The sequence below is a fragment of the Polaribacter sp. SA4-12 genome (assembly GCF_002163675.1).
GTDB lineage: Bacteria > Bacteroidota > Bacteroidia > Flavobacteriales > Flavobacteriaceae > Polaribacter.
The window spans coordinates 3,526,954-3,988,326 of sequence record NZ_CP019334.1 but is presented as its reverse complement, the minus strand read 5'-3'; the positions used below and the strand labels follow the sequence as shown (position 1 = coordinate 3,988,326).

Below are 461,373 nucleotides of genomic sequence, written 5' to 3'. Positions count from 1 at the left end.
CTTTCGGTGTGCGGGTTTCTCGCCCGCATTATCGTTACTTATGCCTACATTTTCTTTTGTAACCACTCCAGCATGCCTCACAGCACACCTTCTACGCAGGTTACAATGCTCCCCTACCACTAACGTGTCTTTCAACGTTAATCCATAGCTTCGGTAATATGTTTATGCCCGATTATTATCCATGCAAAATCGCTCGACTAGTGAGCTGTTACGCACTCTTTAAATGAATGGCTGCTTCCAAGCCAACATCCTAGCTGTCTAAGCAATTTCACTTCGTTAGTTCAACTTAACATATATTTGGGGACCTTAGCTGATGGTCTGGGTTCTTTCCCTCTCGGACATGGACCTTAGCACCCATGCCCTCACTGCTGAGAAACATTTTATAGCATTCGGAGTTTGTCAGGAATTGGTAGGCGGTGAAGCCCCCGCATCCAATCAGTAGCTCTACCTCTATAAAACTTTTACTCAACGCTGCACCTAAATGCATTTCGGGGAGTACGAGCTATTTCCGAGTTTGATTGGCCTTTCACCCCTACCCACAGGTCATCCAAAGACTTTTCAACGTCAACTGGTTCGGTCCTCCACTGTATGTTACTACAGCTTCAACCTGCCCATGGGTAGATCACTCGGTTTCGCGTCTACTACTACTAACTAAAGCGCCCTATTCAGACTCGCTTTCGCTACGGCTCCTTGACTTAATCAATTAACCTTGCTAGAAACAGTAACTCGTAGGCTCATTATGCAAAAGGCACGCCGTCACAACTCGAAGTTGCTCCGACCGCTTGTAGGCGTACGGTTTCAGGATCTCTTTCACTCCCTTACTTAGGGTTCTTTTCACCTTTCCCTCACGGTACTAGTTCACTATCGGTCTCTCAGGAGTATTTAGCCTTACCGGATGGTCCCGGTGGATTCATACAGGATTACTCGTGTCCCGCACTACTCAGGGTACCACTATCTAAAATTCGCTTACTTTTACGGGACTATCACCCTCTATGGTCTGTCTTTCCAAACAGTTCTAATTCACTTATCTTCGAATATCGTGGCCCTACAACCCCAAAATTGCCGTAACAACTTTGGTTTGGGCTAATCCGCGTTCGCTCGCCACTACTAACGGAATCACTATTGTTTTCTCTTCCTCCGGTTACTTAGATGTTTCAGTTCACCGGGTTTACCCCTATTGCTAGGTGACATGTCTTCAACATGCCGGGTTGCCCCATTCGGATATCTACGGATTATAAGGTATGTGCCCCTCCCCGTAGCTTTTCGCAGCTTATCACGTCCTTCGTCGTCTCTGAGAGCCTAGGCATCCGCCATACGCCCTTACTTAACTTATTGTACTTTTTGCTACAGTATGTTGCCATACTATAATGAACTCTTTTATATTTTTATAAAAAAATTATTTAATTAGAATATAAATATTCTAATTGTTCTCTATCTATTTGATTCTTACGATATCATTTTACCAATATGTCAATGAACTTGTGTCAATACTTTGAAATTGACGTTGTGGAGAATATCGGAGTCGAACCGATGACCTCTTGCGTGCAAGGCAAGCGCTCTAGCCAGCTGAGCTAATCCCCCATTATGAAATTCAGAATAAATCCTAAATTATGAATGTAGAATCCTCTTACTTCCAGAATTTCCTTAAAATATTAAAATTGTAGTCCCGGGCAGACTCGAACTGCCGACCTCTACATTATCAGTGTAGCGCTCTAACCAGCTGAGCTACGAGACTAAATAGCTTAATATTTTGTTTTTTTAAAATTAACAGCAAAGAGTAAAACTTCCTTTTGTAACTCACCATCTTTCTCTAGAAAGGAGGTGTTCCAGCCGCACCTTCCGGTACGGCTACCTTGTTACGACTTAGCCCTAGTTACCAGTTTTACCCTAGGCGGCTCCTTGCGGTGACCGACTTCAGGCACTCCCAGCTTCCATGGCTTGACGGGCGGTGTGTACAAGGCCCGGGAACGTATTCACCGGATCATGGCTGATATCCGATTACTAGCGATTCCAGCTTCACGGAGTCGAGTTGCAGACTCCGATCCGAACTGTGATATGGTTTATAGATTCGCTCTCTGTTGCCAGATGGCTGCTCATTGTCCATACCATTGTAGCACGTGTGTGGCCCAGGACGTAAGGGCCGTGATGATTTGACGTCATCCCCACCTTCCTCTCTACTTGCGTAGGCAGTCTCGTTAGAGTCCCCAACTTTACTTGCTGGCAACTAACGACAGGGGTTGCGCTCGTTATAGGACTTAACCTGACACCTCACGGCACGAGCTGACGACAACCATGCAGCACCTTGTAATCTGTCCGAAGAAAACTCTATCTCTAAAGCTGTCAGACTACATTTAAGCCCTGGTAAGGTTCCTCGCGTATCATCGAATTAAACCACATGCTCCACCGCTTGTGCGGGCCCCCGTCAATTCCTTTGAGTTTCAGTCTTGCGACCGTACTCCCCAGGTGGGATACTTATCACTTTCGCTTAGTCACTGAGCTAATGCCCAACAACTAGTATCCATCGTTTACGGCGTGGACTACCAGGGTATCTAATCCTGTTCGCTCCCCACGCTTTCGTCCCTCAGCGTCAGTACATACGTAGTAGACTGCCTTCGCAATCGGTATTCTGTGTAATATCTATGCATTTCACCGCTACACTACACATTCTATCTACTTCCATATGACTCAAGTCAACCAGTATCAAAGGCAGTTCCATAGTTGAGCTATGGTATTTCACCTCTGACTTAATTGACCGCCTGCGGACCCTTTAAACCCAATGATTCCGGATAACGCTCGGACCCTCCGTATTACCGCGGCTGCTGGCACGGAGTTAGCCGGTCCTTATTCTTACAGTACCGTCAAGCTGGTATACATACCAGTGTTTCTTCCTGTATAAAAGCAGTTTACAACCCATAGGGCCGTCTTCCTGCACGCGGCATGGCTGGGTCAGAGTTGCCTCCATTGCCCAATATTCCTCACTGCTGCCTCCCGTAGGAGTCTGGTCCGTGTCTCAGTACCAGTGTGGGGGATCTCCCTCTCAGGACCCCTACCTATCGATGTCATGGTAAGCCGTTACCTTACCATCTAACTAATAGGACGCATAGCCATCTTTTACCAATAAATCTTTAATTACATCTCGATGCCGAGTCGCAATACTATGGAGCATTAATCTTCATTTCTAAAGGCTATTCTCCAGTAAAAGGTAGGTTCTATACGCGTTACGCACCCGTGCGCCGGTCGTCATCTGTAGCAAGCTACAATGTTACCCCTCGACTTGCATGTGTTAAGCCTGCCGCTAGCGTTCATCCTGAGCCAGGATCAAACTCTTCATTGTATATTTTAAATAATATTTAATGAATAAGTTTCAAAAGAATTTTAACAAAATTAATTGTTATGGTTATTCTACTCTTTGTTTACGCTGTCAATTTCAATATTTTCAATGAACTGTGCCGAGTCGGCACCGACAAGTTATAAAACTCAATCTTTACCTTTAACTCAACTTTGTAGAAATGTTAGACTCGAACTAACTGACTTTTTTAATTATCATTCCAAAACCTCTCTGAACTTTTTTTGCTGTATTTCTTAGCGGCTGCAAACATACAAACTATTTCTAATCTGACAATAAAAAAAAATGATTTTTTTTATTTTTACTTACCCCTAAAAAAACTGAACTTTTTGCCGAAAATTTCGGACTGCAAACATACAACTCTTTTTAATCAGTAACCAAATAAAAATGAAATTTATTTTTATTGAAATTTTAATAACTTCACTCAACTAAACCTCTCCATTTAACCAACCAATACAACATCTCAATGAACGAAACTAAAAGAGCATATTTCCCTTAGCGGCTGCAAACATACAACCACTTTTTAATATCACAACTATTTTTTTAAACTTTTTTTAAATTAGTTTTTTAACACCTCCTAAAACCATTGTTTTTAACACTTTACAACATGAAAAATTTTATGCAATTCTTGTTCTTTTTATAGCTTTTGAAAATCTAAGCTAGATTATCATTATAAACACTCTTTGTAAACACATAGAAACATAAAAAAAATAGTAGATGATCGTTCTTTTTATATGAAAAATGAGAATAAAACTTAAAAGAATTGACTCTTATATATAAGATATCAGTTTGAAATTTGGATTTAATCCATAAATAAGTCGTGTTAGGGATTGAAACGGCATCCTTTTTATTTGAAATTCACAAAACATTTAGTCTGAAAATGATTTTATCAATGAAAAATGATGCGGAAAGCAATTCAACTTAAAAAGATATAGTGCAAAGCCCGACCTTTTTTCATAAACAAAACTCTTTAGAAATGTTAATTACTAAAATATTAAAGAAGACTTAAATAAATTAAGATCTAAAAAAAAAAGGAACACCAAAATAAAATTACTTCTTCTTTTTACGCTTTTTCTTCTTTCTAATCTTTGCAAACATCTCTTTATAATGTTCTACGTTGACTTCTGCTTTTCTTATTGCTATGATTTCATCAAAATTAAAAGTCAACTTTGAGGTTTGATGTTTTAATTTATCGTCTTGAAAAGCGCGCTGCAAAACATCTTCTATTAAGAAATCTTCATTATCTGATTCTGGGTGGTATTCTGTTTTTAAAGAAAGTTTGAAAACATTTGCTGTTGTATTATACCAAAAGGCTTTCCAACCGCTTCTTAAATCTTTAATATTTTGAAATGCTGTTAACCCAGTTTGACGATGAATGAGTTTAATTAAAATTCGACCTTCTGTAGTTGTCATCTTTTTAATTTGATTTGTAAACTCACCTTCTATATAGTTTTGAACTAATTTAGTGTACTTTTTTCGCTTACGTTTGGATTGTATTCTTTCTAACCTTGTATTTAATGAATCTAATCTTTGTGATGCTAATTGGGCAAATGGATAGGCTTTATAAACTTTTCTACGAAACCAAAGATAATAACGGATGTCATTTTTAGATTTGAACTTGTGTTTTGGTAATAATGAAAACTCATTAAGGTTTACAGTTAAAGTATCTCCTGGTTTTACAAAAACATAATCATCAACATTAAAAGGTAGCGAATCTACTTCCTTTATTTGGGAAAAAGATAATGCTGAAATTAGTATTATATATATGTAGAGTATTTTTTTCAATTTCTTATTTTATTTAACACATAGTCACAATAGAAAAACATAGATTTTAGGCTGCAAATAAGAAGCCAAATTTTTATTAATTAGAAATCTTATCTATAAAATCTTGTTCAGAAATAATTTCTATTCCTAAATCTTGCGCTTTTGTTAACTTACTTGGTCCCATATTATCTCCTGCAACAATGAAATTTGTTTTCTTAGATATTGAAGAACTTACTTTTCCGCCATTATCTTCTATTGCTTTTTTAAGTTCGTTTCTAGACATCTGATGAAAAACGCCTGAAACTACAAATATTTGTCCTTTTAATACTTCTGTTTGGTTTTCTAAACTTTCTGCAGAAACTTCTAATTGAACACCTGAAGATTTTAGACGATTTATTAATTGAATGTTTCCTAAATCTGATGAGAAATCTTTTATACTTTGTGCAATTCTGTCTCCGATTTCATCTACACTAATTAATTCTTCGAAAGTTGCTGTCATTAAATTATCTATCGATTTAAAATGCTTTGCTAATTTTTTAGCAACCGTTTCACCAACAAAACGGATTCCTAAAGCAAATAATACTTTTTCAAACGGAATTTCTTTTGATTTTATAATTCCATCAATCACATTTTGAGCAGATTTCTCTGCCATTCTTTCTAGCGGAATTACTTGATCTATAGTTAAATCGTATAAATCTGCATAATTTTGTATTAGACCTTCTTTACGTAATAAATCTACAGTTTCGCCACCTAAACCATCAATATCCATTGCTTTTCTGCTGATAAAATGCTGAATTCTTCCTGTAATTTGTGGAGCACAACCAAACTCATTTGGACAATAATGTTTTGCATCACCTTCTGTTCTTACTAATAACGTATCACATTCAGGACAATTTGTTGCGTAAATTGTAGGTTCTGAGTTTTCTGGACGTTTTGTAAAATCTACTGCAATAATTTTTGGAATAATTTCTCCTCCTTTTTCTACAAAAACGGTATCTCCTACTCTTATATCTATTTTTTCAATTTGATCTGCATTATGAAGCGATGCTCTTTTTACAGTTGTACCTGCTAATTGCACAGGTTCTAAATTTGCAACTGGTGTAATTGCACCTGTTCTACCAACTTGATAAGTAATTTCATTTAAAATTGTAGAAACTTGTTCTGCTTTAAATTTATATGCAATTGCCCAACGTGGAGATTTTGCAGTATACCCTAACTCTTCTTGTTGTTGTAAATTATTTACTTTTACTACAACTCCATCTGTTTCATAAGGTAAATCGTGTCGTTTTTTATCCCAAGAAGTTATAAACTCAAAAACATCATCTATTGTTTTTGTGATTTTAATGGTTTCAGGAACTTTAAATCCAACTTTCCTAGCGTTTTCTAAACTCTCAAAATGTGTTTTATATTTTCTACTATCTGTAACTAAATGATACAATAAACAATCTAATGGGCGTTTTGCCACTTCAGTACTGTCTTGTAATTTTAAACTTCCACTTGCTGTATTTCTTGGATTTTTATATGGTTCTTCTCCGATACCAATACGTTCTTCATTCATTTTATTAAATCCATCGAGAGGCAAAATAATTTCTCCACGAATTTCAAAATCGGAAATAAAATCTCCTTTTAATATTAAGGGTACTGAACGAATTGTTTTAATATTAGGAGTAACATCATCTCCTTGAAAACCATCTCCTCTAGTAACTGCTTTTACAAACTGACCATTCTCATACGTTAAGTTGATTGATGCTCCATCGAATTTTAGTTCACAGGTATATTCTATATCTTCTGTGCCTAACATTTTTTGAATACGCTTTTCCCAATCTAACAAGTCTTCTTTAGAATATGAATTACTTAAAGAATACATTCTGTTTTTATGAGTAACAGTATCGAAATTCTTAGTGATTTCTCCTCCTACTCTTTGTGTTGGCGAATTTGAATCGAAAAACTGAGGATTCTCTTCTTCTAATTTTTCTAATTCTTTTAGTTTGATGTCAAAATCAAAATCTGAAATAGATGCATTATCTAACACATAATAGTTGTAATTATGTGTATTTAACTCATCACGAAGTGATTGTATTTTTTGTTGGATTGTCATTTAAAGATACCGTTTTCCTTTTATTGTGAAACACTTAAGAATAGTTTCAAAAATAAGATATTAAATGCATACTTAATAAATTAAATTAAGTTTAGAAGGCAACGAACAGCACTTTTATATAAAATAGGTAAATTACCTAATTAAATAGGTAAATCCCCTATATGAATTAAACTGATATTTTAATATTTTTACATAGTAACTAACCAAATAAAGATTAGTGTATTTAGATTTTTAAGTTAATAATTAACCAAACGTTAACTTAAATATATTTAAAGTGAAGGGAAATTCGTATAAAAAAATAATGCTACAATCTACAAACAAACAGTTATTTGTATTTACTGTATTTATATATAATATGAACCTACTTTTAAATGAATTCCTCAATCATTTAAAACATAATTATGAAAGAACAACTACAAAAAACTGATGAATTAACTATTCAATTAAACGATGAAGGCTACTTAACAAACTTTGAACAATGGACTATTGAAGTTGGTGAACTCATTGCTGAGAAACATGATATTGAGTTAACTGCAACCCATTGGGATATTCTTTCTTGGATACAAGAGCAATTTAAGGCTAAAAAAGAACTAACGCTTGAAGGAATTATAGAAACAGGAATTGCTACTACTAAAGATCTAGAAGAGCTATTTACTAAGAAACCTTTAAAAATTTCAACTAAAATAGCAGGAATACCTATGCCTAAAAATAGGCTTTAAAATTTTAATAAATTACCTCTTTAATATTAAAGTTAGCAAACAGGTTTAGCCCTGATTGAAGTGGCATCCTTTTTGTTTTTCACAAAAAGATATAACGGAAAGCAGGAAATAGCTACAAAGACAAAACCCGAAACAAATTTGCTCCGGGTTTCTACATTCAATTTTCATTAAATGCATTTGCATTGTGAATATTTTAATAATAGGTAAACCTTCTTACTTTTGCAATATGTTTTGCTAAACGCATTACTTGATGAGAATAACCATATTCATTGTCGTACCAAATATAAATTACAATCGTTTCTTTGTCTGCAATTGTTGCTTTGCTATCGAAAATTGATGGAGCTGTAGAACCTATAATGTCTGAAGAAACCAATTCGTTATCTAAAGAGTATTTAATTTGCTCAACCAAATCGCCTTCTAAAGCGTACTTTTTTATAATAGCATTTACACGTTCTTTAGAAACCATTGTTCTTAATTGTAAATTTAAGATTGCTAAAGATCCATTTGGAACAGGAACTCTAATTGCATTTGATGTTAATTTATCTTTTAACGCTGGTATTGCTTTTGCAACTGCTGCTCCTGCACCCGTTTCTGTAATTACCATATTTAAAGCTGCAGCCCTACCTCTTCTATATTTACTATGCATATTGTCTACCAAATTTTGGTCGTTTGTATATGCATGAATCGTTTCTAAATGTCCTTTTTTGATTCCGAAATTGTCTTCTAAAACTTTTAAAATTGGTGTAATTGCGTTTGTTGTACATGATGCTGCTGAAAAAATATCAACATTATCTGGATTGTGTTCTTTATGATTTACTCCATGAACAATATTTGGAATTCCTTTTCCTGGAGCTGTTAGTAAAACTTTACTCGCGCCTTTTGCAACTAAATGTCTTTTTAAAGCAACATCATCTCTAAAAGCCCCAGTATTATCAATAATTAATGCGTCTTTAATTCCGAATTTAGTATAATCGATGTCTTCTGGTTGTTTTGCAGAAATCATGTGTACTGTTGTTCCGTTTATAATTAAAGCATTGTTTTCGACATCTGTTTCTACGGTTCCTAAAAAATCTCCATGCACAGAATCTATACTTAATAAAGAGGCTCTTTTTTCTAAAACAGTTTGATTAATTTCTCCACGGGTTACAATTGCTCTTAAACGTAATTGAGAACCTTTACCCATTTTAGTCATTAATTCTCTAGCCAATAAACGACCAATTCTACCAAAACCATATAAAACAACATCTTTTGGCTGAATATCTACTGATTTTGTTGCTCCTTTTAATTTATCTTTTACAAAGGCAACTTTATCTGCTCCTTTTTCAGGGTTTAAATGACATTCATAAGCCAGTTTACCAATATCTAATTTAGAAGATGGTAAGTCTATTTGTTGAATTGCTTTTGCAATATCTAACGCATCTTGAATAGAAATTGGTTTACTTACAAATTCTTTTGCGTAGCTTATTAAATTTAAAACTTCACTTGCTCTTTTATCTACTAAAGGATTTCTAAACAAAACTAATTCTATAGATTTATCATACCATAAATCATTTACAATAGTTATAAATTCTACAGTAGCTCTTCTGTTTTGAGCTTGTGATAAAACTTCGTCTTCGTAATTTAAGATTGTTGCCATAGTTGTGTAACTAATTTTAAAATTTTGCTGCAAAAGTATTTCTTTTTTTAATAATACGAAATCGATTTCGTAAAGTTTTCGTAAATAAAAAAATCCTGATAAATTATCAGGATTTTCAATTACTTTATTTTATATTTATTTATCTAAAAGCATAACGCTCTCTTTCACCTTCTAAATTAATTACTTCAATATAAATAGGGTTTCCATTACCATAAGAAGCGTCAATTGCTTTAGCAGCATCACTTGCATTTAAAACTGGTTTTTTATTAATTTCGGTAATAATATAACCTTCTTTTACACCATAGTAGTCTAAACTTTTATTACCATTTCTAAGAATTTTAGCTCCACCAGAAATGCTATATTTTTTCTGTTCTTTTTTTGTTAAATCCTTTAAAAGGATGTTTAAATCTTTAGATACATAAACATCTTTTTTACTTAATTTCACACTTTTAGTAATCAATTCTCCTTCTCTATCTACAGTAATATCAACAAACTCTCCTGGTCTTTTTGCTGTTAGTTGACCTCTTAATTCAGAAAATTTAGAGATCTTAACATTGTTTACTTTCTTTATAACATCTCCAGATTTTAAACCAGATTTCTCTGCTCCACTTCCTTTAGATAAATCACCTATTTTAACTCCCTCAATATTATTGTCAGAACCATCTATATTGATTCCTAAAATAGCTTCTTGTACAGCACCAAATTCTAATAAATCATCAATTACTTTTTTAGCAATATTAGAAGGAACTGCAAATGAATACCCAACAAAAGAACCTGTTTTAGAAGAAATAGCGGTATTAATACCAACTAATTCTCCTCTTGTGTTTACCAATGCTCCTCCACTATTTCCTGGGTTTACAGCTGCATCCGTTTGAATAAAAGAATCTATTGCAGAATTCCCTTCTAAATCTCTTCCTTTAGCACTTACAATACCAGCAGTTACTGTAGATGTTAAGTTATAAGGATTACCAACTGCCAAAACCCACTCTCCAATTTTAATATTGTCTGAATTTGCAAAAGGTATATAAGGTAAATCTACATCTGAATCAATTTTTAATAAGGCAATATCATTGTCTTTATCTGTACCTATTAACTTTGCTTTGTATTTTTGTCTGTTGTTTAAAGTAATTTCAATTTCTGTTGCTCCATCAATTACGTGATTGTTGGTTACAATATATCCGTCTTGAGAAATAATCACACCACTTCCTGTACCCACTTGTTCATACTTTCTTCCATTGCTTCTATTTCCAAAGAAAATATCAGCAGGATTAGTTTGCGTTCTAACGGCAGTATTTTTAACGTGTACTACAGCATGTACCGTATTTTCTGCAGCTATTGTTAAATCTACAGAGTTTGCAAATGATTTCGCTTTATTTAAAGCAGGATTGTAATTTGCTGTAATCGTTTCTACTGGTTCTGATATAGTCCTTTCTACAATTACTTCTTCATTAAAAAGCATTTTATACCCACCTAAAGTTATAGCTCCACCTAAGATTGCCATTCCTAATAAACCAAATAATTTTTTCATGTTTTTAATTTTTAATACTCAAATGTACAATTTTAACAATATCAAAAATTCTGTTTAACTTCATTTTAACTCACTTTAACCGGTTTTTAACATTCCTTTTTTATTCATTAAATGACTATATTTGTTCTAATGAATTTAGATTTTTACAAATACCAAGGAACCGGAAATGATTTTGTTATGATTGATAACAGATCAAAAAAATTCCCAAAAGAGAATACTGCTATTATTTCAAAACTTTGTCATAGAAATTTTGGTGTAGGTGCAGATGGTGTTATTTTAATTGAAAATGACTCAACTTTCGATTTTAAAATGATTTATTTTAATGCTGATGGAAGTCAGACTTTCTGTGGAAACGGAGGAAGATGTGCTGTCGCTTTTGCTAAACATTTAGAAATCATTGATTCTAAAACTAAATTTATTGCTGTTGATGGGGAACATTTAGCAGAAATAGAAAATGGAATTGTTTCTCTTAAAATGATAGATGTTGATGAAATTGAAGTGAAAGAGAATTCAGTTTTTGCATATACAGGCACTCAACATCATGTTGAATTGGTTAATAGTTTAGATAATTTTCCTGTTTTTGAAAAAGGGAAAGAAATAAGATATTCATATAGTGATCCTGGAAGTAATGTTAATTTTGTTGAACAAATAAACGATTCTAAATTTAGAGTTAGAACCTACGAAAAAGGAGTTGAAAACGAAACATTAGCTTGTGGAACAGGAGTTACAGCTGTTGCAATTGCAATGCATAAAACAGGAAAAACAACAAGTAACTTAATTGCATTACCTGTTGAAGGTGGAGATTTAGAAGTTTCTTTTACTGAAAAAGATGGAGTTTACACAAACGTATATTTAAAAGGTCCTGCACAATTTGTTTTTAGTGGAAAAATCACAATTTAATGCAAACATTAAAAGGAGAACATATAAACTTACGAGCTTTAGAGCCCGAAGATCTAGATTTTCTATATCAAATAGAAAACAATGAAGCCTTTTGGGAAGTAAGTCATACTCAAACTCCGTTTTCTAAATACATTTTGAAACAATATTTAGAAAATGCACATTTAGATATTTTTGAAGCAAAACAATTACGTTTGTTAATTGAAGAAAAATCAACAAAAAAACAAATTGGTACGATTGATTTGTTTGATTTTAATCCTTCTCATAAAAGAGCAGGAATTGGTATTTTAATTCATCCTGAGTTTCAACAAAATGGTTTTGCTACTGAAGCATTATCTCTTTTAATCAATTATTGTTTTTCTATTTTAGATGTACATCAATTATTTGCAAATATTACTTCAGACAATTCTAAAAGTATATCACTTTTCACAAAACATAATTTCAAAAAAGTTGGCATAAAGAAAGATTGGATTTTATCCGAAGGAAAATTTAAGGATGAAGTTTTGTTTCAATTGATAAAAGACTAATTTTGCAATTCTTAAAAAATCAAAAACACTTTGAGTAAAAAATTTATATACGCAGTTATAGCTACCATTATTTTTATTTGTGGAATTATCGGATACAACTATTATAAAAAAATATTTGATAAAGCAATTACAAAAGACACAGTACTTTATGTAAAATCTACAGATAGTTTAATCGACATAAAAGACAATATCACAGAGTATTCTAAACATCTTAATACTTTTCTTTTAGTTGCAGCTCAGAAAAATTTCTCGAAACCAAAAGCTGGTAGATATGTCTTAACAGAAGGTATGTCTAATAATGATCTTGTTAACTTATTAAGAAGCGGAAATCAAACTCCGATAAAACTATCTTTTAACAATCAAGATACTTTAGAAAAATTAGCTGGTAGAATTGCACAACAATTAGAAACAGATTCAGTTTCACTTTTAAACAGTTTTAAAGACAAAGAATTTTTATCAAAAAATAGCTTGACAGAAAAATCTGTTTTACAAATTTTTATTCCAAACAGTTATGAATTTTATTGGACAGCTTCTGCTGAGAAATTTAGAAATAAAATTTATAAAGAATATAATCGTTTTTGGAATGACAGTAGATTACAAAAAGCAAAAGCTTTAAACTTATCTAAAAGCGAAGTAATTACTTTAGCATCCATCGTGCAAAAAGAGACTGCAAAAAAAGTAGAAAGACCAATAGTTGCAGGTTTATACCTTAATAGATTAAATAAAGGATGGCCTTTACAAGCAGATCCAACAATTATATATTGTATCAAACAGAAAAAAGGGCAAGATTATGTTGTAAAAAGAGTCTTGACTGCAGATTTAGAAATTGAATCGCCTTACAATACTTATAAAAATAGAGGTTTACCTCCTACTCTTATATCAATGCCAGATATTTCTGCAATTGATGGCGTTTTAAACGCACAAAAACACAAATACTTTTATATGTGTGCTAATGTTGATAAATTAGGATATCATGCTTTTGCTAAATCTCTTTCTCAACACAATAGAAATGCGGCTAAATATCATCAATGGATGAATAAACAAAGAGTAAATAGGTAATGATAAAAAAACCTATTTTCTTTCTATTTTTTCTGATTTCAATTTCGGTTGTTGGACAAACTTCATCGTTTTATAAAAAGTCTGATACTTTAAATACCAAAAGAAGAAATGCAATCGCAATTACTGAAAGTGTAATGGCAGTAGGTGCATTAATTGCTTTAAATCAACTTTGGTATAAAGATTACCCTCGTTCTGGTTTTCATTTTAAGAATGATAATAACGACTGGAAACAAATGGATAAAACTGGGCATTTTATGACTTCTTATTATGTCGGTAAAGTTGGAATGGAAGTTTTAGATTGGGCAGGAGTTTCTAAAAAAAATCAATTAATTTACGGAGCAACTTATGGTTTTGCTTTTTTAACAGCTGTAGAAGTGTTAGATGGGTTTTCAGAAGAATGGGGAGCTTCACCAGGAGATATTCTTGCAAATGCTGCTGGAACTGGTTTATTAATAGGACAAGAGTTACTTTGGGATGAACAACGTATTACAGTAAAATACTCATTTCATCAAACAGATTTCGCAAAACAAAGACCAAATACCTTGGGCGAAAACTATTTACAACAAGCTTTAAAAGATTATAATGGTCAAACTTATTGGTTATCTGCCAACATTTGGTCTTTTAACAAGGAAAGTTCGTTTCCAAAATGGTTAAATGTTGCTTTGGGTTATGGCGCAGATGGAATGCTTTATGGAAACTCAAACGCAGGAAACGCAATGCTACAGAATCCTTACAGACAATTCTACCTTAGTTTAGACCTCGATTTGACAAAAATCAAGACAAATTCGGAATTCTTAAAATCTGTCTTTTCTATTGTTAACTTCATAAAGATACCTGCTCCAACGCTAGAAATTAATAGCAAAGGCGGTTTAAAATTTCATTATCTGTATTTTTAATAAAATTTAACATATTGATAATCAGTATATTTAATTTTTGATTATACCTTTGTGCCCGCAAAACAGAAAGATTCAATTTATCAAAAAGTTTTTATTTTTAAGTATCGTATTTTTAGGATTTATCAACGCAACTACTATTGATAAAAAAATAGGTACTAATAACAAAGTTACTTTTCCAAAATTCATTGATTACAACATTCCGTATTTACAAAAAAACTTTGTAGGTTTTAAAGAAGCTTTGGCTTTTAAAGAATCTCAAGGAAAATATACTGTTGTAAACACATTAGGTTATTTAGGAAAATACCAATTTGGAAGAACAACTTTACACAGATTTAATATTTACAATACGCAAGCCTTTTTAAGAAATCCTGAATTACAAGAAAAAGCATTTGTAGCTTTATGTAAAGTAAATAAATGGATTTTAAGAAAAGATATTTTACGTTCTGTAGGTAAAACTATAAACGGAATTAAAATTACGGAATCAGGAATTTTAGCTGCGGCTCATTTAAGTGGCGCAGGAAACGTGAAGAAGTTCTTAAGAAGTAATGGTTCAATTCGTTTTTCTGATGCTTATGGAGCTTCAATTCAATCTTATTTAAAGAAGTTTGGTGGTTATGATGTTTCTAATATAGAAGCTGATAGAAACGCTACCATTTAAACGGAATTACATCCTTTATTAAAAATAGTAAAACGCCTTACTTATTCTAATATCAGAATAAATAAGGCGTTTTATAGTTTTCTATACTTTGATAAATAAAATCGTTCTATTTATGAATTATAAAAATAGCAGGTTTTTTATGTAAATCTGGTTGTTGATGTTTCCAATCTTTCACCATCATTGTTTTAATATATTCTGTTGGCAACGTTATATCCGCAGCAATACATAAATTAGTTGTTGGTGCTAATGCAGCTTTTAAATCTGCAAACATTTTTTCATTTCGATATGGCGTTTCAATAAAAATTTGAGATTGGTTTTTATCTTTTGATAATTTCTCTAAATCTTTAATCGTTTTTTTTCTATCGGATTTATCAATTGGTAAATACCCGTTAAATGCAAAATTTTGTCCATTCATACCAGAACTCATCATTGCCATGATAATAGAACTTGGGCCAACTAAAGGAATCACTCTAATATTATTTTCGTGTGCTAGTTTAACAATACTTGCTCCAGGATCTGCAATTGCAGGAACTCCTGCTTCAGAAAGCAAACCAACATTAACTCCTTCTTTACAAATATCTAAATATTTTGAAGTTTCAATTTCTTCTGCATATTTATCTAACAACATTAACTGCAATGAAGGTTGTGATTTTTTTGGTGAAATTTTCTTAATAAATTTTCTTGCTGATTTTTCATTTTCAACAATATAATAATCAATTTCTTCAACTACTTTTTTTACTGATAAAGGCATTACTTCTAAAGGTTCAGTTTCACCTAAAGTTGTGGGGATTAAATAGAGTTTACCAATCATTTTTTATATTTTTTTAGCGATGAGTTCACAAGCCTCATCTAACATTTTATATACATTCTCAAAACCGTCAATTCCTCCATAATATGGATCTGGAACACTTAAGTTTTCTGTAGGATGTGTTTCTTTTAAAATCATACTCACTTTCTGAGTATCTTTTTCACTTCTTGCTAACGAAAGTATATTTTCATAATTACTTTCATCCATCGCATAAATAAAATCAAACTCATCAAAATCTTTAACAACAAATTGTCTAGCGATCTGATTACTGATATCTAATCCATACTTAGCAGCAACGTCAACTGAAAGTTCATAAGGTGTTTTACCAATATGGTAATTAGCAGTTCCTGCTGAATCTACAAAAACGGCATCAGAATTCACTTTAGATTGTAAAATTCCTTCAGCTAATGAAGAACGACAAATGTTTCCTAAACACACCATCAATACTTTCTGCATAAAAATAATTTTTGTTAAAAATAAGAAACTATTTCTCGCTTAAAAAAGATTAAGTGATATTAAATAGAAAGTTTTAAAACTAACTATAATTTAGATTCTCGTTTACACGAAAAATGCAATTCAATAAAATTTCTGAAATTGTATTTTTAGAAAGTCAACTTTTTTGTTAAATCGTCTACGTATTTTCTAAATTGCTTATCTGTTTCTGTTAAGTTGTCTACAGTTTTACAAGCGTGTAATACAGTTGCATGATCTCTTTGCCCAATTTGATTACCAATACTTGCTAAAGAAGTTTTTGTTAATCTTTTCGCAAAAAACATAGCTAATTGTCTTGCTTGTACAATATGACGCTTACGAGTTTTAGATTGTAAAGTTGCTACATCCATATCAAAATACTTAGATACTTCTTTCTGAATGTAATCTATAGAAACTTCTTTCTTAGTATTCTTTACAAACTTATCTACAATCTGTTTTGCTAATTCAATTGAGAATTCTCTTCTATTAAAAGAAGCTTGAGCAATCATAGAAATGATAACACCTTCTAATTCTCTAACATTAGATTTTATGTTCTTAGCAATATACTCTACAATTTCTTCCGGCATCTCAACACCATCTCTATACAATTTATTTTGTAAGATAGAAATTCTAGTTTCGTAATCTGGTGCTTGTAATTCAGCAGATAATCCCCATTTAAAACGAGATAATAAACGTTGTTCAATATCTTGCATATCTACAGGCGCTTTATCCGAAGTTAAAATTACCTGTTTTCCATTTTGATGTAAATGGTTAAAAATATGGAAGAATACATCTTGTGTACCTGCTTTACCAGATAAGAATTGCACATCATCAATAATTAACACATCAATCATTTGATAAAAATGAATGAAATCGTTTCTTGTATTCGATTTTACTGAATCTATAAACTGTTGTGTAAATTTTTCCGAAGAAATATATAAAACTGTTTTGTCTGGATATTTGTCTTTTATATCAACACCAATTGCGTGTGATAAATGTGTCTTTCCTAAACCTACTCCACCATAAATTAATAATGGATTAAAAGATGTTCCTCCTGGTTTATTTGCTACTGCCATACCTGCAGAACGTGCTAACCTATTCGAATCTCCTTCTATAAAATTCGCAAAACTGTAATTAGGATTTAATTGAGATTCAATCTTAACTTTTTGTAATCCTGGAATTACAAATGGGTTTCTTAATTCTCTTTTATTAGACTCTAAAGGAACTGTAACCCTTTGTGGTTTTAAAGGATCTCTGTTAGAACTTGGAATTTTAACAATTTGCGGTCTGTTACTGCTATAATTGTTTTCCATTTTTACATCGTAAATCAATTTAGCGTCATTACCTAACTGTCTTACTAATGCAACACGTAATAATTTAATGTAGTGTTCTTCTAACCATTCATAAAAAAATTTACTGGGCACCTGAATTGTTAATGCTTCTCCTGAAAGTTTTACGGGCTTTATTGGCTCGAACCAAGTCTTGTAGGCTTGTGGTTTAATGTTATCCTTTATAAAGGTCAAACATTCATTCCAAACTGAATCAGCAGTTATAGTCATTTAATTTTGGTGAATTTCTTAAGTTAATAATTAGGTTAAAAAAGGTGTTCTATGTGCCTTTTCTAATGTTATACAAAAATGTGAATAAAATTCAGTATAAAAAAATGAATTTGCTATTGATTATTAATTATTTTTTACGTAAAATACCATAAATCTAATTGTTCACTACTATTGAAAAATTCATCAACAAAAACTAGAATACGATATTCAGAAACCGATCAAATGGGCGTTGTCTATCATGGAAATTATGCTCAATTTTTTGAGCTAGGACGTACAGAATGGCTACGTTCTTTAGGTGTTACCTACAAAGACATGGAAATCAGCGGCATAATGCTTCCTGTAATTTCTATAAACTTTAAATTTATAAAATCTGCATTGTATGATGACGTTTTAACCATAAAAACTTTTCTCAAAAAAAAGCCAATGGTGAAGATTGAATTCGATTATGAAATTACAAATCAAAATAACGAGTTGATTTGTACTGGAAGTTCTGTTTTAGCTTTTATGAACAGTAAAACAATGAAACCAACACGATGTCCAGATCATTTATTAGAAAGTTTGGGGTTTTAATTAATAATACCCTCTTTTTTTAAGCTTTTAATTTATTAATGTAGACTTCTGTTTCTTTTTCTAATTCAATAAAATCATATGAAAATTCAGAATCCCAGTTAATTTCATTTACAGAAAAACCGTCAAAACATTCTGCAGGAATTATATTAAAAGCTTTTAGCGTTACAAAAAAACGTTCTAATCCTCCAAAAGGAAAATTGCCTGTAGAAAATTGTACAATTCCATTGTCATCTTTTAATAATTCTAAATTATTAAAATCAACCTCGAAACCAAACTCTAAATAATTAAAGATTGACAAAACTTCCTGAATACCAAGATTCCCTAATTTATCATTATCAATTTGAAAATATTTTTTAAAAACTGAGGTTGCATAATTCGGAATCACTTTTTTATATCGCTTTAATGCAAGTGCTTCATCATCTAAAGATTCATCTATTTTTTTTAGTGCCTCTTCTACATCACTTTCATTCATAGTATCCCAATCAAAATCAGGAACCTCATCTTCAAAATCAAAATTTGGCTGTCTTACATCAACTAAATGCTTGTACAGTTTTTTAAAATCATTAAACTTTTCGGCTTCTTGAATTTTGAATTTTACGTATAACATCTTTCCAATTTAATCTAACACTTTAATATCAACTTTATACAAGTTATCAAAAATAGTAAAAATTGAATCGGCCTCTTTTTTCCTTACAGAAATTGTATACTGACAATCCATTTCTAATTTTTGAGCAATAATATTTAGGTTTTTCTCCTTTACAACTCTCATTACAGCGTTCATTAAATCGTAATTAAAAGTTAACCTATAATCGATATTTATCGTTTTCTCTAAAATATCTGAAGCTTGTAAAGCTAATTGAGCAGAAGTTTTATATGCAGAGATTAAACCTCCAACACCAAGTTTTGTTCCTCCAAAATAGCGAACAGAAACGATTAAAACATTGGTAACTTCAAAAGATTGTATTTGACCATAAATTGGCAAACCTGCAGAATTATTTGGTTCACCATCATCATTCGCTCTAAATTTAATTTTTTCGATTCCAATTTGATACGCATAACAAAAATGACGAGCAGAATGATGTTTCTTTCTTAATTCTTCTAAACGTTCTTTAACATCATCTTCTGTTAAAACAGGAAAAGCATATCCAAAAAACTTACTTCCTTTTTCTTTAAAAAGGGTTTCCTCTGAAGGAATTAAAATTGTCTTATAAATGTCTTCCATTATATTTAAAGTGAAAATTAAATTTTTGACCACATAGACACATAAAAAAACATAGGTTTACGTTAAAGTCATCAAATTTGAAACTCTATTTTAAGCAAAAGTGACTAATAAAATACCAATAATTGCCAAAGCAACTCCAATTTTGTTTTTTAAACTAAATTTCTCCTTAAAAAGAATCAATCCTACTAAAGTGGAAACAACAACAACACCTACATTATTAATGGTAAATAATACCGAACTTTCGAAACCATCTGTTTGTAAAGCTTTTATTAAAAATACAATCGAAAAATAATTAGGAATCCCTAAAACAATACCTGCAATTATATTTTTTAAACCAAAAGCTTCTCGTTTTTTAATCAATTTAATTATTAAAATCAAGACTCCAAATAATGCTGCTATTCCAAACAAGCTTCCAGAAAAAATAGAAACATCTCCTTTGGGAACATAATTTACTTGAATATATTTTAATGTTGTATCAATAGTACCAGATCCTAAGAAAAGTAAAATAGGAAACAAAATACTTGCTCCTTCCACTTTGTTTTTTTCTTCTTTTACCGATGCTAAGTAAACCGCGACTAAAGCGATAATAATACCAATAACCTTTAATACAGTAACAGATTCATTGTACAAGAAAATTCCGAATAAAATAGGCACAACTACAGACATCTTACCTGCAACTGAAGCAACTGAAACTCCGTTTTTCTGAGCAGTTAAAGCCATTACAAAGAAAATAGAAACGAATAATGCTCCTAAAATTAAAGACCCAAAAAACCAAGGCTGACTTGGTATTTCTGCAAATGGGATACTTCTTTCTGCTAAACCAAAACCTAGAGCAAAAGCTACCAAGTAATTAACAATAATTGCTTTTAAAGTATCAACTTTATAAATACCAAAATATTTAAAAATTACAAATAATGACGTTGCAAAAAGAATACTTAATAATAAATAGATCAAACCTTATACATGTTTTTTAGTGAATAACTCAGTAACATCTTCTTGACCAGGAATTAAATTCCAAGTATGAATTCCTAATGTATTTGCTGCATCAGTATTTTCTTTCAAATCATCTACAAATAAAGTTTCTTCAGAAATTAAATTGTTTTCATTTAAGACAAACTCATAAATGACAGCATCTGGTTTTTTAAAATTTATTTCATGTGATAAATAAAACTGCTCAAAACAATTTTTAAATTCGTTATAAAATTCAGTTCCTAAACTATTTTTCACAGAAGAAATATGCAAATCATTTGTGTTACTCAACAGAAACAGTCTGTACTTTTTACTTTTAGCTAGTTCTTTTAAAAAGTCTAATCTTCTTAAAGGAAAATCTAACAATATAGAATTCCAAGCAAAAACCAAGTCTTCTTTAACTACTTTAAACTTCTCCTTGAAGAATTCTATAAATTTATCCGTAGAAATTAATCCTCTTTCATATTGATGAGCAACTGCCATCATTTCATCAGAAATTTCAGTAATTCCTAATTTTTCTAGTTCATTAAAAGTTGCTTTTTTATCTAGGTTGATAAAAATATCGCCAAAATCGAAAATGATGTTTTTAATCATTTGTATATATTTTTAAAACATCTGTAGTGATGTTTATTTTTTCTTTAAATCCTTTATTAAAATTCGGAGCCTTTACTCCTTCTTTAAATTCAGTTTCGCCAACAAAAACTCGGGCTTCATCCCATAAATTTTCGTTGATAAAAGTCTGTAAAGTTTGCAATCCTCCTTCAATAATTACAGATTGAATTTGGTGTTTCTGTAATACTTCACAAATCTGAATCCCTATGTTTTTAGAGAAATCTATTGTTTCAAAAATTAGATTTCCTTTTGATTCTTGACTTTCATCTACTTTTTCTGTAATAAAAATCGTTCTTACACTTCCATCAAAAACAGCGAGATCTTTATTTGTTCTTAAACTTTTATCTAAGACAATTCTTACTGGGTTTTGCCCAGACCAACTTCTAACATTTAATTTAGGATTGTCTGCAATAACAGTATTTGTTCCCACTAAAATTGCATGCTCCTCACTTCGCCATTTATGAACTAGTTGTTGAGAATATTGATTAGAAATCCAAACAGGTTTCTGTTCATCTTTTGTTAATGGAGCAATAAATCCGTCTTTAGTTTCTGCCCATTTTAAAATAATATAAGGTCTTTTTTTATCCTGAACAGTAAAAAAACGTTTGTGATGTTCTCTACATTCTTCTTCTAAAACGCCAACAATTACATTAATTCCTGAATTTTCTAATCTTTCAATTCCTTTACCAGCAACCAAACTATTAGAATCTACACAACCAATAACTACAGTCTTCAATTGATGTTTTACAATTAAATCTGCACAAGGAGGCGTTTTCCCAAAATGAGAACAAGGTTCTAACGTAACATAAATTGTAGCTTCTTTTAAAAGCGATGTATCTTTTACAGAATTGATTGCATTTACCTCTGCATGATTTCCTCCGTAAATTGAAGTAAAACCTTCACCAATAATTTTATTATTATAAACAACAACTGCACCAACAGAAGGATTTGGTCGTGCAGAACCAATTCCGTTTTTAGCGATTTGTAAGCAGCGTTTTATGTAAATTTCGTGACTGATAACTAAGAATTAAAATTTAATTTCCTGAATTTGATCCACAGGATACACACTAGAATACCCAAAAACCTTATATTTAATATCTCCCTTAAATTGCACTTTAATCGATTTATTTAAAAATGAATTTAGTAAACCTCCTAAAATTCCGTTTTTGTTATTTTCAAATACTTTTTTTGCAGGAATTACCACAACTAAAGGAATTGTAAAATCTTCTCTTGCAGGCACTTTAAATTCTTCTGAAGAAACATGTGCAACCTCAGCTCCATTTACAATTACCTTAATTTCATCAGTAGAAATTTTACCACCAACATCATTTGGGTTTGTAAAAAAAGCTTCCGCTTTTAAACGTATTGTGTCTCCACTAAAAGAAGATACTTTTATGTTATCAACTTTTATAAAAGTCGGTTGTTTATTAACAGAACAGCTAGAAATTAGTAAAATTAATAGCGTAAAATATAAAAGATTTTTCATCTAGAATAATTAAAAAATTAAGTAAATTGCTCATGCAAAAATACAGTATTATATGACAAGTCAAGATTTTATCATTAGAGAAATTCAGTCTAAAGACAATGCACAAATGGCTATTGTAATTAGAGAAGTTCTTTTAGAGATGGGTGCTCCAAAAATAGGAACAGCTTATGAGGATGCTGCTACTGATAAAATGTTTGAAAATTTTGACAAACCAACATCATTTTATTATGTGGTAGAACATCAAAACAAAGTTGTTGGCGGAGTAGGAATTGCTCAATTAGATAATTTTGAAGGTAAAACGTGTGAGCTTCAGAAAATGTACTTTTTGCCAATAACCAGAGGAAAAGGTTTGGGTTCTAAATTGATAGAAACTTGCTTAGAAAAAGCAAAATCTATAGGTTATACACATTGTTATTTAGAAACGATGCCTTATATGAATGCAGCGAGAGCATTGTATAAAAAGAATGGTTTTATAAATCTTGATAAACCAATTGGAAATACAGGACACTATTCTTGTAATGTTTGGATGCTAAAAAAATTATGATATTAAAAGAATTTAGAGTTTACTTTACCGATACACTTTCAGAAATTTATCCGAAGACAGAAATAGATACTTTCTTTTTTTTGTTGATAGAAGAAAAACTCAACCTACAAAGAGTTGATACTGTAATGAAACCAGACTTTTTAATTGCTGATGAAATTTTATCAGAATTAAAAGAGATCATTATTAGATTAAAAAAAGAAGAACCTATTCAGTATATTTTAGGGAAAACGGAGTTTTATGGATTGCCTTTTATAGTGAATGAAAACACACTAATTCCAAGACCAGAAACGGAAGAGTTAGTAGAATGGGTTTTAAAAGAAGTTGCAGAGTCACAAAGTTGCAAAGTTGCAAAGTTATCAATTCTTGATATCGGAACAGGAACTGGTTGCATACCAATTTCTTTGGCTAAAAATTTAAAAGATGTAAAAATCTCTGCTATTGATGTTTCTTCTGAAGCTTTAAAAAAGGCGAAACAAAACGCAATTTTAAATAATGTTGATCTCTCATTTTTAGAAATGGATATTCTACAAACTGAAGAACTACCTCAACAATATAACATCATCGTTTCTAATCCTCCGTATGTAAGAGAGTTAGAAAAGGTTGAAATAAACAACAATGTTTTAGAAAACGAACCTCATTTGGCTTTGTTTGTGGATGATGATAATCCGTTAATTTTTTATGCTAAAATTGCTGATTTAGCGAAAAACCATCTTACAAAAGACGGAATCTTATTTTTTGAAATCAATCAATACTTAGGTAAAGAAACTGTTGAAATGTTAAAACAAAAAGGGTTTAGCAATCTTGAACTTAAAAAAGATTTATTTGGAAATGATAGAATGATAAAAGCAATTATTTAAGATTCTATTTATCCACATAATGTATTTATGTATTGAAACTTTTGGTTTTTGTGAACAGCGATTTTCTCAGAAAAATAGCAGTCATTAAAAAGGAAACAACTTTTGGTTAGGCTAAAATTAAGTGTTTTTCATACGTTGTTACGTGTAGTTTTTTTATTCCATTTCATATTCCGATTTATATAATTCCAAAAACTTTGAAGTAAGGATTTTAATTTCCTTTTTCTTTTTTAGTTTAAAATCAATAAATATTATTAGAAAAGGAACATTAAAAAAAGGTATAATTAAAAACCAATTTCCATTTACCAATGTTGCTATTGAGAAAATAATTCCGATTCCGATTGCAACTTTTAAAATAATATTCATTGGGAATTTAAAGTCTAAATTTAATTCAAACTTATTTTTATTATTCAAAACTCCAATTATTCTATGGATGCCTCCTGAATTGAATAAACCTTTTTTTCTATTTAGTTCAATCTTTTTCGCACTTATATTTCCATCATAAAATCCATTCAGAATTAATTTATTCAGAATGTTAAGTGATTTTTCGTTATTTGAAATGGTTTCGGTCATTTTTTAAATTGCACACAACTCGTTTTTTACAAACCTTTTTTATGCCCCCAGAAAGCATAATAAAGAATAATGATATAACAAGGTAACAAAATCCAATATCCAAAAGAAGACGCTTCTGCCAAAGCATTCACTTCATTTATTCCAGTTGAAATTAATTCTTCTTTTTTACTATCGACTAAATAACCATATAATGGAGGGATAATTGCTCCACCTGAAATAGCCATAATCAATAAAGCAGATGCTCTTTCTGTAAACTTCCCTAAACCCGTTAAAGCCAAAGGCCAAATTGCTGGCCAAACTAATGCATTTGCAATTCCTAAGGCTGCTACAAAAAGCACAGATGTAAAACCGGTTGTGAATACAATACAAAATGAGAGTAAAATTCCTAAGATAGCACTTGCTTTTAAAGCTAAAGACTGACTTATATATTTAGGAATTAAAAATACACCTAAAGCATACGTAGCCACCATTGCCATTAATGTAAACAATGTGAAAAACTTAGCTTCTTCTACAGGAATATCTAAAGAGATTCCATAAGAGATAATGGTATCTCCCGCAACAACCTCAACACCTACATATAAAAACAACGCTAAAACACCTAACCACAAATGTGGAAACTGAAAGATACTTGTTTTTGTTTTTTCTCCAGATTTGGATACTTCTATCGGTTGTGCTTCAACATGTGGCAAAGGCGCTTTTCTGATTAAAATACCTAACAAGAATAAAACAATAGCCATTATAATATAAGGCGTAACAACACTGTCTGCCATTGTATTTAATAAATTTGCTTTTTCTGCTTCACCAACAACATTTAATTGTTCTTTAATTCCTTTTATTCCTGATAATAAAATAGCTCCAAAAATAACAGACCCAAGTCCGCCGGCTACTTTATTTGCAATTCCCATAATTGCAATACGTTTTGCTGCGCTTTCCATAGGACCTAAAATAGTAATGTAAGGATTAGACGCTGTTTGCAACAAAGTCATACCTATTCCTTGAATAAAAATGGCTGTTAAAAACATCCAATACGTTCTTGCTTCTGCTGCTGGTATAAATAACAAAGCACCAATTGCCATTACGATTAACCCTAAAGACATTCCTTTCTTGTATCCAATTTTATTTATAATGTAAGAAGCCGGTAATGCCATTACAACAAAAGAAATATAAGATGCTGATGCTACTAAATAAGACTGAGCATCTGTAAGTTCGTTTATGGTTTTCATAAACGGAATTAATGCACCATTAATCCAAGTTACAAACCCAAAAATAAAGAACAAACCTGCTATTATAATTATGGGTACAAGTGTACTTTTCTTTGTTTGGGAAGCTTCTTTAGTCATTTTAGACATCATTTTTATTTGTTTTTAAGAGTATCTGATTAAAAAAACTGAATATACGAATTCGTATCCTTATCAAAAGAAAATTATTCATTTGATACCAAAAAATCAGAACATAGAATTTTTAAAAAATAAAATTACTTAAATCTTAAATGATAAGAAACTCCTAAAGAAGTATACAAGAAATAATCTCCTTTCGAAAATGGTTTCTCTTCTCTAAAAACACTTGCTCTTAATCCCCAAGCATTTTTTTTATTTTTAGAAGAAAAGAAATATCCTAAATTTAATTTTTGAGAATCTAATTGAAAAATGGTTTCCTGATCTAAATCCGCAACAAAACGATCTAATTCTGGAGAAACTCCAAAACCAATAGCAATAGTAAAATAGTTATCAGCGTCAGTTCTATATTTTCTATACTCTATGCTACCTGATTTACTTGTACCTGGATTACCTGGAGTAATATAAGGTCTAAAAACCCAATAACTATTACCTGTATACCAACCAATAGAACCTGTGTATATAATTGTTGTTGAAGAAAATTTTATACCTCTAATACCCAAAGAAGCCTCAAAACTTTTAGGCAAAGATGTATACAATTCTGCTCCATACCTAAAACTAGGGTTTAAAGGACTATTAGAAAAACCTGCACTTAAATAAGCGTACATACCTTCTTTTATCCTTGGATATAAATCTAATTCATATAAATAATTATCTGTCTTAAATCGGTTTGAATAATTTAATTTGGCAGTAATACTTCCGTATTTTGTTTGTCTTGCATATTGAACTGTAGTATAATGCATCGCATCTCTATCGTTCTTATCATAAATATCTACACTATAATTAATTCCGATAGAATTATTTCTCAATAGGTTATTAATAGATTCTTTATAATCTATTGCTTTTTTGTTTTCTGGATACACTTTTAAAAGCTTATCAATGGTAGCAAGTGCTTCTTCTGTGTTACCAGCATTAAACTCTGACTTTGCTTTTAATTGAGTAATATCGGTATTCTTTGGGAAATAAATTAATGCTTGTTTTGTTAATTCTAATGCTTTAAAAGGTTTTTCTGCCCATAATTCATTATTGATAGCGGCAATCCAAGTATTTTCTCTTTTAGAATCGTCTTTTAATACTATAGCAAACTCTTTTCTTGCTCCTATATAATTTCCGTCCCAAGAATAGGTACTTGCTAAAAACGCACGAATATCTAAGTAAGTTGGATATTTGGTTAAGATGAAACGTAATGAGTCTTGCGCTTGTTTTCGTTTGCCATTAAAGGCCAATTCTCTAGCAACTTTAAAAGCATTATCTGGATCTCCATTAAACACTTTTTCTTGTGCATTTAGTTGATGAGCACTAAACAAAAGCATCATCAAAATATTAGCTATTACTATTTTTTTTAATATCATTCTAATGAGTCTTTAAATTTAAGAAAACCATCATTCTTAGGTTGTTTTTTTAGGATACTATCAATTACTTTTTCAGCCTTTTCTATATTTTTCATCGATGAATAAACTCTTGCCATTTTAAATGCAATTGAATCATTCTTAATATTGTTCTTTTTTGCTTTCTGAAATATGTTTTCAGCTTTTTTATATTGTGATGACCACCAATACATATCTAAAAAAGCTAAATAAATATCATAATAATAAGGAGATCTATCTAAAGCATTAAAAAGTACTTTTTCAGATTCTTTATAATTTCCATCCCAACCTAAAGTTCTTGCTTTTAATAGAATTACATCCACATAATTAGGCTCGTTACTTAAAATATGGTTACATAACAATCTTGCTATTTCTCTCTCTTTATTAAATGCTTTTTCTCTTGCTAAAAGAAAAACCTGATCTAAAGATAAACCTACTACTAGTAAAGAAATTTTAGCTTTTTCCTTTTCTGTAAACTGATATCTACTTGCAACTTCTTTTAGTAATTCCTTCGGATAAATTTTATCGTTTTGAGTTACATATGCATTTATATTTTTAAAATCATCAAAAGAAGTAACCACTTCGTTTAAAATGGTATCATTCGTAATTTTATTGATGCTAAAATTTTCTTTTATTTTAAAAAGGTCTCCTCCTGAATATAAATACTCTTTATAAATAAAATCATTTAAACCTCCTTTATACCTCATCAAAGGAATGTTATGAATGTTTCTAAAACTAGAAACAGTATCTAAACCAGAACCAATAAATGCAGTTTTTTCTGGCAGTTCTACATTGTAGTTATTTGACAGAAACGACAGTATACTTGGAGAAATATCAAAGTGAGAAGAAATAGATTTTATGCGACTTGTTCTTTTTAACATAGGACTATAAATATATAAAGGCACATTAAATCTACAGAGTTTGTCCTTTTGTGAAATTGGAATTAATCGATGATCTCCTGTAATAATAAAAACAGTATTATTAAACTCTGGCCTTTTCTCATAAGCTTTCATAAACTTTTTAATACTATTATCAGCATATAAAATACTTGCAAAAATGTCTTTGTAAGCTATAAAATCACTTGCAGGAATCTTGAAGTTTAATAAACTATCAACTTTTAATAAATAAGCTTCTTTTTCTGGAAACGTAAAAGGCTCATGAATCGTTTGTGTTGCAATTACATCTAACCTTGGGCTTTTTCGATCATCTAAAACACTTAATGTTTTAGTGAAAATCTCATTATCTGAATATCCCCAAGAAAAACCATTTGATGCATTTACAGATTTTGGATATGTAGCATTATACTTATTTTCATCAATCACATTATCTATTCCATTGTATTCTAAAAATTTAATTTTTTTATCGAAACTAGATTTATCTCCCGAATAAAAAGAAGTGGTATATCCATTCTCTTTTAAAATACTTAATATTGAAATGTGAGAAGGTGTATTTGGTATTTCAGAAAAGCCTTCTTCTCCAAAAGGTAAAGATCCTAAAATAGACGGTAAAGCACCAAAAGTACGACCTGCGTTACTTACAAAGTTTTCCCAAAACAATGATTTTGGAATTAAAGAATCTAAATAAGGCGTAAAACCACCATAGTTTTCATCCCCTAAAAATTCGGTACCCAAACCTTCTACAATTATAAATACAATGTTTGGTTTTTCTTTTGATACATTAAAAAATGATCCTAAAACATCATTAGTAGTATTTGAATTTTTTAAAAGTGGATATTCATTTTCTCCTTTAAAATCATTCAAAGAAACCTCCGTTTTGTTTACCTTAAACTTAAGAACATCAGCAATAAAATAATATGTTTTATTTTGATTCTTAGCTTCAGAAATTTCAGAAAAGATAAACTTACTGCATATAATAAGTATCAGTAAAACAAATAAACCAATTCTATATTTTTTACGAATAACTATTTTCTTACACGCATAATAAACAATAAAAAAAAGGAAAGGAAAAAGCAAAAAGGTTAAAAAATATAAAATTGAAGTATCTTCTGATGAGCTAACAGTAAGATAAATATCATCAAAAGAATACCCAAGAAAGTCTGCGCCTAGGTTTAATAAAGTAGTAAGACTGTATTTTGTTAATGCAAACTCAATTACAACTAATAAAACAAAAACTATTTTGATAAACAAAACACCCAAATTCTCCTTTGCTAGATTTAATAAATAGAAAAAAGGAAAAAATATGATAGCCATTAATACTCCTGTAAAAGCATGATTTATAAATTTGGAAAGTAGGGTTGTAAAAATTGAAATACTTTCTTTTTGACTAAAAAGTGAGTAAAGAACTTCAAATAAACTAATACTCAAAAATGTGATTAGTAAAGAAAAACTTAAAACTAAATATGATTTGATACTTTTATTCAAAATTTATAATTTTTATAGATTTGTTAATTGATCTTGTTAACTAGACAATCCTTTTCTAGTCATTTTACCCCATTTTTTATTTTTATTAAAATAATAATCTATATTCCCTTTAATTGCAGCATACAAAACAAAAGGATGTAAAATAAGAGGTTCTAGAATTATTGTTAAAACGAGCTGTAAGCCAGTTCCCTTTTTTTTGTATTCATGAAATGAAAATTCTTCAGAAAAAATTGCAACAAATGAAAATAGAAGAGAAAAAAGATAAGCAACTAAGAAGAAACCTAGAACAAAACCCCAATTTAAGTCTCTAAAAATAACTAGTAGTATAAAATATAACATTCCTACAACTTCTAAAATTGGCGCTAACCTTTCAAACACAAACCAATAAGGCAAACTTAACATCCCTAAAATACCATACTTAGGGTTAAGACCTATATTTTTATGTTTCTTTAAAGTTTCTATAGTACCTCTTGTCCATCTATTTCTTTGAGAAACAAAAATTTTATAATTATCTGGTGCCTCTGTCCAACAAAGAGGATCTGGTATATAAGCGACTTTATACTTTTGTTTAGTCTCTTCCATATACTTTCTCATCCTTACCACAATCTCCATATCTTCTCCAACAGTTTTGGTATCATAACCACCAACTTTTACTGCTATTTCTTTATCGAAAATACCAAAGGCGCCAGAAATTACGAGTAAGCCATTTAATCTAGCCCAAGCCATTCTACCTAATAAAAAAGATCTTAAATATTCTAAAACCTGAGCTCTTTCTATCCATTTATTAGGAAAATTCACCTCTACCAACTTTCCATTTTCAATTTTACAAGAATTAGCAATTCTAATCACACCTCCTGATGCAATTACTTTTTTATTTGTATATTCTAAAAAAGGTTTTATCATTATTTGTAGAGAATCTTTTAACAGTAAACAATCTACATCTATACATGCCAAATATTTGCTTTTACTTATATTTATTCCAAAGTTTAAAGCATCTGATTTCCCTCCATTTTCTTTATCCACAACAATCAACTTATCAAATGCTGGGTTAGTAGATTTAAAAACTCCTGCTCTAAGTGGTTTTGTTTCTATTTCTTCGTGTATAAGATACTCTACTTTTACAAGATTATATGCCTTTATCAGTTTATCTAAACTATCATCACTACTTCCATCATTTACTATTATTACATTAAAATTAACGTAATGAATAGACAACAGCGACCTAACATTTTCTATAATATTCAGACTTTCATTGTAAGCAGGAGCTATTATAGATACTGAAGGCGCAAGGCAAGAAGACAAAAGAGCTTTATAATCTACGAAACTATTTTTTTTGAAATAACTTGTCGTTTCTTTAGAAGATAAAAAGGCTAATAATACATATGAAGATATTATTAAAATAGTGAAAAACAAAAAGAAGTAATAAAACCATATTGAAACAGTTTCAAGTATATTTTCAATATCCATGGCTGCAGTTAATAAAATTCATAATTTTATTGTAATCCTCATCATCAGACTCTGTCTCTAATAAACGATATGCTTCCTCGTTAATAGAATTCAAAATTTGTAAAGCCATATGTTTAACTTCAAAAACTTCATCTTTAATATAACCTAAAACAAAGGTAGTATCATTTTTTGATGCCGTTTTTTTAAGCAACCCAAAAAAAGCTTTTCTTTCTTTATTACTTAAATTAGCACAATCTTCTTTTAATATTTCTTTAGCTTCAAAATTTTCGAAATGACTTAAAAGTTCTATTGCACGAACTCTTATACGCTCTTTAGGATGATGTAACAAATCTAAAAGTGCATCCGTTGTTTCTAAACGATTAAAAAACTGTACAATATTTAAAGTAAAAAGTACTGTATATTCATTTTTTGAAGAAAGCCATTTTGTGACATCAGGAATTTCTTGATCATCAAAATTTTTTAAATGTTCTAATAACATTATTTGATCCCATTCTGATAAAGGAGCTTTTAAATCATCTAAAAACGACAATCCTTTAAATTGAAAAACTTCAATAAAGTACAAATGTGCTTCTCGCCTAACCTCTTCTTTAGAGTGGTTAATAAAAATTGATATTAAATCTTGAATTTCCTCAACCCTAAAAAGCCTTAAATCCCTTATTCCCAAAGCAATAACATTCCACTTTTTGCTTTTTAACTTTTTTTTCGCAAAATATAGCAACCCAATTTCTTCGTATAAATCTACCATATTAGCAACCAAACCACCAGATACTTCTTGCCTTACTTTTAAAAAAATTGAAGTAACAATTCTTCTTCTACTCTTACTGAGTAAATCTCTTTTAATTGTGTCTTTTTCTATTTTAACAGAGTTATCACCTTCATTTTTAGCATATAAATATTCTATTAAAACTTGTTCTGTTTTAACAGAATATTCATGATTACTTTTATTTGTTGATCTTATTTTTGTTCTTACTATTTTTAGAAAAATAATTAACAAAAAAATTATACCGACTAAAATGATTACGATAGACCAAATAATATTTTCTGTTAAAAAATTATCCATTTGAAGTAAGTAACATTTTTTTTACCCTAAAGACAAGTTCACTAGTACTCAAAGGCTTTGACATAAAATCATTTGCTCCTAAATTAAAAGCATTTAAAACCATTTCTTCTTGGCCTGAGGATGAAAAAACTAAAATTGGAGTATTTTTTTTTAATTCGTTTCTTACATGACTAACGATCTCTAATCCGCTAAAATAATCCATCATAATGTCTGTCAGTATTACGTCTGGATTGTGTTCTTCAATTAAATCAATAGCTTGTTTACCATCTAACGCTATAAATAATTTATAACCTGCTTTTTGTAAACTTAATTTTAAAAGGAGTGATAACACCGAATTATCTTCAGCAAGAACTATTTTTTTTTCTTTTTCCATATTTTAAACGGGGGTAAAATATATATCTATAACAAATAAGTGAAAATAGAATTGAAAATGTTCATCAATTAATTCTACTTTTACTTCTACTAAGGTAACAGAAAATATGGAGATAAGAGCAATTTTAAAAAGCAATTTACTTAATTTAGATTCTTTAAGAGATTTTTTCTCTGAAGATAAAGATTTATTAATCGAACTAATTAATGCTTTTATTTCTGACACAAGCCCAAGAATAAAAATTTTAGAAAAAAGTTTAATAGATATTGATTACAACTCTGTCAAAGACATTTCACATTTTTTTAAATCCTCTTTTGGTTTAATGGGGATTAACTGTTTAGACGAAATAAACCTATTAGAAAAACTTGCAATCGAAAAAGAAAACCCAAAATTAATTCAAGATAAATTAAGCAATGTTATAAAGGCAAGTAATAACGGTATTGCAGAATACGAAGTAATGCTAGGTAAACTAAAAACTTTGTAATAGTAAATTTGAGCTATTTTTTTTTATTTAAACACGTTGAAGAAATTACAGGACAAAATTTCTTTAAAAAAATAAAAAGTATTGTTCGCTATAGCAAAACAATACTTCCAAAGAACCTTAAAAAAATATTTTAGTAGAAATAATTCTAAAATGAATTTGAGAATCTATTTAATTCATTAATTTTCAAATTTAAATGCATCCATTTAGTTGTTATTTTCTCTGACTTTCCATTAACAATAAGATCATAGTCAATACCCCAATCAAATAGGTTCATTTGTCCTTCTATTATAAGCGATGAGGTGGTGGTCTCATTTGGATTTCTAACACCTGTTGCAAATAACTTAACATCACTTTCAACTCCTTTTATAGACATTTTACCATTTATTTGATACCAATCTATTCCCATAATATAAATATCCGTAGATCTAAAAGTGATTTTTTCGTTTAACTTCCCAATAAATAAACCTGGAGTTTTAACTCTTTCTGTTAAGTCATCATCACCACTACAAACTGCAAAAGTATTTGGGTCAATATCGAATGAAATTATCATATTTTCTAGAGGATTTCCTAAGTCAGGTCGATAAGGAATGGCTATTTTTAAATCATCTACAACTCCACTAAAAGGTGTACTGCAATGTCCATGTGTTACAAACATATTAATAGTTTGTCTCCGTTTGTTGTTATCTGTAGATTGAACTACATCTTCATTTAAATCCGATGATTTTTTAACAAACCCACTAGCAATAATTATAATTACTAATACAATCAATGATAAAACTATATACTTTATATTTTTCATAATATTCTAATTAATATTTCTACGAATATAGGTATCGGCTTATGCTAAATATGCAAATGAAATGTCAAAAAAGTGTCAAAAATCATTTTCACACTCATTTTAAAATCTATTATCACCATCTAAAAGATCACCAATTCCGCCTAAAACACTACCTTCTCCTCTAGTACCTTTACCAGTTCTTGGAGCCATTGCTAAAACTCTACCAGCTAATCTACTAAATGGTAAAGATTGTACATAAACAGTTCCTGGTCCTTTTAAAGATGCAAAAAATAAGCCTTCTCCACCAAAAACGGTATTTTTAATTCCACCAACAAACTCAATATCATAAGTTACATCTTGTGTAAAACCTACAATACAACCTGTATCAACTTTTAAAACTTCGCCAGGGAGTAAAACTTTTTTAGCCATAGTTCCTCCTGCATGAATAAATCCTAAACCATCACCTTCTAATTTTTGCATGATAAAACCTTCTCCACCAAACAAACCTCTTCCTAATTTTTTAGAAAACTCAACTCCAATAGAAACTCCTTTTGCAGCGCATAAAAAAGCATCTTTCTGACAAATAAATTTACCTCCAAACTCGGTTAAATCAATTGGGATAATTTTTCCTGGATAAGGAGAAGCAAAAGATATTTGTTTTTTTCCAAATCCAGCATTGGTAAAAACAGTCATAAATAAACTTTCTCCCGTTAAAATTCTTTTTCCCGCAGAAAATATTTTTCCTAAAATTCCTTTATCCTGATTAGAACCATCACCTAAAATAGTATTCATTTTAATTTGATCATCCATCATCATAAAAGTTCCTGCTTCTGCAACAACACCTTCTTCTGGATCTAATTCAATTTCTACAAACTGCATTTCTTCTCCGAAAATTTTATAATCTATTTCGTGCGCATTTCTATTTGACGAATTTTGTGGAATCTTATCTTGATACATACTAGTTTATTTTAAGGATTATAAAATATTAGATGATTTAAACATCTTTTTGTTACAACATTTTTTAAATTTTTTGATAAAATAACTCTAACTAAAAGTTAATGTAAAGTTCTATTTAAGTTTTTGTTAATTAAAGCAAATGAAAAATAAATCATATTTTTATTAAAACAAAAAACTTACTTTTGATGTAATTGTAAGTATCACTATAATTAATGAACCAATTAAAAAATACTAGTTATGAAATATTTATCTCCAGAAATAGAAGTTTTATCAAAGCAATATGAAATTACAAAATCGTTGGCACGCACAAATGTGTCTTGTGGTATTTTTCAAGAATGCGATTATAAGGAAGAAAGACCTCAACTATATAAAAAGAAAGATTAATTTATTACTTTACTCTCAAACTCCAATGAAATTGGAATTTAGAAACCACTACTCCATCCTTATTTTTTCCTTCGGATGTTAAAACAATAACTTGTCCTTCTCCCGTTTTTATAGATTCTTGAATCGCTTCTCTTATTTCATTTCCTCCTTTACAAGAAAAAGTAATTCTACCCGTAGCTTTTTTAAAGAATTGCGCTTCTTGGTTTGTTACTAACATAGAAACTTTTCGTTTAGAATCATGTATTGCTTTCATAACCAAAACACCAGTTGGCATTTCTGCTGCCATTCCTTGAGCTGCCCAAAACATACTATTAAAAGGATTTTGATTCATCCACCTATGTTTTATAGTAACCACAACTTCTGTATCTGTAATAGAACGCACTCTTACTCCGCCTAAATATGCTAAAGGGAGTTTTACAAGGTTAAAAAGGTTGACTTTTCTTGGCGTAAATTTCATTTTTTAGATTTAAATAGTTTTAATACTAAATATTTATGTTGACAAGATAGTTAAAATAAACGAAACACAAACTCAATAATAACAGTACATACAACGCTTTTCGATATCTTTTTTCACAAAAATACAAATGTTAAAAAAATGTTAATTATAGTACTATGTATTGCATAATACCTTTTTAAAGATATATATTTGCATAAGAAAGTATTATATAGTTTGTAAATTATGAAAAAAAATAACGAAAATACCAATGCATTTTTAATACATATTTCTGCTTTTGCAGGGTTTATGTTTCCTTTCGGAAATATTATTACGCCATTAATTGCATGGCAAACTTTAAAAGACAGAAGTACTTTTTTAGATGAACAAGGTAAAGAAGCTGTAAACTTTAACATCAGTTATTCTTTATATATTTTTATTCTAACGATGTCTTTTATTCCTGTTTTTATTGGTTCTATTTTTAGAAACTTCGATAATTTCGATAATTTTAATCACATAAACATCAATTTCGAGTCTCATAACTTTTTTGGAGTTATAGGATTAGCTTCATTAGCAGGAATTCTTGGTTTAATTAAAGTCGCATTAATTATAATTGCAGCTTTAAAGGCAAAAGAAGGAGAAAACTACAAGTATCCTTTTACTATAAAATTTATAAAATAAGAGCCTCCCTTAATCCCTCCAAAGGAGGGAAATAGATTGAAAACAAAAAAAATAAAAATGCCTTTAATTAAAAATATAATGCTCACACAACAGTTCCTTCCCTTTGGGAAGGTTAGGATGGGCCATAAACCACAATAAATGAAGATAGAAAACACAAAAGCACAAATGCGAAAAGGTGTTTTAGAATACTGCATTTTATCCATCTTAAAAAAGGGTGATGCATATACTTCTGAAATCCTTTCAACATTAAAAAGTGCAGAAATGATTGTGGTAGAGGGAACCATATATCCGTTATTAACTCGCCTAAAAAATGCAGGTTTATTAACTTATAGATGGGAAGAATCTACCTCTGGACCACCAAGAAAATATTACGTTTTAACAGAAAACGGAGCCCTTTTTATCAAAGAACTAGATAAAACATGGAGCAATTTAGTAAACGCAGTTAACCAAGTAATTAGCACAAAATCAACTACAAATGAATAAGACAATCAACATAAACTTAGGCGGATTTTTCTTCCATATAGATGAAGTTGCCTATCAGAAATTAAAACGATATTTAGAATCTATTTCTAAATCGTTAAGTGATGATCCTCAAGGAAAAAACGAAATCATTGCAGATATAGAAGCACGTATTAGTGAATTGTTATCAGAAAAAATAACAGATGCTAGACAAGTAATCAATGAAGGTGATATTGATAACATTATTGTTATTATGGGACAACCAGAAGATTACGCTGAAGCTGAAGAAGAATATAATGATTCTAGTTATTCTTATAAGAGAAATAGCGCTTCAGGAAAAAAACTATTTAGAGATGGTGATGATAAATTTTTAGGTGGTGTTGCATCTGGTATTGCTCATTATTTTGATGTAGATACAATCTGGATACGTCTTGGTTTATTAGCCCTTTTCTTTGGAGCTGGTTTTGGAATTATCTTATACATTATCCTTTGGATTTTATTACCTGAAGCAAAAACTACTGCTGAAAAATTGCAGATGGAAGGTGAACCTGTAAACATTGATAATATTGAGAAAAAAATTCGTGAAGAATTTAACAATGTTTCAGAAAATGTAACTGAATTTGCGAGCAAAGCATCAGAAAAAATAAAAGATGGTGCTAGTGAATTTTCAGAAAAAATGAATCAGACTTTTTCGGGAAAGACAAAAAAAAATAACGGATTACAAGATTTTATCAACGTTTTAGGCAAGATTATTCTTGTGTTTTTTAAAGTGATTGGTAAATTTATTGGAGCAATATTAGTCTTTATTGCAGCAGCAGTTATTTTATCACTAATTATTAGTGGGTTTTCTTTTGGAAGTATTGGGTTTTTAAATGTTGATGGAGATTTTTCTAGAGTAATAGAAGTACTTCAAGGAGCTACAATTCCTTTTTGGCTAATTATTACAACTGTAATTTTACTTGTCGGAATTCCTTTTTTAATTCTGTTTGTTTTAGGATTAAGAATTTTATCTAGTAGCGTAAAACAATTTAGCAAACCAACATCTCTAACATTATTAGGAATTTGGATAATCGCTTTATTAACAATGATTTTTACATTGATAGAATTTGGAAGTTCGCATGCTAATTATGGAGATTTTTCAAAGAAAACAGTTATAAATATTGTTGAGAATGACACGATTTCGTTAAAAATTATAAATGATGATGATATTCATTACAAGCATAATTTAAGAACAGATTCTCATAAATATGAAGTTGATATCAATGGATATTCTAAAGTATACTCTAACAACGTAAAAGTAGATGTTAAAAAAAGTAATACTGATGAAGCATATCTTGTTCTTCAAAAAGAATCTCGTGGAAGAAGCAGTAATAGTGCAAATAAAAATGCTGAAAAAATTGAGTACAACTTCGACATTATAGACAACACGATTGTTTTAGATGGATACTATATATCCGATTTAAAAAATATGTGGAAAGATGAAGAAGTAAATGTAACATTTTACATCCCAGAAGGAATTACTGTTTATTTTGATAATTCAATTAAAAACTTCTTGAATAATGTAGAAAATGAAACTGACATTTATGACAAAGAAATGGGAAGACATCATTTTAAAATGACAGACGAAACATTAAAATGTACAGATTGTGTTGATGAAATTGACGAAGATGAAATTATTGAAAAAGAAAGTATTTAATACAATTCAACCATAAAAACCAACAATTGAGTAACCATCCTTTGATTATAAGCGTCTAATAAGAGACATTTATCATCTAATTAAAACCAAACTCATGAAAAATTCAATATCAAAAATTATCGCAATTCTATTTATAGCAACCATTTTCACTTCTTGTAGTGTAGATATGTTTAATAGAGTAAATGGAAACAGAAACGTAGTTACAGAAGTAAGAAAAACATCTAATAAATTTACAGGTATTAAAGTAAGTACTGGCATTGATTTATACGTAACTCAAGGTTCTAAAAACAAAGTAACAGTAGAAGCTGATGAAAACTTACAAGATATTATTATCACTGAAGTAGAAGATGGTATTTTAAAAGTGTATTCAGAAAAAAGTATCTGGAAAGCTAAAGCTAGAAAAGTACATGTTACTATTAAAAATTTAACGCTTTTAAAAGCAACAAGTGGTAGTGATGTTTATGGAAAAGGAATTATTAAAACTGATGAAATTTCTATTACAGCAACAAGTGGTGCAGATATAAGAATTACTGTTGATGCTACAAGTGTAGAAACTAGTTCTACAAGTGGATCTGATATTCGTATTGCAGGAACAACTATTAATCATGCTTCTAGAGCAACCAGTGGCGCTTCTATAGAAGCATATGAATTAGAAAGTAAAAATGTACTTGTAAAAGTAACAAGTGGCGCTGATATTAATATTTACGCTTCAGAAAAATTAGATGCTAGTGCAAATAGTGGTGGAGATATTGACTTTAAAGGAAACCCAAAATCAGTAAATAAAAAATCTTCATCTGGAGGAGACATCTCTAAAAGATAGGTTTATAAGAATACCAATCAACCAAAAACCATATTTCTTGAGGTTGGAAACAACCTCAAGATTTTAAAGAAATCAACCCAACAATTAACCAACCAATTATGAATTCTTTTTTAGAACCTTTTAAAAATTCACTTGTATTTAAAGTGATACTATTTTTAGCAATGTTTTTTTACAACTTTGTTTTAAATGCACAAGTAAATGAAATTCCTAAATACAAAGCTTCAAATATTAAGCTTCATAAAGAAATTTCTAAAATGGATAGTATCTATTTTACAGCTTACAATACATGTGATATTAAAACACAAGCAGCTCTTTATGCTGATGATCTTGAATTTTTTCATGACAAAGGAGGTTTATCTACTGATAAAGAAGGACTTTTAAAAGCCTTAAAAGAAAACATTTGTAATAAAGTAACCAGAACTTTAATTAAAGGAAGCATAGAAGTATATCCTATACACAACTATGGCGCAATACAAATTGGTTATCATAAGTTTTATAATAAACAAGAACCGAATGCAAAATCCATTCCTAGTAAGTTTATTGTAGTTTGGAAAAAAGAAAATGAAAGTTGGAAAATGACGAAAGTTATTAGCCTTCACTAAAAAATATTAAAATTTATTAGAAAGCTAACTTCTAATATTAGTACTAATACTTGGTTTTATTAGTTTACTTGGTAAGTCGTCGTTTTGTATAAAACGGCGCTTACTTTTTTTAGTACTAAACGTGTTTCAGTATCTCATATTTAGTTTGTTTCTAAACTTAATTTCTAATAACTTAGCTATACTTCTGATAGTTGTCAATAAAACCGACGTTATCGTTTATGTTGTGCTTACTACAGAAAAAATTTATTACTGAAGATCTAATTGGGTAAAACTAAATCTTAAGTCAGATGATTCATAAAGCATTTTTTCTCTTCTCATTAATACTCTTTTTAACGTTAACATCTTGCAATAAAAAAAGTAAGTCAATTACCCCAGAAATTAAAAACATCACTGAAAGTGTTTATGCATCAGGTTTTATAAAAAGTAAAAATCAATATGAAGTTTTTGGCAAGACAAATAATGTTGTTAAAAAAATATTTGTAACTGAAGGAACAACTGTCCTAAAAGGTGATCCCATTTTTCAAATGGATAATAAAAATTTAAAATTGTCTACAGAAAGTGCAAGACTTACCTCAACCTCTGCTGACTATAAGATAAATATAAACAAACTTCTTGATGCAAAGAAAGCAATTGAACTCGCTGAGAAAAATCTAATAAATGATTCTTTACAATATCAAAGACAAAAAAATCTTTGGAAACAAAACATTGGAAGCAAGTTAGAATTTGAAAGAAAAGAGTTGAGCTATCAAAACTCAAAAATAGACTTATCTAGATCTAAAACGAATTATGATGATCTTAAGCGTCAACTTAAATTAGCATCAGACCAAAGCAAAAACAATTTAGAAATCGCTAAATTAATGGAAGATGATTTTATCATCAGAAGCGAAATTGATGGTGTGGTATATAAAGTTAATAAAGAAGAAGGTGAATTAATTAGCTCTATAGATCCTATTGTAATTATTGGTACTAAAGATTTTATTTTAGAATTAAATATTGATGAATTTGACATTGTAAAAGTAAAGAAAGGTCAGTCAGTTATCATACGAATGGATAGTTATCAATCTCAGGTATTTGAAGGTAAAATTACCGTTATTTATCCTATGATGAATATAAGAACACGCTCCTTTAAAGCAGAGGCAATTTTTACAAAAAACCCGCCTGAACTCTACCCTAATTTAACGGTAGAAGCAAATATTCTACTCAACACAAAACAAGATATCTTAACCATACCTAGAAAATATTTAGTGAATGATTCATCTGTGATATTAAAAGGAGGTAAACTTCAAAAAGTAGAAGTTGGTTTAATGGATTATGATCTAGTGGAAATAATAAGCGGTATAGATAAAAATACCAAAATCGAAATGCCACAATAATGAAAATAAAGTACCTTTCAGAAATTGCTATTGCACTGATGCTTGCTAGATGGAAACAGACCTTAGTAGCTGCTATTGGTGTTACGTTTAGTATTGCACTTTTTGTAACACTTCTAGGCTTTATGGAAGGTTTAAATCAGTTGCTAGATGGTATCGTTTTAAATAGAACACCACATATTCGTTTGTACAATGATATAAAGCCTTCTAAACTACAACCGATAGATCTAAGTAAAGATTTTAAAGGGTATCACCATTTTATAAGTTCTGTAAAACCTGTAAATACGCGAAAAGAAATTTACAACGCGCAACAAATAATAAATAAGCTAAAAAAAGAAGAACTTGTCTTAGGTGTAGCTCCAAAAATATCTGCTCAAGTTTTTTACAACCTTGGAAATATTGATTTGAATGGAATTATAAACGGAGTAGAAGTCGATCAAGAGGCAAAGCTTTTTGCTTTTGATGATTATGTAATTGAAGGAAACTATCAGAAATTAAACATTATTTCAAACAGTATTATCCTAGGCAAAGGAGTTGCTGATGTTATTAATGCTAAATTGGGTGATATGATAACTGTTACTTCTTCTGAAGGTGAACAATTTTCCTTAAAAGTGATTGGTTTTTTCCAGTCTGGCATACCAGAGATAGACAAAGTACAAAGTTTCGCTAGCTTATCAACTACACGAAAATTATTGGGTGTAAATAGCAATTACATAAGCGACATTCAAATAAAGCTCAAAGACTTAAATATGGCTCCTAAATTGGCTGCTGAATACGAAGCGCTCTTTAGAATTAATGCTGAAGATATTCAAACTGCAAATGCCCAATTTGAAACAGGAAGTAGTGTGCGCTCCATAATCTCATACGCAGTAGGAATTACGTTGCTTATTGTATCTGGTTTTGGAATTTACAATATCCTAAATATGCTTATTTATGAAAAAATGGACACTATTGCTATTCTAAAAGCTACTGGGTTTGCAAGTAGTGATGTAAAAAAGATATTCATCTCAATATCTTTGAGTATTGGAGTTGCAGGTGCGTTTGGAGGTGTTTTAATTGGTTTTTTGATGTTATCAGTCATTGATGCAATTCCATTTAGTGCGCCTTCATTACCATCAGTTGAAACTTATCCTATTGATTATGGACTACAGTACTATACCATAGCTGTAATTTTCGCAATGATAACAACTTTTTTAGCTGGTTGGATGCCTGCCAAAAAAGCAAGTAATGTTGATCCTGTAACAATTATAAGAGGAAAATAAATGGAGAAAAAAATTTTACTTGAAGCACGGTCTATTTACAAATCATTTCATGACCCTATTAAAATTGATGTTTTAAAAGATGTTTCCTTTTGCCTTAATAGAGGAGAATATGCATCCATTATTGGTAGATCTGGAAGTGGAAAATCAACGCTACTTTATATTCTTTCTACGATGGATACAGATTTTACTGGTGAGCTTTTATTAGATGGAATAAGTATTCGTAAAAAATCAGAAAAGGAACTTGCTGCTATAAGGAATGAGAAAATTGGTTTTGTTTTCCAATTCCATTATTTGCTCAATGAATTTACTGCAATAAAGAATGTAATGTTACCAGGTTTCAAACTAAACAAATTAAGCGAAGAAGAATTAGAACACAATGCTTATCAATTTTTAAAAGATTTGGGTATAGAAAAATTAGCTAAAAAAATGGCATATCAATTGTCTGGTGGTGAAAAACAACGTGTGGCAATAGCGAGGTCTATGATTAATGACCCACTAATTATTATGTGTGATGAACCTACGGGTAACTTAGATAGTAAAAACGCAGATATTGTTTTTAATATATTTAAAGAACTTACAGAAAACTATAACAAAACATTACTGGTAGTAACGCACGACTTAGATTTTGCAGAAAAAACAGGAAGAATTATAGAACTTCAAGATGGAAAAGTGATACGTACTTAATTTCATAAATATTAATTTTATTTATTTACTTGATAAGCCGTCGTTTTGTATAAAACGACGCTTACTTTTTTTAGTACTAAACGTGTTTAAGTATCTCATATTTAGTTTGTTTCTAAACTCTTTTTCTTATAGCTTCGCTAACGCCGATTATTAGTCATTAAAACGACATTATGATCGTCTTAAGTTATCCTCAATTATGAAAAAACCATCAGGTATTGTTTATAAGTATCGAAATTTGAATGATGAAAATCATAAGAATATGTTGCTGAAAAATGAAGTTTATTTATCTTCTCCTAATGACTTCAATGATCCATTTGATTGTAAAATCAGTTTGAACCATCATCTTCTAGATACTGAAGAAAAAATAGAGGCTTATATTAAAAAAGGTACTTCTGAGAATATTGACTTATTAATTAAGAATAATAAAAGCATTGAAAACGAAGAAAATAAACTTAGAACTAATCTTCAAAACATAGATGAATATCAAAAGGAATATGAGCGAAGAAATTCAAATTATGTAAATAAAAACATAGGTGTGCTTTCTATGAGCCGAAAATGGGACTCTATTCTTATGTGGAGTCATTATGGTGATTTTCATAAAGGCTATTGTATCGGATTTAACGAAAAAAGTCTAATTGATTCTAAGTGTTTTGAATTCGGAGGAGATGTGAATTACACAAATGATTTTCCTATAATAAATCCCCTTATAGACTACAATGTAAAAGATCGAGTTTTTTCACAAACTCACTATAAAGCAAAAGAATGGGAATATGAAGAAGAGTTCAGATTAGCAAATTTATATTTTGATAAGACTGAAAAAATGTCTATTAGAATAGTTACAGTACCCGAAAAATGCATCGTAGAAGTAATTCTTGGACTAAATATTGAAGAAAAAAATAAGAAAGAAATTATTATTGAATGTAAAAAACGCAATATTCCTGTTTACCAGATATCCAAAGACAAATATAAATTTAAGATTATTAAAAAATTGATAAATTAAAAGTGGCTAACACCCTAGTATAAAAAATTGCTTGATTTGTCTAAATCAAAGGTTTGAGTTTTCTATACAAAAAACCGTTAGCGAAACAAAAAAAGAGTATAAAAAATCCCAAGTGATAGCTTGGGATTTTTCATACTAATTAAAACTCTATAATTATCTCAATACTTTTATAGAACAACCAATTGCTCTTGTTTCTGTTTTTGTAGGTTTTTTACTAGCTAATAAAGCATCAACAGCATCTTCTACATATTTTTCTGTTACATTATCTGCGTCTCTAGAATTATTATCTATTGCACCAATATATTCAACTTTCATATTTTTCTTACTTACAATATATACGTGTGGCGTTTTTGTTGCTCCGAATTTTGGATATACTTTCTGGCCTTCATCAAACAAATAAGGAAAAGTAAATCCTTTTTCTGATGCACGAACCTTCATATCTTCAAAACTATCTCCTCTCGATACTTCTGGATCATTTGGGTTTATTGCAATTACAGGAAATCCTAATTGCTTATACTTTTTATCTAAAGCAACAATTCTGTCTTCATTGGCAACAGAATAAGGACACATATTACAGGTAAAGATGATTACAAACCCTTTTGCATCTGTATAATCTGATAAGGAAACCATTTTATCATCAATGTTTTTCAACTTAAAATCTTCAATGGTATCACCTACTTTATAACCTTCAATTGCTTTGTTTGTAAATGCTGTTGCTATTACAACTACGAATAGCATTAGAATCATTTTTTTGAATTTCATATTGTTCTTATTTTGAGTTTATAATAATGCTTTTAATTCAGCTTCTAATAGTTCATAATCAAAAGATTGTTCGTAAAACTTTCTTCCTTTAGCGCTGTATATTAATGTAGCAGGTAATGCTCCAGACCAAGTAGAATCGATATCTTTTATCCAAACATCTTCATTTACATCATCTAATAAAACAACTTTAGATTGTAAGTTCTTTTTATTGATAAAAGGAAGTAATCTTTTTTCAACTTGTTTAGGAAAATCTAAACTCACCAAAATTACTTCTACATTTTTATCAGCATATTCTTTATTTAATTTTTCGAATGCCGGTAATTCTTTCACACAAGGTGCACACCAAGTTGCCCAAAAATTGATTACATAGGTTTTACCATCTTTCTTTTCTAACAAAGGTTTTAACTCTTTGTAAGTGTAAGACTTTACAGAAGTTATATTTTTAGCAGCAACTTTAGGCTCATCCTTTTTACAAGAAAACAAAAGTGACACAAAGAATAAAGCGTACATATATTTTTTAATCATTTTATAAACTTACAAAGAAGATTTGCTTTTAGAAAACAATTAACTCATTCTTAACAAAAAAGCCTCATAAAACTAAATTTATGAGGCTTTTTAAAAATTATTGAAATTTTTCTAGCAGAAAATTTCGTTTAAAATTTTTGCTAAACGAATTCCACCTTTTTGCAATTGTGTTCTTACAGTTCCTAAATGATCATAAGAATATCTGTATTTTAAATTCTCGCCTACTTTTGCAGACTTGTATACTTCTTTTGTAATTTGATGAACTTCATCAACCCACTCTAGAACAGATCCTTTTTCGATGGCTTTAATTTCATCTTTTGATAAATCTTTTGCGTTTTTAGCCAATTCTAAATAACTCATATTCCATTCTTCAATCATTTTAGAATCCCAAACTGTATGTAAGTTTGTTCCTTGTCCAAACCATTGTACTTGTACCGTATTTCCACCTTTATCTTCACGTTGTCCGATATGTAGTGGTTGGTGTAAATCTCCTACCAAATGAACTAGAAATTTTAAGTAAAATACTTTGTCTGCTTCAGAACTCTTTTCGTCTTTTAAAACTTGAATACATTTATTTATTCCTGTTACTAAATCTCCTTTAGGATTTTTTTCTGCATCAGCATATTTCTGATCCAAATCCATATTTACATAATGCCAAGAATAAAATTTGTTATATTTTTTATCAGATTTTATCTGATCACCAAAAGTAGAAACAAAGGCTAAACTTTCACCTTTTAATAATTTGTCAATTTTTCTTTTTGCTTTATTAGTTAAATGCATTTCTGCAATTTTACCTGTAGTTCTATGTCCTGTTGGCCCCCAGAATACAGTTTCTTCTGCTGTAGGGTTTGAGAAAAAGAACATTGATATCAATAAAAATAATTTGATTTTCATATTGAGGGTTTAAAATTAAGTTTCTACAAATTTATAAAAATAATCATCACAAAGTTTGTAAATACGAAAAAATATATTATATCTTTGTGATATCATTATAATATCATAATAAAACAAACATATGAAAGCAGAAAAAGTTATTAAACCAGCAAATGGTTATTTAATGTTACTAATCGCTCTATTATTATTTATTGGAGGAATTGTATTTACAGCTTCACTAGGAGCACCAGCATTTTTAATTATAACCTTAATTGGTTTTGTTGGTTTTTTCGGTTTTATTCTTGTAAACCCAAATACCTCTAAAGTAATTTTACTATTTGGTAAATATGAAGGTACTATAAAAGATAATGGCTTGTATTGGGCAAATCCATTATTCAGAAAAAAAACAATATCATTAAGAGCAAGTAATTTTGATAGTGAACGTTTAAAGGTGAATGATAAATTAGGAAACCCAGTAATGATTTCTACTATTTTAGTTTGGAGAGTTACTGATACTTACAAAGCTGCTTTTGATGTTGATAATTATGAAAACTTTGTTCGCGTACAAACGGATGCTGCTGTTAGAAAACTAGCAAGTATGTATCCTTATGATAATTTTGCTGATGAAGGCCATACAGAAGATATTACTTTACGTTCTAGTGTAAACGAAGTTTCTGAAGCTTTAGAAAAAGAAATTGACGAGCGTTTATCTATTGCAGGTATTGAAGTTTTAGAAGCAAGAATAGGTTATTTAGCCTATGCACAAGAAATTGCTTCTGCCATGTTAAAAAGACAACAAGCTACAGCAATAGTTGCAGCAAGACATAAAATTGTAGAAGGTGCGGTTAGTATGGTAGAAATGGCTTTAGCAGAATTAAGCAAAAAAAATATTGTTGATTTAGATGATGAGCGTAAAGCTGCCATGGTAAGTAATTTAATGGTTATTTTATGTGGAGACAAAGAAGCTTCACCAGTGTTAAATACAGGAACTTTAAGTCATTAATTTTTAAGATTATGAAAGAATATAAAGTAATAAATTGGAAAATGGGGTTGACAAGAAACAATGAAAAACTTGAAGACACATTAAACCAACACGCTAGAGAAGGTTGGGTTTTAAAACACATGGCAGAAAACTCTACTAGAATTGTTTTTGAAAGAGAAAAAAACAGATAAAATGAAAGTTTTTAAAGAAGAACAACGTTTTAAACAAACTTGGTTGATTATAGTATTGGCTATTTGTACAATTATTCCAATAGTGACGATTGTACAAAAATACTTAAAAGAGAATGCAACTATTTCTACTAAAGAGTTAATCGTTACAATTGTAGTTATTATTGTTTCAATTTCAATGCTGTTTTTCTTTAAACTAACAACTAGAATTGATGATAAAGGAATTCATTATCAATTTTTTCCTTTTCATTTTTCAATGAAATTAATTCCATGGAATGAAATTTATAAAGCAGGAATTAGAACGTATTTACCTATTAGTGAATTTGGTGGATGGGGATTAAAAGGTGGCTTTTTCTTTAATAAAGGAAGAGAAAAAGCAATAAATGTTTCTGGTAATATTGGCATTCAATTAATTCTAAAGAATGGCGAGAAATTATTAATAGGAACACAAAAAAAAGAAGAAGCTATAAGTGTTTTAAATACTTATAAAAATAAAATTCAAAATGATTAAAATTGTAACATATATTATAATGATTATTTTTAATTTAATAATCTCATTTTTGTAATCACAACATGGCAAAGAAAAAAGCTTTCGCATTGCGAGTTAATGAAGACATGATAAAAGCTATTGAAAAATGGGCTGCAGACGAATTCCGTTCTACAAACGGACAAATCGAATGGATGCTTATGCAAGCTCTTAAAAATGCAAAAAGAGAGCCTAAAAAGAAAGAAGAATAAAAAAGTTCTTAGTTTTCAGTAATTCAATAGGCAGCAATTATAGAAATTAAATCCAATTTTTATTTAATAATATCTTCTTCTTCTTTGTAAAACAATAGCAACAAAACTGTTAAAAAACGCTCAATTTTTATTGAGCGTTTTCTATTTTGTATCTTGTTCGCATCAAACTTAATTCAACAAAACTCATACTATGAAAAAACTATTCACACTCCTTTTTTTAGGTGCTACTTCCCTACTCTTTTCTCAAGAACTTTCTATGGATTTGGTAAAAAACATGAAACCAAGAAATATTGGTCCTGGAGGAATGTCTGGTCGTGTAACTTCTATAGATGTTGTAGAAAGTAATCCTGAAATTATGTATGTTGGCACAGCTTCAGGTGGAATTTGGAAATCTACTTCTGGTGGAACAACTTGGAAACCTATTTTCGAAAAAGAGTTAACAGCCTCTATTGGTGCTGTTGAAATTCAGCAATCAAACCCAAGTGTAATTTGGGCAGGAACTGGTGAAGGAAACCCACGAAATAGTTTAAATGGTGGTTTTGGTATTTATAAATCTTTAGATGCTGGTAAAACTTGGCAATCGATGGGATTAGAAAAAACACGCCATATTCATCGTGTAATTATCGATCCAACAAATCCTAATATTGTGTATGTTGCCGCAATTGGTTCTCCTTGGGGAGAGCATAAAGAACGTGGTGTTTATAAAACTGTTGATGGTGGAAAATCTTGGAAACAAATATTATTTACAAACATAAAATCTGGAGCTGCAGATTTAATTATGGATCCAACAAATCCTAATAAATTAATTGCTACAATGTGGGAACACAAACGTGATCCTTGGTTTTTTAAATCTGGCGGAACAGGAAGTGGCTTATACATTACACATAATGGAGGAGAAAATTGGAAACAAATAACAGAAAAAGAAGGTTTTCCTAAAGGTGAATTAGGTAGAATTGGAGTTGCAATTGCGCCCAATAATCCTGAAATAATTTATGCTTTGGTTGAAGCTAAGAAAAATGCACTTTACAAAAGTGAAGATGGTGGTTTTAAATGGCAAAAAATAAATGACAAACCCGGTATTGGAAATCGTCCTTTTTATTATTCAGAAATTTATGTAGATCCACAGAATGAAAATAGATTATATACCGTTTTTACCTATATAAATGTTTCTCAAGATGGCGGAAAAAACTTCAAACAATTAATGCCTGCTTATAATGCAAATAATGGAGTGCATCCAGATCATCATGCTTGGTGGATTCATCCAACAAATGGTAAATTTATGATTGATGGAAATGACGGTGGATTGAATATTACAAAAGACGGTGGTAAATCTTGGCGTTTTATTGGTAACATTCCTGTGGCACAATTTTATCACATAAATGTGGATAATGAATATCCTTATAACGTTTATGGAGGAATGCAAGATAATGGTTCTTGGAGAGGTCCTGCTTATGTTTGGAAAACACAAGGAATTCGTAATTCTTACTGGCAAGAAATTAGTTTTGGCGATGGTTTTGATGTGATTCCAGATAAAGACGACTCAAGATATGGATGGTCAATGAGTCAGCAAGGTTTTGTTTCTCGTTACGATTATAAAACAGGAAATAATTACGGTGTAAAACCAACTCATAAAGATGCGAATGTAAAATTACGTTTCAATTGGAATGCTGCAATTAACATAGATCCTTTTGATAATTCTACTCTATATTTCGGAAGTCAGTTTGTACATAAATCTACTGATAAAGGTTTAACTTGGAATGTTATTTCACCTGATTTATCAACCAATAATCCAGAAAAATTAAAACAAGCAGAAAGTGGTGGTTTAACGATGGATGCAACAGGAGCGGAAAATCATTGTACTATTTTAGTAATTGAACCGACAGTTTTAGAGAAAGATGTTTTATGGGCTGCAACAGATGATGGACAAGTTCACATCACTAAAAACGGCGGTACTAGTTGGACTAATGTTGCTAAAAACATAAAAGATTTACCTGCTAATAGTTGGATTACTCAGATAAAAGCATCAAACAAAAACAAAGGTGAAGCTTTATTAGTCGCTAATGATTACAGACGTTTTAATTATACGCCTTATGCATACAGAACAAAAAATTATGGTAAATCTTGGCAACGCATTGTAGATGAGAACGATTTACAAAGTTATGCTCTGTGTATTATAGAAGACCCAATCAATAAAAACTTACTATTCTTAGGAACAGATGATGGTTTATACATTTCTATAAATTCAGGAGAAAAATGGACAAAGTGGACGAATGGTTTTCCTACAGTTCCTGTTAAAGATTTAGTAATTCATCCAAGAGAAAATGATTTAATTATTGGAACTTTTGGTAGAGCTGCTTGGGTTTTAGATGATATTAAGCCTTTAAGAACTATTGCGAATGGTAATATTGCTTCTAAACAATTAGAGTTGTTTGAACCTCCAATAGCCTATCAAGCAGCAACACAACAACCAACTGGAAGTAGATTTGGAGCAGATGCAATTTACCAAGGAGAGAACAGAAAAAGAGGTGCAATTATTTCTTATTATATAAATAAACCTGAAGATGAAATAAAAGAAAAAGGAGACAAGAAACAAGACACTAATAACTCTAAAATAAATAAAATTAAATACGATTCTATTAAACTTGAAATTTTTGACGGTTTGAAAAAGATTAGAACTCTAAAATTTAAAACACCTAAAGAAAACGGAATTCACAAAACAACTTGGTCTTTAAGAGAAAGAGGAGTTGCAAGAGCGTCTAGAACTATTAGAAAATCGAGAAAAGAGCCTTCTGGAGTTACTGTAAAACCTGGAACATATAAATTGAAGATGACTTTTGGTGATGCTATTTCTGAACAAAATATTAAAGTTGAGTTTGACCCAAGGTTACAGATTTCAGAAACTGCAATTAATCAGAAATATAATGCTAGCAAAGAACTTGAAAAACAGCAAGAGAAAATAGCGAGCATTGTAAAACAATTAGTTGAAAGTAAAAATATAGCCACTTCTATAAAAGCTGAATTATCTAAAGAAGAAAAAGAGAAGTATAAAAGCGAGATAAAGTCATCAACAGACATTATTAAAAAAATTGATGATTTAATTGCTCTTTATTTAGGTAAGGTTGATAAAAGACAAGGAATCACTAGAAATCCAGAAATTACAGTTAACCAACGTTTTTCTTTAGCAAGACGTTATGTTGGTTCTAGATTTAGTGAACAAACTTCTACTGAAAAGACATTAATAAATCAATTTAAAGAGGAGTTAAAAAAAGCTTTAGAGCAAACAAATACTTTTTACAAATCAGATTGGAAAACCTATAGACTACATGTTGAAAAAATTAAAATTTCACCATTTAAAGAAACTACAATTTATAGTATCAACGAATAAAATGTAAATACAATTCTAATCATTTATTAAAAAAAACTACCTTTTATAAAGATGATTAAAACTATGAGAAATTAAAACTAAAAATTAGGCTATTTTTACACAAAATTATCTAAAAATGGTCTTCATAAATTATAACTAGGCATAATTTTAAACACAGATTTTACTAAAAAAACAATATAAATATGACAGCACCTATTATTACAAATGATGCAATAGTTTTTGGGATTTTAATGTTATCACTCGGATTCGTTTTCTATACAGAAAGCAAAACCAGTGGTTTCTGGCAAAAATTTCACAAAATTGTTCCTGGTTTATTTATGGCGTATTTAATACCTGCAATTTTTACAACAGCAGGAATTATATCCCCAGAATGGGAAACGATAAATACTGCTGGAGAAACTGTACACGGTGAATCGCAGCTTTATTATGTTTCTAGTCGTTTTTTATTACCCGCAGCATTAGTCTTAATGACTTTAAGTATTGATTTAAAAGCTATTTTTAACTTAGGTTCTAAGGCTTTAATTATGTTTTTTACAGGAACTGTAGGAATTATAATTGGTGGTCCGATTGCTATTTTATTAATTTCAATTTTCTCACCAGAAACAGTTGGTGGAGCAGATTTTGATGCTGTTTGGAGAGGGCTTTCTACACTTGCAGGAAGTTGGATTGGTGGTGGAGCAAACCAAACTGCTATGTTAGAAATTTATCAATACAATCCTCAAAAATATGGAGGAATGGTATTTGTTGATATCGTTGTTGCTAATATTTGGATGGCTATTTTATTAATAGGAATTGGTAAAAAAGATAAAATTGATAAATGGCTTGGTGCTGACACTTCTGCTATTGAAGATTTAAAGAAAAAAGTATCTGCCTTTTCTCAAAAAACAAAAAGAAACCCTTCATTAACCGATTTGATGATTATGTTAGCAATAGCATTTGGTACCGTTGGTTTTGGGCATTTCGCAGCATTACATTTAAGTACGTTTTTCGAGAATTTAGTTGCTGGTATTGAATCAGGAACTTGGAGAAATATCTTTACCTTTTTAGGTTCTGGTTTCTTCTGGTTGATTAGTATTTCTACAATTGTAGCTATTATTTTATCGTTTACAAAAGCAAAGAATTATGAAGGTGCAGGTGCTAGTAAATTAGGGAGTATCTTTATTTACGTTTTGGTAGCAACTATTGGTATGAAAATGGATTTAGCAATGATTTTTGACAATTTAGGTTTAATTGCTATTGGTCTTGTTTGGATGACAATACATGCAGGATTATTAATTTTAGTTGCCAAACTAATTAAAGCTCCGTATTTTTTCTTAGCTGTAGGTAGTCAGGCAAATGTTGGTGGAGCAGCTTCTGCACCAATTGTAGCACAAGCTTTTCATCCATCTTTAGCAACTGTGGGTGTTTTATTAGCCGTTTTTGGTTATGCTATAGGGACTGTAGGAGCAATTCTATGTACCATTTTATTAGAATTATCAGCTACACTTTAAATAAAAATCAGCATATTTGCACACGAAAATTATAGTTTACATGAAGAAAATTATTGCTATTGTAGCATTATCAATTTTAGTAATTGCTTGCAATTCTAAAAAAGAAGGAAATATGATTGTTCAAGGAACAATTAAAGGATTAAAAAAAGGAACTTTATACCTACAAAAAATGCAGGATACAGTTTTGGTTTCTGTAGATTCAATTGCTTTATTAGGTGATGATAAATTTACATTAACTGATGATGTAGATTCTCCTGTACTATATTATTTAACTTTTGATGGAAATACAACTAACAAAAGAATTTTATTTTTTGGTGAAAAAGGAACAATTACCATTAATGATAAAGTTGAAAATTTTGGTTATTCTCCAGAAATTTCTGGATCAAAAAATCAAGAAATTTTAGATAAATACAATAAAATTAAAAGAAAATTTCAGAATGAGCGTTTAGAGTTTATCAAAAAAGATTTTGATGCAAAGAAAGCGAATGACGAAGCATTGGTTTTTCAATTAGAAAAGGATTATAAAAAACTAGCTAGAAGAAGAGTTTTATTTACTACTAATTTTGCAATTACAAATTCAGATACTGAAGTAGCTCCATATATTGCACTTACAGAAATGTATGATGCAAGTTTAAAAATGTTAGATACTGTAAATAGTTCTTTATCAGATAAAGTTAAAACATCTGATTATGGAAAACGTTTTCAAGAATATCTTGATAATATCAAAACAAAAGAGGAAAAATAATTTTCCTTTTAGCACATAAAAAAAACTGAGCAATTTGCTCGGTTTTTTTTATGTGCTAAAATATGGTTTTATACACTAAGTTCTAGATATTCGTTAATTCGTATTTATCTTAAATGATAAACAATTAAAATACTAGTGCTTTTTTATTCCCTTTTAAAGACTTCTATTTAAATTAACTAATCTACAAAACAACTTTCTTTAAAGCTTCTAATTCCACTCCTAAATCATTAAACATACTAATTATACTACTCAACTTTAATTCATGTTCTTCATATTCTTGAGTATTAATACTACAGGTAAATTTCCATAATTCTAATACTTCAGAGATTGGCACTTCATAAGGATGATAAGTTGGGTTATCTGGCTTTAATAAAAAGGATTGCTTCTCCTCTACTTGATTATGCACTCTTTTGTATGTCATTCCATCATCTTTAGTTACAACAATATAAGAATGACCACTTTTTGCATTTTTAATATCCTCTACAAATTCTGCTACCAAGTAAGAACCATCTTTCATAGGTAACATAGAATCACCTTTTATTGGGAATGCCCTATGTTTTCCCGTTGGTAAAAAAGGAAGTTTAATTTTTTCTAATTGCTCAATATACTCAGGATCATCATAACCTAACAGATAACCTGCTGATGCTTTTGCAGGTACAACTTCTATTAAATTTTCATTATCACTATCTACAGTTATTGGAAACAACACTCTTTTATTACCAACTTCTATAAAAGAAGCGTCTGTAGCTTTTGTTAAATCATTTCTGATAAGAATGTCAATCTGAATTTTGAAATAGTCAGAAAAGTCAATTAGAAAGTCTATTGTAGGCGAAGATCTATTCTCTTCATAAGAACTTATTCTTGATCTTGTAACCAATAATTTTTCCGCCAAAGATTCTTGCGTTAGCTTTTTAAGAGCTCTTAAATGTTTTATGTTTTTTGATAAATTAGTCATACAGCTACAATATTAAACAATAAATGTATGTAAATGTAGCTAAAAGAATGTGGTGAAAAAATATTTTTTAGATTTTAAATTCAGATATTTTTTCTGTCTGCTCAGAACATTTGATTTGTAGCTATTTACAAAAAAAATGATACTCTTAAGTTTTTTGATTGATGATAGGCGTTGCTCCTTTTGGCTTTGGTATAAGAGTAATTAAGTCATCTACATAATCACTCCCAGAACAATTAAAACATAGCAATGCAACAAAATTTGGCTATAAATAAACTAGTTTTAGAAAAGAGTTGTAATTGCTATTTCAGACCTTAAAATTGTATTTAAAAAAAGATAAAAAAACGATTTTTTTGATTAGCGTAATTTTCAAGTTATAGATTTAGCATTATAGTCATAATGAATTTAACGATTACCAACAAAATATCAACAAATTTGATAATTTGATAATTTTTAAAACAAAACCTTTCGAATTCTTTTAAGTTTTACGCAAAAACGTATATTTATCTCATACGAACTTTATATAATTTATATGCGAATAGGTATTATTATTGGAAGAATAGGCGGTGTTGATGGTGTAGCGCTTGAAACAGAAAAATGGATTGATATATTAAAAAAACTAGGTCATGAAGTGTTTATAATGTCCGGAGAATTTGAGTCTTGGAACATGGATTATGAACATCACTATCTTTATCCAGCTTTATCTTTTTTTTCGGTGGAAGCTGAATGGGGACAGCGTAAAGCATTTTACGAACCCGATAAAGACCCAGAACCATTACTAGAGCATGTTGAAAATGCTTCTAACATAATTTACCAAGCAATGTTGCAATGGGTTTCGGATAAAAAAATTGAAGCTATACTTTCAGAAAATGCTTCAGCATTACCCTGTCATTTATCCATGGGAGTTGCAATTAAAAAACTGATTTTAGAAACTGATTTACCTATTGTAACACACGATCATGATTTTCATTGGGAACGCGGTGAACGTTATGTTTCGGTTCACCCAGAAATCAACCAATATGTAGATGATAACTTTCCATTGTTACTGCCAAATGTAAAACACGCTGTCATTAATACTTTTGGAGTAGAAACGTTTAAAAACAGGTTTAATATTGATGCTACTTTGGTACCCAATGTTATGGATTTTAATCGTGTTTATGGTGTTCCAACTCCAGAAAACCAATTCTTCCTTAGAGATATAGGAGTTACAGAAGATGAAATTGCATTATTACAAGTTACACGTATTGTAAGACGTAAAGGTATTGAAACTGCTATTTCATTAATTGACAAACTAGATGATAAGAAACTAAAATTGGTTATTACTGGAAATAATAATGATGATGAAAACAAAGAATATTATAATGAGTTGATCGATCAAATTCACGATTTGAATCTATCCAATCAAGTAATATTTGCAGCACACAAAGTATTAGACCATAAAGATCTATCGGATGTTTATGCACACGGTAGAGCGTGTACTTATTTTAGTACTTACGAAGGTTTTGGAAATGCTTTTGTAGAATCTGTACTTGCAAAAAAACCAATATTTGTAAATAATTACAAACCTGTATACATGCAAGACATCGGTAATAAAGGTTTTGAAACCGTTATGACGGAAGACGGTATTCTAACGAATGAAAAGATAAAACAAATGTCCAACATCATTTATAATCCAAAATTATGTTTAGAAATTGGAGAATATAACTTTAACCTTGGTAAAAAATATTTCTCATATGATGTACTTGAAGAAAAATTAACTAGCCTATTTACATTTTAAGAAACTAAAGAACAATTAAAACAGTAAGAATTTCAAAAACTTTAAATGACGAATACAAAAAGAGCAAAAATTTCAAACATATTAAAAGAACTAAAAAATGAAAAAATAAATACTTGGTTTGATTTAGGACTATTTATTGATAAATTTAAAGAACAAAGTTCCAAATCGGCTTTTAAAGGAGATAAGAAATCCTTCGATACGCAATTAGAAAAAGGAGGAATCGCTTTTTTAACTTTTTACTTTACTATAGATGGTATTACAGTCGAAACTGAAAAATACGCCAAGACTTTTAAGAGTCTTTATCCCAATATTCCCATTCATTTTGTAGCTGGGGATATAAAGCAAGAAGCCGATGAGCTAATTCCAAAAGATGCCTTTAGAAAAGTAATCCCAGAAATGGAAGCTTTTGATGCGTGGCCATTATACGATGATTTTTTTAGAATTAAAATGGAACGCGGTAGTACCGAGTACAATAATCTTATTGGTAAGTTTTGGAAAGAAGTGTTAGTTCTTGTAGAAAAATTAGGAAGTTATATTGAAGAAAATGATATTTCTGTCTTGTATTTAATCAACGTTTGTTCCAACCCAGGTAATGTTTCTTTGGCTTTGGCTACTGTTCTAATTTCTGAATATTTAGGAATTCCAGTTATTAATAATAACCATGATTTTTATTGGGAAGGTGGTAATAGAACCGTAGATATTAAACAGAAAGGTCTCAAAAAAGGACCAAGAGATTTCTTTTTTCACAATGCACATGTTGGTGAATTCTTCTCTCTTATTGAAACGATATATCCATGGGAAAGTCGTTCTTGGATGAATGTAAACATCAATAAAATTCAACAAAACCACCTGATAGATATCAATGGTCATAATCCTGCAAATGTTGCTTTGTTAGGAACAGCGGTAGATACCAAAATGCACCAAATGAGTAAGCGTGATATTATCAAAGCGTTTATGCAAGTTTCTACTATTTTTGCAAATAAAAAAGAGACAATAACCGTACACAAAGTTGCAGATCATACTACAAGTGAACGATCATTAAAACCTATATTGTTTGGTTACAAAACCGTTCAAAATTTTGATTTTGTAAATAATAACATTGTTTTTTTACAACCAACACGAGTTATCAGCAGAAAATCTATTGAGCTAAATTTTAAACTTATTAAACGCTTATTTTCTTACGATTCATTTGCAGAAAAATTTCTTACAAATCCACAATTAAAACTTTCTTTAATTGTTTCAGGACCTATTCCTCATGGTCAACAGAATTATTATCACGACTTAAAAAAAGACTTTAAAAACTTCCTAAAAGACCTTCCAAAGGAATTCAAATCCAGAGTACTACTTGGATTTTTATTTAGTGAATTTGATAAAAATGATTTTAAGAAAAAACACAAAAAACCATTAGATATTGAGCAACTATATGATGTTGCTTCTTTAATTTTATTACCAAGTCAGACCGAAGGAAGAGGTTTGCCAATTATAGAAGCTGCAGCTTGTGGAACTCCAATATTTTGTAGACAATACGAGCCAAGAGAAGTTTATGATGAAGTTATCGGTCGCCATTTAGATGCATCTTTACGTTTAAATGTTTTAGAATTTAAAGGTTCTAAAGTTCCGAAACAATTGGCTGAAAAAATATGTGATCACGTGTTTTATCCTCAAAACAGAATGGTAGATGTTACACATAACAGAAGCGTTATAAATAAACGTTACAGTATAGAAGCGCTACAAAAAAACATGCAATATATTCTAGGAAGAATGCATTTGCAATTAGGGGCTATTTCTAATGAAGTGAACTCACAAGTGGTTAGTTTATTAGAAGAATACAAAAACATGGTAAATTTCGAAAATGAAGATTTACATGCTATTCTTAATAAAAAAACGAGACATTATTTACCCGGTTATGGAAGATTGGCATTTATGACCTATTTAAAATCTTTGATTGATCCAAGTTTTTTTAGAGTAGAAGAACAACTCATAAAAGGAAAAGTAATGAATTATGCCAGAATGATGGAAAATGATATTCCAGACTTGGTAAACACCGATTTAGAACTTATACATACTTATTATAATGCCATTGATGATATTTTTAAACATGTTGATGGAGAGCTTACAATAAGACATGATCATGCCTTATCATACAGACATAGAAATAAAAAGAAATTTGCTTATCAACAATTTACATATCAAGAAGTAACAGGTTTGGTAAATATGATTTATAGCGATGTTTTTAAACCAGAACATCTACCCGATTTAACCTTGGCACCACAATTTTTTGCTGATTGGGAATTGGCATTATTTCAATTGACAAATAGTAAGTTTTTAGGAATTGATGATAGAAAAATTTTAACAGAAAAATTAAAAAACAATGTTCCAAAAGGATATTTCCCTGGGCGATACATTAAACATGAGTTAGAATATTTTGTATTACAACCTATTCGTGCCCAACTAAAACTTAAAATTGAAGAAGAACTTACGGAGGAAGTACTTAAAGATAAAGTACAAGAATTAGAAAAAATCTATATATTTATTCACGAGCCAAGAATTACAAAATGGTTTTCCAATGCCAATATTAAAGAATATTTAGAAAGTGGAAAAGAGCCAGAATTAGGTTTATTATTTAAAACTGGTGTTGTTCAAATCATAGAAACGAAACAATGGTCAGAAGGTGTCCATTTCCCGCAAATGGGAGAAAAAGCTATTAAGATTTTACGAGATATTAAGGAAGCAAATGGTTTTATAATCACCAATGGCGAGTATGCCGCAATGATGACTGATATTATAGAAATAGATCATTTTCATATTGGAAAAGTATTACATACAATGACTTCCAAAATAATGGGAATCCCAAAAGATAGTGGATTTATTCAGTTTGTACCAGCAGCAGTAAGAACTACATTAGCTTTTCCAACTCCTATTCAAACTGCTAAAGATTTTGATACAGTTTTAAAAAGTGATTTATGCAAAACACTTAAAGACAAACTTGGAGAAAAAAAATTATTGCAACTTATTTCTAAAGATGCTATTGAAAACGGAACTCCTATCGCGAAGCTATTAGAACAAATAAATGACAGTTTAAAAGAAACCAAAACTGTAGAAAAAGTAAAATCATCCTTTGCTGGAGGCGTCTATGAAGATGGATTACCTTGGAGCGGTGTATTAGCCGAAATTGACACCAAGCAACACAAATGGAAGTTTGCAGCACATATTGCCAATAAAGAACCTAAAAATGTCCCTGCACTCATCAAGGAATATCAAAAGAAAAGCAAAAATCCTAATAAAATTGAATTAGCTTGGAATGGTGGTTATATCTTAAATCCTGAATTGGTTGGAAAACTAGGTTTGCCAGAAACGTACATTGGGTCTCCTTTAGGATTATTAATTATGAATAATAAAGTCTTTTGTCCACCACTTTTTAACAAACCTGCTTTTATTATCTATAAAAATGGTGATGTAGATATCAGAAAAGTAAACAGCAAAGCAGGGTTTATTATAAAAAGTAAACAAAAAAATCTAGTATTTTCTTCTAGTTACTATAATAAACATAGTATTACAGAACCTTGTTTTTATGACTTATCTTATACCGAAGAAACCATAAAAGGAAATGGAAATGTTATTATAAGAATAGCAGGAAATACAGTAAAGCAAATTATTAATACGAAAGTAAATGAAACGGTGCCTGTTATACCGGTAGGAATCACGTTATCGATACCTTCTTCTTTGTTTTCTAAAGATGTTTTTGCAGAAGGAATTCCATTAGATATTCAGTTATTAGAACCCGAAACCAATCCTTATAATTGGAATGAAATATCATATGCAATTGAAGCTGGACCAATGCTAATTGATGGTGGAAAACAAATTTTAAATATGGAGAATGAAGGCTGGAAAACATCTAACTCAATTAAAACACAAGCAGCTAGATTAGATTTTACAGATATGCGTGGACCTAAAATAGCGGTTGGTATTACAAAAGAAGGTAAACTTATGGTACTTATGGTAAACGGTCGAATAAGAGAATCGGTGGGAGCGACACATTTTGACATGGTAGACATTCTTTTAAAATACGGAATGGAAAAAGCGATGGGATTTGATCCTGGAGGAAGTAGCACTTTAGTTGTAGATGATACGATTATGAATATTTCACCTTATAATAAAAATTATGAAAAAGACATTTATTCATTGCCCCCAGAACCTCGTTTTGTAGCCAATGCGATCATAGGATGGATTGATGAATAGTTTTTTTTATGATTGATGATAAGCGTTGTTAGTTATGCTTTATTATTAGAATAATTAAATCTATCAGACAATCTTAAAATTTAAAATCTCTAAATAAAAAGTTACAGACAACTTATTATTTAGAGACTTTATTTATTATAAAAGCTACTTACAAAAAAAATAATTTAACATTTTCACTAATAAGAAAGGCAAAAAACCGAACTTAATCTCTTATCAATGGTAAAGTAGAACAGCGTAATAAACCTTCTTGTTTGGCTATTTCAGCATAAGGAACTTCTTCTACAGTAAAGCCATTATTTCTTAACCATGTGTTTAATCTAATAAAGTTTTTTTCTGAAATGATAACTTCCTCAGAAATTGAAAAAACGTTACTATTCATATTGTACATTTCTTCTTTCGTAATTTCAAAAACATTTTCTTTTCCGAAGAAATTAACCAGCCATTCATATTCACTTTCAACTAAAAAACCGTTTTTATGAAGAATTGCTTTATCTTTTCCTATAGGCTGAAAACAACAATCTAAATGCAATGCGTTTTCTTTTGCATTCGTATTCGATTTTCTTAATTCAAAAGACTTAACTTTTTTATTAGGAAATAATTCTTGTAAAGCAATTACTGCATCAATATTTGTACGTGCAGTTATATAATCTGCATAATCACTACCAGAATAAGTTCCAATAAAAAGATAATCATTCCAAGGCATAACATCACCACCTTCTACATGACATTCTTCTGGTAAAACAACAACCTTTTCTGGATCTATTTGATAAATTATTTCTCCTAGAGCTTTATATTCCCTTTCTCTATCAGGAAGAATATTAGCTTCAATAAAGATGTCATCAATTACAAAAGCAATATCTCTAGAAAATATTTGATTATAATTCTCAATTACTTCTGGTCTAAAAACCTGAACATTATATTTTTTAAAAACGGCAGCTAAAGCTTCCATTTCTAAAATCATATCTTCCTCTTTAGGATACGTACCAGATAAAACATGCTCAACACTCTTAGGGTCGTAACAATCTTCTACTTTAGGAACACTTCCATTACTTTGTGCTGTTCCTAAAATTACGGCTCTTAATCTTGAAGTTTCGTTTTTAATATTTAGTTTTAACATATATGTAGGGATAAAAAAAGCTTCATAAAATTATGAAGCTTTGTTTTTTTTGTAAATATAATAAAAATTATCTTTTATTTAACTCTGTAAATTCTCTATAATTTTCTCCTGTATAAATTTGACGTGGTCTACCAATTGGCTCATTGTTAAGACGCATTTCTTTCCATTGTGCAATCCAACCAGGTAAACGTCCTAAAGCAAACATTACAGTAAACATTTCTACAGGAATCCCCATAGCTCTGTATATAATACCTGAATAGAAATCTACATTAGGATATAATTTTCTTTCAACAAAATAAGGATCACTTAATGCTTCTTTTTCTAATCCTCTTGCTATTTCTAAAATAGGATCATCAACACCTAAGTCATTTAAAACTTCATCTGCTGCTGCCTTAATAATTTTAGCTCTAGGGTCGAAATTTTTATAAACTCTATGTCCAAATCCCATTAAACGGAAAGGATCATTTTTATCCTTCGCTTTAGCCATGTATTTCTTAGTATCTCCACCGTCAGCTTTAATAGCTTCTAACATTTCTAAAACGGCTTGATTTGCTCCACCATGTAATGGTCCCCAAAGTGCAGAAATTCCTGCAGAAAGAGAAGCAAATAAACCTGCATGAGAAGAACCTACTATTCTTACAGTAGATGTAGAACAGTTTTGTTCGTGATCTGCATGCAAAATTAATAATTTATCTAATGCATTTTTAATGACAGGATTCATTTCAAAATCTTCATTAGGCTGTTTAAACATTAAGTACATAAGGTTTTCTACATAACTTAAAGATTTTCTTCCATAATTTAAGTGTAATCCTTTTTTCTTACGCATTGTCCAACCAACTAATATTGGAAATTTACCCAAAATTCTAACGACAGCTTGATACATGTCTTCTTCAGAGTGAATATTAACAAAAGCTGGATTAAAAGCTGTTAAAGCACTCGTTAATGAAGACAAAACTCCCATTGGATGTGCTGTCTTTGGAAATGCTTCCAAAATTTTTCTAACATCATCATCTACCAATGAATGATCCTTAATATCTTTCTTAAATTTATCTAATTGTTTTTCATTAGGTAAATCTCCAAATATTAAAGCATAAGATACTTCTAAAAAATCTGCTTTTTTAGCTAATTCTTCAATAGAATAACCTCTATATCGTAAAATTCCTTTTTCTCCGTCTAAAAAAGTAATAGCACTTTCACAAGAACCAGTATTTTTATAACCAGGGTCAATAGTTATCACTCCATTTGTTGCTGCTCTTAATGTTTTAATATTAATGGCAACTTCATTTTCTGTTCCTTTTACTAGTGGAAATTCGTAAGATTTATCTCCTATTATTAATTTAGCCGTATCTGACATTTGGTGATGGTTTTTTCGTGTTGTTTAGTGCTACGAAGATAAGATATTTTACAGTATTTTGAAAGGTTGTTCTAATAGATTTTAGATATATTAAGATAACCTTAATTTATGTATGAATTCCATAAAAAAAACCTCATAATTTCTTATGAGGTTTTGTTTTTAAGAAAGAATTTTTCTTAGATATTAAATGCATTTTCTCCTGGAAAATAAGCTGTTTCTCCTAATTCTTCTTCAATACGTAATAATTGATTGTATTTTGCCATTCTATCAGAACGAGAAGCAGAACCTGTTTTAATTTGACCACAGTTTAAAGCTACTGCTAAATCTGCAATAGTATTATCTTCTGTTTCACCAGATCTATGAGACATAACTGAAGTATAACCAGCATTTTTAGCCATATTAACAGCTGCAATAGTTTCTGTTAAACTACCAATTTGGTTTACTTTAATTAAGATTGAGTTTGCAATACCTTCTTTAATCCCTCTTGCTAAACGCTCCACGTTAGTAACAAATAAATCATCACCAACTAATTGTACTTTATCACCAATTAACTCAGTTAAATACTTAGTTCCTTCCCAGTCATTCTCATCCATTCCATCTTCAATAGAAATAATAGGGTATTTACCAGCTAATTCAGCTAAATAATCTGCTTGTTCTTTACTAGTTCTAATCTTACCTGTTTCTCCTTCAAATTTAGTGTAATCGTATTTACCATCAACAAAAAATTCTGCAGCAGCACAATCTAAAGCGATTTTAATCTCATCACCAAAAGAATAACCAGCATTTTTAACTGCTAATTCGATAGTTTCTAAAGCATCTTCAGTTCCTCCTGCTAAATTAGGTGCAAATCCACCTTCATCACCAACAGCTGTTGATAAGTTTCTGTCGTGTAAAACTTTCTTTAAGTTATGAAAAATTTCAGATCCCATTTTCATTGCTTCAGAAAATGTTTTTGCTTTTACTGGCATTATCATAAATTCTTGAAACGCAATAGGTGCATCTGAGTGAGAACCACCATTAATGATGTTCATCATTGGTAATGGTAACGTATTAGCAGAAACACCACCAACATATCTGTATAAAGGCATACCTAACTCGTTAGCAGCAGCTTTAGCAGCAGCTAAAGAAACTCCTAAAATAGCATTAGCTCCTAATTTAGATTTGTTTGGAGTACCATCTAAATCAATCATTAATTGATCAATTGCATTTTGTTCGAAAACAGATGTTCCTAATAACTCAGCTGCAATAATGTTGTTTACATTACTTACTGCTGTTAAAACACCTTTTCCCATGTAATCTTTACCACCATCACGTAATTCAACAGCTTCATGTTCTCCTGTAGAAGCCCCAGAAGGAACTGCTGCTCTACCTAAAATACCATTTTCTGTAGTTACATCTACTTCTACTGTTGGGTTACCTCTTGAATCAAAAATTTGACGTGCGTGAACGCTGATTATAATACTCATTTTATTATGTTTTAATTAATTTTAAATCTTCTAGTTACGATTGCTAAATTACGAAATGTCTAAGGCATTTTATAGTTTGTCTTAGATTAATTACGAAAACGTTTGCTAAGAATAATTTGGGTAAATAAAAAAACCCACTCACAGAATGAGTGGGAAATTGCTATGAAAAAGAATGTGATTTTTACATCACCATTCAAAGATAGTATTTTAAATATAACTAAGCATTAAAGAATATATGAATGACCAAAAACATTCGACCAACAAAGCTTAAGTTACGATATAAATTACTTTGCTCCTTTAATATTTTCTATAAATTGATCAAATAAATATTCAGAATCATGTGGTCCTGGACTAGCTTCTGGATGATATTGTACAGAAAATGTATTCTTGTCTTTTAAACGAATACCTGCAACAGTATGATCATTTAAATGTACATGAGTAATCTCAACATTTTCACTAGCTTCAGTTTCTTCTCTACTAATCGCAAAACCATGATTTTGGGAAGTGATTTCACCTTTACCAGTTAATAAATTTTTAACAGGATGGTTTATACCTCTATGACCATTGTGCATCTTATAAGTAGAAATCCCGTTTGCTAACGCAATTACTTGATGTCCTAAACAGATACCAAATAAAGGTAAATCTCTTTTTATAATTTCTTTAGCTACTTGTTGTGCATCAACTAATGGTTCAGGATCACCAGGACCATTTGAAATAAAATACCCGTCAGGGTTAAAAGATGCTAAATCTTCAAAAGATGAATTATATGGAAAAACTTTAATACAAGCTCCTCTTTTAGCTAAGTTTCTTAAAATATTCTTTTTAATACCGATATCCAAAGCAGAAATTTTAATTTCAGCATTTTCATCTCCTACCAAATAAGGTTCTTTAGTTGATACTTTAGAAGCCAATTCTAAACCTTCCATACTTGGTACTTCAGACAATTGTTTCTTTAAAGCATCAATATTATCTACATCAGTAGAAATAATTGCATTCATAGCTCCATTATCTCTAATATAAGCGACTAATGCTCTTGTATCAACATCGGAAATAGCGACCAAATTATGTTCAGCAAACCAATCTTTTAAATTACCATCAGAATCTACTCTTGAATGATTAAAGCTAAAATTTCTACAAATTAAGCCTGATATTTTAATTCCATCAGATTCTACTTCTTTATTATTAACTCCATAATTACCAATATGTGCATTTGTTGCAACCATTAATTGACCAAAGTAAGATGGGTCAGTAAATATTTCTTGGTAACCTGTCATACCTGTATTAAAACAGATTTCTCCTGTAGAAGTGCCTTCAATTCCAACAGATTTTCCGTAAAAAATTGTTCCATCTGCTAATAAAACTAAAGCCCTTTTGCGTGTTTGATATTTCATTGATAGTTGTTGTGTTAGTTAATGCAAAAATATAAAAAAAGGGATAAACGTAAACGTTTATCCCTTTTTTTATATTTTAAAAAATTTTCATTTTTTATTCTTCAGATTTTTCTTCTGTTGCAGTTCCTTCTACTTGTGCAGAATCAGCTTTTTTGCTTTTTCCTCTACGAGTAGTTTTCTTTGCTTTTTTACCATTAGGATTATAGATTTCGTTGTAATCAACTAATTCTACCATTGCCATAGGAGCATTATCTCCTTGACGATTTCCTAATTTGATAATACGAAGGTAACCTCCTGGTCTGTCTCCTACTTTTACAGAAATTTCTTTGAATAATTCTGTAACTGCATATTTATCACGTAAATAAGAAAATACAATACGTCTATTGTGGGTTGTATCACTTTTAGACTTTGTAATTAATGGTTCAACAAAAACTCTTAAAGCTTTTGCTTTTGCCACTGTTGTATTAATACGTTTGTGTTCTATTAAAGAACAAGACATATTAGCTAACATCGCTTTTCTGTGCGAAGTTGTTCTTCCTAGATGATTGTGTTTTTTACCGTGTCTCATGACCTTTGTTTTATTGTTTCATCTTGCATCTACTCATTTTGAGGAGCAAAATATGAAAAATTAATCTCTATCTAATTTGTATTTTGTTAAATCCATTCCAAAACTTAAACCTTTAACAATAACTAATTCTTCTAGTTCTGTTAATGACTTTTTACCAAAGTTTCTAAATTTCATTAAATCACTTTTGTTAAAAGAAACTAAATCTCCTAATGTATCTACTTCTGCAGCCTTTAAACAATTTAAAGCTCTAACAGATAAATCCATATCGATTAATCTAGTTTTTAATAACTGACGCATGTGTAATGATTCTTCATCATATGTTTCTGTCTGTGCAATTTCATCTGCCTCTAAAGTGATACGCTCATCAGAGAATAACATAAAGTGGTGGATTAAAATTTTAGCAGCTTCTGTTAATGCATCTTTAGGATTGATTGATCCATCAGTATCGATATCGAAAACTAATTTTTCATAATCCGTTTTTTGCTCTACACGGAAATTTTCGATTGCATACTTAACATTCTTAATTGGTGTGTAGATAGAATCAGTAAAGATTGTTCCTATTGGTGCAGAAGCTTTTTTATTTTCTTCCGCAGGTACAAATCCTCTACCTTTTTCAATGGTAATTTCTGCATTTAATTTTACAGATTTATCCATATTACAGATTACTAAATCTGGGTTCAATACTTGAAAACCAGAGATAAATTTCTGTAAGTCTCCAGCAGTAAACTGCTCTTGACCAGATACTGAAACAGAAACAGTTTCTCTATCAGTTTCATCTATTTGTTTCTTAAAACGTACTTGTTTTAAGTTTAAGATAATTTCTGTAACATCTTCTACTACTCCAGGAACAGTAGAAAACTCATGTTCAACTCCGTCAACTCTTAATGATGTAATTGCAAATCCTTCTAAAGAAGATAATAATACTCTTCTTAAAGCATTACCTACAGTTAAACCAAACCCAGGTTCTAAGGGTCTGAATTCAAATCTACCAGAAAAATCTGTAGATTCAATCATTATTACTTTATCGGGCTTTTGAAAATTTAAAATTGCCATATTTCTTCTTTTTAATTGTTATTCAGTTGCGCGGTCTATAAGTATGAAGAATACAAATAGACCCTTTGGCTGAATCTCAATATGATTAAATTATTACTTAGAATATAATTCTACGATTAATTGTTCTTTGATGTTTTCTGGGATCTGTAATCTAGCTGGTACTTTTACAAAAGTTCCAGTTTTAGTATCATTATTCCAAGTTAACCATTCAAATACATTGCTGTTAGATGCCAATGCACTTTCAATAGCAACTAAAGATTTAGATTTTTCTCTTACAGCAACAACATCTCCTTCTTTTAAACTATAAGATGGAATGTTAACGATTTCACCGTTAACAGTAATGTGTCTGTGAGAAACTAATTGACGAGCTCCACTTCTAGAGTTAGAAACACCCATTCTGTAAACTACGTTATCTAAACGAGATTCACATAATTGTAATAAAATTTCACCTGTAATTCCTGAAGCAGAAGATGCTTGTTTGAATAAGTTACTGAATTGACGCTCTAAAATACCATAAGTATATTTAGCTTTCTGCTTCTCCATTAATTGAGTTGCATATTCAGATTTCTTACCTCTTCTTCTAGCATTTCCATGCTGTCCTGGAGGGAAATTTCTTTTTTCGAAGTTTTTATCTTCTCCAAAAATTGCCTCGCCAAATTTACGAGCAATTTTTGTTTTTGGTCCTGTATATCTTGCCATTTCTTTTTGTGTTATAGATGGGGATTATGAATTAAGGCTTTCTCCTTCGATAATCTGATTCCCATCAAGTTAAAATATTTAATTATACTCTTCTTCTCTTTGGTGGACGACATCCATTATGAGGAATAGGTGTAACATCAATAATTTCAGTTACTTCGATTCCTGCATTGTGGATAGATCTGATTGCTGATTCTCTACCATTACCAGGTCCTTTTACATAAACTTTTACTTTACGTAAACCTGCTTCTTTTGCAACGTTTGCACAATCTTCTGCTGCTAATTGAGCTGCATATGGAGTATTCTTTTTAGAACCTCTAAAACCCATTTTACCTGCAGATGACCAAGAAATAACGTCACCTTTTTTATTTGTTAAAGAAATAATGATGTTATTAAAGGATGCAGTTACATGCGCCTCTCCAATAGCTTCAATTATTACTTTACGCTTTTTTGAACTTGCTTTTGCCATAATTTTTCAGTTTTAGTAATTTAGTTTTCTAATTTTATAGTTAAACTATTATTAGATCTTGATTACTTTGTCTAACTTATTTTTTCTTGTTAGCTACAGTTTTTCTCTTACCTTTTCTTGTACGAGAGTTATTCTTAGTTCTTTGTCCTCTTAATGGAAGACCAAGTCTATGACGAATTCCTCTTTGACAACCGATATCCATCAAACGTTTGATGTTCAACTGTACTTCAGAACGTAATTCTCCTTCAATTGTGAAAGATCCTACTTGTTCTCTAATTGCTGCGATTTGATCATCTGTCCAATCTTGAACTTTAATGCTCTCATCTACTTTTGCTTCTGCTAGAACTTTAATTGCTCTGCTGCTTCCTATACCAAAGATGTAAGTTAAAGCGATAACTCCTCTTTTATTCTTTGGAATATCAATACCTGCTATTCTTGCCATTACCCTTGTCTTTGTTTAAATCTAGGATTTTGTTTATTAATTACGTATAATCTACCTTTCCTGCGAACTATTTTGCAGTCGGCACTTCTCTTTTTAACTGATGCTCTAACTTTCATCTGTTTTGTTTTGTTTTTTTAGTATCTGTAAGTAATTCTTGCCTTTGATAAATCATATGGGCTCATTTCTAATTTCACCTTATCTCCAGGTAATAATTTGATATAATGCATACGCATTTTACCAGAAATGTGAGCCGTTACAATATGTCCATTTTCTAATTCGACACGAAACATAGCATTAGATAATGCTTCTGTAATAGTTCCATCTTGTTGAATTGCTGATTGTTTAGCCATATTATTTATTTGATTTTCTGTTGCTGTTCCCTGCTTTCATTAATCCATCATAATGACGATTTAATAAATAAGAGTTAATTTGTTGCAACGTATCAATTGCAACTCCAACCATAATTATTAATGATGTACCACCATAAAACATAGCCCAACTTTGTTGTACTCCAAACTGGCCTACAATTGCTGGTAATATAGATAATGCTGCTAAGAATAACGATCCTGGAAACGTAATTCTAGATAAAACAGAATCTAATCTATCTGCTGTGTCTTTCCCAGGTCTAATACCTGGAATAAATCCACCACTTCTTTTTAAATCCTCTGCCATTTTATTCGTTGGAATAGTAATAGCAGTATAGAAATAACTAAAAATGATAATTAAAAGTGCAAAAATAACATTATAACCAAGACCATTCATATCTTGTAAGCTTGCCATAAATGGAAACCTTTGAGCCAAAGCAACTGGTAAAAACATAATTGCTTGTGCAAATATAATAGGCATAACTCCTGCTGCATTTAATTTCAAAGGGATATAATCTCTTGATCCTGCAACATTTTGTACGTTCCCTGCAACTGTTCTTCTGGCATACTGTACTGCAATCTTACGAACAGCAGTGACTAATAGCACAGTTAATAAAATTACTACAAACCAAACAATGATTTCAATTAAAACCATCATAATTCCACCAGCTCCAGCATTTGTTGTTTTTGCAACAAATTCTTGTAAAAATGCTGCTGGAAAATTAGCGAGTATACCAACTGTAATTAATAATGAAATACCATTACCAACACCTTTGTCTGTAATACGCTCTCCTAACCACATTGCAAAAATTGTTCCTGCAGTTAAAATAATGATTGATGATACCCAAAAAGTTGGACCAGTTACCAAAAATGCTTCTGGTCCTAAACCAAACTGAGTTTTAATAGCAGTAATATACGTTGGTGCTTGTACCAAAGTTATACCGATAGTTAACCATCTAGTTATTTGTGTAATTTTTTTACGTCCACTTTCTCCATCTTTTTGTAGTTTCTGTAAATAAGGAACCGCAATTCCCATTAACTGAACTACAATAGAAGCAGAAATATATGGCATAATACCAAGTGCCATTACTGACGCTCTAGCAAATGCTCCTCCTGTAAATGCATTCAATAATCCTAAAAGACCACCTTCAGCGCTACTTTTTAAAGCTGACAATTGTAATGGGTCTATTCCAGGTAATGGAACAGCAGCCATAAAACGATATACAGCAATTAAACCGATAGTTAGAAGAATTTTATTCTTTAATTCTTCAATGCTAAAAATTTCTTTTAATCTATTAATAAAATTCATCATTTACGGGATGTTATAAAGTAACAGCTTCTCCTCCAGCAGCTTCAATAGCTGCTTTTGCTGTTGCTGTAAATTTATGTACAGTTATGTTTAATTTAGCTTTTAACTCTCCACCACCTAGTATTTTTACTAAGTCGTTTTTACCTGCTAATCTATTAGCAATTAAAACCTCTAAATTAACTGTATCTGTTATCTTACCACTATCAACTAAAGACTGTAATTTATCTAAATTGATACCTTGGTGTTCAATACGGTTGATGTTTGTGAAACCAAATTTTGGCACACGTCTTTGAAGTGGCATTTGCCCTCCTTCAAAACCTACCTTTTTAGAATAACCTGAACGAGATTTCTGACCATTGTGACCTCTTGTAGAAGTACCACCTTTTCCAGATCCTTCACCCCTTGCAATTCTTTTTCCTTTTTTAATGGAACCTTCTGCTGGTGTTAAATTGTGTAAACTCATTTTTTATAAATATCTTATTTAATTTCTTCGAAAGAAACTAAGTGTTTAACTGTATTTACCATACCTACTATAGAAGGAGTTGCCTCATGCTCTACAGTTTGGTGCATTTTACGTAAACCTAATGCTTCTAAAGTTCTTTTTTGACTTTGAAGACGCCCGATTTGACTTTTTACTTGTGTAACTTTTATTCTTGCCATCGTTCTTAGATTTATCCGTTAAATACTTTCTCTAAAGAAATTCCTCTTTGTTTAGCTATTACTGCTGCACTACGTAACTGTAATAAAGCATCAAAAGTTGCTTTAACTACGTTATGAGGGTTTGATGATCCTTGAGATTTTGATAATACATCATGTATACCAACAGACTCTAAGACGTGTCTTACAGCACCACCGGCAATAACCCCTGTACCATGAGATGCAGGTTTTAAAAACACCTTTGCACCACCAAATTTACCTTTTTGTTCATGTGGTAAAGTTGCATCTAAAATAGGAATTCTAACTAAATTTTTCTTTGCGTCTTCAATTGCTTTTGCAATTGCAGATGCAACATCTTTAGATTTACCTAATCCATGTCCAACAACACCGTTACCATCTCCAACAACTACGATTGCAGAGAAACCAAATGCTCTACCACCTTTAGTTACTTTAGTAACACGTTGTACACCTACTAATCTATCAACAAGTTCTAACCCACTAGGCTTAACTCTTTCTACGTTTTTATATCCTTGCATAATTTCTTAAAATTTTAAACCAGCTTCTCTTGCAGCGTCAGCTAATACTTTAACTCTACCGTGATATAAATATCCGTTTCTATCGAAAGCAATTGTTTCTACTCCTGATTTAGTAGCTTTTTCTGCGATAGTTTTACCTACTGCTGCTGCTACTTCTACTTTAGTACCTGCCTTAATTTCTTTATTTCTAGATGAAACTGAAGCTAATGTTACTCCGTTTACATCGTCTACTAATTGAGCGTATATTTCTTTATTACTTCTAAAAACCGATAATCTTGGTTTAGTAGCTGTACCTGAAACTATTTTTCTAATTCTACGCTTAATTCTAACTCTTCTTTGTAGCTTTGATAATGCCATAATAATATTATATATTATGCAGATTTACCTGCTTTTCTTCTTAATATTTCACCAACAAACTTAACTCCTTTTCCTTTATAAGGCTCTGGAGCTCTGAAAGAACGAATCTTTGCAGCAATCTGACCAACTAATTGTTTGTCAAATGAAGATAATTTAATGATTGGGTTTTTCCCTTTCTCAGATATTGTTTCAACTTTTACTTCTGGAGCAATTTCTAAAACAATATTATGAGAGAAACCTAAAGCTAAATCTAATTTCTGTCCTTGATTAGAGGCTCTATAACCTACACCAACCAATTCTAAATCTTTAGTCCAACCTTTACTTACACCTTCAATCATATTAGCGATCAAAGCTCTCATTAAACCATGTTGTGCTTTATGGTTTTTACTTTCAGAAGTTCTATCTAAGGTGATAGTTCCATCTTCAATTTTAATTGTAATACCTTCAGAAATAGTTTGTGATAATTCACCTAACTTTCCTTTTACGATTACAACATTGTCTTTTATGTTTACATCTACACCTTGTGAAATGCTAACGGGATTTTTTCCTATTCTACTCATTTCCTTAGATTAATAAACGTAACATAAAACTTCTCCTCCAACATTCTCTTGACGTGCTTTTTTGTTTGTCATAACACCTTTAGATGTTGAAACAATAGCAATTCCAAGTCCGTTCAATACTCTTGGCATCTCAGTCGAACCAACGTATTTACGTAAACCAGGTGTACTGATACGTTGAATTTTTCTAATTACTGACTCTTTTGTGTCTCTTTCGTACTTTAAAGCTATCTTAATTGTTCCCTGAACTTTATCGTCATTGAACTGGTAGCTTAAAATATACCCTTGATCAAACAAAATTTTAGTCATTTCCTTCTTCAAGTTTGAAGCTGGAATTTCTACTACTCTGTGTCCTGCTGCGATTGCATTTCTTACTCTGGTAAGAAAATCCGCGATTGGATCTGTATACATATTTATTTATATTGCGATTACGGTTTTCAAATTACCTCTATTTATGCTACAGATTTCTCTGTGATAATTGAACCTATAATCAGTTAAAATTCTTATACTCAAAAAAAATAGAGCGCGCAAATATACACATTCTATTTTTATTAATAAGCTTTATTTTAGTTTTCTACCAACTTGCCTTTTTAACGCCTGGTATTAAACCTTGATTTGCCATTTCCCTAAACGTAACACGAGATAAACCAAATTGTCTCATATATCCTTTAGGACGTCCAGTTAATTTACATCTATTATGCATTCTTACTGGTGAAGCGTTCTTTGGTAATTTTTGCAATGCTTCATAGTCTCCAGCTTCTTTTAAAGCTTTTCTCTTTTCTGCATATTTTGCAACTGTTTTCGCTCTCTTACGTTCGCGAGCTTTCATTGATTCTTTAGCCATTTCTTAATTTTTTTTGAATGGTAAACCTAATTCTCCTAATAATGACTTAGCTTCCTTATCAGTATCTGCAGATGTTACAAAAGTAATATCCATACCGTTAATTTTTTTCACTTGGTCAATATTTATCTCTGGGTAGATGATCTGTTCAGTAATTCCTAAATTGTAATTACCTCTTCCATCAAAACCATTAGCTTTTATACCGTTAAAGTCTCTTACACGTGGTAAAGAAGCTGTAACTAGTCTGTCTAAAAATTCGTACATTTTATCTCCACGTAAAGTAACTTTAACACCAATTGGCATCCCTTTACGTAATTTAAATGCAGCAATATCTTTTTTAGACATTGTAGAAATAGCTTTTTGACCTGTAATTTTAGTCAACTCTTCTAAAGCATAATCTATTAATTTCTTATCTGCAATTGCAGCACCAACACCTTTAGAAACAACTATTTTTTCTAATTTAGGCACCTGCATTACATTCTTATAACTGAATTCTTCAGTAAGAGCTTTTACAACTCTTTCTTTGTATTCTGCTTTTAATCTTGGTACGTAACTCATGATTATTATTATTTTTTAGTTTTTTTAGAGATTCTAGTCTTCGTATCTCCATCAACTTTATAACCTACTCTTACAGCAACTCCATCCTCAACTAACATAACGTTAGAAATATGAATAGATGCTTCTTTTTTAACAATACCACCTTGAGGGTTTTGAGCACTTGGCTTAGTATGTTTAGAAACTAAGTTAGCACCTTCTACTATTACTCTATCCTTATCTTTAAGGATTTGTAATACTTTACCTTCAGAATTTTTACTAGTACCTGTAATTACTTTTACAGTATCTCCTGCTTTAATTTTGAACTTCTTCATCTTGTATAATGATTTAAAGCACTTCAGGTGCTAATGATACTATTTTCATGAATTGTTTCTCACGAAGTTCACGAGCAACAGGGCCAAAAACACGAGTTCCTCTCATCTCCTCAGTAGGATTTAAAAGTACACAAGCGTTATCATCAAATCTGATGTATGATCCGTCCTTACGTCTTACTTCTTTTTTCGTTCTTACAACAACTGCTCTAGATACTTGACCTTTCTTTACAGCTCCGTTTGGAGTAGCAGATTTAACAGATACTACAATCTTGTCTCCAATACTTGCGTAACGTTTTCTTGTTCCTCCTAAAACTCTAATCACTAAAACTTCTTTTGCTCCAGTGTTATCTGCGACTTTTAATCTTGATTCTGTCTGTAACATATTATTTAGCTCTTTCTAGGATTTCTACTAATCTCCAACGTTTAGATTTACTCATAGGTCTTGTTTCCATGATTCTAACAGTATCACCTTCGTTGCAATCATTCTTTTCGTCGTGTGCAACATACTTCTTCGTTTTTAATACGAATTTTCCGTACATCGGGTGCTTTACTCTTTTAGTTTCTGCAACAACAATAGATTTTTCCATTTTGCTACTTGAAACAACACCAATTCTCTCTTTTCTAAGATTTCTTTTTTCCATCTTTAAAACTGACTATAGAATTATTGTAATTCTCTTTTTGTTAATTCTGTTGCAATTCTTGCTACAGTTCTTCTTAAACCTCTCAATTGCAATGGATTCTCCAAAGGAGTTATTGCGTGAGCCATTTTAAGATCAGTATAATTCTTTTGCAACGCTCCAAGTTTCTCATTAAGATCAACTATAGATAATTCTTTTATTTCAGATTGTTTCATTTTATTTAGAATTATGCGTTAATATCAAAATCTCTTGCTATTATAAACTTCGTTTTTACTGGAAGTTTTTGAGCTGCTAAACGTAAAGCTTCTTTTGCTACATCCATTGGTACTCCACCAATTTCAAACAAAATTCTACCTGGTTTAATAACTGCAACAAAATGATCTGGTGCTCCTTTTCCCTTACCCATACGTACTTCTAAAGGCTTCTTAGTGATAGGCTTGTCTGGAAAAACTTTAATCCATAACTGACCTTCTCTTTTCATATGACGAGTTGCCGCGATACGAGCTGCTTCTATTTGACGAGAAGTTAATAAATTCTGGTCTAAAGATTTGATACCAAACATTCCATTAGAAAGTTGATTTCCTCTACCAGAAATACCAGTCATATTTCCCTTCGCCTTCTGTACCTTACGGTATTTTACTCTTTTTGGCTGTAACATTTTTAATTTCTAATTTTAAAAATTATTTTCTTCTACGAGGTTGTGGACGTTTAGATCTATCACCACCACCTTTATTACCACCTTGTTTTTTAGACAAGCCAACTAATGGAGATAATTCTCTTTTACCATAAACCTCACCCTTCATAATCCATACTTTAATACCTAATCTTCCGTATTGTGTATGAGCTTCTACAAGTGCATAATCGATGTCTGCTCTAAAAGTAGAAAGAGGAATTCTTCCTTCTTTATAGTGCTCAGAACGTGCCATTTCAGCTCCGTTTAAACGACCTGAAATTTGGATTTTAATCCCTTCAGCGTTCATACGCATAGTAGCTTGAATAGCCATCTTAGTAGCTCTCTTATAAGAAATTCTATTTTCAATTTGACGAGCTACACTAATTGCAACTAATTTTGCATCTAATTCAGGACGTTTAATTTCAAAAATATTAATTTGAACTTCTTTACCAGTAATTTTCTTAAGCTCTTCTTTTAACTTGTCTACCTCTTGACCTCCTTTACCAATGATGATACCTGGACGTGCAGTTGTGATAGTAACGGTTACAAGTTTTAAAGTACGCTCTATAATTACTCTAGAAACACTAGCTTTAAATAATCTAGCATTTACATACTGTCTTATTTTAAAATCTTCAGCTAATTTATCTCCGTAGTCATTACCACCATACCAGTTAGATTCCCAACCTCTGATGATTCCTAAACGATTCCCTATTGGATTTGTTTTTTGTCCCATTTCTACTTTGATTGATTACTTAGTTTCTTACTACCTAACTCTAAAGTAACGTGATTAGAACGCTTACGAATTCTATGAGCACGACCTTGTGGAGCTGGTCTTAATCTTTTTAACATTCCTGCGCTATCTACACAAATAGTTTTCACAAATAATCCAGCTTCTTCAATAGGAGCATCTTCATTTTTAGCTTGCCAGTTTGCAATTGCAGACAATAACAATTTCTCTAAATTTATAGATGCTTCTTTTGGACTGAATTTTAAGATTTGTAAAGCTTTTTCAACTTCAACACCTCTTACTTGATTAGCTACCAAACGCATTTTTCTTGGTGACGTAGGACAGTTAGTAAGCTTCGCGAAAGCACGTTGCTTTCTATCTGCTTTTAACTGATCTGCCATGTTTTTTTTACGAACTCCCATATCCTACTATTTTTTTCCTTTATTTTTTGCACCAGCGTGTCCTCTAAAAGAACGAGTTGGTGAAAATTCGCCTAACTTATGCCCTACCATGTTTTCTGTAACATATACTGGTACAAACTGACGTCCGTTATGAACAGCAATTGTTTGTCCTACAAAATCTGGAGTAATCATACTTGCTCTAGACCAAGTTTTGATTACAGTTTTGTTACCAGCGTCTACATTAGCTAACACTTTTTTCTCTAATTTATAGTGAACGTAAGGTCCTTTTTTTAATGATCTTGCCATAACTTATTATTTCTTTCTACGTTCTATAATGTACTTATTACTAGCCTTAGTCTTAGATCTAGTCTTAAATCCTTTAGCAGGAATACCATTTCTAGATCTTGGATGACCTCCAGAAGCACGACCTTCACCACCACCCATTGGGTGATCGACAGGGTTCATTCTTACTGCATTAACTCTTGGTCTTCTACCTAACCATCTTCTTCTACCTGCTTTACCAGATACTAATAATTGATGATCTGAATTAGATACAACACCAATAGTTGCTAAACATGTTAACAAGATTAATCTTGTTTCACCAGAAGGTAACTTAACAGTTGCATGTTTACCATCTCTTGCCATTAATTGAGCAAATGAACCAGCAGAACGAGCCATAACAGCACCTTGACCTGGATGTAATTCTATACAAGAAATTGTAGTTCCTAAAGGAATTTCACTTAATGGCATCGCATTTCCAATTTCTGGCGCAATATCACTTCCTGATACAATTGTTTGACCTACTGTTAAACCGTTTTGTGCAATTACATAACGCTTTTCTCCATCAGCATAACTAAGTAAAGCAATAAATGCAGTACGATTTGGATCGTACTCTATAGTTTTTACTGTTGCAGGAATACCGTTTTTATTTCTTTTGAAATCAATAATACGATATCTTTGTTTATGACCACCTCCTATATTACGAGTTGTCATTCTACCCTGATTGTTTCGACCTCCAGATCGTTTTTTCGGAGCAAGTAAACTTTTCTCCGGCTTATCAGTTGTTATGGTGTCGAACCCATTTACAACTCTAAAACGCTGACCTGGTGTTATTGGTTTTAATTTTCTAACTGACATTTTTGTCTTTTCTTAAAGATTGTTATAAAAATCAATGCTTTCTCCTTCTGCTACTTGAACGATAGCCTTTTTGTACCCACTTTTAATACCAGTTACTAAACCTTTTTTAGTAAACTTTGTATTTCTTTGAATTGGATAGTTTAAAGTCTTAACGCTTAAAATAGAAACTCCATAAGTTGCTTCAACAGCTCCTTTAATTTCTAATTTATTAGCTTTCTTATCTACAATAAATGTAAAACGATTAAATAATTCGCTATCATTAGTTGCTTTTTCCGTGATAATAGGTTTTATTAAAATACTCATTTTGAATCCCTATTTACTTAAATTTGTATTAATTCCTTCTAAAGAGCTCTCAGTAATAACAACTTTGTTAGCGTTTAAAACACCATAAGTATTAATTTCTGAAGCTTTAACTACTTTAGCCTTTTTTAAGTTACGTGATGATAAATACACATTTGCATTTTCATTACTTAACACAAACAATGATTTTTTAGTATCTAATTCTAATGCTTTTAATACATCCAAAAAGTTCTTAGTTTTTGGAGAATCAAAGTTAAAATCTTCAATTATTACTAAATTTTTATCATTTGCTTGAATACTTAAAGCTGACTTACGTGCTAAACGCTTTAAGTTCTTATTCAATTTAAAAGAATAATCTCTTGGTCTTGGACCGAACATACGACCTCCACCTCTAAAAACACCAGACTTGATAGAACCTGCTCTTGCAGTACCAGTTCCTTTTTGTTTTTTTATCTTTCTTGTAGAACCAGTAATTTCTGCTCTTTCTTTAGATTTATGTGTTCCTTGACGTTGATTCGCCAAGTACTGCTTTACATCTAAATAAACAGCATGATCATTAGGCTCAATACCAAATACATCGCTAGAAAGTTCAACTTCCCTACCTGTATCTTTTCCTGTAATATCTAAAACTGCTACTTTCATTATTTCTGAATAGTTACAAAAGCATTTTTGTGTCCAGGAATTGCTCCTTTAACAACAAGTAAGTTCTTTTCAGCAACTACTTTTAATACTTTTAAGTTTTGAACTTTCACTTTATCTCCACCCATTCTACCTGCCATACGCATTCCTTTGAATACTCTTGCAGGATAAGATGCAGCACCAATAGAACCCGGAGCTCTTAATCGGTTATGCTGACCGTGAGTCGCTTGACCTACACCAGCAAATCCATGACGTTTTACAACACCCTGAAAACCTTTACCTTTAGAAACACCAGACACATCAACAAATTCACCTTCTTCAAAGTGATCTACCGTGATAGAATCCCCTAATTTATACTCTTGCTCAAACCCTTGAAATTCAACGACTTTTTTCTTAGCAGTGGCACCAGCTTTTTTAAAGTGGCCATCTAACGCTTTGTTAGAACTCTTCGCTTTTTTGTCATCGAAACCAAGTTGCAACGCACTATAGCCGTCAACCTCTTCGGTTCTGACCTGAGTGACAACGCAAGGACCTGCTTCGATTACAGTACAAGGAATATTCTTCCCGTTCTCGTCGAATAAGCTGGTCATTCCAATCTTTCTTCCTATTAACCCAGACATTTAGTTAAAATTTTAGACGATAGATATTTATCCAGCGCGTCTATTAATAATTATTTGTTTGAAACTATTGTTTCATTTAATCCTTTTGAGTTTCTTGCAAAAAAAACAGCGCAAAACAAATTCAACGCTGATTTTGTTTTTACCGTTTTTCCTTCGCGAAACGCTCTGGACATGTTACTATTATTCAATTTAAATCAAAAAATAGCGTCACCCTACTCTAATTCGGGTTGCAAAAATATAAAAAACTTTCGGTTTAACAAAATTAAACCGAAAGTTAATATAAATTATACTTTTATTTCAACTTCAACACCACTTGGTAACTCAAGTTTCATTAAAGCATCGATAGTTTTCGAAGAAGAACTATAAATGTCTAATAATCTTTTGTAAGAAGCTAATTGAAATTGCTCTCTAGATTTTTTATTTACGTGTGGAGAACGTAATACTGTAAAAATCTTTTTATGTGTTGGTAATGGTATTGGTCCGTTTACAACAGCACCAGTACTTTTTACCGTCTTAACTATTTTTTCAGCAGACTTATCTACTAAGTTGTAATCGTAAGACTTTAATTTAATTCTAATTTTTTGACTCATCTTGTAATTATTAAGTAGATTATCCTTTAGATTTTGCGATTACTTCTTCAGATACATTTGAAGGCGTTTCTGCATAGTGTGAAAATTCCATAGTAGAAGTTGCTCTACCAGAAGACATCGTTCTTAAAGCAGTAACATAACCAAACATTTCTGATAATGGAACTATTGCTTTTACAACTTTAGACCCAGCACGATCACTCATGTCGTTAACTTGACCTCTTCTTCTATTTAAATCCCCAACGATATCACCCATGTTAGCTTCAGGAGTTAACACTTCAACCTTCATTAAAGGTTCCATGATTTTTGCTTTTGCAGATTTCGCAGAAGCTTTATAACCCATTCTTGCAGCTAACTCAAAAGATAATGCATCAGAATCCACTGCGTGGAAAGACCCATCTCTTAAAGTAACTTTCATTGAATCCATTTCATAACCTGCTAAAGGACCATTCTTCATAGCTTCTTTGAAACCTTTCTCTACAGAAGGAACAAATTCTCTAGGAACATTACCACCCTTAATAACAGAATCGAATTGTAATCCTTGAACACCTTCATCAGCTGGCCCAATTGTAAATGCAATATCTGCAAATTTACCACGTCCACCAGATTGCTTTTTATAAACCTCTCTATGATCAGTTACAGCAGTAATTGCTTCCTTATACTCTACTTGAGGTTGACCTTGATTAACTTCAACATTAAACTCTCGTCTTAAACGATCTACAAGTACATCTAAATGCAACTCACCCATTCCAGAAATAATAGTCTGTCCTGAAGCTTCGTCTGAACGCACAGTAAAAGTAGGATCTTCTTCTGCTAATTTAGCAAGTCCAATACCTAATTTATCTACATCTGCTTTCGTTTTAGGCTCAACAGCAATACCAATTACTGGATCTGGAAAATCCATAGACTCTAATACTAGAGGGAATTTTTCAGCAGTTAAAGTATCTCCTGTTTTAATAGATTTAAAACCTACAGCAGCACCAATATCTCCAGCTTCAATATAATCAATTGCATTTTGCTTGTTAGCATGCATTTGATAAATACGTGAAATACGTTCTTTTTTACCTGAACGGTTATTTAAAACATAAGAACCAGCATCTAAACGACCTGAATACGCTCTAAAGAATGCTAAACGACCAACAAAAGGATCTGTCGCAATTTTAAAAGCTAAAGCAGCGAAAGGCTCCTTTACATCAGGTTTACGCAATTCTTTTTCTTCTGTATCTGGGTTTACACCTACAATACCTTCTTTATCCATAGGAGAAGGTAAATAACGACAAACAGCATCTAATAAGAACTGAACACCTTTATTTTTGAAAGCAGAACCACAAATCATAGGAATAATTGCCATATCCATTACAGCAGCTCTCAATGCAGCATGCACTTCATCTTCTGTAATAGAATCTTCATCTTCCATGAACTTTTCTAAAAGACTCTCATCATAACTAGCTACTTCCTCAATAAGGTTAGCACGTAATAATTTAGCTTCTTCTTTTAAATCTTCAGGAATATCAACAATATCAAATGTTGCTCCCATTCCTTCTTCATGCCATATAATAGCTCTATTTTTAACTAGATCTACAATACCTTTAAAGTTTTCTTCGTCACCAATATTTAAAACAATAGGCACTGCATTAGAGCCTAACATTTCTTTTACTTGCTTACAAACCATCATAAAATCAGATCCTTGACGGTCCATTTTATTAACGAAACCAATTCTTGGCACTTTATAATTATCTGCAAGTCTCCAGTTAGTTTCAGATTGAGGCTCAACACCATCAACCGCACTAAATAAGAAAACCAAACCATCAAGAACACGTAAAGATCTATTTACTTCTACAGTAAAATCTACGTGACCAGGAGTATCAATAATATTAAAATGGTAATCTTTAGTTTCTGGAAGAATTTCAGCGTTTTCCTTTGGAAACTGCCATGTACAAGTAGTAGCTGCAGAAGTAATTGTAATACCTCTTTCTTGCTCTTGTTCCATCCAGTCCATAGTAGCTGCACCATCATGTACTTCTCCAATCTTGTGAGAAACACCTGTATAGTACAATACGCGTTCTGTTGTTGTGGTTTTACCAGCATCAATATGAGCTGCAATACCAATATTTCTAGTATATCTTAAATCTCTAGCCATTTCTATTAAAATCTAAAGTGAGAGAATGCTTTATTAGCTTCTGCCATTTTGTGAGTATCTGTACGTTTTTTAACAGCAGCACCTTCTTCTTTAGCCGCAGCTAAAATTTCAGCAGCTAAACGCTGTGCCATTGTTTTCTCGTTTCTTTTACGAGTATACAAAATCATCCATTTGATAGCCATAGAAACCTTACGGTCTGGTCTAATTTGCATTGGTATTTGGAATGTTGCACCACCAACACGACGAGATCTTACTTCTACGTGAGGCATTACATTCGACAAACCATCTTTCCAAATTTCTAAAGCCGATTTCTCTTCGTCTTCTCCTTTTCTTTCTTCTACTAGCTCTAAAGCGTCATAAAACACTTTAAATGCTACAGACTTCTTACCACTCCACATTAAGTTATTCACAAAACGTGTTACAAGCTGATCATTAAATTTTGGATCCGGTAATAAGACTCTTTTTTTTGCTGCTCTTTTTCTCATGTCTTTACATTAAAAAAGTTAATTGATTTGTTATTAGCTCCTAGTCACTAGTTTTTAGTCATTAACTCTATATTTAAGAAAAACTCCCTAAACATTAAGTTATTAACTTTAAAACCTTAAGACTTATTACTTATAACTCTTACTTCTTTGGGCGTTTTGCACCGTACTTAGATCTACGTTGAGTTCTACCCTCAACACCTGCTGTATCTAATGCACCACGTACTACGTGATATTTAACACCTGGTAAATCTTTTACCCTTCCACCTCTAACTAATACTATCGAGTGCTCTTGTAAGTTATGTCCTTCACCTGGAATGTATGCGTTTATCTCATTACCATTTGTCAATCTAACTCTGGCAACTTTACGCATTGCTGAATTAGGTTTCTTTGGTGTTGTAGTATAAACACGTGTACAAACTCCACGCCTTTGAGGACAAGACGACAAAGCAGCCGATTTACTCTTCTTAGTTATTTTGGTTCTTCCTTTACGAACTAATTGTTGAATAGTTGGCATACTAAATTATTACTGTTTTTCGTTTATAATTAAACCTTTATCCCTTTTCTAAGGGTGCGCAAATGTACGAATAATTTCTAATCAGGCAAATATCAGCAAGTTATTTTTTGTTAAATGACATTTTTAACATGATTTATAAGGGTTTTCAATTACTTTTGAATTTAATATTATTCAATTTTGAACATAAAAAGCTCACTTTTTTTTCTAACCTATATATTTTTGATGATGTTTAATAACATCAATTCTCAAGAAATATCCTTAAATATTACTTCAAAAAAAGAAAAGGAAGCTATTGTTTTAGGCCAAATAGAATATCAGCATAAACACCAAGACTCTATTTCTTTAAGCACAGAGATTGTTAGAATTTCTAATTATTTAAAAAACTTAGGATACTTTACAAATACAGTTGACAAAATTGAAAAGGAAAATAAAAAGTATGTCGCTTTTTTTTCTTTAAATAATAAAGTAGAAAATGCAATCATTAAATTAAATTCAGGGTCAGAAATTTATTTCGAAAATTCAATAATAAAAAACAACATTATTACTATTGGAATAAGAAATTTAGAAGCTACCCTTTCAAATATTTCAAAGAAACTAGATAGAGAAGGAAGATCATTTTCGAAGATCCAACTAAAAAACATAGTAATTAAAGAGAAAACATTATTCGCAGATTTATTTATCAATCAATCAAAAAAAAGAATCATCAATAGCGTAATTGTAAAAGGTTATGAAAGTTTTCCTAAATCATATTTAAAAAATTATTTCAACATAAAACCAACTACTGTTATTAATCAATATAAAATTAAAGAAATATCAGAAGCATCAAAAAACCTGCCTTTTATAAAGGAAATAAAATCTCCAGAAATTCTATTCACAAAAGACTCCACACTACTCTACCTATATTTCAATAAAAAACAAAATAATAGTTTTGATGGACTTGTTAGTTTTGCTTCCAAAGAAAATGGAGACATATTGTTCAATGGAAATATCGACTTATCACTAAATAACATTTTAGATACAGGTGAGAAATTTGAATTATTTTGGAATAGCATTGGAGAAGAAAAACAAGAATTTAAATTAAGTACTGAAATTCCATATATATTTAATTCAAAACTTAGCCCACAAATATCATTTTCTATATATAAACAAGATTCAACTTTTTTGAGCACAAAATTTGATTCAAAGTTATTTTACAACATCAACCCTAAAACTAAATTTGCTTTTACCTATATCTCTGAATCATCCGAAAATCTTAAAACTGATTTATCTAATAATATTAAAACATTTAGCAATTACTTTTTAGGTTTTCAATTTCAATATAGAATCCCTAAAAATGATTTCTTTTTAAATGATAAATTTTATTTAGAAATAAATCCAACTTTTGGAAAAAGAAAAACTGATAATAAATCATCAAATCAATTTAAAATTGAAACATCAGTATCTTATATCTGGGATATAAACTTACACAGTAGCATCTATATTAAAAACAAAATTGGCTTATTAAACTCAGATACATTTATTAATAACGAACTCTTTAGAATTGGTGGAGCAAATACTATAAGAGGCTTCAATGAGCAAAGTATCTTCACTAACAAATATACATATACAAACCTAGAATACAGATATCTATCATCACAAAAATCATATCTATATACAATAACAGATATCGGAATAATTAACAATAAAAATATTATAGGTTTTGGTATTGGTTATTTGTTCAACACAAATAAATCTCAAATAAACTTAAGCCTATCAACAGGCAAGGAAAACTCACAAAATATTGATTTTAAAAGCATTAAACTATCCATCAATTGGAGAAATTTTTTCTAAAAAACATACTAACTTTATAATCAAAATTACAAATCTGAAACAATTTAACATTTATTAACAATTTTTATTGATTATTCCATAATAAAATTCCATATTTGCCTCAATTAATTCAAATTTATTTAATAATGAAAACAAAGTTTAAAGGAATTTTAACGCTACTACTAGCGTTCCTTGTGCAAATAACATTTGCCCAAGAGAAAACAGTTTCCGGTATTGTGTCAGATTCATCTGGTACATTACCAGGTGTAAGTGTTCTTGTGAAAGGCACAAACAACGGAACTCAAACTGATTTTGACGGAAAGTACTCTATTAAAGCTAAACAAGGCGATGTCTTAAGTTTTAGTTATGTAGGATACAAAACCCTTGAGGAAAAAGTTGGGGATTTAAGCACAATAAGTGTTACAATGGAAGATGACAATAATGTTTTAGACGAAGTTGTTGTAACTGCACTAGGTATTTCTAGAGATAAAAAATCTTTAGGATATTCTACGCAAAAAGTAAGTGGAGACGAATTAACTACTAACAAGAGTGGTAACTTCGTAAATGCTCTTTCTGGTAAAGCATCTGGTGTTCAAATTAAAAAGAACAACAACTTAGGTGGATCTACAAACGTTGTTATTAGAGGTAATGCTTCTTTAACAGGTAGTAACCAAGCTTTATTTGTAATTGATGGTGTACCAATTAATAACACAAACACAAACTCTGCAGGACAAGCTCAAGCAAGTGGTGGTTATTATGATTATGGAAATGCAGCATCAGACATTAACCCTGATGATATAGAATCTGTAAATATCCTTAAAGGAGCAGCAGCTTCTGCATTATATGGTTCTAGAGCAGCAAATGGTGTTATTATGATTACTACTAAAAAAGGTAGAAATTCTAAAGGAATGGGAGTTACTCTAAACTCGGGTATGACTTTTGGATCTATTGACAAGAGTACATTTGCAAAATACCAAACACAATATGGTGCTGGTTATGGTCATTATTATGATGGACCTGATAGCCACTGGTATATTGAAGATGTTACAGGTGATGGTAATGATGACCAAGTAGCTTTATATACGGAAGATGGATCTTATGGTGCAGCTTTTGATGGTAGCTTAGTTTATCAATGGGATTCTTTTGATCCAGACTCTCCAAATTACAGAAAGGCAACTCCTTGGAAAAATGCAGATAATGGACCAATTAGTTTTTTTGAATCTCCAATTACAATAACTAATTCAGTTTCTTTAGATAAAAGTATGGATGATGGTTCTTATAGATTAAACTATACTCAATTTGACCAATCTGGTTTAATGCCTAATAGTTCTATTAAAAAACATAACTTTTCTTTTAGCAGTAATTATAAACTAAGCGACAAATTAACAGTTTCTAGTTTAGCCAATTATATTAAAAGTGGAGGAAAAGGACGTAACTCAACTGGTTACGGAGATAACCTTGTAGGTATGTTTAAACAATGGTGGCAAACAAACGTAGATTTAAAGCAACAAAAAGACATTTACTTTGATACAAAAAGAAATGTTACTTGGAATCCAGCAACTGCTGATGCAGGTTCTGCTCCTATATTTTGGGATAACCCATATTGGACAAGATACGAAAACTTCCAAAATGACTCAAGAAGTCGTTTTATTGGTAACATCTCATTAACTTATGAATTAAAAGATTGGTTAAGTGTTACAGGTAGAATTGCAACAGATACTTACTCAGAATTACAAGAAGAAAGAAGAGCTAACGGAAGTGTTGCTAGTAGTTTTGGAGTTAGTAGAGGAAATGTAGATTCTGGTTACGCTAGAAAGAACATTCAAAATACCGAAACAAATTATGACTTAATGTTTAACTTTAATAAAGACTTAAGTGATAAAGTAAACTTAAAAGGTATTTTAGGTACTAACATCAGAAGAAATAATTTAAACATCATTCATGTTTCTACTGCTGGTGGTTTAAGTGTACCAAAATTATACTCTTTACAAAACAGTGTAAACGCATTGCCTTTACCACTTGAAACTGCATCTAAAATTGGTGTAGATGGTTATTACGTTAGTGCTTCTTTAGGATATGATAATATGTTATTTTTAGACGCTACTTACAGAAGAGATCATTCATCTACTTTACCAACTGGTAATAGTACATTTGGTTATCCATCTGTTTCTGGAAGTTTTGTATTCAATAAATTACTTGAAAAAGATTGGATTTCATTTGGTAAAGTAAGAGCAAATTATGCCGAAGTTGGTAATAGTGCTCCTTTTGATTTCTTATATGACAGTTTTGTAGTAAACACTCCAATAGGTAGTGCTAGTACTTCTGTTGGTAATACTAAGAAAAACCCAGAATTAAAACCAGAAACTACTAAAAGTATGGAACTTGGTTTAGAGATGAAATTCTTAAGCAATAGACTTGGGTTTGATTTTGCTTATTACAAAAATAATTCTGTAGACCAAATTTTTGGTGTACCAGTTTCTAGAGCCACAGGTTTTACTTCTAAAATTTTAAATGCTGGAGAAATTGAAAATAAAGGTATTGAACTTTCAGCTTATGGTAGTCCAATTAAAACAGCTGATTTTACATGGAATGTAAATGTAAACTGGTCTAGAAACAGAAACACAGTAGTTTCTTTAGTAGATGGTATTGAAAATCTACAATTAGGTTCTTTTCAAGGTGGTGTTACTTTAAACGCACGTGTTGGAGAGCCTTACGGAGTTATTCAAGGAACAGATTACACATATTTAAACGGAGAAAAAGTTGTTGATGCTTCTAATGGTCAATATATAAAAACAGGTACTTCAGATCAAGTAATTGGAGATATTAATCCTGATTGGAATATGGGGATATCTAACAACTTTAACTACAAAGACTTTTCTTTTAGCTTCTTAATCGACATCCAAAAAGGTGGTAGTATCTTTTCTTTAGATCAATACTATGGTCGTGCTACAGGTTTATATGCAGAAACTGCATTTACAAACGATTTAGGAAACCCAGTAAGAAATACTATAGCTAATGGTGGTGGTTTTATTAACCCAGGTGTAAATGCTGATGGTTCAGTAAACACAGCACGTATTAGAGCGGATAGATTTGGTGCTTTTGGTTACAGAAGAGGATTACCAAACAAAGCATTTGTTTATGATGCAAGTTATGTAAAGTTACGTGAGTTAGCAATTACATATAATATTCCACAAAAAGTTTTAGACAAAACATTCTTAGCGGATGCATCTTTAAGTTTTGTTGGATCTAATCTTTGGATCATTCATAAAAACACACCTCATGAAGACCCTGAAGGAGGTTTAGGAGCAGGTAACTTACAAGGTTATTCTGTTGGTTCTTTACCTACAACAAGAGATTTCGGTTTCAATGTTAAACTTCAATTTTAAAAACGAAAAAAAATGAAAAAAATATTAATATTAATTGCGGCAGTAATTATCACATCTTGTTCAGACAATTTAGAGGGTCTAAACAAGAACATTAAAGATCCATCTGCTGTTCCTGGAGAAAGTTTATTTACAGGAGCTCAGAAGAATTTAGTTGACCAAATGGTTGATCTAAATGTAAACAACAATAACGCCAAACTTTGGGCACAATATTTACAAGAAACTACGTATACAGATGAAAGTAACTATGACCAAGTAACACGTAATATTCCTGGAACACATTGGAGTGTTCTTTACAAAGATGTTTTAAAAGATTTAGATGAAGCAGGAAAAGTTATTTCTGCAACTACTTACTCTTTACCATCAGATGCTGAATTAACAGCAAATAAGTTACAAGTTATTGAAATACTAAAAGTTTATACATATAGTGTTTTAGTAGAAACTTTTGGAGATGTACCTTATACAGAATCTTTAGATATAGACAATTTATTACCAAAATATGATGATGGTCTTACTGTTTATAAAGATTTAATTTCTAGATTAACAGTTGCAATAAATGCTTTAGATACTTCTAAAGGTAGTTTTGGTTCAGCTGATAATATTTATAGTGGAGACACTACAAACTGGAAAAAATTTGCAGCATCTTTAAAGTTAAGAATGGGTATTTTATTATCTGATGTAGATAATACTTTAGCTAAATCTACTGTAGAATCTGCAGTTACTAGTGGAGTATTTACAAGTAGCTCAGACAATGCAAACTTTACATACTTATCTGCAGATCCAAATACGCATCCTGTACATGCAAACTTAGTTTTAAGTGGAAGACATGATTTTGTTGCTGCTGAAACTATTGTAGACATGATGAATACATTAAATGATCCTAGAAGACCTTTATACTTTTTAGAAGTTTCTGGTGGTGGATATCTTGGTGGTGGAATTGGAGCAACTTCTAATTACGCAACTTATTCTCATGTATCTGCTCAAGTAGAAGCAGCTCAAGCACCTGGTGTGATTTTAGACTATTCTGAAGTAGAATTTTTATTAGCTGAAGCAAGCGCTAGAACATTTGCTGTTGGTGGTACTGCAAAAAGTCATTACGACGCAGCTATTACAGCATCTATAGTAAATTGGGGAGGAACTTCGTTAGAAGCAACAACCTACCTTACACAAGCTACTGTAGATTATACAGCTGCTTTAGCAACAAGTACAGCAACAACTCCTTGGAAAGAAGTTATTGGTAACCAAAAATGGTTAGCACTTTATAACAGAGGTTTAGAATCATGGACTTCTATAAGGTTATTAGACTTTCCTACAATGAGAGCTGCTGCAGATGGTTTATCTGGTTATCCAAATAAATACACATACCCAGTTATTGAGCAAACATTAAATGGTACTAACTATCAAGCTGCTGTTTCTGCAATAGGAACAGATACTGCTGAACAGAAATTATTTTGGGATAAAAATTAAGTCACTTACTTAAGTTTATAACTAATAATTAAATTTATTAAAAGGGTCGTAATTAATTTACGGCCCTTTTTGTTTTATTAAAGAATAAAAAAAAGCTAATCAACTAACATCTCATCAACAAAAACAAGAATTTTTAAACTATTTACAACTCTTTTCGCATTCCTTTATATAATCAATAATATTTAACCAGAAACAGGTAACTTTATTAAATATTCATAAAAATAATGCATCAATTAACAATATATTAAGAATTTTTATGAATTATTATGTTAAAAAGTTGGTGCTTTAAGATTAATTTAGGATTTTTGACACTAATTAATTCAAATAATTATACAATGAAGACAAAGTTTAATGGAATTTTAACGCTTTTACTAGCGTTGGTCGTGCAAATCTCTTTCGCACAAGATAAGACTGTTTCAGGTACTGTTACCGAAGACTCAGGTCCTTTACCAGGAGTTAGCATTTTGGTAAAAGGTACAAATAGAGGTACAGAGACAGATTTTGATGGAAAATATTCTATAAAAGCAAAAAACGGTGACGTTTTAGTTTTTAGATATTTAGGATTTTCTAAAGTAGAAAAAACTGTAGGAGCATCTAATACAATAAATGTAAACTTACAAGTAGATGAAAACAATGTTTTAGATGAAGTTATTGTAGTTGGTTACGGTACAAGTACAAAACAATCATTTACAGGTACAGCAAAGGTTGTTAGTTCTGAAAACTTACAAGCTAAATCTGTTTCTAATGTTTCTCAAGCATTAGCAGGTGAGATTGCTGGTGTAACTGTAGTTAATACATCTGGACAACCAGGTAAGGCTGCAACAGTAAGAATTAGAGGTTTTGGTACTATTAATGGTAACAGTAGCCCTCTTTATATTGTTGATGGAGTTCCTTATGGAGGTATCGTAGATGTAAATGATACTGCTGATTCAGATCTTGATGTTTTAAGTAACATTAATCCATCTGATATTGAATCTACAACTGTTTTAAAAGATGCAACTGCAACTTCTATTTATGGTTCTAGAGGAGCAAATGGAGTTATTGTTATTACTACTAAAAAAGGTAAATCTGGTGTTACAAATATTACTGCAGAAGTTAAAACTGGTGTAAACATGAGACTTTTACCTACTTATGACGTAATTACTTCACAAGAAGAGTACATCGGATTAGCATGGGAAGGAATGAGAAATACAGGAGACTTTTTAGGCGTTGCTGACTCAAATGTATATGCAAATGACAATTTATTCTCTGTTTCTGGTATTAGTCCAGACTATAATATGTGGAACGCAGCAACTGTTAGTGATTTGATTGACCCAGCAACAGGTAAAGTTAGAGCTGGTGTAACAAGAAAGTACAATCCAGAAAACTGGAATGATTATGGTTTTCAATCTTCAATCAGAACAGAAGCTAATTTAACAATGAGTGGTGGTAATGATAAAACAACTTACTTCTCTTCTTTCGGGTACTTAAATGACAAAGGGTATGTAATAAACTCTGATTTTAAACGTTACTCTACAAGATTAAACGTTACTCACAAACCAACAAAATGGTTAGAAGCAAACGCTAATATTGATTATTCTTATACAAATCAAACACAAAACGGTCAATCTTCAGATTCAGGAAGTATTTTTTGGTTTACGGATAACATTCCTTCTATTTACCCATTATTCTTACGTGATGCAACAGGTAATATTGTAGCAGATCCATTTTATGGTGGTAATCAATATGATTATGGTCAAAACAGAGGTTTTGGTGGGTTAACAAATGCAATTGCAGATGCTAATTATGATTTAGATCAAAACAATCGTCATTCTATAAATGGTAACTTTTCTTTTAAAGTTAGTATAACTGATGACCTAACATTTACAGCTAAGTATGGTGCAAACTTCTATACTTTAAATGATGATAATATAAACAATCCTTTCTATGGATCAGCTCAAGGTAATGGTGGTAGTTTATTTAAAGAACAAAGACAAGCTTTAACTCAAAACTTTTTACAAATTTTTAACTACAATAAAAGTTTTGGAGACCATAACATTTCTGCTTTAGCAGCACATGAAACAAATCAATGGAAAAGAGAACGTACTTATATTAGCAAGAATACTGTAGTAAACTTAGTTAATGGTTTACACAACCCTTCTAATTATATTAATCTTGGTAGTAATCCTTCAGGTTATTTAGAAGAAACTGCTTTAGAAAGTTACTTTGCTCAAGTTAATTACAACTATTTAAGTAAATACTTCCTTTCTGGTACTATTAGAAGAGATGGTAGTTCTAGATTTGCTACAGAGAAATGGGGAACATTCTGGTCTGCAGGTGCGTCATGGATTATTAGTAAAGAAGACTTTTTTAGTGATATTGAATTTGTGAATAACTTAAAATTGAAAGCAAGTTTTGGTATTCAAGGAGATCAAGCAGGAGCTAGTTTTTACTCAGGTCAAAATGCTTATGATATTGATAACTTAGATGGAGATATTTCTTTAATTGTAAGAGCTAGAGAAAATGCTGGTTTAACATGGGAAACAAGTAAAATGTATCAAGTAGGTGCAGAGTTTAGATTATTTGATAACATCATTGATGGTTCTGTAGATTACTATGTTAAAGATACTGACGATTTAATATTTAGTGTACGTGTACCTATTTCAACAGGTGATGCTATTGACACAACAAATGATGGTGCTATTGTAAATAGAGGTTTAGAATTTGATTTTACTGGGCACATTATTAATAAAGAGAATTTTAAATTAGACTTATCTGTTAATGGTGAAGTATTAGATAATGAGATTACACAAATGCCATTTGATGTACCTGCTGACAGAAATAAAATTATTGATGTTCTTGGAAACTTTGGTAGAGCTGAAGGACATAGTAGATATGATTACTACATGCCTGTATGGGCTGGTGTAAACGCTGCAAATGGAGATCCTTTATGGGAAACTAATTATGTAGATGCAAATGCAAACGGAGCATTTGATTCTGGTGAACAAATAGCTGATTTATATGAATATGCTATTTTAAATCCAGATGCTGAAATTAAGCAATCTGTAACTAATACATATGCAGAAGCTACAAATAAATATGTAGGTAAATCTGCAATACCAAAAATTAGAGGTGCATTTAGAGTATCTGCAAAAGTATTTGATTTTGACATAAGCACACAATTTGCTTATAGTTTAGGAGGATATGGATATGATGGAAACTATGCTAGTGTTTTAGGTAACGATAATGCAGGTGGAAACAACTACCATGTAGATATTAACAGTAGATGGCAAAATCCAGGAGATATTACAAATATCCCTAGAATATATAGTAATCAAAATGTTACTGTTAATAACCAATCAACACGTTTTTTAACAAAATCTGATTATTTAGCATTAAATAATGTAAGGATTGGATATTCTATACCGTCTAAGTTTTTAAGTAACACTGGTATGTCAGGTGTAAACTTCTGGTTATCGGGTGATAATTTATTTTTATTGAGTACTAGAAAAGGGTTTAATCCAGCAACATCATTAACTGGATCTTCTTCTAGATACCAATACAGTTCATTATCTACATTTACACTTGGTGTTAGAGTAAAATTATAATTAACTTAAAAAAACAAAAAGATGAAATTTAATTTATTAAAAAAAGTACTTACTCTAGCTGTTTTTACAACACTATTTAGTTGTGGAGATGAGTTTTTAGATAAAAGCCCAACAGCATTTATTAATTTAAATGATGCGGGAGAATCAGGAGCTTTAAACCCTGAAATATTGGATGCTACTTTGAACGGTATCTATTCAATGATGATTAATTCTGGAACTGGAGGAACAACAAGTCATGAAGATTTTGGCCAAAAAGGGTATGATATCTTTAACGATTTTCTTTCAGGAGATATGGCTCTTACTCAAAACAACTATAATAGATATGGTGATTTTGTAAATTTATTAGCTACAGTTGATTATACAGATTTAGATAACTATACACCATGGAGATACTATTATAGAGTAATAAGATCTTCTAATCTTGTTATCAAATCATTAGGAGGAAATGATGTAGTACCAGCAACTGATGGTGTTGGTTACTCATTAGGACAAGCGAAAGCTTTAAGAGCTTACGCATACTTTTATTTAACACAAATGTATGCTGCATCATATGATGCTACTGCAACAGTATTACCAATATATACAGATTCAGATGATCCTGTTCAAGCTCAAGCAACAATGCAAGAAGTATATGATCTAATGATTGATGACTTATCTTCTGCAATTACGTTATTAAATGGTTTTACAAGAACAAATAAAACTAATATTAATGCAGATGTAGCAAAAGGATTATTAGCATATGTTTATGCAGCTAAAGGAGATAGTGCTTCTAACTTATTAGCTAAAGGCTTAGCTGAACAAGTTATTGCTTCAGGTTACCCTTTAATGACAAGCAGCGAAGCTGTAGGAGGATTCAATAATGTTGCAACTCCTGGATGGATCTGGGGATTTGATATTACTTTAGCAAATGGCCTAGATTTAATTTCTTGGTGGGGACAAATGGATGTTTTTACATACAGTTACCAATGGGCTGGAGATAAAAAAGGTATTGATGATGCTTTATACGCTCAAATAAAAACAAATGACATTAGAAAGTCACAGTTTGATGTAGCAAATGGATTACAACCTCGTGGAAAGTTTTACAATGCTGCAAGAGTAATAGGTGGTCAAAGAAACATTGAAGACGACTATATTTATATGAGAGTTGCTGAAATGTATTTATTATCTGCTGAAATGTCTGCTAAAGAAGGACTTGATGCAGATGCAAAGACTCGTTTAACAGATTTATTATCTAAAAGGTTTACTGATGCTGCAGATTATGCTTATGTAAGCGGTTTAGCTGGTAATGGTTTAATCAAAGAGGTACTTCTTCAAACAAGAATTGAATTATGGGGAGAAGGAAAAAGTTATTTATCTATGAAGAGAAATAAATCTACGATAACTAGAGGTTCTAACCACGTTTTCCATGCGGGTGAATCTATTCCTTATTCAGACGAAAGATTGACTTTTGAAATTCCTCGTGCAGAAGTTCAAAATAATCCATTTATATCTAACTAAAAAATAAAAAAGTAGGCTTATATTTTTTTATAAGCCTACTCTATAAAACATAAAAACATGAAAAAAAATATATATTTATTTTTAGCTTCTGTAGCAATTTTATCTTTCTCTTCGTGTGAAGATACTTCTGTAAAAGCTTTAGATACATCATTTGCTTCTTTTGTTACTAATACTTTAGATATTGGTGTTGAAGCTGGATCAGAAACTTCAAAAGAAGTTAAAATTTACACAACAAATATTACTTCGTCTGATAGAAGTATTCCTGTAATGATTGCAGAAGGTACTGATGCAGATGCAGGCGCATATTCAGTTCCATCTACAGTAACAATACCTAGTGGTTCTAATGTTGGTACTATGAATATCGATATTAAAGATGTCGGTTTAGAATTAAGTACTGATAAATCTTTAGTTTTAAGATTAGAGTCTTCAGATGAAATGATTACTGGTGAAACTTTAACTGTAGCTTTATCTCAACTTTGTCCAAATAGTGGTATTAAAGTAAAACTAAATCTTACTTTTGATAGTTGGCCAGAAGAAGCTGCTTGGAGAATAAAAGATGCTTCTGGAGCAGTAGTTTTAGCAAGTATTACTCCTTTTAATTATGGAGCATATACAGGTATGGCGGGTAGTTCTATAACTATTGCAGATTGTTTAGCTTCTGGAACATACACTATGGAAGTTTATGATCAGTATCAAGATGGTGGTACAGATTATTCAGTAACGGCTAATGGTGTACTTGTATTTAGTGCATCTGGAAATTATGGAGCTGGAACTTCAAGTTCATTTACTATTTAAATTATAGTACATTTTTATATAAAAAAAAGCCACCTCTTTTAGAGGTGGCTTTTTTATGCTCATTATTTAGCATACATTTGCATCATGACTACAGAGACAATAGAAACAACAAATATATTTGGTATAAGAGCAATTATTGAAGCCATTGAAAGTGGTTCTACAATAAATAAAGTATACCTACAAAAAGGGCTTAGAGGAGAATTGTTTTACGAACTTAATAAATTAATTAAAACACACAATCTTACAACAAGTATGGTTCCTGTGGAAAAGTTAGATAGATTATCTAAAAACAGTAATCATCAAGGTGCTGTTGCACAAATATCTCCAGTAGAATTCTATGATTTGGAAGAACTAATTGAAAAAACAGTAGAGAGTGGTAAAACTCCGTTGTTTTTACTATTAGATCAATTATCTGATGTTAGAAACTTTGGTGCTGTTATTAGAACTGCAGAATGTACAGGCGTTAACGGAATTATAATTCAAAAGAACGGAAGTGCTCCTGTAAATGCTGAGACCATAAAAACTTCAGCAGGTGCTGCTTTTAAAATTCCAATTTGTAAAGTAGATCATATAAAAGATGCTTTATTTTTATTGCAAGCTTCTGACATTAAAACTGTAGCTGCTACAGAAAAAACGGAAGATTCTCTTTATGATATTGATTTAAACCAACCTATTGCAATAGTTATGGGGTCTGAACACAGAGGTGTGAACCCGTCAATACTAAAAATGGTAGATTATAAAGCAAAATTACCTTTACTAGGAGAAATTGCATCGCTAAATGTTTCGGTTGCTTGTGGTGCTTTCTTATATGAAACTGTAAGACAGAGAATCGCAGCTACTGAAATCTAAAAGACTTCAACAAAGAGAAATCTTACAAAATAATTAATACTTTGGAATTACACTTCTATCTCCTCCTCTATTTTTGGTGGAGAGAAGTTTCCATTTTCATCAAATAAATCATCAAATTCTGTTTGAGTAAATTGATGCTCTTCTTTTATAATTCCTTTATTCCTATAGGTAATGGCAAAAAAGAGACCTACAACAAATCCAGACAAATGCCCTTCCCAAGAAACACCATCTTTAATTGGTAATACATACCAAATCATACTTCCATAAAGAAAAATAATGATAAAAGATATAGAAACCAATCTATAATGTTTTTTTATCATCCCACTAAAAAAAACAAAACTAAAAAGTAGATATACAATTCCACTTGCGCCAATATGATAGGATTCTCTGGCAATACACCAGGTTAGAAAACCTGCAAGAAAACCTCCAAATAACAACACCTTGTATGCAACGTCTTTATAAAAATAAAAAAGGCTACTTAAAAGCACAAATAAAGGAATGGAATTATTAAAAAGGTGACTAGGATTACTATGTATAAAATGAGTTAAAAAAACACCCCTAAAACCCAAAAGAGTTCTTGGAAAAACTCCATACTTATTAAAATTGAAGTTAAAACTTATTTCTACCCAATAAATTAACCAAATTGCAAGTACATATGCTATTGGAATAAAAAAAGTTGACTTCGATCGTTTAAGCTGATTATTATCATTCATTCGATATAAAAATAACAAAAATAGAACCAAATACAATTTTTACAATTTTTGACAGAAATCTTTATTATTTTTACTGAATGAATGAACCTTTGGCAGAAAGAATTAGACCTAAAACGCTTGATGATTATATTAGTCAGCAACATTTAGTAGGGAAAAGTGGTGTTTTGACTAATTTAATTAAAAAAGGTATCATTCCTTCTTTAATTTTATGGGGACCTCCAGGAATTGGAAAAACTACTTTAGCCAATATTATTGCAGAAGAATCTGGTAGACCATTTTATACTTTAAGTGCAATAAGTTCTGGAGTGAAAGATGTTAGAGAAATTATTGAAAAAGCGAAAAAAAGCGGTGGTTTATTTACCGCAAAAAACCCTATTTTGTTTATTGATGAAATTCATCGATTTAGCAAATCTCAACAAGATTCACTTTTAGGTGCTGTAGAAAAAGGTTGGGTTACTTTAATTGGTGCAACAACAGAAAACCCAAGTTTTGAAGTGATACCTGCCCTACTCTCTCGTTGTCAGGTTTATATTTTAAATTCTTTTGATAAAAACGACTTGGTAGCTCTTTTACATAGAGCAATGGAAAAAGATGCGCTTTTATCAACCAAAAAAATAACTTTAAAGGAAACTGATGCGCTATTACAAGTTTCTAGTGGTGATGCTAGAAAACTTTTAAATATTTTTGAATTACTAGTTTCTGCTGAAGATGAAATAGAAATTACAAATGATTTAGTTTTAGAAAAAGTACAGAAGAATACTGTAAGATATGATAAAACCGGAGAACAACATTATGACATTATTTCTGCATTTATAAAATCGATAAGAGGTAGTGACCCAAATGGCGCTGTTTATTGGTTAGCAAGAATGATAGAAGGTGGTGAAGATGTGAAATTTATTGCGAGAAGATTACTCATTTCTGCTTCTGAAGATATTGGAAACGCAAATCCGACAGCTTTAATATTAGCAAACAATACATTTCAGGCAGTTTCTGTAATTGGAAACCCTGAATCTAGAATAATATTAAGTCAATGTGCAGTTTATTTAGCAAACTCACCAAAAAGTAACGCTTCTTATTTGGCTATAGATAATGCATTAAATTTAGTTAGAAATACGGGTGATTTATCTATACCGTTACATCTAAGAAACGCACCAACTAAATTGATGAAAGACCTAGATTATGGTAAGAACTACAAATATTCTCATAATTATGAGAATAATTTTGTAGATCAAGAGTTTTTACCTGATGAAATTTCTGGAACAAAATTCTATGAACCTGGAAATAATGCAAGGGAAAATAACTTTAGAGAAACTATGAAAAATAAATGGAAAAATAGATATGATTATTAAAACTTAATATCAAACTGTTTTACTACTAATTTATTATTCTCATAATATTCAGCAACCCAAATGTTTTCGCTTTTATATATAATTCCATTTTTACCTTTAATTATAAAAACATCTTTCACATTTGTTTTTAAAATTTGAAAAATAATAGCAGGAGTTGTATTTACTAATTGAAAACCATTTGTTTTTACTTGAGCATATAACGTTTCAATTACAATGGAAGGTTTAGCAATTACAGTTGAAACAAGATTTTTTACAGGAGCAGCTTCTTTTACTTCTGGAACAACTTTTACAATAGTATTTTTATTAATAGGTAAAGCAACTTCACTTTTAACTACTTCATTTACTTGAGCAACTTCTTTTTCAGGAATGTATGTATACTCTAAATCAGACATCGTTTTATAGGCATTCCTTATCGATTCTTGATATCCTTTTTTATAATCTTTTTTCTTACTTTTCCCCTCTTTTGAAGAATATATCAATTTACCATAACAGTCTTCTAATTCTATTATAGTTTTCACTGAAAATAAACTAGAAGCTTCAGTAACATTAGCCGTTAATGCTAAACATCTATTTTGTAATAAATCATTAGGAAGCGTTTCATTACTTAAAAAGACAGTAAACCCTTTCTTTTGAAATAAAAACTTCGTTAACGAACTTGTTTGATATTGGTCTGGATTGTTTAAAAAATCAAACTTTTCTTGAACAATTATATATTTATAATTATTGATTTCTTTATTTTGGCTGTAAGCAGACATTGCTAAAACAAGTAATAAGCTAAAGGCTATTTTTTTAATCATTTTAATTGAATATTATATTAATTCCTAATTGTATCGAAATATTATTTGCAGATGCAATATCGCCAAATTGCGCGATATTATCTACCATACCATAAAAATTTAATTTCCCTATTTGAGCAGAAATGCCTGCACCAATATTATAAAAAGAATAATCATCTATAGTGTAAGTAACTTTTGTATGTAACTTTTCTGAAAATGATTTCTCAAAGAAACCTGTTAATGCCAATTGTGAATTTAAAGGTCTAAAAACTGAATACAATTGAACTCCAAGTGCATTTCTATAAAAATTTTTGTACGTATTATCATAACAATATTTACTTCTTTTTTGACCAAAACTATATTTTAAAGATGCAATTAACTTTGTAGGTCTCCATGAAATATATGATTCTTGAGTATCTCCACTAGGAACTTTTTCTTTAAAATCTTCATCTAGTTCATCCCAATAATTTATTGAATTATTGGGATCATATCCAAATTCAATCCCTTCAAATTTGTAATCTCCTTTGATAAATGAATTCTTAATATTTTTCTTATGATTGATAAAACCAAGATCAACAATACTTCCTGTTAATTCTAATTGATCTGAAAGATGAGAAGTAAAACCAAAATCGATACCAATACCTAGATTAGAACCGAAAAAAGTATTCCCTAAATAACTTTCTGGGTTATCGATATATTCATTACCCTCAACCAAACCAGAAGTTCTTAAATTAACATTTACATTATCTAAGTAATGTGTATAAATATTATCAGCTCCATTTACAGTTGTAAAAGTTCCTGAATTATTAGCACTTTCTAGATTTAAAGCAGAAGAATAAATTTTAAGCCTTGCTCCTACAGTAAACTTATCATTAATTTGTCTTGTAACTCCAAAATGAAGAACCCCTAAAACATCCGCCTTATATAAAATTTGAGAGAGATCAAAATTTTTATTTAGATATGCTGAATTCCCTTCAGTAATTAATGTTATTGGATCTTTAGGAGCATAAGAAATTGCATCAAACTCTTCATAGAAGCCAAAACTAAAATAGTTTTTATCATCGTATCTAAAACCTGCATTTAAAATTTCTATTTGTGTATTAAATTTAAGGTGATCTTTTGTTGTTACCTTATTTAAAACTTCAGAAACCTTATCATTAATTGGTCTATTATCAACAGAAAACAAATCTGAAACAATAAACCCTGTAGAACCAAATTCAGAAGAAAAACCTGATAATAGGGGAACTCCAACATGAAATTTATAATTAGTTTCAGCACCAGGATTTAAAAGTAGGGTTTGAGGTAATTCTGCAAAATTGTATAATACTTGCTTGTTTTGGCCATACATTTTAATTGCAAAGAAAATAAATAATAGAGGAAATATTCTTTTCATATTAAGCATCTGTGTCTATATAAATTTTTGCTGAAGATTTAAATTCAAACTCAGTGGTACCTAGAGCATCTAAAGGTTTAGCAGAAATATCTATTACAGTTACTCTAACTTTTGTTGTGTTTTTTATATTTGAATTCGTACTAACCTCAACAGTTTCATCAAACTTATAGTTTAAGTTATTAGCTTTCACTTTTATTTCTTTAAAACTATGAGTTAAATTATTATTATCATCTAAAAAAGCTATTTGAAGCGTAAAATCTCTATCAAACTCATTTTTTATTTCTACATTAAAATCTACTTTAACTAAGTTTTTTCTTATATAACTATTTTCAAAAATCCTAAAATCTGTTATATCTGTTTTTTCAAATTCCTGAATTCCAGACTGATTAAAAAATTGGAAAGGTAAAATTGTAAAATAAGTTAAGGAAACTGTATATTCTGGTGTAACACTATAGTCTTCTATCTGTGTAAAATCTAAATTACCTACACATGAAGTTATTGCTAAAAGATAAAATAATATTGGAATTAATTTCTTGGGGGACATTTATAATAAATTTAATTTAGAACGATAAAAAGTTAAATATATTGTTTTATTTCTAAAAGAGAGGTTATAGAAATAAACTCATTGCTGTTTATTATCTCATTTTCGAAATTACAATGAATCGCTTTCATTCCTATTTTTAATGCTCCATTAATATCGGCCTCTATACTATCTCCTATCATAATTGAGTTTTCTTTATCTGCTTTTGCTAAATCTAAGGCATACGTAAAAACTTTAGGGTTTGGTTTTTTTACTCCAACAGATTCAGATGTAATCACCTTGTCAAAATAATGATAAATATTAGAACTTATCATTTTTCTACTCTGAATTTCTTCAAAACCATTGGTAATAATATGCAGTTTATATTTGTCTTTTAAATAATCAAGAATTTCGAATGTTCCTTCAAAAAGATAATTAAAATCTGCTAAACACTCTATATATTGATCTGCAATTACATCAATCGTTTCATCAGAAATTACGTAATTAATTGCATCAAAAGTCTTTTTTAATCTACCATACCTCAACTCACCTTTAGTTACTTTCTCTTCTCTATATAGTTTCCAATATTCAAAATTAAGAGGTTTGTATACTTCTAAAAAAGACGCTAAATCGGTATTTATATTATTAATAGTAAAAATTTTTTCAAAAGTTAAATCAGAATTTTTTTCAAAATCCCATAAAGTATGATCTAAGTCAAAGAAGACGTGTTTTATCTGTGCCATTTACATTATATTTGGAAATACTATTATACATACGTAATATGCAACTATTTTCTTTTCTAAAAAAAGAGTTTGTTAAAAATGTTTTAACATTAATAACGGGTTCTGTCATAAGCCAAATAGTTATTTATGCATCTATTTTATTATTAACGAGACTTTTTTCTCCTGAGCTTTTTGGAGTTTACATCTTATTTTCTTCTGCAACTTTAATTCTAAAGCCATTGGCTACTTTACAATATGAATTTGCTATAGTTTTACCAAAAAAAGATAAAGATGCCATTAATTTATTAGGCTTCTCTGTTATCATTTTATGTTGTTATTGTTTAATACTTTTTGTTATCATATGTTTTTTTAATGATAGTATCGCAAAGTTTTTCAACATTACAGAACTTTCAAATTTCATTTACTTATTACCTTTAAGTGTTTTCTTATTTGGTTGTGTTTCTATTTTTGATTATTGGAATAATAGAACAAATAATTTTAAAAACATTTCTCAGGGTTTAATAGTAAAGTCGTCAGTAATGAGCGCTACCCAAATAGCAACAGGTTTTAGTTCCTTAAAATCGTATGGATTAATTCCAGGAATGCTGTTTGGCCAATTTTTACAATTACTTTTTTTAATAAAAAAATCAGCAAAATTATTGACAAATTTAACAAAAGAAATCTCTTTAAAAAAGATGTTTAGTTTAGCTAAAAAATACAAAGACATACCTATTTTTAATACTATCATAAACTTAACAAACAACCTTTCTAATGAATTACCTGTACTTCTTATTACAAAATATTTTGGTTTAGAAAGCTCAGGTATTTATGGTCTTGCAATAAAATTTACGAGAGCTCCTGTTGGAATTTTTCAACAATCTATTGGTCAAGTATTCTTTAACAAAGCAAGTAATATTTACAATAATGAAGGAGATCTTTATGCTTTAGTTATAAAAACAGCCAAAAATTTATTATTAATCAGCATTTTTGTTTTCATTCCTTTATTTGCAATATCATTTTATTTAGACATTCTTTTTGGTAAAAACTGGTCTGATGTTGGCATATACTCCAGAATTTTAATTCCTTGGTTATTTTTTGCTTTTTTAAGTAATCCATTAACCTCATTAATCATAATCTTAAACAAACAAAAAACAATTGTATTTTATGATGTTTTTTTATTGACATTTAGATTTCTAGCATTATTCTTTGGATACTATTTTTACAAGAACATCGTTATTTCATTGATGTTATTTTCAGGGGTAGGTGTCTTTTTTAATATTCTAATTTTTATATATCTTTTAAAAACATCTAAAGAAAATAAAATTGCATATAGCTAAAATGAATATTTCTTTAACAAATAACAAAGCTTTTAAATGGTATAAAAAAGAATCTCTTTTTTTTAAAGGATATTTTTATATTGATACTCATTTTTATGAAAAAGAGAATGCTATCAACTATTTATCAAACTTAAAGAGTAGTAAAGATTTTAAAGAAAAGTTAAACGTTATTAATGGTATTTTCACAATCATCATTTCAATAAATGACACTTTCTATATTGCTTCTGATATTACTAGATCTTTCCCCGTTTTTTACACTTTTCAAAATGAAAAAATATTTTTAAGTGATGAAATCCTTTATTTAAAAGACAAATTTAATCTTAATGAATTTGATAAAATCTCTGAGATTGAACTGAAAGCTACCAATCACACTCATGGAAAAAAAACATTATTAAAAAATGTTTTTCAAGTACAAGCTAGTGAACTTTTAATCATTAAAAACGATAAGATAATTAATAGTAGTTTTTTCTTTTCTTATGCGATAAAAAAAGAAAGTACAGATTCTTATGCAATCTTAAAAAACAAAACCATCATTGCCTTCGATAATGCTTTTAAACGTTTTATATACTCACTAAATAATAGAACTGTGGTAGTTCCTTTAAGTGGTGGATATGATTCAAGGTTAATTGCCGTTATGTTAAAAAAACACAATTATAAAAATGTAGTTTGTTATACATACGGAAAAAAAGATAGTTTTGAAATTGAAAACTCTAAAAACACTGCAAAAGAACTTAATTTTAAATGGTTTTTTATAGAATATACCGATGAATTGACAAGTAATTTTATAACTACAAAAGATTTTAAAGAATATGCTCATTTTGCAGGAAAGCTTTCATCAATGCCAAATTTACAAGAATATTTCGCTGTAAAACATTTAAAAGAAAATCATTTAATCGATACTAATTCAATTTTCATTCCTGGTTATGCAGGAGATTTATTGGGTGGAAGTCAATTTATAAAAGTAATTCCAGAAAACTTAAAGCATAAAGAAATTACGGATTTAATTCTTTCTACAAAATTTAATAATTTTCCGATATCAAAATCAAAGAAGAAACTTTTAAAAAATGAAATAGAAAAAAAATTAATCCATTTTGATGAAAATTATTTAGAAAAAAAAGCTTCTTCTGTTTTTGAAGATTATGATCTAAAGGAAAAAATTGCAAAATATATTTTTAATTCAGCAAACTTTTATACTTTTTTTGGATTTGAACATAGGTTTCCTTTTTGGGATAAAGAATTACTAGATTTCTTTAAAATAGTACCAGAAAAACACAAATTAAATAAAATTATTTTTGATGATGTTTTAATTAATGAATATTTTGAACCTTATAATGTACATTTTGAAAAAGAATTACAACCCACAGAAAGAAACATTTATAATCAAAAAATAAAAGAGCAGATAAAACCTTTTTTACCTACTTTTATAAAACAAAATTTTTTACAAAAAAACGATTGGATTAATTACAAGCTTATAACAGATCAAATGCGCGTTTTACTCACTTCAAAAGGATTAAAGTTACATAAATCATATCAAAATTATAATGAAATAATTACACAATGGTATATATATTTATCTAAAAACATGATTGAATAAATGTTTAAAAAAATTGATTTTCTTTTTTTCGGATGGATAATTAACTTATTTTATCCTCAATATTTTAGGCCAAAGTATGGTTATCAGCGTTACTATATTTTATTTTTTCATTATTTAATTCCTCAGAAATTATTTAGGTTAAATCCTAAAGTAAAATGGCCTGTACATTACACTTCTAAAGTGCATTCTCCAGAAAAAATTAAAAAAGGTATTTTATGTGACCCTGGAGATAATATAAATAATTACATACAAGCTAATAATGGAATTATCTTTGGAAATAATGTAGAATTAGGTCCTGGAGTTTCTATAATATCTTCTAATCATGCAGCTGATAATTTAAAAATACATGTAAAAGGAAACCCAATAATCATTGGAAATAATGTATGGATTGGCGCAAATTCTACGATTTTACCTGAAGTAAAAATCGGGAATAATGTTATTATTGGTGCAAACTCTGTTGTTAAAAAAGACATCCCTTCTAATTCTGTAGCTGTTGGAAACCCATGTGAAGTAATTAAAGAGAATGGAACTTATACCGAAGATTTTTCTACTATTATTTTTAATAAAAAGACACCTAAAAAGTTTGATATTTTTTTAAATTCTAACATTTAAATAACTTTATAAAAAAGGAAATTTTTGAGAAGTAAATTGTTGATACTCTTCAACATTTGCTCCAAAACTTTTAAAGAAAGTAGCAATATTTGGTAAATTACCTCCTTCAAAATCTAAAATTAAATTTGATTTTTCATTTCTTTCAATAATACTTTTAATTAAAAAACTAGCCGCTTGTAATTTTCTTCCTTCAGCATTAAATGCAGAAAAAAGATAAGTAATTCTATCGTCAAATGTTAAAAAAACACCTCCACCAATTAATACATCATCTTTAAAAACACCTAGAACAATTTCGCTATTAGTTTTTGAAGTATAGTTACAAATTTCAGTAAGTTTACTTTCAGAAAAACCTGAATAATCATAAAACTTATTCTTAATATTTATCAACTCTACTATTTTAGTATTTTTTACACTAAGGTTGTTTTTCTCACCTACTTTTACGGCATGTTTTCTTCCTTTAGAAAAAGACTTAAAAAGCATTTCATAAGTATCATTTAACTCTAAGATATAGTTCTTCATCAACGCAGTATTTTTAGCATTTAAAGAATTATCAGAATTAAAATTTAAAGAAATTTTCACAAAATTTTTAGGAAAGCATTTTAACATTTTCTCTTGTAATTCTTGAGAAGTAATTTCTTTCGAAAAAACACCTAATTGCTGACAAAAAACGGGTTGCGCAATATATTTAAGAAAATATTTTTTCTTCCAAGGAATTGGCATTACAGCTTTATAATCACCCAAAACTAGAACGCCCCAATTATCTGCAACAATATCTAAATACCAAGAAAAAGCATAAATTCTAGATTGCACAGAATTTTCTATACAGGCGTCGTATTTATCTACATCAAGATTCTTCCTTTTTATATATTGAATCATTCTTTAAGAAGTCGCTATTTTAACCATAGAATCGTATAACCTTCTCCAACCTTTCCATCGATCATAATTACTTAAACTTTCATTATGAAACAATGTAATAAACATTCCATTTACTGCTTTTACTTCATTTTTAAGATCTCTTATTCTTCCTAAAGATTGTCTTGGAGTAAGTTTCATATAATCATTTAAAGTAGTATCCATTAAAGCAAAAGGAAATATTTTAAGTGGTGTCTGAATTTCAAAATCTAAATCGTAAAAATAAAAAGGTGTGCAAGTACTTGCTCTAAAACCGACATTGCTTGCATATCCCATAGAATAATCTTCTTCTACTTCTAAGTCTATTAAATTTTGATACGTTTCTGGCAAACTAAATCTTAAATAATGTTGTCTAGATCTCTGAACGGGCATATTAATAATACCTTCTAATCGTAATTTTTCCTTTTTTAATAAAGGTGCATTATTCATTGTGAAATAAGATGGATGTAAGCCAACTCTAGCATAATCTACCATCTCTTTAATAAGCAACCTATATTTATTTTTTGATGCAGAAACATTGGTATCAAAAGTTGTATAATCTCCAATTAAAAAAAAGAAAATAGTTCTAATATTTTTCTCTTTTCTAATGTCTATAATTTGTTGAAAAGTATCAAAAGGATCTTTCTTTATATTTAATGTAACGGCAAATCGATTCCAAACATTTAATAGTCTAAAATGCAATAAATCTTTAAAAAACCCACCAACCCCTCTTACTAAACTCTTGTATTTATAAGCATATGCATTATCAATATCTATCGTAGAAATAAATTTGTATTCACGTTTCTTATATTCATAATCTGGAAACTTTTCTTTTAAAGCTTCTAATAACTTATATGCCCAAATATCTACAACTGGTTTTTCTAAGAAACGATATTTAAATGCCAAACTCTGTTCTGCAGTATAACGTCCATGAATGTCTTTTACGTGAGGTAAATATTCTTCGTACCTTGAAATTAGATAAAAACTTGCAGCAAAAATATCATAAGGAATCGATGACTTTGGACCTGTTTTAAAGAAACAAGGAACGTCATCCCATTTTTGAATAACAATTTCCATATCATTTACACCTTGCTCAAATAACAAGTTGTTGCTTTTTACAAAAAACTCATTTCCCAATGGTGTTTTTGTATAGGTCATTTTAGGACCATTATGTGCCACAAATTCTTCTACCTTAGACGTAAAATCTACAGGAATTAATAAAATTCTTGTAAAAATATGCTTAAATATATAACGAACTCTTGGTGTAACTTTATGTGAATAAATTAATAGCATTATCTTAGTTTACAGTTTTTCAGTATCAGTTTTCAGTTAGCAACAGTTTTTTACTGTTAACTGTGACTGTATACTTATTACTTAAAGTATACCTTCATCTGCAAAGCTAAAATACGCTTTTTCGGTAATTATTAAATGATCTAAGAGTTTTATATCTAAAGTGTTTCCTGCTTCTTTAATTTTTTGAGTAAGCTGTTTGTCTGCATTACTAGGTTGTAATTTTCCTGATGGATGATTATGACAAACAATTATCCCTACAGAAGCTAATTCTAACGCTCTTTTAAACAGCAACCTTACATCAACAACAGTAGCAGTTAAACCTCCTTTACTTATCTGGTTTTTAGATAATACTTTGTTTGAGTTATTTAAAAACAACACCCAAAACTCTTCATGTTCTAAATCACCAATAACAGGTTGCATTAAATTAAAAACATCTTTACTACTCGTAATCTTTGGTTTCTCTAAAGCGATTTCTAACTGACGTCTTTTTCCTATTTCTAAAGCAGTAATTATAGCAATTGCCTTGGCTTCTCCTATTCCTTTAAACGTTGTTAATTTTTCTACGGATAACTTAGCAAGCTCATTTATGTTTCCACTTACAGATTGTAGAATTCTCTTAGATAATGCAACTGCACTTTCTTGTCTGTTACCCGAGCCAATAAGAATTGCAATCAATTCTGCATCAGAAAGCGAGGTTTTTCCTTTTGCCAACAGCTTCTCTCTTGGCCTATCATCTAAAGCCCAAGACTTGATGGTTAACTTTTCCATTTTCTTTTTTTTATAAAAATACGAAAATGGAAATTAACTATAACTGATTCAAAAAACTTCTATATTGTTGGTTATTTGGATATAAATCTATTAATTGATATACAATGTTCTTCGCTTTTTCTTTTTGTTCAGATTTAGAATACACATAAGCTAAAACATATAACAACCCTTCATTAGTAGCTTCCTTTTTTAATCCAGAAACTATAATTTTTTCAGCATTTTCATACTCTTGTTTCTTATCATATAACAAACCTAAATTATAATAAACACGTATGTTTTCTGGCATTATTTTCACTGCTTTTTTAAGTTGAATTATTGCATCATCAACTCTATTTAATTCAGCATACATCAATGCTAAAGAGTAATAAACTGGCCCAAATTGTGGTTCTTGTCTAATTACTTCTTTAAATGTTTCTTCAGCTTTAGCATATTGTTTTCCATTATAATATAACGTTGCTAAGTTTATTCTTATCTGGTTGTTAATTTCATCAATGGCTAAAGCATTTTCATAATTTTTAATAGCCTCTTCATTATTACCTTTTTTAATGTAATAATCTCCTTTTTTAATTCTTGCACCAACAAAATCTGCATTGGTTTTTAAATGAAGAAAAAACTCTTTTTTCACTTTACTATAACTGTCTTTATAAACCTCTGGAACTTCAGATTCTGATAAACCTGCTAAACCATAAAAAGCTTTTACTCGAATACTTCTTTTTGGATCTTCTAATAAAGGTAAAAAGTAAGAAGTATAATCTGTAGAATTAATTGTACTTAAAACATCTACACTTGCTCCTCTTACCAAAGCAGAATCATCATTTAAAAGTGTAATATATTCTTCTACAAAATTTTGTGCGTTGTAGTTTGATAATACTTTAGTTGCAGAAGCCCTTACAATTTCTGGTTGATGTGTATCATTCATCAATTCAATTAAACCAACATGTCCATTTGGTTGCATTGTAATACCTGGAGCTAATTTTTCTGAATAATGGATAGAATCTACTTCTCCAAATAACTTTGTAAAGTTTTTAGCTGCCCAAACATCATCTTTATCTTTATGACAACCTGCACAAGCATTCGGCGTTCCATATTTCACACTTAAATCTGGTCTTGGCACTCTAAAACTATGATCTCTTCTAAAATCATTCCCCATATAAAAACGCCCTGGCATATGACAATTTATACATTTTGACGATTCCGTATTTTGTTCATGAAAATGATGCTTTGGTGTATCGTATTTTTCTGGAATATGGCATTGAGCACACAATTTATTTCCATCAAACTTTAATTTTAATGTATGTGCATCATGACAATTAGTACAAGTAACATCATTTTGATACATTTTACTTTGTGTAAATGATCCATAAACATAATCCTCATCTAAAATTTGTCCATCTGCTTGATATAATCTCTCTTCTAATAATTGGGGATAATAATGATCTAACATCGTTCCTTCAAAATTAAAAGCTTCAGAAAATTGCTCTCTTCTCATATGACAACGTGCACATTGATCTACCAATTCTTTAGGACCTGTTTCTGTTGTCATTTGAAAACTTCCATCAGAAACATACTTTTCTCCCATTTTCTCAACATCAGTAACATGTTGTTTTCCTGAACCATGGCAAGCTTCACAATTTACATTGATAATTGCAAATTTAGTATTATAACTATGCGTTTCTTCATCATAATTCTTGCGAACATTTGTAGAGTGACAATCAGAACACATGTTATTCCAATTTAAACCTCCTCTAGACCAATGCAACCATTCTGAATGCACAACTTTAAAATCTGGATATAAATCGAACCATTTATTTTTAACAGAATCCCAAGCAGTTCTTAAACATTGATAATGTCCATCAGGAAATTGAACAATGTATTGTTGCAAAGGAGTTAATCCAAAAACATAAATAATTTTATAATCGTGATTTTTACCATCAGGTCCATCAGTATTTACATAAAACTCTTTTCCTTTTTTAAAGAAACGAGAAGTTACACCTTGACTTGTAAATTTTTTATTGTTGAAATCTGCTAAAACTGAAATAGAGTCAGCAATTTGCATTGCTTTATCATGATGAGAACCTTTCCATTTTTTGAACTCATCTTGATGACATTCTTTACATTTTTGATCACCTAAAAAATGACTATCAGGAATTATTTTCCCTGAAAGAAAAACACCTTTATCTTTTTCAACCTCCTTATATTCTGTTTTTTTATCACATGAAGAGAAAAAAATTGTTATAAATAAAATCAATAAAAATGATTCTTTTTTTAAAAAGAGGGAAGCGTACATATATTTTAAATTCACGAAGTGTAATGTTTGTATAAATTTCAGCAGTAAAACTAAAGTTTCTATTTTCTAAAAAGAAAGATAATTATCAGTTTTTATAAAAAAAGAGAAATAAAATTATTTTTTCATCCTTTTAGAAAACTGAAAACTTCCTTTTATTTCTCATTTCCATCAAAACTCTTTATATATTTGCCTCTTATTCCTATTTATTTAACATATGAAAATTATCATAGCTGGTGCAGGAGACGTTGGTTTTCACTTAGCTAAACTACTTTCTTACGAATCTCAAGATACGTACATCATAGATTTTGATGGTGAAAAACTAGACTATATTAATAATCATTTAGATGTTATTACTAAAAAAGGTGATGCTACTTCTATAAAGTTACTAAAAGAAATAGGAATAGGCACAGCAGATTTATTAATTGCTGTAACTGATAGCCAAAATACCAATTTCACGATTTCTGTTATTGGAAAATCTTTAGGTGCTAAAAAAACAATTGCGAGAATAGACAATCCTGAGTTTTTAAATCAATGTGAAGTTGATTTTAAACAATTTGGATTAGACTTTATGATTTCTCCTCAAGAATTGGCTGCTAACGAAATTAAAATGTTGTTAGATCAATCTTCTTTTAACGATACTGTAGCTTTTGAAAGCGGTGTTTTTAATGTAATGGGAACTCCTTTAACCTATAAATCACAAATTTTAGATTTAACGGTACAAGAAGCAAAAGAAAAGTTTTCTAATGTAGATTTTATAACGATTGCTATTAAAAGACAAGGAGTCTCTCAAACTATAATTCCTAGAGGAGACACTACCTATCAGTTAGATGACCAAGTATATTTTTGTGTTCCAAATTACAGCATGAAAGACCTGTATCCTATTATTGGTAAGACACAATTAAACATTAAAAATGTAATGATTCTTGGTGGAAGTAGTATTGGTGAAAAAACAGCAAGAAACCTTTGTGCTAGCAATTTTAACGTGAAATTAATTGAAAAAAATAGAGAAAAAGCTGAGCTTTTAGCAGAACAATTAAATAACACTTTGGTTATTAATGGTGATGGTAGAGATTTAGAATTATTAGAAGAAGAAAATATTAGAGAAACAGATGCTTTTATTGCGGTTACAGGTAATTCTGAAACCAACATTATGTCTTGTTTAGTTGCAAAATCTAAAGGAGTAAAAAAGACAATAGCTTTGGTTGAAAACATGGATTATATTGATATTTCTCAAACCATTGGAATTCAATCTTTGATCAATAAAAAATTAATAGCTGCAAGTAACATTTTTAGACATATTAGAAAAGGAGAAATTGTAGCACTCGCCAATTTACACAATATTGATGCTGAAGTTTTCGAATTTGAAGTGCAATCTGGTGCCAAAATAACTAAAAAGCCTATTAAAGATTTAAAAATTCCGAGAGAGGCTATTGTTGGTGGTATTATTAGAGATGAAAAAGCAATGATGGCAAATGGAAATTTACAGATTAAAACAGGAGATAAAGTTATTGTATTCTGTTTACCAGAAGCAATAAATACTGTAGAAAAATTATTTAATTAAAATAATGGGATCTTTAAACACCAAGATAATTTATCGTTTTTTAGGTATTACAGCTATTTTAAACGGATTCTTTATGTTTCTTGCATTTCCTTTTAGCGTTTATCATGATGAAAATGCAAAATGGGGTATTTTAGGAGCTGGTGCAGTAACTGTAATTATAGGGCTTCTACTTTATTTTTCAAACAAACCTGAAAGTACAAATATTCAAAAAAAAGAAGGATACCTAATTGTAACTTTAGGTTGGTTAATACTTTCTTTTACGGGCATGTTACCTTATTTACTTACTGAAGCAATACCAAGTGTAAGTGATGCTTTCTTTGAAACAATTTCAGGATATTCAACAACAGGTTCCTCTATTTTAACAGATATAGAATCGATGCCAAAAGGAATTTTATTTTGGAGAAGTGCAACGCATTGGATTGGTGGAATGGGAATTATTGTTCTTACAATTGCTATTCTTCCACTATTAGGTATTGGAGGCATGCAGCTTTTTATGGCGGAAGCTCCTGGTCCTTCTGCAGATAAATTACACCCAAGAATTACAGATACTGCCAAACGTTTATATTTAATTTATGTTACACTAACCTTAGTTCAATTCTTATTATTAAAAGTTGCAGGTATGACTTGGTTTGATGCCATAAACCATGCAATGGCAACAATGAGTACAGGTGGTTTTTCAACAAAAAATAGCAGTGTTGCTTTTTATAATAATTTACCTTTTGTACAATATATTATTATCTTTTTCATGTTAGTTGCAGGAACAAATTTTGTGCTTACCTACTTTGCTTTAAAAGGTAAAATTCAAAAAGTTTTTCAAAGTGAAGAATTTAAATATTACTTTTTTGGTATTATCGGTGTGTCTGCAATTATTACCATAGTTGTTTACTTCTATCAAGATCCTAATTTACAAACTACAATTGCACACCCCATGGTTTATGGAAAAGCAGAAAGTGCTATTAGACACTCACTTTTCATGGTAACATCTGTCGTTACAACCACAGGTTTTGTTTCTGCAGACTTTACAATGTGGCATTTTTTTGCTACTGGTATTTTCTTTGCTTTGTTTTTTACAGGTGGTTCTGCAGGTTCTACAAGTGGAGGTATAAAAGTTGTAAGGCATATTGTTATGCTTAAAAATAGTTTTTTAGAATTTAAAAAAGCACTTCACCCTAATGCAATTATTCCTGTAAGATATGATGGTAAAGCTGTAAACCGAACTATTGTTTTTAACATACTTTCTTTCTTTATTATTTACATGCTTATTTTTATATTAGCTTCTGTAATACTAACTCTATTAGGACTAGATTTCATGTCTGCTTTAGGTGCAGCAGCATCTTCATTAGGTAATATTGGACCAGCAATAGGCTCTGTAAGTCCGGTTGATAATTATGCTCATTTAACAGATGCTGCAAAATGGTTTTGTTCTTTTTTAATGTTAATTGGCCGTTTAGAATTATTTACGGTTCTTATTTTATTTACACCTTTCTTCTGGCGTAAAAATTAAACTCAAACATAACTTTCTGTAAATTTGATAGTTACTCTTTTTTATATTTTATTTTTTGTATATTTAAAACAAAAAAATGAAAATTATGAAAGAAAAAAAATTCTTAAGAATTGCCGCTGCACTAATTTTAACATTAACAATACCTAAACAGTTAAATGCACAATCTGCAATTATCACTACAATTGTTGATGGTACTGTAGCAAGTGACCCTTGTAGCGGAGCAAGTGGCTCCGACCCAAGGTTTGTAGAACTTTATGTAAGTGGTACATTAGATTTCACAGATTATGATTTAGATGTTGAAACAAATGGCCCAAGCTCGGGAGTTGGTGATTGGGTATCAAAAAACATTTCTTCTTTGGGTACAATTACAAATCAATTTGTTTATTTAGTTCTCACTGCTGATTTAATATCTTTTGATTCAGCTTTTCCTGGAAAAACAAGAATAGGCATAGCTCTTGGAACTATCAATGGGAATGATTCTTTTAGAATTGAAGACCCTTCTGGAAATATTATAGATCTCTTTGGTAATCCTTCAGAAATATTAACTTCATCCACATATACTGGTTGGAACTATCAAGATAGTTATGTAAAGAGGAAAAATGGTAAAACAGCCAATGCCGGTATTTTTACTGAAAACGATTTTAATTACGCTGGTGCAAACACTTTGGATGGAGCAGATTGTACTACTTTAGCAACTGCTGTTAATTTAGGTTCTTATCTTGCATGGACAGGAACTACTAATAATGTTTGGTCAACTTCTACAAACTGGAGTACTTACTCTACTCCAATAGCTTCTGATGATGTTGTAATACCTAATGGCTTAACAACTTACCCTACAATTGCTGATGCTACCTCTGTAACAGTAAATAGTATAACTATTAATAATGGTGCCAGTTTAATAGCAGAAGGTACATCAACCGTTACTGGAAATGTTACATACAAAAGAACGGTAGATTTTGTTTCTGGTAATCTAAAAGGATGGTTTTTAATGGCATCTCCCGTTTTAGGTCAAGATTATAATGATACATATGTAACGGACAATGACATAGCTAGTAATGGAACTAACAGAGGTATTGCAACTTATACTTCAATTACAGATAGTTGGGCTTATCATCAAGGAGCAGCAAGTGCTGCCTTTACTTCTGGTAAAGGTTATTCTGTAAAAAGACAAACAAACACTGGTACAGTATCATTCAAAGGAACTGTTAATACAATTGATACAGGTGTAGATGCTGTTTTATCTTCCGATGGAAATCGTTTTAACTTATTAGGTAACCCTTATAATTCTTTCTTAAGCAGTACTACTTTTTTAAATGATGAAACCGCTATATCAGCAACAAAAACAATGTGGATTTATAATCAAACTTTAGGTACAAATGGTTCTTATGAAGTAAAAACTATTGGTGACGATTTTAAAATTGCTCCAGCTCAAGGTTTTTTCGTAAAAGCAGACGTTACTGGAGGTGTTTTTAATTTTACAGAATCTAACCAGATACATAATGCAGATACTTTTCTAAAAGGAACTGGAGATAAAACAGAAATTAAGTTATTTATTACTGATGGTTCAATAAATCAATATGCCAAAATTTATTATTTAAACAATACTACAACTGGTTTTGATGTTGGTTATGATGGTGAATTATTCAGTGGATTTAGTAACTCTTTTGCAGTTTACTCGCATTTAGTTGCTAATAATGAAGGAAAAAAATATCAAGTTCAATCTTTACCTAATTCAAAATATGAAAATATGGTAATTCCTTTAGGTGTTAATGCTGAAAATGGAAAAGAAATCACTTTTTCTACAGAAGTTTTAAACTTACCTAGGGAATTAAAAGTATTTTTAGAAGATCGATTCACAAATACTTTTATACGTTTAGATGAATCTAATAGTGAATATAAAATAAAGCTAACTGAAGCTTTAAATGGAATAGGACGATTTTACCTACACACCACTGCTAGCGTTTTAGATGTTCATAAAATAAATTTAGATGCTATAAGTATTTATAAAGCTAACAAATCAACAATAAGAATTGTTGGTTTACAACAAGATAATGCAAATATTAAGTTGTTTAACATTCTTGGAAAACAAGTAATGAATACCTCATTCACTTCAAATGGTGTGTCAGATATTTCTTTACCAAAATTAGTTACTGGTGTTTATTTTGCAAAAGTGCAAACGGAAACAGGAAAAGTAAGTAAGAAAATAATTTTAGAATAATAGTAAGAATTTTAAAACGATACATCATGAAAAAAAATATAGATAACACAACAGATAGTAGTCAAGATATCTCTCGTAAAGACGCTCTTAAAAAGATTGGGAATTACGGTAAATACGCAGCATTAACTGCACTTGGAACGTATCTAATTCTTAGTCCACAAAAAGCACAAGCTGCAAGCATGGAAGCACCTGGTACTGGATTTTAATAATTTTTATTATACTAAGAAAAACGCCTCAAAATTGAGGCGTTTTTTATTTTATATAATTAATAAAATAACTACTTTTATTCTTTATGAAAAAACAATCAAATTTCCTATATAAAACAGCTGAAGACAAAACTATTGTTTGGTTTGAAAACAGTAACGAATATTTAATTTTAGAGAATACAACTGCAGACATTTTAAAAAGATTAAGCAAAGGAATATCAATTGATGAAATTGCAAAATCTTTGTCTAAAAAATTAGACGTCCCATTAGGTAAAACTATCGATTTTGTTTTAGACTTAGAGAAAAGAATTTACGAGCCTAAAAACAACATAGAATCAGAAATAATTAATGATTATAGAGATATAAAAGCTCCAAAGTCATTTGAATTTATAAAATACTACAAGGTTAATAATGTTGTTTTTAAGATTTCCTATTTAAGTGAAAAAGAGCTTTCTCTTGTTCATCCAAAATTCGCACATTTAGTAAATGACGATTTGGTAGATTTTGATTATGAATTTGATGTATTTATAAATAACAACTATATCTTTCTTTTAGTTGATAAAAAACTAATTGGAGCTTGGAGTAATAAAAACATTCATTATTTTCAAGGTAAGTTTTCAATGGAATTAATTCAGAAAATTCATCAAAAAGAAGAAGATGAATGGATGGGTGTTTTTCATGCTTCTGCTGTAAGTAATGGAAAAAAATCTATCCTTTTCTTAGGTGATTCAGGGAATGGAAAAAGTACGTCACTAGCATTGTTACAAGCAAATGGTTTTACTTGTTTAGCTGATGATTTTGTACCTATGGATATTGAAAAAAGAGAAGTTTACAGTTTTCCTGCATCAATATCAATCAAAAAAAGTAGCTTAGACACCTTACTTCCTATTTATCCTGAATTAGAAACTACCGCTGAATACAACTTTACAAGATTAAATAAAATTGTTCGCTATTTAAAGCCAAATAACAACAATTACTTTAGTCATTTACCCTGTAATGATTTAGTTTTTATTAAGTATAAAAAAGATTCAGATTTAATTTGTGAAAAAATTTCAAAAATTGATGCTTTTCAGCAATTAATTCCAGATTCTTGGTTATCTCCAAAAAAAGAAAACGCTCAAATATTCTTAGATTGGTTCGATTCACTAAATTGCTATCAATTAACATATTCTAAAAATGAAGAAATGATAAAAACTGTTTCTAAAATATTCGAGAATGAATTATAAAGAAACATTATTTTTTATTGCTAAATGTTTAACTATTTCATTAGAAGAGAAAAATAGAAAAGAAATTGAAATTCAACTAAAAACTTCTGAAATAGATTGGGATAATGTTGTAAAAGTAAGTACAGCTCATTTTGTTTTTCCTGCTTTATATTGCAATTTAAAAAGAGCCAATTTTCTTCATTTCTTACCTGAAGAATTGGTTAATTATATGATTCATATTACTGATTTAAACAGAGAAAGAAATCAACAAATTATAGATCAAGCAAAAGAAATTAACGAACTTCTTTTAAAGAATAACATTACTCCAATTTTTTTAAAAGGAACAGGAAATCTAATAGAAGGTTTATATGAAGATATAGCTGAAAGAATGGTTGGAGATATTGATTTTATTGTTTCTAATGAAGACTTTAGAAACACTGTAGCAATTTTAAAAAAAGAAAAATATAAAGCCAAGAATGAAGTTTACATGGACTTTCATTGGCATTATCCTAAAATGGTTAAAGAGAATAGAATTGCAGCGGTAGAAGTCCATAATAAAGTTTTAAAGAAACCCTATACGAGTTATTTAGATTACAAAACTTTAAAAGATAATTCGTTTTCTTCAAGTAATTGCACTGTTGCTTCATTTGAGAACCAACTCTTAATAACCATTTTACAAAAACAAATTAATGATAATCTATATTTTTCTAAAACTATTACTCTAAGAAATGTTTATGATAGTTTTTTGTTGTCAGTTAACACAACTTCAAAAAAAAGAAATCTAAAAAACAAGATTATAAAAAAATATCTTAATAATTATAAAAGTTGCGCTACAGAACTTTTAAACGCTCCTAAAAGTATAGAATATACTATTAATAAGGAATCAAAAAAATATTTAGAATCTTATCTAAAAATTATAGGAAACTCAAAAAAAGAACTCAAAAAAATTGCACTTATTAACTCTTATATCAGAATTAAAGATAAATTAAAAATTCTACAATACTCTTTTACAGATAAAGAGTACAGTTCATATACTTTTAGACGATTAAAAAACGTTAGTTTCTATTTAAAAAATCTTGGACTTAAAAAACCTAAACCAAACGCTTAACTTCCTCAAAATCTAAACCTCCATAATTACCAGAACTCATTAAAACAACTGCTGTTTTTTCTAAATTTTGGCTAAATAAAAAGTCTTTAAATTCTTGTGGATTTGTATAAATAATTAAATCATCTCTTTCAAAAGAATTTGCAATTTGTTGCTCTGTAACTTCCTCTAATTGTTTAATCTTTACTGCGTGTGGAGAATAAAAAACAACTGCTTTATCAGCTGCATCCAAAGCTCCTTTGTATTCTGCTAAAAACGCTGCATTTAAACTAGAATAGGTATGCAGTTCTAGACAAGCCAATACAGTTCTTTCTGAATATTGTTCCTTTACAGCTTTTGTTGTTGCTTCAACTTTACTTGGTGAATGTGCAAAATCCTTAAAGATTACCGTAGCATTACTTTCTGCAATCTTTTCTAAACGTTTGCTTGCTCCACTAAAATTGGCAATCGCTTCATAAAAATCATCTTCATCAATTCCCATATGTTGACAAATCCATTTTGCTCCTGCTAAATTCTGAAGATTATGTTTTCCGAAAATCTCTAACGGTAAATCTCCTTCAGCTGTTACTAAAAAAGTAGTTCCGTTTTTAATAAAATGTTCTGGAGTTGAATATGGATATTTTTTAATATGATTTTCTGATGATTCTACAACTTCCTTTACTATTTCATCCTCTTCATTATACACCATGATTCCTCCATTTGTCATAGAATCTGTAAAGATTTTAAACTGCTCTATATAATTTTCAAATGTTGGAAATACATTAATATGATCCCAAGCAATTCCACTTAATAAAGCAATATTTGGTTTGTATAAATGAAATTTTGGGCGCATATCTATTGGCGAACTCAAATATTCATCACCTTCTAAAACAATAAAATCGTTTTCTTCTGTTAAATGCACCATCGTTTCAAAACCTTCTAATTGTGCCCCAACCATGTAATCTACCTCTTTTTCATGATAATTTAAAACATGTAAAATCATAGAAGTAATTGTCGTTTTACCATGAGAACCACCAATTACAACACGAGTTTTATCTTTAGATTGTTCATATAAAAACTCAGGGTAAGAATATATCTTCAATCCTAATTCTTGTGCTTTTAATAATTCAGAATTGTCGTTTTTAGCATGCATCCCAAGAATAATTACATCTAATTCTGATGATATTTTCTCTGGAAACCATCCAAATTCATTTGGTAATAAACCATACTTCTCTAAACGAGATTTAGATGGGTTATGAATAGTATCATCACTACCAGAAACTTTATATCCTTTTTGATGCAAAGCAATGGCTAAATTATGCATTGCACTCCCTCCAATAGCAATAAAATGTATATTCATAAATGTTCGAATTATTATTTTTTTACAAAGATAATAAAGTAAGTTTTACTAATCTTTGTTTTCCATTATTTGCCCTATTATTTTTTCTAATTGAAAAAAATAGCTTAAATTAGTTCTTGTAATTAAAAGGTTATTAGATTTTCTTTTAACCCTCCTATTAAGTTCTTATGAGACATATCCCCCTAAAAAAAATAATATATTTTATATGTTGTTTTTCTTCTTTTTTTCTAGTAAATAACACTTACAGTCAATGTGCTGGCAGTAATAATTCTTTTACAATTTGTGATAAAGAAGCAAATGCAAACTATCAAACACTCAACTTATTTAATAAATTAAATGGAAGCCCTCAAACTGGAGGTGTCTGGAAAAGTAACAATCCACTAAACAAAAAAGCATTAGACACTACTTCTGGTATTGTAAATCTTTGGAAAATTAACCGATTTGGTACTCATTCATTTACTTACACAAATCTAAACTGCAACGAGAGCGCTACAGTAACTATAAATTTAGGTGGTTACCCAGGAGAAGACAACATAAATGGAGGTGCTAATGCATGCAGCAATAACACAAAAGTAGATTTATATACTTTTTTAGATAATAATTTAACCGATTTAAATGCGGATATTAATGGAGAATGGGAAGAAGCTACTAATACCCCAAAAGGCTTTCTAGATGGTCAGTTTTTTAATGCTCAAAAAGCAGAAGCAGGAACTTACTCTTTTACATATACCGTTGATGATGTAGTTACTTGTTCTTCAAAGTTTGCAACAATCTTACTTGAAGTTCACAGAGCTCCTGAGTCTGGAACTGCAGAAGATCTTACTATCTGCAAAACTGAAGACTTTTCTTTATATACTAATATCGATTTATTTGATCAACTTTCTGAAGAAGATACTGATGGTATATGGTTTGACATAGATGGAACGAATCAACTTTCAGATTCATTTGATTCAACAATTAATATTCAAGAAATATATAACAATTTTGGTTCTGGTATTTACAAATACGATTATACAGTTTATCAGACTCATGGTGTTTGTAAAGAAAAAACTTCAACCGTAACTATTTCTATTCCTGAAATTAAAGGACAATTTCAAGTAAATAATCAATGTTTAAAAGATCCTTTATTAATAGAAATTCTTTATACAAATACAAATAAAGATGAAATTACATACAATCTTGATTATGAAATTATAAACTCAAATACTAATGATTTAGTTTACACAGGTACAATTAATAACATAACAAATGATCCTAACAATCCATTATATATTAAAACTGCTATAGAATTACCCGCTAATACAATTAATAAAGCTGGAAAATATACTGTTAAAGCAACAAAAATATCAAATGTAAATGGTGTTATTTGTAATTCTTTAGAAATATTAGAGAATCAGTTTATTATCTATGATACAGAAATTTCTATACCAAAATTATGTTTTGATGGGATAAACGCTATTATTACTATTAGTAATTTAGTTGATAATAACGGAGAACAATCAAACAATACATACTCTATTAATTACATTATAGAAGATTTAATTAATGGGAGTTCTAAGCCAATTAAAAATCAAGAAATAACTTTTACAAACGGAACTGGATTATTACCTGTTGATATATCTTCTTTTCCTGAAAATGCTATTGATTACAATTTAAAAATAGATAGTCCAACTAATAGTGGATTTATATGTATTGATTTTAATTTTTCTGCAGCTTTAATACCAGAAGATATTCAATTAGATATTGTAATTGATAATGTATGTAATACAACAGAAATAAAAGCTGTAATTGATGCACCTATAATCACTACAGGAAAATATACAATTGAATATATAGTTTCTGAAGAAAGTAACTCAACTGCTATAACAAATAACACAACTATACTAACAGGAGGAATAGCAAATTATAATGTTGATATTTCTAAACTAGAAACTGGTAATTATAAAGTAACATTAAAAAGTGTACAAGATGATACAAGTCGTTGTAGAGCACAATTTGAGTTTGAAAAAACAGCATTTTTCTCTATAAATGGAAACCCAGTAGCTCCGACTCTAGATGCTAATCAGACTTTTTGTTTCAATTCTGATCCTTCTACAAATGAACCTAAAATATCTGATATCATTGTTAACTCAGGAGAAAACCTTACTTGGTACGAAAACAATACATCTACAATTCCTTTAGATACAGCAACATTTTTGATTGATGGTGAAGACTATTTTGTAACTTCATCAGATTCTAAAAACACTTGCATAAGTTTAGAGCGATCATCTGTAGTCATAAAAATTAATAAACCTTCAATAATAACTTCTAATAATATAAATCCTACTTTTTGTACTATTGACAAAGCGACTATTGCAAACTTAGACGCCATTGCAAATAAAGGAAGTGTAATTTGGTATGATTCTTTAACAAATGGGAATTTATTAAATGAGACAACCAGTCTAGAAGATGGAAAAATATATTTTGCTGTAGAAAGTATTGATGGTTGTGAGTTTACCACTCGATTACCATTTACGATTACTATCTTATCATCTCCTAAACCAGAATACACAGGTTCTAAATTACTATGTTCTTTAGATAATTTATCCCTTTTTGATTTAGAAAAAGACATTGTTACTGACAATAATTCTAATCTAATTTGGTATGATTCGTTACAAGGTGGCTTCGAGATTAATAATTCTGATAAGCTTCAAGAAAATGTAAATTATTATGTAGCAAGCATTAACTCCTCTTCAAATTGTGAAGGTGAACGTTTGCTGATATCTGTAGATCTTTCTAAATGTAATCCAGAGAAATATGGATTTTATATTCCTGATGGTTTTTCTCCAAATGGTGATTCTGTAAACGATCTTTATTACATACCAAACATAGAACTCTTTTACCCAGATTATAGTCTTGAAATTTTTAATCGATATGGACTATCAATTTTTACAGGAAATAAAAGTGCTCCTTCTTGGGATGGTAAAAATAATAAATCTGGTAACGTTGCTACAAGTGGAGTTTTCTTCTACATTTTAAACTACAATAAAGACAATTTAAAACCGATACAAGGTCGCTTATACTTAAGTAAATAATACAATAAAAAATAGATGAAAAAACTAATCCCCCTTATAATTTTCGCATTTCATTTTTTTGCCTTTTCACAGCAAGATCCACAATACACGCAATACATGTACAATCAAAGCATAATCAATCCTGCTTATGCTACTAATGATTTAGATGTAATTAATTTAGGTGCAATGAATCGTTCTCAATGGATTTCTACAGTTGGAGCTCCAAAAACATATACATTTTTTGCGCATGCTCCATTAAGTGAAAAAATTCAAGTTGGTTTATCTTTTATTACAGATAATATTGGCGATGGTATTTTAAGAGAAAATAATGTTTATGCAGATTTTGCTTACGTTTTGCAAGTAGGAAAAAATCAAAAATTATCCTTAGGTTTAAAAGCTGGTTTCACTAATTTTCAAACAAATTTTAGTGGCTTTAAACTTCCGGATGGTCTTCTTACAAACGATGAAGCTTTTAATAACCAAAATAGAATGTTGCCTAACTTTGGTTTTGGTGCTTTCTATTTTACAGATGATTATTATATCGGTTTATCTGCTCCAAACTTTTTAAAATCGAAACAAATAGAACAAAGAAAAGGACAGAATAGACTTGGTGCAGAAGAAATTCATTTCTTTTTAACAGCTGGTTATGTTTACAAACTTAACAACCAATTTAAAATTAAACCTTCCATTATGGCAAAAGCTGTAAAAGGTTCTCCGATTACATTAGACACTTCAATAAACGTATTATTTAATAATAAGTTTGAAGGAGGAGTTTCTTATAGATTGAACGATTCTTTCAGCGGAATGTTTAATGTTAGAGCTACAAATAATTTACGAATTGGTTATGCTTATGATTATACAACCTCTAATCTAGGTAACTTTAATTCTGGAACACACGAAATAATGCTACTCTTTGATCTCTATTTAATTGAATTCAAAAAAGGGTATGACAAATCTCCAAGATTCTTTTAAAATATAGCATTATGAAAAAAACAGTAATTACAATATTCTTTTTGTTCGTTGCAGTAATATGTAACGCGCAATCATTTGATATCATTAAAGCAAATAAATATTTTGATCGAGCTTTTTATGCTGAAGCAATTCCTCTTTATGAAAATATTTTGGAAGATAAAACTTCAATGGATGTTGTGCAAAAACTAGCAGACAGTTATTATTATTTATACAACATGCCTAAGGCGAATCGTTATTATAGGTATTTAATCAACAATTATAAAGGTCAAATTGAGGATGAATATTATTTTAAATATTCACATACTTTAAAAGCGACTAATCAAACTAAAAAAGCAAATGAAATCTTAAAAAGTTTTTACATCAAAAAGAATGATAAAAAAGGTTTAGAAAAGTTAAATCAATCTATAACCTATTTAGAAAACATTAAAGTTATTGGTGACCGTTATCTAATAAAAAACTTAACTATAAATTCTAAAAATTCAGAATTTGGAGCAATCAAGAAAGATGACAAAATCATATTTTCTGCGACAAAAAAAGAAAGTAATTTTTTAGAAAAATCTTACAGATGGAATCGCAGTCAATATTTAGATTTATATGAAGTTTCTATTGATAAAATTCATTTAGACAATAATGTTTCTAAAAGTATTTCGGCTAACATCAACACAAAAGTTCATGAGGCTAACGCTATCTTTACTAAAGATGGAAAAACAGTATATTTCACTAGAAATAACTATACCAAAAACAAAAGGCATAAAGACAATAAACACATAACTCATGTTCAGATTTTTAAAGCGGAATTAATTGAAAATGAATGGAAAAATATTCAACCTTTATCTTTTAATAATGTTGAATATTCTACAGAACATCCTGCTTTAAGTAACGATGAAAAAACGTTGTATTTTGCTTCTGATATGCCAGGTGGTTTTGGATCTTTTGATATCTATTCAATTCCGATTCTTACTGATGGAAGTTTTGGTAAATCTAAAAATCTTGGAAAAGAAATAAACACAAGTAAACGAGAACAGTTTCCTTTTATCTCTAAAAACAATGAGCTTTATTTCTCTTCAAATGGGCATCCAGGATTTGGTTCATTAGATGTATTTATCAGTAAATCTGTTAACAATAAATTTTCTAAACCAGATAACATTGGTTTACCTGTAAACTCAAGTTATGATGATTTTGCTTTTAATATAGATACTGATAATAAAGAAGGATACTTTTCATCAAACAGACCTTCTGGTAAAGGTAGTGATGACATTTATAGCATTTCTGAAAGAAAACCACTAATTATAGAGGATTGTGAACAATCTATTACAGTTTCTATAACTGATATAGACACAAAAGAAGTAATAGGAAACACCAATATTTTAATTAAAAAAGGATATACAACATTAAATGAAGCTCAAACAGATTCTGTTGGTAAATTCAATTTTAATACAGAATGTAAATTATCTTATACACTTGTAGCTTCTAAAATTGGTTATTTACAAGAACAAAAATTTATATTGATAGATAATATCAGAAACAAAAACAACAAGGTTTTTATAGCTTTAAAATCGTTAAAACAAATAGATATAGAAAAAGATATTGCTATTCAATTAAAAAAGGACCACGATTTAAAGTTAAAAATAATTGCAACTAAAAAAATTGAGATAGACAAGAAGAAAAAAATTGAAGGAATTATTGCAGAAGAAAAAAGTATTGAAAAAAATAAAGATAGAATCGTTGTTAAAACTGAAGATATTAATTTTGATTACAAACTTTGGTATTTGCGTAAAGACGCAAAAAGTGCAGTAGATAAAGTAATTACTTTAATGAAAAAGCACCAAAAAATGGTTATTGAAATAGGAACTCACTCAGATATTCGAGGACACAATCAATATAATTTAGAACTCTCACAAAAAAGAGCAAATTCAGTTCGAAAATATTTTATTGAAAAAGGTATTCAAAAGAATAGAATTTCAGCTATTGGTTATGGAGAAACCCAACCTCTTATAAAATGTAAGACAGAAGATTCTTGCACAGAAGAACAACATGAAGTCAATAGAAGATGTGAATTTATAATCAAAAAAATAGAATAACAAAAAACAAACGAGCCAAATGGCTCGTTTGTTGTATACTATAAAAACATTATTAATTATCTTTAGAACGAAACTCAATTAAAAAATGGTTTTACGCAGTGAAACGACTCGTTAACTAATTTTAGATTGTTTTACAGAATGATTTATACGTGCTTTGTTAGCATAAAATCTATTGATTATGAAAAAAGCGACAACAACACTATTATTGATATTATTATTTTCATCCTTTTTAAATGCACAAAAAAACTATGACAACCTTTGGTTAGAAGTAGAAAAATTTGAAGTTGATAACTTACCAAAATCCGCTTTAAATAGTGTTGATAAAATATACACCAAAGCAGAAAAAGAAAACAATTCTTCACAATTAATAAAATCGCTTTTTTATAAAAGTAAGTTCTCGTTAACATTAGAAGAAGACGCACAACTAAAAGTAATTAATTCTTTTAAAAAGCATATCTCTGAAAGTGAACTTCCTACAAAAAATGTTTTAGAAAATGTTTTAGCTAATTTATATTGGCAATATTATACTCAAAACAGGTCTAAATTTTACAACCGAACACAAACAAATAATAAGGTTGATGCTCTAGATTTTAGAACTTGGGATTTAAATACACTTTTTGAAGAAACCCATACACATTTTAATGCTTCTTTAGAAAATGCTGAGCAACTTCAGAAAATAAATATTCACGATTTTGCTGATATTTTATCAATCAAAAAAGATTCTAAAAAATACAGACCAACTTTGTACGATTTTTTAGCCAATAATGCTTTAGAATTTTATAATTCCTCTGAAACTTCTATAACAAGACCTTCTTATAAGTTTACGTTAGATAATGTTGCTTATTTAAGTGATTTTAAATCATTTTCAAAATTACAAATTGTTTCAAAAGACAGTTTGTCATTACAGTTTAATGCATTAAAAATCTATCAAAAATTAGTACAATTTCATTCAAAAGAAAATAGTTTGAATGCTTTGGCAGATATTGATATCCACAGATTAAATTTTGTAAAACAACAAGCAACTTTTAATGATAAACAAGATGTTTTTCTATCAACTTTAGAGGTATCCAAAGATCGTTTTAATAAAAAAGATATTAGTGGATTGTATGCTTTTGAGATTGCCAAAATTCATAGAAGTAAATCAGAAAACAAACTTGCAATTTCTATTTGCAATAAAATAATTAAACAATTCCCAAAAAGTTTAGCAACAAAAAACTGCACGATTCTTAAAAATCAAATTTTAGCAAAATCGCTTTCTATAACTGTAGAAAAAAACATACCAATTAACACAAATACAAGAATGTTAGTCAATTATAAAAATATTGACAAACTGTATTTCACTGCCTATAAAATTACAAATGATCAATTGTATAAATTCAATAGGTTGTATAAATCAGAAGAAAAAATCAAACTAATAAATTCACTTAAAAAGGTGAATAATTGGAATTCTAAACTAAAAAATGAAAACGATTATTTACAACATAGTACAGAAATAATCATTCCTAAATTTGACAATGGATTTTTTTTAATTGTTACGTCTGAAACTCAAAATTTAAACAAAGACGAAGTATTTGGAACAGCTTCAATGCAAGTAACTAATTTAACATTGATTGAGAATAATTTTGATAACAAATACAACTATCAAATAGTAGACAGAAATAATGGAAAACCTATTAAAAATGCTCAAATTCATTTAAAAAACAAGAGTAACAACGAAGATAATTACATCAATAAAAGGTTAAAGACAAACAAAAACGGATTTGCATCTTTTAAAAGCACTAATTATTATGACAATGTAGAAATATCCGTAAAAACGAAAGATGACATTGCCACTTTTGGAAATCATTATTTATATGAAAATGATAGAAATAACTACAAGAATAATGAAGATGAAGAAATTATAATAAAACCTTTTATTTTTACAGATAGAAGTATTTATAGACCAGGACAAACTGTATATTTTAAAGCTATTGTTATTAAAAAACAAGGTGAAAAATCTGAAGTTTTTAAAAATGAATATGTAGAAGCGACTTTATATGATGTAAACAATCAGGTAATAAAAATAATTGAATTAAAACTGAATGAATTCGGATCTGTTTCAGGTGAATTTATTTTACCTAACAATGGATTAACTGGTGAGTTTTCAATTGAAATTGATGAAAGTTATGAAAACGACAGTAAATTTTATGATAATGAATACTTTGATTTTGACTATAATAATGAAGTAAGGTTTTCTGTTGAAGAATACAAAAGACCAAAATTTGAAACTGAATTTAAACCGGTTACAGAAAGTTATAAAATAAACGATTCAATTGCTATAAATGGTTTTGCAAAAGCTTTTTCTGGCGCAAATATTACAGATGCTAAAGTTGTGTATCGTGTGCATAGAAAAGTACAATACCCAAGTTGGTATTATTGGAGAAGACCAAATTCGAATTCTAGTTCTCAAGAAATTACCCAAGGTGAATCTATCACAAATAGTAAAGGAGAATTTGAAATCATATTTAAAGCAATTCCTGACAAAAGTGTTTCTAAAGAAAATCTACCCGTTTTTACGTACGAAATTACAGCAGATGTTACTGATATAAATGGAGAAACAAGAAGTGCAACAACAACTGTAAAAGTTGGATATCATTCTTTGTTAGCAACTATTTCTTTGGATGACAAAATTGATAAAAACCAAAATGAAACAAGTTTAAAAGTTGATACAAAAAACTTAAACGGCCAATTTATTGCTGCAAAAGGAACTATTAAAATATATAAATTAAAAGCACCTAAAAATCCGTTAAGAAAAAGACCTTGGTCTGCTCCTGATTATCAAGATATTTCAGAAAATACATTTAGAACATTATTTCCAAATGATCCTTTTACAAATGATGAAAATGATGAGAAAAACTGGAAAAAAGGAGAAATGGTTTTTAGTAAAAATTTTGATACAAAAACATCAAAAGAAATTCAACTTAACAATCTTAAAAACTGGATTTCAGGAAAATACATTGTAGTATTAGAAAGTAAAGATAAATTTAATCAAGAAGTAAAAGATGAAAAAAGATTCTCACTATTTTCATCAAAAGAAAAACAGGTTTCTGACAACAAATTATTTATAATTAATACTGATAAAACTTTTTATCAAGTTGGTGATGTTCTAGAATTAAATATTGGTTCAGCTTCAAAAAATAGTACTGTAACGATACAAATTGAAAAGAATCATAAAATTATAGAAACTTGTTTAGTAAAAATAAATAATTCAACAAAAACCATAAAAATCCCTATTAAAAAAGAAGATATTGGTGGTTTTGCAATTAAATATCACTTTGTAAATTATAACTATTTTAAAAGTGGAAGTCTAATTATTAATGTTCCTGACAAACAAGAAGCTATTGAGATTGAAACTAATATTTTTAGAGATAAATTACAACCAGGACAAGATGAAACTTGGAGTTTTACACTGAAAAATGATAAAAATCATGGGGTTGCTGCAGAAGTTTTAGCTTCTATGTATGATGCTTCTTTAGATGAATTTAAATCTCATAATTGGAGTTTTAATCCTACAATACCAAAACCATCTTATAATTCTTATACTATTAGCAATGCTAATCATAGTTTTGGGAATTCTAATTTTAATATTAGAAATATTCAGAGAAGATATAATGGTTTTTCTTCTATTTCTTATGATAAATATAATTGGTTTGGGTTTAGTATAAACAACAATAGATGGCAGAATAATAATTATTTAAAGAATGTTTACAAGAAACTTGAAGCTAGAAAGGTAAAAGTGAAAATCAAAAAATCAGGAGCGTTTAATGGTACTATTAATGGTGTTGTAACAGACGAATATAATGAACCTTTACCAGGAGTAAACGTTGCTATTAAAAATACTACAAAAGGAAAAACAACAGATTTTGACGGACAATATACTATTGAATCTAAAAAAGGAGATGTTTTAGTTTTTAGTTATTTAGGATTTGTTCCTTTAGAAATTAAAGTAAAAGATTTTTCTATACTTAATGTTGCTTTAGAAGAAAGTTCTGAACATTTAGATGAAATTGTTGTAGTTGGTTATGGATCTCAAAAGAAGAAAAGTTTAACAGGCTCTATAAGTAAAATTAGCGCAAAAGCTTTAACAGGAAGAGTTGCTGGTATTGAAGTTATGAATGCTGATGGAATTGGGAAAGAAATTAGAATAAGAGGAGCTTCAAGTATTTCTGGAGAAAATAATCCATTATATATAGTTGATGGCGTTATTATGGATACATTTAACATCAATCAAAATGACATTGCAGAAATGTCTGTTTTAAAAGATACAGCTGCTACTTCTTTATATGGCTCAAGAGGTGTAAATGGTGTTATTATTATCAGTACAAAAGCCGGTCAAGAAAAATTAGACAACCAATTATCAAAAGTAAAAGCACGTAAAAACTTTAAAGAAACTGCCTTCTTTTTTCCTCAATTACGAACAGACAAAAACGGACAAGTAAGTTTTTCTTTTACAATGCCAGAAGCTTTAACTCGTTGGAAACTGCAATTATTAGCACATACAAAGGAATTAAAATCGGCAACAAAAACATTAACAACGGTTACTCAAAAAGAGTTAATGGTTGTACCAAATGCACCTCGTTTTTTACGTGAAGGTGATAAAATTACCTTGAGTGCAAAAATCACCAACTTAACAAATAATAGTCTAAATGGAGCTGCAAAACTAATTTTAACGGATGCTATTTCTGGAAAAGAAATAACACAAGAGTTATTATGTAAGAGTGGCTCTCTCCCTTTGAGAGAGATGTCAGGAACTGACAGAGTGGGCTTCTCAGTTGATAAAGACGGAAACACAAACGTTTCTTGGCAATTATCAATTCCAGAAACAGTACAAGCTGTTCAATATAAAATTGTGGCAAAAGCAGGCGATTTTTCAGATGGAGAACAAAACGTTTTGCCAGTTTTATCAAACAGAATGTTGGTTACAGAAACATTACCAATGTGGATTCGCTCTAATCAAACTAAAACTTTTACGTTAGATAAGTTGAAAAACACAACTTCATCAACTTTAAAAAACCATAAGTTAACGTTAGAAATGACATCCAACCCAGTTTGGTATGCCATTCAATCTTTGCCATATTTAATGGAATATCCTTATGAATGTGCAGAACAAACATTCTCTAGATATTATGCAAATACATTGGCTAGTTTTGTCGCAAATTCAAATCCTAGAATTCAAGAAGTTTTTAATGCATGGAAATCATCTGATGCTTTATTATCTAATTTAGAGAAGAATCAAGAATTGAAATCGTTAATTATTCAGGAAACTCCTTGGTTAAGAGATGCTCAATCAGAAACCGAGCAAAAGAAACGAATTGCATTATTGTTCGATTTGAATAAAATGAAAAATGAGCAAGAAAGAGCCATCAATAAACTAAAAGATATTCAGATGAATTCTGGTGGATTTCCTTGGTTTAAAGGAGGTAGATATGAAAGTACTTTTATCACTCAACATATTGCAACAGGTTTTGGTCATTTGCAAAAATTAGGTGTTTCTAATTTTGATAAATCAACTCAAAAAATGATTGAGAAATCTGTGAAATTTTTAGATGGAGAATTGCTAGAACAATATGAAAAACTACTTGAAAGAGCTGATAAAATAAAACAAGAAGCCAAAACAAAAAAGAAAGGCGATAAAGCATATTCAGATTATTTATCAAAAAATAATTTAGGATATTTCACCATTCAGTACTTGTATATGCGTAGTTTTTATAACGATATTTCTTTACATGACAATTTGCAAAAAGTAGTTGATTATTACAGAAATCAAACCATAAATTATTGGAATGATTATAATTTATATGCAAAAGGACAAATTGCTTTATCGTTATTTAGAAGTGATAAAAAATCAATTGCAAATAAAATTTTAAAATCATTAAAAGAGAATAGTATCACATCTGATGAATTAGGAATGTACTGGAAAACAAATACTGCTGGTTACTACTATTATCAAGCACCGATAGAAACTCAAGCTTTAATGATTGAAGTTTTCTCTGAAATTGGTGTCATTTCAACTGAGCCTGAAAGTGCAACGAAAAATCTCAATGATATTGACAATTTAAAAGTTTGGTTACTTAAAAATAAGCAAACGAATAAATGGAAAACAACCAAAGCAACTACAGAAGCTGTGTATGCATTATTGTTAAATGGAAGTGATTTTGTTTCAATCACAGAAATGGTAGACATTAAAGTTGGTGATAAAAACATCAATCCATCAAAAATTGATGATGTAAAAATTGAAGCAGGAACTGGTTATTTTAAAACCTCTTGGAATGGTGATGAAATAAAAAAGGAAATGGGAGAAGTTACCATTACCAAAAAAGGAAACGGAATTGCTTGGGGAGGTTTGTATTGGCAATATTTTGAAGATTTAGATAAAATCACCTCAGCTGAAACTCCGCTAAAATTGAATAAAAAACTATTCTTAAAAGTAAATTCAGATTTAGGAAAAGAACTGAAAGAAATCACAGATAAAACACAATTAAAAGTTGGAGATTTAATTACAGTAAGAATAGAATTACGCTCAGACAGAAATATGGAATTCATTCACATGAAAGATATGAGAGCTTCTGGAGTTGAACCTGTAAATGTAATGTCAAAATACAAATGGCAAGACAATTTAGGCTATTATGAAAGCACAAAAGATGCTGCAACCAATTTCTTTTTTGATCGTTTACCAAAGGGTGTTTATGTTTTTGAGTATGATGTAAGAGTAAATAATGCTGGTAATTTTAGCAACGGAATAACAACGATACAAAGTATGTATGCACCAGAATTTAGCAGTCATTCTGAAGGTGTAAGAATTAATATCCTAGAAAAATAGTACTATTTTTTTTTAACATAAAAAAAGCAATTACAAATTGTTAATAGCTCAAAAGAGTGTAATTTTGTCGTCTAATTATTATAAAAAAGAATAACATTATGAAAAAAGTATTATTAGTATTAAGCTTGGTTTTTACAGCTACATTTACAATGAATGGACAAGAAATTTCTGACAATGCAATTGGTCTTCGATTTAGTGGAGGTAATGGTGTTGGTGGAGAAGTTTCTTATCAAAAATCACTAGGAGATAGTAATCGCCTAGAAATTGATTTAGGTTTAGCAAATGAATTTACGGACTTTAAAGCAACAGGTTTATATCAATGGGTTTGGAATTTAGAAAATCAGTTTAATTGGTATGCTGGTGTTGGTGGAGGAATTGTTTCTGCTGGTGGAACTGGAATTTATGGAGCTGGAGTTGTTGGAATTGAATATAATTTTGATGCTCCGATTTTAATTTCTATTGACTATAGACCAGAAATAGGAGTTTCAGGTGGTTTAGACGGATTAAATTCTGACATTGCTTTAGCTGTTCGTTACCAATTCTAAGAAAAAAAATATTAAAATAATAAATCCTCTAAATTAATTTTTAGAGGATTTTCTTTTTTTACTCATTTTTGCTAACGGATTAAAGTCTAAAGCTAGTTGTAACCAATAATTTAGATAGTCATCAAAATCTATGGCGTCATCACTTAAATACACAAAACCTTTCATTCGTTTTTTGGTGAAGTCCATACTTCTACAACCTTCAACCAATAAAGATGCTTCATAAATATCTGGATGAATTCTTGCCATTATTTGGTCTTTCATAACACCAACACACATTTTTTCATCAACCATAAAAACCAAACCACCAAACATTTTTTTAGATTCGAAATGGATACTTTTTTCTCTAAAAAATTGAGAAACTCTGTCTACTAAATATTCAGAATACGCCATTCTATTTATTTTTTGGTGGATAATTCTGTAAAATTTCAGCAATAACTTCTGTTATATATAATTTACGCTTTTCTGGTGTTCTTTTCTTTTTTATGCTAGAACTTAAAGAACCTTCCCAAAATAATTCATTAGAAGTTGCTGCTATAAACCGAATACTAATATCTTCAATTAGTTTTTCACCACCAATTGGTATTCCTCCAGAAACTCCAATCCCACCATTTCGACTAGCACTTCCAATACCAATTCCTATAGTATTGTTATTTTGTTTTTCAGAAATTTTGGCATCAAAATAAATAAAGAAATCTGGTTTTATGTCTTGTTGCAATCCAACAGTTTTTAAATTTTGTAGAATTGCATCTGAAATTCTATTAATATCAAAATCATTTAAACTTTCGCCATTGTCTTCATAAAAATCAAAGGTTTTAAATATAGAAAAATCAGTTTTATCATCATAATCTACTACTACTTTTGAAGACGAACAACTGACAAATATCAACAAAAACAAAAATTTTAAAGCCTTCATATTTATTATTTTTTATCTTCCTCTAACAACACTCTTGTTGGAGTATCTTTTCCACTAATAATACTTTCCGTTCCTTTCGCAACCGCTTTTATAGTTTCTGTTACAACAGCTACATCTAACGTTTCTACTCCATCAGAAACGTTATGATAATCTTTATCAACATCAATTGGTGTTGTAGAAAATGTATGAGAAGGCACTCCCAAACGTGCTAAAGAAGCATTGTCTGATCTAAAAAATAAATTGAATTTCGGATACGGATCTGGATGTAAAGTATACCCAGAACCTTCTAAATTCTTCTGAACAATCTTACCAAAATCAGAACGTTCAAAACCAGATAACCAAGCAGTATTTGGACCAAAATTAGGCACTTTACCAATCATTTCTAAATTAATACCCGCAACAAATTTACTAGCATCAATTCCTTTACCAAAATAAGTAGAACCAATTAACCCCATTTCTTCTCCTGTAAAAGCTACAAAAAGAATTGTTCTTTCATTATTTCCTTTTGTTTTAAAATATTCTGCCAAAGCCAAAACACCTGTAACACCAGATGCATCATCATTTGCTCCATTGTAAATACTATCTAATTCACCTTTCTTTTTCTTAATTCCTAAATGATCATAATGTGCTGAAACTACCACATATTCATCTTTCTTACTTTTTCCTTCTAAAACACCAATAATATTACTTGTTGTTAATTCTTTTTTAGATCTTCTGTCGGTAAAAGTAAAAGTCTGTCTGTAATCTTTTAATGTATCGTAGGTTTTTAAGCCAATTCGTTTAAACTCGTTTTCTATGTATTTAGCAGCTTTTTCAATTCCAGATGTTCCTGTTTTTCTACCTTCCATTTCATCTGAAGCTAAAGTATACAAGTGTTTCTTTACAGTTGAAGCATCAATTGTTGCTTCTTTATTTTCTTTTTTAATTACTTTAGAACTTTGTTTACAAGAAATTATTCCAGAGAATATAAAAAGTAACAGTATTATTTTTTTCATTGTATTTCATTTTTTAAAAGGCTAAATATAGCTAATTTAATTTCGTATTTTTGTCCAAAAATTTTTACAGATGGATTTATCTCTTATTCCCAATATAAAACATACAAACTCAAATAACTTTTTTCTACTTGCAGGGCCTTGTGCTATCGAAAGTGAAGAAATGGCTATGAGAATTGCAGAAAAAGTAATTACAATTACAGACAAATTAGAAATTCCTTATATTTTTAAAGGAAGTTTTAAAAAAGCAAACAGAAGTAGAATTGATAGTTTTACAGGAATTGGAGATGAAAAAGCATTGAAAATTTTACGTAAAGTTTCTGAAACTTTTAATGTACCAACTGTAACAGACATTCACGAAGTTTCTGATGCAATAAAAGCGGCTGAATATGTAGATGTTTTGCAGATTCCTGCTTTTTTAGTTCGTCAAACAGATTTAGTTGTTGCTGCTGCAAGAACGGGTAAAGTTGTCAATCTTAAAAAAGGACAATTTATGAGTCCTGGTGCAATGAAACACGCTGTACAAAAAGTAAAAGATGCTGGTTCTGATAAAGCTTGGATAACAGATAGAGGAACCATGTTTGGCTATCAAGATATGATTGTCGATTTTAGAGGAATTCCTGAAATGCGAAAATTTGCACCTACAGTTTTAGATGTTACGCATTCTTTACAACAGCCAAATCAAGTCGCGGGTGTTACAGGTGGAAGACCAGATATGATAGAAACAATTGCCAGAGCCGGAATTGTAAATAACGTGGATGGTTTATTTATAGAAACTCATTTCGATCCTGCAAACGCAAAATCTGATGGAGCAAATATGTTACATTTAGACAACTTAGAAGGTTTATTAACCAATTTAGTTGCCATTAGAAAAACGATTAATAATTTATAAAGGATTCATTTTTTGGGCGTTTTAACAGGCTTTCGCTACTCGCTTTTTTTCTGAAAAAGAAAAAAGAGCTCAAACAGATCGCTCTATCCTTAACGCGCTTACTCAATCTTAATAAAAAATATTTTCAAATCCTTCAGGTTTTAAGACCTGAAGGATTTCTCTTTTTTTCAAAAAACTAAAAAGGCACAATTTTTGACTCCTAAAGTTGTTTACCTTTAAAACTTATGAAACAACTTCTATTTTTCTTTTTATTAATTTCTGTTGCAACAAACTCACAAGACTTTAAAAAGGTTGATTCTTTGGTTTTAGAATATCCAAGATTCTCTAAAGCTGAAGATTTAGCAACCAAAATAGCTAAAGACTTTACTTCTGATGAAGATAAAACGAGAGCTGCTTTTTATTGGATAGCTAAAAACATTCATTATAATTTAAGAGAATTCCACAATCCTAAACAGAGACATTATAATTTTAGTTATTCATCAGAAGAAGAAAGAATACAAAAACTACAAGGGCTAAAAGATAAAATTATAGATGCTGCTTTTATTTCTAAAACGGGAGTTTGCGAAGAATACGCACAATCATTTAAAAAAGTTTGTGATTTATTAGGGTTAGAATCCGAAGTAATTGTAGGAACTGCTAGAATTAGTCCTGAAGAAATTGGCAAACCTAAAGACACTCCTAACCATGCTTGGAACGCAGTAAAACTGAATAACAAATGGGTGTTGTTAGATGCTACTTGGGCAGCAGGTTATGTGTCAAATGATAAATGGGTTAAAGAATTTAATAACTATTTTTATAATATTCCTAAAGAGAAGATTTTTAAAACTCATTTCCCAAAAGATACAATTTGGGTTTTACGCTTTGGTAGAATAACATTAGAAGAGTATTATAATCAACCACTTTATGGTGCTTCTTTTCTAAATTCTAAAATTGAATTAGTATCTCCTACAACAGGTATTTTAAAAGTAAATTCATCTAATGAAATTAAGTTGAACTTTAAAAATTTAGATAAAAACACTTTAATATATTATACATTTCAAGGGCAACGTTTTGCAAAAAAACCGATTAGAACGACTGTTGATAACATCACAACTCTAACTTTTAAGGAAGCAAAAAAGAATTCCTTTTTAAGGATTCATATCAACAAGAAAGGTGCACTTCAGTTTAAAACGAAGTAATTATTTACCAAAAAATCCTTTAGTAGTTTGCTTGTATGCTTCGTCTAAAACTGAAATTAATACTTCAGCTTTAATCTCTTCTAAATTTTTATAACGTAAAGATTTTACAACTTTTCTGTTATCAGAAATTACAAATTCATTAAATTTTTCTAAATTTTTGTTTGTGTAAAATCCAACATCAACATACCCTTTCTTTTTTGAAGGATTTAAATAACAAAAAGGTTTATCATCTAAATAATAAAAAGGAATTTTCCATTTAAATTGCAAATCAACATTAGGAAAACTAGTTTCAATCAATATCTGCAAATGCATTAAAATGGACTTGAAAGGTTCTGGTTGATTTAAAATATATGCTTCTGCAGGCTTCATTTTTGTATATTCGCGGAAGTTAAAAAAAATCTGATAAAGAACTTACCTATGCAAGATAATATTCAAGTCAATTTCTCATTAAAAGGTTTTACAAGTATTTTAATTGGAGGCTATCTTTTTATTGCAGGTTATGTTATAGAAGCGTTGTTAAATAACGCAACTCCACTAGAAACGCTATCTCCAAAAACGATAGAAAACCTAATTATACTGATTGCTTTTACATTTGTTCTATTATCAACTTTAACATTATTCTTTATAGGAAAAAAGAATGCTAAAAAGTTAAACATCCAACTTTGGGGCGATAAAACAAAGGCTGCTGTTCAAAAATATATAATTGTAATTGTTGTCGCTTTTATTATTCTAATCGTTTTAATGAATCTAGAATTTACAAACTACCTCACTCCTACTTTTCTTATTTTTTACGGAATCTTATTATTTCTATTTAAGAATAAAGAAAGAAAAAATCTATTAGTTTTATCAGGGTTAAGTTTACTTTTAGCAATTCTGTGCTTCTTAATCCCTACTTATTGGTCTTCTTCTCTTTCTATTTTAGGAATTGCTCATCTTACTTATGGAGTTGTAGTTAAAGAATAATTTATTGATTGCTTTATTTTATTTATTAGGAAATGCTGTAATTTCAATTGCTGCAGAAGCAACTTCAATTCTTCCTTTAGAATCATTAATTGCAGAAAGAATTTTATCAAATAAAATAGATTTTGTACCTCTCCTGGATTTATAATCTACGACATATCTTAAAGTGAAAGTAATCCAATTTTCATCAAAAACCATTGTTATCATAGGTTTAACTCTTGCATTTTCGATGCTATAAGTACCTATCATTTTATTCCAAGAGTCTTGAGATAAATTCGCAAAATCACCTACTTCTTCTTCTAAAACAGTTGTGAAAAGTTCTTTTGCATATTTATAATCACCATTTGTCTTTATCGGAATTGTAATTTCATCCCATAGAAAAGGAAAATCTCCAGAGTAGTTATAAACTGGTTCTTTAAAAACAAAACTATTGGCAACTCTAACCATTTTACCGTTATAAAGATCTCCATTTACCCAATCTCCAATTTCCATTAAAGTAGTTCTTAAGATACCAATATCAATCACATCTCCTTTAATTCCACCAAGTTTTACACGGTCTCCAACTCTATAAAAGTTACTGCTAAATATTGCTATATAACCTGCAATACTTACAATTATCTCTTGCAATGCAAATGCTATTCCTGCTCCTGCAACACCAATAGCTGTTCCAAAACCAGAAAGTTTAGAATTATAAATAAACATAACTCCGATAACAAAAACTAGATAACCGAAAAAATTAATAAGCTTTCTAACTTTATATTTAGAGGTGTTTTCTTTTGTTAATCTTGTTGCTGATTTTTGAGAAATTTTGACTAAAATATATACAATTATAAACAGTATAAATACAGATGCGATGTTTATAAAAGTTGGATTATCTAATAATGATTTAAAGTTCATTTTTTGTAGTATTTAAAATACATAAAGACTTATTAAGTATAGTAAAAATAATAAATTAATTAATATCAATTGAAAAATGGAATGCTAAAGATTAAAGCACAACTTTGAAATAATGAAACAAATACCGATGTTTTAAAATATATATAGAGAGTTTTTGTTTTTTTTGTTGCTCATTTTAAAAATTATCTTTTACTTTGTATTTCAAAGTTCTTTAAAAATGAGTCAAGAAAATTATTTAAGAGACATATCAGAAATTAAAAACTTAATGAGTAAATCTTCGAAATTTATTTCATTGAGTGGATTGTCTGGTATTTTAGCAGGAATTTTCGCTTTAATTGGTGCTGGTTATGCTTATTGGTTAGTAAATAAAAGTGAAAGTGGTTATCTAAATTTAGATGATGAAACTTTTCGTTTAGTACTAATTGATTTAGTTTTTGTCGGTATAGTTAGTATTGGAACAGCAATTATTTTAACGACAAGAAAAGCAAAACAGAATGATGAAAAAATTTGGGATCCACTAACAAGAAGACTTTTATTAAATTTTATAATTCCATTAGCAGCTGGAGGAATCTATATTCTCATCATTTTAAGTCAACAACGTTATGAACAAACTGGTGATTTAATGTTATTATTCTATGGTTTAGCGTTATTTAACGCTTCTAAATACACATTAGGAGATGTAAAATATTTAGGACTTACTCAGATAACTTTAGGTTTATTATCTGCCATTTTTCCTGGTTATGGATTCTGGTTTTGGGTAATTGGTTTTGGAGTTATGCATATTTTATATGGTTTAGTGATGTACTTTAAATACGATAGAAATTAACCTGTTATTATAATATAAATAGATTTCAGTTGAAAAATATTATTCTAAATATAAATAAAGCTTTTGATCATCGAATACGATTAGGTATTATGTCTATTTTGATGGTGAACGAGTACGCAGATTTTAATACTTTAAAAGAATTATTAGGTGCAACAGATGGTAACTTAGCCAGTCATACAAAAGCATTAGAAAAAGTAGATTTTATAAAAGTTGAAAAACAATTTATTGGTAGAAAACCGAACACAAAATATCTAGCAACAGAACTAGGCAGAATGGAGTTTAAAAAACACATTAATGCACTGGAAAAATTAATCAAAAACAAATAATACTATTTTTTTATTTATTCACTTTGAAATTCAAAGTTCTTTCAAAAATCTCTCTTTAATTATTAAGAGACACCATTTTTAATAAACAACAAATTATAAATATTTAAAAAATGAAAAACTTAATAACCTTAGTTAGTGCAATCCTTTTTAGCACATTCTTCTATCAACAAAACATTGGTTTAAATTTATCGCTATTTACCTTACTTACTATTGTAATGTTAGCGATTAAAAATAATCAAATATTCAAGTATAAAAGCACTATTTTTTTAGCTATTGCCTATTTAATCACGGGAGCAGCTGTTTTTATGTACAAATCTAATCTAGCCATACTTGCTAATATTATTGCTTTTATGACTTTTATAGGAAGTGTTTCTGAACATAAATCATCTATTTATGTAAAATGGATCAATGGAATTTACACTGTAGTTGTTTCTTATTTCTCAATGCGTTTTGACAAAGAAAATTCTGAAGTTGATAAGGTGAAAAAAGAAAAAATAGATTACGTTTATTGGTTAAAAATAATAGGAATTCCATCAATTATATTAATCATTTTCATCAATTTATATAGAAATGGAAACCCTATGTTTGATGAATTAATTTCAAAAATCGACTTTAGTTTTATCAATTTTCAATGGATTCTTTTTACTGCGCTAGGCTATTATCTATTTTATAATATTTCGCATCCAATTCAAATAGAACCAGCAACTTATGATGATCTTAACATTGGAAATAATTTAGAAAAAAATACTTTAGAACCTATTACTACCAAAGAGCTTGTAAACGAAAATCAATTAGGTATTATATTGATGGCTTCACTAAATGCACTTATTATTCTTTTTCTAATTACTGATGTTTTATATCTATCAGAACTTCATCAAATGGTAGCTTCTCAACTTTCAGAACAAGTACATAATGGTGTAAATGCATTGATATTTTCTAATGTATTGGCAATCGTAATTATTCTTTATTTCTTTAGAGGAAATATTAACTTTTTTGAAAAAAACAAAGGTTTGAAAAATTTAACCTTTGTATGGATCTTTTTAAACTTAACTTTAGTGATCATTACAACTATAAAAAATATAGAATATATTAATTCGTTTGGTTTCACTTACAAAAGAATTGGTGTACTATTCTTTTTAATTGCAACTTCTGTTGGATTAATTACAACGTTCATAAAAGTAACCCAGATTAAAAATTTATGGTTTCTTTTCCGTAAAAACATACAAATTGCATTTGTGATATTAATTTTATCTGCTACAATAAATTGGGATAAAATAATTACTGACTACAACATAAACAACGCAGATCAAATGGATTTAAAATACTTAATAAATCTATCAGATAATAATACTTTTCTGCTGAAATATTATATTGAAAAAAATGAAATTAATAAAAGCAGTCAATTTAACATCAATATAAAACACAATAATTATATTGAAGTTTACAGAATAATTCTTGGCAAGAAATAGTGTATGACAACTTTAATTTAAAAAAATGAATTCATCTAGGAACTTATCATCAACTTTATTAAAAGCAATATGTTTGGCTACAGTACTCTTTTGGATACTTATTATTCCAGAGGACTTAAATCAAATTTCTCCTTTATTTATTGTATCCATAATTCCTATAGCAATTGTTTGCTCTTTAACAATTCTAGTTACAATTACACCTTTCTTTTGGTTAGCAAAAGAAGGTGTAACTGACCATGAAATTTTTAAAAAGTATTTTCCATATTACTCAATAATTACTTTTGGAATCTTGATATACTTTGTAATTCTGTCAAATTTTGAAAGTTTTGTTTGTGCTTTTTTTATAACAGCATTTATAACATTAATGCAGTCTTGGATTTGGATTTGTAAACCAAATTCAATTATCCAACAGAATAAGAATCTTAAAAACAATTTAAATGCTGAAATTTAATAAAATATACTTCATACTTTTTTTTGTAATATTTCTAATAGAAATACTAATCGCTAAATATGCTACAGGTTTTTTAAGACATACAATTGGTGATTATTTAGCCGTTATGTTTGTATACACGTTTATAAAAAGCATCTTTAAAATATCAACAGAAAAGGCTGTTTTAATAACATTCGCTATTTCATTTATTATTGAATTTCTTCAACTATCTAATTTACAAAATCATTTTCCAAAGGAGTATTCACAAATTTTAAAACTAATTTTAGGAACCTCCTTTAGCATTGGCGATTTAATTGCGTATACATTAGGTGTAATCACTATTTACCTGATTGAAAAGTACTTTAAGAAGATTAAAACTTCCTCCTAATTTCTCTCACAATATCTTCTAATCCATTTAATTGAAGTTCATAAACCAACCCCATCTGTTTTCCTAATTTTCCATTAGGGAAACCTTTGTTTTTATACCAAACAATATAATGTTCTGGTAAATCGATAAGAAATCTGCCTTTGTATTTACCAAAAGGCATTTTCATTTTCGCTAAGTCTATTAAAAATTGTTTGTCTTCTGTCATTTATTCTTTTCCGTCAACATAATCTTGTAAGTAAGAAAAACGCTCTGTCAATTTTCCGTTTTCTGTCATTTTTGCACGTTGTAAAACTCCATCTTTATCATTATTGAAAAAAGCAGGAATTACATTTTGTAAAAACATTTCGCCAAAACCTTCACTTGCATCTTTTGGTAATTCACAAGGTAAATTGTCTACAGCCATTACAACAATTGCGTTTTCATCTTTAAAATCAACTTCAGATTCTGTTTCAGGATTATAACCATAAATAGGATCTGCAATTGTTGATGCTTTTAATGTTGATGCTACAGGACCATCTACATCACAAGAAATATCTGCCACAAACTTTATATTAAAATCAGAAGCTTTTGCATCATTTCTAGTAAATAAATATGGAGCGCCATTTCCATAAAAATGACCCGCAATAAAGAAATCTGTCACTTTTGCAAAACGCATAAAATCTGATTCATAATTTTCTGGATGATCGTAAAAGTCAAAATTATCAATAACTTGCCCGTCTTTACGCTTATTATAATCTAGAACATCTGCCAAACAATATACAACTTCAGTAAACGAATAATTTAAATATTCATCTACAGAAACTTGTTTAATATTCATTCCGTCTAACATTTCTTTTGCTCCATAAGCAACTTTACCGTTTCCTGTTAAAAGAATTTTAATGTTTGGTAAGTCGATTTTATTCAACTCAGAAATTAATTCTTTTTGGCTATCTAACATTTCTGCTTTTGGCAGATTAAAAGTATTGTTTGTTAAACCAATTGCTCTAAAACCATTATAAGCACCTACAATACCAGCATAACGTCCAAAACCTATTAAACGTGCTCCGTTTTCTTTTACAATAGTTTCATGATCATACAATTCTATGTTTTTTTCTAGAATTGCCAATAATAATTTTCTGTTATAAGGCTGTTTCTTTATTGTATGGCTAAAGAAAAAATATTTTTTATTGTTGATTAAAGCATCAATTGGCAATTCTTTTACACCAAATAAAACATCACAATCTGACATATTATCAGTTACTTCTAATCCGGCAGATTTATATGCTTGATCAGAGAAAACTCGAATATCAGAAGATTCTACTTTAATAGTGGCGTCAGTGAATTTTTCTTTGAATTCTTGTAATTTTTCTGGTGAAAAAACTACTCTTCTATCCGGTGGATTTTTGCGTTCTTTTATAATGCCAAACTTCATAATATATTGTGGTATAATATTTGCTCGAAGATATTAGAATTTATGGTGATAAGCAACTGTATTTTTTATACTTTTGCAGACCGCGTTAAGGATTGAAGTGACATCCTTTTTTAATTTTTTCTATTAAAAAAGATATAACGGAAAGCTTGACCACGATTTTTTTCGTGGTAACGCACAAACTATTAAAACGGGGACGACTGGTTTTGACAGCGAGGACAGTGAATTTGTAAGCATACCGAGTTATGAAATAACACTCGTAAAACCTAATTTCAACTTTTTAAACGGCGAAGATAACTACGCTTTAGCTGCTTAATCCGAATTATAGTAGGATTAGCCTCGGCACACTAGGTGTGCAAGCTTTATGTCCACGGAAAGCCCTGATTTACGGCGTTTCACTTTTGGATATCGTAAAAGTAAATATAGAAAACCTGGTACTTCGGAGGGTTTTTGAAACTAAAGAAGTTAAGCTAAAAGCAGATTGTTCTTAATCAACTTTTAGTCGAAAATTAAGAAAGAACTAAGTATGTAGAAAGCCTTTTGGCTGCTCGTTTGGACCCGAGTTCGATTCTCGGCGTCTCCACAAACAACCCTGTAAATCATTTATTTACAGGGCTTTGTTTTTTAAGGTGTCAGTTTTGGTGTCAGTTTCACATCTTACATATAAAGAAAAAAACTATCGAGAACAACAAATATTAAATCTCTTTATAATATTTATCAACCCATATTAAAACTTTTTCAAATAAAATAAAAATAAAAAATCTATATATTAATAAAATTATTAATTATTAATTTTTTATTTTAGCTGAAACCAATAGTTTGTATATCATGAATAAGAATGAAAGATTTTTAGTAGAAATGGATAACGGGAGTATCAACTCATTCAGAATAAGAGACAGATGGTTATTACATAAAAAAAATATTTTAGGTTCTTTTATTGGTAAAGACGCTATTGGACATGCAGCTTGTAAAGGAAGGATAGCTTGTGGAAACCCTAATGGAAAATTTAGACTTGGTTTCGGTTTTCCAAGTAACTTTAACGAAAATCCAAGTTTACTTAGTAAAAAGATTAAAAGTGAATACGAAAATAAAATTGGTTATTTACCAAAAGCTTCTTCATCTTTAAAATGTTTACTAAAAGAGATTAAAGCATCTAGTTAGTATGCACTTAAATATAACAGAAATAACGATAATAGCTTTATTTTCCTTTTGGCTAATTTCTACTGCTCTATACCAATTTAATACTTCTTTTTTAGATAAAGTTGATATTTTTGGTCTTCTACCTTCTTTTAGATTTTTTGCTCCTAGACCTGTATCTAGAGATTTAAGAGTTTATTGTAAAGGCTATACATTAAATAGGGAAGCTACAAATTGGATACCTGTACTTAAATCGACTAAAAATTATTGGTGCTTTATTTGGAATCCAGATCATAGATTAAGAAAATCAATTTTTGATTTGTATGAAGAACTAGATCCTTTTAGAAAAACTCCTGACATATGGCATTTGACCTTACCATATTTAATATTTTTAAATGCTGCTGAAAGTACTCTTAAAAGTAAACCAGGGATAGATCAAATACAGTTTACTGTTGCCTGTTTTGCAGGATTTGAAGATTCTACACACGATTTATTATTTATCTCTAATTTGCATAAATGTGATTAGTATCCTTCAAACTGACATCAATGCGTTTTCTTTAGTAATATATTTATCAGCTATTAGCTTAAGTATTTCATCATTGGAGTGGCTATGGTTGTCAAAAAAATTTAAAAACAATAACTTTTATGGTTGGAATGTTAGAGAGGTTGGAAGCCCTTTTTATGGTAATACATTTGTGAGTAATATACTAGGTAAACTTTTTAAGTATCCCAATGTATTATTATTTTTTATTTTACAACTATCGGCATCTATTTCTATATTAGTAAGTATATTTTATCAATTTGATATTTTCTTAGAATGTCTATTAATAGCAATTTCTCTTATCGTTTTATCTCTAAGGAATAGTGATGGCACTATGGGTTCTGATCAAATTACTAAAATAGTTTTTGTTGTTGGAGTTATTGCATATGGTTTTAATACTCAAAACATATACCAAATTAGCTTATACTTTATTACTAGTTTACTTTTTGTAGCTTATTTGACATCTGGCTGGATACGTATTTTACAACCTACATGGAGAAATGGTAAAGACTTAATGGTTGTGTTAAGGCAACATACTTATGGGAATAAAACTGCTTGGAAATTAGGTAAAAAGCATCCTAAATTAATTGGTTTTGTATCCTTGTTAATACTAATATTTGAGTGTTTTATCCCTATAACCTTAATTTTACCTATAGAATGGGTGTTTTTTTACTTATTTCTAGGAGTTTTGTTTCATTTTATGAATGCGGTTATTTTAGGGCTAAACACATTTTTCTGGTCTTTTATTGCATTATATCCAGCGCTTATTTGGGTGTGCTTAACAACTTAAATCTTTAAGAAAGTATTACTGAACAAGCATATAGTGTTTTTCCGTTTTCATTATATGAGCATATTGATGTTGTTCTGTAGCCAGATGGCGTATAATCTTTTATAAATTTTTTATAAGCAACACTATCCAAATTATACTTTGTTTTGAAAAATAATGGCGCATCAGAAAGTTTCCAAAGTGCCGTAAAACTATTTTTAGGGTTAGAACTAGTTTTGTAAATTGATAAATCTTGTAAAATATAACCTCTATTAGTATAATTATTAAATAACTCTTGAAATTCCTGTTCACTCATACCATGTCTTGCTAAAAAACCGTTAGATTTTTGTTTAGACCAAATTGCATAATAGTAGTCTATACCAGATATTGAGAAGCTTTTTAAGCTATGTAATGTTAATCCTTTTTTTACGTTTTGATTAAAACTTTTCTGAAATTCATCATACGTTTCTTTTGAGCTCATAAATGCAGATAAATCTAAAGAGTTTTTCCAAACAACAATACTTTTAACTTTATTTACATCCTCAAATACACAAATATCATGTGGAATTTGTTCTTTATTTTCCTGATGATCTAATGAATCTAATAGCTCTTGGCTTGAATCAAAATATGAAATAGTAGAAGATATACTATTAGATCTTTGCCATACACCAGATATTTCTATTTGATCTGAATTATTTATTGCAGTAATGTTTAAAATTTCAAAACCATCACTCTCCATTTTTTTATGCAAACTTTTAAATTCACTAATACTTAACTGACACTCTGTATAACAATTTAATTTATTTTCCATAGGTTATTTTATATATTCTAAAAATAGTATTTTTTTTTTATAAATGAAAATTATACTAATCTCAAACAGTTTTTATTAATATTTCTATAGCTTTCAATGCATATTCTTTATTTTTAACTGACTTGGTATAATTACCTTTAGGAATACCTTTTACTAAACCATCTTCACACAAACCTAAAAAAGTACCTTTAGGACAACTTTTTTCTTGTGAACTTTTTGAGTTAGGAAAAACTTCTTTTGCAGATCTCGACCAAATTTCTATGGTAGAATAAGAGCTTTTATAATTTTGTGCGCTTTTTAAAGCTGTTAATGCGTAATTATTCATAATGAGTTTTTAATTAATTATTATTTCACCGTACCATTTAATAACTAAACTAAAGAGTTAATTATTGGAATATTTACTTTTTTTATTATCAATTGGCTGAACATTGTAAATTAAAAATTCTTCCAAAGCTAAACGCTCAAACCAAGTTTCTGATGGAACAGCTATTGAGCAAACGTATCTTGGTGTTTTTTTCCATTTATGAATAATTTTACAAGATTTGTCTTCTGAAGATTGGAAATAGTTACTTAGCCTATTACCAATGTTTGAAGATTCACCTACATAAATTACATTTTTATCTTTATCCATAATTAAATAAATTCCGTATTTACCATTGTTCGGCCATTCATTAAACCATCCATAAGTGTCTTTACTATCAGGAAATAGTTCATAAATATCACTTATATCAAATTTTCCAAGATTTTTACCTCTGTATTTTACAGCATATTCATTTACAAGTTCTAGCACCTTATTTAATTGTGTTTTAGCCATAACAATTTGTTTTTATTTCAACTTTTTCATTTTATAATCTTCTACACGCTCAGCACCCAAACCCAAACCCTCAACTTCTTGCTCTGGATAACCAACAGTAACCTGCTCATTCATTAACATAGGCAATAACCAATCTCTCAATTTAAAAACTTCTAAACCTTTACAATCAATCCATTCTCCCAAAGTGCCAAAACAACATCCATTTGAGAATTAGATCTTTTATCTCCAAGTTCTAATTGCTCCCATAATTCTTTTGGTGGAAAATGTAGTTTGAGAATTTTGTTTTAAAATGGCTAGAGCTTTTAATTAAAATAATTTGAACTCTGTATTATCTCCAAAATGATTTATAATTTTAAACTCTTTTTTGTAATTAGGATTATTGAAAGACTTACCAGAAGCATTAAATGATTTAAATATAAGTCTCGAAAGTTCGACTTCTAAATTTATTGGAAGCGGTATATATTCAATAGTATCATAATTAAAAGGCATAGTTTTATAGCCTTGTAAACCCACATTTCCATTATTATCCTTTAATTGATCTGATAGAATTGCTTTGAAATATTTAACCCCTTTCTGACTATATATTATCCCTAAAATGGATCTTTTGGGAATTGTTAAAATACGGTTAACAGTATTCTCAAAATAAACACCATTTTGATATAACTCTCTTTGTTTTTGCAATAATTTGGAAATCTTGATTCGATTAATATAACCAGATTCATTATAACAGATTAAAAGGTATCCGTTTTCAAAATTTTTTCTAATTGCTGTTTGAAAAAAAAATGAATCTACTTTTGTATTTGTTAAATTATATTCACCATTATTTCTTAAATTAAAATACTTTAGGACTTTTTCTTGTTTATCATTTTTATCTATACTTTTTGCTTCTTTTTGCTCTGTCTTTATAATAGGCTGTGATGCTTCATTTATCAAGTTACCTTTATCATTATTACGAAGTATTTCCAATCGTATTCTAGATGCTTTTTTACCTAGTTGAACTTCTCTGGCTCTTAAAAAGATTGTTTCTTTAAATTTTTCCATCTTCTGGAAAACTTCATCTTTGTCTAAATAACTCAAAACTGTTAAACCTCCTATTTGATTCAGAGTCTTAATCATTTGTTGAGCAATAGCTTCAGATCCAATTCTTTTACCATTAAGCTCTTTATTTTTATAAGTGTTATAGAAATCTAAAACTGCTTGTAAAACCTTCTTATCTCTAATAAGTTGATAAGATCCAATGTTTTTGTCTCTTAAGTTTCTCTCTGACAGAAAAACTTTACTATAATAATATTTGTCTTCAAGAGAATGATCAATTGTTAAATGAATAGCCCACCACAAACCTGCAATTGGCGATTTAATTAAACTATTATGAGAAGGTTCTATAGACAAAAGAAATCTTTCAAGATCATTTCTTAATTTCTCATCATTTTCATTCCATTTCTGAATCCAACGATTTTTTATAAAACTAAAAAAGGGTCCAAGATTTAAGTATAGCCAAAATAGATTATTTGAAGCTTGATTTTCATTTATCTGCAATCCTTCGTATAAAATTTTAGCCAACGAAAATTCATCTTTAGGATTATTATCAAAACTTTCATAAAACTCATTTATTTTTGTTTCTAATAATTCAGGATAATCAGAATCTTCGACAAGTTCGATGGCACTAAAATCAAAAGCTTCATTTTGGTATTTCCTTAAAAAATCTTCTAATTCTATGTAATTCTTAAATTCATCTCTTAAAAAAGAAAGACTTTCTGTTGTAAATATTTTAGCCATCTTGATCTTGTTTATCTATTGCAATTAAATGATTCACTAATTTAATACTTGGATTTTTTAAAATATCATTTACAAATTTCAAATGATCTGAGTCTTGAGGGTATTCATCATATTCAGAAAATTTTCTCCATTTGTTTACTAGTTCTTTGTACCAAAATAAATTATTTCTTTTCGAATTTTCTTTAAGTTCTTTACAAGCCTCCAATAAAGCTATTTGTGCAAATTGAGAGGTTAGAATTTCCTTTACCAATAAAGAATTCTGTTTTTGCATTAAATACTCAAATTGTATTTCGGGAATTTTTATTTTAATGGCATGATCAGAGTTAGATATTAAAATTTCTTTGCCATCAAATTTTTCAAAAGAAATAAGACCTGTACTTCTAGTATCTATATCTTTTTTAAAGGAACCAAAATGTGCTATTGGCATTCCTTTTTGTAATAATTGATTATCCCAACTAAATTCTTTATTAGCAACTAATAATAAATCGATAGTAAAATTAACATTAACCTTATTACGAGGAACAGTAATAGTAAGTTTAGAATTACTTTTTGTTGAAATTACATTTCTGTATAAGGTTGCAGAACAATTTGTTTCAGCTATAAGATCTATATTGTCTTGAATATGTTGGTATTTTGAATCTGTTGTATAATACTCAGGCAATTTAATTTCATACTCAAATGATTCTGATGATTGAGGCAATTCTAAAAGCTCTATAATTTGTATTTCTACATCGTATGGGAAGTTAGCACTTTGTTTCATAGCTTATTTGTTTAATGAGGATATAGAAGGTGCTACTAAGTAAGGACTATCTAATTCAATATTGTTGATAATATTCTTTCCTTTTTTCACATCTAACTCAATAACATTGTCTTTAAAATTGCCGATTTCGGAATTTTTAATATTAATTACATCTTTACTAGAATCTGTACCAATTGAAATTTTAAATTTTTGATTTCGAACAGTTCTTCCAGATTCAAAAGTTAAATTATAAACATACATTCCATTCTTTTGGATTGCTTTAAAGGAATGTTTAATAATTAACCTATCTCGCGTGTTCTCTTTTGGTTCAACTATTATTTTATTTCTATCCTTGTCTTTATTTTTACTGGTAGTTTTAGCATTTCCGCCAGAAAAACTAAAAAGATTATCTAATGTATCTATTGAAAAAGAGCTTTGGTTTCCAAAACCAGAATAACGCACATAATTTTCTCTTATAAACTCTTTAATCTCCTTAATTGTAATTTCTGCCAAAGCTGTAACATTACGATTCAATTTGGGATTCCAAACATCATGGGCATCGTTTTCAATATTTTTTAAAAAAGTATTTCCAACATCGTTGTCGCATAAAAAAACACCTGCAAAACCTGCATCTAAATCATTTTCTTTAAAAATTAACATTTTAGTTTGCCTAAATCTAGCTACAGCTCCTAAATTATATCCATCATTTTTATGAAGCCAAAGTGTACAACTACCAATGTTTGCAATATCTTTAGTGTAAATAGTTCCCTTTTTATATACATCATAATATGCTCTGGGATTCTGTCTACCACCAGTTCTATAATCTCTATAATTAGGGAAATAATGTTCCATATAAACCCCAATATTTAATGAATCTAATGTTTCATTTTCTACAGTTACTACTAATTGTTCTTTTGCAATTGCAAACCAATAGTTACGTAAAACTTCTTCTATTACATCTGTTTTAAAATTAGGTAACTCCCAAAAACCAATAACAAATACTGATGTTCCCATTTCTTCTCGTTGAAAAAGTGCTGGTATTTCGTTATTTTCTTTTTTTGTTAAATCACCATAAAATCCTTTGTAATTAAGTTGAGTGTTTTCTGAATAAGGACATAAATGATTCGAAATTTTTGCAGCACCTCTATATCTATTACCTTCTTCATTTCTTGTAGATATTAACATTGTTCGTAAATAAGAACTAGCATAATATGCTGCCTTTCCAACTCCTTTGCTCCCTTGTGAACCAGATGTTGCTTTTGTAGATTTAAAAATACCTTGTGTTAAACTCTGAAATGGTTTTTCTGCCATTCCTGTTGTATTATAATCAGAAATTTCTAAATAGGTATATGAATCTTCTGAAAACACATTAATATGTCTTTGAATCTCATCGTTTTCAGCCTCATCATTTTCTTTATTTATACAGGATTTAATATGGTCTTCTATATCACTAAAATTGGGTAAATCTAACTTTTTTACTGAACCCGTTTTAATAACTACATTAACCTGTTTTTGATCATTTTGTATATCTAAAGCATCACAAGAATTTTGAATAGCTTCTCTTACAATAGATTTTGCAGGATTCTCACCAAATTTCTCAATATCATTATCCTTAAAGCCTACAATGTCATTTAATTCCGTGTGTGTTGCAAATTTCCATTTTATACTCATAGTATTTTTATTATATTCTTTCCTAAATTTCTTTTCTCTATAATTATTTTAAATTAAGTCTTCTAAATCCTTTGATAATTTGAAATATGAAAATACCTAAAACTAATTTATGGATAATGTCTAAAAAATAGAGCCAACCACTGTCATGCATTCCATAAACAGAGCTAAACTTTCTTGTTGGATTAAAAAGTTGCCAGAATACTTTAATGTTGTCATACAACTCAAAAAACATTTGTTTTAATTCAAAATTAAAATCTGTTGTGTAATGTATTTTATCAGAAAATAAAGGCAACATTAAAATATAAAAGCCAACTGTAATTAAAAAAATCAGACCTAAAGGCTTTCTCCAATTTAAACCAAAATTATTCGTTCTACTAACGGTCATAATCACTTTGTCACCCCAATTATAATTGCCGCTTTTTAGTTCATTTCGATAGGCCTCAATTTCACGAGCTTTAAAAGTTAGGCTATCAATTTGGTTTCCAGATTTAATAAGAGCGTGCTTAATTTGTCTATAAACTTCTCTTATTCTTCTATGATTTTCCCAGTTACTAACATCTGTTGAAAAAATTTCGAGTGAATCTTGACTGAACCACTTAACATTAGAAGCTCTTATTTCATCAAGTGTTACATTGTCTATTTTTATTTTATTGAAAGAATCAAAATTAAATTCATTAAATTTCGCTTTACCTAGATCACAATCTTTGAGTTCTAAAATCCCATCATTAGTTGATTTGCATTTATCAAAACTTAAATCATTATAATTTGTAAAATCAATAAATTTTAGAGCCTTTAATTTCAAGTTTTTTAATAGTAATTTTAAACTTTGATTTACACCAGAAACCAAAAATTTGTTAATCTCCCAATCATTAAATGTTACTACACCCTGAAAATTTGGAGTAACTGGTAAAGTAATTTGGTTAATTATTTTTGCTGCACCTTCAAAAACAGCACCTTCTATAAAGTTTGCTTCAGAAATGTAAATTTCTTCACATCTTGCAATTATTGGAGGTTTATTATTATTAATTATATCTGCATTTTCAAACTTTACACTTTTATTAAAAGTATCTCCATGCATAGATAAACTCTTAATTCGAGAACCTCTAACTCGAAATGTATCATGAAACGTATTGTTATTTAGTGTTAAAGAATTATAACATTCTACATTCCAAATATCTACAAAATCAAAAAAAGAGGATGAAATAAAAGAAATATCTCCAAATTGACTTTGTAAGCGTATACTTGTATTAACAGTCATATCTCTTAAACTTAATTCAGATGCAATATTGTTAGTATCAAAAATCTTGTGAATTTTACTAGAAGATAATTTTATACCACCATTTTTTATGTGAGTTTCAATTATACAAAGACTATTAATCTCCGACTGTTTTTCTATTTTGATAGCCCTATCTAAAAAGCAATTTGCATCAAACTGAATTAAAGATGCTTTACAGCTGGAGATAAGAACACTAAAATTATCTCTGTTAATTGTAGAATCAAAGTTTGTACACTTTATACTACTGAATATGATACCTTTTTTAAAATCGCAATTATAAAAAGCTAAACCTGAATTTATCTCTGCATTACGAACTCTTACTAATTTCTCGAAAGTTACATTTTTAATGGCTCTAAAATCCCAATCAATGATACTAGAATCAATAATCAATTCACTGTCAAGTCCTATTTGTTCATCTCCAAAAGAATCATCTTTTAGCTTTTTTAAAAAGTTATGCAATGTGTAAATTGTTCTCATCCCTCTCCATATTTAGCATTCTCCTCAGCAACCAAACCCAAAGTGTTTTTAGTGCTTTCATTATAAGATTGCTTCGTACCTCGCAATGACGAACTACCAACACTAACCTGACCATTCATTAACATAGGCAATAACCAATCTCTTAATTCCGATAGTTTTTTGTTTTGTTTTACATTTGATTCTAATTTAAGTATGATAGGATTTAAGACTGATTGAAAATCACTTAAGATTTTTCCTTTACAAATAGGTAAGGCATAGTCTTTTAATATATTCCAATTTGCTCTTGGCATTTTAGTTCCTGTTGATGATTTTGTTGCTGTTTCAATAAATATATCTGTAAATACAGTTTCTAACGCAATTCCTGCGTAATTTTTATTTTTAGGTCTAAGAACTATTGTATCTGTTGAAGTTATTCCATTAACAAATGCGATACCAACTTTATGAAAATAAGGTCTGATTTTACCAAAAAGGATATCATATTTTTTAAACATATTTTTAGAGCTATTAACTTTTTTTGCTGTTTCCCATTCAGAAAGAACAATACTCTTTCTTGGTATATGTTCTAATCCGACATATGGGGTTTTAGGATCAATTTCCTCAGAATTAATGGTACTACTTATGTTGTCAACTAAATCATTAAGTACAATTACTTCCCAGTTTTTGGGTATTTTACGTTTTAATTCATTATTGTAAACCATTATCCCTCCTGATGATTTATAAGGTTTTCCATTTGAATTAGGAAAATCAAATTGTACAAACCAATATTCATACAAAGCTTTTGACATTGCTTCTAATTGTTGGTTTATTTTATTGTTAATTGTAATTTTAGAATCTAAACTTGAAAGGATATGCGCTATCCTTTTTTGTAAATACAATTCAGGTAATTTAATAGGGAATTTTTTTAGCATTACAACGTCTACACCTGTTTGCCCACCAGTTCTTGGAGATAAAGCATTTATGTATTCAAATAAATGTTTTTGACATAAAAAATAATATAGATAATCATTTTCTATATTATTTTTAGGAATAGCTTTTATTAATGCCACATTATAAGCACCTTCAATACCTCTTAATATTTGAAAAATGGGAGGACCATAACGTCCTATCATTATATCATCTTTTTTACAAAATTTACGAGTACTATTTTTTGGTATATAAGTAATGAAACTATCTTTTTTATAATCTCTAATTTGAATTAACCTGATATACCCTTCTTTTTTGATATTTGAAAATATTTTTTTTGGAGGTTGACTTCCTCCAATAAAATCAGAGACCTCACCTAAAGTTGTTTTGTCTAAAAAACTATTCATATTTTAAGTTTTTCAAATTTGTAAGAATACTTTTTTCCAGACTTTTAGATTCAGAAAATAAATTACCTAAATTACTTTCAAAATTATTCATCTTAGTTGTAAAATCATCCGCAGAAATATCTACATATTCAATTTTAACTTCAAAATATTGCCCTGCACTTAAACTGTAGTTTTTAGCTTTGATGTCATCATAAGAAACCACTACAGAAAAATCTTCTTTTACTTCTTTGGTATTAAAAATATCAATAATTTGTTGCTCCTCAATGTCGCTTAGAACAGTTTTTTGATTATTCCCTTCTTTAACTTTTATTCCTAAATTAGAAGCATCCACTAAAACCACATCTTTGGTATTTGCTTTGTCTAAAAATAATATACTAACATTTGCATTTGTAGTTGCAAAAATATTAGAAGGCATAGAAACGACACCTGCCAACATTTTACTTTCTACTAATTTCTGACGTATTTTTTTATCAATGCCACTTTGTGCTGTAATAAAACCTGTTGGTACCACAATGGCTGCTTTACCTGTTTCTGGCGTTAAAGAGTGCATTATGTGTTGTATAAACAATAAATAAATTGCCATAGAGTCTTTCTTTGTTTTCGGAATATTTGGGATTCCTGCAAAAAAGCGTTCTTTGTTGGCTTTGTTATCTAAATCTACACTGTAATCAGAAAAGTCTAATTTAAATGGAGGGTTCGAAACAATATAATCAAACTGTTCTAATTGTCCGTTTTCATGTTTATGATACGGACTTAAAATAGTATTTCCTTGTATAATATTTTGGATAGAATGTACGAGGTTGTTTAAAATTAAATTTAAACGCAATAAGGCAGAAGATTTCTGAGAAATATCTTGTGAGTAAATAGTACATTTTTCTTCTCCAATGGCGTGTGCAATATTCATTAACAAGGTGCCAGAACCAGCACTTGGGTCGTAACAAGTGGCGTTGTTTACATTTTTGTCTGTTACCAAACACGCTGCCATAATTTTTGCAACGGCGTGTGGTGTAAAGTATTCTGCATATTTACCACCTGAATTGGTGTTGTAATCTTTTATTAAATACTCGAAAATAGTTGCGAAAAAATCGAACTTCTCTTCAAAAATTTGCTCAAAACTAAAACTGACTAATTTATTAACCAACGCTTTGCAAAAAGCATCTCTGTTGTCGGTTACATATTTACTAATATTCTCGAACAACACAATACGTTCTCCACCTTGGGTTAAAACCGAGAAAATATCATTATTTGCTCTGGCAACATCTAATAAAGTTTCATCAAAAATATCGGCAAACTTGTCTTTGTTTTGTTGCTCAAACAAACGAGATAATAAGTTTTTAGGCGCAATTAAAGCAGTGTTTTCACTTATTTGCATACTTAACATTTCTAATTCATCATCAGAAAAAGCTTTTAAAGCATCATCTATATTTTCTGCTTCGGCTAATTTGGGGTCTATTTTTTTTAACTCATATACATATTTATCATTCAAGAATTTATATAAAAAAACTTGGGTGATAATTTTAAATTCATTTCCATCATTCCCTAAACCATAATTGGCACAAACGCTTTTTAAATCGTCTATTAATGCTTTGGTTTTGGTTTCAAATTGTGCGGTTTTTGTCATATTTTATATTAGGCTACGCCATTATATTCGTTGATATATTCTTTTACTAAAATGTTGTTAATGCGTTTTACATCTGTTGCATTTATGTTGATGTTCTGTTTGTTTTTAAATTGATTGATGACCAAACGCATCATCATTTTTTCTACATAACTTTCGTTTTCTAAAATCTTTGCGTTTTGTAGTATTTCATTATCTACTTCTGCTTTTAATCCTTTTAAGGCTTCAAACAATTTACGCTCATTGTCTGTTAAAGGATCTTTCTCTATTAAGCGTTTATGAATACGTGCGTACTTTGCATCATAATCATACTTTGCTTTTAATAACTGATTTTCTCTTTCTAACTTTTTGGCTGCATCGTAAATTTCATTCAAGGCTTTTATGTTGGCTTCCATTTCTTCTTTAGAAACTTCACTTAAATTTTTCTTCTTGAATAAACGTTCTAGTTCTTCACGTAAAGAAATAAATATTGGGTCTTTCTGATCGAAATTACCACCTAACATTTCACGAGTTTTTCCTAAAACATCTTTTAATTCATCTGCCAATACCATTTCTTCTTCCTTTACTTTTGTAAAAGCAAAAATGACATCTTCTAAAGCCGTATTTAAAATATTGTTAGTTTCAAGATTGTTTTCTAGCGCTAATTTTGTGTTGATGAGTGCTAAACGATCATTTGTTAATCTTGATAAAATAGCTAGTTTTCTAAAGTCTAACTTCTCTAATAATTCATAGTTACCAGATAATCGAATTAAGTTATAAAGTTCTTTAGAGTTGTTTAAAACCTTTGCAATTTCTCTAATTTCTGTACGATCATTAATTTCTGATATTTGCTGACTAAATACTTCGGCATTATTAGTATCAAATTTAAAAATAACATCTTTTATTTCTTCAATCTCTTTGGTAATTTCTTCTGCGGATTTAAACAAGTTAGAATAATGTTGCATTTCATCGCCTAACTCACTTTGCAACTCGTTAAAATAATCTTGATTTGTTTTATCGAATTCTTTTTGAATGTCAGCAAAATCAACCACAAAACCATATTTATGATTTTTATACGTTCTATTTACTCTGGTTAATGTTTGTAATAAATTATGTGATTTTATTTTACGACCAATGTATAATTTCTTTAATCTTTTGGCATCGAAACCAGTTAACAACATATTATATACAAAAAGTAAATCTATTTTTCCTGCTTTAAAATCATCTACCCAATCTTTACGTTCTTGTTTTGTGCCAACATCGTGCAAAATTACAGTTGCCTTATTTACTTTGCTGTCTGCAATTTTTTTATGTCCATATTGCTCAGGATCTTCTGCTGCTTGTTGAAAATACGTTTCTGGTTTGATTGCATATTTCTCATCAAAGATATCTTGCATCATTTTTGCCTGATCAGAAGAATCACAAACTACCATTCCACCAATTGTATGGTCATCCATAGAAATTCTTGCTTTTTCTAAATCTTGAATGATATAGTTTAGCATAGGTTCTACAAATTTATGATGTGAATAGATTTTTTTCTTATCAGCATCACCTTCTAAAACTTTAATTTTCTCTAATGTTTCCTGAAGTGTTAGTTTGTATTTCGTTTCTATTTCTTCACGAATTAAACGTAAAGTATATCCATCTTTAATGGATAAATTGTAATAGTATTTATGAATATAATCGCCAAACAACGTTTTAGAATTGTACTCTTTTCCTAAAAGTGGTGTTCCTGTTAATCCTATTTTTATAGAATGTTTATCTGCTAATTCTAAATTGGCTAAAAAACTTCCTTTCGGATTATAACTTCTATGTACTTCATCTAAAAAGAAAATACGTTGTACGCTTAAATTGTAATCGTTATTTTTTATAACGTCAGGGTCGTCTTTAAACTTCTGAATATTTACCGCTGTAATTTCTGCTTTACCAGAATTGTTATGAATTACGTTGGTAGACTTAATGTCTTTTGTAAAAGCCTCTCTACTGCTAATTTTATACACTGTTAAACCACGAGAAGTAAATTCTTTTGCAGCCTGATTTAATAAATCGATTCTATCAACTATAAAATAAAATTTAGGAATGATATTTTTCTTTTGATAGTAATCTGTTAAATGTTTTACATTAAAATATGCCAAGGCCGTTTTCCCAGAACCTTGTGTGTGCCAAATAATTCCTTTTTTAACTCCGTTTTCTAGCTTATTCTCAATAGCTTTTGTTGCAAAAATTTGAGGATAACGCATAACGTGTTTTTCCAAGCCATTTTCTTCCTCTACATAAGCAAATGCATATTGCAAAATAAATTGTAAACGTTCTTTTTGGAATAGGGAAGTAGATATAGAGTTTGTTGCTGAATTTGGATTCTTATTTGAAGCAAACTCTTTAGAATTTTTAATACTGATAAGATTTGTATCTTTCAATACAAAGTTTTCTACTTCTTCTGAAACTGGAGATAATATTTTATTTAAATCAAAAGTTTCTTCTTCTCTAAAATAATTGAATATTGGTTTTTTGTAATTTGTAGTGCTATAAAAAGCACCTTCTAACATTTGCGTATCATTATCACTATACGGCATATTGTTAGAAAAAACCATTAACTGTGTTAAGTTGATGAACTTTCTAAACTTCTTATTTTTAAAACGCCTTTGCATTCTTTCATGCTCATCTTTAATACCGTTTCTGTTATTTGGTTTTTTAACTTCGATAAACACCAAAGGCATTCCATTAATTAATAGAATAATATCTGGTCTAAAATTGTCCTCATCTTTTTCATAAGGCAATTCTGTAACTACGTGAAAAGAATTGTTGTCAAAGTTTTCAAAATCAATCAATTTAATTCCTGATTGATCAATCAGTTTTTTATAAAAAGCTCTACCTAAATCTTCATTTTCTAAAGTAAGTGAAACCTCATTATAAAATCTTTCTGCTTCTTTTTGTGAAAGATTCGTATTGATCTTCTTCAGTTGAGGATAAAAGATATCTGTAAAGATATTTGTACTAGTATCCCAAGTAGTATCTTTCAGTGAAAGATACCTATACCCCAATTGAATTAAATGTAAAATTGAGGGGATTTTTACTCTAGAGTCTTCGTTAAATTTCATAGCAAATGAATGTGCCCCTAAAGTAATGAAAACGAAATGAATTTGAGTTATGGAAACCCGTAATTATGAATTAAACTTCTTTAGTCGGATAAAACAAAAATATATAGATGATTCAAAACTTATATAAGTCTAGACTGTAAAATATTATTTAAGAATTAGAGTTGTTGTTTTTTATTTAGACTTATTCTGCTTTATTTGCCAATTTATAGTTTTCTCATAGCTCTTAATGTTTGTGTCAATTTCCTCAAAACTTGTATGCCATCTTGTTGTTATATTTTTCACGTTATTTAATTCTTGAATTTCTCTATCTAACTTAAGATATTCATTATCCATTTCCACAAATTTAGGTCTTGAAACGCTCCATTTTGTTTTAAATATTTTTAATTTATTCAAAGCTATTTTAGCTTTATCAGGATTTATTTTTACGATATCAAGAATTGGTGTTAATTCTTTTAAATGATTTTGAATGCCAGGTGAGATTTCCTTTTGCATTAAAAAATCTTGCCTTTTTCTAAGCTCATTTATTTTTTTTGTTATTTCCTTAAAGCTCAGAATGTTTTTATTAGTAGTATGAGGTTTTGAAGTTGAGCCTTGTGAGTAACTTGAGATAGAATATATCAATATACTTGATAAAATTAATGATAGTTTGAAATTCATAATGTTTGTTGGTTATTGTTTAGTTTTTCAAATTTAACTTTTTTAGTTACTTTGTAAAATACCTACTTGTAGGTATTTAAGTTTAATTTAGATTTAGAGCGGTTTAATACTTATTAAAAGATCTTTAAAACTTACTTCCATCAAATAGTTTAAAAATCTAACTCCTAGGATCACCCAAAACCCCCATCGTCTTAGATTTAATTATATTCATACTACAAAAGCCATATCTATTGGTAATTTTACCATAACACCCATAAACACCAATTCCATTTATAGGATATAAGTGTACCACATTTGTAAAATGCACTGCATCAAAATAATTCCCATCTTTATCTACAAACGTGCTTAATCTCATTAATTTGTCTTGTGAAGTTGTATTGTATCTAGTAGTAACCAATAAACCATAAATTAAAACATTCTGATTCTCAAAATCAATCATTTGTTTAGCTTTGATACTTGGTAAAAAAGGTTCTGCAACTAGTTTAAAATAATCGTGAATTGTAAAGCCTAATAATTCCATTTCATCATACACATTTTCAAGCCAATGAGATTCTAGTTTTGGAAGTTCATATTTTTTATGTTGAATTTTAAAAAGTTGAGCTTGTTTTGATTGCTGTTTTGTGGCATTTAATTTAAATATAGCTTGCCATAATAGTTGTGTTTTTGTTTTTCCTGTAAATCGAAAAGCATCTATTCTAATAAGGATTGTTAGTTGTTCAATACTGATAACAACACGTTCTATAAAGTTTTCTAAAGACGAAAATTCCCCATATAATTGTCTTTCAGTTAACAGGCGTTTTATAACTAAATGTTCTAAACTTTTTAAATAACCAAAACCTAAATAAATAGTTTTATCGATAACAATATTTGGGTGATTGCTTTTATTGATACAAGGCAATTCTATAATTGCACCTTTCATTCTAGCTTCGTGTATATAATGCGCTGCTGAATAAAAACCCCCTCCATTATTTAAAACTGCTACCATAAATTCTATAGGGTAGTAGCATTTTAAGAATAAACTTTGATAACTCTCAACTGCGTAAGAAGCAGAATGTCCTTTTGCAAAAGCATATCCTGCAAAACTTTTAATTTGATTCCAAACTTCAAAAATCAAAGCATCTTTATGTCCCTTTTTCTTACAATTAGAAACAAACTTATCTTCAACTGCCTTAAACTCTTTTAGAGAACGATATTTACCACTCATTCCTCGTCTTAAAACATCTGCTTCACCTAATGTTAAATCTGCAAATTTACTTGCCACTTTCATCACATCTTCTTGATACACCATAACACCATAAGTTTCTGGCATAATCTCTAATAAAATAGGATTTGCATCTTTCCTTTTTTCTGGAAAACGATGTCTTTTAATAAATTCATCTTTCATTCCAGAACCAGAAACTCCTGGTCTAATAATAGAGCTTGCAGCCACCAAACCTAAATAATCTTGTGTTTGTAATTTCTGCATCAAACCACGCATTGCTGGAGATTCTACATAATACGCACCAATTGCACCTCCAGATTTCAACAAGTGATTAATATTTTTATCTTTTTTAAAACTTTCAACATCTGTAATGTCAATTGGAAGATCATTGGGTCTATTCTTTTTAATAATCTCTAGTGCTTCCTTAATTTTTGCCAAACCCCGTTGCCCTAAAATATCAAATTTAAAAACACCTACATCATCTGCAATATTCATATCAAATTGAACTGTAGGATATCCTTTTGGAGGAAGATTTGTTGCGGAATAATAATGTATAGGTTTATCTAAAATTAAAATTCCTGCTGAATGAACACTTATATAATTAGGAAACCCTTCAATTAACTTTCCATACTTCAAAACTAACTTTGCAATACTATCTATTTCTTGCTGTTGATAAACTATTGCACTACTATTGCTCTGTTCTTGTATTGCTATTGCAGTGCTATTAGTTTTCTGTTGTACTGAGTTATTGCTTGATGTGTAAGTTTGTCCTAGCAACGTTTTTTCCTGTTTTGATTTCTTGCTTAGCTTGTCAATTTCTTCTTTTGGAAGCCCAAAAACCTTTCCTAATTCTCTAATTACAGCTTTGTATTTAAATGTATTGTAAGTTGCTAAAAGTGCAGTGTTTTTAAAGCGTTTAAAAATATAGTTGGTAACATCATCTCTATCTTTCCAAGAAAAGTCAATATCAAAATCTGGTGGTGATGCTCTAAAGGGATTTATAAATCTTTCAAAATACAAATCTAATTCAATAGGGTCTACATCTGTAATACCAATAATATAAGCAACAATACTATTAGCACCACTTCCTCGACCAACGTGAAAATATCCTTTACTTTTTGCATAATTGACAATGTCGTAATTGATTAAAAAAAAAGAGACAAATTTTAATTCAAGAATAACTTTCAATTCTTTTTGAAGTCTATCATTTACTTTTTGTGTTACATTTTTATATCTCCTATTGATATTACTATTGCAAAGTTGCAATAGCATCGTGCAATCTTCTTCAAAACTATTGCAATAGTATTGCTTGTTTTGATTTTCTCTATTGCTACCAAACCCAAATTCACTATTGCACTGTTGCAATAGTGCTGTTGTATTTGCAGCTATATAAGGGAATTCTTCAAAATGTTGTTGCAATAGTGTTGCTGAATACATTTTATCTGTTGGTAAACATTGTTCAGTTGTAGGCAGTTTACTTAACAACATATTGTTACCTATTGCACGCAATAGTCTATGTGCATTAAAATCATTTTTATTGCGAATTGTAACTTGTTGTTGTATTACAAGTTTATCTTCATACTTTTTTAAATATGAAAATCTAAGTTTATTAATTTCAGCAACAGAAACACCAACAAATTCATTCTCTTTAAAAGAAGTTAAGTTTAATTCTAATGCTTTTTCAAAAGGATAAATAATAAAAACATCTTCTAAAAATTCTGGTTGATCTGGAATAGGTGTTTTAGATTCTAAAAAGGTTGACAAATACCTATTGATGTTTTTAAAACCACTATTGCTTTTGGCTATTGCAATGTATTGCTGAGTATTGCCATTTCTAAAATCTACACCAACAACAGGTTTAATGTTATGTTTTTTAGCTTGTTGTATAAAATTTAAACAAGCAGAAGTATTGTTAATATCTGTAAGTGCAATAGTATCAATATTGTTTTCTATTGCAAGTTGCAATAGTTCTACTTCGGAAAACGTACCATAACGTAAAGAATAATATGAGTGACAGTTTAAATACATTATTGCTTTCTATGTGCTAAAAGAGTTGGAGGTTCACCGTTAAAAGGATTGCTAAAACGACCAATAGTTTTAGCTCCCATAGAAGCAGCCCTTGTAATGCTTAATTCACCATATTTATTTCTAATGGTATCCATAGCATTATATAAATCGAGCATTTGTTCAGAATCATCAAATAAATTAATTTGATAATTACCACTAACAATATCTGTAATCTTTACACCTACCAATCGTATTAATAATCTTCTTTGATACAACTTCTTAAAAAGTTCTAATACTGTTGGTATAATAATATGATCTGCACTTGTATAAGGGATTTTAACTTGCTTTGTGTAGGTGTTAAAATCTGAATATCTAATTTTTACAACAATTACAGATGCTAATTTGTCTCCTTTACGAAGTTGATATGCTAAATTTTCTGCCATCGCAAAAATAGTTTCAGACAGTTTTTTCATATCAATAGTATCTTTATTAAAAGTACGTTCTGTTGAAATAGATTTTCTTTCATGAAAAGGAATTAAAGGAGGATTGTCAATTCCATTTGCACGTTTCCAAATTGTTCTACCATTTAGCCCCAAAACACTCACCAACATCTCAACAGGCATTTCTTGAATTACTTTTACTTTTTCTACTCCTAAATTTCTTAAAATTTGATATGTTTTTTCTCCAACAGAAGGTATTTTTCGAATTGATAATGGCGCCATAAATTCTTTTTCAAATCCTTCATTAATTAACAGTTGATTATTTGGTTTTGCTTCACCAGTTGCAACTTTTGAAACAATTTTATTTCCAGACAATCCAAAAGAAATAGGCAATCCACTTTCTTTTATAATTCGTTGTCTTAATTCTGATGCATATTTATAACTTCCAAAAAAAGTATCCATTCCTGTTAAATCTGCATAAAATTCATCAATGCTTGCTTTTTCAAAAATTGGTACTTTTTCTTTGACTATTTCTGTAACTATTTTAGAATATTTAGAATAAATACTTGTATTTCCTCTTATAATTACTGCCTCTGGACACAAACGTCTTGCTACTTTCATAGACATACCAGAATGCACTCCAAAAAGTCTCGTTTCATAGCTACAAGCAGCAACCACACCACGATCACCAGTTCCACCAACTAACAAAGGTCTTTTCTGTAAACGACTATCAATCAAACGTTCACAAGACACGAAAAACGTGTCTAAATCTAAATGTAAAATATTTTTCTTCACATCGCAAAATTAGCTACAAAAACAAACAATCATTGCTTATATTTGTAGTATTATGAAAATTATATCAAAAAACATTAAACACTTAAGGACATTAAAAAAAATTTCTCAAGAAGGTTTAGCAGAAGAATTGAAGGTAACTAGATCTCGTATTGGTTCTTACGAAGAAAGTCGTTCTTCACCTACACTAGAGTTTTTACTAGACCTATCTGATTACTTTAAAATACCTGTTGATATTCTATTGAGAAATGATTTAACAAAAACAAAAGACACATCATTTATACAAATAGGAGAGAAGAGAGTTTTATTCCCTATAACTGTTAATGAACACAATGAAAACTTGATTGAAGTTGTTTCTGCAAAAGTATCTGCAGGTTATTTACTAGGGTATAATGATCCAGAATATATAGAACAATTAGAGAAAATTAAATTGCCTTTTTTACCAACAGGAAAACACAGAGCATTCCCCATAAAAGGAGACTCTATGTTGCCTATGAAAGATGATTCTTATGTAGTTGCAGAATTTGTAGAAGACATAGTAGATGTTAAAAACGGAACTTCTTACATTATCGTTACTAGAAATGATGGAATGACGTACAAACGAGTATATAATCAAATTGAAGAGAAGGGGAGTTTACTCTTAAAACCAGATAACAGAGAATATCAATCTTATGAAGTTCCTATTTCTGAAGTTTTAGAACTATGGAAATTTACATGTAGCATAAACACGCAAGAATATGATGAACATGAGTTGAAATTAAGTAGTATTATACAAATGTTTAATGGACTTGGTATTGAGTTAAAACAATTAGAAAAATCTCTAAGAGCGAATTAAAATAACGTGTTTAATTCTGGGTAATAATAAGGTCTTAAAATATCTATTGTATTACTTTCTATTCTGCTATTTGTAACGTTTTTAGAAACAGTATAAGCCTCAAATTCTTTAGAGGTAAAACCTGTATTTATAATTTCGTTAATACTGCTTTTAGAAAAGGATGGATTTAACCATTCTTTTTCAAATGATTTATCTAATATTATTGGCATTCTTTCTTTAGAATTATGAATTTCAGCCATAAAAGGATTTGCTTTTTTAGTAATAATAGAACAGGAAAAAGCACCGTTATTGTGCTGATTATAAATTCCTGCAAAAGCAAAAGGTTCCTGGTCTTTAAGTCGGATATAATGAGGGTATTTGTTCTTGCCAATATGCTTACTTTCAAAAAAACCATCTGCCAAAATCAAACACCTTCTATTTGCAATTGGTTCTTTCCAAAGATTGCTAGTAAACAACGTTTCACTTTTAGCATTTAAAGTATTGAATCGCTTTTTAAAACTATCTGAGTTTTCTAGGTTTTCTGGAAGTAATCCCCATTTTGCAGATTTGATTACATAATTTTCTTGTTGAGGTATTATATAAACAGGACGATTATCAAATCCATTTAAATGATAGTTTGGTTCATAAACAATATCATTTTTGAATTTTGCATCAAAAAAATCTTCTAGTTTTCTAGCTGATTTAGTATTTGAAATATGATAACACATTTATTCTATTATATATAATTACTAACAAACCAAATTTAAGAAATTAAATCTTATAGATTTTTGTTGTGTTGTTGATTTAGGATTGAAATAGCAACAAACACAATAGCTTACAAAGAAAACAAACATTCAACAACCTATCAACAGTCTAATTTATTTAACTGTTGATAGGTTGTTGAACTCTTGTTACTCATCTAAACTCCTTTATTCATTATTATTAGCTGCAATACATCAACAATCAACAGTATCTTCAATAAAATCCTTTTTTGCAAACTCGAAGTACCTTCCTTTTTTAGTTTCAGAATCTACAATAGTTTTATGACTTAAATTTAATGAAAGAAAATATCTTTGATAACTTCCATTAATTGGTTCTAAATCATAATCAACTTTTAAACTATTTGACACCTTAAATCTTGTTGTTCTAATACTCCCTTTTATTAGTTTTTCTAATAAATCTGAAGCTGTATATTTCAAAACATTAACTTCATAAGTAATAAAATCTTCAATTAAAATTTCTTTAATTTCTTGGCTCAAATAAGTTTTATTTCCTTTGATTACTTTATCTAATGCAGGAGTGTAAATCTGCTGCTTTGTAAACCACATTCTTGTTGTTCTTTTTGTTTTAACTTTCCGTGTGTTTAGAAAATATAAAAACTGTGGAATTTCATTATGTAACTTTTTAAGCATATCAACATCTTCTTTTCCGAAAGAATTCACTTTAATTACCCAATACCTTATTTCTTTTTCGTCAATCTGAATAAAGTTCTCTTCATTATTGGAACATAAAATGAATTTTCCAAAGAAGTTTGTTTCAATTTTATCTTTTCCTTTAGATTCAGTTTTATAGGTATTCGCAGTAGAAAGATTTTTTATTCGCTCACTGTCTTCTCTTCGATCTAAAAGTACTTCATCTATAGAAATAATTAATTTTGAAGCCCAATCACTGTTAAATCGACTTCTAAAATCTTCATTTTTATTGATTGTCATATTCCCTTGAAACATCTGTTTTAACCAATTTAAAAAAGATGTTTTTCCAGTATTTCTAGAATCACTAACCAAACATAAAATAGGTAATATTTGAGTTGGTTTCGTCCAAAGTACGGTTAGGTAGTCTAAACCTAACTCATACTGTTCTCCAAAAATATGTCTTAAAAACTCTTCCGTTTTAGGGAACTCTCCTTCTGTTAATTGATGTTCTATCTTTTCATACTCATTATAAAAAGAATTAATTTCTTGTTTATAATTTTGATGATCTGGAATTGTTACAAACCCATCATACTTTTTTATGGTTTGTAAAAAATCTTTCCCATGATCTGTAATTATCTCTCCTTTAGACCATTTTCTCAAAGTTTTTACGCTGTCACCACTAAGTAACGGAACATTACAGGTTTTATAGTAATCTGTTGAAATTCTGACGTATTCCATAACTACGATGTTTTGACTAGTTTACCTGTTATATAACCTAAACTACCATTTGCATTCCAAGTAAGCCTGATATTAACACTTCCCATATTCTTGTCATTGCTAAATAACCTATCAGTTTCATTCTGAACTTGTATCCATTCAAATCTGGGGTTTTCATTTATAAGTATTCTTAACTTCTCATTTTCAGCTTGATAATGGGTTAAAGTTCTATAAAGTGAATGATCTGTTATTCTATCTTTTTTTAATCGTTCTAAATCAGATTGTTGTCTATCAAGAAGGGTTAAAGAGTTTTTAGTAAGACTATTGTCTTTTGCGTTATAATCTTCCATCTTATCTACGATATTTTAAAGATTTAACTTCTTTTAGAGAATTCTCTAAACTTTCTAAATTGATTACAATTCTTCTACCAATCTTTGACGCTTGGATTTTTCCACTCTTGACATAATTTCGAATAGTAAGTTCGGTAACATTAAGCATTTTGGCTGCTTCTTTTACTGTTACATTTTTCTTCTGTGGATTTAATTTCTTGTTAATTAAATCTTTTAATGGATTCATTCTTCTTGCTATTGAAGAATCTATCATTTCCGCCAACTCTTCATGAGTTGTTATAATTATATTTTTCATTATTTTACTATTAAATTAATAATAGATTAAGGCCTTAATCTTTATGGTAAAATTAATAGCGGAAAGAGTAAAAACAGTAAAGGGGATTTAAAGGAAAGTTATTGCATTAAAAAAAAAAAAAAAAACATAAGGTGCTGATATATAGTTTTCTAATTGTTTTTTAGGTTGATACATTAAAAGGAAAAATGAAGAATGAAGATTTTTTTATACTTTATTATATATATTTTCAATGTTTTTATGTAATTCATTAATAATATTTATCTTTTCTTGGTTGGGAAAGTTCTGTGAACTGTCCCAAATTTTTCCATCATAAAAAGATTTATTAATATTTTGCCCTTCAATAGTGATTTTTTTTGATAACCATTTAAAATAATCATTAGATATAGACGAAACAAAAAACTCTTTAAGTATAAATAGAAGGTACCCAGTTTCTCCTTTATTAATAATTTTAATATTTAAATTAATAACATCTTTACTTTCTGTTGTCATCGTATACGTAAAAAAGCTCCAGTTAAAATCAATATAGTAATAATCAAATAAAAATTTATAAAACACCTTTAGTGCTGGAAAATTATCTCCCCAAACCGTATTGTCAAATTGAATTACATATAATGGTTCTCTTTTTATATTATAGTTAAATAGATAATCTTTCTCTTTTTTTAATAATTTTATATCAAATAAACTATCTTTTAATTCCTCTTTAGATTTTATATAATCTGAATTCAATTCAAATAATTCGTTACTAAGGTTTTTAATTTTTTCTCTACCTTCTTGATTAATTTTTTTATGATATTTATCTCTTATCTCATTTATTTCGGTTTGCTTATCTAAAACCTCTTTAGAACTGGCTTCTTGTTCTTTTCTTAAAGTTTCTAACAAAAGAAAAGTGTCAATCTCGAAATTTTCAATTGAAGGCAATTTTATTGTATTGTTTATATCATTATTAAAATAGTCAATTATATTTACACATAATAAATAAAGTATTTCATTTTTTTTATAATTATAGACTTCTTCTATAATTTCTTTATTGAAATCTTCAAATTCAAAAAATATATCTTTTTTAAAAATTGTAAAAAATAGAAGCATGACTTTTGCTGTTTTTTCTGAATCACCAACATCCATCCTTCTTAACAAGCTACCGTAAGATTTATGTAAAATTGAATAATCGGAAGTTTTAGATTTTAAAAAATTAGCTTTCCTTTCAATTATTAACTTATATAATTGGTTCAGGTCATTTTCTTTCTTAATTATTTCTATTGCATTTTGGTTTTCTTTTTCCGCATCAACTATAGCTAATTTCAAACTTCTTTCTATAGATTGACCTAAAATATTTACTTGTTGTAAATCAAGTTTATCAATCAAACCATTCCATTGTGACTGAATATTTCTTTTTCCCATAATTTCTATGAATTAGGTATTTTAAAACCAAAAGTATCATCAACAGCTTCTTTTACATCTTCATTCGTTACCTGATAATATTGATTTAAAGTCTTCATATCTCTGTGCCCTGATATTTCAGCTATTAATTTATCAGATTTTCCATTTTTTTTCATCAATGTTATAAAGGTTCTGCGAGCAGTGTGACTCGAAATTCTTTTATAAAAAGGAATCTCTTCTCTAATAACTTCTTTTCCCTTAGTTGATGCTTTTATAACATTATGTTTATATCCCGCCTCTTCAAATACTTCTTTAATATAGTCGTTATGTTTTTGATTAGCTATTAATGGTAACACATAATTATATTTTTCTAAAATATACATAGCAATAGCACTCAAAGGTATTTCACGCACTTTTTTACCAGAACTTTTTTCTTCTTTTAAAATTAATGTTTTTCCATTAATTGTATTCTCCGAAACAAATTTTAATTCTCCAAATCTTAAACCAGTAACGCAAGAAAAAATAAAAACATCTTTTACACGTTCCAATTTTTTAGATTTCATTTCTATGGAAAGTAAAGTCTCCAGATCTTCTTTTGTTAATGCTATTTGGTTCGTAATTACCTTTGGCTTCTTTTTGAAATTGATAAAATCTGCTTTATAGGTATGCCCATTTTTTAAAGCCCAAAAAAGAAACGTTTTTAACAACCCAACATTTCTCGAAAAAGTATTATTAATATGTCCTTTATTGGTCATACAATAATCGGTAAACTCAGTATAAAACTTTTGAGTAATAGTATCAAAAGTTAATTTATACTTTTTTGCTTTTTCAAACTCTTCTAAATGAGTTTTAATATTATGATATCGTTTAATTGTAGCAAGAGACCATTCTTTATTTTTTTGTTTAAAAGCCATGAACTCATCATAGGCTTCATAAAACTTATTCTTACCTAAAGAAACTCTTTTAAACTCTTTATCAAACTCCTTTCTGACTTGATCAATAGTAATTTCACGATCTGTATTCTTATAAAGCTCCGTTATTGAAACAAATAAGCTAGAATATCTATCTAATTGCCTTTTTATAGTTCTATGACTATCAGCTTTAGAAGTTCTACCATTTAAGTTATTTGGTTGTCTATTTTCAAAATCCCATTCTTTGGGATGAATTGTTTCTCCTGTAGAATAAACAAACTTCTTCCCTTCTTTTTTAAAATAGGCTTTTAAATAAATTAAAGTAGCTCCATCCTTATTCTTATCCTTTAGATTAAATGTACATCTCATAATTTAATAGGTGTCAATTTAGGTGTCAGTAAAGGTAACATTTAAGGAATAAACCATCATAAATTTAATGATATAATTTTTACAAATCCATTGTTTACAATAGACACAACAAGGCTTAAGACATAACAAGGTAAAATAGGTGCAATACTCGGCGTCTCCACAAATTAAAAACCTCAACTAATAATATTAATTAGTTGAGGTTTTTTTTATTTAAGTTTTAGTGAGTAATTATAAATTTTAATAAAAGTGATTTAATATCTTACAAAACTCATGCTTATAAATTTTGATTAAAAAACTCAAAAGTTTTTTCTAAATTATCTATCCAATAAGACCATTCATGTCCTCCTTTAAATTCTTCATAGATATGAGGAATATTCTCTTTTAAAAGTTCTTGGTGAAGTAATTGATTTGCAGAAAGTAAATCATCATTTATACCACAATCAAATCGAAATGGAGGTAATTTTTCCTTTTTTCCTTTTAATATTTCTATCACATTTGCAGTAGTGCTTTCTTTAAGATATTCTTCCAATGGCTCTTCTACAAACAACTGAATTTGCTCTAATTTAGTAATAGAACTATGACCAGAAATTGCCTTAAATTTATCTGGAAACCTTCCTCCTAAAGATAATGCTCCATAGCCACCCATTGAAAGACCTCCAATACAGGTTGAAGTTGAATTCTTTGCTTCAGGAATATTTTCTTTTACTGCGGTAATAACATCTTCTACAATCCAATTATCAAATTGCTTTTTATGATGTGAAAAATATGCAGAACCATCGCCCCACAAACCATCAGAAGGCATTGCAATAATTGCAGGTTTAATGGTTTTAGATTCCATCATTTTTTTTGCAGTTTTATGAGCACCACCTTTCATTGCCCAAATCCAAGCGCTACCATAAACTCCGTGTAATAAAATATAAATTGGAAGATTATTAATGCCTTCATCAACTTCCGGAACATACAAACAGATGTCTCCTCTTCCTTTTAAATTTGCTGTTTTTACAGTTAAAAAACGAAGTCCTTGAGCTTCGAATTCACTATCTGAAAGTTCTATGGTTCTAAAACTACTTTTCATTCTAAAAAATTATAACGCCTTTTGCATTTTTACCAGTTAACATATCATCAAAAGCTTGTTGTAAGTTTTCTATTGGATATGTTTTGGTAATCATTTCATCTAATAATAGTTCTCCTTTTTCATACAGATTTACCAATTTAGGGAAATCAATTTGTGGTCTACATTTCCCATATAATGGATTGATATAAATTTTATCCCATTCAAACAAACTCATATCAATGGTTATTTCTTCTTCAATACCACTTACTTGAACAGCTGTTCCTGCATTTCTTATCATTGCCAAAGGAGCTGCTCCTAAAGCAGGAATTGCAGTACATTCAAAAGCATAATCTGCACCTCTACCATCAGTCATTTCCTTCACTTTTTCCGAAGCAAGTAATAAACCAACATCATTTTTATCAGCCAAAATTGTATGTGTTGCTCCAAATTGTTTTGCCATTTCTAATCTCTCAGGATTTATATCAATAGCAATAATTTTTGCTGCACCAGATATTTTTGCTCCTTGAATTGCATTTAACCCAACACCACCAGTTCCTAAAACGACAGCAGAAGTACCCGCTTTTAATTGTGCCGAATTTACTACAGAACCATAACCAGTCATTACTCCACAACTAATAATACTTGCAGAAGGCATAGACATATTACTTTCGAGTTTTACACAAGCAGATTCTTTTACCAATGCATATTCTGCAATTGTACCAATATTAAAACTTCTTTCTATAGGATTATTATTCCATTTAGAACCTTCTAAATGTGCGTGCCCAGGAGTATATCCATTTCCTCCAGCAGTTACAGGAGAATTATTTTCACAAATATGTTGATTTCCTTCTTGGCATTGAAAGCATTTCATACAAGGAGTTGCCCAATTTAAAATAACTTTATCACCAACTTTAAAATCGGTAACTTCTTTACCTATTTTTTCAATGATTCCTGCACCTTCGTGTCCTAAAACAATTGGTTTTCCCCAAGTTAAAGAATCGTGATCTGTATGACACAAACCAGCTGCTTTTATTTTTACGATGACTTCATCTTTTTTTGGATCTTCAATAATTATTGTATCTATAATAAAAGAACCATCTCCTTTTGCAATTGCAGATTTAGATTTTATGCTCATAATTTTTAATTTTTTATAAAAAACTTGTTGGTTTCATAGGAATTGAGATGTCAACTAATTTTTTTTTGTCTATTTTTTGATTTCCTTTAATAAAACGGGTTCCAAGAACATACGCTTTTCCATTATTAATTGCATCTACAGCTAATAATTCTTCACCTTTAAAATACCATACAGAAAAACTTTTGTTTTCCATATCTTCCTTTCTAACAAGAACTTCGTTATAACCGTTTGATAAACCAACCATTTGTAATTTTACATCATATTGATCTGACCAAAACCAAGGAATTGTATCATAAACAACCTCTTTCCCACAAATAGTTGCTGCTGCAACTTTACTTTGATCTACTGCATTTTGAACAGATTCTAAACGATTAAAACATTTGTAATGAGGATTGTAATGAGATGTACAATCGCCTATTGATAAAATATTTTTATCATTGGTTTGTGTAAACTCATTTACTTTTATTCCATTTTCAATATCTAATTCTGCAGATGCAGCCAATTCTGTATTTACACGAATACCTACACCAATAATAATTACATCTGCTTCAAAAGAAGAATTATCATCGCAGTTAACAACATTATAATTTCCATCATTTTTAATAGAAACAACATTCTTTTGAGTTAAAATTTCTACATCATTTTTTTTATGTAAATCCATAAAAAAGGCTGACATAATAGGAGCAGTAACTCTTGCTAAAACTCTACTTTCTCTTTCTAAAACAGTTACAGTTGCACCAATTTTTTTAAGAGAAGCTGCTGTTTCTAACCCAATATAACCACCACCAATAATAACAACTCGTTTTTTTTCTGATGTATCAATCGCGTTTTTAATCTCGATTGCATCATTTGCAGTTCTCATTGGAAATAAGTTAGTCGCATTTTGGATTCCTTTAATAGGTGGTATAAAAGGTCTTGCGCCTGTAGCAATTACTAACTTATTATATTTTTGATCACCTTCACCTTCAATAGAAATCGTTTGTTGATCTCTGTTAATTGAAGTTACGGTTTTACCTAATTTTAAAGAAATAGTATCTTTTTGATAACTTTCTAACGGTTTTAAAAGATTGCTATTTAAATCGCCATCAACTATATAAGATTTTGATAAAGGCGGTCTGTGATAAGGTGTGTTAGGATCTGTATCATAGATTACAACTTCTCCTTGCCAACCTTCTTTTCTTAGATTGAAAGCTAAATTTACACCTCCATGACTAGCACCAATAATAACACAAGTTTGATTTGCAGTTTCTGACATCAAAATTATTTAGCAACTTTAAAAATAACACCGTCTAAATCTTCACTTACTTGTAATTGACAAGAAAGGCGACTGTATTCATTTGTTAAATCATCAAATTCTAACATATCATTTTCTAACTCACTAGCTTCACCTGTTTTTGCAACACTATCGGGTGCAACATATACATGACATGTTGCGCAAGAACATACGCCACCACAATCACCATCAATTCCTTTAATGTTATTATTTACAGCTAATTCCATTACAGAACCAGAAGTTCCTTCAACAGTTACTGATTCGTTATCACTTGTTATAAATGTTATTTTTGCCATTTCTTTATTTATTAAATTTTACTGTTAAAGAATCAAAACCTATTTTTCTTTCAAAATTGTCTAAATTCTCAATATTTTCTTTTGCTTCTAAAACTTCTATAGACGTTACTTCTTTAGATAAAATTGAAAGTAATATTCTTAGTATTTGACGCGCATGCGTTGCTCCTAAACAATTATGATGACTGAATCCGAAACCAACATGAGGATTTATTTTTCTGTCTAGAACTACTTCATTCGGGTTTTCAAAAACTTTTTCATCCCTATTTGCAGATGCCCAACATAATGAAATTCTTGTATCTGCTTTTACAGCGTGTTCACAAACGTGTGTATCTTCAGTTACAACTCTTCCCATTTGTGTTAATGGAGAAAAATAACGCACCAATTCTTCAACAGCATTGTTAATCATTTCTGGCTTTTCCTTTATTATTTCTAATGATTTAGGATGTTCAGCAAAATAAGAAATAGAATTAGTTACTGCGTTAATTACAGTATCTCTTCCTCCTGAAAAAGTTAGAATTATTACACCTTTTACTTCCTCTTTTGTTAATTTTTTTCCATTAACTTCTGAAGCTAGTAACATAGAATATAAGTCTTCACTAGGGTTTTCTATGGCTCTATCAATTTCCTTATCTATATAATCGTATAATATATTTGCTTTACCAGCATCTAAGTCTGAATCTTCGCTTCTAAAAACATGTGTTCCCCAAGAGATCCAAAGATCAGCATCTGAATAAGGTGTGTTTAACAAATAAGTTAAAGCACGAGATTGAAGCGGTAATGAAAATTCACTAACAATTTCTATAGAGTTACTGTTTAACGCTTTTGCTACAACTCCTTCAATTATTTTTGTTAATCCATTTTGATAATCAGCTTCTAATGGTCTTTTAAACCAAGGATCTACAATATCTCTAAATGTCTTATGCATTGGAGGATCTACTTCAAAAGGAATTTGCCTTGTGTCTCTAATGTTTACTTCAGATGGAATAACTATTCTTCCTGGTTCTGCACCAGATTGAAAAGTTTTCCAATTATGAGCACATTTCCTCACTTCTTTATGACGTAAGACCATTGTTACAGGATCATTTTGGTCATTCATTTTACCAATTCCTTTTTCTTGTCTTGCTTCTTCAAAAGCGTCAGAAAATTCACTTGCTTTCATATGTATTGTTGTTGGTTTTTATAAAGTGCTCAAAGATTAAAAAAATTATAAATCATAAAATATCTTATTCCTACAATAAAGTACACTATATTGTTTTATATTTAATTAATCTTAAGTTTTTATAAACATAATAGACAATAATGAAGCCTAAGTTTGAAAAAGTCCCATTAAATAATCAGAAGTCTATTATTGCTTTTCGGTATTCAGAAAGTAGTTTTGATGCACCTTGGCATTTTCATCCTCAACACGAACTTACATTTATAGAAAAAAGTAAAGGCACAAAATTTATTGGAGATTATGTTGGTCCCTTTGATGAAGAAGAATTGGTTTTAGTTAGATCTAATGTACCTCATTGTTGGAAAAATAGCGTTTTAACAGACTCTGAATGTTCATCTATAGTTATTCAATGGAATAAGGGAATTTATGCAAGAGTACCTGAAATGGAACTTGTTTTTAAAATGTTAAAATCAGCATCAAAAGGAATTATTTTTAGCAAGAAAGATACTAGAGAAGTTTTTTTGTTGATAAAAGAATTATTAAAGTTAGATGGTACTCAATTATACTTAAAACTTCAGAATTTATTAGTTATTCTTTCTGGTTTTGAATATTATCAACTTTCGGAAAAGAACTTTATAGATGATTTACCTTCTGAATTTAGTTCTAGAATTCGAAAAATTCACAATTATGTAGAAAATAATTACCAGAAAAAAATAAAACTATCAGAAATGGCAAATTTGGTAAATATGTCTGAACAATCCTTTTCTCGTTTTTTTAGCAAAATAATGGGAAGACCTTTTTTTACTTTTCTAAATGAGTATAGAATTAATTTAGCAAAGAGAATGCTTATGGATACAGATTGGTCTGTAAGAGAAATTTGTTTTGCTTGTGGTTACGAATCTGTTCCTTTTTTTCATAGACAGTTTAAAAAATTTGGAGACAATACACCTTCATCTTATAGAAATAAACATCTAAAGTAAAAAAGTATATCCGTAATTGATTTCTTTAAAATAAATTACTTTTTTACTGAGTAAAAAAAAGATAGTTATGATTTTATCATAACTATCTTTTAAAATCTTTAAGAAGTACTTTATTTTATACTAAAACACTATTCTTAAAATTAACCGCATTTAAACGATCTAAAACTACATCTTTAATTTTAGGAATTACATTTTTCATTAAGTATGGAGGATAAGCTGAATCTATATCTTTACCCATTTCTTTGTACATCTCTTTCATATAAGTAGTATGTACAATAGTTCCAACATTTAATTTTGCAACCCCCATTCTAATCGCTTTTTGAATATCTTCATCTGCAATTCCTGTACCTCCATGTAAAACTAATGGTGCTTCAATGGCAGCTGCTATCTCTGATAATCTATCAAAATGAATTTTTGGAGTTGTTGGTGTAAAGCCATGAGCTGTACCAATACCAACTGCCATAATATGAGGGTTTGCTTCTTCCATAATAGCTTTAACATCTGCTACACTTGCTAAAAAATCATCATCAGATTTAATAATAACATCTCTTCCCATAATTTTTCCAATTTCAGCTTCCACTAAAACTCCTGCAGATTCTGCATACCTTACAACTTCTTTTGTCATTGCAATATTCTCTTTCAAACTTTTTTGAGAACCATCTATCATTACAGAATCATAACCATCATCTATTGCCCTTTTACACATATCTACAGAAACACTATGATCTAAGTGAAGATAGATTGGTTGTTTTGTAAATGGCTGAATTCCTTCCACCATTTTTTTACATAAATAACTAGTGTTAAGTTCAACAACAGGAGGATATGTCATTACCATTACTGGGCAATTAGCTTCTTCTGCAGCCATTGCAACTGCTTGAGTGTCGTAAATGTCGTTTACATTAAAACCTATTAAACATTTTTGAGCTGCTCTATAATCTTTTACAAGTTGTATTAAATTTTGTTTTTCCATTTTTATATTTCTTAGTAGTTTAAGTTTTTTTGAATGCTTCTTCCTGTTGTTCCTGGTTTTACAAATTCAAGATTTTCTATGTTTGACCAATGATTAAATTCTTTTAAATCTTCTTGTATATGTCCTCTTCCAATAATCCAATGGTGATCTAAACCATTACTCAAAATTGTACCAACTACAGAAGATGCTTCAACGTTATTTGGAATTACTTCTCCATAAGCACCTCTAAACCTTAGAGGAGAATCTATAATTTCCCCTTCAAAAGATAGCATACTTGATGCGTGCGGATATTGATACTTAGCGATTGTGATTTCTCCTTTTTCTAATAAAAATTCTAACAACATTCCATAAGATTGTTCTTCATCATAATTATCTAAAATACTATGATTTCTAACTTCAAAACCGGTTCCTTTTCTCATTAATTTTGTAGAAGATCCTCCACAATGCCACATTCCTAATTTGTTTTCTTTGGCATCTAGAATTGATAAGTCTGTAAGTGTAGGTAATGAATTTCCGTTGCTAATTTCATTCATGGTAACCATCGTTATTAAAGCTCCCATATCAGACTCATCAGCTACAGGAATACCTAAATCTTGAACTAATGCTCCTGCTCCATCACCTGCAATTTGATAATTGTCAAACAATTCTGGCCAATTTTTTAGAGCTACACCAATATATTCTCCTTTACGCGTATAATCTGCAATTGCTAAACTAAAACGTACCGAAAGATAGAGTTCTCTATCATTTACTCCTTGAAACTTGCATTGATCAGAATTGATTAATTTTTGGACAATAAAATCAATATCTTCTTTCTTAAACTTATCTCCGTGTTTCCAAACTGTTTCAATATCTACTCTGTCTACAGATAAACCAAAATGTTTAGCGATAGACATTTCATTTAACTCACAATCGTAAAAACCTGGAACTCTCATACCACCAATCATTAAAATTGAAGCATGATGCATTCTTTTTTTTGCGCTTACAACTCTCACAAATTTATCTAGAACTGTATCTAATTGTTTTGATTTAGGTCTGTCTAAAACCCAAGAATATTTAACTTCTAGAGAGTTTAATATATTTAATAAAAAATTCTGTCCACATAATCTATTCGCAGTCAACCTACCACCTGTAACCTCATCATGAGACCAACTTAATAAAGGTGTTTTCTGCTCTAATAACCAGTTTCCTAAAGCTAAAGCTAAATCTCCAGCAATGTAAGAAGCTTGATAAATGATTAAACCACTCATTCCTTCTGAATGATATTTGTTGAGCACTTTTAGAAGATCTTGTTTAGTTTGTACAGGCTCATTTTCTGTTAATAATTGATTGTTAGAACCAATAACACTTTTAGTTTGATCAATAGCTTCTTTGTATGATTCTTTCGCTTTTTCCCAATCAAAATGTAATTCAAACCCAATACCAATTAAACCAATTTTTACATCTTCTTTTTCAGGAGAATTTTCAATTAGTTTTTCCATGTCATCAGATACAATTCCTTTTCTAAATAAAATATCGATGTTTGGGTTTAATGAATCAAGCGTTTGTTTTTCTAATATGTTCGATATCATAATACCATATGTTTTTTAATTAATTTTTCTATTTCTTTTTTTGATGGAAAGTAACTTCTTCCTCCAAAATGAGTTGCAATAATTGATGCGTAAGCTGAAGCAAATTCCATACTATCTTCCAAGTTTTTACCTTCTAAAAAAGCAATTGCATAAGCTGCATGATAAGCATCACCACAACCTGTTGTATCTACTACTTTGGTTAAAAATGCTGGTTGATAAACAATTTCATCATTTTTAAGAGCCCAACTTCCATTTGCGCCATCAGTAATAATTAGTTGTCCGTTAGTTAAAAGTTGTAAACTTTTTAAACAAGCTTCAGCATTTTGTAAACCACTTAATAATTGTGCTCCTTCTAATGGCATAATTATGTGATTTCCTAATGAAATCATTTCCTTTAAAAGATTTACGTCACCAGCTTCAATATCTAAAACAGAAGGAATGTTGTGTTTTTTTGCTAATTTTAGTAATTCTAAATTGCCATGAATATCATATCCATCAACAAATAATAGTTTGCTGTTTTTTATCCAATCTTCTTTAATATCTACTTTTTCTAAAGGACTATAATTGTTCGTTGAATAAAAGACTGTTCGGTCTCCGTTTTCAGCATCGATTTCTACAATTGCAATTGCAGGTTGAAAACCATCTTTTTGTAATAAAAGAGAAGTATCTACATCACATTTTTTTAGTTCTTCATCAGCAATTATGCTAAGTGTATTATTGTCTTTATAACCAACAAATTTTGTTTTTAAACCCCATTTAGCAATAAAACAAGCACCATTTCCTGCAGGAGCACCTCCTTGAACCATTATTTTGGATACTTCTTGTTTTGCACCTTTATTTATTTTTTTCGGAATTTCTGCAAGTATATCAACTACTATCATTCCTGAAACTAAAACATCAAACTTCATCTTTTAATTTTAAATTAGTTCATCATTTTTGATGGTATAAAATTAGTTCAGAAAACCAGTTGGTGTTAAATACCTTTTTTGCAAAAACATGTACTATTTTTCCATAAAACTGATATTATATTCTTATTATTGTGTATTTTTATATATAATGAAAGCAATATTAGAACTTATAGACTCGTCTTTAAATCAATCCTTTAACTACCAGGTCTATGAAAGAAAAGAGTTTGAAACTCCTTGGCATTATCATCCTGAATGGGAATTAACATTTATAGCGGAAAGTATTGGTATTAGAAGTGTTGGTAATTCTATACAAGCGTATAAACCTGGAGAATTAGTATTAGTAGGACCTAACTTACCTCATTGTTGGAAAACAAACAAAACCACCAAAAGACTTGCAAAATCAGTCGTAATTCAATTTAAAAAAGATTTATTAGGAGTTGGTTGGATGGAAAAGAATGAGTTTTTATCAGTAAAAAAGATGCTTCAAAAAAGTAATTTTGGATTAATTTTTAATGAATTAACTGCTCTTGATATTGGTAAAAAAATGGTTCTAATGAAAGAAATGTCACCAACTTTAAGATTAATCGAATTTATAAAATTACTACATGAATTATCGTTAGCAGAAAATGAAGTACTAAGTTTAGGAACAAGTTTTAATGTGAATTCATTAGTTTCGGATAGAGTTCATAAAATAATAGATTTTGTAGAAAAAAATTATCAAAATAAGATTGATTCTTCTCAATTAGGAGAGTTAGTGTTTATGACACCTGTTTCATTTTCAAAATTTTTTAAGAAAACATTTAATAAAACATTTACATCTTATTTAAATGAATATAGAGTTAGTAAAGCTTGCGAATTATTAAAAGAAGCAGATATATCTGTTGAGCAAATTGCTTTTGAAACAGGTTACCCAAATCTTTCATTTTTTCATAGACAGTTTAAATTGTTTACAAAAAGAACCCCTGCTCAATATAGAATTATTGGTCAATAATAAAATATTTTTAATACTTTAAAAGCGATAAGAACACCCAATTATATTAACATATAATCGCAATCAACTCAATAAGTGAAGCAAAAAAACCTTACCATAAATAATAAGGATTTTTATTTTCTGCAGTCAAAAATGTTAGTATATAGAATTATCTATAATCCTAAAATATTTTTCAACTGATTTTCATCAATAGTTCCTCCTGCAAAGTCATCAAAACTCTTTTGAGTAACATCAATTATATGTTTTTGAATAAATGGAGCACCTTCTTTTGCGCCTTGTTCTGGAGATTTTATACAACATTCCCACTCCATAACAGCCCAAACATCACAATCGTATTTAGTTAGTTTAGAAAAAATACTTTTAAAATCTACTTGTCCATCGCCTAAAGATCTAAACCTACCTGCCCTGTCTTGCCAATCTTGATAACCTCCATAAACGCCAGTTTTACCTGATGAATTGAATTCAGCATCTTTTACATGAAACATTTTTATATGTTCATGGTAATAATCTATGTATTTTAAATAATCTAGTTGTTGTAATACAAAATGACTTGGGTCGTATAAAATATTTACTCTTTTATGATTTCCTGTCGCTTTTAAAAAACGTTCAAAAGTTACACCATCGTGTAAATCTTCTCCTGGATGAATTTCGTAACAAACATCCACTCCGTTTTCATCAAAAGTATTCAAAATTGGCAACCAACGTTTTGCTAATTCTTTAAACCCCATTTCGACCAAACCTTTTGGTGATTGTGGCCAAGGATACATTGTGTGCCACATTAATGAACCAGAAAATGTACCATGAACTGTTAAGCCAAAGTTTTTACTTGCAATTGCGCAATTTTTTAATTGCTGAACTGCCCATTCCGTTCTTTTCTTTGGATTGTTTTTACAGTTATCTGGTGCAAAACCATCAAACATTTTATCGTATGCAGGATTTACAGCTACTAATTGACCTTGTAAATGAGAGGCGATTTCTGTAACTTCTAATCCGTAAGAATTTACTATTCCTTTAATTTCATCACAATACGTTTTACTTTCTGCAGCTTTATCAATATCTATAATTCTTTTATCCCAAGCGGGAAGTTGTACTCCTTTATAACCTAAACTTGCAAACCATTTACATAATGAATCTAAGGTGTTAAATGGTGCTTCATCTCCAGCAAATTGTGCTAAAAAAACAGCTGGTCCTTTTATTTTTTTCATAACTATTTAAATTTTGTCCAAGTTGAATTGTTCTTATCACTTTCTACAGCAGCATATATAAACTGCATTCCTCTAACTCCGTCTTTAACAGTCGGATAATCTGGTTTTTCAATATTTTTACCTTCTAAAACAGCCATTAAATGTGTAGCAAAATTTTTGTAAATAGTTGCAAATGCTTCTAAATATCCTTCTGGATGACCAGCAGGGATTCTAGATACATTTAATGCTTCAGGATATAAATCATTACCATTTGGCGTAAATACCTTTAAAGGCTGCTCTAACCAACGTGAGATTAATTGATTTGGATTTTCTTGCTGCCATTCTAAACTTCCTTTATCACCATAAATTTTTATGGCTAAATTATTTTCTTCGCCTAAAGCAATTTGAGATATAGACATTGTTCCTTTTGCACCATTTTCCATTCTTAATAAAAGATTTCCATCATCATCTAAAACTCTATCATCACCAAAAACGCCTAAATCCGCTGCAATTTCATCAATTTTTAAACCTGTAATATATTCGACTAAATTTTCTGCGTGCGTACCAATATCTCCTAATGCACCACCAATTCCAGAACGTTTAGGATCTATTCTCCATGACGCTTGTTTATGCCCTGTTTTTTCTACAGAAGTAGATAACCATCCTTGTAAATATTGTACTTGAATTTTTCTAATATTTCCTAAATCTCCATTGAAAACCATAGATTTCGCTTGCTTTACCATTGAATACCCTGTGTAATTATGGGTTAAAGCAAATAATTTACCAGATCGTTCCACTATCATTTCAAGTTCAACAGCTTCTTCTATAGTTAATGTCATTGGTTTATCGCAAACCACATTAAAACCATTTTCTAAAGCTAATTTTGCAGGCTCAAAATGCATATGATTAGGAGTAACTATAGACACAAAATCCATTCTTTCTGCTTCTGGAAGTAATTTTTCAGCAAAAATCATCTCTTCAAAACTACTATAAGATCTATTATCAGAAAGAAATAATTCTTTTCCCGATTTTATTGATTTTTCTGCATCGCTACTAAAAGCACCACAAACTAAATCGATCATTCCATCTATAGCAGCAGCTTTTCTATGCACATCTCCAATAAATGAACCAATTCCACCACCAATCATTCCCATTTTCAATCTTCTTCCCATAAGTTATTCTGTTTTTGATTTCTTATTCATATATATATTTAAACCTATAAAAGCGAGAATAAGTATTGCTGGTAAAATAGACATTGTTCTTAAAGCTTCATTAACACCTTCACTATCCATTAAACTTCCCATTATAGGTAAAACTAAAGATACAGAAAACATACCTGCTCCACCCATAATAGACAACCCTAAAGCACCTGTTTCTGGTAAATATTCTGCAACAAAACCTAACATTGTTGGCCAGAAAAAAGTGACTCCTATCGCAAAAATTGTTGCTGCAACAAAAACCATTCCTCCAGAAGTTATTGTTAGTAACCACAAGCCAGTAAAAGTAAAAATTGCAGAAAAAAGTAACATTCCTGCTGGTTTTAATTTATGAATTGCACCTCCTGCAAATAATCTTCCTAAAGCCATTATTCCATTAATAAAAGCCAAAACCAATAAAGGAACTGCTACTGTTTCTTTTAAAAGTGATTCTATTCTCTGAGTAGTTCCTAATTCTGAAGCTGCAGTTAAAAACATGCAAAAAACCATAAAAAGAAATAACGGTTTACCAATACTAGAAAACATTTTTTTATTACTAATTCCTAATTTTACTCTTTCTGTAACTGGAAACTTCTGCCCGAAAAACAATCCTCCATAAATTAATACGGGAATAAATAATGTAGCAACCATTGCTTGCCAAGGAAGATATAAGACATCCATAACAAACCAACCAATAATTGAACCTATTACAATTCCTCCAGGGAACCAAACATGAAAACGATTCAGCATTTTTGTTTTTTCTTTAGAATACATAGAGGTTACTAAAGGATTTAAAGCTGCTTCTACAAATCCGTTTCCAATACCTACAAATAATGTCGCTATAAATAAAGAAGTCATAGAATCTGCTAAAATTGTTAATACAATTCCTATTGCATGAGTAACAAAAGCTATCCAAGTAATTTTTTTAATTCCTAAAAAATCTACTAATGGCCCACCAATTATCATTGCAATTGTAAAACCGAAAAATGCCGGTGCAAATGCATACCCAATTTGTTCTAAAGATAAACCAACTCCTTCTTCACCAAAGACAGATTCTAATCTTGCTCTTATTGCAAAAGTCATTGCTGTTGTTATTAAAGCCAAACAACTAGCTAAAAATAATCTGTCTTTATTTATATTTTCCATACACACTTAATTTCTGGTTAGTTAACAGTGTCAAGATATTAACATAAGACCAAACATACTAAAACATATGGTTGATTATCTTGTACTTTTTACATCAAAAAAAGACCTTTCAATATAAAACTGAAAGGTCTAGAAATAATTTATACGGTTTAAAGTTACCTTTTTACTTTAAATTCAATAGCTTGACCACCTCCTTTTGCTAAGATAATTTTTAAAGAATCTTTAGAAGTTACTTCTTTCTTTGTAATTTCAAATGCTTCAGGGTTTGTTTCCCAATCTGTCTCTTTTGCATCAGCATAAATGGTAGCTTCATACGTTTTCCCGTCTTTTAAAAAGGATAAATCTACATTAAAATCTCTTGCATTTTCATCAGAAATAGATCCTAAATACCAGTTATCTGTTCCTCTTTCTTTACGAGCAACTGTGTAATAATCTCCAATTTTACTATTTAAAACTTTGCTTTCAGACCAGTTTGTTGGTACATCTTTTATAAATTGAAAAGCGGCATTTCCTTCGTAATTTTCAGGCAAATCTGCTGCCATTTGTATAGGGCTGTACATTGTTAAAAAGTATGCCAATTGCTTACAAAGTGTAGAACGAACTCTAAATTTGTCATCACTCCAACTTTTAGCAGGTAAAATCATTTTAAAAATACCAGGAGTATAATCCACTGGACCTCCTAATAATCTTGTAAAAGGCAACACAACACCATGTTCTGGAGAATTACCTTTACTCCAAGCATTGTATTCTTGACCTCTAGCACCTTCTCTAGCCATTAAATTTGGATAAGTTCTTTGTTCTCCTGTAAATTTAATTGGTTCGTGATTTACAATTAATAAGCCATATTCAGCAGCTTTTTGTGCCATTTTTTTATAATGACGTACCATATATTGCCCATGATGATGTTGTCTATATGTTTTCTTTTTTGTGTCGTAATTTACATCACCTGTATAACCAACTTTTACCGTTTTAATACCTAAATCTTTACACATTTGATATAAAGAATCCATTGCTGGTTCATAATGATCTATATCTGAAATTGTTTCATGATACATCATCATTCTAACTCCTTTTTTCTTTCCATAATCAGACACTTCTTGAATATTAAAATCATCTGTTGATGTTTTCCAATCAAAAATCCCATATCCAGTCCAAGAACCTTCCATGTCATCCCATCCTTTATCCCATCCTTCAATTAAAACATCAGGAATACCGTGCTTTGCAGCAAAATCTATGTGATACTTTGCATTTTCTGTATTTGCTCCATGAGGTCTCGTAATTGGTCTACCAAATTGAGTTTTTTCTGCCCAAGCAGATTTACCAATATGTAATTCCCACCAAATACCAATGTATTTATACGTTTCTATAAAACTTGTATCTTCATAAGCACAAGGAGGATTTAGATTCATTAAAATATCTGATTCTACTAATTCTCCAGCATTTTCACCAATTTGAATCGTTCTCCAAGGAGATTGAAAAGGAGTTGAAGCTCTCACTAAATCTCCATTTAACCAAGGCGTTAAGTTTGCTTTAAACTTATATCCATCTAAAGTATTTAACAAATTCATACCAGCATAATCTGTTAAATCTGCTTCGTGAATACTTATAACTAAATGATCGTTAACCTCAATTGTAGTTGGCGTATTTGCCATATTTGCTCTTTCTTCTTTGTCTGGTCTTCTTTCAAATTTTATTGAATCTCCAACTTGACTAAGTGGCGAATTATAATATACTTTTTCGTAATTATCATAATCAGCAAAATTCCACCAAGCTTTGTAATCATCTTTAAAGTTGAATTCTGTTAACTCATCAATTATAACAAAGTCTGTTAATTTTTCTTGCTTCGGAAAAACATATCTAAATGCTACACCATCATCAAAAGATTTAGCAATAACATCTATTAAAACACCAGATTCTTTTTGCTTTAAATGAAGCGTTAATTGGTTGTAATTATCTTTTACAACTTCTCTTTGACCCCAAATTGTTTTCCATTCAGAACTAACTGAAGTCGATTCTGATGAAAGAATTTCAAAGTTATTTTTTAAAGATTGCTTTTTTAATTCAAATCCTAATGCTGAAGGTTGTACAAATTGTAAATCTTTATTTGAAACAGCATAAAATAACTGGCCATCTTTACTTAAAGAAAATTCAACTTTGTTATCTGAATTAGGTGAAGTAACTTTTGTTTCTAATTTAGCTGAATTACAGCTAAATAAGAAACCTATTAACAATAAACTAAATAATTTATTCATTATTTTTAATTTTAAAACTTAATTTTTTCTGGTTTTGGAGTAGATGCAAATGGAACTAAGTAGAAAGAATACTTATAACTACCTGGTTTTATTAAATACTCATCATGAGGATGCGCACTTGGAGACCAAGTATCATCACCACCAACACCTTGTTGAATTAAATCTACTTGAACACTTAAAATAGTACGCTCTTTTAACTCATTTAAATGATTTGCTTCTTGAAGATTATAAATACTATATGGTAAAACACTAAAACTTAAATCTTGTGCTCCTTTAACCAAAACACCTTTAGATCTGTTATTTTTAAGTTGAAACCATCTTGTTTCTGTATGATTCCCGAATTCTTCAGGATATGCATACATATAACTCATTGTTTTTGCGTTACCAGAAAATAAACCAACATGTGCTCCTGAGTTTCTGTCTGAATAGTTTGGTTGAGGTCCTCTACCATAATAAGATAATTTATTATAAGAGTTAACAACGTCAAACTGCATTCCTATTCTAGGAACATTTGGTGCGCTTTTGTCAATATTTATTGAGTAATCTACCTTCACTTCTCCACTTCCTAAGATTGTATAGGTAAGATTTACTGAAGCTTTTGGATTCTCTAAGTTTCCTTTTGTTGAAATTACAATTTTCCCTTTTTCGTTAAATTCAACAGAAACCTTTTCAGCTTTAAATCTGTCTTCTGCATGCATCCAATCTAATTCTTTTGTCAACCTCATTGCTTTTCTATAAGCTTCATCATTTTCAGTTTCTGCTCTCCAGAAATTCAATTTTAAAGGTGATGACAAAACATTTACTCCATTTGATTTATATGAAGAAATATAACCTGTCTTTTTATCAACTTTTAAATGAACTTTACTGTTTGAAACTACAATTTCAGTGTCATTTTCCTTTAAATTCAATTTTCTATTACTAGAAATAAGTTTAACAGCATCTAAGTTGTTTTTTAAACTAAACTGTTCTTCGAAAACGACATAATCTTTGTTTTCCCAAAGCTCATTTTGCTTTAAGACACCTTTAATGTTTATAAAGTATTCTGAGCCAGAACCGTTTTTAAGCTTCTTATAATTAACCTTAAAGTTTTCTGTTTGATATGGTTTTGTGTCTAAAGAATTAATATTTCCATTCTGAACCACTTTACCGTTTAAAAGAATTTCCCAAGTTAAATTGTATTTTGATAAATCTGAAGCGTGATGTCTGTTTAGAATTTCAAATTCTCCAGAATCAACATTAATTGCAGAAATAACAACTGGTTGATTTACTTTTTTACATTCGAAAGTTGCAGGTTTAGCAGTTCTATCTGAAGCAATTATTCCGTTTAAACAAAAAGTTCCGTCATTTGGTGTATCTCCAAAATCTCCTCCATAAGCCAAATATTCTTTACCATCTTTGTCTTTTCTCAAGATTCCTTGATCAATCCAATCCCAAATATAACCTCCTAGAGCTCTGTCATTTTTATGAATAACATCCCAATATTCTTTCATATTACCTGTTGAATTACCCATTGAATGCGCATATTCACATAAAACTACTGGACGATTATCAAAACTGGTATCATTTATTAAAGCTTGTAAATCATTTGGACTGTTATACATTCTACTTAACATATCTACCCAATTTGGATCTGTTGGATTACCTGAATCTTGTGTGAATGATTTTTTCTTATACCTTTTATCTGTTGGAACTCCTTGTGCTCCTTCATAATGAACATATCTTGTTGGGTCAAATTCTTTAATCCAACCTGCCATTGCTGCATGATTTGGACCTTTTCCAGATTCATTTCCTAAACTCCAAATTACAATACTAGGATGATTTTTATCACGTTCAACCATTCTAATTGCACGTTCTAAATAAGCACTTCCCCATGTTGGCACGTTAGAAAGATGACCTCTAACACCATGTGTTTCTAGGTTTGCTTCATCCATAACATACAAACCATATTTATCGCATAAATCATAAAAATAAGGATCGTTTGGATAATGAGATGTTCTTACAGCATTAAAATTAAATTGTTTCATCAACCTAACATCTTCCTCCATATCTGCTCTAGATAAGGTTTTTCCGTTTGTTTGATGATGATCATGGCGATTTACACCAATCATTTTAACAGGATTCCCATTTACCAAGAACCTTCCTCTATCATCAATCTTAACCTCTCTAAAACCAACCTTTGTACTTGTATGTTGTATAGACTCTCCTTTATCATTTTTAACTTCTAAAGTTAAAGTATATAAATAAGGCACATCTGCAGACCATTTTTTAGGGTTTTTAACTTTCGTTTCAATTAAAGCAAAAGCAACATTATCTCTTTGAGGATAAAACTCCCCTACAATTTTACTGAATTTTGTTTTTGTGTTTTCTCCAACTTCATTTCCTTCAGCATCAAAAAGTGTAGTGATTAATGACCAATCATCTACAACAGTTTTTAAATTTGTGTTTCCAAATTCACCAACGTTAGCAATATATTTCTTAGGAAGATTAATTTCTATTTCTGGTCTAATCTGTAATAAACCATCTGTATAATTTTCATCTAAATCTGTTCTTACATTAAAATCTGCAATTCTAACTTTAGGAACCGATTGTAAATATACTTCACGCTCAATTCCACTTAACCTCCAATGATCTTGCGCTTCCATATAACTCCCGTCAGACCATCTGTATACTTTTACAGCTATTTTATTATCGCCTTCTTTTAAAAGTTTTGTGATATCAAATTCTGATGGTAATCTTGTATCTTCACTATAACCAACAAACTCGCCATTTACCCAAACATAATAAGCAGAAGAAACACCACCAAAATGTAAAATTACATCTCTACCTGTCCAAGAGTCATCAACTTTAAAAGCCTTAATATAATGACCTACAGGATTATCGTTATGATTGATGTATGGAAAATCGTTAAAAAACGGATATGTTGAGTTTGTATAAATTGCCTTACCATAACCTCTCATTTCCCAGTTAGAAGGCACATCTATTTTATCCCAATTAGCACTATTGAAATCTTCTTTTTGAAAATCATTTGAAGCATCAGCAGGTTTTGCAACAAACTTAAATTGCCAATCTCCGTTTAAAGTTTTGTAATACTTTGTATTTTCTCTATCTCCTAAAACTGCTTGTTCAGTATTTTCAAAAGAGTAAAAAGTAGCTCTTGCAGGCAATTTATTAATTTGATTTACACTTGGGTTTTCCCAATCATTTTGTTGAGAAAAAACAAACTGAGTTGAAATTAAAACTAATACAAGTAATATTCTTTTTTTTATTTCCATAATTTATTTAATGGGGTTTATTATTATAGTGTTTGATAAATTTCGGTAATATTTAATGGATCATCCATTTCTTTTTGTAGTTGAAGTAAGTCTATAAATAAAGATTTTACTTTTTCTTTATTTTCTGGATTTCCAGAAATATCATTCATTTCTTCAGGATCATTCTTTAAATCGAATAATAGTATCTTTTTTATCTTTGGATAAACAAGTAATTTATACCCATCTTTTCTTATCATTCTTTGAACATCTAAATATGCTCCATATATCTCTTTATAATTTCCCTCTTTAGTTTTTTTCTTCGCTAAATCTAAAAAACTATTAAAATCTATATATGATGGTTTCTCAACTCCTGCTATATCCAAAGAAGTCGCCATTACATCTTGTAAATACACATCTTCAGTAACTTTTTTTCCTTTCGGAATTTCTGGTCCAACAATCATCATTGGTGGGCGAATACTATGATCAAATAAGTTTTGTTTTCCTAACAAACCATGTCTCCCCATTGCTAAACCGTGATCTGCTGTAAAAATAATATAAGTGTTATCCATCTTCCCAGATTTATTTAAAGCATCTAGAATCATTCCTATTTGAGCATCTACATGTGTTATACTTGCATAATATTCTTGTTTATGAACTTTGATTGCATATTCTGTTCTAGGAAAAGGCGCTAAAGCTTCATCCCTCAAATCATCACCATTGGCAATATCATGTCTAAAAGGATATTCTGGTAAATAACTTTTTGGTGTAGATATATTTTCTAAAGGATACATATCTACATATTCTTTTGGAGCTTGTCTAGGATCATGTGGCGCATTAAATGCCAAATACATAAAAAAAGGTTTCTCTTTCGTTTTTGCTGTATTAATAAATGAAATAGCATCGTCTTTTAATACTTCGCTCCAATGTTTACCTCCTTGCCAAAAACCACCTTTAGATACATCAGAAGGAGACCAAGAAGTATCATCCTTATCTTTAGGTCGATTATAACCATTAGGCATAATTACTTCTGAATTAGGGTTTTTAGTTTTAGACAATGAATCAAACTTAGCAACCATCTTAAAATGACCCCAAGCGTCTTTTGGCATTCCAGGTCTAATATTGGTTGTATTTTCAAACACTTTGTATGCTGGCGCATCTACATGCCATTTTCCAGTCATATAAGTTTCATATCCTTGAGAAGCCATTAATTTTGGCCAACTTTTTTGATATGCTACTGTATCTTTCTTTACCCAATTCTGTCTAAACTCATTTGCTTTCCAAACAGACCTACCAGAAATTAACATCGCTCTAGAAGCTGCACAAACTGCACCACTCCAAGACCCCATATTATAAGCATTCGTAAAAGTTGTTCCTTCATTTACTAACTTATCTAAATTAGGAGTAATAATTTCATCATTCCCTAAGGCATGAATTGATGTATAAGTTTGATCATCAGTAAAAATAAATACAATATTTGGTTTGTTTTTTTTCACATCTTTTGATATATTACAAGAACTAAAAACAAAAAATATTATTAAAATTATAATTCTGAAAAAATTCATACTTTTTAAAAAAGAATTAAATGGTTAAAAATTTCTTTTCAAAGGTCATCCATTAGATTCAACTAATTAAAGACATATGATTCTTAATATAAAACATATGTTCCTTTTTACAAATAAGCATCACGCAACACGATTAATACACTTTTATCTATTAAAAACTTATTTCATTAAATAACCTTAACCTAAACATGAAAATTATAATTCAAAAATTTATTTATGATTTATTTATTTACTAAATAAATAGTTTAATTTCCCCTAAGATTAAGCATTGACGATGTTTAAATCATTTGTGTTACCAATTTAAACATATGTTATTAGTAATCTGTTAACTAATTTTAACATTTGTAACACTAATTTAAATTTATACAATAATTATGAAATTCGATTTACTTGTTAAATTAAAACTCAGAACTTGTTTCTTAGCAGTTACTTGCTTTTTGAGTTTTAGTGCAATTCAAGCTCAGACCAAATCTGTAAAAGGAGTGGTAAGCGCAGATGGTGAGCCAATGATTGGCGCCACTATTATAGTAAAGGGTACCTCAACAGGAACTCAGACAGATTTTGATGGAAACTATACTATTAAGGTGAAAACTGGAGGTGTTTTAGTTTTTAAATACATTGGTTTTTTATCAAAAGAAATTGTTGTTGGAAAATCTTCAACAATAAATGTAAGTTTAGTTGAAGACACAACTAACTTAGATGAAATTATAGTAATTGGGTATGGTACTCAAAAGAAGAAAGAAGTAACAGGTGCTGTTGTTCAAGTTTCTAATGAAGCCATTAGTAAAATTGGTACTGCAGATTTAGGTGCTGCATTACAAGGATTAATTGCAGGTGTAAACGTAACTGCAAGTTCGGGTGCTCCTGGAGCAGATTCAAACATTTTAATTCGTGGTTTAAGTTCTGTAACAGGAAACAGTAGCCCGTTATATGTTGTAGATGGTATCCCTTTTGCAAGTGACCCAAAATTAAGTATGAGCGAAATTGAAACAATTGATGTTTTAAAAGATGCCGCTTCTGCTTCAATTTACGGTACTCGTGGTTCTGGTGGGGTTATTTTAATTACTACCAAAAAAGGTAAAGTTGGACAAATGAAAATATCAGCAAATCAATATTATGGTTTGCAAAGTATTACCTCTGGTGTACCAACCGTTAATGTAGAAGAATCTCTTTATATAAGATTCTTAGCGGCTGCATCGCAACCAAATGGAACTACTTATGGTAATACATGGACACCTATTGAATATGATAGATATTCATTAACTAATGAGACTTATCTTCAGCCAAAAATCGAAAATGATTATGCTCCTGTTCAAAACTATGGACTAAGCATATCTGGTGGTTCAAAAGGGTTAACTTATAATGTAGTTGGAAGTTTCTTTAGTCAAGATGGTACTATTATTAATTCTGGTTACGATAGAGCTAATATTAGAGCCAACACACAATTTGAAAAAGGTAATTGGAAAATTTCAACAGGACTTGGATTTCGTATCGAAGAGCAAAGTTATGCTCCTTGGAATATAATTACTACAGCATTAAAATACCAACCATATCAGTCTGATATCGATCCAAATGCAGATATTATTGATAATGCAGGACCAGGAAATAGTGTAGAAACACAAAACCTAAGTAATACTGCTGCATTATTTAAACAAACTGATAAGCGTAATGGAGAAAGACTAGATGGTAGTATTAATGCCGTTTATAAGATATCTGATCATTTTAATTTTACGACAAGAGCTGGTGTATCTTATAATAATGATACACGTGTACGAATTAACCCATTATTTACAGCATATGACGAAGATGGTAATGTAATTCCACAACAAACTAGATCTGGAGTATACAACCAAAGTATTAGAGCTACAAGTCAAACTTTAGAAAACGTTATTGATTATAGCCAATCTTTTGGAGATCATAATGTTAAAGCAGTTGTCGCATATTCTTCTGAAAAATATACTTATTCAACATTTGCAGCTCAAAAATTTGACTTAATTAGCAATGATGTAACTGTATTAAATGGTGCTACTTTAGACCCTTCAGCTACTTCTGGAACAGGATGGGGACAAGACAGAACTAACTCACTTATTGGTATGATAGGTCGTCTTCAATATAATTACAAAGGTAAATATTTATTTTCTGCCAGTATTCGTCGTGATGGATCTTCAAGATTTTCTAAAGCAAACAGATGGGGTACATTCCCTTCAGTAACTGCTGGTTGGAATGTTTCAGATGAAAATTGGTTTGAACCAGTTAAAGATATTGTATCTTCTTTAAAATTTAGAGCAGGTTTAGGTACAACTGGTAATCAAAGCTTTTTAGATTATAGCAACGCAGCTACTATTAAATTAGCAAATGATTATGTTTTCGGAACAGAAGGAGATGACAATTTAGCGTTAGGAGCAACACAAGAAGCATTTGCGAATAAGAATGTAAAATGGGAAACTTCTGAACAACTAAATCTTGGTTTTGATTTATCGTTCTTAAGAAACAGTTTTAAACTTACTGGAGATTTTTACCAAACGAACAAAAAAGACATGTTAATGCCATTATTACTTCCTCCTACAACGGGTGCTTCTGGAGGTACTAATGAAACAGTGGTATTAAACGTTGGTGACATGGAGAATACAGGGTATGAATTTGCCTTAAACTATTCTCATAGAGGTGTTGAATCTGGATTTAATTGGAACCTAGGTGGAACATTTTCTCAAAACACAAATGTAGTGTCAAAAATGAGTGGTTCTAATAAAATTGCTTTTTTACCAGGAAGTCAAGTTGTTTTAGGCGTACCTAATGAAGACTTAGTTTCTGTATTAGCTGAAGGTTATGAAGCTGGTGCATTTTTTGTAATTAAAACTGATGGTATTATAAGAACTGAAGAAGAACTTATTGAATATCAAACAATTCAACCTACTGCTAGATTAGGAGATTTAAGATATATTGATTATAATAATGATAATACAATATCTAACGCTGATAGACAATATGCAGGTAGTGGTACTCCTGAATTTGAAATAGGGTTAAATATGTCTTTTGATTATAAAGGATTTGATTTTTATATGCAATGGTATTCTGCTCAAGGTGGCGAAATAATTAACGGTACAAAAGCATATGCTTACAAACATGGAACTCATAAAGACTTAGTCTACCAATGGACTCCTCAAAACCCAACTTCTAATATCCCAACAAACCGTGGTCGTGACCATGAAAATTATAGAGGATATACAGATTTCTGGATTCAAGATGGATCTTTTATCAGATTAAGAACAGTGAATATTGGGTATACAGTTCCAAATGAGTACTTTGGTGATTTGAATATCACTAAATTTCGTGTATTTTTAGCAGCTCAAAACCCTCTAACAATCACAGAATATGATGGATATGATCCTGAGGTAGGAAATAGTAATTTCTCTTCTAGAGGTATTGATAAAGGTAACTACCCTATTAGTTCTCAATTTAGAATTGGAATTCAATTAGACTTTTAATTAAAAAAATAAGAATAATGAAAAAAATATTTAATTACAAATTTACAATGCTCTTGATAATTATATTATCAATGTCTGCATGTAACGAGGATTTCCTTGAAGAAGCTAATCCTAATGAAATCTCTACCGATAGTTATTGGAAAACTCTTGGTGATCTTGAATCTGGTCTTGTAGCAGTATATAATGCTTTTAAAGACGGAAATACATTTGCTATTGTTGATGAAACAAAAAGAAGTGATTTAGCATGGCCAGGTTATGGAAGACCTACAACTAGTGATGTTTATTACTTACAAACTTTTAATGATGCTTCAGGTACTGCAAATGGTAAATGGAAACAATTATACAAAGGAATCTTTAGAGCAAATCAAGTAATTGTAGCTACAGACAACCTAATGCCGACTTTTAATGCTACTCAAAAAGCAGAAGCTGGTTTTGTAAAAGCGCAAGCACGTTTTTTAAGAGGTTTATTTTATTTCTATCTATATAACGGATTTAATGAAGGAAATGTACCTTTAGTTACTGAAGTTCCAGAAAATGAAGCAGATTTCTACCAACCAATCAGTCCTGCTGCAGATGTAAAAGCATTTTATTTAGCTGATTTAGAGTACGCTGAAAGTAACTTACCAATAGAATGGAAAGAGAATAGAGATTTAGGTAGAATTACCGCTGGAGCAGCAACTGCAGTCTTAGGAAAAAGCTACCTTTATGAGGCAGATTATGCTACAGCAGCAACCTATTTTACTAAAGTAGCTACTCAGTATAACTACTCATTAGCACCAAACATTGGAAGTAACTTTACAACAATGGATGAATTTAATCAAGAATCTATTCTTGAAGTAAGTTATTCTCTTGCTTATAAGCCTGAAATTAACCCTTATTCTTCTCAACAAACATCTAGTACAATGAACTTTATGATGAGTCCTGTAGGTGGTTGGAGAGTTATTTATCCTGCAAACTGGTTAGTGATGGAATACAAAAACGAAATTCCAGATACAACAGATCCTAGAAATACGATTACAGAAGAAGACGGAGTAACAACTCGCCCTCGTAAATATTCATTAAGAACTTCATATTCTATTGCTTTAGCAGACGATAGAGATCTTCCTTATTATGGAGCAGAAGCTGCCCAAAAAGCACCTTTCAATAATTTAGAAACTGCATATTGGAGAAAATATACAAACTGGGATATCGCAGAAGATGAAAAAGATATTTCATCTTCATTCCCAAGATCGGGTGTAAATATTAGATTAATTCGTTTAGCAGATGTATATTTAATGCTTGCAGAATGCTTAATTGAAGGAGGAATTAATGATGGAGGAGTAGAACAAGCTACTAGGTTAGTAAACTTAGTACGTAGACGTTCTGCTGTTCAATTACTAGGTGCAGATGGTACAGGAGATTTCCCTCTTAATGACCACAATAACATAACCTATGATGCAAATTCATTAATGGCACATATTATGCATGTTGAGAGACCGTTAGAATTATCTGCAGAAGGTAACGCTATTCGTGCACTTGATTTAAGACGTTGGGGAAAAACGAAAGAACGTTTTACTGAATTGTCATTAAGAAGATATTCTGTAGAAGATTACAAGTTCACTAATTTAGATGGTACTTCTGGAACAAGATGGGGAGGTCTTTTAGTTGAAGATCCTTTAATTACTCCAAATGTAAATTTAAATGAGTTTGTTCAACCTGCTCAAAATTATATAGAATCGGAACACGCATATTGGCCTATACCTAATAGTGAAACTATAGCAAATCCGAATTTGTAAGGAGACAAATAAATTATATTTGATTTATTTGATTAAACTAATTATGTTAAAACGAAAAAAATGAAAAACAAACTAATATTATTAACGCTTCTTATCGCAACCTTTTTTGTGGCATGTGATAAAGATAACGATGAGTATGAAGCTCCAAATTCGTTTTCGGATGTTGGGTTTTATACGAGCCTTTTACGCCAAGGTGATAAAAAAATCAATATAGATGATTTTATCTCTTTTACGGATTTATCTCATGGAGCAACAGAGCATACATGGACAATTACAGAAGAAAACTTCTTTCTAGGAGGTCCAATAGATAGACTTGATAGTGTTTATACTGATAAAATCATCAATAGAGGTGAAACAACTTCAGATGAACCTACTGTACATGTTTTATTTACTAAAGGAGGATTAACATCTGTTAACCTTTATAACACTTTTAAAGATTCGGTTACATTTAGTGGGTTTTATGAAGATAATGATGGTAATCCAGACAATAACATAAGAACACTTGCTTCTATTAGAGTTGGAGATAAATGGGTTATTGATACCACTTTTGTTGTTGATGTTTATGATACTATTGTAAGTAAGATATTAATAAAGCAACAAGGTGTAGTAGTTCCTCATGCAACAGAATTAGATACAATTTATGTTGAAGCAGGAGATGTCTTAGATTTTGTTGATGTAACTACAATTGGTCGTCCAAATACTAGAGAATTTAGAATTGCAGGAGAAGTTGGACAGGATTCTGTTTCTACTATAATATTTAAAAAACTAGGAGTTTTTGAAGGAAGTGCAGCTATAAGTCGTACTGGAGAAAATATACCAGGTGATTATGATTACTATGAAATTCCTGCTCCATTTAAAGTAATTCCTTCAAGCAAACCATTTGTGCTTACTGGTGATATTGCTGAGTTAGAAGATGAAGTTATTCAGGTACCTTTTAATGGAGAGTTTCAACCATTTATCAACCAAGAACAGTACTTTAATGTAATGGTTAATGGTAATAATTTTCCAGTTAAAATAGCAACATTAAATAGTAGTGATGCTACAATAATTGAATTAACTTTAAATGAACCTATTTACAGACCAGATGTTATAACAGTATCTTTATTAGATGGTTCTACTTTAGAATCTACAGATACACGTAAACCTGTATTATTTACTGACATGCCTGTAGGTATGGATCAAGGTATTAATATAATGGATGCTGATGAGGCTTCTTTTGAAGGTGAAATGGGTAATGGATGGATCTATCTACCACCTTGGGGTAACAAAGGTATTGTAGAATTTACAACTGACATGGCTAGCCATGGACTAAAAAGTGCTAAGTGTGATTTAGCTACGGGAAGCCCAATATTTTTTGAAGGTAAAAACGCAAGTTTTGAAGTTGAAGCTGGAAAAAACTATGATGTAATGTATGATGTATACATTGAAAATGGAAGTAGCGTTGCTGAATGGACAATTTACATGTTCCCTAGTTGGGGTGCAGATAAATTTTGGAATGGCGGTAATATTGCTCAAGGAGTATGGGTTTCTAAAACGGGTACATTTGAATCTAAAGCAACTGAAAATAGAATTATTTCTCCAAGATTAATTGGAAGTAATGGTGTTGTTTACTTTGATAACTTTGTTGTTAGAGAACAAGAAGTTAGACCATAATTTATTCTAATTTATAACTTTACAGAAAGCCTATTTGATTTATCAAATAGGCTTTTTATTTATACAAAACATAAGTTTAAGAGAACTATATAGTTACAACATTATCAATTTTACCTCACCAGTAAATCTACTATAAAATGCAAATAAAGTGAATAACATATAAAAATAAACCATTTGTTGCAGTTTAGAAATCATATTTAATGTTAAAAAATTAAATCATACTGTAATTTTACTAAATACTAATTTAAAATTTATTTATGATGAAAAAAATTACTTTATTACTTTTTAGTCTAACATTTGGTGTAATGTTTTCACAATGTCCAGCACCAGTAATTACTATTGGAGATATAACAGATAATTCGATTGCAGGAACTTTTACTCCACCTGAAGGAGAAGCAGATTATGCATATGCTGAAGTAAGATATTATCCGACAGCAAGTCCTGCTTCACCAGGTTCTTGGGGAGGAACTAATGCTTCTTTTAATATTTCAGGATTACTTCCTGGAACAGAATACACTATTAATATTAGGTATAATTGTGGTGGTGCAATGGAAACTTTGGGAACTACTGCAACTACTACTGGTGATGCTCTAACAACAACTGACTCCTATACATTTACAAACGATCCAACAGCAATTGTACAAGGGCCATCATTCGGTTTAGAAATCACCTATACTTCAGAAGATAATCCAATTGCAATTGGCGCAATTAGTTTACAACTTCACTCTAATGTAGATGGAGATGCTGTTATAGGTATATACACAAATACTGAAGAGTTACCAATGGGAGTTGACCAAACTGCAACTATAATACTTGGTAACACTTTTCCAGAAGCTTATTTAACTACTGGCGAAAATTTATTAGCAAGTACTATAGTATCGGGAGATAGCACTCCAGGAGCTTCAGTAGGTTCTGAACTTGCAATAGCATATCCTGGTCTAGCAAACTATTTTTATTTTGTAAAACCTTTAACAACATCAGAAGACCCTAATTGGACTCCACTTTCTATTCCAGCTACTAAATATTTCCAAGTAGAAGTAGATCCTAATTTAAGTACAGAAGATTTTAAATTCAATTCTGTTAAATTATTTCCAAACCCAACAACAGGTTTAATTAAAATCTCAGGTTTAGAAGATGCTAAATTTATTTCTATTCACAATGTTATTGGACAAGAAGTAAAAAGATTTACTAAATTAAATTCTACAATAGATATCTCTGAATTAAATAAAGGAATCTATATTTTAAAAAGTGATAATGGATTAACGCGTAAAATTATTAAGAAATAAATAATCAAAAAAGATTAATAACTTAAAGCTCGAATTAATTCGGGCTTTTTTTTATTTAAAAATCAATACTATCCCTAATCAAAACATATCTTCTACTGTTAAACAAAATAATTATTCACCTTTATACTTTATTTAAATTAATTGACTGTGAACTATAAATTATACTTTTTATCCATTTTGTTTTTAGGTGTTTTTTCTTGTAAAAAAGCATCAAAAGAAAGTAAAAAAAATACAAAAAAGCCAAATATCATCTTTATTATGGCAGATGACCATACAAGCCAAGGTTTTGGTATTTATGGTAGTAGATTAGCTAAATTAAACCCCACTCCTACTTTAGATAAAGTTGCAAAAGAAGGAATTATATTTAACAATTGTTTTGTTAATAATTCTATTTGTACGCCAAGTAGAGCTGCTATTTTAACAGGACAACATAGTCAAGCAAATGGTGTTTTAGATTTAGAAGGTGTTTTACCAATGGAAAAACAATATCTTCCTCAAGAAATAAAAAAATTAGGATACCAAACTGCATTAATTGGTAAATGGCATTTAACTGCACAACCAAATTTCGATTACTACAATATTTTTACCCATCATCATCAGCAAGGTTCTTATTTCGATCCTTGGCTTACAGAAACAGGAATGAACTTTACCTTGTGGGACGACAAAAACTACGAAGGAAAACAATATAAAGGTCATAGTTCTGATATTGTTACAGACATAACTTTAGACTGGCTAGACAAAAAAAGAGATCCTGAAAAGCCTTTTATGTTAATGTATCAATTTAAAGCGCCACATGATAATTTTGCTTTTGCACCAAGGTATAAAGATTATTTAGAAGACACTTTTATTCCTGAGCCAGAAAGCTTATATAATAACAAAAACAATGGTTCTATTGCTACAAGAGGAGAAAATGGGGAATTATTATCGGTAATTGGCTCGTCTATATCTAAAAGAAATACGGTAAGAAATTATGTTGATATAATTTGGGATGAAAAATTGATGGAAAAATCGAATCCAGATTTTGATAAGTCAAAATACATTAACGATAAAATGACTGATAAAGAGATTACAAGTGCTACTTATCAAGAATACATAAAACGTTATTTACGTTGTGTAAAAGGTGTAGATGACAATGTTGCTAGAGTAATTAAATACTTAAAAGAAAACGATTTATACGATAACACGATTATTGTATATACAGGTGACCAAGGTTTTATGTTAGGTGAACACGATTACATGGATAAACGTTGGATGTATGATGAATCTATGAGAATGCCATTCTTTGTTCGTTATCCAGAATCGATTAAACCAAACACAAGAACGGATGCAATCATTAATAATACTGACTTCGCTCCTACTTTAATTGAAATGGCAGGAGGAAATGTTCCTGATAAAATGCAAGGAAAAAGTTTTAAAACAATTTTAGAAACTGGTAATGAACCAGAAAATTGGCAAAAATCTACCTATTATAGATATTGGATGCATATGGCACACAAACACGCAAATCCGGCACATTTTGGTATTAGAACTAAAACTCATAAACTAATTTTTTACTACGGAAAATATTGGGTAGATACAGATAATCCTGATGCAGAATGGAATAAAGAAAGTTGGGGAAATGATTTTACAAATCACACACCTGCTGCTTGGGAATTATACGATTTAGAAAAAGACCCAAAAGAGATGAACAATGTTTATAATGATGCTAATTACAAAGAAATTATTGCAGAATTAAAAACAGAGTTAAAAAATAAAAGAGCAGAATTAGACGAAGAAGATGGAGATAAATTTCCTCATATTCAGAAAGTAATTGACGCTCATTGGAACGATTAAGAATAACAACTATTAATAATATTATAATGAAAAAAGGATTTCAAACAATAACCTATTTATTTATTAGCATTTTGCTAATTTCTTTTACAAGTTGTAAAGAAGAAAAAGCAGAGAAAAAAGAAGTTGAAAAACCAAAATTTGCTTGGAATGACACCTCTTTTTCAATTGATGAAAGAGTAAACAAACTAATAACAGAAATGACTTTAGAAGAAAAGTTTTCTCAAATGTTAGATGTTTGTCCGCCTATTGAACGTTTAGGAATTCCTGAATACAACTGGTGGAATGAATCTTTACATGGTGTTGCAAGAAATGGTAGAGCAACTGTTTTTCCTCAAGCAATTGGTTTAGGAGCAACTTTTGATCCTGAATTAATATTAAGAGTTGGTACTGCAATTTCAGATGAAGCAAGAGCAAAATACAATGAAGCTATTAAAATTAACAACAGAAGTAGATATGCTGGTTTAACTTTTTGGTCTCCAAACGTAAATATTTTTAGAGATCCAAGATGGGGTCGTGGTCAAGAAACATATGGTGAAGATCCTTTCTTAACTAGTAGAATTGGTGTTTCTTTTGTAAAAGGTTTACAAGGCGATAATCCAGATTATATTAAAGCTGCAGCATGTGCAAAACATTATGCAGTTCATAGTGGACCAGAAGAATTTAGACACGAATTTAATGCTGTTGTAAATAAAAAAGATTTATTCGAAACCTATTTACCTGCTTTTAAAGCATTAGTGCAAGAAGGAAATGTAGAAGGTGTTATGGGAGCTTACAATAGAACAATGGGAGAACCTTGTTGTGGAAGCCCTTATTTATTACAAGAAATTTTAAGAGACGATTGGGGATTTGATGGTTATGTAGTTTCAGATTGTGGTGCCGTTGAAGATTTTCATAAGTTTCATAAAGTAACACAAACTCCAGAAGAATCTGCAGCTTTGGCTTTAAATTCAGGAACAAACATCAATTGCGGTAATGTTTACACTGTTTTAAACAACGCGTTAAATCAAGGATTAATCACAAAAGAATTATTAAATAAAAGACTTAAGGAAAACTTATTAACTCGTTTTAAATTAGGAATGTTTGATCCTATTGGATTAAATCCTTATGATCATATTACTGCAGATGTAGTAGATTCTGATAAACATAGAAAAATTGCATTAGAAGCGGCACAAAAATCGATTGTTTTATTGAAAAACGAAAACAATGTACTTCCTTTAAAAAAGAATACAAGAACAATGTATGTAGTGGGTCCTAATGCATCTAATGAAGAAGTTTTATTAGGTAATTACTACGGATTAACGAGTAATACGCAGACAATTTTAGACGGAATTGTAAGTAAAGTAAGTCCAGGAACAAGTATCAATTATAAATCTGGCGTTTTACCTTTCAGAAAAAATGTAAACCCGATTGATTGGTCTACAGGTGAAGCAGGAAAAGCAGATGTTGTAATTGCTGTTATGGGTATTTCAGCATTATTAGAAGGTGAAGAAGGCGAAGCATTAGCATCTAGCGAAAAAGGTGATAGAACAAGTATTAAATTACCTCAAAATCAAATAGATTATATCAAAAAAATTAAAAGTCAAACAGAAAAGCCTTTGGTTTTAGTGTTAACTGGTGGTAGTCCAATTGCAATTCCAGAATTACACGACATTGTAGAAGCAGTCGTTTTTGTTTGGTATCCTGGTGAAGAAGGTGGTAATGCTGTTGCAGATGTTTTATTTGGTGATGTTGCTCCTTCAGGAAAACTACCAATTACATTTCCAAGATCAGTAGATCAATTGCCAGCATATGAAGATTATAATATGAAAGGAAGAACGTATAAGTATATGAAAAAAGAACCTCAATATCCTTTTGGTTTTGGTTTAACGTATACAACGTTTGAATACAAAAATTTAAAAGTAAGCGATTCTTATAAGACTACAGTTACAGTTGCAAATACTGGTAAAGTAGATTCAGAAGAAGTTGTACAAGTATATATTAGTTCGCCTTTAGCTGGTGAAGAAGATCCTATTTACGATTTAAAAGCATTTAAACGTGTATTTGTAAAAGCAGGAGAATCAAAGACAGTAACATTCGATTTATCAAAAGAAACTTTCTTTCAATTTAATGATGCAGGTAAAGAAGTGATCAGAAAAGGAGACTATACTTTATATGTAAATGGTTCTTTACCTTCTCAAAGAAGTGAAGATTTGGGTGGTTCTAAAGCAATTTCTACAATAATAAAATTTTAAAATAATTTTTGATGCAAAAAAAAATAAAGAAAGTCTTACTATTTTCAATATTTAGTATTTCAATAATTTTTATAAGTTGCAAATCGAAACAAGTAAATAATACGGTTTCGAAAAGCTCCAACAAAATAGAAAATACAATTTTGGTTTTTTCTAAAACAAATGGTTGGCGTCATAAATCTATTCCAGCAGGAATTACGGCTATTAAAAAATTAGGGTTAGAAAATAATTGGAAAATAGAAACAACAGAAGATTCTAATCAATTTAATGATGAAAACCTTAAAAATTATAAAAACATTATTTTTTTAAACACAACAGGAGATATCTTAAACTCTCAACAAGAGAAAGCTTTTATAAAATACATAAATGAAGGTGGTAGTTTTGTAGGCTTACATTCTGCATCAGACACAGAACATAAATGGCCATTTTATTCAGAAATGATAGGAGCTCAATTTAAATCACATCCAGAACAACAAACTGCTGTTATAAAAGTTCATAAAGAAAACAAACACCCTTCAATTGCACATTATGGTAATACTTTTCAAAAATTTGATGAATGGTACAACTTTAAAGAGCCTGTGCAGTCTCATGTAAATGTCTTATTAGAATTAGATGAGAATAGCTATAAAGGTAAAAGAATGGGAACTAAACATGACATTGCTTGGTATCATCATTATGAAGGTGGACGTATTTTTTATACAGGAATGGGACACGCAGATGATACTTTTGCAGACTCCGATTTTCTTCAACACTTAAAGGAAGGAATTTCTTGGGCATTAGGAGAAACGAATGTTCAACTTGATAAAGAAGGTGAAAACCTTTTAGATAATAACTTATCTAAATGGGATGTTTGGATGGGTGCTGTACACCCTTCAGTAGATGTAGATTTTGAGAAATCTGAAAACGTTAAAACAGGAAAACCAATGGGATTAAACAATGATCCTAAAAAAGTTTTCTCTGTGATAAAAGAAAATGGCGAAGATGTTTTAAAAATTACTGGTGAAATTTATGGCGGTTTAACTACTAAAAATGAATATGGTGATTATCATTTTACTGCTCAATTTAAATGGGGAGAAAAAAAATGGAAACCTCGTTTACAAGACAAAAGAGATAGCGGAATTTTATACCACGCAAAAGGTATTCATGGCGCTTTTTGGAATGTTTGGATGTCTTCTTTAGAGTTTCAAGTTCAAGAAGGAGATTGTGGAGATTTTATTGCTTTAGGTGATGTTTATGGTGATGTTCCTTCAGATAGAATTAAAAACAAAGAGGGTCAGTTTAATAAATTTGTTTACAATCCTAAAGGAAAAGAAGCTCCTCTAAAATGGGCAGGTGGTTTTGAATCTGGTCAAGCAAGTAAATCTAAATTAAATGAAAATTCAAATGGAGAATGGAATACTCTTGAGATATATTGTTTAGGAAATGAAAGTATTCATTTAGTAAATGGAGTTATAGTTAATAGAATTAAAAATGCTCGTTATGACATTGGAGGAAAAACAATACCAGTAACACAAGGTAAAATTCAAATTCAGTCAGAAGCAGCAGAAGTTTATTATAAAAATATTAAAATTACTCCTATTTCCAATTTTCCAAAATCGTTAAAAAACTTATAATCAAATTTTAATAATAGAATACAGGGATTATTAAAAAACATATGTTATAACATTATACTCATATGGAATTAGCAATAAATACGCTTATCTATAATTTAGCTATTAGAAATAGACTATAAAAAACAGACAATGAAATCTATAAAACAATTATTATTAGTATGCATTACCTTTCTTACACTTTTTGCTTGCAAGGAAACTAAAAAGGAAGTAAAAGTAGAGGCACCAAAATATACTGCAGAGTGGGAATCTTTAAAAGAACATAAAACTCCAGAATGGTTTTTAGATGCCAAATTTGGTATTTATTGTCATTGGGGGCCTTATTCTGTACCTGAATTTGAAAACGAATGGTATGCACATTGGATGTATGTAAATGCAAATAATCCTGAAGCTAAAAATGGAGAAGCAAGTCTTTTCAATAAGCATCACGTAGAAAAATACGGACCTTTAAAAGAATTTGGATACAAAGATTTTATACCAATGTTTAAAGCAGAAAAATTTGATGCTGCAGAATGGGCAGATTTGTTTCAAAAAGCAGGTGCAAAATTTGCAGGCCCAGTATCTGAACACGCAGATGGTTTTGCAATGTGGGATAGTGATTTAACAGAATGGGATGCTAAAGATATGGGACCAAAACGTGATGTTATGGGTGAATTAGCAAAAGAAATTCGTAAGAGAGATATGAAATTTATTGCAACCTATCATCGTCAATGGTTATTTGGATGGTACCCAACTTGGGATGAAACTACAGATGCTTCTAACCCAAAATATGCTGGTTTATATGGTCCTAAATTAAAAAAAGGAGACAACCAAATGCCACGTAGTAACCACGAAATCGAAAATGGAGTTGAAAAATATTATCCTTTAGCTGACAAAAAATTTAATGATGAATGGTTAGCTAGGTTAAAAGAAATTATTACAAAATATGATCCAGATTTAGTTTGGTTTGATAATAAAATGGATGTTGTAAGTGAAGAACATAGAAAGGAGTTTTTAGAACACTATTACAATACAGCAGACAAAAGTGGAAAAGAAGTTTTAGCAACCTATAAATTTCACGATTTTAAGCAAGGAACAGCAGTTTTAGATTTAGAAAGATCTAGAATGAGCGAAAAGAAAGATTTTCCTTGGTTAACTGATGATTCTATCGATTGGAAATCTTGGTCTCACATTAGTAACCCTAGGTACAAATCTACGAATAGACTTATTGACTTTTTAGTAGATGTGGTAAGTAAAAACGGAGCTGTATTATTAAATATTACACCAAGAGCGAATGGAACAATACCAGAACCAGTTAAAGAACGTCTACTAGAAATGGGACAATGGTTAAAAGTAAATGGTGAAGCTATTTATGGTACAAGAACTTTTGAAATTTATGGTGAAGGTGATGCAGAGGTTGTTGAAGGACATTTAAGTGAAGAAAAAAATGCTGACAATACATCTAAAGATATCCGTTTTACAACAAAAGGAGATATTGTATATGCAACAGTTTTAGATTGGCCAACAAATGGAAAATTAAATATTAGAGCATTAAAAGAAGGAAGTGAAATTTACACATCAGAAATTGCTTCTATACAAATGTTTGGAAATGAAGGTGATTTAGAATTTTCTAGAGATACTAAACACTTAACAATTAAGCTACCAAAAAAGGTAGGAAACCACGCTTTCTCTTTCAAAATAACACCAAAAAAATAAGCCCCTAAGCTTTATTCAGAAGAATCGTGTTATTATACAAAGTGTATATATAATGCGATTTTTTTTTTGCTCTAAACTTTTATAATGAAACCATACCTACACAATTTATCATCTTTAAGAGGTATTGCAGCTATACTTGTTACTACATTACATTTTCATTTTTTTTTAGGCGCTATATTTCCATATGAAGCAGCAGGTCTAATAGATAAATTGTACTTAATGGTAGATTTGTTTTTTATCTTAAGTGGTTTTATAATGTGTTACGTATATGAAGACGTCTTTAATAAAGGTTTAGAAAAGAAAAGCTATAAGAATTTTTTAATATCAAGATTGGCTAGAATATATCCACTTCACGTTTTAGTAATTGGTGCAGAATTACTTCTATTTCTTGGGTATTTATGCATTGATAAATTTCAATTTTTAAGTGATTGGAATCAACATCTTTATAGATTAGATGCAATTCCGTTTCAGTTATTGTTTTTAGAAACAGTTGGTATTTTTGATTTCGCTACTTGGAATATGCCAGCGTGGAGTTTAAGTGCAGAATGGTGGGCTTATGTTATCTTTCCTTTCCTATTTATCTTTTTTAAAAAAGTAGGTTATAAAAAGTGGTTTTTAGCCTTAATTTCCGTAATTTCTCTTTGGTTTTTTATTGAAACTGTTCTTGCTCCATTGCATCCTTTTTTAAATTTTCCACCAGATCCAAAAAAGATAGATTTAGATGTAAATTGGCATTGGGGAACATTAAGGGGTATTGTTGGTTTTATTGCAGGAATGATAGTTTGGCAAGTATACAAGTTTTCGACATTAAAAAAAGTTTTCTCTAATGTCTGGGTATTTCTATCATTAATCGCGCTATGCATTATCTCAATGTATTACCATTGGTATGATACAGTAACTGTATTTATTTTTATGATGATAATTTTATCTTCAGCTTATGGAAGTTCAATCATTGATAAGTTGTATTCATTCAAATTTCTTAGAAAACTAGGAGATTGGTCTTTCTCTATCTACATATGGCATATGTTTATTATAAACATGATATCATTTTATTTTATGCTGAACGTAGATAAAAAAGTTGGTGGAATACTAAGACCATTAAATGGAAGTCTTATGGAAGCAAGAGTCTCATTTATAATTTTTATGCTGATTACAATATTTGTTGGGTTTTTATCTTATAAATATCTAGAAAACCCTACTCGTAAATGGATTAATAAAAAATTTAAATCATAAAATAACTTATGAAAAAAATTGCTCTAATATTAATAGTTGTAAGCTTTACATTTTGTAAAACAAATAAAAACGAGGCTGAAAAAGTCAAGATAAATAATGAATGGCAAGATCTAATTGATAAAAATTTATCCTCTTGGGACGTTTGGATGGGAGCTCCACATACTTCTACCGAAATTGAAGGTTATGAGAAATTTGACGATGTTAGAATAGGAAAACCAATAGGCTTAAATAAAGATCCTAAAAAAGTGTTTTCTGTGATAAAACAAGGAAACGAAAATGTTTTAAAAATTACTGGTGAGATTTTTGCTGGTTTAGTTACTAAGAAAGAATATAAAAATTATCATTTAAAATGGCAATTTAAGTGGGGAAATAAAAAATGGAAACCACGTTTAAATAAGAAAAGGAATAGCGGAATTTTATATCACAGTGTTGGTGATTATACCGATTTTTGGAATGTTTGGATGACGAGTTTAGAATGCGAAGTTCAAGAAACAGATTGTGGAGATTTCATTACAATTGGTGAAGGTAAAACAGATGTAAAAGCTAAAAGTCCATCAACAAAAATTGGAGATAAATATGTTTTTGATCCGGCTGGAAAACTGAATGATTTTTCTTGGAACAGACCAGATTTTGAAACAGGAAGATGCTTTAAACCTGGAGATCCTGAAAAACCACATGGAGAATGGAATACAATGGAGCTAATCTGTTTAGACAATGTTTCAATACATGTTTTAAATGGAAAAATTGTAATGATTGTAAAAGATGGTTTTGCTAAATTGAACGGTACTTGGCAAACAATGACAGAAGGTAAAATTCAGATTCAATCTGAAGCTGCAGAAATCTATTATAAACAAATGAAATTGAAGCAAATATCAGAAATACCACAGTTCTGCAAAAAACAAGCAAGTGCTTTCTTTAATAAAAAGAACTCATGAGAAAATCATTAATTCTAATCTTTTGCTTTGTACTAACAACTCAAATTTCGTTTTCACAAAATGAAACTGTTCTGCTTTGGAAAACAGTTCCAAATCAAATAGAATCATCTGACAAAGAAATCGTTATAACTACAAATATTACTAGAATTTCAAATGTTCAAAACCCAAGTTTTGATGTTTTTATAGCACCAAAACAACTTGCCAATAAAAAAGCAGTATTAATTTTACCTGGAGGAGGTTACGGTGTTTTAGCATATGATTATGAAGGCTTAGACTTTGCTAAATGGTTTAATTCTATTGGCGTTACTGCTTTTGTCTTAAAATATAGGCTTCCAAACTCTAAATCTATTATAAAACCTCATTTAGCTCCTTTACAAGATGCACAAAGAGCAATTAGATTGATTAGAAATGATAGTAAAAAGTATAATATTGACCCTACCAAAATTGGAGTCATTGGTTTTTCTGCTGGAGGTCATTTAGCCTCTACTTTAGGCACTAAATTTAATTTTAAATCCTATGAAGCTAAAGATATTATAGATACTCTTAGTGCAAAGCCAAACTTTATGGCACTTATTTATCCAGTAATTTCAATGAAAAAAAACAGTACTCATAAAGGGTCTCGATTTAATCTTTTAGGTAAAAAACCGAGTGAAAAACTAGTGAATTTATTTTCAAACGAATTACAAGTTTCTAAGGAAACACCCTCAACTTTTATCATTCATTGTACAGATGATAATGCTGTTCCAATCGAAAATTCTTTGCTTTTTTACCAAGCCTTAAAAAGTAAAAATATTCCAACAGAATTTCATATTTATCCAAAAGGAGGTCATGGTTTTGGGTTTGGAAAAAGTAATAAAAACATCGGTAACTGGACGCAATTATTAAAGAAATGGATTTTAAAGTAGATTAAAAATACATTTGTTATACTATAAAAAACATATGTAATTATTACAGGTTTTATATTCCTTTAAATTTGCTATTCATTTTAACGAATTCGATAATGAATCAGAAAACAGTATTTTTTCTATGTTTTTTAATTACTTCAATAATTATTCATTCACAAACACCTGCACCTCCAAAAGGTTTTAAATGGGTTAAAAATGAAAAATTTTCTGATGAGTTTGAAGGAGATAAATTGGATGATAAAAAATGGTATGACAGATCTCCTTATTGGAAAAACGGAAGACCACCTGCAACTTTTAGAGCTTCTGCTGTTTCTGTAAAATATGGAAATCTTCATATCAAAAATTCAGTATTAAAAGGTGATGAAAAATATAATATTGCGGGTGGAGCAGTTGCCTCTGTAGCAACCGATGCTTTTTATGGTTATTATGAAGCAAAAATGAAAGCTTCTAGCATTTCTATGTCATCAACATTTTGGTTAAAAAACAAAGCTGAAAATAACGATTGCCCAACAGAACAATTAGAATTAGATATTGTAGAAATTGTTGGTCAACAAAAAAAAGGAGCCGATTTTACAAGAAAACTACACTCTAATACTCATATTTTTCATTATTCATGTGAAGGAGAAAGAATTGTAAAATCTAAAGGACCAGAAGTTCATCCAAAAATAGCCCCTCCTGCAAATGAAGCTTATCATGTTTATGGCTGCTGGTGGGTAGATGCTAGTACTATAAAAATATATTTAGATGGTAAGTATCAATTTACAATGAATCCAAGTAAAGAGTTTAGTGAAACTCCTTTTGATAGACCTATGTATATGCATATGGTTACAGAAACGTATGATTGGGAAACAGCTCCAACTCCAGAAGAATTGGCTGACAACTCAAAAAATACAACTTATTACGACTGGGTAAGGTCTTACACATTAAAAAAAGAATAGTATGTATAAAAAACAGACAATCTTATTATTTGCAATCTTATTAACGCTACTTTCTTGTGGAAATGAAAAAAACATCAATAAAGTTGATAATGAAACATCAAAAAAACCAAATATCATCATTTTATATGTCGATGATTTAGGATATGCAGATGTTGGTTGTTATGGAGCTGTAGGTGTTAAAACCCCCAACATTGATAAAATGGCAAAAAATGGTTTGCTTTTTACAGATGCACATAGTTCTGCTGCAACTTGTACGCCTTCTAGATACTCACTTTTAAGAGGGAATTACGCTTTTAGAAAAAATGCTGCAGTTTTACAGGGAGATGCTCCGTTATTGATTGATACTACCGCTACTACTTTACCTAAAATTTTACAAAAAGCTGGTTATACAACTGGTGTAGTAGGTAAATGGCATTTAGGTTTAGGAGACGGTAATATTAACTGGAATGAAAAAATTACTCTTGGTCCGAATCAAGTTGGATTCGATTATAGCTTTTTACTTCCAGCAACTGGTGACAGAGTACCTACTGTATTTATGGAAAACGGTACTGTCTTAAATTTATCTAAAGAAGATCCTCTTTCTGTTAGCTATGATCAAAAAGTTGGAAATAGACCAACAGGAATAGAAAACCCTGAATTAAGAAAACAAGTTGCAGATCCACAACACAACAAAACAATTGTTAACGGTTTAAGTCGAATTGGTTATATGGGTGGAGGGAAATCTGCTGAATGGATTGATGAAGATTTTCCTTTTGTTTTTACTAAAAAAGCTCATCAATTTATAGATGAAAATCATAAAAATCCTTTCTTTTTATTTTATTCTTTTCATGATATTCACGTACCTAGATCTCCACATAATTCTTTTAAAGGTAAAAGTGAAATGGGACCAAGAGGAGATGCTATAGTTCAAGTGGATTATGTAGTTGGAGAGATTATAAAAAAGGTAGAAGAACTTGGAATTGCAGATAACACAGTTATCATTTTCACGAGTGACAATGGCCCCGTTTTAAATGATGGTTATTTAGACCAAGCAGTAGAGTTAATTGGGAATCACAAACCTGCCGGAGAGTTTTCTGGAGGAAAATATAGTATTTATGAAGGTGGCACAAGAGTGCCAACAATTGCTTATTGGCCTAAAACAATTTTACCCTCAAAATCAGATGCATTAATGAATCAAGTAGATTTAGTTGCTTCAATTACTGCAATGACAAATCAAAAGTTACCAGAAGATGTTATTGATAGTCAAGATCATTGGAATACTTGGATTGGTAAAAGCAAAAAAGGAAGAGATTCTATGTTAGAGGAAGCCTACACTTTTGCTTATAGAGATCATAAGTACAAATATATTCAACCTAAAACAGGCAATAACTATGATTGGATAAAAAACGATAAAGGTATTAATGCAGGTATATCATCAGAACCTCAATTATTCGATTTAAAAATTGATAAAGGCGAAAAAAATAATCTTGCATCAAAATTTCCTGAAAAAGTAAAAAAGTACGAAGCTATTCTTCAAAATATAATTAATAACAAATAAATGATGAAAATTAAAAATTACAAAGGCATATTAGTAATTCCTTTTTTAATGCTCTTTTTAAATTCTTTTGCAAAAGATATTTATGTAGCAAAAAATGGAGACGATTCAAATACAGGAACGATTGAGAATCCTTACCTAACAATTAGTAAAGCTGCAAGTGTAGCTGTTGCTGGTGATATCGTTTATATTAGAGAAGGTACTTATGAAGAAACTTTAGCTCCACAAAATTCAGGAACTGCTGGAAACCCAATAATATTTCAATCTTTTACTGAAGAAAAAGTAATAATTAGTGCTATGGAAGCATTATCTGGTTGGACGCAAGACAGTGGTTCAATTTACAAAACCACAATACCTTTTAGCACTCTTAACCAAGAGAACTTTGTAATGCATAAAGAAACAGCATTAGACTTAGCTAGATGGCCAAATAAAACAGATTCAGATCCCTTTGAATTAAATACTTTAAGAAATTCTGGAGGTAGTGTCAAAGAAGTTGCTAGTAATGCTTATTTAACAGAAAGCACAATACCAAATATAGATTGGACAGGAGGTGCTGTATGGTTTTATGGAGATAAACCTGGTTCTGGTTGGATTGCTTGGAAAGAAAAAATTATAAGTAGTTCAAATGGAAGAGTAAACTTTCATTTAAATAAAAGTCCAGATTGGATTCGTACTTTTCATGCTCCTGCAGATAAAGGAGATTTCTATTTAGAAGGAGTAAAAGGCGCTCTAGATTATGAAAACGAATGGTATTATAACAATTCTACAAAAGAACTTTTTGTTCAAATTCCTAGTGGAGCAGCTCCTGCAGATGGAGATGTAAAAATGAGAAGAAGAAAAGAAACAATTAACTTAAGCAATAAAAAATATATAGAGGTTAGAAACTTAGCTGTTTTTGGAGGTACTATAAATCTTGAAGATTCTACTACTTGGCAGACAAATACGAATACCACAAATAATGTTTTATATGGTATTACTTCTTTATATGGTTCAAACACTCAAGGAATTCAAAATGGATTTAATACAGGTGTAGCTGCAATTATTATGCAAGGATCTTTTAACACAATTGAAAAATGTGAAATTGCATATGGATCCGCAACAGGTATCAATGTAAGAGGTAATAACCATACAATTAAAAATAATTTAATTCACGATTTTAATTCATTAGGTTCTTATGATGCTCCTGCAGTTTTAAGAGGTATGCATAATTCTAAATTCATTAATAACACTGTAAGAAAAGGTGGTAGAGATGGTATTAACTATAATGGATCCAATAATGAAATTGCATATAATGATATTTCTAGAAGTAATTTAATAGCAGATGATTGTGCTCTTTTTTACACAGTAGGTTTTCAAGAAAATACAGAAATTCATCACAATTGGTTTCATGATGCGTATTCTAGTGGTACAAAAAAGAAAGCTGCAGGTATATACTTAGATAACGATGCAGAAAGTTTTAAAGTGCATCATAATGTTGTTTGGAATACAGAATGGACTAGTATTCAAATTAACTGGGATGGAAAAGATATAGAAATCTATAACAATACTCTATGGAATGGTGAAGCTGTTATGGGGGCTTGGCATCAAGCAGGTACTTCATTTACAAATGTGAAGGTTTGGAATAACTTAGGAAGTGATGATAATTGGGAACCTGAATCTGACAAACAAAATAACTTAGTTGTAGATTCTAGTGTTTTTAATAATGCCAATAATGGAGATTTTACCTTAATAAGTGGATCATCACCTATTAACCAAGGAAGAGAAATTGCTGGAATAACTGATGGATTTATTGGTGATAAACCAGATATTGGTGCTTATGAAAATGGAGGCGAAAATTGGGTTGCTGGTATCGATTGGAACCCATTGTTTGGACCTGCACAATTAGGTTGTTATGGTTTACCTGGTGAAAATTGTAATGAAATACCTAAAGATGACCAAGATTTTGATGGAGTTATAGACAGTTTAGATAAATGTCCAGATACACAAATTGGTTTAACAGTAGATTCTGAAGGATGTGAAGTATTTACGTTGGCAACAGATAATTTTACTGTATTAACAAAAGGAGAAACTTGCGTTAATAGTAAGAATGGTTCTATAGAAATTAACTCAAAAGAAACTTCTTATGAACTTACAGCAAAAATTGAAGGTACTACTATATCTAAAAATTTCACTTCAAATGAAAATGTAATTTTTGATACTTTAGCCTCTGGCGATTATACGATATGTATAACTACAACAGAAAATGCAGATTATAAACAATGTTTTAACGTTAAAATAACTCAACCAGAAAATTTATCAGTTTATTCTAAAGTAAATAAAAAGAAGAAAAGTGTTACAGTAAATCTTGAAGGAAGTGATATCTATCGAATTAATTTAAACGGTATTATCACAGTAACAGATAAAAAAAGCATTACTCTTCAACTAATACCTGGTGAAAATAACTTAAAGGTATCTACAAATAAAAATTGTCAAGGTAAATACGAAAAAAAGATAATCCTTTTTGATAATATTATTGTATATCCTTCTATAGTAAAAGATAATTTTACGATTGCTTTTCCTTCGGATGAAAACAAAAATGTAAGTTATCAAATAATATCTTCTACTGGTAAAGTAGTCTTGCAAAAAAGCATTACAAATCAGAACAGAAGTACACTTGTAAATATAAACCACCTATCTAAAGGCATTTATTTTGTAAGAGTAGTTGGTAACAATGTAAATTCTAACTTTAAAATTATAAAACAATGATAAATTCTAAATATATAAAACTCTTTTTTTTAACTCTTTGCGTAGTAACTATTGTTAGTTGTGGTAGTAAAGGTGAAGATGGAGTTGATGAAAACCCAGCAACAAAACCAGATGCTGCCATACTCATATCACCTGTAAAAGATGCTGAATGTAATCAAGGAAATATAATTTCAAGTACACATAGCAAAATTGTTTTTGAATGGAATGATGCAAAAAATGCAGATCGATATACATTAGTTATTAAAAATTTAGAGACAGAATCTATTGAAGAAATTAGCACAACTAAAACAAATTTAATCACAAATTTGTTAAGAGGAGTACCTTATTCTTGGTCAATAATATCAAGTACAAATGGTGTATCTGATACAAATAGTAGTGAAACATGGAAATTTTATAACGCAGGTGTTGCAATTGAAAATTATGCCCCATTTCCAGCAGAATTGGTAAGCCCAATTATGGGAAGTACTGTAGAAGTTTCTACTTCTATTAATTGGACTGGAAATGACATTGATAATGATATTGAAGAGTATGATGTTTACTTAGCAACTACAAATCCGCCAACTACACTTAAAGAATCAACAACAAACACAAGTATGGATAATTTATCTTTAGAAGCTAACCAAATTTATTATTGGCAAGTTGTTACTAAAGACAAACATGGTAATAATTCTCAATCACCAGTATTTGAGTTTAGAACTAAATAAATGTAATTAAAAAAGATACTTATGGAGTTCGTAAAAAGATTTTTAAATTCTAAACAAAAAGTGCTTTTTGCTATTTTACTTCTAAGTATCTTTTCTTTTTTTTCCTGTTTGAAAGAAGAAAAAGCACATTATCAGACTATTGATTTTAATAAAGATTGGAAATTTGCTAAAGAAGAAATTCTTGATGCTATAAAACCCAATTTTAACGATTCTAGTTGGAAAAAAGTAACAATCCCTCACGATTGGAGTATAAAAGGTCCTTTTTCTAAAGACAATCCTTCTTTTTCTAGAGGTGCTTGGTTACCAACAGGTAAATCTACTTACAGAAAAAGTTTTACTGTTAATGCTGATAAAGAAAATCATAAAGTATCTATTTATTTTGATGGTGTATATAGAAATTCTACTGTTTATATAAACGGAAATAAAGTTGGACACAGACCTTTAGGTTATATTGGTTTTGAATATGACTTAACAGAGTACATTAACTTTGATAAAGAAAATATAGTAACTGTAACTATCGATAATTCTGTTCAGCCTGGGCATCGTTGGTATTCTGGAACAGGAATTTATAGAAACGTTACTTTAAAAATTAGAAATAAAATACATATTCCTAATTGGAGTTTATATGTAACAACTCCTAAAATATCAAAAGAAAAAGCAACGATTAAAACAGCCTTCTCTATTAAGAATGAAGTTGAAACTTCTAATATAATTGCAAAAACAATCATTATTAAAAATGACTCTATTATTTCTTCGGAAGAAAAATTAATAAAAATTGATGCAAACACTTCAGAAAAACTAGAAATTCCTGTTGAGGTTTATAACCCAGAATTATGGTCTCCAGAAAACCCACATTTATATACTGTAAAAGTTCAAATATTAAAAAATGATGAAGTTTTAGGTGAAGAAACCACTAAAATTGGTATTAGAAAATTAGATTTCGATAAAGACACAGGTTTCTCTATTAATGGTGTTCAAACAAAACTAAAAGGTGTTTGTTTACATCATGATGGTGGTCCTTTAGGTTCAGCAATTTACAAGAGAACTATTCAAAGGCAATTAGAAATATTGAGAGAAATGGGCTGTAACGCAGTAAGAACTGCACACAATCCTTTTTCTACAGAATTTTTAGATGTTTGTGATGAAATGGGTTTTTTAGTGTTAAATGAAGCCTTTGATGAATGGGAAATCCCTAAAAAACCAACTACAATTCAAGATGGTAAAAAAATTAGAATTCCTGTAGATTTTTATGCTTCAAAATTTAAAGAATGGGCAGATAAAGATTTAACTGATTTTGTTTTGAGAGATAGAAACCATCCATCTGTAATTATGTGGAGTATTGGTAATGAAATCAATCAAATGAAAACTCATGAGGGAGTTCCAATCGCAAATAGATTAATTGATATTATTCATAAATTAGATGATAGACCAGTAACTAATGGTTTAATCGGTTATGGATGGGATGAATGGCCTAGTGAAGCAGCTGCATCAACTAGTGACATTCGTGGATACAATTATATAAAAGAAAATGGTTTAGCTCGAGAAAACAAAATTGCACCAGATGCAATGGGAGTTGTTACAGAGTGTCAATCTGCACAATCATTTTACCCACGTTCAACCTATGTTTTTGATGAAGGAGAAAAACAATGGTGGGAAAAATTAGGTTACAAATACGATGATTCTTATAACTGGATAAAGCAGAGAGAGTTAATTGCAGAACCAGGTATAGAAGCTTGGAGAGCTATTAAAAATAAACCAAATATTATGGGACAATTTATTTGGACTGGTTGGGATTATTTAGGTGAAGTTATTCCTTTTGGATGGCCTTCTCGTTCTTCGGTCTTTGCTCCTATCGATTTATGTGGTTTTCCAAAAGATGGGTATTATTTTTATCAATCTCAATGGTCAGATAAACCAATGGTTCATATTTTTCCTCATTGGAATTTGGAAGATCAAGAAGGAAAAGAAGTAACCGTCTATGCATTTACAAATGGTGATGAAGTAGAACTTTTTCAAGATGGAAAGTCATTAGGAAAACAAAAAAATGATACTAATAGTGTAGAATATCAAACTTGGAAAGTAATTTACAAACCTGGATCTTTAAAAGCGGTAGCTTCTAAAAACGGAAAAACACACGCGTCAAAAGAAGTGAAAACTGCAGGAAAAGCACATTCTATAGACATAAAAGTAAGACGTACAGAATTAAACGCAAATGGCAAAGATTTAGCATATATTGAGTGTACTGTTTTAGATAAAGAAGGAAATGTAGTTCCAAAAGCAGATAATCTTATCAATTTTAATATTGAGGGTGAAGCAACTTTAATAGGTGTTGGAAATGGAGATAATTTTAGTCACGCTTCTTTTCAAGCATCAAACAGAAAAGCTTTTAACGGTAAATGTTTAGCAATTATTAAAACGACAGAAACTGCTGGAAATATCCAGTTTACAGCTTCAAGCAAGGGTTTAGAATCTGTATCAATAAAATTGAATTTAACAAAATAGAATGAAAAAAGTAGTCACAATTATAATTATTTGTTTAACAATTAACAGTTTTGCTCAAAACCCACTAGTAACAAATATTCACACAGCAGATCCTACTGCACGTGTTTTTAATGGTAAATTATATATTTATCCTTCTCACGATGCTGTTCCTCCAGAAGGAATTGTAGCACCACGTTTTTGTATGCCAGATTACCATATTTTCTCTTTAGAAAATGGAAATACTTGGAAAGATTATGGTGTAATTTTAGATCAGAATGAAGTGCCTTGGGGTAAGAAAAATTCTTACGGAATGTGGGCGCCAGATTGTATAGAAAGAGATGGTAAATATTACTACTATTATCCAGCTCCACCAAAAGATGGTACTTCTTTTAGAAGAATTGGTGTAGGTGTTTCTAAAAGTCCAACAGGTCCTTTTAAATGGGAGAAAAATTACATTAAAGGAATTGATGGAATTGATCCAGGTTTAATGATAGATGATGATGGAAAAGGATACATATTTTTTGCAGGTGATAAAACCATAAAAGGCGCAAAACTGAACAAGAATATGAAAAAAATAGATGGTGAGGCTATAAAAATAGAAGGAATTCCTGCTGGTTATGTAGAAGGTCCTTTTCCATTTAAACATAATGGTAATTACTATTTAACATTTGCACACGTTTTTCCTGATGAAGGTTATACTATTGGTTATGCTATGAGTAAAAAACCATTAGGTCCTTATGTGTATGCTGGTAAAATTATGGATAATATCGATAATGGTACAAATCACCATTCAATTGTAAAATACAAAGGAAAATGGATTTTATTTTATCACTGGTGGAGTGTAAGTGGTTACAGTAAACTACGTTCTATGAGAGCAGATTATATGGAGTTCAAAAAAGACGGAACCATTAAAAAAGTAAAACCAACTTTAAGAGGTATTGGTAATCCAAGAGTTAATGATACGATTCAAGTTGATAGATATAATGATATTTATAATGCAAAAGCAACATTTGTTGGTGGTAATGAGCCTAATGGATGGATGGTTAGCGATACTAAAATGATGAGTACTGTTCGTTTTAATGGAGTTGATTTTGGTAAAGGAGAAGCTAAGAAAATTCAAGCTAGAGTTGCAAGTGGACAAAGAAACGGAAGTTTCGAAGTTCGTTTAGGAGGAACAAAAGGAAAGTTAATTGCTACTTTTCCTGTAAATTATACAGGTGGTTATAACAAATGGCAAACCATAGAAACAGAATTAGTTGGTAATCCAACAGGAATTAAAGATATCACAGTCGTTTTTAAATCTGTTTGGGGAGCAACAAAGATTGTAAACTTAAATTGGTTGTTACTTAAAAAATAAATAGATGAAAAAAGTATTTTTCTTATTGATGTTTGCATTCATTTTAACATCAACAATTGCACAAAACAGACCAAATGTAATCTTTATTTTGGCTGATGATATTGGTGTTGGAGACATTTCTAAATACAGAAAAATACATTCTAAAAATATAATTTTAGAAACTCCTACAATAGATAAATTGGCGAGTGAAGGTGTTCTTTTTACAGATGCACATTCACCTGCTGCGTTATGCGCACCAACTAGATATGCTATAATGACAGGAAATCATTGTTATAGAAGTTATGCTCCTAGAGGTGTTTGGGGAAGTTATCAAGAATCTCCAATTTCTTCAACAGACATTACTTTAGGTCAGTTGATGAAACAAGCTGGATACAATACTTCCTTTTTTGGTAAATGGGGATTTGGAATGGATTTCACGAGAAAAGACGATGCAAATACGATATACAGAGGTCCGAGACATAAGCCTGAATTAGATGTAGATATTACAAAGGTTGTAGATAAAGGTCCTGTTCAAAATGGTTTTGATTATAGTTTTATGTATCCTGCAGGAATTCAAGCTGCACCTTATGCAGTGTACGAAAATGGAGAAATGTATCCTTTGCATAGAAAATCTAAAATTGTTCAAATCACTCAAAAGAATATGGACAAAATTGGTTTTAAATTGGATAAAATGGAAGGTTTAGGAGACAGTCATTGGAATCCTTTTAACGCAGGTGATCTTTTAGTGAATAAAGCTGTGGATTTTATCAAACAGAAAAGTAATAAAGAGAAACCATTCTTTATGTATTACTGTACACAAGCAGTTCATAAACCTCACACACCCACTAAAAAATTAAACGGAGTTAAAATTGCAGGCACAACACCTTCTAATCATTTAGATATGGTGAAAGAGTTAGATGTACAAATGTCAATGATTGTGAGCGCTTTAAAGAAAAAAGGCGTTTATGAAAATACATTAATCATTTTTACTTCTGATAATGGAGGACTGCAGATTGGAAAAACAATTAAATCTGGACATAAATCAAATAGCGTTTATAGAGGTGGGAAAAACCAAGCTTGGGAAGGTGGAAATAAAGTTCCTTTTATTGCACATTGGCCAGGAAAAATAAAACCAGGTGTTAATAATGATGCTATTTTAGGAATTGATATTATGGCAACTTTGGCAGCCTTAACCAATCAAAAGTTAAAAGAAAAAGAAGCTATGGATTCTTCTAACTTATTACCAATTTTATTGAGTAAAAAGGAAATAAAACCACATCCTTTTTTAATTACACAAGCTGGTACAGGTGCAGAAAATATGATCATTAAAGATGGTTGGAAATTGATTCTTAAGTTTAAAGACAACGCTAAATCTCAAGAAAATCAAAAATTAGTTGCTCTTTTTAATTTGACTGATAATCCATCAGAAAATGATAAAAAGAACTTAATTAAGCATCCAAAACATCAAAATAAAGTTGATGAATTATTGGTTCTTTATAACAAAACTAGAATGAGTAAAGTAAATACCGGAATTAAATAATCTCCTTATGATTAAAAAGACCAATTTATATTTTATTGTTATAATTTTATTTTGTCAGTCAGCATTTTACGCTCAAAACGTATATGTAGCTACTAACGGAAATGATACTAATGATGGTTCTGAAAACAATCCTTTTAAAACATTTAGCAAAGCTATTTCTGTAATGTCTAGTGGAGATGTTTGTATTATTAGAGAAGGTGTTTATGAAGAAGCTTTAATTGTTAATAAAAGTGGTACAGCTGGTAATTATTTAACCTTTAAGGCTGCTGATGGTGAAAGTGTTCAAATTAGAGCCACAAAAAAAATTAATGGTTGGCAAAGTCATAGTGGAAATATTTACAAGGCAAATGTAAATATGTCTATAGATAGTAGATTTCGTGCTATTTATCATAATAATGAATATATGGATTTAGCACGATGGCCAAATAATAATGACAATAATCGATGGACATTAAATAGTACACCTGTTACAGGAGGAGATGGTTCACATTTTTTGGCTAGTGGGATTCCAAATATAGATTGGACTGGTGGTTTGGTATATTATTTAGGAGCGCATTCTGGAGCAAGTTGGACAAGAACTATAACAAGTAGTACAACTAGTAGCATAAATCATACAGGAGTTGACATCAATAAATGGCCTTTTAAACCACACAATCCAACAGCTTGGAGAAATAATCAAGCAAACAATCAAAGAGGACAATTGTATTTATTTAACAAATTAGAAGCTTTAGATTATGCTAGGGAATGGTATTATGATGCTTCAACAAGTACTCTTTATTTTCAACCTTCTGATAGTAACCTACCTACAGATGGAACTGTAGAATATGCTACAACAAAATTTATATCAGAATTAAAAGGAGATTACATAAAAATTGAAGGAATTGATTTTTTTGGTGGAAGTATAAAAATACATATTAATGCTGATAATAATATTATTGAAAATTGTAAAATAATTCATGGAAGTGAAGGTCATGATTCTTTAACAAATACAGGAGCAAGTGTTGGTGAAGCTGCCATTGAAATTTTAGGTGCAAATACATTAATTAAGGGCTGCACAATTAATCATAGTTCAGTAAGCGGAATTATGATTAGCAATTGGTCTGGAGCTCACAATACAACTATTGAAGGTAATTATATAAGTAATATAGATTACAATGGTATTCATGCAACTCCAATTAGATCAACCGCAGAAAATGTAAAAGTTTTGAAAAATACAATTACAAATGCAGGTAGAGATGGAATGTTTGTTGCTGGTTTAAATTGTGAAATTGCTTATAACGATGTTTCTTTTGCAGAATTAATTAATAGTGATTCTGGTATATTTTATACAGTTGGTAATTCATCATTAAAAAATACTGAAATACATCATAATTGGTTTCACGATTCTACAGCGCCTCAATATTCTCACGCTTCTGGTGAACCAGGAAAAGCTGCAGGAATTTACCTTGATAATGATAGTAAAGGCTATTCAGTACATCATAACGTAATTTGGAATGTATCTTGGAGTGGATATCAAATCAATTGGAATAATACTGATTTAGATTTTTTTCATAATACTATTTGGAATGCGGAATGTGCTATGGATTCTTGGGTAAATGGATTTGCTCAACAGAATAATAAAGTGTATAATAATTTTGCAAATGCTGGAAGTTGGTTTACAGGTAATGGAACTCAAGAATTTGATATTCAAAATAACTTAATTATGAGTACATCTCCTTTTAATGATCCTAGTAATTTAGATTTTATGCCCAAAATCGGTAGTGCTGTTGTAGACAAAGCTCAAATTATTACAGGTTTTAATAAACCTTTTAAAGGGAGTTCTCCAGATATTGGCGCTTATGAATTAAATGGAACACAATGGACAGCAGGTGTTAATGCCATTGAAGATACTGGTAATGCATTAAGTACAAATGAGGTTTTAATTTCTAAGTTATCTATATTTCCTAATCCTGTTTCTAATGAAATGAGCGTGATTTTACCTGAAAATATCAATAATTATTATGATATTAAAATATATAATTTATTGGGTAGTCTTGTAAAAAAAGTTTCTTCTGATAAAAACATTCTTAATAAGAAAATAATTACTATTTCTGTAAATGAATTGTTACCTGGTGTATACTTTATGACAATAAATTCATCGATCGGTACATTGTTTAATCAAAAATTCATAAAAAAATAACTTTCAATAGAAAGCAATCAAAACATTCTTTGTGTTTATAATTTGTATTAAAGTTCTTGGCAATCACTTCCAGAAAAATTAAAGTCACTTTTATTATGTGGCCTATACTCTGTCTCCTAAATATATAGGTTTACAGGCATTTATTATATGGTAGATTCTATTATTTAATAATATTTAGGACATCCAAAACACAAAAGTAAAAATTATTTAATTACAAAAATCATACAACAAAACTAGAGTATTTAAAAGTAAACTTAGATAGTAGCACTTATAAAAAATAATTAAAACAATTTATAAAATTAAATATATGAAAGTAAAAGCATATGCGGCAATTGAGCCAAAAGCTAAACTAACTCCCTATTCTTATGAATTAGGAGAAATAGGTACTGAACAAGTAGACATTAAAGTGTCTTATTGTGGTATTTGTCATTCTGATATAAGTATGATCAATAACGATTGGGGAATGACTCAATACCCAGTCGTTCCAGGTCACGAAATAGTTGGTGAAGTTGTAGGGATAGGTAGTGCTGTTAAAAACTTAAAAGTTGGAGACAAAGTAGGATTAGGTTGGTTTTCTGCTTCTTGTATGAGTTGTGAAGAATGTATGGATGGTTCTCATCATCTTTGTGGTAGCCACGAAGCAACAATTGTTGGCAGACATGGAGGTTTTGCTGATTATGTTCGAGGACATTGGTCTTGGGCAATTCCTCTTCCTAAAGGAATTGACATGAGTAAAGCTGGTCCATTACTTTGTGGTGGAATTACTGTTTTTAATCCAATTATATTGGCGAATGTAAAACCTACTGATAGAGTTGGTGTTATAGGAATTGGTGGATTAGGGCATATGGCTCTTAAGTTTTTAAAAGCATGGGGATGTGAAGTAATAGCATTTAGCTCAAATCCAGATAAAAAAGAGAAAATTCTGAATATGGGAGCAAATCAAGTAATCAATTCAAAATCTCCTGAAGAATTAGAAAGTATTGCTGGAAAATTAAACTTTATTCTAAATACAACAAATGTTACCTTAGATTGGGATTCTTATTTAACAACTTTAGCTCCAAAAGGGAAATTTCATACAGTAGGTGCTGTTTTAGAACCAATGGCAATACCAGCATTTACTTTAATTAATGGTGAAAAAACTGTTGGAGGAAGCCCTTTAGGAAGTCCTGCTTTAACTAAAACTATGCTCGATTTTTGTGTAAGACATAAAATTTACCCAACAGTTGAAGAGTTTCCTTTCGAAAAAATTAATGAAGCTATTGAACATTTAAAAGAAGGAAATGCTAGGTTTAGAATTGTATTAAAAAATTAATAATTGTTAGTATTCTAAACACTTTTGAATTAAAATAAAAAACCGAGCAAATTGCTCGGTTTTTTATTTAAAAGAATAATATAGAATTATTTTTTTATAAATATTTTAGAGTATACTAATTTATTAGTAATAACTTTAACAAAATAAACACCTTTTTCTAATTGAGAAACATCAATAACACTCGATGATTTCTTTTCTTCTAAATTAAAACTAGTTACTTTCTTTCCATCTAAACTAAACACTTCTATTTGTTGAATTACAACCATAGAAGCAACATCTAAATTAATAGTTAACGCCCCTTTTGTAGGATTTGGATAAATAGACATTTTATCATTAGAGTTCATAAAATCATCAACAGAAACTACATCTCCAGTGACATTAACATTATAAACAGTGTCAATTAGATCTTCAAATGATCCATCTTCTGGACTAAATTTAACAGTAATCTTATAGTCATCACCAGGATTTATAATTGAATTTAAAGTAACAGAACGTGTTAGAGTTCTACTACCAATTCTTTCAGTTCTTGTTTCACTAGCTACAACTTGATCTAAATTATTAATCAACTCAATATTTAAAATTCCATTTTTTGTGGTAGCATAATTAAATTCTACATCAATTTTAGAAATATCTTGTTTAAACTCAGTTGGAGCAGATGTTATCGAGATACTAGGTGTAATTGGTTCTTCTACATTAAAATAAATAGTAGGAGAAATAGAAACATTTAATGGATCTCTCCAGTCCATACCTTGACGATACATATATACTTTATAAAAATAATTTGCGGCTACAGTTGTAACCTGTGGTGTGTTTATAGTTACAGTAGCAACTCCGTTACCAGCAGTTACATTTTTATTTCCTCCTCCAAACCAACTTCCATCTGGTTTTCTAACTTCTATTACTAAAGTACTATTAACATCTGTTTCATATTTTACATCAATGTCGTATGTATTAAATCCTGGAACTAAAGACGTTGGTATACCATCTCTCCATAATTTTTTTTCTAAAGGTTTTGTTACTATGTTTACAATCGTAGTATCTGAAGTAAGTAATGTTGTACCTTCTTTTATTTCAAAAACTATTTTGTAGTTATTAGCAATGGCTAAATCTGAATCCAAATTAAATTCTGTAAAAATAGATCGTACACCTTTTGTAACCTCAAAATTTTGAACAGCTAATACATTATTTGAGGGATCGTACAGAGTTGCAACAACATTTTTATTTGCTGTAGCTGAATAAATTACAGTTGCCGAAAGTTTATTTGTTGGGTATTCGTTAATCGTTTCTACTAGCCCTTTAACATTATTAACTCCATCATTTAATACTGTTGCATCTATATCTGTTAATTTCCATACACGAACCCAATCGTACAATACTGCACGTTGTTCTTTTGAACGAAAACTGTCTTCAAACATCCATTCTACAGGTTTAGGATTTGTAGCATTATTTTCATCATTTCCCCACCCATAAGTTTCCATTGTTAGAATTATCGGCATTGGAAGATAAAAATCTCTCGTAGGTGTTATTGTCCCAAAATAATCGCCATTATTATAAAACTCTGCTGTATCTTCATCTTTCCACCACATACCAACAGTATTAAAATCAAGTGGTTTCTCTAATGGTTTACCACTTACACCACTGTTTGTAGATTCATATTTGATAGTTTCACAAGAGCCAGAAGCATCGCTATAAGGTTTAGCATGAGAGTTTACATGTTGGTAATTATTAAAACTACCTGCACCTGGCCCTGTATATCCCATGTTCTCAATAATATCTAATTCTGTTGCATATTTTTGATTACAAGAACCACCTGTAGTTCCTCTCGAATTCATAAACACACCTGATCCCATAGGAAAATCTGAAGGTTTAATACGAACTTCAAAATAACCATAAGTTTGCATAGTATGAGTATCCATACCACCACCAGCAAAATTATATGTACGTCCTCCACTACTTGTAAAACGTTCGTCTTCATAATACCACATTGGGTTCATTGACAAATAATAGTTATCTGAATTAGGATCTTTTACTGCTTCGTGAATTCTTTTATCGAAAGCCGAAGTTCTATCCCACGAGTTTCCTTTATCAAAGACATTCCATTTACTTATATCTGGACTGTTAACATCGAATTCGTCACTCATTTCATGATTTAGTACCCAAACTTTTCCTGAAGGAGGAGTTGGTGGTTGAAGTGCATAAGTTAACTCGAAACAAAACAGAAGTAGTAAAACTGGCAGAAAATTATTTTTAAAAAAAGACATATGTTTCATTTGTATATAATTATAGTGTTTATTGAATCCTAAATAACGAATCTATATGAAAATCATATTTATTTATGATTCTTTTCTGAATTAGCATTCTTAATGTAAACACAAATTTAGCTAATCATTGGTCTTTTAAAGCAAAAAAAGAACTTAATCAAGTAACATATGGTTAAACTTAAAACCTTCTGTTTTTGATAAAATATCCATTTGATTTCATTTATGGATTTTTATTTTAACCGTTTAAATCTAATTACCATCAACTATTACAATCGGTAATCTTTCATCAGGATTTCTTGTAGATGTTATTACATTGTCTAATTTTAACCCTCTAATATGACGTGCATAAATTCCTGAAGCAGGTACAACAATACTATCTCTGTCATAAGTATAGATTCCTGCCCACCAATCATTCAAGTATTTCAAATCTAATTCAGGAACCTCAACATTCTCAAAATCTTTTTTAATTGCACCTCCATTGGTTTCTAAAAATACATTTTGAAAAAGTACATCTTCGATATTATGACCAGGAAGTCCTGAAATAAAAATTAGAGAATTTTTAGAAGTTATTTTTTCTTTATACGCCGCACATTTCTCAGCTACTTTTTCAAATTTACAGGTGATGTTACTAAAGATAAATCCTTTCATAGACCCCATTGGTTCAACTTCCATTGGAGCATCTATACAAGCGCGTTGTTGAAAGAAAGCCATATATAATGGCACTCTTACATTTTGCATTGTAAGCCCCGTAAAAACCATATTCCCCATATTTCCTCCTTAACACAATTCAATCTGAATACCAGCGTGCCCAATTTCTTTAAACACGCAATTACTTACTGTTACATTTTCTATATCTCCGCGAGAAAGTAAACCAATACGCAATGCATCCCACTTACTTGTAAAACTACAATTGGTAATCGTAATATCTCTACAAGGTTTATCTTTACGAGAAGCCTGAAGACTTAAACAATCATCTGCTGCTATTAGGTTGCAATTTGAAACACGAACATTAACACATCCATCAAAATCCAAACAATCACTAGTCCAAGATTTTGAAGCATCAACAGTTACTCCATCAACAACAATATTATTACAATACAGCCAAGCAGTTGCCCAACTTGGCATATTTACAATATAGATGTCGCGCATTTTTAAATTAGAAGAATTTAGAAAACGAAAAGTCATTGGTCTGTTTCTTTCTGGATCGTTTTTAGCAGGAAAGTTTTTTACGTTACCATCAACTGTTCCTCCTCCATAAATTGTAATGTTTTGTGCATTACTAGCAAATATTAAGCACCTATCCAATGCTTTTTCATTTTTATACATTTGCTTGTGAGTATCTGTGGTATAATCTGTAATATTTCCACTTCCTTTTAGAGTTGAACCCGCTTCAATATAAAAATGAACATTGCTTTTTAAATAAATAGTACCTGTAATAAAAACACCTCCATTGTCAAGTACAACTGTACCTCCACCTGCAGAATAACAGGCATCAATTGCTTTTTGAATTGCTATTGTATTCAATGTTTCTCCATCTCCCACCGCTCCATAATCGCAAACATTAAATTCTTTTGCAAATAGAAATAATGGTAAACTGATGAATAATATTAAAATTAGTTTCTTCATTTTAAATTTAGATTTGTTGCGTTAAGTTGTTGAGTACAGCATTTTCTATTTTGGTTATCGATAATGTTTAGGATATGGCATTTAAGAGCACAAGAGTTACTAAACCACCTTATAAACGTAATTTTTTCCTATTTCCTATGCCCCTCTTTTATAATATTAAAGAAAAGTAAATCGTTAAAAGCATTTTCTTCGTCAATATGGTATGAAGGATGGAGAATAATTTTCCCTTCACCATAACTAATTTCTCCGATCAATACTAAAAGCTTATCTGGTCTTGCAAACCAAGCACCATAAGCTTTCTGTGGATAATTAGCTTCGAAAGGATAAAACCCTTTTGGGTTACCCGGAACTTCCCAACTATTTGTACCAATTGTACTTTTTGAAGGTATGGCTTGATCGCCTACAAAATGATCTATATAACCCCATCCGTTTCCATGCCAATACGCTACTTGATTTCCTCCCCATTCACTTACTGACGTTTTTAAGATTTTTAATTCGTATAATTTTTTAGCCCATTTTTCATCAAACTTAATAAATAAGGTTGCTCCTTTAGATGTTTTTTCTAGCAATCTTTTCATGTTTTTATTATCAGGAATATCTCCAGCAATTACTACTGAATTATTTTCTGATGATTGAATACCTTCCGATTTCGTTGCTATTCCCGCATCCTTTAAAGCTTTTTCAGCTGCAGACCATTTTAAGACTTCAATGCGTAAACCAGCAAGATCTTTATTAAGACTAGCTCTGTTTTTGAGCAAAACTTGTTCAGTTCCAAATGCTATTGTATTTCCATTTTTTAAAACGGTTCCTTCAATCGTTAAATAACCAGCCTTCCATTTTTTATCAACAGGAACCGATAGTGATTCGATTATCGTTTGGGCATAAGTATCTCCACCTTTTATTTGAATAATCGTATTTAATACTGATTTTCTGAATTGTCCGCTTCCATCTTTTATGTTTAAATTAAATTTGTACTTTCCCGTGTTCTTTCGGTAGTTTGCTGGCTCCGCCACTCCATCCGTTCATCGCAAATCCATCTTCAGCATTATTACTCATAATCGTTTGATCTAAACGACCATTGATATACATAAGACCTCTACCGGCTTGTATACTAACATACGAAGGAGATAGTATATTTTTACTACCTGTTTCTGATAAATTGTTTTGTTGAAAATAGGTTTCTATTTTTGAAGCTAAAACTGAACTTGTTGAAACATTATACCCTTTTCTGTTTTCTGGAAGACTTTTGGACTGTTCTTTTAATTCCACCCAATTATCTGGACCTGTATAACAACGTACTTCACCCCAATAAATAATATTATCGTGCTTTGTAGGATCTATTCTACCAAAAACACCGTCTTTTCCTCTATCATTAGCACTTAAATGTGATTCTAATTCTACTTCTAAAAAACGAGAATCTGAACCCACGCTGTGATCATCCATATAATCTAACCTGAATTTTTTATCATAAGGACGAAGGTGAGGAACTTGACCAGATGGTCCACCAGGAACAGCACCCGATTGATTTACAATAAGTTTAGAATTATCAATATCATGCATGTCTAACATGATGTTTTTTCTTAATAAATCAAAAATATCACGCTCGTTGGCAAGAATAAATCCTACTACTGAAGGATGATTTCGTTCACGTTTTGCCATTCTAAGAGACCTATACCACATAATCTCTCCTTCAAAAGTTTTGACACATAAACCTCCAATTTCATTATACAACTTAATAGATTCATCAAAACCACCTGGTTCTTCTAAAATTACCAAGCCAAGTTCATCTGCATTTTTAAACAATAAAGGATCTCCCATATTTCGATGACAGTTTATTCCGTTATGCCCAATTGCTTTTGCATTTTCGACACTCTTTTTTGCCATAGCATCCGTAGGGTAATAACCATGGTGCGCATAATAACCCCAATCTATAGCTGATGAATGTCTGAATCGTTCTCCATTTAAATAATAATTCTCTTCATTATTATTGTTTGCCTTTACTTCAAAAACTCTAAAACCAAACGGCTGCTTCATTGCATCACTATAATTGTCAGCTTCTATTGAAACTATACAATTGTATAGTTTAGGAGTATCAACACTCCACAGTTCTGCATTTGGTACTTGTATTTTTTTTGTAAAAACAGTTTTACCTTCTTTATTTATAGTGATTGGATAGTTTGCCGTAAAAACAGTTTTTCCATCAAGTTTAGATTGAATATCAATTTTTATTTTAGAATTGATGCTTTTATCTGTTCTGTTATTTAATTCGGTAGATATTTCTATGTTATTTGCTTTTGCTGGCAATTCGTTCTTCACAAAAACATCTTCAATAAAAACTTTATCAGAAACTAATAATTTTACATCACCTCCAATACCACCAAAATCGTGTTGAGGTGGAAATTTGTATTTACCCCATTTTATTAATGGAAAATCATTCCATCCTCTTTGTCCTCCAGGATTTGTAATACGAAAAGCTATTCTATTTTCTTTACCAGATATTAAAAATTGTGTTATATCTGAACTGTAAGGTGTATTAGCAATGATATCATATCCTGCTAATTTTTCATTTACATAAATTTCAATTCGTGTATTTTGCTTACCAACAAAAAGGCGAACAATTTTCTTTTTCCAGTTTTTAGGGATATTAATATGTGTTGTAAACCAGCTTACACCTTGATAACTCCATTCAGGGTTTCCGTTACTAAAAAGTTCTTCAACAACAACTGGTAGTTGTGCAGTAATTCCTTTATTATAAACACTTTCCCAACCACAAGTAGGAGGATTGATTCCAATGGTTTCAACATCTACTTCATCTGGTAAATACAGCGTGTCATTTTCCCATTTAGCGTCTTTATCTAGCCAAACTGACCATTCTTGTGAAATCCCAATATTGAGTTCTCTACCACTATTAAATGATTTTGAAGTTTGAGAATACATTGGAAAATATAGAAAAGCTAAAATTAAAAGAGTTACTAATTTATGGAATGTAGTTTTCATAAGTATCAATTTCTATAATTGGAAAAAGTTCAATTTATTCATATCTAACCATTTTCTTATATAAAATTTCCTAAACTTGTATATTGAAATTTAGTGATTAATTGAGTAACTTCTTCTAAAGAAACATCCTAATAAACCTTTTAAATTTACTCAGTTTTATTTTTAATTCTACTGTTTATGTAGAGTAAACTTCAGTCTAATAATACTCATAACTACGTTCTAAGTATTCAGGTTGAAGTTAACTTTTTAATTGATTTTAAAAACCCAAGAATAGTTTAATGAAGCATCTTTTGGCTTTTCAATTATCAATTTATTATCAGTTTGTTTAAACTTTATTTCTCCTTTATAACCCAATAATTCAATTGACTTTATAGAAATATTTGAAGTGTTTAAATAATTGATGATAATGTTTGCATTAGTTGGGGGTACTAATGCAATCGCATAAATATTTCCGTCCTTTTGAGTGAACCTAATATCTTCTGCTGTGAATTTTTCATTTTTATCTTCAGAAAGGTGTCCCAGATTTGTTTTTGTAGGTCCTTCTCCAAATGTTTTCCAATATTTTGAACCATAAATAGCTTCTCCATTAACCTTTAACCATTTTCCTATTTCTAGTAATGTTTTTTGTTGATCTTCAGGAATTGTACCATCGTATTTTGGACCAATATTTAGTAGTAAACAGCCATTTTTACTTACAATATCAACTAAATCTGCAATTAACTCTCCAGGTTGTTTTGGAATCCAATTTTCTGCATAATACCAAGAATTTTTTCCTATTGAAGTATCAGTTTGCCAATATTCTGTTCTAATAGAATCTAATTTACTACGTTCTAAATCTAACATATGCGTTCCTGCAGGATAAGATTCGTACTTGTAGTTTTTAGTTTGAAGCACAACTTCTTTACCTCTCTTTTTACCAGAATTATAGTAATAAGCAGCTAGTTTTTTATGATAAGGAGCAAACTCTGGTCTGTCTAAATAAAAATCGAACCATAAAATATCTGGTTGATACTTATCTATGATTTCTTTAGTTCTAGGCCACCAAGTTTTTGCCAACCAATCTGCATTTACAGAATCTCCCATTTGATGAGGAGGTGCATACAAATCAGCATATTTAGGGTTTCCAGTATCAAAGTATTCTTTCTGATTGAAAAAATTATAGTTAAAAGCTAAATGAGAACTTGCTCCACTAATTAAACCTTGTTTTTTAATTTCATCAGTTAAATCTTTAAAAACATCTCTTTTTGGTCCCATATTAACAGCATTCCATTTTGTAATACTCGATTCATACAAAGCAAAACCATCGTGATGTTCTGCAACTGGAACGACATATTGTGCTCCTGCTTCTTTAAATAAACTCACCCATTCTTCTGGATTGAATTTCTCCATTTTAAATTTCGGAATCAAGTCTTTGTATCCAAAATCTTTTTGATCACCGAATTTTTCTTTATGATATGCAAATGCAGGATGTGGTTTTTTATTGATAACTTCTCCTGTTTGTGGGTTTATAATTCCATCATCTAAATACATCCATCTTGGATACCAATCTGTATGTAATTCTGCAACTGAATTTGGCCCCCAATGAATAAAAATCCCGAATTTAACATCCTTCATCCATTGTGGTATTTTGTATTGCTCAAGGCTTTCCCAATTTTCTTCATAGGTTACAGCTTTGATTTCTACTTTCTCTGGCTTTGTCTCTTTACAAGCTAAAAGTGAAGTGAAAAGTAAAAGAATTGCTAATTTATGGAATGTGATTTTCATAAGTATCAATTTTATATTATTGGTAACTTTCTATGATTGTAAAAAGTTTATTTTATTCATATCCAACCATTTTTCTTGGATAGAACTTTCTGGACTTGTACGCTGAAATTTAGCAACATATTCTTGCCATTCATTTTCTCGCGGAAGTTTTTGCCATTCTGGACCTACTTTTTCCAAATCGAAATCTGGTTTAGTATCCATAATCAAAATGGCTTGATTACCGTGTAAATATATTTCCATATCCTTTACACCTACCTTTTTCATATTATTTGTAATCTCTGGCCACGCTTGTCCAATGCTATGTGCTTTTCTGTATTCTGCCATTAATTCTGGAGCTTCCTCTAAAAGTAACGTCCAAACAAACCTTTTAAATTCAACTAATTTTGATTTTAATTGTCCTTCTTTAGCTGGATAAATTTGGGTCTGTTCAAATTTATAAATACGTTCTAAAGAATCAGGTTGAAATTGAGCTTTTGTAAATACTTTTTTTACATCAATAAACTTCATTTCCGGAAGTACATCCACAAGAAAAAAGTATTGATTTTCTTTTTGATATCCTTCTAAACTCAAAATACCATCAGTCTGTAACTTTGCTACATCTCCTTTTAAAAAATTTGATATCGTTTCTTTGGAGTCTATTTCTAAGAAAAAAGTAAAACGTCTAAATTGATTTTTAGAGTATTCCATAAAATCTAATTTGAAACTTTAGCCATTTCTTTAATGTTCACTTTATGACCTTTAATTGCAAAAAACAATAAATACACATAACAAACTAGTGGAATAATGAACGAATAACGAATGTTAGAAACATCAGAAATATATCCCATTAATGGCGGAACAATGGCTCCACCAACAATACCTAACAAAAACACAGATGAACCTGTTTTAGTATATCCGCCTAAATCTTTCATACTTAAACTAAAAATAATTGGGTAAACTATAGAAGTAAATAAACCTACAGAAGCTAAACAACCTAATGAGAAATAACCGTTTGTTGTCATTGCAATTGAAACCATAATAAAGGCTCCAACACTACAAAAAGCTAAAACTCTTGCTGGTTTAAATATATTTAAAATATAAACTCCTGCTAAACGACCAACCAATACTAATGCCATAAAAATGGTAATAAATATTGCTGAATTCTGTTCTGTTAAATCAGGTATATTCAACCATTTTGCATAACGAATAATGAAACTTACTATACCCACTTCTGCACCAACATAAAAGAATTCTGCACCAACTCCATAAAGCGTGTGCTTGAATTTTAAAATATCCTTTAATGGTTTTTTCTCTGTAGAACCTTCATCACCATCTTTTATTTCTGGTAAGTTTACAAAAAGCACTATAATTGCTATTACAGCAAGAATACCTCCTAAAATTAAATAGGGAGCTTTTACTAAATCTGCTTCACCTGATAAAAAAGTTTGTAACTCTGTATTTGAAAAAGCATCTATCGTTGTTTGTTTGATATCTTCTTCATGCAACAAAAGTTTTGCTGCCAAAAAAGGCGCAATAGTTGCACCAACGGAACCAATTGCAGCTGATAAACTCAATCTACTTGAAGCTCCTTCAGGATCACCTAATTTTGTAATATATGGTGCAGCTGTTACTTCTAAAATAGCAAAACCTGCTGCCATAATAAATAATGCTGCCAAAAAGAAAGTATAAATTCTAGTTTCTGCTGCTGGAAAAAATAAAAATGCACCTATTGCCGCTACGATTAATCCAGTGATAATTCCTGTTCTATATCCTTTTTTCTGAATATACCAACCTGCAGGAAGCGCTACAATAAAATAGGCTCCAAAAAAAGCAGATTGAACCAAAGAAGATTCAAAATCTGTTAATTCACACGCTCTTTTTAAATGTGGAATTAATACATCATTAATATTTCTACTCAAATTCCAGAAGAACATCAATAGCATAATGATGATTAATGGAACAAGATATTTTGAAGATGTAATACTTTTTAATTTTGACATATTTTGGTTTTACTTAAAGTTGGTTATTTATATGATTACAATTCAATTACAGCTTTAATTAAATCGCCTTGATATGTGTATAGTTTTTCAAATTCTGTAGGAACATCATCAAATTTAATTCTATGTGTGATAAATGGAGTTGGATCAATTTTCCCAGCTTCTATCAATCTAATAATTCGACTAAAATCTGAACTTAAAGCTGCTCTACTCGCTTTTAGAGTTAATTCTTTTTTATGAAAATAAGGGTCGTTAAAAACGACATCACCCATAAAAAGACCAATAAATACAATTGTTCCACCTGCAGCAACATATTTAAATGTATTCATCATAGATGTTGAGTTTCCTGTTGCATCCAATACGATTGTTGGTAAATCACCATTTAATAATTCAGTTAATGATTTTTCTACATCACCTAGTGCATTAATTGTATCGCTGATATTTGTAATTTCCTTACACTTTTCTAGTTTTTTATCGTCAATATCCATAGCAATAACTCTTGCTCCTGTTAATTGAGCAAACTGAATAGTTCCCAATCCAATAGGACCAGCTCCAATAACCAAAACAACATCTTTGTGCGATATTTGAGCTCTATCTACTGCGTGACAACCTATTGCTAAAGGTTCTATCATTGCTAATTGATCTTCAGATAATGTATCTGATGCGTGCAAAAATTTTGCTGGATATTTAAAATATTCTTGCATACCACCATCTACGTGTACACCTAAAACTCTTAAACTATCGCCACAATTTGGTTTTCCATTTCGTACAGCTTGGTTTACACTTTCGTTATAATAGGGTTCAACAGAACAATGATCTCCAAGCTTTATGTTTTCTACATCACTTGCTACTGCAACTACTTCTACAGCTAATTCGTGACCTAAAATTCTAGGATAACTAAAAAAGGGTTGACTGCCTTTGAAAGCATGTAAATCTGTACCACAAACACCTATTTTTTTCACCTTAACTAATGCTTCGCCTTCTAAAAGCGTTTTATCAAATTCTAAATCTTGAAATGATTCCCATTTTCCAGGTTCGTTAAGTCTAATTACTTTCATAAATTATCTTTTAAAAATTTACGGTTGCTCCACCATCAACTGGTAGAATCGTTCCTGTAATATATCTTGCTGCTTCCGAACTTAAAAAAACGGCTGCATTACCAATATCGCTTGTTTGTCCAAAATGATCCATAGCAATTCTGTTCGTTATTTGCTTTTTTCTATTGGGATCATTATTAATTGCATTTAAAAACATATTAGATTCTATCCAACCTGGTGCAATTGCATTTACGCGCACATTACTAGTTGAATATTCTGTTACCAATGCGTTTACAAGACCTGTTAATGCCGTTTTTGAAACTCCATAAGCGACTACTTTATCAATACCAAATAAACCTGCCATAGAACCAATCATTAAAATAGATCCTTTTTTTCTTTGAAGCATATACTTTGCGCATTCACGTGTTAAAGAGAATACACTCATTACATTGGTCTGCAAAATTCTTTCAAAATCTTCATCAGAAGTATCTTGCGCCATTCCTTTATAATGGATTCCTGCATTGTTTACCAATAATTCTATAGGACCTATATTTGTTTCTATATCGCTCACTAAATTTGGAATGTCCTTTTTATCAGTAATATCATTTACACGATAATGTGCATTTTTCCCTAATTCAGCAACTGCTTCTTTTAAAACTTGTTCTCTACGACCCGTTATTACTACTGTTGCTCCAGCTTCTATATATGCTTTTGCAATACCAAATCCAATTCCTGTTCCTCCTCCAGTAACAAGAGCAATTTTATTTTCTAATGAAAAAACTTGTAAACTCATCTTATTTTATTTCAGTTAAATGATCATCTAAAAATGTGAATCCCCAACCTGGTAAATCATGAGGTTTTGCAAAACCATTTTCTATTACCATTGGATTGTCTATTAAAGGATCTACCCAATCAAAAGATTCTGCACCTACTCCATTTGGAATTGTACATAATAATGGTACATCATAATCTTTATAATAATGTGGTAAAACAGGTAAATGAAAACTGTGTGCTAAAGCGGCACTTTCTCTCCAAGCCTCAACACCACCAATTCTTAAAATATCTGGTTGCCAAATATCTAATGCATTTCTTGTAACCAACTCACGAAGTGGTAAAGTATCGAATTCTCTTTCTCCCATAGCTAAAGAAATCCCTGTTTGATTTTTTAAAACTTGATAAGCCTGAAAATCTTGATGATTTACTGGTTCTTCAAACCAATTTATATTTAAGTCTTTAGCTCCGTTTGCTAATTTAATTGCTGATGGTAAATCCATACCTTGATTGGCATCCATCATAATATCTATATCATTACCTACAGCTTCTCTAACTTTTCTTAAACGCTCTAAATCTGTACTTACTTTTGGTGAACCAACTTTAATTTTCACAGCCTTAAACCCTCTTGCTGCATAATCTGTAACTTCTTCAATAAGTTCGTCTATACTGTAAGAAATCCAACCACCACTTCCGTAAATATTTACTTTCTCTTTGGTGGCTCCTAATAATTTATAAACTGGTTGATTTTGAGCTTTACCCCAAGCATCCCACATTGCAATATTAATTGCAGCTTGTGCCCATCTTAATAAACCTTGATTTCCAAAGTATTCAAATAAATCATCTAATTTCTTACTCAACAAACCTGTTTCATAAGCTTTATATCCTTTTACAACTGGAATTAAATCTTTTAATGCTCCAATAATTGCGTTAGGAGAATATTGAAATGAAAGTAAATAGGATTCACCTATTATTCCATTTTCAAGTTGAATTCTTATCACAAGAAAAGAAATTTCAGTTAGTGTATGCGTAGCATCTGAAATAGGTTTTTTTAATGGTGTAGATGCTTTATATATTTTTAAATCTCTTATTTCTAAATCCTTCATTTTTGTATTGATTAGTTATAGATAGTACAAATATCTTGTAAATGAATTTCGAAACTATATATAATTCTACACTTCTTGTATACCATATTGACTTTTTAAGGATAATAATAGTTATTTACATCAATATTTTGCATTTTTTAGTACTTTTATGTTATGAAAGCACAATTAAAGCAAGTCACTACATCCCCTAATAATTCTTTTAAAGTTAAAATATTTGAGGAAAAAGAATTTAAAGCTGAGTGGCATTTTCATCCACAGTACGAACTAACATTTATGATACAAAGTACTGGAATTAGATATGTTGGTGATTCTATGAAACCATTTGAAAGAGGTGATTTAGTTTTAGTTGGTAAAAATGTACCACATTCTTGGAAAACTATTGATTCAAAAAACGAACAAGTAAAATGTGTAATAATTCAATGGGATGAAGATTTACTCTTACATTTACTTGATAAACCTGAATTTACTAGCATCAAAAAAATGCTTTTAAAATCGAGTTATGGTCTTTCTTTTGATAGAGAAACTGCATTTTCTTTAGAAAGTTCTTTTAGTACTATTTATAACCAAAATCCTTTTGAACGATTTTTAAATTTGTTAAATATCTTGAACGTTTTAGCGACTAAATCATCTATTAATTTATTAGCTGGACCTAGTTTTGGAAAAGACCTCTCTTTAAAAGAAAGTAATAGAGTAAATGTGATTAATAATTACATTAAAGACAATTATCAAAACGAACTTTCTTTAACAGAATTAGCTAATAAAGTATCTTTAAGTAAAGAAGCTTTTTGCAGGTTTTTTAAAAAAACTTTTGATAAAACATATTCAAATTACGTAAGCGAATATAAAATTACAATAGCTAGTAAAATGCTCATAGAAACAGATTTATCGGTTTCAGAAATAGGTTACGAATCTGGGTTTAATAACTTATCCTTTTTTCATAGGCAATTTAACAAGTATAAGCAAATGACTCCTAATGCATATAGGCAGTTATATCAGCGAATTTAAACTTATTTAAACAACCAAAAGTGGTAAATAATTTATAAATTTGGAATACGAATCATAAATATTCAAAGATTATGGCAATTGTTTTTATTGGAAGTTATACCGAAATGATTGCACCAGGTTTTGGTGGAAAAGGAATAGGTATTTCTACACTAGAATTAAATGATAAAACTGGTGATTTAAAATTATTACATTCTTGTAAAACTTTAAACCCTGGTTATTTGGCAATTTCTGATGACAAACAATTTCTATACACTTTTACAGAAGTTATTCAAGAGAAAAAACCGAAGGTAAAAGCTTTCAAAATAAAAGATGATTATAGTTTAGAGTTCATTAATGAACATCCTGTTTCTGGAAGTCTACCTTGCCATATTGAATCTATAAATAATACTGTTTTTATTTCTTGTTACGGAACAGGAAATGTATTGAGATATACTACAGATTCACAAGGAAAATTGGTTGAAGAAACTCATAATTTCAAACATAAAGGATCAAGTATAAATGAGGAAAGACAAGAAGCTCCTCACGCTCATCAAGTTGCAATCCACCCTAACAAAAAACTAATTTTTATACCAGATTTAGGCATTGATAAGGTAAAAACATATGCTTTAAAAGATGAAAACTTTAAACCTATAAAAGAACTTGATATTGATACTAATTTAGGTTTTGGACCAAGACATATAGTCTTTAATAAAGATGGTGATTTAGGCTATCTAATTAGCGAATTAACAGGTGAAATATCAATCTTAAAAAATGAAAATAGTGTTTTTAAACCAATTGAAAACGTAAACTCTTTACCTAAATATTTTACTAAAAACCCAAGTGCTTCTGCGATAAGAATCCATCCGAATAACAAATTTTTATATGCCGGAAACAGAACAATAGATGCTATTACAATTTTTAAAATTATAGCTGATTCATTAGAGTTAGTAGACCATCAATTTACGGAAGGAAAAACGTTAAGAGAATTCAATATTTCTAAAGATGGAAATTGGTTAATTGCTTGCTTACAAGATTCTGATGAAACAATAGTTTACAGAATTAATTCTGATGGAAAACTATCAGAAAAACAAAGAACAAAAGAAATAAAATCTGGCGTTTGTGCCATCTTCTTATAATACATAATTATGAAATTTAAAAGCATCGTATACTTACTATTTATATCATCTTTTTTTCATATTGGATGTTCACCAAAACCTTCAGAAAGCTTAAAAATCTATGTAAGTGAAAACGGAGATGATAAAAATGCAGGATCTTCATCTTCACCTCTTAAAACATTAGATTTTGCTATTAATAAAACTAGAGAAACTAATGGTAAAAAAGTGATTATCGTTAAAAAGGGTAAATATTTTGATGTAAATCTTAAGCTAACAAAAGAGGATAAAAACCTAACGATTAAAGGTGAAGAAGGAAGTTCACCTATGCTTTTTGGAGGAATTAAGTTAGAAAATTTAAAAAAAGAAGGAAAGTTTATATATGCTGATGTACCAAATACTAGAAATAGAAATTGGGATTTTAGAATGATTCAAGTAAACGGAAAATATAAAGAGCGTGCAAGATCACCAGAAAAAGGAGCTTTCACACATTTAAATAATTTTGATGTTAGATGGTTATCTTCAGAAGCTGGTGGTTGGGAAAGAAAACCTACAGATGAAGAAAAAACTACTTTAAAATATATTCCTGAAGACATTAAAAACATCGATGTTAACAATGCAGAATTAACAATTTACCATGAATGGGATGAAACTTTAGTTGGTTTAAAAAGTCATAATATAGAAAATAATACTTTAAAATTTGATAACGAAAGCCAACATCCTCCAGGAGCTTTTGCAAAGAGAAACAAAAATGCACAAACGTATGTTGTTTGGAACACTTTGGAAGGAATGACAAAACCAGGACAATGGTTTTTAGACAGAACAAATGAACGATTGTATTATTGGCCAACAGAAAATGAAAATATTTCTTCTTTGCAAATCATAGTTCCAAAATATCAAAATATTATAACTTTAGAAAAAGGAACCTCTAATATTTCTATCGAAAATCTAACGCTAACTTCTACAACAACTAAATTAATTACTGGTGGTTATGGTGCAATGCGTTTTGAAGGAGCTATTAGTGGAAAAAACATCGATGACGTTTCTCTTATCAACTTAAATATTAAAAATATTGGTGGTTGGGCTTTAAAATTATTAGGAAATAATATAAAAATTACTAATTCTGAAATAGAGAATTGTGGTGCAGGAGCCATTTTTTATAGAGGAAAAAATATAGAAATCAAACAAAACAGATTACACGATATTGGATTAATTTACAAAAGTGCTGTTGGTATTTTTGGCCAAGGAAACAAAAATACAATAAGTCAGAATGAGATTTATAATATGCCTTATTGTGGAATAAATGGAATCGGAAATAATTCTTTAGTTGAAGGAAATGTTATTCATAATATAAAAACTTTTATGCAAGATGGTGGAGCTATTTATATGTTTGGACATAAAAACACGAAAGTAAAAAATAATGTTGTTTTGTCTAAATTGAATTCTGGTATAAAAACATATGCTTACTATTTAGATGAAGGTTGTGAAAATTGTGTAGTTGAAAATAATTTATCTTACAATGCAAAAGTACCAATTCAAGCACATATGACAAGAAATTGTAGCTATAAAAACAATGTTTTTCTTGATAAAGGCCCGCAATCTATAGCGTATGCAAATTCATCTGAATTAACTTTTGAAAAGAATATTTTAGTTGCTGATTCTATTATTTTTAAAGGTCCCACAGAAAGTTCACCAAAATATATTAAAGGTAAACAAGGCAAAGTAATGAAAGGTTATTCATCTGCAATTGGAATTACTTCTTGGAAAAACAACATCTTCAATAGTAATTCTGGAGACATTAAATTAAGACAATTAGCACAATATGATAAAGTATCAGAAGATCAATTAACGCCATTTAATGGTACTTTGTTTTCAGAAATTAAGCTAATAGGAATTGAATCTGGTAAATTAAATTTATCAAATGATGCGCTATTAAAATCTCAAGGAATAGAACTTCAAGATTTTTCTAAAGCAGGATATAAAACAAACCTTACTGAATTAATCAAAGTTTATTATCCTGAAGATTAATAAATTATTTTATACTCAGCGTAATAATTTCACTAGTAATATCTACACAGATTGCTTTTACTTTAACTATAGAAGCATTTAAGTTGGATTGTAGAATCATTAATGCTTTACCATTATGAGTTTTTAAACGATTACTTTGATAATCTTGTACATTTGCATAATGTCCATTATCAACACCTAATAATTTTGCATCTCCTTCAATGATGAATTCAATTTCTTTGTCTTCAAATTTTATAGGATTTCCATTTTCATCCATTAATTGAACTGTAAAATGAGCAACTTCATATCCATCTGCTTTTAGTTCAGTTTTATCAACTTCTAGTTTTATGTTTTTAAATTCTTTCGCTGTTTTTATTGATGTTTCTATAGAAGATGTTTCAACAGATTTTGCAGTTAATTTTCCTTCAGAATAAGGAACAAACCATTTTAAAATATGATCATCAACATCGCTCAGTTTTTTAATTCCTAAAGATGTATCATTCAAAAACAATTCTACTTCTGGCTGATTTGTATAAACCTCAACAGCGATTTCCTCTCCTTTATTATAATTCCAATGTTCATTAACTTTATGCCAACCCCATTTTTGTTTTTTAGACCAACCTTTTTCTTTTTCTACTACCATATTAGATTTTACATCTAATTTGTAAGGCGATTTTTCTTCATTTTGAGTTGTTATATAAATATGAGGTTTTGTAGACCAAAGCGATTTAAACATATGAAAAGCAGGTTTTTTAAACCCAGCAAAATCTAACAAGCCACTTCCACTTCCTTTTACAGGCCAACTTCTAGATTCACCCATATAATCAATACCAGTCCACAAGAAAATTCCAGAAATAAAAGGTTTGTCTAAAACAGCTTTCCACTCGTGATATTTTGCCCAATTTTCTGTTCCTAAAAATGTTTTATTAGGATAATTCTTGTGAGAATAATTGTAAACAGCTTGTCTATAACTTAAACCAACAATATCTAAAGCATCTGCATAACCAGAAAAATTACTTACAGTTGGTATTACCAAATTTGCAGTAACAGGCCTTGTTGCATCAATTTCTTTTACCCATTTTGATAAATTTTTAGCTGTATTTGCTAAACTATATTTACTTGGTTTAGATGTATTAAAATTCTTTTTTATTTTATTAATAGCAAGTCTAGGTTCATCATAATAATAGTTAATATCACCTACTTTATTTTCTCCCCAATAACCTGTTGCTTGTCCATATCGTGCATAGGTCCACTCGATTTCATTACCAATACTCCACATAATTATTGAAGGATGATTTCGATCTCTAAGAACCATGTTTTTAAGATCTCTTTCTGACCATTCAGAAAAATGTTCTGTATAACCAGAAGTTAAAGGATCTGACTTTACCTGGTTATAATTATGTTTCTTGTCTTTTGGATTATTCCACTCATCAAAAGCTTCATCTTGTACTAAAAAGCCTAATTCATCACACAAATCTAAAAACTCTGCTGAAGGTGGATTGTGAGCTGTTCTTATCGCATTAACTCCTGCTTCTTTTAAAGTTTCAAGTCTACGTTTCCAAACTCCTTTAGGAACTGCAGCACCAACCAAACCAGCGTCGTGATGTAAACAAACTCCTTTTATTAAAGTATTTTTTCCGTTTAAAAAGAAACCTTCATTCTTATCAAAAGAAAAACTTCTCACCCCAAATTTTGTTTCTTTTCTATCAATAACTGTATCATCAATTACAATTTTTGAAACTGCTTTATAAAGATTAGGGCTTTCAATATCCCAAATTTCAGGGTTTTTTATATTGATATTTTGACTTACTTTTTTTAATTTATCAGCACTTAAGTTAATAGATGAATTTACTGTTGAAATTATTTCATTTTGATAAAAAATAGTTGTTTTTAATATTGCTTTTTTATCAACTTTAAATTGGTTTTTAATATCTATTTTTAGGGAAACAGTCGCATTTTTTTCATCAACCTTTGGTGTAGTAATAAATGTTCCCCATTGAGGAATATGTAATTTATTTGTAGCAATTAACTTAACACTTCTGTAAATTCCAGAACCAGGATACCATCTGCAATCTATATATGCAGAACGATCTACTTTTACCTTAATCTCATTTGCTTCTCCATACTTTAAATGTTCAGTTAATTCATAAGAAAAAGGGATATATCCATAAGGACGTTTTCCTAAATAATTACCATTAATCCAAACTTCTGAATTAGAATAAACTCCATCAAATTCTATAGAAATAATTTTATTTTTATCGTTTTCTGATACAAAAAATTGTTTCTTATACCAACCAATTCCTCCAGGAAGAAATGCTGTTGCACCTGCTGCTTCTTTTGTAAATGAATGTTCTACACTCCAATCGTGTGGCAATCTTACAGATTTCCAAGTTTCTTTTTCAGCAGATTCAACATCGCCTAAATAAAACTCCCAATCGAAGTTAAAATCTTTTATACTTCTTGATTCTTTCTCTTTTATTGTTGAACAGCTCAAAAAAAGAGCACTTAATATTATAAAGAAAAGTTGCGTTTTGATAGTCATTTTTTATGTTTTAAAAATCAGAAAAAGTAAAATCAATAATTATTGTTTCACTAATTTAAAACGATGCCATTTAGGTTTATTAGCTGTATAAATTTCATCTCTATACATTTTTAGTTTCCTCCATAACTCTTTTTCTTTTGGAAGAATTACAAAGTATTTTTGAATGTTTTTCTTATTCCATTCGTACCAACTTTTACCAATGTCTTTTTCGTTTTTAGCAATTAGGAATTCTTTTTTAGAAGCCAATGTATTATCACCTTTATAGTCACCCATCATTTTAAATTCTACAAAAGTGATGTTTCTTAAACTGTCTTGTGTTTTATGATATACATTTACAATCTCCGAAACTTTAATAGCTTGCTTATACTGAGGTGTGTTTTGATAATTTGCCAAATTGATTCCTCTTTTTAAGTCATCACAAGCAAAAAAACCTATTTCATCATCATCAATTAAAAGTTTATAATTTCCTTTTTTTAACCTTTTCACAACTAAGATTTCATTGTTTAGTGTTTTATTTAAAGGCACTAATTTATTCACTTTTTGAAAAGCTTCTTTAATAGGAAAAGGCAATGATTTCTCTAACATTTTAAACTCAAAATCATTAGATTTTTCTTCAAAAACCACTTCACTATTAAAAGATTCTTTTACTTTATTTTTACGAGCATCAATTATTGTTTTAGATATATATTCTGTTGGTGCAATCGTTCTAATCATTTCAAAAGCCATTACTAAATGACCTATATCTTGAGGATGGATTCTATCTGGACCAACTATTGTAAAAGTAGAATCTTTTGCTTGTTCTTTTTTATTAATTGATAACATAATATTTTGAAAATCAACCAAAGGAGCATTATATTTTTTTGCCATTCTTTTTATATGAAGGGCAAAAGTTGACAACCCATCATTTGTACCAAAATCATTGGTTGTGTTTTGTATTCCTGTCTGATCGTAGATTGATGGAGTAATAAAAATTGGGTTGATGTTATTTTCTACCAATCTTTTTGCCAATTCTTCGGTTTGTAAAATATACTTATCTAAAGTTTCTTGACGCTGTTTTAAATTGTTAGCATCTGGTTTTTTATCTGTGTATAACCATCTGTTTACATCATTCATACCTGTCATTAAAAAAGCATGAGTTGGTTTATGAACCAAAATATCACTTTCAAAACGACGAATCATTCCATTAGCAACATCACCTGCAATACCAGCGTTGAAATAGGCTACTTTTTCATTAGGAAAACGAGTTGCATTATATATCTGAAAAAAGTTATGATATCTACCATCATGCGTAATACTATTTCCTATAAAAACAATTCTATCTCCTTTTTTAAAGGTTGAAATATTACTATTTTGAGATTGTAAATTACATACAATAAATAGCAATAAAATGAATGTGTATTTTTTCATTGAAATATTTTTTTTAGCTTAATTAGACTCTATTTTTTTGCTTTTATTTCTAAAATTCAATTCCTTTTCTATCATATTGTAAAGCCATTCATTCCATTTATAGGTTTTTTCTCATCACAAAAAATGATTACTGATAAAAAACACTAATCTTACTTTCGTCATAATTTATAAATTAATCATTCCAATGTTTATCAACAATTGCTTGAATTGTTGGATATTTCGCATCTGTTTCATTCAACTCAATACGTTGTTTTTTTAGCTCCACTTTCATTTTAGAAATGATGTTTTTGTAAGCTGGGTCATTGTATTTATTATGTAATTCTTCTGGGTCATTTTTTAAATCGTAAAACTCCCAAGTATGCGGTGTTTCTTTGTTTACATCTTTATATTGGGTTTTCCAATAATGACCTTCAAATTCATTTTCAGACAGATAATGTTTCCCATAATAGAAAATAAGTTTGTGTTCTTTGGTTCGAAGCCCGAAATGAGCTGGCACATAATGATGAATAATATGCATCCAATATCTGTAATAAGTTCCTTCTCGCCAATCCGTTTCACTTTCGCCATTTAAGGTTTTTATAAAACTTTCGCCTTGCATATATGTAGGTTTTTCACCTCTAGCAAGTTCAATCATAGTTGGCGCATAATCGGTATTATTTATCAATAAATCTGTTACCATTCCTTTATCAATTCCTTTAGGATAATGCACAATAAATGGCATTCGCATAGATTCGTCATACATCCAACGTTTGTCTACAAAATCATGTTCTCCTAACATCATTCCTTGATCTCCTGTATAAATAATTATGGTGTTTTCCCACAACCCTGCTTCTTTTAAATAGGTAAATAACCGTCCTAAATTATCATCGACACCTTTTACACATCGTAAATAATCTTTTAAATATTTTTGATATGCCAAATGTGTACTTTTCTTTGGATCTTTTTCGTTTTTAAAAAATAATTTTGAATAATTACTATGATTATTGGCATTTGTATTTCTTGGGGAAACAGAAGTTCCTATAAAATTCTTCAAATCATTATCTTCTCCAAAAACACCCGCAGAACCAAAGTTTGGTTGATTGTATAAACTCGCAGGTTCAGGGATTTCTACATCTTTTAAATAATCGGCATAACGTGGCGCATACTCAAATTTATCGTGTGGCGCTTTGTAATGATGCATTAAAAAGAACGGTTTAGATTTATCAACTTCATTTAAATATTCAATGGAAGCATCTGTAATTACGTCTGTAGAATGACCTTTTGATTTCACTATATTCTTTGGATATTCACCCTGACCTTTTTCCATAAAAGTTGGGTTAAAATATTTTCCTTGACCCGGTAAAACCTTATAATAATCGAAATTTGGCTCTGTGTATAAATGCCACTTCCCAATAATTGCGGTGGAATAACCAAGTTTTTTTAACTCTTTTGGTAAATATTGTTTGCTGTTTTCTAAATGAATATCTAAATCTAAAACTCCGTTTGTTTGTGAATATTGACCCGTAATAATGTTTGCTCTACTTGGAGTACAAATAGAATTAGTACAAAATGCGTTCTCAAAACGAATGCCTTCCGCAGCTAATTTATCGATATTTGGTGTCGGATTTAATTTTGACAATCGTCCGCCATAAGCGCCAACAGCTTGTGATGTGTGATCGTCTGACATTATAAAAATAATGTTTGGCTTTTTCTTTTGCCCCAAAACCGAAACTACAGATAGCAAAACAAACAGAACAAACGTAGCATACTTCAAAAACTTCATTTTCATTTTTTTATTTTGAATTCAATGTAATAGTCGCAGAAATTGCATTTTTGTTTTTAGCTGTAACTTTAATATTACCTGCTTTTTTAGTAGATTGGATAATTAAAATTGCTTTTCCTTGATAAGTTACAGTTTTATTTGTTTTATGAGATTGCACATTCATCTCCCAACCATTATCAATACCAATATTTGTTGCTTCTCCAGAAACATTAAATGTTACTTCTTTATCTGCATCAATAATTAAGTTTCCATTTTCATCAAGTAATTCAATTGTAATTACTGAAATATCATAACCATCTGCATTTAAAGTAGTTTTTGTTGATGAAATATTAATTTTTGCAACTTCATCTTTATGTGTATTTAAAATATACTCATCTACTTTTTTACCATCATTATAACCAACAACTTTTAATTCTCCATCTGTATAAGGTACTAACCATTTTAAGATGTGATCTGTTTCTACAACATCTGCTAGTTTTTGTTTTCCTAAAGAAGTTCCGTTTAAAAACAGTTCTGCTTCTTCACAATTTGTATACGTCTGAACAACAATTTCTTCATTGTTGTTGTATTTCCATTTAGGAGATACTTTATACCATTCCCATTTACGTAACATCTTCCAAACAGGAGGAGGTGTTAATTGCATCTCGAATTTCCATCCATCTTTTTTAGTAAAAGAAAATTCTGATTCATTTACTGGCGTTGTAACCATATAAACTTTTGGATCTTTTATCCAAAGTGTTTCATAAAAATGACCTCTTGGAGTTTTGAATCCTGCAAAATCAAAAAACGAAATATTTAAACCTTTACGTGGCCAAGGACCAGCTTCTCCTAAATATGCAAAGCCTGTCCAACAAAAAATTCCTGCGACAAAATCACGTTCGTTAATACTTTTCCATTCATTGTAACTTCCCCAGTTTTCTGTACCTAAAATTTTTAAATTAGGATATTCTTTATGTGCAGCATCGTAATCTGCTGCTCTATAATTATAACCATAAACATCTACAGCAGTTCCATAACCACTTACCATACCTATTGAAGGTAATACACTACCACAAGTTACTGGTCTAGTTGTATCCATTTCTTTAACCCAAGCAACTAATTGTTTTGCAGTTTTTGCTAAAGGATCATCAGTAATATTTTTGTCAAATGCTTTTTTTACAGTTTCTTGATCATAATTAGGTACATATTCATAACCTTGAGCTCCAGACGCTCCATTTACATCATTATATGTTTTAGAATAATGAGGAAAAGTCCATTCGATTTCGTTACCAATACTCCACATAAATACTGATGGATGATTGAAATCTCTACGAATTAAATCTTTTAAATCACGCTCAGACCATTCATTAAAAACTTCTGAATAACCATCTGTTACATCTATTCCTTTTGCATTTATGTCTTTGCCCTTTGAACCTTTTAAATCTGGGTTAGATTTTTTACCTGTTTCTGGATATACAATTTCTGAAGCAGCATTATCTCCTAAATATGCTTTACTCTTTAATTTAGGTACGTGCCACTCATCAAAAGCTTCGTTCATTACTAAAATTCCCTCTTTATCACATACTTCTAATAAATCTACTGCGTGAGGATTATGAGCAAAACGAATTGCATTTACTCCAATTGATTTTAATTTATGAATTCTATACTCCCAAATACCTTTAGGCACTGCAGCACCAACTGCACCAGCATCGTGATGTAAGTTTACACCTTTAATTTTTACTTTTTTTCCGTTTAAAGAAAACCCTTTATCTGCGTCAAATTTAAAAGTTCTAATTCCGAAGTTCTGAGTATCATTATCTAATAAAGTTTCCCCTTGAAACAAAGACACTTTTAATTGATATAAATTTCCTTTTTCTGTTGACCAAAGTTGTGGATTTGTAACTTCTATTTTAGTTGATGGAACTTCAGTCTTCTCACCTAAATTCACTTTTTCTGACGCTATTTCTATTCCACTTGCATCAACAATACTATATTTTAAACTTAAGTTTGAAGCTTTTATATTGTTGTTTTTAAGATTAGTATTGATGCTAACAATTGCTTTTTCATTTGAAACTTCTGGAGTTGTAATTTGAACTCCCCATTGTGCAATATTCAGTTTTGCTTTTTTAATCAATCTTACTTTTCTGTAAATTCCAGAACCTGTGTACCAACGAGAATCTACATAAGTAGTTCTATCTACTTTTACAGCAATTACATTTTCTGAACCATCAAATTTTAAATATTCTGATAAATCGTATGAAAACGAACTATAACCATTAGGTCTTTTTCCTAAAAATTGTTCGTTTATCCAGATACTAGAATTATTGTAAACACCATCAAATAAAATTGTAATTTCTTTGTTTTTATCTACTTCACTTAATGTAAATGATTTTCTATACCAACCAATTCCTCCAGGAACAAAACCAGAACTGGCAGCTGTTGCTCCTTCTTTTTGATATCCTTTTTCAATACTCCAATCGTGAGGAACATTTAAGGTTCTCCAATCATTATCTTTGAAATCAAGTTTAAAAGAATTTACATTTTCTCCTAAATTAAATTTCCAATTGGCATTAAAATCTTCTACAACTCTTCCTGAGTTGTCTTTTGAACAGGAAATCAAAAGAAAGACTCCTATTAAGTAGCTTAAAATTCTCATATTTTTATTTATTAATTTTCTCATATTCTTAATTTATTAACCTCCTAACAACATCTTCTAGAACAATTTCTTCTCTAACATCGTTTGAAGTTGAAGTAAACTTCAAGTTTTTAATATTTAATTTATTTATATGTCTTCCAAACAATCCATTTGCTGGTAAAACTTTAAAAAAGTTAAATTCTGGATATGCTTTTTCGTTTTCTAAAACTGGTTTTAGAACTAAATTATCTTCACTTCCTGGTAAAGTGATATCAATGTTTTCTAAAGTTATACTTTCTATTTTATGATTAGGTGTACCTGTAATAAAAACTCCTGTTGGTGATGAAACTCTTGAGTTTTTCAAATCTCTAGTTGTTGCTTTTATATTTTTGATAGTTACATTTTTGATACTTCCAACATCTTGTTTTTCTGCATTTCTATAGGTTCTTAAACGCTCTCCAAGTCTTATAAATATTGGCATATCTACATTCTGCATTTCAATATTATCAATTGTTACATTGTGCATATTTGCGCCATCAACAGATAATAATTTGATACCTCCGCCTTTTGTATCGTAAATTTTACAGTCTTTTATATTGATGTTATAAAAATCTCCCATAGATTCTGTTCCGAATTTTATGGCTCCCCAATCACTTTTTAAATTACAATTTGAAACATCAATATTATAACTTGGTTTTGGGCTTGTAGTTTTTACACAAACTGCATCATCACCTGTGTCAATGTCACAATTTTTGATAATGACATCGTAACTTGAATCAATATCAATTCCATCATTATTATGATTTGAGTGACTATATATTTTTACATTATCAACCAATATGGAATTAGATTGATAAAAATGGCAAGTCCAAGCTGCAGGTTGTCTTAAATTAATGTCTTTTAAATTGATGTTTGAAGACTTTACAAAACGCAATAAAAAAGGGCGATTTCTTCCAAAACCTTTTTTCTGTTCATCATTCAAATTCAATACTTTTATTTTCTCTTGAAGTTTCTTATAAGTGAATGCAATTCCGTTTCCATCAATAATTCCTTTTCCTAAAACACCAATATTTGTTGCATTTTTTGCGCCAATTAAACAATTTCCTCTTTCTTGACCAGTTGCATCAACAAAACCATCTATACTTATATAATCTCTAGGATTTGAGCTACCAACTAATTTTGCGTTTTCAGAAACGTGCAATTTTACGTTACTTTTCAATAGAATTGTTCCGCTAATAAAAATTCCTTTTTTTATAAAAACAGTTCCTCCACCATTTTCTGCACATTTATCAATAGCACTTTGAATGAACTTTGTGTTTATGGTTAAACTATCTCCTTTTGCACCAAAATCTGTGATGTTGTATCCCGGTTTTTGATTGTTACAAGACATCATCAAAAACCAACAAAGGAATAAAGTATATGTAATTCTTAGGTTCATTAATTAATCTTTTTAACTTTCTTTCGGTTTAAGAATAATGAACCAACATTACTATCAATTACATCATCAAAAACAACAAGTGGTCTTTTATCTTCATTTAAGAGATTTACACTAACATTATTTATACTTAAACCTTTTATATGTCTTGCATAAATGCCAGAAGCAGGCAATGTACCTACTAAATGAAACTCTGGCCACCAACCATCTAAAACATCAAGCGTATATTCTTTTATTTCATTTGAAGCATCTTCTTTTGTTCCTCCTCCAGCAAAAATCATTTGAATATTATTTAATTGAATATCTGTGATATAATTATTTGGCATTCCTGTAATAAAAATGGCAGAGTTTTTATCAAGCTTGCTATTGTCTGCTATAATTCCATCAAAAATAAAATGATGCATCGCTTTCATCGGATACATTTCTTCTGGAGCATCTACACAAGCTTTTTGTTGTGCAAACGTCATAAAAATAGGTCTTGGAACATTTTTCATCACCAAATTAGTGAAAGTCATATTTTTCATTTCTCCACCTTCATTTAGTTGAATTTTAAGACCAGAATCTTCAATATCATTAAAAGTACAATTACTAACAGTTACAGATTCAATATCTCCTCTCGATAACAAACCTATGCGCATTCCTGCCCATTTACTTGTAAAAGTACAGTTGGTAACTACTACGTTTTTACAAGGTTTATTAGGTAAAGATGCTTGTAAACAAATGGAATCATCACTGGTATCAAAAGAACTGTTTGAAACTCTTACGTTTGTGCATCCATCAAAATCTAAACCATCTCCATTATTATTTACTCTACTTACAATTTTAATTCCTTCAACTACAATTTCGTTGCAATACAACCAAGCAGATGTCCAAGCTGCAGGATTTTTTAACGTAATATCTTTAAATGTAATGTCATTAGAATTTATAAAACGAATCATCATTGGACGACCAGTTTTACTTGTAAAGTTCTTAAAATATCCATTTCCGTCAATAGTACCTAAACCTGTAATAGCAAATGATTTTGCGTTATTGGCAAAAATTAAACAACGATCCATATGAGGTTCGTTTTTGTACATATTCTTGTGAGTGTCTGTAGTATAATCTTCAATATTTGAGCTACCAAGTAATATAGCTCCATTTTCTACGTGCAGATTTACAAAATCTTTCAAGTAAATTGTACCAATTAAAACCGTTTTTCCAGAAGGAATAATTACTTTTCCTCCTCCTTTTTTTGAGCATTCATCAATTGCATTCTGGACTGCTTTTGTGTCTAATGTAATTCCGTCTGCTTTTGCTCCAAAATCTGTGATATTGTATTCGATTTTTCGGTTTTCATTACATGAAAACAAAAATAATATACTAACAAATAATGTTATTAGGCTCCACTTATTAAAAAAACAACTATTATTCAAATTACTTTTAATCATATAAATATATATTCTAATTTTTAACCAATTTCCAAGAGCGTACCCAATTATATATTGTTGTTCTATCTGCTTTTGATCCTGTCATGCCTCCATCTTCTGGAGCTTTATTCCAATTGTAAGTTTCTACCACCAATCTTAAATACATTTCTATATCAAAATCTGCAGGAGGTTTTACTTTAACTTGAAATTTACCGTCTAAAAAGAATAAAATTTCGTCTTTAGATTTCCACCAAACACCGTAAACGTGAAAATCATCGTAAACTTTACCACTCGTTGAACTTCCGCCTTTATTGGACCCTTTTTTATAATCGCATCCTTTTGGAATATCGCGACTATGTGTATTCGAATTCATTCGCTGATCAAAGTTCTTCATCCATTCAGCCTCGTTAACGATTTCTCCAACACATTCTTGAATGTCTAACTCTGTAGTTCTTTGATCGCAACCACTTGCATCTTTTCGGTCATTGATCATCCAAAATGTTGATGACATAAATGTTTTGTTAGCTTTCATTTCGCATTCGTAATAGCCATAAGTTCTACCTTTTCTGGATCCGACATAACCGCCGCCATACGTATATTCTTGTCCTTTTTTTATTATCTTTTTTGGTAAAACATTGGTGGTAATTTGCAAACTTCCATCAACTACGTTAACATTTTCTGCTAGAAATAAACCTGGCGCTCTACCAATCCAACCTTGCCCAGATATTTGCCATTTATTTTCATCTACTTTATCGCCTTCAAATTCATCAGACATGTTTTGTACTAACTTCCATTGTGTATTCGCAGGTTTTGGGTCTTCTCCTTTTAGAAAAGTTGGCGCTTCTGGTTTAATAGTTGAAACTGTTGCGCATGAAATTAGTAAAAAAGGGACGCAAATTAATAGTTTTAATAGTGAATTCATATTTTAGTTTTTTAAAATGTGCTGTTTTAATGACCTCCTTTTGGATGACTATCGTTTGTATATCTAAAAACTTTAGGAATTTCTGTTCCTCTTGCTTTTATAATTTCTTCTTTCCAAGTTTTTCTTAAACCTTCAAGTATTTGTTTGTGTTTTGTGTTATCAACTAAATTATAAAACTCATTAGAATCTGATTTTAAATGATATAATTCTTCATAAACAGGTTGTTCTCCTTGCAAAGGCGATTCTACATAATCTCTGTAAACTCCGATATCAGGATCGTGAACCGCATACAACATCTTATTTACATTTATTCCTAACTCCTTAGCAACAGCTTTCTTTTTTGATGCTGAAAAATTGTTATTCTTGTAATAACGAATGTATTTCCATTCTTTATTTTGAACACTTTCACATCTTGGATTACCAAATTGTGTAGACCATAAGTTTTCTGTAAAAACAAAATCTCTTACTTCTTTTTTATCACCTTTTATAAAATGAGAAATATCTTTTCCTTGAAACTCCTTCGGAATATTAATTCCTCCAAATGAAAGCATTGTAGGAGCAATGTCTATAGATTGTACCAAAGCATCACTTTTTAAACCTTTATGTTTTCTTTTAACTCTAGGGTCTAAAACGATAAGTGGAACGTGTGTTGTTTTTTCATAACATAAAGATTTCCCTCCTAAACCTTGTTCGCCCATAAATAATCCGTGATCAGAAGTGAAAATAATGATGGTGTTTTTATCAATTTTCAAATCCTTTAGCTTTGTTCTTAAATTACCAACTAATCTATCTATACCTGTCATGGCCTGTAGCTGACGAATATATCTTTCCTTGTTGGTTTCTGGAGTGTCAACGTAATTATATCCTTCTTGTCTATCTTCAACTTTTAATAAATCTGAAGGTAATTTTGGGGTTTTAATATCCTTTTTAGCGATGTAATTTTCTGGTAATGGAATTACTTTGTCACGATATAATGTTTTGTAAATTTCATCATCATTTGGCTTTAATTTCATAGTGCTTGTACTTGCACCGTGTGGTAAATTAAAGTTAACTGACAGCATAAAAGGTTTGTCTTCTGGACGTTCATCCAAAAATTGAATTGCTCCTTTTAATTTTCTTTCATTATTATCTAAAAAATCATTAATTCCTTCGTTAATAATTTCTGGTTGCGTTGTTGCAATTGCATCATTAAAAATTTTATGTCTGTTTTTTGGATAAAAACTCAAATGGCCATGACCAGCATACCAATAATCGAAACTTTTATCCATTAAACCACTTGTGTAACCACCTTCTCCTATTGGAGCATGGTTTTTACCAACCCAACCTCTATAATAACCCGCTTTTTTCATAACCATAGGATATGATTGTTCCCAAGCATCGTCAGAAACACTAGTTCCTGAATTGAAATTTACACCGTGCTTACGTTCAAATTGACTTAATAAAATTGAGATTCTACTTGGTGTGCAAATAGCACTTGTAATATGAGCATTAGTAAATAAAATTCCTTCATTTGCCAAAGTATCAATATTTGGAGTTTGTACAATATCATTACCTGTACATCCCATCATACCATAAGATTGATCATCAGTAAGGATGAAAATGATATTTGGTTTTTCTTGAGCCTGCATATAATTCAGCCCGAAAAGAAACAAAAAAAGGAGTTTTCTCATTTTATAAATTATTAATCTTTGTGAGCTTCTACACCACCTCCAATATTATTTTCAGTATATCCTTCCATAATAATTTTGAAAGAAAATGCATAATCGGATGGATAAGATTTTGGAGCAGTAATTACTAAACCTTCTTCATTTCTAACCCATACAATTTTCTCTTTACTTCCTAAAAGTTCGATTTTTTCAATTTTAGAATTTAAAACTCCAATTTGTGTACTTAAAGACTTAATTACAATTTTATCTTGAGGTTTATCTAAAACAATTGCATAAAACTCCTTATCTGATTTTTTAGTAAATCGAATATCTTTATTTGTGTATTCAATTTTATGCTTTTCAACTTTATGTCCTCCTTCTGGTAATCTTGTTGGTCCTTCACCAAAAATTGTCCAAGGTCTTGTGCCATAAATAGCATCACCATTTATCTTCAACCAATCTCCCATGTCAATTAATAAATCTGCCATTACTGGAGGAATAGTTCCATCAGGATTCGGAGGAACATTTAATAACATTACACCATTTTTTGAAACGATATCAACCAAAATATCAATTAATTCATTTGGTGATTTAAATTTTGCATTTGGTCTGTAAAACCAAGCTCCAGGAGAAGTATCTGTTAACCAAGCTGGATTTTTAGGTTGATTTGGTCTTCCTCTTTCGTAATCTTTAATTGCAGTATCTATTGGAAAAGTGCTTTCTTTATATGCTACAGCAACTTCTTTATTCCATTCAATTCCTTTATTATAGTAGTATGCTAAAAACTTTTGACGACTTTCATCCGTCATATTTTCTAACCACCAATCAAACCAAATTAAATCTGGTTGATAAACATCTATATATTCTTTTAATTTAGCCCACCATTCTTTATAAAAACGATCATCTGGAGTATCCGATTCTAAAGAGTGAGGTGATGTATATAAATCATAATCTTTTGCTTTAATATTTCCGTGTGCGTGTGCAGGTGCAAAGAATTTCCAAGTAAATGCGTGATGAAAAGAAGCCATAAATTTCATTCCTCTCTCTTCAATTTCTTTTTTTAATGTTGCTGATGGATCAATGCCTCCATAATTCATAGAGTTCCAACGAGTTGTTTTACTGTCCCACATTGCAAAATTATCATGATGCATTGCTACAGGTCCTGCAAATTTTGCTCCTGATTTTTCAAAAAGCTCTGCCCATTTTTTTGCATCAAATTTTGATGGATTAAATTGCTTAATTACTTGTGTATAGCCAACTTTTTTGGGATGTCCGTATTTTTCTTTATGATGTAAAAAATTATTTGTTGGCTTGCCGTTTTTTGTAGGCACAACTTTACCATCTTGATACATCTGCATACCGTGCCAACCACCATACCACTTGTTTGGATCTATACCTTCAAATACTGAAGATTGAGGTCCCCAATGTGCATAAATTCCGAATTTAGCATCTTGAAACCAATCAGGAACTTGATTAACTTTTGCTAAAGATTCCCAACTTTTTTCAAACTTCTCTGTTTTCTGCTTCACATCCTTTTGGGCATTCACGATGTTTAAAGACAGAATTGTTACGATGCATAATGCTCTTAATTTCATAATCTATTATTTATTATATGATACTTTGTTCGTTTTCTGAGAAAAACACAAATCTTCCATTTGGAAGTATTTTGTCTTTTCCTTTAATTTCTATATTTCCACTTAATTTAATATCAGAAACTGAAGCTCCAATTTTAAATTCATAATTTCCAGATTCTATAATCCATTGACTCATTTTGTATTGAACCAACTGTTCTGGAGATACTTTAAAAATTACCTTTTTAGTTTCTCCTTTCTTTAACTTCACTCTTTGAAAACCTTTTAATTGAATTGGTTTCATTGTTGAGTTTTTATCCTTTGGAGAAACATATAATTGTGCAATTTCTGTTCCATCAAAACCTCCTGAATTTGTTAAATCGAAAGAGATTTCAAATCGTTCTTCATTAATGTCTGTTGAAGAATTCATTTTAAAATTTCTGTAACTATAGTTTGTATAAGACAAACCAAATCCAAATGGGTATTGAGGTTGGTTATCTTTATTATATCCGTTCTTATAATTTACTTCTTGTTTACTTTCTGTTTTAGGATAACTCACACATAATTTTCCTGAAGGATTTACTTTTCCTGTTAAAATATCTGCAATCGCATTTCCTCCTTCTTCACCAGGAAACCAAACTTGTAAAATTGCGGCGCATTTACCCTCAAACTTGCTTACTAATTGTTGTCTTCCTCCAAAAATCACTAAAACCACAGGTTTTCCTGTAGCAATTAATTGCTCTACAAATGCTTCTTGCTCTCCAGGAAGTCTAATTCCTTTTCGTTTTCTACCTTCTCCACACAAGTATATATTTTCACCTACTGCAGCTATAATTACATCGCTCTCTTCAGCAATTTTTAATGCATTTTTTAAATCTGGTTGTAGCTCATCTTTAATCGCCATCATTTTAAGCTTGCTCAGTCTATCATCTCCAAAATCTGTTTTAATTTTAGATTCTAATGCTGCACTCCAATCACAACCTCTTTCATAGTTTACAACGCTTTTATCTAATCTAGATTCTAAGCCTTCCTTTAGAGAAACCAATTTTGGATTATTCTTATCAAACTCTTTACTCCACCAAAAAGATATCATAGATTGATACGTGTAATCTCCCAACAAACCATAAACGCTTGATGCATTTGGGCCAACTAAAGCAATGCTTTTTGCATTTTTTTTAAGTGGAAGAATTCCGTTATTTTTTAATAAAACGATTGATTGAGTTGCAGATTGATAAGCTAATTCTCTATTCTCTGGTGGATCAAAATCTAAATTACCATCAACTCCAATTTTAGGATTCTTATCTAACAAACCTAAATTAGCTTTCATAATTAATGAGCGTCTTACAGCATCATTCACAGTTTCCATTGAAATAAGTCCTTTTTCAATTGCTTCTGGTAATAATGGAAAACATTTTGGTTTTGGTAACTCAATATCTGTCCCTGCATTTAAAGCCATTGCACCTGCGTGCATTGGAGATTCAGCTTGTTTATGTCCGTGATAAGTTAAATTTACTGCACCATAATCACTAACTACAATTCCATTAAAACCAACTTGATTTCTCAAAATACCAGTTAACATTTCCTTATTTGCAACTACAGCTTGACCTTTATATTTACCATAAGAAGGCATTACACTTTTCACATTTCCAATTTTAATTAATGCTTCGTGAGGCATTAAATACTCTTCATACAATTCTTTTGGATTATTATTTTGAGCTCCATAACCAACAAAGTGTTTTACTGTTGCTGCAACTCCAGTTTTTAAATCGTCTCCTTGTAAACCTTTAACAAATGCTAATCCTAATTTAGAAGTTAAGTATGAATCTTCACCATAACTTTCTTCTAAACGTTCCCAATGTGCAGTTCTGCTTATATCTAGCATTGGAGACAATGCAAAAGTTGCTCCTGCAGCACGCATGTTTTTTCTTGTTGAAGTTGTATTTTCAGTAATTAATTCTGAATTCCAAGTACAACCCATTCCTATTTGTTGTGGAAATGTTGTTGCGCCTTGTGTTGCAAATCCTGTTATTGCTTCTTCGTGAAAAATCGCAGGAATTTTTGAAGAAGTTTCGGTTATTAAATAGTTTTGAATTTCGCGAACAAAATCTCTTAACTCATTTGGTGATTTGGTTAATCCTGATGAAAATTGACAAAAATGACCAATTCCGTTTGGAATTATTTCACGGCATTTATCCAAAGATAATTTTCCATCAACCATTACATCTTGTGGACGAATCCCTTCAATTTGAGCAAGTTTTTCATTTAAAGACATCTTACTCATTATACTATCTACTTTTTTATCAACCTTAACAGTAGAAAAAGGTTTTACTTTTTGTTCTAGAGCAATCTCTTTCTCTGAACAAGAAAATTGAATCAGTATTATAGTTAAAACGAGTAAACTTTTATGTTTGATTTTATCTAACAATTTTATTTATCGAGATTTAGTTTTTTGTTTTCTTCTTCAATCCTTTTTAATTGAGTTTTATTTAATCCTTGTTTCATATACACTTCTGGACTATGATATACTGTAGATTTTTTCATTTGAGAATCATTAATATCTAAACTCAAATCACAATCGAAACGAACTAATTTAGAATGCCATTTTCCTCTTCCTCCCATTCCAATAAAATGAGATAATCCCCAAGTTATTCCTCTTCCATCTTTAGTATCGGTAAAAGCATCAGCTATATAAGGTGCGCCAGCAATTGGCATTAATTCTGTGATGGAAGCAATTTCAAAATTGACACCATCTTCTGAAAACTGAATTGTATTATGTTCATTTCCATCCTTATAAGCCAAAGCAGCAATCCCTTGTTTAAAAGGAAATAATGTGGTTTCGTGACCTGATGACATAACAGGATTTAGAGGATGTTTTGTAAATGGTCCTAAAGGATTATTTGCAGTCGCAAGACCTTGCATTCTTATCCAATCTGTTGTTTTTCCAAAATCTGATTTATAATACAAATAGATTTTTCCTTTATAGACTAAAGGATAAGGGTCGTGAATTGAGAATTGATCCCAAGAACCTTTCTCTCCATTGGGTATTACTTCTTTGTTGTAAGGAGTCCAAGGTCCATTTGGAGAATCTGCAAATGAAACTGCAACTGGGCAATCATCTCCACGTTTACCACTTGCTTGTTTAAAACCCTGATAATAAAGGTAATACTTACCTTTCCAAACCAAAATATCTGCAGTAGAAACAGAACGCCAACCAACAAAAGGCTTTTCTGGTCTTTTTATAGCTACTCCTTGTTCTTCCCAAGTAAAACCATTTTTACTTGTTGCATACCAAATTTCTGATAAATCCCAATCTGCTGAAGGAATTGTATCGTTACTTTTTTCTGCTCCTTGAGGAGGTGTTGATGTGTTTCTATAGGTATACCAAACGTAATATTTTCCTGCATTAAATATTATTTTTGAAGGATCTCTACGTGTTATGGTTCCATCATGATTGTTATAATCAAAACCTTTTATTTCTGTATACTTAAATTGAGAAAATAATTCGTTTTCTTGAGGTTTTACAGCTGTATAGTTGTCATACAATCTATTTACAGCCTTACTTAATTTCATATTTGGTTTCTCCTTTGGTAAGAATTGAGGAAACACAGATTGCTTTTTTTCTTCCTCCTTTTTACAAGAAGTGAGGCTAAAAATGAACGAAATAAATAGTAATACTAAAACCTTATTTTTAAACATAACTTCAATTTTTAGTTCGTTTTTACAATAATAACTTGAGATTCTAATCCTTCAGAAGAAGCTGTGATTTTAATTTCACCTGATTTTTCAGTTGATTTTACAACCAATAAACATTTACCACTAAATGCTTTTCTTTCTGGAATTTGAAACGAAGCTAATGATGTTGGATCTCCATTACCTACTGCAGCTAAAGTTCCTTCACCTTCAATTTTAAATTTTATTAAATTTTTTGCCATCGGACTTAGGTTACCGTCTTTATCCTCAATCTTTACGGTTATAAATGATAAATCTGAACCATCTGCATCAATTTCTGTTCTGTCTGCTACAAGCGTTACTTTTGCTGATTTAGAAGCTGTCTTTATTTCTTTAGTTGCAACTTCTTTACCGCCATTATATGCAACAACTTTTATGCTTCCTGGTTGATATGGAACTTTCCAAGATAACCTGTACTTGGTTTTGTACATTCCTTTTTCAAACTCATGATATTCTGAAGGAATTTTAGTTAAATCTTTCCCTTTTACTTTTTTACCATAAGATTTTCCATTCACAAAAAGCTCAACTACTTCTGCATTTGTATAGGCAAAAACAGGAATTTTATCACCTTCTTTTCCTTCCCAATTCCAATGTGGTAGAACATGAACCATAGGTTCTTTTGTCCACTGACTTTGATATAAATAAAATCTATCTTTTGGAAAACCACTTAAATCTACTGGTCCAAAGTAAGATGAGCGTGATGGCCAGTCATCATTCCAGTAACCATGAGAAGAATTATCTCTTCCTCCATAAGGTGTTGGTTCTCCTAAATAATCGAAACCAGTCCATAAAAATTCACCCAAAGATCTAGATTCTTTTGCTTGTGCATCAAACTCAATATCTGGTGCATACGCCCAAGGTGGACCAACAGTTACATCATAACTAGATACGTGATTTGTTTCGTGTTTTTCTTTAAATTCAATCGGTAAATGATACACACCTCTACTGCTTGTTTGTGATGATGTTTCTGAACCATAAACAATCATATCAGGATTATTTTCTAGAATTTCTTTATAGTTTTCTGGCCAATAATTCATTCCAACGATATCAACAAATTGGGCTAATTTATTATCAAAAGGCGCTGGATAATAATTAAAACCTACAGTTGTTGGTCTTGTATTATCTTCATCATGGCAAATGTCGTTTAACATTTTAGCTACTTTCCATCCATCTTTTTTTCCTTGTTCTAGAATTTCATTTCCAATACTCCACATAATTACTGATGGATGATTACGATCACGTTTAATCATATCTCTTAAATCCGTTTCATGCCATTTATCAAAAAACTTATTGTAACCATTTTTAACCTTTCCTATTTTCCATTCATCAAAAGCTTCAACAATAACTACAATTCCTAATTTATCACAGATTTGTAAAATTTCTGGTGAAGGAGGGTTATGACTTGTACGCAATGCATTTACACCCATACTTTGCATAATTTGCATTTGTCTTTCTTTTGCTCTATAGTTAATTGCAGATCCTAAAGGACCTTGATCATGATGCATACAAACTCCATTTAATTCAACAGCGTTTCCATTTAATAAAAAACCTTTTTTTCTATCAAATTCAATTGTTCTAATTCCGAATTCTGTAGCATATTCATCAACTAAAACATCATTTACAAAAACACTAGTTGTAGCTTCGTATAAAATTGGATTTGAAATATCCCAGAATTCTGGATTTTCTACAGTTAATTCAACATTGTCTGTTGAGTTTTTGTTAAGATTTACCTTTAAAGTATTTTCTGCAACTACATTTCCTTCTTTGTTTTTTACAATCGTTTTTAAAACGACATCAGAAGCTGAACTTCCATAGTTTTCTAGTTTTGTTTCTATGTTTATTGTTGCTTTTTCTTTTGTTATTTTTGGAGTGGTTACAAAAGTTCCATATTGTGGAATATGAATAGAGTTATTTATTTTTAAACGTACATTTCTGTAAATTCCAGCTCCTGGATACCAACGTGCTGATAAATCTTCTGGGTTTAATTGAACAGCTATTACATTGTCTTCTCCAAACTTAATCTGTTTCGTTAAATCTAATTCAAATCCAATATATCCATAAGGTCTTTCGCCAACAAATTCTCCATTTAACCAAACTTTTGCGTTGCTCATTGCTCCATCAAATTCGATAGAGACTTTTTTACCTTTATTTTCTTTTGAAACTACAAAATGCTTTCTATACCAAGCTTCTCCATGAACTGGTAAACCGCCTGTTCTTGCGTTATATTTTTTGTCAAAAGGACCTTCAATTGCCCAATCATGAGGAAGATTTAAATTTCTCCAATTAGAATCGTCAAAAACTATTGATTCTCCTCTTTTTATTTCTCCTCTTTGAAATAGCCAATCTTTGTTGAAATTTTGATCAGACATACTACTTATTTTTCTTTTTTCAGTACAGGAAATCATCAAAAAAATAGTTAGAAAAACTCCAAAACTGCTTACTTTTAAAAAATTCATTTCAATTTATTTAAATACGTTTATTCTTTAAACTTTTAAAGAATAAAAGTATTCAAACATCCTCAACAATGATATGAGATATAATTTTAATACTACCACATATGATTAATCTAACAAATCCCTTAATACGGTGCATTAACGTAAAACACTATATAGATTCAAATTAAATAATTTTACCACTTACATCTCTGGAAGATTCTCTAATATTTAATTCTCCATTTAAAACAATTATTTTCGGTGCGTAGTTTTTCTCATTACCATTTTCAATTTGATCAATGAGTAATTTAGCAGCCTCAATTCCTATTTTAAATGTAGGTTGTTTAACCGAACTTAATTGGGGTTCAATAATTGTTGCTAATTTAGATTCTGAAAAACCAGTGAAAGCAATATCTTTAGGTATTTTATATCCATTTGCTTTAAAAACTTTCATTGCTCCAATAGCTAATGGATCAGTCGCAGCAAAAATAGCATCAGGAATACTGTTCTTTTTTATTAAATATTTTGCTATTTTTTCACCGTCTTCTAAATTAAAACCAGAAGCGATTATTTGATCTTTTCTAACGGTTAAATGATGCTTTTTATGAGCGTCTAAAAAACCACGTTTTCTCTCTTTAGAGAGCGACAACGTATTATCGCCCTGTAAATGATAAATATTTATATACCCTTGCCTAATCAAATGTTCAGTAGCAAAAAAAGACCATTTATAATCATTGAATAGTACTTTTGAGGCTTTAATTTCTTTATAAGTTCTATTGAAAAACACTATTGGAAACCCACTATTTACCAAATCTTGATAATAATCAATATTAGCTGTTTCTGAAGATAATGAAATTAACATTCCATCAACCATACTATTTTCTAAGGATTGAACATTCTTTAGTTCGGTTTCAAAACATTCGTTCGATTGCGTTATTAACACCTGATATCCTTTACTAAAAAACACTTCTTGAGCACCTATGATAACTTCTGGGAAGAAACTATTTACAAATTCAGGAACTACAATACCAATATTAAAAGATCTCTTCTGCACTAAATTTTTCGCCATCCTATTTTGACGGTACCCCATTTCTTTAGCTGTTTTCAGAACAAGCTCCTTTGTTTTAACGCTTATATCTGATTTATTGTTAAACGCTCTAGAAACGGTTGAAACTGATGTGTTTAATTTTTTAGCTATATCTTTTATAGTAATATATTTCATTGCTTTAAATATAGTAAAAATTTATATTACCGAGAACGTTCTCGGTAAGAAAATTAGAACATATGATCTATTATAATGCAACAAATGTGTATTTCCCTTAAAAAAGAGTAAATCATTGTTAAATTTACTTGAAATAAAATTATGAAATTATGGGTAGTATTGATATTGCGGTTATACTAATTTTTACACTGTTAGTATTTATTTGCGGATTGAGTTTTGCAAAGTCTGGAAAAAATATGAAATCGTTCTTTGCTGCTGGCGGAGCTTTACCTTGGTGGATGAGTGGTTTATCATTATTTATGAGTTTTTTCTCAGCAGGTACATTTGTAGTTTGGGGTTCCATAGCATACAGTAGTGGTTGGGTTGCAGTTACCATACAATGGACAATGTGCATAGCAGGTTTAATAATTGGTTTTGTAATTGCTCCAAAATGGCAAAAAACAAAAGCCTTAACAGCTGCTGAATTTATTACAGATAGACTGGGTTATAATACTCAAAAAATATACACTTACTTATTTCTTTTAATTTCAGTATTTACAACAGGGGCATTTTTATATCCTGTAGCAAAAATTGTGGAGGTTTCAACAGGAATTCCAATTTCAGTAAGCATCATATTTTTAGGAGTTTTAATATTAATTTATACGGCTGTTGGTGGTTTATGGGCAGTAATTGTGACCGATGTGTTACAATTTGTGGTATTAACCGCAGCTGTTTTAATTGTAGTTCCCTTGTCTTTTGATAAAATTGGTGGAATAGATAATTTTATAGCGCAAGCTCCTGATAATTTTTTCAGTTTTACAAATACCGAATATTCTTGGGAGTTTATGGTAACTTTTGGATTGTATAATTTATTCTTTATTGCAGGAAACTGGGCCTATATACAACGATATACGAGTGTTGCTACACCTAGAGATGCTAAAAAAGTTGGTTGGTTATTTGGAGGTTTATATACAATTAGTCCGCTAATTTGGATGTTGCCACCAATGATTTATAAAGTGTTAAATCCTGATTTAGGTGGTTTGGCAGATGAAGGAGCTTACCTTTTAATGTGTAAAGAAGTATTACCAATTGGAATGTTAGGTTTAATGTTAGGGGGAATGATTTTCGCAACATCAAGTTCTGTAAATACTACATTAAATATTTCTGCAGGTGTGTTGGCAAATGATGTTTATAAACATTTTTATCCAGAAACTAGCGGAGATAAATTAGTGAAGGTTGGAAGATTGGCAACTATTGGATTAGGTTTAATTACAATTGTTGTAGCCTTATTAGTGCCTTATATGGGAGGAATTGTTGAGGTTGTTATGAGTTTAGCAGCCATAACTGGTGGAGCTATGTTTTTACCGCCACTAGTAGCGTTGTTTTCAAAATATCAAACAGGTAAAAGTGTATTAGTAGTAACGATAGTTTCGTTGGTTGTGAATTCATTTTTCAAGTTTGTAATGCCTTCAATGTTTGAATATAGTTTAAACAGAGCAATGGAAATGACGGCTGGCGTTGGAATTCCAATGTTATTATTATTCATTTTTGAAGTTTATTTCAGAACAAAAAAATCAGATACATCTCAATATGCAAGCTATTTAAAAATAGTAGATTCAAAAGCACCTCAAGATGCTAAAGAGTCTGAAGGAGGAAATAAAAAAGGAGGAAGAGTTATAGGAATTGGAGTTGCTTCAACAGGGGTATTGATTGTTATTATATCAATGCTTGAAGGAAATCCAACACTATTGGTTACTGGAATGGGAGCGTTAGTACTTATTTTGGGAAGCTATATTATTTTTAAAAATTCAAAAAAAAGATATAAATGTTAGTTAAGGGGTTTAACAAGGAGGTAAGATCTAATAAGGTTGAAGAATTACAAAGTGAGTTTGTAGTTATTGGTGGAGGTACAGCAGGAGTTTGTGCAGCAATTACCGCAGCAAGAAAAGGAACTAAAACGGTGTTGGTGCAAGATAGACCAGTACTTGGAGGAAATGCTTCTTCAGAAGTTAGATTATGGATATTAGGAGCAACTTCGCATATGGGGAACAACAATCGTTGGTCTCGTGAAGGTGGTGTAATGGATGAAATTTTAGTTGAAAATTTATATAGAAACAAAGAAGGAAATGCTGTAATTTTTGATACAGTTTTATTAGAAAAAGTTTTGAATGAAAAAAACATCACATTATTATTAAACACAAGTGTGTATGATGTTTCAAAATCTGGTGATACTAAAATTGAATCGGTTAAAGCATTCAATCCTCAAAATTGTACAGAGTACGTTATAAATGCACCATTATTTTGTGATGCTTCAGGTGATGGAATTGTAGCTTTTAAAGCTGGAGCTTCATTTAGAATGGGGGCAGAAAGCAAAGAAGAATTTGGAGAATTATTTGCGCCAGATAAATCGTACGGAGAATTATTAGGACACTCTATGTATTTTTATAGCAAGAATACAGACAAGCCTGTAAAGTTTGTAGCGCCAGAATTTGCATTGAAAGACATCAAAAAAATACCGCGTTATAAGGCTATTGGAAAAGATGATAAAGGTTGTCGTTTTTGGTGGTTTGAATATGGTGGAGATGGAGATACCATTCACGATACCGAAGAAATTAAATATGAACTTTGGAAAGTAATTTACGGAGTTTGGGATTATATTAAAAATTCTGGAGAGTTTGAAGATGTAGATAATATGACATTGGAATGGGTTGGAACCGTTCCTGGAAAACGAGAAAGTCGTCGTTTTGAAGGTTTGTATATGATGAAACAACAAGATGTTTTAGGGCAAACTAAATTTGATGATGCTATTGCTCACGGTGGTTGGGCAATTGATTTACATCCTGCAGAAGGAGTTTATAGTAAATTGTCTGCTTGTACGCAATGGCATTCAAAAGGAGTATATCAAATTCCTTATCGCTCGTTTGTAAGTAAAGATATTGATAATCTGTTTTTAGCAGGAAGAATTATAAGTGCTACGCACGTTGCTTTTGGCTCTACAAGAGTTATGGCAACAACAGGATTGTGTGCGCAAGCTGTTGGAATGGCAGCTGCCGTTTGTATTGAAAACAATGTAAACCCTGCAGATATTTTAGATAACGGATTGCTTAAAACACTACAAAATGAATTAAATTTAGTAGGGCAAAGTATTCCTAGTATTCCAATTCAACAAGAAAGTAATTTAGTAAATGAGGCAAGTATAACAAGTTCATCAAATTTGAAATTAAGTGAAATTCCTTTTGATGGAGAATGGACAAGTCTCGCTACTTCGGCAGCGCAATTATTGCCTTTTAAAGCAAGTGAAAAGTACAAGTTTAAGGTATTAGTAAAAGCAGACGAAGACACTAAAATAGAAGTTCAGTTACGAACTTCAGAAAGGTCTAAAAATTACGCTCCAGAGGTAATTATCGAAAAGCAAATCATTAATATTAAAAAAGGAGAACAAGAAGTTGAGTTTGAATTTATTGGTTCGGTAGCTAAAAATCAGTATGCTTTTGTGACATTTATGTCTAATAAAAAAGTGTATTTTAAAAATAGTAACAAGCGCTATTCTGGTGTTTTATCTGTATTCAATGGTGTAAATAAAGCGGTTTCAAATAACGGAAAACAAACACCTCCAGACGGAATTGGTGTTGATACATTTGAGTTTTGGATTCCTCAACGTAGACCTGAAGGTCAGAATATAGCAATGGAAATTTCTCCTGCAATTGAAGCTTTTGATAGTTCAAATATTGGAAATGGATATGTACGTCCTTGGGGAACTGTAAATGCTTGGAGTGCTAGTTTAGAAGATAAAAAACCAAGTTTAAAAATTGAATGGGATTCAGAAAAAGAGCTTTCAGAAATTAAGTTGTTTTTAGATCCAGATTACGATCATCCGCTAGAATCTACTTTAATGGGACATCCAGAAGAAGTGGCCCCGTTTTGTGTGAGAAAGTATACAATTAAAGATTTAAACGGAACAGTATTAGTTCAAAAAGAAGGGAATTATCAAACCATAAATACTTGGAAGTTTGATTCAAAAATAATAACAAAAGGAATAATAATAGAAGTTGAACATCCATCAGAAAATGTTCCGGCATCTATTTTTGAAATTTTATGTAGCTAATTATGAGAAAAATATTTTTATCCATAGTAATCATTAGTAGTTTAATAGCGTGTAATTCAGCACTAAAAAAAGTTAAAATACTTGAAACTACTTCAGAAAACACAGCAACCTTAAATGGTGATTGGAAATTCAATACCATTTATGGGATGGGGTCAAATCCATTGAACATTCAAGTACAATCAACAGATATTGTTATTGAAAGTAGCAACGAGAAGCATATTGAAGTAAAAGGAAATTGGGCAGTAAAAAAAGTTGGAGAAAGAGGATCCGTTTTTTATGGAGACAACTATTTAGTCCGTTGGTTTAAAGAAAATGAAACAGCGGAAAATTATGTCCGTTTTAAACCAAATATTACTAAAACAGGTTATTATGAAGCTTTAGTGATTGCTCCTTTTGCAACACATATGACAGTGCAGGTAAATGTAAATCATTCAGAAGGGAAAACTCCAAAATATTTGAGTCAAAGAATTAATTGTGGTCAGTGGATTAGTTTAGGAATTTTTAAGTTTAATGCAGCTAATGATAATTATGTAGAAGTTACAGCAATTACTGATGGTCAAGTAGCAGCTAACACTGTATTGTTTAGACCAATTTCTGAAGAAAATTATAATGAAGCGAAAAAACAACCAGAACAAGTTTATTTACCAGAATACAATGATTCAGATTGGCATAATTTAAAAGTTCCTGGACATTGGGGAATGTTAAATTCCTATTCAAATTACAATGGTTTAGGTTGGTATAGAAAAGAATTTGAACTGCCTAAAGATTGGAAAACAAGTACTAATAATAAGTATAGATTACAATTTGATGGTGTTTATCACGTAGCTAAAGTTTATTTAAATGGAGAATTTATAGGTCGTCATCAAGGTGGGTTTACACCTTTTGAATTTGAAGTTGGAGACCAATTAAATTTTAAAAAGTCTAATGTTTTAGCTGTTGAAGTAGATAATAATTTTATTGTTGGAGCAACTTGGAATTGGGGAGGAATTATTAGAGATGTTCATTTGGTAAAGAATAACGACGTTAGAATTAATAATCAATACATTCACGCAACTCCAGATTTAGAAAAAGGAACAGCAAGCTTTAAATTAAAAGTAAGGTTAGAGAACAATTCATCAGAAGCTAAAAATATTTCAATCCATTCCGTAATTTCAAAAAATGGAAAGTTAGTAGAACTAAATAAAACGGCGGAAGTAGCAGCTAATAAAATTGTGGATGAAATTTTAGAAGGAAATTTGGAAGCTAAAGATGTTAAATTATGGCATTTTGATCACCCAGAATTATACAGTTTAGAAACTACTATTACAGAAAACGAAAATAAAATAGATACTAAAACTGATAATTTCGGAATTAGAAAAATTGAAGTTACAGCCTCTAAATTATTATTGAATGGCGAGCCAATTCGTTTAGGAGGATTTAACCGTGTTAGTGAACATAGATATTGGGGATCTTCTGAACCTTTGGAAGTGTTAGAAAAAGATGTTGATTTAATGAAAGAAGCGGGTGCTAATTTTATGCGAATTATGCACGGAACTCAAAACGAAAAACTGATTGAATTATGTGATAAAAAAGGAATTTTGATTTTCGAAGAAGCAAATGTTCGTGATTTAACGAATCCAGAATTTACCGCACCTCATTATCCATTAGCCAAAGAATGGATTAAGGGAATGGTAGAGCGTGATTGGAATCACCCAAGTATTATTGGTTGGAGTGTTGGTAACGAGTTAACAGATCATAATGAGTATGCCAAATTAACAATGGATTATGTGCGTGAAATGGATCCAAATAGATTGGTTACTTGTGTTAGTAATAGTGGTCAAAAAGAAGAAGCAACCCGAGAAACAGATCCAAATACTGAAGTAGATATTATTATGCATAATATGTATAGCTGGCAAGGTGAACCACAAGTTATTATTGATAAATTAAGAAGCGAATGGCCAGAAAAACCAATTTTTATTTCAGAATATGGTTTTGACCCATATCCAACAACTTCATTAGATGGTGACCAACAAATATTTTCAGATTGGAATGAACATTGGAGAAGTAAAAATGAATTTGTTATTGGAGGTTCATTGTGGACATTTAACGATTATAGAAGTGGTTATGCCGCAACTTCACAAGAAGAAAATAGAGTTTGGGGATTGATAAATGTTTGGAGGCAAAAAAGAAGAATGTTTGAAAGAGTAGCTAAAGAGTTTAGCCCAATTAAAGATATTGAAGTTAAAAATTTAAACATTTTAAACAATAAAGCAGTAATTGAAATTCCTGTTAGAGGGGTAAACGATTATCCAAGTTATGGCTTAACAGGCTATAAATTAAAATGGAACTTTAGAAGTTTAGATGGAACTATAATTGAAAATAAATCTCAAGATTTACCAAACATTAACCCAACAGATAAAGTTTGGAAAGGTGAAATTTCTTGGGGGAAATTACCGAGTGAGTTATTGGATTTAAGAATTCAATTAGTGAGTCCAACAGGTTATGTGAGATATGAAAAGGTAATACCATTTTCAGTGCCAAATTCTCCAGTTATTACAGGAATAGATTTAGGTGATAAATCGGTAAGGGTTTTGTTTCAAGAAGTTCCCGGAGCTACTGAATATTTAGTGCGTTATTCAAATGACAATAATGAAACTATAGAATCATTTAAAACTATTACCAATGCTATTGAAGTTGGAGGTCTGTCTAACAACAAAGAATATAGTTTTAGCGTAATAGCTTTAAACACTAAAGGAGAAAGTACAGCACCAAATACAATTAAAGGAACACCAAATAGTAAACCATTAGCACCTAAAATTTGGGAGGCTTTTATTACAGACAACAAAGTAGTTATTGGCTATACAAGTGAATTTGAAGACACTTTTTACAATGTAAAATATGGTACTTCAAAAGAAGCTTTAAACAAAGAGTTTAGATCTAATGTTAGAGGAATGATGACTATTGATATAAATAATGAAAATGTAATTTATTTCCAAATTCAACGAGAAATTAAAGGTCAAAAAGGGAGTTGGTCTGCTATAACTAAAGCAAATTAATATGAAATTAAGAATTATAATAGTAACAATATTTTTAGTCTTTAATTTTCTAAAAGTTGATGCTCAACAAAATTCAAATAAAATCAATCTAAACGAATGGAAGTTGGTTTGGAATGATGAATTTGATTATAACAATGAAAAATTAGATGAAAAATGGGTGTCACAAAATGGTCCAAGTGGACATATTTTATGTAGTAGGTGGAGAGAAAATGCAGTAGTTAAAAATGGCGTTTTAGAATTACAAGCAAGAAAAGAAAACAAAGGAGGACAAGAATGGACCGCTGGTAATATTTGGACAAAAAAAAGATTTAAATACGGATATTTTGAATGTCGTTATAGATATGCAGCAGCAGAAGCAACAAATAATTCATTTTGGTTAATGACTAAAGGTTCAGAGCCTACTGAAGGAAAAAGATTTGAGATTGATATTAATGAAGGTCATTTCCCTAATGAAGTGAGTACAAATATTCACCAATGGTCAGATTTTACAATTGATAAAAACGGTAAAAAGAAACACCAAACAAACCATAAAGGTTTTACTTATGGAGCAAAACCAGATTACACTATTCAACTGGAAACACCTATTGAAACAAAAAAAATAAGATTTATTTCGAACAATCAGTCAAGATTTAATCTTGGAGAGTTTAGAGTTTATAGTGTAAATAAAGATGGTAATTACCCAAATGCATTATCTACAACAGCAGACACGGACATTCCTGGCCTAGTGAATTATACCAAAAGTAACAATATCAGCATAACAACAAGTGGTTCATTTAAAGGAAAAGACACCTCACATTCTTTAACAGACGGAAATCCTTTCTCTTCTTGGACAACACAAAATTCTGGTGAAAAATGGGTTGAATTTACATGGGAAGAAAACATTACCGTAGGAGCTACACAGTTTGTTAATGGTTGGAAAGATGGTAAAGGAAATTGGTATGGTTTAATTTCAGATTATAAAGTTCAATATTTAAAAGATGGAGTATGGAAAGATATTGCAGTATTAGATGTTGAAAAAAATTACAATTTCGCAGAAGAATATCACACTTATGGTTTAGAGTGGAATGAACAAGAATTGATTTTTTACTTTGATGGAAAAGAAATTAGAAGAGAAAAAAATACTTTTTGTTTTAGTGAAACTCCAATTTGGCTAAGTGTTGCAATTATAAAATGGTCAGGCACAGTAACGGATGCAATTGATGGCATTTCAATGAAAGTAGATTACGTTAGATATTATAACAAAAAGTAATAAAAATTTAAAAAAAACATTAATTAAAATAGTACACAATGAGGCACCTAGCATTAATTTTAATTACAGTTACTCTTTTAAGTTCTTGCAAAAAAGAACTTAAAAAAACCGCAAGAAATTTAGACAACGATTATAAAATTGAATTGGAAGCAGTTTCTCAATTATCAAAATTTGAGAGTGATACAATGAGTATTTGGGGAGGTTCTATTACAAAAGGAGATGATGGTCTGTATCATATGTTTTATTCTCGATGGAAAAAAGATTTAGGTTGGGCTTGGGTTACACATTCTGAAATAGCACACGCAGTTGCAGAAAGTCCTTTTGGACCATTTAAGTATAAGGATGTTGCTTTAGAGATTCGAGATTCAAAATTTTGGGACGGTTTGTGTACACACAATCCTACGGTTCAAAAATATGGCAATAAATATTACCTGTATTATATGGGAAATACTGGTGATGGAAAAGTATTTGGAGAGCCAGGAGCAATAAAACTAAACCCTATTCATAGAAATAATCAGCGAATAGGTGTTGCAGTTGCTGATAATCCAAACGGACCTTGGAAACGTTTTGATAAACCATTAATTGATGTTAGTAAAGATAGTACAGATATTGATGCTTTAATGGTGAGTAACCCATCAATTACTAAAAGACCAGATGGTGGCTATTTGATGGTATATAAGGCAGTAGGTAAAAAGAAAAAAGGACTTTGGGGAGGTCCAGTAGTGCATTGTGTAGCAACTTCAGACAGCCCAACGGGTCCATTTATAAAATACGATAAACCAATTTTTCTAGCTAAAGGACACGATTTCCCTGCTGAAGATCCTTTTATTTGGTATGAAGCTGGAAAATATAGAGCAATTTTAAAAGATATGCACGGAGCATTTACAGATGCTGGTATGGCGTTGGTTTTATTTGAATCTGAAGATGGATTTGATTGGACATTATCTAAAAATGCATTGGTTTCAAAATTAGAAATTAAATGGGAAGATGGAACGGTTCAAAAAGTAGCTAATTTAGAACGCCCCCAAGTTTATTTGGAAAATGGAATTCCAAAAGTACTTGTTTGTGCTTCTGACGTAAAAGATAGTAAAGGTGTACTTCAATCCTTTAATGTTCAAATTCCAATTAAATCTATAAAAAAATAATAAAATTATGAGGTATTGTTTAATATTGTTAATGGCGTTAATCTCTTGTAAAGTACAGCCAAAAAAAACTGTAGAAATAAAAAAATCAGATTATAAAATTGAATTAGGAGAAGTTAAGCTTCAGTCTAAATTTGAAAGTGATACAATGAGTGTTTGGGGAGGTTCCATTACAAAAGGAGATGATGGTTTGTATCATATGTTTTATTCTCGATGGAAAAAAGATTTAGGTTGGGCTTGGGCTACACATTCTGAAATAGCACACGCTGTTGCAGAAAGTCCTTTTGGACCATTTAAGTTTAAAGATATTGCTTTGGGAATTCGAGATTCAAAATTGTGGGATGGTTTATGTACACACAATCCTACAGTTCACAAATACGGCAATAAATATTATTTATATTATATGGGAAATACAGGTGACGGAAAAGTATTTGGAGAGCCTGGAGAAATAAAACTAAACCCTATTCATAGAAATAATGCAAGAATAGGTGTAGCAGTTGCCGAGAACCCAAACGGACCTTGGAAACGTTTTGATAAACCATTAATTGATGTGAGTAAGGATAGCACTGCTATTGATGCGCTATTGGTGAATAATCCATCAATTACCAAAAGACCTGATGGTGTTTATTTGATGGTATATAAGGCTGTGGGTAAAAAGAAGCCCGGTATTTGGGGAGGTCCGGTAGTGCATTGTGTAGCAACATCTGATAACCCTACAGGACCATTTATAAAACACGACAAACCAATTTTTCTAGCTAAAGGACACGATTTTCCTGCTGAAGATCCTTTTATTTGGTATGAAGCTGGAAAATATAGAGCAATTTTAAAAGATATGCATGGAGCATTTACAGATGCAGGTATGGCGTTGGTTTTATTTGAATCTGAAGATGGATTTGATTGGACATTATCTAAAAATGCATTGGTTTCAAAATTAGAAATTAAATGGGAAGATGGAACGGTTCAAAAAGTAGCTAATTTAGAACGCCCCCAAGTTTATTTGGAAAATGGAATTCCAAAAGTACTTGTTTGTGCTTCTGACGTAAAAGATAGTAAAGGTGTGCTTCAATCTTTTAATGTTCAAATTCCAATTCGGACTATAAAAAATTAAAACAATATGAATTTAAAAAATGTTATAGTATCTGTTTTTTCATTTTTATTAGCTTAATAGGGGTAGCTCAAACAGACTTAGATTTTAAGGGGTTACTTCCTGAAAAATTTGACAAGGCAAATATTATTCAAGAAGCAGATTACAATGGTTTTACATACTTCAGATAAGAGGGTTTAAATTGGTCTTTGGCTGAACAACCATTGGTTTTAAAAGCAGGGAAATTACTTTGGACAGACGGTAGCGAAACGCTTTGTGAACGTACCGCCGATATGCCTAAATTTTATATGGAAAATGGAATTCCAAAAGCATTGATTATTGCCATTTTACCTAAAGACAGTGAAGTTTCATATTCCTTGGTAATTCCATTAATTAAGAAAAAATAAATAGAAAAATAAAATTATTAAAAATATAGTTTTTCAGTTGCTTTTTACGCTTCCCGTTTTTTAGGAATAAATCAAAACTGTTATAAAAAAATCTTATTATTACAAACGATCAAACCTACTAAGTAATTAGTAATTATGATGATCGTCTGAATAAAATTACACCATCAAATTCAATTAAAACTCTTTTATGTTTGTTTTCTTCTGTGACGTTCTTACGTTGTATTATTATCAAAAGAAACTTAAATTGCCTAATTGTATTGAAGGTTTAAGTTTCTACATTCTGAATCATCAAAATATGTAGAAGAACCTTTCTTAATTTTACCTTTTTAAAACAACCAATTTTTATTAAAAACCACTGCTTTTACTACAGGTAGTGAAAAAGGAATACACTTAAAACTTAAGTGTATCTTTTAAATAAATCTCTAATCTCTTTATTGATGAAAAAACCATATGTTATATAGATTAAAACAATTAATGGCAACGTGTTGCATAAATTCAAAGTATTTTTATAAAAAAATTGAATTCAAAGTTCTTAAAAAAACAGCTTTAAAAAAAAATGAAAAAGATTCTAATCTCTGCTATTACAATACTTCTAAGTATTTGTAGCTATTCTCAAATAACTTTCGAAAAAGGGTATTTTATTGATAATAACAATAACAAAACTGAGTGTTATATTAAAAATGTTGGGTGGCTCAATAATCCTACCGAATTTGATTATAAAACCTCTTTAGAAAGTGAAATACATACTACTATATCTGTTAAATTAGTAAAGGAACTTACTATATACAACCAAGATAAATATATAAAACGAACCCTAAAAATTGACAGATCAAGTCAAAATATTAACAATGTTTTATCTTACAACAGAAATCCTGAATTTAAAACTGAAGAAATTTTTCTCAAAGTCTTAATTGAAGGAAATGCTAATTTATACGCTTATAAAGATTCTAGAAATCAACGTTTTTTCTTTAAAATTAGCAATTCTCCTATAGAGCAATTAATTTATAAAAACTATTTAGCCACGGGTAGTATTATAAAAACTAACAATTATTACAAACAACAATTAACTAATCGTTTAAAATGTAAATCTATTACAGAAAGTAATATTGAATATTTACAATATTTTCAAAGTAATTTAGAAAAAATTATAATTAAATACAACAATTGTATGCAACCTGAAGGAGCAACTAATAAACAATTAATTGATAAAGAAAAAAGGGATGTATTTAATTTAACCTTTAGAGCTGGTGTAGCATCGAATTCTTTAAATACTCAAAATACTAGTTCATTAATGAAATTTGATTTAGGTAGTCAAACAAATTTAAAAATAGGAATTGAAGCTGAAGTAATACTTCCTTTCAATAGAAATAAATGGGCTTTAACAATAGAACCAAGATATCAATCATTTAATGGTGAAGTTGAATATGAAAATCCAAATTCACCTTTTACCAAAATAATGACAGTTGATTATAAATCCATAGAAATGCCAATTGGACTTAGATATTATATGTTTTTAAATAATAATTCTAAACTTTTCGTTAATTTCAATTATGTAATAGACTTCCCTTTGAATTCCAGTATAAAAATAGTATCTCGAGATCGCGTTACCTTTGAACAAGAATTTGAAACAAGGTACAACAGCTCATTAGGAATTGGATATAAATATTTAAATAAGTATTCGGTTGAATTAAATTATGGTCTTAGCAGAAATATTACAGGGCCACATTTCGATTATATATCTGACTACAAGAGTATTTCTCTGACATTTGGTTATACTATATTTTAAAAGTACATTTTAATTTAATTTCAAAAAGTGAATACTCAAATTAGAGGTTAACTTAAAACAAAAATAATTTACAAACTTTGAGTTGAAATAAAAATAATAAACTTCCATAGATTCAAAGTGCTTCTATCAAAATAAAAAAAAATGAAAAAGATTCTAATTTCTGCTATTACAATACTTCTAAGTATTTGTAGCTATTCTCAAATAACTTTCGAAAAAGGGTATTTTATTGATAATAACAATAACAAAACTGAGTGTTATATTAAAAATGTTGGTTGGCTCAATAATCCTACCGAATTTGATTATAAAATATCACTTGAAAATAAAAAATTCACTACTGCATCAGTTAAATTGGTAAATGAGTTTACCATATACAAAAGAGTTAAATATATTAAAAGAAGTATAAAAATAGACAGATCTTATCAAAATACTTCAAGTAATTTGTCAAAAGTAAGGAGACCTGAATATAATACAGAAGATCTTTTTTTAAAAGTTTTAATTGAGGGTAAAGCAAATCTATATTATTTTAATGATTCTAAAAACCAACGGTTATTTTTTAGCGTAGATAATTATCCTATTGAACAATTAATTTATAAAACGTATTTAACTGTGAACCGAAAGGTAGGAACCAATAATTATTACAAACAACAACTAATTAACACTTTAAAATGCGAATCTATTACCAAAGGTAATATTGAGTCCTTAAAGTTTTTCAAAAAAGAGATATCTAACATAATAACAAAATATAATAAATGCTACCAAATTGAAAAACCCACTATTTCTCAATTTAAAAACGAGAAAAAAAAAGGAGTTTTTAATTTAACAATTAAACCAGGTTTAAGTATATCTTCTTTAAATACAACAAGATTTTTAACTTCAGAAAAACTTACATACGATTCTAAAATCAATTATAAACTTGGGCTTGAACTTGAATTTATTTTCCCTTTCAATAGAAACAAATGGGCTCTTTCTCTAGAGCCAAGATACCAATCATTTAATGGTGAATTTGAATCTAAAGTCCCAAATTCACCATTTACCAGAACTAATATTGTTGAATATGAATCCATTGAAGTACTGTTTGGATTAAGACACTTTATGTATCTAAAGAAAGGTTCAAAATTATATGCTAATTTAAACTTTGTAATTGATTTACCATTTAATTCTATGATAACAAAAAAAGGATTAAATATCATCTATGAAGATGTAATTAGCAATACAAATAACTTTGCTTTAGCATTCGGATATAAATTCTTAAATAAATATAGTATTGAATTAAATTATGCTTTAAGTAGTAATATTACAGATTCTTATATATATAAATCTGATTTTAAAAGTGTATCTATAATGTTTGGTTATACTATATTTTAAAGCACATTTTAATTTAAAAGCAAATAATATAGGTTGACAAACAGTTATTTAACTGATTATTTTAATTACCTTAATAAAAGCCATTTAATTAAAGTAAAATCATATGTTATATAAATTAAAACGATAAATATGTTACTCCACTTAGGATGTGAGTAATTTTGTCATTGTAACCTTTTACAGTTAAATAAACACGACCTAAAACTCAACAATTTCTTAAATTATAATGAATAAAATTTTAATTGCATTTCTAGTATTACTTTGTTTCTCTTGTAATAATAAGAAGGAGACTTTAGAAATGAAAGTTAAAAAAAAAGAAAAACCCAATATCATCATTATTCTTACAGATGATCAAGGTTGGGCGGATGTTGGTTTTAACGGAGCAACAGATATTCCTACACAGAATTTAGATAGAATTGCTAAAGAAGGTGTTGTCTTTTCTAAAGGATATGTTTCGCATCCTTATTGCAGTCCTTCTAGAGCAGGTTTGTTAACTGGTAGATATCAAGCAAGATTTGGGCACGATTGTAATATGCCTTATGAAGGTGAAAATGATGATACTATTGGAACGCCTTTATCAGAAAAAATGATTTCTGAAGCTTTAAAAGAACAAGGTTATACAACAAGTGCAATTGGTAAATGGCATGTTGGAGATCATCCAAATTTACACCCAAACAAACAAGGTTTTGATCATTGGTTTGGTTTTCCTGGTGGAGCAATGAATTTTTGGGGAATACCTAATGGTCCTTTAAGAACTATTTACAGAAATGGAAAGGAAGTTTCGCAAGAAGAATTATCTTATTTAACAGATGATTTTACAAATGAAGCTATCGAATTTATCAATAAAAATGATAAAAAACCATTCTTTATGTATTTGGCATATAATGCTCCTCACGCTCCAGATCATGCAACAAAACAATATTTAGAAAACACAAAACATATAGAATATGCAGGTAGAAATATTTACGGAGCAATGGTAAACGCTGTTGATGTTGGTGTTGGGAGAATTGATTCTACATTAAAAGCAAAAGGTATTAAAGACAACACAGTAATTGTATTTTTAAGTGATAATGGAGGAAGATTAGAACATGCTGATAATAGACCAAATAGAGGGCATAAAGGCATGTTGTTTGAAGGTGGAATAAAAGTGCCATTTTTTATATCTTGGCCTAAAGGATTAAAAGAAAATCAAGTTTATAATAACCCAATTTCTTCTTTAGATTTATTTCCTACTTTGTTAAATATTGCTGGAGGAAATTCTGAATTAGAAAACCAACTAGACGGAAAAGATTTAATTCCGTATATCAATAAGACAAATACTGACAAACCACATGAAGCTTTATTTTGGAGATCTTCTGGCGGATTTGAATATGCTGTAAGAAAAGGAAACTATAAATTATATAAAAGCGCTTATAAAGAGAAAACATTATTATTTGACTTAGAAAAAGATCCTAAAGAACGTTATGATATTTCTGATACCAATAGTAATATCATCAAGGAATTAGAAGAAGATTATAAACTTTGGGATTCTAATAATTTAGATCCAGGTTGGTTTGATCCTCATGCAGAAAATGTAATTAAAGAAGAACAAAAACTAAATAAAACAAAAAGAAATTCTTTACACCCAAAACTAAGAAATCAATAAAATTAAAAAAATGAACAAAAATAAAATTATCTTATTGTTAGTTGCCGTAATTGCAAGTTTTCAATTAATGGCGCAAAACCCTATCGTTACACACATGTTTACAGCAGATCCTACTGCTCGTGTTTTTAACGGAAAACTATATGTATTTCCTTCAACAGATGTTGTTTGTGATGAAGGTAAAGGAGAAAACGGGTTTTGTATGCCTTCATACAATGTTTTTTCAACTAAAAATTTAACAAATTGGACTGATCATGGTAAAATAATCGATCAAACGGATGTGCCTTGGGGAAAGAAAGATGGATTTGGAATGTGGGCACCAGATTGTGTTGAAAAAGACGGAATTTACTATTACTACTACCCTGCTCCACCTTTAGATAAAAGTGGTTTTAGACGTGTTGGAGTTGCAACTGCAACGAATCCAGAAGGTCCTTATAAATTAGAAAAGACTTATATTGAAGGTGTAAATGGTATCGATCCAAATGTTTTAATTGACGATGATGGAAAAGCATACATCTATTTTGGCGGTGGAAAAGAATTATTTGTTGCTGAATTAAATGACGATATGAAATCAATTAAAGGGGAAGCAAAATTAATTGAAGGTTTACCTAAAGGATATAAAGAAGGTTCATTTATGTTTAAGAAAAACGGAACTTATTATTTTACATTTCCTCACGATAAATCAGGATCTGAAGAAATTGCTTATGCAACAGGAACAAATCCTAAAGGTCCTTTTGAGTATAAAGGAATGATTATGGAGCGTTTTAAAGACGGAATTTGGACAAATCATCATTCTATTTTAGAGTACAAAAAACAATGGTATATTTTCTATCATCATCACGATATTTCTAACAATCAACACTTACGTTCTATGAGAGCAGACAGTTTGTTTTTTGATAAAAAGGGAAAGATTTTAGAGAAAAAAGCAACCTTAAGAGGTATTGGTTTAACAAGTACAGATAAGCCTATTCAAATTGATCGTTATTCTGACGCAAAAGGTTTAAAAGTTAGCAGACTTAAAGACAAAAATGTTGTTGGTTGGAATTTAGACTATATTAAACCTAACGCTTTTGTAACTTATAATTCTGTTGATTTCTGTGATCGTTATAAGAAAATAACATACAGAGTTGCTTCTGGTTCTAAAGGAGGAAAAATAAAATTATATATAGATAACAAACTAATTTCTACAACAGAAGTTACTAATACTGGTAATTGGAATACTTGGAAAGAAGTTACAACAAACATCAACAAAAAAATAAAAGGTGTTAAAGACATCAAACTAGTGTTTGAAGGTGATGATGAATACCTAATGAATATTGATTGGGTAAAATTTGAATAGACTTAAAATATCATGAAGCTAAGTTTATTTTTAAGATATACTTTAGCTTCATGATACTATTAATCAGTTTAATCTAAAAGACAATGTTGTTGTAAATAAACATTTAATAACTTCCAATTATAAATTATCTAAACTAGCTCTGTAATCATTGGGTGAAAACTTAACATACTTTTTAAACATTTTACTAAAATAAGTATTACTATTAAAACCACATTGATATCCAATTTCTTTACATGAATAAGATGTTGTATTTAATAATAAGAGTGCTTTTTCAATTCGCTGCCTATTGATATAATCGATAGGATTTTGTTTTGTCAATTCCTTAAATTTTCTTGTATAATGATCCGATGACATCGAGTATTTTGCTGATAACTCAGATATATTAAGACGATTACTCAAATTTTGATGAATGAATAAAATAGATTCGGGAATCTTATTCATTGATTCAGTTTTCAACTCCATTTTAGTCGAGTTTATAAACTCAGACAGTAATAAGCTAATTATACCACTTGAAATTAAATTCTCTTTTGAACCATTTTGCTTATTTTTAAATGCGTTCAAATTCATCTTCTGATACTCCAAAGGATTACCTGAAGGTAAGCTCATATTAGGATTTGCTGAACACAACTTTTTAAACAATTCATAATGAAATGAACTCGCTTTTACTTCAATATTAAAGTTATACAATTGATAAATGCTTAGTTTATTAGGTAGTCGAATAGTAAATGTAGTATAATATTGCTCCATAAAATCATTACATTTATAGCTACACTGTTGAAAACTTGGAATTAAGTATAAATAACCTTTTCGAAGTTTGATTTTTTGATCCTTTAAATAGATATAAGCTTCGCCATTTGTAATAAGATATAATCGTGTAAATGGACTAATGATATTTGAATAGTCCCACTCCTCACCAAGTCGACAATGTTCAACAAAAGACACATTGAATGATAGTTTTTTTAAAAGACCAATATTATCCATTATTACTGTTACAATTATATTAACATGTAAATATAATTATAAATAATTTGATCTTAACTCAATAGTAATATCGGTTTTGTTAAATTTTTAAAAGAATTTGTTCAATTTGGAATTCTTAATAACATTTACCTTTGTTAATGAGTATTAAAAGACTTGAAACATGAACAAATTAAAGAAAACATTAATTATAATTACTTCATTGATTAGCTGTCAATTTATTTTAGGGCAAGATAAATATGAAGCCAATTGGGAATCACTTTCACAATATGAATGCCCGGAGTGGTTTAGGGATGCTAAATTTGGAATTTACACGCATTGGGGAGTATATTCAGTTCCTAAAGATGAGTCAGACTGGTACGGAACATATATGTATAAAGAAGGCCATCCAAACAACAAGACTCATAAAGAAAATTATGGGGATCCAAAAGAATTTGGTTACAAAGACTTGGTTCCACTTTTCAAAGCTCCTAAATTTGATGCTGATGAATGGGCTGATTTATTCGTAGAAGCTGGTGCGCGTTTTGCTGGTCCTGCAGGAGAACATGCTGATGGTTTTTCTATGTGGGACTCTAAAGTAAATGAATGGAACTCTGTAGACAAAGGACCGAAACGCGATATTGTTGCCGAAATGGAAAAAGCAATTCGTAAGCGCGGATTGAAATATGTAGTAAGCCTTCACCATTCATGGCTATGGGGTTGGTTTCCAACTTGGGATGAAAGTACCGATTGTGCTGACCCTAATAACGCTTCTTTATATGGAGAAAAGGTTCCTGAAACTGCTTGGCAAGTAGGAGAAGGTCAAAATTATTACCAAGTAAACCCTATGCCAAGTGCAGCATTTGAAAAAGTTTGGTTAGAAAAAGTAAAAGAAGTAGTAGATGGTTATTCACCCGATTTACTTTGGTTTGATAATCGAGTACAAATTCTATCAGAAAAAGTGCGTAAAGAGATGATGGCTTATGCATACAATGCTGCAGATAAAAAAGAACAAGAATTCGTTTTAACTTTTAAACGTCCTGACTTCCCTCTTGGAACTGGTACAGTTGATCTTGAGCGTAATCGTATGCCAAAAATATATCCAGAACCTTGGTTGACCGATAATTCTATTTCAAAACAAAAATGGATTTGGCATAAAGATTTAAAATGCTATCCAACAAACAATTTGGTAGACGATTTGGTAGATATTGTAAGTAAAAACGGTAACCTTTTACTAAATGTTGCACCACATCCTAACGGAACTATTCCTGATGACCAAAAGCAACGTTTAAGAGAAATGGGGAAATGGCTGAAACTTAATGGTGAAGCTATTTATGAAAGTAGACCTTGGCTTATTTATGGTGAAGGTCCAACTGAAATAAAAACAGGACATTTAGCAGATATGAAATTTGATGGTTTTGGTGATGAAGATATTCGTTTTACTACTCGTAATGGGCAATTGTACGCCATTGCTTTAGGATGGCCAGAATCTGGAATTCTTTCCATAAAATCCTTGAGTTCTACTAGTTATAATGATAAAATAGAAAAGATTGAATTAATTGGCTCTGAATCTAAAATTACTTTTAAGCAAACGGTAGCTGCATTGGAAATTCAACTACCAAAAAACAAACCTTGTAAACACGCTTTTGTTTTTAGAATAAATTAATATAAACAAGAAATAAATTAAAAGATATGCCAGAAAACACACCATTATCACAGCATAAAGACATTCCATTATACAATACAGAGACATGGATGTATGAAGATTTTAAAATAGGTCAAAAAGACAGATCAATAAGTAGAACCATATCAGAAGGAGAAGCAATGATGTTTAATGGGTTGGTATTAGATATGCACCCTTATGTTGGAGACCAAAAATTTGCAGAAGAAGAAGGTCTGTTTGGAAAAAGATTAGTAGCTGGCGCAATGGTTTTTAGTTTAGGATTAGGGCTAATGGCCAATAACAATGTCAACACCTTTAGTTACGGCTACGATAAATTACGATTTATTAAACCTGTTTTCATTGGTGATACTATTTATACAGTTAGAACTCATTTAAATAAGACGCCAAAATATGACGAAATGGGTCTTATAACAGTAAGTTACGAGATATATAAGCAACCTGGAGAATTGGTATTGTACTGCGAGCATCTGCAAACTGTAAAGTATCGAAATCCTAGTGATATTATTCGTTAATAAAACAGTAATTTCATTACCTAAACCCTATTTAAAAATATCAAAAACAGGCTTATTGGGTACAAAACGTTAATTTATTGAAAAAAAAGTATTGTAATGAATTCGAAAGAAAGATTTAAACAGACAATAAATCATAACGAACCAGACTCGTTGGTTGTAGATTTTGGAGGAACTGCAGTTACTGGTATCCATGTACTAGCGATAGAAAATCTCCGCAATTACTATGGGTTAGACAATAAACCTGTACGGGTAATAGAACCGTATCAAATGTTAGGCGAAATTGATGATGACCTAGCGAAAATTATGGGTATTGATATTTGCGGAGCCTACGGTAGAGATAATATGTTTGGATTTAACAATCAACCTCCGCTTAAAGAATTTAATCAATAATCTAAAAAACATGAAACCTATTTTTTTTATTCTTTTATCTTTTACTATTAATACATTGCTAGCACAGGAAAATGTAAAGTTTAAATATATCGAAATTCCTGACAGAATGCCTGAAGGTTTTGTTTGGGAGTCAAAAATACCAGATGATTGCCCATTTGAACAATCTGATTTATTTAACAGAGTTTACTTTTCAGGAAAGTTTGGTGATTATTTATGCGGCGATACCTTTTATCCGACATGGGCTGAAGATGGAAACCTATATTCTCCATGGACAGATGGAGTAACAGATCAAATACGTAGTACTTCATATAATAAAAAAGATCCCACTAATATAGTAACCGGACATGCAGTAATAAAAGGAGATGATCCTTTGCGTTTAGACATAAGAAATACATCATATCCCAAAAAGGCTGAAGCAATACCTTACCAAGGCAGATACCCAGCAGGATCCCTAATATATGACGGTATTTGGTATTACGCAACCTATTGTTTAACGTCTGGAAACGCTGAAGAATATTCAAATCCTGTTCACAACGGTTTTAGATACAACTGGCCAGTATTAGGACCTATCCCTGGTTTTCAAATATCATACGACAAAGGCAAGACATGGACCGACTCACCACTTACACCCGAAGAACCACTTTTTCCAGAACCTAAAAAGAAGTTTGGTGCTGTAAAAATGGGCGCTCCACACTTTGTTGATTTTGGCAAGAACATGGAATATTCTCCTGACGGAAAAGCTTATTTGTTAGGAATGGGAGCTTTAGATAATGACCCAGAGCCTCGCCCTTGCATCCACAAAAAGTTTGGTGTAGAATATGAAATTAGCCATGAATGCCCAGATACCGAATTCAAACACGCCAACCTTAGCTGGATTTCAGCTGATCAGATATACCTTTCTCGAGTTAAGCCATCACCAAAAACAATGAACAACATAAAGGCCTATGAATTTTTCGCAGGACATGACCTAAAAGGAAAAGCCATTTGGAGTGATGATTATGACGATATAAAACCTTTGTTGGAGTGGAATAATAACATGGGATGTGTTACTGCTACCTATTTTCCTGGCTTAAAAAAATACATCATGTGTATTACTGACGGTTGGCCTACAACAGCATCCATGGATTCATATTTCCTTGAATCTGATAAAATTACAGGTCCATGGAAAATAATTACATACATGGAAAACTTTGGCGAACAGTCTTATTTCCTTAATTTGCCGAGTAAATTTATCAGCCCGGATGGTAAAAATGCCTGGCTTTGTCATTCCGCTAACTTTTGGAGTGGCGGAAACGGAATCAGTTTGGAGTTTAAACCTTTTGGCGGAAAATACGGACTTAGTTTACACGAATTACGTTTTCTATCCAAAGACGAAGAAGATCCGGTAAATCCGACAAAACAAGCAGAAGATATCTATGCAGGAAATATTGCCACACAGGCTAAAGTAACGCTAAGTAGCAACGATCAAGCAGATAAAATTGACATAACAGATCAAAAAATTCCTGTATTCGAAAGTTTCGACGGAAACACCTGGCCAAATGTAGGAAATAAATCGGGCGAATGGGTAAAACTCGAGTGGGATAAAAAGCAGCATATTAATAAAATAATATTGGTAGATCATCCTGATGTTTATGGATCTGTTCTATCAGGTTTGCTAACATTTAGCGACGGTACTTTTATTCATATCGATAAAGAACTACCAACCTCTGCATGTGAAGGACTGCAAATTAATTTTCCAACAAAAAATGTAAAATGGGTTAAATTCACTATTCTAAAAACCTACACACAACGAGCTAAAAAAATTGGAATTTCTGAATTTGCAGTTTTTAAATCAAACCAATAACTATATAAACATGAACAAACTATTTATTTTTATCCTCGCATTTATAACGCCTTTAGCCATATTTGCTACGGAATATCATGTATCAAAGACTGGTAACAACAAAAATCTAGGCACGCAAGAGTCTCCATTTTTAACCATACAATCAGCTGCTAACATTGCAAATCCCGGTGATACAATTACTGTACACGAAGGAATTTATCGCGAATGGGTTAATCCCCTTCGAGGTGGTTTAAGTGATAATGAAAGAATTGTATATCGTGCTGCCACAGGAGAAAAAGTTGAGATTAAAGGTTCAGAAGTAATCTCAGGTTGGAAAAAAGTGGAAAATGGTGTTTGGAGAGTTAAAATTCCAAATACTTTCTTTAAAGATTATAATCCATATAAAGACACCATTATGGGTGATTGGTTTAAGGATTGGGGACGAATTCATCACACCGGTGATGTCTATTTAAATGGAAAATCTCTGTTCGAAAAAGAAAAATTAGACTTGGTATTAAACTCAAATGACACCCATAAAAGCAAAAAATTAGGATCAGGCTATACCTGGTATTGCGAAAGTGATTCTGAGAACACAACTATTTGGGCTAATTTTCACAATTTCAATCCTAATAAAGAACTTATAGAAATTAATGTTCGTAAAACTTGTATTTACCCAAGTAAACCTGGTATAAATTACATAACAATTAGTGGATTTGATGTTAGTCAGGCAGCAACTCAGTGGGCAGCCCCAACAGCAGAACAAATAGGGATGATTGCTACACACTGGAATAAAGGATGGATTATTGAAAATAATAAGATTCACGACTCCAGATGCTCGGGAATAACCTTAGGGAAGGAGAAAAGCACAGGCCATAATGTATGGTTAGCCGACCCAAGTATTGATGGTTCAGTTCATTATTTAGAAGTAACTTTTAATGCTCTACGTGCAGGATGGAATAAAAAAAATATAGGTTCACATATTGTACGAAATAATGAAATTTATAATTGTGAGCAAACGGGTATTTGTGGAAGCTTTGGTGCTGCTTTTAGTATTATTGAAAATAATCACATTCACCATATTTGGACAAAAAGGCAATTTGCCGGTGCAGAATTAGCAGGAGTAAAAATTCATGGGGGAATCGATTTGGTACTTCGAAAAAACAGAGTGAATGATTGTGGTAGAGGGTACTGGTTAGATTGGATGACACAAGGAGTTCGTATATCTCAAAATTTGATGTACAACAACGACCGGGAAGATATGTACTTCGAAGTAAACCATGGACCATACCTTGTAGACAACAATATTCTATTATCTAAAGTAGGCCTTGTTAATCAATCGAGCGGAGGTGCTTTTGTACACAATCTATTTGCTGGTGAAACAAAAATTTGGGCAGAACCTAACAGGTTTACACCTTATCAACTGCCCCACTCTACCGAAATAGCCGGCGTTTCTGGAATTTCTTCGGGAGACAATCGTTTTTACAACAATATTTTTGTCGGCATTGGAGTTGGCAAGGGTAATAATAAAATAAATGTTAATCTTTATGGTTTGTCAACACTTAACGATTCTTTACAATTGGCTTGGGAAAGTCCTAAAAAGCGAAAAATAATTATTCCGTCTTTTGTTAATAATAATGTTTATTTTAATGGTGCACTTCCATATAAAAGCGAAGAAAGCTTTATAAACAAACAGAATTTTAATCCAGAATTAAAAATGGTGCAAGAAGATGGTAATATTTATTTAAACATTAATTTGAGTGAGCTTTTACCTATTGTGGATAAACAATTCGTTACAACTTCTTTGTTAGGGAAAACACAAATTTCAAAGGCGGCTTATGAAAACACCGATGGTTCTCCTTTGTCTGTTAACCAAGATTATTGGGGTAATACGCGTTCAACTGATAAATTACTTCCCGGTCCTTTTTCAAATATTAATATTTCAACTACTAAAATTAAAGTGTGGTAATTAGAAAATTAACTTCAGGTATAAAGCGAAGACATTCGATATAAGCAAGTGATATATATTGAATAAGTGAAAGAAGTGATTGAATAAGTGTCGACTACTATCAAATTATTAATATCACAATACTGGGTACTGAAATAAAAACTCAAGGTTTAGTGATTGAAGTACAGCATCCTTCTGATAATGTTACTGCTGTCATTTTTGAGGTATTGATTAAATAAAATAATATGAACAAACTACTTGCTTTTATCCTGTTAACAATTAGTTTCAGCAACATTAGTGCTCAAACTCCCAATACATTTAAAAATCCCATATTACCTGGGTTTTACCCCGCCCCATCTATTTGCAGAGTTGGAGACACCTATTATATGGTCAATTCGAGTTTTGAATGGTTTCCTGGCTTGCCAATTCATAAAAATAAAGACTTAGTTAATTGGGAGACAATTACCTCTAAAGATATTTTAGAAAAAGACCCCAAACCAGAACTAAACATTGGAGCCATGGTACAACCTGTCCCAGAGGAATATAAATTTATCGATTCCAACTATCACATTTGGGGAGCATCAACAGTGAAGGGCAACGATGGCTTATATCACATGTACTATTCCCGTTGGAAATACGAGTTAGGGCACATGGGTTGGGTAACCGATTCGGAAGTAGCTTATGCTATTGCAGATAAAGCCGAAGGCCCTTATAAACATGTAAATGTTGCGCTACCAGCCCGAGGTAAAGAATTTTGGGATGGAACAACAACCCATAATCCCACGGTCTTTAAAAAAGATGGTAAATATTATTTGTATTACATGGGAACAACATCGTCTGTTGAGGCTGTACAACCCACATCCATGAAAAACAAGGATTGGTGGAAATACAGAAATGGTCAAAGAATAGGTGTGGCTTGGTCTGAAAATCCAGCTGGCCCTTGGAATCGTTTAAACAAACCCGTTATTGATGTTAGCGATAACCCAACAGCACCAGATGCTTTAATAACATCGAATCCTGCCATAAACATTGCCCCTGATGGAAAAATATTTGCAGTTTACAAAGCCGTTGGAAAGCACGAAGGGTGGAAACCAGTAGATATGGAAAGTGACGATACTTGGCACGTTTCTAAAGGAAGTCGCGTACGCTATATGGTAGCTTTTGCTGATAATCCTAAGGGACCATTTACTAAACATGATGAAACAATTTTTGAAATGAAAGGATCGGAGGATGAACACATGATTGCTGAGGACCCTTTTGTTTTTAGCCTTAACGGAAAATATTATGCAATTGTTACCGATATCAAAGGTAAATTCACGGGCGATTGGGGTGCCCTCGCCCTTATGGAGTCGAACAATGGATATGACTGGGCACAGGCAAAACACCCGCTGGTTTTACCTAGTAAAATTTTAAAAACCGATGGTACACGAACCGAATATAAAGTTGAACGACCACAATTATTGGTTGAAGATGGAGTACCCACCTTCTTATATGGAGCACTAGGGATAAAGGTAAATGGTGTTCATCGTGGACATGCATGTAATTTGAGAATTAAACTAGAAAAAAAATAATCATAACTAAATAACACTTAAGGGTTCACATAAAAATAGATTAAATAAAATAGAAGCTATGAAAATAAAAGTAGGAGTTATTATTGGTTTGCTATTACTTACATCAGTGCATGTTTGGAGTCAAAACAACCCCAAGAAAAAACCCAATATTATCATTGTCATTACAGATGATCAGGGTAAAAATGATCTGGCCTGCGAAGGAAACCCATACATAAAAACACCAACTTTGGATGCTTTCCATGCAGAAGCAATACGCTTTACTAATTTTCATGTGTCCACAACATGCGCACCAACACGAGCATCTTTAATGACCGGAAGGCACACCAACCGAATTAATGCGTATCATACAATTGCCGGTAGGTCTATTGTATTTGAGGATGAGGTAATGTTACCTCAAGTTTTAGCAAACAATGGCTATGTTAACGGTATGTTTGGAAAGTGGCATTTGGGGGATAATTATCCTTATAGACCTATGGATAAAGGCTTTCAAGAAGTAGTACGTCATGGCGGAGGAGGAGTGTCTCAAGGACCCGATTACTGGGCTAACGACTATTTTAATGATACCTACTGGAAAAATGGTGTTCCAACAAAATACGATGGATATTGTACTGATATTTTCTTTTCTGAAGCACTTAATTTTATTGATACCAACAAAGACAATCCATTCTTCTGCTACATTTCAACTAATGCCCCACATGGACCTTTTAATTGCCCTGAGGAATACATGGATATGTATAGTGATAATGACAAGCTATCGGAGCAATATCAACGTTTTTATGGTATGATAACCAACATAGATGATAATTTTAAATTGCTACAAAGTAAACTAAAGAAGCTAGGGCTTCTCGAGAATACCATTTTAATTTTCATGACTGATAACGGGTCGGCTGGAGGGCAGCATGTTTATGATGCTGGTATGACAGGTGGTAAAGGCTATGTTACAGAAGGAGGTCACCGTGTACCATTTTATATTAGTTGGCCTAATGGAAATTTAACTGGCGGTAAAGACATTAACGAGTTGACAGCACACTACGACATTTTACCAACTTTTGTTGATTTGCTTGATTTGGAGCATACACAGGTAAAACCACTCGATGGTAAAAGCATTGTACCATTATTAAAAGGAGGTAATACTAAATGGGAAAACAGGATATTGTATGTTGATACACAGCGCGAAATAAACCTGGTAAAATATAAAGATTATTCAGTGATGGATATGGATTGGCGGTTGATTAATGGGAAAGAGTTGTATAATGTGACCAAAGATCTAAAACAAAAAACAAATGTTATAGAACAATACCCCGAAGTAGCAGCAAAACTAAGTGAGGGTTATGAGAATTGGTGGCAATCATTCATGGATGAGGGTGTTAATGAGAGATATGCATATATTAAAGTGGGTACTAAATACGAGAATCCGGCACGTATTATGTCGCACGATATGATAACCGGAAAATTAGGCTGGGCCTGGCATCAACATGGGGCTATTGAAGCAACTCAGGCTTCAGGCCACTGGAAAATTGAATTTGTGCAGGATGGAAAGTATAAAATTAGTTTGCGTCGCTTCCCAAGGGAGTCTGGATTGGCCATTAATGATACCTTCCCCGAAGGTCCCCGCCCAAGACGTCTAGCACGCTATGTGCCGGCAAGTACAAAATCCGATTTTGTACAAACTTATCTTTATCTGGGCAGAAACTATGAAACAAAAAAAATTGAAGCCGATGCGGAGGAAGTTACCTATACCATAGACATGTCGTCGGGTAAATATAATATGGAGGCTCAATTGATAGATAGTGAAGGCAGAGTACACCCTGCTTACTATGTATATATTGAAAAATTATAAAAACTGGTTTAATACAGAGATATAAAATTTCTGAAAAAACTGCAAAATGAATACTGCCATAAAACGTAGTTTCGAATTAAAGTAGAAACAGAAAAAAATAGGACAAAACAAAAGGATATTAAAACGAAACCAATTCAATTATGAAAATAATATTAACAACTTTATTAATAACACTGACCATAGTTTCAACAAGTTACTCAAAAGACTTTAATATTGAAGATTATGGTGCTATTGGAGATGGAGAAACTTTGTGTACTCAAGCTGTTCAAAAAGCTATAGATGCTTGTACTTTTTATGGTGGTGGTCGTGTCGTTGTTCCTTCAGCTAAAACATATATAATTGGCACAATATACCTTAAGAGTAATGTGACCTTATATCTTGAAAAAAATGCGACTTTAAAAAGCACCTTAGATTATGATCTGTATACTACGGACACATATAAAACGAGGTATAAGTTAGAAAAGCACATGAGTCGTTGTTTGATTTATGCTGAAGATGCTGAAAACATAACCATTGAGGGGCATGGCACAATTGACGGCAATGCGCTAGAAGAGTATTTTCATCCTAAGAACGGAACTGGCAGACCTATGTTGATGCGTTTTTTACGTTGTAATAATTTTAATGTAAAAGATGTTACCCTTATAAATCCAGCTTCGTGGACAACCGACTGGGTTTTTTGCGATAATATTACCATCTCCGGAGTGGATGTTGTAGCCCAAATGCAACATAACGGAGCAGCCATTGCGCTTGATGGCTGTACAAATGTACAAGTTACCAACTGTAATTTTGATACTAGTGACGATGCCGTTGCAATAACGTCTTCAGCCAAAGATAAACCAAGTAAGAATATGGTTTTCAGCAACTGTACCTTTACCGGAAAATGGTCTGCGTTTCGCATTGGACTTTTATCACTTGGCGATTTCGAATCAATTTCTGTTACCAATTGTACCTTTACAAACATTACCGATGCTGGTTTTAAAATTCAGATGAACGAAGGTGCTGAACTGAAAAATATGGTGTTCTCCAACATCGTTATGAAAAATGTTCCGCGACCTATATTTATGACATTCTGCCAGCAAAAGGCCAGTGTCGATGCGCCTGACGGAATGTTTCCTATGAAAGCGATGCATCATTTCAACTTTAACAATATGATTATTGACAATAGTGAATTGGATAAAGATGCCAATATTTTCATTACTGGAATGCCCAATCATTACATTACAGATATACAGCTAAGCGATATTCAGATGATTTTACCCGGCGGAGGAACCAAGGAAGATGCCGAAAAAGAAAATATAAATGAATACACCTTAGACGTTCTTGATGGGTGGTGGCCAGAATTTAAGCTAATTGGCACGCTTCCTGCATCAGGAATTTATGTTCGACATGTGAATGGTATATACATGAATAATATTCAGATTAAAATGGCTGGCGAAGATGCGCGCCCTCCTATTGTTCTTGAAGATGTACCAAATTACGCGGCTAATGAGATTTATTTAAATTATAAAAAACTAAAAAGCGTTGTGGTAAGAAAGTAATATCTCACACTAGCTATGCTACTAATTTCATTGCAAAAAATAACAAGGCTTAATGGTTTTTTTAGCACTTCAAACAACTTCATTAATATAATATTATGAACCAATTAAAGATTTTTGTGCTCTATGTTATTAGTTTAATAGTCATTGCTTGCAGTGCTACTATTAAATCTGATTCTGTAAATAAACAATTCTACAACGAATTAAATGAGCAAGTAAACAGTGATTATTTTAGTCCATTAAAATTTGCCAATCATCAAATTGCAGATACCACAGATGTCAATTGGGAATTGAAGGACAAAAGCATATCGATAAGTACTTCAGAAGGTACTACAACTGTCAACTTTTCACCTATTCAAGTTACCTATTCAAGTGAGGTAAGCCATTCTAAATCTAGTTACTCATTTTTAATCTACAATTCAAACGGAACTACTAGTGTAATCGATGCATTGAAGGATTTTGAAAAGCACGGTGAGAAGGTTCAATTTTCGACGCTAGATGATAATATCAATATAGTAGTAGAGCCAAAAAAAAATTATTTAAAATGGAAAATCACACCCATAAACAAATCTCTTGTTGATTCAATTATAATAAAATCAGATTCAGAAGGTCCTTTTTATGGAGGAGGAGAACGATATATAGGTACGAAATTAAACGGACGAACAATATCTAATCAACCAAACGATCATTATTGGGACCCTCCACGAACGGAAATATCACCATGGGGAAACCCACATGAGCCTGGTCATTATAATAAATATGAACCGACCTATTTACAACTATCTTATTTTTTAAATACGCAAGGTCAGGCTTGGCTTATTGATGATGCGGCATCTGTATTTATGACTTTTCCCAAAGAGGGCAATGCTTTTAGTGTACGTATAGAGAGCAATCAGACGGAGTTTTATACTATTCAACGAGGAACTGCTAAAGGTGCGCTTAACACATTCACTTCTTTAGTTGGTAGACAGCCTGCTTTAGAAGATTGGGCCGTTGGTGTTTGGGTTTGTATGTTAGATGGTCAAGATTCTGTTTATGCAAAAGCAAATCGATTATTGGATTGGAAAATTCCAGCTACAGCAATATGGGTTTATGATATGGGAGATATTCCTAATTCACAAGGTTATGAAAATTGGACAACAGGTCCCTATTTGAACTTAAGGAAAATGACCGATTCGTTACACAATTTAGGTTATAAAGTACTTTCCTATTTACACCCTTACCAAGAAGTTAAACTCCCTAAGTCAGATGCAGATAATCCTACCTATAAAACGCTAGATTCCTTAGGTATTTTGCTTGTTACACCTCAAAATATTCGAAATTCGAGATACGCACACGACACCAATGGACTCTACAATTTCCATTTGCCCTTAATGGGCGAACTATGGCAAAATATGCTGCGTAATGTAATTAAAAGAGATGGTTTTGATGGATATATGGAAGATTTTGGCGATTTATCTTACTGCTTCGATCGAAAAAAGCAACAATGGAAAGCTATAGATTATGGTCAAGAAACGCCTTTAACTGCAAATCAGTATAACAATTCGTACCCTTTAGTTTATCATAAGCTAAGTTATTTACTGGCAAAAGAAATTGACCCGAAGTTAGCAACATTTTGCAGGTCAGGAAGTATTGGCGCAGCGCCTTACACAAAAATAATATGGGGAGGGGATCAATTGTCTAATTGGGATAAAACTTTTGGCTATCCATCTGTCATTACATCCGGAATATCATGTGGTCTTTCTGGGTACGCTAACTGGGCTCCAGATATTCTATCTAGCTCTACAGATATGGAACTTTGGAAACGTTGGGTACAGTTCGCTGCATTTACACTAATTATGCGAGATCACCTATGGGTTAATGATCCTACATCGGTAGATATATGGTTTAATGATGAAACACCGCAGTACTTTAAACGATATGCAGAAGTACACATGAAACTAGTTCCTTATATACAAGAGGCATTAGCACACTATCGTGAAACAGGAACACCTTTAGTACGTCATATGATGCTTGAATTTCCTGAAGAACCGGAAAGCTTTAATTGTGAATACCAATACATGTTTGGGTCGAAGTATTTAGTTGCTCCCGTTGTTGATAAAGGAGCTACGACAAAAAAAATCTACTTTCCAAAGGGTGAGTGGAAGTGTTTCTGGAATAAAGATTTGATTCGTTCTAGTGGAGAATGGATCACCGTTGATGCTCCCCTTGAAGACCTTCCGGTATATGAACGATTAATGGACATACACGTTGAATATATTAATCCTAAAATATGAGAATAAAAATCAAAATTGTATCATTTCTGTTTTTGCTAACCGTTTTTGGGTGCAATTCTACAGTTCAAACAGTTAATAAACAAGAAAAATATGAGCCAAACTGGTCATCATTAAGAAAGCACAATACTCCAGAGTGGCTTGATGGCATGAAATTCGGGATGTATTTTCATTGGGGACCACAAACTGTTGCATGTGAACTAGAGGATAAAAAGCTAAACAATCTTGATGCCATTGAGTATTGGACTGGAGAAAAATTTGATGCAAAAGTCTGGGTAGATTTAATGGAAAATGCTGGCGCTCAATTTGGTGGACCTGTGGCTTGGCACGGAAGCGGTTTATTAAATTGGGATAGCGACTTAACCGATTGGAATTCGGTAAACAAAGGACCTAAAGTAGATATTTATGGAAGTTTAGCAACTGAACTTCGAAAAAGAAACATGCCGGTAATATCTTCATTTCATACAGGTGATTTTTGGAGTAGAATGTGGGGGCCTCTTTCAAAGAAAGATTCAACTTATCTCAATCCCTATAATGATAACTCAGCTTATGCAACATCGAATAATGGACGGATTGCCTCAGTAATTTTTGATGGATGGTATGACCGAATTTCAGAAGCAATTGGTAAATATCAACCAGATATGGTTTGGTTTGATACAGGCTTTGGTGGTACGGTTGACAAAGAATTGAAAAAAGAAATGTATAAAGGGCGGTTGTTGTCTGACCAAAGTAATGTGCACAGAGGTGTACCAGAGTATTATCAACAAAAACTAATTAGTTATTATTTTAATAAGGGAATAGACTGGGGGAAAGAAGTCGAAGTAATTTATAAATCACACGATATTCCAGCAGGAATTGGTATGCGTGACATTGAAAATGGAAATTTGAAAGGGCTACAATACGATCCGTGGATAGCAGACATTGATATGTCACATCATGTTGATTGGACTGCTACATGGTTTTACAATCCAAAAAACCCGATAAAAGATGCGGGTACCTTAATAGATATGTTGGTGGATATAACTAGTAAAAATGGTAGAATCCTATTAAACGTACCGCCGATGGCTGATGGTTCATTCTCCGATAGTGTAAAAAAAGAACTTTATGCTATAGGTACATGGTTAAAAATTAATGGCCAAGCAATATACAATACAATACCTTGGATATACTATGGTGAAGGACCTACCGAGTTAACACTTACAGGGCACCATGCACAAGGTAAACATTCGGGTAAATTTATTCCTAAATATACTTCAGAGGATTTCCGTTTTACACAAAATGGAAAAATACTATATGCTATATGCATGGAATGGCCAGGAGAAAGTGTAGCAATAAAAACATTAGGATCAAATGGGAAACTATATCCCAACACCATAAAAAGTATAAGTTTGATTGGTAGTAAAGAAACCTTGAGTTGGGCACACACACCTGATGCATTGGTGGTTCAGTTACCAAAACAGAAACCATGTGAATATGCTTATGTATTAAAAATTGAGCGATTTTAAAAATACAGTAGATAAAATCATTAAACACTAATAATAAAAACAAAAATATGAAAACAAAAATATTAATTATTTTAATTATATCGGTAATCAATGTTTTTGGGCAATCAAATCCAAAAATAACTCCAAAATATAAAGATCTATCTCTTGATTTTGAAACCCGAACTCGAGACATTGTCAATCAAATGACTTTGGATGAAAAAATTTCTCAATTAGGGGATCGGTCTCCGGCAATCAAAAGATTAAACATTCCTGAATACAATTGGTGGAACGAATGTTTACATGGTGTTGCGCGAGCAGGAACAGCCACTGTATTTCCACAAGCTATTGGTATGGCAGCAACTTTTGATACTGCAATGATGAAAAAAGTTGCTGACATAATCAGTGACGAAGCAAGAGCAAAACATAACGAAGCAATTCGTAAAAATTGGCATGGAAGATATACAGGTTTAACATTCTGGTCTCCTAATATTAATATTTTTCGTGACCCTCGCTGGGGACGTGGACATGAGACTTATGGTGAAGACCCATATCTTACTGGACAAATGGGAATACAATTTGTAAAAGGCTTACAAGGTAACCACCCAAAATATTTAAAATTAGTAGCTACAGCTAAACACTTTGCTGTTCATAATGGACCTGAATCCCAAAGACATACTTTTAATGCAGTACCAAATACTAGAGACTTATGGGAAACATATTTACCAGCATTTAAAGATCTAATGGTAGATGCCAAAACCTATTCTATTATGGGTGCTTATAACCGTGTAGATGGAGAATCTGCCAGCGCAAGCTGGTTACTTTTACAAGATATTCTTCGAAATAAATGGGACTTTGATGGCTATGTTGTTTCTGACTGTGGTGCTATCAATGATATACATGCAAACCATAAAATATCGAATTCAGCTGCAGAGTCAGCAGCTATAGGAATAAGGAAAGGTTGTGATCTTAACTGTGGTGATGTTTATCAAAATCATTTGAAAGAAGCCATTAAACTAGGTTTAATAGATGAAGGAGAAATAGACCTTGCTGTTTACAGGTTGATGTTAGCAAGAATGAAGCTAGGTATGTTCGATCCTGTAGAAATGGTTCCTTACGCTAAAATTCCGATAGAAGTAAACAATAGCAAATTACATGATGAAATGGCATTAATAATGGCTCAAAAATCAATGACGCTTTTAAAAAATAACGGAATTCTTCCCTTAAATAAGAATAAAATTAAGAGAATTGCCGTAGTTGGTCCAAATGCAGACAACCTTGTAGCGCTTAGAGCAAACTATCACGGAGATGCATCTGCCCCAGTTACTATTCTAAAGGGAATTAAAAATAAAGTTGGGCTTACTACAGAGGTCACATATGCTAAAGCTAGTCCGCTAGTAGTAAGGGAAAATAGAACTATAGAACCTCGATTCTTACATCATGTTGATCGTAATGGAAAAAAACAACTTGGTTTATTTGGTCGTTTCTATAATAACAAAGATTTGGAAGGTGAACCTATTTATTCACGTGTTGATCATAAAATTGATTTTTTATGGTGGCAACATTCTCCTAATACTACTTTGGTAGGTAAGGGTTTGGTTCCTAAAGAGCAAATAATCCAATCTAATTCTTTTTCTGCAAAATGGACTGGGCAATTATTAGCGCCAAAGACGGGTACATATACTTTTGATTTAGAATCAATGGATGGAAGCAGGTTATATATCAACAATAAACTTATTGCAGACAACTGGAGCGTTCATCAAAATTTTAAAACCGTTCAAGGAAAAATAGATTTGAAAGGCGGTAAATCATACGATATAAAAGTTGAATATTACAATGTTTTAAGAAATGCAGCTATCACTGTTCGTTGGGAGGTTCCTAAAAACGATGAAGTGTTGAATGAAGAAATTGCAAAAATAATATCTGATGTTAAAAAAGCAGATATTGCAGTATTCGTTGGTGGTTTAAATGCCGATTGGGAAGGTGAAGAAATGTCTGAGAATGTGAAAGCTGACGGATTTTATCGAGGTGATCGTACAAAAATTGAATTACCAGAAATACAAAGAAGAACCTTGAAAGCTATGCTAAAGACAGGTACTCCGGTTGTACTAGTTTTAATGGGAGGAAGTGCAATTTCACTTGATGGATTAGAAAATGAATTAGAAGCAATTCTAATGAGTTGGTATCCAGGTCAACGAGGAGGAGATGCAGTTGCCGATGTTTTATTTGGCGACTATAATCCTGCAGGAAGACTGCCAGTTACCTTTTATAAGTCAACAAACGATTTACCAGATTTCAGCGATTATAATATGAGGGCTGGTAAAGGATTTACCTACCGATACTTTAAAGAAGCCCCCCTTTACCCCTTCGGACATGGTTTATCATATACCAAATTCGAGTATTCAAATCTAGAGATTAATAAGACTCAAATTAGTAGTGAAGATAAAATAAAGGTTTCGGTAAATATTAAAAATGCTGGAAAATTTGATGGAGATGAAGTAGTTCAGCTTTATGTAAAAGACCTTAAATCTGACAAGTGGATGCCAATGAAGCAGCTTCGTAAATTTGAACGTATTGCACTGAAAAAAGGAGAGGCTAAAACGCTTGAATTTGTTTTAGATCCAATAGAGGATATGCGTTACTACGATGCTATGCTTCAAAAATATATGGTAGAATCTGGTGAGTTCGAGATTCAAATTGGAGGGTCAAGTGAAGATATTCGACTTAAACAAATAATCAATGTAAAATAAGTAAACAGTAATTATGAAAAGTAGTGAATTTTGACCTATAGCCACATTACAAGACAAGGTTAAAACGAGAAAAACCGAGGGAAATTTCCTCGGTTTTTTTATTCATTTGAAAAATAGTTTAAATTTTATTTTTCAAAAGATTTCTTCTTTGCAAGTAAAATATGATCACAAACTAAAACTAACTCATCTCTTTGATTAAAGATTTCTACGTGCTCGTTTATATGACCTAATTCTGGTCTTTTTGTTTCTTCTATCTTCTCACTTATAGTAACAATTACTCTAATAGTATCACCAATATAAACTGGTTTTACAAAACGTAAACGATCATATCCTTTAGAAAAAGCTTCAGGATTTATCTCTGTTGCCGTCATTCCTATTCCAACAGCAAAAGTTAATGTTCCGTGAGCAATACGTTGTTTAAATGGTTGTGTTGCACACCATTCAGCATCCATATGATGAGGAAAATAATCACCTGTATGACCTGCGTGAACTACAAAATCAGTCTCAGTTATTGTTCTTCCTAAAGTTTCTCTTTTACTACCTAATTCGTAGTCTTCATAAAATCTTGATATAATATGCATAACTTAAATTTTTATTAGTGAATTACCTACCCATCCATCCACCATCTACAAGAACAGTTGTACCGTTCATATAAGATGCTGCTTCTGATGCTAAAAATACTGTTGGGCCAGCAAAATCTACTGCTTCTCCCCAACGTCCTGCAGGAATACGCTCTAAAATAGATTTATTTCTTTCTGGATTATTTCTTAATGCTTCTGTATTATCAGTTGCTATATAACCTGGAGCAATTGCATTTACATTTACACCTTTTCCTGCCCATTCATTTGCAAATGCCATAGTCATTTGACCAATTGCACCTTTACTTGCGGCATAACCAGGAACAGTAATTCCTCCTTGAAAAGTTAATAATGAAGCTGTAAAAATTACTTTTCCAGAACCTCTAGCAATCATATCTCTACCAAATTCTCTTGTTAAAATAAACTGAGCATTTTGATTTACTTCAATTACTTTATCCCATAATTCATCAGAATGTTCTGCAGCTGGAGCTCTTAAAATAGTTCCTGCATTGTTTACCAAAATATCAATCTGAGGATGATTTGCTTTTACTTCAGCAATAAACGCATATACAGCTTTTCTATCAGAAAAATCACATTGGTATGCTGTAAACTCTTTACCTGCAGCTTCAATTTCTTTTGACACTGCACTTCCTTCTTTTTCTAAAGTAGCTGAAACACCAATAATGTTTGCTCCTGCTTCTGCTAATCCAAGAGCCATTGCTTTTCCAATTCCTCTTTTACATCCTGTAACGATGGCTGTTTTTCCTTCTAAACTAAATTTATCTAAAATACTCATTGTGTATATTTTTGTATTGTTTTATTAATTATAATGAACAGTCCATTAGTACTTTCATTCCATCAGGATTATTGTCGATGTTTTCAAATACTTGTTGAATGTTTGTTAATGGTTGTACGTCTGTAATCATATCTTCAAATGGTAAATCATTTGCTGTGATTAAATCGATAGATTTTTCATAATCTTCTTTTTCGTACACTCTTGCTCCAATCAATTTTAATTCTTTCCAGAAGAATTTAAATAAATCTACTTCTTTCTTTTGTCCGTGAATTGCAACCATTAAAATTCTACCTCTAATTCCTGCAACTTCTGTCATAATATCTAAAGCTGGTTGAACACCTGCTACTTCAAAAACAACATCTGCTAAACGTCCTTCTGTTTGCTCTTTTACATATTGAACTAAATCAATATTCATAGGATTTACTGCATTTAATCCCATCTCTTTTGCTTTGGCAATACGCTTTTCATTTACTTCAGAAATAATAACGTTTGCACCAACTTCTTTAGCCACCATTGCAACTAATAAACCAATTGGTCCACCACCTAAAACTACAGCAGTTTCTCCTGCAACTAATCCGCTTAAACGAACATCGTGTGTTGCTACTGATAAAGGCTCAATTAAAGCCGCTAATTTTAAATCTGTATCAGATTTTAATTTGTGTAAAGTAAATGCTGGTACATTCCAGTATTCTTGCATTGCTCCTGGACTATCAATTCCGATAAATTTTAATTCTTCACAAATGTGATTGAATCCTTTATCTGAAGGCTTTACTTTTCTATCATCTAAAGGACGAACAACTACTTTGTCTCCAATAGAATAATCTGAAACTCCTTCTCCAACTGCGTCAATTACTCCTGACATTTCGTGACCAATAGTTTCTGGCATACGAACACGTTTATCCATCATTCCGTGGTAAATATGAACATCAGTTCCACAAACACCAACATAAGCTACTTTAATTCTAACTTCGCCTAGTTTTGGTGCTTCTATTTCTCTTTCTACTACTGTGAAGGTTTTATTTCCTTCGTATTGTGTTGCTTTCATTTTTATGAAAATTATTTTATTTAAATATCGTAATTGGGAGTTATACCTCCATCATTATTTGAAGCATATGCTGCTTCTACTACTGCCATAGAATGTGCTACATCTTCAACACTTGTTGGTAATTCATCTGTAGAACCTTCAACATAACGCATTAAAGAAGCCATAGTACCTACAAAAGCATCAGGAAACCAAGAACCTTCTAATTCAACCTCAACCCATTTAGGCTCTTCGCCTTCTTTTACGATACAGTACTGGAATAAATCTGGTTTTCCATTAGGATAATCTAACAACAAACCAATTCTTGCTTTAATTGCTCCTTTTGTTCCTTCCCATTTCACAAAACTCTCTTGATTTTTCTCACCAAAATTATGATCGTGATTCGTATTTATAATGGCACGTGTAGCGTCATTATAATCCATTATAGCTGTTGTTCTTGTTGATGACATTGGTTTACCAGGGTTTCTCAATGTTCTAGCATACACCTTCTTAGGATTTCCTAAAAACGAACGAATTAAATCGATATAATGAATACTATGTTGCTGAATTTCTAAACGTGGATGATTAACCACATTTGGAAAATACTCCCAAGGTGTATAGGTTGTTAAACGGACTTCAAAATCGTACAATTCACCAATTAAGCCTTGATCAATTATATTTTTTGCTGCCATAATATATGGCACAAAACGCATTTGACAGTTAATTGCTGCTTTTAATTTTTTTCTACGACAAACCTCTAAAATTTCTAAAGTTTGGTCGTAACTATCACCCATCGGTTTTTGAATTAAAACTGCTGCTTCATCTGGTAACAACTCTAAAGTTGCCACAAATTGATTAGGCATTAACGTTAAATCAAAAACGGCATTCTCTGGAGCTGCAGCAACCAAATCTTGTACGTTATCATAAACATTAGGAATGTTAAATGATGCTGCTAAATCTGTTGCACGTTGCTTTGTTCTATTTGTAATTCCCTCTACAACAAAACCTGCATTTCTGTATGCTGGTAAATGTGCATCACGAACTATTCCTCCTGCGCCAATTATATAAATTGGACGCTTTTCTTTTGGTAATTCTGGTTTGTAAACTATTTCCATAATTAATTATTTTCTATGCGATCAATCTCTTTCTGAGAATTGTTTAAAATTGTTTTTATATCATTTGAAGTATTTATAACTTCAACAACTAATTGATCTATTACATCTGCAATTTCTGACCAATTACTTTTTCTAGGAAGTGATCTTGTTTTAAGATGTAATTCTTCTAATTTATGATAATAAGGTACTTCTTTATTTACATCTTTATCGTGCCAAGTAGATTTACGACAACCTATTGCGCCTTCTAAAGTTAGAAGTTTATCATTCTCTTCATTTACAGCAAATTGAATAAAATCGTATGCTAAATCTTTATGCTGACTTCCACTTCCGATAACATACATCCAATATGCATTTAAAGAAGTTCCTTCTCCAGTTGGTCCTGCAGGAACATTTGCAATATCTACTTTTCCTTTTACCTTAGAATCTTCTAAAAACTCACACATAGATGCAAAACCAAACCAGTTTACCATCATTGCTAAGTTTCCATTTGCGAAAGCCATTCCTGATTTTACAGAATCAAAATTGCGAGAATCTGGATGAATTGCATTGGTGTTTTTTAATGCTTTTCTGTAGAATTCCATACCTTCTATTGCAGCATCAGAATTTAGTTTTATTTTTTTATTTTCGTCAAACAATTCACCATTACGTGTCCATAATTGTAGGCAGAAATCAAAAACAGTATTATGTCCATCAGGAAAAGCTGCAAATGTGGTTCCGTATAAACCTTGTTCTGGTCTATTGAAAAATTCGGCAACTTGCATTAAATCATCCCAAGTTTTCGGAATTTCTAAAGGTTTGCCATAAGCTTCATAAAAAGCGATTCCTTCTTCAACAGATTCGAATAAATCTTTTCTGTAAATTAAACATTCTGGTCCATCGTGAAAAGGTAAACCAACAGTTTTTCCATCAAACTCTTGTTTATATAATAATGACCTTGACCATCCTTTAGGAAAATCACTTGGAGAGTTTTCCTCTATAAAAGGTGTTAAATCTTCTATAGAATTTGAAGTATATGCTTCAGTTATCCAATCTGTATTTATTAGTGATACATCCCAAGTTCCGTTTTTTAAACCCTCTTCTTTTAAAATAGTATCATACAAAGGATGTAAATCTAAAGGAACTGCTTCCAATTCTAATTTACAACCAGTTTGTTTACAGAATGATTCCCAAATTTTATCTATGGCGCTTTCAAAAGCATCAAATTTTCTAACAGCTATTCTAAATTTATTGTTTTCCATTGTTAAGAAATTAGCTCGTTTACAATTGCTTCTGTGTGTTCACCTAAAGCAGGAGAACCAAGGCTTGACGTTAAAATTTCTCCATCAATTCTAATAGGACATCTAGTAGTTTCATATTCGAAACCATCTCCCATTTTTACTTTTTGAATCATTTCTAAAACCTTAAAACCATCTTGAGCAAATAAAGTATCCCAATCCATTACACTTGCACACCAAATGTCTGCAGGTTCTAAGATTGACAACCATTTTTCTGTACTATCTGTAGATAAATGATTGGCTAACGTTTTCTTTATTTCATCTCTTTTTGTAAACCAAGATGCAACTTCTTCATATTGTTTTAAAGGTTCACAACCTAACAATTCTCCAAGAACAGGAATTGATCCCATTGCCAATGCCATATAACCGTTTGTGGTTTGATAAACACCATAAGGCGCTCCTAAATATGCGTGTGCGCTATTGTTTTTTGGACGAACAGTTGGTGCTCCTCCATCGTGATAAAATGTTGTAATCGATTCGAATTGAAAATCTAAAATAGACTCTAACATACTCACAGAAACTTTACTTCCTTTGCCTGTTTTTGCCTTTTTTAATAATGCAGCTAAAATACCTTGCACCAAATGTGCACCCGATAAAATATCAACAATTGCTAAACCAACTGGTGTTGGACCACTTCCTTCAATTCCGTTTAACCAAGTTAAACCAGATAATGATTGAAGTAATAAATCTTGTCCTGGTTTTGTTTTCCAAGGACCTTCAGAACCATATCCTGAAATATCTCCATAAACAATATTTGGGTTTATTTTCTGAATCGTTTCATAATCAAATCCAAGTCGCTCTATAACACCTGGTCTAAAATTATGTATTAAAACATCTGCTTGTTCAATCAATTTTAAAACACGTTGTTTGTCAATATCGTTTTTTAAGTCTGCTGCAAAACTTTCTTTGTTTCTGTTTATGGCTCTAAAAATAGTAGATTCACCATTTAAATTGACATTTGAAACATATAATTGACGACAAATGTCTCCTGTACCTGGTCTTTCAACTTTTATAACTCTTGCTCCTAAATCAGCCATTCTTAATGTTGCTGAAGGTGCAGATAAAAACTGACTTAAATCTATAACTAATATATCTTGTAATGGTTTCATTATATACTATAGATTAAATTCTTTAATAATATCTTCTGTATGCTGACCAACTCTTGGAGCTGGTTTATTTGCGAATAACTTTTCATCGTTCACTTGTATTGGACACCTTAATGTATGCACCTCTTCTCCTGAAAGTAATGAGAATTTCTGATCCATTTTAAGTACTTTATATGCTTCGTGATTTAATAATGATTCATAATTAAAAACATCTGAACACCAGATACCTTCAGCTTCTAAAACTGTTAACCAATCATTGGTGTTTTTATGAATTAAAAATGATCTTATAATATCCATTATTTCATCTCTTTGAGTGAACCAAGAATCTGAATTGGTGTAAACACTTAACTCAGTACATTCTAAAACTTCACCTAACTTTAAAAGAGACCCCATTGCTATTGAAATATATCCGTCTTTGGTTTTATAGACTCCATAAGGAGCACCTAAATATGGATTTGCAGAACCTTCTTTTGTTCTTTCTGGTTTTTTATTCCCATCATTTAAATAAGTAGTAATCACCTCAAACTGAAGATCTAATGTAGATTCTAACAAACTAACTTCCACCAAAGAACCTTTATTTGTTTTTTCTCTTTTAATTAAACTTGCTAAAATTCCGTGCGCTAAATGTGTTCCTGTAATAATATCTGAAACTGCAGCACCTATTGGCACTGGATCATCATTTTTATCTCCAGATAAATTTGCAAAACCAGACATTGATTGTACTAATAAATCTTGACCTGGTTTTTTTGCCCAAGGACCTTTAGTTCCATAACCAGTAACGGTTGCGTATACCAGTTTAGGATTTAGTTCTTTTGCAATTGAATAATCTAAACCAATTTTCTCCATAACTCCTGGGCGAAAATTGTGTGTCATTACATCTGCTTGCTCAATTAGCTTTTTAACACGTGCTAAATCTTCTGGATCTTTTAAGTTTGCTGCGTAAGAATCTTTATTTCTATTTACAGTATGAAAAACCAAACTACTTCCATCTAAAAACAAGTTTTTAAGTGCAATCTGCCTTCCTGCTTCACCTGTGTTAGGTCTTTCAATTTTGATAACTCTGGCTCCTAAATCTGCTAATTTCAATCCTGCTGAAGGACCAGCCATAAATTGAGCAAATTCTAGAACTAAAACACCTTCTAATGGTCTCATAGTATTATTTATCTAGTGATTTGATGTACAATTCATTTAATCTAGAAAGCAATTCTTTTTCATCGCCTCCATTCATCATATACTCTCTAATTGGAGTTCCTGCTCTGTCTTGAAAATACATATGACCATTATATCTTGGGCGTAAAAACGCTCTATCTAAACTTGGTAATGTGTTCTTAAAGAAATTTGCAGTTAAACTATTAGTGTATTCATCTGTCCAAGATTTTCTATGTCCTGGTTGTCCGCCATTATCAAAAAATACTGTTTTCTGACATTCATCAGACCCAACATATTCTACATATTTCATAACAGTTTCTATTTCTTTAGTTTCTGCAGAAACCGCTAATCCAGTTCCACCTAAAGTTGAAATTGCTTTACCAAAACCTTTAATATCTACCATATCATGGAAGTGTAAAGGTTTTCTAGAATATCCTTTTCTACTATAATTTGTGTACCCATAAGCCCAAGGACAATATGCATATTTATCTGTTAAAGTCATAGCCTCATAACATTGAATTGGATTCCAATCAAAAACCTGAGGATCCATTTCAACAGCTAATTCTCTTAGCATTTTTAAAGCTTTTATTCCTACTTCCTCACTAACAACGTGTTCTTTTGAAGTACAAACATCTTCTCCCATTGTACAACACATCATATAAAAATTCATTAATGTGTCTTGAGGAATCCCAGGCATAATCACTAATCCTTTTTTAGCAAGTGCTAATAAATTGTCATAGGTTTCTGGTAATTTTAATCCGTTTTCTTCTAAAATATCTGGGCGACTTGCAGCAACAGGAGTTGCAGCATCTACAGCTAAAGCCCATTGATGACCATTAGAAGAATAACTCTCATGAGAACGCCCTACTGTGTTCTCTTCTAAATCTTTTAAAAATGCTTTTGGCAAATATTCATCTAAAGGTAAAATCACATTATTTTTCCCAGCAAAACCTGCCCAAGGATGATCTATGATTAACAAATCGTAACGTTTTGCTAATTCATTAATTGGTTCATCGGCAAAAGCTTGCAATGATCTTTTTTCCCAAGTGATATCAACATTTGGATTTAACTCTGTAAATCTTTGTGCTGTTGCAACCATAGATGTAAACCCACGACTATGATTCCAAGTAATTCCTTTTAACTGTATTCTTTTTGTACTCATTATATGTATACTTTTTATATAATTTCAATAAAATTAATGCCCTCCAATACTCCCTTCACCTAACATCGTTCCATAAGCCATTACTATGAAAGATGCTATTAAAATGACTAATGCTAAACCTAAAACTTGGTTTGTTTTTTTAGATACTTGTTTCCATTCTTTCATTAAAATACCAACGATATAACTAAAGAAAATAAGCATTGACATATGAATTACCCAGCTTGCAAAACCAAATTCCCCCATGTTTGTATGTCCTATTCCATAGAAAAAGAACTGTCCATACCATAAAGCTCCGGTTAAAACAGACATTCCAAAATTTAAAGTATATGTTTTTACACCAATACCTTTTACATCTACTAATTGTTTTAAAGTACCTTTCTTAACACCTACAACTGTAAACCAAATTAGGTTTGTTAAAAAAGCACCAAAAGTTGATAGAATTAATTTTGCATTTCCTTGAAACTGACCTGCACCGTATTCTTCAGCAATTTTAGAAATTGGTTCTCCAACCTCTAATGAAATACCAAACACAGCCGATAAAACACCAGCTATTAAAGTTAATGTTAAACCTTTTTTCATATTAAACGTTAAAGGCTCACCACCTTCAACATTTTTATTTTTTAAATCCTTTTCTTTTTTATAACCAGCAACTCCACAGATAACAATTCCAATAAGTGCAAAAAACATCCCTAAGAAAACGATATGTCCTCCAGGAGCATTGTATTTTTCTGCCATTTCTCCATGCATTATCAAAGGAACTATTGTTCCTAAAATAGCTGAAATACCAATAGAAATAGTATATGTTAATGAATAACCAATATGCTTAATAGCATAACCAAAACACATACCTCCAAACCCATAAATAACACCTAATAATGTGGCATTTATAAGAATAGACATATCAGCTTTAGCAAAAACATCCATTAAATTTGGTACTGTTAAAAACCCAATAATAAAAGGAAAAATAAACCAAGCAAATGAAGCTTGTAATAGCCAGTATGTATCCCAAGACCATTTTTTAACTTTTTGAAGAGGGACATAACATGTTGAAGCTGCAACACCACCTATTGCATGAATTAATGTACCTAAAATTGGATTTGCCATATTTTGATTGTTTTTTATTTAATACAACCCAAAACTATAAAATAGGTGTTCATAGTTTAGAAAGACCTGATTAATTAACTATATCAAATGGTTTTTTTTTATTTATTTTAAATTCAGATAAAATTGAATACCATTATATTAAACACCTATTAGAATATCAATAAATACAATATTAAAAAACTACAAATCAACTACTTACAAGTATTTTATTTAAAAATAAAGAGACTAATTATTTAAATAATTTAGTAATATTTTACATAAAATATATTTTATAGGTAAATTCTATATTTATAAATAAAATAAAATACGGATTAAAATCTTATTTTTGATTATAATTTATAAAATGTCAAAAGCAAAATACAATGCACCTGCCCTTGATAAAGGATTAGATATTCTAGAGTTTTTATCAAAAGAAGGAATCCCTTTATCTCAATTAGAAATTGCTCAAGGAATCAATAGAACTCCAAGTGAAATTTACAGAATGTTAGTTTGCTTAGAAGAGAGAGGTTATTTACTTAGAGGTTTTAACGCAGGTAAATATAGGTTGTCTTTAAAAATGTACAGCCTTTCACATACGCATACTCCTTTTGATGAGTTAATGAGAGTTGCAAAATACCCAATGCAAACACTTTCTGAAGTAACAAGACAATCTTGCCATTTAAGTATTATGAACAATGATCAATTATTAGTCATTTCTCAAGTAAGAAGTCCAAGTGCAGTTTCTTTATCAATAGAAGAAGGAACACATTTTCCGTTATCGAAAACAATTTCTGGTATTACAATCTTATCTATGATTTCTTCAGAAAAAAGAGATGCTATTTTATCTAGAGACATTCATTTTAAAAATTGGACGAAAAAAGAAAAAGAAAAATTGAAAAAGGAAATTGATATTGTAGAAAAAGAAGGCTATCAATTATCTGAAAGTAAACTTACAAGTGGAATTACAGATATTGCTATACCAATTGGCTTAAAAAATTCTGACCTTACTGCTGTATTAGCTCTTTCTGTTTTTTCTTCAAACTTAAAAGAAATTGATAAAAATTTTCTAATAAATCAATTAAAGAATGCTCAAAAAGAGATTAATCAATTTATTATTGGATAAAGTTTCTAATTAAAATCATATGATTCTACATTTAAAACAAATGTAGTTTTAAAGTATATACGTTATAGGTAATTTTAAAATCTAATACATAACTATTAATTTAACTATAACTTAAAACTATTTATGAAAAAGCCAAAATTTCTTAATCTTTTCAAATCATTTATCTACTTAAGTCTTGTTGTAGTATTTATTTCTTGCGGAACATCTTCAAGCGATGAAGAAGAAAGTTGCATAAAAAATTGCCCCGTAGACTTTTCTTTAAATGAAGATACTTGCGAGTGTGAACCAATACCTTGTACTACAACTTGTGCCAGTGATGAAACATTGAATGAAGATAGTTGCGAGTGCGAACCAACACCCTGTACCTTAACTTGTGCTAGTGATGAAATATTAAATGAAGACACTTGTAAATGTGAAGTTTTTGTGGCAAGGGTTATTGAAATCGATGCAGCTATGGTTACCCTAACGGATGACTGGAAAATAAAAAAAGATATTGCAGATTATACAGGTGATGGATATGTGGTTTGGGAAGGACCTGGACAAACGTGGAAAGGTACTGTTGGAGAAAAAGGACAATTAACTTATAAGGTTACGATTCCTAAAGCAGGTACTTATCTTTTTCAATGGAGGTCTTATATTGCTAAAAAAGCAGCAGATGACGCTTGGGCAGAACATAATGATAGTTGGTTAAAAATTGAATCTGATGATTTCTTCGCTAAAAAAGATGGAAGTATTTTATACCCAAAAGGTTCTGGTAAATCACCAAATCCAGCTGGTGAAAATGGAAATGGATTCTTTAAAATTTATATGAACACTTTAGATCAGTGGTCTACTATTTCTAGTACTTCAGACAATAATGCTCATCAAGTCTATGCAAAATTTGATGAAGAAAAAGAATACACAGTTATCATTGCTGCTAGATCGGATTATCATGCAATTGATTCTTTTAAATTAATAGAACAAAAACCAGAATAACATACATTTCAACAACTAAAAAGGGTTCATTTAAAAATTAAATGAACCCTTTTTAGTTGTTAATGTTTTACATACATTTTTTTTGCCCTGTAGACACACCCTTTACTTTTACAAGTATCACAGATGTACCCTAAATATTTTACATCTTTACCAATACCTATAATTCCGCTTACAGATTTTATAGGGCTCATTAATGAAGTTTCTCCTAAACTTACATTACAAAATTTATCTGGAAAAAATGAAAATAGCTTTTGCTGATCTTTTACCAACCACTCACAATAACCAGGGCTGTATCTATTTGTTAGCGCTAAATCATTTAGAATTACCATATTTTTCAACTTCTCATACACAACATCCATTGCACCTTCCACTAATAAAGAACCTGTAGAATCAATTACATAACTTTGCACAATATCACCTTCTTCTTTATATTTATTACTCCATTTTTCTACTTCATAACCAGCAGTACAAGTAAATAGAGCAGAGTATTCAGCATTTCTTAAAAAAGAAGAAATCATTTTTCCTGTTGTAAATTGCTTCGTTAACATATCTACAGTTCCATCTTTTATAGAAATATTTGAAATAGAATGAATCACAAAGCCACCTTCAATATTTTTATTTGAAGACAATAATTCAATTGCAGTATCAATCATACTGCTAAAAGGTTCTTCTGGTTCTGGACCTAAACCCATAAAGGAAGAAATTTCCTCTTTTCTCAATTTTATATCCTTAAAATCAATTTTATATGAATATGTTCCTTTCATCTTCTATTTTATTGCTGCCTGAAATAATTGTCTTAATATTTTTAAATTCATTTGCTCTCCAAAAGCAATAATTTCGCAGCTTCCAGTATAATCTGTAAGTGGAATGATTTCGAAATAATTATAAGTTAAATGAAATAATTTAAACTCATTATTTCCTACCCTCACAAAACCTTTAGCTCTAATGCTTATTTTTTTCAATTCTTGAAGAAAAAACCTCAACTGTTCTGCGGAAATTATTTGAGTTGTTCTATAAACAGCTGTTCTAATTTCTTCTGGTCTTTTATCTTTAACAGTGATTGTTGGAAATGAGTTTACTTGATTTAAGTCTATACTTTGAACGTTACAAAATTCTTGTTGCTCAATTTCTGCAAAAGGATTTATTTCTTTTACTTTTTTTACGAGATTTTGTAATTGAATACCATCGACTAAATCAATTTTATTCAATATAATTTTGTCCGCAACTCTAACTTGATGTTTTGCTCGCTGAACAAATACCGCGCTTTTTTCAAAATTTAAAGCATCTACGACACACCAAGCTCCAGCATATTTTACTTTATTTCTTATTTCTTCACTATTTAATAGTTCGCAAATAGATATTGGATCTGATATACCTGATGCTTCTAAATAAATAATTTCAGGATTGTATTGTTCTATTAATTTTATGATGTTTTCAATGAAATTACTCAGTAAACAAACACAAAAAACAGAACCATTATTAATTTCTACTAGTTTAAAATTGTCTCCAGAAAGTTTTAAGTATTTTCCATCAACACCTGAAGGAGCAAATTCATTTTGAATAACAGCAATTCGTTTATCCTTATGTAAAGAAAGTAGATTTTTAAGCAATGTTGTTTTTCCACTACCTAAAAATCCGCTTATAAGAATTAAGTCTGCAATCATACAACTGCTTGTGCTTTTTTATCTAAATGATTTTGAATACATTTTACCAATTCTGTTTTTGGAGGAATTATTGAAATAAATTCAATATTACCATCAATACAAATTGTTGGAAGATTTCTAACGCCAAGTGACATCATCATTTGAATACCTTCTTTCTTTTTAATTTTATGCTCAACATACTCAATATTATCAGCTCCAATTTCTTCAACAGCTAATTCAACTGCTTTCATCATATATTGACAAGGAGCACAACCTTCAGAATCTAGTGTTATTATATCTATTTTTACTTTATCGTTTGTAAAGTAATTTTCTAAATCTAATAACTCAACATTTTTAGCTATTTGCCCTTTTGCTTTTAAAACATCTTGTTGATATTCATCGTGAACAATTTCAGCAATAGCTTCTAAATTTTCAACAGGTGTTGCCATTGGTAAATCGCAACCTGGAGCTAAAATAAATCCGGTTTTACCACCAATATCCATACATTCAATTGCTTCAAACTTACAGTCTTCAGGAGTACCAATTAACAACACTGATGTTAATTTCATATTTCCACCAAAACTGATTTCATATTTATCGCATTGTTCTTTTAAGAAATCTAACGGAATATTTTCATCAATTGAAATATTATCAGGCTCACATTTACACATTTCTTCAATGTTTTGCGTTGCATTTCCGCATACAAAGAATGAACTTAACGCTCCACATTCTCTAATATGACTGAAAACCTCTTTACAATAAGGAGAAACAAACATTTCAAACGACATTGGATCTATTTGGCTAACCATTGGGTCAACTACAGCAACAACATCACAACCAGCTTCAATATAATAATCAGACATTGCTTTACCAACTTTGGTACAATATTCCATTACTTTACCAACATATTCAGGGTCTTCAAATAATTTCATAAAAATATCTGTTCCCAACAAGTGTAAAGCCAACGTAAAAGGCCCAGTAATTAAACCATACAATGCAACATCAGGATTTTGCTCTTTTATTTTTGAAGTAGCATTCATTACTGTTGCAATTCTACCACTACAACGACAAGGAACTTTTAAATCTTCTAACTTTAAACTTCCATCTGCTAACGGATGAGAAACTACTGCTGGAGGATTATCATCTGACCATTTGATTTCACAACCTAAAACCTCTGCTTCAATTTGAAGATCAAAAGTTACCGGAATTCCATCTGGATTGTATTTTTTTATAGCTTCATTTGCGCCATCAATAATATGTTGCTCAGATTTAAAATAAGTTGTGGCATCTAAACCTAATAAATGACCTGCATGTGCACCCACAAAAGGTACCCAAGGAGTACGTTCTACTGTTTGACGGTTCATAGCCGCTTTTATTAATTCTAAACCTTTCATTATGCTGATATTTTAAGTTTATTCATAAATTCAACAACACCTTGTGGATCTGCAGAAAAATTATCTGCTCCAATTTTATCACAAAAATCTTGCGTAATTGGTGCTCCACCTATAGTTACTTTCTGTTCAGGATATACCGTTTTAATTTCTCTTACAATATTCTCCATACTTTCCATTGTTGTTGTCAGTAATGAAGAAAGTCCGATAATTGCATCTGGGAATTTACTAATTGTATCAATAAATTTCTCTGCAGGAACATCTGTTCCTAAATCAATAACTTCATAACCATTTCCTTCAACAATCATAGAAACTAGGTTTTTGCCAATATCGTGTAAATCACCTGCAACTGTACCAATAATAAAAACACCTTTTTTATCTGCATTTCCTTCTGCAAATAATGGTTTTAAATGATCCATTGCTGTATTCATGGCTTTTGCAGACATTAAAACTTGAGGAACAAATACTTTGTTTTCTCTAAATTTAATACCAATTTTTTCCATCCCAATAATTAATGCTTTTGATAAAATATCTCCAGCAGAAGCTCCTTGTTCTAATGCTAGCACAGTTAATTCATCTGCACCATCTTGACCTTTCATATTTGGTGGATAAGGCGATACCTTATTAATCTTACCAAACTCTACACAATTCGAAATTTTACTTAATAGTTCTTCCATTACGCTAGTTCTTTTTCTTTTAGTTGCGATTGAGCAACATCAATAAATGTTAATATGTTTTCTAAAGTTGTATCGCTTTCTACGGAATGAGAAGGAGAAAATATATAACCTCCTTTTCTACCCATTTCTAATAAAGCTAACGACTCTTCTCTTACTTCTTCTGGTGTTCCAAAAGGCAATGTTTTTTGCATTGACAAACCTCCGTGGAAACATAATTTTCCTAAATAATTATCATGAATTTCATGTACATCCATTACTTCTGGTTGAAATGGGTTAAAACAGTTTAAACCTGCATCAATTAATGATGGGAATAACTCATCTACATCTCCGCAAGAATGAATCATTACATATTTACCAGCATCTTTTACACGCTTATACATACGTTTTATTTGCGGATACATAAATTCGTGCCATAAATCGGCTCCCATTATTAAACCTTGTTGTTGTCCCCAATCATCACCAAAATAAACGGCATCAATATCATATTCTAATGCTTTGTCAATTTGAGCAATGTTATAATCTGCTATTTTTTCAAATAAAGCATGTACAAAATCTGGGTACATATAAAAGTCCATTAATATGTTTTCCATACCTCTCATAGACCAAGCTCTTTCATACAAAGAGAATCCTATTTGAAAAACTCTAAATAAATCTGGTTTCTTCTCAATTTCTGATTCAATATTTGCAAAAAAACGTGGGTCATGAGGATTTGGAAACTCTAAACCTTCAATTGTTGGGTCTTTTATAATGTCTTCAACAGGCATTCCGATATCTTTATCAACAGTTCTATCCCAAACTACATTAAAGACATCTTTGAAATAATCTTTTTTAACTTCATCAAAAAAGCCAATATCACTACCTAAATTTAAAATGTGATTTCCTAAAACAACATCTAAATCTTCTGTTTTATAATATTTTTGAAGTATTTCTTTTGGTTCTTTAGTAAATTTAAAAGACCAAGGTACGTAAGGTGGTCTTTCATGATTTAATACCATTTTAATTATATCTCTCTTGGTCATAATTTTAGTGTTTTGTATCGTATAAAGTTAATTTACAAACACTTATAAATCTACATGCATATTAGCAAAATAACACCCTATATTGACATGATATTTGTCACTTTTATGATATTTAAACACATAATTGATTATCTTTGAAGAAACATTTCATCAGTGAAAGCACAGTTCGAGAAAATAAGCTATAAACAAAGTTCTTTACATGCTTTTACCTACAAGAACACAGATTTTGATGCACCTTTTCATTTTCATCCTGAATATGAATTAACCTATATTATTAAAGGAAAAGGAATACGATATGTTGGTAATAATATTCAAAAATTTGAAGAAGGAGACTTTGTTTTATTAGGACCAAACTTACCTCATTGTTGGAAAAACACTCATGAATTTAAAGGAACTGTAAAATCAATTGTTCTTCAATGGAACGATGATTTACTTGGAAAAGATTGGTTTGAAAAAGATGAATTTAACAACATTAAATTACTTCTAAAAAAAGCATCAAAAGGTATCTTATTCAATAAAAAATATTCTAAAAAGATTGAACGAAAATTAACTAAAATAATTAATAAACCACCTTTAGAAAAACTACTGTGTTTTTTACTATTACTTGAAGAACTTTATACTTTAGATGATATTGAAATATTAACAAGTGTAGGTTTTTCTGCAAATCTTAATTTAAAAGCAAATTACAGAATTGATACCGTTTTCGATTATGTAAAAGATAATTATAATAAAAAAATAAAATTAGAGGAAGCTTCGAGTTTAGTTTCTATGAGTAACGAAGCATTTTGTCGGTTTTTTAAAAAATCTCTTAACAAATCGTTTTTCACATTTATTAATGAATATAAAATAAATCTTGCTTCTAAAATGTTAATTGAAACAAATAAACAGGTCAGTCAAATAGCATATGATTGTGGCTATGAAAGCTTGCCCTTTTTTTATAGACAATTTCAAAAGTTCATGAACTGCTCACCCCTAGCTTTTAGAAAAACTTACCTAAAAGCTGATCTCTAAGAACAACTACATAACTCACTTATAATAAAACATTTGTACTTTTATAAAACTCATATACTACTTTAATAAATATAATTATCATCTGATAAAACCCATAAGTTATCTTCATAAAACTTAATATACTTTAGTTTTAGAGCATAAAAACAAATACAAATGAAAACATTTAACTACTTATTATTCTTTTACATTACAATGCTATTTAGCTTTAACACATTTGCGCAACCACCTGGTAACACAAATGACTGGCAAATTGACTCTAGGTACTCAGATGAATTTAACGGAAACTTAAGTAAATGGTTCGTTAAAAATACTACAATCGAAGGTTTTTTACCAAGCCAAGTAAACGTATCTGGAGGAAAATTAACTATCTCTAATTCTTGGGATGGTACAACATCAAAAGGAGGCTGGATCGAATCTAAGAATACTATTGCTTCTAATGAAAAGTATGGTTATTATGAAGCAAGAATAAGGATAAATGGTGCCAATAATGGAAAGGTATGGCCTACATTTTGGATGTGGAATGCCAATGCTGGTAACCCAACAGAACTAGATGTTATGGAATACAGTGGCTTTGCTTTTCAAAACCATATGCAAAGTGCTACATCTTCACATCATTATACACAAAAACTAGCTGTAGAAGGGAAAAACAATTCAACTACTCGTGATTACTCTGTAGTAAAAAGAAATGCTTTTCAGGAGCATACATGGGGTGTTTTATGGGCAAAAGACAAAATTGTATTCTTTTATGATGGAGTTGAATATTTTAGATCGAAACAACCACAAAACGCTGCAATAGATCCTGCTGCAACTAAAATCATATTGAGTTCTTCTCCTCACTTGAGACAAACAAAATATAATGCCTGTTGTAGTGGAGGTAAAGCATACCAACAAGACAATCCTTTAACAAATGCGAATATTGTAGGACCTATTGCTAGTTTTGAAGTACAATGGCTCCGTTTTTGGCGAAAGAAGCCAGGGAAACCAGAATACACGTCTTTATCTTCTGATTATGGAAACGGAATTAACAACGCTCCTATAGGTTCTAAAATCTGGTTAAAACAAGCAACTGGTCCAAAAAAGTATTTATCAGTAGAATCTGGAAAAATTTTAAAAGCTTCTTCGACAAGCAACGTTGATAATAAAACACATTTTATTGTAGAAAAGCACCCAATAAATAATGGTGTTGTATTAAAATCTGTAAGTACAGGTCAATATTTAAGAATTACAGGAACTAATGAAACTGCACCATTAATTGCTTCATCTAACAACAAACAACAATGGGAAAAATTTCATTGGAAAGATAGAGGTACTAACAAAGTTTCTTTAAGAAGTTATGAATTAGATGCTTGGGTTATTGCTCCACAAAATCAAACGAATCCTTCTATTACATCTTTAGCTGCTCAACCATTAGATTGGGAATTATTTGATTGGGGAGTAGTTGGAAACACAACTACCCCACCACCAACAACTACTGGAGCTCCTGTAGGAAAAATAATAGCTATTTTACCTGTAAAAGCTTCTTGGGTAAATAGAACAGGAAAACCTGCATTAGGATACATTTCTACACGTTTTGATGCTGCTGGAGTTGTTAAATCTATGGAAACAACAACTGCACCAACAGAAACTTGGAAAAGGTGGGAACGTTTTAAAATAGAAACTCACCCAAATGGCGGAATTGCTTTAAGTGTACAAGACAATGGAACAAAGTATTTACAACATAACGGAACCGGAAGCTTAACTGCTAATGCAACTAATAAAGCGAGTAACAACACTAAGTTTACTTGGGAAGTTCTAACTGGGTCTAATCGTTTTGCTTTAAAAGCGCAATCAGGAAAATATGTTCAAGTACCTCAAACAGCTCCAGGAAATCCAATATTAAATACGAGTGTTACAGTTCGTGGAGAATGGGAAATATTTACATACACAGATCTTGGTGTTGCTGCTAAAACTAGTAATACAAAAAGTAAAACACTCGCAAAAACATCATCTTTTATCAAATTATATCCTAATCCTGTTAGTTCTGGAAATGATTTCTTTATTGATACAATATCAAAAGACCTAAACGTTAGTGTTTATAATATAAGTGGTTCACTAATTCTACAAACTAAATTGAATATAATTAATACCACTAATTTTTCAAAAGGAATTTATTTTGTAAAAGTAATATCTAATGAAGTAGATAAAACACTTAAGTTAATCATTAACTAATTAAACAAAATACTTATTTTAAAGGGGGTTGCATTTTGCAGCCCCTTTTTTATATGAATAAAAATAAAACATTCATTTTCTATTTAAAGACAACAGTAGTGGCTTAAAAAAAACAGATTCTATACTTTTATTCTTTAAAATAAAACTTCATCATGAAAACAATTGCAACATTTTTATTACTTCTATCAGTTACTTTTGCTAGCTACTCTCAGAATTTAACGATTCCTCCAAAAAATTATGTAGACTCAGTTAAAATAGAAAATGCTGTAGATAGAATCAGTAAAAAGCTCCCTCTATCTGATCAGAAAAATGCCAAAAACTGGAAGTTATTAAAAAAACATTCCGATGAGTTTGAAGGAAAAAAGGTAAACACTAAGAAATGGTTTCCTAACAATCCTAAATGGAAAGGAAGACCACCAACCTATTTTCATGGTTCTAATGTTAGTTTAGAAGACGGAGAACTTGTTATTAGAGTTAATAAACATGGTGATGACAAACTTCCTAAAGAGTTTACACATTCTACAGGGTTTATAAAAAGCAAAAAGAAATTTTTATATGGTTATTTTGAAGCAGAAGTTAAATTGATGGACACTCCTTGGGTTTCTGGTTTTTGGATGACCAATGTTAGTAGAGATTGGTGGACAGAAATAGATATCTGTGAAAATGCTCCTGGATTAGATTATAATAGACACGACCTAAACTCTAACATTCACGTTTTTAAAACGCCAAAAGACAAAGGAAATATTAAGAAGCATTTTTCAAGAACAAAAAAATATTATTTCCCTGAAGAATTACAAGCAGATTATCATACTTGGGGCTTAGAATGGACACCAGAATATATCCGTTTTTATATTGATGGAATTCTATTTAGAGAAGCAAAAAACACACATTGGCATCAACCTTTAGAAATTAATTTTAACTGTGAATCTAACAAATGGTTTGGAGCTTTACCTGATGATGATAGATTGGATGGTGAATACCACGTAAAATATTTTAGAACTTGGAAAAAAAGAAAATAATATGAAAAATACTTGTGCCTTTTTACTATTATCAATAGTATTCCTTAGTTGCTCTTCAGAAAAAAAAGTAACAATAAATTTTGATGAATCTATTGAACAAGTAGTATTTGCTGTTTCAGATATCAAAAAAGCAATTGCTTCAAAAGCATACATTAATAGTAATAATGATGACATAAAAATAGAGTTCCAATTAGATGACACACACAAAGAAGCACAAGGTTATACAATTAAGAAAATTTCTGATTATGGAATAATTGTAAAATCTGGTGATGCAACTGGTTTAATGTATGGAGGTTTAGAATTAGCAGAACTTATAAAAACAGGTACTAAATTATCAGAAATAACAACTATTACTGATAAACCATATATTAAAAATCGTGGAATAAAATTTAATATTCCCTTAGATATTAGAACTTCTAGTTTTGATGATTCTGGTGATGCTGCTCAATCTAATATTGCTACCATGTGGGAATTGGATTTTTGGGAAGGTTTCTTGGATAATATGGCAAGACATAGATATAATACTATTTCTTACTGGAATGCACATCCGTTTTCATCTATGGTAAAATTAGATGAGTATACTGATGTTGCTTTGCAAGATGTTTTAGGAACTACTATTGAGCCAAAAGAAAATCAATATGCTTGGAACGTTCCAGAATTACCAAGTATAAAGCCTTTAGAAAACCTAAAAGTCATCAAAAAAATGACAATTGATGAGAAAATAGTTTTCTGGCAGAAGGTAATGAAACACGCAAAAAACAGAGGGATAAATATCTATTTTATCACTTGGAATATCTGTTTAAACGGAGCTGCACCTCCAGGTTCTAACAAAGAAGTTGGTGATAAAAAAGGGAAATATGGAATTACGAATGATTACAAAAATGAAATTAGTAAAGACTATTTACGTAAATCTGTAAAACAGTTCTTAATCAATTATCCTGATGTTACTGGAATTGGAGTTACTGCTGGCGAAAATATGCGAACACCAATGGTAGATGATGATAAAGAAAAATGGCTTTGGGAAACTTATGGGTTAGGAATTTTAGATGCTAAGAAAATGCAACCTAAAAGAAAAGTGAATTTTATTCACAGATTTTGGTGGACAGATATGAAAATTGTGAAAAAATATTGGGGAGATTATCCTGATAATTTTGATATGAGTTTTAAATATTCAAAAGCACATATGTATTCTAAAACGGATCCAACTTTTGCAAAACCTTTTATTAAATGGATGGAATCTGAAAACTTAAAATCTTGGTGGAATTTAAGAAACGATGATATTTTTATTCATAGATGGGGAAACCCTGAATACGCAAGTTCGTTTATTAAAAATCTGCCTTTAGCACAAACTAGTGGCTATCATATGGGTTCTGATGGTTACGTTTGGGGGCGAGAATTTATTAGTAAAAACCCAACAAAACCAAGACAATTAGAAATTGATAAACATTGGTTTAAATTCCTTTTATGGGGAAGATTAGGATATAATCCTGATTTAAAAAACGAACGTTTTGAAAAAATTATTGGCGCTAAATTTCCAGAAACAGATGCCAAATTACTTTTAGAAACTTGGAGCGAATCTTCTAAGATTATTCCGCAAGTAAATCAATTTTCTTGGGGAGATTGGGATTATCATTGGCAACCAGAAGCTTGTATGGAATTATGGAATGATTTAAAACCAATAGATAAATTTATTTCTAATCCTACAATGCAAGATAGTGGCACCTTAAATGCTGAAGATTACGCTAAAGCTATTTTAAATAAGGAAGTTATCACCAAAAAAACACCTTTAGAAGTTATTAAAAACTTACGAGATTATTCTAAAAACTCAAGAATAAATGCTGATAAATTGCTATCTGAAGGAAATACAAATGAATTAAAACAAACGCTTTTAGATATTAAATCTATGAGTTTTTTAGGTGATTATTATGCTGATAAATTTAGCGCTGCTGTAGAATTAGCTTTTTATAAAGAAACTGGGAAAGGAACTCATCAACAAAAAGCAATTTCTTATCTAAAAGACGCTTTAAAAGATTGGGAAAAATATAGAGACATTAATGTAAATAGATATTTGCCACAAAACTTTGCTCGCTTACGTACTTTTGATTGGAACAAACAATTAGAGTGGGTGAAGAAAGATATTGAAATAGCAAAGTCTATAAAGACAGATAAAGGTGTACAAAGCAAATAAATATGAATATAACTAAACATTACTTGACTTTTATATTAGTGTTATTATCACTAAATTATTCTTACGGTCAAAAAATTAAAGAGCAAAAAAAACAAAACGTAGTACTTATCTTAATCGATGATTTAAGTCATTTAGGAGTTACTTCTTATGGTGCAAACAGATTGTCATCTAGTAGAGGTTTATTTGAGAATGTTGAGTTTGAAACGCCAGTAATTGACAAACTTGCAACTGAAGGAATTCTGTTTAATAATGCGCACGCGTATCCATTATGTGAAAACAGTAGAATAGCTTTAATGTCTGGAAAATATAATTCTAGGAATTATTTAAGACCAAAATCTCAACATAAATCTGATATTACTATTGGAGATATTTTTAAGAAAGCAGGTTATGCAACAGGTATTTATGGTAAATGGAAGCAAACAAGAGGAACTAAAGAAATTCCTGGAGCAAAATATATTTATGAATTTGGATGGGATGAGTTTACTTGTTTTGATGTAACAACAGAAGGACAACGTTTTATCAATCCTCATTTAGTGGTTGATGGGAAAACAGTAAATTATACAGGAAGAACAGATTTAGATCCAGAAACAGGACGAAGATGGTATGGTCCAGATATCTGTAATCGAGACGCATTAAAATTTATAGATAAGAATAAAGACAAACCATTTTTACTTTATTATCCAATGCTTTTGGTACACGATGATCATAAACCAACTCCTGATACAAAGCCAAATTCTCTTTTTGATAACTTTGATGAAGCAAATCATAATAGAAATGGTCATAGTGGTGATGATCAAAAATACTTGCCAGATATGATTGCTTATACTGATAAATTGATTGGAAATGTAATAAAAAAACTAGAGGAACATAACTTAACAGAGAATACTATTATTGTTGTTATGGGTGATAATGGAACGAAGGAAGCTTTCGCTCACATTTGGCCAAATGGAGAAGTATATCCAGCTCGTAAAGGAGGAACTTCTGATAACGGAACGCACGTACCTTTAATTATTAGTAATCCAAATAAAATTAATAATGAAACAAAAAAACCATTAAAATACAATGGTTTGGTTGATATTGTTGATATTTTACCAACACTTACAGCGGCGACAGATATTTCAATTCAGAGAGAAAATGAACTTGATGGTGTTTCTTTTTGGAACAATTTAATTGAAGGAAAACAAAAGCATAGAGATTATATTTATACTTGGTATAACAACAATCAGGTTTACACAAATAAAAAAGAGTTATTACGATACATTCATAATGAAAAATTCAAGTTCTATGCTCCAAATAAAGATTTTCCTGAAGGTAGATTTTTTGATTTAAGAACAGATCCTTTAGAATTAAAGGGAGACTATTATAACAAAGGAAGATTTGGACTTCGTTTTTACAAAGGAATAAATTTAGATGAATTAACTCCTGAACAAAAGAAAGGATATATGCATTTAAAAAATGAAATCAAAAAGTATGATTTTAAAGGTGTTTGTAAGCTTAGGATTCAAAATAAAACTAAATCTTTTAGTGTTGGTGAATCTCATCAATTAACTCATAAAATTTATCCTAAAAACGCTACAAGAACAAACATTCTTTGGCATTCTGATAATTCTGAGATAGCTACTATTGATAAATTTGGTGTTTTAAAAGCTCATAAAAAGGGGAAAGTTACTATTAGCATTTACTCTTGGGATGATGCGTATCCATTATCAGCAAATGAAAAAACTACCTTTAATAAAGGAGGAATATCAGATTCTTTTGAATTGACAATAAATTAGATTTTAAACTTCATAAAAAAAGCCAGTAACTAGAATTCAAGTTACTGGCTTTTTTTTTCAATAAAGTAAGATTCTTTATTTTTTTATAAACTTTAAAACTGTGTTTTCTACTTTAATAAGATACAAGCCAGTTGTTAAATCAGAAACGTTTATCTGAGAATTGTAAGCTCCTTTTTTAACAAACTTACCATTGATTTGATATATTTTGTAATCTAATCCATCAGCTAAATCAGACGAAAATCTTAAATAATTTGAAACAGGATTAGATAATACTTTTAAATTATTTTTTAATGAATAGTCTTCTACTCCTAAAGTTTTTAGAGTTCCTACAAAGTAATCTAGATCAAATAAATATCCACCTCCATTACCTGCTCCACTAAATTCAAGTTTTAGTGTTTGAGTTCCTTTTGATAAACTTACAGAAGCATCAAAAGCTTGGGTAATTTTAAAACCACCAGTACCAGTAACTGTAACAGTTCCTACTTCAATATTGTTGCTTGTAATTGTTATATTACCACCAGCATCATTATCAGCTGCAGCTAAAAACCTTAAATTATATACACCATCATCTTCAACTTCAACTTCATACTCTGTTGAATCTCCATTTTGGATATATCCTACAAAAGTATCATTATTTGTAAGTTGAACTCCACTAGAGGTACCATTTGTATAAGTTTCTGCTTGAATTACTCCAGGAATAAGATTTGCACAAGAATTTTCTAAATCGTCTACACACTTATCATCTGCATTTTCTACATAACCTGCAACAGGTGGACACTGATTAATAAAACTATTTGGATCACCTAAACCATCTCCATCTGTATCTGCATATAATTTAATTGGTGTACACAAATCAGAAGATTTACTCTCAACACTTAACACAACAGATGCAATTGTTACATTAGCTTTTTCATATCTATTATTTCCTAGTGAAATATTAGAATTACCTTTTGTTTTATTATACTTAATTGAAACAGTATTATTTCCATAATTTAGTAAATTATAAGGTACATTAATCTCTAACAAACCAAAAAACTCTACCCGACCTGTTTGATCATAACCTTTCCAATTGGTAGGCACAGTTAAAGCAGTACCGTTTACTTTAATTTCATCTGGTAAAATATTAAGACCTTCTAAACCTGATGCAAACTCTTGTTTTAAAGGAACACCAACACTTACTCTTAAAGTAGCTTTACCATCGTTTAAAGTTCCTTTATCTATTCGTGAAAAATTAAAAGCATGACTTGTACTTGCTGTTGCTTTTAATACAGGAGCAAACTCAGAAGTTAAAGAAACATCACTTGGGTTTCCATAATACTTCTCTCTAGTAATTGTTTTAGTAAAAGTAAGATTTGAATTATAAGTTATTTCAAAAAGTATAGTCTCACCATTTTTAAGTAAAATACTGCTTGGTACAGAACTAGACACAGACCCTGGATTATAAAATGGATCTAAAATTCCATTAACAATAATAGATTTTGTAAGAACACTACTGATATTACTCCCACCACTTAAAAAACTAAGGTTTACATTTTTATCAGCATCATCTAAATTATTTAAAACAACATAAGCTTTATCACCTTTTACAAAAACCTGCGCTTGTATATCTAAATCATCACTATTAATTGTTGCTCTTTCTCCTTCAACATTTTTCCAAAATTTATAAAAATTTTGTTTCCATGATAATTTAAAATTATCACTAATATATAACCCGTTATTTGGATTTACTGTTGTTCTTAATTCAGTAGGAATTACTAAAGATGGGATATATGGTTTTGTTTGAGGAGTTTTGTAATAGAACTCTGCTTTACCTGTAATAAATGGAATTGTAATTTCGATGTTATCTTGTCTTTCAAAAAAGTTAAACATCATACTGTTTAACCCTCTTATTGTTAAAGCTATTTCAGAATCATTATAACCTGCAGAATAAATGTCTCCGTTTTCAATTACTCCAAATTCAGAAATTGCTAGCTTTTTAGGTGCTCCAAATTTTAAAGCTGAATAGGTTTCTAATAAATCTAAAATGGCTTCTAAGTTACTTCCAGAACGCCCATTTGCTTGACCAGTAACATTAACTCCATCATAAGGGTGAACAGAAAGTGCATCCATATCTGTACCAGCAATATCTATAAATTTTTTCTGACGATCTCTCCAGTTTGTGAATCCTCTTCTTTCAAAAGAAGGATATGCATCAGAAAAACCAATTACTTTCATTTTTGCTAATTCAGGAGTGCTATGAATTTTCTTTGCCATTTCTCTAAACCAAACACTCATTTCTGAAACTACTTGAGACTGTGTATATCCTAAGCTTGTATACTCAGTTTTACCAGCTTTAATAAAAGGCTCATTAAAAGGTTCCCAATATTCTGGTCTATCTTTGGCGCTTACTTCGTCCATAAAATACCTTACAGCAACATTACCTGCAACACCTGTACTATATCCTGGTTTCCATACATTTAAAGGACTAGCAGTAGCAATAAATCTTCTTACCTGTCTTACAAAACCATCATTAGAAGGTGATGTAGAAGGAAAATTACCTAATCCTTTAGACGCAAATGGCCCCCAAAAACCTCTACCAAAACCTACATTATGTTCCTTTAAAAATTGTTCAGACTCTGCATCTGGACCAGAATTATGCATATTAAAATACTTGATTCTATCTAAATTAGAGACATCGCCAAGAAACCTTTGTTGTTCTATATCTATGGTTACTGTTTGTGAAAAAAATGAAACAGAAGAAAACAACAGAAAAAATAGGATATAAATTGCGTATTTATTTTTCATAAAAAAGATATTTGTTAGAATGACAAAACTAATTAATATTTAAACCATTAATTACTACATATGGTTTTTAAAATAAGACTTATAAATCTTGAAAAGAAGGCCTATAAGTGTTATCAAAGTCGATAAAAAGGAGTAAAACTTACTAATTAATTTTTTATAAATTTAGCTACAGCACCTTTTATTTGAATTAAATACAATCCTTTTGATAAGCTAGAAACATTTATTTGATTCCTATATTTTCCAGAAGAAATTAATTTTCCATTTATCTGAAATATTTTATAAGACTCTCCATTTGCTTTGTCAGAATTAAAACTTAAAGTTGATTTTACTGGATTCGATTTTATTTTTAAACCAGTTTTCGCCTCAAAAGCATCAATTCCTAAGGCTGATGGATCTACAACTTCTAAATTAATTGTTTCGCCAAAACCATAATCAAAACCTCCACTTTTAGGAGTTCTAATATAAGTTAACAAAGGATACGTTCCGTTTGCTAATGGTAAGTCTGTAGCTGGCAACGTAATAGTTAAAGGTACATTGTTTTTAGATTCTGCAATTCCAGGAGAAATATGCGCTCCTCTATAATATCCTGCTCCTGGTTTTCTCAACTCAATAAAAACTTGTTGGTCTGCTTGAAGGGTTGTGTAATTTATAGTAACCTCAAAAGATTCTGCTGTATTTGCAATTTTCTCTAAAACTGGTCTTACAAAACCTGTCATTGCTTCAGGATCATTACAGGTATTTGTTGGGTCTGAAGGACAAACATCATTACCATTTGAAACACCATCTTTAAGAGGTGTACAACTAAAAACAAAATCATTTGGGTCTCCTAAACCATCATTATCTATATCTGTATAATATTTTACAGGTGTACAAAGTTCATTAGATTTTTTCTCAACACTTAAAACTACAGAGGCTATTGTAACATTGGCTTTTTCCCATCTACTATTTCCTATCCCCACAGAAGAAACTCCTTGTGTTTTAGCATATTTTATCGTCACACTATTGTTCCCAGAAACTAATAAATTGTATGGAATATCTAACTCTAAAAGTCCAAAAAACTCAATTCGTCCTGATTGATCATAACCTCTCCAATTACTTGGTAAACTAATTGCTGTTCCGTTTACTTTTACTTCTGTAGGAATAATATTTAAACCTTCATCTTGACCTGCGGAAGCACCTCCACCATTAAACTCTGCTTCTAATGGAACGCCAACTCCAATTCTTAATGTTGCGTTTCCTGAATTTAACTCGCCTTTAGATACATTTGAAAAAGTGAATGTATGATTTGTATTTGCAGTTGCTTTTAAAACCGGTGCAAACTCTGAAGTTAAAACAACATCACTTGGATTACCATAATATTTATTTCTTGTAATAGTTTTGGTAAAAGATATTTCAGAATTATAAGTAATTTCTAGCAGCTTAGTCTCTCCATTTTTTAATTCCACAGAAGTTGGTAAATTACTTGAAGTTACTCCATCAATATATATTGGATCCATCGTTCCATTTATTATGATAGATTTTGTAATTACCTCGCTTACATTTGAACTTCCACTAATAAAACTTAAGTTTACATTTCTATCTGAATCATCTAAATTGTTTAAAACCAAATATGCTTTTGTTCCATTGACAAATATTTGTGCTTGAATATCTAAATCATCACTTTTAATGGTTGCTCTTTCACCTTCAACATTTTTCCAAAATCTATAAAAATTTGCTTTCCAAGACAAGACCATTTCATTACTTCTGTATAAAAATGGAGATTCTGGATTAGGTGTTGATCTTAATTCTGTTGGCATTACCAAAGAAGAAACATAAGGGTAATTTCTAGCTTGTTTAAAATACCAATCTGCTCTTCCTATAACAAAAGGAATGGTAATTTCTATATTGTCTTCTCTTTCAAAAAAGTTAAATAACATATTATTTAAACCTTTTATGGACAAAGCAATTTGAGAATCATTAATTCCTGGAGGATATAAATCTTCATTTTTAATAACACCAAATTCTGATATTGCTAATTTTTTTGGCGAACCAAATTTAAGTGCTGTATAGGTTTCAATTAAATCTAAGATTGCTTCAGAATTACTACCTGAACGTCCGTTAGATTGCCCTGTAACATTTACACCATCATAAGGATGTACAGAAAGTGCATCCATATCTGAACCTGCAATGTCTATAAATTTCTTTTTACGGTCTCTCCAATTAGTAAATCCTCTTCTTTCGAAAGAAGGATATGCATCAGAAAAACCAATCACTTTCATTTTAGATAATTCTGGAGCACTATGAATTTTTTTAGCCATTTCTCTAAACCATACACTCATCTCTGTAATTACTTCAGATGTTGTATAACCTAAACTTGTAAATTCGTTATAATCTGCTTTTATAAAAGGCTCATTAAATGGTTCCCAATATTCTGGTCTACCATTTACATCAACTTCATCGATAAAATATCTAAGTGCAGTATTACCTGCTTTTTCTGAATCATACCCTGGTCTCCATACGTTTACAGGATGTGCTGTATATACATTTCTTTTCACTTTACGAATAATACCGTCTGAAGTATGAGGTGTTATTGGGAAGTTCCCTAAACCTTTAGAGGCAAATGGCCCCCAAAACTCTCTACCAAAACCGACATTATTATCAATTAAAAACTGATGAGAAACATCATCTTTTTTATTATCGTGAACGTTAAAATATTTAGATCTATCTAATTCTGAAACATCTCCTAAAAACCTTTGTTGTTCTAAATCTATGGTTACTGTTTGTGAAAAAAATGAAACAGAAGAAAACAACAGAAAAAATAGGATATAAATTGCGTATTTATTTTTCATAAAAAAAATATTTATTAGAATAACAAAACTAATTAATATTTAAACCTTTAATTACAACATATGGTTTTTTAAATAAGACTTATAAATCTTAAATAGAAGATTAAAAAGTAATAATCTTACAATTTTAATTGACGATGATAAACACCATTTTCAAACTTTTTAAAATTATATAAATGTCCAGGTTCAAAAGGATATTCTTTTGTATCAGTTTTAAAAACATAGTTCACTGATGCCACTCCTTTATCGTTGTCTGCTTGCCAAGTAAATACAGAATTATATGATAGTTTATTATAATTTTCACTAGATCTAAAAGGTTCTTTTATATCTTTTCTTGGAACATTACACCAATATCTTTGTTATTAGTCACCATAATTTCTGAACCTTTATAAAAGTGATTTGTAACGGTGGTATTTTTTAATTCTCGTTCCAAAACTCCATCTAACATAATTAGTTCACCATCAAGTTTTGTATAAGAACCTAAACCAATATTACCTTTTGTTTTTAACTTTTCTACTGATAAATCTCCTTCAAAAACCTTGTTTACAAAAGCATACCAAATAGAGTAATGGTAAAATAACTCTTTGTTTACTTCTGATTTTATTACATTTTGTGATTTCCTAGTTTCTTCTTTTTACAAGAAGAACTTATGCATAAAATGAAAATTAAACTAATTTTTAATAAATTATTCATCGTTATAATTTATTTACGTAGACATAATACGCAATATTTTCTTCGTTTTTATTATTGAAAAAACTCGCCTTTAAATTTGTGATTCCAGATTTTAGATTCACTTTAAAAGTGGATGATTTATCAGTTTTTAAAACTTTGTTTTCTTGTTTTATATCAGCAATTTCTATTGTTGCTTTTACAAAATTTAGATTTTTCCCTTCAGGAATTGTCCACTGTAAACCAGGAACATCTTCTGGAGTAACTTTTGGTACATTTGCATTTATTAATAACTCAGATTCTATTGGGTATCTTCTTAAAGAAATTTCATATTCTCCAGCAGTTTTTACATCTAAAGCCCAATAACCAGAACCTACATTTCCGTTTCTAATTTGAATTTGATTCCAAGGATAATCTTCTTTAAAAGAATGTGCATCGTGCGCAGTTAATGTAACAGGGTTTTCTGTTTTTATTCCAACAGGAATCTTAATTTCTTCATCAAACTGAACAGAAACTTCTTTCCACCAATTCTCATAAAACGCTCTCATTTCTGCAACTTTCTCAGGATTCTGTTCTGCTACGTCATTTTTTTGACCTTTATCATTTCCTATATCGTACAATTCTTTTCCGTTAATTAAACGCCATTTATTCTGCATTGTAGCTGAATTTTTCCATTTTACAGGGTAGTTCATACGCTGAGAATCTGTAACCAACATTCTATTGTTTTCTTTTTGTTCTCCTTTTAAAGCTGCAACGAGACTTTCACCATTAATTTTTCTATGATCTTTAGGCAGTTCAATACCACATAATTCAGCCAAAGTTGGCATAATATCTAATTGAGCAGTTAATAAATTAATATCTTTTGCTTTAGAGATATTACCATTTTTCCAATGAATAAAAAACGGCACTCTATGTCCACCTTCATATTCACTTCCTTTTGTACCTCGCATTCCTGCATTATAGCCAGTAACTTTTCCTTTTTTATTGTAATACCCAGAAGAAGTTCCGTTATCAGTCATAAAAATTAAAATAGTATTGTCTGCAATGTTTAAATCTTTCAATTTTTTACGAAGTTTTCCAAAATTATCATCAACATTGGTAATCATTCCATAGAAACGTTTTTGAGTATCTGCCAACACTGTATCACTCAAATCTTTATACAGATTGTAATACTCTAAAGGAACATTATAAGGCCCATGTGGTGCATTTGTAGAAATGTATGCGAAAAATGGTTGTTCCTTGCTTTCTTCAATAAATTTTGTTGCTTCATCAAAGAATACATCAGTACAATACCCTTTAAACTTTTTTGGAGTTCCGTTTACAAAATAAGTGTCATCAAAATAATCATTATTCCAATAATCAGGCGTTTGTTGAACTCCACCTCCATAATGCATTACTGTTTTTTGAAAACCACGATCGTGTGCTCTAAAAGGATAGTTATCACCCATATGCCATTTACCAAAAGCGCCTGTTTTATAACCAGCTTCTGTAAACATATCTGCAATTGTTTTTTCTTCTGCACGTAATAAAGACCAACCTCCAACAGTATGCCAAACTCCTGTTGAATTCGCATATCTACCTGTCATTAATCCAGATCTTGTTGGTGCACAAGTTGGGCCAACATGAAAGTCTGTTAAGTGATGACTCTCTTTATAAAAAGCATCTACATTAGGTGTTTTTATTACTTTATTTCCATGAACACCCAAATCTCCATAACCTTGATCGTCTGTAATTACTAAAATTACATTTGGCTTTTTTGTGTTTGTTTTCTCTACTTCATTATTTTGCTTACAAGCAATATTTACAAGTAAAATAATTGCTAAAAATTTAAAATATTTCATGTTTTAGTATTTTTCCGTTGATGTTAATTCTGGTGACCCTCCTTTGTTTCCACAACCAGAAGCTATATAAATTTCATTCTTAAAAAGAAAAACTCCTGTACCATGTCTTCCTCTTAAAAGTGATGGATATTTACTCCATTGTAACGTTTTTGTATTTAATGCCTCAACTTCATTATGAGCTTTAGTTTGACCTTCAGATTCACCACCAATAATCAGAATATTTTTCCCGTAAGCTAAAGCCATATTTCCAGCACGTTGAGTTGGAATATTATTTTTTATAGTTGACCATTTTTGTTTTTTGATATCATAAACGTCAACTTCTCCAATTGTTTCAGACCAAGTTGCCTTTGGTGCTTTTGATAATCTACCTGCTGCAACATAAATTTTATTATCTAATTCTACTGCTTGAAAATGATCTCTTGCTCTTGGAGCATTAGGTAAAACTTTCCATTCTCTTGTTTTTAGATTATAACTATCCAGCCATTTTTTATGATCAGATCTGTGTCCATCTTTTATTCCGCAAGAAATATATACAACATCATCTTTAATTACATTTCCGGTAGAACCTCTCAATCGTTCTTTTGGTATTTCTCCACCTTTCGTCCAGGAATCCTTTTTTGGATTGTAGATATAAATATTTTCTACAGGAGTTTCTGAAGGATATTTACCTGTTAAAGCTCCAATAATATAAATATTACCATTATAAACTACTGGTTGAAAATGATGAAATTCTAATGGCGGTTTTTTTCCTTGTTTCCATTTCTGAGTTTCTACATCGAAAATACTAACAGATCTAATTCCTCTTCCGCCTAACAAATAAAAAGAGTTTTTTACTTTTACAAAGGCAGCTTCATGTCTTGCTACTGGTTTTGAATTGTCTGAAGATTCAATAGAAACCCAAGTTTTATTCTCATGAAAATTCTTTACGCTTTTCATTTTTCCGCAAGAAAAGAATAATAAAATTGTAACTACAAAAAAGGTTAATTCTTTATTCACTTATGTTTTTAATTTATCACTAAAGTAATATAACTGTTATAAAAGTAGAATTAGTGATGTTCTATATTGTGCATCAAATGTTCTTTTTAATTTAAAATTATTTAACTATCTAATGACTAACAATCTTGTTTAAATCATATGTTGCAACATATAAATCGAGAGTACCTATAGTCTAGCTAGATAATTAATACTTTTCAACCTGTATTTTTATCTAAAAAAAGTATTTTTAAAATGAAGCGTCTTTTTCTATCTATATCAATTATTTTATTTATTAGTTGCAAAACTTCTCAAATAGTTTTAAAGCCTGTTATTGTAAATTACAACAATAAAAACATCGCTTACGAAGGACGGATTGGTAGTAATAATAAAAAAAAGGCTTCGGAAATTTATTGGTCAGGTTCTTCTATAAAAATAAACTTCAAAGGATCTTCGGCAAAAATTACATTAGAAGATCAAAACGGAAATAATTATTTTAATATTTTTATTGACGGTGTATTTTCTAAAAACCTAAAGTTAGAAAAAGGTTTAAATACATATGTTTTAGCCAAAGAATTATCAAACCAAAATCATTCTATAGAAATCACTAAAAGAAACGAATGGACTTTTGGAAAAACATTGTTTTATAATTTTGAGATTTATGGAAAAATTCTAAATAAAGACCCTGAGAAAAGTATTTTTATTGAATTTTATGGAGATTCAATAACAGCAGGTCATGGAAATGAAGATTACTCAGGAGACGATAAACCAGAAGGAAATGTCACTAACAACTATAACACTTATGCCGCATTAACTGCAAGAAATATAGATGCAGAATACTCTTGTATTGCTCGTGGAGGAATAGGAATAATGGTTAGTTGGTTCAATATGATTATGCCAGAAATGTATGACAGATTAGACCCAAATAACCCAAGTAGTAAATGGAATTTCAATCAAAAAGAGCCAGATATTGTAGTAATTAACCTCTTACAAAATGATTCTTGGATTGTTAACTACCCAAAACACAAAGAATTTATAAGACGTTTTGGAAAAACAAAGCCAAATGAAGGAAAAATCAAGTCAGATTATGCAAATTTTATAAAAACAATCCGTGGGAAATACAAAAATGCAGATATTGTATGTGTTTTAGGAAATATGGATATCACAAATGAGAAGTCTCCTTGGCCTAATTATGTAAAAGAAGCGGTAAAAAGTTTAAATGACAATAAAATCTACACTTGTTTTGTTCCTGATAAAAATTCACCAGGACACCCAAAAGTTGAAGACCATAAAGTTATTGCAAACAAATTAACAAAATTGATACAAAAAGAAATATTAACACAATAAATTGATCATTATGGGCTCTAAGACTGTTATTGTTTCAGACTTAAAGAAAGTTGATTACACTGCTACTAAAAACTCTTCAAGTAATTTAGGTATGAAAAAGATAATATTTACGTTCATTTTACTAACATTAAACACAATTTTCGCACAAGAAAACAAAGTAACTATTGATTTTACTACGCAAAAATTTATTGGTAACGAAAGTGAATTGAATAGACAAAAGTATTTTGCTATGCATGATTCTTACACCAATTCCGATTTAGCTTCTGATGCCGATTATTTATTTAAAGAACTAGGCATTAAACATGGTCGAACTTTTGGTGCAGCATCGCCTTTAAGAAATTCGAAAACAGAAATACCATCAATAGCAAAAGCTAAAAAATCTGCTCAAATAAAAAATGCCCAAATAAAAAGGAGTGCTTTATTCAAAGATTTTGCAACTACAGATTTAATAATAACAGACCACCCTAAAGATGCCTTTCAATTAAATTTAGATTACAATAAAATTGCAGCATATAACGCTGCTTTTATAAAGAATGCATATCCTTTAATGCCGAAATATTACGAGGTTATGAATGAGCCTTTTGTGCATTCTATAGATTACGTAGAATCTTGGAATGAAACAGAAGCAGTAATCATAGAAATGTCTAAACTTCATAAAGTAATTGCAGATAAAGTGCATAAGGAAATTCCCGATATTATGGTTGGGGGTTATTCTTCAGCATACCCAGAAGTGGAAAGGAAAGATTTTTCACACTGGAATACCAGAATGAAAACATTTATGGATATTGCTGGTGAAAGTATGCAATTTTTTGCGACACATATTTATGACGGAAGAAATGTTCAAGGTGGTTTTAGCTACAGATCTGGAAGTAATTCTGAAGCTATTTTAGATTTAATTGAAGCGTATAGTTTTAAAAAATGGGCTATTGTAAAACCACATCTAATTTCAGAATATGGTTATACAGCCAAAGGACTAATTGGCGAACCTTTTTCGCCAGAATTAAACGCCACTTGTTTAATTGCATACAATAAAATATTAATGCAATTACTAGACAAACCAGATAGATTATTGAAAGCTGTTCCGTTTATTACAGCAAAGGCAAATTGGTTTTATAGAGATCAGAAGAGAAATCCTAATGGATATCCTTACCCTTGGGTATTAAAAAAGAAGGAAACGGATGGTTCTTATACATTTACGCATCTTACCAAGTTTTATGAATTATGGAAAGATGTAGAAGGTAAACGTATTGAAGTTTCCTCAAACAATCCTGATATTCAAATACATGGATTTTCAAAAAAAGGAAAAATTTTTATTGCTTTAAATAATTTAAGTGATGAAAATAAAAACACCTCGTTAACCTTTTTAAATAATAGTTCAAACTATATTAAAAAAAACACTTTAAGACGCTTATTCAAAAACTCTAAAGGTTTACCAGAACTAACCTATTTAAAAACAGAAACTAATTTAGAAACTGTAAATCTAAAAGCTGGCGAAACTATAATTCTTGAATGTGATGTTACGAATATTGAATTTAATAATAGTATTAAAGAAAGTAATTACTACACTGAAACCTATTTACAAGCCATTCAAAAAAACCAACCTCTTCTTTTCAGTTTTAATGGTATTGAAGCTATTAAAAACGGGAGAGCATCTATTAAAATGGGTATTGGAAGAGCACACAAATTAAGCAAGAAACCAATTATAATTCTTAATGGTAACAAAATAGATATTCCTAATAATTGGGCAGGTTATGATCAATTACCTAGAAAACGTTTCTTTGGTGTTATAGGAATTCCAATAGATATTAAATTTCTAGTAAAAGGAAATAATAATTTAGAAATTACTTTTCCAGATTCTGGCGGACATGTTAGCTCGGTAATTATAAATATAGAAAATAGAACGAATAACCATTAAATAATATCTCATAACCCATATTAATTCTTAAAATGAAAAATACACTAAAAAAACAATTCTTTTTAATAGTTTGCTTTATCAGCACAATTTCATTTGCTCAAATAAGAGAATGGGAATACAATCGTAAAAACAAATCGATTTCTATAGAGCAATGGTCTGTTAATGATGTTGTTTTTAAATCGAAAAAAACATTTAAAAACCCTTATGAAATTGAGTTATTTGCAAATATAATTTCCGATAATAAAACACAAAAAATTCCACTTTTTTTCAATGGAAATAAAGAATGGGTTTTACGTTATTCTTCTTCTAAAACAGGACTATTTAACTATCAAATTATTGGTAATAAAACTTGTTTTACAGGAAACAAAGGAACTTTTACGGTAACTGAAAATTCTAAAAACAATAGACATGGAGGAATCGTTCTAAAGAAAGAAGATCCAAAACATTTTTATTATGAAGATAGTAGCCATTATTTTAATTTGGCATTTGAATGCGATTGGTTATTCGCCTTAGATTACAATAAAAAGGAATTAAAAAAAACAAATCATCTACTAGATTTAATTGAAGAAAATGGCTTCAATCAAATTGTGATGAATGTATATTCTCATGATGTTTCTTGGAAAAAAGACTCGCTGTTAAAATCTCACCCTGAACATGAATACGGGGGAAGACAAGATATTTTCCCATTTATGGGAAGTAATGAAAAACCAGATTATTCATCATTAAACCCTGCTTTTTTCAATCATTTAGATAAAGTTATTTATCAAATGCATGATAGAGAAATAGTTAGTCATTTAATGATCTATGTTTGGAACAAATTAGTTTCTTGGCCAGATATGAATACTCTTGAAGACAATAGATATTTTGATTATGTTGTAAAACGTTATCAGGCTTTTCCTAATATTATTTGGGATGTAAGTAAAGAAGCTCTTTATTATGGAAGAGCAACAGAAGAGTATATTTCTGAGCGCATTACAAGGATTCGAAAAATTGATTCTTTTGATAGGTTAGTTTCTGTGCATGATTTTGGATTTTGTACGAAACACGCAGATGAAGTCGATTTTATTTCTACACAAGATTGGGCTTCAACTTTGTATACAAAAATGCAAAATGCAAAAAATAAATTTAAAAATAAACCAATATTTAATATAGAACATGGTGGTTATGAAGAATCTCCTTACAATGTTTTTCCCGGAAACTATACAAATGCAGAAACTTGTTTGAGACGTAATTATCTGTGTTTGTTTTCTGGTGCATACACAACATATTATTGGCAAGGTGCATCTTGGAATGTTGTAATACATAACCCATATGAACAATCTAAAGACTTTTACAAACCAAAATTTGAATACTTTAAACATCTTAGAAAATTATTCACTGATCTAAATTTTCAAGATTTTGAACCACAAAGCTGGAAAAACAGTAGTGGTTATAATTTAACCAATAAAAAAACAGGTACCTCACTTATGTATGTACCTAAGGAAAATTACGCAATAAAACTTTGGTTTTTATCTAAAGAAAATAAATCATCTGCTACTATGCAATGGTTCAATACATTGACTGGGAAATACACAGAAGCAATTGATTTTGAGAAAGGTAAAGCAGAAGTTTCTCCATGGAGAGACAAAGCTGATGCCATTTTAATAGTGAGAAAGAAATAAAAAAACTCATTTGTTATAGAATTTTCAACATTAGAGACTTTAATACTCTTTATAAAACAAGAATTTAGCATCGCAAATTACACATGTATTGCACTTATCAAACCAATACAAATTATATGAAAATTAAATTAAATTATTTTTTAGCTGCCATTATACTGCTAGTATTATCATCTTGTGGTGGAAAACAAAATAATAAACTTGCTAAAAATGAAACAGTAAAGGCTGAAAAAGTCTTTAAACCAAATTGGGAATCTATAAAGAAAAACTATAAAGACCCCGAATGGTTTAACAATCAGAAATTTGGAATTTTTATTCACTGGGGTGCATATGCTGTTCCTGCTTATGGTTCTGAATGGTATCCTAGAAATATGTATCTGGATAAAAACAGATTGAGTGCTACTTTAAAAGTTGAAAAAGCTGGAGCTACTAGAGAATATCTACATCACAAGAAAACGTTTGGAGATCAAAAAGAATTTGGTTACAAAGACTTTATTCCAATGTTTAAAGCAGAAAATTTTAATGCAGCTAAATGGATAGCGTTATTTAAAAAAGCGGGTGCTAAATATGTTGTTCCTGTAGCAGATCATCATGATGGGTTTGCTATGTACAAATCGAATACAACTCGTTGGAATGCTTATGATATGGGACCTAAAAGAGATATTTTAGGAGAATTATTTAAAGAAGGAAGAAAAGAAGGTATGATTATGGGAGCTTCTTCTCATTATGCTTTTAACTGGTCTTTTTACAATAAAGAAAAATATTTTGATACTACAGACCCTAAAAACTCAGATTTATATTCTAAAAAAGGAACAGATCCTACACAACCCGTTTCTGAAGAGTTTAAAGAATTATGGTGGAATAGAACTAAAGATTTAATTGATAATTATCAACCAGATATTTTATGGTTTGATTTTATGTTAGATATGCCTGCTTTTGAAGCTTACAGACCAAAACTAGCTGCATACTATTATAATAAAGGAATTGAATGGAATAAAGAAGTTGTGCTACAAGACAAAAACTTTAGTCATGAAGCTTTTCCAGAAGGAACTGTAATTTACGATTTAGAGAGAGGAAAACTTCCTGGAATAAGAAAATTACCTTGGCAAACAGATACTTCTATTGGTAAAAACTCTTGGTGTCATATTGCTGATTGGCAATCTAAAACTGCAAATCAGTTAATAGATGATTTAATTGATATTGTTTCTAAAAACGGAAACTTACTATTAAATGTAGGTCCAAAAGCAGATGGAACAATTCCTGAGGATCAAGAAAAAATCTTATTACAAATGGGAGATTGGTTAGCCATAAATGGTGATGCAATTTACGACACAAAATATTGGAGAACTTTTGGTGAAGGTCCAACTGAAGTTGCAAAAGGGCATCACTCAGAAGGAAAAAACAAAGCTTTTACCGGTCAAGATATTAGATTTACACAAAAAGAAGGTAAAGTATTTGCCATTATGATGGAATGGCCAAAAACAAATAGTGTTGTAATAAAATCTATTCAAGAAAAAACAGATAAAATAACATCAGTTAAAATGTTAGGAAGTAAAGAAAAATTAAAATGGTCTCAAACAACAGAAGGATTAAAAGTTGAAATGCCTTCAAACAAACCATGCGATTTTGCTTATGTATTACAAATCGATATGTAAGTCTAAGTCAAAAATATTTGAGTTAATTTGTTAATTAATAAAGAGCGCATTTTTCATATTGAAAAATGTGTTTTTTTTTTTAAAAACAGAATCATCTTCATTTAAACATTACACATTAAAACCCTTATAATGCTTCGTGTAAACTTTAGGTGACATTAACATTAAAGCCTTAAATCTTCTGTTAAAATTAGATATATTATTAAACCCAGATTCATAACATACTTTAGAAATATTCTTATCCTTTTCCATTAAAAGTTTACAAGCGTACCCAATTCTAACTTCATTTAAATATTCTGAAAATGATTTACCGTTTACTTTTTTAAAAAGTCTACTAAAAGACGATGGATTCATGCAAGCAATTTTTGCAACATCAATAAGTGACATTTGAGTTTTAAAATTATTAAAGATATACTCGTAAGCTTTGTCTAAATTTCGATGACTCTCTTTGTTAAATGAATTTATAAACCCTTTACTAGCTAATAGTTCATATGTATCACAGTAAGCAAGGTCTTTTAAAATACCAATCATTCCTATAATTTTTTCTACTCCATTTAGTGTAGAAATAATTTTAATTTTACGAACTAATTCAGCACTGATATTCAAAAATTTTATACCATATTTAGATTTATCTAACATATCTGAAATTACTTTCATTTCATTAATCTTAAAAAAACTTTCTCCAAGACAATCCTCTCTAAAATGTATGGCAATTGCTTCAGCTTTTAAATTAGATGATTCTTCAAAATACTCATCATCATTTAACCATAAATGAGGTAAATCTTTTCCTATAAGTACTAAATCGCCTTCATCAAATTTTAGAATACTATCTCCTACAAACCTGGTTCCCTTACCTTTTATAGATAACACCAACTCTAGTTCTCTGTGATGGTGCCAAATTTTTAAAAAATAAGGATAATCATGATGTGTTATTGTAAACGTATTGTTTTTTAAATCACTTCTGTCTATAAAATGAAGTTTCATTATTTCTATTTTTTTGAACTTATAATACAATAATAGTGAAAATATTTTTTTTAATGCAATTAAAGTATCAGTAAATGTATTATATATGGTAGACTTCATCTATTAATAAATCTAATTTTGTATCTTAAATCATTCATTATTATCCTATGAAATACGTTGTATGTCAAAAACCGGGAGAGTTCTTAATTAAAGAAAAAGAAGCTCCAATAAGAAAAGAAAATGAAGCTTTATTAAAAATTAATAAAGTAGGAATTTGTGGAACAGATTTACATGCTTATGCAGGTAATCAAGCTTTTTTCACATACCCAAGAATTTTAGGGCATGAACTTGCTTCTGAAGTTTTAGAAATTGGAGAAAACGAAAAAGGAATTAAAGCTGGAGATAAAGTTGTAGTTATGCCATACATTAGTTGTGGTAAGTGTATCGCTTGTAGAAACGGAAAAACAAATTGTTGTACAAATATTTCTGTACTTGGTGTTCATGGAGATGGAGGAATGCAAGAGCAAATTACAGTTCCTACAAATATTTTATTACCTGCAAATAATCTTTCTAATGATGAAATGGCAATCGTAGAGCCTTTAGCAATTGGAGCACATGCAGTTAGAAGAGCAAATATTAAAAAAGATGAATTTGTTGTAGTTGTTGGTTGTGGACCAATTGGAATTGGAATTATGAAATTAGCTCAGATTGAAGGTGCTAAAGTAATCGCAATTGATATGGTTGAAGACAGATTAAAATATGCCAAGGAAAAAATTGGTGTCGATTATATTGTAAAAGCTGGTGACAATGCTGTTAAAGAAATAGAAAAAATTACTAATGGTGATTTATGTACAGCTGTTTTTGATGCATCAGGAAATAAATATGCTTTAGAGTCTTGTCCTGATTATATGGCACATGGAGGTAGATTTGTATTAGTGGGTCTTTCTAAAGGAGAGTTAACGTATACACATCCAAAAATTCACGCAAAAGAAATGACTTTAATGTGTAGTAGAAATGCAACAACTGAAGATTTTGAACACGTAATTAGTGTTTTAGGTCAGTTTCCTACAGAATCTTTTATAACACATAATGTACCTTTTACAGAAATGATTGAAAACTTCGATAGTTGGTTAGATCCAAAAAACGGAGTAATTAAAGCAACTGTAACCTTTTAATAAAAATTAAAATGTCTAAAAATTACGTTCAAATAGATCCAAAAGACAATCTTATTGTTGCCATTACTAATTTAGCAAAAGGAACTAAAATTGCTGTTGCTGGAAAAGAGATTATATTAAAAGAAGATATTAAAGGAAAACACAAATTTGCTTTAAATGATTTTAATGTTGGCGACGAAATATTTATGTACGGTGTTTTAATTGGTAAAGCAGTTCTTCCGATAAAAGATGGAGAAGCAATTACTACAGAGAACATTAAACATGCTTCTGCTGATTTTAATGATTCTAATGAAGAATATACTTGGTCTTCTCCAGATATTTCTAATTTTGAAGGTAGAACTTTTAATGGCTACCATCGTGAAGATGGTAAAGTAGGAACAGGAAATTATTGGTTAGTTATACCTTTAACTTTTTGCGAAAACAGAAATATTGATGTTTTAGAAGGTGCTTTAGCAGAAAAACTAGGTTACGAAACTAAAAAAGATTTTGCTGTAGATACTGATGCTTTAATTGCTCAATATAAAGCAGGAGCTTCTACTGAAGATATTTACAACACACCAATTATTGCTACAAAAGAAGAATTATCTAAAAACAGATTGTTCCCAAATGTAGATGGAATTAAGTTTCTAAAACACGATGGTGGTTGTGGAGGAATTCGTCAAGATTCTGAAGTTTTATGTAGCCTTTTAGCAGGTTATATTGCAAATCCTAATGTTGCTGGAGCTACTATTTTTAGTTTGGGATGTCAGAATGCTCAGATAGAAATGCTAGAAAAGGCACTAAAGTTAGTAGATCCAAATTCAACAAAACCGGTTCATTATTTAGAGCAACAAAAAAGTGCAAGCGAGCGTCAATTAATTGAAGAAGCGGTAAAACATACTTTTGTTGGTTTAATTGAAGCGAATAAAATAGAACGTAAACCAGCACCTTTAAGCAAGCTTGTTCTTGGTTTAGAATGTGGTGGTTCTGATGGATTTTCAGGAATTTCTGCAAATCCTGCTTTAGGATATGCATCAGATTTATTAGTTGCTTTAGGAGGTTCTCCTGTTTTGGCAGAATTCCCAGAATTAAATGGTGTTGAACAAAACATTATCAATAGATGTGTAAATGAAGAAGATGCTTCAAAATTCTCTTCATTAATGCGTTCTTATTCTGCAGCAGCAATAGCTGTTGGTTCTGGTTTTGAAGCAAATCCATCACCAGGAAATATAAAAGATGGTTTAATTACAGACGCAATGAAATCTGCAGGTGCAGCTAAAAAAGGTGGAACTTCTCCAGTTGTTGAGGTTTTAGATTATGCAGAACAAATTACAAAACCAGGTTTAAATCTATTATGTACTCCAGGAAATGATGTAGAAAGTACTACTGGTTTAGCAGGTTCTGGTTGTAATGTGGTTGTATTTACAACAGGTTTAGGAACTCCAACAGGAAATCCAATAATTCCGGTTTTAAAAATGTCTAGTAACACTAATTTGTTCGAAAGAATGAATGATATTATTGATATCAATGCTGGTACAGTAATTACAGGTGAAGACACTATACAAACAATGGGAGAAAAAATATTAGAACATATTATTAGCGTTGCAAGTGGAGAAACACCTGCAAAAGCAGTAGTAAAAGGACACAACGATTTTATTCCTTGGAAAAGAGGAATATCATTATAAAAATTACAAAATGAAATCATTAAATAGAACAACAGTAAAAGCAAACACGTATACTGAAAGAATTTTACAATTTGGAGAAGGAAACTTTTTAAGAGCCTTCGCAAACTGGATGATTCACGAAATGAATAAAAAAGCAGATTTTGATGCTGGTGTTGTAGTTGTACAACCTATAGATCAGGGTTTAATTAAAATGTTAAACGATCAAGATGGTTTATACACTTTATACTTAAACGGAATTAAAAACGGCGAAGTTTTAAGTGAAAAGGAAGTTATCGATTGTATTCAGAGAGGAATTAATCCTTACTCTAATTATGCAGATTATTTAGCAAATGCTGAAAATCCAGATTTACGTTTTGTTATCTCTAACACTACTGAAGCTGGTATTTCTTATAATGCTGATGATAAATTAGATGATGCTCCACAAAGTAGTTTTCCAGGGAAATTAACAGCTTTATTATACAAACGTTTCCAAGTTTTTGGAGGTGCTTCAGACAAAGGTTTAATTGTTATTCCTTGTGAATTAATTGATAGAAATGGAGATAATTTAAAGAAAATAATACTTCAATATGCAGCAGATTGGAATTTAGGAGCTGAGTTTGTTGAGTGGATTAATGAAGACAATATTTTCTGTAATACTTTAGTTGATAGAATTGTACCTGGTTATCCAAGAGATAAAATGGATGCAATTACTGAAGAATTAGGTTATAAAGATAATTTAGTTGTAGAAGGAGAACAATTCCATTTATGGGTAATTGAAGGTCCTGCTTCTGTAAAAGAAGAATTTCCTTCTGAAGCTTGTGGATTAAATGTTGTTTTTACGGACAATATGGAACCTTATAGAACACGTAAAGTGCGTATTTTAAATGGTGCTCACACAACGTTAGTTCCTGTTGGTTATTTATACGGAATTGATAGAGTTCGTGAATCTCTAGAAGATGATGTTGTAGGTACCTTTTTGAAAAATGCATTATTTAATGATATTTCTCCTACTTTAAATTTACCAGAAGAAGAATTAAGTCAGTTTTCTGCAGACGTTTTAGACCGTTTCAGAAATCCATATTTAGAGCACGAATTAATGAGTATTTCATTAAATTCAGTTTCTAAATACAAAACAAGAGTTTTACCATCAGTATTAGAGTATGTAAAACGTAAAAATGAACTGCCAAAGAATTTATTATTCTCATTAGCTTCTTTAATTGCTTTTTATAAAGGTGATAGAAACGGAACGCCAATAACTGTAAAAGATGATGCTGGTGTTTTAGATTTCTTTAAAAGTGCTTGGAGTAGTAATAACTTTGTTGAAGTTGCAGAAAAAACATTATCAAATTCTGATTTCTGGGGAACAGATTTAACAGAAATAGATGGTCTTCAAGAAGAAGTTACTGCGCATTTAGGTGCAATTGTAAATGACGGAATGAAAGCAACTTTAGATGCATTTGTAAAATAATTTTTTGAAATATGGTTATTGATTCACATCAGCATTTTTGGAAATACGAACCCGTAAAACACGAATGGATTGACGATGAAATGTCGGTAATCCGTAGAGATTTTATGCCTTCGGATTTACAAAAATTATATGCGGAAAATGGAATTGATGGTTGTGTTGCTGTACAAGCAGATCAAACATTAGAAGAAACAGATTTTCTATTAGATTTAGCCGATAAAAACGATTTTATAAAAGGAGTTGTTGGTTGGGTAGATTTACGAGCAGAAAATATTGAAGAAGTATTAGAAAAGTACAGTAAACATTCAAAACTGAAAGGTTTTAGACACGTTGTACAAGGTGAAGCAGATCATAACTTTTTATTAAGACCCAATTTCTTAAGAGGAATTGCAGCTTTAGAAAAGCATGGTTTTACCTATGATATTTTAGTATTTCCACATCAATTAGGTGCTGTTTTAGAATTGGTAAAAAGATTTCCAAAACAAAAATTTGTAATCGATCATATTGCAAAACCATATATTAAAGATGGTTTTTATGATGGTTGGGCAGCAATAATGTTTGAAATTGGTAAATGCAAAAATGTCTATTGCAAATTATCAGGAATGGTTACAGAAGCAGATTACAAAACTTGGACTCCTGAACAAATTGCACCATATATGAAATTAGTGTTAGTAGCTTTTGGATGGCAAAAAGTAATGTTTGGTTCTGATTGGCCAGTATGTTTAGTCGCCGGAAATTATAAAGAAATTAAAGAATTAGTAACAGATTTTATAGCAAAACATCCTTCTAAAGAACAGGTTTCTATTATGGGTGAAAACGCTAGAATATTCTATAATATAAAATAACAAACACTATGGATTTAGGTTTAAAAGATAAAGTAGTTTTAATAAGTGGCGCTGCTGGAATTAAAGGTAGTATTGGAGAAACAATTCTACAAAAATTAGCAGATGAAGGAGCAATTCCCGCTATAATTGATAGAAATGCAAGAGGTTTTGAATATGTAGAAGAATTACAAAAAAGAGGAATTGATGCCATTTTTTGTCAGACTGATGTTACAGACCCAAAACAAATAGAAACTGCAATTGAAACTGTATCAAAAAAATATGGAAGAATTGATGCTGTAATTAACAACGTTGGTGTTAATGATGGCGTTGGCTTAGATGCTTCTTATGAAGAATTTATGGATTCTCTAAAGTTAAATATGGTGAGCTACTTTTTAGTAGTAAAACACGCTTTACCTTTTTTAATTAAATCTAAAGGAAACATTTTAAACATTGGTTCTAAAGTTGGTTTAACTGGTCAAGGTGGTACTTCTGGATATGCTGCATCTAAAGGTGGAGTTTTAGGTTTAACAAGAGAATGGGCTGTAGATTTAATAAAACACGGAATCCGTTCTAACGCAATTATTATTGCAGAAAGCTGGACGCCAGCTTATGACGCTTGGATTAAGACTTTAGAGAATGGTGAAGAAAAACTAAAATCTATTGTAAAGAAAATTCCTTTAGAAAACAGAATGACAACTCCAGAGGAAATTGCTGATCAATGTTTATTTACAATTTCTAAAAAATCATCACATACAACAGGTCAATTTATTGCTGTTGATGGTGGTTATGTTAATTTAGACAGATCTTTATTAACTGAATAAAACACATATGTTCTATATAAATGCACAAATCATTCGAGAGAATGGTTTGTGTTTTTTTATTTTTACTTAACTAATTAACTTACATTTTAAAAATGAATAAACTTTCTAAAATCCCAGTAGTAAGAAAAGAATTACTTTTTCCTTTTATTATTATTACATCTTTATTTGCCCTTTGGGGAATAGCAAATGACCTTACAAACCCAATGGTTTCTGCATTTAAAAAAGTAATGCCAGAACTATCAAACGTGCAAGCATCTTTAGTGCAATTTGCGTTTTACTTTGGTTATTTCTTTATGGCATTACCAGCAGCATTATTTATTAGAAAATACAGTTATAAATCAGGAATTATTTTAGGATTAAGTTTGTATGCAGTTGGTGCATTCATGTTTTATCCAGCAGCAATTTTTGAAGAATTTAATTTCTTTTTAATCTCATTATGGGTAATTACTTGTGGATTAGCTTTCTTAGAAACAACCTCAAATCCTTTAATTTTATCTTTAGGTGATAAAGAAACTGCTACTCAACGTTTAAATTTAGCACAAGCTTTTAATCCTATTGGGTCCTTATTAGGGATGATTGTAGCTCAACAATTTGTAATATCTGCTTTACGTTCTGACGATAAAGATGCTAGTGGAGCTTTAGTTTATGATACGTTATCTGAAACTGCAAAATCTGCCGTAAGAGAAAACGATCTTAGCATTATTAGTATTCCATATATTGCTTTAGGTGTATTGGTTTTAGTAATAATGAGCATTATTTTTTTTACTAAAATGCCTAAAACAGCTGAAGAAGATAAAATGTCTTTATCAGAATCTTTTAATAAACTTTTTGCAAACAAAAACTACAAACAAGGTGTTGTTGCACAAGCCTTTTATGTTGGTGCACAAATTATGTGTTGGACCTATATTTTTCAATATGTTGATAATTTAAATGAAGGCTTACCAGTAGATGAACAATTAACAGCAACTTGGTTTAATGTTGCAGCAATGATTATTTTCCTTTCAGGAAGATGGATTGGTACAGGTTTAATGAAAACGATAAATCCTTCTAGAATTTTAATGTTATTCGGTATTGGAGGCGTTATTTTCTGTGCAGGAGCAATTTTAATTCACGGAACTTTAGGTTTATATTCTTTAGTAGCTGTTTCTTTATTTATGTCTATAATGTTTCCAACAATTTACGGTATTGCATTAAAGAATATGGGTGATGAAGCAAAAATTGGTTCTGCAGGATTAGTTATGGCTATTGTTGGAGGAGCATTGTTACCTATATTACAAGGTTGGATTTTAGACTGGGGTGGTTCTGGTTTTGCTGATATGAAAATATTAGGATTTATACCAGAAGTTAACTTCTCATTCATTTTACCTCTTATCTGTTTAGCTGTTGTTGCTAGATATGGTTACGCAACTTGGAAAACGAGTAAATAACATTTATAATACAAGACACAAAAGAGCTGATTTTTTCAGCTCTTTTTCTATTTTAGGAATAAAAAAATAACTTAAAAATATAAAATATGAGCACAACAAGATTTTGCTATTCTTGCGATTTAAAAGATGACTCTAAATTAATTGCAGAATATAAAAAATATCACGCTGCGGGTAATGCGTGGCCAGAAATAACACAAAGTATATCTGGTGCAGGAATTACAGATATGGAAATCTATTTAACAGGAAATAGAATGTTTATGATTATGGAAGTTGATGAAACATTTGATCCTGCTAAAAAGGCAGAAATGGACACTAACAATCCTAAAGTACAAGAATGGGAAAATCTTATGTGGGATTACCAACAAGAATTACCTTGGGCAAAAGATGGCGAAAAATGGATTGCCTTAGAGCAAGTTTTTAAATTAGGAAAATAGAAAACTCTAACCTAAATAAAACTAAAAAGACCTTTCAAATTTAAAATTTGAAAGGTCTTTTTATATAAAAAAATTATTTATCTGCATCAAAAGAATCATCTAATGTAACGTCTTTTAAAACTCGGTTATTTACATTCTGTCTTACATATTCACTTGGTATTACACCAAACTGCTTTTTAAAACATTTAGCAAAATAAGAAGCTGTATTAAAACCAGTCATGTACATAATCTCTTTTACTGAATAATCGCTTTTTTCAAAGAGTTGTACTGCTCGTTTTAATCGAATATTTCTAATAAATGCACTAGATGAAAGACCTGTAATTTCTTTAAATTTAAGATATAGATTACTTCTACTTAAGCCCATTTCCTTCACTAACATTTCTACACTAAAGTCAGTATTCATCATATGTTTCTCAACAATCTCTATAGCTTGTTGTAAAAATTTCTCATCTAAAGTAGTAACAGTTACATCTTTCGGTTTAAAAGAGATGTCTTTATTAAAACGTTTTCTTAATTTATCCCTATACTTAATTATGTTTTTAAGCTTTACTTCTAAAAGTTCTATATCAAAAGGTTTTCTAATATAGTCATCTGCCCCAGTTTTCAGTCCTTGAATTTCGCTCTCTTGAGAGAGTTTTGCTGTTAACATTATAACAGGAATATGACTAGTTTCTTTTTGGGATTTTACAGCATTACAGAATTCAATACCATCCATTTCTGGCATTAAAACATCTGTAAGTATAATATTAGGTACTATTTCATTCGCTTTATCTAAACCTACTTTACCATTTTCAGCTTCATAAATAATATAATCTGCACTTAAAGCTTGTTTTAAAAACTTTCTAATATCTTCATTATCATCAACAACTAGTAAAACTGGTTTTTCAGATCTTTCTTTATCTATATCTAAATCTACAATTTCATCGTTAATACTTATAGCTATAGAGTCTGTCTCAGAAGTTCTTACTAAGAAATCTGTATCATTACTACTTTTACATGTTAACTCTGGGATGTTTTCATAAGCATCTTTTTCTAATGGGAGTTTTACAATAAAAGTAGCTCCCTTATTTAACTCGCTCACTACATCTACACTACCTTGATGTAACTTTACTATTTGTTGCACAAAAGACAATCCAATTCCGATGCCTTTAGGGTTGCTTTTTTGCTTACTTTTATCAATATAGAAACGATCAAAAATATTTGGAAGTTGTTCTTTATCTATACCCAAACCATTATCTTTTACTTTTATAACAACAACGTGTTTACCTCCTATTACTTCTTCAACATCTATATCTACATTAACTTTCCCTTTTTCATTTGTAAATTTAAATGCATTTGATAAAAGATTATTCATTATTTTTTCGATTGCATCATGATCAAACCATGATACTATTTTTTCTTTAGGAAAAGTAACATTAAACTCGCACTGGTTTTTACTTGCTAAAAACTGAAAAGGTTCACATAGTTCTTGTATAAAACAGACTATATTACTTTTTCTCATTACTAATCTCATTTTACCTTGATTCACTTTTCTAAAATCAAGCAGTTGGCTCACCAGTCTTAATAAAGAATCACTATTTTTTTCCATTAAACCATATTGCTCTTGAATTTGATTTTGATTTAGTTTTTCTCCATTTTTTTGTAAGTATTTTAAAGGGCCTTTAATTAGCGTTAAAGGTGTTCTTAACTCATGAGAAATATTGGTAAAAAACTCGAATTTAATTTTCTGAAGTTCATCATTTTTTTCTGTTTCTAAATGGTCGATTTCTAATTGATGCTTCTCTCTAGTACCAATAATAGTAAACCTTCTAAACAAAAACAACAGGCCAACAACCATTAATAAATAAATAAAATACGCAAAATTAGTAAGCCAAAACGGAGGTGTTATTTCAATATTTAATATTGAAGGAGTAGTGTCCCAAACACCATCATTATTAGATGCTTTTACCATTAATGTATAATTATTTGGTGGTAAATTGGTGTAAGTTGCAAAACGTTTTTTTGATGATGTATAAATCCACTCATTATCAAAACCGTTTAATTTATAAGCGTACTTATTTTTTTCTGGAGAAGCAAAATGAAGTGATGAAAACTCAAATGAGAAACTATTTTCTATATATTTTAATTTAATATTCTTTGTGGTAGATAAGGAGTTTTCTAGAAGAACTCTACCGTTCACTTTTTCACCAATAGATACATCTTCATTAGAAATAGACAATTTTGTTATTACAGTTTCTGCTTCATAAGGATTATCATGAATTTCTTCTGGATAAAAAGAATTTATACCATTAATTCCACCAAAAAGCAACTTTCCGCTTTTACATTTTAACCTTGCTAATTCCTGAAATTCATTACTTTGTAAACCATCATTAACATCGAAATTTTTAACTGTTTTATTAACTGGGTTAAACTTTGAAAGTCCTTTATTGGTAGAAAGCCAAAGGTTGTTTTTATCGTCTTCTAAAATACCTTTAATAACATTATTTGGCAGACCATCTTCAATTTTATAAGAGATAAAAGTATCTGAAGATCCATCTTCAGAAGACACTAACTTATTTAAACCACCTCCAAGTGTTCCAATCCAAATGTCTCCATTTGAGCTTTGAAATAATTCTAAAATATAGTTATGACTTATACTTTTAGGGTTTGATGGTATGTTTTTATAAATTTTAAATTTCGGATGCTTTTTTGTTTTTTCATCTTTATCTAATCTACACAAACCATTACCTGTAGCAAACCAAATATTACCTTCTGTATCTTCTATAATATTTCTAATAATATCACTTGAAATACTAGTAGAGTCAAGTTTGTTATTCGCTAAAATATCCTTTTTATATGTTTTTGTTTTCGTGTCATAAAGCCTTCTATTAACTCCTGCGCTATAAGTACCAACCCATAAATTTTTATCTGTATCTTCTTTTAAAGCGAAAACGCTACCTGTTATACCATCAAAACTTTCAATACTAACTTTATTTATATCATTTGGGTTTGTAATATCTAACTCATACAAACCAGGTGAATCTTCTGCACCAATTAATAATATTTTTTTTCCTTCTCGTTTAATTTCTATTGTTACAAAAGGTTTTCTAATTCTTGGGTACTTAACGAATCCTTTGTACAAACCATCTATATCTCCTTTAGGCAACATATTTAGACCTCCACCTTCTGTACCAACCCAAAGAGCACCATTTGAATCTTCATATAAAGATCTTATTTTATCATAACTTAAACTTGACGGTTCTAATGTTTTTTTTATATGTTCAAATTGTTTTCTTTCTAAGTCAAATTTATTAATTCCACCTCCATTTGTACCTACCCAAATAACACCTGTTTTATCTTTTAAAAGAGACTTTACAATATTCTTACTTAGACTTGAAGGATTATTAGGATTGTATTTAAACTTATTTACAAGTTTTGGTAATTCATTTTTATTTGAATTATCAAATTGATAAAGTCCTGAATTACTACCTGTCCAAATTGTATTTTTTTCTATCAGGATATTATTCGTAAACCCCAAACTATATACTAGTTCAACCTTAACTTTAGATATTCTATCAAGAAGGTAAAATCCGTTTGTAGATCCAATTAATAAACGACCAAAAGCATCTTCATTTATACTTCTAACTGCTAAATTTGGCAATCCAATCATTTTATTAACAAGCTTAAAATAAGAATCTCCATTAGAATCTCTTACTAGTTTAAACAACCCATGAAAACCTCCAACCCAAATATCTCCTTTAGAATCTTCAAATACTGAGTATATAATATTATCTCCAAATTTAGAAATGAAAAGATTACTATCTAAATTGAAATGCTTAAACTTAATATTTTCTAATGGAACATTTAAATCTACGAAGTCTAAACCATCAACAGTACCAACCCAAAGTCTATTCTTTGAATCTATTATTATTGAACTTATATGATCATTAATTAAACTATTTTTATTCTTTTTATCGTGAGTAAAGTGTGTAAACTTCTCTGTAGTCTTATCAAAATAATTTAAACCTTTACCTGTAGTACCCACCCAAAGATTTCCTTTTTTATCTCCTGTAAGTGCAAAAATTAAATTGCTATTTATACTATTTAAATTATTAGCATCTGGTGTAAACACTTTAAAACTATAACCATCATATTTATTTAAACCTTCATGAGTTGCAAACCACATAAAGCCTTGTTCATCTTGATACATACTATTTATATCACTTTGAGATAAACCATCTTCTGTTGTAATGTGTTGAAAATGAATACTATTTTGCCCTAAAAGGTGAGTTACACTACCAACAAATAAGAAAACTAAAAAAACGTATTGAAACAACGATTTTAAAAGAAACGAGCTACTCATATTTTCTGAAATAATTTTTTCAAATATACCAATTTTTAAACTAGGTTTTAACCTATAATTAGAACTTAGACATTAAAATTAATGAATCAAATTATATTTTAAGTTCTATTATAATAACCATATATAACTTTAACTACCTGAATGAGATTTTACTTTTATCCTAAAAAAAAGAAAAATTCAACACCAATTAATATATCAACAACAGCTATTTTCTTTCTATCATTAGCTATTTCATTTTAAATTAACGCACAACAAACTCCTTTTAATACTAGTCATTTGATGCCAAGTACTATTGATGCTGAAAATTTAATAATAGGGGTCAAAATTTTGCTTTTCCTTGACAAGGAAAACACACAAGTAAGTGTAATTAATAGCTACATAACTTCAACTGATTCTAGTGTAGAAATAGAATCTAAGACAGATAAATCGAATGGTCATATTATTTTTATAATACTGGAAATGCACATCTTTTCGAAATTGCAAATAAAAAAGGTCTATTTACAACTGTAAGTGCTACTGTTAAAGACAACACAATCGGAGTTTCCTCAACTAGAGTAAACAACAGTAAGGTATGCTTGAAAAAACTGGGTTAAGAAACCGATGTTATACAATAAAAATAATTTACCTCCGTCACCTTTTACCACCTATAATACAGTTGTTTTTTCTAATGATTGTATCATAAATAATCAGAATAAATATATTGATATTGGTTTAAACGGAAGTTCAATTTCTATTGCTAATTTTAATATAAAACTGTCCACTGTTAATGTTGCAATTTTTAAAATTATTGATAAATCTGATTCTGAAATTCCTTAAGACAACATTTCTGAAACAAACAGAGTACAATCAATTATGAATAATTGTACAAGATATTAAGCTATATCAAATTACATACAATTCAACAACATTAATTCTTAATAAGAATGAGAAAAAGGTTATAATTTTTACCCAAACCCTGTTAAAGATACTTTACATTTAAAAGGGATAAATTCTAATTCTTCAATTAAAATTATATCTTCTCTATGTAAAATTTCACGTAGTTAAAAGTATAAAAATAGTAATAATTTAAAAATAGATTTCATAATTTTCTCTAACGGTAAATACTTTATAGTTATCTACAACAAAAAAGTATCCAAAACAATCAAATAGCACATAAACCAATAATTAACAGAAAGTTAACTTCAATAAATATTTATAAAAAGGTTTATCTAATAACATTTGTTATATATTTCACACCATCTGTAGTGTTAATTCCATTTCAAATAAAATACTTTTATCATTCATAAAAGAAACACAAAAAAAAAGTGTAACAGCTACATTTTCTTTTTTGATTGTTACAATTTAAAATAGATAAGCATTGTATTATATAGGATATGATTTAGGAAGTTCTTCCGTAAAAGTAGCTTTAGTTGAAGCAAAAACAGGCAAAAGTATTTTAAGTCTTCATGAACCAAAAAACGAAATGGAAATTGCTTCCTTACAATCGGATTGGGCAGAACAAGACCCAAACAATTGGTGGCAATATATTTGTACTGCAACAAAAAGAATAATTAAAGAAGCTCAAATTGATGCCTCAAAAATTACTGGAATTGGTATATCTTACCAAATGCATGGTTTAGTTGTTGTTGATAAAAATGGAGAACCTTTAAGAAACTCAATTATTTGGTGTGATAGTAGGGCTATAAAAATTGGTGACAAGGCATTTTCTGATTTAGGAGAGGATAAATGTGTTGCTAACTTACTAAATTCTCCAGGTAACTTTACAGCATCGAAATTAAAGTGGGTAAAAGAGAATGAACCTTTAGTGTATGAGAAAATTCATAAATACATGCTTCCTGGAGATTTCATAGCTTACAAACTTACTGATGAGATAAATACTACTAAGAATGGTTTATCTGAAGGTATCCTTTGGGATTATAAAGAAGATAAAGTAGCAGATTGGTTGTTAGATTATTACGGAATTGATAACTGTCTTACACCAAATATTGTAGAGAACTTTACAAATCAAGGAACTGTTACAGAAAAAGCATCAAAAGAGACTGGATTACCTTTAGGAATCCCTGTAATTTACAGAGCAGGAGACCAACCAAATAATGCACTTTCACTAAATATTTTTAATCCTGGTGAAGTTGCAGCTACTGGTGGAACTTCTGGTGTAATTTATGCCGTTACAGATTCTATAAAATCGAAAGAATCTTCTAGAATAAACAATTTTGCACACGTAAATTACTCTAATAATCAGAAAAATTTAGGAAAATTATTGTGTATAAATGGTGCCGGAATTATGTACAGATGGTTACGTAACAATTCTGAAAATGAATCTTACGAAACAATGAACAGAAAAGCATCTAAAATTGCTGTTGGCTCTAATGGTGTTGTTGTAATTCCTTTTGGAAATGGTGCAGAACGAATGTTAAACAGTAAAAACGTTGGCGTTCATTTTGCAAATTTAAATTTAAATCAACATAACAACTCACACTTATACAGAGCAGCTTTAGAAGGTATTGCATTCTCATTTGTTTATGGAATGGAAATTCTTAAAAATGATAACGCTAAAATTGATGTAATTAGGGCTGGAAACGATAATTTATTTCGTTCAGAAATATTTTCGAATACTGTTGCAACTTTAATTGGTCATGAAATAGAAATTTACAATACAACTGGTGCAATTGGTGCAGCAAGAGCAGTTGGTTTAAAAGATGGTGATTTTAAGAAATTTGGAGAAAGTATTACAAAAAATGATCACGTAATGACCTTTATGCCACTTAAAAACATTACTCCTTATGAACTAGCTTACAAGAAATGGAAACAAGAATTAGAAATTATATTAAAAAATAAATAACATACAAAATGGCAATTATAGGAAACAAAGAATACTTTAAAGGTATTGGAGAAATTAAGTTTGAAGGAAAGGAATCTGATAATCCTTTAGCATTTAAATATTACAATCCAGATCAAGTTGTGGCTGGTAAAACAATGCGTGAGCATTTTAAATTTGCAATAGCTTATTGGCATACATTCTGTGGTCAAGGAGGTGATCCTTTTGGACCTGGAACACAAAGTTTTGGATGGGATCAATCATCAGACCCAATTCAAGCAGCTAAAGATAAAGCAGATGCAGCTTTTGAATTTATCAGTAAAATGGGATTTGATTATTTCTGTTTTCACGATACAGATTTAATTGAAGAAGGAGCAACTTTTGCAGAACAAGAAAAAAGAGTAGCTGCAATTACTGAGTATTTACAAGAGAAGAAAAAAGGAAATAGTATTAAATTATTATGGGGTACTGCAAACTGTTTCTCTAATCCTCGTTATATGAATGGAGCTTCAACAAATCCAGATTTTGATGTTGTTGCAAGAGCCGGTGGACAAATAAAATTAGCTTTAGATGCAACTATTGCATTAGATGGTGAAAACTATGTTTTCTGGGGTGGACGTGAAGGTTATATGTCTTTACTAAACACCGATATGGGAAGAGAATTAGACCACATGGGGCAATTCTTAACAATGGCTAGAGATTATGCTCGTGCACAAGGATTTAAAGGTAACTTCTTTATTGAACCAAAACCAATGGAGCCAATGAAGCATCAATATGATTTTGATTCTGCTACAGCAATTGGTTTCTTACACAAATATGGTTTAGAGAACGATTTTAAAATGAATATTGAAGTAAATCACGCAACTTTAGCACAACATACTTTTCAACACGAAATTGAAACAGCTGCAAATGCAGGAATGTTAGGTAGTTTAGATGCAAACCGTGGAGATTATCAAAATGGTTGGGATACAGATCAATTTCCTAACAACATTCAAGAAACTACAGAAGCAATGTTAGTTTTCTTAAAAGCTGGTGGTTTACAAGGTGGTGGTGTTAATTTTGATGCAAAAATTAGAAGAAACTCAACAGATATGGATGATGTTTTTCATGCACATATTGGTGGAGCAGATACGTTTGCTAGAGCATTGTTAATTGCGGATAAAATTATTACTTCTTCTCCTTATGATAAATTAAGAACAGATCGTTATGCTTCTTTTGACTCAGGTAAAGGAAAAGATTTTGAAAACGGTAAATTATCTATGCAAGATCTTTACAAAATTGCTCAAGAAAACGGAGAGTTATCATTACAAAGTGGTAAACAAGAATTATTCGAAAACATTATCAATCAATATATATAAATTATGAAGCAAAATACAGCATATATTTATGTGGTGACAATCGTTGCAACATTAGGAGGATTACTCTTTGGTTATGACACCGCAGTAATTTCAGGAGCAGAAAAATCAATACAAGCTTTCTTAATAGATAGCCAAGGTTTAAGTTCCTTTTTACATGGAGTTACAGTATCATCAGCATTAATAGGTTGTATTATTGGAGGTGCTATATCTGGTTTTGTTTCTTCCTACGGAAGGAAAAAGGCATTGATAATTGCAGGTGTTTTATTCTTTTTATCAGCCTTAGGTTCTGCAAATCCAGAATTTTTATTCTTCGAAAAAGGAGAAGCTACTATGGGTTTACTTTGGACATTTAACTTTTATAGAATTGTAGGTGGTATTGGTGTTGGTTTAGCATCTGCAGTTTGCCCAATGTATATTGGAGAAATTGCACCCGCAGAAATAAGAGGAAGATTGGTTTCTATAAATCAATTTGCAATTATTTTTGGAATGCTAGTAGTTTACTTTGTAAACTGGGGTATTGCAGATGGACAAACTGTAGAATGGATAAATGAAATTGGTTGGAGAAGAATGTTTTTATCTGAAGCAATTCCTGCATCTGTATTTGTTATTTTAATGTTCTTTGTGCCAGAATCTCCAAGATATTTAGCTTTAAAACAAGAAGACGACAAAGCGCTTTCTATCTTAACTAAATTTAATGGTGCAGAAAAAGCAACTCAGATTTTAAGTGATATTAAAAAAACAGTAGACACTAATAAAGCTAAATTATTTTCTTACGGAAAAGCAGTTATCGTTATTGGAGTTCTATTATCTGTTTTTCAGCAATTTGTTGGTATCAATGTAGCTCTATATTATGCACCACGTATTTTTGAAAGTATGGGAGCTGCAAAAGATGCTTCTATGTTACAAACCATTATCATGGGATTAATAAATGTTGTTTTTACGGTTGTAGCTATTATGACTGTTGATAAATGGGGAAGAAAACCATTGTTAATTGTTGGTTCTATAGGAATGGCTATAGGTATGATTGCAATTTCTACATTAGCATTTATGGATATTATTGGAACTACAACATTAGTCTTTATTATTATATATACAGCATCTTTCATGATGAGTTGGGGTCCTATTTGTTGGGTACTAATCTCAGAGATATTCCCTAATAAAATTAGAAGTCAGGCTGTAGCAATTGCTGTAGCTGCTCAATGGGCTGCTAACTTCTTTATCTCATCTACCTACCCACCAATGATGGAGATGAGTAATGGAGGAACCTATCTTTTTTATGGAATTATGAGTATAATCTCAGCAATATTTGTTTGGAAATTCATACCAGAAACCAAAGGAAAAACATTAGAAGAAATGGAAGGTATTTGGAAAAAACAATAACTTTTAATTAATTTTTAAAAGCTAGTTATACTAATCGTAGTATAGCTAGTTTTTTTTTGATATAAAGATAGATTAACATCTATTTTTTGTTGAAGGTTTATTAATATAAATTAAGAAACCTATTAATTTAAGGTAAATATTTTATACTAAGTAAAAGAAAGTATAAATAGTAATATAAACTCTCTTACGAAGAAATACTTTTAATAAGCATTAAGAAGTTTAACATATCAATCGAAAAGCACTTCTAATCTAACTTTGATTAATTTATTTGTTTTACAATTAAATTTAAAGTCAAATTTAGGCTAAACAATTTCAAAGTAATTAAAGCAAACAACTATGCTCACTTTTTTAAATAAAATAAAAAAGGACATCAAAAATTAATTTGACATCCTTTTAGTTCTCAACTATTAAAAACTATTATTAAAACCCTGTACCTGGAGCCTCAAGACTTGCTGCCTGTGCTTTTTTAGGGTTTAGTATCATATAGGTTCCTAATGCAGTTAAAGCTGCATATTTACCGTAATTACCAATCTTTTTAATTGCTTCTTTACGAGTAATTTCTTGATTTTTATTTTGTTCTTTCATAATATCCTGTCTTTATATACTCGTTATTATTCTAAAATTATTTTCTTGTTTAATTTACCTGACTCAGTTTCTAACTGAACAATATAAATTCCTGTAGCTAACTTTGGTAACGCAATATCTTTAACTCCATTAGAGTTAAATGAAGTATTCATAACCTGTTCACCTAAAATATTAAATAATTTTATAGAAGCATTATCTTGCTGTAAACCAACAACTCTTAATGTGTTATTACCAGAAGTGTAAATACTAATGTTTTCTACACTGATAGAAGAATCTAAGTTTAACGCTTTACTTGAAGTGTGTAAGTAAAATCTACCTATACCATTTATATCAGAATCTAAATTTACTTTATAGTTTGAACTTGCTTCATTTAGGCTTGTAAAAGTATTTGTAAGTCTATCTTCTAAAATAACTTTAACACCATCTTGTAAGTTTAAAGTTTCAGCAGAAAAAGTAATTTCACCAGGTGTAGCTTTTACTCCAACAGGAATTACCAAAGATTGTAAAGCTGTATTTGGTAAAGATTGAATTCCTAATTTTCTACCATTATTGTCAGAAACTAATTCAGTATAAATAGCTAAGTCATAATTAACACCACTAAACATAGAACCATCAAAACCATTATCAAACCCCTTGGTTGTACCTTCAATAAAATATATTTTTGCTTGATGTAATAAATCTTCTTGCTTAATATTTAAATGAACTTCTGTTCTAGAATTTTCACTTTTTAAGAAAGAATCTGTTTTATGACTTTGATTTGCGGCCGTAAAAGTTACTTTGTTAGATACAGCAGCACCAGAGCTTACAAAGAACCCTTGTCCTGGAGCAATTTCGAAAGCAGCGTCTGTACCAGACATTTTTTCTTCATAACCACCAACTCCTCCATTTAGAGTTTGATTCCACAACCATATAGTTGCTTCTGATAATCTATCTGTAGCATTATTGTCTGAAAAGAATGTTCCTAAATTAATATAAGAAGCATATGGGTTTCCTGTTAAATTAGAATTATTTGTTGCTTGCGAAATATTAAAATCTTTATCACCACTTGTATATGTTCCTGTAAAAGAAACATCTCCAGCAGCATTATTTTTAACTGAATATCCTTTACCAGCGTCAAAAGCATCTGAGCCAGCATAAGAAACTAGATAATAGTTCCAAGCAGTTCCATCATTTATATAATTTGCAACACCCCTAAAATCTGTATTGGTAGTACCACTAGCCAAAGTATTATTAGCAATAAAATTTACGATTGTTTGTCCTGATACAGGAGAAGATAACAAATGCCATGCTTTAGTAGGGTCATTATCTGCTGTTAATGTTCTATTGTATGTAATGTTTCCTGTAGAAGCATCACTTACAATTAAAGATTTCCCAGAACTAATATTTAAAGTTCCTACAACGTTTAAATTATCAACAGTAGCACCTTCATCTAAAGTTACTATCATAGATACAGGTACAACAACATCTTCTTGTTCAACAGGTTTGGTAGTTTTAGACCAATTTGCATCTGTAGACCAATTACCACCAGAAACTGTTAACGTATTTGTTTTCTCTTGAAAACTATTACCAAAAGTAGATGGAGGAGTTGGGGTAAAATTAGCATCTCCACTAGCCAAAGGTCTTAATTCATAATAATAATTAGTTGGCAGTGCTCCTGAAGTGGCATGAGAATGGCCATTAGGATTTGAAGCAACTAATTCTGCCTTCGTTTTTAAATATCCATCAGTATCAAAATAAGCTGCAAAAGTGGTTGAATTTACATTAGAGTCAATAGTTGTAGTTTGGTCTGTACCTACTGAAAGTGTAGACCAATTATTACCATTACCAATCCAAGTTTGTGACCATAGACCTGCACCACCTCCACTAACACACCAAATATCGAACTTAATACCATTTGCTGCAATTTCTAAATCCGAAGTGTATTTTACAGGTATACCAACTACATTATCTTGTATTAATGTATCTGCTGTAAAGTCAAAACTCCATTCATCAGCTGGAGGTGGAGGTGCTAAAATAGATGTAGCTGTTTGAGTAATGTCGTCTATATAAAAGACGTCATTATCAGCTGCTCCAATGAACTCTATGTCTATTCTATTCGCCCATCCATCAGCAATTCCTGAAAAATCAAATTCTATCTCATGCCAAGTATTCAACGTTACTCCACCTAATGAAATATTTACAGTTTGTTTAGATCCATTGATCCAAGCACCTAATTGAAAATTAAAATCTGTATCATTAACAGATAAATATTTTACTTGTATAAACTTTCCAGCTGTATGACTCCAACCCCCTGGATTGCTTCCAATTTGATTAATTATTGGAAACGCCCAATCTGCTGCACCGGCTTCTTTTGTTATTTTAATAACATTATTGGCACCATTTAATGGATCGGTATCAGCCACAGCCGCAATCATAGGACTAGACCCCTTATTATTACCAATAATATAAGTTTTACCGGGTTCAAAATCTAAAATTGCTGTTTGCCCATAGACAAAACCAGTTATTACAAACGCAATAAGTAAAGTAAATTTTTTGATCATAATATTTGTTTTATTTGTTTCGACAATGTTAATTATTTATTAATAATATAATTTAATCATATGTTTTATATAAGGAAACAAATGGTTTCAACCTTTTTACGCGAATTAACTAAAAAACCTAAGTCTTTATATTTAAAATTCCTCTGTAGATATTGATTTTATTGATTAAAACACAATTCTGATTTTAAACAACAAGGAGAAAAATTTATAAATTATACAAATCAAAAAAGCTAAAAATGATATATTCATTATCATAACAACTTAGAAACAAGACTTAAAGGTTCTTTTTTTTAATACAATTATGATGTGAAAAAAGAAATTGAATTGATGAATACTTCTTTATATTGTTAATATAAATTACAACTCATCATAATTTTTAATTAACATATTAGATTATATTATTGTAAATTATATTAAAAAAGCCCATTTTGTCTCAAATTGAGATAATTGTATCTATTATAAAAATAGAATATATATACATTTGACTTTATTGTTTAAGAATTTTCATTTTAAACAGAAAACTATCACTTTTACTAAAAAATTAAGATTAATAGAAATGAAAAAAATGCATTTAAAAACAATTAAAACATTCATTGGACTTCTAATTTGCTTTAACGCTTTAGGGCAATCATCTCCAGAAAAATTTAAAAACCCTATTCTATCTGGCTTCTATCCTGACCCATCAATTTGTAGGGTTGGAGATACTTATTATATGGTTAACTCAAGTTTTGAATGGTACCCAGGACTTCCAATTCATAAAAGTAAAGACTTGGTAAACTGGGAGAAAATTGGACATGGACTTCATCGTCCAAACCAAATCGTTTTTAAAGATGGATTAAAAAACTCAAACGGAATTTTCGCACCAAGTATAAGATTTCACAAGGGAACTTTCTATATTATAACTACTATGGTTGGACAGAAAGGTAATTTTATTATTACCGCTAAAAACCCTGCAGGTCCCTGGAGTGACCCCATGTATATTAAAGATGCACCAGGAATTGACCCTTCTCTTTTTTGGGATGATGATGGTAGGTGTTATTATACAGGAGCAGGTATCATAGATGATTCTCAAAGTGAATGGCCTGGAAAAAATGGCGTTTGGATGCAAGAAATAAACCCAGATAAAGGTGTATTACTTGGTAAAAGAAAGCAAATAACTTATGGTCATGCTTCTAATGCACGTTGGGCAGAAGGTCCGCATTTGTACAAAATTAATGGAGAATATCTTTTACTTATTGGAGAAGGAGGAACTGGAGAATATCATTCTGTAACCGTATTTAATAGTAAAAAATTATGGGGTCCATACATACCAAATCATGCAAACCCTGTTATGACACATCGTCATTTAGGAAAAACACATCCAATAGGGCAAACTGGTCATGCAGATTTAATACAAACTCAAAATGGAGATTGGTGGAGTGTAATGCTTGCTAAAAGACAAAATGAAGGTTTTGTAACTCTTGCTCGCGAAACCTTTTTAGCTAAAGTAGAAATGACACAACAAGAAAGTGGTGTAACCCCTATTTTTAATCCAGGAGTTGGTCTTCTACAAGCAGAACAAGAACGTCCTGATTTACCTTGGACTCCTGTTTCAAAAATAAAAGAACGTGACAATTTTGATGGAGATAAACTTAATTTGGAATGGAACTTTTTACGTTCACCACGTTCTAAATGGTATATCCAAAAAAATGGTTTTTTAGAAATTAAATTACGACCTGAGACGGTAACCAATTTATTAAACCCATCTTATATTGCAAAACGTACGCGTCATTTTAATTATATAGCAATAACAAAACTATCTTTTAAAACTAACAAAGAGAATGAAAAGGCTGGGTTAGTTATTTATCGCCGACATGGGAATAATTACCAATTATTAAAAGGGAAAAATGAAGTTATGTTGATAAAAGTTTTTCAAAATGGAAATAAAGGAGAGTTTAAGCCACAAATTATAGCTAAAGTTCCTTATAAAAATAAAGAGGTTTTTCTAAGTTCGAAAGTTGATGGATTGAAAGTACAATTTTTGTATGGTAAAAATGAGGAAAATTTAAAAAAAATCGGAGAAACCCAAGATTACACGCTTATATCTGACGAAGTAGCTCAGAAATTTAATGGCGTATATATTGGAGTTTATGCAACTTCTACAGGTTTAAAAAGTGATAAATCGGCAAAATTTGATTGGTTTGAGTATAAGAAAATTAAATAATTACAAATTAGTTTTTTTTCTAAAAATTTCTAGCTCAAAAATAGAGAAAACTCACATTTTCTTACTGCACGCAAAAAAACCTGTAAACTTATAATAAAAAAATATTGTAGTCTCAACGTTTCCAAAAAGCAAAAAACCTCCAAATTTGGAGGTTTTTTATTATTTTAATTGACTAATAAACTTTCTTCATTAACTACTTCTCGAAGAAACTTCTTAGTTCCTTTCTTAAAAATTATGGAAGAAAATAAATACGGTACACTTATAAACTTTGTTTTGCATTCATAACATTTGTAAAACTTAGAATTAGGGATTAGTTTTAAAATAAAATTTCTAGATAACCTTCTTCGGGTACTAGAATTGCATGATGGACATTTACACATTTTTTAGGGGGATTAATTAAAGTTATTATTTGTGTGTACTTTAACCTTCCCAAGCAATTAAGGGACAATTTAGTATATTTTTCTTAATATTCGATTAGTTTTTAAAGAAAAAAATAGAACTGAAGAAAAAAAATAAAGGATAAAAACTCAAACAAATCAATTTCACCTATTAATGTATAATTTTATCTCATTTTAAAATATAATCAAAAAATAAAAAGCATATTTTTGTTACTTATTGTAAACAAAACCATTGAAAAAAATAATAGTTTCGGTAACTAATGATTTATCTACAGATCAACGTGTAGATAAAGTTTGCGCTACACTACAAAAAGAAGGTTACGAAATTATTCTTATTGGTAGAAAACTTAAAAATAGTACTCCATTAAATAGAAGCTATAGCACAAAAAGGATTAAATTAATATTTAATAAAGGTTTTTTATTTTATACTGAATTTAACTTTCGTTTATTTATTGTTTTACTTTTTTCAAAAAAAGACATCTTACTTTCTAATGATTTAGATACTTTACTTCCAAACTACTTAGTTAGTAATCTTCAGAAAAAAAACATAGTATATGATAGTCACGAGTTGTTTCCAGAAATCCCTGAGTTAGTTCATAAACCTTTTGTAAAAAAATGTTGGTCAACTTTAGAGACTTGGATACTTCCTAAACTAAAAAACACGTATACTGTTTGTAATAGTATTGCTGATTTTTATGATAAAAAATATAATTCTAAATTTAAAACTATTCTTAATTTACCTACTAAAAAGGAATTAGAATTCGGAAGTTTTCCATTTAAAACAGAAGGAAAAAAAATTATCATATATCAAGGTGCAGTTAATATCGGTCGAGGTTTAGAATTAATGATTGATACCATGGAATTTCTTGATAACTGTATTTTAGTTATTATTGGTAATGGTGATCTTTATGAAGATTTAACACAAAAAGTAAAAAACAACAATAAGATTCATTTTTTAGGCAAAATTTCTCCAAAAGAATTACATAAACTAACTCCTTTAGCTAACTTAGGATTAAGTATTGAAGAGGATTTAGGTCTAAATTATAGATTTGCACTACCTAACAAAATATTCGATTACGTTCAGGCAGAAATACCAATTTTAGTTTCTGACTTACCAGAAATGAAGCAAGTTGTTCAAAATTATAAAGTTGGCGAAATTGTAAAAAAAAGAAACTCTAAGGAACTTGCTTTACAAATTGAAAAAATATTAAAAAAAGACTTTTCAACTGAATTAAAAAGTGCAAAAAAAGAACTAATTTGGGAAAATCAAGAAGAAAAATTATTGACTATTTTTAATAACTTGATGTAAGTAAGTAATTCTAAATAAATTGTAAAAAGTAACCGAAGAACTTTTATTTGCTACATTTTCAAAGAAAGAAGAAAACACACTTAATACACTTAAAACACCATAAGGTTTTAGCTTAAAATATAATTGAGACAGATTTGTATCTTGCTTCTCAATAAGTTTTTTTGAAATTAGAAAATTTAAATTCGAAATTGCTTTTTTAGTTTTCTTTATAAAATCTATATTTTCATCAATACCTAAGTGAAACACTTCGTTTTCTATGTGCTTAATTTTAACCTTATTCTTTTCTATTTCTTTTGAAAAAAGCAGGTCTTCATAACCATAATCTACAATTTCTTCGTTAAATTTAATTCCATTAAAGAAATCTTTTTCGATTAAAAAATTAGCTGTAAAAAAATATTTATAAGAATCTTGATTTCTTATTGAAACTGAAACCTCTTCGCTTCTCTTGCCAAACCTCCATCTTAGTAGATTTTTATCATCAAAATCTCTATATTTAATTCCTCCTAAAAAAACTGAATAATGGTTATTCTCTATTTCTTTTATGTAATTAGAAATAAACTTAGGTGAAGTAGGTAAAACATCCGCATCTAAAAATAACAACCAATCATAACTAGCTTTAGTTGCTAACAAATTTCTAATTGCACTTCTACCAATATTATTCTTAAGAATTTCAAAACTGCAAAAAGGAAGTTTGTTAATTTTATTATTTTCAATATTCTTTTCACTATTAGATGCATCATCTAAACAGATAATTTCAAAAATAACGTTTGCCTTATTTAATTGTAATTGAAGTTCTTCTATTAAGTTAACGACACTTATATTATATGAAGCAATTAAAACAGAAATCATTATACAGTCGCTTTTTGAGCAACTTCAAACAATTCTCCTCCTTCACACTTTATTGTCTTTTGTTTAAATTTTACAATTAACTGATAATCATGAGTCGCCATTAAAATAGTTTTTCCGCTTTTATGAATATCATTTAAAAGCTCCATAACCTCTAATGATGTTTTTGGATCTAAATTACCTGTTGGTTCATCTGCTAAAATTAATTCTGGATCATTTAATAAAGCTCTTGCAATGGCTATTCTTTGCTGCTCACCACCAGAAAGTTCAAAGGTTTTCTTATAATATTGGGCTTTCATACCAACTTTATCTAAAACCTCGTTAATCTTTTCTTTTATCTTCTCTTTATCTTTCCAACCTGTGGCTTTTAAAACGAATTCTAAATTTCCAAAAACGGTTCTATCACTCAACAATTTAAAATCTTGAAAGACAATTCCTATTTTTCTTCTTAAAAACGGAATTTCTTTTTCCTTTATTTTTTTGAGATCAAAATCTACAATGTTCCCGGTACCTCTTTGTAACTTTAAATCTCCATAAAGGGTTTTCATTAAGCTACTTTTTCCACTTCCTGTCTTACCAATTAAATAGTAAAACTCTCCTTTTTGTATCGTTAAATTAACTTTAGACAATACCAGGTTATCTTTTTGATAAATATCAGCGTTTTCTAAAAATAAAACTGGTTTTTCCATAAAATAAATTGTTTCTACAAACTTAAAAGTTTCTAACGATTTTATACTATGAAATCTAAACAATTCTTACTTTTGACCTAAAATGTTTCTATTTTTTTTCTTCCCCCATCAAACAAAATTAAAAAATGTTCGTTATTAATTTTAAGTATTAAAGATAATTGCATGAGGTTTGTTTTTTTAAAAAAACGTTTATTTACTAGTTTCATATTTATACTATCATTTGTTGGTTTTAGCCAGCAAACAATAGTAGATGCTACTATTTTAACAAAGTATAATAATGCTACAAAATTATTTAATAATAAAGCATATACTGCTGCTCAGAAAATTTTTGCTTCTATAAACGAAATAGCTATTACCAGCTCTAAATTAAAATCTGATGCAGCGTATTATGATGCTTTATGTGCAGTAAGGTTAAAACAACCTGATGCAGACAAAAAAGTAATAGCTTTTATTGAAGAAAACCCAAATAGCAGTAAAAAAAACAAAGCCATTATTAATGTTGCTAACTATTACTTTGCCAATAAAAAAGCTGCTTATGCTCTTAAATGGTTTAACAAGGTAAATGTTGATATTCTTTCTAAAGAGGATAGAAAAGATCTCAATTTTAAAATGGGATATGCATATTTAGTTACTAAAAACTTAACGCTAGCTAAAGAACAATTTCTACCTTTAATAAATGATCCTAAATACGGAAACGATTCAAGGTATTATTATGGCTACATTGCTTATAAACTAGAAGATTATGGAATAGCAGAATCTACCTTAAAAGAAATTGCAGACAATGATACATATCGTTTAGAAATCTCTTACTATTTACTAGATATTAGTTTTCAAGCTGGTAAATTTGAACGTTGTATAATTGTAGGTGAAGCACTTATTCAAACTGTAAAAAGAAAAGAGAAATCTGAAATCTCTAAAATAATTGGTGAAAGTTTTTTCAACTTAAAAAGATATAGTGAAGCTATTCCTTACTTAAAAGGATATACTGGTAAAAAAGGAAAATGGAATAACACCGATTTTTATCAACTAGGTTTTGCTTATTACAAACAGAATGATTTTGAAAATGCCATTAGCAATTTTAATAAAATTATTGATGAAAAAAATTATGTTGCACAAAACGCATATTATAATCTAGGTGAATGTTATCTGAAATTAGATAAAAAAACGGAAGCTTTAAATGCATTTAAAACAGCTTCTGAAATGGAATTTAATAAAAAAATTAAAGAAGATGCTGCTCTAAATTATGCTAAATTAAGTTATGAAGCAGGAAACCCTTTTAAAAGTGTTGCAGAAGTTTTACAAGATTATTTAAAAGCATATCCAAAATCGAAAGCTTATGAAGAAATTAATGATTTAGTCATTTCTTCATTCTTACATCAGCAAGATTACAAAGGAGCTTTAATCTTTTTAGAAAAAAAACGATCAAAGAAGAATGTTGCTTTAATTCCTGAAATTTCTTTGTACAGAGGTATTGAATTATTCAACAACAATAAGTTAAATGAATCGCTCCCTTTTTTTAAAGAAAGCCAAAAAGCAGCAGAAGTTTCAATAAAAAACAGCGCAAAATATTGGGAAGCTGAAACATTATATAGATTAGATAGACACAAGGAAGCTTTATCAAAATTTACTAGTTTAAAAAAGGAGGTGAAATCAGAAAACGAAACATTTCAATTAATTGATTATAACTTAGGTTACAGTAATTTTAAACTAAAGGATTATCAAAATGCTGCTATTAGCTTCGAAAATTTCATCAAAATAAATTCTATCGAATCCGAGATAAAAGAGGATGCATTAATACGTTTAGGAGATAGTTATTTTGCTACAAGAGATTATAACAAAGCTATTAAATCTTATAAAAAAGTTGTAGAAAGCGCTGGTTCTGAAGCAGATTATGCACAATATCAAATAGGAATGGGTTATGGTTTTTTAGATGACAATAATGCAAAAATAAAGGCACTTACAAATGTTGTAAATGGGTATCAAATTTCTACTTTAAAAGATGATGCTTTATTTCAATTGGCAAATACGTACACTATAATAAAAGATAATAAAAAAGCGCATTTCGCTTTTGATCGGTTGATAGAAAAACATCCTAGTAGTATTTTTATACCAAAAGCGTTAGTACGTCAAGGGTTATTATATTATAATGAGAATCAAAATCAAAAAGCTTTAGAAAAATTTAAAAGAACTACAAGTCAGTTTCCTAATTCTCCTGATGCTTTTGAAGCGGTTGCTAATGCAAGAAATATTTATATTGATAATGGTAATTTAGAAGATTATATCAATTGGATTAAAACCTTAAAATTCATTAATGTTACCAATTCCGATTTAGACAACACCACTTTTGCAGTTGCTGAAAAAAAGTATTTTGAAACTAAAAACGGAGATGATATTATAGCTAATTTGACAAAATACACGCAGTCTTTTCCTGATGGAATACATAAGTTAAAAGCAAATTATTACTTAGCAGATATCTTATTTAAAGTAAAAGAATTTGATAAAGCTATTACATATTATCAAGTTGTTTTAGAAGAAGAGCAAAATGAATTTAGTGAAGATTCTCTTAGTAAACTTTCACAACTATTTCTAGAGAAAGATGAATTCAACAATGCGCTTCCTCTTTTAGATAGACTTGAACAAGAAGCCTATGCAACTGAAAATATTTTATTTGCACAAAGTAATTTAATGAAAGGATATTATGAAACTGATGCTTATGATCTAGCTTTAGAATACGCAAAAAAGATTCTTTTAAGAGATAAATTAGATCATAAATTAGAGTATGATGCTAAAATAATAATTGCTAGAGCTTCTTTTAAAAATGATGATTTTTATACAGCTGAAGAATATTATACAGAGGTAGAAAAAAATGCTTCTGGTGAATTAAAAGCGGAAGCACTTTATTATAATGCACTCTTTAAAAATCAACAAAAAGAATATACAGAGGCTAACAAAGTTGTTCAAAATTTAATAGCAAATTATTCTTCCTATAAACATTGGGCAGTGAAAAGCTATATAATAATGGGTAAAAATTATTATGGTTTAAAAGATGTTTATCAAGCTACTTTTGTCTTAGAAAATATCATTAAAAACTTTAAACAGTTTGAAGACATTGTTATAGAAGCAGAAAAAGAATTGAAAATCATTAAAGAAAACGAAGCCAAGACTAATAATTCTGTAACTCCTGTAAAAGAAGAAAACACAGATAATAAGGACTCTAAAAAGAATAAAAAATAATGAAAAAAGGTTTCACTTTATTTTTAATATGTTTTGTTTTTTTAAGTTTAAACGCTCAAAAAAAGGAAGTCGCAAAGGACACAGTAAAAACAGAAGTTGTAAATATTGTAACTAAATATAACCCAAAAATTGCTGATGCTAAAAAAATTAAAAAAAATCCAAAAATAAAACTACTTAAAAAGAATGAAAAGAAAAAACTAGAATATGCTATTTTTTCTGCTCCAGTTGCATCAACTTTTATACCCAAAAGTGGTGGCGTAAAAGGAATTGATATTGGTGTTAAAGAACGTATTTATAAAAACTATTTAGCAGCTGGTTTTGGTAATTATACAACACCCTATTTTGAAGTTTTTTTACATCATAGTACACGTTTTAAAAATGAATTCGGATTGCATTCAAAATATTTAGCATCTCTAGACAATCTTAAAAACTCAGTACTGAACAGTAATTTCTCAAATTTTAATATTGGAGCGTTCTATAAACAAGAAGACCGTTATTTCGATTGGGAAGTAAGTTTAAATTCTGAAAGAAACTTATATAATTGGTATGGTTTACCTAACATCGTTTTTACAGAACCTACAACCAATGCTATTAATGAAGAGCAGGTTTACAATTATTTTGAATTGATGGGCGAGTTTAGTTTTATAGATTCATACATCGATTATGGAAAAATTAAAACTTCCTATTTTACAGACAGTTACAGAAGCTCAGAAATATTCGCAAAGTTTGATGCGAAATTAGATTTACCATTAACATTTTTAGGTCCTAATCTAAATGATATTACTATAAAAACGAGTGCAGAGTTTTTAAAAGGAGAATTTAAAAACAGTTATAAAGATTTTAATTCAGTTAATTATTCTACAACGACTATTTCTTTGAATCCTGAGTATAAAGTAAAATCTGAAAACTTTGTTTTAAAAACTGGCGTAAAGTTAATTACATCATTAGACACAGAAAACGACGTTACAAATAATTTTATATTACCAGATTTATTTGTTCAATCAGCAATAATACAAAAGTACCTAAATATTTACGGAGGACTTACTGGTGATTTAAAGACAAACACTTACAGAGAGTTTGTTGAAGAAAACCCATATATTTCACCAACACTTTTTATGACTCAAACTTTAGAAAAGTCAAATTTATTTGTTGGTTTCAACGGAAAAATAAATAACAATCTAAGTTTTAATATTAAAGCGAGCTCTAAAACAGAAGAAGACAAACCTTTATTTTTAAGAAATACGTCTAAATCTGATGGAACAAATAATGTTGTAAATGGTAGCTCTTTAAAAGGGTATGAATATGGAAACTCTTTTTATGTTTATTATGATGATGTTAAAACAACTTCAATCTTTACAGAAATAGAATATGATTATTCAAGTAACTTATCTTTTGGACTACAAGGAACATATAACATTTATGACGTAGAAAATGCTTTGGAAGCATGGAATCTACCTTCAATAGAAACTTCCTTTTCTGCAAAATATAAAAAGAACAAATGGTTTGCTACAACAGATATTTTTTATGTAAGCGAAAAAAAAGACGGATTGTATAACGGCCAATTTCCTTCTAGTTTTAGTGGAATTGAAACTATTGACTCTTTTGTTGATATTAATTTAAATGGAGGTTATCATTTTAACGATAAATTCTCTGTTTTTCTAAAACTGAGTAACGTTTTAAATACAGAATACCAACGTTTTGCAAACTTTAATACACAAGGTTTTCAAGCCTTAGGCGGACTTACTTATAAGTTCGATTTTTAAACCTTAAAACTTTATTTAATTAGGTGAAAATTAATAAAAACAAAATATCCTTTTATTATATTTACTGCATGTATTACTATTTTATTATTGCCTTTCAAGCTTTTTGTATTTACCATGCTTACAAGAATAAGAACAATTATTATTGGTATTTTATCATTTTCTTTATTCCACTAATTGGTTGTATTATCTATTTACTTACGCAAGTAATTAACAAAAGTGATGTTACAAACAGTATTGAAGAACTTACAACGATTATCAACCCTACAAAAAAGATTAAAGATTTAGAAAAAGTCTTAGAATTTTCTAACACTTTTCAGAATAGAATTAATTTAGCAGATGCTTATTCACAAAATAGAGATTATAATAATGCCATTTTACAATATGAAAAAGCATTAGAAAGTAACTTTAAAGATGAACCTCACACATTAAACAAATTGGTGCTTTGTTATTTTGAAACTAAAAATTTTGACAAGGTTATTGAATATTCTAAAAAGATAAATTTAGAAAAAGATTTTAAAGAAACTATTTATTTTTATGGTTTAGCTTTAGAACAAAAAGGCGAATTTGATAAAGCCGAAATTCAATTAAGAAAAATTGACACAAGATATTCGAACTACAATGAAAGACTTGAGCTTTCTAAGTTTTTAATAAGAAGAAACAAAAAGGAAGATGCAAAAGAAATTCTAAATGAGATTATTTCTGAAATAAAATCGATGACAAAAGTAAATTCTAGAAAACATAGAGGTGTATTTTCCGTAGCTGAAAAAATGTTGAATGAAAATTAAATCTTTTCTTAAAATAATTATCCACTTACTAATTACAGTTTTTCTAACATTTACAACTCAAATTGGTGGAGTCATCTATTTAATTACTTTACTTCTCTTTTCTGATAAAAAACCTAACTATAAATTTAAAAGAACAATCTTTTTTATAGCGATATATTTAGTTACAACATTTTTAATTGTACCAAAAGTTGCACCAATTTTTGGTCGAGTTAAATTAGAAGATAACCATAGACTTGAAGCTCATCATTTTATAACAAAACTCTTTAACAGAAATTATGTTACTCCAAAGATGAACTCTGTATTAAAAGCTATTTCTTTAAAAACCAATAAAGAACTCCCTCATCTAAAAGTTATTTATTTAGATGCAAATTTTCCTTTTATTGATGGATTTCCTTTGCTTCCTCATTTAAGTCATAATGATGGAAAAAAGATTGACCTTTCTTTTATTTATCAAGATAAAAAAGGAAAAACTACAAATTTGAAACCTTCAAACAGCGGTTATGGTATTTTTGTAGAACCAACTAAAAACGAAATCAATCAAACCAATATTTGTAAAAACAGAGGTTTCTGGCAATACGATTTTACTAAATATTTCACTTTAGGTAGTTTCAATAAAAACTTAAAATTATCCGAAAAAGCAACAAAAAAACTCATACTAAAAATATTAGAAAATAATAAAGTAAGTAAAGTTTTTATAGAGCCTCACCTTAAATCTAGATTAAACCTTAATAATTCTAAAATAAGATTTCATGGATGTGGAGCAGTTAGACATGATGATCATATTCATTTTCAAATAAAATAAATTCTCATTTCATTTTTGTAGATTTAGCAAATCAAATAACTAACTACCAAATGAAAAAACTCTCTCTCTTACTTTTATCTGCAATCATACTTATTTCTTGTAATAAGAAAACAGAAAAAATAGTTGATAAAACGAATTTCACATCCGAAGAAAAAATTGATTCTACAAAAATCAAAACCCTATTTAATAGTGCTCTAACAGAAGGACAATCTTATGAATGGCTTAGAGATTTAACTCAAAATATTGGAGGTCGTTTATCGGGCTCACCACAAGCTGCTCAAAGTGTTATTTGGGGAGAAAAATTAATGAAAGAGATAGGTTTAGATTCAGTTTGGTTGCAACCAGTTATGGTACCACATTGGGTTCGTGGGGAAAAAGAAGTGGCTAATTACTCCGTAAATGGAGTTCAAAAAAACGTTCCTATTTGTGCATTAGGTTTTTCTATTGCAACTCCGAAAAAAGGAATCTCAGCAGAAGTAATAGAAGTAAAAAGCTTAAATGAAGCCAAGTCTTTAGGAAACAAAATGAAAGGTAAAATTGTGTTTTTTAATGGCGCTTTTGATAATACACTCATCAACACTTTTAAAGCTTATGGAGGTTGTGTTGGTCAGCGTTATGCTGGTGCAATGGTTTGTGGAGAGTTTGGCGCAAAAGCAGTTATTGTTCGTTCTATGACAAATGGAATTGATGATTATCCTCATACAGGAAGTATGACTTATGGAGATTTACCAAAAGAAAAGCACATTCCTACTGCAGCAATTAGTTCTAGAGCAGCAAGTATTTTAAGTGACGATCTTAAGAAAAACCCGAATTTAAAATTCTACTTTAAACAAAGTTGCGAAACTTTAGCAGATGCACCTTCTTTTAATGTGATTGGTGAAATTAGAGGTTCTGAGACTCCAGAAAATATTTTTGTTGTTGGTGGTCATTTAGATTCTTGGGATTTAGGTGAAGGTGCTCATGATGATGGAACAGGAGTTGTACAATCTTTAGAAGTTGCTTATTTATTCAAAAAAAATAACATTAAACCAAAAAACACATTGCGAGTTGTCTTTTTTATGAATGAAGAAAACGGAACAAGAGGCGCAAAAAAGTATGCTGAATTGGCTAAATTGAATAAAGAAAATCATATTGGTGGCCTAGAATCTGATGCAGGAGGACATACACCAAGAGGTTTTTCTATTGATGCAAATTCGGTAAATACAAAATTATTACAAAGCTGGAAAAAACTACTTTCTCCTTACGGTTTACATGATTTAGACAAAGGTGGTTCTGGCGCAGATATTAGCCCTTTAAAAGGAGAAAATGTAACTTTGGTTGGTTACAGACCAGATTCTCAACGTTATTTTGATTATCATCACACAAGTACAGATACTTTTGATAAAGTAAATAAGCGTGAACTAGAATTAGGAAGTGCTTCAATGGCAAGTATTATTTATTTAATGGATAAATATTTATACAACAACACACCTGTTAAACCTTAATTTTAGAGCATGAAAAAACTATTTATTTATTTTTTAACGATCAGTTTATTTACACTTTGTAAAAAACAAGAAGTAGATTCAATTATCATCAATTCTAACACTTATACAGTAAATGATAATTTTGAAAAAGCTACAGCTTTTGCCATTAAAGATGGAAAATTTATTGCAGTTGGAACATCCGAAGAAATTACAAAAAACTATACTTCTTCAACTATTGTTGATGCAAAAAACAAAACAATTGTTCCTGGTTTAATTGATGCTCATTGTCATTTTTATAGAATGGGTTTACAACAACAGAAAGTAGATTTAATGGGTACAAAAAGCTATGATGAAGTTTTACAAAAACTGGTAGCTTTCCAAAAAGAAAAGGATGCTACTTTTATAACGGGTCGTGGTTGGGATCAAAACGATTGGAAAATAAAAGAGTTTCCTACTAAAGAAAAATTAGACAAGTTATTTCCAACAATTCCTGTTGCTGTTAGACGAGTAGATGGACATGCATTATTGGTAAATCAAGCTGCAATAAACTTATCTGGAATTACAAAAGACACGAAAGTTTCTGGTGGAGAAATTATCATCAAAGATGGAGAAATAACAGGTATATTAATTGATAATGCTATGGATTTTATCAAAATTCCAAATGCAAGTAAACAAGAAGCGATTCAAGGTTTATTAGATGCTCAAAAAATTTCCTTTTCTTACGGATTAACAACTGTAGATGATGCAGGAATCAATAGAAAAACAATCGAATTAATTGATGATTTACAACAAGATGGACGTTTAAAAATGCGTATTTACGCAATGGTTTCTGGCGATAATCAAAAAGAAATAGATTATTACATAAATAAAGGAAAACTAAAAACGGATAGATTAAATGTACGTTCTTTTAAAGTTTATGGAGATGGCGCTTTAGGATCTAGAGGAGCTGCAATGAAAAAGTCATATTCAGATAGAGAAAATCATTTTGGTGCTTTAATTTATGCTCCAGAAAGATATCAAGAAATTGCAAAACAAATTGCTGCTTCAGATTTTCAAATGAACACACATGCTATTGGAGATTCTTCAAATACTTGGTTACTTAAAACCTATAAAGATGTTTTAAAAGATGCAAAAAATAGACGATGGAGAATTGAACATGCTCAGATAATTGCACCTGAAGATTTTGACAAATTCGATAATATTATTCCTTCTGTACAACCAACACATGCAACATCAGACATGTATTGGGCAAAAGATAGAATTGGTAAAGAAAGAATGAAAGGAGCTTATGCGTATAAAGATTTATTAAATAAATATGGAAAAATTGCTTTGGGAACAGATTTCCCAGTTGAACAAGTAAATCCGTTTTTAACTTTTTATGCTGCAACAATTAGAAAAGACATCAACAATTATCCAGAAAATGGTTTTCAAATGGAAAATGCATTAACCAGAGAAGAAACCTTAAAAGGGATGACTATTTGGGCTGCTTACTCAAACTTCGAAGAAGAAGAAAAAGGCTCTATTGAAGTTGGTAAATTTGCTGATTTTGTAATTTTAAATCAAGATATTATGAAAGTTGATGGAATGAAAATCTCAAAGACAAAAGCTGTATCAACTTATTTAAACGGTGAAAAAGTTTATTAACCCATAATGATTTAGTGAGAAGCGTAAAATCTTTAAATTTTCTTTACGCTTTTTACTAAATTTTCAGATAAGTTAAATAACCATCTTACCTGTTCATATACTAATTGTGTTTCATGTAATTGCACTCTCATTTCATTTGAGATAGGAACTCCTTTTTCAATTTCATCATCTCTTTGTGTAGATAAATCATTAAAATATTCTTCATAGTTTCTTGTTGCAATATCTAATTCTTCATTTTCAAGAGAAATACTAGATTCTTTGTTATTTAATATATTTATTGCCTCTTCTAAATTAGTCAAAATATGTTTCACATAAATTTCAAATTGTTTTGGAGCAACACCTGTTTCGTTAGTTCTTATGTACATTCCTAAGGACGAAAGTGATGACAAATAAGTATTACAAATAGTTATTAAATCATAAATAGTGGCACTATTTTCTTGCTTAGATTTTGGTTCTTGAATCAACCTTTGGTATGCTCCATTTAAATTTGCTACTTGTAGAAACACTTCCTTTCTAGCTAATCCATATTCTGTAGATACATTTCCTTTTTCATGATACAATGTGTTTATCTCTTTTAAGAACCCTAAAAAACTTTGAATTGAATTTGTGAAAAATTCTTTGATATTTTTAGACTCCCAAGCTGGCCAAAAAAAGTAATTACCAACATAAGCCAATAAAGAACCTATTAATGTATCAAAAACTCTAAACTTTATAACGTCTAAAATATTAGGATGAATTAAGGCATACATAAAAATAACATAAAGCGTAATAAATGCTGCTCCGTTTCTATAGTTTTGCTTCACTATGGAAAAACCAATTACTAAAGAGAAAACAGCTATTAAAGCATAAATTAATGGATTTTGTGTTAAAAAAACGATTCCAACACCTACTGTAGCTCCAATCAATGTACCTAATACTCTATATTTAGTCCTTTGTTTGGTTAAACCATAACTAGGTCTCATAATTACAATAATCGTTAATATAATCCAATAAGATTGCTGTACTTCAATAAAGTAACCAACAATAAAACCAATTAACATGGTAAGTGTTAATCTTAATGAATGTCTAAATATTGGTGATTTAAAACTAAAATTTTCTTTTAATTTTTTGAGATCGTAATCTTGAGGCGTCAAAAATTGTTCAGCATCTTTTATAGCTCTAATTTTATCGTTTTTAGAATAGTTCTCTAATATTCTAACAATATCTACTAAGTTTCTTATTTGCTTTTCTTGATACCCTTTAAAATTCAATAAAAAAATGGTTCCTTCTCTAGATTCAGGTAGACCAACAGTTACTTTATAAATTTCAATATGATTTTGTATTTTTTTAAGTAAAATTTTGAAATTGTTATTATATATAAATTTTTCTTCTTTTAAAATAACCCTAGAAATATGATCTAATCTATTTGAAATTTCAAAAATCAATACTTTAAATTCATCTATTTTCTCAGGATGTACTTTAAACAAAGTGTCAAACTTATCATAATCAACAGTATTTGAAATAGCTAATTCATATATTTCAATAATTTTAGAAAAAATTAATTGTTGACGTCTTGTTCTATTACTAAATCCTGAACTCAATCTTTTTTCTAAAATAACTTCTCTTATCGTTTCATGAAGTTCGTTGATTTCTATTTGAAGTTTAAAATTTTGTTCTAAAAGACTACTTCTATCATTTACCTCAACCAACAATTTCCCTCGAATTTTTATAAATCCTGAAGTTTTTTGAAGTAATTCTATAAACAAGTAATCTGTTTGAAAAGCTGGTAGTAATATTTGATTTAAAAAAGTTAAAAACAAATACCAGACTCCTCCTAAAGCTATTAATAAAGAATGTTCTAATAGTGAAATTGCTGTACTTTGATACGCAAAAGCTAAAACCAACGATAACAAACCTGCAAATGAAATTAAAGAAGCTCTAAAACCAAATACAGAAATATAAGAAACTGAAAAAACTAAGATGATTAACAAAGGAATTATAACAAATAGATAACTACTAGAATAACCAATTAATAACGTTATTATGAAAGTTAAAATTATGGAAGATACAATACCAAAAAATTTATGTTTTATACTTCCTGGTACATCAGATGGAGCACAAAATATTGTTCCTAAAGCAATACTGAAACCTATATCAAAACTATCAAAAAAATAATTTGACAGCAACACAGGAATCGCCATAGCTAAAGCAACTAAAAGTGCTTTAATAAAATGAATGCTTTTAAAATATCTAATTAAATTTTTAACCATAAACCAAATAAAGTTCAAATTTAAGAAGTATTTTTAGGTAAGTCTATTAATTTTTAAAATTAAAATCATAAAATGTTTCAAATTAATTTTAAGAAGAGTACTCTATATAATAGTTACAGTGGTCTTAAAAAAAAGATAAGAGAATTTAAGGTGATTTTTTTTAACTTGAAGAAAAAAAATGCGTTATTGAGGTTGGCTAATTCTGAAATTTAAAATCAAGTTATAATGAAAAAAGAATTGTCATTCCCAGTTTTCATAGGAATGACATTAATTTCTATTTATGAGAACCGTCGCAAAAAGGTTCGTTTTTAGTTGCTTTACAAGCACATAAATATTTAGTTTCTGTTTTTTCTGCTGTAAACACATTTGGGCTCATTCCTGTCCCTCTATGTTTTCCGTCGCATAATGGTTGATTTTCTGACAAACCACAAGTACACCAAGCATAGTTTTTCCCTTCTTCTAATTCAACTGGTAAAGGAGCATCTCCTGCTCTTTTTGGTAATTCCATATTTTTTATTTTAGAGTATCAATATAGGTAATTTTATGATTAATTTCTATTTTGAAATTATATAATGATTTGTAATTCTATTATATTCGCCTAAATTTTAAAAAAACGTAAAATGAAATCATACTTATATCTGTTTTTCTCTCTATTTATTTTAACTTCTTGTTTAAATTCTGAATCTGATAAAGAAGTTACTCCAACTGAACCTCAAACTGAAGCTGATATTTTAAAATACATTGAAGACAATAACTTAAATGCAACAAAAACTGATTCTGGTTTGTACTATGTAATTAATAATGAAGGTACAGGATCTAGACCAACAAGTACTTCTAATGTAACAGTAGCTTATAAAGGATATTTCTTGGATGGAACTACTTTTGACCAAAGTAATTCTAGTGGAATTTCTTTTGGATTAAACCAAGTAATTGCGGGTTGGACAGAAGGGCTTCAACTTTTTAAAGAAGGTGGAGATGGAATTTTATTAGTCCCTTATAATTTAGGTTATGGAGCATATCAATATAGTTCTATTCCTGGAGGATCTGTTTTAATTTTTGATGTAAAACTAATTAGTGTAAACTAAACAGGGTTTTAAACTCATAAAAAAAGCGAAACTTATTAAGTTTCGCTTTTTTTTATTTTAAGAAATAATTGGATTGATAAAATCATCAATCTTATCGACCCCGTTCTTACCTAAACTTTTTATAAAAGCAGAACCAATTATAGTTCCATTAGCATATTCACAAGCAGTATTAAATGTTTGTTTGTCTGAAATTCCAAAACCTATAATCAACTTACTTTTTAGGTTCATATTTTTAATTCTTTCAAAATATGTAACTTGATTATTAGAAATATCTCCTTTTGCACCCGTAATAGATGCAGAAGCTACTACATAAATAAATGCTTTTGAATAAGAATCTATCTTTCTAATTCTTTCATCTGATGTATGAGGTGTAATTAAAAACACATTAGTCAATCCATATTTTTCAAACAAGTCTTTATAATGGTTTTCAAACTCAACCATCGGTAAATCAGGAAGGATTAATGTATCAATTCCACAATCAACAACTTTCTGACAAAATTTATCTTCGCCATATTTTAGCATCTGATTTAAATAGCCCATTAAAACTAAAGGAGTTTTGTTGGTATCTTTAATTGCTAATAATTGCTCAAAAATAATGTCTAAATTAACTCCGTTTTCTAACGCTTTCTGACTACTATCTTGTATTGTTGGTCCATCTGCTAAAGGATCAGAATAAGGCAAACCAACCTCAATAAAATCTACACCACTTTTTTCTAATTCTGAAATTACTTGTACAGTATCATTTAACTCCGGGTATCCACAAGTAAAATATATTGACAGTAAATTTTTATCTTTTTTCTGAAATAATTCTTGGATTGAATTCATAACCTAGTCTTCTAAATGTTTGATATACGTACTTAAATCTTTATCTCCTCTACCAGATAAATTCACCACAACAACTTGACCTTTTTTAAACTTTATTTTTGGTAAAACAGCCAATGCATGCGCAGTTTCTAAAGCAGGAATAATTCCTTCAATTCTTGTTAACTCATAAGCAGCAGTTAATGCTTCTTTATCAGTTGCGTTCATAAAAGTAGCCCTTTTAGAATCGAACAAATAAGCGTGTAAAGGTCCAACTCCTGGATAATCTAAACCTGCAGAAATAGAATAAGGTTCAATAATCTGTCCATATTCATCTTGCATTAAAATAGTTTTACTTCCGTGAATAATTCCTACTTCTCCTAATTGAGAAGTTGCAGCACTTTCACCCGAATCAACTCCTAAACCTCCAGCTTCAACAGCAATTAGCTCAACATCTTTATCATCCATATAATGATAAAAAGCTCCAGCAGCATTACTACCTCCACCAACACAAGCAATTATTGTATCAGGATTTTCTTTACCAGTTTTCTCTTTTAACTGCCATTTTATTTCTTCTGAAATTACAGCTTGTAAACGAGCAACCATATCTGGATATGGATGTGGACCAACAACAGAACCAATTAAATAAAATGTTTCTGGATGCTGAATCCAATAACGTATCGCTTCATTTGTAGCGTCTTTTAATGTTTTACTCCCACTTAAAGCAGGAATTACTGTTGCTCCTAACATTTTCATTCTGGCAACATTTGGTGCTTGACGAACAATGTCTTTTTCTCCCATAAAAACAGTACATTCTAACCCCATTAGAGCACAGACTGTAGCGGTTGCAACTCCATGTTGCCCTGCTCCTGTTTCTGCAATAATTTTAGTTTTTCCTAATTTTTGTGCAACAAGTATTTGACCAATTGTATTGTTTATTTTATGTGCACCTGTATGATTTAAATCTTCTCTTTTTAAGTAAATATGTGCTCCATATTTTTCTGATAATCGTTTTGCCAAATACAATGGACTTGGGCGACCTACATAATCTTTTAGTAAAGATTTGTATTCTTCCTGAAACTCATCAGATTCTAAAATTTGAATATAATTATCTTCTAATTCCTTTACGTTAGGATATAACAATTCTGGAATGAATGCTCCTCCAAATTGTCCATAATATCCATTTTTGTCTGGGTGAAATTTTGATTTCATATTGTTATGTTGTGTAATTGTTTATTCGTTTAATCGTGTAATTGTTAGTTTGTGCATTGCTTTACACAATTTAACAGTTACACAATTACACAAAAATTTCTTTTTTGAAATTTTTTAAATCTTCTATTTTCTTAACTCCTGGCTTACTTTCAAATTGACTATTTACGTCTAATGCATAAATAGGTAAATCAGATTTCATTATTTTTTTAACTTCTTCAGCATCTTCTAATCCAATTCCTCCACTTAAAAAGAAAGGTGTATCAAAAGGATATTTTTCTAAAACAGACCAATCGAATTTTGTTCCATTCCCTCCTCTTTCTTTACCTTTTGTATCAAACAAAAAGAAATCTACAACCTCTAAATAAGGTTTTAAAACATCAAAATTAAATTCATCTTTAATCCCGAAAACTTTAATCAGCTCTACTTCATTCTTAGAAATATAATGTTGATTTTTTTTCTTCTTTATTTGCTTATTTTCTTCAATAAACAAAGCTCTTCTTTCTGTTAACTGGTTTTTTAAATCGGTAACATATTCCACAGATTCATCTCCGTGTAATTGAATTGCATCTAATCGATATTCTTCAACTAAAGAAATTACAATCTCAATATATTCATTGACAAAAACACCTGTTTTTTTGATTGAATTTGAAAATTCTGGAATAATTCCTTCAAAATTTCTTTTTGATTTTTCATAGAAAATAAAACCCAAATAATCAGGCTGCAATGCTGCAACTTGTTGGATATTTTCCACATATTTCATTCCACAAACCTTGAGTTTCATTCTTTTTATGGTTTAATTGTGTAAATGTTTAATCGTGTAATTGTACTTACTAAAACCCTAATTTTATTACTTAGGGTTACACAATTCAACAATTACACGTTTACACGTTTTTTTTTAGCGTATTTGACTAATAAATTCTTGACAAGCTTCTCCTGGATTCTCTGTTTTCATAAAATTTTCTCCAATTAAGAAACCTTGAAAACCGTATTCCTTTAATCCTGTTATGATTTTTGGATCAGAAATTCCGCTTTCTGAAACTTTTAAACAAGTATCAGGAATTTGATTTGCTAATTGAATAGAATTCTCTAAATCTACTTCAAAAGTATTCAGGTTTCTATTATTGATTCCGATAATTTTATTGTCTAAATCATTGATTTTATCCAAGTCTTCTTGTGTATGAATTTCATACAGAACTTCCATTCCTAAATCTACTGCTAAGTTTCCGAAGTTTTTTAATTCTGTTGATGTTAAACAAGAAGCAATCAATAAAATTACATCTGCTCCAATAGCTTTTGCTTCTACAATTTGAAAACCGTCAACAATAAAATCTTTTCTTAAAATTGGTTTTTGTTGATTGATGATTCTTGCTTCCATCAAATCTGCCATTGTACCTCCAAAAAAAGAAGTGTCTGTCAAGATTGATTGTGCTGCTACATTTGCATCTAAATATCCATTAGTAACATCTGCAATAGTTGCAGTGTCATTAATGATTCCTTTAGAAGGTGATTGACGCTTGTATTCTGCGATAATCCCAGTAGAACCAACTTCTAATAAAGATTTTTTTAATGAAAAAGTTGTTCTTCCAAAACTAGGACTTTGTACTAATTTTTGAACAGGAACTTCTGCTTTAATCTTAGCAATTTCCTTCTTTTTAAATGCGATTATTTTATCTAAAATTGTCATATAAATAATTATGAATTCGAAATTATTAATTACGAATTAGTGCTTCTTACTGTTTTTTGAATACTTCCGATAATTTTTAAAATTTCTTCAATATCTGTAATTAAAGATTCTGATTCTTTCTCTGATAAATAATCAGTATCTTTTAATAAACGAATCCAATAATGAGATTCTCGTGCTTCTTTGTATGCTATTGTTAATTTTGCAAAAAAATCTTTTCTACTTTGCCCTCCAATTGCTTCTTCAACATTTGCTCCTATTGAAGTACCTGAGCGTAACAATTGTTTACTTAATACAAACTCTTTTTTTTCTTGTGATAAATGCTTATATAATTTAACAACTCTTACTGCAAAATTATAGCTTTTAGTTTGAATAATATTATCCTTTTTCATCACTCGTAATTAAGAATTCGTAATTGTTAATTGTTTATCTTTTTATTTCTGTACTTTAGAAAAAAGTAAATTACAATTCCCATTAACAAACCAATTACAGTTTGTTTCAAAATACTTTGTGTTTGAATACCTACTGCTGCTCCCATTATTAGAAAAGCAGGAATAATCAAAATTATATTTTTTTTCTTTTTTGCCATTTTAAAGACTTACTAATTTTTCTAATGTTTGTTTTGCTTTCAATCCAAAAAGTGAATCTTTTGCTTCGTTAAAAGCAACATCAAAAGGTTTTGTTTCATCAACAATAGTTAAAGCAAAAGCTGCATTTGTTAATACCACATTGTTTTGCGCTTCTGTTCCTTGTCCTTCTAAAATAGATTTGAAAATTTTTGCTGCATCAGCAACTGAATTCCCTCCAAATATTTCTGATTGCTGAATTCTTTTTTGTCCTAAATCTTCAGGATTTATAATTTGTTCTCCGCTCTTCGTAAAGAATTTAAATCCGCTTGTTAATGAAATTTCATCATAACCATCTAACGCGTGAATAATACCATAATTGATATCTTCTTCTTGTAAAATGTAATTGTACAAACGTGCAATTTCTAAATTAAAAGTTCCTAACATATGGTTTTTAGGTGAACTTGGGTTTACCAAAGGACCTAACATATTAAAGAACGTTTTTAATGCCAACGCTTTTCTTGTTGGACTAACAGCTTTCATTGCTGGATGAAATTTTGGAGCGTGTAAAAAGCAAATATTTGCTTTCTCTAAATGTTCTCTTAAAACACTTTCATCATTCGTAAAATTGTAGCCAAAACTTTCTAACATATCTGAAGAACCAGACTGAGAAGACACAGAATAATTACCGTGTTTTGCTACTTTTTGTCCTGTTCCTGCAACTATAAAAGAAGTTAGGGTTGATATATTGAATGTATCTTTTCCATCGCCACCAGTTCCAACAATATCGATAGTATTATAATCTGATAAATCTACTTTTATAGATAGTTCTTTTAACGCATCTCTAAATCCTGAAAGTTCATCTGCAGTAATTGGACGCATCATAAAAACAGTCATAAATGATGCTAAATGTGCATCATTGTATTTTTCTGCAGCAATATCTTTTAAGATTTGTTTTGCTTCAGATTTAGACAATCTTTCGTGATTATATAGTTTGTTTAATATCTGTTTCATAAAAAAAGCCCCTTTTAATTTCCCCGAAGGGGAAAAACACTCTTGTGTTAATATCTTTCTTTTATTTTTTATTCTTTTTTCTCAAACTTGCTAATTCCTTCCCTTTGGGAAGGTTAGGATGGGCTTGTGTTATGCTTATTAATAAAATTAGTAACCAATTGCTCACCAACATCTGTTAAAATAGATTCTGGATGAAACTGAACCGCAGAAATTGGAAATATTTTATGTTCAATTGCCTGAATTAATCCATCTTCGTCTCTTGCTGTTACTTGTATTTCTTCTGGGAAACCTTCGTCTGTTGCTGCCCAAGAATGGTAACGTGCCGCCATAAATGTTTCTGGAACATCTTTAAATATAGTCGCATTTGTATCTGTTACTTTCATTTCTGTAGCAACTCCGTGAAAAACATCGTCTAAATTGATGATTTTTCCTCCAAAAACTTCTGTAATTGCTTGTAAACCCAAACAAACTCCGAATATTGGTTTTATTCCTGCGTAGGTTTTAATTACATCTTTTAAGATTCCTGCTTCATCTGGAATTCCAGGTCCTGGAGACAACATAATCATATCATAGTTTCCTACATCTGCAATACTGATTTCGTCATTTCTAAAAACCGCTGGAAAATTTCCTGTGATTTTTTCCACCATATGAACTAAGTTATAAGTGAACGAATCGTAATTATCTAATATTAATATTTTCATATTCTTTTGTTGTGTAATCGTTTAATCGTGGATTTGTTTAATTGTTGATCTCTGAAAGATTTTATATCCAATAAAAATTAATAAAATAATATTTAAAACCCACCAAGCATAAAATCCAATATATGCTAACTTTTGAGTTAAAATCATACTTTCTAAACTCCAATATGGTCCTAAATTTTTATCATAAAAATCTTCGTATGTCATTATTATCAATCCTATAACTATATAAACAACTAAATCTAATAGAATAAATAATATTCCTAAAAGTATATTTTTAATTGTAAATATTTTCTTCATTTCTCAATTTGCGTTAAGGATTGAAACGGCATCCTTTTTATTTTTTTTTTAAAATAAAAAGATATAGTGGAAAGCCTGTTAAAACGCCCTAAATATTTTCTGCCAAAATTAACGCTTTCTTTAACGCTGCTAATTTATTATTTACTTCTTGTAATTCCTTTTCTTCATCGGAATGAATAACGATTCCTGCACCTGCTTGTGAATACAAAACGTTGTTTTTACTGACAAAAGAACGAATGGCAATTGCCAAATTTACAGAACCATCTAAACCGATAATTCCTACTGCGCCACCATAAAAGCCACGAGTTTGATTTTCATATTTGTCAATCAGCTCCATTGCTTTGTATTTTGGTGCGCCACTTAAAGTTCCTGCAGGAAAAGTGTCTCCAACAATTTCAATCGGATTTCCTTTAATTTCTCCTCTAACCGTAGAAACTAAATGAATTACGTGACTAAAATACTGCACTTCTTTAAATACCTCAACGGTAACATTATTGGCGTGTTTACTTAAATCGTTACGCGCTAAATCTACCAACATTACGTGTTCTGCAGTTTCCTTTTTATCTTCGGATAATTTTTTACCTAATTTAAGGTCTTCTGCCATATCACCAGTTCTTCTAAAAGTACCAGCAATTGGATTAATAGTTGCTTTACCCGCAGAAATTTTAATTTGTGCTTCTGGTGAAGATCCCATTAATTTGAAAGAACCGTAATCGAAATAAAATAAATATGGTGATGGATTTATTGAACGTAACGCTCTATACACATTGAACTCGTCTCCTTTAAATTTTTGTTGAAATTGGCGTGATAAAACGAGTTGAAAAACATCACCTCTTTTACAATGTGACTTTGCTTTTCTTACATAATCTATAAATTCTTCGCCAGTTGTATTTGAAGTTTCTTCGCCTACAATTTCGAATTTCTGAGTATTAAATGCTTGTGCATCTATAATAGTCTGAATTTCTTTAATACGAGACTCTGTTCCTTCTTCAATATTTTCTATCAACGTCATTTCATCATTAAAATGATTGATGGCAATGATAAAACGATAAAAACTGTATTGCATTTCTGGAATTGCAGATGGTGCTTTCTTGTTTTTAAATTGAATATTCTCAAAATATTGAACAGAATCGAACGTTGTGTACCCATACAAACCATTAAATGATTTTAATTCGGCAGGACAATCTAATGCTATTGAGTCTGTAAATTTATCAAATAACTCGTAAAAGTTTTTATTGATAGGTTGTTCATCAATTTGTGTTCCTTTATGAGAAACCGAAAACTGATAATCATCAACTTTCATTGAAACAATTGGCTCAATTGCAATAAAAGAGAAACTTTCTTCTTTACTATGATAATCTGAACTTTCTAACAATAAAGTATTGGCGTATGCGTCTCTAAAACGTAAATACAGTCCTACAGGAGTAACTGTATCTGCCATTTTCGTTTTAAATATTGTTTTAAACTGTAATTTTTTCATTTTACTTTTTGTCTGGTCGAGCGCAGTCGAGACTTTTTTAGAACCTCTCGACTGCGCTCGAGGGGACATTTGTCTATTCTTTTTTAATTAATTTGATGAAAAAATCATCAAAAAAAAAGGCTTATCGTGAGATAAGCCTTTTTTGATATGTTATATACATATAGGTTTCTTCTCACTTATAGATTAAGAGAGTTCCACCACCAAGTACTGTTTGTATTATTTTTCATATTGAATTTCAAATATAACATAGATTTTTGATTAGGCAAACTTTCTCTAAACATTTTATCTCATAATTTTCACATTCATCTCCTCAACCTTTTTATCTGACAAAATAGAAGGTGCATTAAATAATAAATCTTCTGATGAACCTGTTTTTGGAAAAGCCATTACTTCTCTAATAGAAGCTTTCTTTTCTAAAATCATCATTAAACGATCTACTCCCCAAGCAATTCCTCCGTGAGGTGGTGCTCCGTATTGAAATGCTTTATACATCGTACCAACACTTTTCATCATTCCTTCTTTATCATAACCCATATTTTTATAGGTTGCTTCTAAAATTTCTGCTTTGTGTGCACGAACTGAACCTCCACCAATTTCAAAACCATTTAAAATTAAATCGTATTGTTGGGCAATGATGGTTCCTATCTCCTCTCCTTCTCCATTCATATGCTTCTCTAAATCGTAGATTGCTGGCATAGAAAAAGGATTGTGCGTAAATGTCCATCTTCCTTCATCTGTTTTTTCAAACATTGGGAAATCAACAACCCAAGCAGGTCTTAATTCTTTAGGATTGATTAATTTAAAAATGCGTCCCATTTCTTGACGAACGGCATCTAATGCTTTGTTAGCTGTTGCATAATCTGCTGCTGAGAAAAATACAATATCACCAACTTGAGCATCTGTAGCTTTTATGATATTAGCTGCAATTTCTTCTCCTAAAAACTTAATAATTGGCGATTGTAAATCATTTTCATTTACAATAATATATGCCAAACCACCTAAACCATTTTGTTGTGCAATGGCTGTTAAGTTTTCTATCTGCCCTTTAGAAGCTCGTTTGTTACCTTGCTCTTTTGCAGAAACTTTAATACATTTTACAATTCCGCCTTCTTCAATAGGTTTGCTAAAAACTTGGAATGTTGTGTCTTTTACAATCTCAGTAATATCTTGCATTTGTAAACCATAACGTAAATCTGGTCTATCGCAACCATATTTATCCATCGCTTTTTTATACGTAATTACTGAAAAAGGATGTAAAATCCATTTTTTACCGTATATTTTTTTCACCACTTCATTAAACATTTTAGTGTTTAAATCTATGATTTGTTGCATACTTGCGTACGCCATTTCAATATCTAATTGTGTGAATTCTGGTTGTCTATCTCCACGAGAATCTTCATCTCTAAAACAACGTGCAATTTGAAAATACTTTTCAAAACCACCAACCATTAACATTTGTTTAAACTGTTGTGGCGCTTGTGGAAGTGTATAAAAAGAACCTGCTTGCTTTCTTGTAGGAACAATAAATTCTCTTGCTCCTTCATCTGTACCTGCAGTTAAAATTGGAGTTTCAATTTCTAAAAACTCTTCTTCATCTAAAATATCACGTAGTAACTTAATTACTTTATGACGATTTACAATTGCTTTACGAACCTCATCATTTCTATGATCTAAGAACTTATACTCAAAACGAGTAGCTTCATTCGTTTTCATCGCTCTTTTTATTTCAAAAGGAAGCGTTTTAGATAAGTTTAAAATCTCAAGTTTAGAAGTTTCTAATTCTAATTTACCAGTTCTTAAACCTGCATTATAATCATCTTCGTTTCTTTGAACAACAATTCCTGTAACAGAAATAACAGATTCTGATTTTAATTTTACAAGTTCATCTAAATTCGGAAAAGTTTCTCTACTTAAACGTACTTGAAAAATTTGATTGCTTGAATCTCGTAAATCAATAAAAATTAATTCTCCGTGATCACGCACACTAGAAACCCAACCTGATAAAGTAACCTCATCGTTAATTGAATCTTCTGATAATTGTGATATTTTATGTGTTCTGTATTCCTCTTTTATAACAATAGGAATTTCAGGTAATGTTTCCTCTTCTACTTTAGCTTTTGGTTGTTCGCTATTTTCTTTTGATGAATCGCCTACAACTTCAACCTTTGTCGTTTTAGCATCACCAGAACAAGCATTTAATATTTCTTGTCTAATAACTTTACCAGAAGCTCCTTTACCAATAATACCAATTACTTTACCAACAAGAATACCTGCTTTACCTTGGTTTCCTGCTTTAATATCATTTGCGGTTGCTTCATTTTCTGCAACTACTTTTAATACAGCATTTTTAATTTGGTCTTCAGAAATAGTATTATCATCAAAATACTTTTTGTAATCAAAAGTTCTATCTCTTAAGTATGATGTTATTCCGTTTTGAACTAATACTGAAGTAATTTTATCTTCTTTAAATAACTGAAAAATTTCTGTTAACTGAGCTACATTATAGATGTTCTTATATTCATCTGCACCAATATTATTTACCAATGTTTTAGCAACAAAAGAAGCATCATTAATTTCATTATTAATCGCAACAAAAATTTCTGAACGTAAAGAATCTGCAGTAAAAAACTTAGCATCTTGAGGCAAAACTCCTCCGTTAATCAAAATAGATTCTACAGCAAAAGGTAAAGAACTTACATCTACATCTATACTTTCTACAACTTTTTTAATGTTTACAAAAGGTAAATCTGGTTCAGAAATAAAACGATAATCTGCTTCAAATTCCTTTTTACGCATTGTTTTGGTTTGCTTTAAATCTGCATCCCATAAAACCGTAGTTTGGTCTGGTCTAAATTCTTTATGATCTATATAGTAATTTAATTGCTTTTCTATTTCTTCCTTTAAAGCATCCACCATAAACTTAAACGAATTCAAGTTTTTAATTTCTGTTCTTGGGTTTAAATTATATGTGTGCTTTTTTCGAAGAGACACAGAAACATCCGATTTAAACTCACCTTTTTCAAGATTCGCTTCAGATATTTTTAAATTTTGAACAATACGCTGAATGTATTGTGCATATGTTGATGCATCTTCAATATTACGAATACAAGGATCTGTAACAATCTCGATTAACGGAACACCTGCTTTATTAAAATCGACTAAAGAAACTTTCTTTTCGTGCATTAATTTTGCAGCATCTTCTTCAATATGAACTTGCGTTAAACTTACTGTAAATTGTGTTCCATCATTTCTATAACAAGAAACTTGTCCGTCTGGAATTACAGGATTATGAAACTGTGTAATTTGAATGTTCTTTGGATTATCAGGATATTCATAATGCTTTCTATCCCAAGAAATCACTTCGTTAGAGAAAGTAGATTTCACTGCTTTTCCAAAATAAATAGCTTTTGTAATTGCTTCTTTATTAATAGAAGGCAAAACTCCCATTTGTCCAGTACAAACTGAACATATATTTTGATTTGGTTGCTCTATTTCTTGATTTGCACAAGAACAGAATAACTTTGTTTTTGTATTTAATCGAACGTGCGTTTCAATACCTATTACTAATTCTAAGTCGTTAGCTTTTAGTAATTCATTTAGTTTATCCAGTTCCATTATATCGTATCTTTTAAGAAGTTAGCAAACTTCAAAACGAGTTCGTCATTATTTTTTGCTGCTGTAATTTGTAAACCTGTTTCAGTTCCTTGAGGCACAGTTATTGTTGGCAATTGTCCTAAACTAAAACCAACTGTATAAGCATCTGACAAATACATTGCTAAAGGATCCTTTAAACTATCGCCAATTTTTGGTGGCGAATTTGGCGTAACAGGAGATAGAATAATATCAACTTCTTTAAAATCTTTTTCAAAATTCTCAGAAATCTGATCTCTTAAGTTCAATCCTTTTAAATATATCTCATCAGAAAAACCTTGTGATAAAACTTGATTTCCACCAACAATTCTACGTTTTGTTTCTTCAGAAAAATTTTCTGAACGTGTAATTGAATAGGTATCTTTTAAATTATCGCCTTCAATTCTGTTACCGTAATTTGTACCATCTAATCTAGATAGATTTGATGCCGTTTCTGCCATTGCTAATGTGTAATAAGTAGAAACTAAAGTATCTGATTCAAAGAAATCTAATTCTTTTACTTCAATACCTTTGGCTTTTATTTTTTCTATCGATGCTAAGAAATCTGATTTTACTTGTGCATCAATAGCATCGTTTTCGATGAAGTTTTTAAAATATCCGATGGTTTTTATTTCATCAGACTTTAAAATATTTTCTTGTGATATTTTTTCTGATTGATATGTGGTTTGATCTTTTATATCTTTCCCACTCATCACATTTAAAACAATTCTAATATCTTCAATAGATTTTGCAATAGGTCCAACACAATCTGTAGAAGATGCGTATGCCATTAATCCAAATCTTGAAATTCGTCCATAAGTAGGTTTTAATCCGTAGATTTTATTATAACCTGCTGGTTGACGAACAGAACCTCCTGTATCTCCTCCAATTGAAAAAACTGTAAAGTCTTTTGCAACATTTACAGCAGAACCTCCACTTGAACCTCCAGAAACTAATTCAGGATTAATTGCATTTTTTACGGCTCCGAAAATGGTGTTTTCAGAAGAAGAACCGTGACCGAAAGAATCACAATTTTCTTTTACTAAAGGAATTGCGCCTGCATCAAATAATTTTTGAATTGCAGTTGCTGTATATGGCGATTTATATTGTTTCAATAAATCTGAACTTGCCGTTGTAAGAGTTCCTTGTACCATGTACACATCTTTAATTCCGAATGGAATTCCTTCTAACAAACCAATTTCTTCTCCGTTTTCAATTTTAGCATCTACTTTTGCAGCTAATTCTAATGCCAAAGTATCTAAAAGTGAATTGACAGTATTGTGCGTGTTCGATTTTAATAAATCTAATCTTTCTTGCACTAATTTTGTACACGAAATTTCTTTGTTCACCAATTGCTGATGAATTTTATGTATTTGCGATTCCATAATTATTCTTCTATCACTTTAGAAACTACTAAATAACCGTTTTTTTCTTTTGGAAAATTTTCAATGATGATTTGTTTTTCAGCTTGTGGGCTATCAATAACAACATCTTCTCTTAAATCATCTAACGTCACCGCATTATTATGATTATTATTAAAAGAATTATTTGTTTTATTAGCATTTTTAATAACCTCAAACAATTTGTTCACGGCTTCTGATGGCTGTGCTCCTTTAATACTAGACAATATGTCCACTGTCATAATTTTACTCATCTCTTCAATTTTTAGTTTCCCACTTTCGTGAGAATGACACTTTATTTGAAATCTCGCAATAAAAAGCGAGAAGCATTTCTTTAATCAAAAAAAAACCTTCCGATTTGGAAGGCTTTATTTATATATTTCTAAACAACAACCTTCCTACCCTAACAATTAGGATTATTGAAATTACGATTGTTATTATTATTTATCATTGTAATGTTATTGATGTCAAATATATAGAGAAAATGTCGTTTATAATCTTCTTTTTTAAGTTTTTATCGAGAGTTTACAGTATTTTCAAAATAAGAGTATTTAATTATTAATATCATAAAATATAGTATAAATTTCTCTTTTAAAATTATTTTTTGGGCGTTCCCTAAAGGTCGGGCTTTACACTATATCTTTTTGCAAAAAGCAAAAAGGATGCCGCTTCAATCCCTAACGCGAATTTGTTACATCAAAAATGAATGGTAAAAAATCATAAAATGCGTCTAGAGTTTCACATTTTTAGAGAAATTCTGGACGCATAAAATTTGAAATGATGATACTTTTAGCTTCTAATGAGTTTAATTTACTTTAAAGAAATCTGATATTGTACAACAAACATTCCTTTGTATTCTTTTTGAGTAATCGTTGCCGCATCAAAGACTGGTCGATGTTGATATCCTAAACTTATTTTTCTACCATGATTACCGTTCATTAAAAAATTTACAGTAAAATTATAAACCGTCATTTGTTCATTTAAAGCATCCCAATTAGAGGTTTGAATTGCAATATTAGGTTGAATAATCATTGGGCAATTTAAAAAGTTAGATTTTTTAAAAGCATAACCAAATTGAGTATACCAAGTTGTTCCTGTACCAATCATTGGAAAAGCAACTCCAGCTCCATTAAAACTAGAACCTCCGCCAGTTGCTGGATTGTTAGCTCCAATATTTCTTATATAATCTTTTCCGTAATTATAATCATAGTATCCTAAATAAGCAGTTATCGCTCCATCATTATTTAAAGGTAAGTTTAAGAAAGAATCTACAGCCCAATGTTTCATATCATACAAATTGGTTCCTGCTAATAATGCATCGCCATCACTCATTGCTTTTTCTTGATATTGAAATCCTGCACCAATATTAAATACTTTTTTAGCTTGTAAATAAGTACCTGTACTATATGCTGATTTATTAGACTCATTTTCAAAAAACTGATACTTTACATAAGAAGAAGTTTTAACTCTTGGTCTATTATTAGCAAAATCTACATTTCCTGTAGGAATTTGAGTAACTGCAATTGGCGTACCTAAAGATAATCTATAATCTAATTTACCTGTTTGTCCTTTTACCCAAACTCCTAAAACACGACCAATATCATCTGTTTTACCAACCGTTGTTAAAGAAAAAAGAGGAGATTCAAATCCCATTGGCGTTTTAGTAGAACAAAGATTCCATCTACTTAAACCTTGCCAACCAGATTTACCAACACCAACTTCAAATGACTTATTAAAAGCATACTCTACATATAAATCCAATACATTTAGTTGAAAATTTTTAGAATTAAAATTATAATTGTTTCCACCTAAAATTGAATAGAAAAATAATTTTGGAGTTAATTGAGATGTTACTGGAATCCTTAACCGCCTTATAGAAACATCAGAATAACTACTAGTAGCCTCATTGTTTACCAAAGAACCTTCATTTAACTCTGAATGTCGCATCCATATTTGAGCGGTTACATTCCAATTAATAGTTGGTTTAAATTTTTCTTTTTCTTGACCAATTACTAATAATGATGATAGTAAAACAATAACTACTAAACACTTTTTTACAATACTTTTTATTAACTTCATTCTCTTTTACATTATTAAACAAGACACAAAACTATGATGATTTAAGTGCGAAAAAAGTGACAAACATCATATTCCTTTATTTAATTTTAACACTTTAAATATAAGTCTGTTTTTTATGGAACAAAAGACAATATTGTCGTTTTTACTTGTTTTTAGAAAAAATAGAACCAGCAAAATTAAACGAATAAGAAGTTTTAATACACAATCATTTTCAGACCAATAAAAAAATCATTCAAATCGATCAGAAGGCGTTTTTTAATCGATTTAAGGCGTTTTTAGTTTTATCAACAATTTTGAGTTTTATCAACAAAACAGGCCTTAATACTGTGTTTTTATTTATATTTGATAGACTATACTTTAACGAGTATTTATCATAAAAAGAAAATCAATACAATATAATGAGCGAAGACAAAAAAAACAATTATGATGCTTCCAGTATTCAGGCACTGGAAGGGATGGAGCATGTTAGAATGCGTCCATCTATGTATATTGGAGATGTTGGTGTACGTGGTTTACACCATTTAGTATACGAAGTTGTAGACAACTCTATTGATGAAGCAATGGGTGGTTATTGTGATACAATTGATGTTACAATTAACGAAGACAATTCTGTTACAACTAAAGATAATGGTCGTGGAATTCCTGTTGGAATGCACGAAAAAGAAGGCGTTTCTGCATTACAAGTTGTAATGACAAAAATTGGTGCCGGTGGTAAATTCGATAAAGATTCTTATAAAGTTTCTGGTGGTTTACACGGTGTTGGAGTTTCTTGTGTAAATGCACTTTCAGATCTTTTAGTAGCAACAGTTCATAAAGAAGGAAAAGTTTGGAGACAAGAATATTCTCAAGGTAAAGCATTATATCCAGTAAAAACAATTGGAGAAAGTGACTTTACAGGTACAATTGTTACTTTTTTACCAGACAAATCAATATTTAAACAAACTACAGAATTTAATTACGAGACATTAGCAACTCGTATGCGTGAGTTATCGTACCTAAATAAAGGGATTACAATTACTTTAACAGATAAACGTGAAACAGATGATGAAGGTAACTTTATTTCTGAAATTTTTCATAGTACTGAAGGTTTACCAGAATTTATAAAATATTTAGATTCTACTCGTGAGCAATTAACTTCTCAAGTAATTTCTATGGAAGGTGAGAAAAACGGAATTCCCGTTGAAGTTGCCATGGTTTATAATACTTCTTACGCAGAAAATTTACATTCTTATGTAAATAACATTAACACGCATGAAGGAGGAACACATTTATCTGGATTTAGACGTGGTTTAACAGGAACTTTAAAAAAGTATGCTGATGAATCTGGTTTATTGAAAAACGTGAAATTTGATATTGCTGGTGATGATTTCCGTGAAGGATTAACAGCAATCGTTTCTGTAAAAGTTGCAGAACCACAATTTGAAGGACAAACAAAAACAAAATTAGGAAATAGAGAAGTTTCTGCTGCAGTATCGCAATCAGTTTCTGAAATGTTAACTAATTATTTAGAGGAAAATCCTAATGACGCTAAAATAATTGTTCAAAAAGTAATTTTAGCAGCAACAGCAAGACATGCAGCACGTAAAGCCAGAGAAATGGTGCAACGTAAAACAGTAATGTCTATTGGTGGTTTACCTGGTAAATTATCTGACTGTTCAGAAACTGATCCAGCTCAATGTGAAATTTTCTTAGTTGAGGGAGATTCTGCAGGTGGAACAGCAAAACAAGGTAGAGATAGAAATTTTCAAGCAATTTTACCACTTCGTGGGAAAATTTTGAATGTTGAAAAAGCAATGCAACATAAGGTTTTTGAAAACGAAGAGATCAAAAATATGTTTACTGCTTTAGGTGTTTCTATTGGTACAGAAGAAGACCCAAGAGCTTTAAATTTATCTAAAGTAAGATACCATAAAGTAGTTATTATGTGTGATGCCGATGTAGATGGTTCGCATATTGCTACCTTAATATTAACATTCTTCTTTAGATATATGAGAGAAATGGTAGAGCAAGGTTATATTTACATTGCAACTCCACCTTTATACTTAGTTAAGAAAGGTCAAAAAAGAGAATATGCTTGGGATGACAATCAACGTGATTTAATTGCTCAAAAACTAGGTGGAAATGTAGCTATTCAACGCTACAAAGGTCTTGGTGAGATGAACGCAGATCAATTATGGGATACAACTATGAACCCTGAATTTAGAACACTTAGAAAAGTTATTATTGATAATGCTACTGAAGCAGATAGAGTTTTTTCTATGTTAATGGGAGATGAAGTTCCACCACGTAGAGAATTCATTGAAAAAAATGCAAAATACGCAAATATTGATGCTTAAACATTAATATTTATTTTAACAAAATACTAAACCTCAACATTTTGTTGGGGTTTTTTATTCACTAAAAACAAGGGTTTTTACCTGTTTCCCTAACAAAACAACAACTAATTTCACAATACTTTAACATATTTTTATATATTAGCTTATATAAAACCCCAAACTACAACCAATTATTAACCAAAACTACTACAAATGAAAAAATGTATTTTAATTTTTATAGGTGTATTCACCTTAACCTTTAACGTAAAAGCTCAAGAAGGTTTTGAAGCTATCTTATTAGCTGATGCTGCTGATTCTAAAAAACTGATGCAAGCTTATTTTGCCCCAGGAATGGAAGGCTTTATAAACGCAATGAACAATGGATGGTATCATACAGCAAAAGTTCACAAACCTTTTGGTTTTGACTTAGCAATAGGTTTAAGTGGAGCAATGATTCCTACTGAAAAAGAATTATTTAACATTTCTGCTGTATTAGGAAACAACTCTTCTGTAACCTCTACCTCTACTACTGCATCAACATTTGCAGGCCCCAGCAACACAACGACGATGACCGTTAAAACAACTATTGACGGGAATAATGTATCAGCAAATTTTGATTCACCTGGTGGAGTTTTAGAGGATTTACCAGCAAAAGCTATACCTGCTCCTATTGTTCAACTAAGCATTGGTTTACCTTGGAAACTTGAAGGAATGCTAAGATTTGTACCAAAAACTAACATCGGAGAAGATGATGGATCAGTAAAAATGTTAGGTTTAGGAATTAAAAAAGAAATTACAGATTGGTTTGGACCAATGGAAAAAACACCTTTACACGTTTCTCTTTTAGCTGCCTACACTACAATGGATGTTAATTACGGTATTGCAGATCAACCTACAGGTGAAATTCAAGTTAAAAACGCTTTAACAGAATTTAATTTAAAAGCATTTACAGTTCAAGCAATAGCTTCATTAAATTTCCCTATTATAAATCTTTACGGAGGTATTGGTTACAATAGCGGTAGCGCAAGCTATGCAATGTCTGGTACTTTTGTTGGTGAATACCAAACTGGCAATCCTTTACAACCAACAATAACAAAAAGCTTAAGTGTTCCTTCTAATTTAGATTTTGATTCTAGTGGATTTACAACTACTCTAGGAGCTAGATTAAGTTTAGGTTTCTTTAAAATATTTGGTAGTTATGCTATTCAAGAATACAATACTTTCTCAGCAGGAGTTGCTTTTAGTATTAGATAATTAACCTTAAAATACAACAAAAAAAGACATCTCGTTTAGATGTCTTTTTTTTGTTGTATAGAACCAAAATCTTCTCTTATTTTTGTACTTTTGTTACAAATAAATTTGATTATAAATCTTAAAAATAATAAATATGAAAGTTACAGTAGTAGGAGCTGGTGCAGTAGGTGCAAGTTGTGCAGAATACATTGCAATTAAAGACTTTGCATCCGAAGTTGTTATCTTAGACATTAAAGAAGGTTTTGCTGAAGGTAAAGCAATGGATTTAATGCAAACTGCTTCTTTAAATGGATTTGACACTAAAATCTCTGGAAGCACAAATGATTATTCTAAAACAGCAGGTTCTGATGTTTGTGTAATTACTTCTGGGATTCCAAGAAAACCAGGAATGACTCGTGAAGAGTTAATTGGAATTAATGCAGGAATCGTTAAAACTGTTTCTTCTAATCTAATAGAGCATTCGCCAAACACAATTATTATTGTTGTTTCTAATCCTATGGATACTATGACTTATTTAGTTCATAAGACAACAAGTTTACCAAAAAACAAAATTATTGGAATGGGTGGAGCTTTAGATTCTGCACGTTTTAAATACAGATTAGCTGAAGCTTTAGGTGCGCCTATTTCTGACGTTGATGGAATGGTTATTGGAGGTCACTCTGATAAAGGAATGGTTCCATTAATTGATAAAGCTGCAAGAAACTCAGTAAAAGTTTCTGAATTTTTATCAGCTGAAAGAATGGATCAAGTTGTTCAAGATACTAAAGTTGGTGGAGCTACATTAACTGGATTATTAGGAACATCTGCATGGTATGCTCCTGGAGCTGCTGTATCTGCAATGGTGCAAGCAATTGCTTGTGATACTAAAAAAATCTTCCCTTGTTCTGCTTTATTAGAAGGTGAATTTGGTTTATCTGATTTATCAATCGGTGTACCTTGTGTTTTAGGTGCTAACGGAATTGAGAAAATTGTTGAGATTTCTTTAACTGATGCTGAAAAAGCTAAATTAACTGAATCTGCTACTGGTGTAAAAGCTACTAATGGATTGTTAGAATTATAAAAATTAGTATCTAGTTTTTAGGTATTAGTAAATAGTAAAAGTCCAACTTTTCCGAAAATTCGGAATGAGTTGGATTTTTTTTTGTAAAATATTTTCAAATTATAAAAGCAATTCTAGGTTTCAATATGTAGTTTTGTTTCTTAATTGCTAAAGAAAAATGATGAAACAAACACATACTGTTTTAAAAAACGTATTCGGTTATGATAACTTTCGTCCGCTACAAGAGGAAATTATCGATAGAACAATAGACGGAAAAGATAGTTTTGTATTAATGCCAACTGGTGGTGGAAAATCTATGTGTTTCCAAATTCCTGCATTAATTTTTGAAGGAATTACAATTGTAGTTTCTCCGCTTATTTCATTAATGAAAGACCAAGTTCAAGCGTTAAAAGCAAACGGAATTAAAGCCGATTTTTTTAACAGTTCTATCTCTACAGAAGAAGAAAACGAAGTAATCACAAAAGCAATTAATGGCGATTTACAATTATTGTATTTATCCCCAGAAAAATTAATATCCGTAAGTAATACTTGGCTTAGACAATTAAATATAAAACTAGTCGCTATTGATGAAGCACACTGTGTAAGTATGTGGGGACATGATTTTAGACCAGAATACACACAATTAAAAGTATTTAGAAGATCATTATCACAAGTACCTTTTATGGCATTAACCGCTACAGCGGATAAATCTGCTAGAAAAGATATTGAAGAACAATTAGGTTTAAGCAACTCTAAATTATTCATCTCTTCTTTTGATAGAAAAAACTTAAGCATAGAAGTACGAGGACAAGTTCAGAAAAAGAGAAAACTACAAGAAATCAGCAATTTTATAGAACGTAGAAAAAACGAAAGTGGTATTATCTATTGTTTGAGTAGAAAAAACACAGAAGAAGTAGCAAATCATTTAAAAGGAGAAGGACATTCTGTAGCTTTTTATCACGCAGGAATGAATCATGAAGAAAGAGAAGAAACTCAAACCGATTTTATAAATGACGATACAAAAATAATTGTTGCTACTATTGCTTTTGGAATGGGAATTGATAAATCGAATGTTCGTTTTGTAATTCATTATAATTTACCAAAAAACCTAGAAGGCTATTATCAAGAAATAGGAAGAGCAGGAAGAGATGGATTACCATCAGAAACCATACTCTACTATAATATGAGAGATTTTGTTTTGTATAGCCAATTTGCAGATGATGGCGCAAATTCTGATATGCAAAAAGAAAAGTTGAATAGAATGCTTCAATTTGCAGAAGCTAAATCGTGCAGAAGAAAAATACTTTTATCTTATTTTGGAGAACACCTTACTGAAAATTGTGGTAATTGCGATGTTTGCGAAAACCCTCCTAAAGATTTTGAAGGAACAATTTTAACACAAAAAGCACTTTCTGGTATTGTTAGAATGGGAGAAAAAGACGGAATTACAATGTTGATTAACGTACTTAGAGGAAGTAATAATGCAGATATTCACTCAAAACAGTATTTTACACTAAAAACGTATGGAATAGGAAAAGATGTTTCCTTTTTTGACTGGAGAGATTACGTAATTCAAATGGCTAATCAAGGACTCATAGAAATTATGTACGCTGAAAGTTCTGCCTTAAAAATAACACCCATTGGTTGGGAAGTTTTAAAAGGTGATAAAACAATACGATTGACAACTCCTACAAGCCCTACTGATAAAAAGAAGCAACAAAAAACAGCAAAAACAACAACTGGAGGCGATATAAATAAAGACTTATTTACAGAACTCAAAAAAATTAGATACGCAATCTCTAAAGAAGAGAAAATGCCTGCTTACATTATTTTTAATGACAAGACTTTAAGATTAATGGCAAGTGAACTTCCAACAACCGAAAATCAATTTTTAGCAATTTCAGGAGTCGGAATGAACAAAATGGAAAAGTATGGTGAAGAGTTTATGAATGTTATTAGAAAATTCAAAAGCGTTTCGAAACCAAGAAAAATTGCAACAACAGTAACCACATTTGAATTATACAAAGAAGGATTAAATCCAACAGAAATAGCAGAAAAAAGAAACTTATCTATTACTACTATTTTTTCACATTTATCACAATTATATTCTGAAGGAAAAAAAGTAGACTTAGAACAATATATTAGTACAGAAACCATAAATAAAGTTCGTGAGGCTTTTAATACTTTAGGTAGAAAAATAGAATTAAAACCCATTTACGATAAACTAAATGAAGAAGTTTCTTATTCTGAAATAAGAATAAGTATTACACTCATTTTAAAAAATGAATAAAATACTGTTTTTTTATTTAAGATAAGTCTAGAATTTCATAAATGTGTCCAGAATTTCTCAAATAAGGAAATTCTGGACACTTATTTTTTTAATTAATACTAATTTTGATAAAAACCCTTTTGTTATGAAAACAATTAATTCAATTTTAGTAATTTTTACAGGCTTACTTTTAATAAATTGTTCAGAAGTTGAGCTTTATCCCCATCTACCCTATTTTCAATTTCAAAATGAAGACACTCCAAATCTTTTAAATCTTCCTGAATTGAATTCAAGACTAACTTTTGTAAATCAAGACAATGAAGAATTATATTTTGATGCTGTAAAAAGTGAGTCAGAAAAACAGTTACATACAACTGGTTCTTGGGTAGGTGGTTATTCAACAAAATATTTTTATTTTGATGAACAAACAGTTCATTTAAAGTCCACTTTTTTTGATATTGATGAAATTAATATTCGTAAGAGTATCCAGATTAGTACAAATAGAGGGCCAAAAGAGTTTAATGATGGCAGAAATGGAAAGCCTAGAGTTATTTCAGAAGAATCTCGTCTAATTACTAATATTGGACGCTATGGACCATTTAACAATAGAAATCAATGGGCTTTAATTGATTATAAGAACACCTTTCAAATGAGTTTTAATAATAAAAAATATTATAAAGCTAATAAAATTGATTTAACAAAAACAGAAGCAATTAGTGATAATTGGCCTTTACCAACTTTAAATTACATCTATTTTGATGTCAATGAAGGAATTATTGGTTTCGACGATAGAAATGGAAAAGAATGGCGGTTAAAATAACTTAACTTTAAAGACCTCACAGGTTCTTAAAATCTGTGAGATCTACTAAATTCTATGACAATCCAGAAATAACACCATTATTATCAATCGTCATATTTTCTGACGCAGGAATTGCTGGCAACCCAGGCATTCGCATCATTTTACCTAAAACAGGAATTATAAATTGTGCTCCTGCGGCTATTTCTATTTCCCTAACTGTTACTGTAAATCCTTCTGGTCTCCCTATCAAAGAAGCATTATCAGAAAAAGATCTTTGTGTTTTCGCCATACAAATTGCAAAGTCATTAAAACCTAATCGATCTATTCGCCTTAAGTTTAATTGCGCCCTTTTACTATACTCTACTTTTACTGCTCCATAAATCTCTTTCGCAATAATTTCTATTTTATCTTTTATCGGAGATTTCCAATCATACAAAGGTTTGTACTGAGTCGCTTTATTTTCTACAACATTTACAACTGCCTTTGCCAATTCTTTAGCTCCCTCTCCTCCTTTCGCCCAACCTTCAGACAAAACAGCATCAACTCCTAAACTTGCACATTTTTCAATTACAAAATTAATTTCTTCTTCAGAATCTGAAGTAAAAGCATTGATTGCTACAACGGGTTCAATATTAAATTTTCTAATATTTTCTATATGTTTCTCTAAGTTTTTAAATCCGTCTTTTACTTTTTCTAAGTCAGGAATATTATAATCTTCTGATTTTACACCTCCATGATGACGTAGAGCTCTAATCGTAGCGACTAAAACAACACATTTAGGATTCAATTTTGCAAAAGTAGACTTGATATTTAAAAATTTCTCAGCACCTAAATCTGCACCAAAACCGGCCTCAGTAACTACATAATTAGATAAAGACAATCCCATTTTAGTAGCGATAATTGTATTTGTTCCTTGGGCAATATTTGCAAACGGCCCTCCATGAATAATTGCAGGGTTTTCTTCAAGAGTTTGTACTAAATTTGGTTTTATAGCTTCTTTCAGCAAAATAGTCATTGCATTTTCTGCTTTTAAATCACGAGCAAAAACAGGTTTTTTATCAAAAGTAAAACCTATAAAAATATCACCTAAACGTTTCTTTAAATTTTCTAAATCTGAGGCCATACAAAGAATTGCCATTACTTCTGACGCAGGTGTAATATTAAAACCATCTTGTCTTGGAATTCCATTTGTTGTTCCTCCTAAACCAATAGTAATATCTCGCAAAGCACGATCGTTCATATCAATGACACGTTTCCAAAGAATCGTTCTTGGATCGATATTTAAGTTATTGGTTTTGCTCTGAATATTATTATCAATTAAAGCAGCTAATAAATTATTTGCTTTTTCAACAGCATTAAAATCACCCGTAAAATGCAAATTGATATCTTCCATTGGTACAACTTGAGAATATCCTCCTCCTGCTGCTCCTCCTTTTACTCCAAAAACAGGACCTAAAGAGGGTTCTCTTAAAACAACTAAAGCTTGTTTCCCTATTTTATTTAAACCTTCAGACAAACCAATAGAAACAGTAGTCTTACCTTCTCCTGCAGGAGTTGGTGTTAATGCTGTTACCAAAACAAGATTGTTCTCATCAACTTTTTTATCATCAATTAAAGACAAAGGAAGCTTTGCTTTGTACTTACCAAACATCTCTAAATCATCTTCATCTACGTTAATTTTTTTAGCAATATTTTTAATATGTTGAAGTGTCTTGGCTTGTGCAATTCCAATATCAGTAAGATGTGTCATATTTATATTTTACGTGTCGTTGTTTTATCAAAAAAAGAGAAAAATACAATCATTTTTCAGACTTCACAAAAATACAAAGTAATTGTAATAAAAAATTACAGATTATATAATTAAATTGATAAAATAAAGAAATAAATAAGATCGACAATTTCAAAAGGACAAAGCAATCTTTTTTATATATTTGGCAAATGAAAGCAAAATGGTACTTTAGTACTTTATTATTAATCTTTATTTGTTTTGGAGCGTTTCAAGAGCAGGTTTCTATACCTAATCAAGAAATAGTTTTAGAATTTGTTGACGCTAAAATCAACAATAAAAATATTGAAAATACAATTGCTGAAGTAAAAGAAAAACTATTGAATGTTGGTGTTACAAACATTAACATCAAAAAAACACGAAACGGTACTTTAAAAATTTCCTACTACAGTGTTTTTGACATTAATGCTATTAAAGAAGAGCTTACAAAACAGCATAAATTAGTTTTAAATAAAGATTCTGATCATAAAGAAAACAACAAAAATTCTTCTAATTACAATATTGACATTCATGAGTTAACAAGCGAAACTGACATCTCAAATTCAGATTATAAATTCGTTTTTGACGTTAAGTATAACTCTGATAGATTTACAAATTATAATTATTATGCATTTGTAAAAAAATTAGATCAATACAAAGCAAATCAACTTTTTAAAACAACTTATAAAGTCAACAAAAACAGTCCTTTTACAAAGGATAGAACTTCTCACAAAGAACCTGAAGTTAGAGCAGGACCCAAAAATTATTATAGTTAAAAAATGTAATCTTTTACATTAACTCATAATCACTTTAATATTATGAGTTTCAAACTTATAATAAGAAAAAACAATCAACCGAATTAATTGTCAGATTTTACGAGATACTATATATTTGCTCGTTTTAACAAAAAAAGTCGACATAAAATAAATAACATGCAAAACAAAGGACTTATTAAAGTATTCGCTATCCTTTTCGGATTAGTGAGTTTATACCAATTATCATTTACGTTTTTAGCCAACAAGGTTGAAGATGATGCAGTAAATTATGCAGAAAGTAAAGTAACTGATAATGATGCAAGAAAGAAAGCTGTTTTTGAAAGAAAATACTTAGATAGCGTTTCTAACAAAGAAATTATTGACTTAGGTGTTACAACATACACTTATGAAGACCTTAGAGAAAAAGAGATGAATCTTGGTCTAGATTTAAAAGGTGGTATTAATGCAATTTTACAGGTTTCTGTAAAAGAAGTTTTAAAAAGCTTAACGAACGATTCTAAGAATGTTGTTTTCAACCAAGCATTAGCTGCCGCTGATGAAGCACAGAAAGACGATAATGCAAATTATTTAGATTTATTCTTTGAAGAATTTGAAAACATTGCAGGAACAACTAAATTAAGTGATCCTTCTATTTTTGGAACTAAAGCTTTAAGTGAAAAAATAACTTTCAATGAAGATAACGCCACTGTTAAAGAAACTTTACAAGAAGAAATTAACAGTTCTATTATTACTACCCTAGAAGTTTTAAGAAGTAGAATTGATAAATTTGGAGTTTCTTCTCCAAAAATTCAAAGAATTGGAAACTCTGGTAGAATTCAAATTGAATTACCAGGTGCAAAAGATATTGAGCGTGTTACAAAGTTAATTACGAGTAAAGCTGAATTACAATTTTGGGAAGTGTATACAAATGCAGAAATTCAAAATTTCTTTTTTACTGCAAATACTAAAATTGCTGAATTATTAAAAGATACTTCTGTTATAGAAAAAGTAATAGATTCTACTAAGAAAGATGATATTGATGATTTATTAGGTGAAACTAAAGATTCTACAAGCGTAAATCAAAAGAACCTTTTTACATATTTATTTCCTAATGTAGCGCAATCTCAACAACAAATGAGTTCTTTAGTTGCACAAGCTAAAGTTATAGATACTGCTACTGTTAATGATTTATTAAACAGAAAAGAAGTTAGAGCTTTATTACCTAACGAATTAAGATATGTTAAATTCTTATGGGATTATAAAGCGAATAAAAGTACAGACGGAACTGAGTTAATTGGTTTATATGCTATTAAAGGAAGTAGAAAAGGTAATGCAACTATTGAAGGTGATGTTATTTTAGATGCTTCTCAAGTTTTTGATCAATTAAATAAGCCAGAAGTTAGTATGACTATGAATAGTTCAGGTACTAAACAATGGGCTAAAATGACTACTGACAATCAAGGTAAATTCGTAGCTGTAGTTTTAGATAACTATGTTTATACTGCACCTTCTGTTAATACTCCTATTACTGGTGGTAGAACTTCTATTTCTGGTGGAAGTATGACAATTGAAGAAGCAGAAGATATTGCTACTGTATTAAAAGCAGGTAAATTACCAGCTGCAGCAAGAATGATTCAAGCACAAATTGTTGGACCTTCATTAGGTCAAGAAGCAATTGATGCAAGTTTTATCTCTTTTGGATTAGCTATTTTATTAGTTTTACTTTGGATGATCTTATACTATGGTAAAGCAGGTGTATATGCTGATGTTGCATTAGTAGTAAACATCTTATTTATCTTCGGTATATTAGCTTCTTTTGGAGCTGTATTAACATTACCTGGTATTGCTGGTATTATCTTAACAATAGGTATGTCTGTTGATGCAAACGTAATTATCTTTGAAAGAATTAAAGAAGGATTATTTAAGAAGAAAGGTTTAAGTCAGTCTGTTGATGAAGGATTCTCTATTAAAGGAGCTTTATCTGCAATTATTGATGCAAACATTACTACTTTATTAACAGGTATTATATTATATGTTTTTGGTACAGGACCAATTAAAGGTTTTGCATTAACATTAATGATTGGTATTGCTACTTCATTATTTACAGCTGTATTTATAACACGTATCTTAATTGACAGAGCAGTTAACAAAGGTTCTCAATTAACATTTAACACTTCTGTTTCTAAAGGATGGTTCCAAAACATTAATATGGAATTCTTAAGAAAAAGAAAAATTGCTTACATCGTTTCTGGTACCATAATTATTGCAGGTATTGTTTCAATATTCTCTATCGGATTAAAACAAGGTGTAGATTTTAAAGGAGGTCGTTCTTACGTTGTTCGTTTTGACCAACCAGTAAGTGCTACTGATGTTGCAGGAACATTAAAAGATGCTTTTGGAACATCTCCAGAAGTAAAAACGTATGGTTCTGATCATCAATTAAAAATTACAACTGTTTTTAAAATTGATGAAGAAGGTCAAGAGGTAGATGATCAAGTTCAACAAGCTTTATTTACAGGATTAAAAGCATATTTAGGAGATACTACTTATGAGAACTTTAAACCAGGTTTCGAAAAGCAAGGTGCAGGTGTAATGAGTTCTATTAAAGTAGAACCTTCTATTGCAGATGATATTAAAACATCAGCATTATATGCTGTTTTTGGTTCGTTACTTGTAGTATTCTTATACATCTTATTACGTTTTAGAAAAGTATCTTTCTCTATTGGAGCTGTAGTTGCAGTTTTCCATGATGTATTAATTGTATTAGGTGTATTCTCAATTACATATAGCTTTATGCCTTTCGATATGGAAATAGGACAATCCTTTATTGCAGCAATACTAACAGTAGTTGGTTACTCTCTGAATGATACTGTGGTAATATTTGATAGAATTAGAGAATTTACTGACACTCATAAAGATTGGAAATATAGCAAAGTTGTAGACAGCGCTTTAAGTTCTACTTTAGGAAGAACAATAAATACTTCATTAACAACATTATTAGTAATGGTGATTATCTTCTTATTCGGTGGAGATTCTATTAAAGGATTTATGTTCGCTCTAATTGTAGGTGTAGCAGTAGGTACATATTCTTCATTATTTGTGGCAACACCAATAATGTTTGACACTTCTAAAAAGGAAGAAAAGAATAAATAAAATTCTTTAAACATAAATAAAAATCCGTTTTCTTATGTGACACTTAAACAAGTTAAGCACAAGAAAACGGTTTTTTCATTAAACAAACAGAAATTATATTTACATTCTAATGAGCATAATAAAACTTCAAGATTTATACTTTAAACCTTATATTAATGAGGAAGAAATCGCAAAAATTGTAAAACGATTAGCAATTCAAGTAAAAGCAGATTTACCAAAAGGTGAGATTCCCATTTTTGTAGGAATTTTAAATGGGTGTTTTCTTTTTGCTGCAGATTTTATAAGAGAATTTAATGGAGACTGCGAAGTTTCATTTGTAAAATTAGCTTCTTATAATGGTACATCTTCAACGGAAAATGTTAAACAATTAGTTGGTATTAATGAAGATTTAACAGGAAGAACTGTTATTATATTAGAAGATATTATTGATACAGGGAATACGCTTCAAGAAATTTATAATATCTTTAGAGACAAGAAATTAAAACAACTAAAAGTTGCGACGTTATTTTTTAAACCTGATGTCTTTAAAAAAGAATTGCCAATAGATTATATCGGAAAAGGAATTGAAGATAAGTTTATTGTTGGTTACGGATTAGATTACAATGGTATAGGTAGAAATTACCCAGCAATTTATCAACTATCAACACCACCGAAAATGAAAAACATAGTATTATTTGGCCCTCCTGGAGCAGGAAAAGGAACACAAGCAGAATTCTTAAAAGACATGTACAACTTAGTACATATTTCTACAGGAGATGTGTTTCGTTTTAACATCAAAAACCAGACTGAATTAGGTTTATTAGCTAAAAAATACATGGATGAAGGAGATTTAGTTCCGGATGAAGTAACAATTAATATGCTTAAAGCAGAAGTAGAGAAAAATGCAGATGCTAAAGGTTTTATTTTTGATGGTTTTCCAAGAACACAATCTCAAGCAGAAGCATTAGATGCTTTCTTAGCTGAAAAAGGAGAACAAATAAACGGAATGGTAGCTTTAGAAGTTTCTGAAGATATCTTAGTAACTCGTTTATTAGAGAGAGGAAAAACAAGTGGTAGAGCAGATGATACTGATGAAGGAAAGATTAGAAATCGCTTTAATGAGTACAATACAAAAACTGCCATTTTAAAAGATTATTTTGACGAACAAGATAAATACTACGGAGTTAATGGTGTAGGCTCTATTAAAGAAATTACACAACGAATTTCTGAAGTATTTAATACTTTATAACAGTTTGTCTTTCCTGTAAAGACAGGAATCTCAATTGAAAAATTGAGATACAAATTAATAAGATTCCTGCATTTGTAGGAATGAAAGAAACAACAATTATGACTGAAGGAAATTTTGTCGATTACATAAAAATATACGCTTCTTCTGGAAAAGGCGGACAAGGTTCTATGCATTTACATAGAGAAAAGTATATTACCAAAGGTGGACCTGATGGTGGAGATGGAGGACGTGGAGGACACATTATTTTACGTGGAGATAAAAATATGTGGACATTATTTCACCTAAAATTTAAACGTCACTTTAGAGCAGAAAGTGGGGGTGGTGGAAGTGCAAGTAGAAGTTCTGGTGCTGACGCACAAGATATTTTTATTGATGTTCCTCTAGGTACAATTATAAAAGATGCAGATACTGATGAAGTAATTGTAGAAATAACTGAAGATCAAAAAGAAGTTGTTTTATTAAGAGGTGGAAAAGGTGGACTTGGAAACTGGAACTTTAAATCTTCTACAAATCAAACACCAAGATACGCACAACCAGGAATGGATGGTTTTGATGGTTGGTTTAGAATGGAATTAAAGTTATTAGCTGATGTTGGTTTAGTTGGTTTTCCTAATGCAGGAAAATCTACTTTATTATCTGTTTTAACAGCTGCAAAACCAAAAATTGCAGATTATGCTTTTACAACATTAAAACCTAACTTAGGAATTGTAGAACACAGAAATCACAAAACATTTGTAATTGCAGATATTCCTGGAATTATAGAAGGTGCTGCAGAAGGAAAAGGATTAGGACATCGTTTTTTACGTCATATTGAGCGTAACTCTGCTTTGTTGTTTATGATTCCGGCAGATAGTGATGACATTAATAAAGAATATGATATTCTTTTAAATGAGCTTAAAAAGCACAATCCTGAGTTATTAGATAAAGACAGATTACTAGCGATTACTAAAACAGATATGCTAGACGAAGAACTAGAAGCAGAAATTAAAGCTGAATTACCAGAAGGTGTTGAAGCTTTATTTATTTCGTCTGTGGCTCAACAAGGTTTACAAGAATTAAAAGATAAACTTTGGGCAATGTTAAACCCAACAGAATAGTTTAAAACTGTAATTAAAACAGTCTTAATTTAATTTAGAATAAGATTCGTTTATAACAATTTATAAAAACTCATTTTAGATTTCTATAATTATAGGAATCTAAAATGAGTTTTTTCATTTTAGAGAATTACATAATAAGAATATCAGAAAAAATTAGATGAACACTTCTTATAACTTAATACGAATTGGTAAACTATATTTTATAGTGACAGGAATTCCTCTTTTGTTTGCTGCATGAATTTTAGGTAAATTTTGAACACTTACTCTAAGTAAACTATCTAATTGAGGCAATATTTTTTTTATACTATCTGAAGATTGAATAGTATCTAGAGTAAAAACGCCTTGAGAATTTATAATTAAATCAACATAAATAATTTCGTCTACAGAATCTTTTATGACAAATGTATGTTGCTGTAACTCTGCTCCTATTTTTTGATGAATGGTTGCTCTAAAACAATCTGATTTCATTGTTTTATCAATAATAGAATCGCAAACTTTAAAAGAAGGAAAAGTATCTACAGAAGAATAATCTACAATAGTATCTAATACTTGAACATTCTTGTTTTTTGAAAAAGAAATTTTATCACACGAAGTGATAAAAAATATGATTAATAAAAAAGAAAAAACTCGTAGAAACATGAGAACCTAATAATATGTGAAAATAATAAATTAAAAGATTAGTTTTTGTTTTTTTTGTCCATTCTTTCTTTTTTCTTTCTAGCTTTTTTTTGAGCTTTAGTTTCTTCTACTAAAATAGTAAATGGTATTGAATATTTTACGGCAACATTTTCTCCCTTTACTTTACCAGCAATCATTCTTGGTGATAAATTCATAACTCTCTTTACTTCCTCTTTTAATTTTGGATGCGGAGCTCTTACAACAACATTTACTACATCTCCAGAAGCAGTAATTTTAAAACCTATGAAAATTCTATGCTTTCCTTCTTTAAGAAGCAGTTGATTTGGTAGATCTGAGTTAAAGTTTTCAATAAATAATCTTTGAATACTATTACTAAAGCAATTCTTTAATTCTTGTTTACTTCCTTTACATCCAGGGTAAACAGGAACTTCATCAATAATCATAAAAGAAACTTCTTTTTCATCTTTTTTATTTTGAGAATGGACAGTAATACTGAAGAATAAAAATACAACTATAAAAACACTAAACTTTTGCAACATTTTTTTACGACTTAAATAAAATTATTATTAAGTGAATTTACAAAACTTTAATGACTTCTATTCTAAAATTTTTACCCCCAAAAAAAAACCCAAATTTAGGTTATTACAGTCCATTTACTCACAAACAAAAAGCCGAGGTTTGCTCCCCGACTTTTAAAATTCCAAATAGCAATAAAATTAAAATTTTCTTTTTCATAGAAATTTATTTTTATTCAACTAAAAGAGTTAACGGAATCGAATATTTCACATCAACCTTTTTACCTTCATCCTCTCCAGGAATCATTTTTGGCAATGCGTTCATCACTTTAAGAACTTCTGTTTTAATTTTTGGGTGAGGTGCTCTTGCTTTTACATCTACAACATTACCTTCTTTATTGATTTTAAAAGCGATAAAAACTCGTTTTTTACCAGCATCTAAACCAAGTTGGTTTGGTAAATCTGCATCAAATTCTCTTGAAAAATGTTTATACACCATTTTAGAGAAACAATCTTTATCTCCAGATTCACAACCAGGGAAAGTTGGTGCTTTGTCTATTGACATAAAAGAAACTTCTTCTGTTTCTGTTGTAGTGTTATCATTTTTTGTTTTTACTTTTTCTCTATATTTATCAATATTAAAAATCATTGCTGATGCATTTCTACCATTTGGCATTTTATAGAATTTAAAACTCCAAATTTTTGAAAATTTAGATTTTTCATTAAGTCTTTCTTTAAACTTAGCATCTATTTCTACAAATTCTTGCATTTCTTCTTTAGATAAATCATCAATTGATATTTCAATAGCATTTAAAGGGCTTTCTAATCCAATGTATGAATCTAAATACGTTTCTTTATCTCCTTCTTTACCAACTAATTTACCATCTTTAAGCCTAAACAATGTTTCTATTTGCTTTTTAACTAAAACTTCACTTGTTGTTGATTCAGAACACGAAGTATAAAAAAGCATACTTGCTAAAACCGGAATTAAAACTAAATACTTTAACTGATTCATTTTTTTTGATTGTGTCTTTTTCATCATAATAATTCTTTTTTTAATAAATGTTTGTTTATAAAATTGATTGACAAACGCAATGTTTTCAACCTGAAAAAAGTTGGATAGCAAATTGTTGATATAAATTTCTTTTGTTTCTGATTTTGCGGCTACTTCGTCAGAAATATATTCGTGTACTAACGTTATTCTTTTCTGATACATAAAAATCATTGGGTTAAACCACATCATAATTTTTAAAAACTCGAAGAATAATAAATCTAAAGAATGCTTTTGTTTACTGTGCACCAATTCGTGTTCTATAATTTGTGCTTGTTGAGATTCTCGAATTTCTTTTCCTAAAAAGATAAAGTTGAAAAAAGAAAACGCCTTGGTTTGATTCGGTATTAAAACTAAAATATAACCCGCTTTCTTATAAACTTCGTACTTTCTAATTAAGTTCGCTATTTTATATAATTTCACAAGAAACAGCATCGAAAAAAGACTTACTCCCAACCAAAATAAAATATCTAAGTAATTTATAGATTGATAAAAACTCGTTTCTTGAATCACTTCTTGAATCACTTTATCAGGTGATAAAACGATTTCTGGTAGATTAATAATAAACTCTTGTGGAACCGCTTTTTGAAACGTCGGAATTTTAATAAATGGTAAAATGAAAGATAAAACTGGCGTACTAATTAAATACCATCTGTTTTTAGTAAAAAAGGTTTCTTTACTTAGAAAGAAATCATAAATCGCCAAAAATAATACTTGAAATAATATGACTTGTAAAATATAATTGATCATCGCTTTTTTTTTAATGTCATTTCGAAATGAGTCTTTTTAAACGATTGAGAAATCTAAAATGAGAATCCTCTTTGTTCCTCATTAAAATGACAAATGATTTTTTTATGTCAGGTCGAGCGCAGTCGAGACCTCAAAATTCAATCGAACTGACAGTAGCTGCAAACTGTGACTGAATACTGCCAACTGAAAACTAAATACTTACTTCCCTTTATTCACTTCATTTAAAATAGATTCCAATTCAGAAACATCCATTTTATTTTCTTTCACAAAAAAGGAAACCATACTTTTAAAAGAACCGTCAAAATAACCGTTCATTAATTTGTGTAAACTCTGGTTACTGTACGATTCTTTTTCAATTATTGGGTAATAGATAAACCCTCTTCCTACAGGTTTATGACCTACAAATTCTTTATTTTCTAAAATTCTAACGATGGTAGAAACTGTATTATATGCTGGTTTTGGCTCTGGCAATTTGTCTATTACTTCCTTTACAGAAGCTTCTTGTAAATCCCACAAAACTTGCATTATCTGCTCTTCTGCTTTTGTTAATTGTTTGCTCATAATTTCAACTAAGTTTTTAGTTCAACGATACAAATATAACTAAATACTTAGTTTGAACTAATTTTTTAGTTGATAATAATTGTAACAAAGCATTTATATAATCGTCTTATTAATAGAAAACTGGCGTGGTTATTGAACTATAGCTAGTATAATTATTAAAATTACTATGGATATATTTTTATTACTTCTAGGCTTCGTATTCGTTTGCTTAGGCATTATTGGCTCATTTTTACCCGTTTTACCAGGACCTTTAACAGCTTGGTTTGGCTTATTACTTTTACACACAACCAAAATAATTCCGATGGATTGGACTTTCTTAGGAATCACTTTAGCGTTGGCAATTATTATATTTATTCTCGATTATTTTATACCTGCAATGGGAACAAAACGTTTTGGCGGAACTAAATATGGCGTTTACGGAACCACAATTGGTTTAATTGTTGGCTTGCTCTCTCCTATTCCTTTCGGTATGTTGTTGGGTGCTTTTTTCGGCGCTTTTATTGGAGAATTAATGTACGATGGTAAAGACACAAACCGAGCTTTAAAAGCATCTTTTGGCGCTTTCTTAGGTTTTTTAGCTTCAGCAACAATTAAGTTTTCTATTGCTACAGTGTATTTTGTTTTATTTATTATTCAGTTTTGGGAATATAAAAGCGTTTTCTTTTAAGCATTTTGTCATTCCTGCGCAGGCAGGAATCCATACTCTATTTATTGTCAAGCCAAAAGTCAATTTCAATCAGAACGAAACTTGTTTGTTAACTTATTGAGATACTAAAAGACTAACTGAATTTTAAGAATAGAAAAGTATTTTCTTTCAAGCAATCTGTCATTCCTGCGAAGGCAGGAATCCATACTTCATTTATAGACAAGCTAAAAGTAAATTTCAACCAGAACGAAACTTGTTTGCTAACTTATTAATATATAAAAAGACAAACTGATTTTTTAAATACTTCTTATGGATTCCTATCTGCAAGGGAATGACAATTGAAAAAATAATTATTGAGAAAAGAAAAATGTTTTCTTTCAAGCAATCTGTCATTCCTGCGAAAGCAGGAATCCATACTTCATTTATAGAAAGCTAAAAGTAAATTTCAATCAGAACGAAACTTGTTTGCTACTTATTAATATATAAAAAGACAAACTGATTTTTTAAATACTTTTTATGGATTCCTATCTGCAAAGGAATGACAATTGAAAAAATAATTATTGAGAAAAGAAAAATGTTTTCTTTCAAGCATTCTGTCATTCCTGCGAAGGCAGGAATCTATACTCTAATTATTGACAAGCTAAAAGTAAATTTCAATCAGAACGAAACTTGTTTGCTACTTATTAATATATAAAAAGACAAACTGATTTTTTAAATACTTTTTATGGATTCCTGTCTGCAAAGGAATGACAAGTAATTAATAAATTATAGGTTTTCAAAATAGCTTGCAAACAAGTCTAGCCCTGATTGCAGCAATTGTTTGAGCTCTTTTTTATTCCTTTTTCAGGATAAAAAAAGCGAGTGCGAAAAGCAGGAAATAGCTTCAAAAAAACATATAAAAGAAAGTTTAGAACAAAAAAAAGCGTCCCGTTTCAGGGAAGCTTTCCATTGGTTAACAAAACCACGACGCTTTTACTAAAGCGCCAAAACAACACAACTAATGCTGCCCTAACAAAAAGCAGCCGGCAAATATACGATGTTTTTTGATATTCGCAAAATAACTTAGTCTTTTTTATTTTATTCTCAATTGTCTATTAATTCAAAGCATTGTATCTTTGCAATCTTTAATAAACACCAGAAAATTAAGACAGTCAAATGCAATTATCAGAACAAGAAGTTGTACGTAGAGAAAAGCTAGTAAAACTACGTGCTTTAGGAATCAATCCTTATCCAGCAGATTTATATCCAATCGATTCAAACTCGACTAAAATAAAGGAAGATTATTCTGAAGGTAAGAAGGTAATTATTGCAGGTAGATTAATGTCTATTAATATACAAGGAAAAGCTTCTTTTGCACAATTACAAGATGGTGAAGGTAGAATACAAGTCTACTTTAATCGTGATGAAATTTGTACTGGAGAAGACAAAACTAAATACAATGATGTTTTTAAGAAATTACTAGATTTAGGTGATTTTGTAGGAATTGAAGGTGAATTGTTTACCACTAAAGTGGGAGAAAAAACAGTTCGTGTTAAAGATTTTACGTTATTAAGTAAAGCTTTAAAACCTTTGCCTTTACCGAAAGTTAAAGACGGAGTTACTTTTGATGCGTTTACAGATCCTGAATTACGTTACAGACAACGTTATGCAGATTTAGTAGTAAACCCACACGTAAAAGAAGTATTTATTAAAAGAACAAAATTGTTTAATGCAATGCGTTCTTTCTTTAATGAATCTGGTTATTTTGAAGTTGAAACTCCGGTTTTACAACCAATTCCTGGAGGTGCAGCAGCAAGACCTTTTATTACACATCATAACTCGTTAGACATTCCATTATATATGAGAATTGCGAACGAATTATATCTAAAAAGATTAATTGTTGGTGGTTTTGACGGTGTTTATGAATTTTCTAAAAACTTCAGAAATGAAGGAATGGATAGAACTCATAATCCTGAATTTACTGCAATGGAAATCTATGTTTCATACAAAGATTACAATTGGATGATGGATTTTGCAGAGCAACTTTTAGAGCATTGTGCAATTGCTGTAAACGGAACTTCTGAAGCTACTTTTGGTGAACACCAAATTAACTTTAAAGCGCCTTATGCAAGAGTAACAATGGCAGATTCTATTAAACATTTTACTGGTTTTGACATTACTGGAAAAACTGAAGATGAAATTAGAGCAGCTGCTAAAGGAATGAATATTCCTGTGGATGAAACAATGGGGAAAGGAAAATTAATTGATGAAATTTTTGGTGAAAAGTGTGAAGCTAATTACATTCAGCCAACTTTTATTACTGATTATCCTAAAGAAATGTCTCCACTTTGTAAAGAACACAGAGACAACCCAGAATTAACGGAACGTTTCGAATTAATGGTTTGTGGTAAAGAAGTTGCAAATGCATATTCTGAATTAAATGACCCAATTGATCAACGTGAGCGTTTTGAGCACCAATTAAAATTAGCTCAGAAAGGTGATGATGAAGCTACCGAATTTATTGATGAAGACTTTTTACGTGCTTTAGAATATGGTATGCCTCCAACATCTGGAATGGGAATTGGAATGGACCGTTTAATTATGTTCTTAACAAATAATCAATCAATACAAGAAGTTTTATTTTTCCCTCAAATGAGACCAGAAAAGAAAGCTGTTGCAGTTGAATTGAATGCTGAAGAAAAAGCTGTTTTAGCAATTATTGAGAAAGCAGAAAAAATAGATTTAAATACTTTAAAAGTTCAGTCTGGTTTATCTAACAAGAAATGGGATAAAACAATTAAAGGTTTAACTAAAAATAACGTTGCTAAAGTTTCTAAAACAGACGAAGGTTTGTTTGTTGAAGTTGTTTAATAACATTGTCTTCTCGGAGAAAGAATAATTGAGTAATCTAATTTTGAGATTTCTCAATCGTCTAAAAAGACTCATTTCGAAATGACAGAAATTTATTAAAAAGGAATTACAGCAATGTAGTTCCTTTTTTTGTGTTATTTGGTTTATAATAAAATTTCGAATACGTTTGTTATCACAAATATTAGAAAGTGTCAATGGAAAACTATAAAAATATAATTGAAGACATTTATTCTGATGTAAAAAAGGTTGATGATATTGGTAAAGTTGCCAATTATATTCCTGAATTAGCATTTATAAAAGCTGCCAATTTTGGCGTACATATTTCTACAATTAACAAAGAAGGTTTTGGTGTTGGTAATTTTGATAAAAAGTTTTCTATACAAAGTATTTCTAAGATTTTGTCTTTAACATTAGCCTACAAATTAGAAGGTGAAAAATTATGGGAAAGAGTTGATGTAGAACCTTCAGGGAACCCTTTTAACTCATTACTACAATTAGAGTCTGATCTTGGAAAACCAAGGAATCCGTTTATAAACTCAGGCGCAATTGTGGTTTGTGATGTTTTATTCAATCATCTAAAAAACCCTAAAGTAGATTTCTTAAACTTCTGTAAAGAAATTTCTAACAATGCTACTTTAAATTACAATGAAAAAGTAGCGCTATCAGAAAAAGCTGCTGGTTTTAGAAATATTGCGCTTACGAACTTTATAAAGTCTTTTGGTAACATAAAAAACAATGTTGATGACGTTTTAGATTTTTACTTTCATATCTGTTCTTTAGAAATGAGTTGTAAAGAGTTGTCAGAAATATTTCTTTATTTAACGGATGACAATTTTACCACAAAGAACGGAAACAGAGTCCTCACTATGAGTCAAGCAAAGAGAATTAATGCAATTATGCTTACTTGTGGTTTTTATGATGAATCTGGCGAGTTTGCTTTTCGTGTTGGCTTACCAGGTAAAAGTGGCGTTGGTGGAGGTATTGTTGCTATTCATCCTGATAAATATTGTATTACTGTTTGGAGTCCTAAATTAAATGAAAAAGGAAATTCATATAAAGGAATGTTGTTCTTAGAAAAATTTACAACAAAAACAGCTTCTTCTATTTTTTAAAAATTTATTTCATAATTAATAAAGTGATTTTAGTTCCTTTTCAATAAAAAAAATAGAATTGCGTTAATTTTTACTGCAAATCATTAAAACGCATTTATATCAATTAAAAAGTGTAATCAATATGATAAATGTAACACATACTGAAAATCAAATTCAAAATGTCTTGAATTTTCAAGACCTAATTTCAACACCTTTTCAGGGAGAAATTAACGCAATGTGTTTGAAACGTAATCTCATAGGTGATTTTTCTGAGATTGTTGAAAAAGTAACGTTAAACGAAAACATGTCTGAAATTAGTCTAGAAGAACTTCGTGAACTTCAATTGAGTGAACAAGGACAATTAGCTCGTAAAATTCTTTTGAATGATTTTAAAGGATTGAAAGAGCACGGAGCTTCTCCAACTCTTAACATCATTAAATGTTATGATAGAGATGATGCTTTTCCTTTTTTTCCTACGGATGTTTATTCTTATCATGTAGATCGTTCACCAATAGCAACTGATACTTTTTTATGCACGTATTATGGAGCGTCTAGTGATATTATACCTAATTCACAAGCCACACAAAAAATATTGATTCCAGAAATACGTGCTGAACTCAAAAAATTATATGGAGAAAGTGATGAGAAAGGTTTTGAATCATTTTTAAGTGAATATTTCTTCGATTTACATTATCAACCAAAACCAAATGCACAACCAATTAATTTAGGGATTGGTAATTTATGGAAATTAGCGATTGATCATCCTGAAAGTAAAGTTCTACCTTGCCTTCATCGTGCACCAAAAGAAAAAACTGGAGAGAATAGATTAATGATAATCTGTTAAATCACTACCATTTAAATAGACAACTCCATTTTTTAAGACGTGGTTTATTTTAAATAGATTAATTTTTTTCTTGATTTAAACTATCTTCGTTATTCTGTTTTTTTTTTATTAAACTTAACGATACTTTTGGTCTAAATACAAAAATAATATCTATCATTTTGAGAAAAATCCTTTTACTTATTGCTTTATCTCTTGTTCTTGCATGTTCTTCAAAAAAAGAGACATTTATCGATTATACAAATTCACATATAGAATATTCTGGTAGAATAGATTCTTCAAAAACTAAATCTGCGAAACTATATTGGTCAGGAACTTCCATAAAATTTAATTTTGAAAGCGAATCTATATCAGCTTTATTTGAAGATGAAAAAGGAGATAATTATTACAATATTATAATAGATAATGATAGCGCCTTTATTATACGTCCAGATACAATTAAACGTTATTATGAACTTGCATCAAAATTACCGAAAGGAAAACATACTCTTGAAATTTTTAAAAGAACTGAATGGGATAGAGGAAAAACTTCTTTTTACGGTTTTAAATTAGAAGGAAATTCAAAAGTACTGAAGAAGCCTTTAAATAAAAAAAGAAAAATAGAATTTTACGGAAACTCTATAACTGTTGGATATGCTGTTGAAGATTTATCAGGAAAAGATTCTCCAGACAGTACTTACACTAACAATTATTTAAGTTACGCTGCTATTACTGCTAGACATTTTGATGCAAAATATCAATGTATCTGTAAAAGTGGAATTGGAATGACAGTTAGTTGGTTTCCACTAATAATGCCAGAAATGTATGATCGATTAATACCTGATGACCCAAATAGTAAATGGGATTTTTCTCTTTATACTCCTGATGTCGTTGTGATTAATTTATTTCAAAATGATTCTTGGATAGTAAATTTACCAGAAAATGATGAATTTAAAGCTAGGTTTGGCTCTACACCTCCAAATGATGAATATATTATAAATGCATACCAACAATTTGTATCCAAAATAAGAAACCATTATCCTAAAGCCAATATTATATGCACACTTGGATCTATGGATGCAAGTAAAAAAGGCTCTAAATGGATTGAATATATTAGAAAAGCAGTTGATCGTTTAAATGATACTGCAATTTATACACATTTTATGCCTTATAAAAAAAGTGATGGTCATCCTTCTGTAGCTGAACAAGAAATAATGGCTAAAAGTTTAATCATTTTTATTGAAGAAAATATAGATTTGTAGACAATACCTACCCTTTAAATTTCATTCCTAAATGAACCAATTTCTTAGTTTCATAGAAATCTTCTTCAAAATAATCTGATAAATTGTAAATTGTAGCAGAAGTATATAATTTTAATTCTTCTGTTAAATCACCACCTTTTAAATATAGAATTCCATTTTTTAAATCGTGATTTTGTTTTTTAGCAATTTTCCCTTTTGTCCAACGAACAAAAGTTTCCATTTGTGCTACAGCTCTACTTACAATAAAATCGTACGTATCTTTTACTTCTTCTTCAACTCTACCGTTTGTAGTTTTTACGTTTGTTAAACCCAAACCTTCAGCAACTTCATTTACTACTTTTATTTTCTTACCGATAGAATCTACCAAATGAAACTGTGTTTCAGGAAATAAAATGGCTAACGGAATTCCAGGAAAACCTCCACCTGTACCAACATCTAAAACTTTAGAACCTGGTTTAAATTGCACTAGTTTTGCAATAGCCAAAGAATGTAATACATGACGTAAATACAATTCGTCGATATCTTTTCTTGATACTACGTTAATTTTTAAATTCCAATCTTTATATAACTCTTGTAGTTTAGAAAACTGTTCAATTTGAGTTGCCGTTAAGTCTTTAAAATATTTGTGTATTATTTCCATAGAAAAAAAGTATAAGTTGCAAAAATAGTTATTGTTAACAAACAATTAGCAACAAAAAACGACCTTTGTTACATAAAGCTATTTTAAAAGTCATATTTTTGTAGATTATAGACAATACAGATGAAAACAGTAAACTTTTCGAGAGTAGATAAAGCGAAATTCTTTAGAACTCTTAATAAAAGAGTAAATACATATTTTAAAGAAAATAAACTAAAAAGAACAGGAAACTGGAAATTGTATACAAAGGCAGTTATCATGTTTTCATTATTTTTAGTTCCATTTATTTTAATTCTAACCGTTTCTATGCCTCAATGGGTAATGGCCTTATTAATGGTTGTTACAGGAATTGGAATGGCAGGTGTTGGTATGAATGTAATGCACGATGCCAATCATGATTCTTTTTCTAAAAGAAAATGGGTTAACAAATTAATGGGAAGCAGCATTTATATTTTAGCAGGAAACGTCTATAATTGGAAAGTACAACACAATGTTTTACACCATACTTTTACAAATGTAGAAGGTCAGGATGAAGATATTGATGCTGGTAGAATTATTCGTTTTTCTCAACATTCTAAATGGTTACCGATCCATAAAATTCAAAAATATTATTCAATTTTTTTATACGGTTTATTAACTATTAACTGGGCAATTACTACAGATATTAAACAAATGCACCGTTATTTAAAACGTAAATTATCTTACGGTAAGTTTCCAAACCCAGCAACAGAATGGACAAAATTAGTCATTTCTAAAATTGCATATTATGCACTTTGGATTGTTTTACCTTTATTAGTTTTAGACGTTGCATGGTGGAAAATTATAATCGGCTTTTTTGTAATGCATTATACTGCAGGTATGATTTTAAGTTTGGTTTTTCAATTAGCACATATTGTACCTAATACAGAAATGCCAATTCCAGATAAAGATGGAAATTTAGAACACACTTGGGCAGTCCACCAATTATACACAACATCTAACTTTGCGCCTACTAATTGGTTGGTAAACTTCTATACAGGAGGATTAAATCATCAAGTTGAACATCATATTTTTCCACACATTTCTCATGTGCATTATGATAAATTAGCTAAAATTGTAAAAGAAACTGCTAAAGAATTTAATTTACCATATAACGAATACGATACAATGCGTAAAGCTATTATGGAACATTTTAGACATTTAGGAGCTTTAGGGCAAAAACCCGAAATTGCATAAACACAACAACGACAACAACTACAACACAATTATCAGTAAAATGAAAGATCAATTATCAGACAGAATTAACAGTTTACCTGTCTCTCAAACTTTAGCAATGGCTGCTAAAGCAAGAGAACTAAGAGCAGAAGGAAAAGATATTATCGGTTTAAGTTTGGGAGAACCAGACTTTAATACGCCAGATTTTATTAAAGACGCTGCAATTGAAGCAATCAATCAAAACTACAACTCTTACTCACCAGTAGATGGGTATGTAGAATTAAAAGAAGCTATTTGCACGAAGTTTAAACGTGATAATGATTTGGTATACAAACCAAGTCAAATAGTTGTTTCTACAGGTGCTAAACAATCTATCGCAAACATTGCACAAGTATTGTTAAACCCAGGTGACGAGGTTTTATTACCTGCACCTTATTGGGTAAGTTATTCTGCAATTGCTATTTTATGTGAAGCAACGTATGTAGAGATTCCTTCTTCTATTGACAATGATTTTAAAATCACTCCAGAACAGTTAGAAGCTTCTATTACGCCTAAAACAAAAATGATTTTCTTTAACTCTCCAAACAACCCAAGTGGAACTATTTATAGTGAAGCTGAGTACAGAGCGTTGGCAGCAGTTTTAGAAAAACATCCACGTATTTTTATCTTATCAGATGAAATTTACGAACATATCAATTACGAAACAAAACCTTTTAGTTTTGCAGCAATTGAAAGTATGTACGACAGAACGATTACTGTAAACGGTTTAGCAAAAGCATTTGCTATGACAGGTTGGAGAATCGGTTATATTGGTGCTCCAGAATGGATTGCTAAAGCTTGTACTAAAATGCAAGGGCAAATTACTTCTGGTACAAATTGTATCGCTCAAAGAGCAGCAATTACAGCAGTTTTAGCGCCTGTTTCTAAAATTCAATTTATGGTCGATGAGTTTAAAACTCGAAGAGATATCATTATTGGATTATTAAGAGAAATCGACGGATTTAAAGTAAACGTTCCTGAAGGAGCTTTTTACGTTTTCCCAGATGTTTCTGGTTTTTTCGGTAAAACAATTAACGGAGTAAAAATTGAAAACGCAAGCGATTTTTCTTTATTCATCTTAGAAAAAGCAAACGTTGCAACTGTAACAGGAGACGCTTTTGGTACACCAAATTGTATTAGAATCTCATACGCAGCTTCAGAATTACAAATTAGAGAAGCTATTAAGAGAATTAAAAAAGCTTTAAGTTAGAAAACGGCTCTTGTCAGTTCGAGCGCAGTCGAGAATAAATATTAAAATCCATCTTTTTTAAGGTGGATTTTTTTTTTGTTTTGGCGTGTCCTTTCAGGTCAGGCTTTCCGCACTCGCTTTTTTTCTGCTGATTTTATTGTTAGCATCAGTAATTATTTAAAAGTAATTTTATTGTTTAGATAAGATACTAAAACGAGATTAGCATAAAAAAGAGCTCAAACAATTGCTTCAATCCTTCACGCGAGCCTATTTGCAAACGAATAGCTAAATTCAAAAATTTTATCTCTTTTTAAGAAACAAACATAATAATAGCAAAAACAAATACCGAAACTTGTAAAATAGTTCCTACCTGACTTTCTATCTTTCCCTGATGATTTATAATCATCGATTTAATTCTCGATACAGATTTAGATTTCTGTATTCTCATATTTTTTTTAAGATCTTGTTTATAAGATGAAGTTAAAATTCCTCTTTCTTCTAACGTAACTGTTTGTAAATATTTCATGATGTTTAGTTTTATTGATTATACAAAGAAGACGACTTCTAAGATAAATTGTTACAAACAAAAACACTCAAAACAGCTAAAAAACAATCATTTACAGTATTGACAGTTTACGACAAGGACAAAAAAAATGGCAATATTTCATAATTATGAAATATTACCATTAAAAGGTTGGAGGACATTTTTTTAATTTACGACCAATTTAATTGTTTTATAATTTCTAAAATCATTTCTAATTTTCACAAAATACATCCCTGGTTTTAAACCTTCTCTTAAAATTGTGATTTTGTTATTTCCTATAGTTGTATTTTCTTCTGTTTTTCTAATTAAAGAACCTGTTAAATTAAATACTTCCATTTTAGTAGCAGCATTTGTTTCAGAATAAAAGCTTAACTCAGCGCTAATTTTCATTGGGTTAGGCATCAACATTACATTATTTTCTTCGATAACCGCTGTATCAACTCCAAGTACTTGTTCTGTAAACTGTATATTGTTTAAATTCATTTCTTTTTCTAAAACCTCAGTTCCATCAGAAGACATTGTAAAAACAATATTAATTGCATCAACCAAATCTAACTCACCTCCAGCTGCCGAAACAAAATGCGCAATAGGAATTGCATAATGGCTTTCAGTTTCATTTAACTTAATAGTGGTTCTGAATTGGTTTTTCCAAGCAACTACACCTTCTTTAACAATAGTAATTTCTAAATCTCCTGTTCCTTTTGCATCTAATTCAAACAAATCATAATTAGATAAATCTATAGAAGTAAACCTTGGTGTAAATGATCTAAAGGCAGAAACATACTCGCTTGTTGTAGCTTTTAAAGAAATATTTCTTTCAACTCTATAACCACTTCCTGCATAAATATTATCGTTTTGAGTTATAGCAAATTCATTAATAGTTGTTCCTTTAGGAGAATCATCTTTTCCCCAAACACCATCAGACATAAATAAATCATCTGGCGTTAAATTGTATTCGTTTTCTATTCTAAAACCAATATCAAAAATATTTCCAGTTTCAATTGTTAAAGTTTCAATATAACTTCCTTTTAATTCTAAAGTTTGATTAAAATATTCTGTAGCTGAAGTTTCTGTTCTTTTAAAACCTGCATCAATCACAACACTTTTACTTCTTCTTACATTAATTAACTCTAATTCTAAAGCTCCATTTACATAAGCTCCTTTTTTAACAAATACTGGTGGAGGAGTTGACGTATCATAATTTGAAATTGGTCTTTGAATTTCGAATAAAGCAATAGCTTCTTGACCTAAAGTTAATAAATCGTCTACACTATTAGTCCAAATTTGAAAGTTATAATAAGTAGCATCCGCTTCATACTTATCAATATTCCAATGACTATCTATTTCAAAATTCTCTTCATTGTTAGCCAATCTTCCAGAAAAACTTAAAACAAACTCCTTTGTTCCATTACTGTTTTTTATAATAGATTTAATAAAATGCACACCTTCTTCTCCTCCTTCTTCACCTTCTTCAGTTTCATCTTCAAACAACTCTATGGTAGAAACTGATAATAATTCTGCACCTAATAATCTATCGCAAATAAACTTTGTATGTTCATAAACACCATTTTCTGTTTTTGTTGCTAAAACAACAGCAACTGTTTCTCCATCTTTCACATAATCTAAAGAGTATAATTCAGTCGCATTTGTAATTGCTATTAAATCTAAAGCTGAAGATTCTACTGCTACTGCTCCAGGAATTACATCTAGAGGAATTAAATCTTTTAATTCAAAATTTGCCGTTTTTGCTGATGTTTTTTTGTAATCATTAGACTTTACTACTTTCTTAGCCGTTTTTTTATCAAACTTATGATTCCCTTTTATTCTTAAATAATTTCTTTTATTTATTTGTTGAGAAAGACGGTCATTACTTTCTAACCCTCCATCATTTCCACTAGAAACTTGTGGAACAAGAACAGGACAAGCTGCAACTCCTGAACAAGCAGGATCATCACAATCTGTTAAACCATCACCATCATCATCAATACCATTTACACAATCTTCTTGAGGAACTGGCGCTGTTGGACATCTTGCTCCATCATTCTGGCTACTAGAAGGCCCATAAGCAAAAAGATTAGAATCAATTTCACCACCAACCTCTAAAGTCTGTACATTTTGAATTACATAAACAGTTCCTGTTTGATTTGCTGATACATAAAACCTCCCTGAAGCATCAAAATAAACAGCTCCATACGTATAATTTAAACCAGCTAAAATTGGCACTTCACCTAAATCTATAACTTCACTTGTTGTAGCGTTAATTCTATATAAGTGATTTGTTTTTTTCTCTACTGAGTATAAGTGACCATCTACTGAGTTAAACGCCCAATCATGAATACTTAAACTTTTAGACAATGTTTCAGTACTTTTAAACTTAGTATAATTAACTGATTCTGGATTTAAATCTACTTTATAATAAGTAGCTCCTCCTCCTTTTAAGTAATAAATACCTTCAGAACTTACATCTCCTACATATCTACTCGATGTTGGTAACTCATCAATATAAAAAGTATCTATATTAAAGTTTTTACCAATTCTTACAATTGTTTTTTCAGGAAAACTTAAAGCCCCCCATATATAACCATCTGCAGGGTTATAACCTACAGCATTAACATTACCTTCTGTTACATTTTCTTTCACAAGATATGAACTACCTGAAGCTAAATCTAAAGCATAAATATCATTATACTGAAATAAATATGCGTTATAATCACAGTTAAATGGATCTTCTTGAGCACTTGTAAATAAGCTTAGAATTACAGCTAAAAAGAATAAAATTCTAGAATACGAGGTATGTAATTTTGTTTTCATTGTTCTAATTTTATGTAAAAATATTATTTTATAACTATTCTAAAAGGTAATAAAAGGTAATTGACCAAAAAGTATAGATGAGTTGAAGTTTTCTAATGTTAAATTAATTTATCTTTTTTTATTAAAAAAACCACAACTAAAAATAGTTGTGGTTTAGCATATTTAGAGGTAGAGTAATTGGGGTTATATTTTTTTACAATTAAGTGTGTTTTTCGATTTCATTATCTTATGACAAAGATAACACTAACCACACCTAAAATAAACAATATTAGATAATTAACCTACAAACATCGATAAATCATAACCTTTTATACGTTAAATGGAATATTTTATTAAACAAAAAAAAGCCACAACTACGAATAGATATGACTTTGGGTTTTAGGGGTTAAATTTTAAAACTAATCTACATTATCATGTAAAAAAGAATTATTTGATTTTAAACTGATTTCATCAGTATCTTTATTTATCGATGTTTTTCTATTACTAATAGATGCATTGGTATCTAGATCTATACCTAGTCTTTTATAAGCAGGTTGACGCTCAATTTCATCTATATTCTTGTTCATTTGATCGTTAAACTTATAGTTAAACCCCTTCATCTTCTTACGTCTCTCTTCAGCTCTCGTTTGTAATTCAGTAATTGTAAGGTCTAAAGGAGAAACTTCTTCACTAAGAGTTTCAATTCTATTAATTTCTGCTTGAGGAGTTCTCGTTTTTAACTCGAACTGAACATCTTCTTCGACAACTTTTTTCTCTATAATACCAGAACTTTTACCAATTGTTGGCTGTGCATCAAAATCTTCTAAGACATAACGCTTTTCAACTGCTTTTCTCTTAAAAACAACCTCTTCAGCTCCATAAACTTCAATCTCATTTACATTTACAACCGGTTCTTCTTGTAAACTAAAACGAATTTCTTCATTTGCTTTTACTTCTGCTTTTGGATTTAAAGGCAAATCAAATAATAAATCTGATTGTACTTGTTTAGGCTCTTCTATAATACTTACTTCTTGAACAGGAGTAACATCTGTAATTACAAAATCGTCTTCAGAAACAGTTTCTACTTGAACTTCTTCAAAAAGAACAGACATATTAGCAATATCGTTAGTCGTATTCTCTAAATTTATTTTAGGAACAGCAACCTCCTCAACTTCATCTTCTAAAGTGTGTACTATTTTTTGCGCTACTTTATTTGTATGAGGCTCATTTAATGTTGGAGATTTTGTAATTGTTTTCTCACTGAAATCATAAGTAGCTTTTTGTTCATCTTCTAAAGTATGAACAATCTTCTTAACCTCTGTATTGGTAATTGTACTTTGCTGATCAGCAGCAAAACCTGTAGCTACAATTGTTACAGCAATAGCATCACCTAATTTTTCATCCTCTCCAACACCCATAATAATATTGGCATCATAACCAGCTTCATCTTGAATGTAATCGTTGATTTCACCAATTTCATCTAACGTAACTTCGTTAGTACCTGAGACTATTAATAACAATACGTTTTTGGCACCTGTAATTTTATTGTCATTTAATAAAGGAGAATCTAATGCTTTAACAATAGCTGTTTTGGCTCTAGTTTGTCCTTCTTCTTTTGCAGAACCCATAATTGCTGTTCCACTGTTAGAAAGTACAGTTTTAGCATCATGTAAGTCAATATTTTGCTTATAGTGATGTGTAATTACTTCTGCAATTCCACGAGAAGCAGTAGATAAAACCTCATCTGCTTTAGAGAAACCTGCTTTAAAACCAAGGTTTCCATAAACTTCACGAAGTTTGTTATTATTAATTACAATTAAAGAATCTACATTCTGACGCAATTGATCGATTCCTAATTGAGCTTGTTTAGCACGTCTTCTACCTTCAAAGGCAAAAGGCATCGTAACAATACCCACAGTAAGGATATCCATATCTTTTGCAATTTTAGCTATAATTGGAGCAGCACCTGTACCAGTTCCGCCTCCCATACCAGCAGTAATAAATACCATTTTTGTTTGGGTATTTAGCATTTGCTGAATTTCTTCCATGCTTTCTTTAGCTGCTTGTGCTCCAACTTCTGGATTTGCACCTGCACCTAAACCTTCAGTTAAACTTACACCTAGCTGAATTTTATTAGGAACAGAGCTATTATCTAAAGCTTGTGCATCTGTATTACAAATTACAAAGTCTACCCCTTTAATATGTTGCGTAAACATGTGGTTTACTGCGTTGCTTCCACCACCACCAACACCAATTACTTTAATTGTGTTAGACTGTGTTTTTGGCATGTCAAATGAAATGTTATCGAATTCTGTGCCCATAATAACGTATCTATTGTTTAATAATTTTTATAATATAATATTTCTTTTCCCCAATCTTATTCTGCGTTGTCTAGAAAGTCTTTTAACCCTTCTGTAAACTTTTCAAAAAACGACTTCTTTTTTGGTTTTGGTTTCGGTTTTGGCTCAACGATTTGTTGTACTTCTTCTTGATTATCCTCAATAGTTTCTTCAACTACTTCCTCAACCACTTCTTCCTCTTCCTCTTTATTCCCTTTTTCTAAGCCTACCATTAATAAACCAACAGCAGTAGCGTAAGATGGACTTGATAAAATCTCATCTGAATCTCCAGCTAAATGTTCATTCGGAAAACCTATTCTTGCATCCATACCAGTAATATATTCTACTAACTGACGTAAATGTTTTAATTGAGAACCTCCACCTGTTAACACAATACCAGCAATTAATTTTCCTTTTGCTGTTTCATGTCCATAATTTTTAATCTCTAAATACACATGCTCAATAATTTCTTGAACTCTTGCATGTATAATTTTTGATAAATTCTTTAACGTAATCTCTTTTGGCTCTCTTCCTCTTAGTCCAGGGATAGAAACAATCTCTGTTTCTTTATTTTCTCCTGGCCATGCAGAACCAAATTTTATTTTTAATAATTCAGCTTGTTTTTCTATAATTGAACAACCTTCTTTAATATCATCTGTAATTACATTTCCTCCAAAAGGGATTACAGCTGTATGTCTTATAATTCCGTCTTTAAAGATCGCTAAATCTGTTGTTCCTCCTCCAATATCAATCAATGCAACTCCTGCTTCTTTTTCTTCTTGACTTAACACTGCTGATGCCGATGCTAAAGGTTCTAAGGTAATTTCGCTTAAACCTAAACCTGCGCTTTTTACACAACGTCCAATATTTCTAATAGAAGAAACTTGCCCAACAACTACATGGAAATTCGCTTCTAAACGACCTCCATACATTCCTATTGGCTCTTTTATATCTGCCTGAGAATCTACTTTAAATTCTTGTGGTAACACATGAATAATTTCTTCTCCTGGCAACATTACCAATTTATGAACCTGGTTTACTAAATCTTCAATATCGTTATCATCGATAACTTCATCTGCGTTATTTCTTGTGATATAATCACTGTGGTGTAAACTACGAATATGCTGACCAGCAATACCAACAACAACTTCTTCAATTTTAAGACCAGAAACACTTTCTGCTTCATCAACAGCTTGCTGAATAGATTGTATTGTTTGAGTAATATTACTTACAACTCCACGTTTTACTCCTAAACTTTTTGCTTTACCGATACCAACAACCTCAATCTTATCGTATTCATTCTTACGACCAATCATGGCAACAATTTTAGTTGTACCAATATCTAAACCAACTGCTATTTTATTGTTTTCCATTTTGATCTATTTTGTGCACACAACTTGGTTGTGATATTTAACATTAATCCTTTTATAATTCTGAATCGTTTTATCTTCAAATGTTGTGTTATAAAACGCTTTTAACTTCTTAAATTTTACATCCATTCTGGTTAATTTTCCAAAATCGATTTTATAATTTCCACTTCTTACGGAAATTTGATACTCATCATCGGCGAATTTCTCAATTCCTACCACTTCTTTTTGCAAAAAATCATCTTCCAAAACGAACGAAATTAAAGGCAATATTTCTTTAACATCAGCATCATTTTCAACCCCAGAAACCAACAACACTCTAGCTGAATAATTACTAGACAGCGGTACTTTTATTCCTTGTTTATCAATATAATAAGAATTACTTACGTTTGTAATTCTTGCAACAGGTGTTCGCTGTTTTATGATAGTTTTTAACGTACCAGTAATGCTTAAAAAAACAGATGCATCTTCTACATATGGATTTTTAAACACTGTTTTTTCCAAAACATATAAATCTATCACACTTTTCGCTTGGTTTTTCACACTTCCACCATTTTGTATTAACAATTTATTAACCATAGAATGTGTCAAAAAATTATTGTCTCCGGCTTCAAATTCTACGACAACATCTTTAACAATTTTATTAGAATTTCTCTTCGAAGAAAAACTATATAAAAACCCCAAACTCCCTATTAATAATAGAAATGCTATGTATTTTAAAAACCTCTTAAACTTCATCTTCAGTTGTTTTTAAAAGTTGACTTGTTACCTCATTTATCATCACTCCAATATCACCAGCACCTAACATTGTAACCACTTTTGCTGATGAATTTTTAATATCTTTTACTAAATTATTTTTTTTAGTTAATTTTTTATTCTTAAGAGTCAATTTATTTAGCAACCACTCAGAATTTACACCATCAATAGGTTCTTCTCTCGCAGGATAAATATCCAACAACAAAACTTCATCAAATTTTGATAATGCCAATGCAAAATCATCAATAAAATCTTTGGTTCTAGAAAACAAATGCGGCTGAAAAACAACTAACACTTTTTCATTTGGATACATTTCTCTAACAGAACTTTCTACTGCATTTATTTCTGTTGGATGATGTGCATAATCATCAATCAAAACAAAGTCTTCTGTTTTTATTTTATAAGAAAAACGACGTTTTACACCTTTAAAAGTTGATAAACTTTGTTTGATATTTTCTAACGAAATTCCATAAACATCTGCCATTGCCAAAGCTGCTAATGCATTCATAACATTATGCTGACCTGGTAAATGAAATTCAATATTTTTAATTTCTGATGAAGGCGTTTTCACATCAAAAATATATTTTCCGCTTTCAATTTTTAAATTAAATGCTTTATAATCTGCATCTTCATTAACAGCATACGTTAAACCATTTAAAGGCAAACCTTTTGCAATAATTAACGTGTCTGAAACTTTATTTGTAAACTCAATAAAAGACTCATCTAAAGCATCAGAATCTCCATAAATATCCAAATGATCTGCATCCATAGAAGTGACACACGCAATATTTGGACTTAACTTTAAGAAAGATCTATCAAACTCATCAGCCTCTACAACACTTACTTTATCTTCTCCTAAAATTAAATTCGAATTGTAGTTTTCTGCAATTCCTCCTAAAAAAGAAGTTGCATTTACTTCAGCCATAATATGACCTAAAATAGATGAAGTTGTTGTTTTACCATGTGTACCCGCAACCGCTAAACAAAAAGTAGTTTCAGTTATTTTTCCTAAAATTTCCGACCTTTTTAAAACCGTAAAATTGTTGTCTAAAAAGTAATTTAATTCAGTATGATTTTTAGGAACTGCTGGCGTGTAAATGACTAACGTTTTTTCCTTTTTCAAAAAAGAAATAGGAATATTCTTTAACGCATCTTCAAAATGAATTTCAACTCCTAAATCCTCTAAATCTAAAGTGATTTGAGATGGAGTTTTATCATAACCAGCCACCTTTTTTCCATTAGACGCAAAGTAACGAGCAATTGCGCTCATTCCTACGCCTCCAATTCCAACAAAATAGACGTTATGAATATTCTTTAAATTCACTTTTTTAGTAATTTTTCTACTTCGTTAACAATATCTGATGTTGCACCTGGAAGAGCCAATTCATTTATATTTTCTGATAAATGCTCTTGTTTACCTTTATCTTTTATTAAAGTTTCAAATACAATTGGAAATGTATCCAACTCACTTTCTTTTAATAAAATTGCTCCATGTTTATCTGCAATTGACTTTGCATTTTTTGTTTGATGATCTTCTGCCACATTTGGAGAAGGAATAAAAATCACAGGCTTCCCTACAATACATAATTCAGAAACTGAACTTGCTCCTGCTCTAGAAATAATAATATCTGCTGCAGCATAAGCCAAATCCATTCTATTTACATATTGATGAACCTGAATACCCTTTAACTCATCATACTTTTTATATTCTTCAAAATAAAATTTACCACATTGCCAAATAACTTGTACTTCTTGGTTTTTAAAGAACTCTAAATTCGTTTCTACCAATTGGTTTATTTTTCTCGCTCCTAAACTCCCTCCTAAAACTAAAATGGTTTTCTTCTTTTTATCTATACCAAAAAAATCTTTTCCTTCATCCGTTTTAGAATGAATCGATAATAAATCTTGACGAACAGGGTTTCCTGTTTTTACAATTTTATCCGCAGGAAAAAAACGCTCTAAATTATCATAAGCAACACAAATTTTCTGTGCTTTTTTACTCAACAATTTATTTGTAATTCCTGGGTACGAATTCTGTTCTTGTATTAAAGTCGGTACTCCTTTTCTACCCGCCATAATCAATGTTGGTCCACTAGCAAAACCGCCTGTACCAATAGCAATATCTGGTTTAAATTTCCTTATAATATTAGACGCATTCCACAAACTACTTATCATTTTAAATGGAAATGATAAATTAGCTAAAGTCAACTTTCTTTGAATTCCAGAAATCCACAATCCTTTAATTTCATAACCTGCATGTGGAACTTTTTCCATTTCCATCTTATCTTTTGCTCCAACAAACAAGAAATCCGCATCAGGATAACGCAATTTCAATTCGTTTGCAATAGCAATTGCAGGATAAATATGACCGCCTGTTCCTCCACCAGAAATTAATATGTTAATCGATTGTTTCATGAAGTATGTTTAAAGGGTTATCATCTAAAATATCTTCTTCTGTTTCTTCTTTTGATGCACTTACACTTAATATCATTCCCAACGCAAAACAAGTCATCCAAATAGAAGTACCTCCACTACTAATTAGTGGTAATGTTTGCCCAGTAACCGGAAATAAATTAGTGGCAACTGCCATATTTATTGATGCTTGAAATATGATTGGAAGCCCAACACCTAATACTAATAAAGTTCCGAAAATTGTAGTTGTTTTTCGTATCACCACAAAGATTCTAAACATCAATAAAAAGTAAATGGACACAATAACAAAACCTCCAATTAATCCATATTCTTCTACAATGATTGCAAAAATAAAATCGGATGTAGATTGAGGTAAAAAGTTCTTTTGAATACTTTTCCCCGGACCAACTCCAAATGTTCCTCCAGTTGCAATGGCAATTTTAGCCTTTTCAACTTGATATGCTTCTTTACCTTCTTCGTCAGAAAAACTCTCAATTCTATTTTGCCAAGTCTGAACTCTATTTGGCATCGCATCTGGAAACGCTTTTGCCACCAAAACAAAAATTGACAACATAACAATTCCTGCTCCTAGAATAAATCCGATATATTTTATTGGATAACCTCCTATAAAAGTCACCATTAAAATCATTACAAAAATGATTGCTGTAGTAGAAAAATTTGCAGGTAATATCAATGCTAAAACAAAAGCAACAGGAACCCAAAGTTGCCATAAACTTTCTTTAAAATTGATTTCCTTTTCTTTATTTCTAGCCAAATACCTTGCTACATAAACCATTAAAACCAATCCTGCTAAGGTTGATGTCTGAAAACCTATTCCTCCAATTCGAATCCATCTACTTGCGTTTGCCCCACCGATTATTGTTCCTTGTGCTAAGGTAAAAATCAACAGAACAATAACAACAGGAAGCATTAAAACAGATCCTCCAGAAAAATATCTATAAGGCACTTTATGTACTCCATAAATAATAGCAAAACCCATAATTAATAAAACAATATGTTTTACTAAATGACCCAAAGTAGACCCATTACCAACAACATACACCAAGTTTGTGCTTGCGCTATAAACTGGCATAAATGAGAATATTGCCAAAACAGCAACAATTGCCCAAATGGTTTTATCTCCTTTTATATGTTGAAAAATGGTTTTCATCGGCCTCTCTTAATCTCTCCAAAGGAGAGAAATACTATTATGTAAATTTATTCTTGTTTTTTTCTATTTTTCTTCCTCTAACTTGCTAGCTCCTTCCCTTTGGGAAGGTTGGAATGAGCTTTTCTTTTTATAAATTTCTTACCGCTTTCTTAAATTGACGACCTCTATCTTCATAGTTTTCAAATAAATCAAAACTTGCACAACAAGGCGACAATAAAACAGTTTCTCCTCTTTCTGCTAACTTATGAGAAACCTTTACAGCTTCTTCAGCACCTGCAGTTTCAACAATAATATCAACGACATTACCAAACGTTTCTTTAATTTTATCATTATCAAGACCTAAACAAACAATCGCTTTCACTTTTTCTCTCACCAAAGGCAATAAATCATTATAATCATTCCCTTTATCAACACCACCAACAATCCAAACGGTAGTTTTTTCCATACATTCTAATGCATAATAAGTTGCATTAACGTTGGTTGCTTTAGAATCGTTTATATATTCTACATCTCTAATTTTAGCTACTTTTTCTAAACGATGCTCCGCACCCTCAAAATCTTCTAAACTTTCTTTTATAACTTGCCTTCTTGCTTTTAATAATTGTGCAGCCATTGTTGCTGCCATAGCATTTTTAGTATTATGTTTTCCTTTAACTGATAAAGTTGATAATGGCATAGTAAGTTTTTCTTTATTTATGTTGATCATAATATTATTATCTTTCAAATAAGCTCCGTATTCTAATTCTTGTTCAATTGAAAATGGAACTAATTTTGCTTTTGTTTTATTCTTTTTTAACCAATTATTGATTGCTTCATCATCTGCATCATAAATTAAATAATCAGTTTCCTTTTGATTCTTTGTTATTCTAAATTTTGATTCTACATACTTATCAAAATCGTACTCATATCGATCTAAATGATCTGGTGAAATATTGGTTAAAATTGCAATATGGCTATTAAACTCTTCAATTCCATCTAACTGAAAACTACTCAACTCCAACACATAATTTTCATACGATTGTTCTGCTACTTGTTGCGCAAAACTATCTCCAATATTCCCTGCTATTCCAACATTAAAACCTGCTTTCTTTAAAATATGATGCAATAATAATGTTGTAGTCGTTTTACCATTCGAACCTGTAATTCCAATAATTTTAGCATTTGTAAATTGTGCTGCAAATTCAATTTCTGAAATAACAGGAATTGAATTTTCCTTCAACTTTAAAATTAATGGAACTGTATCAGGAATTCCAGGGCTTTTAACCACTACATCAGCATTTAAAATTTTGCTTTCTGAATGATTTTTCTCCTCAAATTCAATCTTATTATGTAAAAGAACTTCTTTATATTTTTTTGATATTTCACCTTTGTCCGATACAAAGACTTCATATCCTTTTTGCTTTCCTAAAAGCGCTGCACCAACACCACTTTCTCCGCCACCAAGAATTACAAGCCTCCTAAATCCTCCAAAGGAGGACTTTTTCTCACTCTTATATTTATCTTGGTTATTCATTTTTTAATTTTATTTCTTCACAAACTTGCCAAACTCTTCCCTTCGGGAAGATTAAGATGGACATTTTATTATCTCAATTTCAAAGTAACTATTGCCAATACTGCCAACATAATTCCTACAATCCAAAATCGGACTACAATTTTACTTTCGTGATAGCTTAATTTTTGATAATGGTGATGCAAAGGCGCCATTCTAAAAACTCTTCTTCCTTCTCCAAATTTCTTTTTGGTATACTTAAACCAAGACACTTGCATGATTACTGAAAGATTTTCTACTACAAAGATTCCTGCTAAAATTGGAAGCAATAATTCTTTACGAATTGCAATTGCAATAACTGCTATAATTCCACCAATTGTTAAACTACCAGTATCACCCATAAAAACTTGTGCTGGATACGTATTGTACCAAAGAAAACCAATTAAAGCTCCTGCAAACGCAAGAATAAAAACGGTCATTTCTCCAGAATCTGGTATATACATTACGTCTAAATAATCAGCGAAAATAATATTACCAGAAACCCACGCAAAAAGCGCTAGTGTTATTACAATAATTGCTGAAGAACCTGCTGCTAAACCATCTATCCCATCAGTTAAATTCGCTCCATTTGAAACTCCCGTTACAATAAAGACAGTAATAAAAATAAAAACGATCCACCCATACTTCTCATATCCATCTCCTAAAAAACTGAAAGCTTTTGAGTAGTCTAATTCATTATTCTTAAAAAACGGAACGGTTGTTTTTGTAGACTTATGAGCATCACCAAAAACGATTCTTCTTCCTTCTTTATTTATTATTTGCTGCTCAACTGGTAATTGTTCTTTTATAGTAACTCCATCATTAAAATAAAGCATAGAACCTACAATGATTCCTAAACCAACTTGACCTAAAACTTTAAACTTACCGCTTAAACCTCCTTTGTCTTTTTTGAATACTTTTATGTAATCGTCTATAAAACCAATTAACCCCATCCAAAGTGTTGTAATCACTAAAAGGATTATATAAACGTTGTCTAATTTCGCTAATAATAAAGCAGGAATCAAAGTTGCTAAAATGATAATAACTCCACCCATTGTAGGAGTTCCAGCTTTTTGAATTTGTCCTTCCAATCCTAAATCTCTAATAGACTCACCTACTTGCTGTCTTTGTAAAAAACTAATGATTCTCTTACCAAAAATTGAAGAAATCAATAAAGACAAAATAAATGCTGCAGCTGCTCTAAATGTGATAAATTGAAACACACTAGCTCCTGGAAAACTAAATTGACTTTCTAAATATTCGAATAAATAATACAGCATTCTTAATTATTTTTTTAATTGATTGAAACAATTCTTCACTTCCTCTAAATCATCAAAATGAGCTCTAACTCCATTTATTTCTTGATAATCCTCATGCCCTTTTCCTGCAATTAATATGATATCCCCACTTTCAGAAAATTTACAAGCAGTTTTTATAGCTTGTCTTCTATCTGAAATTGATAATGTTTTTTTATAGTTTACAGCAGCTACACCATTTTCCATTTCATCTAAAATGGTTTGTGCGTTTTCTGTCCTAGGATTGTCTGATGTAAAAATTGCTTGATTACTTAATTGCGAAGCAATGTGCGCCATTTTTGGTCTCTTTGTTTTATCTCTATCTCCACCACAACCGACAACTGTAATTACTTTTTCGTTTCCAGTTCTAATATCATTAATGGTTTCCAATACATTTTTTAACGCATCTGGAGTATGAGCATAATCTACAATTGCCGTAACACCGTCTTCCGAAATAACATACTCAAAACGTCCACTAACGTTTTCTAACTGACTTATAATTGTTAATATTTCTAGCTTTTCTAAATCTAACAATTCTGCTGTCGCGAAAATTGCTAATAAATTAGAAGCATTAAACTGACCTATTAACTTCGTCCAAACTTCTGTTTCATTAATTTTTAAAAGCGTTCCAGAAAATTGCTTTTCTAAAATTTTGGCTTTATAGTCTGCTAATGTTTTTAAAGCGTACGTTTTCTTTTTTGCCTTCGTGTTTTGCAACATGAAGTTTCCATTTTTATCATCGATGTTTGTAAGCGCAAAAGCGGACTTAGACAAAGAGTCAAAAAATGATTTTTTTACATTTCTATATTCCGCAAAAGTTTCATGATAATCTAAATGATCATGCGATAAATTGGTGAAAATCCCTCCAGCAAAAGTTAATCCTTCTGTCCTTTTTTGATGAATCCCATGAGAACTCACTTCCATAAAACAATAATCCACACCTGCATCAATCATCTTATCTAAATACGAATTGATTGTTACAGAATCTGGAGTTGTATGTGTTGCTTTAAACTCAGTTTCATCAACTAAAATTTTTACAGTTGATAACAAACCAACTTTATAACCTGCTTTTTTAAATAATTGATATAAAAGTGATGCAATCGTTGTTTTTCCATTTGTACCCGTTACACCAACAAGAGGTAACTTTTTAGACGGATTATCATAAAAGTTAGAAGCCATAATAGCCAAAGCTACATTTGCATCAGCAACTTGAACGTATGTAATTCCTTCTTTTTTATCCGCAGGAAAATCTTCACATATAATTGCAACAGCACCTAAACCAATTGCTTTCTCTATATATAAATGCCCATCAACTGTAACTCCCTTTTGAGCAATAAAAACATCATTTTCTCCAACTTTTCTAGAATCGAAAACAATACTATTTATCTCAATATTTGTAAGTCCAAATACTTGATTAATAGAAACCTGATATAATATGTCTTTTAAATTCTTCAGCTTATGACAGTTTTAAAATAATAGTACTACCTTTAACTAACACCTCTCCTTTTTTAAGTGATTGAGATTTCACCTTACCCATACCTGTGAGCTTCACTTTTAATCCAATATTCTCCAATAAAGACAGCGCATCCATCCCGGACATTCCGTAAACATTTGGAATCTTCTGATACTCTTTATTAAGTTGGTTATTGTATTTATCAAACTGTTTTTCAATCGAAGCAAACTTCACCTCATCATCTACAGATTGATTGTTTACAGGAGTTGTTGTATATATTTTTTGAGCAATTTCTTTAAAAATAGGCGCAGCAACTGTTGCTCCATAATATCCTTTTTCTTTCTTTGGATCATGAATTACAACAATGCAAGAGTATTTTGGTTTATCCGCAGGGAAAAAACCGGCAAATGATGCTACGTAATGTTTACTTGAATAATACCCACCTTGCCATTCACCATTTTTATCTTTAGTTCTTGGAATGTATTTTTTTGCAGTTCCTGTTTTTCCTGCCATAGAAAAATTGGAAGAATAAATGTTTTTTGCAGTTCCTTTTATAACCACATTTTCCATTACTTTTCTTAACTTCTTCAATGTTTCCTCTGATGCTATTTTTTGATTTACAATTTCAGTCTCAAAAACTTTTTCAGTTTTATCTTGTCTTCGTAATTCTTTAATAAACATTGGTTTTACCATTACCCCATTATTAGCAACAGCATTATAAAACATCAATATTTGCATTGGCGTTACAGAAACTCCGTAACCCCAAGACATCCATTCTAAAGAAATCTTATTCCAACTTTTATCTTTTGGACTTGGCACATAAGGCTTTCCTTCTCCTTGTATTTGAAACCCAATTGGCTTTGTAAATCCATATTCCACCATTTTATCATAATATTTTTGTGGATTATTATCATAATGTTTTTTAATAATTTTTACGATTCCAACATTTGAAGAAACCTCAAAAACTCTTGCTGCAGAAATCTTACCATAACCACCTCTATGAGAATCTTCAACTTTTCTATTATGAATATAAATTCGACCTTTTTCCGTATCAATAACAGTAGAAGTATCAATTACCTTATCATCTAAAGCAACCATTAAACTTGCTAACTTAAAAGTAGAACCAGGTTCATGACTTTCCCAAACCGCGTAATTTCTTTTCTCGTAATAAGTTCCTTTAGAAGTTCTTCCTAAATTAGAAATCGCTTTAATTTCTCCTGTTGCAGTTTCCATAACCACAGCACAACCATGATCTGCTTCAAAATATTCTAACTTACTTAACAAAGCGTGATGCGTAATATCTTGAATATTAACATCTATCGTTGTAATAATATCATGACCATCAATAGGCTCTTTTTCATTTACATCATTAATTGGCTTCCATTGGTTTTTAGCAATTTTCTGTTTCCGACGCAAACCATTCTTACCTTGCATATAATCTGCAAAAGCACCTTCAATACCTGCTCCACCTCTAAAGTCATCATAACCAATTGTACGTTCTGCGATTTTACCAATCGGATGCGACCTAACCGTTTTATGTTCTGCTATAAACCCACCTCTATAAACTCCTTTTTTGAAAATAGGAAATTGCTTCATTTTTAGATAATCTGTATACCCAATATTTCTAGCAATTAATAAATACCTATTTCGTCTCTTTTTTGCTTTTCTTAATTTACTTTGATAATAACCAGAAGTTCTTCCTAGCATCTTAGATAACTCAACAGATAATGCTGCAATATTTTTCTCAAAAACATTTCCATCTACAGCAACAACATCCATTCTAATTGTAAATTTAGACATAGATGTAGCCAACAGATTTCCATCCGCAGCATATACATTTCCTTTATTAGCGTAAATAGTATCGTGTTTGATTGTTAATTCTGTAGATAATTTTCTATACTTATCTCCTTCCGAATATTGAATCGTAAACACACGAAACACCACTGCCAATAAAAAAAGCGTCATAAAAGCTGCTACCAAGTAGAACTTTGTAAGTATGCTTTTTTTGTGAGTTGCCAATTTTATTAATCTTTAATGGTTACTTTTATTTTTTTGGGAGGGGACTTCAAAGGCTCTAAACCTCGTGTTTTCGCTTTTTCTCTAATACTAGACTCCATTTTCATTCTCATTAAAATAGTACCAGTATCAACGTACTCAGCTCGTAATTCTCTTTTCTTTTTATTCAGTTTCGATATCTGAATTACTTTCTTATCCGCTTTATGCGCACTCGATATCATAATCAACAACAGCACAACTACAAAAATGATAATTCGCCAGTTTTTAAAAGCAGATTCATCCGTAAGGAAACTTCCTCTTAGAAAATCATACACTCCTTTTTTAACTTTAGACATCTACTTTTTTAATGTTGCGATTCTTAATTTAGCGCTGCGAGCCCTATTGTTCAGTTTAATTTCCTGTGGGGTAGGTACTATTAACTTTCCAACTTTCTTTAACGGTTCACTTGTGTTTCCAAAAAAATCTTTCTCGGGCTCGCCACTAAACAATCCTGTTCTTATAAATCTTTTTACCAACCTATCTTCTAAGGAGTGATATGAGATTACACTTAATCTTCCTTCGTCTTTTAATAAATTCGGAATCTGCTCTAAAAACTCTTTTAAAACATCTAACTCTTCATTTACTTCTATTCTAATTGCTTGAAATATTTGTGCAATTATTTTATGTTCTTTTGCTTTTGGCAAATACTTTTGCAATACTTTTCTTAACTGAAAACTTGTATCTATTTTTTCTTCTGCTCTTTTTTCAACAATCGTTTTTGCAATATTTCTTGAATTTCTTAATTCACCATACAAAAACAATATTTCAGCTAACTTTTCTTCTGAATATTTATTAACAATCTCTTTTGCCGATACTTTAGATTTTTGATTCATTCTCATATCTAAATCACCATCAAAACGAGTAGAAAAACCTCTTTCCGCTTCATCAAATTGATGAGAAGAAACACCTAAATCAGCCAAAATACCATCAACTTTTCTAACCCCATTAAACCTCAAAAACCTTGAGATATATCTAAAATTTTCAGGAATTAAAACAAAGCGTTCATCATCAATCACATTACCCAAAGCATCTGGATCTTGATCAAAACCAAACAACTTACCGTTTTCCCCAAGTCTTTTTAAAATTTCTCTTGAATGACCTCCGCCACCAAACGTAACATCAACATAAACACCATCTTCCTTAATAGAAAGGGCATCTATACTCTCTTGCAATAAAACTGGATTATGATAATTCATCTAATTCTGTATTTCCCATTACTTCTTCAGCTAAATCTGCAAAATCATCTGATGCATCATCAATAGCTTTTTCGTATTTATCTTTATCCCAAATCTCAATAATATTTACCGACGAAGACATTACTACCTGTTTCTTTATACCAGCGAATTCAAATAAATCTTTCGGAATTAAAATTCTTCCAGTTGCATCTAACTCCACCATCTTTACACCTGCTGTAAATCTTCGAATAAAATCATTATTCTTTTTTTTAAACCTATTTAGTTTGTTGATTTTTTCCATCATCAAGTTCCACTCGCTTATCGGATACAACTCTAAACAAGGCTGAAAAACAGCTCTCTTTACCACAAAACCATCTTGTAATACAGAAGACAGTTGCTTTTTGAAGGCTGATGAAAACATCAATCTTCCCTTAGCATCTGATTTACATTCATATGTACCAATTAGGTTTATCACTCTATAAAATTATTAATTGAAATCAAAAATAGATAAATTCTACCACTTTTTACCACTTTTTACCACATTGTTAATAAATAACGTATTTGTTAACAACTCATTGCGATTAGATTCGCTTTTTTAAAAAAAATGGCAGCGTAAAAAACGTTATCTATCTCATAAAAAAGAATTACATTTGCTATTAAGCGAATTGACAAATCAATGACTGACAAGTTAAAAACTGAAGGAAAATTTACATACGCAGAGGCAGGAGAAGGACCTACAATCATTATTTTACATGGATTAATGGGTGCGTTAAGTAATTTTGAAGGCACTTTTAATCACTTTTCTAACAATGGTTATAAAGTATTAATACCAGAACTTCCTTTATATACACTTCCTCTTTTAAAAACAAATGTTAAAAACTTAGCTAAGTTTTTAAAAGAGTTTATGGAATTTAAAAAAATAGACAAAACTATCTTAGTAGGAAATTCTCTAGGTGGTCATATAGGTTTATATTTTACAAAGCATTATCAAGATAAAGTAAATGCTCTAGTTTTAACAGGAAGCTCTGGCTTGTATGAAAAAGCTATGGGTGATAGTTTTCCTAAAAGAGGAAACTATGAATACATCAAAGAAAAAACAAGAGGTGTTTTTTACGATCCAGAAATTGGAACAAAAGAAATGGTAGATGATGTTTTTGAAATTGTAAATGATAGAAGTTCTGTTATTAGAACTTTAGCAATTGCAAAAAGCGCTATTAGACATAATATGGCGAAAGACTTACCAGAAATGAAACAACCAACTTGTATCATTTGGGGAAAACAAGATGTTGTTACGCCACCAGAAGTTGCTGAAGATTTTGACAAATTATTACCAAACTCTAATTTGTTTTGGATTGATAAATGTGGTCATGCTGCAATGATGGAAAAACCTGAAGAATTTAATCAAATTCTTCAAGACTGGTTTACTTCAAGAAAACTATAACTCTCACCGAGAGAGCTATTAAAAATATAGAACCTATTATTATATATAATGAAAATTAGATCTGCAGACTTTATAATGAGCAACAGTAATGTTACTAAGGCTCCGAAAGACAGAATGCCTGAGTATGCTTTTATTGGACGCTCTAATGTTGGTAAATCTTCATTAATTAATATGTTAATGGAGCGAAAAGATCTAGCTAAAACTTCTGGAAAACCTGGAAAGACTCAGCTAATTAATCATTTTAAAATAAATGATGAGTGGTTTTTAGTAGATTTACCTGGTTATGGTTATGCTAAAATTTCAAAAAAGAAAAGAACTATTTTTCAGTTTTTTATAGAAAACTATTTTAAAGAAAGAGAGCAATTGGTTTGTACTTTTGTTTTAATTGATTCTAGACACGATCCTCAAAAAATTGATTTAGAATTCATGAAATTTTTAGGAGAAAACCACATTCCGTTTTGTATTGTTTTTACCAAAGCAGACAAATTAGGAAGTTCTAAAATTAACAAACAAATTACTTCTTATAAAAAGAAATTATTAAACACTTGGGAAACACTTCCTACATCATTTATTACGTCTTCTTCTACAGGACTTGGAAGAGAAGAGTTCTTAACTTTTATTGATGGTGTTAATGAAGATGTTGCAAAAGATTTTAAATAATATCTAATGCATTCTACCAAAGAAAATTTACAAGTTTTATTTGAAGACAACCATATAGTTATTGTAAACAAACGCGCAGGCGATATTACACAAGGTGATAAAACTGGCGACAAGCCTTTGAGTGATGTTGTAAAAGAATACATTAAAGACAAATACAATAAACCTGGAGAAGTTTTTTTAGGCGTTGTTCATCGATTAGACAGACCTACTTCTGGAATTATAATTTTCGCAAGAACTTCAAAAGCTTTAGAACGTCTTAATAAGATGTTGCGTGATAAAACAATCAACAAAACTTATTGGGCTGTTGTAAAAAATCATCCGAAGAAAGAAAAAGACACCTTAATTAACTTCTTAAGAAAGAATCCTAAAAACAATAAATCTACTGCATACGCTAAAGAAATTGATGGCAGTAAAAAAGCCATTCTTCATTATGCTGTTATTAAAAAATTAGACAATTATTCTTTAATTGAAATTGATTTAGAAACAGGAAGACATCATCAAATTAGAACACAATTATCTAACATTGGAAGTCCTATAAAAGGTGATTTAAAGTACGGTTTTGATAGAAGCAATAAAGATGGAAGTATTCATTTACATGCTCGAAAAATTCAATTTACACACCCTGTTAGTAAAGAAGAAATTAATATTACTGCACCAACACCTAAAGAAGTTATTTGGAACGCTTGTAACTAATGATTACCTTTAAAGAATTAATTTCTTTTTATGGATATCCTTAACATTTTACAATCACAGAAACAACACTTTTCAACGCAACAAACAAAAGATATTTCTTTTAGAAAAGAGTGCTTAAAAAAACTGCAAAACGAACTTATAAAAAGAGAATCTGACATTATAAAAGCGTTGCATTATGATTTTAAAAAATCTGAATACGAAGCCGTTTTAACAGAAACCTCAATTGTATTGTCAGAATTAAAAATGACAATCAATAAACTAAGTTCATGGGCAAAACCAAAAGGCGTTTTACCATCACTTTTAAACTTTCCATCTTCAGCAAAAATATACAAAGAACCTTATGGAACGGTTTTAATAATTTCTCCTTGGAATTATCCTCATCAATTAGCTTTCGCTCCATTAATTGGCGCAATTGCAGCAGGAAACACAGTTGTTTTAAAACCATCTGAACTTACACCACACACAAGCGCAATTACCAAAGAAATAATTGAAGCTGTTTTTGATAATAAACAAGTTGCTGTTATTGAAGGTGGCGTCGAAGTTTCTAAAGAATTATTAGCACAACGTTGGGATTATATTTTCTTTACAGGAAGTGTTCCTGTAGGAAAAATTGTAGCCAAAGCTGCTGCAGAATTCCTGACACCTGTTACTTTAGAATTAGGAGGAAAAAGCCCTTGTATTGTTGATGAAACCGCCAACATTAAATTAGCCGCAAAAAGAATTGTTTGGGGAAAGTTTATTAACGGAGGACAAACTTGTATTGCACCAGATTACTTACTGATACACAAATCAAAAAAAGAAGAATTTGTTAATTGCTTTAAAATCGAATTAAGAAAAGCTTATGGAGAAAACCCTGAAACCTCAGCAGATTTTCCAAGAATTGTAAATACAAAAAACTTTAACAGACTTGCTTTAATGTTAGAAAATGAAAACTTCTTAATCGGCGGAAAAACCAACAAAGAAGATTGTTTTATTTCTCCGACTTTAATCGACGAACCTTCTTTAGATAGCGAAGTAATGAAAGGTGAAATTTTTGGACCAATACTTCCTTTACTATCTTATGAATCTGAAAAAGAAATAGAGGCAATTCTCTCTAAATACGACAAACCTCTAGCCTTCTATATTTTTTCTACGGATAAAAATGTCGCTAAAAAAATGATTGCAAAATATTCTTTTGGAGGAGGAACTATTAATGACACAACTGTTCATTTTGTAAATCACAGATTGCCTTTTGGTGGTGTTGGAGAAAGTGGAATTGGTGGTTATCATGGTAAACTTACTTTCGATACTTTTTCTCATAGCAAAGGTGTTGTTACAAGAGGTAATTGGTTAGACTTAACAATTAGATACGCTCCCTACACTGATAAATTGAAAAAACTACGCACTTTATTAAAGTGGAGTTAAAATTTTAAAGAACAAGAATGATAAAAGAAGAAAAGACAGTTTCTGAAGCGATACATTACAGACGTTCTGTTAGAATTTATGATACAGAAAAATCAATTGATAAAAGCATTGTAAAAAAGTGCATACAACAAGCTGCTTTAGCTCCCAATAGTAGCAATATGCAATTATGGGAATTCTATCACGTCACATCGAAAGATATTATTGAAAAAATTGCACCTTTTTGCTTCAATCAAAATGCTGCAAAAACTGCTGATCAATTAGTGGTTTTTGTTACCAGAAAAGATTTATGGAAAAAAAGAGCTAAAGCCAATTTAGCATATATGGATACTGTTTTTGGTGAGAACAACCCAAAGTCAGAACAAAGTAGTCGTGAAAAAATAGCAAGAAATTATTACGGGAAAATCATTCCTTTTGTATATGCTGATTTTTTAGGAATATTTGGTTTTTTAAAATACCTAATAACTTTAATTGTTGGACTTTTTAAACCAATATACAGAGAAGTTAGAAAAAGTGATATGCGAATTGTAGCTCATAAAACTTGTGGTTTAGCTGCACAAAACTTTATGCTTTCTATGGCAGCAGAAAATTATGATACTTGCCCAATGGAAGGCTCTGACACTTGGAGAATTAAAAATTTACTAGGTTTACCTTTTGGCTCAGAAATAAACATGATTGTTTCTTGCGGAATTAGAAAACCTGAAGGTGTTTATGGCGAACGTTTTAGAATTCCTTTTAGTGAAGTTTATAAGGAGGTTTAATTAATTATGGAAGAGTTTTTTGGTATTGGATTACTTTGGTTATTATGTAATTATTTTGGAGGAACAATTAGATGGATTTACGGATCAATCTGGAGAACACTTTTTAATAAACCAAAATTCACATACAATGAATATGTCTTTGGCCCAGAAAAATCAAAAGATCATTTTGATACTCATGGACACAGCTTCAATAATATGATTATTACATTTGTAATTTTAGGAATTATAATTTCAGTTTTTTCTTTAATAATTAATTAAAAAATAAAACTACTCCTTAGGTTTCAAAATCAAAACGTTTTCACTTGATTCAATATCTGACTGATTCAGTCTCATCTTAACAAACTCGCCATCTAGATATTTTTGAGTTTGGTCTTTATAATACTCACTAAACACATTTCCAGATTGACCTGTTGGTATAATTGCTAAACTATTTTCAACATCAGAAAAATCTATAATTCTTCTTGTTGATGGACCTGCATTTACCTTATAATAACCTGTGCTATCTAATTTAAAAATTTGATTGTTAATTACCTCATTTCCTCCAATAGTTTCAAAAGGACCAACATTAAAAAATTTACGCAACAAGCCTCCAGCTTTCCCTATTGCGTGTTCATACTCTACAGAAAGAACTCTATTCCAAGTCCAATCATCTATATTTTCTCCTAGTTGATTTTGTAAAAATGAAATGGAACTTTTAAATGACATTTGAGTAACATCATTTCTTGTTTCAATTTTATCTTTTGTCAAAATATTATCCCACCAAACAGAATTATTTCTATTGATTTGATTCGGCAATACTTGATCTTGCAATTGCGAATTGATAAATAATTCGAAACCATCACCTAATTCATCTTTGTAGGTTGCTTTTAGAAAATCATATAAAAAGCGATTGTAAATTGTTGGTCCAACAGACGTTTTTAAATACGTTCCATCCCAATTTTCTAAAATTGAAAAAGCTTTTTTTTCTGATGCTGTTAACTCTGATCTATCTACACTTTTTAATAATCCTTTACTTATTTCAGAAACTGTAGATGATTTTACATCATAAATCATTTCAGCAACATCTTCTTTCGTAAAATGATCATTCTTATCTAATAACTCTAAAATTCTTTTAGCTCTGTCTTGTGGTTGATAATATCCAGGATACAACTTTCCTCTTACAGAATCTACTTGATTGTTTGCTGAATACACATAATTCCAACTAGGGTTTATCGCTTGTGGATTTTCCTCAAAAGGTAAATATTCAATAATTTCATCATTTCCTGAAGCACCATCTAAATATGTTTTTGAAGACAAACTATCCCTTAATTGATATAATCTAGCAGATGAAAACCAAGCTACATTATCTTCTGCATCTCCATACATTACATTTAAACCTGGTGCATGAATTCTTGCAACAGAACTTTTAAAATCATTCATTGAACTGGAATGAGAAATTCCATAAGAAACTTCTAACATTTCATTTGGTAACTGCGTATAAATCCAATTCATTGCAATTGGTCTTTCATCTATAACGTGCTCTATTAAACCGTTCATTATAGGACCATGTTTACTTACTTTTACTTGAAAAGAAGTATCTATTTCATTTTTCACATGAATTGTTTTATCTCTTAATTCATAAGTATTATAACCATCAGGCGTTTTATACTCTAAAGAATTGGCTGGATTATTTTCTTCAACATAAAAATTTAAATCATCATTTGCCAACATTGTCAATCCATAAGCGTATTCTCGATTATGACCCAATAAAGGAAATGGCATCAATGCAATATTAAATCCGTAGATTTCAAAATCGGGTGTTTTTATATGATTTTGATACCAAACTGAAGGCTGAGAATACTCAATATGTGGATCGTTTGCAAAAATCACTTTTCCGTTCTTCGTTTTTTCAGGAGCAATTACCCAAGAATTACTTCCAATAAACGGAGAAACTGGTAAATCATCCATAATAGAACTTACAGCATTAGAAAAAACAAAATCAACTTTATCAGGAATACTCGTTCTATTAATCGTTAAATTCTCACTATAAGAACTTAACAATTCTTTTAAATAAGAACCGCCTAATTTCTCTTTAATTTCTGTTAATAAAGGATCCGTTTTGTGAGCAACCGCAAAACTAAAAGACATGTAACCAAAAACATTATAAATATCTTTTATCGTATATTTTTCTTTCTTTACTCCTACCAAAGTAAACTCTAAAGGCGTTTTTCCTTCTTCAATAAATTGATTTACGCCATCTAAATAAGCTTGCGTTAAAACATAAGCTTCAGTGGTTGTATCTAAACTGACAATGGTTTTTTCTGCAGCCTCTTCAATTCCTAATCCTCCAAAAAACTGATCGACTCTTACCAAATCTTTTCCGAAAATTTCCGACAACCTTCCTGCAGCAATTCTTCTCATCAATTCCATTTGCCACAATCGGTCTTGAGCATGTAAATATCCTAAAGCAACATAAGCATCTTTTTGATTTTGAGCATTTATATGAGGCACGCCAATATCATCAAAATAAACGGTTACTTCTTCAGAAATATTTTTAATTTCTAATTCACCAGAATAATTTGGTTGATACGTTTTAGAGTATAACCAGCCACAAATAAATATCAATATTGCAAGAATTAATAGAATTCTTAACGAACGGACTAAAAGCTTCATAAAAATTGAGTTTTTTCAAAGATAACAGAAATATTATTTACGGATAATTACATAGAAAATGAAAGACATTTTGTATTTTTGGTCAGCAAAATTTTTTATATGAAAAAAATTCAAATGGTTGACCTACAAGGTCAATATCAACAAATAAAAGAAGCGGTAAATACCTCTATTGAGCAGGTTTTAAATACTTCAGCTTATATAAATGGACCTCTAGTACATGAGTTTCAAGCAGATTTAGAAAAATACTTAGATGTAAAACACGTAATTCCTTGTGCAAACGGAACCGATGCATTGCAAATAGCAATGATGGGTTTAGGTTTAGAACAAGGTGACGAAGTAATTACTGCGGATTTTACTTTTGCTGCAACAGTAGAAGTTATTGCTTTATTAAAATTAACACCGGTTTTAGTAGATGTTGATGCAGAAACTTATAATATCGATATTGAAGCTTTAAAAAGAGCAATTACTCCCAAAACAAAAGCAATTGTTCCTGTTCATTTATTTGGACAAGTTGCAAATATGGATGCTGTTATGGAAATTGCAAAAGAACATAATCTTTTTGTTATTGAAGATAATGCCCAAGCAATTGGTGCAGATTACACTTTTAAAGACGGAACAAAAAAGAAAGCAGGAACTATAGGTAATGTAGGTACAACTTCTTTTTTTCCTTCTAAAAACTTAGGTTGTTATGGAGATGGTGGAGCAATTTTTACAAATGATGATAAATTAGCACATACCATTCGTGGAATTGTAAATCACGGAATGTATACACGTTATTATCATGATGTGGTTGGTGTAAATTCTCGTTTAGATTCTATTCAAGCAGGAGTTTTAAAAGCCAAACTTCCTCTTTTAGACAGCTATTGTGATGCAAGAAGAAATGCCGCTCGTTTTTACAACAAAGCATTATCTGTATCAGAACATATTATTACACCAAAATCTAGTGCTTGTGGAGAAATCTGTGACACTTGCGATTGCCACGTTTTTCATCAATATACTTTACAAATAACAAACGGTAAAAGAGATGATTTACACAAGCATTTGCTAGAACAAGGAATTCCAAATGCCATTTACTACCCAGTAGCACTACATTCTCAAAAAGCATATGTAGATGCTCGTTATAAAGAAAGTGATTTCCCTGTAACAAACGGGTTGATAAAAACAGTAATTTCTTTACCAATGCATACTGAGTTAGACAACGAACAATTAACATTTATAACAAAAACGATTTTAGATTTCGTTAACTAAGACAACACAATGAAAAAGATATTAGTAACAGGAGGATTAGGTTTTATTGGTTCTCATACAGTTGTAGAATTACAAAACGAAGGTTTTGAAGTTGTAATTATTGATGATTTATCAAATACCTCTATTGGTGTTTTAGATAAAATTACAGAAATTACAGGAACAAAACCAGAATTTCATCAAATTGATTTAAGAGTTAAAAGTGAAGTAAAAAACTTTTTCGAAAACAATAAAGTTGATGGAATAATCCATTTTGCTGCTTTTAAAGCTGTTGGAGAAAGTATGCACAAACCTTTAGATTATTATGAAAATAATTTAGGGACTTTAGTATACTTACTACAAGAAATGAGAGATAGAAAGTTAGATAACTTTATTTTCTCTTCTTCTTGTACTGTTTATGGTCAAGCAGATGAATTACCTATTACAGAAAAAGCGCCAGTAAAAACAGCTGAATCTGTTTATGGAAATACGAAACAAATTGGTGAAGAAATCTTAAGAGACGCTAGTAAAGCACATGATTTAAACATTATTGCTTTAAGGTACTTTAATCCAATTGGAGCGCATCCAACAATTAAAATTGGAGAATTACCTTTAGGAGTTCCTCAAAATTTAATTCCTTTTGTAACTCAAACTGCTGCTGGAATGCGTGATGAGTTATCTGTTTTTGGTGATGATTATGATACTGCAGATGGAACTGCTGTTCGTGATTACATTCACGTAGTAGATTTAGCGAAAGCTCATATTGCTGCTTTACAAAGATTGATCAACAAAAACAACAAACAAAATTTTGAGTTTTTCAATGTTGGTTCTGGAACAGGAAGTTCTGTTTTAGAAGTTATTAAAGCTTTTGAAAAAGCATCTGGAAAACCTTTAAATTATAAGATCGTTGGAAGACGTGAAGGAGATATTACAGCTGCCTTTGCAGATACAACTATTGCTAATAAAGAATTAAACTGGAAAACAGAAAAATCTTTAGATGAAGCTTTAGCATCTGCATGGAAATGGCAACAAGCTCAAAAATAAGTTTTTACAACTACAAAAACTCCAATCTTTAAAGATTGGAGTTTTTTTTTAGAATGAATCCATTCTTTAACGAACAATTAATTTATACAATTTCTTACCCTTACTTTAATGAAAATTTCAGGAAAACGATATTTAGACTATTCTTCATTTATTAAATCTACTTTTGGAGAAAGAGTACAAAAAATATCATTAGATATTGGCTTCTCTTGCCCAAACAGAGATGGTTCTAAAGGCTTTGGAGGTTGTACGTATTGTAACAATAATACTTTTAACCCAGATTATTGTGAACCTCAAAAAGGTATAAAGCAACAATTAGAAGAAGGTATTTCTAGGTTTTCTACAAAATACAAATCGCAAAAATATTTAGCCTATTTTCAAGCATATACAAATACATATTCTGATTTTGAATCCTTAAAAAGAATGTATGATGAAGCTTTAAGCGTGCCAAATGTTATCGGATTAGTTATAGGTACAAGACCAGATTGTATTGAAGATGAAATTATTGATTATCTATCCTTATTATCAAAAAAACATTTTGTTTCTCTTGAGTTTGGTATTGAAAGCACCTTAAACAGTACATTAAAAAAAGTAAACAGATGTCATACGTACGAAGACACAATTGCTACTTATGAAAAATGTAAAAACAAAGGAATTAAATTAGGCGCTCATTTAATTATGGGATTACCTGGAGAAACGAAACAAGATTTATTAAACCACGCAATTGAAGTTTCTAAACTACCAATAGACACTTTAAAATTACATCATTTACAGATTGTAAAACAATCTATAATGGCATCTCAATACAGAAAAAACCCAGAAGATTTTGATCTTTTCACAATTGAAAAATACATAGAATTTATTTCTGAATTCGTTTCTTTATTAAGACCAAATATTATTATAGAACGTTTTATAAGTCAAGCTCCTGCTGATTTATTAATAGCGCCAAAATGGAACGGTCTTAAAAACTTTGAAATTGTTTCTAAAATTGATCAAAAAATGATTGATGTAGATACTTGGCAAGGAAAGAATTATGAATCCATTTAAAAAAATTAATAATTCAATTTCACTTTAAAAAAATCTAAATCAAAAAAATAATTTAGTTAGTTTCTAAATTTTTAAAAACCTAACTTCGTTAACTTCGAATATAAAACATTGAAACGATCTTATATTCATATAGTTGTGTTCATACAAAAACCACTAAATTAATTAAAGTTTATGACAGAGAAAGGAAATTATATTGTTTATGTTGATGAATCAGGAGACCACGGGTTAAAAAACATAGACACAAACTACCCAATATTTGTTTTGACTTTTTGTTGTTTTAAAATATCTGATTATATAGAAAAGGCTGTTCCTGAACTTCAACGTTTTAAATTTAAATACTTTGGTCACGACCAAATAGTTTTACACGAAATAGATATCAGAAAAAATAAAGAACCTTTTAAGTTTTTACGAACAGATAGAGAACTGAGGGAAAACTTTATGACAGATTTATCAAAAATCATAGAAGACATACCATTTAAGATTGTACCAATTGTTATTGACAAAAGAAATCTTAAAGCTAAATATAACAAACCATTTAATCCGTATCATTTAGGCTTACGTTTTGGTTTAGAGAAACTTAATGAGTTATTACTATTTAATGGTCAGGAAGGGAAAGAAATTTCTTTAATTTTTGAAAAAAGAGGAAATAATGAAGATAAAGATTTAGAACTAGAGTTTTTAAGAATTTGTACTGAAAATGAACAGTTTGGATATAAGAATATAAACTTTGGTAAAATGATATATAAGTTTTTAATAGCTGATAAAAAAACTAATTCTAGTGGATTACAATTAGCTGACCTAACAGCGAGACCAATTGGGTTAAAGTACTTAAAGCCAGTACAATTAAATAAAGCTTATGATATAATTGAAAATAAAAAATATGGGTATAAAATATTCCCATAAAAACAAAATCCCCGGTGTAGACCGAGGAAAAGTGCCGACCGGGAAATGCCCAATCCGAATACAAATATATATATAATATCTGTAATAACAAAAAAAAAGTCCGAAAACACAACAATGTATAAAAAGTCCGTCAAATATAAAATTTGGCATTTAGGGGAATAATAAAAGCACAAAGTTTTATATTTAGCTAAATTATAATCCGAAACGAAAGTGCTTATCGCCTGTCCTAAGTTTCTTATACTGGCCGTCAACAAAACCACAAATTCCCCATAAAAAAAACGAACTCTCACGAGTTCGTTTTTTAATTTATAAATAATTTATTAAAATTTATTCAGGTAAACTTGCGCCACTTGCAGCAACACTTCTATCTATTTTACGCATTAAACCTTGTAAAACTTTACCAGGTCCAACTTCAATAAATTCAGTTCCACCATCAGCAATCATTGCTTGTATACATTGCGTCCATCTTACTGGCGCAGTTAATTGCGCAATTAAATTTTCTTTAATTTCATCAGGGTTTGTAACTGCCTTTGCAACTACATTTTGATACACAGCACAAGTTGGCTTACTAAAAGTAGTTGCTTCAATTGCAGCAGCTAACTCTTCTCTTGCAGGTTCCATCATTGGTGAATGAAATGCACCACCAACAGGTAATAATAAAGCTCTTCTTGCTCCTTTTTCAGTTAAAACCTCACACGCTTTTTCAACAGCAGAAATTTCACCCGAAATTACTAATTGACCTGGGCAGTTGTAATTTGCAGCAACTACTACTCCATCAATTTCAGCACACGTTTCTTCAACAATATTGTCTGCTAAACCTAAAACTGCAGCCATTGTAGAAGGTGCAGCTTCACACGCTTTTTGCATTGCCAAAGCACGTTTAGAAACCAATGTTAATCCATCTTCAAAAGTTAAAACTCCATTTGCAACTAAAGCAGATAATTCTCCTAAAGAGTGTCCTGCAACCATTTCTGGTTTAAAATCGTCACCTAAAACCTTCGCTAAAATTACAGAATGTAAAAAGATTGCAGGTTGTGTAACCTTTGTTTCTTTTAATTGTTCTGCAGTTCCTTCAAACATAATGTCTGTAATTGAGAACCCTAAAATGTTATTTGCTTTTTCAAAATATTCCTGTGCCAATGCAGATTTTTCGTATAAATCCAATCCCATTCCTGTGAATTGCGCTCCTTGACCTGGAAAAATATATGCTTTCATAAAATGTATATTTGTATCGTTGTTTATTCTTTTTATTATCAGCAAAAATAATCATTTTTATTGGAAGCTAATTCCTGCTTTCCGTTATATCTTTTTGCAAAAAAGCAAAAAGGATGTCACTTCAATCAGGGCTAAACTTATTTATAAACAAATAGAATACTAAAAATGGATATTAATATTTATCAGCCTTCATTTATAGCACAAAAAAAATAATTAAATTTTTGGAATTATTTTTGTAATCAATAGTAAAATCCTTCGTCTAAAAAATTAGAAAACTATATAAAATGAAAAAAATACTTTTATCACTTATAATACTACTTACTTTTTCGCAAGGTTATTCACAAACATCAATCTTTAACGATTTACTACAAAAACACGTTACAAAAGACGGAATTGTAGATTACAAATCATTCAAAAATGACGAAGCTAAATTAGATAGTTACATTTCTTATTTAGAAAAAACATCTCCAGAAAAATCTTGGTCAGAAAACAAACAAAAAGCCTTTTGGATTAATGCTTACAACGCATATACCATCAAAATAATTTTAGGTAATTATCCACTAAAAAGTATTATGGATATTAAAGAAGGAGGAAAAACTGCTTGGAAAATTCCTTTTGCTAAAGTTGGTAATAAAACATATACTTTAGATCATATAGAACATCAAATTTTACGTAAAGACTTTTCTGATCCTAAAATTCACGTTGGTGTAAATTGTGCTTCAGGTTCTTGTCCTAAATTAGGTAACAATGCTTTTACAGAACAAAACGTAGAAGCAGAATTAATGCGTTTAATGAAAGATTTTGTGAACGATACATCAAGAAATAAAATCACTAAAAAGAAAGTTCAAATTTCTTCAATCTTTGATTGGTTTAAAGGTGATTTTACAAAAAAAGGTTCGGTAATCGACTTTTTAAACACCTATTCAGAAACAAAAATTAGTCCGAAAGCTAAAATTAGTTTTCTAAAATACGATTGGACTTTAAACGGAAAATAGTACCTTTATTTTTCATCTGAAATAACAAAAAACAATGTCTAAAAACTATTATGACGCAGCCGATTTAAGAAAATTTGGTAAAATAACTGAGTGGAATGAAGAACTTGGAAACAAGTTTTTTGACTATTATGGAAAAGTATTTGAAGAAGGGGCTTTAACTGCTCGTGAAAAATCTTTAATCGCTTTGGCTGTTGCACATACAGAACAATGTCCTTATTGTATTGACGCATACACGAAAGACACTTTACAACGTGGAATTACAAAAGAACAAATGATGGAAGCTATTCATGTTGGTGCTGCAATTAAAAGTGGCGCAACTTTGGTACATGGCGTTCAAATGATGAATAAAGTAAACAAACTTGACGGATAATAGTTAGCAGTATTCAGCAACAGTATTCAGTTAAGCGTCTACTGTAAACTGAGACTGTAAACTGTAAACTGTAAACTTATAAAATGGCTACAAAATCGCTAAAAGCAAGAAATAACGACATTGCAAATACTTCTCGTCAGATGGAAATTCTTTCTGAAGGAATTTTTGCGAATGGAGAATTACCAACTTTTGCAAACAAACTAAAAGAAACAAATCAGTTTCCTTTACGTCCTAAAAAACTAGAAATTTTACAGATAAACTTGGGATACATGTGTAATCAAGTTTGTTCGCATTGTCATGTAGATGCTGGTCCTGATAGAAAAGAAATCATGACATTGGAAACAATGAATGAATGCTTAGAAGTTATCAAAAAAACGGAAGCACACACTTTGGATTTAACAGGTGGCGCTCCAGAAATGAACCCTAATTTTAGATGGTTTGTAGAAGAAGCATCAAAAGCCGGAATTAAAGATTTTATTGTTCGTTCTAACTTAACAATTATTAGAGCCAATAAAAAATACCACGATTTACCTCAATTCTTCAAAAAACACAATGTACACGTAGTTTCATCAATGCCACATTGGACGCGTGGAAAAACAGACAAACAACGTGGAGATGGCGTTTTTGATAAATCTATAAAAGCCTTGCAAGAATTAAATGCTGTTGGTTATGGTTTAGAAGGTTCTGGTTTAAAACTAGATTTGGTTTATAATCCTTCAGGTGCATTTTTACCAGGAGATCAAATGGCGTTAGAAAATGATTTTAAGAAAGCTTTAAAATCTGAATTTAACATCGATTTTCACAGTCTTTTTGCAATTACTAATTTACCAATTAGCCGATTTTTAGATTATTTAATTGCATCAGAAAACTACGAAGATTATATGTATAATTTAGTGGAAGCTTATAATCCTGCAGCTGTAGAAAATGTAATGTGTACAAATACACTTTCTGTAAATTGGGAAGGTTATTTATATGATTGTGATTTTAATCAGATGCTAAATTTAAAAGTTGCCAGTAAAGTAAAACACATTTCTGAATATAATGAAGAATTGTTGCAAGACAGAAATATTATTATAAATCAGCATTGTTATGGTTGTACTGCTGGCGCAGGAAGTAGCTGTCAAGGAGTTGTCGCATAATTTTTTCCTGCAAGGTATTTCCGAAGAATGAGGATTCCTAGTAGGTATTAAAAAAGAATACTTTT

At 30.3% G+C, this 461,373-nt stretch carries 374 protein-coding genes, 2 tRNA genes, 2 rRNA genes and 1 other RNA gene (1 of these 379 only partly in view); 171 read left to right on the top strand and 208 right to left on the bottom strand.

Translation table 11 applies throughout. The annotated features are described in order from the left end of the window. The 6 genes from BTO07_RS17225 to ligA all read right to left on the bottom strand — a co-directional run. Positions 1-1,335 (bottom strand): 23S ribosomal RNA (locus BTO07_RS17225); it reaches 1,551 nt to the left of the window's first position. Positions 1,336-1,507: 172 nt separating this feature from the next. Further along, positions 1,508-1,581 (bottom strand) — tRNA-Ala (locus tag BTO07_RS17220). 80 nt (positions 1,582-1,661) lie between these two features. Continuing rightward, positions 1,662-1,735: transfer RNA gene (locus BTO07_RS17215), tRNA-Ile, on the bottom strand. Positions 1,736-1,814: 79 nt separating this feature from the next. Beyond that, positions 1,815-3,334 (bottom strand): 16S ribosomal RNA (locus tag BTO07_RS17210). The 16S and 23S rRNA genes sit together here with 2 tRNA genes alongside, the layout of an rRNA operon. Before the next feature lie 1,062 nt (positions 3,335-4,396). Then, a complete protein-coding gene (locus tag BTO07_RS17205; protein WP_198342484.1) occupies positions 4,397-5,131 on the bottom strand; it encodes a DUF4294 domain-containing protein in 735 nt (244 codons plus the stop codon). Positions 5,132-5,207: 76 nt separating this feature from the next. Further along, positions 5,208-7,208: an NAD-dependent DNA ligase LigA gene (gene ligA, locus BTO07_RS17200; RefSeq protein WP_087522510.1), complete on the bottom strand. Its 2,001-nt coding sequence runs from the start codon at positions 7,206-7,208 to the stop codon at positions 5,208-5,210. 401 nt (positions 7,209-7,609) lie between these two features. On the opposite strand from ligA, the gene BTO07_RS17195 reads away from it, so the two are divergent. Then, positions 7,610-7,927 carry a TusE/DsrC/DsvC family sulfur relay protein gene (locus BTO07_RS17195; RefSeq protein ID WP_087522509.1) on the top strand — a complete coding sequence of 106 codons (318 nt, stop codon included), beginning with the start codon at positions 7,610-7,612 and terminating at the stop codon, positions 7,925-7,927. A 193-nt stretch (positions 7,928-8,120) separates the two neighbouring features. On the opposite strand, the gene BTO07_RS17190 is transcribed toward BTO07_RS17195, so the two are convergent. Then, entirely contained in the window at positions 8,121-9,563 is a 1,443-nt protein-coding gene (locus BTO07_RS17190) for a glyceraldehyde-3-phosphate dehydrogenase (protein ID WP_087522508.1), read from the bottom strand. A 139-nt stretch (positions 9,564-9,702) separates the two neighbouring features. Then, positions 9,703-11,091 (bottom strand): trypsin-like peptidase domain-containing protein, encoded by a 1,389-nt coding sequence (locus BTO07_RS17185; protein WP_087522507.1) that lies wholly within the window; start codon positions 11,089-11,091, stop codon positions 9,703-9,705. Between the two features lie 129 nt (positions 11,092-11,220). Here BTO07_RS17185 and dapF point away from each other — a divergent pair, with 129 nt between their 5' ends. From dapF to BTO07_RS17160, 5 genes are all read left to right on the top strand, one after another. Then, on the top strand, positions 11,221-11,991 hold the full coding sequence (dapF, locus tag BTO07_RS17180; RefSeq protein ID WP_087522506.1) for a diaminopimelate epimerase: 771 nt from the start codon (positions 11,221-11,223) through the stop codon (positions 11,989-11,991). After that, the gene (locus BTO07_RS17175; protein ID WP_087522505.1) at positions 11,991-12,515 is read left to right on the top strand and encodes a GNAT family N-acetyltransferase; all 525 of its coding nucleotides are present in this window, start codon (positions 11,991-11,993) and stop codon (positions 12,513-12,515) included. The genes dapF and BTO07_RS17175 overlap by 1 nt, the downstream gene beginning before the upstream one ends. Before the next feature lie 30 nt (positions 12,516-12,545). Beyond that, positions 12,546-13,574, top strand: coding sequence for an endolytic transglycosylase MltG (gene mltG / locus BTO07_RS17170; RefSeq protein WP_087522504.1), 1,029 nt, complete (start codon positions 12,546-12,548; stop codon positions 13,572-13,574). Beyond that, positions 13,574-14,470: a DUF2279 domain-containing protein gene (locus tag BTO07_RS17165; RefSeq protein ID WP_087522503.1), complete on the top strand. Its 897-nt coding sequence runs from the start codon at positions 13,574-13,576 to the stop codon at positions 14,468-14,470. The genes mltG and BTO07_RS17165 overlap by 1 nt, the downstream gene beginning before the upstream one ends. A gap of 121 nt (positions 14,471-14,591) precedes the next feature. Then, on the top strand, positions 14,592-15,128 hold the full coding sequence (locus BTO07_RS17160; RefSeq protein WP_442956824.1) for a peptidoglycan-binding protein LysM: 537 nt from the start codon (positions 14,592-14,594) through the stop codon (positions 15,126-15,128). A 106-nt stretch (positions 15,129-15,234) separates the two neighbouring features. On the opposite strand, the gene BTO07_RS17155 is transcribed toward BTO07_RS17160, so the two are convergent. The 3 genes from BTO07_RS17155 to dnaA all read right to left on the bottom strand — a co-directional run bounded on the left by BTO07_RS17155 (position 15,235) and on the right by dnaA (position 17,966). Beyond that, entirely contained in the window at positions 15,235-15,939 is a 705-nt protein-coding gene (locus BTO07_RS17155; protein WP_087522501.1) for an SAM-dependent methyltransferase, read from the bottom strand. A gap of 3 nt (positions 15,940-15,942) precedes the next feature. Continuing rightward, on the bottom strand, positions 15,943-16,392 hold the full coding sequence (locus BTO07_RS17150; protein WP_087522500.1) for a low molecular weight protein-tyrosine-phosphatase: 450 nt from the start codon (positions 16,390-16,392) through the stop codon (positions 15,943-15,945). 146 nt (positions 16,393-16,538) lie between these two features. Further along, on the bottom strand, positions 16,539-17,966 hold the full coding sequence (gene dnaA / locus BTO07_RS17145; RefSeq protein WP_087522499.1) for a chromosomal replication initiator protein DnaA: 1,428 nt from the start codon (positions 17,964-17,966) through the stop codon (positions 16,539-16,541). A gap of 171 nt (positions 17,967-18,137) precedes the next feature. Between dnaA and BTO07_RS17140 the strand changes: the two genes are divergently transcribed. Beyond that, positions 18,138-18,536 (top strand): acyl-CoA thioesterase, encoded by a 399-nt coding sequence (locus BTO07_RS17140; RefSeq protein ID WP_087522498.1) that lies wholly within the window; start codon positions 18,138-18,140, stop codon positions 18,534-18,536. 19 nt (positions 18,537-18,555) lie between these two features. Here BTO07_RS17140 and BTO07_RS17135 read toward each other — a convergent pair whose 3' ends face one another. The 6 genes from BTO07_RS17135 to BTO07_RS17110 all read right to left on the bottom strand — a co-directional run bounded on the left by BTO07_RS17135 (position 18,556) and on the right by BTO07_RS17110 (position 22,825). Then, positions 18,556-19,143 (bottom strand): hypothetical protein, encoded by a 588-nt coding sequence (locus tag BTO07_RS17135; RefSeq protein ID WP_087522497.1) that lies wholly within the window; start codon positions 19,141-19,143, stop codon positions 18,556-18,558. 9 nt (positions 19,144-19,152) lie between these two features. Beyond that, positions 19,153-19,758 carry an IMPACT family protein gene (locus tag BTO07_RS17130; protein ID WP_087522496.1) on the bottom strand — a complete coding sequence of 202 codons (606 nt, stop codon included), beginning with the start codon at positions 19,756-19,758 and terminating at the stop codon, positions 19,153-19,155. A 90-nt stretch (positions 19,759-19,848) separates the two neighbouring features. After that, complete coding sequence (locus tag BTO07_RS17125; protein ID WP_087522495.1) at positions 19,849-20,712, bottom strand: EamA family transporter; 864 nt, start codon at positions 20,710-20,712, stop codon at positions 19,849-19,851. Positions 20,713-20,715: 3 nt separating this feature from the next. Beyond that, positions 20,716-21,321 (bottom strand): HAD family hydrolase, encoded by a 606-nt coding sequence (locus tag BTO07_RS17120; protein WP_087522494.1) that lies wholly within the window; start codon positions 21,319-21,321, stop codon positions 20,716-20,718. Continuing rightward, positions 21,314-22,357: a bifunctional diaminohydroxyphosphoribosylaminopyrimidine deaminase/5-amino-6-(5-phosphoribosylamino)uracil reductase RibD gene (gene ribD / locus BTO07_RS17115; protein ID WP_257789775.1), complete on the bottom strand. Its 1,044-nt coding sequence runs from the start codon at positions 22,355-22,357 to the stop codon at positions 21,314-21,316. Before ribD ends, BTO07_RS17120 begins: the two co-directional genes overlap by 8 nt. A 9-nt stretch (positions 22,358-22,366) precedes the next feature. Continuing rightward, positions 22,367-22,825 (bottom strand): LEA type 2 family protein, encoded by a 459-nt coding sequence (locus BTO07_RS17110; protein ID WP_087522492.1) that lies wholly within the window; start codon positions 22,823-22,825, stop codon positions 22,367-22,369. Between the two features lie 52 nt (positions 22,826-22,877). On the opposite strand from BTO07_RS17110, the gene BTO07_RS17105 reads away from it, so the two are divergent. Next, a complete protein-coding gene (locus BTO07_RS17105) occupies positions 22,878-23,369 on the top strand; it encodes a GNAT family N-acetyltransferase (protein WP_087522491.1) in 492 nt (163 codons plus the stop codon). Then, on the top strand, positions 23,366-24,226 hold the full coding sequence (gene prmC, locus BTO07_RS17100) for a peptide chain release factor N(5)-glutamine methyltransferase (protein WP_087522694.1): 861 nt from the start codon (positions 23,366-23,368) through the stop codon (positions 24,224-24,226). Before BTO07_RS17105 ends, prmC begins: the two co-directional genes overlap by 4 nt. A 153-nt stretch (positions 24,227-24,379) precedes the next feature. Here the strand turns inward: prmC and BTO07_RS17095 are convergent, their stop codons facing one another. The 7 genes from BTO07_RS17095 to BTO07_RS17065 form a co-directional block, all read right to left on the bottom strand. Next, on the bottom strand, positions 24,380-24,796 hold the full coding sequence (locus tag BTO07_RS17095; protein WP_087522490.1) for a hypothetical protein: 417 nt from the start codon (positions 24,794-24,796) through the stop codon (positions 24,380-24,382). Between the two features lie 26 nt (positions 24,797-24,822). Continuing rightward, complete coding sequence (locus tag BTO07_RS17090; RefSeq protein ID WP_232457126.1) at positions 24,823-26,145, bottom strand: sugar MFS transporter; 1,323 nt, start codon at positions 26,143-26,145, stop codon at positions 24,823-24,825. A gap of 125 nt (positions 26,146-26,270) precedes the next feature. Beyond that, the gene (locus BTO07_RS17085) at positions 26,271-27,542 is read right to left on the bottom strand and encodes a YaiO family outer membrane beta-barrel protein (protein ID WP_087522489.1); all 1,272 of its coding nucleotides are present in this window, start codon (positions 27,540-27,542) and stop codon (positions 26,271-26,273) included. After that, complete coding sequence (locus BTO07_RS17080) at positions 27,539-29,938, bottom strand: sulfatase-like hydrolase/transferase (RefSeq protein ID WP_232457062.1); 2,400 nt, start codon at positions 29,936-29,938, stop codon at positions 27,539-27,541. The genes BTO07_RS17085 and BTO07_RS17080 overlap by 4 nt, the downstream gene beginning before the upstream one ends. 36 nt (positions 29,939-29,974) lie before the next feature. Further along, on the bottom strand, positions 29,975-31,405 hold the full coding sequence (locus tag BTO07_RS17075) for a glycosyltransferase family 2 protein (protein ID WP_087522487.1): 1,431 nt from the start codon (positions 31,403-31,405) through the stop codon (positions 29,975-29,977). Beyond that, complete coding sequence (locus tag BTO07_RS17070) at positions 31,395-32,465, bottom strand: HEAT repeat domain-containing protein (RefSeq protein ID WP_087522486.1); 1,071 nt, start codon at positions 32,463-32,465, stop codon at positions 31,395-31,397. The genes BTO07_RS17075 and BTO07_RS17070 overlap by 11 nt, the downstream gene beginning before the upstream one ends. Continuing rightward, on the bottom strand, positions 32,458-32,838 hold the full coding sequence (locus BTO07_RS17065) for a response regulator (RefSeq protein WP_087522485.1): 381 nt from the start codon (positions 32,836-32,838) through the stop codon (positions 32,458-32,460). Before BTO07_RS17065 ends, BTO07_RS17070 begins: the two co-directional genes overlap by 8 nt. 106 nt (positions 32,839-32,944) lie before the next feature. Between BTO07_RS17065 and BTO07_RS17060 the strand changes: the two genes are divergently transcribed. After that, the gene (locus BTO07_RS17060) at positions 32,945-33,319 is read left to right on the top strand and encodes a hypothetical protein (RefSeq protein WP_087522484.1); all 375 of its coding nucleotides are present in this window, start codon (positions 32,945-32,947) and stop codon (positions 33,317-33,319) included. 145 nt (positions 33,320-33,464) lie between these two features. Here BTO07_RS17060 and BTO07_RS17055 read toward each other — a convergent pair whose 3' ends face one another. After that, a complete protein-coding gene (locus BTO07_RS17055; protein WP_087522483.1) occupies positions 33,465-34,118 on the bottom strand; it encodes a YceI family protein in 654 nt (217 codons plus the stop codon). Positions 34,119-34,217: 99 nt separating this feature from the next. After that, on the bottom strand, positions 34,218-35,054 hold the full coding sequence (locus BTO07_RS17050) for a TIGR00266 family protein (RefSeq protein WP_087522482.1): 837 nt from the start codon (positions 35,052-35,054) through the stop codon (positions 34,218-34,220). 237 nt (positions 35,055-35,291) lie between these two features. Here BTO07_RS17050 and BTO07_RS17485 point away from each other — a divergent pair, with 237 nt between their 5' ends. Beyond that, a complete protein-coding gene (locus BTO07_RS17485) occupies positions 35,292-35,438 on the top strand; it encodes a hypothetical protein (RefSeq protein WP_198342483.1) in 147 nt (48 codons plus the stop codon). 4 nt (positions 35,439-35,442) lie between these two features. On the opposite strand, the gene BTO07_RS17045 is transcribed toward BTO07_RS17485, so the two are convergent. Then, positions 35,443-35,895, bottom strand: a complete 453-nt coding sequence (locus tag BTO07_RS17045; RefSeq protein ID WP_087522481.1) for a DUF4442 domain-containing protein — start codon at positions 35,893-35,895, stop codon at positions 35,443-35,445. A gap of 222 nt (positions 35,896-36,117) precedes the next feature. On the opposite strand from BTO07_RS17045, the gene BTO07_RS17040 reads away from it, so the two are divergent. The 9 genes from BTO07_RS17040 (at position 36,118) to BTO07_RS17000 (ending at position 44,445) form a co-directional block, all read left to right on the top strand. Beyond that, entirely contained in the window at positions 36,118-36,552 is a 435-nt protein-coding gene (locus tag BTO07_RS17040) for a DUF4870 domain-containing protein (protein ID WP_087522480.1), read from the top strand. Positions 36,553-36,690: 138 nt separating this feature from the next. Continuing rightward, positions 36,691-37,035, top strand: a complete 345-nt coding sequence (locus BTO07_RS17035; protein ID WP_087522479.1) for a PadR family transcriptional regulator — start codon at positions 36,691-36,693, stop codon at positions 37,033-37,035. Next, positions 37,028-38,707 (top strand): PspC domain-containing protein, encoded by a 1,680-nt coding sequence (locus BTO07_RS17030; protein ID WP_087522478.1) that lies wholly within the window; start codon positions 37,028-37,030, stop codon positions 38,705-38,707. The genes BTO07_RS17035 and BTO07_RS17030 overlap by 8 nt, the downstream gene beginning before the upstream one ends. Positions 38,708-38,801: 94 nt before the next feature. Next, positions 38,802-39,527 carry a head GIN domain-containing protein gene (locus BTO07_RS17025; protein ID WP_232457061.1) on the top strand — a complete coding sequence of 242 codons (726 nt, stop codon included), beginning with the start codon at positions 38,802-38,804 and terminating at the stop codon, positions 39,525-39,527. A 98-nt stretch (positions 39,528-39,625) separates the two neighbouring features. Continuing rightward, positions 39,626-40,129: a nuclear transport factor 2 family protein gene (locus BTO07_RS17020; RefSeq protein ID WP_232457060.1), complete on the top strand. Its 504-nt coding sequence runs from the start codon at positions 39,626-39,628 to the stop codon at positions 40,127-40,129. 287 nt (positions 40,130-40,416) lie between these two features. Continuing rightward, complete coding sequence (locus BTO07_RS17015; RefSeq protein WP_087522476.1) at positions 40,417-41,502, top strand: efflux RND transporter periplasmic adaptor subunit; 1,086 nt, start codon at positions 40,417-40,419, stop codon at positions 41,500-41,502. Then, a complete protein-coding gene (locus tag BTO07_RS17010; RefSeq protein WP_087522475.1) occupies positions 41,502-42,761 on the top strand; it encodes an ABC transporter permease in 1,260 nt (419 codons plus the stop codon). The genes BTO07_RS17015 and BTO07_RS17010 overlap by 1 nt, the downstream gene beginning before the upstream one ends. Further along, positions 42,762-43,445, top strand: coding sequence for an ABC transporter ATP-binding protein (locus BTO07_RS17005; RefSeq protein WP_087522474.1), 684 nt, complete (start codon positions 42,762-42,764; stop codon positions 43,443-43,445). Between the two features lie 196 nt (positions 43,446-43,641). Continuing rightward, the gene (locus BTO07_RS17000; RefSeq protein WP_087522473.1) at positions 43,642-44,445 is read left to right on the top strand and encodes a DUF2971 domain-containing protein; all 804 of its coding nucleotides are present in this window, start codon (positions 43,642-43,644) and stop codon (positions 44,443-44,445) included. Positions 44,446-44,598: 153 nt separating this feature from the next. Here BTO07_RS17000 and BTO07_RS16995 read toward each other — a convergent pair whose 3' ends face one another. The 3 genes from BTO07_RS16995 to BTO07_RS16985 all read right to left on the bottom strand — a co-directional run bounded on the left by BTO07_RS16995 (position 44,599) and on the right by BTO07_RS16985 (position 46,626). Next, positions 44,599-45,207, bottom strand: a complete 609-nt coding sequence (locus tag BTO07_RS16995) for a thioredoxin family protein (protein WP_087522472.1) — start codon at positions 45,205-45,207, stop codon at positions 44,599-44,601. 18 nt (positions 45,208-45,225) lie between these two features. Further along, the gene (locus tag BTO07_RS16990; RefSeq protein ID WP_087522471.1) at positions 45,226-45,732 is read right to left on the bottom strand and encodes a TlpA disulfide reductase family protein; all 507 of its coding nucleotides are present in this window, start codon (positions 45,730-45,732) and stop codon (positions 45,226-45,228) included. A 111-nt stretch (positions 45,733-45,843) separates the two neighbouring features. Next, complete coding sequence (locus tag BTO07_RS16985; protein WP_087522470.1) at positions 45,844-46,626, bottom strand: S1/P1 nuclease; 783 nt, start codon at positions 46,624-46,626, stop codon at positions 45,844-45,846. 121 nt (positions 46,627-46,747) lie between these two features. Between BTO07_RS16985 and BTO07_RS16980 the strand changes: the two genes are divergently transcribed. From BTO07_RS16980 to BTO07_RS16950, 7 genes are all read left to right on the top strand, one after another. Further along, entirely contained in the window at positions 46,748-47,608 is an 861-nt protein-coding gene (locus BTO07_RS16980) for an SPFH domain-containing protein (RefSeq protein WP_087522469.1), read from the top strand. An 11-nt stretch (positions 47,609-47,619) separates the two neighbouring features. After that, positions 47,620-47,778, top strand: coding sequence for a DUF4177 domain-containing protein (locus tag BTO07_RS16975; protein ID WP_087522468.1), 159 nt, complete (start codon positions 47,620-47,622; stop codon positions 47,776-47,778). A gap of 1 nt (position 47,779) precedes the next feature. Further along, on the top strand, positions 47,780-48,286 hold the full coding sequence (locus BTO07_RS17480; RefSeq protein ID WP_198342482.1) for a hypothetical protein: 507 nt from the start codon (positions 47,780-47,782) through the stop codon (positions 48,284-48,286). Positions 48,287-48,348: 62 nt separating this feature from the next. Continuing rightward, positions 48,349-48,513, top strand: coding sequence for an Arc family DNA binding domain-containing protein (locus BTO07_RS16965; RefSeq protein WP_081965140.1), 165 nt, complete (start codon positions 48,349-48,351; stop codon positions 48,511-48,513). A gap of 190 nt (positions 48,514-48,703) precedes the next feature. Next, entirely contained in the window at positions 48,704-51,898 is a 3,195-nt protein-coding gene (locus BTO07_RS16960) for a WD40/YVTN/BNR-like repeat-containing protein (RefSeq protein ID WP_087522467.1), read from the top strand. Positions 51,899-52,080: 182 nt separating this feature from the next. Continuing rightward, the gene (locus tag BTO07_RS16955) at positions 52,081-53,388 is read left to right on the top strand and encodes a DUF819 family protein (RefSeq protein WP_087522466.1); all 1,308 of its coding nucleotides are present in this window, start codon (positions 52,081-52,083) and stop codon (positions 53,386-53,388) included. Positions 53,389-53,428: 40 nt separating this feature from the next. Next, positions 53,429-54,133 carry a DUF4369 domain-containing protein gene (locus BTO07_RS16950; protein WP_087522465.1) on the top strand — a complete coding sequence of 235 codons (705 nt, stop codon included), beginning with the start codon at positions 53,429-53,431 and terminating at the stop codon, positions 54,131-54,133. A gap of 181 nt (positions 54,134-54,314) precedes the next feature. On the opposite strand, the gene BTO07_RS16945 is transcribed toward BTO07_RS16950, so the two are convergent. Further along, the gene (locus BTO07_RS16945; RefSeq protein WP_087522464.1) at positions 54,315-55,088 is read right to left on the bottom strand and encodes an XRE family transcriptional regulator; all 774 of its coding nucleotides are present in this window, start codon (positions 55,086-55,088) and stop codon (positions 54,315-54,317) included. A gap of 529 nt (positions 55,089-55,617) precedes the next feature. Between BTO07_RS16945 and BTO07_RS16940 the strand changes: the two genes are divergently transcribed. Further along, complete coding sequence (locus tag BTO07_RS16940) at positions 55,618-56,862, top strand: glycosyltransferase (protein ID WP_087522463.1); 1,245 nt, start codon at positions 55,618-55,620, stop codon at positions 56,860-56,862. Between the two features lie 45 nt (positions 56,863-56,907). Beyond that, complete coding sequence (locus BTO07_RS16935; protein WP_087522462.1) at positions 56,908-61,101, top strand: phosphodiester glycosidase family protein; 4,194 nt, start codon at positions 56,908-56,910, stop codon at positions 61,099-61,101. 202 nt (positions 61,102-61,303) lie between these two features. Here the strand turns inward: BTO07_RS16935 and BTO07_RS16930 are convergent, their stop codons facing one another. From BTO07_RS16930 to rpsL, 36 genes are all read right to left on the bottom strand, one after another. Beyond that, on the bottom strand, positions 61,304-62,218 hold the full coding sequence (locus tag BTO07_RS16930) for a dimethylarginine dimethylaminohydrolase family protein (RefSeq protein ID WP_087522461.1): 915 nt from the start codon (positions 62,216-62,218) through the stop codon (positions 61,304-61,306). Between the two features lie 67 nt (positions 62,219-62,285). Next, entirely contained in the window at positions 62,286-63,572 is a 1,287-nt protein-coding gene (locus BTO07_RS16925) for a citrate synthase (RefSeq protein WP_087522460.1), read from the bottom strand. 176 nt (positions 63,573-63,748) lie between these two features. After that, positions 63,749-65,038 carry a phosphopyruvate hydratase gene (eno, locus tag BTO07_RS16920; protein WP_087522459.1) on the bottom strand — a complete coding sequence of 430 codons (1,290 nt, stop codon included), beginning with the start codon at positions 65,036-65,038 and terminating at the stop codon, positions 63,749-63,751. 284 nt (positions 65,039-65,322) lie between these two features. Then, positions 65,323-66,429 (bottom strand): glutamine-hydrolyzing carbamoyl-phosphate synthase small subunit, encoded by a 1,107-nt coding sequence (carA, locus tag BTO07_RS16915; protein ID WP_087522458.1) that lies wholly within the window; start codon positions 66,427-66,429, stop codon positions 65,323-65,325. 94 nt (positions 66,430-66,523) lie between these two features. Next, entirely contained in the window at positions 66,524-66,997 is a 474-nt protein-coding gene (rplQ, locus tag BTO07_RS16910; protein WP_087522457.1) for a 50S ribosomal protein L17, read from the bottom strand. Positions 66,998-67,057: 60 nt separating this feature from the next. Further along, the gene (locus BTO07_RS16905; protein WP_087522456.1) at positions 67,058-68,050 is read right to left on the bottom strand and encodes a DNA-directed RNA polymerase subunit alpha; all 993 of its coding nucleotides are present in this window, start codon (positions 68,048-68,050) and stop codon (positions 67,058-67,060) included. A 93-nt stretch (positions 68,051-68,143) separates the two neighbouring features. Next, positions 68,144-68,749: a 30S ribosomal protein S4 gene (gene rpsD, locus BTO07_RS16900; protein WP_087522455.1), complete on the bottom strand. Its 606-nt coding sequence runs from the start codon at positions 68,747-68,749 to the stop codon at positions 68,144-68,146. Between the two features lie 82 nt (positions 68,750-68,831). Then, complete coding sequence (gene rpsK / locus BTO07_RS16895; RefSeq protein ID WP_077809818.1) at positions 68,832-69,215, bottom strand: 30S ribosomal protein S11; 384 nt, start codon at positions 69,213-69,215, stop codon at positions 68,832-68,834. A gap of 76 nt (positions 69,216-69,291) precedes the next feature. Further along, entirely contained in the window at positions 69,292-69,657 is a 366-nt protein-coding gene (rpsM, locus tag BTO07_RS16890; protein ID WP_036825726.1) for a 30S ribosomal protein S13, read from the bottom strand. After that, positions 69,657-69,773, bottom strand: coding sequence for a type B 50S ribosomal protein L36 (gene ykgO / locus BTO07_RS16885; protein WP_004568720.1), 117 nt, complete (start codon positions 69,771-69,773; stop codon positions 69,657-69,659). The genes rpsM and ykgO overlap by 1 nt, the downstream gene beginning before the upstream one ends. An 18-nt stretch (positions 69,774-69,791) precedes the next feature. Next, positions 69,792-70,007 carry a translation initiation factor IF-1 gene (gene infA, locus BTO07_RS16880; protein WP_004568721.1) on the bottom strand — a complete coding sequence of 72 codons (216 nt, stop codon included), beginning with the start codon at positions 70,005-70,007 and terminating at the stop codon, positions 69,792-69,794. A 1-nt stretch (position 70,008) separates the two neighbouring features. Beyond that, positions 70,009-71,331, bottom strand: a complete 1,323-nt coding sequence (gene secY, locus BTO07_RS16875) for a preprotein translocase subunit SecY (RefSeq protein ID WP_087522454.1) — start codon at positions 71,329-71,331, stop codon at positions 70,009-70,011. Positions 71,332-71,344: 13 nt separating this feature from the next. Next, positions 71,345-71,794, bottom strand: coding sequence for a 50S ribosomal protein L15 (gene rplO / locus BTO07_RS16870; protein ID WP_087522453.1), 450 nt, complete (start codon positions 71,792-71,794; stop codon positions 71,345-71,347). Between the two features lie 14 nt (positions 71,795-71,808). Then, entirely contained in the window at positions 71,809-71,991 is a 183-nt protein-coding gene (gene rpmD / locus BTO07_RS16865) for a 50S ribosomal protein L30 (RefSeq protein WP_068451547.1), read from the bottom strand. 11 nt (positions 71,992-72,002) lie between these two features. Then, positions 72,003-72,527 carry a 30S ribosomal protein S5 gene (rpsE, locus tag BTO07_RS16860; protein ID WP_087522452.1) on the bottom strand — a complete coding sequence of 175 codons (525 nt, stop codon included), beginning with the start codon at positions 72,525-72,527 and terminating at the stop codon, positions 72,003-72,005. Positions 72,528-72,530: 3 nt separating this feature from the next. Continuing rightward, positions 72,531-72,881, bottom strand: a complete 351-nt coding sequence (gene rplR, locus BTO07_RS16855) for a 50S ribosomal protein L18 (protein WP_087522451.1) — start codon at positions 72,879-72,881, stop codon at positions 72,531-72,533. A 14-nt stretch (positions 72,882-72,895) separates the two neighbouring features. Continuing rightward, positions 72,896-73,441 carry a 50S ribosomal protein L6 gene (gene rplF, locus BTO07_RS16850; RefSeq protein WP_087522450.1) on the bottom strand — a complete coding sequence of 182 codons (546 nt, stop codon included), beginning with the start codon at positions 73,439-73,441 and terminating at the stop codon, positions 72,896-72,898. 9 nt (positions 73,442-73,450) lie between these two features. Next, positions 73,451-73,849 carry a 30S ribosomal protein S8 gene (rpsH, locus tag BTO07_RS16845; RefSeq protein ID WP_087522449.1) on the bottom strand — a complete coding sequence of 133 codons (399 nt, stop codon included), beginning with the start codon at positions 73,847-73,849 and terminating at the stop codon, positions 73,451-73,453. 163 nt (positions 73,850-74,012) lie between these two features. Continuing rightward, a complete protein-coding gene (gene rpsN / locus BTO07_RS16840) occupies positions 74,013-74,282 on the bottom strand; it encodes a 30S ribosomal protein S14 (protein WP_087522448.1) in 270 nt (89 codons plus the stop codon). Between the two features lie 3 nt (positions 74,283-74,285). Beyond that, a complete protein-coding gene (rplE, locus tag BTO07_RS16835) occupies positions 74,286-74,837 on the bottom strand; it encodes a 50S ribosomal protein L5 (protein WP_087522447.1) in 552 nt (183 codons plus the stop codon). Between the two features lie 8 nt (positions 74,838-74,845). Next, positions 74,846-75,148: a 50S ribosomal protein L24 gene (gene rplX / locus BTO07_RS16830; RefSeq protein WP_087522446.1), complete on the bottom strand. Its 303-nt coding sequence runs from the start codon at positions 75,146-75,148 to the stop codon at positions 74,846-74,848. Positions 75,149-75,161: 13 nt separating this feature from the next. Continuing rightward, on the bottom strand, positions 75,162-75,530 hold the full coding sequence (gene rplN / locus BTO07_RS16825) for a 50S ribosomal protein L14 (protein ID WP_087522445.1): 369 nt from the start codon (positions 75,528-75,530) through the stop codon (positions 75,162-75,164). A 1-nt stretch (position 75,531) separates the two neighbouring features. After that, on the bottom strand, positions 75,532-75,789 hold the full coding sequence (gene rpsQ, locus BTO07_RS16820) for a 30S ribosomal protein S17 (protein ID WP_004568734.1): 258 nt from the start codon (positions 75,787-75,789) through the stop codon (positions 75,532-75,534). A gap of 20 nt (positions 75,790-75,809) precedes the next feature. Continuing rightward, positions 75,810-76,001 carry a 50S ribosomal protein L29 gene (gene rpmC, locus BTO07_RS16815; RefSeq protein ID WP_087522444.1) on the bottom strand — a complete coding sequence of 64 codons (192 nt, stop codon included), beginning with the start codon at positions 75,999-76,001 and terminating at the stop codon, positions 75,810-75,812. 11 nt (positions 76,002-76,012) lie between these two features. Next, positions 76,013-76,444, bottom strand: a complete 432-nt coding sequence (gene rplP, locus BTO07_RS16810) for a 50S ribosomal protein L16 (RefSeq protein ID WP_087522443.1) — start codon at positions 76,442-76,444, stop codon at positions 76,013-76,015. Positions 76,445-76,466: 22 nt separating this feature from the next. Next, positions 76,467-77,192, bottom strand: coding sequence for a 30S ribosomal protein S3 (gene rpsC, locus BTO07_RS16805; RefSeq protein ID WP_087522442.1), 726 nt, complete (start codon positions 77,190-77,192; stop codon positions 76,467-76,469). A 2-nt stretch (positions 77,193-77,194) separates the two neighbouring features. After that, positions 77,195-77,608 (bottom strand): 50S ribosomal protein L22, encoded by a 414-nt coding sequence (rplV, locus tag BTO07_RS16800; protein WP_087522441.1) that lies wholly within the window; start codon positions 77,606-77,608, stop codon positions 77,195-77,197. Between the two features lie 6 nt (positions 77,609-77,614). After that, a complete protein-coding gene (rpsS, locus tag BTO07_RS16795) occupies positions 77,615-77,893 on the bottom strand; it encodes a 30S ribosomal protein S19 (protein ID WP_018943594.1) in 279 nt (92 codons plus the stop codon). Between the two features lie 6 nt (positions 77,894-77,899). After that, a complete protein-coding gene (gene rplB / locus BTO07_RS16790; RefSeq protein WP_087522440.1) occupies positions 77,900-78,724 on the bottom strand; it encodes a 50S ribosomal protein L2 in 825 nt (274 codons plus the stop codon). A 12-nt stretch (positions 78,725-78,736) separates the two neighbouring features. Next, complete coding sequence (gene rplW / locus BTO07_RS16785; RefSeq protein ID WP_087522439.1) at positions 78,737-79,027, bottom strand: 50S ribosomal protein L23; 291 nt, start codon at positions 79,025-79,027, stop codon at positions 78,737-78,739. A gap of 9 nt (positions 79,028-79,036) precedes the next feature. Continuing rightward, positions 79,037-79,666, bottom strand: a complete 630-nt coding sequence (rplD, locus tag BTO07_RS16780; RefSeq protein WP_087522438.1) for a 50S ribosomal protein L4 — start codon at positions 79,664-79,666, stop codon at positions 79,037-79,039. Continuing rightward, the gene (gene rplC, locus BTO07_RS16775; RefSeq protein ID WP_087522437.1) at positions 79,666-80,283 is read right to left on the bottom strand and encodes a 50S ribosomal protein L3; all 618 of its coding nucleotides are present in this window, start codon (positions 80,281-80,283) and stop codon (positions 79,666-79,668) included. The genes rplD and rplC overlap by 1 nt, the downstream gene beginning before the upstream one ends. Positions 80,284-80,567: 284 nt before the next feature. Beyond that, positions 80,568-80,873, bottom strand: coding sequence for a 30S ribosomal protein S10 (gene rpsJ / locus BTO07_RS16770; RefSeq protein ID WP_004568745.1), 306 nt, complete (start codon positions 80,871-80,873; stop codon positions 80,568-80,570). Positions 80,874-80,892: 19 nt separating this feature from the next. Then, positions 80,893-83,010: an elongation factor G gene (fusA, locus tag BTO07_RS16765; RefSeq protein WP_087522436.1), complete on the bottom strand. Its 2,118-nt coding sequence runs from the start codon at positions 83,008-83,010 to the stop codon at positions 80,893-80,895. Positions 83,011-83,015: 5 nt separating this feature from the next. Then, positions 83,016-83,495, bottom strand: coding sequence for a 30S ribosomal protein S7 (gene rpsG / locus BTO07_RS16760; protein WP_087522435.1), 480 nt, complete (start codon positions 83,493-83,495; stop codon positions 83,016-83,018). Positions 83,496-83,634: 139 nt separating this feature from the next. Further along, complete coding sequence (rpsL, locus tag BTO07_RS16755) at positions 83,635-84,009, bottom strand: 30S ribosomal protein S12 (RefSeq protein WP_018943587.1); 375 nt, start codon at positions 84,007-84,009, stop codon at positions 83,635-83,637. Positions 84,010-84,231: 222 nt separating this feature from the next. Between rpsL and BTO07_RS16750 the strand changes: the two genes are divergently transcribed. The 7 genes from BTO07_RS16750 (at position 84,232) to rlmB (ending at position 97,396) form a co-directional block, all read left to right on the top strand. After that, positions 84,232-85,839, top strand: coding sequence for a ShlB/FhaC/HecB family hemolysin secretion/activation protein (locus tag BTO07_RS16750; RefSeq protein ID WP_157663368.1), 1,608 nt, complete (start codon positions 84,232-84,234; stop codon positions 85,837-85,839). A gap of 125 nt (positions 85,840-85,964) precedes the next feature. After that, positions 85,965-89,204, top strand: a complete 3,240-nt coding sequence (locus BTO07_RS16745; protein ID WP_087522433.1) for a SusC/RagA family TonB-linked outer membrane protein — start codon at positions 85,965-85,967, stop codon at positions 89,202-89,204. A gap of 12 nt (positions 89,205-89,216) precedes the next feature. Beyond that, complete coding sequence (locus BTO07_RS16740) at positions 89,217-90,668, top strand: SusD/RagB family nutrient-binding outer membrane lipoprotein (RefSeq protein ID WP_087522432.1); 1,452 nt, start codon at positions 89,217-89,219, stop codon at positions 90,666-90,668. A 335-nt stretch (positions 90,669-91,003) separates the two neighbouring features. Further along, the gene (locus tag BTO07_RS16735; protein ID WP_087522431.1) at positions 91,004-94,255 is read left to right on the top strand and encodes a SusC/RagA family TonB-linked outer membrane protein; all 3,252 of its coding nucleotides are present in this window, start codon (positions 91,004-91,006) and stop codon (positions 94,253-94,255) included. A gap of 21 nt (positions 94,256-94,276) precedes the next feature. Further along, on the top strand, positions 94,277-95,752 hold the full coding sequence (locus BTO07_RS16730) for a RagB/SusD family nutrient uptake outer membrane protein (protein ID WP_087522430.1): 1,476 nt from the start codon (positions 94,277-94,279) through the stop codon (positions 95,750-95,752). A gap of 57 nt (positions 95,753-95,809) precedes the next feature. After that, complete coding sequence (locus BTO07_RS16725) at positions 95,810-96,547, top strand: hypothetical protein (RefSeq protein ID WP_087522429.1); 738 nt, start codon at positions 95,810-95,812, stop codon at positions 96,545-96,547. 84 nt (positions 96,548-96,631) lie between these two features. Then, entirely contained in the window at positions 96,632-97,396 is a 765-nt protein-coding gene (gene rlmB / locus BTO07_RS16720) for a 23S rRNA (guanosine(2251)-2'-O)-methyltransferase RlmB (RefSeq protein WP_087522428.1), read from the top strand. Positions 97,397-97,443: 47 nt separating this feature from the next. Here the strand turns inward: rlmB and BTO07_RS16715 are convergent, their stop codons facing one another. Continuing rightward, complete coding sequence (locus BTO07_RS16715; RefSeq protein WP_087522427.1) at positions 97,444-98,109, bottom strand: rhomboid family intramembrane serine protease; 666 nt, start codon at positions 98,107-98,109, stop codon at positions 97,444-97,446. Between the two features lie 77 nt (positions 98,110-98,186). On the opposite strand from BTO07_RS16715, the gene BTO07_RS16710 reads away from it, so the two are divergent. Continuing rightward, positions 98,187-99,458, top strand: a complete 1,272-nt coding sequence (locus tag BTO07_RS16710; RefSeq protein WP_087522426.1) for a replication-associated recombination protein A — start codon at positions 98,187-98,189, stop codon at positions 99,456-99,458. Here BTO07_RS16710 and BTO07_RS16705 read toward each other — a convergent pair. From BTO07_RS16705 to BTO07_RS16690, 4 genes are read right to left on the bottom strand one after another with little or no spacing between them, the layout of a single operon-like run. Then, a complete protein-coding gene (locus tag BTO07_RS16705; protein ID WP_087522425.1) occupies positions 99,455-100,255 on the bottom strand; it encodes a hypothetical protein in 801 nt (266 codons plus the stop codon). The genes BTO07_RS16710 and BTO07_RS16705 overlap by 4 nt on opposite strands. 1 nt (position 100,256) lies before the next feature. Next, positions 100,257-101,627 carry a DUF5723 family protein gene (locus tag BTO07_RS16700; protein WP_087522690.1) on the bottom strand — a complete coding sequence of 457 codons (1,371 nt, stop codon included), beginning with the start codon at positions 101,625-101,627 and terminating at the stop codon, positions 100,257-100,259. Position 101,628: 1 nt separating this feature from the next. Continuing rightward, entirely contained in the window at positions 101,629-102,171 is a 543-nt protein-coding gene (locus BTO07_RS16695) for a hypothetical protein (protein ID WP_087522424.1), read from the bottom strand. Between the two features lie 32 nt (positions 102,172-102,203). Further along, positions 102,204-102,890: a YjjG family noncanonical pyrimidine nucleotidase gene (locus BTO07_RS16690; RefSeq protein WP_087522423.1), complete on the bottom strand. Its 687-nt coding sequence runs from the start codon at positions 102,888-102,890 to the stop codon at positions 102,204-102,206. Between the two features lie 38 nt (positions 102,891-102,928). Between BTO07_RS16690 and BTO07_RS16685 the strand changes: the two genes are divergently transcribed. Genes BTO07_RS16685 through BTO07_RS16675 form a run of 3 tightly spaced genes read left to right on the top strand, consistent with a single transcriptional unit; the run spans position 102,929 to position 106,412 of the window. Then, complete coding sequence (locus BTO07_RS16685; RefSeq protein ID WP_087522422.1) at positions 102,929-104,206, top strand: oligosaccharide flippase family protein; 1,278 nt, start codon at positions 102,929-102,931, stop codon at positions 104,204-104,206. 1 nt (position 104,207) lies between these two features. Then, a complete protein-coding gene (locus BTO07_RS16680; protein ID WP_087522421.1) occupies positions 104,208-105,800 on the top strand; it encodes an asparagine synthetase B family protein in 1,593 nt (530 codons plus the stop codon). Continuing rightward, on the top strand, positions 105,801-106,412 hold the full coding sequence (locus BTO07_RS16675) for a DapH/DapD/GlmU-related protein (protein WP_087522420.1): 612 nt from the start codon (positions 105,801-105,803) through the stop codon (positions 106,410-106,412). Between the two features lie 6 nt (positions 106,413-106,418). Here BTO07_RS16675 and BTO07_RS16670 read toward each other — a convergent pair whose 3' ends face one another. From BTO07_RS16670 to BTO07_RS16655, 4 genes are all read right to left on the bottom strand, one after another. Next, positions 106,419-107,288: a hypothetical protein gene (locus BTO07_RS16670; protein ID WP_087522419.1), complete on the bottom strand. Its 870-nt coding sequence runs from the start codon at positions 107,286-107,288 to the stop codon at positions 106,419-106,421. Positions 107,289-107,291: 3 nt separating this feature from the next. After that, positions 107,292-108,596 (bottom strand): polysaccharide deacetylase family protein, encoded by a 1,305-nt coding sequence (locus BTO07_RS16665; RefSeq protein ID WP_087522418.1) that lies wholly within the window; start codon positions 108,594-108,596, stop codon positions 107,292-107,294. Positions 108,597-108,677: 81 nt separating this feature from the next. After that, positions 108,678-109,364: a RadC family protein gene (radC, locus tag BTO07_RS16660; RefSeq protein WP_087522417.1), complete on the bottom strand. Its 687-nt coding sequence runs from the start codon at positions 109,362-109,364 to the stop codon at positions 108,678-108,680. 37 nt (positions 109,365-109,401) lie between these two features. Continuing rightward, positions 109,402-111,612, bottom strand: coding sequence for a tetratricopeptide repeat protein (locus BTO07_RS16655; RefSeq protein ID WP_232457059.1), 2,211 nt, complete (start codon positions 111,610-111,612; stop codon positions 109,402-109,404). A gap of 253 nt (positions 111,613-111,865) precedes the next feature. Between BTO07_RS16655 and trkA the strand changes: the two genes are divergently transcribed. The 6 genes from trkA to BTO07_RS16625 all read left to right on the top strand — a co-directional run bounded on the left by trkA (position 111,866) and on the right by BTO07_RS16625 (position 119,453). Continuing rightward, positions 111,866-113,212: a Trk system potassium transporter TrkA gene (gene trkA / locus BTO07_RS16650; RefSeq protein ID WP_087522415.1), complete on the top strand. Its 1,347-nt coding sequence runs from the start codon at positions 111,866-111,868 to the stop codon at positions 113,210-113,212. A 4-nt stretch (positions 113,213-113,216) separates the two neighbouring features. Next, positions 113,217-114,716 carry a TrkH family potassium uptake protein gene (locus tag BTO07_RS16645; protein WP_087522412.1) on the top strand — a complete coding sequence of 500 codons (1,500 nt, stop codon included), beginning with the start codon at positions 113,217-113,219 and terminating at the stop codon, positions 114,714-114,716. A gap of 85 nt (positions 114,717-114,801) precedes the next feature. After that, a complete protein-coding gene (locus BTO07_RS16640) occupies positions 114,802-116,934 on the top strand; it encodes a T9SS type A sorting domain-containing protein (protein ID WP_157663367.1) in 2,133 nt (710 codons plus the stop codon). A gap of 26 nt (positions 116,935-116,960) precedes the next feature. Beyond that, positions 116,961-117,140, top strand: a complete 180-nt coding sequence (locus BTO07_RS16635) for a hypothetical protein (protein ID WP_087522408.1) — start codon at positions 116,961-116,963, stop codon at positions 117,138-117,140. A gap of 86 nt (positions 117,141-117,226) precedes the next feature. Beyond that, positions 117,227-118,366 carry a hypothetical protein gene (locus tag BTO07_RS16630; protein WP_087522406.1) on the top strand — a complete coding sequence of 380 codons (1,140 nt, stop codon included), beginning with the start codon at positions 117,227-117,229 and terminating at the stop codon, positions 118,364-118,366. Then, positions 118,356-119,453, top strand: coding sequence for a nucleotidyltransferase family protein (locus BTO07_RS16625; RefSeq protein ID WP_087522403.1), 1,098 nt, complete (start codon positions 118,356-118,358; stop codon positions 119,451-119,453). Before BTO07_RS16630 ends, BTO07_RS16625 begins: the two co-directional genes overlap by 11 nt. Here BTO07_RS16625 and BTO07_RS16620 read toward each other — a convergent pair. Next, entirely contained in the window at positions 119,437-120,789 is a 1,353-nt protein-coding gene (locus BTO07_RS16620; RefSeq protein WP_087522401.1) for a UDP-N-acetylmuramate--L-alanine ligase, read from the bottom strand. The two genes, BTO07_RS16625 and BTO07_RS16620, sit on opposite strands and share 17 nt — an antisense overlap. Before the next feature lie 167 nt (positions 120,790-120,956). Here BTO07_RS16620 and BTO07_RS16615 point away from each other — a divergent pair, with 167 nt between their 5' ends. From BTO07_RS16615 to BTO07_RS16595, 5 genes are all read left to right on the top strand, one after another. Continuing rightward, on the top strand, positions 120,957-123,863 hold the full coding sequence (locus BTO07_RS16615; RefSeq protein ID WP_087522399.1) for a gliding motility-associated C-terminal domain-containing protein: 2,907 nt from the start codon (positions 120,957-120,959) through the stop codon (positions 123,861-123,863). Between the two features lie 15 nt (positions 123,864-123,878). Further along, complete coding sequence (locus BTO07_RS16610) at positions 123,879-124,814, top strand: PorP/SprF family type IX secretion system membrane protein (RefSeq protein ID WP_087522397.1); 936 nt, start codon at positions 123,879-123,881, stop codon at positions 124,812-124,814. Positions 124,815-124,825: 11 nt separating this feature from the next. After that, on the top strand, positions 124,826-126,895 hold the full coding sequence (locus tag BTO07_RS16605) for an OmpA family protein (RefSeq protein WP_087522395.1): 2,070 nt from the start codon (positions 124,826-124,828) through the stop codon (positions 126,893-126,895). Between the two features lie 178 nt (positions 126,896-127,073). Next, the gene (locus BTO07_RS16600) at positions 127,074-133,754 is read left to right on the top strand and encodes an alpha-2-macroglobulin family protein (protein WP_087522392.1); all 6,681 of its coding nucleotides are present in this window, start codon (positions 127,074-127,076) and stop codon (positions 133,752-133,754) included. Between the two features lie 98 nt (positions 133,755-133,852). Beyond that, entirely contained in the window at positions 133,853-134,299 is a 447-nt protein-coding gene (locus BTO07_RS16595; protein ID WP_087522390.1) for a hypothetical protein, read from the top strand. Positions 134,300-134,332: 33 nt separating this feature from the next. Here BTO07_RS16595 and BTO07_RS16590 read toward each other — a convergent pair whose 3' ends face one another. Genes BTO07_RS16590 through BTO07_RS16580 form a run of 3 tightly spaced genes read right to left on the bottom strand, consistent with a single transcriptional unit; the run spans position 134,333 to position 136,207 of the window. Then, complete coding sequence (locus BTO07_RS16590; protein ID WP_087522388.1) at positions 134,333-134,689, bottom strand: TfoX/Sxy family protein; 357 nt, start codon at positions 134,687-134,689, stop codon at positions 134,333-134,335. 1 nt (position 134,690) lies between these two features. Next, positions 134,691-135,212 (bottom strand): DUF4136 domain-containing protein, encoded by a 522-nt coding sequence (locus BTO07_RS16585; protein ID WP_087522385.1) that lies wholly within the window; start codon positions 135,210-135,212, stop codon positions 134,691-134,693. A gap of 5 nt (positions 135,213-135,217) precedes the next feature. Further along, complete coding sequence (locus BTO07_RS16580) at positions 135,218-136,207, bottom strand: M28 family peptidase (protein ID WP_087522383.1); 990 nt, start codon at positions 136,205-136,207, stop codon at positions 135,218-135,220. 70 nt (positions 136,208-136,277) lie between these two features. On the opposite strand from BTO07_RS16580, the gene kdsA reads away from it, so the two are divergent. Then, the gene (gene kdsA / locus BTO07_RS16575; RefSeq protein WP_087522381.1) at positions 136,278-137,096 is read left to right on the top strand and encodes a 3-deoxy-8-phosphooctulonate synthase; all 819 of its coding nucleotides are present in this window, start codon (positions 136,278-136,280) and stop codon (positions 137,094-137,096) included. Positions 137,097-137,320: 224 nt separating this feature from the next. Next, positions 137,321-138,274, top strand: coding sequence for a transglutaminase domain-containing protein (locus BTO07_RS16570; protein WP_087522379.1), 954 nt, complete (start codon positions 137,321-137,323; stop codon positions 138,272-138,274). Here the strand turns inward: BTO07_RS16570 and BTO07_RS16565 are convergent, their stop codons facing one another. Further along, the gene (locus tag BTO07_RS16565) at positions 138,275-138,643 is read right to left on the bottom strand and encodes a DUF1801 domain-containing protein (RefSeq protein WP_087522377.1); all 369 of its coding nucleotides are present in this window, start codon (positions 138,641-138,643) and stop codon (positions 138,275-138,277) included. It lies immediately after the preceding gene. Between the two features lie 48 nt (positions 138,644-138,691). Here BTO07_RS16565 and BTO07_RS16560 point away from each other — a divergent pair, with 48 nt between their 5' ends. Beyond that, entirely contained in the window at positions 138,692-139,237 is a 546-nt protein-coding gene (locus BTO07_RS16560) for a hypothetical protein (protein ID WP_087522375.1), read from the top strand. A gap of 18 nt (positions 139,238-139,255) precedes the next feature. Here BTO07_RS16560 and BTO07_RS16555 read toward each other — a convergent pair whose 3' ends face one another. Next, positions 139,256-140,131, bottom strand: coding sequence for a mechanosensitive ion channel family protein (locus BTO07_RS16555; protein ID WP_087522373.1), 876 nt, complete (start codon positions 140,129-140,131; stop codon positions 139,256-139,258). A gap of 217 nt (positions 140,132-140,348) precedes the next feature. Between BTO07_RS16555 and BTO07_RS16550 the strand changes: the two genes are divergently transcribed. From BTO07_RS16550 to BTO07_RS16530, 5 genes are all read left to right on the top strand, one after another. Then, positions 140,349-140,957 (top strand): hypothetical protein, encoded by a 609-nt coding sequence (locus BTO07_RS16550; RefSeq protein WP_087522371.1) that lies wholly within the window; start codon positions 140,349-140,351, stop codon positions 140,955-140,957. Positions 140,958-140,986: 29 nt separating this feature from the next. Beyond that, a complete protein-coding gene (locus BTO07_RS16545) occupies positions 140,987-141,283 on the top strand; it encodes a winged helix-turn-helix domain-containing protein (protein WP_087522368.1) in 297 nt (98 codons plus the stop codon). A 110-nt stretch (positions 141,284-141,393) separates the two neighbouring features. After that, positions 141,394-142,752: a DUF4153 domain-containing protein gene (locus tag BTO07_RS16540; protein ID WP_087522366.1), complete on the top strand. Its 1,359-nt coding sequence runs from the start codon at positions 141,394-141,396 to the stop codon at positions 142,750-142,752. Positions 142,753-142,777: 25 nt separating this feature from the next. After that, positions 142,778-143,203 carry a hypothetical protein gene (locus BTO07_RS16535; RefSeq protein ID WP_087522364.1) on the top strand — a complete coding sequence of 142 codons (426 nt, stop codon included), beginning with the start codon at positions 142,778-142,780 and terminating at the stop codon, positions 143,201-143,203. Further along, positions 143,190-143,570, top strand: a complete 381-nt coding sequence (locus tag BTO07_RS16530; protein ID WP_087522362.1) for a ribosomal maturation YjgA family protein — start codon at positions 143,190-143,192, stop codon at positions 143,568-143,570. The genes BTO07_RS16535 and BTO07_RS16530 overlap by 14 nt, the downstream gene beginning before the upstream one ends. Here the strand turns inward: BTO07_RS16530 and BTO07_RS16525 are convergent. After that, a complete protein-coding gene (locus tag BTO07_RS16525; protein ID WP_087522360.1) occupies positions 143,554-143,775 on the bottom strand; it encodes a DUF3820 family protein in 222 nt (73 codons plus the stop codon). The two genes, BTO07_RS16530 and BTO07_RS16525, sit on opposite strands and share 17 nt — an antisense overlap. Further along, on the bottom strand, positions 143,776-144,981 hold the full coding sequence (locus BTO07_RS16520) for an NAD(P)-dependent oxidoreductase (protein WP_087522358.1): 1,206 nt from the start codon (positions 144,979-144,981) through the stop codon (positions 143,776-143,778). It lies immediately after the preceding gene. Positions 144,982-145,170: 189 nt separating this feature from the next. Here BTO07_RS16520 and ssrA point away from each other — a divergent pair. The 4 genes from ssrA (at position 145,171) to BTO07_RS16500 (ending at position 147,446) form a co-directional block, all read left to right on the top strand. Then, positions 145,171-145,564, top strand: a transfer-messenger RNA (tmRNA) gene (ssrA, locus tag BTO07_RS16515). 242 nt (positions 145,565-145,806) lie between these two features. Continuing rightward, positions 145,807-146,139, top strand: coding sequence for a hypothetical protein (locus BTO07_RS16510; RefSeq protein WP_087522356.1), 333 nt, complete (start codon positions 145,807-145,809; stop codon positions 146,137-146,139). 1 nt (position 146,140) lies between these two features. Beyond that, a complete protein-coding gene (locus BTO07_RS16505; protein WP_087522353.1) occupies positions 146,141-146,641 on the top strand; it encodes a hypothetical protein in 501 nt (166 codons plus the stop codon). Then, on the top strand, positions 146,634-147,446 hold the full coding sequence (locus BTO07_RS16500) for a hypothetical protein (protein WP_087522351.1): 813 nt from the start codon (positions 146,634-146,636) through the stop codon (positions 147,444-147,446). The genes BTO07_RS16505 and BTO07_RS16500 overlap by 8 nt, the downstream gene beginning before the upstream one ends. Positions 147,447-147,450: 4 nt before the next feature. On the opposite strand, the gene BTO07_RS16495 is transcribed toward BTO07_RS16500, so the two are convergent. From BTO07_RS16495 to dinB, 15 genes are all read right to left on the bottom strand, one after another. Further along, positions 147,451-148,233 carry a hypothetical protein gene (locus BTO07_RS16495; RefSeq protein WP_087522349.1) on the bottom strand — a complete coding sequence of 261 codons (783 nt, stop codon included), beginning with the start codon at positions 148,231-148,233 and terminating at the stop codon, positions 147,451-147,453. Between the two features lie 61 nt (positions 148,234-148,294). Beyond that, positions 148,295-148,558 (bottom strand): DUF6979 family protein, encoded by a 264-nt coding sequence (locus BTO07_RS16490; protein ID WP_087522346.1) that lies wholly within the window; start codon positions 148,556-148,558, stop codon positions 148,295-148,297. A gap of 57 nt (positions 148,559-148,615) precedes the next feature. Then, positions 148,616-149,047 (bottom strand): GIY-YIG nuclease family protein, encoded by a 432-nt coding sequence (locus BTO07_RS16485; RefSeq protein WP_087522344.1) that lies wholly within the window; start codon positions 149,045-149,047, stop codon positions 148,616-148,618. A gap of 12 nt (positions 149,048-149,059) precedes the next feature. Continuing rightward, positions 149,060-149,230 carry a hypothetical protein gene (locus BTO07_RS17355; protein ID WP_157663366.1) on the bottom strand — a complete coding sequence of 57 codons (171 nt, stop codon included), beginning with the start codon at positions 149,228-149,230 and terminating at the stop codon, positions 149,060-149,062. Next, positions 149,200-149,325, bottom strand: a complete 126-nt coding sequence (locus tag BTO07_RS17710) for a DUF6979 family protein (RefSeq protein WP_442956822.1) — start codon at positions 149,323-149,325, stop codon at positions 149,200-149,202. Before BTO07_RS17710 ends, BTO07_RS17355 begins: the two co-directional genes overlap by 31 nt. Before the next feature lie 28 nt (positions 149,326-149,353). Continuing rightward, positions 149,354-150,823, bottom strand: coding sequence for a DUF6339 family protein (locus BTO07_RS16480; protein ID WP_087522342.1), 1,470 nt, complete (start codon positions 150,821-150,823; stop codon positions 149,354-149,356). Further along, positions 150,816-151,583 (bottom strand): hypothetical protein, encoded by a 768-nt coding sequence (locus tag BTO07_RS16475; RefSeq protein WP_087522340.1) that lies wholly within the window; start codon positions 151,581-151,583, stop codon positions 150,816-150,818. Before BTO07_RS16475 ends, BTO07_RS16480 begins: the two co-directional genes overlap by 8 nt. 3 nt (positions 151,584-151,586) lie before the next feature. After that, positions 151,587-153,233: a hypothetical protein gene (locus BTO07_RS16470; RefSeq protein ID WP_087522337.1), complete on the bottom strand. Its 1,647-nt coding sequence runs from the start codon at positions 153,231-153,233 to the stop codon at positions 151,587-151,589. A 43-nt stretch (positions 153,234-153,276) separates the two neighbouring features. Then, the gene (locus BTO07_RS16465) at positions 153,277-154,986 is read right to left on the bottom strand and encodes a hypothetical protein (protein WP_087522334.1); all 1,710 of its coding nucleotides are present in this window, start codon (positions 154,984-154,986) and stop codon (positions 153,277-153,279) included. After that, positions 154,983-156,296, bottom strand: a complete 1,314-nt coding sequence (locus tag BTO07_RS16460) for a restriction endonuclease subunit S (RefSeq protein ID WP_087522331.1) — start codon at positions 156,294-156,296, stop codon at positions 154,983-154,985. The genes BTO07_RS16465 and BTO07_RS16460 overlap by 4 nt, the downstream gene beginning before the upstream one ends. After that, complete coding sequence (locus BTO07_RS16455) at positions 156,289-157,917, bottom strand: HsdM family class I SAM-dependent methyltransferase (RefSeq protein ID WP_087522328.1); 1,629 nt, start codon at positions 157,915-157,917, stop codon at positions 156,289-156,291. Before BTO07_RS16455 ends, BTO07_RS16460 begins: the two co-directional genes overlap by 8 nt. A gap of 8 nt (positions 157,918-157,925) precedes the next feature. Next, positions 157,926-160,991: a type I restriction endonuclease subunit R gene (locus BTO07_RS16450; protein WP_087522325.1), complete on the bottom strand. Its 3,066-nt coding sequence runs from the start codon at positions 160,989-160,991 to the stop codon at positions 157,926-157,928. A 171-nt stretch (positions 160,992-161,162) separates the two neighbouring features. After that, positions 161,163-161,648: a hypothetical protein gene (locus BTO07_RS16445; protein ID WP_087522322.1), complete on the bottom strand. Its 486-nt coding sequence runs from the start codon at positions 161,646-161,648 to the stop codon at positions 161,163-161,165. A gap of 157 nt (positions 161,649-161,805) precedes the next feature. Beyond that, entirely contained in the window at positions 161,806-164,877 is a 3,072-nt protein-coding gene (locus tag BTO07_RS16440; RefSeq protein ID WP_087522320.1) for a DNA polymerase III subunit alpha, read from the bottom strand. After that, on the bottom strand, positions 164,877-166,091 hold the full coding sequence (gene dinB, locus BTO07_RS16435) for a DNA polymerase IV (RefSeq protein WP_087522318.1): 1,215 nt from the start codon (positions 166,089-166,091) through the stop codon (positions 164,877-164,879). The genes BTO07_RS16440 and dinB overlap by 1 nt, the downstream gene beginning before the upstream one ends. A gap of 52 nt (positions 166,092-166,143) precedes the next feature. Here dinB and BTO07_RS16430 point away from each other — a divergent pair, with 52 nt between their 5' ends. Next, entirely contained in the window at positions 166,144-166,923 is a 780-nt protein-coding gene (locus BTO07_RS16430; RefSeq protein ID WP_087522316.1) for an XRE family transcriptional regulator, read from the top strand. Here BTO07_RS16430 and BTO07_RS16425 read toward each other — a convergent pair. From BTO07_RS16425 to BTO07_RS16375, 11 genes are all read right to left on the bottom strand, one after another. After that, positions 166,920-167,630: an SOS response-associated peptidase gene (locus BTO07_RS16425; protein WP_087522314.1), complete on the bottom strand. Its 711-nt coding sequence runs from the start codon at positions 167,628-167,630 to the stop codon at positions 166,920-166,922. The two genes, BTO07_RS16430 and BTO07_RS16425, sit on opposite strands and share 4 nt — an antisense overlap. Positions 167,631-167,858: 228 nt before the next feature. After that, on the bottom strand, positions 167,859-169,052 hold the full coding sequence (locus tag BTO07_RS16420) for a primase-helicase family protein (RefSeq protein ID WP_087522312.1): 1,194 nt from the start codon (positions 169,050-169,052) through the stop codon (positions 167,859-167,861). Positions 169,053-169,054: 2 nt separating this feature from the next. Next, on the bottom strand, positions 169,055-169,381 hold the full coding sequence (locus BTO07_RS16415; RefSeq protein ID WP_087522311.1) for a hypothetical protein: 327 nt from the start codon (positions 169,379-169,381) through the stop codon (positions 169,055-169,057). A gap of 1 nt (position 169,382) precedes the next feature. Further along, positions 169,383-169,676 carry a helix-turn-helix domain-containing protein gene (locus BTO07_RS16410; RefSeq protein ID WP_087522309.1) on the bottom strand — a complete coding sequence of 98 codons (294 nt, stop codon included), beginning with the start codon at positions 169,674-169,676 and terminating at the stop codon, positions 169,383-169,385. 204 nt (positions 169,677-169,880) lie between these two features. Beyond that, positions 169,881-171,074 carry a hypothetical protein gene (locus BTO07_RS16405; RefSeq protein WP_087522308.1) on the bottom strand — a complete coding sequence of 398 codons (1,194 nt, stop codon included), beginning with the start codon at positions 171,072-171,074 and terminating at the stop codon, positions 169,881-169,883. A gap of 5 nt (positions 171,075-171,079) precedes the next feature. Further along, complete coding sequence (locus tag BTO07_RS16400) at positions 171,080-172,333, bottom strand: tyrosine-type recombinase/integrase (protein WP_087522306.1); 1,254 nt, start codon at positions 172,331-172,333, stop codon at positions 171,080-171,082. 274 nt (positions 172,334-172,607) lie between these two features. Continuing rightward, complete coding sequence (locus BTO07_RS16395; RefSeq protein ID WP_087522304.1) at positions 172,608-173,408, bottom strand: alpha/beta hydrolase; 801 nt, start codon at positions 173,406-173,408, stop codon at positions 172,608-172,610. A gap of 1 nt (position 173,409) precedes the next feature. Then, positions 173,410-174,522 (bottom strand): Zn-dependent alcohol dehydrogenase, encoded by a 1,113-nt coding sequence (locus tag BTO07_RS16390; RefSeq protein WP_087522302.1) that lies wholly within the window; start codon positions 174,520-174,522, stop codon positions 173,410-173,412. 13 nt (positions 174,523-174,535) lie between these two features. Then, positions 174,536-175,777, bottom strand: a complete 1,242-nt coding sequence (locus BTO07_RS16385; RefSeq protein WP_087522298.1) for an NAD(P)/FAD-dependent oxidoreductase — start codon at positions 175,775-175,777, stop codon at positions 174,536-174,538. A gap of 5 nt (positions 175,778-175,782) precedes the next feature. Next, positions 175,783-176,091 carry a 2Fe-2S iron-sulfur cluster-binding protein gene (locus BTO07_RS16380; RefSeq protein WP_087522295.1) on the bottom strand — a complete coding sequence of 103 codons (309 nt, stop codon included), beginning with the start codon at positions 176,089-176,091 and terminating at the stop codon, positions 175,783-175,785. 4 nt (positions 176,092-176,095) lie between these two features. Then, on the bottom strand, positions 176,096-177,250 hold the full coding sequence (locus BTO07_RS16375) for a cytochrome P450 (RefSeq protein ID WP_087522293.1): 1,155 nt from the start codon (positions 177,248-177,250) through the stop codon (positions 176,096-176,098). A gap of 140 nt (positions 177,251-177,390) precedes the next feature. On the opposite strand from BTO07_RS16375, the gene BTO07_RS16370 reads away from it, so the two are divergent. Further along, positions 177,391-178,227 (top strand): AraC family transcriptional regulator, encoded by an 837-nt coding sequence (locus tag BTO07_RS16370; protein ID WP_087522291.1) that lies wholly within the window; start codon positions 177,391-177,393, stop codon positions 178,225-178,227. A 115-nt stretch (positions 178,228-178,342) separates the two neighbouring features. On the opposite strand, the gene BTO07_RS16365 is transcribed toward BTO07_RS16370, so the two are convergent. Genes BTO07_RS16365 through BTO07_RS16355 form a run of 3 tightly spaced genes read right to left on the bottom strand, consistent with a single transcriptional unit; the run spans position 178,343 to position 181,673 of the window. Then, positions 178,343-179,197, bottom strand: coding sequence for a class II fructose-bisphosphate aldolase (locus BTO07_RS16365; RefSeq protein WP_087522289.1), 855 nt, complete (start codon positions 179,195-179,197; stop codon positions 178,343-178,345). 11 nt (positions 179,198-179,208) lie between these two features. Next, complete coding sequence (locus BTO07_RS16360; RefSeq protein WP_087522287.1) at positions 179,209-180,765, bottom strand: L-fucose/L-arabinose isomerase family protein; 1,557 nt, start codon at positions 180,763-180,765, stop codon at positions 179,209-179,211. After that, the gene (locus BTO07_RS16355; RefSeq protein WP_087522285.1) at positions 180,762-181,673 is read right to left on the bottom strand and encodes a carbohydrate kinase family protein; all 912 of its coding nucleotides are present in this window, start codon (positions 181,671-181,673) and stop codon (positions 180,762-180,764) included. The genes BTO07_RS16360 and BTO07_RS16355 overlap by 4 nt, the downstream gene beginning before the upstream one ends. A 148-nt stretch (positions 181,674-181,821) precedes the next feature. On the opposite strand from BTO07_RS16355, the gene BTO07_RS16350 reads away from it, so the two are divergent. Next, positions 181,822-182,664: an AraC family transcriptional regulator gene (locus BTO07_RS16350; RefSeq protein WP_157663365.1), complete on the top strand. Its 843-nt coding sequence runs from the start codon at positions 181,822-181,824 to the stop codon at positions 182,662-182,664. Between the two features lie 152 nt (positions 182,665-182,816). Here the strand turns inward: BTO07_RS16350 and BTO07_RS16345 are convergent, their stop codons facing one another. The 6 genes from BTO07_RS16345 to BTO07_RS16320 form a co-directional block, all read right to left on the bottom strand. Beyond that, positions 182,817-183,869 carry a sugar phosphate isomerase/epimerase family protein gene (locus BTO07_RS16345; protein ID WP_087522281.1) on the bottom strand — a complete coding sequence of 351 codons (1,053 nt, stop codon included), beginning with the start codon at positions 183,867-183,869 and terminating at the stop codon, positions 182,817-182,819. A gap of 2 nt (positions 183,870-183,871) precedes the next feature. After that, a complete protein-coding gene (locus BTO07_RS16340; protein WP_232457058.1) occupies positions 183,872-185,020 on the bottom strand; it encodes a Gfo/Idh/MocA family protein in 1,149 nt (382 codons plus the stop codon). A gap of 3 nt (positions 185,021-185,023) precedes the next feature. After that, complete coding sequence (locus tag BTO07_RS16335) at positions 185,024-186,190, bottom strand: MFS transporter (protein WP_087522277.1); 1,167 nt, start codon at positions 186,188-186,190, stop codon at positions 185,024-185,026. A 155-nt stretch (positions 186,191-186,345) separates the two neighbouring features. Then, positions 186,346-188,442 (bottom strand): glycoside hydrolase family 97 protein, encoded by a 2,097-nt coding sequence (locus BTO07_RS16330; RefSeq protein ID WP_087522275.1) that lies wholly within the window; start codon positions 188,440-188,442, stop codon positions 186,346-186,348. An 11-nt stretch (positions 188,443-188,453) separates the two neighbouring features. Next, positions 188,454-191,714: a glycoside hydrolase family 2 TIM barrel-domain containing protein gene (locus tag BTO07_RS16325; RefSeq protein WP_087522272.1), complete on the bottom strand. Its 3,261-nt coding sequence runs from the start codon at positions 191,712-191,714 to the stop codon at positions 188,454-188,456. Between the two features lie 23 nt (positions 191,715-191,737). Then, positions 191,738-193,255 (bottom strand): sulfatase-like hydrolase/transferase, encoded by a 1,518-nt coding sequence (locus BTO07_RS16320; protein ID WP_087522269.1) that lies wholly within the window; start codon positions 193,253-193,255, stop codon positions 191,738-191,740. Positions 193,256-193,629: 374 nt separating this feature from the next. On the opposite strand from BTO07_RS16320, the gene BTO07_RS16315 reads away from it, so the two are divergent. The 20 genes from BTO07_RS16315 (at position 193,630) to ahr (ending at position 226,662) form a co-directional block, all read left to right on the top strand. After that, entirely contained in the window at positions 193,630-196,740 is a 3,111-nt protein-coding gene (locus BTO07_RS16315) for a SusC/RagA family TonB-linked outer membrane protein (protein WP_087522266.1), read from the top strand. Between the two features lie 17 nt (positions 196,741-196,757). Continuing rightward, on the top strand, positions 196,758-198,515 hold the full coding sequence (locus BTO07_RS16310; protein ID WP_087522263.1) for a RagB/SusD family nutrient uptake outer membrane protein: 1,758 nt from the start codon (positions 196,758-196,760) through the stop codon (positions 198,513-198,515). 60 nt (positions 198,516-198,575) lie between these two features. After that, on the top strand, positions 198,576-200,168 hold the full coding sequence (locus tag BTO07_RS16305) for a hypothetical protein (protein ID WP_087522261.1): 1,593 nt from the start codon (positions 198,576-198,578) through the stop codon (positions 200,166-200,168). 257 nt (positions 200,169-200,425) lie between these two features. After that, complete coding sequence (locus BTO07_RS16300) at positions 200,426-201,454, top strand: T9SS type A sorting domain-containing protein (protein ID WP_087522259.1); 1,029 nt, start codon at positions 200,426-200,428, stop codon at positions 201,452-201,454. Positions 201,455-201,712: 258 nt separating this feature from the next. Next, a complete protein-coding gene (locus BTO07_RS16295; RefSeq protein ID WP_232457125.1) occupies positions 201,713-203,287 on the top strand; it encodes a sulfatase family protein in 1,575 nt (524 codons plus the stop codon). 26 nt (positions 203,288-203,313) lie between these two features. After that, entirely contained in the window at positions 203,314-205,518 is a 2,205-nt protein-coding gene (locus BTO07_RS16290; protein ID WP_087522254.1) for a glycoside hydrolase family 3 C-terminal domain-containing protein, read from the top strand. Between the two features lie 11 nt (positions 205,519-205,529). After that, complete coding sequence (locus BTO07_RS17605; protein ID WP_232457057.1) at positions 205,530-207,128, top strand: ThuA domain-containing protein; 1,599 nt, start codon at positions 205,530-205,532, stop codon at positions 207,126-207,128. Positions 207,129-207,257: 129 nt separating this feature from the next. Continuing rightward, the gene (locus BTO07_RS16280; RefSeq protein WP_087522252.1) at positions 207,258-208,820 is read left to right on the top strand and encodes an alpha-L-fucosidase; all 1,563 of its coding nucleotides are present in this window, start codon (positions 207,258-207,260) and stop codon (positions 208,818-208,820) included. 84 nt (positions 208,821-208,904) lie between these two features. Continuing rightward, on the top strand, positions 208,905-210,053 hold the full coding sequence (locus tag BTO07_RS16275) for an acyltransferase family protein (protein ID WP_087522251.1): 1,149 nt from the start codon (positions 208,905-208,907) through the stop codon (positions 210,051-210,053). 8 nt (positions 210,054-210,061) lie between these two features. Then, the gene (locus BTO07_RS16270; protein WP_087522249.1) at positions 210,062-210,988 is read left to right on the top strand and encodes a 3-keto-disaccharide hydrolase; all 927 of its coding nucleotides are present in this window, start codon (positions 210,062-210,064) and stop codon (positions 210,986-210,988) included. Continuing rightward, on the top strand, positions 210,985-211,893 hold the full coding sequence (locus BTO07_RS16265; protein WP_087522247.1) for an alpha/beta hydrolase: 909 nt from the start codon (positions 210,985-210,987) through the stop codon (positions 211,891-211,893). Before BTO07_RS16270 ends, BTO07_RS16265 begins: the two co-directional genes overlap by 4 nt. 95 nt (positions 211,894-211,988) lie before the next feature. Continuing rightward, complete coding sequence (locus tag BTO07_RS16260; protein WP_087522244.1) at positions 211,989-212,831, top strand: family 16 glycosylhydrolase; 843 nt, start codon at positions 211,989-211,991, stop codon at positions 212,829-212,831. 1 nt (position 212,832) lies between these two features. Then, complete coding sequence (locus tag BTO07_RS16255; RefSeq protein ID WP_087522243.1) at positions 212,833-214,368, top strand: sulfatase family protein; 1,536 nt, start codon at positions 212,833-212,835, stop codon at positions 214,366-214,368. Further along, a complete protein-coding gene (locus BTO07_RS16250; protein WP_087522241.1) occupies positions 214,369-217,110 on the top strand; it encodes a T9SS type A sorting domain-containing protein in 2,742 nt (913 codons plus the stop codon). Then, on the top strand, positions 217,107-217,814 hold the full coding sequence (locus BTO07_RS16245) for a hypothetical protein (RefSeq protein WP_087522239.1): 708 nt from the start codon (positions 217,107-217,109) through the stop codon (positions 217,812-217,814). Before BTO07_RS16250 ends, BTO07_RS16245 begins: the two co-directional genes overlap by 4 nt. A 21-nt stretch (positions 217,815-217,835) precedes the next feature. Next, positions 217,836-220,316, top strand: a complete 2,481-nt coding sequence (locus BTO07_RS16240) for a glycoside hydrolase family 2 TIM barrel-domain containing protein (RefSeq protein ID WP_087522237.1) — start codon at positions 217,836-217,838, stop codon at positions 220,314-220,316. Between the two features lies 1 nt (position 220,317). Further along, a complete protein-coding gene (locus BTO07_RS16235) occupies positions 220,318-221,652 on the top strand; it encodes a family 43 glycosylhydrolase (protein ID WP_087522235.1) in 1,335 nt (444 codons plus the stop codon). Between the two features lie 4 nt (positions 221,653-221,656). Beyond that, on the top strand, positions 221,657-223,171 hold the full coding sequence (locus BTO07_RS16230; protein WP_232457056.1) for a sulfatase family protein: 1,515 nt from the start codon (positions 221,657-221,659) through the stop codon (positions 223,169-223,171). 7 nt (positions 223,172-223,178) lie between these two features. Beyond that, entirely contained in the window at positions 223,179-225,350 is a 2,172-nt protein-coding gene (locus BTO07_RS16225; protein ID WP_087522233.1) for a T9SS type A sorting domain-containing protein, read from the top strand. Positions 225,351-225,657: 307 nt separating this feature from the next. Next, positions 225,658-226,662, top strand: coding sequence for an NADPH-dependent aldehyde reductase Ahr (ahr, locus tag BTO07_RS16220; protein ID WP_087522232.1), 1,005 nt, complete (start codon positions 225,658-225,660; stop codon positions 226,660-226,662). An 86-nt stretch (positions 226,663-226,748) separates the two neighbouring features. On the opposite strand, the gene BTO07_RS16215 is transcribed toward ahr, so the two are convergent. The 11 genes from BTO07_RS16215 to BTO07_RS16165 all read right to left on the bottom strand — a co-directional run bounded on the left by BTO07_RS16215 (position 226,749) and on the right by BTO07_RS16165 (position 240,200). Beyond that, complete coding sequence (locus tag BTO07_RS16215) at positions 226,749-228,923, bottom strand: T9SS type A sorting domain-containing protein (RefSeq protein WP_198342480.1); 2,175 nt, start codon at positions 228,921-228,923, stop codon at positions 226,749-226,751. Positions 228,924-229,172: 249 nt separating this feature from the next. Next, positions 229,173-229,691: a hypothetical protein gene (locus tag BTO07_RS16210; RefSeq protein WP_087522228.1), complete on the bottom strand. Its 519-nt coding sequence runs from the start codon at positions 229,689-229,691 to the stop codon at positions 229,173-229,175. 9 nt (positions 229,692-229,700) lie between these two features. Beyond that, positions 229,701-230,549: a glycoside hydrolase family 28 protein gene (locus BTO07_RS16205; RefSeq protein ID WP_087522226.1), complete on the bottom strand. Its 849-nt coding sequence runs from the start codon at positions 230,547-230,549 to the stop codon at positions 229,701-229,703. Positions 230,550-230,677: 128 nt separating this feature from the next. After that, a complete protein-coding gene (locus BTO07_RS16200) occupies positions 230,678-231,562 on the bottom strand; it encodes a hypothetical protein (RefSeq protein WP_087522224.1) in 885 nt (294 codons plus the stop codon). Then, positions 231,513-233,546, bottom strand: a complete 2,034-nt coding sequence (locus BTO07_RS16195) for a sugar-binding domain-containing protein (RefSeq protein WP_087522222.1) — start codon at positions 233,544-233,546, stop codon at positions 231,513-231,515. Before BTO07_RS16195 ends, BTO07_RS16200 begins: the two co-directional genes overlap by 50 nt. A gap of 246 nt (positions 233,547-233,792) precedes the next feature. Then, positions 233,793-235,310, bottom strand: coding sequence for an alpha-L-fucosidase (locus BTO07_RS16190; protein WP_087522221.1), 1,518 nt, complete (start codon positions 235,308-235,310; stop codon positions 233,793-233,795). A 30-nt stretch (positions 235,311-235,340) separates the two neighbouring features. Beyond that, positions 235,341-235,997: an L-rhamnose mutarotase gene (locus tag BTO07_RS16185; RefSeq protein ID WP_087522218.1), complete on the bottom strand. Its 657-nt coding sequence runs from the start codon at positions 235,995-235,997 to the stop codon at positions 235,341-235,343. Between the two features lie 5 nt (positions 235,998-236,002). Further along, complete coding sequence (gene fucP, locus BTO07_RS16180; protein ID WP_232457055.1) at positions 236,003-237,289, bottom strand: L-fucose:H+ symporter permease; 1,287 nt, start codon at positions 237,287-237,289, stop codon at positions 236,003-236,005. Between the two features lie 35 nt (positions 237,290-237,324). Further along, the gene (locus BTO07_RS16175) at positions 237,325-238,344 is read right to left on the bottom strand and encodes a zinc-binding alcohol dehydrogenase family protein (RefSeq protein WP_087522216.1); all 1,020 of its coding nucleotides are present in this window, start codon (positions 238,342-238,344) and stop codon (positions 237,325-237,327) included. A 10-nt stretch (positions 238,345-238,354) separates the two neighbouring features. Further along, on the bottom strand, positions 238,355-239,116 hold the full coding sequence (locus tag BTO07_RS16170) for an SDR family NAD(P)-dependent oxidoreductase (protein WP_087522215.1): 762 nt from the start codon (positions 239,114-239,116) through the stop codon (positions 238,355-238,357). A gap of 1 nt (position 239,117) precedes the next feature. Then, a complete protein-coding gene (locus tag BTO07_RS16165) occupies positions 239,118-240,200 on the bottom strand; it encodes a mandelate racemase/muconate lactonizing enzyme family protein (protein ID WP_087522214.1) in 1,083 nt (360 codons plus the stop codon). Positions 240,201-240,353: 153 nt separating this feature from the next. Here BTO07_RS16165 and BTO07_RS16160 point away from each other — a divergent pair, with 153 nt between their 5' ends. From BTO07_RS16160 to BTO07_RS16150, 3 genes are all read left to right on the top strand, one after another. Continuing rightward, positions 240,354-241,205, top strand: a complete 852-nt coding sequence (locus BTO07_RS16160; protein WP_087522212.1) for an AraC family transcriptional regulator — start codon at positions 240,354-240,356, stop codon at positions 241,203-241,205. A 71-nt stretch (positions 241,206-241,276) separates the two neighbouring features. Continuing rightward, on the top strand, positions 241,277-242,320 hold the full coding sequence (locus tag BTO07_RS16155) for a lactonase family protein (RefSeq protein ID WP_087522211.1): 1,044 nt from the start codon (positions 241,277-241,279) through the stop codon (positions 242,318-242,320). Positions 242,321-242,329: 9 nt separating this feature from the next. Next, entirely contained in the window at positions 242,330-244,324 is a 1,995-nt protein-coding gene (locus BTO07_RS16150) for a right-handed parallel beta-helix repeat-containing protein (protein ID WP_087522210.1), read from the top strand. Positions 244,325-244,328: 4 nt separating this feature from the next. Here BTO07_RS16150 and BTO07_RS16145 read toward each other — a convergent pair whose 3' ends face one another. The 13 genes from BTO07_RS16145 to BTO07_RS16085 all read right to left on the bottom strand — a co-directional run bounded on the left by BTO07_RS16145 (position 244,329) and on the right by BTO07_RS16085 (position 266,991). Then, entirely contained in the window at positions 244,329-246,845 is a 2,517-nt protein-coding gene (locus BTO07_RS16145; RefSeq protein ID WP_087522209.1) for a glycoside hydrolase family 2 TIM barrel-domain containing protein, read from the bottom strand. Between the two features lie 39 nt (positions 246,846-246,884). Continuing rightward, entirely contained in the window at positions 246,885-248,252 is a 1,368-nt protein-coding gene (locus BTO07_RS16140) for an SGNH/GDSL hydrolase family protein (RefSeq protein ID WP_087522208.1), read from the bottom strand. Between the two features lie 172 nt (positions 248,253-248,424). After that, a complete protein-coding gene (locus tag BTO07_RS16135; protein WP_232457054.1) occupies positions 248,425-249,918 on the bottom strand; it encodes a sulfatase family protein in 1,494 nt (497 codons plus the stop codon). Positions 249,919-250,024: 106 nt separating this feature from the next. Continuing rightward, on the bottom strand, positions 250,025-252,673 hold the full coding sequence (locus BTO07_RS16130; RefSeq protein ID WP_232457053.1) for a sugar-binding domain-containing protein: 2,649 nt from the start codon (positions 252,671-252,673) through the stop codon (positions 250,025-250,027). A gap of 4 nt (positions 252,674-252,677) precedes the next feature. Then, entirely contained in the window at positions 252,678-254,066 is a 1,389-nt protein-coding gene (locus tag BTO07_RS16125) for a glycoside hydrolase family 28 protein (RefSeq protein WP_087522207.1), read from the bottom strand. After that, positions 254,066-255,412: a glycoside hydrolase family 28 protein gene (locus BTO07_RS16120; protein ID WP_232457052.1), complete on the bottom strand. Its 1,347-nt coding sequence runs from the start codon at positions 255,410-255,412 to the stop codon at positions 254,066-254,068. Before BTO07_RS16120 ends, BTO07_RS16125 begins: the two co-directional genes overlap by 1 nt. Positions 255,413-255,503: 91 nt before the next feature. Continuing rightward, positions 255,504-256,391: a family 16 glycosylhydrolase gene (locus tag BTO07_RS16115; RefSeq protein WP_087522205.1), complete on the bottom strand. Its 888-nt coding sequence runs from the start codon at positions 256,389-256,391 to the stop codon at positions 255,504-255,506. Between the two features lie 26 nt (positions 256,392-256,417). Continuing rightward, on the bottom strand, positions 256,418-258,061 hold the full coding sequence (locus BTO07_RS16110) for a sulfatase-like hydrolase/transferase (RefSeq protein WP_087522204.1): 1,644 nt from the start codon (positions 258,059-258,061) through the stop codon (positions 256,418-256,420). Positions 258,062-258,072: 11 nt separating this feature from the next. Further along, on the bottom strand, positions 258,073-259,632 hold the full coding sequence (locus BTO07_RS16105) for an alpha-L-fucosidase (RefSeq protein ID WP_087522203.1): 1,560 nt from the start codon (positions 259,630-259,632) through the stop codon (positions 258,073-258,075). 13 nt (positions 259,633-259,645) lie between these two features. After that, the gene (locus BTO07_RS16100) at positions 259,646-262,033 is read right to left on the bottom strand and encodes a glycoside hydrolase family 3 N-terminal domain-containing protein (protein WP_087522202.1); all 2,388 of its coding nucleotides are present in this window, start codon (positions 262,031-262,033) and stop codon (positions 259,646-259,648) included. A gap of 2 nt (positions 262,034-262,035) precedes the next feature. After that, positions 262,036-263,304, bottom strand: a complete 1,269-nt coding sequence (locus BTO07_RS16095) for a glycoside hydrolase family 117 protein (RefSeq protein ID WP_157663364.1) — start codon at positions 263,302-263,304, stop codon at positions 262,036-262,038. An 11-nt stretch (positions 263,305-263,315) separates the two neighbouring features. After that, positions 263,316-265,706 carry a beta-galactosidase GalB gene (galB, locus tag BTO07_RS16090; protein WP_232457051.1) on the bottom strand — a complete coding sequence of 797 codons (2,391 nt, stop codon included), beginning with the start codon at positions 265,704-265,706 and terminating at the stop codon, positions 263,316-263,318. 250 nt (positions 265,707-265,956) lie between these two features. Next, entirely contained in the window at positions 265,957-266,991 is a 1,035-nt protein-coding gene (locus BTO07_RS16085) for a LacI family DNA-binding transcriptional regulator (protein WP_087522200.1), read from the bottom strand. 236 nt (positions 266,992-267,227) lie between these two features. On the opposite strand from BTO07_RS16085, the gene BTO07_RS16080 reads away from it, so the two are divergent. From BTO07_RS16080 to BTO07_RS16030, 11 genes are all read left to right on the top strand, one after another. Continuing rightward, complete coding sequence (locus tag BTO07_RS16080; protein WP_232457050.1) at positions 267,228-268,802, top strand: sodium:solute symporter family protein; 1,575 nt, start codon at positions 267,228-267,230, stop codon at positions 268,800-268,802. After that, entirely contained in the window at positions 268,796-271,075 is a 2,280-nt protein-coding gene (locus BTO07_RS16075) for an FAD-dependent oxidoreductase (protein WP_087522198.1), read from the top strand. Before BTO07_RS16080 ends, BTO07_RS16075 begins: the two co-directional genes overlap by 7 nt. A gap of 2 nt (positions 271,076-271,077) precedes the next feature. Then, a complete protein-coding gene (locus BTO07_RS16070; RefSeq protein WP_087522197.1) occupies positions 271,078-274,110 on the top strand; it encodes a glycoside hydrolase family 2 TIM barrel-domain containing protein in 3,033 nt (1,010 codons plus the stop codon). Between the two features lies 1 nt (position 274,111). Next, positions 274,112-275,359, top strand: coding sequence for a family 16 glycosylhydrolase (locus BTO07_RS16065; RefSeq protein WP_087522196.1), 1,248 nt, complete (start codon positions 274,112-274,114; stop codon positions 275,357-275,359). A gap of 38 nt (positions 275,360-275,397) precedes the next feature. Further along, entirely contained in the window at positions 275,398-276,504 is a 1,107-nt protein-coding gene (locus tag BTO07_RS16060) for a glycoside hydrolase family protein (RefSeq protein ID WP_232457049.1), read from the top strand. A gap of 31 nt (positions 276,505-276,535) precedes the next feature. Next, entirely contained in the window at positions 276,536-277,609 is a 1,074-nt protein-coding gene (locus BTO07_RS16055) for a glycoside hydrolase family protein (protein ID WP_087522195.1), read from the top strand. 185 nt (positions 277,610-277,794) lie between these two features. Continuing rightward, positions 277,795-277,992 carry a hypothetical protein gene (locus BTO07_RS16050; RefSeq protein WP_087522194.1) on the top strand — a complete coding sequence of 66 codons (198 nt, stop codon included), beginning with the start codon at positions 277,795-277,797 and terminating at the stop codon, positions 277,990-277,992. Between the two features lie 556 nt (positions 277,993-278,548). Further along, a complete protein-coding gene (locus BTO07_RS16045; protein WP_087522193.1) occupies positions 278,549-279,778 on the top strand; it encodes an outer membrane beta-barrel protein in 1,230 nt (409 codons plus the stop codon). Between the two features lie 141 nt (positions 279,779-279,919). After that, entirely contained in the window at positions 279,920-281,143 is a 1,224-nt protein-coding gene (locus BTO07_RS16040) for a hypothetical protein (protein ID WP_087522192.1), read from the top strand. 295 nt (positions 281,144-281,438) lie between these two features. Next, positions 281,439-282,785, top strand: coding sequence for a sulfatase-like hydrolase/transferase (locus BTO07_RS16035; protein ID WP_198342479.1), 1,347 nt, complete (start codon positions 281,439-281,441; stop codon positions 282,783-282,785). Between the two features lie 10 nt (positions 282,786-282,795). After that, positions 282,796-284,121 (top strand): family 43 glycosylhydrolase, encoded by a 1,326-nt coding sequence (locus BTO07_RS16030; protein ID WP_198342478.1) that lies wholly within the window; start codon positions 282,796-282,798, stop codon positions 284,119-284,121. 117 nt (positions 284,122-284,238) lie between these two features. Here BTO07_RS16030 and BTO07_RS16025 read toward each other — a convergent pair whose 3' ends face one another. After that, positions 284,239-284,868 (bottom strand): helix-turn-helix domain-containing protein, encoded by a 630-nt coding sequence (locus BTO07_RS16025; protein WP_157663363.1) that lies wholly within the window; start codon positions 284,866-284,868, stop codon positions 284,239-284,241. A gap of 394 nt (positions 284,869-285,262) precedes the next feature. Between BTO07_RS16025 and BTO07_RS16020 the strand changes: the two genes are divergently transcribed. The 11 genes from BTO07_RS16020 (at position 285,263) to BTO07_RS15970 (ending at position 302,881) form a co-directional block, all read left to right on the top strand. Further along, positions 285,263-286,744 (top strand): alpha-L-fucosidase, encoded by a 1,482-nt coding sequence (locus tag BTO07_RS16020; protein ID WP_087522189.1) that lies wholly within the window; start codon positions 285,263-285,265, stop codon positions 286,742-286,744. Between the two features lie 26 nt (positions 286,745-286,770). Beyond that, a complete protein-coding gene (locus tag BTO07_RS16015) occupies positions 286,771-287,274 on the top strand; it encodes a MaoC/PaaZ C-terminal domain-containing protein (RefSeq protein WP_087522188.1) in 504 nt (167 codons plus the stop codon). 96 nt (positions 287,275-287,370) lie between these two features. Next, positions 287,371-287,664 (top strand): hypothetical protein, encoded by a 294-nt coding sequence (locus BTO07_RS16010; protein WP_087522187.1) that lies wholly within the window; start codon positions 287,371-287,373, stop codon positions 287,662-287,664. 10 nt (positions 287,665-287,674) lie between these two features. Then, on the top strand, positions 287,675-289,507 hold the full coding sequence (locus tag BTO07_RS16005) for a DUF7402 domain-containing protein (RefSeq protein WP_087522186.1): 1,833 nt from the start codon (positions 287,675-287,677) through the stop codon (positions 289,505-289,507). A gap of 10 nt (positions 289,508-289,517) precedes the next feature. Continuing rightward, on the top strand, positions 289,518-291,452 hold the full coding sequence (locus BTO07_RS16000; protein ID WP_087522185.1) for a right-handed parallel beta-helix repeat-containing protein: 1,935 nt from the start codon (positions 289,518-289,520) through the stop codon (positions 291,450-291,452). Between the two features lie 224 nt (positions 291,453-291,676). Next, positions 291,677-293,002 carry a glycoside hydrolase family protein gene (locus tag BTO07_RS15995; protein WP_087522184.1) on the top strand — a complete coding sequence of 442 codons (1,326 nt, stop codon included), beginning with the start codon at positions 291,677-291,679 and terminating at the stop codon, positions 293,000-293,002. Positions 293,003-293,060: 58 nt separating this feature from the next. Continuing rightward, positions 293,061-294,842, top strand: coding sequence for an arylsulfatase (locus tag BTO07_RS15990; RefSeq protein ID WP_087522183.1), 1,782 nt, complete (start codon positions 293,061-293,063; stop codon positions 294,840-294,842). A gap of 140 nt (positions 294,843-294,982) precedes the next feature. Continuing rightward, entirely contained in the window at positions 294,983-296,380 is a 1,398-nt protein-coding gene (locus tag BTO07_RS15985) for a glycoside hydrolase family 28 protein (RefSeq protein WP_087522182.1), read from the top strand. A gap of 95 nt (positions 296,381-296,475) precedes the next feature. Beyond that, positions 296,476-298,653: a TIM-barrel domain-containing protein gene (locus BTO07_RS15980; protein ID WP_087522181.1), complete on the top strand. Its 2,178-nt coding sequence runs from the start codon at positions 296,476-296,478 to the stop codon at positions 298,651-298,653. Further along, positions 298,650-300,155 carry an alpha-L-fucosidase gene (locus BTO07_RS15975; RefSeq protein ID WP_087522180.1) on the top strand — a complete coding sequence of 502 codons (1,506 nt, stop codon included), beginning with the start codon at positions 298,650-298,652 and terminating at the stop codon, positions 300,153-300,155. The genes BTO07_RS15980 and BTO07_RS15975 overlap by 4 nt, the downstream gene beginning before the upstream one ends. A gap of 47 nt (positions 300,156-300,202) precedes the next feature. Next, positions 300,203-302,881: a glycoside hydrolase family 3 protein gene (locus tag BTO07_RS15970; RefSeq protein ID WP_087522179.1), complete on the top strand. Its 2,679-nt coding sequence runs from the start codon at positions 300,203-300,205 to the stop codon at positions 302,879-302,881. 125 nt (positions 302,882-303,006) lie between these two features. Here the strand turns inward: BTO07_RS15970 and BTO07_RS15965 are convergent, their stop codons facing one another. The 9 genes from BTO07_RS15965 to BTO07_RS15925 are packed head-to-tail and all read right to left on the bottom strand — an operon-like array spanning position 303,007 to position 312,186. Continuing rightward, positions 303,007-303,462: a MaoC family dehydratase gene (locus tag BTO07_RS15965; protein ID WP_087522178.1), complete on the bottom strand. Its 456-nt coding sequence runs from the start codon at positions 303,460-303,462 to the stop codon at positions 303,007-303,009. Between the two features lie 22 nt (positions 303,463-303,484). Next, positions 303,485-304,249 (bottom strand): SDR family NAD(P)-dependent oxidoreductase, encoded by a 765-nt coding sequence (locus BTO07_RS15960; protein ID WP_198342545.1) that lies wholly within the window; start codon positions 304,247-304,249, stop codon positions 303,485-303,487. Between the two features lie 34 nt (positions 304,250-304,283). Beyond that, the gene (locus BTO07_RS15955; protein WP_087522176.1) at positions 304,284-305,300 is read right to left on the bottom strand and encodes a zinc-dependent alcohol dehydrogenase; all 1,017 of its coding nucleotides are present in this window, start codon (positions 305,298-305,300) and stop codon (positions 304,284-304,286) included. Positions 305,301-305,320: 20 nt separating this feature from the next. Further along, positions 305,321-306,391: a Gfo/Idh/MocA family protein gene (locus tag BTO07_RS15950; protein WP_087522175.1), complete on the bottom strand. Its 1,071-nt coding sequence runs from the start codon at positions 306,389-306,391 to the stop codon at positions 305,321-305,323. 2 nt (positions 306,392-306,393) lie between these two features. Further along, the gene (locus BTO07_RS15945) at positions 306,394-307,629 is read right to left on the bottom strand and encodes an ABC transporter substrate-binding protein (protein WP_087522174.1); all 1,236 of its coding nucleotides are present in this window, start codon (positions 307,627-307,629) and stop codon (positions 306,394-306,396) included. A 2-nt stretch (positions 307,630-307,631) separates the two neighbouring features. Next, positions 307,632-308,774: a CaiB/BaiF CoA transferase family protein gene (locus tag BTO07_RS15940; RefSeq protein ID WP_087522173.1), complete on the bottom strand. Its 1,143-nt coding sequence runs from the start codon at positions 308,772-308,774 to the stop codon at positions 307,632-307,634. A 6-nt stretch (positions 308,775-308,780) separates the two neighbouring features. After that, positions 308,781-309,923, bottom strand: a complete 1,143-nt coding sequence (locus tag BTO07_RS15935; protein WP_087522172.1) for a CaiB/BaiF CoA transferase family protein — start codon at positions 309,921-309,923, stop codon at positions 308,781-308,783. Between the two features lie 4 nt (positions 309,924-309,927). Beyond that, positions 309,928-311,082: an ABC transporter substrate-binding protein gene (locus tag BTO07_RS15930; protein ID WP_087522171.1), complete on the bottom strand. Its 1,155-nt coding sequence runs from the start codon at positions 311,080-311,082 to the stop codon at positions 309,928-309,930. A gap of 33 nt (positions 311,083-311,115) precedes the next feature. Continuing rightward, a complete protein-coding gene (locus BTO07_RS15925) occupies positions 311,116-312,186 on the bottom strand; it encodes an L-rhamnose/proton symporter RhaT (protein WP_087522170.1) in 1,071 nt (356 codons plus the stop codon). 343 nt (positions 312,187-312,529) lie between these two features. Here BTO07_RS15925 and BTO07_RS15920 point away from each other — a divergent pair, with 343 nt between their 5' ends. Both BTO07_RS15920 and BTO07_RS15915 read left to right on the top strand, forming a co-directional pair. Next, entirely contained in the window at positions 312,530-313,288 is a 759-nt protein-coding gene (locus tag BTO07_RS15920) for an IclR family transcriptional regulator (protein WP_087522169.1), read from the top strand. Positions 313,289-313,411: 123 nt separating this feature from the next. Continuing rightward, positions 313,412-314,263 carry a hypothetical protein gene (locus BTO07_RS15915; RefSeq protein WP_087522168.1) on the top strand — a complete coding sequence of 284 codons (852 nt, stop codon included), beginning with the start codon at positions 313,412-313,414 and terminating at the stop codon, positions 314,261-314,263. Between the two features lie 59 nt (positions 314,264-314,322). Here BTO07_RS15915 and BTO07_RS15910 read toward each other — a convergent pair whose 3' ends face one another. Genes BTO07_RS15910 through BTO07_RS15890 form a run of 5 tightly spaced genes read right to left on the bottom strand, consistent with a single transcriptional unit; the run spans position 314,323 to position 318,993 of the window. Then, positions 314,323-315,027, bottom strand: a complete 705-nt coding sequence (locus BTO07_RS15910) for a vitamin B12 dependent-methionine synthase activation domain-containing protein (RefSeq protein WP_087522167.1) — start codon at positions 315,025-315,027, stop codon at positions 314,323-314,325. A 3-nt stretch (positions 315,028-315,030) separates the two neighbouring features. Then, on the bottom strand, positions 315,031-315,927 hold the full coding sequence (locus BTO07_RS15905; protein ID WP_087522166.1) for a CobW family GTP-binding protein: 897 nt from the start codon (positions 315,925-315,927) through the stop codon (positions 315,031-315,033). Continuing rightward, positions 315,924-317,300 carry a uroporphyrinogen decarboxylase family protein gene (locus BTO07_RS15900; protein WP_087522165.1) on the bottom strand — a complete coding sequence of 459 codons (1,377 nt, stop codon included), beginning with the start codon at positions 317,298-317,300 and terminating at the stop codon, positions 315,924-315,926. Before BTO07_RS15900 ends, BTO07_RS15905 begins: the two co-directional genes overlap by 4 nt. After that, positions 317,300-317,974, bottom strand: coding sequence for a cobalamin B12-binding domain-containing protein (locus BTO07_RS15895; RefSeq protein ID WP_087522164.1), 675 nt, complete (start codon positions 317,972-317,974; stop codon positions 317,300-317,302). Before BTO07_RS15895 ends, BTO07_RS15900 begins: the two co-directional genes overlap by 1 nt. Next, positions 317,974-318,993, bottom strand: a complete 1,020-nt coding sequence (locus BTO07_RS15890; protein WP_087522163.1) for a uroporphyrinogen decarboxylase family protein — start codon at positions 318,991-318,993, stop codon at positions 317,974-317,976. The genes BTO07_RS15895 and BTO07_RS15890 overlap by 1 nt, the downstream gene beginning before the upstream one ends. A gap of 153 nt (positions 318,994-319,146) precedes the next feature. Here BTO07_RS15890 and BTO07_RS15885 point away from each other — a divergent pair, with 153 nt between their 5' ends. From BTO07_RS15885 to BTO07_RS15865, 5 genes are all read left to right on the top strand, one after another. Next, positions 319,147-320,004 (top strand): AraC family transcriptional regulator, encoded by an 858-nt coding sequence (locus BTO07_RS15885; RefSeq protein ID WP_087522162.1) that lies wholly within the window; start codon positions 319,147-319,149, stop codon positions 320,002-320,004. Positions 320,005-320,157: 153 nt separating this feature from the next. Continuing rightward, on the top strand, positions 320,158-322,212 hold the full coding sequence (locus BTO07_RS15880; RefSeq protein ID WP_087522161.1) for a T9SS type A sorting domain-containing protein: 2,055 nt from the start codon (positions 320,158-320,160) through the stop codon (positions 322,210-322,212). A gap of 152 nt (positions 322,213-322,364) precedes the next feature. Then, entirely contained in the window at positions 322,365-323,231 is an 867-nt protein-coding gene (locus BTO07_RS15875) for a family 16 glycosylhydrolase (RefSeq protein WP_087522160.1), read from the top strand. 1 nt (position 323,232) lies between these two features. After that, positions 323,233-325,419 (top strand): hypothetical protein, encoded by a 2,187-nt coding sequence (locus BTO07_RS15870; protein ID WP_087522159.1) that lies wholly within the window; start codon positions 323,233-323,235, stop codon positions 325,417-325,419. 2 nt (positions 325,420-325,421) lie between these two features. After that, entirely contained in the window at positions 325,422-327,194 is a 1,773-nt protein-coding gene (locus tag BTO07_RS15865; protein ID WP_087522158.1) for a sulfatase-like hydrolase/transferase, read from the top strand. Between the two features lie 75 nt (positions 327,195-327,269). On the opposite strand, the gene BTO07_RS15860 is transcribed toward BTO07_RS15865, so the two are convergent. From BTO07_RS15860 to BTO07_RS15840, 5 genes are all read right to left on the bottom strand, one after another. Beyond that, the gene (locus tag BTO07_RS15860; RefSeq protein WP_087522157.1) at positions 327,270-329,978 is read right to left on the bottom strand and encodes a carbohydrate-binding protein; all 2,709 of its coding nucleotides are present in this window, start codon (positions 329,976-329,978) and stop codon (positions 327,270-327,272) included. A gap of 146 nt (positions 329,979-330,124) precedes the next feature. Then, positions 330,125-332,806 carry a T9SS type A sorting domain-containing protein gene (locus tag BTO07_RS15855; protein WP_087522156.1) on the bottom strand — a complete coding sequence of 894 codons (2,682 nt, stop codon included), beginning with the start codon at positions 332,804-332,806 and terminating at the stop codon, positions 330,125-330,127. Between the two features lie 319 nt (positions 332,807-333,125). Then, positions 333,126-333,365, bottom strand: a complete 240-nt coding sequence (locus tag BTO07_RS17705; protein WP_442956821.1) for an acetolactate decarboxylase — start codon at positions 333,363-333,365, stop codon at positions 333,126-333,128. A 133-nt stretch (positions 333,366-333,498) separates the two neighbouring features. Then, positions 333,499-335,313: an arylsulfatase gene (locus BTO07_RS15845; protein ID WP_087522154.1), complete on the bottom strand. Its 1,815-nt coding sequence runs from the start codon at positions 335,311-335,313 to the stop codon at positions 333,499-333,501. Positions 335,314-335,316: 3 nt separating this feature from the next. Beyond that, positions 335,317-336,309 (bottom strand): Kelch repeat-containing protein, encoded by a 993-nt coding sequence (locus BTO07_RS15840; protein ID WP_232457048.1) that lies wholly within the window; start codon positions 336,307-336,309, stop codon positions 335,317-335,319. A gap of 231 nt (positions 336,310-336,540) precedes the next feature. Between BTO07_RS15840 and BTO07_RS15835 the strand changes: the two genes are divergently transcribed. From BTO07_RS15835 to BTO07_RS15820, 4 genes are all read left to right on the top strand, one after another. Next, the gene (locus BTO07_RS15835) at positions 336,541-337,632 is read left to right on the top strand and encodes an SGNH/GDSL hydrolase family protein (RefSeq protein ID WP_087522152.1); all 1,092 of its coding nucleotides are present in this window, start codon (positions 336,541-336,543) and stop codon (positions 337,630-337,632) included. Between the two features lie 10 nt (positions 337,633-337,642). Continuing rightward, entirely contained in the window at positions 337,643-339,547 is a 1,905-nt protein-coding gene (locus tag BTO07_RS15830) for a beta-agarase (protein ID WP_232457047.1), read from the top strand. Between the two features lie 32 nt (positions 339,548-339,579). Then, on the top strand, positions 339,580-341,208 hold the full coding sequence (locus tag BTO07_RS15825) for an apiosidase-like domain-containing protein (protein ID WP_087522151.1): 1,629 nt from the start codon (positions 339,580-339,582) through the stop codon (positions 341,206-341,208). A 116-nt stretch (positions 341,209-341,324) separates the two neighbouring features. Then, entirely contained in the window at positions 341,325-342,860 is a 1,536-nt protein-coding gene (locus BTO07_RS15820; RefSeq protein WP_087522150.1) for an alpha-L-fucosidase, read from the top strand. A 108-nt stretch (positions 342,861-342,968) separates the two neighbouring features. Here the strand turns inward: BTO07_RS15820 and BTO07_RS15815 are convergent, their stop codons facing one another. Next, positions 342,969-343,841 carry an AraC family transcriptional regulator gene (locus BTO07_RS15815; protein WP_157663362.1) on the bottom strand — a complete coding sequence of 291 codons (873 nt, stop codon included), beginning with the start codon at positions 343,839-343,841 and terminating at the stop codon, positions 342,969-342,971. Positions 343,842-343,987: 146 nt separating this feature from the next. Between BTO07_RS15815 and BTO07_RS15810 the strand changes: the two genes are divergently transcribed. The 7 genes from BTO07_RS15810 to BTO07_RS15780 all read left to right on the top strand — a co-directional run bounded on the left by BTO07_RS15810 (position 343,988) and on the right by BTO07_RS15780 (position 351,609). Beyond that, positions 343,988-344,995: a zinc-binding alcohol dehydrogenase family protein gene (locus BTO07_RS15810; RefSeq protein WP_087522148.1), complete on the top strand. Its 1,008-nt coding sequence runs from the start codon at positions 343,988-343,990 to the stop codon at positions 344,993-344,995. An 11-nt stretch (positions 344,996-345,006) separates the two neighbouring features. After that, positions 345,007-346,659, top strand: coding sequence for a UxaA family hydrolase (locus BTO07_RS15805; protein ID WP_087522147.1), 1,653 nt, complete (start codon positions 345,007-345,009; stop codon positions 346,657-346,659). 10 nt (positions 346,660-346,669) lie between these two features. Next, positions 346,670-348,106, top strand: coding sequence for a tagaturonate reductase (locus BTO07_RS15800; RefSeq protein ID WP_087522146.1), 1,437 nt, complete (start codon positions 346,670-346,672; stop codon positions 348,104-348,106). Between the two features lie 11 nt (positions 348,107-348,117). Continuing rightward, positions 348,118-348,948, top strand: coding sequence for an amidohydrolase family protein (locus BTO07_RS15795; protein ID WP_087522145.1), 831 nt, complete (start codon positions 348,118-348,120; stop codon positions 348,946-348,948). Between the two features lie 8 nt (positions 348,949-348,956). Beyond that, entirely contained in the window at positions 348,957-349,748 is a 792-nt protein-coding gene (locus tag BTO07_RS15790) for an SDR family oxidoreductase (protein ID WP_087522144.1), read from the top strand. 92 nt (positions 349,749-349,840) lie between these two features. Then, entirely contained in the window at positions 349,841-351,175 is a 1,335-nt protein-coding gene (fucP, locus tag BTO07_RS15785) for an L-fucose:H+ symporter permease (RefSeq protein WP_087522143.1), read from the top strand. A gap of 86 nt (positions 351,176-351,261) precedes the next feature. Next, on the top strand, positions 351,262-351,609 hold the full coding sequence (locus BTO07_RS15780) for an L-rhamnose mutarotase (protein WP_087522142.1): 348 nt from the start codon (positions 351,262-351,264) through the stop codon (positions 351,607-351,609). A gap of 73 nt (positions 351,610-351,682) precedes the next feature. On the opposite strand, the gene BTO07_RS15775 is transcribed toward BTO07_RS15780, so the two are convergent. Next, positions 351,683-355,951 (bottom strand): hybrid sensor histidine kinase/response regulator transcription factor, encoded by a 4,269-nt coding sequence (locus tag BTO07_RS15775; RefSeq protein WP_087522141.1) that lies wholly within the window; start codon positions 355,949-355,951, stop codon positions 351,683-351,685. Positions 355,952-356,551: 600 nt separating this feature from the next. On the opposite strand from BTO07_RS15775, the gene BTO07_RS15765 reads away from it, so the two are divergent. The 4 genes from BTO07_RS15765 to xylE all read left to right on the top strand — a co-directional run bounded on the left by BTO07_RS15765 (position 356,552) and on the right by xylE (position 361,507). Further along, entirely contained in the window at positions 356,552-356,767 is a 216-nt protein-coding gene (locus BTO07_RS15765) for a hypothetical protein (protein WP_087522139.1), read from the top strand. Positions 356,768-357,308: 541 nt separating this feature from the next. Beyond that, a complete protein-coding gene (locus BTO07_RS15760; protein WP_087522138.1) occupies positions 357,309-358,793 on the top strand; it encodes a xylulokinase in 1,485 nt (494 codons plus the stop codon). An 8-nt stretch (positions 358,794-358,801) separates the two neighbouring features. Further along, complete coding sequence (xylA, locus tag BTO07_RS15755) at positions 358,802-360,127, top strand: xylose isomerase (protein ID WP_087522137.1); 1,326 nt, start codon at positions 358,802-358,804, stop codon at positions 360,125-360,127. A gap of 3 nt (positions 360,128-360,130) precedes the next feature. Beyond that, positions 360,131-361,507 carry a D-xylose transporter XylE gene (gene xylE / locus BTO07_RS15750; RefSeq protein ID WP_087522136.1) on the top strand — a complete coding sequence of 459 codons (1,377 nt, stop codon included), beginning with the start codon at positions 360,131-360,133 and terminating at the stop codon, positions 361,505-361,507. A 420-nt stretch (positions 361,508-361,927) separates the two neighbouring features. Here the strand turns inward: xylE and BTO07_RS17475 are convergent, their stop codons facing one another. Continuing rightward, positions 361,928-362,092, bottom strand: a complete 165-nt coding sequence (locus tag BTO07_RS17475) for a hypothetical protein (RefSeq protein ID WP_198342477.1) — start codon at positions 362,090-362,092, stop codon at positions 361,928-361,930. 26 nt (positions 362,093-362,118) lie between these two features. After that, positions 362,119-364,632, bottom strand: a complete 2,514-nt coding sequence (locus tag BTO07_RS15745; RefSeq protein ID WP_087522135.1) for a T9SS type A sorting domain-containing protein — start codon at positions 364,630-364,632, stop codon at positions 362,119-362,121. Between the two features lie 556 nt (positions 364,633-365,188). Here BTO07_RS15745 and BTO07_RS15740 point away from each other — a divergent pair. Continuing rightward, entirely contained in the window at positions 365,189-366,835 is a 1,647-nt protein-coding gene (locus BTO07_RS15740; RefSeq protein ID WP_087522134.1) for a glycoside hydrolase family 43 protein, read from the top strand. Positions 366,836-367,465: 630 nt separating this feature from the next. Then, positions 367,466-368,542 carry a glycosyltransferase gene (locus BTO07_RS15735; RefSeq protein WP_087522133.1) on the top strand — a complete coding sequence of 359 codons (1,077 nt, stop codon included), beginning with the start codon at positions 367,466-367,468 and terminating at the stop codon, positions 368,540-368,542. Here the strand turns inward: BTO07_RS15735 and BTO07_RS15730 are convergent. After that, the gene (locus BTO07_RS15730) at positions 368,513-369,391 is read right to left on the bottom strand and encodes a glycosyltransferase family 2 protein (RefSeq protein WP_087522132.1); all 879 of its coding nucleotides are present in this window, start codon (positions 369,389-369,391) and stop codon (positions 368,513-368,515) included. The genes BTO07_RS15735 and BTO07_RS15730 overlap by 30 nt on opposite strands. Beyond that, a complete protein-coding gene (locus BTO07_RS15725) occupies positions 369,391-370,077 on the bottom strand; it encodes a cell division ATP-binding protein FtsE (RefSeq protein ID WP_087522131.1) in 687 nt (228 codons plus the stop codon). Before BTO07_RS15725 ends, BTO07_RS15730 begins: the two co-directional genes overlap by 1 nt. Before the next feature lie 162 nt (positions 370,078-370,239). Here BTO07_RS15725 and BTO07_RS15720 point away from each other — a divergent pair, with 162 nt between their 5' ends. From BTO07_RS15720 to BTO07_RS15695, 6 genes are all read left to right on the top strand, one after another. After that, positions 370,240-373,311, top strand: coding sequence for a tetratricopeptide repeat protein (locus BTO07_RS15720; protein ID WP_087522130.1), 3,072 nt, complete (start codon positions 370,240-370,242; stop codon positions 373,309-373,311). Further along, complete coding sequence (locus BTO07_RS15715; protein WP_087522129.1) at positions 373,311-375,074, top strand: TonB-dependent receptor; 1,764 nt, start codon at positions 373,311-373,313, stop codon at positions 375,072-375,074. The genes BTO07_RS15720 and BTO07_RS15715 overlap by 1 nt, the downstream gene beginning before the upstream one ends. Positions 375,075-375,142: 68 nt before the next feature. Further along, entirely contained in the window at positions 375,143-375,859 is a 717-nt protein-coding gene (locus BTO07_RS15710; protein ID WP_087522128.1) for a CDC27 family protein, read from the top strand. After that, entirely contained in the window at positions 375,849-376,661 is an 813-nt protein-coding gene (locus BTO07_RS15705; protein WP_087522127.1) for a hypothetical protein, read from the top strand. The genes BTO07_RS15710 and BTO07_RS15705 overlap by 11 nt, the downstream gene beginning before the upstream one ends. Before the next feature lie 50 nt (positions 376,662-376,711). Next, positions 376,712-378,145, top strand: a complete 1,434-nt coding sequence (locus BTO07_RS15700) for a M20/M25/M40 family metallo-hydrolase (RefSeq protein ID WP_087522126.1) — start codon at positions 376,712-376,714, stop codon at positions 378,143-378,145. A 9-nt stretch (positions 378,146-378,154) separates the two neighbouring features. Then, a complete protein-coding gene (locus tag BTO07_RS15695) occupies positions 378,155-379,768 on the top strand; it encodes an amidohydrolase (protein WP_087522125.1) in 1,614 nt (537 codons plus the stop codon). 32 nt (positions 379,769-379,800) lie between these two features. On the opposite strand, the gene BTO07_RS15690 is transcribed toward BTO07_RS15695, so the two are convergent. Together BTO07_RS15690 and BTO07_RS15685 are read right to left on the bottom strand one after the other, a co-directional pair. Further along, entirely contained in the window at positions 379,801-382,017 is a 2,217-nt protein-coding gene (locus BTO07_RS15690) for an FUSC family protein (protein WP_087522124.1), read from the bottom strand. A 274-nt stretch (positions 382,018-382,291) separates the two neighbouring features. Then, positions 382,292-382,525 (bottom strand): CDGSH iron-sulfur domain-containing protein, encoded by a 234-nt coding sequence (locus BTO07_RS15685; RefSeq protein WP_087522123.1) that lies wholly within the window; start codon positions 382,523-382,525, stop codon positions 382,292-382,294. Positions 382,526-382,637: 112 nt separating this feature from the next. Here BTO07_RS15685 and BTO07_RS15680 point away from each other — a divergent pair, with 112 nt between their 5' ends. Then, a complete protein-coding gene (locus BTO07_RS15680) occupies positions 382,638-383,102 on the top strand; it encodes an FKBP-type peptidyl-prolyl cis-trans isomerase (protein WP_087522122.1) in 465 nt (154 codons plus the stop codon). Positions 383,103-383,159: 57 nt separating this feature from the next. Here the strand turns inward: BTO07_RS15680 and trpA are convergent, their stop codons facing one another. The 14 genes from trpA to BTO07_RS15615 form a co-directional block, all read right to left on the bottom strand. Next, a complete protein-coding gene (trpA, locus tag BTO07_RS15675) occupies positions 383,160-383,927 on the bottom strand; it encodes a tryptophan synthase subunit alpha (protein WP_087522121.1) in 768 nt (255 codons plus the stop codon). A 3-nt stretch (positions 383,928-383,930) separates the two neighbouring features. Next, the gene (gene trpB / locus BTO07_RS15670; RefSeq protein WP_087522120.1) at positions 383,931-385,115 is read right to left on the bottom strand and encodes a tryptophan synthase subunit beta; all 1,185 of its coding nucleotides are present in this window, start codon (positions 385,113-385,115) and stop codon (positions 383,931-383,933) included. 85 nt (positions 385,116-385,200) lie between these two features. After that, the gene (locus BTO07_RS15665; RefSeq protein WP_087522119.1) at positions 385,201-385,896 is read right to left on the bottom strand and encodes a phosphoribosylanthranilate isomerase; all 696 of its coding nucleotides are present in this window, start codon (positions 385,894-385,896) and stop codon (positions 385,201-385,203) included. A 114-nt stretch (positions 385,897-386,010) separates the two neighbouring features. Next, positions 386,011-386,799: an indole-3-glycerol phosphate synthase TrpC gene (gene trpC, locus BTO07_RS15660; RefSeq protein ID WP_087522118.1), complete on the bottom strand. Its 789-nt coding sequence runs from the start codon at positions 386,797-386,799 to the stop codon at positions 386,011-386,013. 29 nt (positions 386,800-386,828) lie between these two features. Continuing rightward, positions 386,829-387,188, bottom strand: a complete 360-nt coding sequence (locus BTO07_RS15655) for a four helix bundle protein (RefSeq protein ID WP_087522117.1) — start codon at positions 387,186-387,188, stop codon at positions 386,829-386,831. A gap of 26 nt (positions 387,189-387,214) precedes the next feature. Further along, complete coding sequence (locus BTO07_RS17470) at positions 387,215-387,385, bottom strand: hypothetical protein (RefSeq protein ID WP_198342476.1); 171 nt, start codon at positions 387,383-387,385, stop codon at positions 387,215-387,217. A 1-nt stretch (position 387,386) separates the two neighbouring features. Further along, positions 387,387-388,376, bottom strand: coding sequence for an anthranilate phosphoribosyltransferase (trpD, locus tag BTO07_RS15650; RefSeq protein WP_087522116.1), 990 nt, complete (start codon positions 388,374-388,376; stop codon positions 387,387-387,389). A 113-nt stretch (positions 388,377-388,489) separates the two neighbouring features. Then, positions 388,490-389,077 (bottom strand): anthranilate synthase component II, encoded by a 588-nt coding sequence (locus BTO07_RS15645; RefSeq protein WP_087522115.1) that lies wholly within the window; start codon positions 389,075-389,077, stop codon positions 388,490-388,492. Between the two features lie 21 nt (positions 389,078-389,098). Then, entirely contained in the window at positions 389,099-389,374 is a 276-nt protein-coding gene (locus BTO07_RS15640; protein WP_157663361.1) for a hypothetical protein, read from the bottom strand. 88 nt (positions 389,375-389,462) lie between these two features. Continuing rightward, the gene (locus BTO07_RS15635; protein WP_087522113.1) at positions 389,463-390,854 is read right to left on the bottom strand and encodes an anthranilate synthase component I family protein; all 1,392 of its coding nucleotides are present in this window, start codon (positions 390,852-390,854) and stop codon (positions 389,463-389,465) included. Positions 390,855-391,136: 282 nt separating this feature from the next. Beyond that, the gene (gene gatB/aspS, locus BTO07_RS15630; RefSeq protein WP_087522112.1) at positions 391,137-394,469 is read right to left on the bottom strand and encodes a bifunctional amidotransferase subunit GatB/aspartate--tRNA ligase AspS; all 3,333 of its coding nucleotides are present in this window, start codon (positions 394,467-394,469) and stop codon (positions 391,137-391,139) included. Beyond that, on the bottom strand, positions 394,469-395,869 hold the full coding sequence (locus tag BTO07_RS15625; RefSeq protein ID WP_087522111.1) for an amidase family protein: 1,401 nt from the start codon (positions 395,867-395,869) through the stop codon (positions 394,469-394,471). Before BTO07_RS15625 ends, gatB/aspS begins: the two co-directional genes overlap by 1 nt. A gap of 2 nt (positions 395,870-395,871) precedes the next feature. Beyond that, a complete protein-coding gene (locus tag BTO07_RS15620) occupies positions 395,872-396,138 on the bottom strand; it encodes a hypothetical protein (protein WP_198342475.1) in 267 nt (88 codons plus the stop codon). A gap of 556 nt (positions 396,139-396,694) precedes the next feature. Then, a complete protein-coding gene (locus BTO07_RS15615) occupies positions 396,695-397,963 on the bottom strand; it encodes a porin (RefSeq protein ID WP_087522109.1) in 1,269 nt (422 codons plus the stop codon). A 398-nt stretch (positions 397,964-398,361) separates the two neighbouring features. On the opposite strand from BTO07_RS15615, the gene gyrB reads away from it, so the two are divergent. The 5 genes from gyrB to BTO07_RS15590 all read left to right on the top strand — a co-directional run bounded on the left by gyrB (position 398,362) and on the right by BTO07_RS15590 (position 405,660). Further along, positions 398,362-400,299: a DNA topoisomerase (ATP-hydrolyzing) subunit B gene (gyrB, locus tag BTO07_RS15610; protein WP_087522108.1), complete on the top strand. Its 1,938-nt coding sequence runs from the start codon at positions 398,362-398,364 to the stop codon at positions 400,297-400,299. Positions 400,300-400,491: 192 nt separating this feature from the next. After that, entirely contained in the window at positions 400,492-401,532 is a 1,041-nt protein-coding gene (locus tag BTO07_RS15605) for a DUF6588 family protein (RefSeq protein WP_087522107.1), read from the top strand. A 133-nt stretch (positions 401,533-401,665) separates the two neighbouring features. Then, positions 401,666-402,592 carry a malate dehydrogenase gene (locus BTO07_RS15600; RefSeq protein ID WP_087522106.1) on the top strand — a complete coding sequence of 309 codons (927 nt, stop codon included), beginning with the start codon at positions 401,666-401,668 and terminating at the stop codon, positions 402,590-402,592. Positions 402,593-402,749: 157 nt separating this feature from the next. Beyond that, positions 402,750-404,861, top strand: coding sequence for a DNA helicase RecQ (gene recQ, locus BTO07_RS15595; protein ID WP_087522105.1), 2,112 nt, complete (start codon positions 402,750-402,752; stop codon positions 404,859-404,861). Positions 404,862-404,985: 124 nt separating this feature from the next. Beyond that, positions 404,986-405,660 carry a hypothetical protein gene (locus tag BTO07_RS15590; protein WP_087522104.1) on the top strand — a complete coding sequence of 225 codons (675 nt, stop codon included), beginning with the start codon at positions 404,986-404,988 and terminating at the stop codon, positions 405,658-405,660. A gap of 52 nt (positions 405,661-405,712) precedes the next feature. Here BTO07_RS15590 and BTO07_RS15585 read toward each other — a convergent pair whose 3' ends face one another. After that, complete coding sequence (locus BTO07_RS15585; RefSeq protein WP_087522103.1) at positions 405,713-407,389, bottom strand: formate--tetrahydrofolate ligase; 1,677 nt, start codon at positions 407,387-407,389, stop codon at positions 405,713-405,715. Positions 407,390-407,577: 188 nt separating this feature from the next. On the opposite strand from BTO07_RS15585, the gene BTO07_RS15580 reads away from it, so the two are divergent. The 4 genes from BTO07_RS15580 to obgE all read left to right on the top strand — a co-directional run bounded on the left by BTO07_RS15580 (position 407,578) and on the right by obgE (position 413,637). Next, on the top strand, positions 407,578-408,180 hold the full coding sequence (locus tag BTO07_RS15580) for a hypothetical protein (protein ID WP_087522102.1): 603 nt from the start codon (positions 407,578-407,580) through the stop codon (positions 408,178-408,180). 156 nt (positions 408,181-408,336) lie between these two features. Continuing rightward, positions 408,337-411,312: a protein translocase subunit SecDF gene (gene secDF, locus BTO07_RS15575; RefSeq protein ID WP_087522101.1), complete on the top strand. Its 2,976-nt coding sequence runs from the start codon at positions 408,337-408,339 to the stop codon at positions 411,310-411,312. A 109-nt stretch (positions 411,313-411,421) separates the two neighbouring features. Continuing rightward, on the top strand, positions 411,422-412,540 hold the full coding sequence (locus BTO07_RS15570) for an adenylate kinase (protein WP_087522100.1): 1,119 nt from the start codon (positions 411,422-411,424) through the stop codon (positions 412,538-412,540). A 98-nt stretch (positions 412,541-412,638) separates the two neighbouring features. Then, positions 412,639-413,637 (top strand): GTPase ObgE, encoded by a 999-nt coding sequence (gene obgE / locus BTO07_RS15565; RefSeq protein ID WP_087522680.1) that lies wholly within the window; start codon positions 412,639-412,641, stop codon positions 413,635-413,637. Between the two features lie 168 nt (positions 413,638-413,805). On the opposite strand, the gene BTO07_RS15560 is transcribed toward obgE, so the two are convergent. The 4 genes from BTO07_RS15560 to BTO07_RS15545 all read right to left on the bottom strand — a co-directional run bounded on the left by BTO07_RS15560 (position 413,806) and on the right by BTO07_RS15545 (position 417,153). Further along, positions 413,806-414,276, bottom strand: coding sequence for a hypothetical protein (locus BTO07_RS15560; protein WP_087522099.1), 471 nt, complete (start codon positions 414,274-414,276; stop codon positions 413,806-413,808). 38 nt (positions 414,277-414,314) lie between these two features. Continuing rightward, positions 414,315-414,815: an energy transducer TonB gene (locus BTO07_RS15555; protein ID WP_087522098.1), complete on the bottom strand. Its 501-nt coding sequence runs from the start codon at positions 414,813-414,815 to the stop codon at positions 414,315-414,317. Positions 414,816-415,023: 208 nt separating this feature from the next. Continuing rightward, positions 415,024-416,592, bottom strand: a complete 1,569-nt coding sequence (locus BTO07_RS15550) for a M56 family metallopeptidase (RefSeq protein ID WP_087522097.1) — start codon at positions 416,590-416,592, stop codon at positions 415,024-415,026. A 198-nt stretch (positions 416,593-416,790) separates the two neighbouring features. Further along, positions 416,791-417,153 (bottom strand): BlaI/MecI/CopY family transcriptional regulator, encoded by a 363-nt coding sequence (locus tag BTO07_RS15545; RefSeq protein ID WP_087522096.1) that lies wholly within the window; start codon positions 417,151-417,153, stop codon positions 416,791-416,793. A gap of 166 nt (positions 417,154-417,319) precedes the next feature. Here BTO07_RS15545 and BTO07_RS15540 point away from each other — a divergent pair, with 166 nt between their 5' ends. The 5 genes from BTO07_RS15540 to BTO07_RS15520 all read left to right on the top strand — a co-directional run bounded on the left by BTO07_RS15540 (position 417,320) and on the right by BTO07_RS15520 (position 423,822). After that, positions 417,320-417,820, top strand: coding sequence for a DUF456 domain-containing protein (locus BTO07_RS15540; protein WP_087522095.1), 501 nt, complete (start codon positions 417,320-417,322; stop codon positions 417,818-417,820). A 1,134-nt stretch (positions 417,821-418,954) separates the two neighbouring features. After that, positions 418,955-420,649: a lysine--tRNA ligase gene (lysS, locus tag BTO07_RS15535; RefSeq protein WP_087522094.1), complete on the top strand. Its 1,695-nt coding sequence runs from the start codon at positions 418,955-418,957 to the stop codon at positions 420,647-420,649. Between the two features lie 194 nt (positions 420,650-420,843). Further along, positions 420,844-421,761, top strand: coding sequence for a glutaminase (locus tag BTO07_RS15530; RefSeq protein WP_087522093.1), 918 nt, complete (start codon positions 420,844-420,846; stop codon positions 421,759-421,761). Positions 421,762-421,882: 121 nt separating this feature from the next. Then, entirely contained in the window at positions 421,883-422,584 is a 702-nt protein-coding gene (locus BTO07_RS15525) for a hypothetical protein (protein ID WP_087522092.1), read from the top strand. Positions 422,585-422,742: 158 nt separating this feature from the next. After that, positions 422,743-423,822 (top strand): SGNH/GDSL hydrolase family protein, encoded by a 1,080-nt coding sequence (locus BTO07_RS15520; protein WP_087522091.1) that lies wholly within the window; start codon positions 422,743-422,745, stop codon positions 423,820-423,822. Positions 423,823-423,829: 7 nt separating this feature from the next. Here the strand turns inward: BTO07_RS15520 and rsmG are convergent, their stop codons facing one another. Continuing rightward, positions 423,830-424,462 carry a 16S rRNA (guanine(527)-N(7))-methyltransferase RsmG gene (gene rsmG, locus BTO07_RS15515; protein WP_087522090.1) on the bottom strand — a complete coding sequence of 211 codons (633 nt, stop codon included), beginning with the start codon at positions 424,460-424,462 and terminating at the stop codon, positions 423,830-423,832. Between the two features lie 120 nt (positions 424,463-424,582). Between rsmG and BTO07_RS15510 the strand changes: the two genes are divergently transcribed. After that, positions 424,583-425,674, top strand: a complete 1,092-nt coding sequence (locus BTO07_RS15510; RefSeq protein WP_087522089.1) for a fatty acid desaturase family protein — start codon at positions 424,583-424,585, stop codon at positions 425,672-425,674. 40 nt (positions 425,675-425,714) lie between these two features. Then, positions 425,715-426,902 carry a pyridoxal phosphate-dependent aminotransferase gene (locus tag BTO07_RS15505; RefSeq protein ID WP_198342544.1) on the top strand — a complete coding sequence of 396 codons (1,188 nt, stop codon included), beginning with the start codon at positions 425,715-425,717 and terminating at the stop codon, positions 426,900-426,902. A gap of 289 nt (positions 426,903-427,191) precedes the next feature. On the opposite strand, the gene BTO07_RS15500 is transcribed toward BTO07_RS15505, so the two are convergent. The 15 genes from BTO07_RS15500 to mraZ all read right to left on the bottom strand — a co-directional run bounded on the left by BTO07_RS15500 (position 427,192) and on the right by mraZ (position 446,241). Then, complete coding sequence (locus BTO07_RS15500; protein ID WP_087522088.1) at positions 427,192-427,407, bottom strand: hypothetical protein; 216 nt, start codon at positions 427,405-427,407, stop codon at positions 427,192-427,194. Between the two features lie 183 nt (positions 427,408-427,590). Then, complete coding sequence (locus BTO07_RS15495) at positions 427,591-430,236, bottom strand: T9SS type A sorting domain-containing protein (protein WP_087522087.1); 2,646 nt, start codon at positions 430,234-430,236, stop codon at positions 427,591-427,593. Between the two features lie 398 nt (positions 430,237-430,634). Continuing rightward, entirely contained in the window at positions 430,635-432,536 is a 1,902-nt protein-coding gene (ftsZ, locus tag BTO07_RS15490) for a cell division protein FtsZ (RefSeq protein ID WP_087522086.1), read from the bottom strand. A 56-nt stretch (positions 432,537-432,592) separates the two neighbouring features. After that, the gene (ftsA, locus tag BTO07_RS15485) at positions 432,593-433,927 is read right to left on the bottom strand and encodes a cell division protein FtsA (RefSeq protein WP_087522085.1); all 1,335 of its coding nucleotides are present in this window, start codon (positions 433,925-433,927) and stop codon (positions 432,593-432,595) included. A 6-nt stretch (positions 433,928-433,933) separates the two neighbouring features. Continuing rightward, entirely contained in the window at positions 433,934-434,659 is a 726-nt protein-coding gene (locus BTO07_RS15480; protein ID WP_087522084.1) for a cell division protein FtsQ/DivIB, read from the bottom strand. After that, positions 434,649-436,001, bottom strand: coding sequence for a UDP-N-acetylmuramate--L-alanine ligase (murC, locus tag BTO07_RS15475; RefSeq protein WP_087522083.1), 1,353 nt, complete (start codon positions 435,999-436,001; stop codon positions 434,649-434,651). The genes BTO07_RS15480 and murC overlap by 11 nt, the downstream gene beginning before the upstream one ends. After that, entirely contained in the window at positions 435,998-437,092 is a 1,095-nt protein-coding gene (murG, locus tag BTO07_RS15470; protein WP_087522082.1) for an undecaprenyldiphospho-muramoylpentapeptide beta-N-acetylglucosaminyltransferase, read from the bottom strand. Before murG ends, murC begins: the two co-directional genes overlap by 4 nt. Further along, positions 437,076-438,260, bottom strand: a complete 1,185-nt coding sequence (locus BTO07_RS15465) for an FtsW/RodA/SpoVE family cell cycle protein (RefSeq protein WP_087522081.1) — start codon at positions 438,258-438,260, stop codon at positions 437,076-437,078. The genes murG and BTO07_RS15465 overlap by 17 nt, the downstream gene beginning before the upstream one ends. Positions 438,261-438,387: 127 nt before the next feature. Further along, on the bottom strand, positions 438,388-439,773 hold the full coding sequence (gene murD / locus BTO07_RS15460) for a UDP-N-acetylmuramoyl-L-alanine--D-glutamate ligase (RefSeq protein WP_087522080.1): 1,386 nt from the start codon (positions 439,771-439,773) through the stop codon (positions 438,388-438,390). 68 nt (positions 439,774-439,841) lie between these two features. Beyond that, complete coding sequence (gene mraY / locus BTO07_RS15455) at positions 439,842-441,068, bottom strand: phospho-N-acetylmuramoyl-pentapeptide-transferase (protein WP_087522079.1); 1,227 nt, start codon at positions 441,066-441,068, stop codon at positions 439,842-439,844. Positions 441,069-441,074: 6 nt separating this feature from the next. Then, entirely contained in the window at positions 441,075-442,538 is a 1,464-nt protein-coding gene (locus BTO07_RS15450) for a UDP-N-acetylmuramoyl-L-alanyl-D-glutamate--2,6-diaminopimelate ligase (RefSeq protein WP_087522078.1), read from the bottom strand. A gap of 1 nt (position 442,539) precedes the next feature. Then, complete coding sequence (locus tag BTO07_RS15445; protein ID WP_087522077.1) at positions 442,540-444,501, bottom strand: penicillin-binding protein; 1,962 nt, start codon at positions 444,499-444,501, stop codon at positions 442,540-442,542. A 59-nt stretch (positions 444,502-444,560) separates the two neighbouring features. Next, entirely contained in the window at positions 444,561-444,887 is a 327-nt protein-coding gene (locus BTO07_RS15440) for an FtsL-like putative cell division protein (RefSeq protein WP_087522076.1), read from the bottom strand. Further along, on the bottom strand, positions 444,888-445,787 hold the full coding sequence (rsmH, locus tag BTO07_RS15435) for a 16S rRNA (cytosine(1402)-N(4))-methyltransferase RsmH (protein ID WP_087522075.1): 900 nt from the start codon (positions 445,785-445,787) through the stop codon (positions 444,888-444,890). Then, positions 445,774-446,241 carry a division/cell wall cluster transcriptional repressor MraZ gene (gene mraZ, locus BTO07_RS15430; RefSeq protein WP_087522074.1) on the bottom strand — a complete coding sequence of 156 codons (468 nt, stop codon included), beginning with the start codon at positions 446,239-446,241 and terminating at the stop codon, positions 445,774-445,776. The genes rsmH and mraZ overlap by 14 nt, the downstream gene beginning before the upstream one ends. Positions 446,242-446,442: 201 nt before the next feature. Here mraZ and BTO07_RS15425 point away from each other — a divergent pair, with 201 nt between their 5' ends. From BTO07_RS15425 to BTO07_RS15400, 6 genes are read left to right on the top strand one after another with little or no spacing between them, the layout of a single operon-like run. Continuing rightward, positions 446,443-447,207 carry an alpha/beta fold hydrolase gene (locus BTO07_RS15425; protein ID WP_087522073.1) on the top strand — a complete coding sequence of 255 codons (765 nt, stop codon included), beginning with the start codon at positions 446,443-446,445 and terminating at the stop codon, positions 447,205-447,207. 48 nt (positions 447,208-447,255) lie between these two features. Further along, on the top strand, positions 447,256-447,867 hold the full coding sequence (gene yihA / locus BTO07_RS15420; protein WP_087522072.1) for a ribosome biogenesis GTP-binding protein YihA/YsxC: 612 nt from the start codon (positions 447,256-447,258) through the stop codon (positions 447,865-447,867). Between the two features lie 6 nt (positions 447,868-447,873). Continuing rightward, on the top strand, positions 447,874-448,560 hold the full coding sequence (locus BTO07_RS15415) for an RluA family pseudouridine synthase (protein ID WP_087522071.1): 687 nt from the start codon (positions 447,874-447,876) through the stop codon (positions 448,558-448,560). Positions 448,561-448,590: 30 nt separating this feature from the next. After that, positions 448,591-449,964 (top strand): aldehyde dehydrogenase, encoded by a 1,374-nt coding sequence (locus BTO07_RS15410; RefSeq protein ID WP_087522070.1) that lies wholly within the window; start codon positions 448,591-448,593, stop codon positions 449,962-449,964. Between the two features lie 20 nt (positions 449,965-449,984). Continuing rightward, positions 449,985-450,722, top strand: coding sequence for a nitroreductase family protein (locus BTO07_RS15405; protein WP_232457124.1), 738 nt, complete (start codon positions 449,985-449,987; stop codon positions 450,720-450,722). 6 nt (positions 450,723-450,728) lie between these two features. Next, positions 450,729-450,980, top strand: a complete 252-nt coding sequence (locus BTO07_RS15400; protein ID WP_087522068.1) for a hypothetical protein — start codon at positions 450,729-450,731, stop codon at positions 450,978-450,980. Positions 450,981-450,989: 9 nt separating this feature from the next. Here the strand turns inward: BTO07_RS15400 and BTO07_RS15395 are convergent, their stop codons facing one another. Further along, entirely contained in the window at positions 450,990-453,374 is a 2,385-nt protein-coding gene (locus tag BTO07_RS15395) for a penicillin acylase family protein (RefSeq protein ID WP_087522067.1), read from the bottom strand. Between the two features lie 99 nt (positions 453,375-453,473). On the opposite strand from BTO07_RS15395, the gene BTO07_RS15390 reads away from it, so the two are divergent. From BTO07_RS15390 to BTO07_RS15375, 4 genes are all read left to right on the top strand, one after another. Further along, on the top strand, positions 453,474-454,622 hold the full coding sequence (locus BTO07_RS15390) for a DegT/DnrJ/EryC1/StrS family aminotransferase (RefSeq protein WP_087522066.1): 1,149 nt from the start codon (positions 453,474-453,476) through the stop codon (positions 454,620-454,622). Positions 454,623-454,631: 9 nt separating this feature from the next. Continuing rightward, entirely contained in the window at positions 454,632-455,642 is a 1,011-nt protein-coding gene (gene galE / locus BTO07_RS15385) for a UDP-glucose 4-epimerase GalE (RefSeq protein ID WP_087522065.1), read from the top strand. Positions 455,643-455,750: 108 nt separating this feature from the next. Then, entirely contained in the window at positions 455,751-456,686 is a 936-nt protein-coding gene (locus BTO07_RS15380) for a TIGR01212 family radical SAM protein (RefSeq protein WP_087522064.1), read from the top strand. A 171-nt stretch (positions 456,687-456,857) separates the two neighbouring features. Beyond that, positions 456,858-457,589: a DUF3800 domain-containing protein gene (locus BTO07_RS15375; RefSeq protein WP_087522063.1), complete on the top strand. Its 732-nt coding sequence runs from the start codon at positions 456,858-456,860 to the stop codon at positions 457,587-457,589. A 327-nt stretch (positions 457,590-457,916) separates the two neighbouring features. Here BTO07_RS15375 and fabD read toward each other — a convergent pair whose 3' ends face one another. Beyond that, on the bottom strand, positions 457,917-458,804 hold the full coding sequence (gene fabD, locus BTO07_RS15370; protein WP_087522062.1) for an ACP S-malonyltransferase: 888 nt from the start codon (positions 458,802-458,804) through the stop codon (positions 457,917-457,919). Between the two features lie 284 nt (positions 458,805-459,088). Between fabD and BTO07_RS15365 the strand changes: the two genes are divergently transcribed. The 3 genes from BTO07_RS15365 (at position 459,089) to arsS (ending at position 461,308) form a co-directional block, all read left to right on the top strand. Next, positions 459,089-459,799 carry a DUF547 domain-containing protein gene (locus tag BTO07_RS15365; protein ID WP_087522061.1) on the top strand — a complete coding sequence of 237 codons (711 nt, stop codon included), beginning with the start codon at positions 459,089-459,091 and terminating at the stop codon, positions 459,797-459,799. Positions 459,800-459,833: 34 nt separating this feature from the next. Beyond that, the gene (locus BTO07_RS15360) at positions 459,834-460,169 is read left to right on the top strand and encodes an arsenosugar biosynthesis-associated peroxidase-like protein (RefSeq protein WP_087522060.1); all 336 of its coding nucleotides are present in this window, start codon (positions 459,834-459,836) and stop codon (positions 460,167-460,169) included. Between the two features lie 83 nt (positions 460,170-460,252). Then, on the top strand, positions 460,253-461,308 hold the full coding sequence (gene arsS / locus BTO07_RS15355; protein ID WP_087522059.1) for an arsenosugar biosynthesis radical SAM (seleno)protein ArsS: 1,056 nt from the start codon (positions 460,253-460,255) through the stop codon (positions 461,306-461,308). Positions 461,309-461,373 lie beyond the last annotated feature (65 nt).

What these genes read in the sequence shown, in the direction of transcription:
- BTO07_RS16165 (WP_087522214.1), bottom strand. Translation starts at nt 240,200, where the DNA reads ATGAAGGATTTAGAAATAAGAGATTTAAAAATATATAAAGCATCTACA.
- rlmB (WP_087522428.1), top strand. Translation starts at nt 96,632, where the DNA reads ATGACTACAGAGACAATAGAAACAACAAATATATTTGGTATAAGAGCA.
- BTO07_RS15985 (WP_087522182.1), top strand. Translation starts at nt 294,983, where the DNA reads ATGAAAATAATATTAACAACTTTATTAATAACACTGACCATAGTTTCA.
- BTO07_RS15860 (WP_087522157.1), bottom strand. Translation starts at nt 329,978, where the DNA reads ATGAAAAATAAATACGCAATTTATATCCTATTTTTTCTGTTGTTTTCT.
- BTO07_RS16400 (WP_087522306.1), bottom strand. Translation starts at nt 172,333, where the DNA reads ATGAGATGTACATTTAATCTAAAGGATAAGAATAAGGATGGAGCTACT.
- BTO07_RS15360 (WP_087522060.1), top strand. Translation starts at nt 459,834, where the DNA reads ATGTCTAAAAACTATTATGACGCAGCCGATTTAAGAAAATTTGGTAAA.
- BTO07_RS16410 (WP_087522309.1), bottom strand. Translation starts at nt 169,676, where the DNA reads ATGAAAAATATAATTATAACAACTCATGAAGAGTTGGCGGAAATGATA.
- BTO07_RS15810 (WP_087522148.1), top strand. Translation starts at nt 343,988, where the DNA reads ATGAAATACGTTGTATGTCAAAAACCGGGAGAGTTCTTAATTAAAGAA.
- BTO07_RS17190 (WP_087522508.1), bottom strand. Translation starts at nt 9,563, where the DNA reads ATGGCAACAATCTTAAATTACGAAGACGAAGTTTTATCACAAGCTCAA.
- BTO07_RS17470 (WP_198342476.1), bottom strand. Translation starts at nt 387,385, where the DNA reads ATGGCAAAAAAGAAAAAAAATATAATTTTGATTATTCCTGCTTTTCTA.
- rpsM (WP_036825726.1), bottom strand. Translation starts at nt 69,657, where the DNA reads ATGGCAAGAATAGCAGGTATTGATATTCCAAAGAATAAAAGAGGAGTT.
- rpsJ (WP_004568745.1), bottom strand. Translation starts at nt 80,873, where the DNA reads ATGAGTCAAAAAATTAGAATTAAATTAAAGTCTTACGATTACAACTTA.
- BTO07_RS16135 (WP_232457054.1), bottom strand. Translation starts at nt 249,918, where the DNA reads ATGTCAGACGATCACACATCACAAGCTGTTGGCGCTTATGGCGGACGA.
- BTO07_RS16385 (WP_087522298.1), bottom strand. Translation starts at nt 175,777, where the DNA reads ATGTCAGAAACTGCAAATCAAACTTGTGTTATTATTGGTGCTAGTCAT.
- BTO07_RS16440 (WP_087522320.1), bottom strand. Translation starts at nt 164,877, where the DNA reads ATGTATTTAAACTGTCACTCATATTATTCTTTACGTTATGGTACGTTT.
- BTO07_RS15795 (WP_087522145.1), top strand. Translation starts at nt 348,118, where the DNA reads ATGGTTATTGATTCACATCAGCATTTTTGGAAATACGAACCCGTAAAA.
- BTO07_RS16960 (WP_087522467.1), top strand. Translation starts at nt 48,704, where the DNA reads ATGAAAAAACTATTCACACTCCTTTTTTTAGGTGCTACTTCCCTACTC.
- rplB (WP_087522440.1), bottom strand. Translation starts at nt 78,724, where the DNA reads ATGTCAGTTAGAAAATTAAAACCAATAACACCAGGTCAGCGTTTTAGA.
- BTO07_RS16280 (WP_087522252.1), top strand. Translation starts at nt 207,258, where the DNA reads ATGAAATCTATAAAACAATTATTATTAGTATGCATTACCTTTCTTACA.
- BTO07_RS16625 (WP_087522403.1), top strand. Translation starts at nt 118,356, where the DNA reads ATGAATTATAAAGAAACATTATTTTTTATTGCTAAATGTTTAACTATT.
- BTO07_RS15825 (WP_087522151.1), top strand. Translation starts at nt 339,580, where the DNA reads ATGAAAAATACACTAAAAAAACAATTCTTTTTAATAGTTTGCTTTATC.
- BTO07_RS15940 (WP_087522173.1), bottom strand. Translation starts at nt 308,774, where the DNA reads ATGAAACCATTACAAGATATATTAGTTATAGATTTAAGTCAGTTTTTA.
- BTO07_RS15725 (WP_087522131.1), bottom strand. Translation starts at nt 370,077, where the DNA reads ATGGAAAAACCAGTTTTATTTTTAGAAAACGCTGATATTTATCAAAAA.
- BTO07_RS15865 (WP_087522158.1), top strand. Translation starts at nt 325,422, where the DNA reads ATGAATATAACTAAACATTACTTGACTTTTATATTAGTGTTATTATCA.
- BTO07_RS15975 (WP_087522180.1), top strand. Translation starts at nt 298,650, where the DNA reads ATGAGAATAAAAATCAAAATTGTATCATTTCTGTTTTTGCTAACCGTT.
- BTO07_RS15510 (WP_087522089.1), top strand. Translation starts at nt 424,583, where the DNA reads ATGAAAACAGTAAACTTTTCGAGAGTAGATAAAGCGAAATTCTTTAGA.
- BTO07_RS15925 (WP_087522170.1), bottom strand. Translation starts at nt 312,186, where the DNA reads ATGGCAAATCCAATTTTAGGTACATTAATTCATGCAATAGGTGGTGTT.
- BTO07_RS16060 (WP_232457049.1), top strand. Translation starts at nt 275,398, where the DNA reads ATGAGGCACCTAGCATTAATTTTAATTACAGTTACTCTTTTAAGTTCT.
- BTO07_RS15730 (WP_087522132.1), bottom strand. Translation starts at nt 369,391, where the DNA reads ATGATTTCTGTTTTAATTGCTTCATATAATATAAGTGTCGTTAACTTA.
- BTO07_RS15695 (WP_087522125.1), top strand. Translation starts at nt 378,155, where the DNA reads ATGAAAAAACTATTTATTTATTTTTTAACGATCAGTTTATTTACACTT.
- BTO07_RS16685 (WP_087522422.1), top strand. Translation starts at nt 102,929, where the DNA reads ATGCAACTATTTTCTTTTCTAAAAAAAGAGTTTGTTAAAAATGTTTTA.
- galB (WP_232457051.1), bottom strand. Translation starts at nt 265,706, where the DNA reads ATGTCTGATCAAAATTTCAACAAAGATTGGCTATTTCAAAGAGGAGAA.
- rplQ (WP_087522457.1), bottom strand. Translation starts at nt 66,997, where the DNA reads ATGAGACACGGTAAAAAACACAATCATCTAGGAAGAACAACTTCGCAC.
- BTO07_RS17110 (WP_087522492.1), bottom strand. Translation starts at nt 22,825, where the DNA reads ATGAAAAATCTTTTATATTTTACGCTATTAATTTTACTAATTTCTAGC.
- BTO07_RS16290 (WP_087522254.1), top strand. Translation starts at nt 203,314, where the DNA reads ATGAAAAAAGGATTTCAAACAATAACCTATTTATTTATTAGCATTTTG.
- BTO07_RS16405 (WP_087522308.1), bottom strand. Translation starts at nt 171,074, where the DNA reads ATGGGAAAAAGAAATATTCAGTCACAATGGAATGGTTTGATTGATAAA.
- BTO07_RS16055 (WP_087522195.1), top strand. Translation starts at nt 276,536, where the DNA reads ATGGCGTTAATCTCTTGTAAAGTACAGCCAAAAAAAACTGTAGAAATA.
- BTO07_RS16225 (WP_087522233.1), top strand. Translation starts at nt 223,179, where the DNA reads ATGATTAAAAAGACCAATTTATATTTTATTGTTATAATTTTATTTTGT.
- BTO07_RS16370 (WP_087522291.1), top strand. Translation starts at nt 177,391, where the DNA reads ATGAAGCCTAAGTTTGAAAAAGTCCCATTAAATAATCAGAAGTCTATT.
- BTO07_RS16325 (WP_087522272.1), bottom strand. Translation starts at nt 191,714, where the DNA reads ATGGAAATAAAAAAAAGAATATTACTTGTATTAGTTTTAATTTCAACT.
- BTO07_RS17070 (WP_087522486.1), bottom strand. Translation starts at nt 32,465, where the DNA reads ATGGATAATTTTTTAACAGAAAATATTATTTGGTCTATCGTAATCATT.
- rplD (WP_087522438.1), bottom strand. Translation starts at nt 79,666, where the DNA reads ATGAAAGTAGCAGTTTTAGATATTACAGGAAAAGATACAGGTAGGGAA.
- BTO07_RS16230 (WP_232457056.1), top strand. Translation starts at nt 221,657, where the DNA reads ATGAAAAAAGTATTTTTCTTATTGATGTTTGCATTCATTTTAACATCA.
- BTO07_RS15980 (WP_087522181.1), top strand. Translation starts at nt 296,476, where the DNA reads ATGAACCAATTAAAGATTTTTGTGCTCTATGTTATTAGTTTAATAGTC.
- radC (WP_087522417.1), bottom strand. Translation starts at nt 109,364, where the DNA reads ATGGAAAAGTTAACCATCAAGTCTTGGGCTTTAGATGATAGGCCAAGA.
- rpsC (WP_087522442.1), bottom strand. Translation starts at nt 77,192, where the DNA reads ATGGGACAAAAAACAAATCCAATAGGGAATCGTTTAGGAATCATCAGA.
- BTO07_RS16520 (WP_087522358.1), bottom strand. Translation starts at nt 144,981, where the DNA reads ATGAAGTTTGGCATTATAAAAGAACGCAAAAATCCACCGGATAGAAGA.
- BTO07_RS15480 (WP_087522084.1), bottom strand. Translation starts at nt 434,659, where the DNA reads ATGAAGTTTAAGAGGTTTTTAAAATACATAGCATTTCTATTATTAATA.
- BTO07_RS15555 (WP_087522098.1), bottom strand. Translation starts at nt 414,815, where the DNA reads ATGTTGCAAAAGTTTAGTGTTTTTATAGTTGTATTTTTATTCTTCAGT.
- BTO07_RS15890 (WP_087522163.1), bottom strand. Translation starts at nt 318,993, where the DNA reads ATGACCAAGAGAGATATAATTAAAATGGTATTAAATCATGAAAGACCA.
- BTO07_RS15895 (WP_087522164.1), bottom strand. Translation starts at nt 317,974, where the DNA reads ATGGAAGAACTATTAAGTAAAATTTCGAATTGTGTAGAGTTTGGTAAG.
- rpsH (WP_087522449.1), bottom strand. Translation starts at nt 73,849, where the DNA reads ATGTATACAGATCCAATCGCGGATTTTCTTACCAGAGTAAGAAATGCA.
- BTO07_RS15880 (WP_087522161.1), top strand. Translation starts at nt 320,158, where the DNA reads ATGAAAACATTTAACTACTTATTATTCTTTTACATTACAATGCTATTT.
- BTO07_RS16505 (WP_087522353.1), top strand. Translation starts at nt 146,141, where the DNA reads ATGCACTTAAATATAACAGAAATAACGATAATAGCTTTATTTTCCTTT.
- ligA (WP_087522510.1), bottom strand. Translation starts at nt 7,208, where the DNA reads ATGACAATCCAACAAAAAATACAATCACTTCGTGATGAGTTAAATACA.
- BTO07_RS16130 (WP_232457053.1), bottom strand. Translation starts at nt 252,673, where the DNA reads ATGAGAAAATTAATAAATAAAAATATGAGAATTTTAAGCTACTTAATA.
- gyrB (WP_087522108.1), top strand. Translation starts at nt 398,362, where the DNA reads ATGAGCGAAGACAAAAAAAACAATTATGATGCTTCCAGTATTCAGGCA.
- BTO07_RS16095 (WP_157663364.1), bottom strand. Translation starts at nt 263,304, where the DNA reads ATGTTTAAAAATAAGGTTTTAGTATTACTATTTATTTCGTTCATTTTT.
- BTO07_RS16215 (WP_198342480.1), bottom strand. Translation starts at nt 228,923, where the DNA reads ATGTCTTTTTTTAAAAATAATTTTCTGCCAGTTTTACTACTTCTGTTT.
- BTO07_RS17185 (WP_087522507.1), bottom strand. Translation starts at nt 11,091, where the DNA reads ATGAAAAAATTATTTGGTTTATTAGGAATGGCAATCTTAGGTGGAGCT.
- BTO07_RS16550 (WP_087522371.1), top strand. Translation starts at nt 140,349, where the DNA reads ATGAGTCAAGAAAATTATTTAAGAGACATATCAGAAATTAAAAACTTA.
- BTO07_RS16005 (WP_087522186.1), top strand. Translation starts at nt 287,675, where the DNA reads ATGAAACCTATTTTTTTTATTCTTTTATCTTTTACTATTAATACATTG.
- BTO07_RS15815 (WP_157663362.1), bottom strand. Translation starts at nt 343,841, where the DNA reads ATGAAACTTCATTTTATAGACAGAAGTGATTTAAAAAACAATACGTTT.
- BTO07_RS15955 (WP_087522176.1), bottom strand. Translation starts at nt 305,300, where the DNA reads ATGAAAGCAACACAATACGAAGGAAATAAAACCTTCACAGTAGTAGAA.
- BTO07_RS16930 (WP_087522461.1), bottom strand. Translation starts at nt 62,218, where the DNA reads ATGTTAAAACTAAATATTAAAAACGAAACTTCAAGATTAAGAGCCGTA.
- BTO07_RS17120 (WP_087522494.1), bottom strand. Translation starts at nt 21,321, where the DNA reads ATGATTAAAAACATCATTTTCGATTTTGGCGATATTTTTATCAACCTA.
- BTO07_RS15970 (WP_087522179.1), top strand. Translation starts at nt 300,203, where the DNA reads ATGAAAACAAAAATATTAATTATTTTAATTATATCGGTAATCAATGTT.
- xylA (WP_087522137.1), top strand. Translation starts at nt 358,802, where the DNA reads ATGGCAATTATAGGAAACAAAGAATACTTTAAAGGTATTGGAGAAATT.
- BTO07_RS16365 (WP_087522289.1), bottom strand. Translation starts at nt 179,197, where the DNA reads ATGGAAAAACAAAATTTAATACAACTTGTAAAAGATTATAGAGCAGCT.
- trpC (WP_087522118.1), bottom strand. Translation starts at nt 386,799, where the DNA reads ATGACAATTTTAGATAAAATAATCGCATTTAAAAAGAAGGAAATTGCT.
- BTO07_RS17015 (WP_087522476.1), top strand. Translation starts at nt 40,417, where the DNA reads ATGATTCATAAAGCATTTTTTCTCTTCTCATTAATACTCTTTTTAACG.
- BTO07_RS16395 (WP_087522304.1), bottom strand. Translation starts at nt 173,408, where the DNA reads ATGAAAAGTAGTTTTAGAACCATAGAACTTTCAGATAGTGAATTCGAA.
- BTO07_RS16640 (WP_157663367.1), top strand. Translation starts at nt 114,802, where the DNA reads ATGAAAGAAAAAAAATTCTTAAGAATTGCCGCTGCACTAATTTTAACA.
- BTO07_RS16750 (WP_157663368.1), top strand. Translation starts at nt 84,232, where the DNA reads ATGATGTTTAATAACATCAATTCTCAAGAAATATCCTTAAATATTACT.
- rpsN (WP_087522448.1), bottom strand. Translation starts at nt 74,282, where the DNA reads ATGGCTAAAGAATCAATGAAAGCTCGCGAACGTAAGAGAGCGAAAACA.
- BTO07_RS15635 (WP_087522113.1), bottom strand. Translation starts at nt 390,854, where the DNA reads ATGAAAAAATTACAGTTTAAAACAATATTTAAAACGAAAATGGCAGAT.
- trpB (WP_087522120.1), bottom strand. Translation starts at nt 385,115, where the DNA reads ATGAAATCAAAATTTCACCCAGACAAAAATGGATATTATGGACAATTT.
- BTO07_RS15680 (WP_087522122.1), top strand. Translation starts at nt 382,638, where the DNA reads ATGAAATCATACTTATATCTGTTTTTCTCTCTATTTATTTTAACTTCT.
- BTO07_RS15800 (WP_087522146.1), top strand. Translation starts at nt 346,670, where the DNA reads ATGAAATCATTAAATAGAACAACAGTAAAAGCAAACACGTATACTGAA.
- BTO07_RS15740 (WP_087522134.1), top strand. Translation starts at nt 365,189, where the DNA reads ATGAAAAAAATGCATTTAAAAACAATTAAAACATTCATTGGACTTCTA.
- BTO07_RS16590 (WP_087522388.1), bottom strand. Translation starts at nt 134,689, where the DNA reads ATGGCGTATTCTGAATATTTAGTAGACAGAGTTTCTCAATTTTTTAGA.
- BTO07_RS16450 (WP_087522325.1), bottom strand. Translation starts at nt 160,991, where the DNA reads ATGAAATTTAACGAAGACTCTAGAGTAAAAATCCCCTCAATTTTACAT.
- prmC (WP_087522694.1), top strand. Translation starts at nt 23,366, where the DNA reads ATGATATTAAAAGAATTTAGAGTTTACTTTACCGATACACTTTCAGAA.
- xylE (WP_087522136.1), top strand. Translation starts at nt 360,131, where the DNA reads ATGAAGCAAAATACAGCATATATTTATGTGGTGACAATCGTTGCAACA.
- BTO07_RS16025 (WP_157663363.1), bottom strand. Translation starts at nt 284,868, where the DNA reads ATGGAGCAATATTATACTACATTTACTATTCGACTACCTAATAAACTA.
- rpsG (WP_087522435.1), bottom strand. Translation starts at nt 83,495, where the DNA reads ATGAGAAAAAGAGCAGCAAAAAAAAGAGTCTTATTACCGGATCCAAAA.
- BTO07_RS16980 (WP_087522469.1), top strand. Translation starts at nt 46,748, where the DNA reads ATGAAAGCAGAAAAAGTTATTAAACCAGCAAATGGTTATTTAATGTTA.
- BTO07_RS16255 (WP_087522243.1), top strand. Translation starts at nt 212,833, where the DNA reads ATGTATAAAAAACAGACAATCTTATTATTTGCAATCTTATTAACGCTA.
- trpD (WP_087522116.1), bottom strand. Translation starts at nt 388,376, where the DNA reads ATGAAACAGATATTAAACAAACTATATAATCACGAAAGATTGTCTAAA.
- rsmG (WP_087522090.1), bottom strand. Translation starts at nt 424,462, where the DNA reads ATGGAAATAATACACAAATATTTTAAAGACTTAACGGCAACTCAAATT.
- BTO07_RS15505 (WP_198342544.1), top strand. Translation starts at nt 425,715, where the DNA reads ATGAAAGATCAATTATCAGACAGAATTAACAGTTTACCTGTCTCTCAA.
- BTO07_RS16935 (WP_087522462.1), top strand. Translation starts at nt 56,908, where the DNA reads ATGACGAATACAAAAAGAGCAAAAATTTCAAACATATTAAAAGAACTA.
- rsmH (WP_087522075.1), bottom strand. Translation starts at nt 445,787, where the DNA reads ATGAATTATCATAATCCAGTTTTATTGCAAGAGAGTATAGATGCCCTT.
- rplE (WP_087522447.1), bottom strand. Translation starts at nt 74,837, where the DNA reads ATGAGTTACGTACCAAGATTAAAAGCAGAATACAAAGAAAGAGTTGTA.
- BTO07_RS15745 (WP_087522135.1), bottom strand. Translation starts at nt 364,632, where the DNA reads ATGATCAAAAAATTTACTTTACTTATTGCGTTTGTAATAACTGGTTTT.
- BTO07_RS15625 (WP_087522111.1), bottom strand. Translation starts at nt 395,869, where the DNA reads ATGGAATCGCAAATACATAAAATTCATCAGCAATTGGTGAACAAAGAA.
- BTO07_RS16190 (WP_087522221.1), bottom strand. Translation starts at nt 235,310, where the DNA reads ATGAAAATCACATTCCATAAATTAGCAATTCTTTTACTTTTCACTTCA.
- BTO07_RS16740 (WP_087522432.1), top strand. Translation starts at nt 89,217, where the DNA reads ATGAAAAAAATATTAATATTAATTGCGGCAGTAATTATCACATCTTGT.
- BTO07_RS16430 (WP_087522316.1), top strand. Translation starts at nt 166,144, where the DNA reads ATGAAAATTATATCAAAAAACATTAAACACTTAAGGACATTAAAAAAA.
- BTO07_RS16150 (WP_087522210.1), top strand. Translation starts at nt 242,330, where the DNA reads ATGAAATTTAAAAGCATCGTATACTTACTATTTATATCATCTTTTTTT.
- BTO07_RS15835 (WP_087522152.1), top strand. Translation starts at nt 336,541, where the DNA reads ATGAAGCGTCTTTTTCTATCTATATCAATTATTTTATTTATTAGTTGC.
- BTO07_RS15710 (WP_087522128.1), top strand. Translation starts at nt 375,143, where the DNA reads ATGTATTACTATTTTATTATTGCCTTTCAAGCTTTTTGTATTTACCAT.
- BTO07_RS16530 (WP_087522362.1), top strand. Translation starts at nt 143,190, where the DNA reads ATGCTGAAATTTAATAAAATATACTTCATACTTTTTTTTGTAATATTT.
- BTO07_RS16525 (WP_087522360.1), bottom strand. Translation starts at nt 143,775, where the DNA reads ATGACAGAAGACAAACAATTTTTAATAGACTTAGCGAAAATGAAAATG.
- BTO07_RS16940 (WP_087522463.1), top strand. Translation starts at nt 55,618, where the DNA reads ATGCGAATAGGTATTATTATTGGAAGAATAGGCGGTGTTGATGGTGTA.
- BTO07_RS15945 (WP_087522174.1), bottom strand. Translation starts at nt 307,629, where the DNA reads ATGGAAAACAATAAATTTAGAATAGCTGTTAGAAAATTTGATGCTTTT.
- BTO07_RS16725 (WP_087522429.1), top strand. Translation starts at nt 95,810, where the DNA reads ATGAAAAAAAATATATATTTATTTTTAGCTTCTGTAGCAATTTTATCT.
- BTO07_RS16480 (WP_087522342.1), bottom strand. Translation starts at nt 150,823, where the DNA reads ATGGCTAAAATATTTACAACAGAAAGTCTTTCTTTTTTAAGAGATGAA.
- BTO07_RS16260 (WP_087522244.1), top strand. Translation starts at nt 211,989, where the DNA reads ATGAATCAGAAAACAGTATTTTTTCTATGTTTTTTAATTACTTCAATA.
- BTO07_RS16565 (WP_087522377.1), bottom strand. Translation starts at nt 138,643, where the DNA reads ATGAAGCCTGCAGAAGCATATATTTTAAATCAACCAGAACCTTTCAAG.
- BTO07_RS16000 (WP_087522185.1), top strand. Translation starts at nt 289,518, where the DNA reads ATGAACAAACTATTTATTTTTATCCTCGCATTTATAACGCCTTTAGCC.
- BTO07_RS15375 (WP_087522063.1), top strand. Translation starts at nt 456,858, where the DNA reads ATGACAGAGAAAGGAAATTATATTGTTTATGTTGATGAATCAGGAGAC.
- BTO07_RS16065 (WP_087522196.1), top strand. Translation starts at nt 274,112, where the DNA reads ATGAAATTAAGAATTATAATAGTAACAATATTTTTAGTCTTTAATTTT.
- BTO07_RS15540 (WP_087522095.1), top strand. Translation starts at nt 417,320, where the DNA reads ATGGATATATTTTTATTACTTCTAGGCTTCGTATTCGTTTGCTTAGGC.
- BTO07_RS16620 (WP_087522401.1), bottom strand. Translation starts at nt 120,789, where the DNA reads ATGAATATACATTTTATTGCTATTGGAGGGAGTGCAATGCATAATTTA.
- BTO07_RS16495 (WP_087522349.1), bottom strand. Translation starts at nt 148,233, where the DNA reads ATGGAAAATAAATTAAATTGTTATACAGAGTGTCAGTTAAGTATTAGT.
- BTO07_RS17010 (WP_087522475.1), top strand. Translation starts at nt 41,502, where the DNA reads ATGAAAATAAAGTACCTTTCAGAAATTGCTATTGCACTGATGCTTGCT.
- BTO07_RS16710 (WP_087522426.1), top strand. Translation starts at nt 98,187, where the DNA reads ATGAATGAACCTTTGGCAGAAAGAATTAGACCTAAAACGCTTGATGAT.
- BTO07_RS16340 (WP_232457058.1), bottom strand. Translation starts at nt 185,020, where the DNA reads ATGGGAAGAAGATTGAAAATGGGAATGATTGGTGGTGGAATTGGTTCA.
- BTO07_RS15425 (WP_087522073.1), top strand. Translation starts at nt 446,443, where the DNA reads ATGACTGACAAGTTAAAAACTGAAGGAAAATTTACATACGCAGAGGCA.
- BTO07_RS17095 (WP_087522490.1), bottom strand. Translation starts at nt 24,796, where the DNA reads ATGACCGAAACCATTTCAAATAACGAAAAATCACTTAACATTCTGAAT.
- BTO07_RS16510 (WP_087522356.1), top strand. Translation starts at nt 145,807, where the DNA reads ATGAATAAGAATGAAAGATTTTTAGTAGAAATGGATAACGGGAGTATC.
- fucP (WP_232457055.1), bottom strand. Translation starts at nt 237,289, where the DNA reads ATGTCAAAATTAAAAAGTATTACATCTTCAAAATATCTTGTTCCATTA.
- kdsA (WP_087522381.1), top strand. Translation starts at nt 136,278, where the DNA reads ATGGATTTATCTCTTATTCCCAATATAAAACATACAAACTCAAATAAC.
- BTO07_RS17195 (WP_087522509.1), top strand. Translation starts at nt 7,610, where the DNA reads ATGAAAGAACAACTACAAAAAACTGATGAATTAACTATTCAATTAAAC.
- BTO07_RS16310 (WP_087522263.1), top strand. Translation starts at nt 196,758, where the DNA reads ATGAAAAAAATATTTAATTACAAATTTACAATGCTCTTGATAATTATA.
- BTO07_RS16045 (WP_087522193.1), top strand. Translation starts at nt 278,549, where the DNA reads ATGAAAAAGATTCTAATCTCTGCTATTACAATACTTCTAAGTATTTGT.
- fabD (WP_087522062.1), bottom strand. Translation starts at nt 458,804, where the DNA reads ATGAAAGCATATATTTTTCCAGGTCAAGGAGCGCAATTCACAGGAATG.
- BTO07_RS16240 (WP_087522237.1), top strand. Translation starts at nt 217,836, where the DNA reads ATGGAGTTCGTAAAAAGATTTTTAAATTCTAAACAAAAAGTGCTTTTT.
- lysS (WP_087522094.1), top strand. Translation starts at nt 418,955, where the DNA reads ATGCAATTATCAGAACAAGAAGTTGTACGTAGAGAAAAGCTAGTAAAA.
- BTO07_RS16265 (WP_087522247.1), top strand. Translation starts at nt 210,985, where the DNA reads ATGAGAAAATCATTAATTCTAATCTTTTGCTTTGTACTAACAACTCAA.
- rplR (WP_087522451.1), bottom strand. Translation starts at nt 72,881, where the DNA reads ATGGCATTATCAAAGCTACAAAGAAGAGTTAGAATTAAGCGTAGAATT.
- BTO07_RS16595 (WP_087522390.1), top strand. Translation starts at nt 133,853, where the DNA reads ATGAAAAAAGTATTATTAGTATTAAGCTTGGTTTTTACAGCTACATTT.
- BTO07_RS16075 (WP_087522198.1), top strand. Translation starts at nt 268,796, where the DNA reads ATGTTAGTTAAGGGGTTTAACAAGGAGGTAAGATCTAATAAGGTTGAA.
- BTO07_RS17605 (WP_232457057.1), top strand. Translation starts at nt 205,530, where the DNA reads ATGCAAAAAAAAATAAAGAAAGTCTTACTATTTTCAATATTTAGTATT.
- BTO07_RS15950 (WP_087522175.1), bottom strand. Translation starts at nt 306,391, where the DNA reads ATGGAAATAGTTTACAAACCAGAATTACCAAAAGAAAAGCGTCCAATT.
- BTO07_RS16745 (WP_087522433.1), top strand. Translation starts at nt 85,965, where the DNA reads ATGAAAACAAAGTTTAAAGGAATTTTAACGCTACTACTAGCGTTCCTT.
- BTO07_RS16035 (WP_198342479.1), top strand. Translation starts at nt 281,439, where the DNA reads ATGAAAGTTAAAAAAAAAGAAAAACCCAATATCATCATTATTCTTACA.
- recQ (WP_087522105.1), top strand. Translation starts at nt 402,750, where the DNA reads ATGATGAAACAAACACATACTGTTTTAAAAAACGTATTCGGTTATGAT.
- BTO07_RS15900 (WP_087522165.1), bottom strand. Translation starts at nt 317,300, where the DNA reads ATGAAAGGTTTAGAATTAATAAAAGCGGCTATGAACCGTCAAACAGTA.
- BTO07_RS16105 (WP_087522203.1), bottom strand. Translation starts at nt 259,632, where the DNA reads ATGAAATTAAGAGCATTATGCATCGTAACAATTCTGTCTTTAAACATC.
- BTO07_RS16955 (WP_087522466.1), top strand. Translation starts at nt 52,081, where the DNA reads ATGACAGCACCTATTATTACAAATGATGCAATAGTTTTTGGGATTTTA.
- rpsK (WP_077809818.1), bottom strand. Translation starts at nt 69,215, where the DNA reads ATGGCAAAAGCAAGTTCAAAAAAGCGTAAAGTAATAATTGAAGCTATT.
- BTO07_RS15380 (WP_087522064.1), top strand. Translation starts at nt 455,751, where the DNA reads ATGAAAATTTCAGGAAAACGATATTTAGACTATTCTTCATTTATTAAA.
- BTO07_RS16635 (WP_087522408.1), top strand. Translation starts at nt 116,961, where the DNA reads ATGAAAAAAAATATAGATAACACAACAGATAGTAGTCAAGATATCTCT.
- secY (WP_087522454.1), bottom strand. Translation starts at nt 71,331, where the DNA reads ATGAATTTTATTAATAGATTAAAAGAAATTTTTAGCATTGAAGAATTA.
- BTO07_RS15805 (WP_087522147.1), top strand. Translation starts at nt 345,007, where the DNA reads ATGTCTAAAAATTACGTTCAAATAGATCCAAAAGACAATCTTATTGTT.
- BTO07_RS16020 (WP_087522189.1), top strand. Translation starts at nt 285,263, where the DNA reads ATGAACAAATTAAAGAAAACATTAATTATAATTACTTCATTGATTAGC.
- BTO07_RS16485 (WP_087522344.1), bottom strand. Translation starts at nt 149,047, where the DNA reads ATGGCTAAAACACAATTAAATAAGGTGCTAGAACTTGTAAATGAATAT.
- mraY (WP_087522079.1), bottom strand. Translation starts at nt 441,068, where the DNA reads ATGCTGTATTATTTATTCGAATATTTAGAAAGTCAATTTAGTTTTCCA.
- BTO07_RS16390 (WP_087522302.1), bottom strand. Translation starts at nt 174,522, where the DNA reads ATGAGCATAAAATCTAAATCTGCAATTGCAAAAGGAGATGGTTCTTTT.
- BTO07_RS17050 (WP_087522482.1), bottom strand. Translation starts at nt 35,054, where the DNA reads ATGTATCAAGATAAGATTCCACAAAATTCGTCAAATAGAAATGCGCAC.
- BTO07_RS17135 (WP_087522497.1), bottom strand. Translation starts at nt 19,143, where the DNA reads ATGTTATACGTAAAATTCAAAATTCAAGAAGCCGAAAAGTTTAATGAT.
- BTO07_RS16350 (WP_157663365.1), top strand. Translation starts at nt 181,822, where the DNA reads ATGAAAGCAATATTAGAACTTATAGACTCGTCTTTAAATCAATCCTTT.
- BTO07_RS15700 (WP_087522126.1), top strand. Translation starts at nt 376,712, where the DNA reads ATGAAAAAACTCTCTCTCTTACTTTTATCTGCAATCATACTTATTTCT.
- BTO07_RS16735 (WP_087522431.1), top strand. Translation starts at nt 91,004, where the DNA reads ATGAAGACAAAGTTTAATGGAATTTTAACGCTTTTACTAGCGTTGGTC.
- BTO07_RS17085 (WP_087522489.1), bottom strand. Translation starts at nt 27,542, where the DNA reads ATGATATTAAAAAAAATAGTAATAGCTAATATTTTGATGATGCTTTTG.
- BTO07_RS16730 (WP_087522430.1), top strand. Translation starts at nt 94,277, where the DNA reads ATGAAATTTAATTTATTAAAAAAAGTACTTACTCTAGCTGTTTTTACA.
- BTO07_RS16335 (WP_087522277.1), bottom strand. Translation starts at nt 186,190, where the DNA reads ATGGAAAATATAAATAAAGACAGATTATTTTTAGCTAGTTGTTTGGCT.
- BTO07_RS15590 (WP_087522104.1), top strand. Translation starts at nt 404,986, where the DNA reads ATGAAAACAATTAATTCAATTTTAGTAATTTTTACAGGCTTACTTTTA.
- arsS (WP_087522059.1), top strand. Translation starts at nt 460,253, where the DNA reads ATGGCTACAAAATCGCTAAAAGCAAGAAATAACGACATTGCAAATACT.
- BTO07_RS15410 (WP_087522070.1), top strand. Translation starts at nt 448,591, where the DNA reads ATGGATATCCTTAACATTTTACAATCACAGAAACAACACTTTTCAACG.
- BTO07_RS16425 (WP_087522314.1), bottom strand. Translation starts at nt 167,630, where the DNA reads ATGTGTTATCATATTTCAAATACTAAATCAGCTAGAAAACTAGAAGAT.
- BTO07_RS16585 (WP_087522385.1), bottom strand. Translation starts at nt 135,212, where the DNA reads ATGAAGGCTTTAAAATTTTTGTTTTTGTTGATATTTGTCAGTTGTTCG.
- rplN (WP_087522445.1), bottom strand. Translation starts at nt 75,530, where the DNA reads ATGTTACAGACAGAATCAAGATTAAAAGTCGCAGATAACACTGGAGCA.
- BTO07_RS16160 (WP_087522212.1), top strand. Translation starts at nt 240,354, where the DNA reads ATGAAAGCACAATTAAAGCAAGTCACTACATCCCCTAATAATTCTTTT.
- BTO07_RS16380 (WP_087522295.1), bottom strand. Translation starts at nt 176,091, where the DNA reads ATGGCAAAAATAACATTTATAACAAGTGATAACGAATCAGTAACTGTT.
- BTO07_RS17475 (WP_198342477.1), bottom strand. Translation starts at nt 362,092, where the DNA reads ATGAAAGAACAAAATAAAAATCAAGAAATTACTCGTAAAGAAGCAATT.
- BTO07_RS16185 (WP_087522218.1), bottom strand. Translation starts at nt 235,997, where the DNA reads ATGGAATACTCTAAAAATCAATTTAGACGTTTTACTTTTTTCTTAGAA.
- BTO07_RS15775 (WP_087522141.1), bottom strand. Translation starts at nt 355,951, where the DNA reads ATGAGTAGCTCGTTTCTTTTAAAATCGTTGTTTCAATACGTTTTTTTA.
- BTO07_RS16990 (WP_087522471.1), bottom strand. Translation starts at nt 45,732, where the DNA reads ATGATTAAAAAATATATGTACGCTTTATTCTTTGTGTCACTTTTGTTT.
- secDF (WP_087522101.1), top strand. Translation starts at nt 408,337, where the DNA reads ATGCAAAACAAAGGACTTATTAAAGTATTCGCTATCCTTTTCGGATTA.
- yihA (WP_087522072.1), top strand. Translation starts at nt 447,256, where the DNA reads ATGAAAATTAGATCTGCAGACTTTATAATGAGCAACAGTAATGTTACT.
- BTO07_RS16985 (WP_087522470.1), bottom strand. Translation starts at nt 46,626, where the DNA reads ATGAAAATCAAATTATTTTTATTGATATCAATGTTCTTTTTCTCAAAC.
- BTO07_RS15655 (WP_087522117.1), bottom strand. Translation starts at nt 387,188, where the DNA reads ATGAAAAAGGATAATATTATTCAAACTAAAAGCTATAATTTTGCAGTA.
- BTO07_RS17035 (WP_087522479.1), top strand. Translation starts at nt 36,691, where the DNA reads ATGAAGATAGAAAACACAAAAGCACAAATGCGAAAAGGTGTTTTAGAA.
- BTO07_RS15715 (WP_087522129.1), top strand. Translation starts at nt 373,311, where the DNA reads ATGAAAAAAGGTTTCACTTTATTTTTAATATGTTTTGTTTTTTTAAGT.
- BTO07_RS15705 (WP_087522127.1), top strand. Translation starts at nt 375,849, where the DNA reads ATGAAAATTAAATCTTTTCTTAAAATAATTATCCACTTACTAATTACA.
- rplV (WP_087522441.1), bottom strand. Translation starts at nt 77,608, where the DNA reads ATGGGAGTTCGTAAAAAAAACATGGCAGATCAGTTAAAAGCAGATAGA.
- BTO07_RS17060 (WP_087522484.1), top strand. Translation starts at nt 32,945, where the DNA reads ATGGAGATAAGAGCAATTTTAAAAAGCAATTTACTTAATTTAGATTCT.
- BTO07_RS16210 (WP_087522228.1), bottom strand. Translation starts at nt 229,691, where the DNA reads ATGGGGAATATGGTTTTTACGGGGCTTACAATGCAAAATGTAAGAGTG.
- BTO07_RS16540 (WP_087522366.1), top strand. Translation starts at nt 141,394, where the DNA reads ATGAAAAACTTAATAACCTTAGTTAGTGCAATCCTTTTTAGCACATTC.
- BTO07_RS16995 (WP_087522472.1), bottom strand. Translation starts at nt 45,207, where the DNA reads ATGAAATTCAAAAAAATGATTCTAATGCTATTCGTAGTTGTAATAGCA.
- fucP (WP_087522143.1), top strand. Translation starts at nt 349,841, where the DNA reads ATGAATAAACTTTCTAAAATCCCAGTAGTAAGAAAAGAATTACTTTTT.
- BTO07_RS16695 (WP_087522424.1), bottom strand. Translation starts at nt 102,171, where the DNA reads ATGTCCCCCAAGAAATTAATTCCAATATTATTTTATCTTTTAGCAATA.
- BTO07_RS16070 (WP_087522197.1), top strand. Translation starts at nt 271,078, where the DNA reads ATGAGAAAAATATTTTTATCCATAGTAATCATTAGTAGTTTAATAGCG.
- BTO07_RS15400 (WP_087522068.1), top strand. Translation starts at nt 450,729, where the DNA reads ATGGAAGAGTTTTTTGGTATTGGATTACTTTGGTTATTATGTAATTAT.
- BTO07_RS16605 (WP_087522395.1), top strand. Translation starts at nt 124,826, where the DNA reads ATGAAAAAAACAGTAATTACAATATTCTTTTTGTTCGTTGCAGTAATA.
- BTO07_RS16690 (WP_087522423.1), bottom strand. Translation starts at nt 102,890, where the DNA reads ATGGCACAGATAAAACACGTCTTCTTTGACTTAGATCATACTTTATGG.
- BTO07_RS16040 (WP_087522192.1), top strand. Translation starts at nt 279,920, where the DNA reads ATGAAAAAGATTCTAATTTCTGCTATTACAATACTTCTAAGTATTTGT.
- BTO07_RS16300 (WP_087522259.1), top strand. Translation starts at nt 200,426, where the DNA reads ATGATGAAAAAAATTACTTTATTACTTTTTAGTCTAACATTTGGTGTA.
- BTO07_RS15990 (WP_087522183.1), top strand. Translation starts at nt 293,061, where the DNA reads ATGAAAATAAAAGTAGGAGTTATTATTGGTTTGCTATTACTTACATCA.
- BTO07_RS15965 (WP_087522178.1), bottom strand. Translation starts at nt 303,462, where the DNA reads ATGCATATTATATCAAGATTTTATGAAGACTACGAATTAGGTAGTAAA.
- BTO07_RS16570 (WP_087522379.1), top strand. Translation starts at nt 137,321, where the DNA reads ATGAAACAACTTCTATTTTTCTTTTTATTAATTTCTGTTGCAACAAAC.
- BTO07_RS16925 (WP_087522460.1), bottom strand. Translation starts at nt 63,572, where the DNA reads ATGTCAGATACGGCTAAATTAATAATAGGAGATAAATCTTACGAATTT.
- BTO07_RS16125 (WP_087522207.1), bottom strand. Translation starts at nt 254,066, where the DNA reads ATGAACCTAAGAATTACATATACTTTATTCCTTTGTTGGTTTTTGATG.
- BTO07_RS15560 (WP_087522099.1), bottom strand. Translation starts at nt 414,276, where the DNA reads ATGTTTCTACGAGTTTTTTCTTTTTTATTAATCATATTTTTTATCACT.
- BTO07_RS15830 (WP_232457047.1), top strand. Translation starts at nt 337,643, where the DNA reads ATGGGCTCTAAGACTGTTATTGTTTCAGACTTAAAGAAAGTTGATTAC.
- BTO07_RS15915 (WP_087522168.1), top strand. Translation starts at nt 313,412, where the DNA reads ATGAAAAAGCCAAAATTTCTTAATCTTTTCAAATCATTTATCTACTTA.
- rplO (WP_087522453.1), bottom strand. Translation starts at nt 71,794, where the DNA reads ATGAGTTTACACAATTTAACACCAGCAGAAGGTTCCATTAAAAAAGGA.
- BTO07_RS15440 (WP_087522076.1), bottom strand. Translation starts at nt 444,887, where the DNA reads ATGTCTAAAGTTAAAAAAGGAGTGTATGATTTTCTAAGAGGAAGTTTC.
- eno (WP_087522459.1), bottom strand. Translation starts at nt 65,038, where the DNA reads ATGAGTATTATAATCAGCGTTCACGCACGTCAAATTTTTGATTCAAGA.
- BTO07_RS15820 (WP_087522150.1), top strand. Translation starts at nt 341,325, where the DNA reads ATGAAAATTAAATTAAATTATTTTTTAGCTGCCATTATACTGCTAGTA.
- BTO07_RS16670 (WP_087522419.1), bottom strand. Translation starts at nt 107,288, where the DNA reads ATGATTCAATATATAAAAAGGAAGAATCTTGATGTAGATAAATACGAC.
- BTO07_RS16175 (WP_087522216.1), bottom strand. Translation starts at nt 238,344, where the DNA reads ATGAAAGTAATTAGACTTAACGAACCTGGAAAATGGGAATCATTTCAA.
- BTO07_RS15910 (WP_087522167.1), bottom strand. Translation starts at nt 315,027, where the DNA reads ATGAAAGGAACATATTCATATAAAATTGATTTTAAGGATATAAAATTG.
- BTO07_RS16700 (WP_087522690.1), bottom strand. Translation starts at nt 101,627, where the DNA reads ATGAAAAGAATATTTCCTCTATTATTTATTTTCTTTGCAATTAAAATG.
- BTO07_RS16415 (WP_087522311.1), bottom strand. Translation starts at nt 169,381, where the DNA reads ATGGAAGATTATAACGCAAAAGACAATAGTCTTACTAAAAACTCTTTA.
- rplW (WP_087522439.1), bottom strand. Translation starts at nt 79,027, where the DNA reads ATGAGTATTTTAATAAAACCTATTATCACGGAAAAAGCAACTAATGAT.
- BTO07_RS15570 (WP_087522100.1), top strand. Translation starts at nt 411,422, where the DNA reads ATGAGCATAATAAAACTTCAAGATTTATACTTTAAACCTTATATTAAT.
- BTO07_RS16195 (WP_087522222.1), bottom strand. Translation starts at nt 233,546, where the DNA reads ATGAAAACTACATTCCATAAATTAGTAACTCTTTTAATTTTAGCTTTT.
- BTO07_RS16455 (WP_087522328.1), bottom strand. Translation starts at nt 157,917, where the DNA reads ATGACAAAAACCGCACAATTTGAAACCAAAACCAAAGCATTAATAGAC.
- BTO07_RS17005 (WP_087522474.1), top strand. Translation starts at nt 42,762, where the DNA reads ATGGAGAAAAAAATTTTACTTGAAGCACGGTCTATTTACAAATCATTT.
- BTO07_RS15445 (WP_087522077.1), bottom strand. Translation starts at nt 444,501, where the DNA reads ATGACGCTTTTTTTATTGGCAGTGGTGTTTCGTGTGTTTACGATTCAA.
- BTO07_RS16245 (WP_087522239.1), top strand. Translation starts at nt 217,107, where the DNA reads ATGATAAATTCTAAATATATAAAACTCTTTTTTTTAACTCTTTGCGTA.
- BTO07_RS16705 (WP_087522425.1), bottom strand. Translation starts at nt 100,255, where the DNA reads ATGATTAAAAAAATAGCCTTTAGCTTATTACTTGTTTTAGCAATGTCT.
- BTO07_RS16665 (WP_087522418.1), bottom strand. Translation starts at nt 108,596, where the DNA reads ATGCTATTAATTTATTCACATAAAGTTACACCAAGAGTTCGTTATATA.
- galE (WP_087522065.1), top strand. Translation starts at nt 454,632, where the DNA reads ATGAAAAAGATATTAGTAACAGGAGGATTAGGTTTTATTGGTTCTCAT.
- dapF (WP_087522506.1), top strand. Translation starts at nt 11,221, where the DNA reads ATGAATTTAGATTTTTACAAATACCAAGGAACCGGAAATGATTTTGTT.
- BTO07_RS16460 (WP_087522331.1), bottom strand. Translation starts at nt 156,296, where the DNA reads ATGAATAGTTTTTTAGACAAAACAACTTTAGGTGAGGTCTCTGATTTT.
- BTO07_RS15545 (WP_087522096.1), bottom strand. Translation starts at nt 417,153, where the DNA reads ATGAGCAAACAATTAACAAAAGCAGAAGAGCAGATAATGCAAGTTTTG.
- BTO07_RS15930 (WP_087522171.1), bottom strand. Translation starts at nt 311,082, where the DNA reads ATGAGTACAAAAAGAATACAGTTAAAAGGAATTACTTGGAATCATAGT.
- BTO07_RS17045 (WP_087522481.1), bottom strand. Translation starts at nt 35,895, where the DNA reads ATGAAATTTACGCCAAGAAAAGTCAACCTTTTTAACCTTGTAAAACTC.
- rpmC (WP_087522444.1), bottom strand. Translation starts at nt 76,001, where the DNA reads ATGAAACAATCTGAAATAAAAGAATTATCTATAGTTGATCTTAATGAG.
- BTO07_RS15605 (WP_087522107.1), top strand. Translation starts at nt 400,492, where the DNA reads ATGAAAAAATGTATTTTAATTTTTATAGGTGTATTCACCTTAACCTTT.
- BTO07_RS16675 (WP_087522420.1), top strand. Translation starts at nt 105,801, where the DNA reads ATGTTTAAAAAAATTGATTTTCTTTTTTTCGGATGGATAATTAACTTA.
- BTO07_RS15845 (WP_087522154.1), bottom strand. Translation starts at nt 335,313, where the DNA reads ATGAAATATTTTAAATTTTTAGCAATTATTTTACTTGTAAATATTGCT.
- BTO07_RS17105 (WP_087522491.1), top strand. Translation starts at nt 22,878, where the DNA reads ATGACAAGTCAAGATTTTATCATTAGAGAAATTCAGTCTAAAGACAAT.
- rpmD (WP_068451547.1), bottom strand. Translation starts at nt 71,991, where the DNA reads ATGGCAAGAATAAAAGTTACACAAGTAAAAAGTCAAATCGGGCGTCTT.
- BTO07_RS15640 (WP_157663361.1), bottom strand. Translation starts at nt 389,374, where the DNA reads ATGAAGAAAATATTTACAATTAAAAATATACTTTTAGGAATATTATTT.
- BTO07_RS15415 (WP_087522071.1), top strand. Translation starts at nt 447,874, where the DNA reads ATGCATTCTACCAAAGAAAATTTACAAGTTTTATTTGAAGACAACCAT.
- BTO07_RS16305 (WP_087522261.1), top strand. Translation starts at nt 198,576, where the DNA reads ATGAAAAACAAACTAATATTATTAACGCTTCTTATCGCAACCTTTTTT.
- BTO07_RS15550 (WP_087522097.1), bottom strand. Translation starts at nt 416,592, where the DNA reads ATGATCAATTATATTTTACAAGTCATATTATTTCAAGTATTATTTTTG.
- BTO07_RS16975 (WP_087522468.1), top strand. Translation starts at nt 47,620, where the DNA reads ATGAAAGAATATAAAGTAATAAATTGGAAAATGGGGTTGACAAGAAAC.
- BTO07_RS16615 (WP_087522399.1), top strand. Translation starts at nt 120,957, where the DNA reads ATGAGACATATCCCCCTAAAAAAAATAATATATTTTATATGTTGTTTT.
- BTO07_RS16375 (WP_087522293.1), bottom strand. Translation starts at nt 177,250, where the DNA reads ATGAAAGCAAGTGAATTTTCTGACGCTTTTGAAGAAGCAAGACAAGAA.
- BTO07_RS16355 (WP_087522285.1), bottom strand. Translation starts at nt 181,673, where the DNA reads ATGAAGTTTGATGTTTTAGTTTCAGGAATGATAGTAGTTGATATACTT.
- BTO07_RS15765 (WP_087522139.1), top strand. Translation starts at nt 356,552, where the DNA reads ATGTTATACAATAAAAATAATTTACCTCCGTCACCTTTTACCACCTAT.
- BTO07_RS17065 (WP_087522485.1), bottom strand. Translation starts at nt 32,838, where the DNA reads ATGGAAAAAGAAAAAAAAATAGTTCTTGCTGAAGATAATTCGGTGTTA.
- ftsZ (WP_087522086.1), bottom strand. Translation starts at nt 432,536, where the DNA reads ATGGGCACAGAATTCGATAACATTTCATTTGACATGCCAAAAACACAG.
- BTO07_RS16170 (WP_087522215.1), bottom strand. Translation starts at nt 239,116, where the DNA reads ATGAGTTTACAAGTTTTTTCATTAGAAAATAAAATTGCTCTTGTTACT.
- BTO07_RS16145 (WP_087522209.1), bottom strand. Translation starts at nt 246,845, where the DNA reads ATGACTATCAAAACGCAACTTTTCTTTATAATATTAAGTGCTCTTTTT.
- rpsS (WP_018943594.1), bottom strand. Translation starts at nt 77,893, where the DNA reads ATGGCAAGATCATTAAAAAAAGGACCTTACGTTCACTATAAATTAGAG.
- obgE (WP_087522680.1), top strand. Translation starts at nt 412,639, where the DNA reads ATGACTGAAGGAAATTTTGTCGATTACATAAAAATATACGCTTCTTCT.
- BTO07_RS16295 (WP_232457125.1), top strand. Translation starts at nt 201,713, where the DNA reads ATGGCAGATGACCATACAAGCCAAGGTTTTGGTATTTATGGTAGTAGA.
- BTO07_RS16630 (WP_087522406.1), top strand. Translation starts at nt 117,227, where the DNA reads ATGAAAAAACAATCAAATTTCCTATATAAAACAGCTGAAGACAAAACT.
- BTO07_RS15995 (WP_087522184.1), top strand. Translation starts at nt 291,677, where the DNA reads ATGAACAAACTACTTGCTTTTATCCTGTTAACAATTAGTTTCAGCAAC.
- ftsA (WP_087522085.1), bottom strand. Translation starts at nt 433,927, where the DNA reads ATGGAAAACAATAAAATAGCAGTTGGTTTAGATATTGGTACAACTAAA.
- BTO07_RS16080 (WP_232457050.1), top strand. Translation starts at nt 267,228, where the DNA reads ATGAAATCGTTCTTTGCTGCTGGCGGAGCTTTACCTTGGTGGATGAGT.
- dnaA (WP_087522499.1), bottom strand. Translation starts at nt 17,966, where the DNA reads ATGACTATAACTGCTGATTCAGTTTGGAATGAATGTTTGACCTTTATA.
- BTO07_RS15690 (WP_087522124.1), bottom strand. Translation starts at nt 382,017, where the DNA reads ATGGTTAAAAATTTAATTAGATATTTTAAAAGCATTCATTTTATTAAA.
- carA (WP_087522458.1), bottom strand. Translation starts at nt 66,429, where the DNA reads ATGAAATATCAAACACGCAAAAGGGCTTTAGTTTTATTAGCAGATGGA.
- rpsD (WP_087522455.1), bottom strand. Translation starts at nt 68,749, where the DNA reads ATGGCAAGATATACAGGACCAAAAACAAAAATTGCTCGTAAATTTGGC.
- BTO07_RS16965 (WP_081965140.1), top strand. Translation starts at nt 48,349, where the DNA reads ATGGCAAAGAAAAAAGCTTTCGCATTGCGAGTTAATGAAGACATGATA.
- BTO07_RS15585 (WP_087522103.1), bottom strand. Translation starts at nt 407,389, where the DNA reads ATGACACATCTTACTGATATTGGAATTGCACAAGCCAAGACACTTCAA.
- BTO07_RS15580 (WP_087522102.1), top strand. Translation starts at nt 407,578, where the DNA reads ATGAAAGCAAAATGGTACTTTAGTACTTTATTATTAATCTTTATTTGT.
- BTO07_RS16465 (WP_087522334.1), bottom strand. Translation starts at nt 154,986, where the DNA reads ATGAGAACAATTTACACATTGCATAACTTTTTAAAAAAGCTAAAAGAT.
- BTO07_RS16110 (WP_087522204.1), bottom strand. Translation starts at nt 258,061, where the DNA reads ATGAGAAAACTCCTTTTTTTGTTTCTTTTCGGGCTGAATTATATGCAG.
- BTO07_RS17000 (WP_087522473.1), top strand. Translation starts at nt 43,642, where the DNA reads ATGAAAAAACCATCAGGTATTGTTTATAAGTATCGAAATTTGAATGAT.
- BTO07_RS17175 (WP_087522505.1), top strand. Translation starts at nt 11,991, where the DNA reads ATGCAAACATTAAAAGGAGAACATATAAACTTACGAGCTTTAGAGCCC.
- BTO07_RS16475 (WP_087522340.1), bottom strand. Translation starts at nt 151,583, where the DNA reads ATGAAACAAAGTGCTAACTTCCCATACGATGTAGAAATACAAATTATA.
- ahr (WP_087522232.1), top strand. Translation starts at nt 225,658, where the DNA reads ATGAAAGTAAAAGCATATGCGGCAATTGAGCCAAAAGCTAAACTAACT.
- BTO07_RS15645 (WP_087522115.1), bottom strand. Translation starts at nt 389,077, where the DNA reads ATGAAAATATTAATATTAGATAATTACGATTCGTTCACTTATAACTTA.
- BTO07_RS16205 (WP_087522226.1), bottom strand. Translation starts at nt 230,549, where the DNA reads ATGAAGAAACTAATTTTAATATTATTCATCAGTTTACCATTATTTCTA.
- BTO07_RS17025 (WP_232457061.1), top strand. Translation starts at nt 38,802, where the DNA reads ATGAAAAATTCAATATCAAAAATTATCGCAATTCTATTTATAGCAACC.
- BTO07_RS15530 (WP_087522093.1), top strand. Translation starts at nt 420,844, where the DNA reads ATGGAAAACTATAAAAATATAATTGAAGACATTTATTCTGATGTAAAA.
- BTO07_RS15390 (WP_087522066.1), top strand. Translation starts at nt 453,474, where the DNA reads ATGAAAAAAATTCAAATGGTTGACCTACAAGGTCAATATCAACAAATA.
- BTO07_RS17130 (WP_087522496.1), bottom strand. Translation starts at nt 19,758, where the DNA reads ATGGAAGACATTTATAAGACAATTTTAATTCCTTCAGAGGAAACCCTT.
- BTO07_RS16275 (WP_087522251.1), top strand. Translation starts at nt 208,905, where the DNA reads ATGAAACCATACCTACACAATTTATCATCTTTAAGAGGTATTGCAGCT.
- BTO07_RS17075 (WP_087522487.1), bottom strand. Translation starts at nt 31,405, where the DNA reads ATGGATATTGAAAATATACTTGAAACTGTTTCAATATGGTTTTATTAC.
- BTO07_RS16270 (WP_087522249.1), top strand. Translation starts at nt 210,062, where the DNA reads ATGAAAAAAATTGCTCTAATATTAATAGTTGTAAGCTTTACATTTTGT.
- trkA (WP_087522415.1), top strand. Translation starts at nt 111,866, where the DNA reads ATGAAAATTATCATAGCTGGTGCAGGAGACGTTGGTTTTCACTTAGCT.
- BTO07_RS16015 (WP_087522188.1), top strand. Translation starts at nt 286,771, where the DNA reads ATGCCAGAAAACACACCATTATCACAGCATAAAGACATTCCATTATAC.
- BTO07_RS15935 (WP_087522172.1), bottom strand. Translation starts at nt 309,923, where the DNA reads ATGAGACCATTAGAAGGTGTTTTAGTTCTAGAATTTGCTCAATTTATG.
- BTO07_RS16115 (WP_087522205.1), bottom strand. Translation starts at nt 256,391, where the DNA reads ATGAATTCACTATTAAAACTATTAATTTGCGTCCCTTTTTTACTAATT.
- BTO07_RS15780 (WP_087522142.1), top strand. Translation starts at nt 351,262, where the DNA reads ATGAGCACAACAAGATTTTGCTATTCTTGCGATTTAAAAGATGACTCT.
- BTO07_RS16030 (WP_198342478.1), top strand. Translation starts at nt 282,796, where the DNA reads ATGAACAAAAATAAAATTATCTTATTGTTAGTTGCCGTAATTGCAAGT.
- BTO07_RS16905 (WP_087522456.1), bottom strand. Translation starts at nt 68,050, where the DNA reads ATGGCAATTTTAAATTTTCAAAAGCCCGATAAAGTAATAATGATTGAA.
- BTO07_RS15855 (WP_087522156.1), bottom strand. Translation starts at nt 332,806, where the DNA reads ATGAAAAATAAATACGCAATTTATATCCTATTTTTTCTGTTGTTTTCT.
- BTO07_RS16535 (WP_087522364.1), top strand. Translation starts at nt 142,778, where the DNA reads ATGAATTCATCTAGGAACTTATCATCAACTTTATTAAAAGCAATATGT.
- BTO07_RS15600 (WP_087522106.1), top strand. Translation starts at nt 401,666, where the DNA reads ATGAAAGTTACAGTAGTAGGAGCTGGTGCAGTAGGTGCAAGTTGTGCA.
- fusA (WP_087522436.1), bottom strand. Translation starts at nt 83,010, where the DNA reads ATGGCTAGAGATTTAAGATATACTAGAAATATTGGTATTGCAGCTCAT.
- BTO07_RS16155 (WP_087522211.1), top strand. Translation starts at nt 241,277, where the DNA reads ATGGCAATTGTTTTTATTGGAAGTTATACCGAAATGATTGCACCAGGT.
- BTO07_RS16420 (WP_087522312.1), bottom strand. Translation starts at nt 169,052, where the DNA reads ATGGAATACGTCAGAATTTCAACAGATTACTATAAAACCTGTAATGTT.
- BTO07_RS16445 (WP_087522322.1), bottom strand. Translation starts at nt 161,648, where the DNA reads ATGAATTTCAAACTATCATTAATTTTATCAAGTATATTGATATATTCT.
- trpA (WP_087522121.1), bottom strand. Translation starts at nt 383,927, where the DNA reads ATGAATTCAATCCAAGAATTATTTCAGAAAAAAGATAAAAATTTACTG.
- gatB/aspS (WP_087522112.1), bottom strand. Translation starts at nt 394,469, where the DNA reads ATGGAACTGGATAAACTAAATGAATTACTAAAAGCTAACGACTTAGAA.
- BTO07_RS15720 (WP_087522130.1), top strand. Translation starts at nt 370,240, where the DNA reads ATGAGGTTTGTTTTTTTAAAAAAACGTTTATTTACTAGTTTCATATTT.
- BTO07_RS16315 (WP_087522266.1), top strand. Translation starts at nt 193,630, where the DNA reads ATGAAATTCGATTTACTTGTTAAATTAAAACTCAGAACTTGTTTCTTA.
- BTO07_RS15620 (WP_198342475.1), bottom strand. Translation starts at nt 396,138, where the DNA reads ATGAGTAAAATTATGACAGTGGACATATTGTCTAGTATTAAAGGAGCA.
- BTO07_RS15500 (WP_087522088.1), bottom strand. Translation starts at nt 427,407, where the DNA reads ATGAAATATTTACAAACAGTTACGTTAGAAGAAAGAGGAATTTTAACT.
- BTO07_RS15790 (WP_087522144.1), top strand. Translation starts at nt 348,957, where the DNA reads ATGGATTTAGGTTTAAAAGATAAAGTAGTTTTAATAAGTGGCGCTGCT.
- BTO07_RS17480 (WP_198342482.1), top strand. Translation starts at nt 47,780, where the DNA reads ATGAAAGTTTTTAAAGAAGAACAACGTTTTAAACAAACTTGGTTGATT.
- BTO07_RS17165 (WP_087522503.1), top strand. Translation starts at nt 13,574, where the DNA reads ATGATAAAAAAACCTATTTTCTTTCTATTTTTTCTGATTTCAATTTCG.
- BTO07_RS15665 (WP_087522119.1), bottom strand. Translation starts at nt 385,896, where the DNA reads ATGAAACTCAAGGTTTGTGGAATGAAATATGTGGAAAATATCCAACAA.
- BTO07_RS17150 (WP_087522500.1), bottom strand. Translation starts at nt 16,392, where the DNA reads ATGCAGAAAGTATTGATGGTGTGTTTAGGAAACATTTGTCGTTCTTCA.
- BTO07_RS16580 (WP_087522383.1), bottom strand. Translation starts at nt 136,207, where the DNA reads ATGAAAAAAATAATACTGTTACTTTTTATATTCTCTGGAATAATTTCT.
- BTO07_RS15905 (WP_087522166.1), bottom strand. Translation starts at nt 315,927, where the DNA reads ATGATTGCAGACTTAATTCTTATAAGCGGATTTTTAGGTAGTGGAAAA.
- BTO07_RS16945 (WP_087522464.1), bottom strand. Translation starts at nt 55,088, where the DNA reads ATGACTAATTTATCAAAAAACATAAAACATTTAAGAGCTCTTAAAAAG.
- BTO07_RS16250 (WP_087522241.1), top strand. Translation starts at nt 214,369, where the DNA reads ATGATGAAAATTAAAAATTACAAAGGCATATTAGTAATTCCTTTTTTA.
- BTO07_RS16560 (WP_087522375.1), top strand. Translation starts at nt 138,692, where the DNA reads ATGCAAGATAATATTCAAGTCAATTTCTCATTAAAAGGTTTTACAAGT.
- BTO07_RS16360 (WP_087522287.1), bottom strand. Translation starts at nt 180,765, where the DNA reads ATGATATCGAACATATTAGAAAAACAAACGCTTGATTCATTAAACCCA.
- rpsL (WP_018943587.1), bottom strand. Translation starts at nt 84,009, where the DNA reads ATGCCAACTATTCAACAATTAGTTCGTAAAGGAAGAACCAAAATAACT.
- rplF (WP_087522450.1), bottom strand. Translation starts at nt 73,441, where the DNA reads ATGAGTAGAATAGGAAAAAATCCCGTTAGCATTTCACAAGGTGTAGAT.
- BTO07_RS16330 (WP_087522275.1), bottom strand. Translation starts at nt 188,442, where the DNA reads ATGAATAAATTATTTAGTTTATTGTTAATAGGTTTCTTATTTAGCTGT.
- rplX (WP_087522446.1), bottom strand. Translation starts at nt 75,148, where the DNA reads ATGAAGAAGTTCAAAATTAAAGCAGGAGATACTGTAAAAGTAATTACA.
- BTO07_RS15920 (WP_087522169.1), top strand. Translation starts at nt 312,530, where the DNA reads ATGTCAAAAGCAAAATACAATGCACCTGCCCTTGATAAAGGATTAGAT.
- BTO07_RS16610 (WP_087522397.1), top strand. Translation starts at nt 123,879, where the DNA reads ATGAAAAAACTAATCCCCCTTATAATTTTCGCATTTCATTTTTTTGCC.
- BTO07_RS17055 (WP_087522483.1), bottom strand. Translation starts at nt 34,118, where the DNA reads ATGAAAAATATAAAGTATATAGTTTTATCATTGATTGTATTAGTAATT.
- BTO07_RS15615 (WP_087522109.1), bottom strand. Translation starts at nt 397,963, where the DNA reads ATGAAGTTAATAAAAAGTATTGTAAAAAAGTGTTTAGTAGTTATTGTT.
- BTO07_RS15495 (WP_087522087.1), bottom strand. Translation starts at nt 430,236, where the DNA reads ATGAAAACAAAATTACATACCTCGTATTCTAGAATTTTATTCTTTTTA.
- BTO07_RS15395 (WP_087522067.1), bottom strand. Translation starts at nt 453,374, where the DNA reads ATGAAGCTTTTAGTCCGTTCGTTAAGAATTCTATTAATTCTTGCAATA.
- BTO07_RS16345 (WP_087522281.1), bottom strand. Translation starts at nt 183,869, where the DNA reads ATGAAAAAAATAAAAGGACCAGCTGTTTTTTTAGCACAATTTGCTGGA.
- BTO07_RS15365 (WP_087522061.1), top strand. Translation starts at nt 459,089, where the DNA reads ATGAAAAAAATACTTTTATCACTTATAATACTACTTACTTTTTCGCAA.
- BTO07_RS15870 (WP_087522159.1), top strand. Translation starts at nt 323,233, where the DNA reads ATGAAAAATACTTGTGCCTTTTTACTATTATCAATAGTATTCCTTAGT.
- BTO07_RS17040 (WP_087522480.1), top strand. Translation starts at nt 36,118, where the DNA reads ATGAAAAAAAATAACGAAAATACCAATGCATTTTTAATACATATTTCT.
- BTO07_RS16715 (WP_087522427.1), bottom strand. Translation starts at nt 98,109, where the DNA reads ATGAATGATAATAATCAGCTTAAACGATCGAAGTCAACTTTTTTTATT.
- BTO07_RS15685 (WP_087522123.1), bottom strand. Translation starts at nt 382,525, where the DNA reads ATGGAATTACCAAAAAGAGCAGGAGATGCTCCTTTACCAGTTGAATTA.
- BTO07_RS17030 (WP_087522478.1), top strand. Translation starts at nt 37,028, where the DNA reads ATGAATAAGACAATCAACATAAACTTAGGCGGATTTTTCTTCCATATA.
- BTO07_RS16320 (WP_087522269.1), bottom strand. Translation starts at nt 193,255, where the DNA reads ATGAATTTTTTCAGAATTATAATTTTAATAATATTTTTTGTTTTTAGT.
- BTO07_RS16680 (WP_087522421.1), top strand. Translation starts at nt 104,208, where the DNA reads ATGAATATTTCTTTAACAAATAACAAAGCTTTTAAATGGTATAAAAAA.
- BTO07_RS16470 (WP_087522337.1), bottom strand. Translation starts at nt 153,233, where the DNA reads ATGAGTATAAAATGGAAATTTGCAACACACACGGAATTAAATGACATT.
- BTO07_RS17090 (WP_232457126.1), bottom strand. Translation starts at nt 26,145, where the DNA reads ATGTCTAAAATGACTAAAGAAGCTTCCCAAACAAAGAAAAGTACACTT.
- rpsQ (WP_004568734.1), bottom strand. Translation starts at nt 75,789, where the DNA reads ATGGAAAAAAGAAATCTTAGAAAAGAGAGAATTGGTGTTGTTTCAAGT.
- infA (WP_004568721.1), bottom strand. Translation starts at nt 70,007, where the DNA reads ATGGCTAAACAATCAGCAATTCAACAAGATGGAACTATTACAGAAGCA.
- BTO07_RS16950 (WP_087522465.1), top strand. Translation starts at nt 53,429, where the DNA reads ATGAAGAAAATTATTGCTATTGTAGCATTATCAATTTTAGTAATTGCT.
- BTO07_RS16085 (WP_087522200.1), bottom strand. Translation starts at nt 266,991, where the DNA reads ATGAAATATATTACTATAAAAGATATAGCTAAAAAATTAAACACATCA.
- BTO07_RS16645 (WP_087522412.1), top strand. Translation starts at nt 113,217, where the DNA reads ATGGGATCTTTAAACACCAAGATAATTTATCGTTTTTTAGGTATTACA.
- murG (WP_087522082.1), bottom strand. Translation starts at nt 437,092, where the DNA reads ATGAAACAATCGATTAACATATTAATTTCTGGTGGAGGAACAGGCGGT.
- BTO07_RS15465 (WP_087522081.1), bottom strand. Translation starts at nt 438,260, where the DNA reads ATGAAAACCATTTTTCAACATATAAAAGGAGATAAAACCATTTGGGCA.
- BTO07_RS16555 (WP_087522373.1), bottom strand. Translation starts at nt 140,131, where the DNA reads ATGAACTTTAAATCATTATTAGATAATCCAACTTTTATAAACATCGCA.
- ykgO (WP_004568720.1), bottom strand. Translation starts at nt 69,773, where the DNA reads ATGAAAGTTAGAGCATCAGTTAAAAAGAGAAGTGCCGACTGCAAAATA.
- BTO07_RS15525 (WP_087522092.1), top strand. Translation starts at nt 421,883, where the DNA reads ATGATAAATGTAACACATACTGAAAATCAAATTCAAAATGTCTTGAAT.
- BTO07_RS15875 (WP_087522160.1), top strand. Translation starts at nt 322,365, where the DNA reads ATGAAAACAATTGCAACATTTTTATTACTTCTATCAGTTACTTTTGCT.
- BTO07_RS16010 (WP_087522187.1), top strand. Translation starts at nt 287,371, where the DNA reads ATGAATTCGAAAGAAAGATTTAAACAGACAATAAATCATAACGAACCA.
- murD (WP_087522080.1), bottom strand. Translation starts at nt 439,773, where the DNA reads ATGAATAACCAAGATAAATATAAGAGTGAGAAAAAGTCCTCCTTTGGA.
- BTO07_RS16490 (WP_087522346.1), bottom strand. Translation starts at nt 148,558, where the DNA reads ATGAATAATTACGCATTAACAGCTTTAAAAAGCGCACAAAATTATAAA.
- rplP (WP_087522443.1), bottom strand. Translation starts at nt 76,444, where the DNA reads ATGTTACAGCCAAAAAGAGTAAAATACCGTAAGGTACAGAAGGCGAAG.
- BTO07_RS17020 (WP_232457060.1), top strand. Translation starts at nt 39,626, where the DNA reads ATGAATTCTTTTTTAGAACCTTTTAAAAATTCACTTGTATTTAAAGTG.
- BTO07_RS17155 (WP_087522501.1), bottom strand. Translation starts at nt 15,939, where the DNA reads ATGATTGGTAAACTCTATTTAATCCCCACAACTTTAGGTGAAACTGAA.
- BTO07_RS16600 (WP_087522392.1), top strand. Translation starts at nt 127,074, where the DNA reads ATGAAAAAAGCGACAACAACACTATTATTGATATTATTATTTTCATCC.
- rplC (WP_087522437.1), bottom strand. Translation starts at nt 80,283, where the DNA reads ATGTCTGGGTTAATAGGAAGAAAGATTGGAATGACCAGCTTATTCGAC.
- BTO07_RS16235 (WP_087522235.1), top strand. Translation starts at nt 220,318, where the DNA reads ATGAAAAAAGTAGTCACAATTATAATTATTTGTTTAACAATTAACAGT.
- BTO07_RS17485 (WP_198342483.1), top strand. Translation starts at nt 35,292, where the DNA reads ATGAAATATTTATCTCCAGAAATAGAAGTTTTATCAAAGCAATATGAA.
- BTO07_RS16140 (WP_087522208.1), bottom strand. Translation starts at nt 248,252, where the DNA reads ATGAAAAAATACACATTCATTTTATTGCTATTTATTGTATGTAATTTA.